The sequence below is a fragment of the Streptomyces sp. NPDC087428 genome, assembly GCF_044744085.1.
Taxonomy (GTDB): domain Bacteria; phylum Actinomycetota; class Actinomycetes; order Streptomycetales; family Streptomycetaceae; genus Streptomyces.
Window position 1 is genome coordinate 113,406 of sequence record NZ_JBIUXR010000005.1, and the last position, 361,050, is coordinate 474,455.

The 361,050-nt window shown below is 71.6% G+C and carries 304 protein-coding genes, 2 tRNA genes, 5 pseudogenes and 2 riboswitches (1 of these 313 cut by a window edge); of the genes and pseudogenes, 129 read left to right on the forward strand and 182 right to left on the reverse strand.

Going from position 1 to position 361,050, the window contains the following annotated elements; genetic code table 11:
- Window positions 1-468, reverse strand: partial view of a YihY/virulence factor BrkB family protein gene (locus tag ACIO3R_RS12155; protein ID WP_385033208.1) — the 5' portion only. It extends 486 nt beyond the left edge of the window; the window shows 468 of its 954 coding nt (coding positions 1-468); its start codon is at window positions 466-468; its stop codon lies off the left edge, out of view.
- Window positions 468-2,210, reverse strand: a complete 1,743-nt coding sequence (locus ACIO3R_RS12160; RefSeq protein WP_402105396.1) for a diacylglycerol kinase family protein — start codon at window positions 2,208-2,210, stop codon at window positions 468-470. The genes ACIO3R_RS12155 and ACIO3R_RS12160 overlap by 1 nt, the downstream gene beginning before the upstream one ends.
- A gap of 403 nt (window positions 2,211-2,613) precedes the next feature.
- On the opposite strand from ACIO3R_RS12160, the gene ACIO3R_RS12165 reads away from it, so the two are divergent.
- Entirely contained in the window at window positions 2,614-3,198 is a 585-nt protein-coding gene (locus ACIO3R_RS12165) for a DoxX family protein (protein ID WP_402105398.1), read from the forward strand.
- Between the two features lie 275 nt (window positions 3,199-3,473).
- Window positions 3,474-3,947: a hypothetical protein gene (locus ACIO3R_RS12170; protein ID WP_402105400.1), complete on the forward strand. Its 474-nt coding sequence runs from the start codon at window positions 3,474-3,476 to the stop codon at window positions 3,945-3,947.
- A 702-nt stretch (window positions 3,948-4,649) separates the two neighbouring features.
- Here ACIO3R_RS12170 and ACIO3R_RS12175 read toward each other — a convergent pair.
- A tRNA-Pro gene (locus tag ACIO3R_RS12175) sits at window positions 4,650-4,723 on the reverse strand.
- A gap of 128 nt (window positions 4,724-4,851) precedes the next feature.
- On the opposite strand from ACIO3R_RS12175, the gene ACIO3R_RS12180 reads away from it, so the two are divergent.
- The 4 genes and pseudogenes from ACIO3R_RS12180 (at window position 4,852) to ACIO3R_RS12195 (ending at window position 8,235) form a co-directional block, all read left to right on the forward strand.
- Complete coding sequence (locus ACIO3R_RS12180; RefSeq protein WP_402105402.1) at window positions 4,852-5,553, forward strand: transketolase; 702 nt, start codon at window positions 4,852-4,854, stop codon at window positions 5,551-5,553.
- A gap of 55 nt (window positions 5,554-5,608) precedes the next feature.
- Window positions 5,609-6,511 carry a transketolase family protein gene (locus ACIO3R_RS12185; protein ID WP_402105403.1) on the forward strand — a complete coding sequence of 301 codons (903 nt, stop codon included), beginning with the start codon at window positions 5,609-5,611 and terminating at the stop codon, window positions 6,509-6,511.
- Between the two features lie 143 nt (window positions 6,512-6,654).
- A pseudogene (locus ACIO3R_RS12190) lies at window positions 6,655-7,410 on the forward strand (PKD domain-containing protein); the annotation flags it as partial.
- 42 nt (window positions 7,411-7,452) lie between these two features.
- The gene (locus ACIO3R_RS12195; protein WP_402105655.1) at window positions 7,453-8,235 is read left to right on the forward strand and encodes a carbohydrate-binding protein; all 783 of its coding nucleotides are present in this window, start codon (window positions 7,453-7,455) and stop codon (window positions 8,233-8,235) included.
- A gap of 17 nt (window positions 8,236-8,252) precedes the next feature.
- Here ACIO3R_RS12195 and ACIO3R_RS12200 read toward each other — a convergent pair whose 3' ends face one another.
- Entirely contained in the window at window positions 8,253-9,200 is a 948-nt protein-coding gene (locus ACIO3R_RS12200; protein WP_402105405.1) for an NAD-dependent epimerase/dehydratase family protein, read from the reverse strand.
- 217 nt (window positions 9,201-9,417) lie between these two features.
- Here ACIO3R_RS12200 and ACIO3R_RS12205 point away from each other — a divergent pair, with 217 nt between their 5' ends.
- The gene (locus tag ACIO3R_RS12205) at window positions 9,418-10,143 is read left to right on the forward strand and encodes a TetR/AcrR family transcriptional regulator (RefSeq protein ID WP_385034090.1); all 726 of its coding nucleotides are present in this window, start codon (window positions 9,418-9,420) and stop codon (window positions 10,141-10,143) included.
- Window positions 10,144-10,277: 134 nt separating this feature from the next.
- On the opposite strand, the gene ACIO3R_RS12210 is transcribed toward ACIO3R_RS12205, so the two are convergent.
- The 5 genes from ACIO3R_RS12210 to ACIO3R_RS12230 all read right to left on the reverse strand — a co-directional run bounded on the left by ACIO3R_RS12210 (window position 10,278) and on the right by ACIO3R_RS12230 (window position 17,634).
- On the reverse strand, window positions 10,278-12,491 hold the full coding sequence (locus ACIO3R_RS12210; protein WP_402105407.1) for a right-handed parallel beta-helix repeat-containing protein: 2,214 nt from the start codon (window positions 12,489-12,491) through the stop codon (window positions 10,278-10,280).
- Window positions 12,488-13,954, reverse strand: coding sequence for a M1 family metallopeptidase (locus ACIO3R_RS12215; protein WP_402105409.1), 1,467 nt, complete (start codon window positions 13,952-13,954; stop codon window positions 12,488-12,490). The genes ACIO3R_RS12210 and ACIO3R_RS12215 overlap by 4 nt, the downstream gene beginning before the upstream one ends.
- Complete coding sequence (locus tag ACIO3R_RS12220) at window positions 13,951-15,624, reverse strand: extracellular solute-binding protein (RefSeq protein ID WP_402105411.1); 1,674 nt, start codon at window positions 15,622-15,624, stop codon at window positions 13,951-13,953. The genes ACIO3R_RS12215 and ACIO3R_RS12220 overlap by 4 nt, the downstream gene beginning before the upstream one ends.
- Before the next feature lie 53 nt (window positions 15,625-15,677).
- Entirely contained in the window at window positions 15,678-16,538 is an 861-nt protein-coding gene (locus ACIO3R_RS12225) for a carbohydrate ABC transporter permease (protein WP_385034080.1), read from the reverse strand.
- 82 nt (window positions 16,539-16,620) lie between these two features.
- On the reverse strand, window positions 16,621-17,634 hold the full coding sequence (locus ACIO3R_RS12230) for an ABC transporter permease subunit (protein ID WP_362952738.1): 1,014 nt from the start codon (window positions 17,632-17,634) through the stop codon (window positions 16,621-16,623).
- Between the two features lie 340 nt (window positions 17,635-17,974).
- Between ACIO3R_RS12230 and ACIO3R_RS12235 the strand changes: the two genes are divergently transcribed.
- The 5 genes from ACIO3R_RS12235 to ACIO3R_RS12255 all read left to right on the forward strand — a co-directional run bounded on the left by ACIO3R_RS12235 (window position 17,975) and on the right by ACIO3R_RS12255 (window position 26,101).
- The gene (locus tag ACIO3R_RS12235; protein ID WP_402105413.1) at window positions 17,975-18,961 is read left to right on the forward strand and encodes a hydroxyacid dehydrogenase; all 987 of its coding nucleotides are present in this window, start codon (window positions 17,975-17,977) and stop codon (window positions 18,959-18,961) included.
- Window positions 18,962-19,023: 62 nt separating this feature from the next.
- Window positions 19,024-20,118, forward strand: a complete 1,095-nt coding sequence (locus tag ACIO3R_RS12240) for a LacI family DNA-binding transcriptional regulator (protein ID WP_385034074.1) — start codon at window positions 19,024-19,026, stop codon at window positions 20,116-20,118.
- 158 nt (window positions 20,119-20,276) lie between these two features.
- Complete coding sequence (locus tag ACIO3R_RS12245; RefSeq protein ID WP_402105415.1) at window positions 20,277-21,641, forward strand: M60 family metallopeptidase; 1,365 nt, start codon at window positions 20,277-20,279, stop codon at window positions 21,639-21,641.
- 50 nt (window positions 21,642-21,691) lie between these two features.
- Window positions 21,692-24,133: a polysaccharide lyase 8 family protein gene (locus ACIO3R_RS12250; RefSeq protein ID WP_402105417.1), complete on the forward strand. Its 2,442-nt coding sequence runs from the start codon at window positions 21,692-21,694 to the stop codon at window positions 24,131-24,133.
- 39 nt (window positions 24,134-24,172) lie between these two features.
- Window positions 24,173-26,101, forward strand: coding sequence for a DUF2264 domain-containing protein (locus ACIO3R_RS12255; RefSeq protein ID WP_402105419.1), 1,929 nt, complete (start codon window positions 24,173-24,175; stop codon window positions 26,099-26,101).
- Window positions 26,102-26,132: 31 nt separating this feature from the next.
- Here the strand turns inward: ACIO3R_RS12255 and ACIO3R_RS12260 are convergent, their stop codons facing one another.
- The 11 genes from ACIO3R_RS12260 to ACIO3R_RS12310 form a co-directional block, all read right to left on the reverse strand.
- Complete coding sequence (locus ACIO3R_RS12260; RefSeq protein ID WP_385034061.1) at window positions 26,133-26,720, reverse strand: GAF domain-containing protein; 588 nt, start codon at window positions 26,718-26,720, stop codon at window positions 26,133-26,135.
- A complete protein-coding gene (locus tag ACIO3R_RS12265; protein ID WP_385034058.1) occupies window positions 26,717-27,493 on the reverse strand; it encodes an ATP/GTP-binding protein in 777 nt (258 codons plus the stop codon). Before ACIO3R_RS12265 ends, ACIO3R_RS12260 begins: the two co-directional genes overlap by 4 nt.
- Window positions 27,471-27,842: a DUF742 domain-containing protein gene (locus ACIO3R_RS12270; protein WP_385034055.1), complete on the reverse strand. Its 372-nt coding sequence runs from the start codon at window positions 27,840-27,842 to the stop codon at window positions 27,471-27,473. The genes ACIO3R_RS12265 and ACIO3R_RS12270 overlap by 23 nt, the downstream gene beginning before the upstream one ends.
- 2 nt (window positions 27,843-27,844) lie before the next feature.
- Window positions 27,845-28,279 carry a roadblock/LC7 domain-containing protein gene (locus ACIO3R_RS12275; RefSeq protein WP_363028811.1) on the reverse strand — a complete coding sequence of 145 codons (435 nt, stop codon included), beginning with the start codon at window positions 28,277-28,279 and terminating at the stop codon, window positions 27,845-27,847.
- 7 nt (window positions 28,280-28,286) lie between these two features.
- Window positions 28,287-30,200 (reverse strand): ATP-binding protein, encoded by a 1,914-nt coding sequence (locus ACIO3R_RS12280; RefSeq protein WP_385034052.1) that lies wholly within the window; start codon window positions 30,198-30,200, stop codon window positions 28,287-28,289.
- A gap of 396 nt (window positions 30,201-30,596) precedes the next feature.
- The gene (locus tag ACIO3R_RS12285; protein WP_385344160.1) at window positions 30,597-31,586 is read right to left on the reverse strand and encodes an alpha/beta hydrolase; all 990 of its coding nucleotides are present in this window, start codon (window positions 31,584-31,586) and stop codon (window positions 30,597-30,599) included.
- A 28-nt stretch (window positions 31,587-31,614) separates the two neighbouring features.
- Window positions 31,615-32,328, reverse strand: a complete 714-nt coding sequence (locus ACIO3R_RS12290; protein ID WP_363028816.1) for a C39 family peptidase — start codon at window positions 32,326-32,328, stop codon at window positions 31,615-31,617.
- Window positions 32,329-32,528: 200 nt separating this feature from the next.
- Window positions 32,529-33,521, reverse strand: a complete 993-nt coding sequence (locus ACIO3R_RS12295) for an ArsR/SmtB family transcription factor (RefSeq protein ID WP_402105422.1) — start codon at window positions 33,519-33,521, stop codon at window positions 32,529-32,531.
- A gap of 189 nt (window positions 33,522-33,710) precedes the next feature.
- Entirely contained in the window at window positions 33,711-33,902 is a 192-nt protein-coding gene (locus tag ACIO3R_RS12300) for a hypothetical protein (protein ID WP_402105423.1), read from the reverse strand.
- Window positions 33,903-33,952: 50 nt separating this feature from the next.
- Entirely contained in the window at window positions 33,953-35,221 is a 1,269-nt protein-coding gene (locus tag ACIO3R_RS12305) for an MBL fold metallo-hydrolase (RefSeq protein WP_385034039.1), read from the reverse strand.
- 99 nt (window positions 35,222-35,320) lie between these two features.
- Window positions 35,321-35,761 carry a PPOX class F420-dependent oxidoreductase gene (locus ACIO3R_RS12310; RefSeq protein ID WP_363028826.1) on the reverse strand — a complete coding sequence of 147 codons (441 nt, stop codon included), beginning with the start codon at window positions 35,759-35,761 and terminating at the stop codon, window positions 35,321-35,323.
- Window positions 35,762-36,031: 270 nt separating this feature from the next.
- On the opposite strand from ACIO3R_RS12310, the gene ACIO3R_RS12315 reads away from it, so the two are divergent.
- Together ACIO3R_RS12315 and ACIO3R_RS12320 are read left to right on the forward strand one after the other, a co-directional pair.
- A complete protein-coding gene (locus tag ACIO3R_RS12315; RefSeq protein ID WP_402105425.1) occupies window positions 36,032-37,240 on the forward strand; it encodes a Glu/Leu/Phe/Val dehydrogenase dimerization domain-containing protein in 1,209 nt (402 codons plus the stop codon).
- A 76-nt stretch (window positions 37,241-37,316) separates the two neighbouring features.
- On the forward strand, window positions 37,317-37,907 hold the full coding sequence (locus ACIO3R_RS12320; protein ID WP_385034033.1) for a TetR/AcrR family transcriptional regulator: 591 nt from the start codon (window positions 37,317-37,319) through the stop codon (window positions 37,905-37,907).
- 34 nt (window positions 37,908-37,941) lie between these two features.
- Here ACIO3R_RS12320 and ACIO3R_RS12325 read toward each other — a convergent pair whose 3' ends face one another.
- Both ACIO3R_RS12325 and ACIO3R_RS12330 read right to left on the reverse strand, forming a co-directional pair.
- A complete protein-coding gene (locus tag ACIO3R_RS12325; RefSeq protein WP_385034102.1) occupies window positions 37,942-38,943 on the reverse strand; it encodes a DUF6745 domain-containing protein in 1,002 nt (333 codons plus the stop codon).
- Between the two features lie 89 nt (window positions 38,944-39,032).
- A complete protein-coding gene (locus tag ACIO3R_RS12330) occupies window positions 39,033-39,359 on the reverse strand; it encodes a hypothetical protein (RefSeq protein ID WP_362952698.1) in 327 nt (108 codons plus the stop codon).
- A gap of 175 nt (window positions 39,360-39,534) precedes the next feature.
- Between ACIO3R_RS12330 and ACIO3R_RS12335 the strand changes: the two genes are divergently transcribed.
- Genes ACIO3R_RS12335 through ACIO3R_RS12360 form a run of 6 tightly spaced genes read left to right on the forward strand, consistent with a single transcriptional unit; the run spans window position 39,535 to window position 45,702 of the window.
- Window positions 39,535-40,488 carry an STM4015 family protein gene (locus ACIO3R_RS12335; protein ID WP_402105427.1) on the forward strand — a complete coding sequence of 318 codons (954 nt, stop codon included), beginning with the start codon at window positions 39,535-39,537 and terminating at the stop codon, window positions 40,486-40,488.
- Between the two features lie 7 nt (window positions 40,489-40,495).
- Window positions 40,496-41,464 carry an STM4015 family protein gene (locus ACIO3R_RS12340; protein WP_402105428.1) on the forward strand — a complete coding sequence of 323 codons (969 nt, stop codon included), beginning with the start codon at window positions 40,496-40,498 and terminating at the stop codon, window positions 41,462-41,464.
- On the forward strand, window positions 41,445-42,590 hold the full coding sequence (locus ACIO3R_RS12345) for an STM4014 family protein (RefSeq protein WP_385037142.1): 1,146 nt from the start codon (window positions 41,445-41,447) through the stop codon (window positions 42,588-42,590). The genes ACIO3R_RS12340 and ACIO3R_RS12345 overlap by 20 nt, the downstream gene beginning before the upstream one ends.
- A 37-nt stretch (window positions 42,591-42,627) precedes the next feature.
- Window positions 42,628-43,443, forward strand: a complete 816-nt coding sequence (locus tag ACIO3R_RS12350) for an STM4013/SEN3800 family hydrolase (RefSeq protein ID WP_385037145.1) — start codon at window positions 42,628-42,630, stop codon at window positions 43,441-43,443.
- Entirely contained in the window at window positions 43,440-44,813 is a 1,374-nt protein-coding gene (locus tag ACIO3R_RS12355) for an STM4012 family radical SAM protein (RefSeq protein WP_402105430.1), read from the forward strand. Before ACIO3R_RS12350 ends, ACIO3R_RS12355 begins: the two co-directional genes overlap by 4 nt.
- Before the next feature lie 7 nt (window positions 44,814-44,820).
- On the forward strand, window positions 44,821-45,702 hold the full coding sequence (locus tag ACIO3R_RS12360; protein ID WP_385037136.1) for an STM4011 family radical SAM protein: 882 nt from the start codon (window positions 44,821-44,823) through the stop codon (window positions 45,700-45,702).
- A 14-nt stretch (window positions 45,703-45,716) separates the two neighbouring features.
- Here ACIO3R_RS12360 and ACIO3R_RS12365 read toward each other — a convergent pair whose 3' ends face one another.
- Window positions 45,717-46,562: an SGNH/GDSL hydrolase family protein gene (locus ACIO3R_RS12365; protein WP_385037133.1), complete on the reverse strand. Its 846-nt coding sequence runs from the start codon at window positions 46,560-46,562 to the stop codon at window positions 45,717-45,719.
- Between the two features lie 183 nt (window positions 46,563-46,745).
- The gene (locus ACIO3R_RS12370; protein ID WP_402105432.1) at window positions 46,746-47,705 is read right to left on the reverse strand and encodes a peptidoglycan DD-metalloendopeptidase family protein; all 960 of its coding nucleotides are present in this window, start codon (window positions 47,703-47,705) and stop codon (window positions 46,746-46,748) included.
- 3 nt (window positions 47,706-47,708) lie between these two features.
- A riboswitch (cyclic di-AMP (ydaO/yuaA leader) is annotated at window positions 47,709-47,898 on the reverse strand.
- A gap of 433 nt (window positions 47,899-48,331) precedes the next feature.
- Here ACIO3R_RS12370 and ACIO3R_RS12375 point away from each other — a divergent pair.
- Window positions 48,332-49,144: a tyrosine-protein phosphatase gene (locus ACIO3R_RS12375; RefSeq protein ID WP_402105434.1), complete on the forward strand. Its 813-nt coding sequence runs from the start codon at window positions 48,332-48,334 to the stop codon at window positions 49,142-49,144.
- A 28-nt stretch (window positions 49,145-49,172) separates the two neighbouring features.
- Here the strand turns inward: ACIO3R_RS12375 and ACIO3R_RS12380 are convergent, their stop codons facing one another.
- From ACIO3R_RS12380 to ACIO3R_RS12470, 19 genes and pseudogenes are all read right to left on the reverse strand, one after another.
- Window positions 49,173-49,349: a DUF6126 family protein gene (locus tag ACIO3R_RS12380; RefSeq protein WP_363028846.1), complete on the reverse strand. Its 177-nt coding sequence runs from the start codon at window positions 49,347-49,349 to the stop codon at window positions 49,173-49,175.
- A 47-nt stretch (window positions 49,350-49,396) separates the two neighbouring features.
- Window positions 49,397-50,005, reverse strand: coding sequence for a helix-turn-helix domain-containing protein (locus ACIO3R_RS12385; RefSeq protein WP_385037124.1), 609 nt, complete (start codon window positions 50,003-50,005; stop codon window positions 49,397-49,399).
- Between the two features lie 67 nt (window positions 50,006-50,072).
- Window positions 50,073-51,467 carry an aspartate aminotransferase family protein gene (locus ACIO3R_RS12390; protein WP_385037121.1) on the reverse strand — a complete coding sequence of 465 codons (1,395 nt, stop codon included), beginning with the start codon at window positions 51,465-51,467 and terminating at the stop codon, window positions 50,073-50,075.
- Window positions 51,464-53,425, reverse strand: coding sequence for a 1-deoxy-D-xylulose-5-phosphate synthase (gene dxs, locus ACIO3R_RS12395; protein ID WP_402105436.1), 1,962 nt, complete (start codon window positions 53,423-53,425; stop codon window positions 51,464-51,466). Before dxs ends, ACIO3R_RS12390 begins: the two co-directional genes overlap by 4 nt.
- Before the next feature lie 115 nt (window positions 53,426-53,540).
- Window positions 53,541-53,755: pseudogene (locus ACIO3R_RS12400) on the reverse strand (4-hydroxy-3-methylbut-2-en-1-yl diphosphate synthase); the annotation flags it as partial.
- A gap of 4 nt (window positions 53,756-53,759) precedes the next feature.
- Window positions 53,760-54,779 carry an adenosyl-hopene transferase HpnH gene (gene hpnH / locus ACIO3R_RS12405; RefSeq protein WP_385037116.1) on the reverse strand — a complete coding sequence of 340 codons (1,020 nt, stop codon included), beginning with the start codon at window positions 54,777-54,779 and terminating at the stop codon, window positions 53,760-53,762.
- Window positions 54,780-54,784: 5 nt separating this feature from the next.
- Window positions 54,785-55,447 (reverse strand): 1-hydroxy-2-methyl-2-butenyl 4-diphosphate reductase, encoded by a 663-nt coding sequence (locus ACIO3R_RS12410; RefSeq protein ID WP_402105438.1) that lies wholly within the window; start codon window positions 55,445-55,447, stop codon window positions 54,785-54,787.
- On the reverse strand, window positions 55,447-57,450 hold the full coding sequence (gene shc, locus ACIO3R_RS12415; RefSeq protein ID WP_402105440.1) for a squalene--hopene cyclase: 2,004 nt from the start codon (window positions 57,448-57,450) through the stop codon (window positions 55,447-55,449). Before shc ends, ACIO3R_RS12410 begins: the two co-directional genes overlap by 1 nt.
- Window positions 57,451-57,557: 107 nt before the next feature.
- On the reverse strand, window positions 57,558-58,661 hold the full coding sequence (locus ACIO3R_RS12420; protein ID WP_363028858.1) for a polyprenyl synthetase family protein: 1,104 nt from the start codon (window positions 58,659-58,661) through the stop codon (window positions 57,558-57,560).
- The gene (gene hpnE / locus ACIO3R_RS12425; RefSeq protein ID WP_402105442.1) at window positions 58,658-60,046 is read right to left on the reverse strand and encodes a hydroxysqualene dehydroxylase HpnE; all 1,389 of its coding nucleotides are present in this window, start codon (window positions 60,044-60,046) and stop codon (window positions 58,658-58,660) included. The genes ACIO3R_RS12420 and hpnE overlap by 4 nt, the downstream gene beginning before the upstream one ends.
- Window positions 60,047-60,165: 119 nt before the next feature.
- On the reverse strand, window positions 60,166-61,086 hold the full coding sequence (hpnD, locus tag ACIO3R_RS12430) for a presqualene diphosphate synthase HpnD (RefSeq protein ID WP_385037102.1): 921 nt from the start codon (window positions 61,084-61,086) through the stop codon (window positions 60,166-60,168).
- 29 nt (window positions 61,087-61,115) lie between these two features.
- Complete coding sequence (gene hpnC, locus ACIO3R_RS12435) at window positions 61,116-62,036, reverse strand: squalene synthase HpnC (RefSeq protein ID WP_402105444.1); 921 nt, start codon at window positions 62,034-62,036, stop codon at window positions 61,116-61,118.
- A gap of 435 nt (window positions 62,037-62,471) precedes the next feature.
- Window positions 62,472-63,257 (reverse strand): ABC transporter ATP-binding protein, encoded by a 786-nt coding sequence (locus ACIO3R_RS12440; protein ID WP_363028865.1) that lies wholly within the window; start codon window positions 63,255-63,257, stop codon window positions 62,472-62,474.
- Complete coding sequence (locus ACIO3R_RS12445; RefSeq protein WP_363028867.1) at window positions 63,250-64,179, reverse strand: ABC transporter permease; 930 nt, start codon at window positions 64,177-64,179, stop codon at window positions 63,250-63,252. The genes ACIO3R_RS12440 and ACIO3R_RS12445 overlap by 8 nt, the downstream gene beginning before the upstream one ends.
- Before the next feature lie 106 nt (window positions 64,180-64,285).
- On the reverse strand, window positions 64,286-65,158 hold the full coding sequence (locus ACIO3R_RS12450) for a glycosyltransferase family 2 protein (RefSeq protein WP_385026763.1): 873 nt from the start codon (window positions 65,156-65,158) through the stop codon (window positions 64,286-64,288).
- An 8-nt stretch (window positions 65,159-65,166) separates the two neighbouring features.
- Window positions 65,167-65,946: a CDP-alcohol phosphatidyltransferase family protein gene (locus ACIO3R_RS12455; protein WP_363028869.1), complete on the reverse strand. Its 780-nt coding sequence runs from the start codon at window positions 65,944-65,946 to the stop codon at window positions 65,167-65,169.
- A complete protein-coding gene (locus tag ACIO3R_RS12460) occupies window positions 65,924-66,985 on the reverse strand; it encodes an iron-containing alcohol dehydrogenase family protein (protein ID WP_362952652.1) in 1,062 nt (353 codons plus the stop codon). The genes ACIO3R_RS12455 and ACIO3R_RS12460 overlap by 23 nt, the downstream gene beginning before the upstream one ends.
- Window positions 66,973-67,710, reverse strand: coding sequence for a sugar phosphate nucleotidyltransferase (locus ACIO3R_RS12465; protein ID WP_385026749.1), 738 nt, complete (start codon window positions 67,708-67,710; stop codon window positions 66,973-66,975). The genes ACIO3R_RS12460 and ACIO3R_RS12465 overlap by 13 nt, the downstream gene beginning before the upstream one ends.
- Entirely contained in the window at window positions 67,707-69,311 is a 1,605-nt protein-coding gene (locus ACIO3R_RS12470; RefSeq protein WP_402105656.1) for a DUF5941 domain-containing protein, read from the reverse strand. Before ACIO3R_RS12470 ends, ACIO3R_RS12465 begins: the two co-directional genes overlap by 4 nt.
- Before the next feature lie 491 nt (window positions 69,312-69,802).
- Here ACIO3R_RS12470 and galE point away from each other — a divergent pair, with 491 nt between their 5' ends.
- From galE to idi, 4 genes and pseudogenes are all read left to right on the forward strand, one after another.
- Window positions 69,803-70,786 carry a UDP-glucose 4-epimerase GalE gene (gene galE / locus ACIO3R_RS12475; RefSeq protein ID WP_402105448.1) on the forward strand — a complete coding sequence of 328 codons (984 nt, stop codon included), beginning with the start codon at window positions 69,803-69,805 and terminating at the stop codon, window positions 70,784-70,786.
- A gap of 178 nt (window positions 70,787-70,964) precedes the next feature.
- Window positions 70,965-71,906, forward strand: coding sequence for a cation diffusion facilitator family transporter (locus ACIO3R_RS12480; protein WP_385026744.1), 942 nt, complete (start codon window positions 70,965-70,967; stop codon window positions 71,904-71,906).
- Window positions 71,907-72,014: 108 nt separating this feature from the next.
- Window positions 72,015-72,518, forward strand: a pseudogene (locus ACIO3R_RS12485) (GNAT family N-acetyltransferase); the annotation flags it as partial.
- 138 nt (window positions 72,519-72,656) lie between these two features.
- Window positions 72,657-73,250: an isopentenyl-diphosphate Delta-isomerase gene (gene idi, locus ACIO3R_RS12490; RefSeq protein ID WP_385026741.1), complete on the forward strand. Its 594-nt coding sequence runs from the start codon at window positions 72,657-72,659 to the stop codon at window positions 73,248-73,250.
- A gap of 23 nt (window positions 73,251-73,273) precedes the next feature.
- Here idi and ACIO3R_RS12495 read toward each other — a convergent pair whose 3' ends face one another.
- Window positions 73,274-73,729: an ATP-binding protein gene (locus ACIO3R_RS12495; RefSeq protein WP_363077431.1), complete on the reverse strand. Its 456-nt coding sequence runs from the start codon at window positions 73,727-73,729 to the stop codon at window positions 73,274-73,276.
- 389 nt (window positions 73,730-74,118) lie between these two features.
- Between ACIO3R_RS12495 and ACIO3R_RS12500 the strand changes: the two genes are divergently transcribed.
- Window positions 74,119-74,877: an enoyl-CoA hydratase/isomerase family protein gene (locus ACIO3R_RS12500; RefSeq protein ID WP_402105450.1), complete on the forward strand. Its 759-nt coding sequence runs from the start codon at window positions 74,119-74,121 to the stop codon at window positions 74,875-74,877.
- A gap of 25 nt (window positions 74,878-74,902) precedes the next feature.
- On the opposite strand, the gene ACIO3R_RS12505 is transcribed toward ACIO3R_RS12500, so the two are convergent.
- Both ACIO3R_RS12505 and ACIO3R_RS12510 read right to left on the reverse strand, forming a co-directional pair.
- Entirely contained in the window at window positions 74,903-75,538 is a 636-nt protein-coding gene (locus tag ACIO3R_RS12505) for a DJ-1/PfpI family protein (protein WP_385026734.1), read from the reverse strand.
- A 17-nt stretch (window positions 75,539-75,555) separates the two neighbouring features.
- On the reverse strand, window positions 75,556-76,563 hold the full coding sequence (locus ACIO3R_RS12510) for a GlxA family transcriptional regulator (protein WP_385026731.1): 1,008 nt from the start codon (window positions 76,561-76,563) through the stop codon (window positions 75,556-75,558).
- A 135-nt stretch (window positions 76,564-76,698) separates the two neighbouring features.
- Between ACIO3R_RS12510 and ACIO3R_RS12515 the strand changes: the two genes are divergently transcribed.
- Both ACIO3R_RS12515 and ACIO3R_RS12520 read left to right on the forward strand, forming a co-directional pair.
- A complete protein-coding gene (locus ACIO3R_RS12515; protein ID WP_402105451.1) occupies window positions 76,699-77,556 on the forward strand; it encodes a hypothetical protein in 858 nt (285 codons plus the stop codon).
- A gap of 156 nt (window positions 77,557-77,712) precedes the next feature.
- Window positions 77,713-80,190 (forward strand): Tex family protein, encoded by a 2,478-nt coding sequence (locus tag ACIO3R_RS12520; RefSeq protein ID WP_402105452.1) that lies wholly within the window; start codon window positions 77,713-77,715, stop codon window positions 80,188-80,190.
- A 149-nt stretch (window positions 80,191-80,339) separates the two neighbouring features.
- Here the strand turns inward: ACIO3R_RS12520 and ACIO3R_RS12525 are convergent, their stop codons facing one another.
- Window positions 80,340-81,977 carry an ABC-F family ATP-binding cassette domain-containing protein gene (locus ACIO3R_RS12525; protein WP_385026722.1) on the reverse strand — a complete coding sequence of 546 codons (1,638 nt, stop codon included), beginning with the start codon at window positions 81,975-81,977 and terminating at the stop codon, window positions 80,340-80,342.
- A 222-nt stretch (window positions 81,978-82,199) separates the two neighbouring features.
- Between ACIO3R_RS12525 and ACIO3R_RS12530 the strand changes: the two genes are divergently transcribed.
- Window positions 82,200-83,123, forward strand: a complete 924-nt coding sequence (locus ACIO3R_RS12530; RefSeq protein ID WP_385026719.1) for an FAD-dependent oxidoreductase — start codon at window positions 82,200-82,202, stop codon at window positions 83,121-83,123.
- A 104-nt stretch (window positions 83,124-83,227) separates the two neighbouring features.
- Here ACIO3R_RS12530 and ACIO3R_RS12535 read toward each other — a convergent pair whose 3' ends face one another.
- Together ACIO3R_RS12535 and ACIO3R_RS12540 are read right to left on the reverse strand one after the other, a co-directional pair.
- Window positions 83,228-84,973, reverse strand: coding sequence for a BCCT family transporter (locus ACIO3R_RS12535; RefSeq protein ID WP_385026716.1), 1,746 nt, complete (start codon window positions 84,971-84,973; stop codon window positions 83,228-83,230).
- Between the two features lie 74 nt (window positions 84,974-85,047).
- Complete coding sequence (locus ACIO3R_RS12540; RefSeq protein WP_402105454.1) at window positions 85,048-86,364, reverse strand: M14 family metallocarboxypeptidase; 1,317 nt, start codon at window positions 86,362-86,364, stop codon at window positions 85,048-85,050.
- A gap of 235 nt (window positions 86,365-86,599) precedes the next feature.
- Between ACIO3R_RS12540 and ACIO3R_RS12545 the strand changes: the two genes are divergently transcribed.
- Together ACIO3R_RS12545 and ACIO3R_RS12550 are read left to right on the forward strand one after the other, a co-directional pair.
- Window positions 86,600-87,643 (forward strand): LacI family DNA-binding transcriptional regulator, encoded by a 1,044-nt coding sequence (locus ACIO3R_RS12545; RefSeq protein ID WP_385344248.1) that lies wholly within the window; start codon window positions 86,600-86,602, stop codon window positions 87,641-87,643.
- A 237-nt stretch (window positions 87,644-87,880) separates the two neighbouring features.
- On the forward strand, window positions 87,881-88,831 hold the full coding sequence (locus tag ACIO3R_RS12550; RefSeq protein ID WP_402105456.1) for an oxygenase MpaB family protein: 951 nt from the start codon (window positions 87,881-87,883) through the stop codon (window positions 88,829-88,831).
- Here ACIO3R_RS12550 and ACIO3R_RS12555 read toward each other — a convergent pair.
- The gene (locus tag ACIO3R_RS12555; RefSeq protein ID WP_402105457.1) at window positions 88,828-89,460 is read right to left on the reverse strand and encodes a TetR/AcrR family transcriptional regulator; all 633 of its coding nucleotides are present in this window, start codon (window positions 89,458-89,460) and stop codon (window positions 88,828-88,830) included. The genes ACIO3R_RS12550 and ACIO3R_RS12555 overlap by 4 nt on opposite strands.
- Before the next feature lie 317 nt (window positions 89,461-89,777).
- On the opposite strand from ACIO3R_RS12555, the gene ACIO3R_RS12560 reads away from it, so the two are divergent.
- Window positions 89,778-90,509, forward strand: a complete 732-nt coding sequence (locus ACIO3R_RS12560) for a MerR family transcriptional regulator (protein ID WP_363028912.1) — start codon at window positions 89,778-89,780, stop codon at window positions 90,507-90,509.
- A 22-nt stretch (window positions 90,510-90,531) separates the two neighbouring features.
- Here the strand turns inward: ACIO3R_RS12560 and ACIO3R_RS12565 are convergent, their stop codons facing one another.
- From ACIO3R_RS12565 to ACIO3R_RS12580, 4 genes are all read right to left on the reverse strand, one after another.
- Entirely contained in the window at window positions 90,532-92,703 is a 2,172-nt protein-coding gene (locus tag ACIO3R_RS12565; RefSeq protein ID WP_402105458.1) for a 3-hydroxyacyl-CoA dehydrogenase NAD-binding domain-containing protein, read from the reverse strand.
- Window positions 92,704-92,742: 39 nt separating this feature from the next.
- Window positions 92,743-93,957 (reverse strand): acetyl-CoA C-acetyltransferase, encoded by a 1,215-nt coding sequence (locus ACIO3R_RS12570; RefSeq protein WP_385026695.1) that lies wholly within the window; start codon window positions 93,955-93,957, stop codon window positions 92,743-92,745.
- Window positions 93,958-94,044: 87 nt separating this feature from the next.
- Window positions 94,045-95,187: an acyl-CoA dehydrogenase family protein gene (locus ACIO3R_RS12575; protein ID WP_385344259.1), complete on the reverse strand. Its 1,143-nt coding sequence runs from the start codon at window positions 95,185-95,187 to the stop codon at window positions 94,045-94,047.
- Window positions 95,187-96,347 (reverse strand): CaiB/BaiF CoA transferase family protein, encoded by a 1,161-nt coding sequence (locus tag ACIO3R_RS12580; RefSeq protein ID WP_385026689.1) that lies wholly within the window; start codon window positions 96,345-96,347, stop codon window positions 95,187-95,189. The genes ACIO3R_RS12575 and ACIO3R_RS12580 overlap by 1 nt, the downstream gene beginning before the upstream one ends.
- Window positions 96,348-96,551: 204 nt before the next feature.
- Between ACIO3R_RS12580 and ACIO3R_RS12585 the strand changes: the two genes are divergently transcribed.
- Window positions 96,552-97,742: a saccharopine dehydrogenase family protein gene (locus ACIO3R_RS12585; protein WP_402105460.1), complete on the forward strand. Its 1,191-nt coding sequence runs from the start codon at window positions 96,552-96,554 to the stop codon at window positions 97,740-97,742.
- A 106-nt stretch (window positions 97,743-97,848) separates the two neighbouring features.
- On the opposite strand, the gene mmpA is transcribed toward ACIO3R_RS12585, so the two are convergent.
- The 3 genes from mmpA to ACIO3R_RS12600 form a co-directional block, all read right to left on the reverse strand.
- Window positions 97,849-97,992: a morphogenic membrane protein MmpA gene (mmpA, locus tag ACIO3R_RS12590; protein ID WP_385026683.1), complete on the reverse strand. Its 144-nt coding sequence runs from the start codon at window positions 97,990-97,992 to the stop codon at window positions 97,849-97,851.
- A gap of 79 nt (window positions 97,993-98,071) precedes the next feature.
- The gene (locus ACIO3R_RS12595; RefSeq protein WP_385026680.1) at window positions 98,072-98,749 is read right to left on the reverse strand and encodes an endonuclease V; all 678 of its coding nucleotides are present in this window, start codon (window positions 98,747-98,749) and stop codon (window positions 98,072-98,074) included.
- Between the two features lie 84 nt (window positions 98,750-98,833).
- Window positions 98,834-99,937, reverse strand: coding sequence for an oxidoreductase (locus ACIO3R_RS12600; protein WP_402105462.1), 1,104 nt, complete (start codon window positions 99,935-99,937; stop codon window positions 98,834-98,836).
- Window positions 99,938-100,130: 193 nt separating this feature from the next.
- Here ACIO3R_RS12600 and ACIO3R_RS12605 point away from each other — a divergent pair, with 193 nt between their 5' ends.
- Both ACIO3R_RS12605 and ACIO3R_RS12610 read left to right on the forward strand, forming a co-directional pair.
- Window positions 100,131-100,547: an SsgA family sporulation/cell division regulator gene (locus ACIO3R_RS12605; protein WP_385026675.1), complete on the forward strand. Its 417-nt coding sequence runs from the start codon at window positions 100,131-100,133 to the stop codon at window positions 100,545-100,547.
- A 322-nt stretch (window positions 100,548-100,869) separates the two neighbouring features.
- Window positions 100,870-102,501, forward strand: a complete 1,632-nt coding sequence (locus tag ACIO3R_RS12610; protein ID WP_385026672.1) for an ABC-F family ATP-binding cassette domain-containing protein — start codon at window positions 100,870-100,872, stop codon at window positions 102,499-102,501.
- A gap of 56 nt (window positions 102,502-102,557) precedes the next feature.
- On the opposite strand, the gene ACIO3R_RS12615 is transcribed toward ACIO3R_RS12610, so the two are convergent.
- Window positions 102,558-103,031 carry an ATP-binding protein gene (locus tag ACIO3R_RS12615; RefSeq protein ID WP_385026669.1) on the reverse strand — a complete coding sequence of 158 codons (474 nt, stop codon included), beginning with the start codon at window positions 103,029-103,031 and terminating at the stop codon, window positions 102,558-102,560.
- 153 nt (window positions 103,032-103,184) lie between these two features.
- Between ACIO3R_RS12615 and ACIO3R_RS12620 the strand changes: the two genes are divergently transcribed.
- From ACIO3R_RS12620 to ACIO3R_RS12635, 4 genes are all read left to right on the forward strand, one after another.
- Window positions 103,185-104,036 (forward strand): helix-turn-helix domain-containing protein, encoded by an 852-nt coding sequence (locus ACIO3R_RS12620; protein ID WP_402105464.1) that lies wholly within the window; start codon window positions 103,185-103,187, stop codon window positions 104,034-104,036.
- A 9-nt stretch (window positions 104,037-104,045) separates the two neighbouring features.
- The gene (locus ACIO3R_RS12625; protein WP_385026663.1) at window positions 104,046-104,237 is read left to right on the forward strand and encodes a hypothetical protein; all 192 of its coding nucleotides are present in this window, start codon (window positions 104,046-104,048) and stop codon (window positions 104,235-104,237) included.
- Window positions 104,238-104,508: 271 nt separating this feature from the next.
- Window positions 104,509-105,483, forward strand: a complete 975-nt coding sequence (locus ACIO3R_RS12630; RefSeq protein WP_385026660.1) for an acyl-ACP desaturase — start codon at window positions 104,509-104,511, stop codon at window positions 105,481-105,483.
- 121 nt (window positions 105,484-105,604) lie between these two features.
- On the forward strand, window positions 105,605-106,519 hold the full coding sequence (locus tag ACIO3R_RS12635) for a chitosanase (protein WP_385026757.1): 915 nt from the start codon (window positions 105,605-105,607) through the stop codon (window positions 106,517-106,519).
- 58 nt (window positions 106,520-106,577) lie between these two features.
- On the opposite strand, the gene ACIO3R_RS12640 is transcribed toward ACIO3R_RS12635, so the two are convergent.
- The 9 genes from ACIO3R_RS12640 to ACIO3R_RS12680 form a co-directional block, all read right to left on the reverse strand.
- Window positions 106,578-106,832: a WhiB family transcriptional regulator gene (locus tag ACIO3R_RS12640; RefSeq protein ID WP_362952584.1), complete on the reverse strand. Its 255-nt coding sequence runs from the start codon at window positions 106,830-106,832 to the stop codon at window positions 106,578-106,580.
- Window positions 106,833-106,903: 71 nt separating this feature from the next.
- Entirely contained in the window at window positions 106,904-107,704 is an 801-nt protein-coding gene (locus ACIO3R_RS12645; RefSeq protein ID WP_385026657.1) for a VOC family protein, read from the reverse strand.
- Between the two features lie 139 nt (window positions 107,705-107,843).
- Window positions 107,844-108,917 (reverse strand): LLM class flavin-dependent oxidoreductase, encoded by a 1,074-nt coding sequence (locus ACIO3R_RS12650; RefSeq protein WP_402105466.1) that lies wholly within the window; start codon window positions 108,915-108,917, stop codon window positions 107,844-107,846.
- Window positions 108,918-108,921: 4 nt separating this feature from the next.
- Window positions 108,922-109,809, reverse strand: a complete 888-nt coding sequence (locus tag ACIO3R_RS12655) for an ABC transporter substrate-binding protein (protein ID WP_402105468.1) — start codon at window positions 109,807-109,809, stop codon at window positions 108,922-108,924.
- A complete protein-coding gene (locus tag ACIO3R_RS12660; protein WP_402105470.1) occupies window positions 109,810-110,574 on the reverse strand; it encodes an ABC transporter ATP-binding protein in 765 nt (254 codons plus the stop codon).
- The gene (locus ACIO3R_RS12665) at window positions 110,571-111,434 is read right to left on the reverse strand and encodes an ABC transporter permease (protein WP_385026645.1); all 864 of its coding nucleotides are present in this window, start codon (window positions 111,432-111,434) and stop codon (window positions 110,571-110,573) included. The genes ACIO3R_RS12660 and ACIO3R_RS12665 overlap by 4 nt, the downstream gene beginning before the upstream one ends.
- Window positions 111,431-112,453, reverse strand: a complete 1,023-nt coding sequence (locus ACIO3R_RS12670) for an NrtA/SsuA/CpmA family ABC transporter substrate-binding protein (RefSeq protein WP_402105472.1) — start codon at window positions 112,451-112,453, stop codon at window positions 111,431-111,433. The genes ACIO3R_RS12665 and ACIO3R_RS12670 overlap by 4 nt, the downstream gene beginning before the upstream one ends.
- A 20-nt stretch (window positions 112,454-112,473) precedes the next feature.
- Entirely contained in the window at window positions 112,474-113,478 is a 1,005-nt protein-coding gene (locus ACIO3R_RS12675; protein WP_402105473.1) for an ABC transporter substrate-binding protein, read from the reverse strand.
- Between the two features lie 138 nt (window positions 113,479-113,616).
- On the reverse strand, window positions 113,617-113,727 hold the full coding sequence (locus ACIO3R_RS12680; RefSeq protein ID WP_385344300.1) for a putative leader peptide: 111 nt from the start codon (window positions 113,725-113,727) through the stop codon (window positions 113,617-113,619).
- Between the two features lie 194 nt (window positions 113,728-113,921).
- Between ACIO3R_RS12680 and ACIO3R_RS12685 the strand changes: the two genes are divergently transcribed.
- From ACIO3R_RS12685 to ACIO3R_RS12700, 4 genes are all read left to right on the forward strand, one after another.
- On the forward strand, window positions 113,922-114,704 hold the full coding sequence (locus tag ACIO3R_RS12685; protein ID WP_402105475.1) for an IclR family transcriptional regulator: 783 nt from the start codon (window positions 113,922-113,924) through the stop codon (window positions 114,702-114,704).
- A 105-nt stretch (window positions 114,705-114,809) separates the two neighbouring features.
- A complete protein-coding gene (locus ACIO3R_RS12690) occupies window positions 114,810-117,080 on the forward strand; it encodes a DEAD/DEAH box helicase (protein ID WP_402105477.1) in 2,271 nt (756 codons plus the stop codon).
- Window positions 117,081-117,236: 156 nt separating this feature from the next.
- Window positions 117,237-117,359 (forward strand): hypothetical protein, encoded by a 123-nt coding sequence (locus tag ACIO3R_RS12695; protein WP_385026633.1) that lies wholly within the window; start codon window positions 117,237-117,239, stop codon window positions 117,357-117,359.
- The gene (locus ACIO3R_RS12700) at window positions 117,356-118,084 is read left to right on the forward strand and encodes a restriction endonuclease (RefSeq protein WP_385026630.1); all 729 of its coding nucleotides are present in this window, start codon (window positions 117,356-117,358) and stop codon (window positions 118,082-118,084) included. Before ACIO3R_RS12695 ends, ACIO3R_RS12700 begins: the two co-directional genes overlap by 4 nt.
- Before the next feature lie 65 nt (window positions 118,085-118,149).
- Here ACIO3R_RS12700 and ACIO3R_RS12705 read toward each other — a convergent pair whose 3' ends face one another.
- On the reverse strand, window positions 118,150-119,265 hold the full coding sequence (locus tag ACIO3R_RS12705; protein WP_402105478.1) for a multicopper oxidase domain-containing protein: 1,116 nt from the start codon (window positions 119,263-119,265) through the stop codon (window positions 118,150-118,152).
- Between the two features lie 262 nt (window positions 119,266-119,527).
- On the opposite strand from ACIO3R_RS12705, the gene ACIO3R_RS12710 reads away from it, so the two are divergent.
- Together ACIO3R_RS12710 and ACIO3R_RS12715 are read left to right on the forward strand one after the other, a co-directional pair.
- Window positions 119,528-122,020 carry a ThuA domain-containing protein gene (locus ACIO3R_RS12710; RefSeq protein ID WP_402105480.1) on the forward strand — a complete coding sequence of 831 codons (2,493 nt, stop codon included), beginning with the start codon at window positions 119,528-119,530 and terminating at the stop codon, window positions 122,018-122,020.
- The gene (locus tag ACIO3R_RS12715) at window positions 122,017-124,257 is read left to right on the forward strand and encodes an OmpL47-type beta-barrel domain-containing protein (RefSeq protein ID WP_385026621.1); all 2,241 of its coding nucleotides are present in this window, start codon (window positions 122,017-122,019) and stop codon (window positions 124,255-124,257) included. The genes ACIO3R_RS12710 and ACIO3R_RS12715 overlap by 4 nt, the downstream gene beginning before the upstream one ends.
- 20 nt (window positions 124,258-124,277) lie before the next feature.
- Here the strand turns inward: ACIO3R_RS12715 and ACIO3R_RS12720 are convergent, their stop codons facing one another.
- Both ACIO3R_RS12720 and ligD read right to left on the reverse strand, forming a co-directional pair.
- Complete coding sequence (locus ACIO3R_RS12720; protein ID WP_402105482.1) at window positions 124,278-125,429, reverse strand: ABC transporter permease; 1,152 nt, start codon at window positions 125,427-125,429, stop codon at window positions 124,278-124,280.
- Between the two features lie 2 nt (window positions 125,430-125,431).
- On the reverse strand, window positions 125,432-126,442 hold the full coding sequence (ligD, locus tag ACIO3R_RS12725; protein ID WP_402105658.1) for a non-homologous end-joining DNA ligase: 1,011 nt from the start codon (window positions 126,440-126,442) through the stop codon (window positions 125,432-125,434).
- 97 nt (window positions 126,443-126,539) lie between these two features.
- Between ligD and ACIO3R_RS12730 the strand changes: the two genes are divergently transcribed.
- On the forward strand, window positions 126,540-127,604 hold the full coding sequence (locus ACIO3R_RS12730) for an ATP-dependent DNA ligase (protein ID WP_385026616.1): 1,065 nt from the start codon (window positions 126,540-126,542) through the stop codon (window positions 127,602-127,604).
- A 16-nt stretch (window positions 127,605-127,620) separates the two neighbouring features.
- On the opposite strand, the gene ACIO3R_RS12735 is transcribed toward ACIO3R_RS12730, so the two are convergent.
- The 17 genes from ACIO3R_RS12735 to ACIO3R_RS12815 all read right to left on the reverse strand — a co-directional run bounded on the left by ACIO3R_RS12735 (window position 127,621) and on the right by ACIO3R_RS12815 (window position 144,897).
- On the reverse strand, window positions 127,621-128,841 hold the full coding sequence (locus tag ACIO3R_RS12735) for a lytic murein transglycosylase (protein WP_402105484.1): 1,221 nt from the start codon (window positions 128,839-128,841) through the stop codon (window positions 127,621-127,623).
- 23 nt (window positions 128,842-128,864) lie between these two features.
- Window positions 128,865-129,614 carry a hypothetical protein gene (locus tag ACIO3R_RS12740; RefSeq protein WP_385026611.1) on the reverse strand — a complete coding sequence of 250 codons (750 nt, stop codon included), beginning with the start codon at window positions 129,612-129,614 and terminating at the stop codon, window positions 128,865-128,867.
- A 41-nt stretch (window positions 129,615-129,655) separates the two neighbouring features.
- Window positions 129,656-130,186, reverse strand: coding sequence for a nuclear transport factor 2 family protein (locus ACIO3R_RS12745; protein ID WP_385026608.1), 531 nt, complete (start codon window positions 130,184-130,186; stop codon window positions 129,656-129,658).
- 65 nt (window positions 130,187-130,251) lie between these two features.
- Window positions 130,252-130,926 carry a hypothetical protein gene (locus ACIO3R_RS12750; RefSeq protein ID WP_385026605.1) on the reverse strand — a complete coding sequence of 225 codons (675 nt, stop codon included), beginning with the start codon at window positions 130,924-130,926 and terminating at the stop codon, window positions 130,252-130,254.
- Window positions 130,923-131,444: a hypothetical protein gene (locus tag ACIO3R_RS12755; protein WP_385026602.1), complete on the reverse strand. Its 522-nt coding sequence runs from the start codon at window positions 131,442-131,444 to the stop codon at window positions 130,923-130,925. The genes ACIO3R_RS12750 and ACIO3R_RS12755 overlap by 4 nt, the downstream gene beginning before the upstream one ends.
- The gene (locus ACIO3R_RS12760; protein WP_402105487.1) at window positions 131,441-132,706 is read right to left on the reverse strand and encodes an MCE family protein; all 1,266 of its coding nucleotides are present in this window, start codon (window positions 132,704-132,706) and stop codon (window positions 131,441-131,443) included. Before ACIO3R_RS12760 ends, ACIO3R_RS12755 begins: the two co-directional genes overlap by 4 nt.
- On the reverse strand, window positions 132,703-133,863 hold the full coding sequence (locus tag ACIO3R_RS12765) for an MCE family protein (protein ID WP_402105488.1): 1,161 nt from the start codon (window positions 133,861-133,863) through the stop codon (window positions 132,703-132,705). Before ACIO3R_RS12765 ends, ACIO3R_RS12760 begins: the two co-directional genes overlap by 4 nt.
- The gene (locus tag ACIO3R_RS12770) at window positions 133,860-134,975 is read right to left on the reverse strand and encodes an MCE family protein (protein WP_402105490.1); all 1,116 of its coding nucleotides are present in this window, start codon (window positions 134,973-134,975) and stop codon (window positions 133,860-133,862) included. The genes ACIO3R_RS12765 and ACIO3R_RS12770 overlap by 4 nt, the downstream gene beginning before the upstream one ends.
- A gap of 1 nt (window position 134,976) precedes the next feature.
- Window positions 134,977-135,996, reverse strand: coding sequence for an MCE family protein (locus tag ACIO3R_RS12775; RefSeq protein WP_385026591.1), 1,020 nt, complete (start codon window positions 135,994-135,996; stop codon window positions 134,977-134,979).
- On the reverse strand, window positions 135,993-137,024 hold the full coding sequence (locus ACIO3R_RS12780) for an MCE family protein (protein WP_402105492.1): 1,032 nt from the start codon (window positions 137,022-137,024) through the stop codon (window positions 135,993-135,995). The genes ACIO3R_RS12775 and ACIO3R_RS12780 overlap by 4 nt, the downstream gene beginning before the upstream one ends.
- The gene (locus ACIO3R_RS12785) at window positions 137,021-138,334 is read right to left on the reverse strand and encodes an MCE family protein (protein WP_402105494.1); all 1,314 of its coding nucleotides are present in this window, start codon (window positions 138,332-138,334) and stop codon (window positions 137,021-137,023) included. Before ACIO3R_RS12785 ends, ACIO3R_RS12780 begins: the two co-directional genes overlap by 4 nt.
- A complete protein-coding gene (locus tag ACIO3R_RS12790; RefSeq protein ID WP_363029835.1) occupies window positions 138,334-139,137 on the reverse strand; it encodes an ABC transporter permease in 804 nt (267 codons plus the stop codon). The genes ACIO3R_RS12785 and ACIO3R_RS12790 overlap by 1 nt, the downstream gene beginning before the upstream one ends.
- Window positions 139,138-139,140: 3 nt before the next feature.
- The gene (locus ACIO3R_RS12795) at window positions 139,141-139,989 is read right to left on the reverse strand and encodes an MlaE family ABC transporter permease (protein ID WP_385026582.1); all 849 of its coding nucleotides are present in this window, start codon (window positions 139,987-139,989) and stop codon (window positions 139,141-139,143) included.
- Complete coding sequence (locus tag ACIO3R_RS12800) at window positions 139,986-140,981, reverse strand: ABC transporter ATP-binding protein (RefSeq protein ID WP_402105495.1); 996 nt, start codon at window positions 140,979-140,981, stop codon at window positions 139,986-139,988. The genes ACIO3R_RS12795 and ACIO3R_RS12800 overlap by 4 nt, the downstream gene beginning before the upstream one ends.
- A gap of 652 nt (window positions 140,982-141,633) precedes the next feature.
- A complete protein-coding gene (locus tag ACIO3R_RS12805) occupies window positions 141,634-142,593 on the reverse strand; it encodes a hypothetical protein (protein WP_402105497.1) in 960 nt (319 codons plus the stop codon).
- Between the two features lie 40 nt (window positions 142,594-142,633).
- Complete coding sequence (locus tag ACIO3R_RS12810; RefSeq protein ID WP_385026573.1) at window positions 142,634-144,109, reverse strand: DUF6801 domain-containing protein; 1,476 nt, start codon at window positions 144,107-144,109, stop codon at window positions 142,634-142,636.
- Window positions 144,110-144,252: 143 nt separating this feature from the next.
- Window positions 144,253-144,897 (reverse strand): hypothetical protein, encoded by a 645-nt coding sequence (locus ACIO3R_RS12815; RefSeq protein ID WP_385026570.1) that lies wholly within the window; start codon window positions 144,895-144,897, stop codon window positions 144,253-144,255.
- Between the two features lie 1,277 nt (window positions 144,898-146,174).
- Here ACIO3R_RS12815 and ACIO3R_RS12820 point away from each other — a divergent pair.
- The 5 genes from ACIO3R_RS12820 to ACIO3R_RS12840 all read left to right on the forward strand — a co-directional run bounded on the left by ACIO3R_RS12820 (window position 146,175) and on the right by ACIO3R_RS12840 (window position 150,344).
- Window positions 146,175-147,389, forward strand: a complete 1,215-nt coding sequence (locus ACIO3R_RS12820) for a helix-turn-helix domain-containing protein (RefSeq protein WP_385026567.1) — start codon at window positions 146,175-146,177, stop codon at window positions 147,387-147,389.
- Window positions 147,390-147,608: 219 nt separating this feature from the next.
- Window positions 147,609-147,872: a hypothetical protein gene (locus ACIO3R_RS12825; protein ID WP_385026564.1), complete on the forward strand. Its 264-nt coding sequence runs from the start codon at window positions 147,609-147,611 to the stop codon at window positions 147,870-147,872.
- A 97-nt stretch (window positions 147,873-147,969) separates the two neighbouring features.
- Window positions 147,970-148,443 carry an SCP2 sterol-binding domain-containing protein gene (locus ACIO3R_RS12830; RefSeq protein ID WP_385026561.1) on the forward strand — a complete coding sequence of 158 codons (474 nt, stop codon included), beginning with the start codon at window positions 147,970-147,972 and terminating at the stop codon, window positions 148,441-148,443.
- Window positions 148,444-148,447: 4 nt separating this feature from the next.
- Window positions 148,448-149,662 (forward strand): acyl-CoA dehydrogenase family protein, encoded by a 1,215-nt coding sequence (locus ACIO3R_RS12835; protein WP_385026558.1) that lies wholly within the window; start codon window positions 148,448-148,450, stop codon window positions 149,660-149,662.
- A 154-nt stretch (window positions 149,663-149,816) separates the two neighbouring features.
- The gene (locus ACIO3R_RS12840) at window positions 149,817-150,344 is read left to right on the forward strand and encodes a hypothetical protein (RefSeq protein WP_402105500.1); all 528 of its coding nucleotides are present in this window, start codon (window positions 149,817-149,819) and stop codon (window positions 150,342-150,344) included.
- 47 nt (window positions 150,345-150,391) lie between these two features.
- Here ACIO3R_RS12840 and ACIO3R_RS12845 read toward each other — a convergent pair whose 3' ends face one another.
- Complete coding sequence (locus tag ACIO3R_RS12845) at window positions 150,392-151,645, reverse strand: cytochrome P450 (RefSeq protein WP_385344379.1); 1,254 nt, start codon at window positions 151,643-151,645, stop codon at window positions 150,392-150,394.
- An 80-nt stretch (window positions 151,646-151,725) separates the two neighbouring features.
- Between ACIO3R_RS12845 and ACIO3R_RS12850 the strand changes: the two genes are divergently transcribed.
- Window positions 151,726-152,565 carry a hypothetical protein gene (locus ACIO3R_RS12850; RefSeq protein ID WP_385033226.1) on the forward strand — a complete coding sequence of 280 codons (840 nt, stop codon included), beginning with the start codon at window positions 151,726-151,728 and terminating at the stop codon, window positions 152,563-152,565.
- A gap of 55 nt (window positions 152,566-152,620) precedes the next feature.
- Window positions 152,621-154,693: an MDR family MFS transporter gene (locus ACIO3R_RS12855; protein ID WP_402105502.1), complete on the forward strand. Its 2,073-nt coding sequence runs from the start codon at window positions 152,621-152,623 to the stop codon at window positions 154,691-154,693.
- A gap of 29 nt (window positions 154,694-154,722) precedes the next feature.
- Here the strand turns inward: ACIO3R_RS12855 and ACIO3R_RS12860 are convergent, their stop codons facing one another.
- Genes ACIO3R_RS12860 through ACIO3R_RS12870 form a run of 3 tightly spaced genes read right to left on the reverse strand, consistent with a single transcriptional unit; the run spans window position 154,723 to window position 156,334 of the window.
- Window positions 154,723-155,178 carry a YchJ family protein gene (locus ACIO3R_RS12860; RefSeq protein WP_402105503.1) on the reverse strand — a complete coding sequence of 152 codons (456 nt, stop codon included), beginning with the start codon at window positions 155,176-155,178 and terminating at the stop codon, window positions 154,723-154,725.
- Between the two features lie 59 nt (window positions 155,179-155,237).
- Complete coding sequence (locus tag ACIO3R_RS12865; RefSeq protein WP_024490276.1) at window positions 155,238-155,474, reverse strand: DUF397 domain-containing protein; 237 nt, start codon at window positions 155,472-155,474, stop codon at window positions 155,238-155,240.
- Window positions 155,474-156,334, reverse strand: a complete 861-nt coding sequence (locus ACIO3R_RS12870) for a helix-turn-helix domain-containing protein (protein WP_385033235.1) — start codon at window positions 156,332-156,334, stop codon at window positions 155,474-155,476. The genes ACIO3R_RS12865 and ACIO3R_RS12870 overlap by 1 nt, the downstream gene beginning before the upstream one ends.
- A 205-nt stretch (window positions 156,335-156,539) precedes the next feature.
- On the opposite strand from ACIO3R_RS12870, the gene ACIO3R_RS12875 reads away from it, so the two are divergent.
- Together ACIO3R_RS12875 and ACIO3R_RS12880 are read left to right on the forward strand one after the other, a co-directional pair.
- The gene (locus ACIO3R_RS12875; RefSeq protein WP_385033238.1) at window positions 156,540-156,998 is read left to right on the forward strand and encodes an ATP-binding protein; all 459 of its coding nucleotides are present in this window, start codon (window positions 156,540-156,542) and stop codon (window positions 156,996-156,998) included.
- Window positions 156,992-157,432 carry a hypothetical protein gene (locus ACIO3R_RS12880; protein WP_363029799.1) on the forward strand — a complete coding sequence of 147 codons (441 nt, stop codon included), beginning with the start codon at window positions 156,992-156,994 and terminating at the stop codon, window positions 157,430-157,432. Before ACIO3R_RS12875 ends, ACIO3R_RS12880 begins: the two co-directional genes overlap by 7 nt.
- Before the next feature lie 73 nt (window positions 157,433-157,505).
- On the opposite strand, the gene ACIO3R_RS12885 is transcribed toward ACIO3R_RS12880, so the two are convergent.
- From ACIO3R_RS12885 to ACIO3R_RS12905, 5 genes are read right to left on the reverse strand one after another with little or no spacing between them, the layout of a single operon-like run.
- Window positions 157,506-160,199: a carbohydrate-binding protein gene (locus tag ACIO3R_RS12885; RefSeq protein ID WP_402105505.1), complete on the reverse strand. Its 2,694-nt coding sequence runs from the start codon at window positions 160,197-160,199 to the stop codon at window positions 157,506-157,508.
- Window positions 160,196-161,965, reverse strand: a complete 1,770-nt coding sequence (locus ACIO3R_RS12890) for a DUF2264 domain-containing protein (RefSeq protein ID WP_402105506.1) — start codon at window positions 161,963-161,965, stop codon at window positions 160,196-160,198. The genes ACIO3R_RS12885 and ACIO3R_RS12890 overlap by 4 nt, the downstream gene beginning before the upstream one ends.
- 5 nt (window positions 161,966-161,970) lie before the next feature.
- Complete coding sequence (locus tag ACIO3R_RS12895) at window positions 161,971-162,837, reverse strand: carbohydrate ABC transporter permease (RefSeq protein ID WP_350992874.1); 867 nt, start codon at window positions 162,835-162,837, stop codon at window positions 161,971-161,973.
- A 26-nt stretch (window positions 162,838-162,863) separates the two neighbouring features.
- Window positions 162,864-163,802 carry a carbohydrate ABC transporter permease gene (locus ACIO3R_RS12900; protein ID WP_385033247.1) on the reverse strand — a complete coding sequence of 313 codons (939 nt, stop codon included), beginning with the start codon at window positions 163,800-163,802 and terminating at the stop codon, window positions 162,864-162,866.
- Window positions 163,803-163,810: 8 nt separating this feature from the next.
- Window positions 163,811-165,115 carry an ABC transporter substrate-binding protein gene (locus tag ACIO3R_RS12905; RefSeq protein ID WP_385033250.1) on the reverse strand — a complete coding sequence of 435 codons (1,305 nt, stop codon included), beginning with the start codon at window positions 165,113-165,115 and terminating at the stop codon, window positions 163,811-163,813.
- Window positions 165,116-165,198: 83 nt separating this feature from the next.
- Between ACIO3R_RS12905 and ACIO3R_RS12910 the strand changes: the two genes are divergently transcribed.
- From ACIO3R_RS12910 to ACIO3R_RS12940, 7 genes are all read left to right on the forward strand, one after another.
- On the forward strand, window positions 165,199-166,248 hold the full coding sequence (locus tag ACIO3R_RS12910; protein ID WP_385033253.1) for a LacI family DNA-binding transcriptional regulator: 1,050 nt from the start codon (window positions 165,199-165,201) through the stop codon (window positions 166,246-166,248).
- Window positions 166,249-166,343: 95 nt separating this feature from the next.
- Window positions 166,344-167,363, forward strand: a complete 1,020-nt coding sequence (locus ACIO3R_RS12915) for a hydroxyacid dehydrogenase (protein ID WP_402105508.1) — start codon at window positions 166,344-166,346, stop codon at window positions 167,361-167,363.
- 124 nt (window positions 167,364-167,487) lie between these two features.
- Window positions 167,488-171,117 (forward strand): DUF4132 domain-containing protein, encoded by a 3,630-nt coding sequence (locus ACIO3R_RS12920; RefSeq protein ID WP_402105510.1) that lies wholly within the window; start codon window positions 167,488-167,490, stop codon window positions 171,115-171,117.
- Window positions 171,114-172,268, forward strand: coding sequence for an AAA family ATPase (locus ACIO3R_RS12925; RefSeq protein WP_402105512.1), 1,155 nt, complete (start codon window positions 171,114-171,116; stop codon window positions 172,266-172,268). Before ACIO3R_RS12920 ends, ACIO3R_RS12925 begins: the two co-directional genes overlap by 4 nt.
- Window positions 172,268-174,655 (forward strand): DUF5682 family protein, encoded by a 2,388-nt coding sequence (locus ACIO3R_RS12930; RefSeq protein WP_402105513.1) that lies wholly within the window; start codon window positions 172,268-172,270, stop codon window positions 174,653-174,655. Before ACIO3R_RS12925 ends, ACIO3R_RS12930 begins: the two co-directional genes overlap by 1 nt.
- Window positions 174,652-175,881, forward strand: a complete 1,230-nt coding sequence (locus ACIO3R_RS12935; protein WP_402105514.1) for a VWA domain-containing protein — start codon at window positions 174,652-174,654, stop codon at window positions 175,879-175,881. The genes ACIO3R_RS12930 and ACIO3R_RS12935 overlap by 4 nt, the downstream gene beginning before the upstream one ends.
- Window positions 175,878-178,004, forward strand: coding sequence for a hypothetical protein (locus tag ACIO3R_RS12940; RefSeq protein WP_402105516.1), 2,127 nt, complete (start codon window positions 175,878-175,880; stop codon window positions 178,002-178,004). The genes ACIO3R_RS12935 and ACIO3R_RS12940 overlap by 4 nt, the downstream gene beginning before the upstream one ends.
- An 89-nt stretch (window positions 178,005-178,093) precedes the next feature.
- Here the strand turns inward: ACIO3R_RS12940 and ACIO3R_RS12945 are convergent, their stop codons facing one another.
- The 8 genes from ACIO3R_RS12945 to ACIO3R_RS12980 all read right to left on the reverse strand — a co-directional run bounded on the left by ACIO3R_RS12945 (window position 178,094) and on the right by ACIO3R_RS12980 (window position 186,935).
- Window positions 178,094-179,434 (reverse strand): 6-phospho-beta-glucosidase, encoded by a 1,341-nt coding sequence (locus ACIO3R_RS12945; protein ID WP_385033273.1) that lies wholly within the window; start codon window positions 179,432-179,434, stop codon window positions 178,094-178,096.
- 135 nt (window positions 179,435-179,569) lie between these two features.
- Complete coding sequence (locus ACIO3R_RS12950; RefSeq protein ID WP_402105518.1) at window positions 179,570-181,126, reverse strand: cytochrome P450; 1,557 nt, start codon at window positions 181,124-181,126, stop codon at window positions 179,570-179,572.
- Between the two features lie 91 nt (window positions 181,127-181,217).
- Complete coding sequence (locus ACIO3R_RS12955; protein ID WP_385033279.1) at window positions 181,218-181,832, reverse strand: ATP/GTP-binding protein; 615 nt, start codon at window positions 181,830-181,832, stop codon at window positions 181,218-181,220.
- Window positions 181,813-182,184, reverse strand: coding sequence for a DUF742 domain-containing protein (locus tag ACIO3R_RS12960; protein WP_385033282.1), 372 nt, complete (start codon window positions 182,182-182,184; stop codon window positions 181,813-181,815). The genes ACIO3R_RS12955 and ACIO3R_RS12960 overlap by 20 nt, the downstream gene beginning before the upstream one ends.
- A complete protein-coding gene (locus ACIO3R_RS12965) occupies window positions 182,181-182,588 on the reverse strand; it encodes a roadblock/LC7 domain-containing protein (RefSeq protein WP_024494673.1) in 408 nt (135 codons plus the stop codon). Before ACIO3R_RS12965 ends, ACIO3R_RS12960 begins: the two co-directional genes overlap by 4 nt.
- Window positions 182,585-184,198 carry a sensor histidine kinase gene (locus ACIO3R_RS12970; protein WP_385033285.1) on the reverse strand — a complete coding sequence of 538 codons (1,614 nt, stop codon included), beginning with the start codon at window positions 184,196-184,198 and terminating at the stop codon, window positions 182,585-182,587. Before ACIO3R_RS12970 ends, ACIO3R_RS12965 begins: the two co-directional genes overlap by 4 nt.
- 536 nt (window positions 184,199-184,734) lie before the next feature.
- Window positions 184,735-185,241, reverse strand: a complete 507-nt coding sequence (locus ACIO3R_RS12975) for a MarR family winged helix-turn-helix transcriptional regulator (protein WP_123464309.1) — start codon at window positions 185,239-185,241, stop codon at window positions 184,735-184,737.
- A complete protein-coding gene (locus ACIO3R_RS12980) occupies window positions 185,238-186,935 on the reverse strand; it encodes an FUSC family protein (protein ID WP_402105520.1) in 1,698 nt (565 codons plus the stop codon). Before ACIO3R_RS12980 ends, ACIO3R_RS12975 begins: the two co-directional genes overlap by 4 nt.
- Before the next feature lie 138 nt (window positions 186,936-187,073).
- On the opposite strand from ACIO3R_RS12980, the gene ACIO3R_RS12985 reads away from it, so the two are divergent.
- Window positions 187,074-187,832, forward strand: a complete 759-nt coding sequence (locus ACIO3R_RS12985; RefSeq protein WP_402105521.1) for a VOC family protein — start codon at window positions 187,074-187,076, stop codon at window positions 187,830-187,832.
- 81 nt (window positions 187,833-187,913) lie between these two features.
- On the opposite strand, the gene ACIO3R_RS12990 is transcribed toward ACIO3R_RS12985, so the two are convergent.
- Window positions 187,914-188,501, reverse strand: coding sequence for a helix-turn-helix domain-containing protein (locus ACIO3R_RS12990; protein ID WP_385033294.1), 588 nt, complete (start codon window positions 188,499-188,501; stop codon window positions 187,914-187,916).
- A 108-nt stretch (window positions 188,502-188,609) separates the two neighbouring features.
- Between ACIO3R_RS12990 and ACIO3R_RS12995 the strand changes: the two genes are divergently transcribed.
- Entirely contained in the window at window positions 188,610-189,734 is a 1,125-nt protein-coding gene (locus ACIO3R_RS12995) for an aryl-sulfate sulfotransferase (RefSeq protein ID WP_385033297.1), read from the forward strand.
- 8 nt (window positions 189,735-189,742) lie between these two features.
- Window positions 189,743-191,086 carry a uracil-xanthine permease family protein gene (locus tag ACIO3R_RS13000; protein WP_402105523.1) on the forward strand — a complete coding sequence of 448 codons (1,344 nt, stop codon included), beginning with the start codon at window positions 189,743-189,745 and terminating at the stop codon, window positions 191,084-191,086.
- A 74-nt stretch (window positions 191,087-191,160) separates the two neighbouring features.
- Here the strand turns inward: ACIO3R_RS13000 and ACIO3R_RS13005 are convergent, their stop codons facing one another.
- Entirely contained in the window at window positions 191,161-192,057 is an 897-nt protein-coding gene (locus ACIO3R_RS13005; protein ID WP_385041913.1) for a phospholipid scramblase-related protein, read from the reverse strand.
- 113 nt (window positions 192,058-192,170) lie between these two features.
- Between ACIO3R_RS13005 and ACIO3R_RS13010 the strand changes: the two genes are divergently transcribed.
- From ACIO3R_RS13010 to ACIO3R_RS13025, 4 genes are all read left to right on the forward strand, one after another.
- Window positions 192,171-192,596 (forward strand): hypothetical protein, encoded by a 426-nt coding sequence (locus ACIO3R_RS13010; protein WP_402105525.1) that lies wholly within the window; start codon window positions 192,171-192,173, stop codon window positions 192,594-192,596.
- Window positions 192,597-192,687: 91 nt separating this feature from the next.
- Complete coding sequence (locus ACIO3R_RS13015; protein WP_402105527.1) at window positions 192,688-193,338, forward strand: DUF3105 domain-containing protein; 651 nt, start codon at window positions 192,688-192,690, stop codon at window positions 193,336-193,338.
- Complete coding sequence (locus ACIO3R_RS13020) at window positions 193,335-193,982, forward strand: DUF305 domain-containing protein (protein WP_402105529.1); 648 nt, start codon at window positions 193,335-193,337, stop codon at window positions 193,980-193,982. Before ACIO3R_RS13015 ends, ACIO3R_RS13020 begins: the two co-directional genes overlap by 4 nt.
- A 105-nt stretch (window positions 193,983-194,087) precedes the next feature.
- Window positions 194,088-195,335, forward strand: a complete 1,248-nt coding sequence (locus ACIO3R_RS13025; protein WP_385042009.1) for an ROK family protein — start codon at window positions 194,088-194,090, stop codon at window positions 195,333-195,335.
- Window positions 195,336-195,411: 76 nt separating this feature from the next.
- On the opposite strand, the gene xylA is transcribed toward ACIO3R_RS13025, so the two are convergent.
- Complete coding sequence (gene xylA / locus ACIO3R_RS13030; RefSeq protein WP_402105531.1) at window positions 195,412-196,581, reverse strand: xylose isomerase; 1,170 nt, start codon at window positions 196,579-196,581, stop codon at window positions 195,412-195,414.
- Between the two features lie 250 nt (window positions 196,582-196,831).
- Between xylA and xylB the strand changes: the two genes are divergently transcribed.
- From xylB to ACIO3R_RS13050, 4 genes are all read left to right on the forward strand, one after another.
- Window positions 196,832-198,331, forward strand: coding sequence for a xylulokinase (gene xylB / locus ACIO3R_RS13035; RefSeq protein ID WP_402105533.1), 1,500 nt, complete (start codon window positions 196,832-196,834; stop codon window positions 198,329-198,331).
- Window positions 198,332-198,427: 96 nt separating this feature from the next.
- Window positions 198,428-199,702 carry a VWA domain-containing protein gene (locus tag ACIO3R_RS13040; RefSeq protein ID WP_402105534.1) on the forward strand — a complete coding sequence of 425 codons (1,275 nt, stop codon included), beginning with the start codon at window positions 198,428-198,430 and terminating at the stop codon, window positions 199,700-199,702.
- Window positions 199,699-200,529, forward strand: coding sequence for a hypothetical protein (locus ACIO3R_RS13045; protein WP_402105535.1), 831 nt, complete (start codon window positions 199,699-199,701; stop codon window positions 200,527-200,529). The genes ACIO3R_RS13040 and ACIO3R_RS13045 overlap by 4 nt, the downstream gene beginning before the upstream one ends.
- Before the next feature lie 341 nt (window positions 200,530-200,870).
- Entirely contained in the window at window positions 200,871-203,771 is a 2,901-nt protein-coding gene (locus ACIO3R_RS13050) for a glycoside hydrolase family 2 TIM barrel-domain containing protein (protein ID WP_402105660.1), read from the forward strand.
- Between the two features lie 113 nt (window positions 203,772-203,884).
- On the opposite strand, the gene ACIO3R_RS13055 is transcribed toward ACIO3R_RS13050, so the two are convergent.
- The 3 genes from ACIO3R_RS13055 to ACIO3R_RS13065 form a co-directional block, all read right to left on the reverse strand.
- On the reverse strand, window positions 203,885-204,568 hold the full coding sequence (locus ACIO3R_RS13055) for a ThuA domain-containing protein (RefSeq protein WP_402105537.1): 684 nt from the start codon (window positions 204,566-204,568) through the stop codon (window positions 203,885-203,887).
- 219 nt (window positions 204,569-204,787) lie between these two features.
- Window positions 204,788-205,975, reverse strand: coding sequence for a GDSL-type esterase/lipase family protein (locus ACIO3R_RS13060; RefSeq protein WP_385035537.1), 1,188 nt, complete (start codon window positions 205,973-205,975; stop codon window positions 204,788-204,790).
- 82 nt (window positions 205,976-206,057) lie between these two features.
- A complete protein-coding gene (locus ACIO3R_RS13065; protein ID WP_385035543.1) occupies window positions 206,058-206,627 on the reverse strand; it encodes a TetR/AcrR family transcriptional regulator in 570 nt (189 codons plus the stop codon).
- A gap of 311 nt (window positions 206,628-206,938) precedes the next feature.
- Here ACIO3R_RS13065 and ACIO3R_RS13070 point away from each other — a divergent pair, with 311 nt between their 5' ends.
- Together ACIO3R_RS13070 and ACIO3R_RS13075 are read left to right on the forward strand one after the other, a co-directional pair.
- The gene (locus ACIO3R_RS13070; protein WP_402105539.1) at window positions 206,939-208,189 is read left to right on the forward strand and encodes a cytochrome P450; all 1,251 of its coding nucleotides are present in this window, start codon (window positions 206,939-206,941) and stop codon (window positions 208,187-208,189) included.
- Window positions 208,190-208,350: 161 nt separating this feature from the next.
- Window positions 208,351-208,887: a DUF4232 domain-containing protein gene (locus ACIO3R_RS13075; RefSeq protein ID WP_385035536.1), complete on the forward strand. Its 537-nt coding sequence runs from the start codon at window positions 208,351-208,353 to the stop codon at window positions 208,885-208,887.
- A 43-nt stretch (window positions 208,888-208,930) separates the two neighbouring features.
- On the opposite strand, the gene yicI is transcribed toward ACIO3R_RS13075, so the two are convergent.
- Together yicI and ACIO3R_RS13085 are read right to left on the reverse strand one after the other, a co-directional pair.
- Complete coding sequence (gene yicI / locus ACIO3R_RS13080) at window positions 208,931-211,210, reverse strand: alpha-xylosidase (protein ID WP_385035534.1); 2,280 nt, start codon at window positions 211,208-211,210, stop codon at window positions 208,931-208,933.
- A 61-nt stretch (window positions 211,211-211,271) separates the two neighbouring features.
- The gene (locus tag ACIO3R_RS13085) at window positions 211,272-214,145 is read right to left on the reverse strand and encodes a glycoside hydrolase family 3 C-terminal domain-containing protein (RefSeq protein WP_385035532.1); all 2,874 of its coding nucleotides are present in this window, start codon (window positions 214,143-214,145) and stop codon (window positions 211,272-211,274) included.
- Between the two features lie 520 nt (window positions 214,146-214,665).
- On the opposite strand from ACIO3R_RS13085, the gene ACIO3R_RS13090 reads away from it, so the two are divergent.
- The 5 genes from ACIO3R_RS13090 (at window position 214,666) to ACIO3R_RS13110 (ending at window position 223,007) form a co-directional block, all read left to right on the forward strand.
- Window positions 214,666-216,273, forward strand: coding sequence for an extracellular solute-binding protein (locus ACIO3R_RS13090; RefSeq protein WP_385035541.1), 1,608 nt, complete (start codon window positions 214,666-214,668; stop codon window positions 216,271-216,273).
- A 100-nt stretch (window positions 216,274-216,373) separates the two neighbouring features.
- Window positions 216,374-217,540: an ABC transporter permease subunit gene (locus ACIO3R_RS13095; RefSeq protein WP_402105541.1), complete on the forward strand. Its 1,167-nt coding sequence runs from the start codon at window positions 216,374-216,376 to the stop codon at window positions 217,538-217,540.
- On the forward strand, window positions 217,537-218,508 hold the full coding sequence (locus ACIO3R_RS13100) for a carbohydrate ABC transporter permease (protein ID WP_385344487.1): 972 nt from the start codon (window positions 217,537-217,539) through the stop codon (window positions 218,506-218,508). The genes ACIO3R_RS13095 and ACIO3R_RS13100 overlap by 4 nt, the downstream gene beginning before the upstream one ends.
- Window positions 218,509-218,781: 273 nt before the next feature.
- Entirely contained in the window at window positions 218,782-220,758 is a 1,977-nt protein-coding gene (locus tag ACIO3R_RS13105) for a beta-galactosidase (protein WP_402105542.1), read from the forward strand.
- The gene (locus ACIO3R_RS13110) at window positions 220,755-223,007 is read left to right on the forward strand and encodes a glycosyl hydrolase family 95 catalytic domain-containing protein (protein ID WP_402105544.1); all 2,253 of its coding nucleotides are present in this window, start codon (window positions 220,755-220,757) and stop codon (window positions 223,005-223,007) included. The genes ACIO3R_RS13105 and ACIO3R_RS13110 overlap by 4 nt, the downstream gene beginning before the upstream one ends.
- Before the next feature lie 117 nt (window positions 223,008-223,124).
- On the opposite strand, the gene ACIO3R_RS13115 is transcribed toward ACIO3R_RS13110, so the two are convergent.
- The 5 genes from ACIO3R_RS13115 to ACIO3R_RS13135 all read right to left on the reverse strand — a co-directional run bounded on the left by ACIO3R_RS13115 (window position 223,125) and on the right by ACIO3R_RS13135 (window position 230,131).
- Window positions 223,125-224,132 carry a LacI family DNA-binding transcriptional regulator gene (locus ACIO3R_RS13115; protein WP_402105546.1) on the reverse strand — a complete coding sequence of 336 codons (1,008 nt, stop codon included), beginning with the start codon at window positions 224,130-224,132 and terminating at the stop codon, window positions 223,125-223,127.
- A 428-nt stretch (window positions 224,133-224,560) separates the two neighbouring features.
- A complete protein-coding gene (locus ACIO3R_RS13120) occupies window positions 224,561-225,817 on the reverse strand; it encodes a cytochrome P450 (RefSeq protein WP_402105548.1) in 1,257 nt (418 codons plus the stop codon).
- Window positions 225,814-227,109: a cytochrome P450 gene (locus ACIO3R_RS13125; RefSeq protein ID WP_402105549.1), complete on the reverse strand. Its 1,296-nt coding sequence runs from the start codon at window positions 227,107-227,109 to the stop codon at window positions 225,814-225,816. The genes ACIO3R_RS13120 and ACIO3R_RS13125 overlap by 4 nt, the downstream gene beginning before the upstream one ends.
- A gap of 260 nt (window positions 227,110-227,369) precedes the next feature.
- Window positions 227,370-227,762: a hypothetical protein gene (locus ACIO3R_RS13130; RefSeq protein ID WP_402105551.1), complete on the reverse strand. Its 393-nt coding sequence runs from the start codon at window positions 227,760-227,762 to the stop codon at window positions 227,370-227,372.
- Window positions 227,763-227,811: 49 nt separating this feature from the next.
- A riboswitch (SAM riboswitch) is annotated at window positions 227,812-227,921 on the reverse strand.
- Window positions 227,922-228,064: 143 nt separating this feature from the next.
- Window positions 228,065-230,131: a phosphocholine-specific phospholipase C gene (locus ACIO3R_RS13135; protein WP_402105552.1), complete on the reverse strand. Its 2,067-nt coding sequence runs from the start codon at window positions 230,129-230,131 to the stop codon at window positions 228,065-228,067.
- A gap of 323 nt (window positions 230,132-230,454) precedes the next feature.
- Between ACIO3R_RS13135 and ACIO3R_RS13140 the strand changes: the two genes are divergently transcribed.
- Together ACIO3R_RS13140 and ACIO3R_RS13145 are read left to right on the forward strand one after the other, a co-directional pair.
- On the forward strand, window positions 230,455-231,039 hold the full coding sequence (locus ACIO3R_RS13140) for a hypothetical protein (protein WP_402105554.1): 585 nt from the start codon (window positions 230,455-230,457) through the stop codon (window positions 231,037-231,039).
- 71 nt (window positions 231,040-231,110) lie between these two features.
- The gene (locus ACIO3R_RS13145) at window positions 231,111-231,728 is read left to right on the forward strand and encodes a hypothetical protein (RefSeq protein ID WP_363024961.1); all 618 of its coding nucleotides are present in this window, start codon (window positions 231,111-231,113) and stop codon (window positions 231,726-231,728) included.
- A gap of 204 nt (window positions 231,729-231,932) precedes the next feature.
- On the opposite strand, the gene ACIO3R_RS13150 is transcribed toward ACIO3R_RS13145, so the two are convergent.
- The gene (locus tag ACIO3R_RS13150) at window positions 231,933-232,670 is read right to left on the reverse strand and encodes a TetR/AcrR family transcriptional regulator (protein WP_402105556.1); all 738 of its coding nucleotides are present in this window, start codon (window positions 232,668-232,670) and stop codon (window positions 231,933-231,935) included.
- 108 nt (window positions 232,671-232,778) lie between these two features.
- On the opposite strand from ACIO3R_RS13150, the gene ACIO3R_RS13155 reads away from it, so the two are divergent.
- The 3 genes from ACIO3R_RS13155 (at window position 232,779) to ACIO3R_RS13165 (ending at window position 236,374) form a co-directional block, all read left to right on the forward strand.
- Entirely contained in the window at window positions 232,779-233,741 is a 963-nt protein-coding gene (locus ACIO3R_RS13155) for an NmrA family NAD(P)-binding protein (protein WP_402105558.1), read from the forward strand.
- 232 nt (window positions 233,742-233,973) lie between these two features.
- The gene (locus tag ACIO3R_RS13160) at window positions 233,974-234,453 is read left to right on the forward strand and encodes a hypothetical protein (protein ID WP_402105559.1); all 480 of its coding nucleotides are present in this window, start codon (window positions 233,974-233,976) and stop codon (window positions 234,451-234,453) included.
- Between the two features lie 112 nt (window positions 234,454-234,565).
- Entirely contained in the window at window positions 234,566-236,374 is a 1,809-nt protein-coding gene (locus ACIO3R_RS13165; protein WP_402105561.1) for a hypothetical protein, read from the forward strand.
- Window positions 236,375-236,381: 7 nt separating this feature from the next.
- On the opposite strand, the gene ACIO3R_RS13170 is transcribed toward ACIO3R_RS13165, so the two are convergent.
- A complete protein-coding gene (locus ACIO3R_RS13170; RefSeq protein WP_402105563.1) occupies window positions 236,382-238,562 on the reverse strand; it encodes a tetratricopeptide repeat protein in 2,181 nt (726 codons plus the stop codon).
- A 214-nt stretch (window positions 238,563-238,776) separates the two neighbouring features.
- On the opposite strand from ACIO3R_RS13170, the gene ACIO3R_RS13175 reads away from it, so the two are divergent.
- The gene (locus ACIO3R_RS13175; protein ID WP_402105565.1) at window positions 238,777-240,603 is read left to right on the forward strand and encodes an AAA family ATPase; all 1,827 of its coding nucleotides are present in this window, start codon (window positions 238,777-238,779) and stop codon (window positions 240,601-240,603) included.
- A 25-nt stretch (window positions 240,604-240,628) separates the two neighbouring features.
- Here ACIO3R_RS13175 and ACIO3R_RS13180 read toward each other — a convergent pair whose 3' ends face one another.
- Complete coding sequence (locus ACIO3R_RS13180; protein ID WP_402105567.1) at window positions 240,629-241,441, reverse strand: maleylpyruvate isomerase family mycothiol-dependent enzyme; 813 nt, start codon at window positions 241,439-241,441, stop codon at window positions 240,629-240,631.
- Between the two features lie 180 nt (window positions 241,442-241,621).
- On the opposite strand from ACIO3R_RS13180, the gene ACIO3R_RS13185 reads away from it, so the two are divergent.
- The 5 genes from ACIO3R_RS13185 to sph all read left to right on the forward strand — a co-directional run bounded on the left by ACIO3R_RS13185 (window position 241,622) and on the right by sph (window position 246,883).
- Window positions 241,622-242,347 carry a response regulator transcription factor gene (locus ACIO3R_RS13185; protein WP_385039775.1) on the forward strand — a complete coding sequence of 242 codons (726 nt, stop codon included), beginning with the start codon at window positions 241,622-241,624 and terminating at the stop codon, window positions 242,345-242,347.
- Entirely contained in the window at window positions 242,334-244,439 is a 2,106-nt protein-coding gene (locus tag ACIO3R_RS13190) for a sensor histidine kinase (RefSeq protein ID WP_402105569.1), read from the forward strand. The genes ACIO3R_RS13185 and ACIO3R_RS13190 overlap by 14 nt, the downstream gene beginning before the upstream one ends.
- Window positions 244,440-244,564: 125 nt before the next feature.
- Window positions 244,565-244,984, forward strand: a complete 420-nt coding sequence (locus ACIO3R_RS13195) for a sortase-dependent protein (protein WP_402105571.1) — start codon at window positions 244,565-244,567, stop codon at window positions 244,982-244,984.
- 90 nt (window positions 244,985-245,074) lie between these two features.
- Complete coding sequence (locus ACIO3R_RS13200) at window positions 245,075-245,743, forward strand: class F sortase (RefSeq protein WP_385038164.1); 669 nt, start codon at window positions 245,075-245,077, stop codon at window positions 245,741-245,743.
- A 159-nt stretch (window positions 245,744-245,902) separates the two neighbouring features.
- On the forward strand, window positions 245,903-246,883 hold the full coding sequence (sph, locus tag ACIO3R_RS13205) for a sphingomyelin phosphodiesterase (RefSeq protein WP_385038166.1): 981 nt from the start codon (window positions 245,903-245,905) through the stop codon (window positions 246,881-246,883).
- A gap of 70 nt (window positions 246,884-246,953) precedes the next feature.
- Here the strand turns inward: sph and rbsD are convergent, their stop codons facing one another.
- The 6 genes from rbsD to ACIO3R_RS13235 form a co-directional block, all read right to left on the reverse strand.
- Window positions 246,954-247,343, reverse strand: a complete 390-nt coding sequence (gene rbsD, locus ACIO3R_RS13210) for a D-ribose pyranase (protein ID WP_385038161.1) — start codon at window positions 247,341-247,343, stop codon at window positions 246,954-246,956.
- Window positions 247,340-248,269 carry a ribokinase gene (locus tag ACIO3R_RS13215; RefSeq protein WP_402105573.1) on the reverse strand — a complete coding sequence of 310 codons (930 nt, stop codon included), beginning with the start codon at window positions 248,267-248,269 and terminating at the stop codon, window positions 247,340-247,342. The genes rbsD and ACIO3R_RS13215 overlap by 4 nt, the downstream gene beginning before the upstream one ends.
- Window positions 248,270-248,317: 48 nt before the next feature.
- A complete protein-coding gene (locus tag ACIO3R_RS13220; RefSeq protein WP_402105575.1) occupies window positions 248,318-250,282 on the reverse strand; it encodes a substrate-binding domain-containing protein in 1,965 nt (654 codons plus the stop codon).
- A complete protein-coding gene (locus ACIO3R_RS13225) occupies window positions 250,272-251,810 on the reverse strand; it encodes a sugar ABC transporter ATP-binding protein (RefSeq protein ID WP_402105576.1) in 1,539 nt (512 codons plus the stop codon). The genes ACIO3R_RS13220 and ACIO3R_RS13225 overlap by 11 nt, the downstream gene beginning before the upstream one ends.
- Window positions 251,807-252,868 carry a LacI family DNA-binding transcriptional regulator gene (locus tag ACIO3R_RS13230; RefSeq protein WP_402105577.1) on the reverse strand — a complete coding sequence of 354 codons (1,062 nt, stop codon included), beginning with the start codon at window positions 252,866-252,868 and terminating at the stop codon, window positions 251,807-251,809. The genes ACIO3R_RS13225 and ACIO3R_RS13230 overlap by 4 nt, the downstream gene beginning before the upstream one ends.
- Before the next feature lie 312 nt (window positions 252,869-253,180).
- Window positions 253,181-253,268: transfer RNA gene (locus ACIO3R_RS13235), tRNA-Leu, on the reverse strand.
- A 235-nt stretch (window positions 253,269-253,503) separates the two neighbouring features.
- On the opposite strand from ACIO3R_RS13235, the gene ACIO3R_RS13240 reads away from it, so the two are divergent.
- A complete protein-coding gene (locus tag ACIO3R_RS13240; protein WP_402105578.1) occupies window positions 253,504-254,808 on the forward strand; it encodes a DUF2254 domain-containing protein in 1,305 nt (434 codons plus the stop codon).
- A 121-nt stretch (window positions 254,809-254,929) separates the two neighbouring features.
- Here the strand turns inward: ACIO3R_RS13240 and ACIO3R_RS13245 are convergent, their stop codons facing one another.
- From ACIO3R_RS13245 to ACIO3R_RS13330, 18 genes and pseudogenes are all read right to left on the reverse strand, one after another.
- Window positions 254,930-256,117: a sugar phosphate isomerase/epimerase family protein gene (locus ACIO3R_RS13245; protein WP_385344556.1), complete on the reverse strand. Its 1,188-nt coding sequence runs from the start codon at window positions 256,115-256,117 to the stop codon at window positions 254,930-254,932.
- Window positions 256,118-256,166: 49 nt separating this feature from the next.
- A complete protein-coding gene (locus ACIO3R_RS13250) occupies window positions 256,167-257,564 on the reverse strand; it encodes an alkaline phosphatase family protein (RefSeq protein ID WP_385038143.1) in 1,398 nt (465 codons plus the stop codon).
- Window positions 257,561-258,736: a metabolite traffic protein EboE gene (gene eboE / locus ACIO3R_RS13255; protein WP_363024921.1), complete on the reverse strand. Its 1,176-nt coding sequence runs from the start codon at window positions 258,734-258,736 to the stop codon at window positions 257,561-257,563. The genes ACIO3R_RS13250 and eboE overlap by 4 nt, the downstream gene beginning before the upstream one ends.
- Window positions 258,737-258,740: 4 nt before the next feature.
- On the reverse strand, window positions 258,741-259,589 hold the full coding sequence (locus tag ACIO3R_RS13260; protein ID WP_385038139.1) for a TatD family hydrolase: 849 nt from the start codon (window positions 259,587-259,589) through the stop codon (window positions 258,741-258,743).
- Window positions 259,589-260,296 (reverse strand): EboA domain-containing protein, encoded by a 708-nt coding sequence (locus ACIO3R_RS13265; protein ID WP_402105662.1) that lies wholly within the window; start codon window positions 260,294-260,296, stop codon window positions 259,589-259,591. Before ACIO3R_RS13265 ends, ACIO3R_RS13260 begins: the two co-directional genes overlap by 1 nt.
- 43 nt (window positions 260,297-260,339) lie before the next feature.
- Window positions 260,340-261,197 (reverse strand): sugar phosphate isomerase/epimerase family protein, encoded by an 858-nt coding sequence (locus ACIO3R_RS13270; RefSeq protein ID WP_402105581.1) that lies wholly within the window; start codon window positions 261,195-261,197, stop codon window positions 260,340-260,342.
- On the reverse strand, window positions 261,194-262,108 hold the full coding sequence (locus ACIO3R_RS13275; RefSeq protein WP_402105582.1) for an SCO3242 family prenyltransferase: 915 nt from the start codon (window positions 262,106-262,108) through the stop codon (window positions 261,194-261,196). Before ACIO3R_RS13275 ends, ACIO3R_RS13270 begins: the two co-directional genes overlap by 4 nt.
- Window positions 262,105-263,223 (reverse strand): inositol-3-phosphate synthase, encoded by a 1,119-nt coding sequence (locus ACIO3R_RS13280; protein WP_402105583.1) that lies wholly within the window; start codon window positions 263,221-263,223, stop codon window positions 262,105-262,107. The genes ACIO3R_RS13275 and ACIO3R_RS13280 overlap by 4 nt, the downstream gene beginning before the upstream one ends.
- Window positions 263,224-263,343: 120 nt before the next feature.
- Entirely contained in the window at window positions 263,344-267,060 is a 3,717-nt protein-coding gene (locus ACIO3R_RS13285) for a ThuA domain-containing protein (protein WP_385041784.1), read from the reverse strand.
- Window positions 267,061-267,484: 424 nt separating this feature from the next.
- Window positions 267,485-268,489 carry a sugar phosphate isomerase/epimerase family protein gene (locus tag ACIO3R_RS13290; RefSeq protein ID WP_363024911.1) on the reverse strand — a complete coding sequence of 335 codons (1,005 nt, stop codon included), beginning with the start codon at window positions 268,487-268,489 and terminating at the stop codon, window positions 267,485-267,487.
- Window positions 268,490-268,501: 12 nt separating this feature from the next.
- Window positions 268,502-269,752: a Gfo/Idh/MocA family protein gene (locus tag ACIO3R_RS13295; protein WP_402105584.1), complete on the reverse strand. Its 1,251-nt coding sequence runs from the start codon at window positions 269,750-269,752 to the stop codon at window positions 268,502-268,504.
- A 68-nt stretch (window positions 269,753-269,820) separates the two neighbouring features.
- On the reverse strand, window positions 269,821-270,861 hold the full coding sequence (locus ACIO3R_RS13300; RefSeq protein WP_385027010.1) for a substrate-binding domain-containing protein: 1,041 nt from the start codon (window positions 270,859-270,861) through the stop codon (window positions 269,821-269,823).
- A 71-nt stretch (window positions 270,862-270,932) separates the two neighbouring features.
- Window positions 270,933-271,982, reverse strand: a complete 1,050-nt coding sequence (locus tag ACIO3R_RS13305; protein ID WP_385027013.1) for an ABC transporter permease — start codon at window positions 271,980-271,982, stop codon at window positions 270,933-270,935.
- Window positions 271,979-273,505: a sugar ABC transporter ATP-binding protein gene (locus ACIO3R_RS13310; RefSeq protein WP_385027016.1), complete on the reverse strand. Its 1,527-nt coding sequence runs from the start codon at window positions 273,503-273,505 to the stop codon at window positions 271,979-271,981. The genes ACIO3R_RS13305 and ACIO3R_RS13310 overlap by 4 nt, the downstream gene beginning before the upstream one ends.
- Before the next feature lie 216 nt (window positions 273,506-273,721).
- The gene (locus ACIO3R_RS13315; protein ID WP_363024905.1) at window positions 273,722-274,903 is read right to left on the reverse strand and encodes an ROK family transcriptional regulator; all 1,182 of its coding nucleotides are present in this window, start codon (window positions 274,901-274,903) and stop codon (window positions 273,722-273,724) included.
- 254 nt (window positions 274,904-275,157) lie between these two features.
- Window positions 275,158-275,331, reverse strand: a pseudogene (locus ACIO3R_RS13320) (FCD domain-containing protein); the annotation flags it as partial.
- On the reverse strand, window positions 275,259-275,474 hold the full coding sequence (locus ACIO3R_RS13325) for a hypothetical protein (RefSeq protein WP_402105666.1): 216 nt from the start codon (window positions 275,472-275,474) through the stop codon (window positions 275,259-275,261). The gene ACIO3R_RS13325 and the pseudogene ACIO3R_RS13320, both read right to left, overlap by 73 nt.
- 29 nt (window positions 275,475-275,503) lie before the next feature.
- Window positions 275,504-276,454, reverse strand: a complete 951-nt coding sequence (locus tag ACIO3R_RS13330; protein WP_385027019.1) for a beta-ketoacyl-ACP synthase III — start codon at window positions 276,452-276,454, stop codon at window positions 275,504-275,506.
- Between the two features lie 203 nt (window positions 276,455-276,657).
- On the opposite strand from ACIO3R_RS13330, the pseudogene ACIO3R_RS13335 reads away from it, so the two are divergent.
- Window positions 276,658-276,777, forward strand: a pseudogene (locus ACIO3R_RS13335) (Fe-S-binding domain-containing protein); the annotation flags it as partial.
- Window positions 276,778-276,788: 11 nt separating this feature from the next.
- Window positions 276,789-277,637, forward strand: coding sequence for a formate dehydrogenase accessory sulfurtransferase FdhD (gene fdhD, locus ACIO3R_RS13340; RefSeq protein WP_385027022.1), 849 nt, complete (start codon window positions 276,789-276,791; stop codon window positions 277,635-277,637).
- Window positions 277,638-277,696: 59 nt separating this feature from the next.
- On the opposite strand, the gene ACIO3R_RS13345 is transcribed toward fdhD, so the two are convergent.
- Window positions 277,697-278,722: a bile acid:sodium symporter family protein gene (locus ACIO3R_RS13345; protein WP_385027025.1), complete on the reverse strand. Its 1,026-nt coding sequence runs from the start codon at window positions 278,720-278,722 to the stop codon at window positions 277,697-277,699.
- Between the two features lie 109 nt (window positions 278,723-278,831).
- Between ACIO3R_RS13345 and ACIO3R_RS13350 the strand changes: the two genes are divergently transcribed.
- The 3 genes from ACIO3R_RS13350 to ACIO3R_RS13360 all read left to right on the forward strand — a co-directional run bounded on the left by ACIO3R_RS13350 (window position 278,832) and on the right by ACIO3R_RS13360 (window position 282,851).
- On the forward strand, window positions 278,832-279,725 hold the full coding sequence (locus ACIO3R_RS13350; RefSeq protein ID WP_385027208.1) for a LysR substrate-binding domain-containing protein: 894 nt from the start codon (window positions 278,832-278,834) through the stop codon (window positions 279,723-279,725).
- A 333-nt stretch (window positions 279,726-280,058) separates the two neighbouring features.
- A complete protein-coding gene (locus tag ACIO3R_RS13355; RefSeq protein WP_402105587.1) occupies window positions 280,059-281,858 on the forward strand; it encodes an AMP-dependent synthetase/ligase in 1,800 nt (599 codons plus the stop codon).
- A gap of 156 nt (window positions 281,859-282,014) precedes the next feature.
- Entirely contained in the window at window positions 282,015-282,851 is an 837-nt protein-coding gene (locus ACIO3R_RS13360; RefSeq protein ID WP_385027031.1) for an aldo/keto reductase, read from the forward strand.
- Window positions 282,852-282,963: 112 nt separating this feature from the next.
- Here the strand turns inward: ACIO3R_RS13360 and ACIO3R_RS13365 are convergent, their stop codons facing one another.
- Both ACIO3R_RS13365 and ACIO3R_RS13370 read right to left on the reverse strand, forming a co-directional pair.
- Complete coding sequence (locus tag ACIO3R_RS13365; protein WP_385027034.1) at window positions 282,964-283,869, reverse strand: class I SAM-dependent methyltransferase; 906 nt, start codon at window positions 283,867-283,869, stop codon at window positions 282,964-282,966.
- A gap of 20 nt (window positions 283,870-283,889) precedes the next feature.
- Window positions 283,890-284,861, reverse strand: coding sequence for an AraC family transcriptional regulator (locus ACIO3R_RS13370; protein WP_402105589.1), 972 nt, complete (start codon window positions 284,859-284,861; stop codon window positions 283,890-283,892).
- An 81-nt stretch (window positions 284,862-284,942) separates the two neighbouring features.
- Between ACIO3R_RS13370 and ACIO3R_RS13375 the strand changes: the two genes are divergently transcribed.
- The 4 genes from ACIO3R_RS13375 to ACIO3R_RS13390 all read left to right on the forward strand — a co-directional run bounded on the left by ACIO3R_RS13375 (window position 284,943) and on the right by ACIO3R_RS13390 (window position 287,980).
- Window positions 284,943-285,809: an NmrA family transcriptional regulator gene (locus tag ACIO3R_RS13375; protein ID WP_402105591.1), complete on the forward strand. Its 867-nt coding sequence runs from the start codon at window positions 284,943-284,945 to the stop codon at window positions 285,807-285,809.
- A gap of 202 nt (window positions 285,810-286,011) precedes the next feature.
- Window positions 286,012-286,572: a TetR/AcrR family transcriptional regulator gene (locus ACIO3R_RS13380; RefSeq protein WP_402105593.1), complete on the forward strand. Its 561-nt coding sequence runs from the start codon at window positions 286,012-286,014 to the stop codon at window positions 286,570-286,572.
- Window positions 286,569-286,934 carry a DoxX family protein gene (locus ACIO3R_RS13385; protein WP_402105595.1) on the forward strand — a complete coding sequence of 122 codons (366 nt, stop codon included), beginning with the start codon at window positions 286,569-286,571 and terminating at the stop codon, window positions 286,932-286,934. Before ACIO3R_RS13380 ends, ACIO3R_RS13385 begins: the two co-directional genes overlap by 4 nt.
- An 83-nt stretch (window positions 286,935-287,017) precedes the next feature.
- Window positions 287,018-287,980, forward strand: coding sequence for a LysR family transcriptional regulator (locus ACIO3R_RS13390; protein WP_385027049.1), 963 nt, complete (start codon window positions 287,018-287,020; stop codon window positions 287,978-287,980).
- Window positions 287,981-287,997: 17 nt separating this feature from the next.
- On the opposite strand, the gene ACIO3R_RS13395 is transcribed toward ACIO3R_RS13390, so the two are convergent.
- Complete coding sequence (locus tag ACIO3R_RS13395) at window positions 287,998-288,303, reverse strand: 4a-hydroxytetrahydrobiopterin dehydratase (RefSeq protein ID WP_385027052.1); 306 nt, start codon at window positions 288,301-288,303, stop codon at window positions 287,998-288,000.
- A gap of 50 nt (window positions 288,304-288,353) precedes the next feature.
- Here ACIO3R_RS13395 and ACIO3R_RS13400 point away from each other — a divergent pair, with 50 nt between their 5' ends.
- Window positions 288,354-289,160, forward strand: a complete 807-nt coding sequence (locus tag ACIO3R_RS13400) for a helix-turn-helix domain-containing protein (RefSeq protein ID WP_402105596.1) — start codon at window positions 288,354-288,356, stop codon at window positions 289,158-289,160.
- A 36-nt stretch (window positions 289,161-289,196) separates the two neighbouring features.
- Here ACIO3R_RS13400 and ACIO3R_RS13405 read toward each other — a convergent pair whose 3' ends face one another.
- From ACIO3R_RS13405 to ligA, 5 genes are all read right to left on the reverse strand, one after another.
- Window positions 289,197-289,940: a YoaK family protein gene (locus tag ACIO3R_RS13405; RefSeq protein WP_402105664.1), complete on the reverse strand. Its 744-nt coding sequence runs from the start codon at window positions 289,938-289,940 to the stop codon at window positions 289,197-289,199.
- 125 nt (window positions 289,941-290,065) lie between these two features.
- The gene (secD, locus tag ACIO3R_RS13410) at window positions 290,066-292,363 is read right to left on the reverse strand and encodes a protein translocase subunit SecD (RefSeq protein WP_402105597.1); all 2,298 of its coding nucleotides are present in this window, start codon (window positions 292,361-292,363) and stop codon (window positions 290,066-290,068) included.
- A gap of 32 nt (window positions 292,364-292,395) precedes the next feature.
- Window positions 292,396-292,935, reverse strand: coding sequence for a hypothetical protein (locus ACIO3R_RS13415; protein ID WP_402105598.1), 540 nt, complete (start codon window positions 292,933-292,935; stop codon window positions 292,396-292,398).
- On the reverse strand, window positions 292,932-293,750 hold the full coding sequence (locus ACIO3R_RS13420) for a rod shape-determining protein MreC (RefSeq protein WP_402105600.1): 819 nt from the start codon (window positions 293,748-293,750) through the stop codon (window positions 292,932-292,934). Before ACIO3R_RS13420 ends, ACIO3R_RS13415 begins: the two co-directional genes overlap by 4 nt.
- 136 nt (window positions 293,751-293,886) lie before the next feature.
- A complete protein-coding gene (ligA, locus tag ACIO3R_RS13425; protein ID WP_402105602.1) occupies window positions 293,887-295,983 on the reverse strand; it encodes an NAD-dependent DNA ligase LigA in 2,097 nt (698 codons plus the stop codon).
- Between the two features lie 278 nt (window positions 295,984-296,261).
- Between ligA and ACIO3R_RS13430 the strand changes: the two genes are divergently transcribed.
- From ACIO3R_RS13430 to ACIO3R_RS13440, 3 genes are all read left to right on the forward strand, one after another.
- The gene (locus ACIO3R_RS13430) at window positions 296,262-297,212 is read left to right on the forward strand and encodes a DUF1996 domain-containing protein (protein WP_385027067.1); all 951 of its coding nucleotides are present in this window, start codon (window positions 296,262-296,264) and stop codon (window positions 297,210-297,212) included.
- Between the two features lie 92 nt (window positions 297,213-297,304).
- Entirely contained in the window at window positions 297,305-297,907 is a 603-nt protein-coding gene (locus tag ACIO3R_RS13435; protein ID WP_385348649.1) for a DUF305 domain-containing protein, read from the forward strand.
- A 73-nt stretch (window positions 297,908-297,980) separates the two neighbouring features.
- Window positions 297,981-299,033 carry a LacI family DNA-binding transcriptional regulator gene (locus tag ACIO3R_RS13440; RefSeq protein WP_402105604.1) on the forward strand — a complete coding sequence of 351 codons (1,053 nt, stop codon included), beginning with the start codon at window positions 297,981-297,983 and terminating at the stop codon, window positions 299,031-299,033.
- Between the two features lie 24 nt (window positions 299,034-299,057).
- Here ACIO3R_RS13440 and ACIO3R_RS13445 read toward each other — a convergent pair whose 3' ends face one another.
- The 5 genes from ACIO3R_RS13445 to ACIO3R_RS13465 form a co-directional block, all read right to left on the reverse strand.
- Entirely contained in the window at window positions 299,058-301,175 is a 2,118-nt protein-coding gene (locus ACIO3R_RS13445; RefSeq protein ID WP_402105605.1) for a phage holin family protein, read from the reverse strand.
- A 97-nt stretch (window positions 301,176-301,272) separates the two neighbouring features.
- On the reverse strand, window positions 301,273-301,677 hold the full coding sequence (locus ACIO3R_RS13450) for a hypothetical protein (protein ID WP_123464126.1): 405 nt from the start codon (window positions 301,675-301,677) through the stop codon (window positions 301,273-301,275).
- A gap of 142 nt (window positions 301,678-301,819) precedes the next feature.
- Complete coding sequence (locus ACIO3R_RS13455; protein WP_402105607.1) at window positions 301,820-303,265, reverse strand: gamma-aminobutyraldehyde dehydrogenase; 1,446 nt, start codon at window positions 303,263-303,265, stop codon at window positions 301,820-301,822.
- Window positions 303,266-303,337: 72 nt separating this feature from the next.
- Window positions 303,338-303,745 carry a YybH family protein gene (locus ACIO3R_RS13460; RefSeq protein WP_385027082.1) on the reverse strand — a complete coding sequence of 136 codons (408 nt, stop codon included), beginning with the start codon at window positions 303,743-303,745 and terminating at the stop codon, window positions 303,338-303,340.
- A 42-nt stretch (window positions 303,746-303,787) separates the two neighbouring features.
- A complete protein-coding gene (locus ACIO3R_RS13465; protein ID WP_402105609.1) occupies window positions 303,788-305,323 on the reverse strand; it encodes a purine-cytosine permease family protein in 1,536 nt (511 codons plus the stop codon).
- A gap of 111 nt (window positions 305,324-305,434) precedes the next feature.
- Between ACIO3R_RS13465 and ACIO3R_RS13470 the strand changes: the two genes are divergently transcribed.
- Genes ACIO3R_RS13470 through ACIO3R_RS13480 form a run of 3 tightly spaced genes read left to right on the forward strand, consistent with a single transcriptional unit; the run spans window position 305,435 to window position 308,340 of the window.
- Window positions 305,435-306,886, forward strand: a complete 1,452-nt coding sequence (locus ACIO3R_RS13470; protein WP_402105610.1) for a PucR family transcriptional regulator — start codon at window positions 305,435-305,437, stop codon at window positions 306,884-306,886.
- Window positions 306,887-306,940: 54 nt separating this feature from the next.
- Entirely contained in the window at window positions 306,941-307,723 is a 783-nt protein-coding gene (locus tag ACIO3R_RS13475) for an MBL fold metallo-hydrolase (RefSeq protein WP_385027089.1), read from the forward strand.
- The gene (locus ACIO3R_RS13480) at window positions 307,720-308,340 is read left to right on the forward strand and encodes a DedA family protein (protein ID WP_385027092.1); all 621 of its coding nucleotides are present in this window, start codon (window positions 307,720-307,722) and stop codon (window positions 308,338-308,340) included. Before ACIO3R_RS13475 ends, ACIO3R_RS13480 begins: the two co-directional genes overlap by 4 nt.
- Before the next feature lie 42 nt (window positions 308,341-308,382).
- On the opposite strand, the gene ACIO3R_RS13485 is transcribed toward ACIO3R_RS13480, so the two are convergent.
- Complete coding sequence (locus ACIO3R_RS13485) at window positions 308,383-309,648, reverse strand: aminotransferase class I/II-fold pyridoxal phosphate-dependent enzyme (RefSeq protein ID WP_385027095.1); 1,266 nt, start codon at window positions 309,646-309,648, stop codon at window positions 308,383-308,385.
- A 209-nt stretch (window positions 309,649-309,857) separates the two neighbouring features.
- Between ACIO3R_RS13485 and ACIO3R_RS13490 the strand changes: the two genes are divergently transcribed.
- From ACIO3R_RS13490 to ACIO3R_RS13500, 3 genes are all read left to right on the forward strand, one after another.
- Window positions 309,858-311,012, forward strand: coding sequence for a mandelate racemase/muconate lactonizing enzyme family protein (locus tag ACIO3R_RS13490; protein ID WP_402105613.1), 1,155 nt, complete (start codon window positions 309,858-309,860; stop codon window positions 311,010-311,012).
- Window positions 311,009-312,037 carry a zinc-binding dehydrogenase gene (locus ACIO3R_RS13495; protein ID WP_385027101.1) on the forward strand — a complete coding sequence of 343 codons (1,029 nt, stop codon included), beginning with the start codon at window positions 311,009-311,011 and terminating at the stop codon, window positions 312,035-312,037. The genes ACIO3R_RS13490 and ACIO3R_RS13495 overlap by 4 nt, the downstream gene beginning before the upstream one ends.
- A gap of 90 nt (window positions 312,038-312,127) precedes the next feature.
- Window positions 312,128-313,111: a hypothetical protein gene (locus ACIO3R_RS13500; protein ID WP_402105615.1), complete on the forward strand. Its 984-nt coding sequence runs from the start codon at window positions 312,128-312,130 to the stop codon at window positions 313,109-313,111.
- Between the two features lie 50 nt (window positions 313,112-313,161).
- Here ACIO3R_RS13500 and ACIO3R_RS13505 read toward each other — a convergent pair whose 3' ends face one another.
- Entirely contained in the window at window positions 313,162-314,013 is an 852-nt protein-coding gene (locus tag ACIO3R_RS13505) for an SMP-30/gluconolactonase/LRE family protein (protein ID WP_402105617.1), read from the reverse strand.
- The gene (locus tag ACIO3R_RS13510; RefSeq protein ID WP_402105618.1) at window positions 314,010-314,783 is read right to left on the reverse strand and encodes an IclR family transcriptional regulator; all 774 of its coding nucleotides are present in this window, start codon (window positions 314,781-314,783) and stop codon (window positions 314,010-314,012) included. The genes ACIO3R_RS13505 and ACIO3R_RS13510 overlap by 4 nt, the downstream gene beginning before the upstream one ends.
- 252 nt (window positions 314,784-315,035) lie before the next feature.
- Here ACIO3R_RS13510 and ACIO3R_RS13515 point away from each other — a divergent pair, with 252 nt between their 5' ends.
- From ACIO3R_RS13515 to ACIO3R_RS13525, 3 genes are all read left to right on the forward strand, one after another.
- The gene (locus tag ACIO3R_RS13515) at window positions 315,036-316,541 is read left to right on the forward strand and encodes a bifunctional phosphatase PAP2/diacylglycerol kinase family protein (protein WP_385027113.1); all 1,506 of its coding nucleotides are present in this window, start codon (window positions 315,036-315,038) and stop codon (window positions 316,539-316,541) included.
- A 186-nt stretch (window positions 316,542-316,727) separates the two neighbouring features.
- The gene (locus ACIO3R_RS13520; RefSeq protein WP_402105620.1) at window positions 316,728-317,537 is read left to right on the forward strand and encodes a methyltransferase domain-containing protein; all 810 of its coding nucleotides are present in this window, start codon (window positions 316,728-316,730) and stop codon (window positions 317,535-317,537) included.
- Between the two features lie 93 nt (window positions 317,538-317,630).
- Window positions 317,631-317,984, forward strand: coding sequence for a VOC family protein (locus tag ACIO3R_RS13525; RefSeq protein WP_402105622.1), 354 nt, complete (start codon window positions 317,631-317,633; stop codon window positions 317,982-317,984).
- Between the two features lie 56 nt (window positions 317,985-318,040).
- Here ACIO3R_RS13525 and ACIO3R_RS13530 read toward each other — a convergent pair whose 3' ends face one another.
- Window positions 318,041-320,014: a DUF5107 domain-containing protein gene (locus tag ACIO3R_RS13530; RefSeq protein ID WP_385027122.1), complete on the reverse strand. Its 1,974-nt coding sequence runs from the start codon at window positions 320,012-320,014 to the stop codon at window positions 318,041-318,043.
- Between the two features lie 234 nt (window positions 320,015-320,248).
- On the opposite strand from ACIO3R_RS13530, the gene ACIO3R_RS13535 reads away from it, so the two are divergent.
- Entirely contained in the window at window positions 320,249-320,602 is a 354-nt protein-coding gene (locus ACIO3R_RS13535; RefSeq protein WP_385027125.1) for a DUF6204 family protein, read from the forward strand.
- 114 nt (window positions 320,603-320,716) lie between these two features.
- Here the strand turns inward: ACIO3R_RS13535 and ACIO3R_RS13540 are convergent, their stop codons facing one another.
- Window positions 320,717-321,361: a DNA-binding response regulator gene (locus ACIO3R_RS13540; RefSeq protein WP_402105624.1), complete on the reverse strand. Its 645-nt coding sequence runs from the start codon at window positions 321,359-321,361 to the stop codon at window positions 320,717-320,719.
- Between the two features lie 92 nt (window positions 321,362-321,453).
- On the opposite strand from ACIO3R_RS13540, the gene ACIO3R_RS13545 reads away from it, so the two are divergent.
- A complete protein-coding gene (locus ACIO3R_RS13545) occupies window positions 321,454-322,296 on the forward strand; it encodes an oxidoreductase (RefSeq protein ID WP_402105625.1) in 843 nt (280 codons plus the stop codon).
- A 32-nt stretch (window positions 322,297-322,328) separates the two neighbouring features.
- On the opposite strand, the gene ACIO3R_RS13550 is transcribed toward ACIO3R_RS13545, so the two are convergent.
- On the reverse strand, window positions 322,329-322,682 hold the full coding sequence (locus ACIO3R_RS13550) for a hypothetical protein (protein ID WP_402105626.1): 354 nt from the start codon (window positions 322,680-322,682) through the stop codon (window positions 322,329-322,331).
- 358 nt (window positions 322,683-323,040) lie between these two features.
- On the opposite strand from ACIO3R_RS13550, the gene ACIO3R_RS13555 reads away from it, so the two are divergent.
- The 7 genes from ACIO3R_RS13555 (at window position 323,041) to ACIO3R_RS13585 (ending at window position 329,905) form a co-directional block, all read left to right on the forward strand.
- On the forward strand, window positions 323,041-324,240 hold the full coding sequence (locus ACIO3R_RS13555; protein ID WP_402105627.1) for an ATP-binding protein: 1,200 nt from the start codon (window positions 323,041-323,043) through the stop codon (window positions 324,238-324,240).
- Entirely contained in the window at window positions 324,237-324,635 is a 399-nt protein-coding gene (locus ACIO3R_RS13560) for a roadblock/LC7 domain-containing protein (protein ID WP_018552722.1), read from the forward strand. Before ACIO3R_RS13555 ends, ACIO3R_RS13560 begins: the two co-directional genes overlap by 4 nt.
- Window positions 324,632-325,033, forward strand: a complete 402-nt coding sequence (locus tag ACIO3R_RS13565) for a DUF742 domain-containing protein (RefSeq protein WP_385027140.1) — start codon at window positions 324,632-324,634, stop codon at window positions 325,031-325,033. Before ACIO3R_RS13560 ends, ACIO3R_RS13565 begins: the two co-directional genes overlap by 4 nt.
- Window positions 325,008-325,613, forward strand: coding sequence for an ATP/GTP-binding protein (locus tag ACIO3R_RS13570; RefSeq protein ID WP_385027143.1), 606 nt, complete (start codon window positions 325,008-325,010; stop codon window positions 325,611-325,613). The genes ACIO3R_RS13565 and ACIO3R_RS13570 overlap by 26 nt, the downstream gene beginning before the upstream one ends.
- Window positions 325,610-326,950, forward strand: a complete 1,341-nt coding sequence (locus ACIO3R_RS13575) for a cytochrome P450 (protein WP_385027146.1) — start codon at window positions 325,610-325,612, stop codon at window positions 326,948-326,950. Before ACIO3R_RS13570 ends, ACIO3R_RS13575 begins: the two co-directional genes overlap by 4 nt.
- Window positions 326,951-327,302: 352 nt before the next feature.
- Window positions 327,303-328,559, forward strand: coding sequence for a tryptophan dimethylallyltransferase family protein (locus ACIO3R_RS13580; protein ID WP_402105629.1), 1,257 nt, complete (start codon window positions 327,303-327,305; stop codon window positions 328,557-328,559).
- A complete protein-coding gene (locus ACIO3R_RS13585) occupies window positions 328,532-329,905 on the forward strand; it encodes a tryptophanase (RefSeq protein ID WP_402105630.1) in 1,374 nt (457 codons plus the stop codon). Before ACIO3R_RS13580 ends, ACIO3R_RS13585 begins: the two co-directional genes overlap by 28 nt.
- A 266-nt stretch (window positions 329,906-330,171) precedes the next feature.
- On the opposite strand, the gene ACIO3R_RS13590 is transcribed toward ACIO3R_RS13585, so the two are convergent.
- Window positions 330,172-330,594, reverse strand: coding sequence for a holo-ACP synthase (locus ACIO3R_RS13590; RefSeq protein ID WP_385348593.1), 423 nt, complete (start codon window positions 330,592-330,594; stop codon window positions 330,172-330,174).
- 94 nt (window positions 330,595-330,688) lie between these two features.
- Here ACIO3R_RS13590 and ACIO3R_RS13595 point away from each other — a divergent pair, with 94 nt between their 5' ends.
- Window positions 330,689-331,774 carry a branched-chain amino acid aminotransferase gene (locus tag ACIO3R_RS13595; protein ID WP_385027158.1) on the forward strand — a complete coding sequence of 362 codons (1,086 nt, stop codon included), beginning with the start codon at window positions 330,689-330,691 and terminating at the stop codon, window positions 331,772-331,774.
- Here ACIO3R_RS13595 and ACIO3R_RS13600 read toward each other — a convergent pair.
- From ACIO3R_RS13600 to ACIO3R_RS13650, 11 genes are read right to left on the reverse strand one after another with little or no spacing between them, the layout of a single operon-like run.
- Window positions 331,767-333,152: a S8 family serine peptidase gene (locus ACIO3R_RS13600; RefSeq protein WP_402105631.1), complete on the reverse strand. Its 1,386-nt coding sequence runs from the start codon at window positions 333,150-333,152 to the stop codon at window positions 331,767-331,769. The genes ACIO3R_RS13595 and ACIO3R_RS13600 overlap by 8 nt on opposite strands.
- Entirely contained in the window at window positions 333,149-334,744 is a 1,596-nt protein-coding gene (locus tag ACIO3R_RS13605) for an amino acid adenylation domain-containing protein (protein WP_402105632.1), read from the reverse strand. The genes ACIO3R_RS13600 and ACIO3R_RS13605 overlap by 4 nt, the downstream gene beginning before the upstream one ends.
- Window positions 334,741-335,343, reverse strand: a complete 603-nt coding sequence (locus ACIO3R_RS13610) for an RBBP9/YdeN family alpha/beta hydrolase (RefSeq protein WP_385027167.1) — start codon at window positions 335,341-335,343, stop codon at window positions 334,741-334,743. Before ACIO3R_RS13610 ends, ACIO3R_RS13605 begins: the two co-directional genes overlap by 4 nt.
- Entirely contained in the window at window positions 335,324-335,605 is a 282-nt protein-coding gene (locus ACIO3R_RS13615; RefSeq protein ID WP_363024770.1) for an acyl carrier protein, read from the reverse strand. Before ACIO3R_RS13615 ends, ACIO3R_RS13610 begins: the two co-directional genes overlap by 20 nt.
- A 7-nt stretch (window positions 335,606-335,612) precedes the next feature.
- Window positions 335,613-337,148: a coproporphyrinogen-III oxidase family protein gene (locus ACIO3R_RS13620; RefSeq protein WP_385027170.1), complete on the reverse strand. Its 1,536-nt coding sequence runs from the start codon at window positions 337,146-337,148 to the stop codon at window positions 335,613-335,615.
- Between the two features lie 23 nt (window positions 337,149-337,171).
- Entirely contained in the window at window positions 337,172-337,486 is a 315-nt protein-coding gene (locus tag ACIO3R_RS13625; protein ID WP_385027173.1) for a 4Fe-4S dicluster domain-containing protein, read from the reverse strand.
- A gap of 14 nt (window positions 337,487-337,500) precedes the next feature.
- Complete coding sequence (locus ACIO3R_RS13630; RefSeq protein ID WP_385027176.1) at window positions 337,501-338,583, reverse strand: aminotransferase class IV; 1,083 nt, start codon at window positions 338,581-338,583, stop codon at window positions 337,501-337,503.
- On the reverse strand, window positions 338,580-339,833 hold the full coding sequence (locus ACIO3R_RS13635) for an acetyl-CoA carboxylase biotin carboxylase subunit family protein (protein WP_385027179.1): 1,254 nt from the start codon (window positions 339,831-339,833) through the stop codon (window positions 338,580-338,582). The genes ACIO3R_RS13630 and ACIO3R_RS13635 overlap by 4 nt, the downstream gene beginning before the upstream one ends.
- Window positions 339,827-340,432 (reverse strand): bacilysin biosynthesis protein BacA, encoded by a 606-nt coding sequence (locus tag ACIO3R_RS13640; RefSeq protein ID WP_385027182.1) that lies wholly within the window; start codon window positions 340,430-340,432, stop codon window positions 339,827-339,829. Before ACIO3R_RS13640 ends, ACIO3R_RS13635 begins: the two co-directional genes overlap by 7 nt.
- Window positions 340,429-341,526, reverse strand: coding sequence for a branched-chain amino acid aminotransferase (locus tag ACIO3R_RS13645; RefSeq protein WP_385348570.1), 1,098 nt, complete (start codon window positions 341,524-341,526; stop codon window positions 340,429-340,431). Before ACIO3R_RS13645 ends, ACIO3R_RS13640 begins: the two co-directional genes overlap by 4 nt.
- The gene (locus ACIO3R_RS13650) at window positions 341,519-342,742 is read right to left on the reverse strand and encodes a DUF6421 family protein (RefSeq protein WP_402105634.1); all 1,224 of its coding nucleotides are present in this window, start codon (window positions 342,740-342,742) and stop codon (window positions 341,519-341,521) included. The genes ACIO3R_RS13645 and ACIO3R_RS13650 overlap by 8 nt, the downstream gene beginning before the upstream one ends.
- A 652-nt stretch (window positions 342,743-343,394) precedes the next feature.
- On the opposite strand from ACIO3R_RS13650, the gene ACIO3R_RS13655 reads away from it, so the two are divergent.
- Together ACIO3R_RS13655 and ACIO3R_RS13660 are read left to right on the forward strand one after the other, a co-directional pair.
- Window positions 343,395-344,639, forward strand: coding sequence for an MFS transporter (locus tag ACIO3R_RS13655; RefSeq protein WP_385027191.1), 1,245 nt, complete (start codon window positions 343,395-343,397; stop codon window positions 344,637-344,639).
- Window positions 344,578-345,822, forward strand: coding sequence for an acetyl-CoA carboxylase biotin carboxylase subunit family protein (locus tag ACIO3R_RS13660; protein WP_402105636.1), 1,245 nt, complete (start codon window positions 344,578-344,580; stop codon window positions 345,820-345,822). Before ACIO3R_RS13655 ends, ACIO3R_RS13660 begins: the two co-directional genes overlap by 62 nt.
- Before the next feature lie 99 nt (window positions 345,823-345,921).
- Here the strand turns inward: ACIO3R_RS13660 and ACIO3R_RS13665 are convergent, their stop codons facing one another.
- Complete coding sequence (locus ACIO3R_RS13665; RefSeq protein ID WP_402105637.1) at window positions 345,922-346,476, reverse strand: hypothetical protein; 555 nt, start codon at window positions 346,474-346,476, stop codon at window positions 345,922-345,924.
- 350 nt (window positions 346,477-346,826) lie between these two features.
- Between ACIO3R_RS13665 and ACIO3R_RS13670 the strand changes: the two genes are divergently transcribed.
- On the forward strand, window positions 346,827-350,243 hold the full coding sequence (locus ACIO3R_RS13670) for an AfsR/SARP family transcriptional regulator (RefSeq protein WP_402105639.1): 3,417 nt from the start codon (window positions 346,827-346,829) through the stop codon (window positions 350,241-350,243).
- A gap of 79 nt (window positions 350,244-350,322) precedes the next feature.
- On the opposite strand, the gene ACIO3R_RS13675 is transcribed toward ACIO3R_RS13670, so the two are convergent.
- The 4 genes from ACIO3R_RS13675 to ACIO3R_RS13690 form a co-directional block, all read right to left on the reverse strand.
- Window positions 350,323-350,814: a pyridoxamine 5'-phosphate oxidase family protein gene (locus ACIO3R_RS13675; RefSeq protein ID WP_385027202.1), complete on the reverse strand. Its 492-nt coding sequence runs from the start codon at window positions 350,812-350,814 to the stop codon at window positions 350,323-350,325.
- A gap of 144 nt (window positions 350,815-350,958) precedes the next feature.
- The gene (locus tag ACIO3R_RS13680) at window positions 350,959-351,801 is read right to left on the reverse strand and encodes an NAD(P)H-binding protein (RefSeq protein WP_402105640.1); all 843 of its coding nucleotides are present in this window, start codon (window positions 351,799-351,801) and stop codon (window positions 350,959-350,961) included.
- 159 nt (window positions 351,802-351,960) lie between these two features.
- The gene (locus tag ACIO3R_RS13685; protein ID WP_402105641.1) at window positions 351,961-353,139 is read right to left on the reverse strand and encodes an acyl-CoA dehydrogenase family protein; all 1,179 of its coding nucleotides are present in this window, start codon (window positions 353,137-353,139) and stop codon (window positions 351,961-351,963) included.
- Window positions 353,140-353,416: 277 nt separating this feature from the next.
- A complete protein-coding gene (locus tag ACIO3R_RS13690) occupies window positions 353,417-354,844 on the reverse strand; it encodes an MFS transporter (RefSeq protein WP_385040848.1) in 1,428 nt (475 codons plus the stop codon).
- Window positions 354,845-355,025: 181 nt separating this feature from the next.
- On the opposite strand from ACIO3R_RS13690, the gene ACIO3R_RS13695 reads away from it, so the two are divergent.
- Together ACIO3R_RS13695 and ACIO3R_RS13700 are read left to right on the forward strand one after the other, a co-directional pair.
- Complete coding sequence (locus ACIO3R_RS13695) at window positions 355,026-355,463, forward strand: helix-turn-helix domain-containing protein (protein ID WP_363024743.1); 438 nt, start codon at window positions 355,026-355,028, stop codon at window positions 355,461-355,463.
- A gap of 287 nt (window positions 355,464-355,750) precedes the next feature.
- Window positions 355,751-356,932: an acyl-CoA dehydrogenase family protein gene (locus tag ACIO3R_RS13700; RefSeq protein WP_402105642.1), complete on the forward strand. Its 1,182-nt coding sequence runs from the start codon at window positions 355,751-355,753 to the stop codon at window positions 356,930-356,932.
- 74 nt (window positions 356,933-357,006) lie between these two features.
- On the opposite strand, the gene ACIO3R_RS13705 is transcribed toward ACIO3R_RS13700, so the two are convergent.
- Complete coding sequence (locus tag ACIO3R_RS13705; protein ID WP_402105644.1) at window positions 357,007-360,963, reverse strand: thioester reductase domain-containing protein; 3,957 nt, start codon at window positions 360,961-360,963, stop codon at window positions 357,007-357,009.
- Window positions 360,964-361,050: the final 87 nt, after the last annotated feature.

A 361,050-nucleotide genomic window follows, 5' to 3' on the forward strand; every position in this document is an offset into this window, starting at 1 on the left:
GTGGAAGGGGCGGTCGCGTTCATTGCCGTAGATCCGGTTGGCGCCGCGTTCGATCTGGCACATCGCGGTCGTGACATTGACGAGCGAGAAGACCAGCCCCAGCCAGAGAGCGAGTGCCGCGCCATCGCCCGCTTCCTCCCGGCTGCGCCGCAGGGCGTCGTCAACCACCTCGGAGCTTGGCCCCGAAGCAAGCTGATGGATGGTCAGTTCTGCCATACGGCCAACGCTTTCGGTGTGCATGGCCGAGGAGAGGCCCACGAACGCGATGGCCATCGGGATGAGGGCGAGCACCGTCTGCAGGGCCAGCGCACGGGAGTGGCTGAAGCCGTCGGCGTAACGGAACCGGACGAAGGAGTCGCGCACCAGTGGCCAACGGCCGTAGCGGCGGAGGGACTGCAACGCCTCATCGGCGGAGAGTTCGTCGCCCGACATGTCGCGGGTCACCGGGACCTTGACGACGGTGCCCATCAGGCCACGTCCAGCGGCTGCATGACGTTCAGGGCACCCGTGGCGACCGTCACCGTCAGCCGGCTGCCCGGGGCGACGGGGTCGCCGTCGATCTCACGGGGGCACGGTGCGTCGAACCGCAGCTCGGCCCGGCGGAAGGTGAAGTACTCCACCCGGAGGCTTCCGCCCTCTCCCTCCGTGGTGTTCAGGGGGGTGGGGCGCGGGGCCCCGGAGCGGCCCCGCAGCACCGTGGTGAGCGCCCGCAGCCAGCCGGACGGTCCGTGCGGGTCCAGGATCATGAGGTCCAGGAGGCCGTCGTCGGGGCGGGCGGAGGGCAGCAGGGTCACACCGCCCTGAACAGTGCCGACGTTGCCGACGAGGACCATGCGAGCCGTGCGGTGCAGGGCGGGGGCCCCGTCGAGGCGCACGGTCAGCCGCACGGGGGGTGTGGTGAGGGAGGAGAGTCCGGCCAGGGCGTAAGCGGGCCAGCCAAGGACGGACTTGGCCCGTTCCGCGGTCTTCTCCATGATCGCGGCGTCAAGTCCGGCCCCGGCCATGGCGGTGAAATGGGTCGCGGGGAGCTCGTCGCCCTCGATGCGGGCCAGGTCGAGGGGGCGAGGGACGCCACGGAGCGCGGCGTCCAGTGCCTCGACCGGAGTGAGGGGCAGGCCCAGGTTGCGGGCGAGGAGGTTGCCGGTGCCGCTGGGCACGATGGCGAGCGGGACGCCGCTTCCCGCCAGGGCGTCCGCGACAGTGCGCACGGTGCCGTCACCGCCGCAGACCACGATGAGCCGGGCGCCGTCGGCGAGGGCCCGAGCGCTCTGGCCGACGCCGGGGTCGTCCGCCGTGGTCTCCACGAACACCGCCTCGTGGAGGCCGTGACGCTCCAGGACGGCGCGCAGGGCCGCCTGGTCCCGCGGCCGGGTAACGGTCGGGTTCACGATGACGGTGACGGGGCCCGAAACGACCGCGGTGCGCCCGGCCGCCGGAACAGCACGCTCCGGCCGCCCGGCGGGCGGGGTGACCACCTCGGGCCGGGCGAACAGCGCGGACCCCACGATCATCAGCGACAGCCCGCCGTTGACCAGGCCTCCGACGACATCGGTGGGGTGGTGCATGCCCCGGTAGAGGCGGGACATGGCGACGAGCAGCGGCAGGAGGAGCAGCAGAGTGGCGGCGATCCTGCGCCACGGGCCGCGCATCCGGGAGAGGGCGAGGAAGGCGAGGCCCGCGTAGAGCGCGGTGGCGGCACCGGTGTGGCCTGAGGTGTAACTCGACGTCGGCGGGGAGGCGTCGAGTCGGTCCACATCCGGCCGCCGGCGGTCCACCGACAGGGTGATGAGCAGGAACACGAGTGCCTGGAGCGAGACGGACACGGCGAGAAAGGCCGCCTGGCGCCACATCGGCAGCCGGGGTATGAACACCAGCCCGAGGCAGGCCAGCAGGGTGATGGCGATCACCGTCAGGGTGTTGCCCGCCTCGGAGCCGATGAAGGACACGGTGGTGAGGGCGCCCGTGCGGAGGTTTTCGAGGCCCTCGTCGACGCGGTCCTCGGCGGTCATCGGCCAGACGCGGGCGGCCGGGCCGGTGATGAGCAGCCCGGCGCCCACCATCAGCGCGGCCTGTCCGACGGTGAGTGCGGCGATCCGGCCGGCCGTGCCTCCGAGGCCGCGGGGCAGCGCGAAGGCCCTGCTCCCGCGCGGAGTCCCGGTGGCGCCCGCATCGGACAGTTCGGCGGGTCTTCCCGGCACGGTGATCGGCATCGACACTCCCCTGTGTGGGCACGCCTCGCGGCGGCTGACGTTCACGACGGCCTCTCCATCGTCCGAAACCGCGTGTGCCCCGGAACTCGTCCGGCAGACCACCTGCCTGCGACCGAGCACCTACGGGAACCGCCCGCCGGGTGGCGAAGGCGCGGGCGAACGGGGTTCGCGGGCCGCCGGGTGGGCCCGTCGAGGACGTCGAGGACACTGTGGACGCGGAACGCGAGGGGCGCGCCGAGATCAGCTCATACGCACGGGCACGCACCCCAGGGAACCCGCTTCGGGGGAGCGACGCCACGGGTACCGAAGACCGTGCCGACGGGTGAGAGGTGTAGGACCACCCCGCCATCCCCGTCCCTGTCTGCCGCGTATGCCGCCCGTCTCCACGGGCAGACGAAGACTCATGGCTGTACTGAGAAGAATCGCCCGCCCGCTGCTGGCCGCCCCTTTCCTCACCGAGGCGGGACACGCGCTGCGCAGTCCACGCCCCCTGGCGACCGGCACCGCCTCCTGGGCACGGCAGCTCGGCGCCAACGCTGACGATCCGGTGCGACTGGTCCGGCTCAACGCCGCCGTCCAGATCGCCGCGGGCGGAGCACTCGCGCTGGGCCGCTTCCCCCGCGCCGCCTCCCTCGTCCTGGCCGCGAGCCTCGTGCCGACAACCCTCGCCGAGCACGCGAGGTGGAAGGAGGAGGACCACGAACTCCGTAAGGACCAGCGCTTCGACCTCGCCCGCCGCATCGGTCTGTTCGGCGCGCTGCTGCTCGCCGCCGCCGACACCCACGGCAAACCGTCGGCCGCCTACCGTGCCCGCGCAGCGGCGCACTCCGGCCGGCGGAAGGCAGGCAGAGCCACGGCCGCGGCGGGCGGACACCTGCACTCAGCGATCGAAACGGTGGGCGCGAGCACGTCCGACGCACTGAGCGGCGCCGGCCGGGCAGTGAACTCCGCCGCCGGGTCCGCGCGCGCGGTACTGCCGGTCCAGTAGGACCGGACCGGCAGTACGTGTGACGTGCGGCCCCGCTCCAGCTCCGCGTGCTGTGGCGGACGGTCAGGAGAGGTACGTCACTGGCCGGCCTCCGGCCACCCCGTCTGATCTGCGCATTGACGGGCAGGAGAGGTCATGTCGCAGGGGCGCGCAGCCGAACGCGCCCGCCCCTGCGGCGACCCGGGCGGGGCCGTGAACCGAACGGGTCCGTGAACCGCAGCGACGCCGACGGAAGGTCACTACCGATGTCTCCTGTGACGGAGCAATGGGAAGATGTGCTCAGAACCCACTTCGCCCTCGGTGAGGAACTGCCCGCCGTACGGGCGGCGGCGGTCTTCTCGGCCGAATCCGGATTCTTCGCCGTCGCCGGCTGCGAAGGCGAGGACGGCCGGCGGTACTTCCGCCCCGCCGCGGAAACGGGTGAGCAGCCGCCGCACTCGGCCGCTTCGGACCAAGCATGCCTGGAAGCCCTGTGGACGGCCGGCGAGGAGGCCGGACCCGCTCCGCTCGTCCGTCTTGGCGAGGTCGTGTGGCGCCGCGAGAGCCTGGAGCAGGTCAAGGACGTGGTGACCGGCAATGAACTCGACCTGGTGCTGCTTCGCGAGGGGGACCGGAGCATGTGGGTGGTACGGACCCGGCAGGGTCTGTGCATCTTCGCGCTGGCCTACGGGGACAACGAGGGCCAGGTGGCCGAAGCTCGTTCGTTCGCCCTCGACTTCGACTCGTTCCTGGTCGGCCAGGGCTACTGAGCTCCCCGCCGCCCGACTCGCCACCCATCGACTCACCCTCGACACCCGCGACGAATATGCCCGTGACCTCGATGCCGCCCTCGGCCGGGCCCGGGATCGCAACGGCCCAGGCGTCACCAGAATCGCAGCCGCCTACCGCGCCACCGAGCAGCCCCCTGACCTTCTTACGGCGTCGCTTGGTCCAGGATCAGGCGGTGTCCGCAGGTGAGAGAACAGTGTTCGAGGTGTCCCCCCAACACCTGCGGCCGGGCGTCCGCCTCCCGAACTGGCTCGAAGGCCAGACTGTGGCCCTTGCCACCTGCTGGCAGGCCGACCTCGAACGTTGGACGGCCAGCGGCGGCAAGACCTGCTCAGGCTGTCCCATGAAGGACGTGGCATATCAGCGTAAATGGCACAAAGGGCAGTCACCCTCAGGCAGGCATTCGGCAGGTTGCCATACCCGAGCCCGCCATTACACCCGGATATCCACAAGATCACGGCGGCCGGGGCGGCGCTCTGGGCTCACTTCAGCGTGCTGCGCGCACCGCGCTCGCTGCCGAGCCCCATCGTCATGACCCGCTGACCCGCCGGCGTCATGACCCGCCGGCCCGCTGACCCGGTCAAGGACGTCGGACCTCAACTGGCCCCCAACTGGTCCCCAAAAACGATCAGGGCCGGTTTCGGATTGCTCCGAAACCGGCCCTGATCTGCGACTGTCTCCAGTCGGGACGACAGGATTTGAACCTGCGACCCCTTGACCCCCAGTCAAGTGCGCTACCAAGCTGCGCCACGTCCCGATACCCGCCTGACCTGGGGTTTCCCCGTGGCCGAACGCGCATGAGAACAATACCGCACTTCAGCGGGTGGTTACGAACGCCTTTGGGTGCTTGACCTCAACCACGCTTGATGTTGAACGCTGTGGCACATGACGAAACCGACCGCCACCCTTACGCCCGCGTACCGCGATCTGCACCGGCTGATGAGCCTGATGACCGGTGACGAGAAGCACGGCCCCGCCGCCACCTCGACGCTCGACGCCCTGTGGGTGCTGTACGACCGGGTGCTGCGGGTGACACCAAAAACAGTGGACGCCCCCGACCGCGACCGCTTCCTGCTCTCGAAGGGGCACGGGCCGATGGCGTACTACGCCGTCCTCGCCGCGCACGGGTTCTTCGGCGAGGAGCTGCTGGCCGGCTTCGGCTCGTACGACTCGCCGCTGGGCCACCATCCCGACCGGCTACTGGTGCCCGGCGCCGAGATCGGCAGCGGCTCGCTGGGGCACGGGCTGCCGCTGGCCGTGGGGACCGCACTGGGGCTGCGGGCCCAGGGGCTGACCGGTCCCCGCGTGTGGGTACTGACCGGGGACGCCGAGCTGGACGAGGGCAGCAACCACGAGGCGATCGCCTACGCCGGCCCGGCGGGTCTCGATCAGCTGCACACCGTGGTGATCGACAACGCCTCGGCGTCGTACGGCCGCCCCGGCGGCATCGCCGACCGGTTCGCGACCGCGGGCTGGTCGGTGGCCTCCGTGGACGGGCGGGACCACGAAGCGCTGTACGACGCCTTCACCGCACCGCACCCCGGGCAGCCGCGGGCCGTGGTCGCCCGGGTCGCCGCCAAGACCTGAGCCCCCGCGTCAGAGACCCACCGCAACCACGGACGGAAGAAGAGGAACACCTCACATGGACACGATGCGCGACCGATTCATCGCCACCACCTCGCGCCTGCTGGACGAGGACCCCCGGCTGGCACTCGTGCTGGCGGAGATCAGCCGGGACGGCTTCGAACGGGCCGAGCGCGCCCACCCCCACCGCGTCGTCAACGTCGGCATCCGGGAGCAGCTGCTGGTCGGGGCCGGGGCCGGAATGGCGCTCACCGGACTCCGGCCGATCGTGCACACCTTCGCCAGCTTCCTGGTGGAGCGCCCCTTCGAACAGGTGAAGCTGGATTTCGGTCATCAGGGCGTGGGCGGGGTGCTGGTCAGCGCCGGAGCCTCGTACGACTGGCCCGCCGGCGGTTTCACCCACATGGCGCCCGGGGACGTCGCACTCCTGGACACCCTCGACGGCTGGACGGTGCACGTCCCGGGACACCCAGACGAGGCCGAGGCGCTGCTGCGGGAGGCCGCCGCCGGGGATGACCGGGTCTATGTGCGGCTGTCACTGCAGTCCAACGAGCGGGCGCGCCCGGTCGGCGGGGCGGGCGGGTTCAGCACTGTGCGCGAGGGGAAGGGCGGCGTGGTGATCGCCGTCGGGCCGATGCTCGACAACATCCTCGCCGCGACCGAGGGGCTCGACACGACCGTGCTGTACGCGACGACGGTGCGACCGTTCGACGGGGACGGTCTGCGCCGGGCGGTGGGCGACCGGCCGGCCGCCGATGTCGTGATCGCCGAGCCGTACCTCGCGGGCACCTCCACGGCTGCCGCCAACGACGCGCTCGCCGCACTCCCCCACCGCATCCTGGGACTCGGTGTCGCCCGTGAGGAACTGCGCCGGTACGGGCAGATGGACGAGCATCTCAGCGCTCACGGTCTGGACCCGCGGGGCCTGCGGCAGCGGATCGACGACTTTCTCGGCCACTGAGGGCACGGCCGGGCGGCAGGCGGCAGGCGGCAGGCGGCAGGCGGCCCATTGACCGCACGGAAGACGTGAACCTAATCTGAACGGCGTACTTCAGAAAGCGCTTTCTAACCCCCATGCCGGCACCTACCGCACAGGGAGCGCCCATGAGTCACCGACCGTCGATCCATCATGCCTCAGGGAGTCCGGCGCGCCCGGCGCGCGCCCTGCTGCCGCTCGCCGCCCTCGCGTCCGGTCCGGTCCTGATCCTCGCCCTCCTGGTGACCTCGCCGCCCTCGGCACACGCGGCCGTACATCCGCAGCCCGCAGGACCGGCGGCGGTATCACCCCCACCGGCCGGAACTCCCGCAGCCCGCGAGCAGAACCCGGTCCGGCACGAAGGGATCTCCGGTGGGTGCCCGGCCACCGGCGGCCGGGCACCCACCGAATCCAAGGAGAGAGCCTCCCGGCCCGCCCGCTCCCCCCACTCCTCCCCCGGACACCTGCTCGGCGAGGTCGGGCCGGGCGCGGTCCCTGCCCACTGCACGCAAACAGAAGGCGGTTCAGCTCAGCAGAAGCCACGCGATGTCCATATATCCGCCGACCGGGACAGTGGCCCGGCTCCCCTGACCGTCAGATTCTCCGCCACCGAAGGCAACAGAGACATCACAGGCAACAGAGGTATCACAGGCAACAGGGGCATCACAGACATCACGGGCGACGAGGGTAACGAAAGCGGCAGAGGTGAGAGCGCCAGCGACGCCCATGCCGTTGCGCACCCCGCCCGACACCTCGCGTACGCATGGGACTTCGACGGCGACGGCAGCACCGACTCGACGGAGGTGAACCCCTCACACACGTACCGGAGCAACGGTTCACACTCCGCCCGGCTGGCCGTCACCGGGCCGGACGGGCGCACGACCCGGGCCGTGCGGAGGGTCGCGGTGGGGAACAGCCGGCCTGTCGTGTCGATCGAACAGCCCCTGGCCCACAGCGTGTTCGGGCCGGGTGACACGCTTTCGCTCACCGTGGGCGTGACGGACGCCGAGGACGGGCACGGCGGGGCCGTCGACTGTTCGCGAGTGGTCGTGGAGTCACCGCTCGGCCGCGTCCCGCCGCTGCGCCGGCTCGGCGGCCGCTCCGGCTGCACCGGCACGCTGGTGACCGGTCGCGGAGCGGCGGACGATGTCGCGTTCGGCCTCACCGCCCGGTACGAGGACGGCGGGGCCCCGGGCGCGCCCGCGCTCACCGGGTCCACGTCGGTGACGCTGCGAGCGGCCTTCTGCGAGGCGGAGTGGTTCACCGCGACCGGCGGTGCGCACGGGGGTGCGGCGGCGGAAAGTCACCCCGGTGATTCCGGCGGACGGCGGGCCGTGGAGATCGAGGACGGCGACTGGATCGGCCTCGGCACGGTGTCCCTGGAGAACATCGGCTCGATCACGGTCCGCGCGGCCTCCGGCGGCACCGGCGGCACCCTCGAACTGCGGTCGGGCTCCCCGGCCGGGGCGGTCCTCGGAGAGGTCTCCATCCCGTTCACCGGCGGCTGGGACCGTCCGGTGTCGCCGACGGCCACGCTGTCCGGTCCGGGACACAGTGTGCGGCTCTTCGCCGTGTTCAGCAATCCGGTGTGGAGTGCGGATACGGCCGATCTGTTCGCGCTGGACTGGCTCCGCTTCAACGGCCCGGCAGCCGGAGGCGCCCCCGCGGGGGCCGGTCGACACCCCCTGCCACCGAGCGGGCGCCCGTGACCTGAGGGCGTGCGCGCTCAGTGCGCGGCCAGCAGTTCCCCGTACCACGCCAGCGTGGCGTCGACGGTGGCGGAGAGCGGGTTCGGTACGAGGCCGAACGCCTTCTCGATGGCGGAGGAGTCGACGATCTGCGCCTCCGTGTGCTGGTAGAACATCTCGGCGTACTCCGCCATGAACACCTCGTCGAACGGCCCGAACGGCCGCGGTTCCGCGACGACGGCGAGGGTCAGCGGACGGCCGACGCGCTCCTCGACCATGGCCAGGACCTGGCGGGTGGTGAGCGCCGGGGCCGTGGGCAGGTGCCAGACCCGGCCGTCGCCGTCCGGGTTCTCACCCAGCGTCGCGAGACCCGCCGCGACATCACCGATGTACGTGTAGCTGTGCGGCAGGTCGATGTCGCCGAACGCCGGGACCTCTCCCCCGGCCAGCGCGGGCGGGAACACCGCGCCCCCGAGCGTGGAGTTGAGGACGCCGGGCCCCACGAAGTCGGCCGACCGGCCGAGCACGACCCGCAGCCGGCCCTCGGCATGAGCGGCGAGGTAGCGGGCGTCGAGCTCGGCGCGCATCAGGCCCTTGCGGGTGGTCGCGTTCCACGGGGTGTCCTCGGTCATGACCGCGCCGTGCGTCTCGCCGTACGGATAGAGCGTGTCGAGCACGACGAGGCGGGCCCCCTCCGCCTCGGACGCCGCCAGTACGGCCTGCTGGATCCGCGGCATGACCTCGACCTGGAGGTGGTAGGCCACGTTCACGCAGTGGTAGACGACGGCCGCGCCGTCGACCGCCGCTCGGGCACCCTCCGCGGTCGCGACGTCGGCGGCGAACCGGTCGACGCCTTCGAGCGCCGGCCCGTCGCCCGCCCGGTCGACGAGCCGGACCGGGTGGCCGCGGTGGGCGAGTGCGACAGCGAGTGCCGTGCCGGCGGGACCGGCGCCCAGAACAACCTGAAGATCACGTGCTGCGGACATGGGTGCTCCCTGTGATTTCGGAGTGATGCGCGTGATGCGAGTGATGCGGAGTGGCTCGGAGTGATCGCTACGACCTGGCGTCATGGCGTGACTCCCACCACCCGGCACTACAGTGCGTCGCTTCTGTTAGAGACAGTAACTCTTGCAATGAGCCATCGCAAGGTCGATTGTTAGACTCCGTAACTGACGTGAGCTTGCCTAGCGAAAGGGGCCGGGAATGGCCGAGGCGCAGTTGGGGCCACGGGCCCGGTACCGGGAGCAGACCCGGGCGGAGATCAAGGAATCGGCCCTGCGGCAGCTGGCCGACGGAGGTGTGGCAGCGCTCGCCCTCACTCGGATCGCCAAGGACATGGGGCTGAGCGGACCGGCGCTCTACCGTTACTTCGCCAGCCGCGACGACCTGCTGAACGCGCTGATCAGAGACGCGTACGACGATGCCGCGACGGCCATCGGGGCCGCGGCGGCCCGGTCGGCGGCGGTTCCGGGGAGCCCGCGCGAGCGGCTGCGCTCACTCGCGGCGGCGTACCGGGACTGGGCGGTCGCGGAACCGCACCGCTATCTCCTGATCCAGGGCTCTCCGGTACCCGGATATGTCGCGCCCGCCGACACGCTGGACCGGGCCCGTGCGGTGCTCGGGCCGTTCCTTCCGGTGTTCGCGGACGGGACGCCCGGAACGGGGGTGGCCCCGGTGGTGGAGCAGATGACGGCCTGGCTCGACTCGGACCCGGCCGTGGGCGGCTGGGTTGCCGAGTACGCGGCGGACGCCGCCGCCGACACCGCGGCCTGCGCACGGGCACTGGCCGGCGCGCTGCTCGCGTGGGCGCAGTTGCACGGATCGGTGGGCCTGGAGACGGCCGGTCAGTTCGCCGGGATGGGGCACAGCGTGGACACCCTGCTGGATGCGCAGATCGGCATGCTGGCGGACGCCTTCGGGCTGGAGTGAGCGCTCTCCCCGTGGCCGCCGGCGGAAGCCCGCGCCGGTTTCTGCGGGCAACGCGGAACGCCGGACGGGCCCAGGGGCCGGTCCGGCGTTCCGCGTGTCGTGTACGGGGGTGCGGGGTGTGTGGTGCGTGCGGGTCAGGGGTGGACGAGGACCTGGGAGAGCGCCACCCGGCCCGTTCCGGAGGTCACGATCTTCACCGTGCGGGTCCGGCTGTCCAGGTTCACCAGTGTGGGACGCAGCGCCTTCCCGCTGACGTGCACCGTCCTGTCGTCCGTGACGACGTCGAAGTCGGCCGTGGTGGAGGAGACGTCGTTCCAGACCTCGATCTGCCGGACTTGCCGGACGGCGCCGAGGTCCACCTGCCACCAGGCACCCGCCTCGGAGAGCGTGCGGGTGTCCGTGTTGGTGTCGGCGTCCAGGGCGAGTGCCGCCGTCGCCGTTCCCTCGGTCGAGGACTGGGTGGCCGTGCCGGTGCGGGCCAGGTCGGTGCGCAGCTGCTCGACCGGGCCGCCGCGGGCGCCCGCCCGTGCGGCGACGGCGAGGGCTTCGGCGGGCAGCCGGTCCAGGCCGGTGAGGTTGTCCGTCATGACGGAGCCGGTACCGCCGAGGGCGGGGGCCGCGGTGTCGGTCCAGTTGCCGCGTGCGGTGTTCCGGATTCCGTAGTCCGCCCAGTTCGAGACCCACTTGTAGCCGATACGGGTGATGACGTTCCGCTCGACGGTGATGTGTGAGGACTGCTCGTCGAGGTAGATGCCGTTGCCGTCGCGTTCGGTGTTGCCGTACGCCGAACGGTTGATGTAGTTGCCGCTGAGGACTGTGCCGGGCTGCGCGCCCTGGGTGTAGATCGCGCCGCCGTCGTGCTGCTGCTGTGCGACCTCCATGACGTCGGTGATGCGGTTGTCCATCACCTTGTTGTCGCGCAGCACGGACTTCTGGGCCTCGGGCTGGTTCCAGCCCCAGCCGACCGAGATCGCGGAGTACGGGAGGTGGTCCAGGCTGTTGTGGCCGACGGTCAGCCCGGCCTCGTATCCGGCCCAGATGCCCACCGAGTCGGTGTACTCGACGCCGGAGCGGCTGATGGTGTTGTACGCGACGGTGTTCCGCTCCCCCGCGAGCGACGCCTCCGGCATCGGTTCGGTGTCGCCGACGTACACGGCGCCCGAGGACAGGTCGGTGAAGGACGACCGGGTCAGTGAGCTGTCCTTGGTGCCGGCCTCCAGGATCGCGCCGGCCCCGCCGAGGTGGCTGAACCGGCTGCTCTCGATGGAGACCCGCCGGCCGCCGCGGACGGTGACCGCGGCGGCCGGCTTCGTGTAGTAGCGGCCCGCGTGGTCGACGGGGCCGGTGGCTCCGGTCAGGGTGAGACCCGCCTGCATGCCCGCGTAGCCCTCATCGGTGCCGGGCTGCCGGTACGCCGCGTAGGCGAAGCCGATCCCGCTGACGGTGACGTCGTGGGCGCCGTCGATGACGAGGAGCTGTTCGGTGTGCGGGGTGACGGTCTGCGCGCGGCGCATGTTCTCGCCCTTGCGCGGCAGGTAGGTGACGGTGCGGCTCTTCGAGTTCCAGACGAACTCGCCCGGCTGGTCCAGGAGTTCGGGTGCGTTCTCGAAGAAGGCGACGCCGCTGTAGCGGGTGGAGTCGACGGCGGTGGAGTCCCAGGCGGGTCCGGTGCGGTCGGTGCCGCTCGCGGAGTTGGTCCAGCAGGGCTGGACGAACGTCATGGTGTCGCCGCCGACGCCCGCGATCCGGCAGTGGTAGTCGCGCCAGCGGACCCGGATGACGGCTTCGGCGTCGGTGGGGCGCTGCCACCGGTCGATTCCGGTCGCGGTGGCGCCGGTCATGCCGGTTGCGGTGGCGTCGCAGGTGCTCGCCGCGCAGGCCTCGCCGCGGGCGCGGGTGGCGCGGGTGCCGTCGACGAAGAGCTGGCGCGGGGTGACGCCGGCGGGGACGCCGGCGGTCCAGGTGCCGTCGTTGTCGCGGTGCCAGCCGGTGATGTCCTGTCCGCCGGAGAGGACGGGGCGGGCGCCGGGGGCGGCGGTCCAGGTGACGGTGTGGCCGTTCTTCCCCGAGTCGGCGGCGCCCAGCTTCAGCGGCTCGTCGCGCTTGTACGTACCGTCCTTGAGGAGGACACGGACGTCGCGCCCGGTCTCGGCGCGGGCCAGGTCCCGGGCGGCTTCCGGGGTGCAGGGCCGGGTGGCGGTGCAGGAGGAGCCCCGGCCGTCGGGGGACGCGTACAACGAGCGGGCTCCGGGCGCCGCCTGGGCGCCGGGGGCGGCGAGGAGTGCGGCCAGGAAAGCGGCGGTGGCGGCAGTGGCGGTTGCGCGTACGGCGTTCAGGGGGCGGTTCACGCGGTGGCCTTCCAGTCGGGGTGGCCGGGCATGGGCGGGTTGACGGCCCCGAAGAGCCAGTCGCGCAGGAACGGGTCGAGGGAACGGTCGCCGGTGACGTCGACGGTGTGCCGGATGAACTGCTCGCTGGTGTACGTGGAGTCCTTGAAACGCCGGACCCACTCGCGCATGACCTTGTCGAACTTCCGCTGCCCGGCCCGCAGGCTCAGGGCGTGGAGCACGAGTGCGCCGCCGTCGTAGATGTTCGTGCCGCCGAGCGCCTTCGGCAGTCCGGGCGGGCCGTCGGCCGCGCGGACGGCGTCGAGCTTCTCGTACGTCGCCCGCATCTTGTCCGCCAGGACGGACCAGCCGCGCTCTTCGCCGTACAGGCCGGCGTAGTAGACGGCGGGGCCCTCGTTCAGCCAGGCCTGCTGCCAGTCGTGCGGGGTGACGGAGTCGCCGAACCACTGGTGGACGAGTTCGTGCACCATGGTGGTCTCGTAGCCGGGCCGGCCGTTGGCATCGGGCTTGAACCAGTTGGTGGAGAACAGCGACAGGGTCTGGTTCTCCAGGGCGTCGGTGTAGCCGTCGTAGATGTGGACGCCGTACACGGAGAACGGGTAGCGGCCGAACCTCGCCTCCAGCCAGTCCAGATGGTCCGGGGTGCGGGCCACGACCGGGCCGTACTTCTCCTCCTGGCCCTGGGGGACGATGTGGCGCAGGGGCAGGCCGCGGTGGCCGGTGCCGTACAGGTAGGTGCCCTTGACGACGGCGATGCCGATGAGTTCGGTCGCCATCCGCTCGCGCAGCGCGAAGTGCCAGACCGTGGAGCCGTCGGAGCGGCGGGACTTGTGGGTGAGTTCGCCGTTGGCGGTGGCGACGAAGCCCTTGGGGGCGCTGATGTGGAAGGTCCAGGTCGCCTTGTCGGACGGGGTGTCGTTGCACGGCAGGAAGGTGTCGGCGCGCGAGGACTGGGCGGCCGAGGCGAACCCGCCATCGGTGCCGAACTTCCAGCCGGTGAGGCCGAGTCGGGGCGCCTTGCCGTTGCCGCGGTAGCGGACCTCGACGGTGAACGCCTGCCCGTCGTGGAGCGGCCGGGCCGGGATGATCGTGAACTCCTGGCCGCTCTGGCCGGGGTTGAGCTCCCAGACGGCGCGGCGGCCGGAGACGGTGACCGCGTCGATGGTGTGGCCGTCGGTGTCCAGGTTGAACGCGGAGAGGTCCTGGGTGGCCCTGGCGTTGATCTTCACGGTCGCGGTGAAGTCGTACGTCACCGGAGTGAAGTCGAAGGTCAGGTCGTAGTGGAGGACCTGGTAGCCGCCGTTGCCGAGCGTCGGGAAGAGCGGGTCGCCGACCCCGTTCGAACCGGGCCTCGGGTCGAAGCGGTGCGGCTGCGCGGCGGCGGTCCGGCCGAGGGCCGGTACGGCGACGGCTGCTGCGGCCGCCGCCCCGCCGAGTCTGAGGGCCGTGCGTCGTGTCGTCACTTCTTCCCCTTCTGCGCCGCTTCCTCGAATTCGCCGCGGGCCTGCTCGGCGCCCTTGGCCAGGTAGTCCTTGACCAGCCGGTCGTAGGCGGACATGGGCTTGCGGCCGGAGATGATGTCCTTGAGCGCGTCCAGCTTGAACGTGTAGAGGCTGCCGTAGCCCTTGGAGTCCCAGGTGGGCGAGGAGTACTGGAGCGTCGGGTCCTGCTCCATGATCGGGATCATCTTGGTGAACGCCTCGTGCACATGGCGGACGCCCTGCTCCGAGTCGGCGCTGAATACGGCCGGGACGGCGGAGGAGATGAACTTCCAGGGCACGGTGACGTCCTGGGTGCCCTGCTTGGTGAGCGCCGGGTTGCCCTTCGCGTCGCGGGTGAAGTCCTTGCCCTCGACGCCGTAGTTGATGAGCGTGTATTCCTCGCTGCCGAACGGTGACGCGGCGAAGTCGGCCAGCGCCAGGATCTGCCGCACCCGCTCCTCGGAGCCGTTCTTCAGGTACGTGTTCTCCAGCTTGACGTTGTCCATCCAGGCGACGGGCGCGGAGCCGAACGGCACGAAGGGCCTCGGGTCGTACTTCTTGTCGATCGCCTTCATCGCGGCGATGTAGCCGACCCCGGGCGCCAGATAGGTGGGTATGCCGTCGTAGACGTACGCGCCCTTGCCGTTCTTGAACATGTCCGTGTACTGGGCCTTCTGCGCCCCGGACATCTGGAGGGTGCCCGGGTAGTAGCAGCCCGCCTTGTACAGCGACCGCGCGGTCTCCACCGCCTGGCGGAACTCCGGCGTCTCCAGGTCGGTGGTGAACTTGCCGGTCCCGGAATCCATCCGCCAGGCGTACGGTGCGCCGGCCGACATGGCGAGGACGTTGGTGGCGCCCGCGATGATCGCGTACTGGTCCTTCTTGGGGCGGGTCAGTTCCTTGCACGCCTCGACGAACCGGTCGAGGCCGGTGATCTGGTCGAGGCTCGTGATGCCGATCTCCTCGAACAGGTCGTGCCGGTAGAAGCCCGCGCCGCCGGTGCCGGTGCGCGCGATCGGGATGCCGTAGAGCTTTCCGCCGAAGATGGCGGACTGCCAGGCGCCCTGCGGTATCGCGGCCAGGTTGGGGTAGTCCTTGACCTTGTCGCCGGCGAGGTACGGGGTCAGGTCGGCGCACTTGGCCCGCAGGAAGGCCGCCTTGTTGTCGACGCCGCCGACCTCCGGGTACATGAAAAGGTCCGGCAGGCTGTCGCTGGCGATCATGGTGGAGAACTTGGTGCCGTAGTCGTCCGCCGGGACAGCGGTGATGTCGACCCGGCCGCCGAGCAGCTTCTCGATCGCCTGCCAGGCGGCGTTCCTGCCGCGTGAGGGCGGCGGCGGCGAGAAGGTCTCCATCGTCGCGCGGATCGGCTCGGCGCCCTTGAGCGGCGTGCCCCTGGTGGCCCTCAGCGGCTTGGCCGGGTAGCTGAAGAAGCCCTGCGGAACGCCGGCCGCGGTGCCGGCGAGATCGGGCTTGAGACCGATGTTGCGGATCGCGGTGTCGGGGAGCAGCGAGGCGCTCTTGGCCTCGGCCTTGGCGGTCGTGCCGCCGTCGCCGCAGGCGGCGAGCAGCGGGGCGGCGGCCAGTCCCAGACCGATGCCCGCACCCATGCGGAACAGCGCTCTGCGGTTGACGGGGGTTGAGCTCGGCACCTGAGTCTCCTTGGGAGAGGGGGAGGGAAGGAGTGGGGGGCGGTGGTTTGCGCTCAGCCCTTGACGGCGCCGGTGAGCACGCCCTTGGTGAAGTAGCGCTGGAGGAACGGGTAGACGCAGAGGATCGGTACGACGGCGATCACCAGGACCGCCATCTGGACGGCCTGCTGCGGGGCGAGTACCTCGCCGGCCGAGGCGGAGTTCAGGCTCTGGCCCTGGAGGACGTAGGTCCGAAGCACCATGGGCAGCGGCCATTTGTCGGAGTCGTTGAGGTACAGGAGCGAGTTGAAGAAGGCGTTCCAGTACGTCACCGCGTAGAAGAGGCTGATCACGGCGAGGACGGCCTTGGACAGCGGGAGGACGATGCGCAGCAGGATGCGGAAGTCGCCGGCGCCGTCGACCTTCGCCGCGTCGTAGAGCTCGTCCGGCAGGTTCATGAAGAAGGACCGCAGGACGACCAGGTTGAAGGCGCTGACCAGGGTGGGCATGACGAGCGCCGCGTAGGTGTCGTACAGGCCGAGTCCCTTGACCAGCAGGAAGTTCGGGATGATGCCCGCGTTGAACAGCATGGTGAACAGGGCGATCATCAGGATGGCGCGGGAGCCGGTGACGTCGCGGCGGGAGAGTCCGTACGCCATGCCGACGGTGACGAGCAGGCTGGCGAGGGTGCCGAGGACGGTGATGCCGACGGAGACGATCAGTGCCCGGGTGACGACCCCGCCGGTGAAGATGGTGCGGTAGGCGTCGAGATTGGGGTGGTCGGGCCACAGGACGAGACCGGAGGCCTTGATGATGTCGGTCTGCGAGGCGAAGCTCGTGCCGATGACGCCGACCAGCGGATAGGCCACCGCGAGGACGACCACGACGACGGCCACCGCCTTGGCGGTCTGTCCCATGCGGGTCGGGCGTTCCATCCACGGCGGTCTGCCGTCGGTCCTGCTCCTGCGGGCGGGCCGGGGCCCGGGCGCGGTGGTCGCGGACGTGGCGCGAGTCTTCTCAGCGGTCAGCACCGCGGTACACCCCTTCGTGGCCGAGCCGGTGGGCGAGCTTGTTCGCGCCCAGCACGAGTACGGTGCCGATGACGGCCTTGACGAGTCCGACGGCGGCGGCGACGCCCCAGTCGTTGTCCTTGATTCCGTGGTAGTAGACGTAGGTGTCGAGGACCTCACCGGCGTCCGGTCCGACCGCGTCGCGCTGGAGCAGGATCTGCTCGAAGCCGACGGAGAGGATCTGCCCGAGGTTGAGGATCAGCAGCAGGATGAGTACGGGGGCGATGCCCGGCAGGGTCACGTGCCAGAGCCGGCGCCTGGGTCCCGCGCCGTCGATCGCGGCGGCCTCGTACTGCTGCCGGTCGATGTTCAGCAGCGCGGCCAGGATGATGATCGTGCCCCAGCCTGCGTCCTTCCAGGCCACCTGGAGGGTCAGCAGCCAGGGGAAGGCGTCGGGGTCGCTCATCATGTCGTAGCGCGGCAGCCCCAGGCCTCCCAGGACGTCGGGCAGCAGCCCGGCGCCGCCCAGGATCTGCTGGAAGATCGAGACGATGATGACCCAGCCGATGAAGTGCGGCAGATAGACGACGCTCTGCACGAAGCGCCTGATGCGGTCGCTCGCGATGCTGTTGAGCAGCAGGGCCAGGGCGACCGGGATCGGGAAGAAGAACACCAGCTGGACGAGGGCGATCTCCAGGGTGTTGAACGTCGCGCTCCAGAAGGCCGGTTCGCCGAACGCCGCGGAGAAGTTGGCGAAGCCGACCCAGACGCTGTGCATGTATCCGAGGTACGGCTGGTAGTCCTGGAACGCCACCACGTACCCGAGCAGCGGCACGTAGTGGAAGACGACGAAGTAGAGCAGGCCGGGCAGGGTGAGCAGCAGCATCACCCGGTCGCGCTTGATCCGCTGCCCGAGCGTCAGCCGGTGTGGCGCGGCAGCCGCACGGGCATCGGGCGGGGCGGGTTCATCGGCCCGCTGCCGCCGCTTTTCCCGCGGCAGCGGGGGTGCTGTGTCAGCCATGGTGCGTCCTGTTCGGCCGGGTGGCGCGTAATGAGTCTTCTGCGGCCGCAAGTTAGTAAGCGGTTAACCCAAGCGTCAAGAGATCCGAGCGAACGTCTTTGTTTCGCAGTGGCCTTCGAAGGAAATCCAGGCCAGAAAATCGCCTGATACATGGACAGAACTGGATAGTTGCATGAGGAGAGAGCTTGACGGTCGGCCATCACGCTCCCTAGCGTGCCGGTCATTCCATAGAACGCGATTACTGTCCGGAGGCAGGGTGCGAACCACCGAAGAGGCACCGGCTCAATCCGGTACCGATGCCGCGACCCCGCCCGGAAGGCGGCCGCGCACGGTTCTGGTCATGAGTGCCGGACTGCTGGACGAGGTCTTCCCGCCTCCCGTCCGGGCCCGGCTGGAGGAGACGGCGGACCTCCTCGACCCGTCCGTGATCAGCGAGTTCGACTCCCCCGCCGCCACCGCGGCCCTGTCCGGCGCCGAGGTACTGCTCACCGGCTGGGGCTGCCCGCCGGTGGACGCGGCACTGCTGGACCGGGCACCCGGGCTGCGGGCCGTGATCCACGCGGCCGGCACGGTGAAGACGTTTCTGTCCCCGGACGCCTTCGACCGCGGGATCGCCGTCTCCTCGGCCGCCTCCGCCAACGCCGTGCCGGTGGCGGAGTTCACCCTGGCCGCGATCATCATGGGCGCGAAGCGGGTGTTCCCGCTGGCGGGCCTCTACCGCACCCGTCGCACCCACCGCACCGGCGCCGACCTCGACCGGCAGCACTGGCTCGGCACGCACGGGCTGACCGTCGGCGTCGTCGGCGCCTCCCGGATCGGCCGCCGGGTCATCGAGCTGCTGCGGGTCCTGGACGTGGAGGTGCTGCTGTACGACCCGTACGTGGGCGCGGCCGAGGCGGAGCTCCTGGGTGTCACCCCGGCCGATCTGGACACGCTCGTGGCGACCAGCGACGTGGTGACCGTGCACGCCCCGGACACACCGGAGACCCGGGGGATCATCGACGCGCGCCGGATCGGCCTGATGCGCCCCGGCACCCTGGTCGTCAACACGGCCCGCGGCCCGCTGGTGGACACCGAGGCGCTGACCGCCCACCTGGTCAGCGGCAGGCTCGACGCCGTCCTGGACGTGACCTCGCCCGAGCCGCTGCCGGCCGGCCACCCGCTGTGGGACCTGCCCAACGTCTTCCTGACCCCGCATCTCGCGGGCGCCCAGGGCAACGAGGTGGGCCGGCTGGGCGCGCTCGCCGTCGACGAACTGGCCCGGTACGCGAGGGGCGAGCCCTTCGGCCACCCGGTGCACCGGGCCGACCTGGGGAGAATCGCATGAACCACGTCCCGCCACAGGCTCTAGGCTCGGCGTCACACAACAGCCACCAGGGGGTGAGCCGGATGCGCCGGCAGAGCACGGCCGCGGACGGACAGCGACGGGCGACGGTCACCGATGTCGCGCGGCGCGCAAGCGTCTCGACGGCCACCGTCTCCCGCGTACTGAACCGCAACTACCCCGTCGCGGAGGCGACTCGGGAACGCGTCGAGTCGGCCATGCGCGAGCTGGGCTACGTGGTCAACGCGCACGCCCGCGCCCTGGCCGGGGTCTCCAACCGCACCGTCGGCATCATCGTCAACGAGGTCATCGACCCGTTCTACGCCTATATCGCGCGGGGTGTGGAGCGCGAGGCCGCGCTCGGCGGACGGCTCTGCCTGGTGTGCTGCACCCAGGGCGACCCGCAGCGCGAACTGGCCTTCATCGACCTGATGCACGAGCGCAGGGCCGACGCGGTGGTGGTGGTCGGCGGCTCCATCGCCGACCGCGGCTACACCTCGGAACTGGCCCGCCGGGCGCGGGAGCTGGACGCGGGCGGCTCCAAGCTGGTGCTGTGCGGCAGGCCGCCGCTGGGCGAGGGGGCCCCGACCGCGGCCGTCGAGTACGACAACGAGGGCGGTGCGTTCGCCATCACCGACCACCTGCTGATGCAGGGGCACGAGCGCATCCTCTACCTCGGCGGCCCGCCCAAGCTCTCCACCACCCGCGACCGGCTGGCCGGCCACCGGCGGGCCCTGGAGCTGCGCGGACTGCCCGCCGATCCCGAACTGGTCCAGCCGGGCGCCTTCAGCCGCAACTTCGGCTACCGGCGGATGAGCGAACTGATCCGGGACGGACTTGAGTTCACGGCCGTCTTCGCGGCCAACGACATGGTCGCCGCCGGTGCGGCACAGGGGCTTGAGGAGGCCGGGCTGCGGGTGCCGAAGGACGTCTCGCTGGTGGGGTACGACGACATCCCGGTCGCCCAGGAGCTGCGTCCCCGGCTGACCACCGTCCATGTACCGCTGGAGGAGATGGGGCGCCAGGCGGTGCGGCTGGCCGTCTCCGGCGGCGACGAGGACGACTGGCGGGAACCGACCACGGGTGCGCTGCGGCTCGGCACCCACATCGTGGTACGCGATTCTGTCGGGCCCCGAGCCGGTCGATCCTCGCGCAAGTGACCGGTTACTTCCCGCCTGTCCGCAGTTGGCCATAGAAAATCACAGTAACTTCCCGACTCCCCTTGCGGCTCGACAGCAACCGCTTACATGCTGACGGCACGCCTCACCCCGTTCCGCACGCTTCCGCCCCTCATTCGTTTCTGCAGGGAGAGTTCCGCATGCGTCAGCACAGCCCCTCCGCCATGTCCTCCACCCCGGTCGGCCGTCGCTCCGTCCTCGCCGCCGCGGCCGGCGCCGGGGCGGTGGCCGCGCTCGCCGCCGCCGTCCCCTCGGCCCAGGCCGCGCCCGGCCGGCCGCTCGCCCGCCCGGTCGCCCTGACCGTCACCGCCCGCCCCGCCGCCGAGGCCGAGCGGCTGCGGCTCGCACAGGCCCTGCGCGGCTCGGAGTTCCAGCCGACCGGCCTCCACGTTCCCGCGGGCACCCCGCTCTCGCTGACCGTCCGCCCCCACGACGGCCTGCTGCCCACGCTCTGGATCGGCGCCTGGGACTACTACGGCGAGATCACCGAACCGCGCGCCCACCCGCTGACCGCCGGCGCCAACACGGTGACCGACCCGCACGGCGGCCCGGTCTATCTGACGCTCACCGGACACGGCGAGCGGGCGGACGTACTCATCCGCTCCGGAGCCCTGCCGATGCCGGTCTTCACGCTGGGCCGCACCACAGAGGCCGACTTCCAGCGCCAGCTGGACACGCTGACCGCATCGCCCTGGGCCGAACTCCACGGCCCGGACACGATCATGACGCTGACCCGTGACGGCGCGCTTCAGTACCGGGGAGAGGACCACGCCGCACTCCTCCGGCTGATCGGGACGATCATCGACTCGCACGCCCGGATCAGCGGGCTGGACGGCTCCGCGCCGGTGCACCTGCGCAAGGCGGGTCCGTACCACTTCACCGAGGTCAGCAAGGTGCCGACCGGTGTCGGCGCGTACGCCACGCACGGCTACAACGGCTTCCCCCGCGCCTATCTCGACCGGGCCACGACCGTCGAGGGGCTGCGGACCCGCGGCTGGGGCCTCTACCACGAACTCGGCCACCTGCATCAGCAGATGGCGTACAAGCCGGGCGGTCTGACCGAGGTCACGGTCAACATCTACTCGCTGGCCGCGCAACGCACCCTGAAGCAGCCGTCCAACCTGCTCACGGTCGACCCGGCGACCGGCCTCACCGCCTTCCAGACCTCACGGGCCAAGTTCGGCACGGCCGGGCTGACGTACGAGAAGTCCTTCGGCGCGTACGAGAAGCTCGTGCCGCTGCGTCAGCTGGAGCTGGCCTTCGGGGACGACTTCTGGCCCCGCCTGCACAAGCTGGTGCGCGAGGAGAACCCGCAGTCCGACTCCACGGAGAACGACAAGCGCTACCGGGCACTGGCCACCTACTCGAGCCGCGTCGCGGGCCACGACCTCACGGACTTCTTCGTCAACACCTGGGCCTTCCCGATCGACGCCGCGGGACGGGCGGAACTCGCGGCCCTGCACCTGCCCCAGCCGCCCGTCGACCCGAGCACACTCTCCGGCTGAACGCGGCAGAAAACGCCGACCGCAGAGCACGCAGAGGACAAGGAGTCATCGTGCGACTGAGCAGAAGGACCCTTCTCGCCACCAGTGGCGCCGCGGCCGTCGGAGCGGCGCTCGCCCCCGCGGCGGGCGCCGGACAGGCCGCGGCCGCGGAGCCGGCGGCAGGCACGGCGCCGGACAGCGCACCGGAGGCGGACCAGGACTTCGACGGGCTCCTCCTACGGGCGGAGACCCTGATCACCGGAGGCCGGTTCGACCCGTCCGACCCCGACTTCGCCGCCGCCCTCGCGGCCCTGAACAGCGAGGCGAAGGAGCTGTGGGACACCCTGGACCGCAGCAGCGGGCGTACCGCGCTGTGGGCCGACCTCTCCCCCGTCACCGATCCGGGCAACTTCGGGCAGACCTACACCCGGCTGCGCACCCTCGCCACCGCCTGGGCCACGCCCGGCGCGGCTCCGGCGGGTGCCGGCGAGACCGCGGACGCCCTGCTCGGCGCGCTGCGCTTCACCTTCGACACCGCCTACCACCCGCAGGCGGGCGAGAGCGGCAACTGGTGGTTCTGGGAGATCGGCGCTCCCCGCGCGCTGATGGACTGCTGTGTCCTGCTGCGCGGGCTGCTGTCCACCGGTGATCTCACGGACTATCTGAGCGTCGTCGACCGCTTCTGCCCCGACGCGGACCGCCGGACCAACTCCCCCGCACTGTCCGAGACGGGTGCCAACCGCACCGACAAGGCCGTGATCGTGGCGCTGCGCGGACTGCTCGGCAGGGACGGGGACAAGGTGGCGTCCGCCCGTGACGCACTCTCCGACGTGCGTGACTCGGGCCGCAACAGCCTTTTCCGGTACACGAGTTCGGGTGACGGATTCTACGAGGACGGTTCGTTCGTCCAGCACGACGTGGTCGCCTACACGGGCTCGTACGGCACTGTGCTGCTCGGCGGCGCGGCCTGGCTGATCGCGCTCCTGGCGGATTCACCGTGGGCGGTCGCCGACCCGAAGGTGGCGGTGATGTACGAGGCCGTGGAGCGGAGCTTCGCACCGGTGGTCTTCGACGGGCTGATGATGGATGCGGTGCGCGGGCGGGCCGTCTCACGGGAACGCGCGGGTGACCACCGGGACGGTGCCGCGGCCGTCGCGGCGATCCTGCTGCTCGCGTCCGGAGCGCCCGCCTCCTACGCGGACCGCTGGCGGGCCCTGGCCAAGGGCTGGCTGACCCGCAACCGCACCACCCCCTTCGCCGATCTCGCCGCGCTGTCCCAACTGGCCCTGGCCAAGGCCGTGCTCGATGACCGGGACATCCACGCCGGGGCGCGCACGACGGGCAGCTTCGTCCTCGCCGACATGGACCGCGTGGTGCACCGGCGCCCAGGCTGGGCCTGCGCACTGTCGCTGTCGTCGAAGCGGATCTCCGCGTACGAGGCGGGCAACGGCGAGGACCTGCACGGCTGGTACACCGGCGACGGCATGACGTATCTGTACGACGGCGACGACCTCGGGCAGTACAACGACGGCTTCTGGCCGACCGTCGATCCGTACCGGCTCCCCGGCACCACGGTCGACACCCGCCGGCGCGAGGACCTCGGCACCGGCGCCGGTACGTCCACCTACCGGCCGGCGAACACCGTCGCGGGCGGGGCCGTCCTGGACAGGCGGTACACGGTGGCCGCGATGGAGGTGACCGGAGCCCCGGGCAGCACGCTTCGGACCCGGAAGGCGTGGTTCCTGCTGGACAACGCGGTGGTCGCGCTCGGCGCGGGCATCACCGCGAGCGACGGCCGGGCGGTCGAGACGATCGTCGAGAACCGCAACCTCGGCGCGCGGGGCCGCAACCGGCTGCTGGTCGACGGTGTCCCGCAGCCCGTGGAGCAGGGCCGGTCCGCCGAGTTCGGCCGGGCCCGGTGGGCGCATCTCGACGGTGTCGGCGGCTACGTCTTCCCCGAGGAGGCCGTGCTGCACGCCCTGCGCGAGGAGCGCACCGGCACCTGGCGGGACATCGACACGGGAGCGGACACGGGTGGCAGCGCCGATCCCGTCACCCGACGCTACGTCACACTCCGGCTGGACCACGGGATCTCGCCCACCGACGACGGCTACGCCTATGTGCTGCTGCCCGGTGTCTCGGCCGCCGCGACGGCGGTCTGGGCGCACTCCCGGCCGGTCCGGATCGTCAGCAACCATGCCGCCGCGCAAGCGGTGGAGGACCGCCGCGCCGGACTGACCGCCGCGCACTTCTGGGACGCCGGGTCCGCGGCCGGGATCCTCTCGTCCGGCCCGGCGTCGGTGCTCGTACGGCGAAGGGGAGCGCGGGTGTCCGTCGCGGTCGCCGACCCGGGCCGGACACAGACCTCCCTCACGCTCGAACTCCCCTTCCGTGTGCGGTCGGTGGCACATGCCGATGCCACCGTGAGCGTCGTTCCCGGCCGCAGGGCCGTCCTCACCGTCGAAACCGGCGGCTCCCGCGGCCACACCCACCACGCCGAACTCGTCCAGTAACCCACCCCCTGAACGTCCGTCCCGAGGAGCAGCGCCACCATGTCCGTCGCCCCGCATCTGCAACTGCCGCCGACCGACCGGGTCCTGTCGTCACGTACCGGCTGGACCCGGGCGCACTGGGAGGCGACCGCCGACCGGATGCTGGACGCGCTGACGCCGTACGCGACACCCGGCTTCGCGCAGTACCGGCTGCCCGGCCGCGGCAGCTGGTCGGGGGTCGTCTCGGACGGTCTTGAGGGCTTCGCCCGGTCGTTCCTGCTCGCCGCCTGCCGGATCGCGGGCGCGGGCGGGGCGGTCGACCCCGCGCTGACCGAGCGCTACGCGGCCGGTCTGGCGGCCGGCACCGACCTCCGGAGCGGGGAGGCGTGGCCGCGTCTGACGGACTGTTCGCAGCAGATGGTGGAGGCGGCGTCGATCGCGGTCGCCCTGCACGAGACCCGGCCGTGGATCTGGGACCGGCTGGACGCCGGGGTACAGGAGCGCGTCGTCGACTGGTTCTCCGGATTCGTCGGCGGCCGCACCTGGGACAACAACTGGCGGCTCTTCCAGGTGGTGTCCGAGCAGTTCCTCGCCTCCGTCGGCGCCCCGTACAGCCGGTCCGACATCGAGGGCGGACTGGACAGGATCGAGGACTGGTACGTCGGTGACGGCTGGTACACCGACGGGGACGGCCGCAATTTCGACTACTACGTCGGCTGGGCCATGCATCTGTATCCGCTGCTGTGGGCGCGGATCGCCGGGCCGGACGGCGACGGCGGACGGGCCGCGGCCTACCGGGAGCGGCTCAGCCGGTTCCTGGAGGGCTACCAGCACTTCTTCGGCGCCGACGGCGCCCCGGTCCACCAGGGCCGTTCCCTCACCTACCGTTTCGCCGCGCTCGCCCCGGTGTGGATGGGCGCGCTCGCCGACTGCACGCCGCTGGCGCCCGGACTGACCCGCCGGCTCGCCTCGGGCACGCTGCGGCACTTCGCGGAGCGCGGGGTACCGGACGAGCGGGGGCTGCTGACGCTCGGCTGGTACGACACCTTCCTGCCGTCCACCCAGCCGTACTCGGGTCCGGCCTCCCCGTACTGGGCGAGCAAGGGCTTCCTCGGGCTGCTGCTCCCGGCGGACCACGCCGTGTGGACCGCGCGTGAACTCCCGCTGCCCGTCGAGGAGTCCGACACGTACACCGCGCTGCCCGCGCCGGGCTGGCTGCTGCACGGTACCCGGCACGACGGAATCGTCCGGCTGGTCAACCACGGCAGCGACCACAACCCGCCGGCCCCTGAAGCCGGTCCGGACGCCGACCCGGACCGGGGTGCGGGCGAGGACGACCCGCACTACGCCAAGCTCGCGTACTCGACGGCGACCGCGCCGGAATCCGCACCGCACGCCCTGGCCCGCGATGTCGACGGCCACCTGGCCCTGGTCGCCCCGGACGGCACCCCGTCCCGGCGCCGCCGGATCCATCCGCTGCGCTGCGAGGGCCGCGTCGCCGCGTCCTGGTCGGCGGCACGGCTGCCGGGTGACGAGCACGCGTACCGGATCGAGACGACGAGTGTGCTGCACGGCCCCTGGGAGATCCGGGTGCACCGGGTCGAGTCGCCCGAGGGGGCGGTGGTCCGGGAGGGCGGTCACGCGGTCGCCGACCGGACGAGCCCGTTCGCCTCTTCGGGGCCGGACTGGGCACTCGCCCGCACGGCCGAGGGGCTGACCAGCGCGGTGGTCGCCCTGTACGGGTGGGACGGCGGCGCCGACGGGGCCGCGGTGGCGCGCGATGTCGAGTCCAACGCGTACGGACCGCACTCGGCGGTCCCGTATCTGCGCAGCGCGCCCCGTCCGGGCGGCCGGAGCGTTCATGTGTCGCTCGTCGTGCTCTCCCGCGACAGCGTCCATCCGGAAGCGCTCCGTACGGCGGTGCGCGTACGGGTGGACGGCGACGCGGTGGTCCTGACCTTCCTGGACGGGAGCCGGGTCGAGGTCTGACCGGCGGCGGGCCTCGGCCGGCGGACCGGACTCAGATCCCGATGCTGTTCTCCTCCCGGCGGTTGATGTGCACGATCAGCTCCTGCGCCAGGGACTTGATCGTGTCGAGCCCGGCCCGCCCCCACGGGCGGGGCACGGTGTCCACGGCACAGACGGCGCCCACGGCGATCCCCGTGCGGTCGATGAGCGGCGCCCCCAGGTAGGAGCGGATGCCTATGTCGTCGACGACCGGATTCCCGGCGAACCGCGGATAGTCGCAGACGTCCTCCAGGACCAGCGCCCTCCGCCGCACCACGACGTGCGGGCAGTAGCCGTGGTCGAGGGCCACATAGCGGCCGCTGCGGCCGCTGCCCGCCGCCGTGGCTCCCAGGTCGGTGCCCTTGCGGGTCCCCGCCGGGGTGTGCAGCCCGGCGTAGAACTGCCGGTTTCCGTCGATGAAGTTGACCATCGAGAAGGGCACTTCGGTCACTTCGGCCACCCGGTCGGCGAAGGCGTCGAAGTTGTCGAACGAGGCGTCGGACCGCTCCCCCAGACCGAGACTGCGCAGCCGCTGGGTCCGGACGGGGGCCTCGCTGTCGACGGGGGTCAGCAGCATCCGCCCGATGGCGTGCGGGATCACGTATGGACTCCGAAACTGCCATGGCCGGAGAGCCGGGCCGGCTCGGTGGTGGCGTTGATGAGGTGCTGGACGAGGGTGACCAGCGCGCCGGTTCCCGAGCTGGCGATCCGGGCGTCGCAGAGGACGACCGGTACCGCGGGTGCCAGGTCGAGCGCGGCCCGCACCTCCTCGGGGCCGTAGCGGAACGCGCCGTCGAACTCGTTGACGGCGACGATGAATCCGATGCCGCGCCGCTCGAAGAAGTCGACGGCCGCGAAGCACTCCTCCAGTCTGCGGGTGTCCGCGATGACCACCGCTCCGAGTGCGCCCTGGGAGAGCTCGTCCCACATGAACCAGAAGCGTTCCTGGCCGGGTGTGCCGAACAGGTAGAGCACGTGCTGCTCGTCCAGTGTGATGCGGCCGAAGTCCATGGCGACCGTGGTGGAGGTCTTGGACTCGATGCCTTCGAGGCTGTCGGTCGCCGCGCTGACCTGGGTCAGCAGCTCCTCCGTGCTCAGCGGCGCGATCTCGCTGACCGCGCCCACGAAGGTCGTCTTGCCTACCCCGAATCCGCCCGCCACCAGCACCTTGAGCGCGACGGGAAAGCCCTCGGGACTGCTGGGCGCCTCCGCGTGGCCGATGGATCCGGGAGCGTCCGCGTACCCCGCGTGCCCGGGGGCCCCGGCGTGACCAGCGCTCCCGGGGCCCTCGGCGTAGCCGACGTTTCCGGGGCCCCCGGTCCCCGGGTACGGGGCGGAGCTGTCGAAACCGTCAGAGCTGTCGTCGTAAGCCATCGAGCACTGCCTCCAGCAGGGATCGGTCAGTGGGCATGTCATGGAAGGCGGGCGGGTGCGCGGTGACCGCTCCGCAGTCGACCAGGTCGGAGAGGAGCACCTTGGTGACGACCGCGGGCAGCCGCAGGTGCGCGGCGATCTCGGCCACCGAGGTGGGGCCGCCGCACAGCCCCAGCGCCACGGAGTGCTCGGGGCCGAGGTGGTCCTGCGGAACATTCCCGGTGGCCATGACCAGGGAGAGCAGGTCGAGCACGGTGGTGGGACGGGTGCGGCCGCCGCTCACCGTGTACGGGCGGATGAGGCGGCCTGCCGCATCGTCGAGCAACGGCGCGTCCTGGGTGGCCGACACGCTCACAGCCCCGTGGCGCCCGGCATCCCGGCCGCTTGTCTGGTCGGGGTCATCAGATAGGGCCGGACGCTCTTGACCAGCATGGCCATCTCGTAGCCCAGCACGGCGGCATCGGCGCTGCGCCCGGCGAGCACGGCCAGACAGGTGCCGGAACCGGCGGTGGCGACGAAGAGGAGCGTCGAGTCGAGCTCCACCACCACCTGGCGGACCTCCCCGTTGTCCCCGAACCGCGCCCCGGCGCTGCGGCCGAGGGAGTACAGGCCGGCGGCCAGTGCCGCCATGTGGTCGGCGCTGTCGGCGTCCATGCCGTGGAGGGACTTCACCAGCCCGTCGGCGGAGAGCAGGACCGCGCTGCGGGTGTAGGGCACGCGCTGTACCAGCCCGCTCAGCAGCCAGTCGAGGTCCGAGACCTGACCGGACGACATATCGGTCGCCATGGTGCATCTACTCCTTGGAGGTGTTGCTTTCGAGTGGGTCTTGATCGCTGTGGTAGGAGCCGGCCCGGAGGAGTTCCCCTGGCGGCGTGGCACCGCGGACCGGAAGCGGATCGAGTGGTGCCGCGGCCGCTGCCACCACGCCAGGAGCCGTCCCGAACCCGGCCTCCGCTCCGGAGCCGGAACCCGGTCCGGGCTCTGATTCGGCACGGGCCTCTGCGAGGTCGATGCCGCGCCGGAAGGCTGCCACCAGGCCCGGGTCGTGCAGGGTGGGTTCGTCCTCGGTGCGCGGGGCGGGAGCGTCCCTGAGCTGCGGGACCAGATGTTCCTGGTTGGCACGCCTGGGAAGCTGCGGCCGCCCCATCGTGCCGCGGACGGCTCCGGGCTCGGCGGGGAGCGCCGGCGCCGCCTCTTCCCTCGACGGGATGCCGGGGCCGGCCTCCGCGGGGGCGGGCCGGTCGAGGCGTTCGGCCCGCAGCGGGAGCGGTGGGCCCTCGCCGTGGCGCCGGGTCTGCTGCGGCGGCTGGTGCGTCCGCGGCTGCTGGCTCGGCACGTACGGCCGGCGCTCCGGCTCGGGAGCGGGCGTCGGGCCCGGTCCGAGATCCCGGTGTGCGGCGCCCTCGTCCAGTGGCGGCGGACGGTGCACGGGGCCGGGGGGTGGCGCCGGTGCGGCTCCGGCGGAGGCGTCGTCCTCGGCCCCGAGCAGGGACTGCGGAAGCACGAGCACGGCTTGCGTGCCCCCGTAGATATTGCTCTGCAGACGTACGGCGATGCCGTGTCTGCGGGCCAGCGAGGCCACCACGAACAGGCCGATCCGGCCGTCCTGGAGCAGCCGGGCGACATTGACCTGGTCGGGGTCGGCGAGCAGGGCGTTCATCCGCTTCTGCTCGTTGCCCGGCATGCCCAGGCCCCGGTCCTCGACCTCCAGGGCGAGACCGGCGGTGACGCGCTGGGCGCGCAGCAGCACTTGGGTCTGCGGGGCGGAGAACACCGTGGCGTTCTCGACCAGTTCGGCCAGGAGGTGGATCACGTCGGCCACGGCGTGCCCGCGGAGGGTCCCGTCGATCGGGGGCACGAGCTTGACCCGCGGATACTGTTCGACCTCGGCGATCGCCGAGCGCAGCACCTCGGTCATGGTGACCGGGTTGCTCCACTGCCGCCGGGAGACGGCGCCGCCGAGGACCGCGAGGTTCTCCGCGTGGCGGCGGATCCGGGTGGCCAGGTGGTCGACCTGGAAGAGGCCCTTGAGGAGATCGGGGTCCTCGACCTCGTGCTCCAGCTCGTCGAGCAGCTGGATCTCGCGGTGCACGAGCGACTGAAGCCGGCGTGCGAGGTTGACGAAGACCTCGACCTTCTGGTCCTCGCCGCTGTGCTCGGAGAGCCGGGACGCCTGTACGACGGCGGCGACGGCCCCTTCCTGCTGCCGGCCGAGCTCCTGCGCCAGCAGCTCGAAGGCGTCGCTGCCGGGGGCGGTGGGCTGCGGGGGCCGGCGCGTGGGTACGGGTTCGCCGTTGCGGAGCTGTTCCACCACCTGTTGCAGTTCGGCCTGGCCCTGCGCGCTGGCCCGGCGCAGGGCGAAGCAGCGGCCCAGGACGGTGGTGGCGACGCGGTTGGCGGCGAGGAAGGCCGCCGCCACGGCGGCGACCGCCAGCGCCGCGGCGGCGCCGAGCGCGGTCCAGAGCTCCGTGGACGGCGCAGCGCCGGTGGAGCGGACCGTGAGGATGACGGCCGCGGCGCCGGTCAGCATAACGGCCACGGCCGGCAGCACCGCGGTGCGCAGGAGTTGGGGGCGTATACGCGCCTCGGGGGACGGCTGGGCAGCGCGCGGCCTGGCCGCGGCCGAGTGGGAACGGGCACCCGGTCGGCCGTGGCGCCCGCCCTCTCGGCGTTCCGGTCGCGCGTCGGGTGCGCGAAGTTGAGACATCAGCGTCCTCGGTACGTGGGGCCCCAGGAATCGGTATCCATGTGGTGGCGCCTACGGTGGTCGGTCATTCTCGGATCGTCGGCCGGGCGGGCCCGGGGAACATGAGCCCACCGTTGATCACCGGACACACACGGTAGTCGCCCATGGCGATGGTGCGACGGGCAGTTGTGGAACTTGCCCGCCATCCGTCCCGCTCTGGTATGACCTCTCGCACGAGCGACCGATTAAGACCGACCGGTGACCGCGTCCGGCGCCGCACGCGACAAGCCCCCTCGACGGGTATCGAGGGGGCTTGTCCTGGCGTACGGGGGAGCACTGTCCCGCTCCCCCGTACGGCCTGTCCGCCGGGCCAGGCCGTACGGGGGGCGCTGGTGAGCCCGGGTGTCCGTGCGGGCCTTACGCCTTGCGGAGCCGGGCGACGATGCCGTCGAGGTCGCGGCGGACCATGTAGTCGCGGATCATGTGTCCGCCCGGCTCCTCGTACCACTCGTGCGGGATCCCGGCGTCACCGAGGCGGGCCCGGAACTCCCGCTGGCCGGCCAGCACCTGGGTCTCGTTGGCCGTGTCGAACCAGTTGACCGGGTCGGGGCTGGTGCCGGCCACCAGGAAGATCCGCTTGTTCCGGTAGCTCTCGATCCGCTCGACCGGGTTGTCGGCGCTGACCCTGGCCTCGTCCCACAGCGGCACGCCGTAGATCGTGCCGCCGCCCAGGTCCAAGGCGGCCGCGGAGGCGTTGGCCCAGTGGGCGACCAGTCCGGCGTCCCGGCGCAGACTGGCCGGGCCCGAGTGGGCGCTCACCGAGGCGAAGTGGCCGTAGTACTTGGCCGCGTACTTCAGGGCACCGAAGCCGCCCATCGAGAACCCGGCGACGGCACGGCCCTCGTACTCGGCGTAGGTACGGAAGTTCGCGTCGACCCAGGGCAGGAGCTGGTTGATGTGGAAGGTCTCCCAGTTGCGGGGACCGGTGTTGGAGCTGACCGGGTTGGAGTACCAGCCCGCGTGCCCGCCGTCGGGCATCACGACGATGACCGGCTTTCCGGCCGTCCAGTCCCGGATGCCCGCGCGGTCGAAGGTGATGAAGTCCTGGTCGGTACCGCCCCCGTGGAAGAGGTAGAGGACCGGGTAGGTGCGTCCGGCGGTGTGGTAGTCGTCGGGCAGCAGGACGTTGACGCCCGGGTTCCAGCCGATCGCGTCGGTGGCGAACCGGTAGTACCACATGCGCGGATCGGCCTCGTTGCGGTCCACGATGCGCAGCCCGAAGCCGTCACCCGCCGCACTGGCCGGGGACGCGGCCGCGAGGATGCCCCCGGTGCCCAGAGCCATCGCGGCGGTGATCCCGCCGGCGGCCTTGATGACGTTTCTGCGGGTGGGACGGTAGCTGCTCAACACGGCCTCCTGGTGGGAAGGGAACACGTCACGCCGAGTAGCCCTTCGGCGGGATCAGCGTGGCGAGCTGATCGAAGGAAATCCAGTAGATCTGGTTGCCACTGAACGAGGCGGGGTCGGCGATGAGGACGGTGCGGTCCACCTCGTCGTAGCCGAAGACGGTGAAATAGTGATAGATCGTCTGGTCCGACGGGTAGCCGGGCGGCTGGTTGCCGGGCGGGGCGACGATGTTGGCCACCAGCGGGTAGTTGCGGTCGATGTCGAAGACGATGTCGTTCCACAGCAGGTCCCGCTGCCCCTGGGTGGGCGGGTCGTTCGGCATCTCCTTGGTCTCGTACCAGCCTCCGCCGAGGTTGGCGTTGAGTACGCCGGTGACCTGGCCGATGTGGTCGGTGCCGGCCTGGGTCGTGCCGAGCTGCCCGGCCAGAGCACCCTGGCTGGGCGGGGCGATCCGGGCCGAGAGCGCGATGCGGGTGGCGGCCGGACCGCACCAGTACCCGGTCTCCTGAACCTGGTAGTCGATCGCCAGCCAGTGCCCGCTGAGGGTGCGGCCGGAGTCGACCTCCAGCCGGGTGCCGGGCTGGTTGTGCCCGCTGACGACGGCGGTACCGGCCTTCGTTCCGTGGGCGAGCACGGACACGGCCGGGGTGTGCGGCGCGGGCGACGCCTGGGCCGTACCGGGGTGGAGGAGAATTCCGACGGCGGCGACGGCGATCGCGGAGGACACAAGTCTCCTGCGCATAAAGGCTCCTGAGGGTGGGGAGGGACGGGCCTTGCGGGAAGAAACGCGTTCGGCACAAGCGCCCGGCCGATGAGCGCCACGGCTCTGCGCGGCACGGCCGGGTACGGCGGCTGGAGTCAGCGTGGTTCCTGGCCCGCGAAGGGCGCAAGGAATGAAAGTTCAGGCTTACCGGCGGAGTTGAACGGGCCCCGGCACTGCGGCTATCGCCGGGTCCGCTCCTCGGCCGCCAGCAGGGCCCGCCCTTCGGCCGTCGCGACATGGAAGGAGCGTCCGGCCTTGCGCACGGTGGCGACCAGGCCCGCCGCACGGAGCACGTTCAGGTGCTGACTGACGGCGGGGTGGGTCACGTCCAGGAGCCGGGCGGCCTCGACCGTGGTGCATCCGGTACGGGTCGCGCGCAGGACGCCCGCCCGGGTGTGGCCGAGCAGCGGGCCCAGCGGTCCGGATCCCTCCGCGGAGCGGGCGGGGGCGGGTCCTGCCCAGTCCGTGGTGTGGTGGATGGGGTAGACGAGAACGGGCGGCAGATCCCCGTCGGCCAGGGTGATCGGGGTGGGCCAGCAGAAGAACGAAGGCTGAAGCACAAGTCCCCTTCCTCTCAACCTGAGTTGCTGGTCGACGGGGTACGTCACCTCCAGCACGGGCGGGCGCCAGCGGAACTGCGGCCCGAGCCCGGCCAGCAACCCCTCGGTGCCGCCGTCGAGGAGACTGCGCAGACGGAGGGCGCGGTCGGCGTCTATGTGTGCGTGGACGCGCTGCCAGTACGGTGCGAGCGCCTCCAGCTGATAGGTGCGCAGCGCCTCGCCGAGCCGTCGGAGGGTGTCGGTGTCTCCCCCGGCCAATGAGCCTACCCAGCCGGGCAGTTGGAGGGTGGCGGCCAGTTGCGTCAGATCCGTTCGCAGCCGTGGGCGCGGGGTGCTCATCAAGGTGTCGACGGCCGCCTGCAGGGTGGCCCGGTCACCGGTGGTGGGGGTGAGGAAGTCCGGCGAGTACCCGCGCGGGGGCAGCAGGGCGGACAGCAGCCGGGGGCTGGCGGAGAGCCGGGGCCGCACCCAGCGGCGCCACGCGCCGAACACCCTTTCTCCGTCGCGCCGTTGCAGGGTCTGCACGCTGTTGCTGATCTCCCAGAGGAAGTCCGGCCCCGGGGCGACCCGGACCCGCGCCAGGTCCTCGGAGGTGAAGTGCACCCGCAGCATGGCCGCCCCCTGTGGTCGCTCCCTCGAAGGTGAAGGTGCACCGATGCCGGTCACGGCCGTGCCCGACGGATATGCGAGCCGCTGGAAGGGGGTGCACCGGGAAGCCGCCGCACCGCACCCGCTTCCCGCGGGCAGCGTACCGCCGTTCGGCCCTTGCCCGGCCGTATGGGCGCCGACACCCCCGGGCGGTCAGGGTCGGCGGCCCACCCAGGTGGCCCGGGTGGGGCGCGTCCGTGCCCTGAGCCCCGCCGCCCGAGCCGCGTCGAGACCGGTCACCGGCGCATCGGCCTGGACGGGCAGCCTCACCCGCACCGCGACGACGGCCGGCCCGACGCCGGCCACGACCGCCGCCGCACCGGCCTCGCGGTGGCCGTGCGCCACGCCTTCCGCCCTGACGCACCGCGAGGGCGTACCGAAGGGCATCCCGCCCGTCAGGCCTGGGCGGCCCGATCACGGTCACGGCCGGGAGCGGGGGCGGGTGCCATGGCCCCGCCGGGAAGCTGTACGTGGACCGGGGGCCAGTTGCCCCACCCCGCCGCGGGCTCCGCCGCCACGGCACGCCACCACGGTTCGACCGCCGGAGGATCGGCGGGCTCGAACGGACTGCCCGGACGCGGAGCCACCATGGTCGCCCCGACGAACTGGGCGGCGCGCATCGACCACTCGGCGGGCTCGGCCCACGGGTGCAGTGCGAGGTTGAACGTCCCCCAGTGGATCGGAAGCATGACGCCGGCCGCCGGGTCGTCGCCCTGAAGGTCCAGATGGGCCTGGAGCCCCTCGTCGGGGCTCATGTGGATGTCCGGCCACGCACCGGGCTCCGGCCTGCCGTTCGAGTGGTCCTTGGGCCAGTACTGGCTGTACGCACCGATCTGGATCATGGTGGCGTCGAACGGCCCGTGCTCGGCGCCGATCTCCTTGAAGCCGGGGAAATATCCGGTGTCACCGCTGTGGTAGATCCGGTGCTCGGGCCCTGAGACGACCCACGACGCCCAGAGGGTGTGCTGCTGGTTGCGAAGGCCGCGGCCGCAGAAGTGCCTGGCCGGGGTGGCGGTGAGGCTGATCCCGGCGACCTCCGTGGTCTCGTTCCAGTCGAGCTCACGGATCCGCTCCAGGGGCACGCCCCAGCGCTCCAGGTGCGCCCCGACCCCGAGCGGCACCGCGAAGGCCGTGTCCGTAAGGGCCAGCGCCCTGATCGTCGGAAGGTCGAGGTGGTCGTAGTGGTCGTGGGAGATCACCACCACATCGACCGGGCCGAGCACGCCGAGCGGCAGCGGAGCGGGATGCAGGCGCTTGGGCCCGGCGAACGCGAAGGGCGAACAGCGCTCGCCCCAGACCGGGTCGAACAGCACCCGCCGGCCGTCGATCTCGGCGAGCACACTGGAATGCCCCATCCAGGTGAGCCGCAGCCCGGAGACGGGGGGCGTGGCGAGATCGGCCAGGGTGGTGGCGTGGACCGGCACATCACCGGTCGGCGATCTGAGCGCCCGTTCCTCCTTGCGGAAGTAGGTCTTCGCGAACTCCAGAGCGGAACCCGACGGCCTGGTCCGTGCCCCCACCGGGTTCTGGAACACCCCGTCGACGAAGTTGGGGGAACGACGAATGCGCTCCATACGGGTGCCGCCCGGGTCCGCCCCGAAGTCGGCGGGCCGCAGCGCACGCAGTCTGGTACGGAGCGGAAGCTTGGAGTCAGCGCCGGTCACAAGATCTCCTGAGGGAGTCGGTGTCATCTCATTATGGTCGGGGGGTACGACAGTGCGAGAGCAGAGCACCCAACGGGATGGCGGCCCGCACGGTCCGCCTCAGCCACGCGGCTGCCCGTACACGTGCTCGACATGGAGACGCAGCACCACCCGGCGGTCCCTGACCATGGCCCGGCGGTAGTCGTCCCAGTCCGGGTGCTCCCCCTGGACGTCGCGGTAGAGGGTGACCAGCTCCGCCACGGTGGCGTCCTCGGGATCGGCGGCCACCGGAGTGAGGTCCGCGGTGCCGTCCGCGACGGTCCAGGCCCAGCGGTCCTCGCTGGTGACGTGGTAGCTCGCCCGCGGGTCCCGACGCAGGTTCCGGGTCTTCGCGCGGTCCTCGGTGACCGAGACCCGGACGATGCGCTCGTCCGGGTAGTAGAAGTGGTTGACATTGGACAGCTGGGGCCTGCCGTCCCGCTTGAGCGTGACCAGTACGCCGCTGTTTCCCTCGGAGAACAGCCGAAGGAGCGCATCCTGCTGTGCATCGAATCCCGTCATGCCGGATCCAACGTCCGGACCGTGCGAAGGATTCCGCATCCGGCACCGGACATCCGCTTCAGCGCCTCCGCGCGGACGCATCCGGCCACCGGGCGGTGATTCGGCACAGGCCGCGTTGACAGCGGCGCCCCGTCTCCCGATACTGACTCGCGATTCAGTAAAAGATCGCCGCCGCACGGCGGCGCCGGACCGCACGGCCCCGGTTCCGGTTCCGTTCCGGTTCATCACCCCCGGGCCCGCCCCGATCGCAGTGACCGAGGAGAACTCCCGATGACGACGCCTCCGGTGTCCCCGCCCGCCCCGCTGATCTCCCTGACCTGGACGGACCACGTCACCGGCCGCCAGGGGCACCTGGTCGTCGACCGGCTGGTGCGCGGGGTGTCCAGCGGCGGGTTGCGGATGCGGGCGGGCTGCACCCTCGACGAGGTGACCGGGCTGGCCCGCGGCATGACGATGAAGGAAGCCCTCCACTTCGACGCGGACCGCGCCGGGGCCCGCTACGTGCCGCTCGGCGGCGCCAAGGGCGGCATCGACTGCGATCCCCGCGATCCGGCCGCCTACGGCGTCCTGGTGCGCTACCTGCGGGCCGTGCGTCCGTACGTCGAGAACATCTGGACGACCGGCGAGGACCTGGGGCTCAGCCAGGACCTGGTCGACCGGGCGGCGGCGGAGGCCGGGCTCGTCTCCTCCATCGAGGCCGTCTATCCGCTGCTCGACGACGAGACCGCGGCCCGGCAGCGGCTGGCCGACGCCTTCGCCGTCGAGGTGGACGGCATCGGTCTGGACGAGCTGGTCGGCGGCTGCGGCGTCGCCGAGTCGGCCCTCGCCGCGCTGGACCGGGACGGGGTCGCGTACGACGGGGCGCGGGTCGCCGTGCAGGGTCTGGGCACCATGGGCGGCGCGACGGCCCGGTTCCTGTCGCGGGCCGGGCTGCGGGTGGTCGCCGTCGCCGATGTCAAGGGCACGATCGCCAACCCAGCCGGCCTCGACGTCGAGGCCCTGCTGTCCGCCCGGGACGCCCACGGGACGGTGGACCGCGGCGCGCTGCGCGGGACGGACCGCGAGCTGCCCGCCGGGGCCTGGCTGGACAGGGACGTGGAGGTGCTCGTGCCCGCGGCCGTCTCCTACGCCATAGACGCGACGAACCAGGCGAGGATCAGGGCCCGTTGGGTGGTCGAGGCGGCCAATATGCCCGTGCTGCCCGAGGCCGAGGCGCTGCTCGCGGAGCGCGGGATCACGGTGCTGCCCGACGTCGTCGTCAACTCCGGTACCAACGCCTGGTGGTGGTGGACACTGTTCGGCGACATCGGAGCCGGCGCCGACGAGGCCTTCGCGCACACCCGGCGTGCGATGCGCGCGCTCGTCGAACTCGTGCTGACCCGGGCCGCGGCGGACGGCTGCACCCCGCGGGCGGCCGCCCACGCCGTCGTCGCCGACCGGCTGCCGGTGATGACGGAACGCTTCGGCTGGTACCGCTGACCGAGCCCTGACGGCCCCCGGCCTGCCCGGGGCGGGCATTCGTTAGGGTGACGCCGTGGGAAGAGTGCGGTTGAGTGTGGCGGAGCGACGCGAGGAGCTGCTGCGCGCTGCCGTCGAGCAGATCGAGGTGCGAGGTGTCGCGGCGGTACGGATCGCCGATGTCGCCTCCGTCCTCGGTGTGAGCAACGCACTCGTGCTCTACCACTTCTCGACCAAGGAGAAACTGGTCGCCGCCGCCTTCGCGCACGCGGCCGAGGCCGATCTCACCCACCTGCGCAAGCTGCTGACCCGCCGGACCACGGCGGTGCGCAGGCTGCGCGCCGCCGTCCGCTGGTACGCCCCGACGGGCCAGGCCAAGGGCTGGCGGCTGTGGATCGAGGGCTGGGCCGCCTCACTCCGCGACCCCGCGCTGCGCAATGTGGCGGGCGATCTCGACCAGCAGTGGAAGGCGGAGCTGGCCGAGGTCATCGAGGAGGGCGCGGCCGCGGGCGAGTTCCACTGCGACGACCCGATGTCCGTGGCCTGGCGGCTGACCGCTCTGCTGGACGGCCTGGCCGTGCAGATGACCTCGTACGCGGGTCCGCTCTCCCGGGCCACGATGCTGGAGTGGACCGAACAGGCACTCGCCCGTGAACTCGGCATCGACCACGAGACGCTGACGGCCTGACCCCCGGACCGCGCAGCGCCCTCCGGTGGACCCGTCAGGTCTGGCGCAGGGGTACGTAGGACTCCCCTTGCAGTCCGAACGTCCAGGCGACGCCGTCCTTCGCGGTCCGGGTCGCGGGCGGCACCCGCAGCCAGTACGTGCGATGCGTCCCGTCCGGCTCCGGGGTGGAGTTGACCACCTCGACCATGACGACGTCCTCGTCGCCGTCGAGCGCGATCCGCCAGAGGATGCCCGTCTCGTCCCGGTGGACCGGTGCGGCGCCGGACTCGGTGAGGTAGCGGTCGTATCCGTAGAACTCCAGCATCACGCGCCGCAGTTCGGCGTTCTCCTCGGCCCGGATCCGTTCGGGGGTGAGCGCGGTCAGCTCGGCCAGGAAGTCGGCGGGCACCGGCATGCCGCGCCAGGCGTACAGCCCGAACCCGTCCCGGTAGGAGAGCGCGGGTCCGTCGCCGCGGTCGAGCCTGCCCGCCTCGTCGCGGTGCAGCGTCTCGGGGCGCTCGCTGATCACCACGGCGCGCTCGTAGGGCCACCACCAGCCCGCGTTCCTGGCCACGGCCGACAGTCCTTCGAGGCGGTCGCCCCGGCCGTCGAACGCGGCGAGCCACGCCGCGTCGTGCTGTCCCAGGACCGCGTCGAGGAGGAGCAGCCGCACATCCGGCTCGTCCTCGGGCCGCTCGGCGAGTCCGGCGACGACGCCCGCCCGTATCCGGTCGGCGAGTGCCGCCGTGCTCTCCCACAACTGGGCGCCGGTGGCGGACCAGAGCGCGGACCAGCCGGCCGGGCCCAGCTCGTCGTACATCCGGCGCCGTTCCTCCGCCCAGGGCCGGGTCCTCACCTCCTCCCGGACCGAGCGGCCGGCGTCGGCCAGCTGCTTCACGATCCCGACGGCCTCCCTGGGCGAATCGGCCCAGACGAACTGTTCCGGCTCGGCCAGCCCCGCGCTGCGGTAGGCGAGCCGCACCCCGTCCTCGGCCGCCGCCCGGTCCGCCGCGCCGGTCTCCGCCGCCACGGCCCGCCATGATTCCACGTACTGCATCGTCTCCCCGTCCCCTGTTCCCTGTTGACCGCGTTCCACGGATCGCTCTCTTCGCCGCCCGGCACCGGAGGCCCGGCCGGCCGGGCCGGTCAGTCCGCGACGATGCGGACCGCCCCCGGCGCGTACTCCCGCTGGCGCACCACGCGGAACCAGCCCTGCGGCAGGGGGATCACCGCGTGTTCCTCGTGCACCACACGTCCGCCGTCGGGCAGGTGGAGCAGCATCGGGCCGAACACCCCGCCCTCCCGGATCAGCCGTCCCGGCCCCGGCACCGCGTGCGCGTGTCCGGTGACCTCACCGAGCGCGAGCACCAGCCGGCCCCGCCCGTCGCGCAGTTCGCCCGGCGCGTCCAGGAGGTTCGGGGGCACCTCGGATTCCTCCAGCGCCATGATCAGCACATCGCCCTGCCGGTACACAGACGTCTCCCATCCCGGCCGGCACCTGCTGTGCCGGCCACGTGGAAAACGCTACGACGGGGGTCTGACAATGAGCCGCGGAGCGCCGGACGCCGGGCCCGGTCGCCCCGTTGTCAGTGGGACTTGATACACCTTGCGGACATCAATCCATCGCCGTCATCAGGAGCTCAGGGCCATGTCCGATGTGGACCACCTGCACGAGTTGCTCGGCCTTCCGGCCGTCGATTTCCAGTCCGGGACGGACGACGGCCCCCGGCCGGCCGCCGACGCGGCTGCCTGGCGCGTCCTGGTCGACCCGTACGAGGACGAGGAGCGCACCTGGGAGCAGGAGTTCGCCTCGTTCCTGGAGACCGTCGATCCGGCCGGAGTGCGGGCGCTGATCATCGGGCAGTGGGGCGAGTCGTACGAGGAGGACTCGTCCTTCCCGATCGGGCTCGTGACAGCCGCCGCCGACCGGCTGACGTCGCTGGAGGCGGTGTTCGTCGGCGATCTGACGATGGAGGAGTCGGAGATCTCCTGGATCCAGCAGAGCGACGTCACCGCTCTGCTCTCCGCCTACCCCGCGCTGGTGGAGCTCGGGGTGCGCGGCGGAACGGATCTCGTCTTCCCGCCCACCCGGCACGAGCGCCTGCGTTCGCTCACGATCGAGACGGGCGGGCTGCCGGTCGCGGTGGTGCGCGGGGTGCTGGACAGCGAGTTGCCCTCGCTGGAGCGGCTCGATCTCTGGCTGGGTGTCTCCGCCTACGGGGGCGACACCGACGTGGCAGATCTCGCGCCGCTGCTGTCCGGCACCCGGTTCCCGGCCCTGCACCATCTCGGTCTGCGCAACAGCGAGGTGGAGAACGAGATCGCGGCGGCCATCGCCTCGGCCCCGCTCGTGGCCCGGCTGCGCACGCTCGACCTGTCGTGCGGCACCCTCGGGGACGAGGGCGCGGCCGCGCTGCTGGAGGGCCAGCCGCTGACCCATCTCGACGTGCTCGATCTGCACCACCACTTCCTCTCCGAGCCGGTCGAGCGCCGGATCGCCGGGGCCCTGGAGCCGTACGGCGTACGGGTCGATCTCTCGGATCGCTGCGAGCCGTGGGGCGACCGCGGGGCCGAGGGGCGCTACACCACGGTGTCGGAGTGATGCGGCGATGAACGGCATCGAACACCCCGAGGTCTTCCACGGCCTTCCCGTGCTGACCCTGCCGTTCCTGGACGACGCCGAGGTCCGGGCGCTGCCCGCGGCGGAGTCGGTGGCCTGGCGGCTGGACTGCGGCCAGGAGCAGGTGACGTTCCCGGAGCTCTGGCAGCACTTCCTCGACACGGTCGACACGGCCGGGGTCCGGGCCCTGCTGATCGGCCCCTGGTGGGAGGACGAGTTCTCCGGACTCGCCCCCGTCGTCGGACAGCTCGCCTCGGCGGCGGGCCGTTTCACGGATCTGCGCGCGCTGTTCCTCGCCGATGTGGTCGGCGAGGAGTGCGAGGTGTCGTGGCTCGACATGTGCGACATCACGCCGGTGCTCGACGCGTTCCCGCTCCTGGAGGAGCTGACCGTGCGCGGCGGCGGGGACAGTGTCCCCGAGGAGGAGGTGCTGCGGCTGCGTCCGGTGCGGCACGAGGCGCTGAGGTCGCTGAGGTTCGAGTCCGGCGGCCTGCCCGGTCATGTCGTACGGGCGGTCGGGGCCTGCGAACTGCCAGCCCTGGAGCGGCTGGAGCTCTGGTTGGGTTCTGCCTGGTACGGCGGCGACGCCACGGTCGAGGACCTGCGGCCGGTGCTGGCGGGCGGCGGATTTCCCCGGCTTCGCCATCTCGGCCTGCAGAACAGCGAGATCCAGGACGAGATAGCCGCGGCGGTGGCCTCCGCCCCGGTCGTCGCCCAGCTGGAGTCGCTCGCACTGTCCATGGGCACCCTCGGCGACACCGGAGCCGAGGCGCTCCTCGGCGGTCAGCCGCTCACCCATCTGACGTCGCTGGATCTGCGTCACCACTACCTCGGCGATCCGCTGATGGAGCGCCTCTGGGAGCTGTGCGGCCGGTCGGGCACCCGCCTCGATCTCGACGAGGCGGACTCCTGGGATCCAGCGGACGACGAACCCCGCTATGTCGCGGTCAGCGAATAGCGCGCCGCCGCGCTTCGCGGTCGTCGGCAATCCCGGCAACCGCCGGACCGGCCTCTTCCTGGACGCCGTGCGCGCCGCCGGACTGCCGCCGGCCCGCACCGTGTCCTGGCTCGACGTGCTGACGGGCGCGGCGGTCTTCCTGCCCGGGGAGACCGTACGCATCGACTCGCCCGGTGAGGACGCCGAGGTCGAGCGGCTGCTGCGCGGCGTCGACGACCCGACCAGGGTGGAGGGTTCGTCGCTCTGGTACGCACGGTTCACCTCCGCTGTACGGGAGGTGGCGCGGGCGGCGGCCGAGGCGGGTGCGGTGCTGCTGGACGGTCCCGGCGACATCGCGGTGCTGTTCGACAAGCGCCTCTGCCACGGCGTGCTGGACGCGGCAGGGGTGCCGGTGCCTCCCTCGCCGACGTCGGGCCGCACCGCGCCGCCCGTGCGCGGCTGGGCGGATGTGCGCGGGCTGATGGCGGACCGCCGGATGCCGAGGGTGTTCGTGAAGCCCGCGCACGGGTCCTCCGCCTCCGGGGTACTGGCGGTCGAGACGGCCGGGCCCGGCCGGATCCGGGCGTCCACGTCCGTCGAGCGGACCCCGGAGGGACGGCTCCACAACTCGCTGCGGGTACGTCACCTCACCACGGAGCGGGAGGTGGCGGCGATCGTGGACGCCCTCGCGCCGGACGGTCTGCACATCGAACGCTGGCTGCCGAAGGCCTCGCAGCGCGGCCGGGCCGCGGATCTGCGGGTCGTGGTGGTGGACGGCCGCGCCACCCATGCCGTCGTGCGCACCAGCCGCTCCCCCATGACCAATCTGCACCTCGGCGGTGCGCGCGGTGATCTGGACGAGGCGCGGGCCGCCGTCGAGGCGGCGGGCGGCAGCTGGAGCGAGGCCCTGGCCGTGTGCGAGCGGGCGGGCGCCGCCTTCCGGGACACGCTGTGCGTGGGCGTCGATCTGCTGCCGTCGACCGGCTGGCGGCGCTTCGCCGTCGGTGAGGTCAACGCCTTCGGTGATCTGCTGCCGCGGCTGACCGGTCTGCCGGGCAGTGGCGCCGAGGGCCTGGACACCTATGCGGCGCAGGTCGCCGCCGTACTGAACAGAGCAAGGAACCACCGTGCCGACGCAGCGTCCTGAACCTCCCTCCGGCGTCGTGGACGCCCTGAACCCCGATATGAGCGAGGTCGTCGGCAGCCACGATCTGCTGCTCGTCACCCTGGACACCCTGCGGTACGACGTCGCGGCGGAGCTCGCGGCCGCCGGCCGCATCCCGAACCTGGCCCGGCACCTGCCGGGTGGCGGGTGGGAGCGGCGGCATGCCCCGGGGAGTTTCACGTATGCGTCGCACCAGGCGATCTTCGCGGGGTTCCTGCCCACGCCGGCCGCCCCGGGGCCGCATCCGCGGCTGTTCGCCGCCCGGTTCGCGGGCAGCGAGACCACCGCGGAGCGCACCTTCGTCTTCGACACCCCCGACCTGGTGTCGGGCCTGGCCGCGGCCGGCTACCGCACGGTGTGCATCGGCGGCGTCGGGTTCTTCAACCGGCAGGCACCGCTCGGCTCGGTGCTGCCCGGGATGTTCCAGGAGGCGCACTGGGAGCCCGAGTTCGGCGTCGCCTCCTGCACGTCCTTCGAGGCGCAGGTGACCCGCGCCGAACGTGTCGTCGAGCGGCTTCCCGCCGGACAACGGCTGTTCCTCTTCGTCAACGTCTCCGCGCTGCACCAGCCGAACTGGTTCCACCTGCCGGGGGCGACCCGCGACGCGGGTGACAGCCGCGCCACCCACGCCGCCGCGCTGGAGTACGTCGACGCCCATGTCGGCCGCCTCTTCGCCGCCGCGAGCAGCCGCCGCCGCGCGTTCGCCGTCGTCTGTTCCGACCACGGCACGGCATACGGCGACGACGGCTACACCGGTCACCGGCTCGGGCACGAGTCCGTCTGGACCGTTCCGTACGCCCATTTCTTCCTGGAACCGGGGGCCACCGCCCGATGAACAGTCCGCACTCCCCCCGCCGCACCCCCCGTCCGTACCAGAGCTACGTCTACGCCTATCCGCACAAGACGGCGTACGGCAGCCTGTCCGAGCACCCGGACGGGCGGCCCGCGCTGAGTGAGCTGTGGGCCGGGGAACGCAAGGACGCGCTCTCGCTCTATCTCCACATACCGTTCTGCGAGGTCCGCTGCGGTTTCTGCAACCTCTTCACCCGCATCGGCGCCCCCGACGAGCTCACCACCCGCTACCTCGACGCACTGGACCGCCAGGCGACGGCCGTGCGGGACGCGCTGGGCGACACGGAACCGGTGCGGTTCGCCGCGGCGGCCTTCGGCGGCGGAACCCCCACCTTCCTCACCGCCGGCGAGCTGGAGCGCCTGTGCGACATCGCGGAAAAGCGGATGGGCGCCGATCTCCGGTCGGTGCCCCTGTCCGTCGAGACATCGCCGTCGACCGCGACGGCCGACCGGCTGGCCGTGCTCGCCGACCGAGGAGCGACCAGGATCAGCATCGGTGTGCAGAGCTTCGTGGAGGCCGAGGCACGTGCGGCGGTCCGTCCGCAGCGCCGTGCCGATGTGGAGTCGGCCCTCGGGCTGATCCGGGACGCCCGGATCCCGGTCCTCAACATCGACCTGATCTACGGCATCGACGGACAGACCGAGGCGAGCTGGCGCACCTCGCTGGACGCGGCCCTCCAGTGGCGGCCGGAGGAGCTGTACCTCTACCCGCTGTACGTACGTCCGCTGACCGGTCTCGGCAGGATCGCCGGTTCGGCCGCGGCCGCGGAGTCCGCCTGGGACGAGCAGCGGCTGCGGCTGTACCGCGCGGGCCGCGATCACCTCCTCGCCCACGGCTACGAGCAGGTGTCGATGCGGATGTTCCGCCGTGCCGACGCGCCGCGGGCCGGTGGTCCGGACGACTACGCCTGCCAGACCGACGGCATGATCGGCCTGGGCTGCGGCGCCCGCTCGTACACCTCTGGGCTGCACTACTCCTTCGACTACGCCGTGGCGACGGGGAAGGTGCGGGAGATCATCGACGACTACACGGCGACCGAGGACTTCTCGCACGCCGAGGTGGGCCGCTACACCGACGGCGGCGAGGCGCGCCGCCGTCACCTCCTCCAGTCGGTCCTCCAGGCCGAGGGGCTGCGGCTGCCGGAGTACCGGGAGCGGTTCGGCACCTCCCCCGACGAGGACTTCCGCGAGGAGCTGGCCCTGTTCGAGGAGCGGGGCTGGCTCGATCCGGGCGGGGCGGCCGCAGGGCTGCTGCGCCTGTCGCCGGAGGGGCTGGCGCACTCCGACGCCCTGGGCCCCGACCTCTTCTCCCCCGCCGTGCGGGCCGCGATGGCCTCGTACGAGCTGAAATGAGCCCCTCATGGACCTGACGATCCTCTACCGCGGTCCGCTCGCGTCGTGCGATTACGACTGCCCGTACTGTCCGTTCGCCAAGCGGCGCGACAGCCGGGAGCAGCTGCGGGCCGACCGGGCCGCGCTGGAGCGGTTCACGGCGTGGGCGGCGGCGCGGACCGACGACCGGATCTCGGTGCTGTTCACCCCGTGGGGCGAGGGGCTGGTCCGCTCCTGGTACCGCCGGGCGCTGGTCGAGCTGGCCCGGCTGCCGCACATCCGCCGGGTGGCGATCCAGACGAACCTGAGCGGCCGTACGCAGTGGCTGGCCGCGGCGGGCACCGCGGGCCGGGACAAGATCGCGCTCTGGTGCACGTACCACCCGGGCCAGACACCGTACGAGCGCTTCCTGGCCCGGTGCGGGGAGCTGGCGTCGCTGGGGATCCGCCACAGCGTCGGTGTGGTCGGTCTTGACAGCCATCTCGAAGAGGCCCGGCGGCTGCGGGCGGCGCTCCCCGAAGAGGTCTACCTCTGGGTCAACGCCGCGGAGGGGCAGAGCTACACGGACGAGGAGGCCGGCCGGTGGACGGAGATCGACCCGCTGTTCCCGTACAGCCGTCACCCGCACCGTTCGGCCGGGCTGCCCTGCCGGACCGGTGAGTCGGTCATCTCTGTGGACGGGGACGGGACGGTGCGCCGCTGCCACTTCGTCCGGGCCGAGCTCGGCAATCTCTACGACGGCAGCTATCTGGCGGCCCTGGGCCCGCGGGCCTGCCCGCGGGCCGTGTGCGACTGCCACATCGGCTACGTCCACCTGGAGACGCTGCCGCTGTACGACGTGTTCGCCGGCGGCGTGCTGGAACGCGTACCGGCCCGGACGCCGCATCCCGTCGAGCGGGTGAGCCCCTGATCGCGCCGCACCCCTCAGAGCGGCAGCAGGTCCGGCCGCTTGGCCTCCACGTGGTCCCCCGAGGACTCGCCGCGCAGCCGGCGCCCGATCCACGGCACCAGGTACTCGCGGGCCCAGTGGATGTCGTCGCGCCGGACCTCCAGCGCTCCCCGCTGCGCCTGCGGCGGCCACACCTGGTCGGGGTCGGCCGGCACGTCGAGGCCGAGGACCTGGGCGGCGCGCAGCGCGACCCGGGTGTGTCCCTCGGGCGACAGGTGCAGCCGGTCGCCGTCCCACGCACGCCGGTCCTGCACGGAGCGCAGCGACCAGAGGTCGAGCACCGGGCAGTCGTAGCGGTCCGCGATGGACCGCACATGGGCGGTGTAGGTGGCGATCTTGCCGCGCAGATGGCGCAGCACGGGAACGCCGCGGGTGTCGAAGCCGGTGGTGACCATGACGGTGCCGACCGCTTCGGTCAGCTCAGCGACCGCGCGTTCGAAGCGCTCGGCGACGTCGTCGGGGTCGGTGCCCGGCCGGATGATGTCGTTGCCGCCCGCGCAGAAGCTCACCAGGTCGGGGGCGAGTTCCCTGGCTCGGGGCACCTGCTCCTCGACTATCTGGTCGAGGAGGCGTCCTCGTACGGCGAGATTGGCGTACCTGAAGTTCCCGTGCGCGGAGCCTGCCTCACGCGGTGCCGTTTCGGGGTCCGGGAGCTGGTCCGCGAGGATGACCGCGAATCTGTCCGCCCAGCCGACGAAAGTCCCGTCGGGGCCGAGATCGCCGACTCCCTCGGTGAAGCTGTCGCCAATCGCCGCGTACGACTCGATGGCGCCCTGCCGGTTGATGACGCTCTGTCGGATGTTTCTCGAATCGTTTGCCACAAGGGCATATCCTGCACCGTCGAATGTGACCTACGCGACCGTAATACGGGGTTGACGGGTGGTGAGATAGACCACCCGGTCAGGTTTTGGTAAAGGGGGAATAAGCAGAGGGACGGTGCGCCGCCGCGCACCGTCCCTCTCTGTATTGCTCCGGTCCGGCTCACCGGACCTGTACTGCCTGGATCAGACGTTGATCCCGTGCGACGCCAGGTAGGCGATCGGGTCGACGTCCGAGCCGTACGCCGGACCCGTGCGGATCTCGAAGTGCAGGTGCGGGCCGGTCGCGTTGCCGGTGGAGCCCGAGAGGCCGACCTGCTGGCCCGCGGTCACGGTCTGGCCCGCGGAGACGGAGAGCGAGGACATGTGGCCGTACTGCGAGTAGTGGCCGTCGGCGTGCTTGATGACGACCTCGTTGCCGTACGCGCCGCCCCAGCCGGCGGTGACGACGGTGCCCGAGGTGATCGCCTTCACGCTGGTGCCGGTGGACACGGGGAAGTCGATGCCGGTGTGGCTGCCGCTGGACCAGCTGGCGCCGGAGGCGCGGTAGGCGGTGGTGTGGTTGCCGGGAACCGGGTGGACGTAACCGGAGCCGGTGCTCTGCTCGGCCGGGGCCGAGGTCTCGTTGGACGCCTGGACGTCGGAGGAGGACGAGGAGTTGGAGGCCGTGGGGGCCTTCGACTCGGTCGTGGCCGGAGCCTTGGAGGGGGCCTTCGACGGGGTGGTGGCACCCGCGGAGGTGTGCGCGCCGGTGGTCGAGGCGTGGCCCCAGGCCTTGCCGCCGAGCGTCAGCTTCATGCCCGGGAAGATCAGGCTCGGGTCGTCGCCGACGACCTTGCGGTTGTCCTGGTACAGCTTCTCCCAGCCGCCCTTGAGCTTGTGCTCGGCAGCGATCTTCGACAGGTAGTCGCCGGAGACCACGGAGTACGTCTTGGTGCCGGCCTGCTTCTCCGCGACCGGCTTGGCCGCGGCGGCGTGCGTGGCGGCGGACGAGTTCGCGGTGGCGGGAGCGGCCTGCTCCGCGGCGCTGGCACCGGTGGCGCCGAGCAGCGGAAGCGCGATGACGGCTCCGCCGGCGCTCGCGACGACGACGCCACGGGCGATGGTGCTGGACTTCGGACGGCGGTGCTTACCCGGTATGGGCATGAAGAATTTCCTCTCCGGCGCCTACGAGGTGAGCTGTCGGGTTCGGGCTGGAGATGCCCGGTCGCGCCTGGCGCGACTTCACCCCGAGCCGGCCGGATCACTCCGGTCGGCGGCTTACCTGGTTCCCCCGCTCCTGCCACACGGTGAGTGGGTGCGAATTCCGGACGGCGGCAGGATTAGGCGTTCCATCCGGATTGAGAGCGAACGTAAGCGAGTGGGGACGGCGGAAACAAGCCACGGGTTCCACACCGGATTCCACTCCGGAATATCGGTGCGGAATTCCGGTCACACTCCGTGGATTACGGATCTTGGCTTTCCGCGCGGCGCACGGATTACCCATCCTGAGCGCCGCCACACACCGTCACGGATATGATCCCGCTCACGAGAGGGTGATCATCTCCCGTTCAAGCGGGGCATGTTCGACTAAAAGCCCTAATACGGACATGTCGCGTCCGCCGTTCGCGTCGAAGCTCCGGACCGGGACCCGCACAGGGGTCGGCGCAGGAGTCCGCGGGGGTCCGCACAGGGCTGTCGCCGAGACGATTACCCGGGTATCCGATGTCGTATCGTCACGGGAGTGGACCCGTCGGCGACACGCGTCGGCGGCAGAGCCTCCAGGAGTGACCGTGACGCAGCAGCTGCCGCAGACCCCGTCGACGGAACCCGAGCTGGCGGGGGTCCGTAATTTCCGCGACGTGGGCGGGCTGCCCACATCGGACGGCCGCCGGGTGCGGTACGGGCGGCTCTTCCGCAGCGGTCACCTGGCGGGCGCCACCGCGGAGGACGCCGCGTTCCTCGGAGGCCTCGGCCTCCACACCGTCTTCGACTTCCGCAATGCCGCCGACCTGAAGCTGGACGGAGCGGACGTCGAGCTGCCCGGCGTACGCCATGTGAACATCCCCCTCACCGACCCGGCGGACGGCACCGAGTTCTGGCGGATGGTCCGCGACGGCAACATGGACGAGCTGCGTGGCCTCCTCGACGGCGGCAAGGGGACCGAGCGCATGGTCGCCTCCTACCGGACGATCATCCTGGAGCGCACCGCTGAGCACAGCCGCGTGCTGCACGCCCTGGCCGAGGACAGCGTCCCGGCCCTGATGCACTGCGCGGCCGGAAAGGACCGGGCGGGGCTCTCGATCGCCGTCTCCCTGCTCGCGGTCGACGTCGGGCGCGAGGCCGTCGAGGCCGACTACCTCAAGTCCAACGACGCCCACCGCCGCTACCGGGTGCGCCGCAGCGACACCTCGGCGGCCGGGACGTCACCCGAGGTGATGGAGCTCCTCAGCCCGCTCTTCGGCGCCCACAGCGAGTACCTCGCCGCGGCCTTCGCCGCGATCGACGAGACCTGGGGCGGCACCGACCGCTACCTCTCCGAGGGGCTGAAAGTCACCCCAGAGACCCGGGAGCGGCTGCGCGAGCGGCTTCTCGACGACGCGTGACCGGCCGGCCGGGCCACCGGGCTCCCGGCTACTGGTTGTGCATCCCCACCGCGAACAGCAGATAGAGGAAGCCCGCGATGACGTGCCCGGCCACCAGATAGGCGAACAGCCTGATGACGAGCCCCCGCGGCATCCTGCTCTCCTGCGAGTCGGACTCCTTGTGCTTGGCCGGGGTGAGCGGGTCGTAGTTCTCGGAATCGGACATGACAGTCCTCTCTGGCGGCCGGACGTGCCGGCGGCGGGGACGGCGTCTCAGCGACGGTGGATGCCACTGCCGAGGCACAGCTCGGCGGCGGGGCTCTGCAGCAGGGTGTGGACGAAGAGCAGCTCGGCGCCCTCACGCTCCGGCGCCGCGATCCGGTGCGGGGTGAGCGAGTCGAAGTGCGCGCTGTCGCCGGGGCCGAGCTCGTGCACGGTGTCCCCGAGGGTCACCCTGAGGTGCCCCGCCAGGACGTAAAGCCACTCCTCACCGGGGTGGACGCGCACCAGGTCGCCCTGCGCGCCGTACGGGACCCGGACGCGCAGCGCCTGCATCGCCCGGCCCGGACCACCGGCCTGCTGGTACATCCAGCCGTCGGCCTCGGCCCCCTCGAACTTCCGGCTCCGGACGATCGCGTCACGTTCCGGGGGGATCTCGCCCAGCAGTTCGGAGACCGTCGTACCGTAGATCCTGGCAAGTCCGAGCAGCATCGGCAGCGAGGGCTGCCGTCGGCCCGTTTCGAGCCGGGACAGATGGGCGGGCGAGAGCCCGGCGCGCTGGGCGGCGGTCTCCAGGGTGAGCCCGCGGCCGCGGCGCAGATCGCGCAGGCGGGGCGCGACACCGGGCAGCTCGTCGGCCACCCCTCCTTCTGGAGGATTCATGTCTCCATTGGGCCAGGAACTTTCCTCGGAGGCAAATTTCTTGCCTCCGAGGCAAACCCCCTGCTGATCAGCGGTTGGCGACCGCCTGCTTCACCAGGGTCCGGCCGAAGTCCCACATCAGCCCTCCGTTGTGCGCGTCGTCCATCACCGCCGTGAACGCGGTCACAAACCGGTCCACGTCCCCCTCGTCGATGACGAGCGGCGGAATCAGCTTGATCACTTCGAGGTGGTCGCCGGAGACCTGGGTGAGGATCCGGTGCTTCTGGAGCAGCGGTACGACCACCATCTGCGCGAAGAGTCCCTTGCGGGCCGCCTGGAGCATGGTCCAGCGGCTGCGCAGCTTCAGCGACGACGGCCGGCCGAACTCGATGCCGATCATCAGCCCGCGACCGCGCACCTCGTGCAGCAGCTCGTAGCGGCCGACCAGGGCGGCCAGCCGCTCGCGCAGCAGATCACCGGTGCGGCGGGCGTTCGCCACGGTCTCCTCGTCCTCCATCACGGCGAGGACCGCGAGCCCGGCCGCCATCGCCTGGGCGTTGGAGCCGAAGCTCGCCGAGTGGACCAGCACCCGGTCCATCGACGAGTAGACGCGTTTGAAGATCCAGTCCTTGCCGAGGGTCGCCCCGACCGGCACATAGCCGCCGGAGAGCGCCTTGGCGACGCAGACCAGATCCGGTTCGACCCCTTCCTCGTGCTGGTAGGCGTAGAAGTCACCGGTACGGCCCAGCCCGGTCTGCACCTCGTCGGCGATGAGCAGGGCCTTGTGCTTGCGCAGCAGCTCCTGGGCGGCGCGCAGGAAGCCGGGCGGCGAGGCGTGCACGCCCTTGCCCTGGATCGGCTCGACGACCAGGCCGGCCACATCGCCCCGCTTCAGCTCGCGACGCAGTGCGTCGAGGTCGCCGAGCGCGATGGCGGTGTCGGGCAGCAGGGGGGCGAAACCGTCCCGGAATCCGGCCTCGCCGTTGACCGAGAGCGAACCGGTGGTCAGTCCGTGGAAGGCGTGCGCGCAGTACAGGATCCTCGGCTTCCCGGTCGCGTACCGGGCGAACTTGAGCGCCGTCTCCACGGCCTCCGTACCGCTGTTGCCGAAGAAGACCCGGTCCAGGTGCGGGCTGTGCGCGAGCAGCTTCTCGGCCAGCAGCCCCGGCAGCGGCTGGCAGTCGAAGCGGGTGAGGTCGGCGAGCGAGGCGTCCAGGACGTCGTGCAGCGCCTCGCGTACGACGGGGTGGTGCCGGCCGAGCCCCATCACCCCGAAGCCGGCCAGCATGTCCAGGTAGTCGTTGCCCTCCGCGTCCCAGAAGTGCGCGCCCTCGGCCCGTTCGTAGACCTTGTCGAAGCCGATGGTGTGGAGCATCCGCGGGAGCTGGTGGTTGAGGTACTTCGTGTGCAGCTCGTAGCGCTCGGCGCCGCGCTCCGCGAGGAGCCGCGCCAGGTCGAAGCCCTTGGGCCCGTCGTCGTTCATGCCCCGCTCTCCTTGTGCCGGTTGCCCAGGGCGTCGAGCCCGTTGTACCCGTCGTCGACGGGGAGTCGCTTTCCGTCGGCCGCGACCGGTTCCCCGGCCTTCAGCGTGGCGCTGATCCGGCCGGCGATCTCGACCGGTGTGAGTCCGATGTCGGCCAGCACCTCGGCGCGTTTCCCGTGGGCGAGGAACTCCTCGGGAATGCCGAAGGTGCGCAGCGGTACGTAGGTTCCGGCGTCCCGCAGGGCCTGCCCGACCGCAGAGCCGACGCCTCCCGCCCGGCTGTTGTCCTCGACGACGGCGACCAGGCGGTGCCGCGCGGCGAGCGGGGCCAGCTGCTCGTCGACCGGTTTGACCCAGCGGGGGTCGACCACGGTGCAGCGGATGCCGGCGCCCGTGAGCAGACCGGCGGCCCGCAGGCAGACGGGGGCCATGACGCCGACCGCGACCAGTAGGACGTCGGCGTCCTCGTCGCGGTGCAGTACGTCCATGCCGCCGATCCGGCCGAGGGCGGGGACCGGCTCCCCCACCGGCTCCTTGGGGAACCGGATCACGGTCGGGGCGTCGTCGACGTCGACGGCCTCGCGCAGCTGGGCCCGCAGCTGGCCGGCGTCGCGCGGTGCGGCGATCCGCAGCCCCGGCACGACCTGGAGCAGGGACATGTCCCACATGCCGTTGTGGGACGCCCCGTCCGGCCCGGTGACCCCGGCCCGGTCCAGGACGAAGGTCACTCCGCAGCGGTGCAGCGCGACGTCCATCAACAGCTGGTCGAAGGCCCGGTTGAGGAAGGTGGCGTAGACGGCGACGACGGGGTGCAGCCCGCCGGTCGCCAGTCCCGCCGCGGAGACGGTCGCGTGCTGCTCGGCGATCCCGACGTCCCAGACCTGGTCGGGGAACGCCTCGGCGAACTTCGTCAGCCCCACCGGGTGGAGCATCGCGGCCGTGAGGGCGACGACGTCCGGCCGCTCCGCCCCGATCGCGGCGATCTCGTCCCCGAACACCGAGGTCCAGGACGGACCGGCCGCCGGGGCGAGCGGGGCGCAGGTCAGCGGGTCCATCGCACCGACGGTGTGGAACCGGTCGGCCTCGTCCCGGAGGGCGGGCTGATAGCCGCGGCCCTTCTCGGTGAGGCAGTGCACGAGCACCGGGCCGTGGAAGCGTTTCGCCCGGTGCAGCGCGGACTCGACGGCGGCGGTGTCGTGCCCGTCGATGGGTCCGACGTACTTCAGGCCGAGGTCCTCGAACATGCCCTGCGGGGCGATGAAGTCCTTGAACCCCTTCTTGGCGCCGTGCAGCGATTCGTAGAGCGGCTGCCCGATGACGGGGGTCTGCTGAAGGACGCCCTTGCCCCAGGAGAGGAAGCGCTCGTAGCCGTCGGTGGTGCGGAGCGTGGCGAGGTGGTTGGCGAGGCCGCCGATCGTCGGCGCGTAGGAGCGCTCGTTGTCGTTGACGACGATGATCAGTGGCCGGTCCCTGGCGGCGGCGATGTTGTTCAGCGCCTCCCAGGCCATGCCGCCGGTGAGTGCTCCGTCACCGATGACCGCGACGACGTGGTCGGGGCGCCCCAGCACCTCGTTGGCCTTGGCGAGGCCGTCGGCCCAGCCGAGCACCGTGGAGGCGTGCGAGTTCTCGATGACGTCGTGCTCGGACTCCTCGCGGGAGGGGTAGCCGGAGAGGCCGCCCTTGCCGCGCAGCTTGGAGAAGTCCTGCCGCCCGGTGAGGAGTTTGTGCACGTAGCTCTGGTGGCCGGTGTCCCACAGGATGCGGTCCAGGGGCGAGTCGAAGACCCGGTGCAGGGCGATGGAGAGCTCCACCACGCCGAGGTTCGGTCCCAGGTGACCGCCGGTCCTGGCCACGGCCTGAACCAGGAACTTCCTGATGTCCTCGGCGAGTTCACCGAGTTGTGGTGCGTTGAGCGCCTTGAGGTCGTGCGGCCCCCGGATGCTCCGCAGAAGCGTCATACCGGGCCCCCTCTCTCATCCTGTCTCAGCTCACGGTGACGGCGGGGACCCCCGATGGTGTCCCGGCGTCGTCCATGCCCTCAGCGATCTTCAGGGCTTCCTCGACGAGGGTCTCGATATCCGCGATCACCGGGATCTGCGACTTCCGCGCGATCATCGCGAGCGCGTCCGCGTCGTCGTCATCGACATCGTCAGCGACCGCACCGAAACCGGCGCGTCCCCGCCGACCGCCACCGACCCGACCTGGACGCGCCGCGAGCGGCGGCGCGTCGCGAGCGGCCGGGCCGGCAGCTCGGGGAGACCCAGTACGACTGGTTCTCCGGCGGTCATCACCTCACCGGTTCCCGCCGATGGTCTCCCGCGCGGCGCGCAGGGATTCCTTCAGCGACCCCATGGTCGCGAGTACGGCGGTGGGCTCGTAGCCGCAGTGCGCCATGCAGTTGGCGCAGCGCGGGTCCTTGCCGCGGCCGTACTTGTCCCAGTCGGTCTCCTCGATGAGTTCCCGGTACGTCGGCACGTAGCCGTCGCTCATCAGATAGCAGGGCCGCTGCCAGCCGAAGAGCGAGTAGTTGGGAATGGCCCACGCCGTGCACGGGAAGTCGGCCTTGCCCTCCAGGAAGTCCAGGAAGAGCGGCGAGTGGTTCAGTCGCCACTTGGCGCGGTTGCCGCCCGCGAAGGACTTCTTGAACAGCTCGCGGGTCTGCTCGACTCCGAGGAAGTGCTCCTGGTCGGGTGCCTTCTCGTACGCGTAGGCGGGCGAGATCATCATCTCGTCGACCTTCAGATCGTCATTGAGGTAGTTGAGGACCTCGATGATGGTCTGCGGGGTGTCGGTGTTGAAGAAGGTGGAATTGGTGGTGACCCGGAAGCCCCGGCGCTTGGCCTCCTTGATCGCGGCCACCGCCTCGTCGAACACTCCTTCCTTGGCAACCGATTCGTCGTGCCGCTCGCGCAGCCCGTCGATGTGCACGGCGAACGCGAAGTAGCGCGACGGCGTGAATTTCTCGATCTTCTTCCGCAGCAGCATCGCGTTGGTGCAGAGGAAGACGTACTTCTTCTTCGCCACCAACTGACGGACGATTTCGTCGATCTGCGGGTGCATCAGCGGCTCGCCGCCCGCGATGGAGACCATCGGGGCGCCCGATTCGAGCACCGCGCCGACGGCCTGGGCCACCGGCATGCGCTGCTTGAGGACTCCGGCCGGATGCTGAATCTTCCCGCAGCCTTCGCAGGCAAGATTGCAGGCGAACAGAGGCTCCAGCTCGACAATCAGCGGAAACTTCTCCCGCTTGCGGAGCTTCTGTTCAGCAAGGTACGTCGCAATCTTGATGGTCTGACGGAGTGGCATGGCCATCTAGCTCACCTCCTGGGGAGCAGCAAAGATCGGTGCCATTCATAGAAAGCCGGTAGGACGGCACGGAGAACGCGGAATGCCGATATTCCACCGCGGACCGTGCCGATGCGGACGAGCTCATGCTGTGGAGCGTCCACGACCACCCGTACGGCCGCAACCGGGCGGGGCCCGGAGCGCAGGGCGGTGCGCAGAGTGGCGGCGGACTCCATGTCCACCGCGATCGCTCCCGCGGTCCGCAGCTCGGCCCGCTCATGCCCGCGTACGACATGGTCGGAGCCGGTCAGCGGGCCGGTGTGGACGGTGCGTCCCGGTAGTGCTCTGGCCAGTGCGTCGGCAAGCAGTTCGGTGCCGGTGCAGGCGGTCGACTCCCCGGCGAACCGGGTCTCGTCGGCCACGACCAGATCCCCTGGGTGCATGCCGGGCGTCAGGCCGGCACAGAACCCCGAGGCGATGACGGCGGCGCCGAACGCCCGGCCTTCGCCGAGCGCCCGCGCCACGGCGGTCTCGGCCGCCTGGGGCCCCATGCCCGTACGGAGTACGGTCACCGGGCCCGGGGCCTTGTCCGCCCTGCTCCTGCCGGTGCGCAGGGCGAGCTGTTCGATGCCGAGCGCGCAGGCGATCAGCAGCGGGGCGGCGGCGGGGCCGGGCGGTCCCGCGGGTTCCCCCATCAGGCCCCCTTCCGGAGCTCCGCGCGGCCGGCGAAGGGGTCGCCGTGCACGTACCGCCCGAGCGCGGTCAGCGGGAAGACCTGCCGGTAGAGGTGGTAGTTGATGGAGAAGTCCCAGGGGAAGCCGGTCCCGGTGAAGTACGGCTCGTCCCAGGAGCCGTCGGCCTGCTGGGTCTCGGTGAGCCAGGCGACCCCGCGGGCCACGGCCGCGGTGTCCCGCCGGCCCGCGGCGAGGAGTGCGAGCAGCGCCCAGGCCGTCTGGGACGCCGTCGAGGCGCCGTGGCCGATCCACTTGTCCTCGTGGTACGAGCGCAGGTCCTCGCCCCAGCCGCCGTCGTCGTTCTGGACGGACTCCAGCCAGCCGACCGCGCGCCGGATCGAGGGATGCGCGGCGGGCAGTCCGGCGGCGACCAGTGCGGGCACCACCGACCCTGTCCCGTATACGTAGTTGACGCCCCATCGGCCGAACCAGCCGCCTGCCACGTCCTGTTCGGCGAGCAGCCACTCGATGCCCCGCCGGGTGACGGGGCTGGCGGAATGGCCCTCGATGGCGAGCATCTCCACCACGTGCCCCGTGACGTCCGCGGACGGCGGGTCGATGACCTCGCCGAAGTCGCAGAACGGCAGCCGGTTGGGGAACGGGCTGGTGTTGTCGGCGTCGAACGCTCCCCAGGCTCCGTTGCGGGACTGCATGCCGACGTTCCAGCGCACCCCCCGCTCGATGGCGGCCTCGATCCGTGCTGGGTCCGGATGGCGGACCCGGCGCAGCGCGAGAACCACTTCCGCGGTGTCGTCGATATCGGGGTAGTTGTCGTTGTCGAACTCGAACGCCCATCCACCCGGCGGGAGTTGGGGCCGACGTACCGACCAGTCGCCCGGCCGGGCGATCTCCTCGTCGAGCATCCAGTCGGCCGCCTTCACGAGCGCCGGGTGGTCGGGGCTGAGCCCGGCGTCGGCGAGTGCGATGGTGGCGAGACAGGTGTCCCAGACCGGGGACTGGCAGGCCTCGATCATGCGGGCGCCGTCCTCGCGCCAGACCGCGAACCGGTCCAGCGAGGCGAGTCCGGCCCGCATCACCGGGTGGTCGAGGTCGTAGCCCAGCAGGTGCAGCGCGATGACGGAGTAGACGGCGGGCGGCTGGATCCCGCCCCAGCAGCCGTCGTTCTCCTGGCGTTCGATGATCCAGCGGGCGGCCGCGTTCATGGCCAGACGCCGCACCCTGCGGGGGGCGATCCGGTGGTAGAGGTGCAGCGCCTTGTCGAGACGCTGGAAGACACCGTCCCAACTGGCCGCCGGAGCAGGGTGCCTGGGCGGGTTCGGGTTGCCGGGATCGGTGTGCAGCTCGTCCAGCGCGAAGGGGGCGGGCCGGACCGGCCGCTTCGCGGAGACGACCGTGAGCGGCACGATGGTCTGGCGGGCCCAGCAGCCGAAGTCGTAGATATTGAGCGGGACCCACTTCGGGAAGAACATCAGCTCGGGCGGGAGCTCCGGCAGGTCGTCCCACTTCCACCAGCCGAACAGGGCCAGCCAGATCCGGGTGAACACCCGGCTCGCCGCGATCCCGCCCTGTTCCCTGACCCATCCCGCGGCGCGGGCCATGTGCGGGTCCTCCGGCCGGTCGCCGGCCAGCCGCAGTGCCACGTACGCCTCGATGGTGGCGGAGAGGTCTCCGGGGCCGCCGTGGAACGTGGCCCAGGTGCCGTCACCGAGCTGCTCGCCGCGGATGAAGCGGCTGGCCGCCCGGACCGTGGCGGAATCCTGGATTCCGAGGAACTGGCGCAGCAGGAGGTCCTCGGCGTCCATGGTGACGTTGGTGGCGAGGTCGCCCTTCCACCAGCCCTGCTCGTCCTGCCTGCCGAGGAGGTGCTCCACCGAGCGTTCCGCGGCCCGCCGCGCGGCGGCCAGTACGTCGTCCGCGGCGATGGTTGATTCGGTTGTCGGTCTACTGGCCGAGGCTGCCCGGGGATCCACGGCCCCGGTGCTTCCGTCGGTCGTCGCTGTCATGGCTTCCCCTTCGTGCAGTTGGTCCTCTGCTGTGCTGGGGTCTCCGTCGGCCGGCGCCCGTGACGAACGCCGGCCGGCGACTGCGAGTCATATGGACCAGATGGCGATCATCTCTTTCGTACGACGACGAAGTCCGCGAGCGCCGTGAGCTGCGCCCGCACGGTTTCGGGCATGTCGACACCGTGCAGCGCCTCGATGGCGACCGCATGCTGACGACGCGCCTCCTGAGCGGTCCATTCACGGCCGCCCGCCTCCTCGATGAGTGCCGCACGGGCGGCGAACTCCTCTTCGGAGAAGCTGTCGAAGTCGCTGCTCTTCGCGTCGGCGGCGAGCAGTTCGCCCAGGCGCTCGGAGGCCGGTCCGCCCGCGGCGAGCGCGGCGACGACCGGCAGGGACTTCTTGCGCTGGCGCAGATCGCTCCAGGTCTGCTTGCCGGTGGTCTCCGGGTCGCCCCAGATCCCCAGCAGGTCATCGACCGCCTGGAAGGCGAGGCCGAGGTGGTAGCCGTACGCCTCCAGGACGTCGGCGGTGCGGTCGTCGGCGCCGCCGAGCACCGCGCCGATGGAGCAGGCGCAGGCGAGCAGGGCACCCGTCTTGTTGCCCTCCATCTCCAGGCACTCCTCGACGGTGACCCGCTCGCGGTGCTCGTAGGAGATGTCCTGGGCCTGCCCGTCGATGAGCTTGCGGGTGGCCGAGGTCAGCCGCCGGGCCGCGCGGCCCGCCTCGACCGTCCCGAGCTCCAGCAGGACCTCGTTGGCCAGCGCGAAGAGCGCGTCGCCGACCAGGATGGCCTGGGCGGGGCCGTGCACCTTCCACACGGTGTCGCGGTGGCGCCGCTGCTCGTCGCCGTCCATCAGGTCGTCGTGCAGCAGCGAGAAGTTGTGCACGAGTTCGACGGCCACGGCTCCGGGGATGCCGGCCTCCGCGGCGGCGCCGGCCGCCTCGGCGGACAGCAGGGCCAGCGCCGGGCGCACGGCCTTGCCGCCGTCTCCGTCGGAGGCCCTGCCCTGGGCATCGATCCAGCCGAAGTGGTAGGCGGCCACGGTGTCCATGGGCGGTGCGAGCCGGTCAACGGCGGCCCGGAGCACCGGCGTGGAAAGGGCCCGTCCGCGCTCCAGAAGCGCGGTGACGTCCGTGGTGTCCGCCACGGTGTCGGAAGCCGGATTCGCCGGGGTCACTGACTCTCCTCTTGTTCCGGTGGTACTGCTCATGCCGCCTCCTGCAGCGGATGTTCGTGGGGGTGGCCGAGTGCCAGGAGTGCGGCGTCCGCGGCGCCGGCACCGCTGCGGACGGCGCCCTCCATCGTGGCCGGCCAGCCGGTGGCGGTCCATGCGCCGGCCAGGAAGAGGCCGGGTGCCCTGGTCCGGGTCCCGGGCCGCAGCCGGCCGACTCCGGGGGCGGGCGCGAAGGTCGCCGTCCGCTCCCGGGTGACGAAGAAGTCCCTGATCCCCGCGCCGCGAGCGGCCGGCAGCAGCCGCTCCAGCTCGGGCAGGTAGCGGGCGCGCAGCTCGGCGACGGGGAGGTCGATCTCCTCGCCGGCCGCGGACTGGGAGACCGCGAGGTACTGCCCGGGTCCGGTGAGGCCCGAGGCCTCTGTGCGGTCGAAGACCCACTGGACCGGTGAGCCGAGCGCGGTGAAGAACGGCCGCCGCAGCACCTTGCGGTCGTAGACCACGTGCACGTTGAGGATCGGCGAGCTGCCGATCTCCAGCAGCCGTTCCGGTGCGTCGAGCGCGCCCTCGGGCAGCAGGGCGTGGGTCTCGTGCTGCGGGACGGCCAGCACGACGGTCTCCGCCTCGATCCGCTCGGCCCCGGTGTCGACCACCCAGCGCCCGTCGTCGGTACGGGTGAGCGATCCGGCCTTCGTCCGCAGTTCGGTGCGGACACCGGCGGAGTCCAGGGCCTTGCGGCTCAGCGTGTCGTGGATGTCGCCGAGCGGCACGCTCGCCCATCCGATGTCGGCGGCGCCGGGATCGGAGAGGAGACCGGTCTTGAAGACCTTCGCGGCGAGCGCGAGCGAGGAGTTCGGCGCGGTCGCGTTGAGCGTGGCGACGCCGACCATGTCCCAGAGGGCCTCGACGGTGCGCGGCGACTGGCCGTGCCGGGCGAGCCAGCTGCCGAAGTCGATGTCGTCCAGCGCCGGGTCGTCCGGGTCGAGCCGGCCGAGGGCCAGCGCGGCGCGCCCCACGCTCGCCCGCTCGGCGAGCGAGAGGTGCGGGTACCCGGCGAGTCCGGCGGCGAGGTGGAACGGTACCGGCAGCCCATTGCGGCGCAGCCGTCCGAGCCGGGGGCCCGCAGGCCGCCCGACGTCGAGAACGGGCACGTCCAAACGGTTTTGCAGGGGCGCCAGACGGGCGCCGTCGACGCGGTCGAGGAACCAGCGGTAGGCGGTGCAGCAGCGCAGATAGACATGCTGGCCGTTGTCGACCGTCAGTTCGCCGCGCCGGAAGGAGAAGGCGAGGCCGCCGAGCCGGGGCCGTCCTTCGAGCAGGGTCACGTCAAGCCCGGCGTCGGCCAGGCGCAGGGCCGACGTGATGCCGGCGAGCCCGCCGCCGATCACCACCGCCCGGGAGGAACGCAGGCTGTCGTCCGTCATGAATCCCCCTCTCGCCAGGTCTTTCCAGTCAGGGACGCAGTGGTACGGCCAGGGGTTGCCCGCCGTCCCGACTGATCATCCATGGTGCTCATGGTGCGCGAGATGTCCGCGAGGCGCATTCAGACACGCCCTCTGGCCGTACGGCGCGAGATGTAGCGGGCGTCGAGACCCGACAGTCCGCGCACCGCCACGTAGGCCTTCTCGTGGCCGGGCAGCGAGACCCGGCCGCGCAGCACCGCCTCGGGGTCGCGCTCGATCCGGTCGAGGAGCCTGCGGTAGATGCCGGCCATCGCCGCCACACACGCACCGCTGCGCCGGTCCAGCATCGGCAGCAGCCGGTAGCCCTCGGCGAACAGGGCGCGGGCGCGCCGGACCTCGAAGTGGATCAGTCCCGCGAAGTCCGAGCCGGGCGGCGGGGTGGCCCGGTGGAAGCCCTCGGAACAGCCGAACTTGGCGAGGTCGTCGGCGGGCAGGTAGGTGCGCCCGTTGCCCGCGTCCTCGCGGACGTCGCGCAGGATGTTGGTCAGCTGGAGTGCGAGGCCGAGCGTGTCGGCGTACTCCGCGGCACGTTCGGCGCCGGGCGCGCCCGGTTCCGTACCGAAGACGCCCAGACTGAGACGGCCGATGGCGCCCGCGACGCACCGGCAGTAGGTCTTGAGGTCGTCCCAGGTCTCGTAGGTCGCGCCGCGCACGTCCATCAGCACACCGTCGATGAGCTCGTCGAGCCCCTCCAGCGGCAGCGGGAACCTGCGGGCGGCGTCGGCGAGTGCGACGGCCACCGGGTCGGTGTCGTCGTCGTCGACCGCGCCGTCGCGTACCCGGTCCAGCAGTGTGCGGGTGCCTTCCAGGCGGACGCGTTTGGTCTCCGGCTCCAGCTCGCCGTCACCGATGTCGTCGACACGACGGGAGAAGGCGTACAGCGCCGACATGGCCTGCCGCTTCTCGGCCGGCAGCAGCCTGATGCCGTACGCGAAGTTCCGCGCCTGCTGTCCGGTGACCGCCTCGCAGTAACTGTATGCGGCCTGTACCGGTGCCGACATGTACGTCGTCTGTCCCTCCACGGTCCGGCTCACCCCTCTCTACGCGCTCTTCGCAAGACAACTCCCACCTCGCGCAGCAGGCTGGGCTTGGTGGGCTTGGGCGGTCCGGGCAGTACATCGAACCCGGCGGCCGCGATCGCGGTGAGGGCGGCACGCCCCCCACCCACGAATCCGGCGAGAAGCAGCTTGAGCCTGCCGTGGACGCTACCCACCAGAGGGGTGCCTTCATTCAGCAGATCCCCGGCGCGTTCCGCCTCGTACGCGACCAGCGCCCGCACCGATGCGCCCCCGGACCGTGCGGCCAGATCGGATTCGGCCACATGGAACCTTGCCATGTCGTCGGCCGGCAGGTAGATCCGGTCCCGTCCGAGGTCCTCGGTGACGTCCTGGAGGTGCTCGACGATCTGCAGGGCGGTGCAGACGGCGTCGGAGCGGCGGATCCGTTCGGGGCTCGCGGTCCCGGTGAGCTGGAGGACCAGGCGGCCGACGGGGTTCGCGGAGAGCTCGCAGTAGGCGAGCAGTTCCTCGTACGTCCCGTAGCGGCGGATCTTCTGGTCCTGCCGGTTGGCCTCGATGAGGCCGAGGAAGGGTTCGGGGGTGAGCGAGCAGCGCCGCACGGTGGGGCGAAGTGCCTGCATGAGGGGGTGGTGCGGGGTCTCACCCGTGGTGGCGAAGGTGCGGCGCAGGTCGGTCTCCAGCGCGTCGAGCATCGCGAGCCGGTCCTCCCCCTGCGCCGGGTCGAGACCGAGGTGGCGGGCGTCGGCACCGCCGGGGGCGAGATCGCCGTCGCCGATGTCGTCGACGAGCCGGGCGTAGCCGTAAACGGCCATCAGGTCGTCGCGCCAGGCGCGCGGCAGGAAGAAGGGGGCCACCGGGAAATTCTCGTCGGCGGCCTTGTCAAGGGTTCCGGGTACGTCGGAATCGAGCCGCGTCCGGCGGGCACGCGTCACTGCGGACCGCCCTGCGCGGGGACGGCGTGAGCACCTCGGAGCTGGAGATCATCCGTCATAGCCGTCACATCTCCCGTTCTACACTGCTGACCCAAAACAACCCATTCCGGACACGCCGCCCGCCCTCCCCAGTGCGGAGGACCATGGGGGCCTTCCACTCAGGCGGTATCGCCCCACTTGCAACGAATCAGCACCGGTACAGCTTACGTTGTACAACGCTCATCGATACGGCGGGGTACGGCACGCAGACCGTGTGCGCGCCGTGCCGTGCCAACTTTCCCCGTGCGCACCTAAATTGACGTCATCCGGCGGGAGGAGATCTTGCCGGGAGGCATACGACGAGCCGTGGACGCCCGGGGTCCGGTCCATGGTCCGGACACGCGCAGCGGCCTCCGCCGGAGTCGTCCGGCGGAGGCCGCTGCGCTGCGGAAGGCGTTACTTGCCGGTCTCCCGCTCGTACGCCTTGAGGACCTCGTCGGTCGGGCCGTCCATCAGCAGCTCGCCCTTCTCCAGCCACAGCACCCGGTCACAGGTGTCCCTGATCGACTTGTTGCTGTGACTGACCAGGAAGACGGTGCCGGCCTCCTTGCGGAGCTCCCTGATGCGCGCCTCGGAACGGATCTGGAACTTCCGGTCACCGGTCGCCAGAGCCTCGTCGATCATGAGGACGTCGTGGTTCTTGGCGGCCGCGATCGAGAACCGCAGCCGGGCGGCCATGCCGGAGGAGTACGTCCGCATCGGCAGGGTGATGAAGTCGCCCTTCTCGTTGATGCCGGAGAAGTCGACGATGTCCTGGTACCGCTCCCGGATCTCCTCACGGCTCATCCCCATGGCGAGTCCGCCCAGCACGACGTTGCGCTCGCCGGTCAGATCGCTCATCAGCGCCGCGTTCACCCCGAGCAGCGAGGGCTGGCCGTCGGTGTAGACCTTGCCGTGCTCGGTCGGGAGCAGACCGGCGATGGCCCGCAGCAGGGTCGACTTGCCGGAACCGTTGGTCCCGATGAGACCGATCGCCTCGCCCCGGTAGGAGGTGAAGGTCACGCCGCGCACGGCGTGCACCTTGCGGACCCCGCGCTCCTCGCCCTTGCCGCGGCGCAGTATCCGGCTCAGTGCCGCGGTGGCGCCGCCCTTGCCACCGCCGCCGCCGTTGACGCGGTACACGATGTGCACATCGTCGGCGATCACGGTGGGGACGCGCCCCGCGGTGTTGTCCTCAGCCACGGCCGTACCGTTCCTCTGCCTTCCAGAAGTACACAAAGCCCGCGACGCCCACCAGGAGCGCCCAGGCGAGCCCGACCACCCAGACGTGCGACGGCAGGTTCTCGGAGCCGTAACCGTCGATCATCGCGAACCGGACCAGGTCCATGTAGATGGCCGCCGGGTTGTACTGCAGCACGTCGGCGATCCAGGACGGCTTGTCCGCGAGCATCACCGGGATGGAGAACATCACGCCCGACGCGTACATCCACGTCCGCATGATGAACGGCATCAGCTGGGCCAGGTCGGGGGTCTTGGAACCGAGCCTCGCCATGATCAGCGCCAGGCCGGTGTTGAAGAAGAACTGCATCACCAGCGCGGGAACCACCAGCAGCCACGAGAGCCGCGGGTAGCTGCCGAACCCGACCGTCACCGCGACCAGCACGATCATCGAGTACAGCAGCTGCTGGAGCTGCTGTAGCGAGAAGGAGATGGGCAGCGAGGCGCGCGGGAAGTGCAGTGCGCGGACCAGGCCGAGGTTCCCGGAGATGGCCCGGACACCCGCCATCACGGAGCTCTGGGTGAAGGTGAAGACGAAGACCCCGGTCACCAGGAACGGGATGAAGACGTCCTGCGGAATCCCCTTCTTCGTGCCGAGGATCAGGCCGAAGATGATGAAGTACACCGCGGCGTTCAGGAGCGGGGTGGCCACCTGCCACAACTGGCCCAGCTTCGCCTGGCTGTACTGAGCGGTCAGCTTCGCCCGGGAGAACGCCATGATGAAGTGGCGTCGCCCGCGGAGCTGGCGCACGTACTCGAAGAGCCCCGGCCGGGCTCCGCTCACCGTCAGACCGTACTTCGCGGCCAGCTCGGCCGAGCTCAGGCCGTCGTCTGCCGATGGCGGGGTGCTCAGCGCAACCGCACCATCATGGGTTGTGTCACTCACCAGATGAAACTCTCGTATTCAAAATGCGCAGCCAGTCGCGGGCGCGGCTCAGGGCGGACAGGTCCCGACAAGAAAAATACGCCTCATGCTCCCAGAGGCGAGCCTCTCAGATGACCGGAGGGCGGCCTAGTCTGGTCAGCCGCCACACCGTACGCCACTTCATGGGGCGTCGCGGTCCGCAGGGCTTCGACCAGCCTTCCCGGAAGCCGCCGAACCAGGCCTTCAGCGCCGGGCCGGACGGCCTGCGGAGCAGCGTCAGCAGCAGCCACACACCGAGGTACACGGGGACCAGCGGCGCGGGCAGGTTGCGGCGGGCCAGCCAGACCCGGTTGCGGGCCACCATGCGGTGGTAGACGGCGTGCCTGGACGGGGCGGTGGTGGGGTGGTTGAGCACCATGTCGGCGCGGTAGTCGATCAGCCAGCCGGCGTCCAGCGCCCGCCAGGCCAGATCGGTCTCCTCATGCGCGTAGAAGAAGTCGCCGGGCAGCGGGCCGACCTCGGCGATGACCCGGGTGCGTACGGCGTTGGCGCCGCCGAGGAACGTCGTCACCCGCGACGAGCGCAGCGGGTCGGCGGCGCGCAGCCGCGGCACGTGGCGGCGCTGGGTCTCCCCGGTGTCCGGGTCGGCGATCCGGAAGCTGATGATGCCGAGCTTGGGATCGGCGTCGAACGCCTGCCGGCACAGCTCCGCGGTGTCGGTGAGCGGCAGCAGCCCGTCGTCGTCCAGGAACAGCAGGGCGTCCACGTCGGCGCCGGACGGCCCGAAGGCCTCGATGCCGACGTTGCGGCCGCCGGGAATGCCCAGGTTCTCGGGCAGCTCGACGGTGCGCACGCCCGCGGGGACGTCCGGTACGGGAGAGCCGTTGCCGACGACGACCACCTCGATCCGGTCGCCGTCCTGCTTGGCGACCGAATCGAGCAGGGCGCGCAGCTCGGCCGGGCGGTTGCCCATCGTGATGATGACCGCGCCGAGTTTCATGGGGGTGCTCACTTCAGCCTGCTCGATGCCAGGACCGACACGAGGTGGAGGAGGGTCTGCAGCAGGGCGATGCCGGCCAGCACCGCGACCGCGAGGCGGCTGAAGAAGAGGTCGTCCCTGACCGAGTCGAGGACGGCCGCGACCAGGATCACCAGCGAAGCCTCGACGCACAGGATCAGCCGGTGGAACTTGAGCGCACCGGCGGCCCGGCGCGCGAACGCCATGCCGGACGAGCGCGGCTCGGACGCCGCCTCCTTGACCGGCGGCAGACCGCCCTGGTGGCGTGCGACGCCGACGAGGTCGGTCTCGGCCTTGATCAGGATGGCGCCCAGGGCCGCGAGGGTGCCCAGGAAGGCCCACAGCCAGTCGATCCGTCCGTTGCCCCACAGGTCGGCGGCGCGCAGGCCGAAGCCGACCAGCACGGCCGCGTCGCAGAGGTAGGCGCCGACCCGGTCCAGATAGACGCCGCCCAGCGAGAACTGCTTCTTCCAGCGGGCCAGCTCGCCGTCGACGCAGTCGAGCAGCAGGTAGAGCTGGACCATGAGCACGCCGAGCAGCGCACCGGTGATTCCCGGCACGAGCAGGGCCGGAGCGGCGAGCACACCCGCGACGGTCATCAGGTAGGTCAGCTGGTTGGGCGTGACCTTGGTGTTGACCAGGTACCGGTCCACACGCAGCGAGACCTCGCGCATGTAGATCCGGCCCGCCCAGTGTTCACCGCTGCGCCGGTCCTTGACGCCCGGGGGGTGAACGACCGGGCGAAGTTCAGCTACTGATGGTCTTGGCATAGTCGGCGTACGCGTCCCTGATCTGGTCGGTGGACAGGCTGAGGTGTTCCAGGACCGTGAAGCGTCCCGGACGGGTCTGCGGGGCGTAGTCGACGGCCTGGACGAACTCGTCGGCGGTGAAGCCGATCTCCGTGGGCAGGACCGGAAGGCCGTGCCGGCGAAGGACCTCGGCGAAGAGCCCCGACGCCTCGTGGGCTCCGCGCAGGTGCATGGCGAAGGCGGCGCCGAGGCCGACCTGCTCGCCGTGGCTCGCGGCCCGCTTAGGGAAGAGCAGGTCGAAGGCGTGGCTGATCTCGTGGCACGCGCCGGACGAGGGACGGGTGTCGCCGCTGATCGAGATGGCAATGCCGGAGAGCACCAGCGACTCGGCGAGGACGGTGAGGAACTCGTCGTCGGCGACGGTGCCGGGGTGGCGCAGCACGGCCTCGCCGGCGGTACGGGCCATGGCGGCGGCCAGTCCGTCGATCTGCTCGTTGTTGACCTGGTGCGAGAGCTCCCAGTCCGCGATCGCGGAGATGTTGGAGATCGCGTCGCCGATGCCGGAGCGCACGAAGCGGTCCGGGGCCTCCCGGATCACCGAGAGGTCGATGACCATGGCGATCGGCATCGGGACGCCGTAGGAGCCGCGTCCGTTGTCGTTGTCCAGGGTCGCGACCGGTGAGCAGAGGCCGTCGTGGGCGAGGTTCGTGGCGACCGAGACCAGCGGCAGGCCGACCCGGGCCGCGGCGTACTTCGCCACGTCGATGATCTTGCCGCCGCCGAGACCGACCACGGCGTCGTACCGCTTGCCCTTGATGTCGTCGGCCAGCTGCACGGCGGCGTCGATGTTGCCGCCCGCGACGCAGTACCAGTCGGCGCCCGGCAGGGCCGGTGCGAGCTTCTCGCGCAGGGCCTGTCCGGAGCCGCCGCTGATCGCGATCGCGAGCTTGCCGGAGGCGGAGATCCGCTGGTCCGCGAGGAGACCGGCCAGATCGTCCATGGCGCCCCGGCTGATGTCGACGAAGACCGGGGACGGGATGAGCCGGGTCAGTACTGGCACGCGATCTCCCTGCCCTTCTCGAGGTCGTCGTGGTTGTCGATCTCGACCCACGTGACCTCGCCGATGGGGGCCACGTCGACAGTGAAGCCGCGGTTGACGAGCTCCTGGTAGCCGTCCTCGTAGTAGAGGTCGGGGTCGCGCTCGAACGTCGCCTTCAGGGCGTCCGCGAGTGCCTCCGCGGCCTCTGCCTCGATGAGGGTGACGCCGATGTACTCGCCGGTGGCGGTGGCCGGGTCCATCAGCTTGGTGATCCGCTGAACGCCCTTGCCCTCCTCGGTGATGACCTTCATCTCCTCGTCGGCGAGGGTCTTCACCGTGTCGAGGGCGAGGATGATCTTCTGGCCCTTGCCGCGCGCGTCCAGCAGGGTCCGCTCGACGGAGACCGGGTGCACGGTGTCGCCGTTGGCGAGGATCACACCGCGCTTGAGGACCTCGCGGGCGCACCACAGGGAGTAGGCGTTGTTCCACTCCTCGGCCTTGTCGTTGTCGACGAGGACGATCTTGAGGCCGTACTTCGCCTCCAGTTCCTCCTTGCGGTCGTAGACGGCTTCCTTGCGGTAGCCGACGACGATCGCGACCTCGGTGAGGCCGATCTCGGCGAAGTTGGCCAGCGTGAGATCGAGGACGGTCTTCTCGCCGTCCACCGGCACGAGAGCCTTGGGAAGCGTGTCGGTGTAGGGGCGCAGGCGCCGTCCTGCGCCGGCTGCCAGTACGAGGCCGATCATGCGGGTTCTCCTTCGTCGTGAACGGCGGGTGCCCCGGAGGACACCCAGAACCGGATGGACTCCACCAGCACGACCAGTGCCACCACCACCGCGAGCGCGGTGAGTGCCACGGTGAAGCCCGAGGCTCCGGTGAGTACGGCGGCGAGTACGGCCACCACCAGGGTGCGGCCCTCGTGCCCGCCGATCGTTCGCACCAGCCACTGGGGCGGCGCACCGGTGCCGCCTCGAATGCGGTACACCGTGTCGTAGTGATGGTAGGCGACGGCCGATACGAGCCCGAAGGCCGCGGGAAGCGCCCCGTCGATGTCGCTGCGGGCGGCCAGCGCGAGGATCGTGCAGTACTCGGCCGCCCGGAAGACCGGGGGTACCAGCCAGTCGAGTGCGCCCTTGAGGGGGCGGGCCACGGCTATGCCGGAGCAGACCGCGTAGAACACCGCGGCGACGATCATCTGGCGGCTGCCGAAGGGCTGCTGGAGCGCGGCGGCGATCAGTGCGCCGGCGCCGACGACCGCGACCACCGGTGCGGTCCAGGCGCCCGGGATCCGGGGGCCGCGGGCCGCCACGAGCTGGGCGAGGGGGCCGGAGTCCGCGAGGTCCGCGAGGGCCTGGGCGGCCCGGTCGGTGCGGCGGGCCTTGCGGGTCAAGGAGCGCAGCAGCCGGCCCGCCGTGGTGTAGCAGGCCGCGAAGGCGCAGCCGACGAGCAGCGCGTAGAAGACGATCCGGGGGGTGGTGAACGCGGTCAGTACGGCGATCATCGCCCAGCGCTCACCGATCGGGAGCACGATCATGCGGCGCAGCCAGACCGTCCAGCCGACGCTGTCGAGCTTGTCGGAGAGCGCGGCCGTGGGGCTGGAGTTCGCCACCGCGTCGTGGTTCGCCTCGTTGAACGAGAAGTCGATGACGTGGCGGCAGGACTGGAGCACCATCGCGCCGAGCGCCAGGGCCCAGACGTCGTCGCCGCCCCGGGCGGCGCCGAGTGCGAGGCCCGCGTAGTAGGCGTACTCCTTGGCACGGTCGAACGTGGCGTCGAGCCAGGCGCCCATCGTCGAGTACTGGAGGGAGTAACGGGCGAGCTGCCCGTCGGTGCAGTCCAGGACGAAGGAGAAGAGCAGCAGCAGTCCGGCGGCGACGTACCCGCCGCGGGTGCCGGTGGCCGCGCAGCCGGCTGCGACCAGGGCGGTCAGCAGCGACGCGGTGGTGACCTGGTTGGGAGTGAACCCGCGGCGCGCGCACCAGCGGGCGATGTAGCGCGAGTACGGGCTGATGCAGTACGTGGTGAAGAAGCCGTCGCGGGCCTTGACGGCGCTGCGCAGCCGGACCGCCTCGTCGTCCACGGCGGCGACGCCGGAGAGCGCGGCGGCTCGGGCTGCCTCGTCCACCGGTACGGCCGCGACGAGTGAGCCGAGCTCCGGGCGCTGCACCCCGGTGCCCTGGGCGTCCATCGTGGCGGCGAGCCGGCCGGGCACGGTGCGGTCCACGACCGTGGCGGTGCTGCCGGGCGGGCCGGTGGGCACGCCCGCGCCGGCCGCCGTGCTGGTGCTGTCCAGGGCGCGGGCCAGCGCGGGACGCGCCTCCGGCTGCACGGTGAGCGCGCCGGGCACGGTGGCGGCGGGGAATCGGGGGTCGGTCAGTCCGAGTCGCAAGGCATGGACATGGCCGACGAAACGGGGGTCGACGAGCGCGACCCGCCGGTCGGCGGGGACGGCGGACAGCAGCCGCGCGGCCTCGCCGACATCGGCGGCGGCCTGGACGTCGAAGCCCAGTGACCGCAGATCGGCCTCGATGGACGATCCGGGTACCGGAGCACCTGTGAGAATGGCGGTCGACAGACGAACTCACTCCTTGGTGCTGACATGGGTCGGCGCGCGACGGCACGGCCCCGATGCGGGCCGGCGGCATGTCGGCAGAGGCTATCGGATGAACGGAAGCGGGAGTTCACTGCCCGTTTATGCTCCGTTCCGGGCGGACCTGGATCATGCGGGGCCGCCCGCGATCATCATCGTCGATGGCCGCCTCGCCTGACAAAACGCGGTGGCACGGATCCCGGTCCGCCCGGCGGATCATGGTCCGGACAGGCCCTAGTCTGACCCGCATGACATGGCTGATCACAGGCGGAGCGGGATATATCGGGGCACATGTGGTGCGGGCCATGAAGGGGGCCGGTGAGCGGGTGGTCGTTCTCGACGACCTCTCGACCGGCAACCCGGACCGGCTGCCGGCCGAGGTCCCGCTGGTCCGGGGCTCGACGGCCGATCGCGCACTGGTGGACCGGGTACTGGCGGAGCACGCGGTGAGCGGTGTCATCCATCTCGCGGCGAAGAAGCAGGTCGGCGAGTCCGTCGAGCAGCCGCTCCTGTACTACCGGGAGAACATCGGCGGGCTGACCGTCCTCCTGGAGGCCGTAGCGGCCGCCGGCGTGCGGAGCTTCCTGTTCTCCTCGTCGGCCGCGGTGTACGGCGTACCGGACGCGGAGCTGATCACCGAGGAGGCTCCCTGTGAACCGATCAATCCGTACGGGGAGACCAAGCTCGCCGGCGAGTGGCTGGTGCGGGCGGCCGGGCGGGCTCACGGCCTGTCCACCGGCTGTCTGCGGTACTTCAACGTGGCGGGCGCGGCCGAGCCGGAACTGTCGGACACCGGCGTCTTCAACGTGATCCCGATGTTCTTCGAACGGCTGACCCGCGGCGAGGCCCCGCGGATCTTCGGTGACGACTACGCCACCCCCGACGGCACCTGCATCCGTGACTACATCCATGTGGCCGACCTCGCGGAGGCACACCTGGCCGTCGCCGGGCGGCTGGCCGCGCGGGAGGAGCCCGGGGACCTGACCGTCAACATCGGCCGCGGCGACGGCGTCTCGGTGCGCGAGCTGGCCGATCTGGTGGCGGAGGTCACCGGTCTCGACCGGAAGCCCGAGTCCGAGCCCCGCCGGCCGGGGGACGCGTCGAAGGCGGTCGCGTCCTGCGACCGGATCTCCGGCGAGCTGGGCTGGTCGGCCCGGCGCGGGGTGCGCGAGATGGTCGCGTCGGCCTGGCAGGGTTGGCTGCTGCACCACCCCGTGACGTCCGCCCAGTGAGCTGCCCGCCGCTCTGACCGCCACCCGTCAACCGCTCTGACCTGCGACCATTTCCGCAGGTCAGAGCAAGTGACAACGGTGTTCACTGCCGTGTTGCCCGATACCCCCCGCCCGTAGTTCACTGGCATTGCTCGGGCCGATCGCGTCCGGGTCCGCGCGACGACCGGGAGGCGTCCCCATGGGGGCTGGGCACGATCACGGACATGCGCACGGCGGCCCCGCACCCACCGGCACGGCGGCCGCCGCGTACAAGGGACGACTGCGGATCGCGCTGGGCATCACGCTCACCGTGACCGTCATGGAGATCGTCGGCGGGCTGCTGTCCGGCTCGCTGGCGCTGATCGCGGACGCGGCCCACATGGCAACCGACGCGCTGGGCCTCGGCATGGCCCTGCTGGCGATCCACTTCGCCAACAAGCCGGCCGGACCGAACCGCACCTTCGGCTACGCCCGCGCCGAGATCCTCGCCGCGCTGGCCAACTGTCTGCTGCTGCTCGGGGTCGGCGGCTACCTGCTCTTCGAGGCGGTGGAGCGCTTCGTCAGTCCGGCCGAGACCAGGGGCGGGCTGACGATCGCCTTCGCCCTGGTGGGCCTGGTGGCGAACATGGTGTCGCTGTCGCTGCTGGTGCGCGGGCAGAAGGACAGCCTCAATGTGCGGGGCGCGTATCTGGAGGTACTCGCGGACACCCTCGGTTCGGTGACCGTGCTGATCTCGGCGGGCGTCATCCTGGCCACCGGCTGGCAGGCCGCGGACCCGATCGCCTCGCTGCTCATCGGCCTCATGATCGTTCCGCGTACGGTGAAGCTGCTCAGGGAGACGCTGAACGTCCTGCTGGAGTCGGCTCCCAAGGGTGTCGACATGGGTGAGGTGCGCGACCACATCACGGCACTGCCCGGGGTGCTGGACGTCCATGACCTCCACGCCTGGACGATCACCTCCGGTATGCCGGTGCTCTCCGCCCACGTGGTGGTGCACCAGGAACTCCTCGACTCCATCGGGCACGAGAAGCTCCTGCACGAACTGCAGGGCTGTCTCGGCGACCACTTCGACGTCGAGCACTGCACCTTCCAACTGGAGCCGAGCGGGCACGCGGAGCACGAGGCGAGGCTCTGTCACTGAGCACGTGAAGACCGACGGGTGCGAGAAGACCCGCCGCGATCCCCGATGTACGGTGGAATCCCCTCTCGATCAAGGGTTCTCACGTTGACCGACAAAGATCACGCCACTCGCTGGACGACCCGCCCGGAGACACCGGCGGACATCGCCTCGGTGCACGCGGTGAACGCCGCCGCGTTCCCGACCCGGGCGGAGGCCGATCTGGTCGACGCACTGCGCGAGGACCCGGCTGCCTGGCTGCCCGGACTCTCCTGTGTCGCCGAGGCACCCGACGGGTCCGTGGCCGCCCACGCCCTGCTGACCCGCTGCCTGGCCGGGGGCGCGCCCGCACTGGCGCTCGCCCCGGTGGCCACGGCGCCCGAACACCAACGCCGGGGCGCGGGGCAGGCCGTGGTGCGGGCCGTGCTCGACGCGGCGCGGATGCGCGGGGAGCCGCTGGTCCTGGTGCTCGGCCATCCCGAGTACTACCCGAGGTTCGGCTTCGTGCCCGCGTCACGGTACGGAATCCGGCCGGGCTTCGAGGTGCCGGACGAGGCGATGATGGCGCTGGTCCTCGATGATTCCGGGCCGGTTCCCCAGGGCACGATTCAGTACCCGGCGGCGTTCGGCGTCTGACGGGTGTGTCCGTGACCGTGATGCCCCGGCGCCGGACTTGCCAGGACCCGAAGTGCGGACAAGCCGCTTTTGTACGGCAGACTTGAGCAGACTCGACGGGACCGGCGCACGGGGCCGGGACCACAGCGAAGGATGGGTATGCCGACCACACCAGCCACCGCGGCGAACACCTCGTCGAACGGCGCAGCAGAAGCGATCATGCTCGAACTGGTCGACGAGAACGGCACCACCATCGGCACGGCGGAGAAGCTCGCCGCCCACCAGGCACCCGGCCAACTGCACCGCGCGTTCTCGGTGTTCCTCTTCGACGAGCAGGGCCGGATGCTGCTGCAGCGGCGCGCACCGGGGAAGTACCACTCCCCCGGTGTCTGGTCCAACACCTGCTGTGGCCACCCGTACCCGGGCGAGGCGCCCTTCGCCGCCGCCGCCCGGCGGACGTACGAGGAACTGGGCATCTCCCCCTCGCTGCTGGCGGAGGCGGGCACCGTCCGCTACAACCACCCGGACCCCGCCTCGGGCCTGGTGGAGCAGGAGTTCAACCACCTCTTCGTGGGCATGGCGCAGGAGCAGCTGCGGCCGGATCCGGAGGAGGTGGGCGAGACGGCGTTCGTGTCGGCGCAGGAGCTGGCCGAACGGCATGACCGGGCGCCGTTCTCTGCCTGGTTCATGACGGTGCTGGATGCCGCCAGGCCCGCGATCCGGGAACTGACCGGTCCGGCTGCCGGCTGGTAGGCGGGGCCGCCGGTGCGGCGGGGTCAGGGGCGCGGGCCGAGCGGCAGGGCCGCCCAGATGACTTTTCCGCCGCCCGCGGTGTGCTCCACGTCGCAGGCCCCGCCCGCCTCCCGGGTGATCTCCCGGACCAGCAGCAGTCCGCGCCCGCCCGTCTGCGCGTGATCGGTCTCCAGCGCGGTCGGGCGGTACGGATGGTTGTCCTCGACGGACACCCTGACCCAGTCGGTACCCACGGCCACCTCCACGGCGAGTTCGGGAGAGAGCAGCGCCGCGTGCTTCACGGCGTTGGTGACCAGCTCGGAGACGATGAGCAGCAGCCCCTGGGCGATGTCGTCGTCCAGGGGTACGCCCTGGCGATCCAGCAGATCGCGTACGGCGTGCCGGGCCTGGGGTACGGAGACGTCCGTGGCCGGGGCGGTGAACCGCCAGACCCCTTCGTACGGCACGGGCCTGGCGGGGACACTCCCGCGGCTCTCCATTGACCGGTACCCGCTTCCACTCGATGGTGACTGCACGTCGAGTACAGGGTGCGGGGCGTAGTCGGTCAGGTCCGCACCACTGAGCAGAAGTCGACCTCTATCGACAGAACTTGACCGGAGAGCTGCGGGTACGTCAGCTATCAGACCTTTTTTGACCGTCTCCTGAAGGCTGGTCCTGCCCGCCCTGAGCCGGCTCCCGCGAACGCCAACTGGCCAGAGACCATCGAGACGATCCGGCAGCCTCCCACCCCGATCGCGATGAGCCCGAGTCCGCCGAAGAGCAGGGCGAGGCCGCTGAGACTGCGGGAGCTTCCTGTCCCCGGGGTGCGTACCTGCTTCGCGGACCCTTGTTGATCATAGGTTCGAACGGTACGGATAGCATCCGGCGCATGGACCGTACGCAACCCCGGCTGGAGCTCACCGTCGCGGACGGCGTCGCCACCCTCGTGATCAGCAACCCCGCCAAGCGCAACGCGATGACGGCCGCGATGTGGCAGTCGCTGCCCGAGCTGCTGGAAGAGCTGGCCGCCGACTCCTCGGTGCGCGCGCTGGTGCTGACGGGCGCCGGGGACACCTTCTGCGCCGGGGCGGACATCTCCTCCCTCCGCGACCCCTCGGGTGCCCCGCAGGAGCTCGCGGTGGCGGCCGAGGAAGCGCTCGCCGCCTTCCCGCTGCCGGTCGTCGCCGCCGTGCGCGGCTACTGCGTGGGCGGGGGGAGCCAGCTGGCGGCCGCCTGCGATCTGCGGTTCGCCGAGGAGGGGGCGTTGTTCGGGGTCACCCCCGCCAAGCTCGGGATCGTCTACGCCGCGTCGTCGACCCGCCGGCTCGTCGCGCTGACGGGCCCGTCGACGGCGAAGCACCTGCTCTTCTCCGGCGAACTGATCGGTACGGACCGGGCGCTGCGGACCGGTCTGGTAGACGAGGTGCTGCCCGCCGGCGAGCTGGACGAGTGGGTCGAGGCATACGTCAGGGTCCTGGTGTCCCGTTCCCGGCTGACCCAGTCGGCCGCGAAGGAGTTCGCCGCGGGGCGCGAGGACCGGGACGCCCACTGGGCGGACCAGGCGCGCCGCAGCGGCGACACCGCGGAGGGCGTCGCCGCTTTCCTGGAGCGGCGCACACCCCGCTTCACCTGGCCGTCCCGGGACTGACCGTTCCCGGCCCGCCCGCTGCCCGCTACCGGAGGACGGAGCGGCTCCTGGCGCGCCACTCCTCGACCAGCTCGGGCGGTGCCTTGTCGGGGGACCCGGCGTCGTACGGCGGCTGCGGGTCGTACTCGGTCAGCAGTTGCACGGACTGGGCGTACCGCTCGCCCGCGATCCGGCCGAGCAGGGTGAGGCCCATGTCGATACCGGAGGAGACGCCCGCGGCCGTGACGTACTTGCCGTCGATGACGACGCGTTCGCCGGCCGGCTCGACACCGTGGTCCTTCAGGGTGCCGAGGGCGAGCCAGTGCGAGGTGCCCCGCCGCCCCTTCAGGAGTCCGGCGGCCGCGAGCAGCAGCGAACCCGTGCAGACGGAGGTCGTCCAGGTGCTGGTGGCATCGGCGGTGCGCAGCCAGCCGAGCAGGGTCTCATTCTCCATCTGGGCGCTCTGCCCCGGGCCGCCGGGGACGATCACCAGGTCGGGCGCCGGGACGTCGTCGAGCGTCCGCTCGGCGACCAGCGACAGGCTGCCGCTGTCGTTGCGCACCGGGCCGGTCCGCTCGGCGACGAAGACGGTCTCCGCGCCGGGTGCGCGGGAAAGGATCTCGTACGGTCCGACGGCGTCGAGTGCGGTGAAGCGGTCGAAGAGGACGATGGCGATCTGCATGGGTGGCTGCCCTTCGGTCAGTGCGGGAGGGTGACGGGCTCGGTGGGGCGGGGCCGGTCGGCGGGGGCGCCGGCCGGGCGGTGGCTGAACCGTCTGCGGTACTCGGCGGGTGCGGTGCCCAGCGCCTTGACGAACGCGCGGCGCATCGCCTCCGGCGTGCCGTAGCCGCACGCCCGCGAGATACCGGCGACACCGTCGGAGGTGTCCTCCAGGAGCCTGCGGGCCTGTTCGAGACGGACGAGGTCGACGTACCGGCCGGGTGTCGTACCGGTCTCGGCCCGGAACGCGCGGGCGAAGTGGCGCGGCGAGAGCCGGGCGCGGGCGGCGAGGGCCTCGACGGAGAGGTTCTCACCGGGGTGTTCGGTGATCCAGTGCTGGACCTCGCGCAACGGTTCGCGCCGGGCCGTCTGCGCGGTGAGCTGGGCGCTGAACTGGGCCTGGTTGCCCGGTCTGCGCAGAAAGACCACCAAGTGCCGGGCGACCGTGAGCGCCACGTCCCGGCCGTGGTCCTCCTCGACGAGGGCGAGCGCGAGATCGATGCCCGCGGTGACTCCGGCGGAGGTGGCCAGCCTGCCGTCCCGTACGAAGATCGGTTCCGGGTCGACCTCGACGGCCGGATAGGTGCGGGCGAGGTGGTCGCAGAGCGTCCAGTGCGTGGTCACCCGGTGCCCGTCCAGCTGTCCGGCCTCGGCGAGCAGCAGGGCACCGGTGCAGACGGAGACGAGCCGTTCGGCGTGCGGGGCGTGCCCGCGCAGCCAGTCGACGAGGGCGGGGTCGGGGACCCTGGTGCCCTGTCCGCCGGGTACGAGGAGGGTGTGGGCGGGCCCGGCGTCCGCGAGGCTGCTGTCGGGGACGAGGGTGAGCCCGCTCGACGACCGGACCGGTGCGCCGGCCGTCGAGGCGGTGCGCAGTCCGTACGAGACCCCCGGGAACCGGGAGGCCCCGGCGAAGACCTCCATCGGCCCGCTCACATCGAGGCTCTGGACGCCGTCGAAGAGGACGACGAGTACGGTTCGCTGCTTCATGCCTGCCATCCTGTGCGGCCTCCCGGATGGCCGCAATGACGGGTTCCCCACCTTTTCCGCCATGGCGGGACGCGCCGCACGTCACCGGCTCCCCGGGATTCCGCCCCGTACCGACCAGTCGGTAACGTGCAGGGCATGAGTACTCTGCCGCCCCGTGCCGGACGCCGCTGCCACAACGCCCTCAACCCTCTGCACTCCGCGCTCTACTTCTCCCCGGACCTCGGGAAGGAACTCGGCGCGATCGGGATCAAGGACGCGTCCGCCGCGTACTTCGCCTCGCGCGCGGCCGCTCTCGGGGCCGTCGGCCCCGGTACGGTCACCGCGACCTTCTACAACTTCAGCCATGACCTCGTGGCCGCGCACGTGCCCGCCGTCTGGGACATCGCCTCGCCCGAGGCCGTACTGGCGGCGCGGCTGCGGGCCGCCGACTCGACGCTGCGCCGGCTCCTCGGCGAGGAGACCATCGCCTCTCCCGAGCTGGCCGAGGCGGCGCAGCTGGCGCTGCGCGCCGTCGCGGGCTGCACGCGACACGCCCGGCCGCTGTACGCGGCGCACGCCGATCTCGCGGTTCCGGAGCAGCCGCACCTGGCTTACTGGCACGCCGCGACACTGCTGCGCGAGCACCGCGGTGACGCCCATCTCGCCGCGCTCCTCGCGGCCGGCCTCGACCCGGTCGAGGCCCTGGTCAGCCACACCGCCACCGGCAAGGGCATGCCGCCGCGCTGGGTCCTGGCCACCCGTGGCTGGCGCCGCGGCGACTGGGACGACGCGTCCGCGCGGCTGCGCGACCGCGGACTGCTCACCGCCGAGGGCGAGTTGACGGAGGAGGGCGTCGCGTTGCGGGCAGGCCTGGAGGAGGCCACGGACCGGATGGACCTGGCGCCGTACGAGCGCCTCGGCGGTCCGGGCGTGGCCCGGCTGACCGAGCTGGGACGCGGGTTCCTCGGCACGGCGCTGGCGGCCGGCGCGTTTCCGGCGGATCTGAACGGCTGACCCGCCGGGCGGACGACAGCCGGTACATGGGGCGGTCGGGCGACACGGCGCCCGGCCACCCGGCAGAATGCAGGCGAGTGGCCCAGGACCGGTCCGAACCACGGACCCCGGGGCCCGACCAGCACAGCCAGTACGAGAAGGCGAGTCGGTAAAACCGTGACGACGTCCATCGAAGGCAGGATCGCCGAGGAGCTCGGCGTACGCGAGCGACAGGTGAAGGCGGCCGTCGAGCTGCTCGACGGCGGATCGACCGTGCCGTTCATCGCGCGCTACCGCAAGGAAGCGACCGAGATGCTCGACGATGCGCAGCTGCGCACGCTCGAGGAGCGGTTGCGGTATCTGCGGGAGCTGGAGGACCGCCGTGCGGCGATCCTCGAATCCGTGCGGGAGCAGGGCAAGCTCGACAGCGCGCTGGAGGCGCGGATCCGGGCCGCCGACACGAAGGCGCGCCTTGAGGACATCTATCTGCCGTTCAAGCCGAAGCGGCGGACCAAGGCGCAGATCGCCCGGGAGGCCGGGCTCGAACCACTCGCCTCCGGCCTGCTGGACGACCCGTCGGTCGATCCGCTCGTCGCGGCGTCGGCCTTCGTCGACGCGGACAAGGGCGTCGCGGACCCGGCGGCGGCCCTGGAGGGGGCCCGCGCCATCCTCACCGAGCGGTTCTCGGAGGACGCCGACCTGACCGGCGAGCTGCGTGAGCGCATGTGGACGCGGGGCCGGCTGGTGGCGAAGGTGCGGGACGGCAAGGAGGAGGCGGGCGCCAAGTTCGCGGACTACTTCGCCTTCACAGAGCCGTTCACCGCGCTGCCCTCGCACCGGGTGCTCGCGATGCTCCGGGGCGAGAAGGAGGACGTCCTCGACCTCGTCCTGGAGCCGGAGGAGCCGTCCGGGGAGCCCGGTCCCTCGTCGTACGAGAACATGGTCGCCCAGCGCTTCGGGGTGAACGACCGCGGGCGTCCCGGGGACAAGTGGCTGGCCGACACCGTCCGCTGGGCCTGGCGCACCAGGCTCCTGGTCCACCTCGGCATCGACCTGCGGCTGCGGCTGCGCACGGCCGCGGAGGACGAGGCGGTACGTGTCTTCGCCTCGAACCTGCGCGATCTGCTGCTCGCCGCACCGGCCGGGACGCGGGCCACGCTGGGTCTCGACCCGGGGTTCCGTACCGGGGTGAAGGTCGCCGTCGTCGACGCGACCGGCAAGGTCGTCGCGACCGATGTCATCCACCCGCACGTCCCGGCCAACAAGTGGGACCAGTCGCTGGCGAAACTGGAGCAGCTGGCGAAGGCGCACGATGTCGATCTGATCGCGATCGGCAACGGCACGGCATCCCGCGAGACGGACAAGCTCGCCGGTGAACTGTGCGACAAGCATCCGGAGTTGAAGCTCACCAAGGTGATGGTCTCGGAGGCCGGCGCCTCCGTGTACTCGGCGTCCGCCTTCGCCTCGCAGGAACTCCCGGACATGGACGTCTCGTTGCGCGGCGCCGTCTCGATCGCGCGCCGGCTCCAGGACCCCCTCGCGGAGCTGGTGAAGATCGACCCGAAGTCGATCGGCGTCGGGCAGTACCAGCACGACCTGTCCGAGGTGAAACTGTCGCGTTCGCTGGACGCGGTCGTCGAGGACTGTGTGAACGGCGTCGGGGTCGACGTCAACACCGCTTCGGCGCCGCTGCTTTCACGGGTCTCCGGCATCGGCTCCGGGCTCGCGGAGAACATCGTCGCGCACCGCGACACCCATGGCCCGTTCCGCTCCCGCAAGGGGCTCAAGGACGTGGCCAGGCTCGGCCCGAAGGCGTACGAGCAGTGCGCGGGCTTCCTGCGGATCCGGGGTGACGACCCGCTGGACGCGTCCAGCGTGCACCCGGAGGCGTACCCCGTGGTGCGGGCGATGGTGAAGCGGACGGGCGGTGACGTCGCCTCCCTGGTCGGCAACACCGGAGTGCTGCGGACCCTGCGGGCGGACGACTTCGTGGACGAGAAGTTCGGGCTGCCGACCGTCACCGACATCATCAAGGAGCTGGAGAAGCCGGGGCGCGACCCGCGCCCGGCGTTCAAGACGGCCACCTTCAAGGAGGGCGTCGAGAAGCTCGGCGACCTGGCGTCCGGGATGGTGCTGGAGGGGGTCGTGACGAATGTCGCGGCGTTCGGCGCGTTCGTGGACATCGGGGTGCACCAGGACGGCCTGGTCCATGTGTCGGCGATGTCGAGGACGTTCGTGAAGGACCCCCGTGATGTCGTGAAGCCGGGTGACATCGTCAAGGTCAAGGTCATGGAGATCGACATCCCGCGGAAGCGGATCTCGTTGACGCTGCGGCTGGACGACGAGGCGGGGGCGAGTGCGGGTCCGGCGGCCGGAGCGGGGTCCGGGTCCGGCGGCGCGGGCGGCGAGCGGGGCGGGCGTCCGCCGCGGCAGCGACAGGGGCAGGGCGGTGCGGGGCCGCGCGGCGGCCAAGGCGGCCAGGGCGGCCAGAACAGCCAGAGCGGCCAGGGGCGTGACCGGCGCGGTGGCGGCGCCGGCAACGGCGGCGGGGGCGGGCGTCAGGCGCCGGCCGCGACTCCGGCCAACGGGGCGATGGCGGACGCGCTTCGGCGTGCGGGCCTGCTGGATCCGAAGCAGGGCGGCAAGAAGCGGTAGCGGAGGCCCGGCCCGCGTCGGGGCGGGGTGGGGAGGGGTCCGCCTGCGGCGGGCCTTCTCCCCGCCCCGCCCCTTCCCGTGTCAGGAGCACCGCCCCGCAACCCGCTCCTCGAACGCCGGAGGAGCGGGGAGGTGCGCGAGGCCGCCGGTCAGATCTCCGTGAGCCCTCCGGCCACCACCTCGACGCGGCGCGTCGTACGGACCGCTTCCAGCATCCGGCGGTCGTGCGTGACCAGCAGCAGTGTCCCCGTGTACGAGTCGAGCGCCGATTCCAGCTGCTCGATCGCCGGCAGGTCCAGATGGTTCGTGGGCTCGTCCAGGACGAGGAGGTTGACGCCGCGGCCCTGGAGCAGGGCGAGTGCCGACCGGGTCCGTTCGCCCGGGGAGAGCGTGGTCGCGGGGCGCATCACATGGTCGGCGCGCAGGCCGAATTTGGCGAGGAGGGTGCGGACCTCGGCGGGCTCCGTGTCGGGGACGGCCGCGCAGAACGCCTCCAGCAGGGATTCCGTGCCGTGGAACAGCTTCCGCGCCTGGTCCACCTCACCCACCACCACACCCGAGCCCAGGCTCGCGTGCCCCGAGTCCAGCGGAAGGCGGCCGAGCAGAGCGGCGAGCAGGGTCGACTTCCCGGCACCGTTGGCACCGGTGATGGCGATCCGGTCCGCCCAGTCGATCTGGAGCGAGACCGGGCCGAACACGAAGTCCCCGAGCACGACCTGTGCCTCGCGCAGGGTCGCCACGACGGAGCCGGAACGGGGGGCGGAGGCGATCTCCATCCGCAGCTCCCACTCCTTGCGCGGCTCGTCCACGACATCGAGGCGCTCGATCATGCGCTGGGTCTGACGGGCCTTCGCGGCCTGCTTCTCGCTGGACTCGCTCCGGAACTTGCGGGCCATCTTGTCGGAGTCGCCGGCCTTGCGGCGCGCGTTCCTGACGCCCTTGTCCATCCAGGAGCGCTGCATCAGGGCGCGGCCTTCGAGCGCGGAGCGCTTGTCGGCGAACTCCTCGAACTCCTCGCGGGCGTGCCTGCGGGCCCGCTCACGCTCCTCCAGGTACGCCGCGTAGCCACCGCCGTAGAGGTTGATCTGCTGCTGGGCAAGGTCGAGTTCGAGGACCTTGGTGACCGTGCGCATCAGGAACTCGCGGTCGTGGCTGATGACGACGGTGCCGGCGCGCAGCCCGGAGACGTACCGCTCCAGCCGCTCCAGGCCGTCGAGGTCGAGGTCGTTGGTGGGTTCGTCGAGCAGGAAGATGTCGTAGCGGGAGAGCAGCAGTGAGGCGAGGCCGACGCGGGCCGCCTGGCCCCCCGAGAGCGTGGTCATCGGCAGGTCGAGACCGACGGTCAGGCCGAGGTCGGCGGCGACCTCCTCGGCCCGCTCGTCCAGGTCGGCGCCGCCGAGGGCGAGCCAGCGCTCCAGGGACTCGGAGTAGGCGTCGTCGGAGCCGGGCGTCCCGTCGACGAGGGCCTGGGTGGCGGTGTCCATCGTCGCCTGGGCCTCGGCGACGCCCGTCCGGCGGGCCAGGAACTCCCGTACGGTCTCCTCAGGACGCCGCTCCGGTTCCTGCGGCAGATGGCCGACGGTGGCGGTGGGCGGGGAGAGCCGCAGCTCGCCCTCCTCCGGCTGGTCGAGTCCGGCGAGCAGCCGCAGGAGCGACGATTTTCCGGCACCGTTCACTCCGACGAGACCGATCACGTCACCGGGAGCGACCACGAGGTCGAGTTCGGCGAAGAGAGTGCGGTCGCCGTGTCCGGCGGCGAGGTCCTTGGCGACGAGGGTGGCAGTCATCAGGGTGTCGATCCTAATCGGCGGCCGGGGCTCCCGGCGCGGACCCCGGTCGTGACCGCCGCGCTCCCCCGCCGCCACGCATACCGGGTCGCCCCGGGGCATCGCCCTCGCCGTGCGCCTCCGCTAGGGTCCTTCCCCTGGATCGAGTGGACCGGGCCGGGCGCGAGGCCCTGGCGTCCGGGTGTGAGCGGAGTCCGAACAGAGACGAGCGGCGGTGCGGCGGTGTCGGAAGTGATCGTGGTGGGCGGTGGGGTCAGCGGCCTCACCACGGCGGTGGTGCTGGCCGGGCACGGCCACCGGGTGCGGGTCTGGTCCCGGCAGCCCGCGGCGGCCACGACGTCGGCGGTGGCGGGCGCCCTGTGGTGGCCGTACCGGATCGAGCCGCGGGACCGGGTCGCCGACTGGTCGCTGACTTCGCTGCGCTGGTACGAGGAGCTGGCCGCCCGTCCGCAGGAGACCGGGGTGCGGCTGGTCAGCGGCCTGCACCGGGGCGAGCGGCTCGCGGCGCTCGGGGCGTGGGCCGGGAGGCTGAAGGACGTGGCGGAGAGCGCGGAGGGGCTGCGGTGCCGGCTGCCGCTGATCGACATGCCGGTCCATCTCGACTGGCTGGAGGAGCAGGTCAGGGCGGCCGGGGGCTCGGTCGAGCGGCGTACGGTCACCTCGTTCGACGAGGCGGCCGCCGAGGCCGCGACGGTGGTCAACTGCACCGGGCTCGGTGCCCGCGAGCTGGTCCCGGACACCGGGATGCGCCCGGTCCGCGGTCAGCTGGTCATGGTGGAGAACCCGGGGATCGACGAGTGGTTCACCGAGGCGGATCCGGCGTCGAGCGCGACGACGTACTTCTTCCCGCAGCCGGGCCGGCTGGTGCTGGGCGGCACCGCGGGGACGGACGACTGGAGCACCGTGCCCGACCCCCGCGCGGCCGAGGAGATCGTGGCCCGGTGTGCCCGCGTCCGGCCGGAGATCGCCCGCGCGCGGGTCATCGGGCACCGGGTGGGGCTGCGGCCGGCCCGGGACGCGGGGGTCCGCATCGAGGCCGAGCCGCTGCCCGGCGGCGGCCGCCTGGTGCACAACTACGGACACGGGGGCGCGGGGGTGACCGTGGCCCTGGGCTGCGCGGAGGCGGCGGCCCGGCTGGTGGGCTGAACCGCCGCGCGCCGGGCGGGGTACATCGAGCGGGTCCATCGCCCTCGGACGCGTCGACGGTCACCCGTCGGTCCCGGCGGGCCCCGGCCGGATGCGGTGCGCCCTCAGTCGGCCGCTGGGCTCGAACCGCCGGGCTTGTCCCCGTGTTCGGTGGTGACCTGACTGCTGCCGGGGCCGATCCGGATCTCGAAGTCACCGTCGTACTTCGTGTGGCCCTCGATGACCGCGGACTCGACCGCCTCCACCCCGAACTCGCGGCGCACGATGAGCGGGTCCTCGCGCAGGTCCCGCACCAGGGCCACGCACATGCCGATCATGACGATCGTGAAGGGCGCGGCCACCAGAATGGTCAGGTTCTGCAGGCCGGCCAGCGCGTCGCCCTTGCCGTTCCCGATCAGCAGCATGATCGCCCCCACCGCGCCGGTGACGACGCCCCAGAAGACGACGACCCACTTGGCGGGTTCGAGGATGCCCTTCTGGGACAGGGTGCCCATCACGATGGAGGCGGCGTCCGCCCCCGACACGAAGAAGATGCCGACCAGGATCATCACCAGCAGGCTCATCACCGTGGGGATGGGGAACTGCTGGAGTACGCCGAAGAGCTGGGCCTCCTGGGTGTCGGCGCCGTTCAGCTTCCCGGCCTCCTGGAGCTTGATGGCGGTACCGCCGAAGATCGCGAACCAGATCAGACTGACCGTGCTGGGAACCAGGATGACCCCGCCGATGAACTGACGGATCGTCCGGCCGCGGCTGATCCTGGCGATGAACATGCCGACGAAGGGCGTCCAGGAGATCCACCAGGCCCAGTAGAAGACGGTCCAGCTGCTGAGCCAGTCGGCGACCTCTCCCTCGCCGGTGGCCTCGGTGCGGCCGGCGAGCTGGGCCAGATTGCCGATGTAGGCGGCGATCGAGGTGGGCAGCAGGTCGAGCACGATGATGGTGGGGCCCGCGATGAACACGAAGACGGCGAGGATCAGGGCGAGCACCATATTGATGTTGGACAGCCACTGGATGCCCTTCTCCACGCCGGAGATCGCCGAGGCGACGAAAGCCACGGTCAGTACGGCGATGATCAGGACGAGCAACCCGGTGCTGGTCTTCTCCATCCAGTTCAGCTCGTGGAAACCGCTGCCGATCTGGAGTGCGCCCAGACCCAGCGAGGCGGCCGAGCCGAAGAGCGTGGCGAAGATGGCGAGGATGTCGATCAGCCGGCCGACACCGCCGTGGGCGTGCCGGGCGCCGATGAGAGGTTCGAAGACGGCACTGATCGTCTGCCGCCTGCGGCGCCGGAAGGTGCTGTACGCGATGGCGAGACCGACCACCGCGTAGATGGCCCAGGGGTGGAGCGTCCAGTGGAAGAGGGTGGTGGCCATCGCCGTCTGCATCGCGTCGGCGGCGTCGGCGGGGTGGGTGCCGGGCGGTGGATGGACGAAGTGCGCCAGGGGCTCGCTGACTCCGTAGAACATCAGGCCGATACCCATACCGGCGCTGAACATCATCGCGACCCAGGAGACGGTCCGGAATTCCGGCTCCTCACCCTCCTGGCCGAGGCAGATCTTTCCGTAACGGCTGACGGCGAGCCAGAGCGCGAAGACCACGAATCCGGAGGCTGCCAGCATGAAGGCCCAACCACCGTTGTGCATGAGCCAGTTGAGCGAGTCGCTGGAGACGTTCTCCAGCGAGTCGGTGGCGGTGGCCCCCCACACCACGAAGGCGAGGGTCAGGACGGCGGTGACGCCGAACACCACCCGGTCGGTCGTGGGGCGCCGGTTCTGGGTCGGGTCGCCGGGCAGATCCGCCGTCACCGACAGATCCCCCCTGCCACCCGTTCTCTGATCGTCCTGCGACACGAATGGCACCTTTCACGGAAGCTGGAGTTTCACTCTCCGTAGGCATTACCACACGCGGCGCACATCTTCCGGGATCAACAAGCGGTATCGGCTTGACCGTTTGTGAGGCGATATGTCGCATGCCTGTCCAGAAGGAGCGGGATCAGTCTCCGTGCGGGCTGGCCCAGCGCTACGTACACGCCGTCACCGTCGGGCCGGGAGGTGACGCCGTGCAGGGCGAGTTCGTCCCCGACCCGGGCGACCTGGGCCGCCGTGAGCCGGTAGCCGCACGGCGGGTGCGCGAGGGTCTCGCCCGGCCCCGCCGCCTCGTTGTCGGCCCCGCCGAACCGGACCGGGCCCCGCTCCGTGAACCCGGCCGCCCGGGAGCGGGCGGTGGCGGCGCCGATCTCGCCGCGCCGCTCCTCGACGTAGGAGAACAGGCCTTTGAGCGCGGCACGTTGGGAGTGCACCCGGCGGCGGTTGTTGAGTGCGGGGTCGGCCCGCTCGGCGTCGGTGAGCGCGCCCACGCGGGACTCGACGAGCAGGGCCACGGCATTCTTGACGCCCGCCGCGTTGCGCAGGATGCGCTCCTGTCCGTCGCCCGCGGTCTGCTTCACCGGCCGGCCGGTGACCGGGTCGGTCCAGATGCCGTAGAGCCCGCTGTCATGTCCGGCGTCGCGGGCGGCCGGGCGCACATACTGTGCGGCCAGGAGCTTCGACTCCTCGTGCACCCGGCCCCGGACGTTGGGATTGCGGGGCCACAGGACTGCCAGGTCCTTGTCGTAGTACGGCGGGGTCGCGCCGTACTCGTGCAGGTCGTAGACCACATCGGGCCGCTCGTCCCGGAGGACTGCCGCGATGGCGCGGCCCTCTGCGGTCCGCAGCGCGATGTGGTCGCGGTTGATGTCCACGTCGTCGGAGTTGCCCCGCGTCCCGGCGGCGCGGCCGTCCGGGTTGGCGGTGGGAATGACGAGGATCTCGGTACGGGAGAGAAAGTCCCGGGTCGCCCGGTCCTCGGCGTACCCGAGGTCACGGATCACCGTGAGGCAGGCCTCGCGGGCGGCGGGTTCGTCGCCGTGCTGACTGCACACGAGGAGCACGGTGAGGGCGTCCGGGCGCCGGCTGCCGATCCGCACGAGCCGCAGCGGGCGCCCCTGCTTCGTCGTGCCGATCCGCTCCACGGAGCCGCTGCGCCGGCCGACGGCCGCGAGCAGGGAGCGCTCCTCTGCCGGGCCGGTCCAGCGCGCCCCGCCGGTGGATTCGAACCCGGTACGCGGCGGGGTCCGTGCGGCCTGCGCGGACCCCGTGAGCAGCACGCAGGCCAGCACCACGGCGAGGGCCGCCTGCGCGAGGCCGCGGACCCGGCGGCGGCCCGCCCGCCGCTCCCGGCCGTCCGGTGCGCGGCGGGTCATCGGCCGCCGGCTCCCGTGCCGCGCGGACGGCCGGCGGGGGCCGGGACGGGCGGTCTGTACGTCGAGCGGGCACCCCGCGCACGTGTCGGCATGGGCGGAAGGTACCGTGGCCGGCGCCCGCGCGACAGGTCCCCCGGTCACCGCTCGGCGAAAGGCCCTAGGCTGGCAAGGTTCGCGCTGTTCGGCCGGGCCCCGGCCGTCTCCGGCCCCCTCCCGCGCCTCCGAGGAGCGTCCCTTGCCCCGTCCGACCCCCGATGCCCCTCACGACGTACGCCCCACGCTGGAAGCCGTGGCAGCCCGTGCCGGGGTGTCCCGGGCAACGGCCTCCCGGGTGGTCAACGGCGGTGCCGGGGTACGGCAGCCGCTGGTGGAGCAGGTGCGCAAGGCGGTCGATGAGCTCGGCTACATACCGAACCACGCCGCCAGGACGCTGGTGACCCGGCGCAACGGCGCCGTCGCCGTGATCATCGACGAGCCCGAGATCCGGATCTTCTCCGATCCCTTCTTCTCCCAGCACATCCGCGGCATAAGCCGTGAACTCATCACCTACGACGCACAGTTGGTGCTCCTCCTGGTGGAGGGAAGCGGCGATTTCGAGCGGGTCACCCGCTATCTGGCCGGTGGCCATGTGGACGGTGTACTGGCCTTCTCGATGCACACGGACGACGAACTGTCCGCGGTGATCCGCCGGTTCCGGGTACCGACGGTCTACGGCGGGCGTCCCGGACGACCGGGCGCCGCCTCCGAGCTCGCGGTCCCCTACGTCGACTGCGACAACCGCGGCGGTGCCCGCGAGGCCGTGCGCCATCTGGTCTCGCTCGGCCGCCGGCACATCGCGCACATCGCGGGCCCGCGCGACCAGACCTCGGCGCTCGACCGTCTCGACGGCTACTTCGACGTGCTGCCCGACGGCGATCCCGCGCTGGTCGCGGACGGCGACTTCACCGCGGAGGGCGGCGCCCGCGCCATGGCCGGGCTGCTGGAGAGGCGGCCGGACCTGGACGCGGTCTTCGCCGCCAACGACCTGATGGCCTCGGGCGCCCTGCGGGTGCTGCGCGAGCACGGCCGCCGGGTGCCGCAGGACGTGGCCCTGGTCGGCTTCGACGACATGGAGTCGGTGTCCGAGGCAACCGACCCGCCGCTGACGACGGTCCGTCAGGATGTGGTGGGTATGGGGCGGTTGATGGTCCGGATACTCATGGAGCGGCTGAATGACGGAGCCACCGAACCGGATTCGGTGATCACACCCACGGAGCTCGTCCACCGCGCTTCGGCCTGACGCACGCACCGGCGCAAGGCCGGACATCTCCCGTCCCGCACACCCCACACCGCCGCGACCCGCCACGGCGGCATGAGCGACGCCCCGATCCGTGCCGGCGGTGTTGACGCGCCCCATGAAACAAGTCGATAGTATTTGTAACATTGACTCTCTGAACAAAGTGCCCGTCAGATGTCCTCCGGTGCAAGGGTGTTGAACCGGAGACGCCACACGCACCGCCCGACAGGAGGGCGCACCATGGGCCGCTACAGCCGCCTTCGCGAGATACGCCGCATGGATCCCGTCCGAGACTGCGCCGAGATACTCCGGCTGATCTCGCAGTACGAGTTCCCCTGGGACTACCGGCAGGGTGTGAGTGTCGCGTTCCTCCGCGACTACGGGGTGCCCCGCATCTCCGTACTCCTTGACCGGACGCAGGAGTTCGAACGGTCCGGCCAGAAGCGCTACGACGACACGGTGCTGATCGGGTACGAGATGGCCGCCGACGGCTTCGACTCGGAGCGCGGGCGCGCGGCGGCCCGTCACCTCAACCGCATCCACGGCAAGTACCGGATACCCAACGAGGACTTCCTGTACGTCCTGGCGACCACGGTCGTCGGGCCGAAGCGCTGGATCGACCGGTTCGGCTGGCGGCCCCTGTGCCCGGTGGAGACCGAGGCACTGACCGAGGTGGGCCGGAAGATGGCCGCGATGATGGACATCGAGGGCGCCCCGGACACCTATGAGGGGTTCGAGCGGTTACTGGACTCCTACGAGGAGCGGATGTTCGCGTACGACCCGGCGAACCGGCGGGTCGCCAACGCCACGTTCCGGATCATGGCGAGCTGGTACCCGCGCCCGCTGCGTCCGTTGATCGCACGGTTCTCGCTCGCGCTGCTGGACGAGCCGCTGCTGCGGGCCCTGGGGTTCAGGGCGCAGCCCCGCTGGGCCAGGTCGGCCGCCGCGGGAACGCTGCGGGCCCGCGCACGGTGTGTGCGCCTGCTCCCGGCCCGGCCCCGGTGGCTGCCCTCACGCCCGCAGCCGCGTTCCTATCCGTTCGGCTGGCGTCTCGACGATCTGGGACCGCACTGGGCGGGCAGCCGGCCCGTGGAGCCACTGCCCGACGAGCGCCACCCCGCGCCTCCGGGGACGCCGTGCGCTGCGCGCGCGGATCAGCGCACCCCGGAGGTCTTCGAACGTCCCGCCTAGCCGACGGCGATCAGCGGTACGAGGTAGCTGCGGGCGAACGCCCGCAGCTGCTCGTCGTCGTCGAGCTCGAAACAGCTCACCGGGTTGAGGAGGAAGGAGACCGTGATGCGCACCATCAGCTCGGCGACGGGTGTCGCGTCGGCCTCTGGCCTCCCCTCCGCACGCCGGGCCTCGCGCAGCCGGCCGGCCACGTAACCGCGCATGGCGACGAGGGCCGGCCCGCTCTCCACCGTGAGGAACGGGAGCATGATCTCCGGCTCCAGCCTCAGCAGCCCGCCCACCAGGGGGTGTTCGCGGATGTGGCCGAGGACGGCCACGAACCCCTCGACGATCCGGTCCTCGGTGGTGGGCAGCGCGGCGACCGCCTCGTCCACCTCGACGACGAAGCGCCGGTACTCCCGCAGCAGACAGGCCGACACCAGGCCGTCCTTGTTGCCGATCCGCCGGTACACGGTCACGCGCGAGACCCCGGCCCGCTTGGCGACGTCGTCGACGGTGGAGCGGCGCAGCCCGAACGTCATGAACTGCTCACGAGCGGCGTCGAGGATCTGTTCGGTCAGCGCGTCGGAGGGCGGTGTCTCGCCGAGCGCCCGGACCAGCAGTGTCTCGTCCGTACTCCGTGCGGCCATGGGCCCTCCCCGCTCTCCGCCGGTTCCGGTCCACCATAGCGGCGCCGGAACAGAGAGCCGCCGCCCGTCTCTCTGTATCCGCGCGGGGACGAGGACAGGGGCGCGGCGGCCGCCGTGGTCCGCGGGGAGTCGCAGGGGTGTGGTCACGGCCGGCTTCTGCCGCCCTCGGCCGGACCGTGCGGGCCGCCGCCTGGGGGTGGAGTGCGCTTCGCCGCTGCCGGACACTTTCACAACAGTGGTGAGACAGCAATACTGTTGAACCTGATGGACGCACACGCCCGGCAGTTCACCCGCGGGGTCGGACACGAGGAGCAGATATGGCGACCGGGACCGAGGAGCCGACGCTCACCGTCGACGAGCTGGCGGCGCGCGCCGGGGTGACCGTGCGCACGGTGCGTTTCTACAGCACGCGGGGGCTGCTGCCGCCGCCGGTGATCGGGCCGCGCCGGGTGGGGCACTACGGGCACGACCACCTCTCCAGGCTCGCGCTCATCGAGGAGCTCCAGCACCAGGGCATGACGCTCGCCGCGATCGAACGCTATCTGGAGCAGCTGCCGCCCGATCTGAGCGCCCAGGACCTGGCGATCCACCGGGCGCTGGTGGCGACCTGGGCGCCGGACTCGGCGGAGGACGCGACCCGGGCGGAACTGGAACGCCGCGCGGGGCGGGCGCTGACCGAGCAGGACCTCGACCGGCTGGCCGCGATGGGTGTACTGGAACGGGCCGATCCGGGCGGGGCCCCCTACCGGGTGGATCCGGGGCTGCTGCGGCTCGGTGTGGAACTGCTCGACGTGCCGATCGCGCACGAGACGATCCTGGCCGCCCGGACGGTCCTGCTGGAGCACACCCGCTCGGCCGCCCAGCAGCTGACCCGGCTGTTCCGGGACGAGGTGTGGAGCCCGTACCGGGAACGGGAGTCGGATCCGGAGCACGTCAGGGCGATGAAGTCGCTGTCGGCGCACATGCAGCCGATGGTGCTCCAGGCGCTGGTGACCGCCTTCCAGCGGTCGCTGAAGGAGGAGCTGCGGGCCGCGTTCACCGCTGAGTGAGTACGGCCCGCAGCGCCCGGCGTCAGTCGTGGAAGGTCTCGCCCCGCTCCGCCTTCGCGACGAGCAGCGCGGGCGGCAGGAAGCGGTCGCCGTAGCGCTCCGCGAGTTCCCGGGCGCGGGCCACGAAGCCGGTGAGGCCGCCCTCGTATCCGTTGATGTACTGGAGCACGCCACCGGTCCACGGCGGGAAGCCGATGCCCATGATGGAGCCGATGTTGGCGTCGGCGACGGTGATCAGCACGTTCTCCTCCAGGCAGCGGACGCTGTCCAGGGCCTCGGAGAAGAGCATCCGCTCCTGCATGTCGGTGAAGGAGATGTCCGTCCGCGGCCGGGTGAAGTGCTCGCGCAGACCGGGCCAGAGGCGGGTGCGCCTGCCGTTCTCGTCGTAGTCGTAGAAGCCCGCGCCGCCGCTGCGCCCCGGGCGTCCGAACTCGTCGACCATCCGGTCGATGACCGAGTCCGACGGGTGGCCGGCCCAGGTGCCGCCCGCCGCCTCGACGGCCCGCCTGGTCTCGTCGCGGATCTTGCGGGGCAGGGTGAGCGTCAGTTCGTCCATCAGGGAGAGCACCTTGGCCGGGTATCCGGCCTGGGCGGCGGCCTGCTCGACGGAGGCGGGCTCGACGCCCTCGCCGACCATCGCGACGCCCTCGTTGATGAACTGGCCGATGACGCGTGAGGTGAAGAAGCCGCGCGAGTCGTTGACGACGATCGGCGTCTTCTTGATCCGGCGGACCAGGTCGAAGGCGCGGGCCAGGGCCTCGTCGCCGGTCTTCTCGCCCTTGATGATCTCGACGAGGGGCATCTTGTCGACGGGTGAGAAGAAGTGCAGCCCGATGAAGTCGGCCGGGCGCGAGACCCCTTCGGCCAGGGCCGTGATGGGCAGGGTGGAGGTGTTGGAGCAGAGCAGGGCGTCGGGCTCGACGACGTCCTGGATCTCCTGGAACACCTTGTGCTTGAGCGCGGTGTCCTCGAAGACGGCCTCGATGACGGCGTCGCAGCCGGCGAGGTCGGCCGGGTCGCCGGTCGGGGTGATGAGGGCGAGGAGTTCGTCGCGCTTCGCCTCGGTCGTGCGTCCCCGCGAGAGCGCCTTGTCGAGCAGCTTCTCGCTGTACGCCTTGCCCTTGGCGGCGGCCTCCGTCGAGATGTCCTTGAGGACGACCTCGATACCGGCGCGGGCGCAGGAGTAGGCGATGCCCGCGCCCATCATCCCGGCGCCGAGGACGGCGACCTTGCGGACCTGGCGCTCCTCGATGCCCTTGGGGCGGCTGGCGCCGGAGTTGACGGCCTGGAGGTCGAAGAAGAACGCCTGGATCATGTTCTTCGAGACCTGGCCGGTGACCAGCTCGGTGAAGTAGCGGGCCTCGATGGTGAGGGCGGTCTCGAAGTCGACCTGTGAGCCCTCGACCGCGGCGGCCAGGATGTTGCGCGGCGCGGGCATGGGGGCCCCGGCGAGCTGTTTCTTCAGGTTGGCCGGGAAGGCGGGCAGGTTGGCGGCGAACTTGGGGTTCGACGGGGTGCCGCCGGGGATCCGGTAGCCCTTGACGTCCCAGGGCTGCTGCGACTCGGGGTTGGCGTCGATGAAGGCGCGGGCCCGGTCGAGCATCTCCTCACGGGTGGCGGCGACTTCGTGGACCAGACCGTTCTCCAGGGCGCGCCGCGGGGTGTACTGGGTGCCCTGGAGCAGCACCTTCAGCAGCGCGTCCGCGATGCCCATGAGGCGTACGGTGCGGGTGACGCCGCCGCCCGCGGGCAGCAGGCCGAGGGTGACCTCGGGCAGGCCGATCCGGGAGCCGGGCGCGTCGAGGGCGACGCGGTGGTGGGAGGCGAGGGCGATCTCGTAACCCCCGCCGAGGGCGGCTCCGTTGATGGCGGCGACGACGGGTTTGCCGAGGGTCTCGATGCGGCGCAGCGAGCGCTTGATCGCGGTGCCGGTGTCGAAGGCGGCCTGGGCGTTCTCGGGACCGACCCTGATCATGTCCTTGAGGTCGCCGCCCGCGAAGAAGGTCTTCTTGGCGGAGGTGTAGATGATGCCGCGGATGGAGTCCTTCTCGGCCTCCGCGCGGTCCGCGACGGCCTCGATGGAGTCCTTGAAGGCCTGGTTCATCGTGTTGGCGGACTGGTCGGGGTCGTCGAGTACGAGGGTGACGACGCCGGTCCCGTCCTGTTCCCAGCGGATGGTCGTGCTCTCGGTCATTGCTCTTCTTCTCCGTAAGCAGGGGTGGCCGGGGGACGGTCAGAGACGCTCGATGACGGTGGCGACGCCCATGCCGCCGCCGACGCAGAGGGTGGCGAGGCCGTAGCGCTTGTCCCGGCGCTCCAGTTCGTCGATGAGCGTGCCGAGGATCATCGCGCCGGTGGCGCCGAGGGGGTGGCCGAGCGCGATGGCGCCGCCGTTGACATTGATCTTGTCCAGCGGCAGAGCCATGTCCCTGGCGAAGCGCAGGACGACTCCGGCGAAGGCCTCGTTGATCTCGACGAGGTCGATGTCGTCGATGGTGAGCCCGGCCTTGGCGAGTGCCTTGCGGGTGGCGGGCGCGGGGCCGGTGAGCATGATGGTGGGCTCGGAGCCGGAGACGGCGGCGGAGACGATCCGGGCGCGCGGCGTGAGGCCGTACCGCTCCCCGATCTCCTTCGAGCCGATCGCGACCAGGGCCGCGCCGTCGACGATGCCGGAGGAGTTGCCGGCGTGGTGGACGTGGTCGATCTTCTCCACCCAGTGGTACTTCTGCAGGGCCACCGCGTCGAAGCCGCCCATCTCGCCGATCGCCGCGAACGACGGCTTGAGCGCGGCGAGGGAGTCGGCCGTGGTGCCGGGCCGCATGTGCTCGTCGTGGTCGAGGACGACGAGGCCGTTGCGGTCCTTCACGGGGACGACGGAGCGCGCGAAGCGGTTGTCCTTCCACGCCTCCGCGGCCCGCTCCTGCGACAGCGCGGCGAACTCGTCGACGTCACGGCGCGAGAAGCCCTCGATCGTCGCGATGAGGTCGGCGCCGATGCCCTGCGGGGCGAAGCCCGTCTGGTAGTTGGTCATCGGGTCCATCGCCCAGGCGCCGCCGTCCGAGCCCATCGGCACCCGGGACATCGACTCGACGCCGCCCGCGAGGATGAGGTCCTCCCAGCCCGAACGGACCTTGGCGGCCGCCAGGTTGACGGCTTCGAGGCCCGAGGCACAGAAGCGGTTCTCCTGGACACCCGCGACGGTGTCCGGGAGGCCGGCCGCGATGGCGGCGATGCGGGCGATGTCGGAGCCCTGGTCACCGAGCGGGCTGACCACGCCGAGGACGATGTCGTCGATGGCCGCCGGGTCCAGGTCCGGGAACCGGCCGCGGATCTCGTGGATCAGGCCCACGACGAGATCGATCGGCTTGGTGCCGTGCAGGGCCCCATTGGCCTTGCCGCGGCCGCGCGGGGTGCGGATCGCGTCGTAGACGAACGCTTCGGTACTCAAGACAGCTGCCTTTCGGGGGTGGTGGCGCAACAGAGGGTGTGGCGGAGCGCGGGGTGTGGCACAGGAGGAGGTGGTGGCAGGGCGGGGTCAGGCGAGCAGGGAGCGGCCGATGATCTCCTTCATGATCTCGGTCGTACCGCCGTAGATGGTCTGGATGCGGCCGTCGGTGAATGCCCTGGCCACCCGGTACTCCGTCATGTAGCCGTAGCCGCCGTGCAGTTGGAGGCAGCGGTCGGCGACGCGCTTCTGCAGTTCGGTCGCCCACCACTTGGCCATCGAGGCGTGCACGGCGTCGAGCGTCCCCTCCGAGTGGTCGACGATGCACCGGTCGAGGAAGGCGCGGGTGACGGCGCACTCGGTGGCCATCTCCGCGATCTCGAAGCGGATGTGCTGGAGCTTGGAGAGCGGCCGCCCGAAGGCCTCGCGCTCCTTGACGTACTCGGTGGTGATCTCCAGCAGGTGTTCGGCGGCGGCGATCCCGGCGACGGCTATGCCCATGCGTTCCTGGGCGAGGTTGGTCATCAGGTGGATGAAGGCGCCGTCGAGCTCGCCGAGGAGGTTCTCCTTGGGCACCCGGACGTCGTTGAAGAACAGCTCGGCGGTGTCCTGGGACTTCTGGCCGATCTTGTCGAGGTTGCGGCCGCGTTCGAAGCCCTCGGCACCCCGCTCGACGACGATGAGGGAGAGTCCCTTCGCACCGCCGTCCGGGGTGGTCTTCGCCACGACGACGACCAGGTCGGCGAGGATGCCGTTGGAGATGAACGTCTTGGAGCCGTTGACCAGCCAGTGGTCGCCCTTGTCCTCGGCCGTGGTGCGGATGCCCTGGAGGTCGGAACCGGCGCCGGGTTCGGTCATCGCGATGGCGGTGATGATCTCGCCGCTGCAGAAGCCGGGCAGCCAGCGCCGCTTCTGCTCGTCGGTGCCGAGACCGGTGAGGTAGGGGCCGATGATGTCGTTGTGCAGGCCGAGCGCGAGGCCCGCGGCGCCCGCCCGGGTGAACTCCTCGGCGAGGACGGCGCTGTAGCGGAAGTCGGCGTTGCCGCCGCCCCCGTACTCCTCGGGCACCGCGAGGCCGAGGAGCCCCTGCCGACCGGCCGCGAGCCAGGCCTCGCGCGAGACGATGCCGTCCTTCTCCCACTGCTCGTAGTGCGGGAGGACCTCCTTGGCAAGAAAGGTGCGGACGGCACCGCGGAACGCGTCGTGCTCTTCGGTGAAGATCTGCCGCTGCATCAGTCGGTGGTGTCCTTCCGGGTGGTCCGCAGGCCCGGTACGTCCCAGTCGGCGGCGACGGCGTCGGTGTCCGCGCCCGGCCGCGCCGGGCCGCTGTGCACCGAGGAGGGCGTGGCCGAGAACCGGGGTGCGGGCGCGGGCTGGGTGAGTCCGCCGTGTTCGACGAAGGTGCCGCGGGCGGCGAGGTGCGGGTGGTGCGGGGCCTCGCGGAGCGAGAGGACGGGTGCCACACAGGCGTCCGAGCCGGTGAAGACCTCGGTCCACTCGGCGCGGGTGCGGGTGCGGAACCGGGCGGCGACGACCGCGCGCAGTTCGTCCCAGCGGGAGATGTCGCCCCGGTCGGGGGCCGTTCCACCGATACCGAGGAGCTCGGTGAACTCGGCGTAGAACCGCTGCTCCAGAGGGCCGACCGCCATGTACTCGCCGTCGGCGGTCTCGTACGAGCCGTAGAACGGGCAGCCGCCGTCCAGCAGGTTGGAGCCGCGCCGGTCCTGCCAGCCGCCGGCCGCCAGCATCCCGTGGATCATCATGGCGAGATGGGCGGCGCCGTCGACGATCGCCGCGTCCACGACCTGGCCGGAGCCGCCGGGGGTACGGGCGTGCTGGAGGGCGGCGAGGACACCGACGACGAGGTAGAGCGAGCCGCCGGCGTAGTCGCCGAGCAGATTGGCCGGGACGGTGGGCGGCTCGCCCGGCTTCCCGATCATGGAGAGGGTGCCGGTGAGGGCGATGTAGGCGATGTCGTGCCCGGCCCGTGCGGCGAGCGGCCCGTCCTGGCCCCAGCCGGTCATCCGCCCGTAGACGAGGAGCGGGTTGCGGGCCAGACAGGCGTCAGGCCCCACCCCCAGGCGCTCGGCGACGCCCGGCCGGTACCCCTCGATCAGGATGTCGGCGCGCTCCGCCAGCTCCAGGACCGTGTCCGGGCCGTCCTCGGCCTTGAGGTCGACGAGGACGGAGCGTTTGTTGCGGTTGGTGAGGTCGTGGGCCGGATCGATGCCGAGCCCGGCGCCGCCGGGCCGGTCGACCCGCACCACGTCGGCGCCCAGATCGGCCAGGAGCATCGCGGCGAACGGGCCGGGGCCGATGCCCGCCAGTTCGACCACCCGTACCCCGGCGAGCGGGCCCCGCGAGCCGTGCGCGCCGTTCCCTGCTGTTGCCATCGAGCCCCCAGCGGTATGACACAACCGATGTAACACCGATGATGCTAAGAACGTACCGCGCTCCGCACAACCCCTTGGGCGAGCAAGCGCTTAGTTCTTTTCCCGCCGATCCTCCCCCACGGAGCCCTCCCGGGCGCACACCGCCACGTCCGCCTCCGCTAACCTCTGCCTGCTACATCGGCCCCGGCCCCTGCGGAGGCACTCGTGAACAGGCAGAACGGGGCACAACGCCCCTATGACGTAGTCCTCTTCGGCGCCACCGGCTTCGTGGGAGTCCTCACCGCCGAGTATCTGGCGGCACACGCGCCGGACGGCTGCCGCTGGGCCCTGGCCGGCCGCAACCGCGCCAAGCTGGAACAACTGCGCAATCACCTGGCCTCCGTCGATCCGGGCTGCGCGGACATCCCCCTGCTGCACGCCGACGCGGACGACGCCGGTTCGCTGCGCGAGCTGGCCGAGTCCGCCCATGTGGTGGCCACGACGGTCGGCCCGTACGTCTGGTACGGGGAGCGGCTGGTCGCCGCCTGCGCCGAGGCCGGGACGGATTACGCGGACCTCTCCGGTGAGCCGGAGTTCGCGGACCGGATGTATCTGGAGCACGACGCACGGGCGCGCGAGACCGGTGCCCGGATCGTGCACGCGTGCGGCTTCGACTCCGTACCGCACGATCTCGGGGTGTACTTCACGGTCCAGCAGCTGCCCGAGGACGTGCCCCTGCGCATCGACGGTTTCGTCCGCAGCAACGCGGCCTTCTCCGGCGGTACGTTCGCCTCCGCGCTCACCGCGATGGGCCGCGGCCCGCAGATGCTGCGCGCCGCGAAGGAGCGCCGGCTGCACGAGCCACGCCTCGTCGGCCGCCGCGCCCGCGCCCCGCTCGGCGCACCGCGCTTCAGTACGGAGACCGGCACCTGGGCGCTTCCGCTGCCCACCCTCGACGCGCGGATCGTGGAGCGCTCCGCCCGCGCGCTGCCCCGCTACGGCCCCGACTTCCGCTACCGGCACTACGCGTCGGTCAAGCACCTGCCGGTGGCGCTGGGCGGCACGGCGGCGCTGGGCGCCCTGCTGGGCGCGGCGCAGCTGCCGGCCGCGCGGGCGTGGCTGATGGACCGGTACGAGCCCGGCTCGGGTCCGGACGCAGAGCGCAGGAGCCGTAGCTGGTTCACGGTCAGGTTCGTCGGCGAGGGCGGCGGCCGCCGGGTGTTCACCGAGGTGTCGGGCGGCGATCCGGGCTACGGCGAGACGGCCAAGATGCTCGCGGAGTCCGCGCTGTGCCTGGCGCTGGACGAGCTGCCGACGGTGGCGGGGCAGGTCACCACGGCCGTCGCGATGGGCGATGCCTTGGGGCGACGGCTGCGGGCGGCCGGGCTGGGCTTCCGGGTGGCGGCGGTCCGCTGACGCACGTCCGGGGCGGGTCCCGCAGGTTCCGCCCCGGGTCGTGTCGTCGAACTGCCGCCTGCCGCGCGGCGTCCGGCACGCACGCGCGCCGCGTTGCCGGAATGCCCTAGAAGATCCATGAGACCAGCGTGTAGAGCATCGCCCCGGCCCAGACGAAGGCCACCGCACCCCCGATCAGCATGCCCACCGCTGCGCGGCGCTGGGCGGGGTGAAGAGGTGCGGTTCGGGCGGGTGTGCGAGGTACGTTCATGTGTCCAGAGTGCCGATCATGATCGGCGAACGCTATCCGTACGGATACTCAGACGCCGCCGCCCCGGCCCGTACCGCCCTCAGGCGGTCGCCTCGCGCAGCACCCGCCGGCAGAGCGCGTCCGCCCGGCGGGTGGTTTCGGGCTGACGGAAGTCCCGGGCTAGCAGCAGGGTGTGCGCACAGGCGTTGTCGAGGCCGGTGCGGTGGCCGACGGAGACGAAGACCGGTTTGGTGCCGTCCTGGGTGCGCAGCGCCCGGCCCACCTCCTCGTCCCCGTCGAGCAGCGGCGAGCAGTCGCCGCGACGCGGGCCCGGCTGTTCGTACGAGAAGGTGAACGGGTTCTTCGCGACGCCGATGACCGGCAGCCCGGTGAGCACCCCCAGATGGCTGGCGAGCCCGAAACGGCGCGGGTGCGCCCGCCCGTACCCGTCGCAGACGACGAGGCCCGGATCGGCCGGCAGGGACTCCAGCGCGGCCAGCACGGTGGGGATCTCGCGGAAGGCCAGGAGTCCGGGGACGTAGGGGAAGGTGACCCGGCCGACGGCGGTCGACTCGGCCACCACGTCCAGGGTGACCGCGTCGAGCACGACGGCCGCCGCCACGACGACGTCGCGCTCGTCGTCGTAGGCGACGTCGACACCTGTCACCCGGCCGGTGCCGGGCGGCGGCCCCGGCTCGTCGAGCACCACGCGGGCGCGCAGGGAGTCCTGGACGGCGCGGGCACCGGCCTCGTCGGAGGGCATCTGAAGAGTTGTCATGGTGCTGACCAGCCTAGGGGCCTGTATTGGGCTGTCCGCGGTCCCCGGCGGGCGCACGCCGCCGGCCGCGGCACGGGACAGTCCTCAGGGAGTGTTCAGCCGGGCCGCGCGCCCCTGCTCCCCCGCCGCCCAGCAGCCGCCGTCCGCGGTGCAGTCGACCGTGTCGTAGGAGCCGGTGCCGACCGTCCGCCAGGTGCGCCCGCCGTCCGTGGTGAGGTCCGTGCCGGCCGGGCCGACCGCGAGTGCGGCAGAGCGGCTGTGCGGCAGCCACGCGACACCCGAGCGGTAGGCGGCGGGTGCGGTGGCCGAGCGGCGCCAGCCGCGGCCGCCGTTGTCCGTGACGGCAGAGGCGTGGGGCGATTCCTGGTCGGGACGGTAGTCGCCGCCGACCGCGATGCCGTGGGTCCGGTCGCGGAAGGCCAGCCCGAAGACCCCGCGGGCCGGGTCACCGGCCGGGAGGGTCGACTCGGACGCCCTCCAGGTCAGTCCGCGGTCCCCGGAGTGCAGGACGCGGGCGGTGGCCGCACCGCCGGTCGCCAGCCAGACGTCCTTCGGACCCGAGCTGACCAGGCACTGCCCACTGGCCGCGAACCCCGCCTCACCTTCCTGGGCCGGCGGCATGCCCGTACCGGGCAGCACGTTCCAGCTGCGGCCGCCGTCCGCGGTGGACAGGATGCGGAACCGCCCGTCCACCGGGTCGCTCATGGCCAGCCCGTGCCGGCTGTCGAAGAAGGTGAGGCAGTCGTAGAAGGCGCGGGCGTCGGTGTTGCGGAAGGACTCGGTCCACGTCGCTCCCCCGTCCTCGGTGCGCAGCACCCGGGACGCCTCGCCCTCGCCGATGGCCAGCGCCACTGCCCGCCTGGCGTCGAAGGCCTCGATGTCGCGGAACTCAAGGCCCTCGTCCGCGGCGCCGGGCGGTGAGACGTCGCGCCAGTGGCGGCCGGCGTCGGAGGTGCGCAGCACCGTGCCCTTCGTACCGGCGAGCCAGGCGGTGCGGCTGTTCACGGCGGCGAGGCCGCGGAAGCGGGCGTCGGTTCCGGTGGCGGTGGGCGTCCAGACCGGCCGGTCGCCGGGCCGGTGCCGGTCCCCTGGTGTCGCGTGAGCCGCCGGTGCGGCCAGCGCGGCGGCCAGCGCCGCCCCGCACAGTCCCAGTGACATCAGTCGTCGCGTCTTTCCCTTGGCGCTCATGGCGCTGGAAGCTAACCGACGGCACCACGCGGCGTCCAGGGTGCGCCGCGCGGGAGGGGGCACGTGATCAGGGACCGGGGCCCCGGCGGGCGGTGACGCAGCTCACTCGGTCCCGGGGTGCACGGATCGGCGACTTCCGTCGTCTGTATCAGTGCCGGGAACCCGTTCATCCGGTCGCGAGAGGGAGCAGGTCGTGTCCATCGTTATCGAGCAGTCCGTACAGGCCCGCATGGTGGCGTCCGCGCCGCAGATGGAGACCCTTCCGGCCGTGCTCCAGTACGACCGCACGGACCCCTTCGCGATCCGCATGGCCTTCCCCGCGCCCGCGACGCTGGAGGGCACCGAGGTGGCCTGGGAGTTCTCCCGGGAACTGCTCACGGCGGGAATGGACAGGCCGGCGGGCGTGGGTGACGTACGGATCAGGCCGTTCGGGTACGACCGCACGGTTCTGGAGTTCCACGCCGCCGAGGGCATCGCGATGGTGCACGTCCGCACCGCCGACCTGCGCCGGTTCCTGCGGCGGACCCAGCAACTGGTACCCGCCGGCGGCGAGCACCGGTTCCTGGACCTGGACCGGAGCCTGACGGACCTGCTCGGCGGCTCGCGCTGAACCGGTGCCCACGGGCACGGCGGTCCGGGACCGTGCCACGTTAATCCGATTGCCCCGCCCCCGCACCGGGCGTAGCGTCTGCGTTGTCCTTGTCGTCGTCGATCGGAGTAGGACGTTGCTCGTCTGAGGTCTTGAGACACCGTGTCGCGCGCCGTGTCATGTCTGTACATGTCCGCGTGCCCGAGTGTGACCTCAGCTCTTTCGAGCCGTCCTCCGTGACCAGGGCCTTCCTCCACACCTTGCGGAATCCTTCCGTGGAACGCCAGTGACCGGTGTCTCGTCCCGTTGCCCCTGACCTTCCTCGCAACCGGGAGATTCCCTTATGTCAGCTCCGCTCGCCCACCTCACCTGCTCGTCGCTCTCCTTCGCCTGGCCCGACGGCAGCGAGGTCTTCGACGACTTCCATCTCACCGTGGGACCCGGCCGTACGGGTCTCATCGGTATCAACGGCGCCGGCAAGTCGACGCTGCTGCGGCTGATCGCCGGCGACCTCGTTCCGGCGGCGGGCCACATCAAAGCCGCGGGCGAGGTCGGTTACCTGCCGCAGAACCTGGTCCTGGACACCGCGCTGCGGGTCGACGCGGCCCTGGGCATCGCCGCGACCCGTGAGGCGCTGCACGCCATCGAGGCGGGCGACGTCGGCGAGGAGCGGTTCACGGCCGTCGGTGACGACTGGGACGTGGAGGAGCGGGCCCGCGCCACGCTCGACCAGCTCGGTCTCGGGCACGTCGGGCTCGACCGGACCATCGGCGAGATGTCCGGCGGGGAGTGCGTGCTGCTGCGGCTGGCCGCACTGCTGCTGGCCCGGCCCGAGGTGCTGCTGCTCGACGAGCCGACGAACAACCTGGATCTGCACGCACGGCAACGGCTGTACGCCGCGGTCGACGCGTGGAACGGGGTCCTGGTGGTCGTCAGCCATGACCGGGAACTCCTGGAACGCGTCGATCAGATCGCCGATCTGCGGGGCTCCGAGGTCACCTGGTACGGCGGAAACCTCTCGGCGTACGAGGAGGCGCTCGCCGTGGAGCAGGAGGCCGCCGAGCGCATGGTGCGGGTCGCGGAGGCCGATGTGCACCGGCAGAAGCGCGAGCTCGCCGACGCCCAGGTCAAGCTGGCCCGGCGCAGGCGCTACGGACAGAAGATGAACGACCAGAAGCGCGAACCGAAGATCGTCATGGGTGCCCGCAAGCGCGCCGCGCAGGAGTCGGCCGGCAAGCACCGCATCATGCACACCGAGCGGCTGGCCGAGGCGAGGGAGCGCCTGGACGACGCCGTCGAGGCGGTCCGCGACGACGACGAGATCCGCGTCGAGCTGCCGCACACCAAGGTCCATCCGGGCCGCGGCGTGCTGGTGCTGCGCGATCTGGAACTCGCTTACGGGGCACGGGTCCAGGGCTCGTTCGAGGTGCGCGGTCCGGAGCGCGTCGCACTGGTGGGGCGTAACGGAGCGGGCAAGACCACGCTGCTGCGGACGCTCGTCGGCGAGCTGGCACCGGTGTCCGGCGAGGCGGAGGTACAGCTCCCGACGCGGTTTCTGCCGCAACGGCTGGACGTGCTCGACGACGGGCTGAGCGTGGTGGAGAACGTGGCGCGGTTCGCACCGGATGCCACGGACAACGCGATCAGGGCGAGGCTGGCACGTTTTCTGTTCAAGGGGGCACGGGCGGACCGGCCCGCGGGAACCCTGTCGGGCGGGGAACGCTTCCGGGCGGCTCTGGCCGCTCTGCTGCTGGCAGAACCGGCACCTCAGCTGCTGATGCTGGACGAGCCGACGAACAACCTGGACCTGGCGAGCGTGCGCCGGCTGACGGCGGCTCTCGACGCGTACGAGGGAGCGCTCATCGTGGCGAGCCACGACGTGCCGTTCCTGGAGTCGCTCGGAATCACGCGCTGGCTGCTGCTCGACGGCGAGCTGCGGAACACCACGGCCGAGGAGGTGCGCGCGGGGATGTGAGGTGCGGGGCAGGGGGAGATGAGTGTGGGGGGGACGGTGTGGGGGGCTGCGCGGGGCTACGGGTGGAGTAACGCCCAGGCCTTGGTACCGCCGGACGCGGTCAGCGCGGGGGCGAGCCCCCAGTCCCCGCCGTGCGCGTCGACCGCGGCCGCCAGCAGCCACATGCCTGCGCTGCGCTGCTCACGGCACTCCTCGGACTTCTCCGGCGTTCCGTGACACGGGTGCTGGTCGTAGAGGACGATCCGCAGCGCGTCGAACTGCCAGTGGACCCGGAGCAGCATCTCCCGGTCGGGAGTGAACCGGTAGGCGGCGGCGACCAGTTCCGACGTGGCGAGCACCGCGGTGTCACGGAGTTCCGCGAGGTCGTGCCGGATGAGCAGATCGCTCACGGCGCGGCGGGCGAGGCCGGCGCAGAAGGCGCCGCCGGGCAGGGCGAACGAATAGCTCAGATTGCCCGCTTCAGGCGGATGGGGCCCGGCGGGGCCGAGAGCCGGGAGGCAGCGCGGTGCGCCCTTCATCAAGGTACTCACATTTCCGGTGCGTGTGGTGACGGTCACACAGAGGCACGGTCGCCCCGTGTGAGACTTACGCTACCGACCGTAGCCCACAAGTGGAGCACGGTGCTACTACTTGTGTGGTTCCGGTCATTTCGCTGACCTCGCCCACCCGGAAGGACACACACCGTGCCCCCCAGGAGCACACCGACCGCCCGGCAGCAACGCCTCGGTCACGAGCTGCGAAAGCTGCGCGAGCAGTCGGGAATGACGGCGCAGCAGGCCGCCGCGCTGCTCGGCGTCGACCGCACCCGGATCCCGAACATCGAGTCGGGCCGGTTCGGGATCAGCGCCGAGCGGGTCCGCACCCTCGCCTTCAATTACGGCTGTCCCGACACGGGCCTGGTGGACCTGCTGGCCGAGATGGCACAGGAGCGGGCCAGGGGGTGGTGGGAGGAGCAGCGCGGACTCCTGCTGCCCAGCCTGCTCGACATCGCCGAACTGGAGTTCCACGCGGTGGAGTTGATCACCGCGACCACGACACACATCCCGGGCCTGTTGCAGACCGAGGAGCACGCGCGGGCGGTCTTCGACACCGCTGACCCCCAGTTGCCCCGCCCCGATCTGATGGCCCGGCTCTCGCTGCGGCTGCGCCGCCAGGAGGTCCTCGAACGGGACCGGCCACCGCTGTACGAAGCGGTGATCCACGAGGCCGCCCTCCGGATGCAGTTCGGCGGGCCGAAGGTGGCCCGGGCGCAGCTGGAACACATTCTCGGCCAGTCCGAACGGGACCGGACAACCGTCCGGGTCATCCCGTTCGCAGCCGGTGGATTCCCCGGCGCCGGACAGTCGTTCACCTATGTCGGCGCGGCGGTGCCCCAGCTCGATACCGTGCAGCTCGATTCCTCGCACGGCTCGATGCTGTTGGATGCCGATATGCAACTGCGGCGCTATCGGGGCCTGTTGGAGCGCCTCCGGACGCTCGCGCTGCCCGTCGAGGAATCACGCGCATTCATCCGACGCATAACCCAGGACCTCTGAGGAGAGACCATGAACGACATCTACTGGGACGAGGCATTCTGCAGCGAGGGGGCGAACTGCTTCCGTTTCGGACTGGACGACCAGGGCCACGCCTACATCGGCTCCACCACCGACACCGCCCTCTACGTCAGCGACTCCCTGGAGGCGCTGCGGGCACTGATCTCCGCGGTGAAGTCCGGCGCGGCGGACCATCTGCTCTGACCTGGGACCGACCGGGCCCCCTGTGCGCCTGCGCTCCGAGTACGCCGACTGTTCAGAGCTCACGCCACCGGGGGCCGGGACCGGAATTTCCCTCGTTCGAGGGCCTCCACACAGCCGACCTGACCCTCCGTATACACGCTTGACCTGCACATATGTCATTGCGTAACCAAATATCGCCCGGACGGGCTTGGCTCCGGCCTTACCGCCGCTTTAACCTACGGTCTCGTAACCTACGAAGCCGTAGGTAATTCTCCCGTCCCCAGGAGCCCCCGTGACGATCACCTCTCCCCACCTCGGCAGTTCACAGGCGTGGACTGACGCCCAACTGCTGTACGCGCTGGAAGAGGTGGTGGAGAAGGAACTCAACCGCCATCTCAAGGTCGCCAAGGACTGGATGCCGCACGAGTACGTCCCGTTCTCCGACGGCCGGAACTTCCCCGGCGTCTTCGAGGACGGCCAGGCCTGGGAGTCCGAGCAGTCCAAGGTCACCGACATCGGCAAGATCGCGCTGGTCGTGAACCTGCTGACCGAGGACAACCTCCCCAGCTACCACCACGAGATCGCCTCGCTCTTCGGCCGCGACGGCGCCTGGGGCACCTGGGTGCACCGCTGGACGGCAGAGGAGGGCCGCCACGGCATCGTGATGCGCGACTACCTGCTCACGTCGCGCGCCGTGGACCCGGACAAGCTGGAGCAGTTCCGGATGGCGCACATGGCGGAGGGCTTCGAGTCCGACAATGGCCACTCGATGCTGCACTCAGTGGCCTACGTCGCCTTCCAGGAGCTGGCGACCCGGGTCTCCCACCGCAACACCGGCCACCAGTCGGGCGACCCCGTCTGCGACCGGATGCTGGCGCGCATCGCGACCGACGAGAACCTCCACATGGTGTTCTACCGCAATCTCCTGGGCGCGGCCTTCGAGCTCGCACCGGACCTGACCATGCAGTCCGTGCGCGATGTCGTCGTGAACTTCCGGATGCCCGGCCACGGCATGCCCGGCTTCGAGCGGGCCGCCGCGCAGATGGCGATCGGCGAGATCTACAACATGCGCATCCACCACGACGACGTCATCCAGCCGGTGCTGCGGTACCTGAAGGTGCTGGACATCGACGGGCTGGGCCCGGAGGGCCTGAAGGCGCAGGAGGAGATCGGCCTGTACATGAACGGGCTGGACGGCGAGGCGTCGAAGTTCGACGAGAAGCTGGCCATGCGCAAGGCCCGGATGGCGGCCCGCGCCCAGGCCTGACGGCCCGCACCGCGTGACCCCCGTGGGGGGCGGGCCCCGGCGGGCCCGCCCCCCACGGATGTGCAGATGGGGTGACCCCTCACCGCGGGCACGCGGACCGTACTCTGTGCCGGTGAAACCTCTGACGCGTATCGTTCTCTTCGCCGCGCCGATAGCCATCGCCGCCTCCATCCTCGTCAACGGTGGCGGTGGCGACGATTCCGAGCCGGCCGACTCCCCCGCCGCGGCTGCGGACCCGGCCGATTCCTCCGTGGGCCCCGACCCGTACGCCGCCGCGAACGACGAGGAACGCCGGCAGCTGGACGAACGCGTCGCCGCGATGCCGGCCGGACTGGCCGCACCGGCGAAGCGCGAGATCGCCTGGAAGGTGCTGGCCACCTCGGAGGGCTCGACGCTGGACTGGCGCAGCCAGTACGCCATGATCGACGACAACGGCGACGGCACCGGCTACACGGCCGGGATCATCGGATTCTGTTCCGGAACGCACGACATGCTCACGTTCGTCGAGGCGTTCACCAAGGACCACCCGGACAGCCCGCTGACACCGTACGTCCCGGCCCTGCGCAAGGTGGACGGCACCGGCTCGCACAAGGGTCTGGACCCCGGCTTCACGGCCGCGTGGAAGAAGTCGGCCGCGGACCCGGTGTTCCGCGCCGCGCAGGACCGGGTCAGGGACAAGCAGTTCTTCGAGCCGGCCGTACGGCTGGCCAAACTGGACGGGCTCGGCACCCTGGGCCAGTTCATCTACTTCGACGCCATGGTGCTGCAGGGCCCCGGAACGGACCCGGACGCCTTCTACGGGATCCGGAAGGCGGCGCTGGCCGAGGCCGACACGGTCGACGAGGGCGGGGACGAGAAGGTCTACCTGGACGCCTTCCTGGACGCCGCGCGAGCCGTGATGAAGTCGAAGAAGAACCAGCACGACACCTCGCGCATCGACACGACGCAGCGCGAGTTCCTCTACGACGGCAATCTGGCGCTGGAGCCGCCGCTGTCCTGGAAGATGTACGGCGATACGTTCCGCATCGCGTCCTGAGCCGGGCGCCCGGTGCGGGAGCCCGCCCCGGCGCCGTGATCACCCGGGAAGGGCGCGATCAGGCCTGGTCGCGCCCGACTCTGCGCAGTCGGTCCCGCTCCTTCTCGGAGAGGCCGCCCCACACGCCGAAGCGCTCGTCGTTGTCGAGGGCGTACTCCAGGCAGGCCAGACGCCCTTCGCAGGCGTTGCAGAGCTGCTTGGCCTCCCGGGTGGAGCTGCCGGGGGCGGGAAAGAAGAACTCGGGCCCCGCTTGGGCGCACAGCGCTGTCTCCTGCCAGGCGAGAGCGGGATCGGTCGGGGTGTTGATCAGCATGAGGCACACAGTGCCGTGCCGCGATAAACGACTGATCAACGATCCATCAACCCGCGGGCCGGGGCCGCCGGTCAGCCGGCGGGCGCCGGCGCGCTCTTGATCACGGCGAACGGCGCACCGTAGGGGTCGGTGACGTTGGCGAACCTGCCGACGCCCTCCATCTCCAGCGGTTCCAGCGTCAGCTTGCCGCCCAGCCGCTCGACCTCCGCCGCCGTGGCGTCGCAGTCGTCGACCTCGATGTACGGCAGCCAGTGCGGGCCCACGACCGCCCGTACCGGCACGGCGTCGAGCGGGACGAGCCCACCGAAGGCGGTCTCGTCGCCACCGCCCGCGGTCCGGACCATTGTGTACGATCCGCCGCCGCCCGGATAGGGCATCTGGCTGGTCTCCCAGCCGAGGACGGCACCGTAGAACGCCGCGGCGGCCGGAACATCCGGGGTGTACAGCTCCGCCCAGCACAGGCTGCCGGCCTCCCCCACGGCTCCGAGCCCCGCGAGCTGCTTCGGCTGCCAGACGCCGAAGTACGCCCCGCCCCGGTCGGTGAATCCGCCCATCCGGCCGAACTCCAGCACGTCCATGGGCGCGAACGGCACCGCGCCGCCGGACTTCTCCACGAGCCGCGCGGTGGCGTCGGCGTCCGCCGTCCGGAAGTAGACCGACCACGACGGTTTCGCCTGCTCCTCGGTGACGGTCATCGCGCCCCCGACCGACTTCCCGTCCAGCGTGAACATCCCGTAGCCACCGGTCTCGGGTCCTCCGGCCTCGTACCCCCAGCCGAGGAGAGCGGTGTAGAAGGCCGTGGCCCCGTCGAGATCCGGGGTGCCGAGATCCATCCAGTTGGGGGCTCCGTCAACAAAACGGGTGGTGAGCATCGTGCGCTCCTTCCGTGGTCCCGTTCTCGGACACATCAGGGTTCTTCCTGATGTGTCCGAGTCTCGCACCGGGCACGGACGACCGCAGTCCGCCGGCCACCGCGCGGACCGCGGTGCCCGCACCGCGGGAGGGAGCCGTTCAGCGGGTGACGCCCAGTGCGGGCAGCACCGTCTCGGCCACCCGGTAGGCCTCTTCCAGCAGCGGGTTGCCGGAGAGGATGAAGGTGTCCACCCCCAGGTCCTCGAACTCCTTGAGCCGTTCGACGACCTGGGCGGTTGATCCCACCACGGCCGTTCCGGGGCCGGGGCGGAAGAGGCTCATGCCCGGCCACATGTTCGGGTGCACCTCCAGCTCCCGGGCGTGCGCGGGGACCTTCCCGCCGTGCTGGCGGAACTGCCGCTGCCAGCCCACCCCGTCCTCGCCCGACCGGTCGCCGAGCTGACGGGCGTACGTGGCGTCGCTCGTGACGTCGAGGAGCCGGTCGGCCGCGGCCCAGGCCGCCTCCTCCGTGTCCCGGACGATGAGGTGCAGCCGCAGCCCGACCCTGAGCGTGCGGCCGTACGCGGCGGCCCGCGCCCGGACCCTCTCCAGCTTCTCCTTCAGCAGGTGCGGGGGCTCTCCCCAGGTCAGGAAGACGTCGACGTGTTCGGCCGCCATCTCGATGCCGGGGGCCGAGGAGCCCCCGAACCAGAGGGGAATGTGCCCGTCCTGGACGGGCTTCAGCTCGCGGAAGGAGGCGCCGGCGTTCTTCAGGTCGTAGAAGCGGCCCTTGTGGTCGAACACCTCGCCGGCTGTCAGCCGCTTCACGATCGACCAGTACTCGGCGCTCAGCTCGTACCGCTCGTCGTGCTCCACGTGGAGGCCGTACTCCTGGAGCGACTTGGTTGAACCATTGACCACGTTGAAGCGCAGCCGGCCTCCGAAGAGGGTGTCGAAGCTGAGCGCCATCTTGGCCAGCAGGGTCGGCGAGATGAGCCCGGGGTGGACGGCGAGCAGCGGCTTGAAGCGGGTGCTGGTCGACGCGGCGAGCGCGCTGCCGAGCGGCCAGACGTCGTACAGGTCGGTGGCGAGCAGCGCGCCGCTGTAGCCGAGCCGCTCGACCGTTCCGGCCAGCTGGGCGAGGTAGCCCAGATCGACCGGGCGCCGTCCCTCGGGTTCCCAGGGATAGGCGCCCTCGCGCGGGATGACGTACCAGAGGACTTCGGTCGCCATGTCGTCATACCGCCTTTTCCGCGGCCGTACGGGCACGGGCGTGGCCGACGGTGACCGGGCGCTCGATGAAGCCGGTGCGGTGGAAGATGTCGGCGGCCTCCTGCTGTTCCGCGATGAACGCGTCGGTGACCGGTTCGATCGTCCACGGCAGGGTTTCGAGCGCGGTCTCCCAGTCGTCCGCCGATCCGCCCAGGTCGGCGGAGGCGATCTCGGCCGCCTGCCGGGGGTGGGCAGCCGCCCAGTCGTCGGCGCGCCTCAGCGCCCGGGTCAGTGCCTCGATGACCTCGGGCCTGGACTCCGCGAGGTCGCGGCGGGTGAAGAAGACGGAGCGGTCGCTGATGACGTCGCCGGTACGGATCAGGGTCCGCAGGCCGCCGGTGCGGCGGGCGGCGGCCAGCCGGTCGCCCTGGGCGACCCAGGCGGTGATCTCCCCCGTGCGCACCAGTTGTTCGCTGTCGTCGCCGCTGCGGACGGCGGTGATGTCGTCGGCGTAGGAGAGCCCGGCGTCGTCGAGGGCCTTGGCGATCAGATGGGTCTGCCAGGAGCCGATCGCGAGGTGCACGGTCGAGCCCTTGAGGTCGGCGACCGTGCGCACCGGGCTGTCCTCGGGGACGAGGAGCGCGCCGTGTTCGGGGCGCGGGGCGGAGACCGCGGTGTAGACGATGTCGTGGCCGGCGGCCTGGGCGGTGATCGGCGGCGTCGATCCGGTGCCGCCGAAGTCGATGACGCCCTGGGTCAGGAGCTCACCGGTGCGCACGCCGTTGGTGTACGGGTGGAAGACGACGCTCTCGCCCAGCGGGGCCAGTTCCTCCTGGGCGAAGCCCAGACGGGAGAGGTGGTACAGGTGGTAGAGGGACGGGTTGCTGCTGTGGACACCGATGGTCAGGGTCATTCAGATCACTCCGGCTTCGGCACGGTCGGGGGAGAGGGACGGGGTGGGCTTCGGGGCGGTCTCGACCCCGAGGTCGTCGAGCAGGCGCCGGCGCAGCGCCGCGAACGCGGGGTCGCCTGGGTCGCGCGGCCGGGCGACGCCGACGGTCTCGTCGGTGACGAGCCGCCCGTCGCGCAGGACGGCGACCCGGTCGGCCAGCCGTACGGCCTCGTCGACGTCGTGGGTGACGAGCAGGACGGCCGGCCGGTGCCTGCGGCACAGCTCGCCGACGAGGTCCTGCATCCTCAGCCGGGTCAGCGCGTCGAGCGCGGCGAACGGCTCGTCCAGGAGCAGGAGTTCTGGTTCACGTACCAGGGCTCGGGCTAGTGCCACGCGCTGGGCCTCGCCGCCGGAGAGCGTGGCCGGCCAGGCCTCGGCGTGACGTTCCAGGCCGACTTCCGCCAGGGCCCGGAGCCCGTGCGCGGAACGGCTGCGCGGCAGCGCGACCGTCACATTGGCGAGGACCTTCTTCGACGGGACGAGCCGGGGCTCCTGGAAGACGACGGTGCGGGCCTCCGGAACGAACACCTCTCCCCCGTCGGCGCCGTCGAGGGCGCCCAGGATCCGCAGCAGCGTCGTCTTACCGCTGCCGCTGGCACCCAGCAGGGCGACGAACTCCCCGCGGGCGATGTCGAGCCGCAGCCCGTCGAGGACGGCCCGGTCGCCGAAGACCCGGCGCAGGCCCCGTACCCGTACGGCGGGGGCGGAGGTCGCGGGGGCGGTCATCGGGCGGCTCCCTGCGGGGTGCGCCACGGCATCAGCACGCGTTCCAGCAGCCGTACGAGGATGTCGGCGGTGAGTCCGAGGAGCCCGTAGACGAGGATGCAGACGGCGAGGATGTCGGTGCGGGCGTAGCTCTGGGCCTGGGACATCAGATAGCCGATGCCGGCGGTGGCGTTGATCTCCTCCGCGGCGATCAGCGCGATGACGCTGAGTGTCATGGAGAGCCGCAGCCCGGCGAGCAGGGACGGCAGTGCGCCGGGCAGGACGACTTCGCGTACGAGGGCGAGCCGGCCCATGCCGAAGCTCCGCATGGCCTCGATGAGTTTCGGGTCGGTGTCGCGCACCCCGCTCGATGCCGACACGTACATCGGGAAGGTGGTCGCGACGGCGATGAGGAGGATCTTGGCCGTCTCGTTGATCCCGAACCAGACCATGAACAGCGGCACCAGGGAGAGGAAGGGGATGGTGCGCAGGGTCTGGAGCGAGGAGTCGAGGAGTTCGTCGCCGAGCCGGGTGAAGCCGGTGGTGATGCCGAGCGTCAGTCCGGCGGCCAGGCCGATCAGCAGGCCGAGTCCGGAGCGGGTGAGGGAGGTGGCGAGGGCGTCCGGCAACTGTCCGTTGCCCCACAACTCGCCCACCGCGCGCAGCACTTCACTGGGGGATGCCAGTACGTCGGCGGTGAGCAGCCCGGTCGCGGAGGCCACCCACCACAGGGCCAGCAGTGCTACGGGTCCGACGGTGCGAACGGCGAGCGCGTAGCCGCGGCTGCGGGCCCTGCGGAGCTGGGGGCGCGGCACGACGAGTCCGGCGGGCGGAGCCGTATCGCCCGGGTCGGCGCGCGGCACGGTGGTGGTGTCGCTCATGTCAGTTTCCCGACGTCCAGCAGGTGCGCCGCGACATCGACCTCGGCCTTGGTGACCTTCTGCTCCGCGTAGAACGCGGCGACGGCCTTGAACCGCTCCGTGTCCTGCGGGCCGATGGGCTCGACCGTGCCGCCCTTGGCGGTGAACTCGATCTGGACCGCCTTGGCCTTTCCGGTGACGGCGGTCGGGCCGACGTCCGTGAAGACGTTGAGGTACGCGGCCGGGTCCTGCTTCTCCTTGGCGCCGGCCTCGTGGAGGTACTGGTAGAGCGCCTTCACGACCTTCGGGTGCTGCTCGGCGAATTCGGTCCGCACGGCGTTGAGGCTGTAGTTGTCGGAGCCGATCGCCGCGCCGTCGGCGACGAAGTGCGCCTTGCCGCTGCCGATCTCGGCGACCGCGTAAGTCGCCCAGACGGCCCAGGCGTCGACCTTTCCGGCGTTGAAGACCGCCGCCGTCTGATCGGGCCGCAGATAGACCCGGTTGACCTTGTCGGCCGGGATGCCGGCCTTGGCGAGGGCCTTCAGCAGCAGGTACTCACCGGTGCCGCCCTGGTTGACGGCGACCTTCCTGCCGACCAGATCCGCGACCGAGCCGATCCCCGAACCGTTCCTGACGAGGATGCCCTCCCCCGCCGCGTCCGGGGCGACTGCGGTGAAGAACTTGAAGCCGGGCCGCTGGGCGAGCGAGGTGATGCCGGAGGTGATGGAGCCGGTGGCGATGTCCAGCTGGTCGGCGTTCATCGCCTGGGCGGCCGGGGCGAACGGTCCGGCGCTGCCGGTCCACTTCACCTTGGCACCCGCCTTGGCCAGGGCCTTGTCCAGGCTGCCGTCCTTCTTGCCGAGGGCGAGCACACCCGAGTTGCCGGGATCTGGGATGCGGACGGCCACGGTCGAGCCGCCACCGGAGCCCTTGCCGCCGCTGTCGGCCTCCGAGGTCCCGCAGGCGGTGAGGGCGGCGAGCGCGGTGAGGGCGAGGAGCGCCGGGGCGACGGTCCTACGCAGTGATCGGGGACGTTTCATGGGGAGGGGGTCCTCTGGGCTCATGGGGCGGAAGTCCGGCGGGCGTGCTCGGTCGCGCGGCGCAGGGGCCCGGGGTCGGCCCAGGCCGCGACGTCGACCGGCTCCGGCAGGAATCCGTGGGCGCGCAGCCCGGCCTCCTGTGCGGCGAGCAGGTCGAGGCGTTCGGCCGACAGGCTGGGGTGGAGGGTGAGGTGGGTGCCGGGCCGGTAGGCGCCGGCGACACCATCGGCCCCCGCCCCGGTCTCCGCGCCGAGGATGCGGTCGACCTCGGCGGGCTGTCCGGCGGCCCAGTCCGCGGCCCTCAGCAGCACGGCGAGGAAGCGGTCGACGAGGTCGGGGTGGTCATCGAGGAGCTGCTGGTGGACGGTGATGGGGCGCGGGGTTCCGTTGTTGACCCGGAACCGGGGGTCCGGCAGTCCGTCGAGCTCGACGGCCACCTCGGCGCCGGCGCGGCGGGCCGCCTCGACGGCCAGCGCGCCCTTCACGTACACGGCGTCGACGTCACCGCGCCGCAGTGCGGCCAGTTCGGCCGCCCACTGGCCCTCGTGTCCGGCGGCCGGTACGTCGACGGGCACGGCGTCGTCGAGGGCCAGCCCGGCGGAGGCGAGCGCGCCCTCGAAGCCGCGCAGCGCCATGGCCCGCCAGAAGTCGATGGCGATGTCGTGCCTGGGCACGGCGAGCCGGAGTCCGCGCAGCGCGCCGGCGCCCCGGATTCCGGAGCCGGGCGCGACCAGGACGGTCTGCCGTTCCTCGATCCAGGTGAGCCCGACCAGCCGGGTCCGCTCGCCGCGCGAACGGGCCCACAGGGCGGGCACGTTGCCGCCCTCCCGGAAGAGCCCCGGCAGGGCGTGGGTGTAGTGCGCGGCACGGTCGGCGTCCGGGCCGGCGTCCTGGAGGGAGCGCACGGTGATGCCGTCGGCGGCGAACTCGTCGGTGAGCCACTGCCGGTCGGCGGCGATGCCGGTGGCGGTGGGTACGGGACAGCGGGTGAACCAGAGCGTCCGGGGCAGGACGGCGTGCGTCATGGAGTCTTCCCGAGGGATCGGTGAAACGGGGGCGGGCGTGGCGCGCAGGTCCCGGATCCGGGCAGCGCGTACCGCGAGGGGCCCGTGCCGGGGGGCGACGCGGGAGAGAAAGAGAGGGAGCGGGGAGAAGGAGAGCGCTCAGCGACAGGCGGCGCTGGACACGCGGGCCAGGTCGATGTGACGGCGCAGCGTGAGGGCGAGCGGGACCGGAGCTGCGTGGGCGGGGATCGCGGTTCGGCGGCCTTCCACGGCACTGCTCCCTTCGGCTCGTCGGTGGTGACGGCCGCAGCCTGCCACGGACCGGATCCGGCCCACAACTCGCTTCCCATGATGTGGGACCGGGTATGAACGCAGTGTTTCCCGGGGCCGATTGACGCCTGTGCCACTCCCGTAATGTGGCAATCTCAGGCCCCACACCCCTCACGAGCGGAGAGTGGACCCCCATGACCGAGGCCGCCGCGGTACGCGCTCCCGGTGGAGCACAGGCGGTGCAGCGCGCCTTGGACGTCCTGCACTGTTTCCACGACAACGGCCCCGACCTGGGCGCGTCGGAGCTCGCGCGCCGCCTCGCCCTGCCGGTCTCCACGGCCCACCGGCTGGCCCGCACCCTGCTCGGCGCCGGGTTCCTGGAGCAGGACGCCCGCACGTCGCGCTACCGGCTCGGGCCCGCCGTGACGGAGCTCGGCCGTCTCTCGTACCACCAGCGCGGGCTGCATCTGGCGGCCCCCGAGCTGGCGGATCTCGCCGAGCGCACCGGAGCGACCGCGGACCTCGCGCTGCGCAGCGGGCCTCATGCGGTGATCGTCGCGGGCGGTTCGGTGACTCCCAAGGTGGGGCTGCGCCGGCCGCTGCACTCCACCGCGCTGGGCAAGGTGCTGCTGGCCTGGGCGAGGCCGGGCGAGGGCGGCCCTTCCTCGCTGCCCCCGCTGCCCGCGTTCACCGACCGCACGATCGTCGAACCCGCGGCCCTGGAGGCGGAGCTGGCCCGGGTGCGCTCCGACACCTACGCGGTCAACGACGGTGAGTCGGCCCCCGGGGTGCGCACCCTGGCGGTGCCGGTGCTGGACGGCGCCGGGCGCGCCCGTTTCGCGCTGGCGGTCCGGGCCACCCCGTCGGTGATCACCGACGGGCGCACCGACTGGTTCCTGACGCAGGCACGCTCCTGCGCCCGCGCCCTGGAGGTCCTGCTGCTGTCACCGGCGGAACGGCGGCCGCCCGCCCCCTGAGCCGCCGCGTCCGTCCGGGTTGTCAGCGGCGCATGGGACGATACGAGTCGCTCCGGCCGGCTGCCGGGCGGAGCGGTGGTGAGACCGCGGGGACAGAGGACGTACATGACTGAGGCCGGGGCCGTGGAGGGCGGGGCGACGACCGGGCGGGCGGCCCGCGAGCTGCTCGCACGGGCCGAGGGACTGCGGGGCGCCGCACGCGGGGTGCTGGCCGACCACGGCCGCGCCGTCGATGCCGTACGTGCCGCCCTGGACCCGCTGCTCGACGCGCTCGTCCGCACCGAGCTGTCGGTCATCCCCGCGTCCCGCCTCAAGGACGTCACCGAGGGGCGGCTGCGCATCGGCGCGGTGGAGCAGGCCGGTTTCACGACGGTCGGCCAGGTGCACGGGGCGAACCGCTACGAGCTCCGCCAGATCCCCGGCGTCGGCGCGCAGACCGCCGACCAGGCACTCGCCGCGGCGGCCCAGATCGCCCACGCCGTGCGGGACACGGTCACGGTGCGGATAGCCGTGGATTCCCCGGACGACGCCACGACCGCCCTGGTCACCGCGTTGTACCGACTGGTCGAGGCCGGGCCGGATGTGCGGCGGGCGGTGGACGGCGCCCGCGGTCTGGCCGAGCGGCTGGATCCGCTGCTGGCAGCGGCGGCGCCCGCGAGGGGGCGGCTGCGGATGCTCTTCACCCGGCGGCCGGACCGTGCGCGGGCACGGGACGCGCTCGCCGCCGCCCAGGCGGTGACGGCCGATGCGCAGGAGCGCGGACTCCCGCTGCTGTTCGGGCAGGTGTCGGTCGATCTGCTGCGCGATCCGGACTCCGCGGTCGCGGCCTGGGTCGACTTCGAGGTGCGCTCCGCCGAGTACTACAGCCTGCTCGCCGAGATGTCCGGCACCGGGCCCGACCGGGACGCGGCCGAGGGGTTCCTGCCGTCCGGGATCGCCGACCGGGTGCGCGGGCTGCGGCTGGACGACGCCCGGCTGCGGGTGTCCCTGCGCGGCTACCAGTCCTTCGGCGCCCGCTTCGCGCTCGCCCAGAAGCGGGTGATCCTCGGGGACGAGATGGGGCTCGGCAAGACCGTCCAGGCCATCGCCGCGCTGGCCCATCTCGCGGCACGGGGCGAGACGCACTTCCTGGTGGTCTGTCCGGCGAGCGTGCTGATCAACTGGACGCGGGAGGTCCGGGCCCGTTCCACGCTGCGCGCGCTGCCCGTGCACGGTCCGGAGCGGCAGGGCGCGTTCGCACAGTGGCGCGAGGCCGGCGGGGTCGCCCTCACCACGTTCGACGCCCTGCACACGCTGCCCCTCGCGGACGACTCCGGCATACGGCCCGGCATGCTCGTGGTGGACGAGGCGCACTACGTCAAGAATCCCGCCACCCGTCGCTCCCGGGCGGTGTCCGGCTGGTCGCAGCGGACCGAGCACGTGCTGTTCCTGACCGGTACGCCGATGGAGAACCGGGTGGAGGAGTTCCGCAGCCTCGTCCGCCAGCTCCAGCCAGAGCTGGCCCCGTCGATCAGCACCAGCCACGGCGCCGCCGGATCCCAGGCGTTCCGCCGGGCCGTCGCCCCCGCCTATCTGCGCCGCAACCAGAGGGACGTCCTCACCGAACTCCCGGCGCTGGTACAGGTCGACGAGTGGGAGGAGTTCAGCGCGGCCGATCTGGCGGCCTACCGCGAGGCGGTGGGCGCCGGGCAGTTCATGCGGATGCGCCGGGCCGCGTACGCCCGCCCGGCCACCTCCGCCAAGCTGCACCGGCTGTGCGAGCTGGTCGCGGAGGCCGCGGGCAACGGTGTGAAGGTCGTGGTGTTCTCGTACTTCCGTGAGGTACTGGAAACGGTCCGGCAGGCCCTGGGCGAGGGTGTGTTCGGCCCGCTGTCGGGGAGCCTGCCGGCCGCCCGGCGCCAGGAGCTGATCGACGGCTTCACGGCGGCGGACGGCCATGCGGTCCTGCTGAGCCAGATCCAGGCCGGCGGGATCGGGCTCAACATGCAGGCCGCCTCGGTCGTCATTCTCTGCGAGCCGCAGATCAAGCCGACGATGGAGCACCAGGCGGTGGCCCGCGCCCATCGGATGGGCCAGATACGCACGGTCCAGGTGCACCGGCTGCTCGCCGCGGACAGCGTCGACCAGCGCATGCTGGACATCCTGGCCCGCAAGGAGCGGCTGTTCGACGTGTACGCGCGGCGCAGCGATGTCGCCGAGACGACGCCGGACGCCGTGGACGTGTCGGACGGGTCGCTGGCCCGCCGTATCGTCGAGGAGGAGCAGCAACGCCTCGCCGCGGAGGCGAGGGCGAAGCCGGCCGCGAAGGTGGAGGCGGAGGCCGGTGTGGACGCGGCGGCGGAAGCCGAGGGCTCGGTCCCGGGGCACGGTTCCTGACGACCGCGGCGCCGACGGGCGGGGCGTCCCTCCGCGGGATTCGGCCAGGGGATCGTTTTACTGCCATTCAACGGCGATCGGGGCACGGCGCTCCTGAGCCCCGGCTAAACAAGAGGGGGCTCGGACCGGTGTCCGCCGCCCTGTGGGGTACAGGCCGTGTTCTGGTGGGAGGTCCGGCAGTTGCTGACGATCGAGGTGGCCGTGCTGCTCGCGGCCACCGTCCGCCACCGGCGTACGGGGGCCCGGCCCGCGAGCGGCGTCATGCGGTGCGGCCGATGAGTCCCCGGGCGCGCAGCGGCCGGGCGACGACCGGGCGCCCGTCGGCGCGGCGCCGCACCCGCAGGCCCGGCAGGCGGCGCGGGCGCGCGGACGACCGGCTGACCGGATTCGTCGTGGCCGCGGTCCTGGCCGTCGTCCTGGTGGTGACCGTGGTCAACTGGCTGCTGGCCCACTGGTGGGTGCTGACAGCCCTCGGCGTGATCGCGGCGCTGACCGGCGGCGGCCTGCTCCATCGGAAGCGGCGCAGCGCGCGGTGGGAAGCGGTCCGCACGCGGGGCCTGCGGTACGAGCTGCCCCGGCTGGACGCCCTGCACCACACCCGGTTCGAGGACGCCGTGCGGGATCTGATGCGCCGTGACGGCTGCCGGGACGCGCTCCGTGTCGGTGGCGGCGGGGACCTGGGCGCCGATGTGAAGGCCACCGACCCCTACGGACGCCGCTGGGTGATCCAGTGCAAGCACCGGCGCGACGGCCCGGCCGGCTCCGCGGTGGGAACACCGGACCTCCAGGTCCTCAACGGCACCGCGCGTCAGGTGCACGGCGCCGACATCGCGGTGATCGTGACGAACGGCCGGGTCACCGCCCCGGCCGTGCGCTTCGCCGAACAGCAGCGGCTGCACGTCGTCGACCGGCAGACCCTCGCGGTGTGGGCGTCCGGTTCCCGTCCCCTGTGGGAACTGCTCGGGGCCGTCCCGCCGCCACGCAGGCCGACCGCGCTGTCCTGAGCGGTCCGCGGCCTGGCCGGGGGCAGCGGGGCACGGCCCCCTCACCGGCACGGCTCCCTCATCCGTCAGTGGCTGTCGTGCGACGCGGCTTCCTCCGATGCCTTGGAGCCGGAAGCCTTCGCGTCCGGGATCTTCGCGTCCGGGATCTTCGCGTCCGGCGTCTTCGCGTCCGGGGTCTTCGCGTCCGGGGTCTTGGCGTCCGGCGTCTTCGTGCCGTGCGATGACATGGAGTGCGCCTCGTGCCCCGGTACCGTCCCGTCGGGCTTGGCCACCAGCAACATCCCCGCCATGCCCATGTCGGAGTGGCTCTGCACATGGCAGTGGTACATCCACGCGCCCGCGCCCACGTGTTCACCCGCGATGACCTGGAAACCGAAGGAGTCCGCCGGCCCGACGATCTTCGTGTCGATGACCCGGGTCGGGTCGTCGGGGCCGGTGAGCAGGCCCGTGCGGTTGTCCGCCCAGCGGTGACCGTGGACATGGAAGGTGTGGTAGTACTCGCCGTGCGTGATCATGACGACTTCGAGCCGGTCCCCCACCGTGGTCTCGAAGTCGGGGCTCTTGTCGGCGGGCTTGTTGTTGATCAGCATGTCGTTGAAGACGATCGTGATCGTCTTGTCCGGCAGGATGTCGCCCTTGCGCCGGACGATCACCGGCCCGTAGAGCCCCTTGCGGATGCCGCCCGTGCCGTGGTCGGTGCCGACGACATGGTCGTGGTAGTGCCAGTAACCGGCACTGCCCGCCTGCCAGGTGCCGTCCTTCCGCCGGCCCGGGGCATGGGTGCGCCAGGTGTAGGTGCGGGTCTCGCCCGGTTCGACGATGCTCTTGTTCATCCGCGTGCCGTCGCTCGCGATGTCGTAGTCGACCCCGTGGGCGTGGAGGCTGGCCGCCACGTCCATCGTGTTCTCGAACTCGATGTGCAGGGTGTCGCCCTCGTTGATCTCGATGAGCGGGCCGGGGATCGACGCCTTGCCCTTCTCGAACCCGTACCCCATCTGTCCGTCCGGCAGCTTCTCCGCGTACATCGTGAGGTGGCGGACCACTCCGCCCGCCGGTGCGGTCCGGGGCGGGTTCTCGGCCGAGGTCGCCTCGATCGCGCCAAGGGACAACGATGTCACGCCGGTTGCTGCCGCCACCCCGCCGCCCATCAGAATCCGTCGGTTGAAGCTGCGTCGATCCATGTCGAACTCCCCACTTTCAGACAGGTGTTGCGGAGAAAACCAAGGCAACTACGGTGCGCGGCGCAGAGGTACGCAGGTCATGGCAGTCGACGCCGTCGGGCACGGGTGACCTCGGGGACGGGCCATACCGTAGCCCGGGGATCTTCGTTTATCCACACTAAGGACAAAGTTCGTGCGATTGCTGCCATAGCTATTGGCGAGTCGCGAAAAGAGGTCTAGCTTCATGCGCTGTTGCAGTGACCAAAGAGGGGTGGGTGACCACATGCAGCGCACACCACATCACAGGTCCAGATCGCGACGCGGACTTGCGGCGGCCGTAGCGGCCGGCGCACTGACCGCATCCCTGCTCGGCGGCAATGCCGCCAGTGCCAGGCCGTATCCCGGACCGCACGAGTCCATGGCGACAACGTTGTCCCTTCCGTCGCCGCCCGGCGGCGCGAACGTGAAGGTACTGGTCTTCCATGCCTCCGCGTCCGAGGAGTCCTCGACGGTCGACGCCGGTATCGCGGCGATCGAGAAGATCGGGCTCACCGGGCCGGAGGCGGGCCGCTTCAAGACCGTGGCCAGTGACGACCCGGCCGTCTTCACCAACGGCAAGAAGCTCGGCACGTTCAACGCCGTCGTCTTCCTGACGGGCGGCGGCGACGTCCTGGACCCGGAGCAGGAGGCCGGTCTGGAGGCGTACATGGAGGCCGGCGGCGGCTTCCTCGGCATCCATGACGCGGCGCGCACCGAGCCGTACTCGGACTGGTTCACCGGACTGGTCGGTGCCCGGCCGGCGGCCGGCAGCCCCACCTCCGTACAGCGTGCGACGGTGGAGATCGGCGACCGGCAGCACCCGGCCACCAAGAACCTTCCGCTGGAGTGGAAGCGTCCCGACAAGTGGCTGAACTGGAAGGAGAATCCGTCCGGCGACGTGCACACCGTGGCACGCGTCCGGGAGATCACCTACAAGCCCGGGGCGAGCGCCAACGGCTGGGACCACCCGGTCTCCTGGTGCCGTGACTACGACGGCGGCCGGTCCTTCTACACCGCGATGGGCGGCACGGTCGACAGCTTCGCGGAGGCCGACTTCCGTGACCACCTGCGCGGCGCGCTCGACTGGACGACCCGGATCTCGCAGGCCGACTGCAAGGCGACGATCACCTCCAACTACAAGGCGGAGCGGGTCACCCAGCCCAACCAGCCCGGTCAGAACGACCAGATCGGCGAACCGCACGGGCTGGTGACCGCCCCCGACGGACGCGTGCTGTACATCGGCCGCGGCGGCGCCGACAGCAGCGTGCCGGTCGTCACCGACTGGAAGGACCCGAACGTCGGCAAGGGTCTGGGCCAGATCCACGTCTACGACCCGAAGACCAAGAAGGTCACCCTCGCGGGCGAGCTGACGGTCTTCGGCAACAAGGGCGGCGGCGACGAGCTGGTCAAGGTCGAGGAGGGTCTGCTCGGTATCGAGCTCGACCCGGACTTCGAGAAGAACGGCTGGGTGTACCTGCACTACACACCCCACGACAAGATCGACCGCGACAAGCAGATGGCGGTCCGCCAGGTCTCCAGGTTCACCATGGACCTGGCCACGAACAAGCTGGACCTCTCCTCCGAGAAGGTGCTGCTGCACTGGCCGGTCCAGATCCACAGCTGCTGCCACGCGGGCGGCGGCCTGGCCTGGGACTCCAAGGACAACCTGTACATCGCGGCCGGTGACAACAACTCCTCGCAGTTCAGCGACGGTTACTCGGGCAACAACCCCGAGCCGAACTACAAGGGCGTCTCGTTCGCCGATGCCCGGCGCACCGCGGGCAACACGAACAACCTCAACGGCAAGATCCTGCGGATCCACCCCGAGGACGACGGCACCTACACCCTGCCCGAGGGCAATCTCTTCACCGGCAAGGAGCCGGACGAGGGCGGCGGCAAGACCCGCGGCGAGATCTACGTGATGGGCGTGCGCAACCCGGCGAGGATCTCGATCGACAAGTCGACCGACACGCTGTACGCGGGCTGGGTCGGCCCCGACGCGGGCGAGCCGAGCACCACCTGGGGTCCGGCCAAGTACGACACGTTCGCCGCGATCACCAAGGCGGGCAACCACGGCTGGCCGTACTGCATGGGCAACAAGCAGCCCTACCGGGACCGCAATCTGCCCGACCCGAGCAAGCCGCTCGGCTGGTACGACTGCGACCACCCCAAGAACGAGTCGCCGAACAACAACGGTCTGGTGAACCTGCCGCCGATCACGTCCAACACCATCTGGTACTCACCGCAGGGCGGCGGCGTGGACTACCCGCGCGACGCGAACGGCATCCCGAGCTACAAGGTGGAGGACCAGAAGGAACTCCTGCCCTGGCTCAAGGGCGGCGGCCAGGCCACGATGAACGGCCCGGTCTACCGGTACGACGCGGCGAGCACCAGCGCCGAGAAGTGGCCCTCCTACTGGGACGGCAAGTGGTTCGTCGGTGACTTCTACGACGACACCCAGCCGCGGCACGCCGTGCTCACCGACCCGAAGACGGTCGGCAAGGGCGGACTGCCCACGCACGCCGAGTCCCTCAAGGAGATCATCCCGGTCGGCGCGAACGGCATCCGCAACCTGATGGACTGGAAGTTCGCCCCGGACGGTTCGCTGTACGTCCTGGACTACGGGCGCGGCTTCTTCACCTCCGACTCCAAGTCCGCGCTGTGGCGCGTGACGTACAAGGGCGGCGCACCGACCCCGGCCGTCAAGGATCTGGCCAGGAAGGCGGCAGTGCAGTGAGACACCGTTCGATCTTCTTCCGGAGGCGGTCGCGGCCCGCCCGGCTGTGGCTCGCCCTGCTGGGGTCGTTCCTGATGGTGCTGGGACTGACCTCGACCGCGGCCTACGGGCGTACCGTCGCCCCGGCCGGCGCGGCGGCGGCCGACCAGGTGCTGACCTGGACCGCCGGCAACCCCATCGACCGCTATCTGTCCGCGCCGAAGACGGCGGTCGCCGGCAAGGCGACCATCGTCTTCGAGAACAGCGAGGGGACCGGGAACACCAGCGGGATGCCGCACACGCTGACCTTCAGCGTGTCGGACCCCGAGTTCAACAACGACGTCCCCCTGAACCTGCTGGCCAACCCGGGCGACGACCGGGGCGGCAAGCAGACCGCGGAGGTCACGCTCACGCCCGGCCGGTACTTCTACCACTGCACGATGCCGGGGCACGAGGCGATGCAGGGCATCCTGACCGTGACCGACGGGGGCGGCGGTGAGGACACCACCGCACCCGAGACCTCCGCGAAGGTCGACGGCGACAAGAACGCCGACGGCGCCTACATCGGCCAGGCGACGGTCACCGTCGCCGCCACCGACGAGGGCTCGGGCGTCGACACGGTCGAGTACGCGGTCGGGGCCGACGGCGCCTGGCAGCCGTACACCGCGCCCGTCGTCGTGAACGAGGTCGGCGCGCACACCATCCGCTACCGCGCCACCGACAAGGCGGGCAACGCGGCCGCCGAGAAGACGGCGGAGTTCACCGTCGCCGCACCGCCCACCGACGACACGACGGCGCCGGAGACCTCGGCGACCGTCTCCGGCGAGAAGGACGACCAGGGGCGGTACCTGGGCATGGCGACGGTCACCGTGACCGCCTCCGACACCGGGTCCGGCGTCAACACCATCGAGTACGCGGTGGGCGCCGACGGCGCCTGGCAGCCGTACACCGGCCCCGTGATGGTGCACGAGGTGGGGGCGCAGACGGTCCGCTACCGCGCCACCGACAAGGCGGGCAACGCGGCCGCCGAGAAGACGGTGGAGTTCACCGTCGTCCAGCCGCCGACGAAGGACACCACGCCGCCGGAGACCTCCGCGAAGGTCGAGGGCGACAAGAACTCGGACGGCGCCTACCTCACCAGCGCCAAGGTGACGGTCACCGCGACCGACGCCGACAGCGGGGTGGACAAGGTCGAGTACTCCCTCGACGGCGGCCCCTACCTCGCCTACTCCGCCACGGTCATCGTCGACCGCGTCGGCTACCACACCGTCGCCCACCGGGCCACGGACAAGGCGGGCAACACCTCGGAGGCGAAGCAGACGTCGTTCACCGTCGCACAGAGCGGCGGCGTACCTGCGCCGAACTGCCCGGAGTTCGACGAACGGCTCACCGTCATCGTGGGCACCGTCGACACCGGGGTCCCCAACCGCATCACCGGAAACCGCTGCACGATCAATGAGCTGATCGAGGACGAGAAGGACTGGTCGTCGCACGCGCTGTTCCTCAAGCACGTCGACAAGGTTCTCGGCAAGCTGCTCACCGCCGGGGTGGTCGACGCCCGCGAGCAGAAGAAGATCTACAAGGCGGCCAAGCAGTCGGGGATCGGCAAGCCGGGCCAGGACGAGGGCTACCACAAGCTCTTCGACGGCACGGCGGCCTCCTTCGCCAAGTGGCAGCAGGTCGGCGGCGGGCAGTTCTCGCTGAACGAGGAGGACGGCTCGCTCAACAGCTCCACCACGGTGGACGGCATGGGCATGCTCTGGTTCCCGGGCCGGCAGTACGGGGACTTCTCGCTGAAGCTCCAGTGGCGGGACGACGCCCCCGGCACGGGCAACGCCAACGGCGGTGTCTTCGTGCGGTTCCCGAACGTCCACGACAACCCGGAGGAGTCGAATCCGGAGTGGGTCGCCATCAAGTACGGCCATGAGATCCAGATCAACGACCGGCCGGACGGCGACATGTACAAGACCGGTTCCGTCTACGGATTCGACCGGGTGGGTCTCGGCGGCGCCGGGGTCACCCCCAAGGGCACCTGGAACGACTACGAGATCCGGGTGGTGGACCAGCACTACTCGATCTACCGCAACGGTGTCCTGCTCAATGAGTTCGACAACAACGGCGGTCAGTCCTTCGAGCCGCCGCGGGACGACGACCCGGGCACCGACGGCCGGCGGTACGCCTCCGGTTACATCGGGCTCCAGGTCCACAGCACCTCGGACGTGATCTCCTACCGGGACATCCGGATCCAGGAGCTCTAGGCACCACGGCCGGGAGTGGTTCAGGTGGCCGCGGCCGCATGCTGAGGCATGTGGTCGCGGCCTCCCTGCTTCCGGTGGGTACCCACCCAGAAGACCGCGCCGGAGACCAGGGCCCAGCCCGCGAGCACCAGGAACGGGAAGATCCGCTGATGCCCCTGGTAGTAGACGGCGGTGTGCTGGGCATTGACGGACGCGCCGGGTGGCAGCCAGCGTCCGATGTGCCCGAGCACCGAGGGCAGCAGCGGCCAGGACACGGCTCCGCCGGAGGACGGGTTGCCCAGGAGCACCAGCAGACCCCAGGTCGGGATCATGGCCCAGCGCCCGAACAGCGTGTTGAACATGAGGAAGACCATGCCCGTGGTGAACATCGTGAGCGCCAGGATCAGCCAGGACTCGAAGAACGGCAGATCGACGGAGTTCAGCAGCCAGTCCACCACGGCGGCGATGCAGAACCCGCCGAGCAGTGCGTAGGCGACCGTGAACGCGATCCGTTCGAGCGGCCGCAGCCCACTGGCGTGCACGTTCAGCTGGATGGAGCTGACGAAGCCGATGATGACGGCGGCGAGCGAGATGTAGAAGAGCGCGAGTCCGCGCGGATCGCCCTTGTGGAGCGGTTTGACGTCCGTGACGGAGACGGGGATGCCGAGCGTGTGCCCCACCTTCACGGCGGACTGCGCGAGCACCTGGGCGACGGCGGCCCCGGAGGCGCCGGCCACGTCGAGTGACGCCCCCCGGCTGTCGGCCCGCACGATCGCGAAGACCTGCTGGTCCTCCAGCGCCTCGCGCGCCTCGGCGGGGGTCGCGAAGACATGGATGACCAGCGAGGCGTCCAGGGCCTTGTCCATCGCGGCCACGAACTCCTTGCCGCGGACCGTGTCCGGCTGGCTGACCACGGCGGCCGGAATCCGGTGCGGGGTCGGATTGGCCATCGCGTACGTGTAGGAGCCGGCGAAGAGCCCTGCGGCGGCCGCGCAGATGAGCATGATCACCGTCGCCGGGAGGTAGGGCGACTTCTTGTACGCCGCCCATCTCCGGCCGGCACTCGGCGGTCGGCCGTGCGCTCCGTGCGGCGGGGCGGGGCGGGATCCTGACTCAGTCGCGCCGGGGTCGGGAGTCGTGGGGTCGGGAGTGGTGGGGTCGGGGTCGGGACCCGGTGTCGTCGGATCGGGCATGCTCATCCTTCGCCGCCCTCGTCGTGGCGGGCGCGGCTCGGCTGGACCCGTTTCGGTTCGCCGGGCATCTTCGGGTACTCCGGCGGGTAGGGCAGGTCGCCCAGCCCGCGCTCCCGCTCGTCGCGGTCGGCGAGCTCCAGCAGCCGGTCGAGCCGGAAGGCGTGCTCGTCCATGTCCGCGTGCACATCGCCCACTTCCGCGTACCGCACCGGCATGGTCCGGATGTCGAAGTCGCGCGGTTCCGCGTCGTCGATCTCCTCCCAGCGCAGGGGCGCGGAGACCGGGGCGTGCGGGCGGGGACGCACGGAGTAGGCGGAGGCGATCGTGCGGTCCCTGGCGGTCTGGTTGAAGTCGACGAAGATCCGCTCGCCGCGCTCCTCCTTCCACCAGGCGGTGGTCACCCGGTCCGGCATCCGGCGTTCCAGCTCGCGGCCCGCCGCGATGGCCGCCCGCCTGACCTCGGTGAACGTCCAGTGGGCCGCAAGGGGGACGAAGACATGGATACCGCGGCCGCCGGAGGTCTTGGGCCAGCCACGCAGTCCGTGGTCGTCCAGTACGGAGCGCAGCTCGTGGGCGGCCCGCACCGCGTCGGCGTAGTCGGTGCCCGGCTGGGGGTCGAGGTCGATGCGCAGTTCGTCGGGATGGTCGGTGTCACCGCCCCGGACCGGCCACGGGTGGAAGGTGAGCGTTCCCAGGTTGACGGCCCAGATGACGGCGGCCACCTCGGTGGGGCAGATCTCGTCGGCGGGACGGCCGCTGGGGAAGGCGATACGGGCGGTGGGGATCCATTCGGGAAGGTTCTTCGGAGCCCGCTTCTGGTAGAAGAACTCACCCTCGACCCCGTCCACGAAGCGCTGGAGGGTGGTCGGCCGGTCGCGCAGGGCGCGGGTGATGCCGGGGCCCACGGCCAGGAAGTACTCGGCCACGTCCCTCTTGGTGTAGCCCTTGTCCGGGAAATAGACCTTGTCCGGACTGGACAGCCGGACGGGCCGTCCGCCCGCGTCCAGCTCCATCGCTTTGCCCGCTGCTGCCATGTCGGCCACGGTAGGCGGGGCACACATATGCCGCATATCGGGAGACTCCGGTCGCCGGACGGTCCACAATCGGGGCATGGACCTGCCGGTGATGCCGCCCGTGAAGCCGATGCTCGCCAAGTCCGTGTCCCGGATCCCGCCGGACATGCAGTACGAGGCCAAGTGGGACGGCTTCCGGGCGATCGTGCACCGGGACGGCGACGAGGTGGTGATCGGCAGCCGCACCGGAAAGCCGCTCACCCGCTACTTCCCGGAGCTGGTCACCGCGGTCCGGGACAATCTGCCGGCCCGCTGTGTGATCGACGGCGAGATCGTGGTCGCGCACGAGGGACGGCTCGACTTCGACCGGCTGAGCGAGCGCATCCACCCCGCCGACTCCCGGGTACGGCTGCTCGCCGAGCAGACCCCGGCCAGTCTGGTGGCCTTCGACATCCTCGCGGTGGGCGACGACTCGCTCCTGAGCGCGCGGCAGTCGGAACGGAGAACGGTGCTGGAGGCCGCGCTGTCCGGCGCCTCCGCGCCCGTCCACCTCGCCCCGGCGACCACCGACCCGGCCGTCGCCCAGGAGTGGTTCGAACAGTACGAGGGTGCCGGGCTCGACGGGGTCGTCGCCAAACCGCTCGATCTGCCCTACCGGCCGGACACCCGGGTGATGTACAAGATCAAGCACGAGCGGACCGCCGACTGCGTGGTGGCGGGCTACCGCCACCACAAGAGCGGCCCGGTCGTCGGGTCGCTGCTGCTCGGCCTGTACGACGAGGAGGGTGCCCTCCAGCACGTGGGGGTCTGCGCGGCCTTCCCGATGAAGCGCCGCGCGGAGCTGGTCACCGAACTGGAGCCGCTGCTCACGGACTTCTCCGGCCATCCGTGGGGGGCCTGGCAGGACGCCGGGGCGCACGAGCACGCCCGGCTGCCCGGCAACCCGAGCCGGTGGTCCGGCAAGAAGGACCAGTCGTGGGTGCCGGTGCGCCCGGAGCGGGTCTGCGAGGTGGCGTACGACCACATGGAGGGTGACCGGTTCCGGCACACGGCCCAGTTCCGCCGGTGGCGGCCGGACCGCACCCCCGGCAGCTGCACGTACGCGCAGTTGGAAGAGGTGGTGCGGTACGACCTGGCCGCGGTGCTGTCGGCCGGCGGCTGAGCCGGACGGGCCGGTGTCAGTCGGCGGCCGGCGGCACCGAGGGCGTCGTGCAGGGCTCGGGGGTCGTGCTCGGATCGGGTGACGGCGACTCCGTGGCCCCGGTGGTGTCTTCCGGGTCCGGCGACGGGGAGTCCGTCTCGCAGCCCGGAGCCGGCTTGGTGGTGCTCGGCTCGGGGTCCGGAGTGGTGGACGGGCCGGGGCTGGTGCCGGGACCGGGAGTGGCGGATCCGCTGTCGGTCGGATCGGGCGAGGGGCCCGGGTCGGTGGAGCCGCCGGGGTCCGGCGAGCCCGAATCGCCGGGCGAGGGGGCCGGGGACGTCGGGGTCCTGGTGTGGCCGGGCTGCGGGCCGACCTCGATGCCGCCGCCGTTGCCGTCACCCGGTCCGCCCACGGGGCGCTTGGGCTCGTTCGGGCTCCCGGCCCCGGGGCTCCTGGGCACCGGACCCTGGCCGTCGGTGACCGGATGGGTGCCCTTGCGGTAGAACTCCAGCCAGGACAGCACCGTACGCAGATATGTGTCGGAGTGGTTGTAGCTCAGGATCGCCCGGTCGAGGTCCGCCCCTGTCCTCAGATCGCGCGGCCCGGCGCAGAGGTAGGCCCCGGCGGCCAGGGCCGCGTCGTAGACGTTGCTCGGGTCGCTGCGCCCGTCACCGTTGCCGTCCCTCCCCCAGTGCGCCCAGGTCGAGGGGATGAACTGCATCGGGCCGACCGCCCGGTCGAAGGTCTTGTCCCCGTCGTACGCCCCGCCGTCGGTGTCCGGGATGTTGGCGAATCCCGCGCCGTTGAGCACCGGTCCGAGGATCGGCGAGAGCGTCGTGCCCCGGGCGTCGATCCTGCCGCCGCCCGCGTGCCCGGACTCGACCTTGCCGATGGCCGCCAGCAACTGCCACGGCAGCCCGCAGCCCGGGTCGCTGCGTCGCAGCGAGCTCTCCGCCTTGCGGTAGGCGGCGAGCACCGTGGCCGGAATCCCCGCCTCGGCCCACGAGGCGGTGACGGCCCGGCTCTGCTTGACGCCCGGTTTCGGGGGCTCCGGGCTCTTCAGAGGCGGCAGTTCGGTGTGGTACGAGTCGTCGTTGGGTACCTCCGACCACCTGACCTCGTCGGTCTCCTGGCGCTGTTCCCGCGTCTCCTCGTGCGCCACGAGCCCCGGCCCCTGGGAGGCGGTGAGCGCTGCCATCGCGGCGACGGCGGCTGCGGTGCCACCGAGTCCGCGGCGCATGGTGCCGTTGAACCTCATGCGTGCTCTCCTCTCCCCCGGGGTCACCGGGAGAACGTGTCGATGGCCGATATCCGCCAGGTGCCGCCCCGGCGCACCGCGTCCACGGCGAACATCGCCGCGGCGTACGTCGTCTCCTCCGACTTGCCGGTACGGGTGTTGCTCTGGTCGGCGAAGATCAGCAGCCGGGCCCGGTCGCCGTCGAGCACCTGCACACCGCTCTCGGTGACGGTCGTGGTGAGGACGAGTTTCTGCTTGGGCGCCTGCGCCCGTACGTCGGCCAGCATGTCCTTGTGCTGCTGGACCGCCTTGCCCACCAGGTAGGTCTTCACCGCGGTGTCGGCCTTGGCCGGCGAGGCGTAGTTGTACGAGAACACCGCGCCCACCGCCTCGGTGATCTGCCCCTTCACCTCGCTGGTGCGGCTGATGTCGGTGAGGGCGGTGTTCTGCCGGCTCGGGTCGTCGCGCAGACTGCCCGCCGAGGTGAACGCCCAGGCGGCGAAGGAGCCGAGGAGCACGGTCAGCACGCACAGGACGGCGGGCAGCGAGACCCGCGGACGCGGCGGCCGGCCCGACCCAGGCTCCTCCTGCTCCGGCTTCCCCTCCGGTCCGGCCTCGGCCTCGGTATCGGGGCTGTCCGCGCCGGCAGGCGTGGCGCTCTCCTGCCCGGCCTCGCCGGGCTCGGTGTCCGGCTCGGCGGGCCTGGGCACGGTGGTGGTCGTGGCGGTGCGTTCCGCCGCGGCGACGGTGGCCAGGCGGCGCTGCCGGTTGACGAGGTGACGGGTCGTCGACATGTCCGGGGAATCCTCTCGGTGCGGGGTGGGAGTCGGTGGCGTCAGCCGGCCGTGTTGCCGACGGGCGCCTGACCGAGGGCGCTGAGCTTCCACCCCTCGGAGGTACGGGTGAGCTGCCCGAGCATCCGGCTCTCCTTCACCGCGGGCTTGCCCTTCGGCGCGGTCACGGTCACCCGTAGCGCCACCATGACCCCGGCCCGGCCGGCCCGGTCGTCGAGCTCCGTGACGGCGCCGGACAGCACCTTCGCCGTGCTGACGGTCCTGGCCTCCTGGATCTGCTTCACGAACGCGTCCCGACCGTCGACGAGTTGCTGGTGCAGGTCGCCGGTGGTGGAGTCCTCCCAGCTGTCGAGCCCCTTGGCCAGCTTCTGGTGGTCGAGCGTGTTCATGTTCTGCACCGCCTGCTCGCCCGCGGCCAGCGCGTCGTCGCGGGTCTGCGCGTACGCCGCCGAGTCGTCGTGCGACGCCTGGTACCGGGACACTCCGCCCCAGCCCGCCGCGCCGGCCGCCGCGACCGTCAGCACGATCGCCGCCGCCACCAGCGGATTCCTCGTCATCCGTACCCGTGCCATTGCTGCCTCTCCCTGCCGGCCCTGTGCTGTGTCGTGCTGTGCGTGTTCGGTGGGTCCGTACCGCGCTATCTGGAGGTGATCTCGATGATCGTCCAGCGTCCGTCCCGCAGTCGGGCGGTGACGGAGAGCTGCGCCGCCGCCGTGCTGGCGGTCTTCCCCTGACGTTCGTAGACCTGGTCGAGGAAGACGAGCAGATGGGCGCTGTCGTGGCTCAGCCGGGTCACCCCGGCGCGTACGACATGGGTGGTGAGGGTGAGCTTCTGGTCGGCGGCCTGCTTCTCGACCTGGCCGAACAGCGCCGCGTACTGCTGGAGCGCCTTGCCCGCCAGCAGTTGCTTCGCGGACTCCTTGGTGACGGCGGTGGCCGAGGGGCTGTAGGAGAAGACCTTGCCGAGCGCGTTGGTGACGTCTCCCGCGACCCGGGTGGTCGCCTCGCTGTCGGTGAGCGCCAGGTTGGAGGTGGCGGGGGTGTCGCGCAGCTGACGGCCCATGACGAAGAGTCCGCCACCGGCCGCGAGCAGCGCCACCACCAGTACCCCTGCCACAAGGCGCAGCCGGCGGCGGCCCGTGCCGGATGCGGGTCCGTCCTGCGCGGCCCCGCCGCTCCCGGAGCCGTCCGTTCCGGCCGGCTCCGTTCCCGGCTCCTGCGGGCGTTCCCCGTCCTCGGTCGCCCCGAGTTCCCCGACGTCCTCCACCTCCGTGCCGGTGGTCACGACCGTCGTCCCTCCCTGCCGCTTCATGTGCCGCTCCCGACCGGTATCGCCGTCAGTGCCTTGACCTTCCAGCCGTCCGCGGTCCGGGCGAGGGTGGCCTCGAAACGCTTGCGTTCTGCGCCGCCCTTCCCGGTGCGCGGAGTGACCTGGACATCGACGGTCGCGATCATCTGTGCCGTACCGGTCCGGTCGTCGAGCGCGGTGAGCGCCGCGTCGGTGACCTTCCCCTTCGCCGTGGAGCCGGACTTCGTCAGCTCGCTCGCGTCCTTGGTCCGGGTGCGCTTCAGCTGTTCGTGCAGCGGTCCGGTCGAGGACCGGAGCCAGCTGCCCAGGCCGGCGTCCACGCTCTTGGCGTCCTTGCCGTCCAGGCTGTTGAGCCGGGCGAGGTGCGCTCTCCCGTCGGCCAGCGCGGCATCCCGGCTCTTGGCGTACGCGAGGTCGTCGTCGCCGCGCGCCCGCGCGTACGACCAGCCGCCGAGTGCGCAGACCAGTACGGAGGCGAGCAGTACGGCCCAGCCGATCGAGGTCCTCGTACGCGATGTCATGAGCCGTCCTTCTGGCCGAGACCCAGCAGACCGGCCATGCCCTCTGCGGCCGGGGCGGCGTCGGGGGTGACACCGAGCGCCCCGGGAAGCCGGTCCGCCGACTTGCCGTCACCGAGCAGCATCGAGCCGGGCTTGGCCGGGGCGGGCAAGGGCCCGCCCTTCGGCGCGTTCGCGCTGCCCCGGACGTTGACGCCCGTTCCGGGCGAGGAGGTGCAGCGGGCCTTGGTGTTGAGGGCGGGGCCGGCCGTGACGTCGAGCCCGTTGCGGTAGGTCGTACCGCCGTAGCCGGAGGTGCAGGGCAGCGGCTCGAAGAAGGTGACGGACATACCGAACCGGGCACCGTTCTCGTCGACGGCGCTGGAGCCCACGGCCGCGACCTGGGGGACCTTCACGAGCAGTTCCTCCAGTCCGCGCTGCCGGGTGACGGCGACGTCCGAGGTGGTGAGGAGGTTGGCGACGACGACTCCGAAGCTCGGGTCGAGGTCCCGCAGGAGTCCGCTGATCTGGCCGGTGGCGTCGGGGGCGACCGCGATCAGCCTGCGCAGGTCGGTGTCGGACCCCTTGAGTTCGGCGGCCAGTTCCTTGGCGCCGGACGCGAAGCCCTTGAGCGCGTCGCCCTGTTCGGCCTGGGTGCGCAGCACGGTCTCGGCGTCGATCATCAGCCGGGTGTTGACGGGCAGTGCGTCGTCGGCCGCCTGGACGAAGTCGCTGCTGGTGTCCAGCAGTACCTGGAGGTCGTCGCCGCGCCCCTCGAAGGCGGTGCCGAATTCGTCGACGACCGTGCGCAGGGATTCCAGGTCGACGGAGCCGGCGAGATCGTCGACGCTGGTGAGTACGTCGGTGACGGGGGCCGGGATCGTGGTGTCGGCCTGGTCGATGACGGAGCCGTTCGCCAGGTACGGGCCCTCGGTGCGGGTCGGCCGCAGATCGACGTACTGCTCCCCGACCGACGAGAGGTTCGCGACGACGGCTTTCAGGGCGTCCGGGATGGGCGGGGAGTCCTTCTCGATGCGGAGTTCGGCCTCCACGCCGTCGTCGGTGAGCTCGATCGGCCCGACCCGGCCCACGGACACGCCCCGGTAGGTGACGTCGGAATGGGTGAAGAGGCCGCCGGTCTGCGGGAGCTGGACCTTGACGGTGTAGTAGCCGCGCATGCCGACGTAGTGGCCGAGGTCGGCGTAGCGCACGCCGAGGTAGCCGAGGACGAGCACCGCGATGATCAGGAAGGCGATGTTCTTGAGCCGGATGGCCAGGGTGATCATCGGGTGCTCCCCTTCGTGGCCGGTCCCGTGACCGAGGGAAGCGGCAGCGGCAGTGCCGCGCCGGACTTCTGGGCGGTGCTGCCCTGGACGGCCGGGGGTGTGGTGCCGCCCGGGTCGAGCGGCGGAATGATCTGGGTGCCGGGCAGGGCCGTCACGTCCAGGTACACGTTCAGGTAGTCGCCCTTCACTCCGTTCAGCACCTCGTCGGTGAACGGGTAGGTCAGCAGGACCTGGAGCGAGTCGGGCAGGTCCTGGCCGGAGTCGGCGAGGGCCCGGAGAGTGGGGGTGAGGGCCTTGAGGTCGGCGACCATGTCGGCCTTGCTCTTGTTCACCGTGTCGACGGCGACGGTGGAGAGCGTGTCGAGCGAGCGCAGCATGGTCATGAGCGAGCCGCGCTGCTTCTCCAGGACCTTCATGCCGGGGCTGAGCTTGGTGAGGACCGTGCCGACGTCCCGTTTGCGGGTGGCGAGGGTGGCGGAGAGCCGGTTGACGCCGTCGAGGGCGTCGGTGATGTCCCCCTTGTGGTCGTCCAGGTTGGTGACGAGGGTGTTGACCCGGCTGAGCATGGAGCGGACCTGGGGTTCCTGTCCGGCCAGTGCTTTGTTGAGCTCGGTGGTGATGGTCTTCAGCTGCTCGATGCCGCCGCCGTTGAGGAGCATCGACAGTGCCCCGAACACCTCCTCGACCTCCGGGTTCCGGTTGGTCCGGGTGAGCGGGATGCGGTCCCCGTCGGCGAGGGCGCCCTTGGCGGTACCGGATGCGGGGGGTGAGAGCTGGATGTACTTCTCCCCGAGCAGGCTGGACTGCTCCAGGTGCGCGTAGGCGTTGGCCGGGAGCCTGATCCTGCCGTTGACCCGCATGGTGACCCTGGCGTTCCAGCTGCCCGGGGCGAGCGAGATCTTGGTGACCCGGCCGACGGCCACGTCGTTGACCTTCACCGAGGACTGCGGGGCGAGGCTGAGCACGTCCCCGAACTCGGCGGTGATCTCGTACGGGTGGTCGCCGAGGTCCGCGCCGCCGGGCAGCGGCACCTGGTCGATGCCGGTGAACGTCGGCAGGTCGACCGTGGTGACGATCAGGGCCAGGCCGACGGCCACCGCCAGCACGGCGGCGACGCCGGTCGCGCGGGCGCCGGGCCGGCGCAGGACGCGGTTCATCGCTTCGCCCCCTTCTTCTGCGTGGCGGTCTTCTCGGGGGTGCCGTAGACGGTGCCCACGGCAGGCAGCGGCAGCGACGGCAGCGCCTCCTGACGGGCGGCGTCCACGGGCGAGAGTCCGCTCAGGCCGATGGACTCGTCCGTGAGCGGTCCGCCCATGGAGAGTTCGTTGAGGTTGGTACGGCCGTTGATGGTGCGGTTCAACGGGTCGTAGGCCTTGATCACGTTGTCCGCGGCGAGCGGCAGCGTGTCCATCGACTCGGCGAGCGAGGCCCGCTGGTCGACCAGGGCCTGGGTGACCGGCACCAGGGCGTCCACGTTCGCCTTGAGGGCGCCGCGGTTGTCCTTGATGAAGGTCTTGACCTGGCCGAGGGCGGTGCCCAGTTCCTTCAGGGCCGCGCTGAGGTTCTTCTTGTCGTCGGCCAGGAATCCGGTGACCGAGTTGAGCTGTTGTTCGGCCTCGCGGACGTTGCCGTCGTTGTCCTTCAGCATGGTGGTGAAGGTCTGGAGGTAGGACAGGGTGTCGAAGAGGTTCCCACTGCTCTTGTCGAGGGTCTTCGTCGCCTTGCCGAACTGCTCGATGGAGTTCCCGATCGCCCTTCCGTTGCCGTCGAGGTTCTTCGCCCCGGTGTCCAGGAGCTTCGCCAGCGCGCCGTCGGAGTTGGCCCCGTCGGGGCCGAGCGCGGTGGAGAGTTCCGTGATGGAGGCGTACAGCTGATCGACCTCGACCGGGGTCGCGTTGTGCGAGGCGGGCAGTTCGGCCTCGTCCGCCAGCACCGGTCCCCCTTTGTACGCGGGGGCGAGCTGGACGTACCGGTCGGCGACCAGGCTGGGGGCGACGACCACGGCGTGCACGTCCTTGGGCACCTTGACGCCCTTGTCGAGGCGGAGCCTGACCTCGACCTCCTCGCCCTTCGGCCGCACCGACTCGACGGTGCCGACCTTCACTCCGAGGATCCGCAGGTCCGATCCGGCGTACACGCCGGTGGCCTGGTCGAAGTAGGCGGTGACCGTAGTCTTCCCCTCGTCGTCCATCGCCATCACACCGGAGGTGGCCGCGACAGCCACGACGGCGAGTCCGGCGCCGATGCCGACGATGCGCGTGATTCTCATGTCAGCGGCCGCCTTGCTGCTTGGGTGGCATGCATCCGGTGGCCGGGGGCGTGCCGGCGGGGAGGTAGTTCCTCGGGACGACCCCGCAGACGTAGTTGTCGAGCCAGCGGCCGTTGCCGAGGGTGTTGCCGACGAGCCGGTTGTACGAACCCGCCAGCGACAGCACCTTGTCGAGGCTCTTGCGGTTCTTGACCAGGACGGCGGTGACCCGGCCGAGCGACGCCAGGGTGGGCTTCAGCTGCTTGTTGTTGTCCGCGACCAGGCCGGTGAGCTGGGTGCCGAGGTCGCGGGTGCCGGTGAGCAGCAGATGGATGGAGTCGCGGCGGGCCTGGATCTCGCCGAGGAGCAGGTTGCCGTCCTCCAGCAGGGTCTCGAAGCTGCTCTTCTTGTGGGCGAGGGTCCGGGTCAGCTGCTTGCTGCCCTTGAGGAGCGTGGCCAGCTGGGCGTCCCGCTGGGAGACGGTCCTGGAGAGTGCGGAGAGCCCGTCGGCGGCGCTCTTCACGTCGGGCGGCGAGTCCTTGAAGGTGGCGGAGATCGTCTCGAAGCTCTTGGCGAGCTGCTTCGTGTCGATCTCCCCGATGGTCTCGCCGAGTCCGTTGAACGCCTGGGTGACGTCGTACGGGGAGGTGGTGCGGCTCGCGGTGATGCGCCGGTCCGGGTCCTGGGGCCCGGTGCCGAGCGGGTCGACGGCGAGGTACTTGTCGCCCAGCAGGGTCTTGATGGCGATGCCCACGGTGGAGGAGTTGCCGATCCAGGCGTCCTTGACCCGGAAGCTGACCTTGACCTTGGCGCCGTCGAGCGAGACTCCGGTGACCTCGCCGACCTTGACGCCGGCGATCCGTACCTCGTCGCCGTCGCCGAGCCCGGCGGACTCGGTGAAGTCGGCGGTGTAGGTGGTGCCGCCGCCGATGAAGGGCAGCGAGTCGGCACGGTAGGCGCCGAAGCCGATGAGGGCCAGGACGAGGAGTCCGGCGATGCCGATGGCTACGGGGTTGCGTTCCCGCAGGGGTTTGATTCTCATGCCAGGCACCTCGGCTGGGTGATCGCGATGCCGGTGGGCGGCTCGCTGCCGTCCTCGGTGCTCACACCGCTGACCTTGGCCTCGCAGAGGTAGAGGTTGAGCCAGGACCCGTACGAGGCGAGCCGGCCGATCGCCTCCATCTTGGCGGGGGTCTTCTTCAGGAAGTTCTCGATCTGCGGAGTTCCCTTGCCCAACTGGTCGGAGAGGCGGCCGAGTTCCTTGATGTCGTCCTTGAGGGGCTTGCGTCCGTCCTGGAGCAGGTCGGCGGTGACGGTGGTGAGCGCGCCCATCGCGGTGACCGCCTGTCCGAGCGGCTTGCGGTCGCCGGAGAAGCCCGTGACGAGCTGCTGGAGCGTGTCGACGAGGTCGTTGAAGCCGGCCTCCCGGTCGTTCACGGTCTTCAGGAGCGTGTTGAGGTTCTTGATCACCTCGCCGATCACCTTGTCCTTGGCCGCGACCGTGGTGGTCAGTGAACCGACGTGCTGGAGGATGCTGTCGACGGTGCCGCCCTCGCCCTGGAGCACCTGGACGATGGAGCCGGCGAGCTGGTTGACGTCGGGCGGGGACAGTCCTTCGAAGAGCGGCTGGAAGCCGTTGAAGAGCTGGGTCAGGTCGAGGGCCGGTGTGGTGCGTGAGAGCGGAATGGTCGCTCCGGCGGCGAAGCTCCGGCCGACCGGCCCGGCGCCCTGGTCGAGGTCGATGTAGCGCTGCCCGACCATGTTGAGGTACTTGATCGACGCGGTCACGGAGGCGGGGAGGCTGCGTCCCTTGCGGACGGCGAAGCCCACCTCGGCGCGCCGCCTGTCCGCGACCTTGATGGACTCGACCTGCCCGACCTTGACCCCGGCGATCCGTACGCTGTCGCCGACGAGCAGCCCGGTGGCGTCGGTGAACCTCGCCTTGTACGTGGTGGTGTCACCGACCCCGGTGTTGGCGATGGACAGCCCCAGGACGGTGGTGGCCAGGACGGTCACCAGGATGAAGACGATCGATTTCGCGAGCGGTCCCGCGAGGGAGCGGCGCTTCACTTGAGCTTCACCTCCGCGCCGCGGAAGGCCGGACCGATGAGCACGCTGCTCCAGTCGGGCAGGGTCTGCGGCTGGACTTTCAGTGAGGGAGCGACCAGCTCGTTGACGAGCCGGCTCTCCTGCGGGGAGTTGGGCATGCCGAGGGAGGTGTCCGTGGCACTGGCTCCGGTGCCGGTCGGCTGGTCCGCGGCCGTCCTGTCGCCGGGGGCCGGGGAGGCGGCCGCGCGTCCGGCGGCCGTCGGCTCGGTCGTACCGACGTACGGCACGGAGTAGCAGTGCGGTCCGCCGGTCGCGTCGTAGACCGGGGCGTCCTTGCCGGAGACGTACTTCCCCTTGGACTTCACGGACTTGACGGTGACGTGGAGGCCGGGCTGTCCGGTGCCCTTGCCGAGCGCCTTGTCCATCGCGGGGACGAATCCGGCCACGGTCCGCAGGGTGCAGGGGAATTCGTCGGAGTACTTCGCGAGGAGTTCCAGCGTCGGCCTGCCCGTGGCGGAGAGCCGGATGAGGTTGTCCTTGTTCTCCTGGAGGAACGAGGTGAGGTCCTGCGCGGAGGAGGTCGTGGAGCCGTAGAGGTCGGCGAGCTCCGCCTGCTGGTCGGCGAGGGTGCCGCTGGTGGTGGTGAAGTCGGTGAGTGCGTCCAGGACATCCGGCGCGGCGTCCCCGTACACCCTGCTCACCTTGACGAGTTCCTTGATGTCGGCGTTGAGCGTGGGGAGTTGGGGGTTGAACTTCTGGAGGTGCGCGTCGAGCCTGACGAGGGTGTCGCCGAGCTTCTCGCCGCGTCCCCGCAGGGCCTGGGAGACCGCGTTGAGGGTGGCGGAGAGTTTCGCCGGCTGTACCGCGGTCAGCAGCGGCAGGACGTTGTCGAGGACCTCTTCCAGCTCGATGGCGTTGCTGGAGCGGTCCTGCGGGATGACGGCCCCGGCCCGCAGCGTCCGCGCGGACGGTACGGCGGGCGGCACGAGCGCCACGAACCGTTCGCCGAACAGGGTGGTGGGCAGCATCTGGGCGGTGACGTCGGCCGGGATCCGGTCGAGCCGGCCGGGCTTGATCGCGAGGGTGAGGCGGGCGCCCTCGCCGTCGGCCGTGATGTCGCGGACCTGGCCGATGACGACGCCGCGCAGCTTCACGTCGGCGTTGTCGTGCATCTCGTTGCCGACGCTTCCGGTCCGTACCGTCACCGTCGCGTCGTCGGTGAAGTCCTTGTTGTACACGGCTATCGACACCCAGATGAGTACGGCGGGCACGAGCAGGAGGGCTACTCCGGCGAGTCTGCGGCGGGCGGTCCGCGTGGTCCGGGTGTTCATCAGCCGGCCACCTTCACGGTCGTCGTGGCGCCCCAGATGGCGAGCGAGAGGAAGAAGTCGGTGACGCTGATCAGCACGATCGCGTTGCGCACCGACCGGCCGACCGCCACCCCCACCCCGGCGGGACCGCCGGTGGCGTGGAAGCCGTAGTAGCAGTGCGCGAGGATCACCATCACGCTGAAGATCAGCACCTTCAGCACCGACAGCAGCACGTCCTGCGGGGAGAGGAAGAGATTGAAGTAGTGGTCGTAGGTGCCGGCCGACTGCCCGTTGAACAGGACGGTGACGTAGCGGGAGGAGACGTACGAGGAGAGCAGCCCGATCGCGTACAGCGGGACGATGGCGACGACCCCGGCGATGATGCGGGTGGTGACGAGGTAGGGCATGGACCGCACACCCATCGCCTCCAGGCCGTCGATCTCCTCGTTGATCCGCATGGCACCGAGCTGGGCGGTGAAGCCCGCGCCGACGGTCGCGGAGAGCGCGAGTCCGGCGACGAGCGGGGCGATCTCACGGGTGTTGAAGTAGGCGGAGATGAAGCCGGTGAAGGCGGCGGTGCCGATCTGGTTGAGCGCGGCGTACCCCTGGAGGCCGACGACCGTACCGGTGGCCAGCGTCATCGCGATCATCACGCCGATGGTGCCGCCGACGACGCCGAGACCGCCGCTGCCGAAGGCGACCTCGGCGAGGAGCCGCTGCACCTCCTTGAGGTAGCGCCGCAGGGTCCTGGGGATCCAGAGCAGGGCCCGTACGTAGAAGGTGAGTTGGTCACCGGATCGGTCGAGCCAGCTGAGCATCGACATCGGTCAGCTCCCCTTCGCGGGGACGATCTGGAGATAGATCGCCGTGAGGATCATGTTCACGAAGAACAGCAGCATGAAGGTGATGACGACGGACTGGTTGACCGCGTCCCCGACGCCCTTCGGTCCGCCGCGCGGGTTGAGGCCGCGGTAGGCGGCGACGATGCCCGCGATGAAGCCGAAGATCAGGGCCTTGAACTCGCTGATGTACAGGTCGGGCAGCTGGGCCAGGGCGGAGAAGCTGGACAGATAGGCGCCGGGGGTGCCGTGCTGAAGGATCACGTTGAAGAAGTAGCCGCCGAGCGTGCCGACGACGGAGACCAGTCCGTTCAGCAGGACGGCCACCAGCATCGTCGCCAGCACCCGCGGGACGACGAGGCGCTGGACGGGCGAGACGCCCATGACCTCCATCGCGTCGAGCTCCTCGCGGATCTTGCGTGATCCGAGGTCGGCGCAGATCGCCGACCCGGCGGCCCCGGAGACCAGCAGCGCCACGATGATCGGGCTGGCCTGCTGGATGACGGCGAGGACGCTGGCGCCGCCGGTGAACGACTGGGCGCCGAGCTGCTGGGTGAGGGAGCCGACCTGGAGTGCGATGACCGCGCCGAACGGGATGGACACGAGGGCGGCGGGCAGGATGGTGACGCTGGCGACGAACCAGAACTGCTCGATGAACTCCCGCACCTGGAAGGGCCGGCGGAAGGTCTCGCGGCACACGGTCCCGGCGAGGGTGAAGAGCCTGCCCGTCTCCCGCAGCGGGGCGAACAGCCGGGTCGGGCGGTGCTCCTCCGGCGCCTTCTCCGGCACCCGGTCCGCGGGCGGCTCGGGGGGCCGCACCGGCATGGGGGCGGTCACGGGCGTCCACCGCCGGCGGCGGGACTGTAGCTGTTCAGGATGGCCGTACGGGCGGCCTCCGGCAGCTGCCCCATCATCGACATGACCCGCTCCCGGCGGCGCAGCGCGCCCTGCCGTACGGGCAGGCCCGGGGAGGGCTCCAGCTGCGGGACCACGGTGCGTGCGGCGTTGGCCGAACTGATGCCCTGCCCGAAGCCGTTGACCTCCTCGGCGGCGAGGGTGGCGGCGTCCTTCTCCTCCGACATGCCGATGGGCCCTTCGCGGCGGCCGGAGAGGAACTGGGAGACGACGGGCAGATCGCTGGTCAGCAGCACCTCGCGCGGCCCGAAGGTGACGAGGTTGCGGCAGAACAGCATGCCCATGTTGTCCGGGACGGTGGCCGCGATGTCGAGGTTGTGGGTGACGATCAGCATCGTCGCGTCGATCTGCGCGTTGAGGTCGATGAGCAGCTGGGAGATGTAGGCCGTGCGGACCGGGTCGAGCCCGGAGTCCGGCTCGTCGCAGAGGATGATCTGCGGGTCCAGGACAAGGGCGCGGGCCAGGCCGGCCCGCTTGCGCATACCGCCGGATATCTCGCCCGGCAGTTTTTCCTCTGCGCCGAGAAGTCCGACGATATCGATCCGCTCCATGACGATCCGGCGGATTTCCGATTCCTTCTTGCGGGTGTGCTCACGCAGGGGAAATGCGATGTTGTCGAAGAGGGACATCGACCCGAAGAGCGCACCGTCCTGGAACATGAGACCGAAGAGCTTCCGGGTCTCCATGATTTTCCGCTCAGGGCTGTTCACCATGTCGACGCCATTGATGAGCACGCGCCCCTGCTCGGGCTTGAGCAGTCCGATGAGCGATTTCAGGAAGACGGTCTTTCCGGTACCGGAAGGACCGAGCATCACGCTCACTTCGCCGGCGGGCAGAGTGAGGCTGACATCCTGCCAGATGTTCTGTTTGCCGAAGGATTTCGTAAGGCCTTCAACGACTACTTCGATTCCCATCGGCCCTCCCTCGACATGTCGGTGAACGAAGTCATCTGTCAGCGCTCCGGCTCTGAGAAATCCAATGGCGGCTCGTCACACATGCACCAGGAGGCGCACGTTATGTCCGCCGAAACCGCCAGGACAAGCCGTTGAGCAGCGGAAATCGACGAACAAGGTGCTCGGTGTGGATCACTTGTCACTGAGTGACAAAGCCGTGCACCGGCTTTGTCGGAATCTGCGCAAGATCTCCGGCGTGCGAGTCGGGGCCCCCGGTCCACGGAGGCCGGAGCCGTGAGACCCCGACAGCGGGAGCACCGCCCCCGGACGGAGGGTTCGGGGCCGAGCATTCCCGGTACGAAATCCGGGTCAAGGGGGGCGCGACCAGGACTCCAAGTACATCGAACGAACAGTTACGGACGCGTTTCCGTAACTCTCACCCGGGACGCTACGGCCCGGTAACCTGCCTTCGCAATAGCGGTCCCTGAACTTTTTGCACGTCCATTGACGGTCGTGTTGTTTTTGTACGGAGGTGAGCAAGGGCCCTCGTCGGGTTATCGACAAGTGAGTCGTTCCGGGCCGCCGCGCCCTCTGCGCCGTGATCGCCAGGCATGGCTGCGCCCCGCCCGGTACGGCATTCCGGGCGGGGCGCGCGGGAATGGAGAAGTACGGACTACTTGGCCACGCCTACGTGCCAGTTGTCGGAAAGCACCTGGCCGGCGTGGGGTGCGGCGCTCCCGGGGAGGGCCAGCCCCGCCGTGTAAGTGGCGGTGTCGTTCAGCACCAGGTGGTTGTTGCCCGCCGCGGAGGGCAGTGCGGTCTTCAGGTTCACCGCCCAGTTGAGCTCGCCGAGGGTCAGGGGGCCGCAGCCGCTCACCCCGGGAACGGCGAAGCTGCTGTCCCCCTGGTCGTTGCCGGTCAGCGAGAGGCGGTTCAGCAGACCGGCGGTGTTGGGCGTGCCGTTGGCGTCGAAACGCTGACTGCCCAGCGCCGGGACCGAGACGTTCTGCGGACGCAGCACGACCGGGCTGGACGTGGTCCCGATATAGCACTTGGACCCGAGGAACGTGTTCTGCAGGTGAATCCGGACCGGGATGTCGACGATCGTCTTACCGCTCTGCATCCCCGCGGTCAGGTCGAAGTTGCTGGGCGTACCCGCCGACTCCACCGTGGCCACGACCCGGTTGAGGCTGCTGTCGGCCAGCTGACCGCAGATGCCGGAGACCACCGGAATGCCGCTGGGGCACATGAGCCCGAGCAGACCGCCGGGGATGTCCGTGGGCGCTCCGACGATCGCGCCGCCGGCCGGCGCCACGATCCTGGACTCACCGGTGGACGCGTTGCGGACCACGCCGAACTGGAGATCGTTCGCACCGGTCGTCGCCTCGGTGTTGCCGAGCTTGATGGAACCGCTCTCGGAGTGCGAGGACACGCATATCGCGATGTCCGTCGTGCCGTCCGCGGCGAGCATGGCCGGGTCGTCGACCGGACACCGGGCGAAGGGGGCCCAGTTGCCGTTCATCGCCTGCGCCGAGGCGGCGCTCGCCGGTGAGGTGCTCAGCGGAATACCGACGGCCACCGCCACCAGCGCAGCGAGCAGAGCGGGTCTGACACCTTTGTGGGCAGCACTCATTGATGGTCCAGCCTTTCTTGGAAGCGGGGTGGCAGAGCCCTCAGCGTTCGGGAGTGGGCTTCTTGGGCTCCGGGCAGTTCGCCGGAACGCCTTCGACGCACAGAGGGGACTGCATCATCTTGGTGAAATTGCCTTTGCCGGACACCGACGCCGTGAAGAGGCTGTCGAGGTCCTCTGTGACGCCGCAGCCGGCGAACGGAGGCACGTCCGAGGTGCCGGTCAACGGCCCTCCGGTCTTCACGGTGTACCCGACGGGGCCGTTCGTGCCGGTGCTCCCCTTGCCGACGAGCGTGAGCTCCATGGGCCTCACGGTGCGGCAGTTGGCTCCGACGTCCAGCGGTTCCCCGTTGACGTCGACGTCGTAGAGGCGTATCCGCAGGAGAGCGACGGCGGTCGTTGTCTCCTTGTACTGCCTGGTGTCGGGGTCGGGGGCGGAGTCGCCGAGTGTGCCGATGTCGACACTGCCCTCAAGGGTGAGCTCGAGCTTCGCCGTCGTCGGCATGAAGCCGAAGGTGAGGAAGGTGGCCTTGGCCGGCGGCATCTGCGGCTTGCCGTGGTAGTCGAGTGTGCCGTCGGTGGTGAGCCAGCTCTTCACCCCTGTCGGGCACATGAGGAAGGAGACGGATGTGTTCAGGTTGAGGCGGAGCAGCCCGGGGTCGATGAACTTCGCGGCCCCCTCCAGTTTCTTGACGTTGGAGTACCCCGCCATGTAGCCGTGCGCGTCCTTCGGCACCTGCGGGATCGGCCCCGTCATCACCGTGCAGTCGGGGGGCACGTTCACCTTCCCCAGCACGGCCTTCGGTTCGTCCTCGGCCTTCGGTTCGCTGCTGGAGCCGGCGCTGTTCCTGGACGTGCCGGGTGCGTCGGGAGGGGTGCCGGGTCCGGGCGACGAGGTCCCGCCGCGCGGAGGAACGTCCACGTCGGCCAGTTCCGCGCTCTGGTCGGGATCGATCGTGCACGAGAGGGCGACGGGTGACGGGGCGGTGGCCTCGCCCTCCGCGGCCCGGAAGGCCAGGCCCACGTCGAGGTGTCCCAGGGCGAAGCCTATGGATCCGCTGGATCTGGGCGTGATCGTCGGCACGTCTCCGGTGGCCGCGAATTCGAGGTCGCCCTCGGCGGGAACCGGCCCTTCGGGGATCTCCAGCCCCTGCCAGGGCACCGACGTCGTCTCCCCCCGCTGCGAGACGTCCGCCACCACGCTCACGGATCCCGAGACGAGGGCCGAGTCGATCCCCGGCAGATCGGAGACGGCCGAACGGGGCAGCGTGAAGGAGAGTCCCACGTCACGGACCTGGATCGGAGTCCCGATGTCCGCGGTGAGCGGCAGCTCCGCCTTGGCCTTCACCTCGACCGGTACCGAACCCGAGGGCGATTCACAGGTGTAGTCGAAGTCCGCCTCCGCGACCCGGGTGTCGGTGGCTTCCCCGGTACCCGTCATCAGACCGGTCATCAGGGCCAGCGCGCCGACCGTCGCGACCCGTGCGGCACGCCGCGGATCACTCGTCCTGAATCTCATCTCGACTCAACCTGCCGTCGTCTCGGTGCTCAGCACTCGTCCATGGGATGCGGATGGCGAACGGGCCGCCGCCGGGAGAGGGCCGCGGAGCAGAGACGAGCTCTGCTCCGCAACCCTCTCCCGGCAGGAGCGGCCCGACGCGGTTACGGCGAGGTGATCGTGATCGGCGTGACGAGCTTGTACGTCGCGTCGAAGGTGGCCGCGTCACCGGCGTTGAGCAGCCCGCTGCAGTTGGTGGCGCTCTCCACCTTCAGGCCGGCACCCTTGTTGATGTCGAGTTCGCCGGTGGAGTTGGTGTAGGTCACGTTGCTGGCGGAACCGGTGATCACCGCCTTGCAGGTGCCGAGGATGGTGTCACCCGTCAGGTTGACGCGGACGCCCGAGAGGGTGCCCTTGGTGACGCCGGCGCTGTAGGTGCTCCCGTTGACGCTGATGGTGGAGCCCGAGGCGATCACGGCCGTGAAGGAGGAGCCGAGCGGTCCGGGGCACGGACTGGCGGCCGATCCGAAGGTCGCGGCGGTGATCTTCGCGAGGCCCGTACCGGTGGCGTACGTCCCGCTCGTCGCGGTTCCGCTGGCGGTCGCCGTCGAGCAGTCCACCTGCTGGCTGGTGGCGGTGTCGACCAGGGTGGCCACGGTGCCGGACTTGAGCGAGGCGGAGAAGGTGCCACTGGGGTTGGCCACGGTCCACGTCGCGAGTGCGGTGGCCGAGGCCGACGTGGTGGCAAAACCGAACGCCGCCGCAGCGACAGTGGTGGCGAACAGCGCTCGCTTGAGGGTGCTTCTCACGGAACATACCTCCGGAATGTGGAGTTGGACGTACCCGATTGCCTTGCGACCGCACCCGGCGAGGGGCTCGGCACAAGGGCGGCTCAACATCATGGAACGCAGAAGTCGAGGGACTCGACTGCGTGATCGAACTCCGTGCGGATCGAACGTTACGAGCCAGTAGCCCAGCGCTGCAATACCCGGCGCAGAAATTCCCCGAGCCTCTCGATAAAGCCATTCCGTCTTAGCGATAACTCAGCAGATCGCCACGATTTTCTATCCGAAAGTGAGTAGTTGCGCGGAGGCCCGCGCCCTCGCACCGCCTCCATACACTCACCTGAGGCGTAGCCACCGGAGCGACGAGCACCCCTCCCACTGCCGCCTACCCACCGGTAAGATCGTTGATCTCGCCACCGTGCGCGGCCTGACGGCTCCCCGGTACGGCGCCGCTGAACTGGGCGGAGCCGCCCATGGCCTTCGCGCGGGCGCGCAGGGCGCGCCGCCGGGCCGGCCCCTCCCGGCGCCATCCACCGAGCCCCTCGCCCGCACACCGTGACGACTGGGCGGGCATATGCGGGTGCGACGCCCGGAACCCCGGCGCGGATGGCTCGATATCCGTAGGCTCAAAACCCCTTGTCACTCCAGGAGGCCACAGAAGGATTCATTTTCGGGAAATTGAATTACCCTTCGCGGTCCGCCGCGGATTCCATCGGCCGAGCGATGAGCCCGGCGGCCGTGCGGCCCGCCGCCGTCGGACCGGCCGGCCCGCTCCGCGAGGAGCCGTGCGCGGCGTGCCTCGACGTAGAAGAGCCGGGCCGCCCCGCCCCACCAGCCGCACGCGAATGGCACGCCCGCACCATGAGTCATTCAGCCACGCCGAATCCGCCCGCGGGATAAACCGGAGCTCACCATTCCACGGGCCCCCTCGGATGCCCCGCCCCACGACCGGCGACACCACAACCCGGCCACGCCTTCGGCGACAGGCTTCGCAGAGGCGGCGCAATCAGCACCCGCGGGCACCCATACGGGCATTACCCATGGTTACTTTCTTGTCTCCTCGGAACTAAATGTCCGAAAAATATTGTCCGGAAGTGAGCAGTCACTCCCCACCTGCACCGGAGCACCACAACGGGGCCGAGATGTATGCCCCCTGCACTTCGATCTTGTGCAAGTGGTGGGCACGACAGCTGACTTGGTCTATCTTCATCGCGGACTTGGTACGCACCTGTCGGTTCGTGGGAGCGCTTTCCCCCACTGCCTCACCCCCCACCGGGCACTGGAGAGCAAGGGGACACTTCATGCCGAACGTCATTTCACCCTTGGACACGGGGGATCCGCTGGGGCCGCTCCCCCAGGAATTCGCCGCGATCATGCGACCCGAACTGCCGAGCCTCATCAAGGAGATCGGCGTCGAGGTCACGCGCGCCTATCCGGAATACGCACGCCTGCTCAGTGGGCCCAATGGGCAGGCCATTCGCGTCGGCGTCGAGCAGAGTCTCTCGTCATTCGTGGACCTGGTCGCCGAGCCGTCCGCCTCGACATCGCTGCGCGACGACATGTGCCGCCGGTTCGGACGGTTCGAGGCCTACGAAGGCCGCACCATGGAGACGCTCCAGGGCGCCTACCGGCTCGGCGCCCGCGTCGCGCTGCGACGGGCGAAGAAGGTGGGCCGGAGCTACAACTTCTCGCCGACCCTGATGCTCAGTTTCGCCGACGCGCTCTTCACCTACATCGACGAGCTCGAATCCCTCTCCCGCGAGGGCTTCCTGGAGGTGCAGTCACAGACGGGCGAGCAGGGCGAGGCGATGCGCCGGCGCCTGCTGCACCTGATCCTGGCCGGGCGCCCCGTCCCCCGTACCGCCATCGCCGAGCTGTGCGAGCAGACCGGGTGGACGCTGCCCGAGCAGGTCACTCTCGTCGCGGTGCGCGCTCCCGCCGGGCTCGACCGGGTCAGTGCCGACCGTGACGTCCTGGCCGATCTCAGCGATCCCCAGCCGCACTTACTGATCCCGGGGCCCCTCGACGACGCCCGAAGATCCATGCTCGACCAGTCGCTCCTGGGCACGCGCGCCGCGATCGGGCTGACCGTACCCACCGCTCTGGCCTCGGACTCGATCCGCTGGGCCAGGAGAATCCTCGAACTCGTCGACGCGGGCGTCATCGACGACGCCCCGTTCGTCCTCTGCGAGGACCACCTCATCACCCTGTGGCTGCTGTCCGACCCGGTCCTCCTGGACCAGCTCGCCCAGCGGGAGCTGGCGCCCATCGCCGGAATCAGCGCCACCCGCCGGGACCGGCTGGTCGAGACCCTGCGCATCTGGCTCGACACCCGCGGCACCGCGGCCCACATGGGCGAACTCCTGGACGTGCACCCGCAGACCGTCCGCTACCGCATGCGCAACCTGGAGTCCATCTTCGGCGAGCAACTGGTCGACCCCGAGAGCAGGTTCTCCACCGAGGCGGTGCTGCGGGCGCTGCAGTTGCAGGCCCGGAGTCAGGAATCCGTCCTGTAGCAGTCCCGCGGAACGGTCTCAGGTCGGATCACGGACCTCACGTCGAGTCAACTTACTTATGGGTAAGGCGAAATACCCGGTCACTCCCAAACGGTTGCCACACGGAGACGTTCTCAACGAGAAACCCGGAACCGCGTCCCGTACACATGGAGGAGTCGGCCGCCCACCCGGCGGCCGCACCGCATGACCTCCTGGCCACCATTCGAGAGGGAACACCCCATGACCGCCTCGCACCTCCTCGTCCCCGTGCCGATTCCGGACCGGGTCGCCGCACTGATCGGGTCCTGCATCCCGCCGCACATCCTGGAGGCGGAGTTCGACGCCGAGTGCGCCGCGCGCGAGGTCCGCAGGTTCCGCGGCCCCCGGCTCGGCGTCGAGGACCAGGCCGACCGTGAGCAGGCCCTGTCGGAGCTGGCCCGCGCCAACAAGCTCCTGGCCGCCCACCACCCCCGGCTGACGGTGCGCCCCGGCAAGGCCTGGTGACTCCCCCGCGGCGCGCCGCTCCCGCACCGCCTTGCGGAGGGGCGGCCCGACGCTTACCTTACTCAAAAGTAAGTTTACTTCAGAGTAAGGAACTGGCGTGGCCGACAACAGCAGCGGCAACCTCACCGGTGAACTGGCCGCACTCGACTTCGCGGCCGTCTCCCCGCCGGAGTTCGCACGGATCGTGAAGGGCCTGTCCGCCAGGCAACTCGGCGAGGTCATGCACGGCGAACTGCGCACCCGGGTGCTCGGTGAGGTCTTCGGCCGGATGAGGCAGCAGTTCCGCCCGGACGCCGCGGGCCAGCTCAGGGCGCTGATCCGCTGGAAGATCACCGGGGACAGCGACGCGGTCTTCGAGACCTCGATCGCGGACGGCGCCTGCACCGTCAGCGAGGGCCGCTCCGACGCCGAACCGCGTACGACCCTGGTGATGGGGGACGCCGAGTTCCTCAAGCTGGTCTCCGGCAACGGCAATCCGGTGACGATGTTCATGATGCGCAAGCTGAAGGTGGCCGGCGACGTCGGTCTCGCCTCGGGCCTCACCCGCTACTTCGACATCCCGAAGGCCTGAGCCGATGAGCTACTTCTCCCTCGCCCTCACCGAGGAGCAGCAGGACCTCCGTAACTGGGTGCACGGCTTCGCCGCCCAGGTGGTGCGCCCGGCGGCCGCCGAATGGGACGCCCGCGAGGAGACCCCCTGGCCGGTCATCCAGGAAGCGGCCAGGATCGGGCTGTACGGTTTCGAGTCGCTGGCCGACATGTACGGCGACCCGACGGGGCTCTCCCTCCAGATAGCCAACGAGGAGCTGTTCTGGGGCGATGCCGGAATCGGTATGGCGCTCTTCGGCACCTCCCTCGCCGTCGCCGGGATCTTCGCCTCCGGCACGCCGGACCAGCTCGCCGAGTGGGTTCCGCAGTGCTACGGCGACGAGGCCGACCCGAAGGTGGCCGCGTTCTGCGTCTCCGAACCGCAGGCCGGCTCCGACGTCTCCGCGATGACCACGAAGGCCCGCTACGACGAGGCCAGGGACGAGTGGGTGCTCTCCGGCCAGAAGGCCTGGATCACCAACGGGGGCATCGCCGAGATCCATGTCGTCGTCGCCTCGGTCGACCCGGCGCTCGGCGCCCGCGGGCAGGCCGCGTTCATCGTGCCGCCGGCCACGAAGGGCCTGGAGGCGAGCCGCACCATCAAGAAGCTCGGCCTGCGCGCCTCGCACACCGCGGACGTCTTCCTCGACGACGTCCGGGTCCCCGGGCACTGTCTGCTCGGCGGAAAGGAGAAGCTGGACGCACGGCTCGCCCGCGCCCGCGAGGGCACCAACGCCAAGGGGCAGGCCGCGATGGCGACCTTCGAGGTCAGCCGCCCCACGGTCGGCGCCCAGGCGCTCGGCATCGCGCGCGCGGCGTACGAGTACGCGCTGGAGTACGCGGGACAGCGCGAGGCGTTCGGCCGCCCCATCATCGAGAACCAGTCGATCGCCTTCGCGCTCGCCGACATCCGTACCGAGATCGAGTCCGTGCGGCTGCTGATCTGGCAGGCCGCCTGGATGGCCCGCAACGACCGGACCTTCGACGCGGGGCAGGGCTCCATGTCCAAGCTGCGCGCCGGTGAACTCGCCGTGTCCGCGACGGAGAAGGCCGTGCAGATCCTCGGCGGCGCCGGATACAGCCGGGAACATCCCGTCGAGCGGATGTACCGCGACGCCAAGATCTACACGATCTTCGAGGGGACCAGCGAGATCCAGCGCCTGGTCATCGCGCGGGCGATCTCGGGGCGCCACATCCGCTGAGCCGGTACGGGGCACCCGTCCGGACGCCGCCCGCGCGCCCCCGGGACAGACCCACCGCGCCGGGTGCATGCTCGTCCGGGTGAGAAGGCGGCCGGTGCACGGGGGCACACCGGCCGCGATATCACCCAGGGTGCCCCCGCCACCGGGAGACCCAATGCACCGGACCACCGTTGTTTCCGCACTCGCACTCACCACCGCGCTGCTGACCGCGGCGCCCGCCTCGGCCGGCACACCGGCCGCCTCCGGCGCCGGAACCGGCTGGGAGCCCGCGCCCACCGCCCCGTTCGACGCGGCGGCGGGCGCCCGCTGCGACTTCCCGATCCACGCCGAACCGGTCGTCGACGAGGTCGTGCAGAAGGTGCTGGCCACACATTCCGACGGCTCGCCCTCTGAGATCGCGTACAGGGGCGCCCTGGTCATCCGGGTCACCAACACCGGCACCGGCGCGTTCCACGACACCGACGCCAGTGGCACCGCGCTCGTCGACTACCACACGGACGGTTCGCAGCGCTGGCACGCGGTCGGGCCCGTGCTCGCCGGGATCGGCGAGCACGACAGCAACCTGCCGCGCGGGGAGCAACTGATCGACGGGATCTACACGCTGGACATCAGCGCCACCAGGTACAAGACACTGCACATGATCCACGGGTCCACGGACAACATCTGTACCCACATCGGCTGACGCCCCACGGGGGCGGCGGCCCGGCGATCCGGGCCGCCGCCCCCGGTTCAGCCCGCGACCGGGGTGAACCGCACCGGCAGCGACCGCGGCCCCCGGGTGAAGACGCCCTGCTCGGCCGGGGTGAACCCGTCCGCGAGCCGTACGCCGGGCATCGCGTCCAGCAACTGGTTCACCCCGGTCTCCACCTCGGCCCTGGCCAGCAGCGCCCCCACGCAGAAGTGCCGGCCCAGGGCGAACGCCAGATGGTCGGCCGCCGCGGAGAACGCCGTGGTGCTGGTCAGGTCCGTGCGGAAGATGTCGAACCGGTCCGGATCGCGGTACCGGGCCGCGTCCCGGTTGGCCGAGCCGATCAGACAGGTGACGGTCGACCCGGCGGGCACCAGGCCGCCACCGAGCTCCACATCGGTGGCGGCCTGGCGCATGATCATGTGCACCGGCGGGGTGAAGCGCAGCGTCTCGGCGAAGGCCCGGTCGATGAGGCCCCGGTCCTCCTGCACGGCCGCGAGCTGCTCGGGGTGGGTCAGCAGGTTGGCGAAGATCGAGGCGATGGCCTTGTCGGTGGTCTCGCCGCCCGCGGCCAGCAGCAGGCTGCAGAAGGCCTTGATGTCCTCGTCACTCATACGTACGCCGTCGACCTCGGCGGCGCAGAGCGCGGAGAGCAGGTCGTCGCCGGGGGCGGCGCGGCGCTGCTGGATGACCGGGATCATGTACGCGGCGAACTCCTGCCGGGTCCGCTCACCGGCCGCCGCCACGTCCGGGTCGCCCGCGAGGTTGCCGAGGAAGGCGATGACGGTGGTGTACCAGCCGTGGAAGCGGTCGTGGTCCGCCTTGTCCAGGCCGAGCATGTCCGCGATGACCAGGACGGGGAGCCGGGTCGCGAACGCGTCGACGAGATCGGCCCCGCCGGTGTGCCGGAAGGTGTCGATCAGCTCGCGGGCGTTGCGCTCGATGACCGGGAGGAACTTCTCCTGGAGATCGGTGCCCCGGAAGGCCGGGGCCACCAGGGCCCGGCGCACGGCGTGCTCCCGGCCGCTGAGCTGGAGGATGGTCCTGCCGTGGACGGGTTCGATCTGCCAGTCGTAGTTGTCGGTGGTGAACTCCCCGGCCTTGTCCTTGAAGACCCGTTCGACGTCCTCGTAGCGGGAGACGATGTAGCTGTTCATCGCCTCGTGCCGGATCAGCGGGGCGCGCTCGCGCATGATCCGGTAGGCCCCGTAGGGATCGGCGGCGAAGCCGGGCGAGAGAATGTCGGGCACGGGCGGCTCTTGCGAGGCGAGCGACTCTTGCGGGGCAGACGTCATGACGCTCCAGGGTCGTTGACGGGCAACGCCGTCCAGGTTATTGACCACCCGCCCGCTCACGCACCCCTTGGGGAAACACCATGGCCGCCGCCCCGCGCCCGTCCGTCCTCTTCGTCACCGACCTCGCCTACGAGGCCCGCGGGCGACGCTACTGCGACGAGGACGTCTTTCTGACCTCACGGCTGCGCGAGGACTTCGACACGGCGCTCTGCCATCCACGCGACGCCGCCGCGCTGCTGGACGGTTTCGACGCGGCCGTCATACGCAACAGCGGCCCGGTACTGCACTACCAGGAGGCGTACGACGCCTTCCGCGCACGGGCCCGCGAACTGGACGCACGGGTCTACAACCCGCTGACCGGGCGGGGTGACATGGCGGGCAAGCAGTACCTCGTCGACCTGAGCCGCGCCGGGTACCCGGTGATCCCCACCGTGGACCGGGCGGCGGACCTGGGGCTGCTGCCCGGGGCCGAGGAGTACGTGATCAAGCCGAAGCTGGGCGCGGACTCGGCCGGGCTGCGCTTCGTACGGGCCCCCGAACTGCTCCCCGCGCTGTCCTCCGGGGCGGGCGGGGCCCAGCTGGTCCAGCCGCGGATCGACTTCCGGTACGAGGTGTCCTTCTACTTCGTCGACCAGGACTTCCAGTACGCGCTGTACGCGCCGCACCCGGAGCAGCGGTGGGTGCTGGAGCCGTACGGGGCGAGTGCCGCGGATCTGGGGTTCGCCCGGTCCTTCGTCGAGTGGAACACCCTCGGCCACGGCATCCAGCGGGTCGACGCGTGCCGGACGGCGGACGGCGAGCTGCTGCTCGTCGAGCTGGAGGACCTCAATCCGTACCTCTCGCTGGACCGGGTGCCGGAGCCGGTGCGGGCGGCGTTCGTGACCCGGATGAAGGCGTCGTTGCGGGATCTGCTGGCCTGACACGTCCGGCCGTCCCCCACATGCGGGTGACAGGGCGCGGTGTGAGGGTGCAGACGTGACCACTGCCAGCGAGACCGCCCCCGCCGCGCAGAGTGCCGCCGCGCCGCCCCTGCTCGATCCGCGCCGCCGGAACATCGTCTTCGCCACGATCGTGCTGGGCATTCTGCTGGCCGCGCTGGACCAGACGATCGTGGGTACCGCACTGCCCACGATCGTCTCGGACCTGGGGGGCGCCGCCCATATGTCGTGGGTGGTCACCGCGTACCTGCTCGCGGAGACGGTGGCGACGGTCCTGGTCGGGAAGTTCGGCGACCTGTTCGGCCGGAAGATCGTCTTCCAGCTCTCGGCGATCATCTTCATCACCGGTTCGTTCCTCTGCGGCCTCGCGACGAACATGACGCTGCTGATCGTGTGGCGCGGTCTCCAGGGCATCGGCGCGGGCGGTCTGATGGTCACGTCCATGGCGCTGATCGCCGATGTGATCCCGCTGCGCGACCGCGGCAAGTACCAGGGTGCGATCGGTGCGGTGTTCGGCGTCTCCACCGTCGTCGGACCGCTGCTGGGCGGGCTCTTCACGGACCATCTGACCTGGCGCTGGGCGTTCTACGTCAATGTGCCGATCGCGATCGTGGTGGTCATCGCCGCGGCCCGCACCATTCCGTCCGTGAAGGCCGTGGGGCGACCGGTCATCGACTACCTGGGCATCGCGCTGGTCACGGTCGGGGCGAGCTCGCTGATCCTCGCGACGAGCTGGGGCGGCAACCAGTACGCCTGGGGCTCGCCCGTCATCATCGGCCTGTTCGTGCTCGGGCTGGCCGCACTCGCGCTGTTCTGCCTCGTCGAGTTCCGGGCGAGGGAACCGATGTTGCCGATGCGGCTGTTCGGGAACCCGGTCTTCACGGTCTGCTCGATCCTCAGCTTCATCGTGGGGTTCGCGATGCTCGGCGCGATGATCTTCCTGCCGACGTATCTGCAGTACGTGGACGGGGACTCGGCGACCCTCTCGGGCGTCCGGACGCTGCCCATGGTCGTCGGTCTGCTGGTCGCGTCGGTCTTCAGCGGCAACGTGGTCAGCAAGACCGGCCGCTACCGGATCTTCCCCATCGTGGGCTCGCTGGTCATGGCGGTCGGCCTGTTCCTGCTCTCGCGGATGGGCCCGGACAGCGGGGTGTGGCTGGAGTCGCTGTACATGCTGGTGCTCGGGCTCGGCATCGGCCTGTCCATGCAGGTGCTGACGATCGCGGTGCAGAACACCGTCGACTACGCGGACCTGGGCACGGCGACCTCGGGCGTGACGTTCTTCCGTACGCTCGGCAGCGCCTTCGGTACGGCGGTGTTCGGGACGATCTACGCGAACGCGCTCGGCCCGAATCTCAAGGACGGGGTCGCGGCGGCGGCGCGGGCCGGCGGTGATCCGGCGGTGCTGGCGAAGGCGTCGCAGAGTCCGGAGGGCCTGCACTCGCTGCCCGGCGCCCAGTCGGCGCCGCTGGCCCAGGCCTATGCCGACACCCTGCACACGGTGTTCCTGTGGACGGTGCCGGTCGCGGTGCTCGGGTTCGTCGTGGCGCTGTTCCTGAAGGAGGTGAAGCTGCGCGACACGGTACGGGCCGGCTCGACCGACATGGGCGAGGGCTTCGCCTCACCGAGCGCCGGTGACTCGGCCCGGCTGCTCGAGTTCTCGGTGGCCAAGATCCTGCGGCGGGTCGACCCGGACACGGTCCGGCGGATCATCGCCGAATCGGACACCCGGCTCGACATGGCGGGGGCCTGGGCGGTGATGCAGGTCGAGCTGTTCACCCGGATGGTCGGCCACGCGGGGCTCCGGCTGATCGCGGCCCGGCACCGGATCCCGCCGGAGGTGCTGGTGCCCGTCTTCGACCGGATGATCGAGGAGGGCTATCTCACCGGGGACGGTCATCTGTTCGCGCACACCGAGGCGGGGAGCAGGGAGGCCGGGACCATCACGACCGCCTGGGCGACGTGGCTCAACGAACAGCTGGGCCACGACGGCGAGCGCCCGGACGACGCGCGGGTGCGCGCCGCGGTCGACGTCATCGCCAAGCGGCTGCTGGCGGAGGACCTCGCACAGGAGCTGTCCCCGGCGGTCCCGGCCGGCGCACCCGTCTGACGCGGTGCACCACCGGGCCCCCGAGCGGCTCAGTCGGCGAAGACCGCGGACTCGTAGACCCAGGCGCCCTCGCAACGGACGAAGCGGCTCTTCTCGTGGAGCGAGCCGGCGCGGCCGTTGTCCTCGAAGTGCGCCCGGAAGGTGACCGTGCCCGTGGTGTGGAAGGCGCTGCCCTCCGTCGTCCCCAGGATCTCCAGCCGCTCCCAGCGCACCCCCGGATCGAGGTCGAGGACCTCCGGCCGGGTGCCGGGGTGCCAGGTGCGCAGCAGATACGCGGCGTCCCGGACGGCGAAGGCCGCGTACCGCGAACGCATCAGCGCCTCGCAGGTCGGCGCGGCGGCCCCGGCGTGCAGCCGCCCGCAGCACGCGCCGTACTCGGCGGGCAGCCCGCACGGGCAGGGCGATGCCGCGGTGATCTCCGGTACGGGAACGGTGCGGGCACTCGCGGCGGACGGGCGCCGGGGGCGTGAGGTGCGTCGGGACATGGGGTCCATTGTGGCCTGCGGCGGCGCCGGACCGTCCGCGGGGCTTGCGGGCCGCGTCGTCAGGTCAGCAGGAAATCCGCCTGGCCGGCCTTCGCTCCCTGGATGAACGCGGCGATCTCGCGGTGGGTGTAGATCAGGGCCGGGCCGTCCGGGTCCGCGGACTGGCGCATGGCGATTCTTCCGTCGGAAAGCTTCATGGCCTCGACACAGTTGCCGCCGTTGCCGCCGCTCCACGGCTTGTACCAGCCCTCGGAGCCCAGTTCGGCGGCCGGCATGCCGTTGTATATGGGTGTCATCACAGCTCCTTGCGGAAGTCCCGGAGGATTTCCTTCGTGCGTTGTGCAGTCGCGGCCTGGGCCGCCATGCGGTCCATGACCTCGAGGTAGGAGGCCACCTCCGGGCGGGCGTCGAAGTAGACGGCCCCGGTCAGGTACTCGCTGTAGACCATGTCGGGGAGCTCCGGGACGGCGAACCGGAAGAGCACGAAGGGCCCGTAGGTGCCCGGGTGATGGCCGGTGGAGAACTCGGCTATCTGGAGGGTCACGTTGGGCATCGCGGTCGCTTCGAGCAACTGGTCGATCTGGGCGCGCATGGCCTCCGGGCTGCCCACCGGGCGGCGCAGCACCGTCTCGTCCATCACGACCCACAGCCGCGGGGCGTCCGGCCGGGTGAGCAGGGACTGGCGCTGCATCCGCAGCGCCACATGGCGCTCGATGTCCTCCGGCCTGGTCTGGCCGACCGCTCCGGTACGCATCACCGAGCGCGCGTACTCCTCGGTCTGCAGCAGCCCGGGGACGAAGTGCGGCTCGTACATGCGCAGCAGGCTCGCGGCGCCCTCCAGGCTGACGTACATGCTGAACCAGTCGGGCAGCACGTCGTGGAAACGCTGCCACCAGCCCGGCTTGTTGGCCTCCTCGGCGAGGACGACGAAGGCGTCGGCCTCGTCCTCGGAGATCCCGTAGGCCTTCAGGAGCAGCTGCACATAGGGGATCTTGAGAGCTACCTCGGCCGTCTCCAGCCTGCGTATCGTCGCGGGCGCGACACGCAGCACCTTGGCAGCCTGGTCCCGGCTCAGGCCGACACGTTCCCGCAGATCCTGCAGGCGCTTGCCGAGAACGACCTGACCCACGGTCGGGGCGGACCGCGGTTCACTCACTTCAGACCTCCCCATGCGCTGTTTGCCAGCAGTGTGCCATGCGCGTGGCACCAAAGACACAGCCACTCTGGAAATTTCAGAGTGCCCCTTGCCAAGTGTTCACGACAGGGGGAGAGTTGGTGAGTGAACCAGTTCACTAGTCACGCCCGCCTCCTTTTACGGGGATCGCGAAGCGTGACGCAGCCCCCACTGTGAGGATTCGGTCGTGGCACCTGGCAGTGCGCTCATCCCCCGGCTCATGGACCTCAGCCCCGGGACGGAAGCGCTCCGGTACTGCTTCGCGCTGCCCGCGCACCCGGAGTCGGTGGCCGGTGCCCGGCGGCTGACGCGGGCCCGGCTGGACGAGTGGCGGCTGGGCGGCGACGCGCACGACGCGGCGATCCTCATCGTGTCCGAACTGGTCACCAACGCGGTGGTGCACACCGCCAGCTCTCGCGTCGTGTGCGAGCTGCGCTGCCTCGATCACCGGCTGCGCATAGCCGTACAGGACCAAGGACACCAGCCAGGCGGGCCGCAGTTGTCACGCGGCGCCGATGACGAGCACGGACGCGGCCTGCTGCTCGTCGACGCGATGTGCAGTGCCTGGGGGTCCCGCGACGCCGGGGGCGGCTCGGGCCGCATCGTCTGGGCGGAACTGCCGCACGGCACGGAGCACTCATGCTGAAGAACGCCATGTCCCATCTCCTCGGAACCCGCCGGCCCCGCGAGCCCGGCCGCCCCGGTGACGGCGGCCGCGTGCAACTGCCTCTCCCCTCCGCCCTTTCCGCGACCCTGGGCTGCGACGCGGTGGGGGTGCCGGCGCGGTACGGCTTCCGGCTGATGTCTCATCTGCCGCGCACCGGCTGCGTCTTCGACGACGGGGAGCGCTGGTGGTGGATCGTCCCGTCGGGCTCCGACCTCGATCTGGACTGGCCCGCGCAGGCCGCCTACGCACGTGGCGCCTACGTCCCGGCGGTGCGGCCCCGGCTGATCCACCAGCCCGACAGCCGTACGCCGTACACGCCGCCCATCCCGCTCTACCTGATGGTCTGCCAGGTGACCGGTGTGACGCCGTCGTGGACGTCCGCGGGCGGTCCGCGTGTCCCTTCCGCCCCCTGACCGGCACGCACGCGGGCGTACGTAAGGGTGGGGGCCGGCACGTCATCCGATGTGCCGGCCCCCACCCGCGTACTCACCTGCCGAACGTCAGCCAGTCGACGGCCGCGGTCCTCGGGCCGGCCGCGGCGACGACGTACACGTCGTGCGTACCGGTGACGGTGTGCAGCAGCTTCGCCGACTGCTCCTGCCAGGTGTCGGCCCCGCCGGTCGCCCGTACCGGCAGCACGCCCACGATCCGGCCCTTCGGGCTGTCCAGCCGCACCTGGAGCAGACCGGTCACGCCCCGGCCCGGCGCCGCGACGCGGAGGGTCATCCGGTCCGCGCCCGCACCGAACCGGACCTTGCGGAAGCCGAAGCGGTCGCCCGAGCCCAGCAGCCCGGTGGCGGCGTCGCCCCGGGTGGTGCCCAGTATGTCGGTGGCCAGTTCGGCCTGGAGCGTCCCGGCGGCGTCCGGCCCGTCGGCGTACAGCCGGATCTCGTTCACACCCCATTCCGTGTCACCCGGTGCGGTGAGGGTGATCCGCAGGTAGCGGACGGTGTCGGTCGGGAAGACGGCCTCCTGGGTGAAGGAGCGGCCGCTCACCTCGGCGACCGGCTTCCCCCACCGCTCGCCGTCACGGCTCGTCGCGACGGTGAACCCGGAGGGGTGCCCGGTGGCGTCCAGACCCGCGTCGAGGGCCAGCCGGCCGACGGTCTTCGGTGTGCCCAGGTCGACGGTGAGCGACTGGCCCGGGGCCTGGAGTGCGGCGGACTTCCACTGGGTGGTCTGGACACCGTCCACGGCCGCGGAGGCGTCGGAGCCGTCGGACGCGGTGGCGGTCCAGCCGTCGTTGCGGACCCGGGACTGGCAGCCGGGCAGGGTGCAGCCCGCCGACCAGATGGCGTCACCGTACTCGTAGGCACCCTGGTCGGGGCCTGCGCCGCGCACTGCGGTGGTCACCCCGGCGACGGTCTCGCCCGCGTCGATGGCGGGCGAGCCGGCGCGCAGCCACAGTTCGCCGTTGCGGGTGTCGGTGTAGCCGGGGTCGGTGGGCGGCAGGAGGTTGCTGCGCACGACGGGGCCGGGGTCACCGGGTCCGGAGATCTCGGTCTTGGTCATCCCGACGATGTTGCTGACGTACGTGCCGGTGGCGTCGGTCGCGCCGCTCAGCCGGACCGAGGCGCCCGTGATGCCCTGGCCGTACGACGAGTGGTGGTCGCGGTTGCCGAGGCTGACGCCGCTGTGGCCGTTGAAGAAGGTGCCCCGGGTGCCGGTGTTGTACGCGACGTTGTGGTGGAGCAGGAAGTTGCCGGAGGAGTTGTCGATGTAGTAGCCGACCTGGCCGTCGTCGTCGTGGACGATGTTGTGGTCGACGCTGGTGCCGGTGGCGTCCAGGTTGCAGCAGACGTAGAACGGGCTGCCGTCGCGGGAGGTCCGCATCGCCTCGGAGAGGTCGTTGTAGGCGATCTCGTTGTTGTGGAACGGCACCCCGTTGAGCTGCCACGACACGTCGACGCTGCCCCGGCCGGTGCGGCGGACGGTGTTGTGGGTGACGGTGTGGCCGCTGCCGTTGATCTCGATGCCGGGGGTGTAACTGCCCATCCAGCCGACGTCGTGGATGTAGGTGTTGGTGACCGTGTTCCCGCTGCCGCGCACCAGGACGCCGGTGCCGGCGGAGTGGGCGATCTCGCTGTCGCGCAGGGTGTTGCCGGTGCCCAGGAGCTGGACGCCGGAGTCCAGGATCCGGGAGACGACGATGTGGCCCTCGCCCGGTTCGACGGCCAGTTCGTCGTCGGCGGGCATCGGGAGCGTCGAGTACTCGGAGACGTAACGGGCGTTCAGGTTCTCGACGAGGACGCCGGTGCTGTCCTTGCCGGTGCGCAGCGAGGTGCCCCAGAGGTCGAGGCCGCGCACGGTGACGTGGGAGCTGCCGCTGAGGTCGATGCCCCAGGAGCGGTGCTTGGCGGTGACGGTGTGGCCCCGCATTCCGCCCTTGGGCGGGACGAGGTACAGGGTCTTCGCGGCCTTGTCGTAGTACCACTCGCCGGGCTGGTCGAGGGTGGCCCTGGATCCCACCAGGTAGTAGTTGCGGTAGTTCTTGTCGCCCATGCAGAGCGGGTCGCAGCGGTAGTTGCCGCCCTTGAAGTCGAGGGCGCCGGCGGCGGTGGCGGTGACCGTTCCGGTCTGCTGGCTCCAGGGGTTGGAGCCGGCCCACAGATGGACGGTGGCGCCGGTGAGGTCCCCGGCGGGCAGGGCGGGGTCGTCGATGTGCTGGTCGGTGGAGGTCTTCTCGGCGACGGCCCAGGTCGGGTTGAGCGGGTCGGTGCCGGAGTTGGGCCAGCGGCCCTCCATGGCGCGGCCGCCGTCGAGGAAGAGGGCGTTCTCGCTCGCGTCGAGCGGCAGGTCGGTCCGCGCCGAGACGAGGCCGCCGCCCGCGTCCTTCCAGCCGGTGACCGTGTCCGTGCCGTCGACCGTCACCGCGCCGTCGCCGTACGCGGCGAAGGTGACCGGGGCGTCCTTCCGGCCGGCCGGCGGGGTGACCTGCTCGCGGTAGGTGCCCCGGTGGATCAGGCAGCTGTCACCGGGGCGTACGAGTTCGGCGCAGCGCGAGATCGTGCGCAGCGGGTGCCGCGCGCTGCCGGCGGACCGGTCGGATCCCCAGGTCGCGACCTCGTACGTCCTGCCGTGGGTGGCTGCGGTGGCCTCGGGTGCCAGGGCCAGGGGCAGTGCGATCAGTGCGGCAGCCGCGGCGGCCACCAGGGATGTCGGGCTGAGAGCCGGTCTCATGTACAGCCTCCGGTGTTCGGTGGTGCGGGTGGGCGTTTCCACGCGGTCTCGCCGTCCGGCCCCGGCGCGGCGCCGAGGACCGCGCACCTCAGCCAGTGTTCGCCGGGCGGGAGTTCGCCGGTGAGCGTGGGCAGCATGGTGCGGCGGGCGAGCACATTGGTGCCGGGCAGGCAGTCGATGACCTGTCCGGTGCGGCGGCCGTCGGTGTCGATCAGGCCGGTGAGTCCGGCGGAGCCGGTGGCGCGGGCGCGGCCGGGGCCCGCCTGCCGGGTGGGGCCCGGCGGGGGCGCGGAGTCGCGGTCGACGGCGAAGGCGCCCTCCGCGGTGTGCAGCGGGCGTGCGGTGCGGACACGGTGGACGCGCACCTGCCAGGGCGGGGCGGCGGTGAGCCAGGTGGTGATCTCGACGTCGGGCCACGGGTGCCAGGTGGAGCGGACGGTGTCGTCGGTGACCTGGTGGTCGCCGGGTTCCTCGCGTACCCGGTAGTGGACTCCGCCGTCGTCGCTGAGGGCGAGCATGGAGTCGTACGCCCCCTGCTCCAGTCCGGCCGGTCCGGCGGGCAGGCTGAAGCCGAACCGTGTGGAGTACGCGAACTTGGCGTACTTCTCGGCCCCGTGGCGGACCCAGGAGTGGTGCTGGCGGCCGGCGAGCAGGGTGACGTCGCCGCCGGATCGCATCAGGACGGCGCCCGCGTGGGGCTGGGGCGAGACGGCGGGCAGGGCGGGGGCGCCGCGTTCGGCGGCGGTCCAGAAGCGGTGGCCGGCGGGCAGCGCGAGCGGCAGGAAGGTTTTCATCGCCCAGTACGGGGAGCCGGGGGCGTTGTACTGCTCGGCGAGCGCGGGCTGCGGATAGGCGTAGCCGATGGAGAGGAGTCCGCCGGGCGCCGCGTCGGGGCGCCGCTGCCACCAGCGCAGATGACGCATCAGGTGTCCCTTGACGACTCCCCAGGGCAGGGCCTCGACACCGGCGTACGGGAGGGCGGACCAGAACGCGGCCTGTGCGAAGCGGTAGGTGAGGGAACGGCCGTAGGGGACGGCGGCGCCGTCGTCGGCGAACCAGTGCTGGAAGTCCTGGGCGAACAGGGCCGCCCTCATCCGGAAGCGCACGGCCCGTTCGGGGTCGCGGTGTCCGGCGAGTGCCGCGTAGAGCAGGCCGTAGAAGTGCATCGCCCACGGCACGTAGTAGTCGCGGCGTTCGGTGGGTCCGTCGGAGTACCAGCCGTCGCCGCGGGCGAAGGTCTCCAGCCGGTCCAGGCAGGCGGTGACCCGTTCGCGGTCGTGGGGGACGCCGACGCGGTCGAGTCCGAGTCCGATCAGGACGGGGAAGAAGAGCCAGTTGTTGTCGGTGACCGGGCAGGACATGCCGGTGGTCAGCCAGTGGGCCACCCGCGCACGTTCCGGTTCGGTCAGGGGTTCCCAGAGCCGGTCGGGGGCGAGTGCGAGGGCGAACCCGATGGCGGCCATCTCGACGATCCGCTGGTTGTGCGGTCCCGGCGGGCCCCAGTACTCGGGGTGGCCGGGGTCGGTGCCGGCCGCCAGGCCGCGTACCCAGTACTCCCAGTGCGCGAAGTGCCCGCCGCCCGCGGCGAGCGGGGCGAGACCCCACAGGGGGCGGGCGAACGCCTCCAGTTCAGCGGCCGGGTCGTCGTGGATGGCGGTGTTGACGCCCAGGCGGAGCCGGGCGCGGCCGGGGCTGAAGTGCGGGAGGAGGGGTTCGGCGAGGGTACGCGCGTACTCCTGGAGCTCCGTACGGCTGTCGTCGGTCATCCGTATCAGCCCTTCTCCGCGCCGGCGAGCAGTCCCGTGCGCAGGAAGCGCTGGGCGAACAGGAAGGCGACGAGGGTGGGTACGCAGGCGACGAGTCCGGCCAGGGCCGCTTCCGGCTGGTGGATGTCGAGGTCGCTGAATCCGCTGGAGGCGTTGACCGCGCCGGTCGACTGGAGGAGCGACATCAGGCCGAGCTGAAGGGTGAACGTCCGGTCGTCGGCGAGCATCACGAACGGCAGGAAGAAGTCGGTCCAGGTGCGGGTGAAGGAGAAGAAGGCGATCAGCCCGATGGCCGGCTTGGCGAGCGGGATGCCGATCGACCAGAACAGTCGCAGTTCCCCCGCCCCGTCGACCCGGCCGGCGTCCAGCAGGCTGTCCGGGAGGTTGGCGGCGAAGTGCAGATAGGCGAGGTAGACGCCGAACGGGTAGAAGGAGAGCGGCAGGATCACCGAGGCGGGGGTGCCGGTGAGACCGAAGGCGTTCATCTCCAGGTAGAGCGGGAGGACGAGGGCGGCCGGCGGCAGGATCATGCAGACGATGGAGAGGGTCAGCAGCAGCTTGCGTCCGCCGAAGTCGTGCTTGGCCAGGACGTATCCGGCCGGCACGCAGAGCACCAGGGACAGCGCGACGCTGGCCGCGGTGTAGAAGACCGAGTTGCCGATCCACAGTGTGATCTGGCCGTCGTTGTAGCTCATCAGGTGGTCCCAGGCGCTGCCCACGTTGCCCAGTGAGCCGAAGCCGAGCGAGGACCCGGTGGTGAGGTCGTCGGCGGTACGGGTCGGGGCGAGGACCAGCCACAGCAGCGGGAGGCCGAAGAAGACGGCGGCGCCGAGGAGGAACAGCAGCCGTGCGGAGCGGGATACGGCGTTCATCGGGCTCGGACGCCTCTCACGTGTGATCACCGGTGGTCCGTTTCGTACATGCGGGTGCGGCTGATGACGATCCAGGCGGCCAGCAGACCGACCGCGAGCATGGCCAGGGAGAGGGCGGCGGCCTTGCCGAAGTCCCCTTCCTGGGTCGCGTAGTTGTACGCGAGCTGGTTGACCGACCAGGTGGGGCTGATCTGTCCGGGGGCGCCGGTGGTCAGCACGGTCGGTTCGACGAAGACCTGGCTGCCGGCGGCGAAGCTGGAGATGAGGACGAACGCCACGTAGCTGCGGACCATGGGCAACTTGATGTGCCAGGTGGTCCGCCAGGTGGAGGCGCCGTCGACCTGGGCCGCCTCCATCACGTCCTTGGGCAGGGCGTTCAGCGCCCCGTACAGGACGATGATCCAGCCGCCCGCGTGGACGGCGACGCCCATCACGGTGAGTACGGAGATCAGGCTCTGGCCGGAGAGTGCGTCGGTGGCGCTGGTGATGTCGAACAGGTCGAGAACCGGGCTGAACGGGCTGGCGTCGGGGCTGACCATGAACAGCCACAGCAGTGCGGCGGCGGATCCGGTGACGGCGCCCGGCAGGTAGTAGACGAACTGCATCGTCGAGGAGAACCTGCCCGGCTTCACATGCAGGGTCAGGGCGAGCGACAGCACGAGCAGGACGAGGATCGGTAGCCACAGCAGGAGGTACATCCCGACGTGCGCCGCGGAGTCGACGAGCCGGTAGTCCTCGAAGACCCCGGTCCAGTTGCGGATCCCGGCGAACGAGCCGTCGTGGGTGAAGGACGTCCAGAGCGCGTAGCCGGCCGGGGCGGCGCCGAAGAGGACGAGGAAGAGGGTGTAGGGGCCGATGAGGCCCCAGGCCGCGAGCGACCTGGCCCGTTTCATCGGGCTTCGCTGCCGCGGAGTGTCCGCTGCGGGCGTGGCGGCGGCTGTCGGCCGCCGGTCGGTGAGCGTCACGGGGCGGCTCATTCGACGGTGTAGTCGCTGGTACCGGCGGCCTGTTCGAGCCGCTCCTGCCAGCTGCCCAGTGCGTCCTTCAGCGACTTCCCGTCGCCTGCCGCGGCGCCGAGGGTGTCGTTGAAGCTGCTCTGCCACTCGGCCTCGTAGCGGACGGCGCCGAAGCCGGGACGGAGGTTGGCGGCCGCCTCGGTGAGCACCGGCACGGGGTCGGCCGCGTAGTAGGTGTCCTTGGCCTTCGCCTTGCCCCATTCGGTGGCGGCGGCGGTGAAGGCGGGGTACGTGGGCTGCTTGGCCTGGAGGGGTACGTCGGTGGTCAGCCAGGTCACCAGGTCGGTGGCCGCCTTCGCCCGCTTGCCCGCGTGCTTCGACACGACGTACGCGCCGCCGCCCACCTGGCCGGCGGCGGACTTGGACTCGCCCTTCCAGACCGGCATCGGCGCGGCCGCGATCCGGCCGTCGGGCACCTTGAAGGACGGCTTGAACATGAAGTCGCCGAACCAGGCCGGGCCGGGCAGCATCAGGATCTTGTCGTCGGCTCCGAGCTTGGCGAAGGCCGGTTCGGTCGGCACCACGTTGGTGACGGCCTTCTTCTCGGTGAGCGGCTGCAGGACGTCGGCGACCCGGGTGCAGGTGTCGTCCCCGGTGTCGATGCGCACCTTGGTGAGGCTGAGGGTGTCGCGGGTGGGGCAGCCGCTGGAGCCGAAGTAGAGACCGGCGCCGTACTTTCCGGCGACGGAGCCCACGATGGTGCCGGGGTGCTCGGCGGCCGCCTTCAGCCCGACCTTCTGGTACTCCTCCCAGGTGGCGGGCACCTGGTAGCCGTACTTCTTCATCAGCGCGGAGTCGTACCAGAGGATGGCGGGCGCGATGTCGTTGCGCAGGCAGTACGTCCTGCCGTCGAAGGTGCAGGTGTCGAGTGCGCCGGGGGCGAAGCCGTCCAGGGTCTTCTTCGGGACGGCGGCGTCGAGCGGGGCCGCGTAGTCGAAGGGCTTGGCGGCCAGCGTGGCGGTCTCGGCGGGGTTGGCCAGGAAGACCACGTCCGGCCAGCCGCGCTTGGTGCGGTTGGCGAGGGAGATCTTGGTGGGGACGTACCCCGCGTCCGGCGGAATCGTGACCACACGGATCTTCTGGTCCGGGTGCTCCTTGGCATACTCCTTGGCAGCGGCCGTGCGGGTGTTGTCGACCCAGACGAGCAGCTCGTCACTGTCTCCGCCCGAGCCGCCGCTGCCCGAGCCGCAGGCGGTGAGCAGCAGCGCGCCGCACACCGAAAGCGCCGCACGCGTCTTTGCGCCGGTACCCCATCGGTTCATCGAAGACCACCCTCTGTGCCTCAAAATGAAGTTGCGATAGTTTTCGCAACAACGGATCGATCGAAACGTAGGAGAAACATCGGATGACGTCAACGGCTGGGGACGAATCAACGCGGAGCACTTTGGCGGAAATTGCCGGAGAGGCCGGAGTTTCGGTCTCCACCGTGTCCAAGGTTCTGCATGACAGATCCGATGTGTCATCGAAGACCCGGGCCAAGGTGCAGCGGCTCCTGGAGCAGTACGGCTATCTCGCCCGGAACAGTCCGCCGACCTCCCAACTCCGGGGCGGACTGATCGAGTTCGTGATCAACGAACTGGACAGTCCCTGGGCGGTCGAGCTGATCCGGGGTGCGGAGGAGGCGCTGCACGGCGTCGGCATGGGCATGGTGGTGTCGGCGACGCACGGCCGCACGAAGCTGGCCCGGCAGTGGCTGGACTCACTGGCCACCCGTCCGACCCGGGGCGCGATCCTGGTGGTGCCCGAGCTGACCGGCGAACAGCACGAGGAACTGCGTCGGCTGGCGCTGCCGTTCGCCCTGGTCGCACCGATCGAGGAGCCGGCCCCGGGGGTGCCGTGGGTGGGTGCCACCAACTGGCCCGGTGGTTTCGCGGCCACCCGCCACCTGATCGAACTGGGCCACCGGCGCGTCGCGATCATCAGCGGCCCGGCCCGTCGGCTGACCTCGCGGGCCCGGGTGGGCGGCTACCGCTCCGCCCTGGAGGAGGCCGGGCTGCCCTTCGAGGAGGAGCTGGTGCGCTACGGCGACTTCACCCACGGCCTCGCCCACCAGCACGCCCTGGACCTGCTGCGACTCCCGGACCGGCCGACCGCGATCTTCGCCGGGAGCGACCACCAGGCGCTGGGAACCTACCGGGCCGCGGCCTCGCTCGGACTGCGCGTTCCGGAGGATCTGAGCGTGGTCGGCTTCGACGACCTGCCGTTCGCGGACTGGGTGACCCCGCGGCTGACGACCGTGCGCACCCCGCTCGCCGAGATGACCGCGCTGGCCGCCCGGATGGTGCTGCAGCTGATCGCCGGGGAGCAGCCGGAGACCACCCGGGTCGAGGTCGCGACGGAACTGGTCGTGCGCGAGAGCACCACTCCGCCCGCCGCAGAGGGGCCGACGCCCTGACAGGCCACCGGACCGGGTTGAATTTTCGCTGATTTTCGAAATAGTTGCTCTACTTCCCGGTGACCAACCGGACTTCTGCCGATCGGAGCACTCCCGTGGCGCATGCCCGTCCCCCGGCGCTTCTCGCCCTCCACCCCCGTCATGTGCCGGAGCTCTTCCCTCCGGACGTACTCGCACGGCTGGCCGGACTCGTCGACATCGATATCGATCCGCCGCTGGTCGCGGAACGCTTCGACGATCCGGCGGTACGGCAGGCGCTCGCCCGCGCCGAGGTGCTGATCACCGGCTGGGGCTGCCCGCCCGTCGACGCGTCGGTGCTGGCCGCCGCACCGAGGCTGCGGGCTGTCGTGCACTCGGCGGGAACCGTCAAGTCACTGGTGACGGAGGCCTGCTGGGATCGGGGCATAGCGGTCTCGTCCGGCGCGGACACCAATGGGGTACCGGTCGCCGAATTCACCCTGGCGGCCGTCCTGTTCGCCGGCAAGGGGGTGTTCGCCGCCCGGGAACGGCTGCGCGCGGAGCGAGGTGCGCTCTCGCCGTACGACCTCGGCGACGCGATCGGCAACTTCGGGCGCCGGGTCGGCATCATCGGGGCCTCACGGATCGGCCGCCGGGTGATCGAGCTGCTGCGGCCGTTCGACCTGGAGGTGTGGCTCAGCGATCCGTACGTCGACGAGGCCTCGGCACGGGCGCTGGGGGTGCGGCCGGCCGGTCTCGACGAACTCCTCGCCGGATGCGAGGTGGTCAGCCTGCACGCACCGGCCATCCCCGAGACGTACCGGATGCTGGACCGCGCACGGCTCGGGCTGCTGCCGGACGGGGCGGTACTCATCAACACCGCGCGCGGGGCACTGATCGACACGGCGGCGCTGACGGACGAGGTGGCGAGCGGCCGGATCACCGCCGTACTCGACGTCACCGATCCGGAGCCCTTGCCTCCGGATTCCCGTCTGCTGGATCTGCCGGGCGCCTTCCTGACGCCGCATCTGGCGGGCTCGCTCGGCAATGAGCTCCGGCGGCTGGGCAGTGCGGCGGCCGACGAGGTGGAACGCCTGGTCACCGGGGCGCCGTTCGCCCGCGCCGTGCACAGGGAGGAGCTTGCGCACAGCGGCTGACCTGCTCTCTCGCTCGCCCTGGACCCCGGTCACGCTGCGTTGTCAGTGGTCGGTTCTACTGTGGAACCACTGATCGAGAAGCCCGTGTCAGTGCGGGTCGAACGGGTGTGAAGGGGGCGGACCAGTGCGTCGCTGGGAGTACGTCGAGGGCAGCGCGTCGAAGTTCTGGGAGACCGGGGCGGACGGTGCCGCGGTGACGGTGCGCCACGGGCGCTGCGGAAGCGAGGGGCGTACACAGACGAAGGAGTACGCCTCCGCGGCGGCCGCGGACGCGCAGGTGGTCAAGTCGATCGCGGAGAAGGAACGCAAGGGGTACCGGGAGGTGGCGGCGTCGGCCGCGGCGCCCTCGGGGGGCGGTTCCGCCGCGGACGCGCATGCCTCCGGTTCCGGTGAGGCCGCCGGGCAGCCCGTGGCGCTGCCCGACGAGGACACGTTCGTGCTGCCGGCCGGCTGGCGGCGGATGCTCCATCCCCGCCGGGGCGGAGTGGCGCGCACGCCCGCCGCGCCGCAGCAGAAGTCCCTGGACACGCTCGTGTCCCGGACGGCCGAAGAAGCCGCCTGGATCAAGGAGTTCCTGGACGCGCCCCGCAGCGACCCCGGACTCGCCGACCTGGTCCGCCACCACCTCGCCGGCAGCCCCTCTCCGGCCGGGGCAGCGGGGCTGGCCGCGGTCGTCGGGCTCGCCTCGCCGACCGCCGCGTCGTGGGCGGACAGCTGGGTGCGGGACCACGGCCTGCCGTTCGCGGCCCGTGCGGCGGTGGAGCTGTTCATGGTCGACGCCCGCTGGGAGCAGAGCGGGCGCAGGCGCTACGACCCCTGGCTGGAGGCGCTCTCCCGGACCCGCGACAGGTACTGGTCGAACGGGCGCCGCCCGGCCGCCGACCGGGTCCGCGCACTGCTCGCAGCCGCGGACGAGGAGACCTACCGGGCAACGGTGGAGGCGCTCGCCCCGTGCCGCACCGACGCCCACCGGAGGATCATCACCGCCTATCTGGCGCCGAGCGAGGCCGATTGGGCCGCCGCTCTGTCCACCGATCCCGAAGTGACCGACGAACAGGACTACGGCCTGCTGTCCCTGGTGTACTGCACGCTCAGCTCGGCGGAGCAGGCGGCGGCGTTCCCGCGCCGGCCGGGCATCGGCCTGAGCACCGCCCTGACCGCGACGGCGGCCGAAGGCATCGGCACCGCCGTCGTCCCGATACTCGCCGAGGGGCTGAACGGCACCTACGCCTACGCGGACGGCCTGAAGCACGTCGCCACCTCGCTCGTGGAGTTCCCGACGGACGAGGCGTTCGGTCTGCTGCTCGGCCGGGCGGACACCAAGCAGGTCCGCGCGGCCCTCTTCGAGGCGATGCGCCGCTATCCGGTACGGGCGCTGCGGATGCTGGCCACGGAGGTGCGCGACCGCACGGGCACCTCGTCCACGATGTCGCGTCAGTTGTTGCAGGGGCACATCGCCGCCCATCGCGTCCTGGTGGAGACCGTACTGCCGTCGCTCGACGGCGAACTGGCGGAGATCGTCGAACCGCTCCTCAACCCGGTGGACCGGATCGCCGACGCACCCGCGGACACGCTGCCCGCGGTGCTGACGGAGCCGCCGTGGGCCCGGCCGCGGAGCAGGGCGCAGCGCACCGCGGCCGTGACCGGCCTGACGGCGGCCTGTGACCCCTCGGTCGAGTGGCTGCCCGGTGAGCAGGAGCAGTGGGCCGCCACCACGAGCTGGTACACCCGGCGCAGCGGCTCGGCCGGCGGCGACTGGAAGGAGGAGATCGCCGCCCTCCGCCACGGCCTCGACGCGCCGACCCTGCAGCCCGCGTGGGTCTACGTCCACGGCCCCGAGGAACTGGTCGCCCCGACGCTCGCCGTCTGGGACCCGGTCGATCTGTGGGACGGCTCGGACACGCTGAAGCCGGTCGCCGCCCGCTTCGGACTCGACGCCCTGCCACTGCTGCTGCGGGCCGTGCCCCGGCAGCCGAGCCATCTCGCCCCGCTGCTGCTGCCGTTCCTCGATGTGGCGATCGCCCGGCACATGGCCGCCTGGGCGATCCGGCTCAAGTCCACCGCCGCCACCGCTCGTTCCTGGTTCGAGCGGCACGGCGTCGCGGCCGCTCCGCTGCTGGTGCCCGATGCCGTGGGCAAGGCCGGAACCGCGCGGCGCGCCGCCGAGCAGGCCCTCGTCCAGATCGCCGTCCTGCACGGCGACGAGGTCGTGCGCGGGGCCGCCGAAGGATACGGGGCCGCGGCGGTGGACGCGGTGGCGGAGCTGCTGGCCGCCGATCCGCTGGAGCGGGCGCTGCCCGTCACCCTGCCCGTTCTGCCGGCGTGGGCGGATCCCGCCCTGCTGCCCCAGATCGCCGTCCGCGCCGGTGGGGCCCTTCCGCAGGAGTCGGTGCGCCATGTCCTGACCATGCTGGCGGTGTCCAGGCCCGGCGAGGCGTACCCCGGGCTCGGTGACGTCATCCGGACGGCCGACGCCGGTTCGCTGGCCGGGTTCGCCTGGGGTCTCTTCGAGCAGTGGCGGCTCAACTCCCTCCCGGCCAAGGAGTCGTGGGTGCTCTCCGCCCTGGGTCTCCTCGGTGACGACGAGACGGTCCGCCGGCTGACCCCGGTGATCCGGGCCTGGCCCGGCGAGGCCGCCCACCACCGGGCCGTGGAGGGTCTCGATGTGCTGGCGGCGATCGGCAGCGATGTCGCGCTCCTGCATCTGCACGGCATCTCCCAGCGTGTGAAGTTCAAGGCGCTGAAGGTCCGGGCCACGGAGAAGATCGCCGAAGTGGCCCTGGGGCTCGGGCTCACCGGCGAACAGCTCTCGGACCGACTGGTGCCCGACTTCGGTCTGGACGCGGGGGGTTCGACGGCCGTCGACTACGGCAGCCGTACGTTCACGGTCGGCTTCGACGAGCAGTTGCGGTCCTACGTTCTGGACGGCGCGGGCAAGCGCCTCAAGGACCTGCCGAAGCCGGGCGCCCGGGACGACGCGGAGCTGGCCCCGGCCGAGCGCAAGCGGTACATGGCGTTGAAGAAGGACGTGCGGACGGTCGCGTCCGACCAGGTGCGCCGGCTGGAGGCGGCGATGGTCGCGGAACGGTCCTGGTCGGCACCGGAGTTCCGGGAGCTGTTCGTGTCCCATCCGCTGATGTGGCACCTGGTGCGCCGGCTGGTGTGGCTGAGCGAGACGGACGAGGGGCGCACCGCGTTCCGGGTGGCCGAGGACCGTACGTTCGCCGACGCCGGGGACGAGGCCTTCGCCCTGCCCGATACAGCGACGGTGCGACTGGCTCATCCGCTGCACCTCGGCGAGGAGCTGACCGCCTGGTCGGAGGTGTTCGCGGACTACGAGATCCTGCAGCCCTTCGCGCAGCTCGGGCGTGCCGTGTTCACGCTGAGCGAGGACGACGCCGGAAGCAACCGGCTGAAGCGCTTCGAGGAGCTCAGGGTACCGACGGGCAAGGTCCTCGGCCTGTTGCGGCGCGGCTGGGAGCGCGGGGTGCCGCAGGACGCCGGCGTGGAACGCTGGATCTCCAAGCGGCTCGGTGACGACTGCTACCTGGTGATCGCGCTGCGGGACGGGATCGCCGTCGGCGTCATCGACATGTTCCCCGACCAGACCCTCGAAACGGTCTGGCTCGGCACCCGGCCCGACGACTACCGGAGGAACCACAGCTATCCGCTGCGCTTCGGTGACCTCGGCGCGGTGACCGTCTGCGAGCTGCTCGCCGATCTGGCGGAACTCACCGAGGGCGTGGCGGCATGACCGTACGGAACGAGGTGCCGCGCGGTCCGGCCGATGACGACGCGGGCCGTGACCGGGCGGCGGACTCCGTGCAGCGGCCGCCCGCCGAGGTGCGGTACGCGGACGAGCTGGCCGGGCTGCGGGCCGATGACCGCGACCCGCGGCCGCCGGGCTGGGAGCTGAGTCTGCGGGCGGCCCGGTGCTTCGTCGTGGGCGATCCGCAGGCCGGCATCAGCCGGAAGTTCGTCGGCAATCCCTCGCTCGTGGACCGGGCGCTGGTGACGCTGGCGACCAGCCGGGGGCTGATGCTCGTCGGGGAGCCGGGCACCGCCAAGTCCCTGCTCTCCGAGCTGATCGCGGCCGCGGTCAGCGGCGACTCGACGCTCACCGTGCAGGGTGGTGCGGCGACCACGGAGGACCAGATCAAGTACGGCTGGAACTACGCGCTGCTCGTGGCCGAGGGTCCCTCGACGCGCTCGCTGGTGCCCGCTCCGATGCTGCGCGGCATGACGGAGGGGCGGCTGGTGCGCTTCGAGGAGATCACCCGCTGTCCGCTGGAGGTCCAGGACTCGCTGCTGTCGCTGCTCTCCGAGCGGGTGGTGGCGATCCCCGAGCTGACCGGACCCGACGCCATGGTCTTCGCCCGCCAGGGCTTCAACGTCATCGCGACCGCCAACACCCGGGACCGCGGAGTCAATGAGATGAGCGCCGCGCTCAAGCGGCGGTTCAACTTCGAGACGGTGTTCCCGATCCCCGATCTGGACTCCGAACTGGCCCTGGTCGAGGCGGAGGTGACCACGCTGCTGCGGCGCTCCGGCGTGGAGCCGCCGCCCGACCGGGACGTGCTGGAGGTCCTGGTCGGTACGTTCCGGGAGCTGCGCGCGGGGGCCGGGGCCAAGGACGGGTCCGCCGGGGGCGCGGACCGGCCCACGGCGGTGATGAGCACGGCGGAGGCGGTGTCGGTCGCCCACGCCGTGGGGGTGCGCGGCTGGTTCCTGCGCGGCGAGCCGGGCAGCGCGGCCGATGTGGTGGCCTGTCTGGCGGGTACGGCGGCGAAGGACAGCCCGGAGGACCTGGCCCGGCTGCGCCGCTACCTGGAGCAGCAGGTGCAGCGCCGCCGCTCCCCGCAGTGGCAGGCCCTGTACGACGCGCGCCATCTGCTGGCCGACTGATGTCCGCCGTGTTCCTGGGGGTGCGCCACCACTCCCCCGCCTGTGCCCGGCTCGTCGAGCGCACCGTCGAGGAGCTGAGGCCGGCCCACGTGCTGGTGGAGGGGCCCGCCGAGATGAACGGGCGGCTGGACGAGCTGCTGCTCGGGCACACCCTGCCGGTCGCGGTGTTCAGCCACTACCGCGACGGGCAGCGGGCGGCGACGTCGTGGGCGCCGCTGTGCGACTACTCCCCCGAGTGGGTCGCGCTCCGCGCGGGCCGGGCGGCGGGGGCGGAGGTCCGTTTCATCGATCTCCCCGCCTGGCATCCGGCGTTCGCGGAGCGCACCAACCGGTACGCCGACGCGGAGGTCCGGTACGCGGAGGCGACCGAGCGGCTCTGCGGGCACTTCGCGGTCGACTCCCCCGACGCGTTGTGGGACCGCCTCTTCGAGGTCGAGCCGGACGACGGCATCGCCGAACGGCTCGACGCCTACTTCGCCCTGGTGCGGGGCGAGGCACGGGCCGATACCGGCGACCGGGCACGCGAGGAGTACATGGCGGCCTGGGTGCGGGCGGCGGTCGGGGCGGCCGGCGGCCGGCCGGTACTGGTGGTGACCGGTGGCTTCCACCAGCCCGCCCTTCGGTCGCTCACCGCGTCGGGCGGCTCGGGCGACGGCTCGGGCGACGGCTCGGGCGACGGCTCGGGCGGCGAGTGGTGGGATGTGGGCGCGGACGGCTGGCCGTCGGTGCCGTCTCCGCCCGCCGGAGCCGACGCGGGGAGCTTCCTCGTGCCGTACTCGTTCCGTCAGCTGGACGCCTTCACCGGATACCAGTCGGGGATGCCGTCGCCCGGCTACTACCAGGAGGTGTGGGAGAAGGGCCCCCAGGCAGCGGCGGACGGGCTGCTGCGCGCGGTGGTCGAGCGGCTGCGGGCGCGAAAGGTCCCGGTGTCCACCGCGGATCTCATCGCGGCCCGCAGCCTCACCGAGGGACTGACCGTGCTGCGCGGGCACCCCCGTACCGCCAGGACCGATGTGCTGGACGGGCTCGCGGGCGCCCTGATCACGGACGACCTGGACGGACCGCTGCCGTGGACGGACCGGGGCCCGCTCCGGGCGGGTACCCACCCCGCGGTCGTCGAGATGCTGGCCGCCTGCGGCGGCGAGCGCATCGGGCGGCTGCATCCCGCGACTCCGGCTCCGCCGCTGGTCCACGAGGTGGCCGCGCAGCTGTCCCGGCTGGCGCTCGACGGCGGCCCCGACCGCTCCTACCGCCTGGATCTCACCGACCCGGTGGATCTGGAGCGCAGCCGGGTGCTGCACCGGCTGCGAGTGCTCGGCGTTCCCGGCCTGGTGCGCACGGCGGGTCCCGGGCACGGCGTCGACCCGGTGTTCACCGAGTGCTGGGAGCCGCGGTCGCCGGCCGGGCGGGAGGCGGCACTCGCCGAGGCGGGGGCGTTCGGCGCGAATCTGGCGGAGGCAGCGGCGGCCGCGCTGACCGAGCGGACCGGGGCCGGGGCCGGGGCCGACGTCCCTGCCGGGGTTCTCTTCGACGCCGTGCTGTGCGGAGTGGGCGGCCTGTCCGAACGGCTGCTGTCCGAACTGTCTTCGCGGATAGGCGGGTTGACGGCTCCCGGAGCACTCGGCGAGGTGCTCTCGACCTCACTCGGCCTGTGGCGCCACGACCGGGTGTACGGCTTGGCCCGCGGTCCGCTGCTGGCGGCCGTGATCGACGGCGCGGTGCGACGTCTGCTGTGGCTGCTGGAGGGCGCGCGCGGCCCCGCCGGAGTCGATCTGCCCCGGCTGCGGGCCGTGGCCGCCGTCCGCGATGCCGTGCTGTACGCACCGGAGCCGCTCGGCGTCACACGGGAGACCGCGGCCGCGATCGCGGACCGGATCAGCCGCGATCCGGCCGCGCCGTCCGATCTGCGGGGCGCCGCGTTCGGGCTGCACCGGCTGCTGGAATCGTCCTCTCCCGGTGCGGGCGGTCCGGCGGAGGCGGTTCGGGAGATGTCGGCAGCCGGCACGGACGCCCTGGGCGACTGGCTGGCCGGGCTGTTCGCGCTCGCCCGCGACGAGGTGTCGGGCGATTCGGGGCACCGGGCGGCCGCCGGCTCCGGACCGGATCCCGAGGCGTTGATCGCCGTGCTGGACGATCTGATGTGTGCGCTGCCCGACGACGCGTTCCTGGCCGGACTGCCGGCGCTGCGGCAGGCCTTCGCGTTCTTCCCGCCGCGCGAACGGGAGCGGATCGCGGGTCGGCTGCTGGAGCGGCGCGGTGTGCACGGCTCCTCGCGCGCCCTGTTGCGGACCACTGCCGACCCCCTGCTGATCGCCCGCGCCGGAGCGCTTGAGCAACACGTGACCGACCTGCTGAACCACTACGGACTCGGAGGCACCGCCGCATGACCGGACCCGACCACGGCACCGGCCCGGAACGGGCCCCCGGACCCGTTCCCCCGTACGACACCGTCCCTGGACCGGGTTCCTCCGGCGGAGCTCCGGACGCCGGGCTCGAACGCTGGCGGCTCGTCCTGGGCGCTCCCGCCGAACGGCACACGGGACCGCTGGGACGGAGCAGGGCGGGCCAGGACGCCGCGCTCGACTGGCTGTACGGCCGTGACCCCGATCTGGCCAGGCGCGGCGTGCGCCGTTCCGGTTCCGCCACGCCCCGCACGGGCGGTGAGGGCCCGTCGCCGGTGACCGCGATCGACTGGCTCGACGACATCCACCGGCTCTTCCCGAGGGAGACGATCGAGCGCCTGGAGCGTGACGCCGTGGAGCGGTACGGCATCCAGGAGATCGTGACCGACCCTGCGGTGCTGGAACGGGTGGAGCCGAGTCCCACCCTGCTGCGGGCCGTGCTCCGTACGAAGCACCTGATGAATCCCCAGGTGCTGCGGCTGGCCCGGCGGATCGTCGAGGAGGTCGTCGGACAGCTGCTGGCCCGGTTGCGGCCGGAGATCCGCCGGGCCCTGCACGGCACCCGCTCCCGGAAGCCGAGCCGGACGGCCCTGGCCAGGGACTTCGACTTCGCCCGGACCGTACGGGCCAACCTCGCGCACTACCAGCCGGCCGAGCGGCGCCTGCTCATCGAGCGCGCCCACTTCCACTCCCGCACCCGTCGCCATGTCACGCGGTGGCAGTTGATCCTGCTGGTCGACCAGTCGGGTTCGATGGCCGGATCGGTGATCCACTCCGCGGTGACGGCGGCCTGTCTGTGGGGACTGCCCGGTCTCAAGACCCATCTCGTCGCCTTCGACAGCAACGTGGTCGACCTGAGCGCCGATGTGAGCGATCCGGTGGAGCTCCTGATGCGGGTCCAGCTCGGCGGCGGCACGGACATCGCGCGGGCCGTGACCTACGGCGCGGGACTGGTGGAGAACCCGCGCCGCACGATCGTCGCGCTGATCACCGACTTCCACGAGGGCGGCGACGCCTACCGGCTGCGGCGCGCCGTGCGTTCGCTGGTGGAGCAGGGCACCACCGTGCTGGGTCTGGCAGCGCTGGACGAGGACGCGAACCCCGATTACGACCGGGAGGTCGCGGCTCAACTGGCCGAGGCGGGCGCCCACATAGGGGCGATGACACCGGGCCGGCTGGCCGAGTTCGTCGCGGAGCGGCTGGGCCGATGACACCACCCACGCAGCCGCCGCAGCCCTCGCCCGCCACATCCGGCCCCGCCACGTCCTGCACCACCACACTCACAGACACCACACTCACAGACACCGCGTCCACCGCCACCGCGCCGTGCGACGCGCGCGCCGATCTGCTGGCCCTGACGCCCGACACGCTGGCGGCGCTGGCCAACCGGGGGCTCGTCAAGCGTGCGGCGAAGGAGCTCGACGCGGGCGCCGCGCCGGAGCTGACCACCGGGCCGGACACCACCGTGCGGGCGCTCTTCGGCGACGGCACCCTCGCCGCCCTGCCGCCCGGGGCCGGCCTGGACAACGGCACGTGCAGTTGCGCCGCACCCGGGGTGTGCCGCCACCTCATCGCACTGGTGCTCGCCTACCAGCGCCGGGCCGGCGACGGCTCCGGGGATGCTCCCGCACCGGCCGCCGACTGGTCCCCCGGCAGCATCGAGGACGCCGCACTGGCCTCGGCCCTGGGCGCCCGCCCGGTCGCCGCCGCGCGCCGTGCCTTCCACCGGGGCTACGGGGCCGTCGTGCACCGCGCCGGCGCCGACCGCCCGGAGCCCTGGGTGGAACTGCCCGCCTGCACGGTGCGCTTCCCGGTCCCCGGCGAGGTCGGGTACGCCACCACGGACGCCGCCGCGGCGCTCCGCGGCGAAGTCGTCACGCTGGCGGTCTGGGCGTTCCGGGCGGCCGACGCGGCGGGGACGCGTGAGCTCTCCGTGACCGTTCGGGTCGGCGGCCGCGCCTCCGACGGCGGGGCCTCGGGCGGGCCCGGAGCGGGGGCGAGGGCCGGGCTCGACGAGGCGGCCGCCCTGGCCGACGCGTTGCTGCTGGAGGGTGTGGCGCAGGCGGGCCCCGTGCTGGGTGGCGCACTGGCGCGGGCGGCCGAGGCGCTCGCCGCCGATTCGCTGCACTGGCCCGCCGGTGCGCTCGCCGAACTGACCGGCCAGCTCACGGCGTACGCGGAGCGAGGCGCCGGCTACCGCCCCGAGCTCGTCGCCGCCCTGCTCACCGAGGTCCACGCCCGGCGGCGGGCCGCAGCGGTCCCCGGCGCCCTCGGCACCCGCGAGCCCGGCGACACCCCGCTGCGCCGGGTGCGGCTCACGTCGCTCGGCTGCCGTATCCGCGGCACGGCGGGATCGCCGGTCGCCGAGGTGTATTTCGCGCATCCCGGTGCCGGAACCGTGCTCGTCCTGCGTAAGACGTGGACGGCCGCAGAGGGCCAGGAGCTCACCGGGCACCAGCTGGCCGGGCGCCGTCTGCTGTCCACCACTCTCGGCGGTCTGGCCACCGGGAGCCTGGTCAGCGAAAGCGTCCGGCGCACCGCCGGCCGCGCCCTGACGATCAGCCGGGGCCGCCTCGGCACCACTGGCATCACTCCGGTCGGCGCCGCCTGGACGGAACTGCCCGCGCCCTTGCTCATCAGCGATCTGTCCGCGCTCACCGCGGCCTGGGAAGGGCGGCCGCCCCGGCTGGTCCGGCCGCGCGTCGAGGCCGAGTCGGTCGGGGTGGTCGCGCTGTCCGAGGTCGGTGAGGTGGGCTATGACGCGGGCGAGCAGCGCCTGGAGGTCACGGTGCGGGATGCGTCGGGGACGCCCGCGGTGCTGACGTCGGAGTACCGGCCTGAGTGCCCGGGTGCGCTGGACGCGCTGGCCGACGCGCTGGCGCGGGGGGCCACGCATGTCAGCGGCGCGGTGATCCGCGCGGGCGGCGGGATCCGGATCGATCCGATCGCGGTGCTCGGCGCGGACGGGGTGACCGTACCCGACCTGGCGCCGGGCGACGGTGCCTCCGCGCCGGCCGCTGCGGTGCGGCGGACGCCCGAGCCGCTGACGGCCGCGCTGGACGAGGCGATATCGGCGCTGGCCGCGCTGGCCCATAGCGGCCTCCGGCAGGCGTCCGGTCCCTCGCGTACCCGGATCGACGAGGCGGCGACCGCCCTGTCTCGGACCGGGCTGACGCGTGCGTCGGCGCTGCTGCGCGCGGTCCTGCACGCGCTGGAGCACGGTGGCGACGCCGCACCCGCCGCGTGGGCCGGTGACCCCCGCACCGGTGCCTGGCTGGAGGCGCAGCTCCATCTTCTGGTCAGCAGCGAACTCCTGGCCGCCGAGGGCCCCTGACCCGGTGTGCGTCCCGGACCGGAAGGCCGCCTCCGCCGCGGCACGGTATCGGCGCGGCGGCGGCCGGGGCTCATGTCCGGCAGGTGGTGCTACGTCAGATAGGCGAGACCGGGGTGGACCCGGATGTAGCCGTCGACCAGACGACGGGCGACCGAGACGGAGTCGACCAGGGGGTGCAGGGCGAAGGCCCGGACGGCGTCGGCGCGCGAACCGCTCGCCGCGGCGTCCAGCACCGCGCGTTCGACGGCCTTGACCGAGGTGACCAGGCCGACGGCGTGGTACGGGAGCGGGTCGACGGCGACGGGATGGGCGCCGTTGGCGTCCACGAGGCACGGCGCCTCGATGACGGCGTCCGCGTCGAGCACCGAAAGGGTGGTGCGGTTGCGGACGTTGAGGATCAGGGAGGTCCGCTCGTTCCGGGCGACGGCCCGCATGAGGGCCAGTGCGACCTGCTCGTAGCCGCCGGAGTCGAGATCGCTCTCGTCGCGCTCACCGGCCCCGGCGACATCCCGGTTCTCCGACATGTAGGTCGCCTCGCGTTCTGCGCGGGTGCGGTCCCAGGTGGCCAGCGCGGGAGTGTCCGGGTGCTTCATCCGGCCGTAGAAGCCCTCTTGCTGTTCGCGGAGGAAGGCGCCCCGGGTCTGCTCCGCCTCCTGGTAGGCGCGGACCGCCTCGCGGTTGAAGTAGTAGTAGTGCAGGTACTCGTTGGGGACCGCGCCCAGGGAGCGCAGCCAGTCGCCGCCGAAGAGCCTGCCCTCCTCGAACGAGCCGAGCAGTTCCGGGTCGGCGAACAGGCGGGGCAGTTCGTCCCGGCCCTCGACGTACAGCCCGCGCACCCAGCCGAGGTGGTTGAGGCCGACGTAGTCGACCCGGGCCCGGTCCGGGTCCGCGCCGAGCACCCGGGCGATCCGGCGGCCGAGGCCGACCGGCGAGTCGCAGATGCCGATGACACGGTCGCCGAGGTGCCGTGACATGGCCTCGGTGACCAGGCCGGCGGGGTTGGTGAAGTTGATGACCCAGGCGTGCGGTGCGAGCCGGGCGATGCGCCGGGCCAGGTCGACCGCGACCGGCACGGTGCGCAGACCGTAGGCGATTCCGCCCGCGCCGACGGTCTCCTGGCCGAGCACGCCTTCGTCGAGGGCCACCCGTTCGTCGGCGGCCCGGCCCGCGAGCCCGCCGACCCGGATCGCGGAGAAGACGAAGTCGGCGCCGCGCAACGCGTCGTCGAGCTCGGTGGTCGCGACGACGGTCGGCGCGTCCGGGATGCCCTCGGCCTGTTCGGTGAGCACCCGGGCGACGGCGGTCAGCCGGTCGGCGTCCGTGTCGTAGAGGGTGACCGCGGAGACGCGCCCCTCGGCGTGGTCGGCGAGCAGCGCCCCGTACACCAGAGGAACCCGGAACCCGCCGCCACCCAGAATTGTCAGCTTCACGCTTCCGCATGGTACGTGGGGTGCCGCGAGGAGGCTCCGCGCGCCGGGCCGGGACCGCGCCGGGCGGACGACGGCCCGGCGCGGAGGGAGGTTCCGCTCCCCTGCCGCCGGGCCGTCGTCGTCATCCGCTGCCGGTCACGAGCCGTTCCACCAGCGGGTCACGACGCGCCACAGCCGGGCCGGGACCGCGGGCCGGCGCTGCTGCGGGATCAGGCCCGACGCCTCGCCCGGTGCTGCCGCCGTACCGTCGGCCGCGGCGGTCGGGCCGGTCGGGGCGGCGTCGGCCGACTCCGGCGGTACGGGGGCACGGACCGGGATCGGCGCCGTGTGGCGGACCGCCGACTGCACCTCCCAGTCCTGACGGGTCGGATTCGGCTTGCCCATGGACGGCGGTTCCCTGTCGTCCTGCGGGGGGCGCGCAGCGAACTCGGCCGGAAGCGTGACCAGGTGACGGCCCATGATGTTGCCGACCCACCGGAGCTCGCTGTCGTCGACGGCGAGTTCGAGGTCGGGCAGCCGCATCAGCAGCGCCTCGACACCGACGTCGGCGATGGCCCGCCCGATGTCCTGCCCGGGGCATTCGTGCGGTCCGCCGCTGAACGCGAGGTGGGCGCGGTTGCCCTCCATGTTGGCGCTGAGGTCGGGCCGTACCACCGGGTCGGTGTTGGCCGGGGCGATGCCGACGATCAGCGCGTCGCCCGCCCTGATGCGCTGCCCGCCCAGTTCGGTGTCGCCGACCGCCCAGCGGCCGAAGACCGCGGTGAACGGCGGCTCGTCCCAGAGGCTCTGCTCGACCGCCTCCGGGACGGTCATGTGACCGCCGCTGAGCCTGGCCCGGAACCGCGGGTCGGTGAGCACCATGCGGAGCACGCTGGAGATCAGGTTGGTGGTCGCCTCGTAGGAGGCGATCAGGATGAGCCGCAGATGTTCCGCGACCTCCTGGTCGTTCATGTCCGCGGGGTGCTCGACGAGCCAGGTGGCGAAGTCGTCCGCGGGTTCGCGGCGGCGCCGTTCGACGAGACGGTTCAGCGCGGCGAGCACATAGGCGTTGCTCTGGACGGCGGTGTCGGTGCCCCGGGTCATGTCCCGGGCGGCCTGCACCATCCGGTCGTTGTACTCCTCGGGCATGCCGAGGATCGCGAACATCACCATCATCGGCAGCCGCTCGGCGAAGTCGGTGACCAGGTCGGTGCGGCCCTCCCGGCAGAAGTCGTTGACGAGCCGGTTGCTGTAGCGGTTGACGTGGCGGCGGACGCCGCGGGTGTCGATCCGGCCCATGGAGTCGGTGACGGCGCCGCGCTGGCGTTCGTGGGTGGCGCCGTCGGCGAAGACGCAGATCGGCTGCCAGGTGAAGATCGGTGCCAGGGGGTGGTCGGGCGCCACGCTGCCGTCCTGCAGGGCCCGCCAGCGGCGGGAGTCGCGGGAGAACTGCGAGGGGGTGCGGGTCATGTGCAGGTTCTCGCTGTGCCCGAGGACCAGCCAGGCCGGGACGTCGCCGTGCAGCAGCACGGGCGCCACCGAGCCGTGCTCGGCGCGCAGCTTGTCGTACAGACCGTGCGGGTCCTGTTCTGCCTCCGGGCCGTAGAACCGTCGAAGGCCGCCGGGGCCGATGCCGAGGCCGTGTGCCGGGCACTCGGGGGGTGGAACCGGCCCCGTGGCCGCTCCGGGCTCGTAGTGGAATGGGGTTGTCACGATCGCTCCAGGGATCAGGCTGCCAGGGCCGGACGAATGGGATACGCGGTGGGGGCGCGCGGAACGGGTGCGCTGAACGCGTTCGGGAACGTCAGCCCAACGGCACGGCCGCACTGTGCAGATACCGCATCAGGGTCAGCAGCACGTCGCGGCTGGAGGCGCGCAGCCGGGCGTCGCAGTCGACCATCGGGACCTCGTCCGGCAGGTCCAGGGCGCTGCGCAGGGCCTCGACGGGGTGCTTCGGCGCGTCGGGGAAGGTGTTGACGGCGACGACGAACGGCACGCCGCGTTCCTCCAGCCGTCCGATGACGTCGAAGCTGACCTCCAGCCGGCGGGTGTCGATGAGGACGACGGCGCCGAGTGCTCCCTCGAACAGGCCGTTCCACAGGAACCAGAAGCGTTCCTGGCCGGGGGTGCCGAACAGGTAGAGGACCAGCTCCTCACTGATGCTGATCCGGCCGAAGTCCATGGCGACCGTGGTGGCGGTCTTGCTCTCGACGCCGGAGTTGTCGTCCACGCCGACGCCGGCCTGGGTCATGGTCTCTTCTGTGGTCAGCGGCCGGATCTCGCTGACCGATCCGACCATGGTCGTCTTGCCGACCCCGAACCCGCCGACGATCACGACCTTCACCGCGGCGGTGGCCGTGGTGGGAAGGACGTCCTCGCTCCGGGGGCCCGTGATCGTGTCAGAGTTTCTGAAGTCCATGCATCACCGCTTCGAGGAGGGACCTGTCCGGGAGGGTCGCGCGGATGATCGGCGCCCGCGACTCGATCAGCTCGGTCGCGAGGAGATCGGTGAGGAGCGAGGTCACCACGCTGAACGGCAGGCTGAGGTAGGCGGAGATCTCGGCGACGGAGAGGGGGGCCTGGCAGAGCCGCAGGATCACGGCCTGCTCGGGCTGGACCGTCGGTGTCGGCTGTGACTTCGAGACCACCATCGTGACCAGGTCGAGTGCTGCCCGATCGCTGCCGTCGGGATCGCCGGTGATCACGTAGAGCCGTTCCGGATCGCTCAGCTCCGGATCGACCGTGCGGCGTTCTCGTCGGATAGAACTCATCCGGCCTGCCCGTCGTGCCGGGGCGGGCTCGTCAGATGGGCGCCGATCCGTACGACCATGTCGCGCATCCGCGATCCGACGAGTCCGGCGTCCACCGTCTCACCGGCGAGCACGGCGAGATACGCACCGGCTCCGGCGGCCATCAGGTAGAAGAACCCGCCGGTGACCTCGATGACGACGAGCCGCATCCGGCCGTCGCTGTACGGGATCTCCGATGCCACGGCCGCGGCCAGGCTCTGCAGTCCGGCACAGGCCGCCGCGAGCCGGTCCGCGACATCGGGGTCGCCGCCGTGCCGGGCGATGCGCAGGCCGTCGGCGGAGAGGACCACGATCTGGTGGATGTCCGGAACGTCGTCGGCCAGCTCTTTGAGCATCCAGTCCATGTTGCCCCGTTGCTGGATCACTTCAGGTCTCCCTTGTCCCACGCGTCATCGGAGTCTTCGTCGGGCCTGGGCTCCTGGGGAACCCCGTTGGCGGCCTTGGTGAACGCCTCCAGCCAGATACCGGGAGGCGGTTCCTTGCCGTTCTCATGGCCGTTTCCGTGGCCGTTGGTCCGGCCCGCGGTGGGGTCCGCGGACTGCGCGGGGAGGTGGTGCGAACCCAGCGGTGCGCGGCCGCGGCTGCGGCGTTGCGGGAGTCCGCCCGACGTCCACTCCGTCACCACGGGGAGTTCGTCCTCCATGGCGACGGCCGGGCCGGCGGGGGCTGCCGGACGGGTGGCGGGTGCCACCGGGCCGGTGGCCGGACGGGCGCCCAGGGGGCTGGGCTTGCGGTGACTGCTGCGGGCCGGGACGACATGCTTCATGTCAGCGAGGTCGATGTCGCTGGTGGGCCGCGACGTGGCGCCGATGCCGTGGGCGATACCGGGAGCGGGGCCGGTGGTGATCATGGAGCGGGGCACGATGAGTACCGCGCGGACACCGCCGTACGCGGACTGCCGCAGCGAGACCTGGAGGTCGTACATCCGCGCCAGCCGGCCGACGACCGCCATGCCGAGCCGCGGTGACTCCCCGAGGTCGTTCATGCTGGAGCCGGCCTGGGCCCTGGCGAGCATGTTCTCGGCCCGTGCGCGGGCCTCCTCGCTGAGGCTGACGCCGCCGTCCTCGATCTCGATGGCGATGCCGGTCTGCACCTCCACGGCGGTGACGTGCACGCGGGTCTGCGGCGGTGAGTACCGGGTGGCGTTGTCGAGGAGTTCGGCGCAGGCGTGGATGAGCGGTTCGACCGCGGTGCCGATGATGGCGACCTTGGCGATCGAGTGCAGATCGACGCGTGGGTACTCCAGGATCCGCGACATGGCGCCGCGCAGCACGCTGAACAGCGGTACGGGCTTGGGCCACTGACGGCTGGGGCGGGCACCGCCGAGCACGGCGATGGAGTCGGCGAGCCTGCCGATCAGCGCGGTGCCGTGGTCGATGCGGAGCAGGTCGTCGAAGACGTCGGGGTTGCGCCCGTGGTGCTCCTCCATCTCCCGCAGTTCACTGGCCTGCCGGTGGACGATCGCCTGGACGCGGCGGGCGACGTTGACGAAGGCGCGCTGCGCGGAGTCACGCGTCGCCTCCTCGTTGTCGATAATGTCCAGCACCGTGTAGACCAGGGAGCGCTGGGCGTCGGGGAGATGCCGGTAGACCGGGTCGGAGTCCACGACGTCGCGCAGCACCTCGTCGGGGGAGTTGCCCACCCGCAGCCGGTGGATCGCGGCGGGCAGGAGCTCCTTGCTGATCCGTACGGTCTCTTCGTCGTGGCTGGCGAGACGCCGTTCCAGGCCGGCGCAGCGGTGGTCGTACGCGGCGCGCTGCCGGCGGATCGTACGTGCGCGGCGGGCGAGTTCGGCGGTGAGCACGGCGACCACGGCGGTGGCGAAGGCGCCGGACCAGACGACTGGCATCCGCGCGGCCTCGGCAACCAGCGCCACGGCGGCGGCAGTCACACCCGCCATCGCGACAACGGGCAGCAACACGGCACGGACGACAGGTGTTTCTCGGTCGATCGGCGGTGATTCAACACGAACCATCTAAAACCTCTGGCGGTTGACTCGGGAGATATACGCGCTTACAGAACAGTTGGGAACAAGCGCTCGAATTCACATCAACTCGACTTCACTGCGCGTGAGCTTAGTCAGATCGAAACAGTGCTTCGGCACATTCACCCAACCCCCTGCGCGAGCACTCCAGCGGTAATACACTCGCGGGTTTTGCACGCACCGCTTTCAAGCGTGCGCGGGGAGTGACGGGCCGGAAGATTTCGGGAGCATCACTCCCCCATGTCCCGCACCGCGGGACGCGCCCTCTGCCGCCCGCCCCTGCGGAGCGGCCTCAACTCGCCTTGCCAGTAGGGCGATGGGCGAAGTCGGCGAACACATCGGCGCCCGAGTGACCCGTTCCGTACCGGACCACGAGACAAAGGCACATGTGATCGAAGTGGATCGAATGGAACAGATTCATGACCGTCACACGGATGGAGCACACGGTCGCGGTACGAACGAGCCGCTCGGCCCGGCCGGACGGGCGCACACGCAAGGAGCCTGACGGGGCGCCGCGCTGGGGACGGTCAGCGGCGGGCGCCTCCGATGCGCCCCTCCAACTGCACCAGCAGCTCGCTGAGCTGCGCGCTGAGCCGGTCACGGGACTCCGCGTCGAGGCCGGAGAGCACCGCGCGTTCGTAGGCCAGCTGCTGGGGAAGCAGCCCGTCGACGAGCTCCCGCCCCTCGTCGGTGAGCCGGACGTGCGCGACCCTGCGGTCCCGGTCGTCGCTGCGGCGGTCGGTGAGGCCGCGCTCCTGGAGGACCCGGAGGCGCTTGGTCACGGCCGCGCCGGAGGAGAACGTCTCCCTGGCCAGTTCGCCGGGGGTGAGTTCACGGTCCGTACGGCGCACGGCGCCGAGCAGGTCGAACTCGGCACGGGTCAGTCCGGCCGCCCGCAGCGGGGCGTCCTCCGCCTGCTGGAGCAGGGCGGCGCAGCGGTTGATCCGGCCGATGAGCTCCATGGGTCCGGTGTCGAGGTCCGGGTTCACTGCCCGCCACTGCCGTACCACCGAGGCGACGATGTCGTCGGTCACACCGCTCCGTTCTCCGGGGCCGGGGCGATCAGCCCCTGCCGTTTCGCTGTCGCCGCGAGCGTACGGTGTCCGGCCTGCTCGGCGGCGAGTACCTCCTCCTGGGGCAGGTCGCGCTGCCACCATTCACCGGCCGCCGTGTCGTCCGCCTCGCGCAGTTCGACCAGTGATCCGGTGAGCCTGCGGCGGGCGGCTTCGAGGGCGGCGGGTCCGGGGCCGGGGGCCGCGAGGGTCTGCACGGCGTGGACACGGGCCAGTTCGGCGGCCGCCAGTGCCGTTTCCACCCGGCCGGCGGCGCGGCGGTTGGTGACGAGCAGTGCGGCGAGGAATCCGACGGCGGCGCCGATGACGGTGTCCAGGACCCGGTCGCCGATGAGTTCACCGGCCGGGTGGCTTCCGGCGTACTCCAGGACCAGGAGGGCCATCGGGGTCACGGCGACGGAGCCGAGCCAGTAGTTGCGGGTGATCAGCGCCTCGGCGGCGAAGCTGAAGAAGAGGCAGAAGCCGATCAGGGCCAGGGGGCCGGTCCGGGTCACCGGGAGGACGGCGGCGAAGACGAGGACGCCGAGGAGGTTGCCGAGGGTGCGCTGGAGTGTCCGGTTCCAGGAGAGCGTGACGTTGGCCTGGTAGAGGGAGGCCGCGGTGACGATCGCCCAGTAGGGGCGGCCGACGCCGGCGGCCGACGAGACGTAGCCGGCCAGGGCGCAGCCGATGAGGGCGCGGGCGGCGATCGGCAGCAGCGGGGACCCGGGGCCGAGGCGGCGGAGCAGTGCGCGGCGCGCCTCTCCGGGGGCGGTGGGGCGCAGGACGGCGCGTTCGGCTTCGATACCGAAGAGTTCGGCGGCCGTTCCGGGGGCGGCCGGCGGGGTGGGCACCGGTCCGCGGGCCCGGGTCCGCGCGGCCCAGTCGCGCAGCAGGGCCGGGTCGGCGCCGGGAGTTGCGCCGCCCGCGGAGAGCGCGGCCTCCGCGTGGACGACGAGGCGTTCCAGCGCACGGCGTGCGGGGGTGGGGCGTCCGGTGGCGAGAAGGGTCTGCCACGCCGCGTGCACGGCGGCGACCGCGGCGCGCGGGGTGCGGTGACCGGGCTCCGCGGCGTAGGCCGCGGCGGCGTTCAGTGCGCGGGCCGTCGCGTGGCGCTCGGGTCCTTCGCGACGGATGAGGGCGGGACCGGCGACGGTGACCAGCCAGGAGACCGCGCCCGCGCCGAGGGTCAGGGCGAGATGGCCGGGCACCTGGCTCAGCTGCTGCGGGGCGAACAGGGCGGCGGAGCTGACGAAGGTGAAGATGAGCGGTCCGGGGGGCCCGATCCGGGTGGCGTCGCAGAGCAGCTTCTGCCCGGCTGCCAGGAGGGCGCCGACGGCGATCAGGACGGCGGTCGAATCGGTCAGCGACGCCGTGACCAGGGATACCGCCAGGCCGGCGAGCATCCCGAGGACGACTCCGATGACGGTCCGGGCGCGTCGCGCGTACGGCAGGCTGTGGCCGTAGAGCGCACAGAGCGAGCCGGCCATCGTGTACATCACGAGGTCGAGGCGGTCGACGGAGAACAGCACCAGGTTGGGTATCGCCGTGGCCACGACCACGCTGGACGCCGGTTTGAGCCACATGTCCGAGGGCCGGGCCAGGCGCAACGGGGCCGCCAGGGGGAGTCTGCGGACGGAGGGCTGCCGACGGGGCCGTGTAGGTGTATCGCTCACCCAAATACGTTAGCAGGTATTACACATATAAAACACTTTGATCGGGATCTCCGCACCGATGGCCCGCCGCCGCGTGCGGCCCTAGCGTTCGCGTAGACGAAAGAATCACACAGACCGACACAGACGCGGAGGAATCGAATGAAGCTCACCGCACCGGTGCCCGGTGGTCCCTGCTGGATCGAGCTGAGCACCTCCGACGTCCCGGCGGCCGCATCGTTCTACGCGGCGCTCTTCGGCTGGCGGTGCGAGACCGATCCGCGCGAGGAGGCGGGCGGGTACACCATGGCGCACCTCGGCGATGCCCGCGTCGCCGCGCTCAGCCCGGTCTACCGGCCGGGGCAGCCGCCGGCCTGGACGGTCTCGTTCGCCACCGGGGACGCGGACGCCTCGGCCGAGAAGGTCACGGCGGCGGGCGGTTCGCTGCTGGTCGGCCCGATGGACATCTTCGACCAGGGCAGGTTCGCCGTGGCCGCGGACCCGTCCGGCGCGGTGTTCTCGCTGTGGCAGGGCCGCGCGTTCGCGGGCGCCGACCTGTTCAACGCCCCGGGCACGCTGGGCTGGGCCGAGCTCGTCACCCGTGAGTCCGGGCCGGCGCTCACCTTCTACCCCGCCGTCCTCGGCTGGACGGTCAGCGCCTCAAAGACGTATCCGCAGTGGGGCATCGACGGTGCGGACTTCGGCGGCGTGCTGACGATGGACGAGAAGTTCCCGCCGGAGATGCGGCCGCACTGGCTGCCGTACTTCGTGGTCACGGACGTGGACGCGGCGGCCGCCTCCGCGCAGCGGGCCGGTGGCGAGCCGCTGATGCCGCCCACGAGCATTCCGCAGGGTCCGCGGATCGCCGTGATCCGGGACCCGCAGGGCGCCGTGTTCGGTATTCACCGGACGGACGGGTAGGGGCGGTTTCCCCCGCGTGGCCGGTGTGCGCTCACCCGGGGGGGCAGCCGCCCCGGAGGGCCGCCCGGCCGGGCGGCCCGGTCAGCCGCTCTGTTCGTCCGTCGCCTGAACGTGGTCCGCGATGCCGACCACCAGGACGCGGGTGCCCGGTTCGATCGGGCGCCAGCGGTGGACGAGGCCGCCCGCGCAGTAGAGGGTGTCGCCGCGCTCCAGGCGGTAGAAGTGGCCGTCCGCCTCGACCTCCGCCGCACCGTCGGCGACGTAGAGGATCTCGTCGTTGCGGTGCCTGAACTCCCGGCCCCAGTCGTGGTCGCCGGTGAACTCCAGGGCGTGCAGGCGCTGGTGGCCGCGTACCAGCGGACGCATCAGGCCGTCGCCGCCCTCCGTGCCGGTCTCCCGTACGGACGCGGAGGTGCCGCGCACCACGTCGACGGGGCGGGGCGCCTCCGCCGTGGCCAGCAGCTGGACCGCGGTCGTGTCGAGCGCGTCCGCGATGCGGTGGAGCGATCCCATGCTCGGCCGGGAGTGGCCGTTCTCGATCTGGCTGAGGAAGGGGGTGGAGAGACCGGCCCGTCGCGCGACCTCCGCGAGGGTCAGTTCGAGGGCGCGGCGCCGTCGGCGAATCCCTGGGCCGACCAGTGGGGTGTCCGCCTCGCTCATCTCACTCATTCCGTGTCCCGCGTGCCGCACACCACAACCGGCGGCGCAGTGAGCAGCCTACCGGGCCGGTTAACCTTTTAAGTCCCACCTAATAAAGTTAACCGGGAGGACCGATCCATGCCCCTCGTGGACCAGAACCAGCGACGGCGCCGTGGCACCGGGCTCATAGCCCTGGACGAGGAAGCCTCCTACGGCGGGTACACCCTCTTCGCCCCGCTGACCGGCGGTGGCGAGGTGTATCTCATCGACATGCGCGGTGCGGTCGTCCATCAGTGGAACCTCCCGCACCGGCCGGGACGGCACGCCAGGATCCTGCCCAACGGCAATCTCGCCTACAGCGGTGTCCTCCCGGACGAGCCGGCGCTCTTCCCGATGTGGCACAAGTACCGCGGCGGGATCATGCAGGAGATCACCCCCGACGGCACCGTCGTGCGCGAGCACCGCGACCGCTACCAGCACCACGACGCGTACCACTACGGCGACGGCCGGCTTCTGTACGCCGCGCTGGAGCCGCTGACCGGCGAGGCCGCCGCCGCGGTCCGGGGCGGGGTCCCCGGCTCGGAGCCCGACGGCACGGTCTGGGCGGACACCATCGTCGAGGTGGACGCCGAGGGCACCACGGTCTGGGAGTGGAAGGTCTCCGAGCACCTCGACCGCGAGGCCTTCCCGCTGCACCCCGACTACTCGCGCGAGCACTACCCGCTGATCAACAGCGTGCTGCCGACCAGCGACGGAAACATCCTGGCGAGCCTGCGCTCCGCCTCCGCCGTCATCGTCATCAGCCGGGAGACCGGCGAGATCATCTGGCGCAGCGAGCCCGGCGTCGTCTCGCAGCAGCACTGCCCGACCGAGCTGGAGAACGGCAACTTCCTGGTCTTCGACAACGGCGTCTTCCGCCCGCACTGGGACGTGCCGTTCAGCCGGGTCATCGAGATCGAACGGTCGAGTGGCACCATTGTCTGGGAGTACCACGACCCGGCACGCGAGTCGTTCTTCGCTCCGTTCATGGGCAGCGCCCAGCGCCTGCCGAACGGGAACACCCTGGTGACGGACTCCCCGGCCGGACGCCTCTTCGAGGTCACCCGGGACGGCTATCTGTGCTGGGAGTACATCGTGCCGTTCTTCGGCGGCTACAAGGAAGAAGAAGTGCGCAAGCTGTTCCCGTCCGAGCCCAACGCCGTGTTCCGCTCCTACCGCTACTCGGCCGGGGAACTCCCCTGGCTCGACGTCCCGAAGGGCTGAGCCGGACCATGGCCTCCCCCGTCCCCGACACGGCCGTCCCCGCCGGCCCGGTCCCGTCCGTCGCGCCGGTCGACGAGCGGCTCCCGCTCCCCCGGCTGGTCCCGCTGGCCTTCCAGCATCTGCTCGCCGGGGTCGCCGCCCCCGTCTCCTCGGTCATCCTGATCGGCACGACGCTGTCGCTGACCGCGTCCCAGACGGCGTCGCTGCTCAGCGCCACGCTCGTGCTGTGCGGGGTCGGGGCGCTGCTCCAGTCACTGGGCGTGAAGGCGCTGCGCATCGGCGCCCGGCTGCCGTTCCTGATGCTGCCGGGCGGCGCGGCGGTGGCGATCTTCCTCCAGGTCGCCAAGGAGCACGGACCGGCCACCGCGTCCGGCTCCGTGCTGATCGCTGCGGTCTTCCTGATCGCCGTACTGCCGCTCTACGGGCGGCTGGTGCGGTTCTTCCCGCCGCTGGTGATGGGCACCACGGTGGTCCTGATCGGGATCAACATGATCAAGATCACCGCGCCGATGATCGCGTCGGGGCCGGGGCTCGGCTTCGCCACGCTCGGCATCATCGCGCTGTTCTTCCTGTTCATGCGCGGTGTCTGGCGGCAGATGTCGGTGCTCTTCGGTCTCGTGGGAGGCACGGTCGTGGCCGCGCTCAGCGGTACGGCGTTCCACATGGCACACGGCAGCACGTTCGCGCTGCCGGACCCGTTCCCGTACGGCACGCCGCACTTCGATCTGCTGGCCGCCGTGCCGTTGCTGATGTTCGCGCTCGCCTCGCTGGCGGAGGCGACCGGGCAGACCGTCCTGAACAGTGAGGCGGTGGGGCGTACTCCGGACCCGGCCCGGGACGTCCCGCGGATCTCGCGTGCGGACGCGGTGACCTCGCTGGGCGCCGGGGTCTTCGGTACGTCACTGATGGTGACCAGTGCCGAGAACATCGGCATCGTCCAGCTGACCCGGGTGCGCAGCCGGTTCGTCACGGCGGGCGCGGGGGTGCTGCTGATCCTGTGCGGTCTCATCACGCCGCTCACCCGGCTGCTCGCCGCCATCCCGGAGCCGGTGGTCGGCGCCGCGGGGCTGATCATCTACGCGGTGATCGCGACGATGGGGTTCGGCATGCTCAGCCGGGAGAACCTCACCCATGGCACCAACGGCATCGTGGTCGCGCTCGCGCTCTGCGTCGGGCTGCTGCCGGTCTTCGCCCCCGAGATGTACGCGGGGCTGCCGGTGTGGGCCCGGACGGTCTTCGGCAGCGGCGTGGCCGCCGGGGCACTGGCCGCGGTGGTCCTGGCGGCGGTGTTCGCGAGGCTGGGGCCGCCGGACGGTGTGCCCGGGAGCGAGAAGGACGGCCAGGCGGGCTGAGTACGCGTAACCGCCGGCGCCCCGCACACCACGAGTGTGCGGGGCGCCGGCGGTTGTGTACGCGGGGGCCGGACTCAGCCGAGGCCGCGCGAGTCCTGCTTGAGGGCGGTGTCCACGGTCAGCGCCGTCGCGATCACCAGGCTCAGCAGCGGCTCGGGCAGCTGGTAGTGGATCTGCAGCACGTAGTTGTCCGCCGTGGTGAACAGCGTCTTGGCGAGGCCTTCCCAGGTCTTGGTGATCCGGGCTATCTCGGCGTCGTTGTGGTCGACGATCGCGAAGTTCCAGGCGCGCCAGTTCTCCGCCTTGATCGCACCGACCTGCTGCCCGTCGACCATGATCGCAAAGTTGATCTTGCCGATGGCGTTCTGCTGGACGATCTCGCCGACCTGTGCCCCGTCCGGCCGCTGCACGACGACCCGGGACTTGATGAACTTCGCCGGGCGGGTGAGCAGGAGCTGCGGCTGACCGTACGCGTCGCGGATTTCGAGACGGTGGGTCAGGTACTGGTCGATGCTGGTGAGGAAGCGCAGCACCTTGCGCAGCGCGCCCTGCCCCACCTCGACGACCGAGCCGACGGTGTTGCCGTGCTGGTCGAAGACGCTGTACTCGTTCGTCACCTCGATCAGCTTGGCCTTCTGGTTCACCACCAGGACCTGCTGATTGAAGAGCGAGCCCGCACCCGGGCCGCCACCCTGCTGCGGGTGACCGCCCTGCTGGGGGTGAGCCCCCTGCTGCGGCACCGCGGCCGGCTGCTGGTACTGCTGCTGGGCCGCCTGCTGCTGGTGCTGCGGGGCCGCCTGCTGCGGGGCCTGCGACTGAGCGGGGGCCTGACCCTGGGCCGGAGCCTGCGGCTGCCCGCCCGCCGGGTTGGTGTGCTCGGTCCACTGGGAGCCGTCCCAGTAGCGCAGCAGCTGGGGCGCGCCGTGCGGATCCGGATACCAGCCCGCAGATACGTTCGAGTGCGTTGTCACCGGGGCACACTATCCCGCCATGTCCCCGACGGGCCCCCCTCCCCGCACATCCACAGCTTCCCGAACCGCGATCCGCACTCATTGAAAGTTCACACACCGGTACGATGTCCCGGATGAACAGGCCGAGCGAACGAACCGACCGGGTGCGCGACGCCCGCACCTCGGTGCTGCTCGGCTGGGTGTTCGTCCTGCTCGCCATGGTGTCGTGCTGTTCGCTCACCTCCACGCAGTCCGCCGAGGCACGGCACGGTGCCGCCTTCGCCTCCGCTCCCCGGTCCTTCACCCCGGTGCCCGCGGCCGCGGCGCGGATCGTGGTGGCCGACGCCCCGGGAGACCGGGGTCTCGGGAGTTCCTGCCACATCGCGCCCGAGCACTCGACGGCGGTCGTCCTGCCCACCGCGCCCGCACCGGCCGCGCTCCCCTCCGCGCCGGCCATCCTTCCGGCGGGCTCCCTCACCGGCGCCGAAGGCATCCGGGGCCCCTCCAACGACACCGTCGGCGACGTCGACCACCTGCGCCTCCAGGTTCAACGGATCTAGGCCGGTTTCCGCAGCAGCGCCTGTCCCCCTTGTCTCCGGGGACACACCCGCACGCCCGAAACCGTCCGGCTCACGAACCCGAGGAACCGTCATGGCCTCCGCCAAGAAGCAGCCCACGCCTGCCACCGCCCGCCGCGCCAAGCTGGAGGAGGCCCGCCGCAAGGAGCGGGCCCGAGAGCGCCGCAGCCGCATCATCACGATCACCGCCGCCGTCGCCGTCGTGGCCGGGCTCGTCGCGGGCGGCGGCTACCTGATGAACGCCTCCGACAAGCAGGACAAGGCCGAGACGGCCGCCGAGTCCTCCCCCGTCCAGGGCGAGAAGAGCTGGGACAAGCTCTCGCAGGAGCACGTCGACAAGAAGGTCGACTACCCGATGAACCCGCCGGTCGGCGGCGACCACAACCCGGTGTGGATGAACTGCGACGCCGACGTCTACACGGAGGCGATACCGAAGGAGAACGCGGTCCACTCGCTGGAGCACGGCGCCGTCTGGGTCACGTACACCGGCGAGGCGAAGCCCGCCGACATCAAGAAGCTCGGTGAACGGGTCTCGGCCACCCCGTACTCCCTGATGAGCCCCGTCGAGGACCAGGCCGCCCCGTTGATGCTCAGTGCCTGGGGGAAGCAGCTGACCGTGAAGAGCGCCACCGACGCCCGGGTGGCACAGTTCTTCACCAAGTACGTCCAGGGCCCGCAGACCCCCGAGCCGGGTGCCGCGTGCAGCGGCGGGATCTCCAAGTGACCTCCTCGGCACGGGCGTCCCGTCCCCTGGTGCTGGCCGGCGGCGCTCTGTTGCTGCTGGCGCTGGCCCTGGTCGCGCTCATGCCGGCGCGCCCCTCCGCCTCGGCCCCGGCCTCCACGGCCGCGGCGTCCGCTCCCGCCGAGGCCTCCGCGGACGTGGGGTTCGCGCGGGACATGGCGGTCCACCACCAGCAGGCGGTCGAGATGTCGTTCATCGTCCGGGACCGCACCACCGATGCGGCGGTGCGCCGGCTCGCGTTCGACATCATCAACACCCAGGCCAACCAGCGCGGCATGATGCTGGGCTGGCTGGAGATGTGGGGCCGTGCGAAGAGTTCGCCCGGCCCGCCCATGGAGTGGATGGGCCACACCGTCACCCCGCGCGGCGACGGGGCGCTGATGCCCGGAATGGCGACCGACGCCGAACTCGACGCGCTGCGGGCGGCGAAGGGCAGGAACGCCGAGGTGCTGTTCCTGCGGCTGATGACCGCGCACCACCGGGCCGGTGCCGACATGGCGCAGGCCGCCGCGGCCGCGGCGGGCACCGACGAGATCAGGAACCTGGCCTCCGGCATGGTGCTGGGCCAGCGGTCGGAGATCGCGCTCATGGCGGACATGCTCAAGGAGCGCGGGGCCCAGGCCTGAGCGCACCCGCCCGGCCACGCCCCCTGAGCAGGGGCGTGGCCGGGGCCGGCGTCCCTCGCATCCCGACCGTACTGACGTACGGGATCGCATAGGCTCGGCACCGATATGAAGAGCAACCTCACGCCGCTGGGGCCCAAGGCCGACAAGGACACCGTCCGGCGCAGCAACCTCAGCCTCGTGCTGCGGGCCGTCCGTGACGAGGGCGAGGGCGAGGCGACCCGGGCCGGGGTCGCCGCGCGGGTCGGGCTGACGCGGGCCGCCGTCTCCTCGCTCGTCGAGCAACTGCTCGACAGCGGGTTCCTCACCGAGTCCGGCAAGACGTTCAGCGGGCAGGCGGGCAGGCCCGGCACCGCGCTCAAGATGGCCCGGACCGGTCCGGCCGGGCTCGGCGTCGAGGTCAACATCGACTATGTGTCGGTGTGCGTCGTCGATCTGGCCGGCACCGGCCGGGTCCGGCTCACCGAACACCTCGACAACCGGGGCGCGCCACCCGCGGAGGTACTGGCGCGGGCGGCCGGGATCGCCGCGCGGACCCTGGAGTCGGCGGGCGAGCAGGAGCTGTTCCCGGTCGGTGTCACGTTGGCGCTGCCCGGTCTCGTCTCGGGCGGCTCGGTGCGCCAGGCCCCGAACCTGGGCTGGAACCAGGTCCCGGCCCAGGAACTGTTCGCGGCCTCACTGGCCGCCGAGCGCCCCGGCCACGAGGCGCTGACCGTGAGTTCGGAGAACGAGGCCAATCTGGCGGCGCTGGCCGAGCTGTGGTTCGGCGGGCTGGAACGGATCCGGAGCTTCCTCTATCTGACCGGCGAGATCGGTGTCGGCGGCGCCCTGGTCATCAACGGCGAGCTGCTGCGCGGGGCGCACGGGTTCGCCGGGGAGATCGGGCACGTGGTGGTGGACTCGGAGGGGCCGCAGTGCCGGTGCGGTTCGCGCGGCTGTCTGGAGCAGTACGCGGGGCAGGCGGCGCTCCTGCGGGCCGCCGGTGTCGAGGAGACCGGCAGCGGTGTCGGGGTGGCCGAGCTGGAGCGGCGCACCCGGGCGGGTGACGAGCGGGCGGTGGCCGCGGTCGCCGGGGCGGGCCGGATGCTGGGCCGGGTGCTGTCGGGGGCGGTGAATCTGCTGGACCCCGACGCCGTGGTGCTCGGCGGGATCTACCGGAACCTGATGCCGTGGCTGTCGCCGCCCGTCGACCGGGAGCTGACGGACCGGGTGGTGTCCGGGCTGTGGTCGCCGGGCAGCGGCCGGCTGCGCGCCTCGTCCGTCGCGGGTGACGCGGCACGGGGTGCGGCGGCCCTGGTGATGACGGACGTGCTCGCCGACCCGGTGGCGTACGCGGGCCGGGCCACGGAGCGTTGAGCCGAGGAGGACGGAGGGGACGGACGCGTGCGGCGCGTCCGTCCCCTCCGTCACGGCCTCACCCCGTGCGGCAGGGTCAGCGGACGCCGAGCAGGTGGTCCATCGCCAGCTGGTCCAGGGCCTCGAACGCCATGCCGCGCTCCGCCGCGGCCGTCACGTCGAAGTCCTCGTAGGCGGAGCGGTCGGCGAGCAGCCCGGCCACACCGTCGGCGGCGGTGGGCTGCGCCAGCTCGTCCAGCCGGGAGGCGCGCAGGGCGTCCTGCACGAGCGGGTCGGCGCGGAAGGCGGCGGCCCGGTCCTTGAGGATCAGGTAGTTGCGCATGCAGCCCGCGGCCGAGGCCCAGACCCCGTCGTAGTCCTCGGTCCGCGGCGGCTTGAAGTCGAAGTGGCGCGGCCCCTCGTAGCCGGCCGTCTCCAGCAGGTCGACGAGCCAGAAGGCCTGGCGCAGGTCGCCGGCGCCGAAACGGAGGTCCTGGTCGTACTTGATGCCGGACTGGCCGTTGAGGTCGAGGTGGAACAGCTTGCCCGACCAGATCGCCTGTGCGATGCCGTGGGCGAAGTTCAGCCCGGCCATCTGCTCGTGGCCGACCTCGGGGTTCACGCCGTACATCTCCGGGCGCTCCAGGCGCTCGATGAAGGCCAGGGCGTGGCCGACGGTCGGCAGCAGGATGTCGCCGCGCGGCTCGTTCGGCTTGGGCTCGATGGCGAACCGGAGGTCGTAGCCCTGCTCGGTGACGTACTCGCCGAGGAGGTCGAACGCCTCCTTCATCCGGTCCAGCGCGACCCGTACGTCCTTGGCCCCGCCGGACTCCGCACCCTCACGCCCGCCCCAGGCGACGTACGTCTCGGCGCCCAGCTCGACGGCGAGGTCGATGTTGCGGATGACCTTGCGCAGCGCGAACCGGCGCACGTCACGGTCGTTGGACGTGAACCCGCCGTCCTTGAACACCGGGTGCGTGAACAGGTTCGTCGTCGCCATCGGCACCTTGAGACCGGCCGCGTCCAGCGACTGCCGGAACCGCTTCACGATGCCTTCGCGCTCGGAGTCCGTCGAGCCGAACGGGATCAGGTCGTCGTCGTGGAACGTCACACCGTAGGCACCCAGCTCCGCGAGCCTCTGGACGGAGTCCACCGGGTCGATCGCCGCACGGGTCGCGTCGCCGAACGGGTCGCGCCCCTGCCAGCCCACGGTCCACAGCCCGAAGGTGAACTTGTCCTGCGGGGTGGGGGTGAAGCGTTCGGTCATCGTCCATCCGCCTTCGGTGCCATGGGTCCGCAGCCGGTCGGGCGGCCGAACCTCAATTTGTTCAGTGTCATGACTAATCATGCACGGACCACCCCGACGACGTAACCCCCTGGTCACCCACTCGTCGGAAATCCACTCCTCCCCCTGTTCTCCGCGGGTTCGATCACCTAATTTGTTCCTCGTACGATCAAATACCCGCGGGGCGGGAACCGCAGCGCGGGATACCTGAGGCCAGAGAATGAGGTCAGCCATGCCGCCGCATACCGTCGTCATCGGCGTGGACAGCTCCACCCAGTCCACCAAAGCGGCGTTCGTCGACATCACGACCGGCCTGCTGCTCGCCGTCGGCCGCGCCCCCCATGTCGTCACCGGCGAGGGCGGGGCCCGCGAGACGGACCCCGAGGTCTGGTGGCAGGCGCTGCGCGACGCGGTCGCCGCCGGGCTGAAGGAGTCCGGCGTCCCCGCCGCGGCCGTCGCCGGGATCGCCGTGGCGGGCCAGCAGCACGGCCTGGTCGTCCTGGACGCGGGCGGCAGCCCGCTGCGCCCGGCACTCCTGTGGAACGACACCCGCTCCGCCCCGCAGGCCGCCGCCCTCACCACGGCCCTGGGCGGGGCCGAGGCCTGGACCGCGCGGACCGGATCGGTGCCGGTGGCCGCGATGACGGCGTCGAAGTGGCAGTGGCTGCGCGAGCACGAACCGGCCACCACCGCGGCGACCGCGGCGATCCGCCTCCCCCACGACTTCCTGACCGAACGGCTGTCCGGCCGCGCCGTCACCGACCCCGGCGACGCCTCCGGCACCTGCTGGTACTCCACCGCGACCGGCGCCTACGACCCCGAGGTGCTCGAACTTCTCGCCATCGAGCCCGCGTTGCTGCCCGAGGTGGCTCCGAGCGGGGCGGCCCGCGTCGGCTCGCTGACCGCAGAGGCGGCCGAAGCGCTCGGCCTGCCGGCCGGTATCGCCGTCGCGGCGGGCACCGGTGACAACATGAGCGCCGCCGTCGGTCTCGGGCTCGGCGGCGCCGGACTCCTGGACCACCCGGTGCTCAGCCTCGGCACCTCGGGCACGGTCTTCGCCGCCTCCCGGACCAGGCCCGCCTCGCCGGCCCTCTCCGGCTTCGCGGCGGCCGACGGTACGTACCTCCCGCTGGCCTGCACCCTCAACTGCACGCTCGCCGTGGACAGGATCGCCGCGCTCCTCGGCCTGGACCGCGCCGACGCCGCGCCCGGCGGAGAGGCCGTGGTCCTGCCCTACCTGGACGGCGAACGCTCCCCCGACCTGCCCACCGCCGCCGGCCTCCTCACCGGACTGCGGCACGACACCACCCCCCAGCAGCTCCTGGGCGCCGCGTACGAGGGCGCCGTCTACACCGTGCTGCGCGCGCTCGACGAACTGCTCCTGGCGTGCGGGCTCGACCCGGCCGACCCCGAGGTGGCGGCCCGGCCGCTGCTGCTGATCGGCGGCGGCGCCCAGGGGCACCAGTGGGTGGAGACCGTACGGCGCCTGTCCGGACGGCCGGTGACCGTGCCGGCCAACGGGGAACTCGTCGCCATGGGCGCGGCGGCCCTCGCGGCGGCGGCCGCCACGGGTACGGATCCGGTCGTGCTCGCCACCGGCTGGCAGAGCGGCGAGGACCGGCAACTGGACGCGGTGGAAAGGGACCTGACCACCTGGGAGCGGATCGGCTCGGTGCTGGACCGGGCTGCGGGGCCCCTGCTGGGCGCGGCGCCGACCGGTGCACGGGACTGACCGGCTGTCACATTCCGTCGCACGTCCGGTACAAGCGGGCGCGGCGGCCGGCGCACCGGTTTGGGGTAGGGAACTGATGTTCACTACTATCCGGCGATGATCATAAGAAGAAGGCTGACGGTCGGGGTGGGTATTCTGCTCGCCACCCTGACCGCCGGGCTCGGCTCGGCCCTCCCCGCCGCGGCCGATGAAACCCCCACCAAAGCGTCCCCCAAGGTCGAGCTGGTGCTCGATGTCAGCGGCTCCATGCGGACCCGCGACATCGACGGCCAGTCCCGGATGACCGCGGCGAAGCAGGCGTTCAACGAGGTCCTGGACGCGGTGCCCGAGCAGGTGCAGCTCGGCATCCGCACCCTCGGCGCCGACTACCCGGGCGACGACCGGAAGGTCGGCTGCAAGGACACCAAGCAGCTCTATCCGGTAGGCCCGCTCGACCGCACAGAGGCCAAGACCGCGGTCGCCACCCTGGCCCCCACCGGCTGGACCCCGATCGGACCCGCCCTGCTGGGCGCCGCCGACGATCTGGAGGGCGGCGACTCCACCCGCCGGATCGTGCTGATCAGCGACGGCGAGGACACCTGCGGCCCGCTCGACCCCTGCGAAGTGGCCCGCGACATCGCCGCTCGCGGCATCCACCTGGTCATCGACACGCTCGGCCTGGTGCCGAACGAGAAGATCCGCAAGCAGCTGACCTGCATCGCGGAGGCCACCGGCGGCACCTACACCGCCGTCAAGCACACCGATGAACTCTCCGGCCGCGTCAAGCAGTTGGTCGACCGGGCCGCCGAGCCCGTCGTCACCCCGGTGGCGACGGAGGGCGCGGACAGCTGCACCGACGCCCCGAAGCTCAAGGCGGGCCTCTACACCGACCGCGAGAAGTTCGGCGAGCACCGCTGGTACCGGGTGGAGGTGCTGCCCGGCCAGGAACTGCGCGCCTCCGTGAGTGTCTTCGCGGACCGCGCCGTGAACAACGACTACGGGACGCTGCTGCGCGCGGTGACCGTGCACGGCCGCGAGATCGTCAGGGGTTCCGAGTCCGGCACCGGGCGCACCGACGCCATCTCGGCCGGGCTGCGCTACCCGAAGCCCGAACAGGACACGGACGGCGAAAAGCCTGCCGCGGAGACCGTCTGCCTCCAGATCAGCAACTCCTTCTCTGCGCCCGCCTCGGTGAAGACCTCGCCCGGTATGCCGGTCGAGCTGACCGTCGATGTGGTGGACGGCCCCGACAACGCGGCCGACGTCGCCGCGTTCGGCCTGGGCCGCGGCTGGTGGCTGCTCGGCGTGCTCGTCCTCACCGGACTGGTCGCGGGCCTGCTGACCGGCTGGATCTCGCGCTGGCGCATCGCCGTCTGGAGGACCAACCGATGATCCGTACGACACGTGTACTCGCGGGCGCGCTGCTGACCGGCCTCGCCCTGCTGACCGGGGCGGGAGCCGCCGTCGCGGACGACCCGTCGGCGAGCCCGAGCCCCAGCGCCTCCGGCGACGGCTCCGGCCCCACGGAGGCGGGCACCGCCTTCCGTACCGCCACCGCGATCCAGCAGGACCAGACCGCCACCGCGGGCGGCTCCACGGGCGACTACCTGTACTGGGTGTTCCCGGCCGACGCGGGCCAGCGGGCCACCGTCAAGGCGAAGGTCACGCTGCCCGAGACCGCCACCCGGCACGGCGCCTCGACGTGGCAGGTCGACGTGTTCGACGGGCTGCGCCGCCGCCAGGCCTGCATGTACGGCAAGCAGACCGGCAAGGCCGCGGCCGACGCCGCGACCGTCGAGCTGACCTGTGTCCTGCGTACCGTGAGGGCCTGGTCGGAGCCGTGGGCCAACGACCCGCTGCCGGGCAGCTACTACGTCCGACTCACGGTCGTCGATCTGCCCTCCGCGGATCTCGGTCTGCCGGTGCGGGCCGAGGTCGAGGTCACGTCGGCCGGGAAGGGCGGTGCCGGGGATGTCGACGGCACGCTCTCCAAGCCGCTGGTGCCGGGTGTCTCCTCGGTCGAGCAGGCCGCCGACGGCGCCTCGGCCGATCCGGTCCCGCTCGCCGGTGAGCCCGAGGACGGCTGGGCCTCCGGCTGGTGGACCGACCGCTGGCTGTGGACCGTCGGCGGCGGGGTGCTGGGCGCGCTCGCGGCCGTCTTCGGCTACTCGCTGACCCGCGGCCACGGCCGCCCCTCCCGGGTCCCGCCGGGCGTCTGACGGAGTGCCGTCGGCCGGACCGGACACCCCGGTCCGGCCGACGGCACACCGATCGGCCCGGCCGACAGGCCGGCGCAACTCCGCGTCGTCAACGGAACCCGTCGCGCCCTTCGAAAGTTTCGGCAGGTCAGAACCGTCCCACGGACGCCGCCCGCGTCCTACGCTCGCCCGGAACGCTGCTTCCTGCTGCCCGAGCGAAGGGACCCGCGGCTGTGACCACAAGCCGTTCCGCATCATCCACCGAGCCCGGGGCCGCTACCGGTTCCGAGCGCACGTCCGAGTCCGGGCGCGGCCGCGACTCCTTCGCCTATGTCGAGAGCCGGTCACCCGGGACGGGCCGACTGGCGCCGCGCGCCGGCTTCCCGTCCGATGCCGCTGCTCTGGCCCTCGACGGCGACTGGCACTTCCGGCTCGGCGCCGGACTCCACGACCTGACACCCGGCTTCGAGGACCCGTCGCACGACGTGACCGGCTGGGAGACCGTCTCCGTGCCGTCGTGCTGGCAGCTGGACGGCATCCCGGACGCACCCCGCCGGGGCTCCCCCGCGTACACCAACCAGATCTACCCCTTCCCGGTGGACCCGCCCCGGGTCCCGGACGCCAACCCCACCGCCGAGTACCGCAGGGAGTTCACCCTGCCCGAGGCGTGGCCGGCCGACGGCGGGCGGAGCGTCCTGCGCTTCGAGGGTGTCGACTCGTGCTTCGCCGTCTGGCTCAACGGCAGCCGGCTCGGTGACGGCAAGGGCAGCCGGCTGCCCACCGAGTTCGACGCGACCGCGGCGCTGCGCCCCGGCCGCAACGTCCTCGCGGTGCGCGTGCACCAGTGGTCCGCCGGAAGCTATCTGGAGGACCAGGACATGTGGTGGGTCTCCGGGATCTTCCGCTCGGTGCGCCTCCTGCACCGCCCGGCCGACGGTGTCCGCGATCTGTTCGTGCACGCCGACTACGACCATCTGACGGGCGAGGGCATCCTGCGCGTCGACGCCGACCCGGCCGCGGCGGGCACGGAGGCCCGGGTCACGGTCCCGGAGCTGGGCCTCGACCTGCGGGCCGGGGAGACCGTGCGCGTCGCCGTCGAGCCGTGGACCGCCGAGACCCCGCGGCTGTACGACGCGACACTCACCGCCGGGGCCGAACGCGTACCGCTGCGCATCGGTTTCCGCCGGGTCCGGGTCGAGGACGGCCTGCTGAAGGTCAACGGCCGGCGCATCCTGCTGCGTGGCGTCAACCGCCACGAATGGCATCCGGAGACGGGCCGCACCCTGGACCGCTCGACCATGCTCCGCGACATCGAGCTGATGAAGCGGCACAACATCAACGCGGTCCGCACCAGCCACTACCCACCGGATCAGGAGTTCCTGTCCCTGTGCGACGAGTTGGGCCTCTGGGTGATCGACGAGTGCGATCTGGAGACCCACGGCTTCGAACTCGTCGGCTGGCGTGACAACCCGAGCGCGGATCCGCGCTGGCGCGACGCGTACCTCGACCGGATGAGCCGCATGGTGGAGCGCGACAAGAACCACCCGGCCGTCATCATGTGGTCGCTCGGCAACGAGGCAGGCACCGGCGACAACCTCCGGGCGATGGCCGAGTGGGCCCACGAACGCGACCCGGGCCGCCCGGTCCACTACGAGGGCGACCGGGACAGCGGTTACGTGGACGTCTACAGCCGGATGTACGCGGACCACGACGAGACCGACCGCATCGGCCGCTGCGTCGAGGAGCCGACGAAGGACCCGGCGCTCGACGCGCACCGGCGCGCCCTGCCGTTCATCCTGTGCGAGTACGCGCACGCGATGGGCAACGGTCCGGGCGGACTCGTCGAGTACCAGCGCCTCTTCGAGCAGCACCCGCGCTGCCAGGGCGGGTTCGTCTGGGAGTGGATCGACCACGGGATCACCCGGCGGACCGAGGACGGACGCGCCTTCTTCGCGTACGGGGGCGACTTCGGTGAGGTGGTCCACGACGGCAACTTCGTCGCCGACGGCCTCGTCCTCCCGGACCGGACGCCGTCCCCCGGGCTCGTGGAGTACAAAAAGGTCGTCGAACCGGTGACGGTCTCGGTGGACCGGGCCGCGTGCACGGTCGGGGTACGCAACGGGCAGGACTTCGCGGACACGGGGCACCTGCGCTGGCTGTGGCTGGTGGAGGATGCCGGCGAGCTCGTCGCGGAGGGCGAGTTGGCGGTACCGCCGGTGCCGGCGGGCGAGTCCGTCTTCGCCCCCTGGCCGCCGGAGCTGCGCACGGCCGCACGGTCGGCGGGGACCGGCGAGCGGTGGCTGACCGTGCGGGCGGTCCTCGGCAAAGACCTGCCCTGGGCCCCGGCGGGCCACGAAGTGGCATGGTGCCAGGAGCGGTTGACCGTCTCCGGGGCGGGGTCCGCACACCGCCCCACCGGTTTCGCACCGGCCTCGGCGGGCGGCGGGTCGATCACGCTGGGCCCGGGAACCTTCGATCCGGAGACCGGACGCCTCGTCCGGCTCGGCGCACACGACATGGCAGGGCCCCGGCTCGATCTGTGGCGGGCGCCCACCGACAACGACCTGCGCGGCTGGGGCGGTTCGGTCGCCGAGCGCTGGCGCGCGGCGGGACTGGACCGGCTGGAGCACAAGGTGCTCGGGGTGGCGCCCGGGGACGGCGGGCTCACCGTCCGCACCCGCGTCTCGGCGGCCGGCACGGACGCGGCGATGGAAGCCGACTACCACTACCGCGTGCCGGCCGACGCACCCGGACAGCTCTGGCTGACCCTGGAGGTGCGGCCGGTGGCCGACTGGCCGTTCCCACTGCCCCGGCTGGGGGTGCGGGCGGCGCTGCCCGCCGCCTTCGACACGGTCACGTGGTTCGGCGCCGGGCCGGGTGAGGCGTACCCGGACACCCGTGCGGCGGCCCGCGTGGGCCGCTTCACCTCGACCGTCGCGGCGTGGCAGACCCCGTACCTCTTCCCGCAGGAGAACGGTCACCGCACGGACGTACGGTGGGCCGAGCTGACCGGTGCGGGTGGCGGACTGCGTCTTCTGGGCGCCCCGCACTTCGGCCTCACGGCCCGCCCGTGGACGAGCGAGGACCTCGACGCGGCCCGCCACCCCACCGATCTCGCGCCGCGCGGAGCGCTGTACGTCAATGCCGACCTGGCGCAGCACGGCGTCGGCAGCGCGTCCTGCGGCCCCGGAGTGCTGCCCGCCCACCGCCTGCTGCCCGGCCCGTCGACCCTGACGGTGGGGTTCGAGGCGATGGAGGGCTGACGGGGCCCCGGCCGCTCACTTCGCGTACAGGGGTGCCCCGTAGCCCAGTTGGCCGAAGCGGCCCGTCGCGGAAGTGCCGGGTCACGGGAGTTCCGGGGTACGGGAGTTCCGGGTCACGGGAGTGGCGAGGCAGGGGTCCGGCGCATCACATGGCGGAGTCCGCCGAGGAGATGGGTCCGGAAGTCCGGGTCGGTGTACGCCTGCGGGGCGTGTCCGAGCGCGGTGCAGAAGACCCGGGCCCCGCCGTGTTCACGGGTCCAGACGAGGGGGTGATCGTCTCCCGTGCCGCCCTCGTAGGACGACGCGTCGGCCGAGGCGAGCACCCGCACCCGGCCGCGCGGGTTCTCCCGGAACTCGTACCACTCGTCGGTGAAGTCCCAGGTGTCGCCCAGGTGGGCGGTGGCCGGGTGCGCGTGGTCCTCGATCACGAGGGTGCCCGGCTGGAACGCGGGGTGCCGGTCGAACCGGGCGCCGAGGAGCTCTCCGTAGAACGGCCAGCCGTACTCGGTGCAGGCCGCCGCGTGGACCCCCATGAAGCCGCCGCCCGCCGCGCAGTACGCACGGAGCCCGGCGCGCCCGGCGGGCGTGAGGACGTCCCCGCTGGTGGAGAGGAAGACCACCGCCGCGTAACCGTGCAGCCCGTCCTCGAACACTGCCGGGTCCTCCGTCGCGTCGACCGCGAAGCCGTGCTCCGTACCGAGTACGCGGAACGCGGCGATGCCGTCGGGGATCGATGCGTGGCGGTAGTCCGTGGTGCGGGTGCAGACGAGGATCCGGGGAGAGCTGTGCGGCGGCATCGGTTGCTCCGGGTGCGCTGGGATGGGTTGCCCATGATGTCCGCGCGGCTGCCCGGACTTCGTCGCAGGGCCCGCGACGCGAGAGTACGACGACGGCCCCGCCGGGCTCCCGGGCCGCGGCCACTCCCCGCACGAGGAACGGCCGGGTGATCCGGTGGAGTCGGTGGGCGATTGGGGGCAGCGCTGATGCCGCCGCCCCGCCCGGTACCGGCCCTCCGGTCAGGAGGCGCGGTCGGCGGTGAACGGGCCGTCGGGCGCGAACGCGAGCGCGGCGAAGCGGTCGCCCATGCGGCGGTGGGTGGCCGCGTCCGGGTGGAGCTGGTCCGGCAGCGGCAGTTCGGCGAAGTCCTGCTCGCCGTACAGGCTGCGCCCGTCGAGGTAGTACAGGTTCGGGTCGTCGGCCGACCGCTGCTCGACGAGGCCGCTCAGGGCCTCCCGGATGATGTTGAGCGTCAGCTTTCCGGCGGCCCGTTCCGCGGGGTCGCCCGCGGCCTTGAACCGGAGCCTTCCTTCACCGAGGTTGCTGAAGTCCGGGGCGCTGGGGCCCGGGGTGTCCTCATGGATGGGGCACAGGACGGGCGAGACGACCAGCAGCGGCGCGGTGGGGTGCCCCTCGCGGATGGTGTCGAGGAAGCCGTGCACCGCCGGGGTGAAGGCCCGCAGCCGCATCAGGTCGGTGTTGACGAGGTTGATGCCGATCTTGACGCTGATCAGGTCCGCGGGGGTGTCGCGCATCGCACGGGCGGTGAACGGGTCGAGCAGGGCGCTGCCGCCCAGGCCCAGGTTGATCAGCTCCACCCCGCCGAGCGAGGCGGCGAGTGCGGGCCAGGTGGTGGTGGGGCTCGCCGCGTCGGAGCCGTGGCTGATCGAACTGCCGTGGTGCAGCCACACCTTGCGGCCGCGGTCGGGTGCGGGCCCGACGGGGGCGTCGGTACGCAGGGCGACGAGTTCGGTGGTCTCGTTGTACGGCAGCCAGATCTCGACGTCCTTGTCGCCGGCGGGCAGCCCGGCGAACCGGACGGTGCCGACCGGGCCGGGCCGGGTCTGAGCCGTCCCCGCGGTCATGTCGACGAGGAGGACGTTGCCGCCGGTCACGCTCTCCTGCCCCGCGAGGCGGCCGTCGACGAGGAGGTCGTACACGCCGTCCGGACGGGGCGGCGCGCCCTGGTAGGCGGTCTTGGTGCGGAGTGCGTCCAGCTCGATCGCGGTGGCCCCGGTACGGAACACCAGCCGTACACCGGAGGGCTGGGCCTCCGCCATGGCCAGCTGCCCGTCGGCGCACTGCGCGCGGGCACGGGCGGGCAGCCGGTGCGGGCGCACCCCGTGCTCGGTGCGCTCCAGGTCCAGCGCCCCGCGCAGGAGGCCGGCGGTGATCGGCGTGGTGATCCAGTCGGTTTCAGTCTGCATGTCTCTGCCTGTTGCTCGGAACGTCGAAGTGTTTCTCGGTCTCACCGACGGGCGGCCACCGCCGGCCGGTGCGGGACCCCGGTCAGGGCGCGGGCCAGTTCCGCAGCAGCGCGTCGATGGCGTCCAGGGACCGTGACCAGCTCTCCTGCGAGCCGGGGGCACTGTGGCTGAATCCGCCCTGCATCTCCAGGCTGACGTAGCCGTGGAAGAAGCCGCCCAGCAGCCGGACGGCGTGCGTCTGGTCGGGCTCGGTCAGGTCGTAGCCACGGAGGATGGCGCGGGTCATCTGCGCGTGCCTGCTGCCGGCGCTGGCCGCGGCCGCCTCCGGGTCGAGTCTCAGCTGGGCCGCGGCGTAGCGGCCTGGGTGTTCGCGGGCGTAGTCGCGGTAGACGTCCGCGAAGGCCCTGAGGGCATCCTTGCCCGCCCGCCCGGCCAGTGCGGCGGCGCCCCTGTCGGCGAGCTCCTCCAGGGCGAGCAGGGCGATTCCGGTCTTGAGGTCGTGGGAGTTCTTGAGATGCGAGTACAGGCTCGCGACCTTGACGTCGAACCTCCGGGCGAGCGCCGAAACGGTCACCTGGTCGAAGCCGACCTCGTCGGCCAGCTCCGCTCCGGCCTGGGCCAGACGTTCGGTGGTCAGCCCTGCGCGCACCATGGCGTTCCCTTCATTGGACATCATCCATTATGCAGATTCCTAATACCTCTAGGCAAATAGGTGAGTCATGAGCCCCCGCACCGCGCCGCCGCCCCACACCGCCCGGACCGGCGCGGACACCCATGTGCCCTGGCCCCTGTCCGCGGAGGTCCCGCCCCGCCCGGCCCTCTCGTGCACCGCGCCCGCCGCCGCTAACGTGGACAACGCACGTACTCCGCAAGGACGGTGACGGGACACGGCGTCAGCGGATCCGCCGGGGTCATGTCGCCGCGCGCCGACCGCGGTGCGCCACCGGGGAGTGGAGACCTCTCATGTCCACGGAGAACGGGCCGGCCGTCGGCGCCGAGCCGCGCGGCCACCGGATCGTGCCGGGCCCGAAGGGGCTGCCGTTCCTCGGGAACATGCCGCAGTTCGCCAGGAACCCTCTCGGGTTCTTCGAGCGACTGCGCGGCCACGGCGACCTGGTCCAGTGGCGCTTCGGCCCCAACCCCTGCGTGTTCGTGGCCGATCCCGAGTGCATCGGCGAACTGCTCACCGAGACGGAGCGCTCATTCGACCAGCCGGCCCTCGGGATCGCGTTCCGTACCGTGATGGGCAACGGCGTGGTGGTGGCGCGCGGGACCGAGTGGCGGCGCAAGCGGTCCCTGGTGCAGCCGTCCGTGCGGCCGAAGCAGGTGCGGTCGTACGCGGCGACGATGGCGGGCAGCACGGTGGAGCTGGCGGACTCCTGGTCGGGCGAGGAGATCGGGAAGGAGTTCGCGGGCATCGGGGCCCTGCTGCCGGACTGGGTGCCGACGCCCGGTCGGGCCAGGATCAGGAAGGCCGCCGCGGTCATCGACGCCGAGGTGGGGCGGGTCGTCGCCCGGCACCGCGACGGCGGGGCGGAGCGCCCGGACCTCCTCAGCCGACTGCTCACCGCCGTCGACGAGACGGGCGCGCACCTGACGGACGAGGAGATCCGCGACGAGACGGTCACGCTGTACATCGGTGGCCACGAGACGACGAGTTCGACGCTCGTGTGGGCCTGGTACCTGCTCTCCCGCAACGCCGGGGCGCGCGCCGCGCTGCACGAGGAACTGGACCGGGTGCTCGGCGGCCGGGAGCCGGAGTTCGACGACTACGCGCGGCTCGCGTACACGCAGTCGGTGGTCAAGGAGACGCTGCGGCTGTATCCGACGATCTGGCTGGTCACCGGGGTCGCGAAGGAGGGCGCGCGGATCGGTGGCGTTCCGCTGCCGGAGGGCACCAGGGTGTGGAGCAGCCAGTGGGCGACGCACCGCGACGAGCGGTGGTTCCCGGAGCCGGAGGAGTTCCGTCCGGAGCGGTGGGACGCGGAGACGGGCCACCCGATCGCGGAGTACGCGTGGTTCCCCTTCGGCGGCGGCCCGCGGGTCTGCCTGGGGACGCGGTTCGCGATGGTCGAGGCGGTGCTGATCCTGGCGGTGCTCGCGCGCCGGTTCGAGCTGGAGGTCGATCCCGGCACGGTCGGCCCCGTGCCGACCCTGACGTTGCAGCCGGATCGCCAGGTGCTGGCCACGGTGCGGGCACGGCGAGCCGACTGAGCCTGCCGGCCGGGCGCCCGCCCGCGACAGACATGGGAACCGATATGTCCTATCTCTCGCCAGGAGCGGGGCATACCGTTCAGAATGTCCCTGTCGGCCGTACCGGCCGCCGGGGCCCTCCGGCCACGACCGCAGGCTGTCGATCCATGGGGAGAAACATCATGCGTCCGTCCTCCGCTCTCACCGCCGCCCTCGCCGCGACGGCCGCCGTGGCCCTGACGGCCACCGGCGCGTCCGCCACCCCGGGAGCCGCACCGGCCGGTACCGCGGCCCGCCCGGTCGTCTGCCAGGAGAAGGCCCTCGGGGTCTCCGCCTCGCCAGGCGGGCAGCGGAACACGGCACGGATCACCGTCACCAACCGGGGCGGCAGCACCTGCGTGGTGGACCGGATCCCGACCGTCACCTTCCGGGGACTGGACGGCTCGGCCGAGCCCGTGCCGCCGGCCACGAGCGGTGCCTATGCGCTGTCGCCGGGCGAGCGCGGGTACGCCGCCGTGCGCACGGCGGCGCCGGGTACCACCGAGGGGCATGTCGTCCGCACCCTGTCCGTGGCGGCGGACCCCTCGCACGTCGGCGTCACGTTCGGCGCCGCGACGGTGGGCATGGACCGTGGAATCCGGGTGTGGGAGCCGGTCACCACCCTGTGGCACACCTCCCGCGCCGCGGCCGACCGGGCCCTGGCCGACGCGACACGCTGAGCGCCGGGCGGGGGCGGCGCCGACCACCCCCGCCCCGCCCGCCTCAGGCTCCGCCCACCGTCACGGTGCCCGCCCCCTCCCCCGTGGCTCCCGTCTCCTCCGCGACCACGCGGAAGGGCCGGTCGGTGCCCTCGGCAGTGACGCTCAGGGCCTCCCCGTCGCGTACGACCCGGAACGTGGCGGCGGTCGCGCCCGTCAGGTCCGGCACCGTGACCAGGGTGTTGGTGAGGGTGGACGCCGGGCCGAAGGCCCGCAGGGTGAGCCCGTCCAGCCAGTCGGCGTCCGGGCGCCGGTCGTCGGCGCCCCAGGGGAGCACCGCGCCGGGCCGCACCAGGATCGGCAGGCTGTCGAAGCCATGGGTCTCGTGGCGCCAGACCGGTCCGGTGACGGTCTCGCCGGTCAGCAGGGACGTCCAGGTGCCCTCGGGGACGTAGTACTCGACCTGCCCGTCCTCCGTGAAGACCGGTGCGACCAGCAGGTCCGGTCCGAGCATGTACTGGCGGTCCAGCATCCGGGTCGTCGGGTCGCCCGGGAACTCCAGCAGCATGGGGCGCATCATCGGGACGCCCGTCCGGTGGGCGGTGGCGGCGGCCTCGTACAGGTACGGCATCAGCCGGTGCTTGAGCAGGGTGAACTTCCGGGTGACGTCCACCGCCTCCTCGCCGAACGCCCACGGCACCCGGTACGACACGTTGCCGTGCAGCCTGCTGTGGGAGGACATCAGGCCGAAGGCGAGCCAGCGTTTGAAGACCGCGGGGTCGGGGGTGCCCTCGAAGCCGCCGATGTCGTGGCTCCAGAAGCCGAAGCCGGACAGGCTCAGCGAGAGGCCGCCGCGCAGCGACTCGGCCATCGCGGTGAAGGAGGCGAAGCAGTCACCGCCCCAGTGCACCGGGAACTGCTGGCCGCCGGCCGTGGCCGAGCGGGCGAAGAGCACCGCCTCGCCGTGTCCGCGCTCCTTCTCCAGGAGCTCGAAGACCGTGCGGTTGTAGATCTGCGCGTAGTAGTTGTGCATCCGCTCCGGGTCCGAGCCGTCGTGCCACACCACGTCGGTGGGGACGCGCTCGCCGAAGTCCGTCTTGAAGCAGTCGACGCCCTGGTCGAGCAGGACCCGGAGCTTGCCGGCGTACCAGTCGCGTGCGGCCGGGTCGGTGAAGTCGACCAGGGCCATGCCTGGCTGCCACAGGTCCCACTGCCAGACGTCGCCGTTCGGCCTGCGCACCAGGTATCCGTGCTCCGCCGCCTCCGCGAACAGTGCGGACTTCTGGGCGATGTACGGGTTGATCCACATGCTGATCCGCAGGCCGCGCTCCTTGAGCCGGGCCAGCATGCCTTCGGGATCGGGGAACACGTCCGGGTCCCAGAGGAAGTCCGACCACTGGTACTCGCGCATCCAGAAACAGTCGAAGTGGAAGACGGAGAGCGGGATGTCGCGTTCCGCCATGCCGTCGACGAACGAGGTGACGGTCTCCTCGTCGTAGGAGGTGCAGAACGACGTGGTCAGCCAGAGGCCGAACGACCAGGCGGGCGGCAGGGCGGGGCGGCCGGTGAGGGCGGTGTAGCGGGCCAGCACCTCCTTGGGGGTCGGGCCGGCGACGATGTAGTACTCCAGCGACTGGTCCTCGACGCTGAACTGCACCTGGCCGACCGACTCCGAGCCGATCTCGAAGGAGACCCTGCCGGGGTGGTTGACGAAGACGCCGTAGCCGCGGGACGAGAGGTAGAACGGGATGTTCTTGTAGGCCAGTTCACTGCTCGTGCCGCCGTCGGCCTGCCAGATGTCGACGCTCTGGCCGTTCTTCACGTACGGGGTGAAGCGCTCCCCGAGACCGTAGACGTTCTCACCGATGTCCAGGGCGAGTTGGGCGACCATGTGGTGGGTGCCGTCCGGGGCGGTGGCGAAGGCGGTGCCCTTGGTGTCGACGCCGGTGAGCCGGCGGCCCTCGGCGTCGAGGAAGGTGAGGCCCCACGGGCCGTCGCCGTCCATGCGCAGGGTGAGCGGTCCGCTGGTCAGCTCGGTGACGGCGCCCTCCTGCCGGGTCCGGGCCCCGGCGGCTGCCGGGTCCAGGCCGGGGAGCGCGAAGTCGGGTCCGCGGCTGACCGCCCCGGCGTGGTGGGTGGCGCGCACGCCGATGATCCCCTCGGCCGGGGAGAAGCATTCGACGGTGATCAGCGGGGTGTTGAGGGTGTCACCGCGTTCGGCGACGTGCTTGACCGCCGCGTAGGCGGTGAACCGGTCGGCGCTGACGCGCAGATCGCGGATCTCGGTCGCGTAGCAGGCGCGTACGCCCTCACGCATGAGCCAGAAGCCGTCGGTGAACTTCATGAGGACTCCTTGCCGGAGGCAACTGGGCAGTGCGGTACGGGGGTTCGGGGGGCGGCCCGGTTCATTCGGTGTCCCCGGTGAAGGTGATCCGGGCGAGGCGTACGGCGCCGCCCAGGCTGACGCGCAGGTCGTGGACGCCGGAGGCGGCGAGGGCGGCCCGCTGGGTGCGGTAGTCGTAGGGGCCACCGGTGGGGGCCACCGGGACGGCGACCGTGGCGCCGTCGACGGTGACGCGGACGGTCCCCTCCCCCGACGCCGACACCGCGACCTCTCGCACGCCTGCTCCGAAGTCGCAGCGCCGGTAGAGGAGTTCGTTGCGCTCGGCGACGGCGGTCACGGCGTCGCCGTCCGTCTTCGTCCGGTCGGTGATCTCGGTGGCCAGCTGCTCGTCGTAGTCGGCCGCCTCCAGACCGCGCGCCAGGACCGGCCGGGGTCCGGCCGGTTCGCCCTTCACGGTGACGACGGCGACCATCCGGATGTCCGCACTGGAGGCGCCGGCCTGGATCTCGTACGCGCCCGGCTCGACGGTCCAGCGGCCGTGCGCCACGTCCCAGTGGCCCAGCTCGGCGACCGGGACCGTGAAGTCGACGCACTGCTCGGTGCCGGGTGCCAGGTGCAGCCTGCGGTGGGCGGCCAGTTGGCGCAGCGGCCGCACGACGGACGGTGCGACGGCGCGTACGTAGAGCTGGGCGACCTCGTCGGCGGCGACGGTGCCGGTGTTGGTGACGGTCAGCGACACCCGCAGGAGCTCGCCCTCGCGCTCGGCGGTCAGGGAGCTGTAGGAGAAGGCGCTGTACGAGAGGCCGTGGCCAAACGGGTAGAGCGGTGTGCCCCGGTAGTAGAGGTAGGTCTGGCGGGAGCCGATGATGTCGTAGTCCAGCAGGCCGGGCAGTTCCGCGTCGGAGGCGTACCAGGTCTGCGGCAGCCGGCCGGCCGGGGAGACGTCGCCCGCCAGGACGCGGGCGAGCGCGGTTCCGGCGGCCTGCCCGCCGTGCGCGGTCCACAGGAGCGCGGGGAGCGTGGCCGCCGCGTCGGTGAGGGCGTACGGGTAGGCGGAGGTGACGGCGAGAACGGTGCGCGGGTTGGCGGCGTGGGCGGCGCGCCAGAGGCGCTCCTGCTGGGCGGGCAGGTCGAGGGTGGTGCGGTCCTCGGTCTCGCGCCCGTTGATGTGGGGGTCGTTGCCGGCCACGACGATCACGGTGTCGGCCGCCGCGGCGGCGCGGGCCACGGCGTCCTCGCCGCGTTCGGTCACCTCGATCCCGAAGACCGTTCCGACGGGGTCCGCGGGTCCGGAGATTTCTTCGCCGGGGGCGGCAACCTTTACGCCGTCGGCGGCGACAGAGACATACCTACCCGTTCCGATGTGCAGAAGGCGGTGCCCGCCCGCATGGCCCTCCACCGCCTCCAGGCGGAACGTCTCCTGGACGATCCAGCCGCCGGGCTCGTCCGCGGAGGCACGTACGAAGCCGTCCTCGGCCACCGACAGATAGCGGCCGTCCGGCTCCCGCAGGGTGATCACGCCGTTGCCCCAGTCCACGAGCGCCAGCTCGGTCGGGGTGTCGCCGCAGGTCAGCGGGGGCAGGTCGGTGCGGCCCGCGAGGAGCGCCGGATCGAGCGCGCCCTCGACGCCGCGCACCGGTTCCTGGCCGGCATCCGCGGCAGGCACCTGGAGCCAGCCGTCCGCGCACTTCAGCCGGACCAGGTCGGCGCCCTCGGCGCACACGATGTGCTCGGCACCGAAGCGTTCCCGGAGTCCGTCGAGCGGGGTGGAGCGGTGGATCAGCGTGCCGCTGTACCAGTCGAGCTTGCAGGCGTCCGCGAGCAGCCCGACGACCGCGACGGTCTTCCCGGCGGCAGGGTCCAGCGGCAGCAGCCCGTCGTTCTTGAGCAGGACGACGGCCTGTTCCGCGGCCTCCTGGGCGAGCGCCCGGTGTCCGGCGGTGTCGAAGTCGGCGGCATCCGCGTACGGGTCGAGACCCGGGTCGAACTCACCGAGCGAGAAGCGCAGTTCGAGCAGCCTGCGGACGGCGGTGTCGATGTCGTGCTCGTCGAGCAGTCCGCGTTCCAGGGCTCCTGCGATGCGGCCGGTCATGACGGTGGAGTCCTGGCCGTGGTCGGTGAAGCTGTCGACGCCGGCCCGCAGGGAGGCGGCCGTCGCCTCCTCGTGGGTGTCGAAGTAGTGCTCGGAGTCGACGAGGTTGGAGGGTGCGCCCGCGTCGGAGCAGACCACGAGCGACTGGTCGGTCCAGCCGCGCAACTGCTGGGACAGGAGCGGCGAGACGTGGTTGGGCCGGCCGTTGACCAGGTTGTACGCGGGCATGACCCCGGCGACCGCGCCCGCCCGGACGGCGCCGCGGAAGGCCTTGAGGTCGTACTCGTGCAGGACCCGGGGGCGGACCGAGGAGGAGGCGGTGTCGCGGTCGGTCTCGTTGTTGTGGGCGAGCCAGTGCTTGAGGACCGGGGCGGTCCGCCAGTAGTGCGGATGGTCACCGCGCAGCCCCCGGGTGTACGCGACCGCGATGGCGGAGGTGAGGGCGGCGTCCTCGGAGTACCCCTCCTCGCCGCGCCCCCACAGCGGGTTGCGCAGCAGGTTCACGGTCGGGGCCCAGACGTTGAGCCCGACCCGGTCGTCCTCGGCCCGCTTGGCCCGGACCTCGTTGCCGACCGCCTCGCCGACCCGGCGCACCAGTTCGTCGTTCCAGGTCGCTCCGAGCCCGACGGCCTGCGGGAAGACCGTCGCCGGTCCCATCCAGGCGACGCCGTGCAGGGCCTCCTGGCCGGTCCTGAAGGCACCGAGCCCGAGCCGGTCGACCGCCGGTGCGAACTGGTGCAGCATCGCGATCCGCTCGTCGAGCGTGAGCCGCTGGAGCAGATCGTCGATGCGCTTGGCGAAGGGCAGTCGCGGGTCGCGGAAGGGCTGCGGTTGTTCCGTCACGTGCGGGTCCCCTTGGAGAGGTGGGAGGTTTCCGGTGCCAGGACCTCGTGCGAGCCTCCGAGGAGCCTCAGAAGATCTTTCGAAGCGCTTCGATGCTCGATGGCCGACCCCGCCAGTGTCAAGACCTCTCCCTCGACCTCCGTACGCGACAGCTCCCGTTGAGCCAGGAAACGGTGAGGAAACAGGTCGGAGGAATCTGGAAACGAACTCTTGTGCGGCCGGGATACTTCACTTAACCTCGCTGCAACATCGAAGCGCTTCGACATAGCTTCGAAGGGGCGCCCAGCGCCCAGGATTTCCCGGGACGGTGACAACTTCTGCCGCCTCCTTGTTGAACCGCTTCACCTGCGGCCGGTCACGCCGGCTCAGCCAGCAACGCTCCACCTCAGACACAGGAACCGAACGGCGGTCGCCCGCCACGTGTCGTCCTGGTGCGCCTCGAAGGGTTGACGCAATGACGCCGAATTCCTCCCCCTCCCCCACGGCTCCGAGCCGGAGAAGCTTCCTCGCCACCGGCGCGGTGGCCGCTGTCGCCGTGGCCGGCGGGGTACCGCTGCTCGCCGCGTGCGGCGGTTCCGGCTCCGGTTCCGGCGCCAAGGAGGGCACGACAACGGGCAAGGCGCTCAAGAAGGTTGTGCCGAGGTACGCCCCGCTGAACCTGGTCGAGCCGGATGTCGCGAGCGTCAACGGTTCGAGCCCCGGCTTCACCAAGCTGCCCGACCCGCTCGTCACCTCGGTGAAGTCGGTCCCGGGCAAGGGATCGAAGTTCCGCGTCATGACCCCGCTGTGGGGCACCGTCCCGAAGAAGGACAACGCGTACTACACGGCGGTGAACAAGGCGGTCGGCGCCACGCTGAACTTCGACCCGCAGGACGGCAACACCTACCAGGACAAGATCGGCGCGGTGCTCGCCGGCTCGGACATCCCGGATGTCATGACGATCCCCGGCTGGAACATGCAGGGGCAGATCCGCAACGCGATCACCGCCAAGTTCGCCGACCTGAGCCCGTATCTGGCGGGTGAGGCGGTCAAGAAGTACCCGAACCTGGCGAACATCCCGACGGGCGCCTGGCAGTACTCCGTCTTCGGCGGCAAGCTGCGCGGGCTGCCCATGCCGACACCCGTCATCGGCAACGCGATCTTCTACCGCAAGGACCTGATCGGCTCCGGCGCGATCCCGGCGAGCGCGGACGACCTGCTGGCGTTCGGCAAGGAGTACACCGCCCCGAGGAAGAAGGTCTGGGCGTTCGACGACCTGTGGACCTGCGTCCAGAAGATCTACGGCCTGCTGCCCGACGCGCCGCACTACTGGCAGCTGGAGGACGGCAAGCTGGTCCACAAGATCGAGACGAAGGAGTACCGCGAGGCGCTCGCCTTCGCCCGCAAGCTCCATGACGGCGGATACGTCCACCCGGACGCCGAGGCCAACAAGGACGCCGACTCCAAGATCCGCTTCACCAGCGGACACGTGGTGATGTACAACGACGGCACCGGCGGCTGGAAGGGCATGGTCACCGAACAGGCCACCGCCAACGCCAAGTTCGACATGCAGGCGCTCGACTTCTTCAGCCACGACGGCGGAAGGCCCGTGCTGTGGCAGGACGACCCGGCGGGCATCTTCACCTTCCTCAGCAAGAAGCTCTCCAAGGCGCAGATCGAGGAGCTCCTCGCGATAGCCGACTACGCGGCCGCACCGTTCGGCACCAAGGAGTTCATGCTCACCAACTACGGCGTGGAGGGCACCCACTACACGCTCAAGGACGGCGCCCCGACGTACACCCCGCAGGGTGTCGAAGAGGCCCAGCCCTCCACCCTTCTGTTCCTCGCCTCGCCCCCGACCTCCATCGCCTACCCGGACCAGCCGCAGCTGGCGAAGGACTACGCGGCGTGGATGGCGCGCCAGGCCCCGAACGTCAAGAAGCCGCTGTTCTTCGGCATGCAGATCGTCGAACCGCAGCGGTACGCCTCCCTGTACACGCCCTTCGACGACCTGCAGAAGGACATCCGCCGCGGCCGCAAGAAGGTCAGCGACGTCGACGACGCGGTGAACACCTGGAAGAAGAGCGGCGGCGAGAAGCTGCGCGCCTGGTACCAGGACATTCTCGACAAGAACGGCTCCGGCAACTGACGCGTACGACGCGCACCAACCGTACGCAGGACAGCGAGAGGGCCGCCGGGCGCGGGAAGCCCGGCGGCCGGGGCGGAGAGCACGACATGGGGAGCACACGGTGAAGCCACGGTCCACGGTCCCGACCGACCCGGACAGCGCCGCCGACGGGGCCGCCGCCCCGGCCGGTGGCAGCGGGAGCGGCGACGGCACGGACGGAAGCGGCGGACGGACGGGCAGGTCCCGGGCGATCGGCTCCCGCCGGTCCCGTACGGCGAAGAGCGGACCGGCCAAGAGCGGACCGGCCAGGAACGGACCGGCCAGGAACGGACCGGCGAAGGACAGATCCGCGGGCACCGGACCGCAGGCGGGCGGCATCACCTGGCGCCAGCGGCTGCGGCGCGACCGCACCCTGGTGCTGATGACGCTGCCGGCCATCGCCCTGCTGCTGATCTTCAACTACGTCCCGCTGCTCGGGAACATCGTGGCTTTCCAGGACTACGACGTCTACGACCTGGGAATCACCGGCAGCCCCTTCGTCGGCTTCGACAACTTCACCCGGATCTTCGAGGACTACCGCTTCTGGGAAGTCCTCATCAACACCCTGGTCATCTTCGTCACCCAGCTCGTCCTCTTCTTCCCCGTCCCGATCGCGATCGCCCTGCTGCTCAACACGATCATGAGCGCCCGGGTCCGGGCCTGGGTCCAGGCGGTCGTCTACCTCCCGCACTTCTTCTCCTGGGTGCTGGTCGTCACCGTGTTCCAGCAGATGTTCGGCGGCGCCGGCCTGGTCGCCCAGTGGCTGCGCGACCACGGTCACGAGGGCTTCGACCTGATGACCAACCCGGGCTTCTTCAAGTTCCTGGTCTCCGCCCAGGCGGTGTGGAAGGACGCGGGCTGGGGCGTGATCGTCTTCCTCGCCGCGCTCGCCGCCGTCAACACCGATCTGTACGAGGCCGCGGCCGTGGACGGGGCGGGCCGCTGGCGCCGCATGTGGCACGTGACGCTGCCCGCGCTGCGCCCGGTCATCGCGCTGCTGCTCGTCCTGCGGGTGGGCAGTGCGCTCAACCTCGACTTCGAGCAGATCCTGCTCCAGCGCGACCAGGTCGGTGCCGGCGCATCGGAAATCCTCGACACCTACATCTGGTGGACGGGCATCAAGACCGGCGACTTCGGCTACGCGGCCGCCGCCGGGATCTTCAAGGGGCTGTTCAGCGTCGCCATGGTGCTGGGTGCCAACAAGGTCGCCCACATGCTGGGTGAGCAGGGGGTGTACTCCAAGAAATGACAACTCTCCTGGAACACGAGAAGGACCCGGCGCGGCCCGTGCCCCGCGTGGAGACCCCGCTCCAGCGCGCCCTGCGCATGGAGCCCCGCCCGGTGTGGGAGGAGGAGCCCACCAGGGCTGGTCTCGCCTTCAAGGGCGTCGGTCTCGTCGCGATCTGCGCGGTCGTGATCATCCCGATCTGGGTGGTGCTGGTCACCAGCCTCTCCGACACGAAGACGATCAACGAGGCGGGCGGTCTGGTCGTCTGGCCCAGGCACCTCACCTTCATCGCCTACAAGGAGCTGCTCAGCGGCGGCGCGGTGACCCGCGCGGCCGCCGTGAGCGTGGGCCTCACCGTCGTCGGCACGGTGGTGAGCATGGTGGTCTCGGTCCTGTGCGCGTACGGGCTGAGCCGCCGCGACTCGTACGCCCACCGACCGCTGCTGATGACCCTGATGGCGACGATGTTCTTCGGCGCAGGTCTCATCCCGACGTATCTGCTGGTCACGGGCATCGGGCTGAGCGACAGCTACTGGTCGATGATCCTGCCCAGCGCGATCAGCGTCTTCAACGTGCTGGTCCTGCGCGGCTTCTTCATGGACACCGCGCCCGAACTCATCGACGCGGCACGGATCGACGGCGCCGGCGAGTGGCGCATCCTGCTCCAGATCATCATGCCGCTGTCGCGTGCGGTGATCGCGGTGATCTCGCTGTTCTACGCGGTCGGCTACTGGAGCCAGTGGTTCAACGCGATGCTCTACATCCAGGACAGCGACAAGTACCCGCTGCAGATGATCCTGCGTCAGCTGGTCCTCCAGCACCAGGTGCCCCCGGGCGCCATGGGCGCGGCGGTCAGCAGCGGGGCGATCAACAGCCTCGCCGTGCAGATGGCGGTCATGATCCTCGCGCTGATCCCGGTCGCGGTGCTGTCGCCGTTCGTCCAGAAGCACTTCCAGAAGGGCATGCTCACGGGCGCCGTGAAGGGCTGACCCCCGCACCGGTCCGCAGACCCGGAAGGGGCCCGGCGTCGGCTACCCGGCCGCCTTCCGGGCCGGGCGGGTCTCCGCGACGTACGACGGTGTGGCGGTACCGCGCCCGGACGACGCGGGCGCCGACCGGGTCCGGATCAACGACGACTCCCGTCAGCGGGGCCGGACCGGCGAAGTGATCACCGGCGGCCCCCGCGTCACGGCCGTGTCCACCTGGGCACCGACGGCCGCGGCATCCCGTACGCGGAACCCGAGTAAGGAACGAGAGACGCCATGCCGTCCCTGCGCGACGCGGCCCGTGGCCGCATCCTCTTCGGAGGCGACTACAACCCCGAGCAGTGGCCCGAGGAGGTGTGGGAGGACGACGCCCGGCTGATGAAGGAGGCCGGGGTCAACTCCGTCACCCTCGGTGTCTTCTCCTGGGCGAAGATCGAACCACGCCCCGGTGCACGGGAGTTCGGCTGGCTGGACCGGCTGATGGACCTGATGCACGAACACGGCATCGGCGTCGTCCTCGCCACCCCGACCGCCTCACCGCCCCCCTGGATGGGGGCGCGGCACCCCGAGACCCTGCCGCGCGCGGAGGACGGGTCGATCGTCTGGTACGGATCGCGCCAGCAGTTCTGCGCGAGCTCCCCCGTCTACCGGCGCTACGCCGCCGCCCTCACCGAGGACCTCGCGGCGAGGTACGCGGACCATCCGGCGCTCACCATGTGGCACATCAACAACGAGTACTGCACCCACTGCTGGTGCGACGAGACGGCCGCCCACTTCCGTCGCCGGCTGCGGAGCCGGTACGGCACGGTCGACGCGCTCAACGAGGCCTGGGGCACGGCCTTCTGGAGCCAGCGCTACGACTCCTGGACGGAGGTCCTGCCGCCGCGCAAGGCGCAGTACATGAAGAACCCGGCGCAGGTGCTGGACTTCAAGCGGTTCACCTCCGACGCGCTGATGGAGTGCTATGCCGCCGAGCGGGACATCGTCGCCCGGTACACCCCGCACATCCCGGTGACGACCAACTTCATGCCGCTGTGGTCGGGGCAGGACGCCTGGGCCTGGTCGGCCCAGGAGGACATCGTCTCCGTCGACATCTATCCGGACCCCAGGGACCCGCTGGGCGGCCAGTACAACGCGATGATCGCCGACATGACGCGCTCGCAGGCCGCCGGGCCGTGGATGCTCATGGAACAGGCCGCTGGCCCGGTCAACTGGCGGGGGGTCAACCACCCCAAGCCCGAAGGCCTGAACCGGCTCTGGTCGCTCCAGGCGGTGGCGCGCGGCGCGGACGCCGTCTGCTACTTCCAGTGGCGCCAGTCCCGGCAGGGCTCGGAGAAGTTCCACTCCGGGATGCTCAGCCACGCCGGCGAACAGGGCCGCACCTTCCGGGAGATCAAGCGGATCGGAGCGGAACTGGCGTTGCTCGGCCCGGCCGTCGGCGGCAGCGACGTCCACGCAGAGGTGGCGATCCTGCACGACTGGGACTCCTGGTGGGCGGGCGCCCAGGAGGGCAGGCCGTCCGCGCTGCTGGACTACACGGAGGTCGTGCGGGGCTGGCACCGGGCGCTGTGGGAGGGCGGGTTCGCCACCGGGTTCGCCCGGCCCGACGCCGATCTGAGCCGGTTCAAGGTGGTGGCCGTACCCCACCTGTATCTGCTCACCGACGCCGCGATCGACAACCTCGTGGCGTATGTGCGCGGCGGCGGGAGACTGGTCTGCGGCTTCTTCAGCGGGGTCGCGGACGTGGACGACCGGATCAGGCCGGGCGGCATGGACGTACGGCTGCGTGAGCTGTTCGGCATCAGGACCCTGCACGAGTGGTGGCCGCTCGACGCGGGCGCGGCCGTGGAGTGCGACGGCTTCCGGGGCGGGCTCTGGTCCGAGGAGCTGGAGGCGGAGGCGGGCACCGAGGTGGTGGCCGCCTACCGCGACGGCGAGCTGGCCGGGCTGCCCGCGGTGCTGCGCAGGGGCCGGGCCTGGTACGTGTCGACGCTGCCCGAACCGGAGGCGCTGCGCACGCTGCTCGGCGGGGTGGCACGGGAGGCCGGCGTGGAACCGGTGCTGGCGGGGCTGCCCGACGGGGTGGAGGCGGTCCGCCGCGGCGAGCTGCTCTTCCTGCTCAACCACGGGCGCGCCCCGGTCACCGTGGCCGTGCCCGGCGACCGGGAGGACCTGCTGACCGGCCAAGCGGTGCACGGCCGGGTGGAACTGGGCCGCCACGGCGTGGCCGTACTGAGAAGCGCCGCGCCGTGACCGGCCGCACCCGGGCCGACGGCACCTGGGAGCCGCGCCCCGCCGTCCGCTGGGAGGACGCCTTCCTCGGCGGCAACGGCCGGCACGGCGCCATGGTGTACGGGGATCCGGTCGACGACCGGGTCATCGTCAACCACCACACGCTGGTCCGGCCCAACGGCAGCGAGCACACCCGTCCGCCCGAGCTCGCGGGCCGGCTGGACCGGCTGCGGGACTCCCTGCTGGCCGGGGACACCACGGCCGGTGAGCGGTTCGGCGCCGGCCGGCCACTGGCCTGGGTGCAGCCCTTCCACCCGGCGTTCCAGACCCGGATCCGTCCCACCCCCGCCTCGGCACCCGCCCCCGGTGACGACACGGCGCTCACCGGCTACCGGCGCACGGTCGACTTCGCCACGGGTGAGATCACGGCCGTCTGCGAGGGCAGGCGCAGCCGGGTCTTCGTCTCCCGCGCGGACGACGTGATCGTCCAGTGCGTGTCCGGTCCGGGGCTCGCGGTGGATCTGACCCTGGACCACGCCCTGCCCGGCGCCCCGCCCCGGCTGGCGATCGGGCGCAGCACCGTACTGACCCCGGGCGGCGGCCGGCTGGCGTTGCGGGCGGGCTACCCGGACAGCGAACTCGCGTACACCGGGGTGACCGTCGTCCGGGCGGACGGCGGCAAGGTGTCGGTGTCGGGTGAGGGCATCCGCGTCGAGGGTGCGCGCGGCCTGCTGCTGCTCACCCGGGTGCGGCGCCACGCGGGCGACCTCGACCTCGCGGCGGAGTGCGCCGCACTGCCGGGGGACGGCTACCGGGAGCTGCTCGCCCGGCACCTTCCGCTGCACCGGCCGGCCTTCGAACGGGCCTCCCTGACCCTGGACGCCGATCCGGCCGAGCGCGCCCTGCCCGGGAGTGAGTTGGTCAGCCGTCCGGGCAGTCCCGCTCTGCTGGAGCGGCTGTTCGCGGCCGGGCGCTACCACCTGCTCTCGTCCTCCGGCGTGCTGCCTCCCCGGCTGACGGGTCTGTGGACGGGCGACTGGGACACCGCCTGGTCGGGGGCGTTCACCACCAACGCCAACCTCAACCTTCAGATCGCCTCGGCGGCGGCCGCGGCACTGCCGGAGGTGTCCTCGGCCCATGCCGCCCTGGTGTACGGCCAGCTCGGCGACTGGCGGGACAACGCGCGGGCGGTCTTCGGGGCGCGGGGCATCGTCGCCCCGTCCCACACCGACGGCGAGTCCGGCCACACCCGCCACTTCCAGCGCGCGTATCCGCTGCATCTGTGGACGGCCGGTGCGGACTGGCTCCTGGAGCCGCTGCTCGAACACGCCGAGACCACCGGGGTGACGGACCCGCGTCTGGTCGACGCCCTGGACGAGGCCGCCCTGTTCTACGAGGACTTCCTGACCCGCACCGCCCCGGACGGGACCGTCGCCGTCGTGCCCTCGTACTCGCCGGAGAACCGGCCCGCCAACGCGAGCTGGGTGACGGTCAACGCGACGATGGACGTCGCGGCCGCCCGCCACGCGCTGACCGTGTCCGCCGACCGCTCCCCCACCCACCCGGCGTCCGACCGCCGGCGCGCGCTCGCGGCCCGGCTCCCGGAGTTCTCCGTCAACAGGGACGGCGCACTGGCCGAATGGGCGTGGCCGGGCCTGGAGGAGAGTTACGACCACCGCCACCTCAGCCACCTCTACCCGGTGTGGCCGCTGGACGCGATCAATCCGTACGACACCCCTGACCTGTCGGCCGCCGCGCATCGCGCGCTGGTGCTGCGCGGATCGGAGAACGACTCCGCCCACGGGCATCTGCACCACGCGCTGATCGCCGCGCGGCTGCGGGACGCCGTCCGGGCCTCCGCCGCACTGGACGCCGTCCTCTCGGGCGACTTCTTCCACGACTCCCTGATGAGCGCGCACTATCCGGGGCGCGACGTCTACAACGCCGACGCCGCCCATGCGCTGCCCGCTGCGGTCATCGAGTCGCTCGTCCAGTCGACACCGCGACGGCTGGTCCTGCTGCCCGCCCCGCTCACCGGCTGTGCAGGCGGTGAACTGCGCGGCATACGTACCCGGTTCGGCGCGGGGCTGGATCTGCGCTGGTCAGCCGACGGCACCGCGACCGCGGTGCTGCACCCCGCCCGTGACGCCCGTGTCGATGTCCGCACGGGAGACGGCAGCACACTCACCGGTTCCTCCGCCGGCTCCACCGCTGCTCCGCTGGAGCTGACAGCCGGCGTGGACCGCGTCCTCGAACTGGGGCCGCGGTAGCACTCCCCCACCACCATGGAGGAGAGAACCTGGGACACCGACTCCGACGACGAGCTGATGCCCTGGGTCAACCTCAGCGGCGCCGTGGGCCCGCTCGGCACGCACTGCCGTCCGGTGTCACCTCGGGGCGGGGCCGGTGCTCTCCCGTACCGTCAGCTCCGGTGCCAGCAGCTCCACTTCGTCCGTGCCGCGGCCGGAGAGCTTCGCGATGACCTGTTCGACCGAGCGGCGCCCCATCTCCTGCGCCGGAATGGCCACCGAGGTCAGCCTCACCGATGCCTGGGTGGCCACCTGCTCGGGGCAGATCGCGACCACGGACACGTCCTCGGGCACGGCCCGGCCCTGCTGCCGCAGGAGGTTGAGCAGTGGCTCCACCGCCGACTCGTTCTGCACGATGAAGCCGGTGGTGCCGGGGCGCTCGTCGAATATCCGCGAGAGGGTCTGGCCCATCGCCGGATAGCCGCCCTCGCAGGGCCGGTGCAGAACCCTCACCCCGGCCTCCCTCGCCTTGGCCCGCACTCCGTCGACGGTCCGCTCGGCGAACCCGGTGTGCCGCTCGTACACCGCGGCCGCCTCACCGATCACCGCGACCTCACGGTGCCCGAGGCCGGCGAGGTGCTCCACACAGAGTGCCCCGGTCGCCTCGAAGTCGAGGTCCACACAGGTGAGTCCGTCGGTGTCGGCGGGCAGTCCGATGAGCACGGCCGCACGGTCGGTCTCGCGCAGCAGCGGCAGCCGTTCGTCGTGCAGTTCGACGTCCATCAGGATCATCGCGTCGGCGAGCGAGCTGCCGGCGATCCGGCGCACCGCGGCGGGACCTTCCTCACCGGTCAGCAGCAGGACGTCGTACCCGTGGGTGCGGGCCGTGGTGGCGACCGCGATGGCGATCTCCATCATCACGGGGACGTACATGTCGGTGCGCAGCGGCACCATGAGCGCGATGATGTTCGACCGGCTGCTGGCGAGCGCCCGCGCACCCGCGTTGGGGTGGTAACCGAGCTCCTTGATGCTCTGTTCCACCCGCTCCCGGGTGGGCACCGAGATGGATCGCTTCCCACTGAGGACGTAGCTCACCGTGCTCGCGGAGACTCCGGCGTGCTGTGCGACCTCGGCAAGGGTGACCATTCAGCTCTCCATCACAGAACGACGTCGGACACCGGCACGTATACCGGCCTGCACCGGCAGATTCGGCCAGACGTGCGAAGCGCTTCGACTTCCCATCATTTGGCTGTGACATGCACAGATAGTGCGAGCCTAGACCCGCACGCACAACGTGTCCATAGCCGTGTCGAAGCGCTTCGACTCACTGGTTCACGCCCTGTTCCGCGCCGCTGCCGACCGTCGTCCGGCTACCGCCACGATATGCCGGACAGCCGGCCCCGGACATCGGCGGGACCGGTGCGTCGGCGGTTCGTACGCGGCGTCGGTGACCGCCCTTCCGGCCCACGGCGCCAGGTTGGAGCGTGCGACGTATCAGACATCGGGCGGTGGCCGGCGGTACGCGCGCCGCTGCCCGGCCCGGGCGGGGACGTCGACCGCCGCGCCGCCCGGACTCAGGCGTCGAGCAGTACGGGGAAGGCCTCCATGTCGTTCTGCGTCATCACCGGAAGCTTGCGGATGTCCGCGTCCGGCACCGCGAGCCGCAGCCCGGGGAAGCGCCCGAAGAGGGCGGGCAGGGCTATCCCCGCCTCGACCCGGGAGAGCGCGGCACCGGGGCAGATGTGCGGGCCGTGGCCGAAGGTCATGTGCCGGATGGGGGTGGGCCGGGCGATGTCGAAGGCATCCGCGTCGGCACCGTGCTGCTCAGGGTCCCGGCCGATCACCCGGTAGGAGATGACCACGCCCTCGCCCTTGGCGATGACGTCGTCACCCACCTGGATGTCCTCGGTGGCGAACCGCATCAGCAGATGGGTGGTCGGGGTGTCCCACCGCAGCGTCTCCTCGATCACGGTCTCCCAGGAGACCTCCCCGTCGAGGACCAGCCGCAACTGTTCCGGGTGCGCCAGGAGCGCTCGTACGGCGTTGAGGATGAGCCCGATGGTGGTCTCGTGGCCGGCCGCGACCATCGCCTTGAGATTGCCCACCACCTCTTCCTCGGTGAGGGGCTCGCCGCCCTCCTCCGCGAGGATCAGCGCGGAGGTCAGGTCATCGGTGGGGCGTGCCGTCTTCTCGCGTACGAGCCCCGAGTAGAAGACATCCAACTCGGCGAGCAGGGCGAGCCGTTCGTCCTGCGGGGTGAGCATCGAGAAGAAGGCCTTGTACTGCCTGGTCAGCATGGCGTTCTCGGCGGGGTCCACGCCCATCAGCATGCCGACGACCCGCATCGGCAGCGGCTGCGCGAACACCGACTTGAGGTCGACGACGGCCCCGTCCCTGCCGCCGTCGGCGAGTGCGTCCAACAGCTCCCGGGTGAACTTCTCGATGTCGGGCCTGATGGCCTCCAGCCGGCGGGGCGTGAGCGCCTGGGAGGTCTTGGTCCGCAGCCGCCGGTGCTCGGCGCCGTCCACGGTGAACATGGACCGCCCGGCGTCGATCATCCCGATGAGCGGCCACGCATGCGTCACCTCGCCGCTCCGCCACAGCTCCCAGGCGTCGATGTCCTTCACCAGCCTCGGATCGACGAGGAGTTCACGTGCGTCGGCATACCGGGTGATGGTCCAGGCGGGTACGCCGAGCAGGTCGATCCGGGCGAGCCGCCCGGCGTCGCGCAGCCGCGCCGTCTCACCGTCCAGGTCCTGGACCATGGGGTCGATGACGACGGTCCCGCGGTCCGGGGCAGCTGTGTGCGCGGCGGCGTGAGGGCAGGTCACGAGAGGTCTCCTGTCGTACGAACGGGGGTGAACCGGACGGGGAGCGAGGTCGTCCCGCGCAGGAAGGCGGAGGGCCGCCGTACGAGGTCAGCGACGGCGACACCCAGCTCAAGGTCGGGCAGCCGGTCGAGCAGCACCTCGATGCCGGTACGCGCGATGGTCTCCGCGATCTCCTGAGCGGGGAAGGGGCACCGGTACTCGCCGTGGCTGAAGGCGAGGTGCGCGCCGTTGCCACCCTGGGCGGAGGCACCGTTGCCGGACAGGCTCTGCCGGATCAGCGGATCGGTGTTGGCTGCGCCGAGCCCGAGCAGCAGCATGTCCCCCGCCCTGATCCGCTGGCCGCCGAGCTGGGTGTCCCGGGCGGCCCAGCGTCCGGCGAGGATCTGGGTCGGCGCGTCCTCCCAGAGCACCGCGTTCATGGCCTCGGCCACGCTGCGCCGCCCGCCCGCCATCGATTCGGCGAACTCGTCCTCGGTGAGCATCAGCCGCAGGGAGTTACTGATCCAGTCGGCGGTGGTGAGGTGCCCGGCGGCCGTGATGGCCATCAGGTCGAGCATGTACTCCTCGTCGGTGAAGGCCTCGGGGAAGGCGAGCATCCGGGAGGTCACGTCATCCCTGGGCTCGGCCCGCTTGGCGGCGACCAGCCGCCGCATGTGTTCCCCGAAACGCAGATGGGCCTCCTGCGCCCCCGGACCGCCGTCGGCCAGGTCCTTCAACACCTGCGCGATGTCGGCGCCTTCGTCGTCGGGGAACCCGACCAGCCGGGCGAGGACGAGCACGGGTAAGGGCTCGCAGAAGTCGGCGACGAGGTCGGCGGTGCCCCGGCTGCACACGGCGTCGACCAGCCGGTCGGCCAGCTCCTCGCAGTGGTTGCGGATCTCGAACGGATCGGTCCCTTCGAGGGCGGGCCCGACCATCCGGGCGTGCCGCCGGTGCTCGTCCCCCGCGCTGAAGTAGATGGACGGCAGCGGCCGCCCGACCATGGGCAGCAGCGGCCAGTCCTCGGGGATGTGCTCCCACTGGTTCCACAGGCCGACATCGCGCGGGAACAGCTCGCCGTCGCTGGTGACTTGATGGAGTTCGCGGTATCCGATGACCAGCCAGGCGGGGAACCCGCCCGGCAGTTCCACGGGGACGACCGGCCCGTGATCACGGCGCATGGCACGGTAGACGGCCTGCGGCTCGGTCTGGAACGAGGGGCCGCTGAGCGGCACGGCCCCGGGCCTCGCGTGTGCGGGGCACTCCGGAGGGGGCGAGGCGGGCTCGGGCCGTGCGGAGGATGGGCGCGTCATCGTCCTGACTCCTGTGGCGGAAGCTTCACGCGTCACGATCGTTCGATCAACGCACGCCCACTATAAGGATTTTATGTGATGCCACGGCGGTCAACGGCGATCAAATGTGCAGCCAGAGCGAAGCAACTGGCAGATATCCCCGCACAATTGACCAACATCTTCGGGTACCGCCCCGGCCACCCCGAGCCGGTGCGCGGCCGAGTGCGCCCGCATGGACAGACAGAACGGACAGGGCCGAAACGCGCCCGGCCGGACCCGGACTACGACCGCCCGGAACCCTGGACGTCGCACAACTCCCCGCTCTCAAGGGCCACGTTGACGAGCGAGGCGGCCGGGTCGTCTCCGTCCACCAGCTTCAGCGCGTGCCAGCGGGACAGCCAGTACACGCGTCCGCGGTGACCGGCGAGTGTCTCCCGCAGCGCGTCCGGAGAGTGCGTCCAGACCGCCGGAAGGGCGCCCGCGTAGTCGAACGCGGCACGCAGCACGACCCATCCGTCGTCCCGGACGTCACTGGCGGTCAGCAGTATCTCGACGGCCTGGCCGGGCTCCTGCCGGCACTTCTTGGCATGGATCCAGTGCACCTGATGGCCTGCGGCGTACCGGTCGCAGCCGTCGCTCCGCACGGAGCCGTTCTCGGTGAGATGACGCAGCATGGTGGGTCCCGCCTTCCGGGGGTGATGGACCCCGAGCGCTCTGCACCGCGGTCCGCTGTTCCCCGTACCTCGCGCACGGGGCAGGTCGTCACCCGGAGCACCCGCAGCGGAGCGGGGTGCCGTCCAGCCAGCCGGGGCTGCGCGCTGGAACTCATGACCCGACGAAAACCCTAACGCACCCGTGGGACACACCCCGACGGACGGTGCACGCACAGCCGACGGATGGTCAGGGGAGGCGCAGGCGCGGGCCGGACCCGACCCGCGCCCCCTTGCCCCCCCCCGCCACGCAGACGGCAGCTCGCTCAGCCGGTGGCGAAGCCCGGGTCGCTCGTTCCGGCCTCGCCCGTCTCGACGTGCCCGGCGAACCGCCGAAGGAACGTGGCGTCCGCGTCCGACACCACCGTGATGTCGTACCAGCGCTTGCTTCCGCGCAGGTCAACGGTGTGCTTCACGGTCGCACCCGCACGCACCGCGAAGGTCTGCGCCCCGCCGCCATAGGCGTCCCCGTTGCGTACGGTCAACTGGACGGTCCCCGTACCGGCATGAGTCAAAGCCAGTACGAGCCCGCCGCTCGACGGGTCATGACGTGCGGTCACCTCCGGCCCTGCCGCCTTTCCTGGCCCCCGGAAGGCGCGCAGGAATCCGTTCGGGCCGTGCACGGTGAGGTCGGTCACGCCCTTCGAGTAGGCCGTGTTCCAGCTGTCGGCGAGCGTCTTGCCCGCCTCGGTGGTGTAGGTCCAGGGCCCGTCGGTGCGGTTCGCCGACGTCACCAGGAACTGCGCCCCGGCCGCGTCGCCGCCGCTGAAGGTCAGCCGATACTTCCCGGAGGCCGGGTCGGCCGCCCCGTCCACGAGGGGCGCGTACCGCAGCGGCCGGGTGGGCCGCGAGCCGGGCTCCTGCCTGGGCACACTGCCGGAGACCGGCGGCACCGGCACGTAGTCGGGGTGCCGGCCGTTGTCCGGCGGCGCGTATCCGTCCGTGGAGGGCAGCGAGGCGGGTGCGGTGTCGGTACGGCTGAAGTCGAAGGCCGAGGTCAGATCGCCGCAGACGGCGCGCCGCCAGGGCGAGATGTTGGGCTCGTGGACGCCGAAGCGCTCCTCCATGAACCGGATGACGGAGGTGTGGTCGAAGACCTCCGAACACGAGAACCCGCCGGTGCTCCACGGGGACACGACCGTCATGGGCACGCGCTGGCCGAGGCCGTAGGGCCCGGCCGCGTATCGGAGGTCGCCGGGGAAGTGGTCGGCGGAGGTGTCCACGGTGGAGAGCCCCTGCGCGGCCCCGGACGGGACGAACGGCGGCACGACGTGGTCGAAGAATCCGTCGTTCTCGTCGTAGGTGACGAAGAGGGCGGTCCGGCCCCACACCTCGGGGTTGGCGGTCAGCGCGTCCAGCACCTGCGAGATGTACCAGGCGCCGTAATTGGCGGGCCAGTTGGGGTGTTCGCTGTAGGCCTCGGGCGAGACGATCCACGAGATCCGGGGAAGCGTCCCGGCCCGGACATCGGCCTTGAGGTCGTCGAGGAGCCCGTCACCGTTCTTGACGTCGGTACCGGTGCGCGCCTTCTCGAAGAGGGGATCACCGGGCTTGGCGTCGCGATAACTGTTGAAGTAAAGAAGCGAGTTGTCGCCGTAGGTCCCCCGGTAGGCGTCGTCGATCCACCCCCAGGAGCCGGCGGCGTCGAGCCCGTCACCGATGTCCTGGTAGACCTTCCACGACACCCCGGCCTCCTCCAGCCGCTCGGGGTAGGTCTTCCAGCCGTACCCCTTCTCGTCGTTGCCCAGCACGGGCCCGCCGCCGGTGCCGTCGTTGCCGGTGTACCCGCTCCACAGGTAGTAGCGGTTCGGGTCGGTGGAACCGAGGAACGAGCAGTGGTACGCGTCGCAGACGGTGAACGCGTCGGCGAGCGCGTAGTGGAACGGGATGTCCTCACGGTTGAGGTGCGCCATCGTCGTAGCGGTCTTGGCGGGCACCCACTGGTCGTACGCGCCCTTGTTCAACGCCCAGTGTCCCCCGGCCCAGTCGTGGTTCAGGTCCTGGAGGAACTGCAGCCCGAGATCGTCGGCCGGCGGCCGGAACGGCAGCACCTCCTTGCCGAGAATGTTCTTCTGGTGCCACACCGGCTTCCCACTGGGCAGCGTGACCGGACGCGGGTCACCGAATCCGCGCACACCCTTCATGGTGCCGAAGTAGTGATCGAAGGAACGATTCTCCTGCATCAGTACGACGATGTGCTCGACGTCCTTCAGCGTGCCCGTGCGGCCCTTCGCGGGCAGGGACGCGGCACGGGCGATGCTGCTCGACAACGCGGAGAAGGCGACCGTGCCTCCGGCGAGTTGCAGGAGGCGGCGACGGTTCAGTTCTGCCATGAGTGAGGGCCTCTGTGGGGTGAGGGGGCGTAAGGGCGAAAGCGACTGGAGTGTTCCAGAATCGATATGCCCAGGGAAGACCCTTGCAGTGTGCACGCGGTGGCATTCGGCCGAACAACCGGAGACGGGAGGGCGGAGGCTCCCGCACACAGCCCGGACCGAGGCCTCCACCGCCGCGTCCGGATACGCGCGGATGCCGCGAAGCCGGGCCGGGCCACGCGGTCGGCTCGGTGGTGAAAGAGAAAGCGGCCGGGCCGGTTTGCCGTGAGCGATCCCGGAAAGGCGCGGGGAGCCAACTGACCCTCAGGAAAGCGATGTTGCCTATGCGTGCAAGATCCGCACGAACCTCCGGCATCCTGACCGCGGCGCTGCTGCTCTCGGCCGCCGCCGTCGCTCCGACAGCCGGCGCGGCCGTCCGGGACACGGCCGGACCACTGACCGGTGACGGTGGCGCCCCGCACTGCACAGTGAATGCGGCGTCCGGCAGTGAGCATTGTTACCGGACATTCACGGAGGCCATCGAGGCCGCCAGCGGCGGCCGGATCACGGGGGCACCACGCTCCGCGACCGAAGCGGTACGCAGCGACGCGTTCCGGGCCCGAATGACCGCCCAGGCACAGGACGGCGTCATCCAGGGGACCTTCTTCGAGGACGAGCAGTACGGCGGGGCGTCACTCACCGTCTGGGGCGCCGAGCCGTGCGTGAAGGACGGCTGGGTCAACTTCCAGTTCGACCTCGCGGACGACTGGAAGAACCGCATCTCCTCCGTACAGCCCTGGGGCGGCTGCGCGCTCTGGCTCTACCCGGAGCCCGGACTGAACGGTGACCGGGACGGCCCGTTCGAGGACAACAGCCCGGCCATCGGGTCGTTCATGAACGACCGCACCCAGTCCATCGGCTTCAGCTGACCGCCCGCCCCACCGGGCACTCCCGTTCCCCCTCCCCCCACAGGCACGATCACCCCCCACGGAGATCACCCATGACAGTGAAAATCCGGCTCCCCCTGCTTCTGGCGGCGCTCGTCACCGCGGGCAGCGCCGTCCTGGTCGCTCCCGGCACCGCCCTCGCCGAGGACCAGCCCACCATCCGTGAACTGCTCGACAAGTGCGACAACGGGACCGACAGCTGTGTGTTCCACCCCGACGGGGCGCCCGAGATATCGATGGGCGAGGCCCACCAGGTGGGCGACTCCGCCTTCAACTGCACCCCGGACAGCCAGACCTCCACCGTCGGCTGGTCGGACACGACGGGCGAGTCCAACAGCGTCGGCGTCTCCCTGACCGCGGAGTACGGCTTCTCGCTCGTCTTCAAGATGAGCATCACGGCCACCTACGGGCACACCTGGGAGACTTCGCACACCGAGTCGGAGCTGACGGCCGTGAACGTCCGGCCGGGCGAGGTCGGCTGGGTGACCCGCGAGGCCCAGATGCAGCACGTGAGCGGTACGTACGAGCTGCACTTCCCGGACCGCTTCTACGGCCACTACTACTGGTACGTGCCCTTCGACGCGACGGGCCCGATGCCGGACGCGCCGAGCACCAAGACGCAGCACACCCGGGCGATGACCGATGAGGAGAAGGCGGACCACTGCGGCTGACGCCACGCGGTGCCGGCGGCCAGGTCACACATCAGGCAGATGGGGCGCGTCGGCAGCGGTGACCGCGGCTGAGCCACTGTCCGGTAGCCCGCCTTCGCGTCGAGGTTGCCCTCACCCTGGCTGACGCAAGTCCCTCCCGACCGCGGTCGGGAGGGACTTGCGGTCGCTCGGAGCCGGCCGACACCCTGCCCCGGAGGTGTCCCGTCATCCGGAGCGACGGCGATGGGCCCGCTGCCGGCACGTAGCACCGCAGTAGCGTGCCGGGCGCCCCGCGGTCCTGGCCTCGAACTCGGCCCCGCACTCCTCGCACCGCGTTCTCATTGCGTGACGCCCGCCGGGCCCGTAACGAAACGCATGCCCTTCCGTGACCGAGGCCGGCCCCCGCAGGCCCTCCAGCGCCAGGTGGACCATGCGGACTCCCCCGGCGCCGTCCCGATGGGCGGCCCGCATCGTCGCGCACCCGACGATGAGTACGGCGACGTCGTCCGAGCCGAGGTCGGAGCGGACTCCACCGGCCTGCTGGGCCGCGCGCAGCAGCTCGCCCAGTGCCTGCCGGAACTGGCGACCCGACGCGGCGAGCATCGGTCGCGGCCAGCTGGTGTCAGTGGTCACGAGGTCACAGACGTGCCTGCGCCCGGCGGACTTGTCGATGGTCTCCAGAAGGAACCCGAAGAAGGCCGCGGTGGGAGGGGCCTGGGCGGCCCATCGCCGGGCGGCGGCGACCAGATCCTCGACGTGCTGGACGAGCACGGCCTCCAGCAGGGTCTCCTTGCTCGGGAAGTGCCGGTACACCGTGCCGGTGCCGACCCCCGCCTGCCGTGCGATCTCGCTGAGCGACACGTCGAGTCCCTGAACGGTGAACGCGCCCACGGCGGCGACGAGCACCTTCGCGCGGTTGCGCCGGGCATCCGCCCGGCCGGTGTCAGGGGGAGCAGGAGCCATGTCACGTAATCCCTTGTCCGTCCGACTCAACCGGGTGCAGGATTCCACATCGTCCCCGGGGCAGCCACGCCGACCGTGCCCCCGAAACTCCCCGGGGCGGAGGATGACATGGCTGTTCACCCGTCAGACCCCGCGTCCGGTCCCGGCGCTCGTCCCGAGGACCGACTCGTCGCCGTGACCGGCGCGACCGGCAAGCAGGGCGGCGCCACCGCACGTCGCCTCCTGGCGGCCGGCAGACCGGTGCGTGCGGTCGTACGTGACACGACCGCACCCGCCGCCCTCGCGCTGCGGGCTGCCGGGGCCGAGCTCGCCCGGGGCGACTTCGACGACCCGGCGAGTCTGCCGGCGGCGCTGGAGGGGGCCTCGGCCCTGTTCGCCGTGCCGCCCGTCGCGTACGGGCCGGCCGGCACCGACGTGGAGCGGGAATTCGTCCGCGGCCGGGCCCTCGCGGACGCCGCGGCCGCGGCCGGAGTCGGGCACGTCGTGTTCACCGGCATCGCGTCCACCCGGGACGGGCTGGCCGTGGCTGAGGGCAAAGAACGAACAGAGCACTACCTGCGCGAGCGGATCCGTCTGGTGACGGTGCTGCGCCCGGTGCGGTTCATGTCGAACTTCCTCGCGTCGTGGGACATCGGCCTGGACCGCATCGTCGACGGTGTGCACCGCCACGTCTTCCCGCCGGACGAGCCCGTCCAGGTCATCGCGCTGGAGGACATCGCGGAGTTCGCCGCGCTGGCATTCGACGACCCCGACCGGTTCGCCGGCCGGACACTGGAGCTGGCCGGGGACGCCCCGACCCCGGCGCAGGCGGTCGCCGCCATCACCGAGGCGACCGGCACGGCCGTGCGCTACGAGCAGCTCACCCACGACGAGGCCGCCGCGCTCAGCCCCGAGATCGCCCGCGTCAGGGAACGTTGGGCAGCCGGCGCGCGCTGGCACGCCGACATCGAGGTCCTGCGCGTGGTGCACCCCGGACTGCGCACCTTCGCGGACTGGCTCGCGGAGTCCGGCGCCGCTGCGCTCAGCGCCGGATTCCTTTCCTCCCGAGCCCCGTCGGTGCAGGCGGGCTGAGCCGTACGGTGCGTGCGCGAGGGACGCGGGAGCCCGGCTCGGCTGCTCCAGGGGATGAGTTGTCGCCCAGCCCCCCATAGACCCCTGTCAGACCCCCTGAGGTCCCCTGAGGTTCCCTGAGGGACAACCCCCAGGAAAGTCGGGGAGAAACCGGGTCGTGGGGAGGACGACGGATCCGTAGGTTCTGGGGTGAGATCTTCGTACCGCCCGATACAGCCTCCGGAGGCATTTCGTGACCGCCCCAACCCCTCAGCCGACGCGCACTCCTCGCGCGCTTGTCGCGGCCTTCGTGCGCTTCGTGGTCTGCGGCGGTGGGGTCGGGGTCGCCTCCAGCGGGGTGCTGGTCCTGCTCCACGACCGGATGCCGCTGGCCGTGGCGAACGCTCTGGTGACGGTCGTGTCCACGGTGATAGCGACCGAGCTGCACAGCCGGATCTCGTTCCGGAGCGGGCGCCGGGGATGGGGCGTCCACCTTCAGTCCGGACTGACCGTCGCCGTGAGTTACGCCTTCACGACCGGGGCGCTCCTCTGCCTGTACGCGTTCCGGGCCGAGCCGTCGGCGCTGGTCGAGCAGAGTGTCTACCTGTCGGCGTCGGCGCTCGCCGGGGTCGGCCGGTTCGCGCTGCTGCGGGTGGTGGTCTTCGGGGAGCGGAAGGCAGGCCGGTCCCGTACCGGGGTGCTCGGCAGGACTGCCGTGGCCATGGCCGCCTGACCGGGAAGGGCGGACCGTCTTCCTCGGGCGCGCCTGCCGTCGGCACCGATTGGATATCGTGGCTGGTCGGCCGGGCAGTCGCGCGGCCCGTGAGTGGAGGGGCGGGGCGCAGGTGGCACAGGAGCGGGCCGGATGGGTGCGGGTGCCGGTCGGGGACGGTGCCGTGCGGTGGGCCACACGCGGGAAGTGTCTGCGGGTGCTGGTCGTCGTGCACAACGTGACCTCCGCCACCCGGCTCCTCGACGTGCTGCCGCTCTTCGACGGTGATCTGCGGATTCAGCTCCTCGCCACCTGCCCGGAGTCCTCCGCGTTCTCGGCCGGTACGGCCGAACTCCTGGCCGGCACCGGGTTGCCGGTGCTGCCGTGGGAACAGGCCGTCGAGACGCCGGTCGACCTGGCCGTCTCCGCCAGCTTCGGGGGCCGACTTGAGCTCTTGCGTGGCAAGTTGACGATCCTTTCGCACGGTGTCGGATACACTAAAAGGCTGGCTACACCGGACACCGGACACCGGACACCGGACACCGGATCGGGGGCGGGGACGCGGACGCGGACAGAAGCCGATCCCGCACCCGTGTTCGGGCAGGCCCCGCAGTGGGTCCTGGCCAATGGCGTGCCCATCGCGGACGCCCTCGTCCTCTCCCATCCCGAGCAGTGCGACCGGCTGCGCGCCGCGTGCCCCGAGGCCGCGCCGACCGCCGTGCTCGCCGGTGATCCCTGCTTCGACCGGGTACTCGCCGCCCGTCCCTACCGCGAGCGGTTCCGCCGGGCGCTCGGGGTACGGGCGGGACAGCGGCTGATCGTCCTCAACTCCACCTGGAATCCGGAGTCCTTCTTCGGGGACGGCGGCGCGGGCGGCGACGACCTGCTGCCCGCACTGCTGCCTCGGCTGGCACGCGAGTTCCCCGTGGACGAGTACCGGTTCGCCGCCGTCCTGCACCCCAACATCTGGCACGGCCACGGTCCCGGTCAGGTCCGGGCCTGGCTGGACCGGGCGCGGCGCTGCGGGCTGGTGCTGATCGATCCGCTGGAGGGGTGGCGGCAGGCCCTGGTGGCGGCCGACGCGGTGGTCGGGGACCACGGGTCCGTCACCTTCTACGCGGCGGCGCTCGGCACTCCGGTGCTGCTGGCGGCGGCTCCGCTGCACGAACTCGACCCCGGGGCGCCGGTCTCCGACTTGATGCGGGAGGCGCCCCGGCTCGATCCCCGTGGGCCGTTGCGCGAGCAGATCGACCGGCTCGTCGAGGACCATCGGCCGCTGCCGGGACCCGCCGCGTACACGACCTCCGTGCCGGGCGAGGCCGCGGTCCGGCTGCGGAGCCTGTTCTACTCGATGATGGGCGCGGCGGAGCCGGAGTGGCCCGCCTCGCTGGACCCGTTGCCGCTGCCCGGCCACGAGCCCGTGTCCGTCACGGCTCCCCTCCATGTGCTGACCCGGGTGCCGTGGCCGGGCGAGGTCGTGGTGACCCGTTGGGCGGGCCCCCCGCCGGCCGCCGAGTGTGCCGGCGGGGAGGTGCACATCGCCGTGCACGAGGACACCCGCGACGTGGACCAGCTGGAGCTGGCCGATGTCATCTTCCGGGACGGTCTTCCCGACGATCCCCGCTTCGGGTCTCCGGCCGTCTGGACGCAGGAGGTGTTGCAGCGCCGTCCCGGCTGTGCGCTGGCCGCCTTCACGGTCGGCCCTGCCGAGTGTGTCGTGCGGACCCGGGGCGGGGAGCCGCTGCGTCTGTTGTCCTCGCCGGAGGCGGCGGTGGACCCCGCTGCCTCCGCCTCGGCTCTCCACGCACTGCTGGGGGCCGGGGAGGCCGGCGGCGACGTCACGGCGACGCGGCTCGCGAAGCTGGTGGCGGACGGCGGGTTCGCGGTCCGCGTCGGGGCCCGGCGGGTACGGGTACGGGTCGCCGGCCTCCACCCCGGGTGACACGGACTCAGCCGGTGCCGCGCTCCTCGGCCGTGCAGCGCTCGCGCATGGACCGCAGATGGGCCACGTGGTACTCGGCGCTCTGGCCGCCCAGCGTCGTGATCGCCGCCTCGATCAGCGGGCGTGCGGCCGCGGAGTCCGACGCGTCCAGCCAGGTCTCGGCCAGGTCGGTCAGGGTCCGGGCCGTGTTGTACGTGTCCCCCTGGGCCCGGAAGTGGCTCAGTGCCGTCCCCAGCCGGTCCCGGGACTCCTCGAACCTCCCGAGGCCGCGCAGGGCCCGGCCCCGGTGGCGCTCCAGCAGGGCACGTGCGCGGGGGACGTCGGCGGTCCCTTCGTCCTGAGGCCCCATCGTGAGCAGGACGGCGTCCGCCGCCTCGAAGCACGCGTAGGCCTCCTCGAACCGCCACTGACGCAGCCGCAGCAGTCCGAGGAACTCCGTCGCCGACGCATGGCCCCGCTTGTGGCCCGCCGCCTCCTCGGCCCGCGCGGCCGCGAGCGCCTCCGCCTCCGCCTCGTCCCACTGGCGCAGCTCGGTCAGGGTGTGCGCGAGTTGGGCGTGCAGTGCTCCCGCGTCCGCCGTTCCCGGCAGGTGGGTGTCGGCGAGCCGTGCTCCGACGCGCAGTGCGGGCAGCAGCATCTCGTGGCGGCCGGCCTTGAGTTGCAGCGGCCACAGGGAGCGGCAGAGCCGTACGGCCGAGGCCGGGTCGCCCGACTCCTCGGCGCAGTGGACGGCCTGGATCAGGTTGCCGCACTCGGCGATCAGGGCGTCGAGCGCCTCGCCCCGGCTCTCGAAGGCCGGGGTTTCGAACACCGGGGTTTCGAACGCCGGGGTTCCCTGGGCCGGGGGTGCGGGGACCCGCCAGCTCTCCGGCAGTGCCTGATGGGCCGCCGATGTCGACAGACGGACATACCAGCGCAGGGCTCTGGCCATCGCGGCCGAGCACGCGGCGATGCCGTCCTCCTGTACGGCGACGGCCTCGGCGTGTCCGCGGACCGCGGGGCGGTAGTGGTAGCGGGCCTGGCCGTCAGCGGTGGTGTTGTGCTCCAGCAGGAGCCCTTCCGCCAGTTCGTCCAGTCGTCGGGCGGCGTCCTCGGGTGTCGTGCCGGTCGCGTGCGCGGCCACCGCGGCGTCGAGGGCGGGCCAGTCGCGCACGGCCATCAGGCGGTACAGCTTCGCCGTCGCCGGTTCCAGCGAGCGGTAGGTGTCCTGCGCCGCCGCCCGGACGGGGTCGGCATCGGCGGCCGGGCCGGAGGCGGGTTCGGTGAGGCGGGGTGCCGCCGCGCGCAGGGCGTACGGCGATCCGCCGCACCGGGCGAGGACGGAGGGCAGGGTGGCGCGGGCCGCGTTGACGGCCGGCTTGTCCAGGAGCTGGGTCAGCAGCCGTACCGCGTCCTTGTCCGTCAGCGGGCCGACGGGAACGCGTACCGCGTCGAGGCCGGGGAACGGACGACGGGCCACCACGATCATGAACACGGCGGGCGCGGAGGTGAGGAGCGGCCGGACCTGGGCGGCCGAGTGCGCATGGTCCAGGACGATCAGCAGCTTCCGGTCCGCCACGCAGCGGTGGAAGAACTCACTCAGCTCTCCGGCAGAGGTCGGCATCTCCTCGTCCCGCACACCGAGTTGGCGCAGCAGGCTGCGCAGTACGGTCCCCGCGTCGCGTGCGGCAGCGGTGCCGCCGGCCAGGTCCGCGTAGAGCTGCCCGTCCGGGAACATGGCCGCTTGGCGCACTCCCCAGTGCACCGCCAGCGTGCTGGTGCCCATGCCCTCGGCTCCGTGCACCAGGGCCAGCCTCGGGGTTCCGTCCGCACGGCGCGAGGCCTCGCGGTCGAGGCTCTTCAACGCCTCCTTGCGGTCGGTGAAGAACCTGATCGAGGCGGGGAGGCCCGGCTGCCCGGCGGCAGGTGCGAAGTCCGTTCCCGGCCCCCGGCCACCACCGCTCACCCGGTTCGCGAACGCCGTCCACGAGGAGGCGAGCCGAGGGTCGCGGCGGAGCCGGTCGGACACCATGCGGGCCACCGCGTCCAGTTCGTCCGGTGCGGTGGGCGCCGGGATCTCGCGGCCGGCGATGCGGCGGACGAATCCGCCCGTCGACTCCCACGCCCACCTTCCGGCCTCGTTGGCCATTCCCGAGCCGACCGCACCGAGCACCGCCGTGACGGCCGTCAGCGAAATGGGATCCAGCATGTCGCGCACTCCCCGTTCCCGGTGTTCCGCGCGGTGCGCCCTCCCCGGCACCGCCGCTGCCACCGTGCGGATGCAATCTACCGAGTCCGGCGGCGCCCCGTGCGACACCGCGTGCCACGGCCGGGGTTGGCTATCCTGACGAACGTTCCAGGTGATCACGGTGGCCGTGCGGGCCGCGGCACGGGCCGCGCACCCGCCGGAGGGGGAGAGTCACGTGCAGGGTGCTGCGGCGAGCCGGGGGTCGGTCAGGAAGGCCGAGCAGGCGTGGAATCAGGCGATGCTGCTGATGCGGCAGGGGGACACCGCGGGGGCGTCCGCGCAGTTCGCGCTCGCCGCGTCCCACGATCCGGCCGCCGCCGACGCGTGGCTCGGCCTCCATGCGACCGGGCAGGATCAGCAGGGGGCCCTGGACGCCATGCTCCGGACCTCCGGGGCGTTCGGCGCGCTGCGCACGAAGTTCGGGCTGCCCCTCCGGTCCACGTTCCAGATCGGCCACTACGTCACCTTCCGGCTGGAGAACGCACGAGACCTGTGGCTGGCCGCGATGTCCTCGCTGCTGGACAACGGCCGGCTCGACGAGGCCTGGGCCGGGCTGTCGACCGCGCAACTGGACTGTGACGAGACCCGGTTCGTCTACACGCGGTACGCGTTCCTCAAGGAGGACTGGGCCCTCGTGCTGAGGTTCGCCACCGGAATCGGTGACGCGTTCCTGCGCGACGAGTCGCAGCTGTACGTCGGTGCGTCGCTCTTCGCCCAGGGCGTCCACCACGAGGCCCTGAACGTGCTCGCTCCGCTCCCCGGGAAGCTGGAGAAGGGCAGCAGGTTCGATGCCGAGACCAAGTACTTCATGGGGCGGTCGCTGGAGGAGCTGGGGCGGAAGGAAGATGCCCTGAAGCGGTACCAGTACGCCTTCCGGTGCTCGCCGGACCTCTTCGACGTGGATGTCCGCGCCCAGGCCCGCCCGGCGCCTGCCCCGGCCGCCCCGCTCACCCCCGAGGCGGCTCCGGACGGTGCTCCCGCGCGGCCCTCCGGCGAGCCGGCGCCGTCCGTACCGGCCTCGGCGGGCTCTCCGTCGCCGCGGACCGGGCCCGGTGGCGGCGCGGAGAGCGGCGGCGGGGGCGGGCCGTCGGCGCAGGAGCGGGCCGCCCTGCTGGCCGAGGCCCAGGAGTCCCTCGCCGGCATGATCGGTCTCGAACCGGTGAAGCGCCAAGTGCTCACCCTCATCGCCCAGTTGCGCATGGCCGCGCTACGGGAGGAGCAGGGCCTTCCCGGGGGTGCCAAGCCCCGGCACTTCGTCTTCGCGGGGCCGCCGGGCACCGGCAAGACGACGGTGGCCCGCATCATCGGCAAGGTCTTCGCCGGGCTCGGCCTGTTGCGGTCCGGTCATGTGGTCGAGGCCCAGCGCGTCGATCTGGTGGGGCAGCACCTCGGGTCCACGGCCATCAAGACCACCCAGGTCATCGACTCCGCGCTGCACGGGGTGCTGTTCATCGACGAGGCGTACGCCCTGTCCAACAGCGGATACAGCGGCGGCGACGCGTTCGGGGACGAGGCGATGCAGGTGCTCCTGAAGCGGGCCGAGGACGACCGGGACCGGCTCGTCGTCGTACTCGCCGGATACCGCGCCGAGATGGCCGGTCTGCTGGCGAGCAACCCCGGTCTGGTGTCCCGCTTCAACACGCGCGTCGACTTCCCCTCGTACTCCGCCGAGGAACTCGTCCGCATCGCCCGGTCCGTGCTGGCCTCCCAGGGCGACGAGCCCGATGCCGGGGCCGTCGAAGTCCTCGGTTCCCTGTGCGCGGCGATCGTGGACGGCGGGATGGCCGACACCGTGGGCAACGCCCGGTTCGCACGCGAGCTCTGCCAGAAGGCCTCCGCGCAACGGGACCTGCGGCTGTACGCCGCACACACCGACAGCACACCGACCCGGGAGGAGATGGTCACCGTGCTCGCCCGGGACGTGGTCGCCGCACACGATGAGCTCATGGAGTCCCACGGCCTCGCGGGTGAGGCCGAGGGAGCCGGCGGTGGCGGCGGGTAGCCGGCGCCGCCTGTCACCCGCCGCGTCACGGCGCCGTGAAGTACTCCGGGAAGCGCGGCCCGAGCCACGGCTTGCGTCCCCAGGCGAGGACCCGTCCCCTGGCCATCGCGCCCACCGGGGAGATACGGCCGAGCGCCATCAGCAGGAACGTGACCGGCTCGATGGAGATCGTGCAGTCCGGGCGGTCCGGCGGCCGGTGGCCCACCGACACCGCGCCGTCGGTGAAGGTCACCCCGAAGCGGTCGCCGCCCCACAGCCGGACCGTGTAGCGGGCGGTGAGACCCGCCGTGGCCCCGGCGTCGGTGACCCGCGGCATGGCCAGGACGAGGAAGGGCAGGGTCAGCCCGGCCCCGGGCCGGTCGACCATGTGCGGGCGCCTCAGGGCCCGCGCCAGGTCGTAGCCGTGGCCCAGCATGTGCGTCAGGAGGTACGAGCCGAGGACCGCCCGGTTCATCGGACCCATCGGCGTCATCAGCTCCTCGTCCGCGGGGTGTTCGGCGACCGCGTCGAGGAACGCGGCGGTCTGCGCCACGATCGTCGCGGCCAGTGGCTCGCCCTCGCGCTCGCCGAACGCGGCGAGGGCCCGCTCGTTGGCTGCGGCCAGCCCCTGGGGGGTGCCGTCCCCGTAGTCGCGCGCGTGCCCGGCGGCCACCTCCGCCATCAACTGGTTGGCCTGCGCGAGATGCGCCGCCGCCTCCCCCACGGTCCACTCCGACCTGGGAACCGGCAGCCCGGTGTCGGGGGCGTCGCGCAGCAGCGCCGCGATCTCGGCGGCCGCCGCCCGTAGCGCGTCGGCCAGCCCCTCGGGCAGTCTGCCCCGGATGTCGTGCTCCGCCACCGGCTCCACCCTGTTACCGCCCTCGTGAACGCCGTGCCTCGCACGTACGGACACTGCTCCGCGCGCACGCGCACGGACCTGCCGCACACACCTGTTACCTGCGGGTACACAAGAGCAGGCAGCGGGCCCCGGGGGCAAGAGGTCGGCGACCGCGGTTCGAACCCCTCTACGATCGAGCGCGTGTGCGCAAACGTGATCGTCGCTGAAGACGACGAGAAGCAGGCCGAACTCCTCCGCCGATACCTCGAACGGGAAGGTCACTCCGTCACCCTCGCCGGCGACGGCCTCGCGGCCCTCGACCTGGTCAGGCACCGGGAGCCGGACCTGCTGGTCCTCGATGTGATGATGCCGCGTGCCGACGGCCTGGATGTGGTGCGTGTCCTGCGCGCCGAGTGCCGGGAGTTGCCGGTACTGATGCTGACGGCCCGCACGACCGAGGACGATCTGCTGCTCGGACTCGATCTGGGTGCGGACGACTACGTGACCAAGCCGTACAGCCCGCGTGAGCTGATGGCCCGGGTCCGTACGCTGCTGCGCCGCAGCAGACGCGCCACCGGCGCCGAACCGGCCGATGCCGCACTGCTGACGGTCGGGGCGCTCGTCGTCGACCCGACCCGGCACGTGGTGTCGGTCGGCGGCGAGGCCGTGGACTGCACGCCCGGCGAGTTCAGGATCCTCGCCGCGCTCGCGGCCGAGCCCGACCGGGTCTTCTCCCGGCAGCAACTGCTCGCGGAACTGCACGGTTTCGACCGGTACATCAGCGACCGGACGGTCGACGTACACGTCATGAACCTGCGCAAGAAGATAGAACCCGCCCCGCGCCGGCCGGTCCGGCTGCTCACCGTCTTCGGCGTCGGATACAAGCTGACGGACCCGGCCAAGGCTGCGACACGTGCGTCGTCGTAGCGGAGCGCGTCTCCACGACGGGGCGCACAGCACCTCCCCCGGCTCCGAGCGGCGGGCGCGGCTGCCGTTGCGCAAGAGCCTCCTCGCCCGGCTGCTGGCCGTATCCGCGCTGGTGGCGGCCTGTTCGGTGGCGGCCACCGCCTGGCTCGCCGTCCAGACGACATCCGGCGCGATCCGGCAGGAGCAGGGGCAGAACCTCACCGCCGATGCCCGGATCTACCACAGCCTGCTCGGTTACGCGGCGGCTCATCCCACCTGGGAGGACGTCGGGGGGACGGTGCGTGAGCTGGCCAGGAAGTCCGGCCGGCGGATCGCGCTGACGACGGAGCGGCGCGATCCGCTCGCCGACTCGGCCGACCCGGCGTCGTCGCCCGAGCTGCCGGCGCAGGCCTCGGCGATCGTCGACCCGCTGTCGGTGGACACCGCGCTGGCGGCCGAGACCGCGGGCGCCTCCGGCGCCCCGGCCGACCGGGTCGATCCGCGAGCGGTCGGGCCGTTCCGGCTGCCCGCCTCGGAACGCGAGGAGTTGCAGCAGATCGCCGACCGGAACGTGGTCTGCCTCAGCAGGTCCGGGATCGCCTCGGACGTGGTCCGCAGCGCGAGCGGCCGCCCTCGGATCCAGGTGGTGGGCAACGACCCCGACCGTCTCCAGGGCACTCGCTGCACCACCGACGTCCTGGACAGTCCGACGGCCACCGAGAAGAAGGCGCTGAAGTCCCTCAACCAGCTGGCCGACGCATGTCTGAAGCGCCAGAACCGCGCCGGCGTGGACCTGAAGCTCGATCTGTCCTGGGGGCAGGCGCCGGAGCCCCGGCCCGCGGACGCGATCGTCAGCAAGGCGCCGAGCCAGGCGCCCAGTCCCGTGCCGACCTCCCGGCCCACGGCGGTCTCGCCCAGCGTCTCTCCGGAAACCCGCCCCTCGACCGCCGTCGGCAACGGCGAGGACGGGCGGGCCATCGCCTCGTGCGTCGGTACGGCCCGTCGTGAACAGCTCGGTTCGTACGTCGCCTCGCCCGCCCTGCTGTTCATCAGCGACACCGGCGGCACCACGGTGCCCGGTTTCGATCTCTCACCGGCCAACACCGCCAGGATCGCGGGCACCGCGGCGCTCGTCCTCGCTCTCACCGTCGGCGCGTCGGTACTCGTGGGCGCACGGCTTGTACGCCCGCTGCGCGCGCTGACGGGCGCCGCCCAGCGGATGCGGGACGGCGAGGACAACGTGCCCGTACTGGTCGCCGCGGACAACGAGATCGGGCGGCTCGCCGCCACCTTCAACGACATGTCCGCCCACCGCGCCCGGCTGGAGGCCCAGCGCAAGGCCATGGTCAGCGACGTCGCCCATGAACTGCGCACCCCGCTCAGCAACATCCGCGGCTGGCTGGAGGCGGCACAGGACGGCGTGGCCGAGCCGGACCCGGCGTTCATCGCCTCGCTGCACGAGGAGGCGGTGCTGTTGCAGCACATCATCGACGACCTCCAGGACCTGGCCCAGGCCGACGCGGGCGCGCTGCGGCTGCATCCCGAACCGGTACGGATCGAGGACCTGCTGAACCAGGTCGCCGCCGCACACCAGGCGCGCGCCGAGACGGCCGGGGTCGCGCTGACGGTGCTCCCCGCGCCACCGGGCCACCCGGTCCCCGGGCTGACGGCCGATCCGGTCCGGCTGCGCCAGGCCATCGGCAATCTGGTCTCGAACGCGGTCCGCCACACCCCGTCCGGTGGGAAGGTCACCCTCCGTCCGTACGGCTCCGAGTCCGGGGAGGCGGTGCTGGTGGACGTCACCGACACGGGCAGTGGCATTCCGCCCGAGGACCTCGGTCATGTCTTCGACCGCTTCTGGCGCGGCGAGAAGTCCCGCAGCCGCCGTACGGGGGGCAGCGGGCTGGGCCTGGCGATCGTACGGAAACTCACGGAGGCGCACGACGGTTCGGTCACGGCGGTGAGCGTGCCGGGACAGGGGTCGGTGTTCACACTCCGCCTCCCTGCCGACCGCGGTGGCCCGCCCGGGGACGGTTCGCCGGAGGCCGGCCCGGCCGACGGCCTCTCGAACGACGCCCGCGACGGCGCCGGGAGCGGTTCCGGGCAGCCCTGATGCGATGACCACAGCGTTCTGACAGGTTCTTCATAACTCCGGGACAGCCTGTCGGCACGCCTCGCGCCGCGATGCGATTCCGCATCGCGGCGCCGTCGGGGCCGACCTGGAACGGAGCCATATCCATGTCCCTGCGCTCGTCCTTGCGCACCACCGTCCTTGCCGCTGTCGCGGCAGGCGCGGTATGTGTACCCGCCACCTCGGCCTTCGCCGACTCCTCCCCCACCGCCGTGCCCGCGTCGCCGTCACAGAGCGCCAAGCCGACCGCCGCGCCCTCCAAGGCCCCCTCGGAGGAGCCCTCGTCGGCCCCCTCCGTCGTCCCGTCGGACGCGCCGCGCGGCGGCGTGGCCGCGGGCGACAGGACCGCACCCGCGGTCCGGCCGGCCACCGTGCCGCGCGGCGGAGTCGCCGCGGGCGAGCGCCCGGCCGGTACGTCCGGTGACAACACCGCCGCGGTGATGGGTTCCGCCGTGGCGGCCCTCCTGGTCGCGGGTGCCGGAACGGTCGTCCTGCGCCGCCGCTCCACCGGCCGCAGCAACGGCTGACCACCCCTCAGCCGACAAGCCGGCAGTGGCGCCGTCCCGCATCAGGGCGGCGCCACTGCCGTCGGCCGATCTCTTCTGGAGTCTCTCCTCATGCCCCGCACGCCCCAGTTCCTGCGCCGCACCGCGCTGCCGGTGCACGCCTGCCTCGCCCTGACGGCGCTGATCGCGCTGACCGGCTGTTCCGACGCCTCCCCGGCCAAGTCCCCGGCCGCCGCCGGGAGTACGGAGCCGTCCGCCACGACCGGAACCCCCGGCCCGGGAACCGCCTCCGCGTCCACGTCCGGGTCCTCGTCCTCGTCCTCGTCGGCGAAGTCCGCCTCGCCGCCCGTCCGTGTCTCCATCCCCTCCCTCGGGATCAACAGCGCGGTCATGCGCCTCGGGCTCAACCCCGACCGCTCGGTCGAGGTGCCGCCCGCCGACAAGGGCATGACGGTCGGCTGGTACACCGGCGGCTCCGTGCCCGGCCAACCGGGCCCCGCCGTACTGATCGGCCACAACGACACCCGCTACGGCCGGGCGGTGTTCCACGACCTCAAGAAGATCGCCAAGGGCGCGGACATCGCCGTCCGCGACGACCGGGGCACCGAGATCCACTTCGAGGTCACCGGCCGGGAGACGGCGAGCAAGAAGGCGTTCCCGACCTCACGGGTCTACGGAAGGACCGAGGCCCGTGCGCTGCGGCTGATCACCTGCGACGGTTCGTTCGACGCCGCGGGGCACCCGGTGGACAACCTCATCGTGTACGCCGAGAGGAAGTGACGGGTCACCGGTGACCGGCATCCGGAGGTGACGGGCACCTGATGGACGGGCGCGGGCCGCGCTCCCGGCATCTGCCGTCTACCCATGGGTAACTCCCCCTGCTTTCATGGGTTCCAGCATTCTCCCGCCCCCATGCAGCAGCAGAACCAGGAGCACCCCGTGCCGCACTCCGCGCTCCGCCGTATCTCCGGCGCGACCCTGTCCGCCACGCTCACCGCCGCCGTTCTGGTGGCCGCCGCGCCACAGGCGTCGGCCGCCGACGCCCCCTCGTTGCGGGTGCTCACGTACAACACGTTCCTGATGAGCACGAACCTCTACCCGAACTGGGGGCAGGCGTACCGGGCGGCCGAGATACCGAAGGCCGGCTTCTTCCGGGGCAATGACGTCGTCGTGCTGGAGGAGGCGTTCGACAACTCCGCCTCGGACGCCCTGACCCGCAACGCCTCCGACCAATACCCTTACCACACACCGGTGGTGGGCCGGAGCAAGAGCGGCTGGGACGCCACCAGCGGGGCCTACTCGTCCGCCACACCGGAGGACGGCGGCGTCACGATCCTGAGCAAGTGGCCGGTCCTCCGCCAGGAGCAGCACATCTACAAGGACGCCTGCGGCAGCGACTGGTGGTCCAACAAGGGCTTCGCCTATGCCGAGTTGGACGTCAAGGGTGCGAAGGTGCACGTGGTGGGCACCCACACCCAGTCGACCGACCCGGGCTGTGCGTCGGGCGAGGCGGCCGGGTACCGGGCTCTCCAGTTCCGCCAGATCGACGCGTTCCTCGACGCGAAGAACATCCCCGCCTCGGAACAGGTCATCGTGGCAGGCGACCTCAATGTGGACTCCCGCTCCCCCGAGTACGCGACCATGCTCGCGAACGCCGGGCTGACCGGCGCGGACGCCCGCACCGGTCACCCCTACTCGTTCGACACGCAGGACAACTCGATCGCCGCCGAGCGCTACCCCGACGACCCCCGCGAGGATCTCGACCACGTCCTGCACCGCACGGGTCACGCGAGGCCGGCGGAGTGGACGAACGAGGTGGTGAAGGAGGAGAGCGTGCCGTGGACGGTGTCGAGCTGGGGCACGGACTACACGTACACGAACCTCTCCGATCACTACCCGCTGGTGGCGTCGGGGCGGTAGCCGGGACGCGGCCCCGGCCGTCGCGGAGCCCGGCCCCGCCCGTGGGCCGGCGCGCCGCGCTCAGGCGGTCTCAGAAGAAGACCCCACACCTCAGCAGCACATTCGCGTACGGCCGTGCCTCGCCCGTGCGCACCACCAGGCGCGCCTCCGCCGTGAGTGCCTTGAGCGTGTCGTGGGGGACGTGACTGAGTCGCGGGAGGCGTTCGGCCAGGAGGCGGGCGGTTTCCGGGTTGGCCTCCCGGATCTCCTCGGCCGCCGTCGCGCCCTCCACCACCAGTTCGTCCAGCAGGCCGTCCAGCACCTGCGCGAACGACGGGACGCCCGCCCGGAAGGCCAGGTCGACGACGCGGGGGCCCGGAGGGATGGGCATCCCGACGTCGCAGATCAGGACGCCGTCGCCGTGGCCCAGTTCGGCCAGGGCCCCCGCGAGGTGGCGGTTGAGGACGCCGGACTTCTTCACAGTGCGGAGACCTCGTCCGCGGTGGGGAACGACGCCTGTGCGCCCTCCTTGGTGACGGCGGCCGCGCCGACCCTGACGGCGAAGGAAGCCGCCTCGGGGAGTTCCTCGCCCAGGCCGAGCCGCCAGGCCAGGGCCGCCGTGAACGCGTCGCCCGCACCCGTCGTGTCCACCGCGTCAACCGCGGGGCTCGGTACCCGTACGCAGTCGCCGGTGCGGGTGTCGGCGGTCAGCGCGCCCCCGGCACCCAGGGTGATCACCACCGAGCGGGGGCCGAGCGCGGTCAGTGCCCGTGCCCAGGACTCGGGGGTGGTGCCCGCGTGCGGGCCCAGGATGCCGCGGGCCTCGTGTTCGTTGAGCACCAAGGGGTCGCAGGCCGCCAGGACTTCGGCGGGAAGCGGGGCGGGCGGGGACGGGTTGAGGACGAGCCGGGTTCCGGAGGGCAGGACGCGGGCCGTCTCCGCGACCGTGTCCAGGGGGATCTCCAGTTGGACGGAGACGACCCGGGCGGCGCGGAGCAGTGGGCGCGCCGCCCGGATGTCCCCGGGGGTGAGCCGGGCGTTGGCGCCGGGCGAGACGACGATGCTGTTGTCGCCCGACGGGTCGACCGTGATCAGGGCGACCCCCGTGGGCGCTCCGCCGACGAGGACTCCGGTGGTGTCGACGCCCGCCGACCGCTGCGATTCCAGCAGCAGCCGGCCGTGGGCGTCGTCGCCGACGCGGGCCAGCAGCGCCGTGCGGGCTCCGAGGCGGGCGGCGGCCACGGCCTGGTTTGCGCCCTTGCCGCCCGGGTGGACGGCCAGGTCGGAGCCGAGCACCGTCTCCCCCGGTGCCGGGCGCCGGTCGACGCCGACGACCAGGTCGGCGTTGGCCGAGCCGACGACCAGGAGATCGTACCGGGCGGGACCGGAGTCCTCGTTCTCGTCCATCTGTTGCTACTGCCTTCCGTGGGCTGCGTGTTCAGGACCGTGACGCGGTCAGGAGAAGTCGGCGACGTTCTGCCGGGTGACGACCTTGACGGGCACCTTCACCGTGCCGGCGACCTTCTTGTCCTCGGCCGCCCGGACCGCGTTCCGCACGGCGATCCTCCCGAGCTCCTTCGGCTGCTGGGCGACGGACGCGTACAGCGTGCCCGTGCCGACCGCCTTCAGGCCGTCCGGTGTGCCGTCGAAGCCGACCACGGAGACCGACTTGCCGGCCTTGGTGCCGAGCGCCTTGACCGCGCCGAGCGCCATCTCGTCGTTCTCGGCGAAGACACCGGTGATGCCGGGGTGACCCTGGAGGAGGTTGGTCATGACGTCCAGGCCCTTGGTGCGGTCGAAGTCGGCCGGCTGGGTGGCCACGACCTTGATGCCCGGGTACGCCTTGATGCCCGCGGCGAAGCCCGCTCCGCGCTCACGGCTGGCGGAGGTGCCCGCGGTTCCCTGGAGCACGACGATGCTGCCCCTGCCGCCGAGCTTGTCGGCGAGGGCCTTCGCGGCGAGCTTGCCGCCGGCCACGTTGTCGGAGGCGACGAGCGTCGCCGTGTCCGCCTTGTTGACGCCCCGGTCGGCGGCGATCACGGGGATGCCGGCCTCGTCGGCGCCGCGTACGGCCGGTCCGACCGCGTCGGAGTCCACGGGGTTGACGATGATCGAGTCCACCCCGGAACTGGTGAAGTTCTGGAGCTGGTTGGCCTGTTGCGAGGCATCGTTCTGGGCATCGGTGACGGTGAGGTCGATCCCGGCGGCCTTGGCCTCCGCCTGCGCGCCCGCCTTCATCTGGACGAAGAAGGGGTTGTTGAGCGTGGAGAGGGACATGCCGATCCTGGTGTTGCCGCCGGAGGAACCGGAGTTGAAGAACGTCACGGCGGCGATGACGGCCGCCACGCAGACCAGTGCGAGGCCGGCCTTCACCGCTCCCCCGCGGCCCGATCCCGGTGATCCGGGCCCGGCCGAGGAGCCGGCGCCGGCCGCCGCCCCCGAACCGGCCTTGCGGCGCAGCGTGTCGAGGAGCACCGCGAGGGCGATGACGACACCGATGACGACCTGCTGCCAAAAGGCGGAGACGGACATGAGGTTGAGGCCGTTGCGCAGGACGGCGAGGATCAGTGCGCCGATCAGGGTCCCGGAGGCCTTGCCGACGCCGCCCGCGAGGCTGGCGCCGCCGATGACGACCGCGGCGATCGCGTCGAGTTCGTACCCCTGCGCGGCCTGCGGCTGGGCGGAGGTCAGCCGGGAGGCGAGGACGATGCCCGCGACGGCGGCGAAGAGACCGGACAGGGCGTAGATGGCCAGCTTCTGCTTCTTGACGCGCAGTCCGGAGAGCCGGGCGGCTTCCTCGTTGCCGCCGATCGCGTACATGGAGCGGCCGAGGTAGGTACGGGCGAGGACGAGGGCCGTGATCAGCCCCATGGCGATCATGACGAGGACCGGTACGGGCAGCCAGCCGCCGAGGGTGTCGCCGAGTACGGAGACGGAGTCGGGGAACGCGATCGGGCTGCCCTGCGAGATCACCAGGGACAGACCGCGTGCGATCGACAGCATGGCCAGTGTCGCGATGAACGACGGCAGCTTCCCGTACGCGACGAGGGCGCCGTTGACGAAGCCGCAGGCGATGCCGGTGGCGACGGCGAGGAGGACCGCGAGGACGACGGGAACGCCCGCTGATGTCGCCGCCCAGGCGAGGACCGTCGCGGAGAGCGCGGCGACCGAGCCGACGGAGAGGTCGATGCCGGCGGAGACGATGACGAAGGTGACGCCGAACGCGAGGATCGCGGTGACGGCGGCCTGCACACCGACGTTCAGCAGGTTCTGGGTGGTGAGGAAGTCGCCCGAGAGCAGTGACATCGCCACCAGCAGGACGATCAGTGCGGTGAGGGCTCCGTTGTCGAGCAGCAGGCGGCGCAGGCCCGGTCCGGCGGCTCCCGCGCCCGCCTTGCCCGGATGGGTGTCAGTGGCCACGGGGGCGCTCCTCGTCGTTCTCGGTGGGTTCGGTCGCGGGGGCGGAGCTGACGGCGAGGGCCATCACGGCGTCCTGGGTGGCCCGGTCGGCGGGGAGTTCACCGGCGATCCGGCCCTGGGCCATGACCAGCACCCGGTCGCTCATGCCGAGGACCTCGGGCAGATCGCTGGAGATCATGAGTACGGCGTGGCCGGAGGCGGTCAGCTCGTTGATGAGCTGGTAGATCTCCACCTTGGCGCCGACGTCGATGCCCCGGGTCGGCTCGTCGAGGATCAGCACCCGGGTGTCCGCGAGCAGCCACTTGCCGATGACGACCTTCTGCTGGTTGCCGCCGGAGAGGGTGCGGACGTGCTGGCCGAGGCCCGCCATCCGTACGCCGAGCTGTTCGGCGATCCGGGCGGCGGCCGTGCGCCGGCCCTTGAGGTCCACGAGTCCGGAGCGGCTCGCCGACCGCAGGGTGACCAGGCCGAGGTTCTCCTGCACGGAGGCGTCGAGCACCAGGCCCTGTCCCTTCCTGTCCTCGGGGACGAGGCCGATCCCGGCGCTCATGGCGGCCGGGACGTCGTGCTTGCCGAGCCGCTCGCCGCGCACGTCGACCGTGCCCGCGTCGTAGGGGTCGGCGCCGAAGACGGCGCGGGCGACCTCGGTGCGGCCGGCGCCGACGAGTCCGGCGAGGCCGACGACCTCACCGGCGCGCACCTCGAAGCTGATGTCGTGGAACACGCCGTCGCGGGTGAGTCCGCGCACGGACAGCAACGGCTCCCCGGCATCGGCGCGTTCACGGGGGTACTGCTGGTCGATGCTGCGGCCGACCATCAGCTGGACGAGTTCCGCCTCGGGGGTCGAGGCGGGCACCTGGTCGATGCTGCGGCCGTCGCGCAGGACGGTGACGCGGTCGCCGAGGGCGGCGATCTCGTCCAGGTGGTGGGTGATGAAGACGATCCCGACGCCGTCCTCGCGCAGCCTGCGCACGATGCGGAAGAGTCTGTCGACCTCCTCGGAGGTGAGGACCGCGGTCGGCTCGTCCATGATCAGGACGCGTGCCTCCAGGCTGAGGGCCTTGGCGATCTCGACCATCTGGAGCCGGGCGATGCCGAGTTCACGGATCTTCGTCCGGGGTGAGACGTGCAGGCCGACGCGGTGCAGCAGCACCTCGGCATCGGCCTCCATGCGGCGCCGGTCGATCAGTCCGTAGCGGCGCGGCTGGCGGCCGAGGAAGATGTTCTCGGCGACCGTGAGATCGGGGACCAGGTTGAATTCCTGGTAGATGGTGGCGATCCCGAGTTTCTCGGCGTCCTGCGCGCCGTGGATGCGGACTTCCTGTCCGTCGGCGAAGATCCGGCCGCTGTCGGGGCGGTAGGCGCCGGAGAGCATCTTGATGAGGGTGCTCTTGCCCGCGCCGTTCTCGCCGAGCAGGACGTGGACCTCGCCGCTGCGCAGATCGAAGTCGACACGGTCGAGGGCGACGACGCCGGGGAAGGTCTTGCGCACGCCTTCGATGCGCAGCAACTCGACTGACGCACTCACGCGTTGCTCCTCGGACCGGATGCGGGCAGGGGCGGTTGACCGGTGGGCTCAGCGCTGCGCTCGGCGGCGCGCTCGCCGCAGGAGCCGCGTACGACGAGGCGGGCGGGCAGGGTGACGGACTCGGGGGGCCTGCCCTCGACGATGTCGACGAGCGCGCGTACGGCCGCGCGGCCGAGTTCGCCGGTGGGCTGGGCGATGGCGGTGATCGGCGGTCCGGTGTGGACGAACCAGGGGATGTCGTCGAAGGCCGCGAGCCCGATGTCCTCGGGGACCCGCAGGCCGTGGGCGCGGATGGCGTCCAGGGCGCCGAGGGCCATGAGGTTGTCGGCCGCGAACACGATCTCGGGCGGTTCCGGCAGGGCGAGGAACTGCTCGGTGGCGCGTCTGCCGCTGGCCGCCTGGAAGTCGCCCTGGCCGATGTAGGCGTCCGGCAGCGCGAGCCCGTGCGCGCTCATCGCGGCCCGGAAGGCCTCGACCCGCTCGTTGCCGGTGGTGGTGGCCGCGGGCCCGGCGATGATGGCGAGCCTGCGGTGACCGAGGGCGTGCAGGTGGGCGACCAGGTCCTGGATGGCCCGGTGGCCGTCGGCGCGTACGACGGGGACGTCCACTCCCGGCATCCACCGGTCCACGAAGACCATCGGGGTGCCGGCGCGTGCGACGTCGTGGAGCAGCGGGGAGTCGCCGTCGGCCGGCGAGACGAGGAGCCCGTCGATCCTGCGGTCCAGGAGCGTGCGGACGTGGTGGTCCTGCTGCTCCGGCTGCTCGTCGGCGTTGCCGATGATCACGCTGTATCCGAGGGCGCGGGCCTCCTCCTCGACGGAGCGGGCCAGGGCGGTGAAGTACGGGTTGAGCACGTCGCTGATGACGAGACCGAGTGTGCGGGTCCGGTCGGTGCGCAGCGAGCGGGCGAGGGTGTTGGGCCGGTAGCCGAGGGCTTCGACGGCGGCGAGGACGCGTCCGCGCGCGTCCGGGCTGACGGAGGGATGGCTGTTGAGGACGCGGGAGACCGTGGCGACAGAGACTCCTGCCTGGGCCGCGACATCCTTGATGCTCGCCATTTCCGGGACCACCTCCTTGTGGTTTCCGTGCGCCTCGAAACCAGCGACCAGAGCCGTGGAATCGATTACACGGATGATTGGAATCGATTACATGGCCGAAAACAAGCCCTCACTGGACGTCCGAGACCGGATCGTGACGCGGAGCAGGATGATGCGGGAGGAGTACGGGAAATCGAACCGGCCGCTGCGCGGAAGTCATGAGCCCCTGTTCGGCCCTCGGCGCGGTTCGGCCCACCGGCTCTGAACCTGTCGGCGGTTGGTCACGCCGGAGTCCGGAAACGCAAAAGACCCCTGATGAACAGGGGTCTCAGCTGGTGTCCGAGGGGGGACTTGAACCCCCACGCCCGATAAAGGGCACTAGCACCTCAAGCTAGCGCGTCTGCCATTCCGCCACCCGGACCGGGTGATCAGCCGCGGTCTCCCGCGGCGACAAAGAAAACAATACCAGGGGTTTGGGGTCCGTCTCACCTGCATATTCGGTGGTCAGCGGGGTGCGGACTCGCCGCGGAGACGTTCTCGCCGACGCACCCCCGCTTCTGCGCACGGTCCGTCGCCGGTCGCGTACGCACGGTGTGCCCGGAGGGTCGGCGGCGGGGTCCACGAGGGTACGGGCGGAGCGGGTTACGTTCGCCGGCATGAGTGATCGCGGCTATCGGCCACCCCGCGCGCTGTCACCGTTGCGTGAGCATCTGCGCGAGACCTTCTGGTTCGCCCCGACCCTGACCCTGGTCTGCGCCGTCGTGCTCTGGTTCGTGGCCTCGGCGCTCGACGAGCAGCTCGTCGCCTACCTCCATGACGAGCAGGCGTACGACGAGATCAAGGACCTGGTCTCGGTCGCCGAGGACACCAAGACGATCGTCGTCACGATCAGCTCGGCGATGATGACCTTCATCGGTGTGGTCTTCAGCATCTCGCTGGTGGCCGTGCAGATGGCGAGCGGGCAGCTCACCCCCCGGGTGGTGCGGATCTTCGTACGGAGCCGGATCAGCAAGCTCACGCTGTCGGTGTTCCTGGCGACGTTCGTGTTCTCGCTGCTGGTCCTGAGCTCGTACGAGAGCGAGACCGATCCGCGCCGGGTCGTGTCCGTGCCGTTTCTCCAGAGTGTGCTGACCGCCGGGCTCGTCGGGCTCAGTCTGCTGCTGTTCATCGCCTATGTGAGCTCCACGCTGCGTCTGATGCAGATCGGTCCCGTCGTCGACCGCATCACCCGGGATTCCTTCCGGGTGCTGGGGCGGATGCCGGGCGGCCGGCCGCAGGAGGGGCCTCTCGCGGAGGAGACCGGGCAGCTCGTGCACGAGGGGCGGGCCGGGGTGCTGCGGGACGTGAACGTGGCCCGGCTGGTGCGGGCCGCGCGGCGCCAGGGCGTCGTTCTGCGGCTGATCCCGCGGCTCGGGGACTTCGTGGTGCCGGGGACGCCGGTGCTGGCGGTGCACGGCGGGGCCGCGCCGCCCCGGAGCGCGCTGCGGTACACGGTGTCCGTCGGGGTCGAGCGCACCCTGCACCAGGATCTGGCGTTCGGGCTGCGCCAGTTGTCGGACATCGCGCTGCGGGCCCTGTCGGCGGCCGTGAACGACCCGACCACCGCCGTGCAGTGCCTGGACCGGATCGTGCAGTTCCTCGCGGCCGTCGTGGACCTGCCCCTCGGCGCCGTCCACCACCGGGACCGCAAGGGCGTCGTGCGGCTGGTGCAGGACGTGCCGGGGTGGGCGGATCTGGTGGATCTCGGGTTCGAGGAGGTCCGGCGGTGTGCCGCGGACTCACCACAGGTCACCCGGCGGCTGCTGGCCGGGATCGACGATCTCCTGCTGCTGGCGGCGCCCGAGCGGCGGAAGCCGCTGGTCCGGCACCGTGCGCTGCTGGTTCAGGCGGTGGAGCGCGCGGTGCCGGACGCGGCCGAGCGGGAGTTCGCGCTGCTTCCCGACCGGCAGGGCATCGGGTGAACCCGGAGGCCTCCTCCACGGCATGAGGTGGTGGTCCGGGACGTTCCCCCGGCGGGCCGCCCCGCACGTGTGCGAGGAGGCCCGCCGGAGAGGGGCTGCGGGTCCGGTCACGCCGGTGGGCCTACTTGCGCAGCGCCGCCAGGCCCTCGTAGCTGATCCGGGCCTGCTTCAGGGACTGTGCGAGGTCCGTCGAGCTCGGTGCGGTGTCCTGCTCGATCATCGGGTTGCGGTAGTTCGCCTCGCCGACGCGGCGGAAGAACGTCCGGTAGTCGATGACCCCGGTACCGAAGGGGACCATCTCGTAGCCGTCGCCGTTGGTCGTGCTGACCACTCCGTCCTTGGCGTGGAACAGCGGGTAGCGCTTGTTGTGGCGGCTGACCAGTGCCGCGGGGTCGAAGATGTTCTCCCGCTGCGCTCCGTCACGCGCGGTGTAGGTGTGGAACTTGTACTGGGCGACGTGCGCCCAGAAGATGTCCATCTCCAGCCATACGGTCTTCGGGTCGGTGACCTTGAGGAAGTACTCCAGCTTGCGGATGCCCGAGCTGCGGGTGGGCCGCCCCTGTGCGTCCAGCGGTCCGCTGTCGAGCAGGAAGCCGTAGGCCGCGTCGTGGTTGTGCGTGTACAGCTTGATGCCCGCACGGTGAGCGATCTTTCCCAGGGCGTTCCACTTGTCGGCGGCCACGTCCCAGTCGGCGCGGTAGGCACTGCCGGTGGGGTCGCCGCCGGTGCCCATGTGGTCCATGCCGAGGATGTTCGTTATTTCGAGGTGCCGCTTGAACTCGTCCTGGTCGCTCTGGCTCAGCGGCCAGGACGACGGGATGAAGCCGTGGTTGCCCTGGGCGCGCAGACCGTAGTCGTCCAGCCACGAGCGCAGCAGCTTCGCCCCCTGCACCGTTTCGAGGTTGCTGCCGCCGGGTGCGTTGGCGTGCTGGCCGTATCCGGCGAACTCGACCTGCTTGTAGCCGTAGCGGGCCAGCTCCTTGAAGACGGCGCGGAAGCCCGAGGGAAGGGTGGTGCTGAGCGGGTCCCGGGCCGTGGCGTCGCGCACGGTGTAAAGGATGATGCCGCGCTTCGCCGCCGGGACGAGGGTCTGGCCGTGACCGTGGCCGTGCTCGTGGCCGTGGCCGTGCCCCTGGCCGTGGCCCTGGTGGGAGGCGGGCTGGGCGAAGGCCGGCGAGGCGCCGATGACGGGCGCGGCGATCGCCGTCGCCGCGGCGGCGGTGCAGGTGCTGAGGAAGCGGCGGCGGTTGACGCCGAGGCTGCGGCGCAGGGCGCCGTCCGTTCCGGATTCGTCGTTGTACTCGGTCACGGTCTCTCTCTTTCTCGAAGATGTTCGCAACGCGGTGCACGGACCGGTCTCACGCGAGGCCGGCCAGTGTGAGCAGCAGGGACTTCACTTCGGTGGCCCGGACCGGGCCGGTGAACGCATGGGGGGTGGAGCAGAGGATGAGCGGACCTTCTTCGTCGCTCAGGGGGAGGCGGCCGTGGCTGCCCCGGATCGGTGACGGGTCCAGGGGGACGACCGCCATGCGGTAGCGCATGCCGAGCTTCTTGCGGGCGACCGCCGTGGCCGCCTTGACCCGGACGTAGGGGTCCTGGGGGTCCAGGAAGAGTTCGACGGGGTCGTAGCCGGGTTTGCGGTGGATCTCGACGAGCTGCGCGAAGTCGGGTGCGCGGGCGTCGTCGAGCCAGTAGTAGTACGTGAACCAGGCGTCCGGGTCCGCGACGGCGACCAGTTCGCCGGAGCGCGGATGGTCGAGCCCGTGTGCCTTCTTGCCCTCGTCGTCCAGGAGCTGCTCGATGCCCGGGAGGCCGGCCAGGGCTTCGCGGGCCGCTTCGAGGTCCTCGGGGCGGCGTACGTAGATGTGCGCGATCTGGTGGTCGGCGACGGCGAAGGCCCGGGAGGTCATCGGGTCCAGGTACTCCATGCCGTCCTGGGTGTGGACTTCCAGGAGTCCGGCCCGGCGCAGGGCGCGGTTGATGTCGACGGGCCGCTCCACCCGGGTGATGCCGTACTCGGAGAGGGCCACGACGGTGCGGCCCTCGCGTCGGGCGTCCTCCAGGAGCGGGGCGACGGCCCGGTCGAGGTCGGCGGCGGCCTTGAAGGCGCGCGGGTCGTCGGGGCCGTAGCGCTGGAGGTCGTAGTCGAGGTGCGGGAGGTAGCAGAGGGCGAGGTCGGGGTGGCGGGTGTCGAGGATGTGCCGGGTCGCGTCGATGATCCACTGCGAGGAGACGAGGTCGGCGCCGGGGCCCCAGAAGTGGAAGAGGGGGAAGGTGCCGAGTTTCTCCGTGAGTTCGTCGTGGAGGGCCGGCGGGCGGGTGTAGCAGTCGGGTTCCTTGCGGCCGTCGGCGTAGTAGACGGGCCGCGGGGTGACGGTGAAGTCGGTGTCGGCGCCCATCGCGTACCACCAGCAGATGTTGGCGACGGTGTAGCCGGGGTGGGCGCGCCGGGCCGCGTCCCAGAGCTTGTCGCCCTCGACGAGCCCGTTGTGCTGACGCCACAGGAGGACGTCCCCGAGTTCGCGGAAGTACCAGCCGTTGGCGACGATGCCGTGTTCGGCGGGGGTGGTCCCGGTGAGGAAGGTGGACTGGGCGGCGCACGTCACGGCGGGGAGCACGGTGCCGAGCGTGGCGCGTGCGCCGGACTGTCCGAGGGCCTTGAGGTGCGGCATGTGGTCGAGGAGGCGGGGGGTGAGCCCCACGACGTCGAGGACCAGGAGCGGGGTGGGCGAGCTGGGCGTCCCGGCGGTGGTCATGGCAGCTCCTTGAGGCCGAGGTCGACCAGGAGGTCGCGGGCGAGGGTGAGTTCGGCGGCGATGCCGTCGGCGAGCTGGGCGCGGGTCCGGGGGCGCAGCTCGGCCGGGAGCGCCTGCCAGGTGTACGTCTCGACCTCCAGGTGCCGGGTGAGCGGCTGTGCCCCGCCGACCAGGCGGGTCAGCGTGGACCGGAGCACGGGAAGGGTGGAGGTGAGGGGTGGTGCGGGTGGTGCGTGCAGGGGGACGTGGAAGTGGGCGCGCCAGGGGCCGCTGTCGGGCAGGGTGTCGCCGGTGACCGCCTCGTCGAGGTCGTCGGTGCCGCGCAGTCCCGCGGCGGTGGAGAGGCGGGTCTGGTGGAGGAAGCGGGGTTCGGCGAAGGCGGCGAGCGCGGTGCGTACCTCGGGAAGGTGGGGCTGTTCGGCGTGCAGGGCGGCGGAGAGCTGCGCCTTGACGGCGGGGATGCCCGCGGCGGCGAGCGCGTCGAGTGCGCCGTCCGGGTCCTCGAAGGAGGTGGCGAGATGGCAGGTGTCGATGCAGACGCCGATGCGTTCGTGGCCGATGGCGGTGAGGGGTCCGATGGCGTCGGCGGTGGTCTCGACGGTGCATCCGGGTTCGGGTTCGAGGCCGATCCGGATGGATTTCCCGGTGAGTTCGGCCAGTGCGTCGAGGCGTTCGCCGAGGGTGGTGAGCGCGGCGAGTGCGGTGCGGGCCGCCTCGGGGTCGCCGGTGTACGGGGTGCGCCAGGCGATGGGCAGGGTGGAGATGGTGCCGTCGGTGACGTCGTCGGGGAGGAGGGTGGCGAGGAGGCGGGCGAGGTCGGTGGTGTGGGCGAGCCGTTCGGGGTCGGTCCAGTCCGGCTTGTACACCCGGTACTTGACCTCTTCGGCGCCGAATCCCTCGTACGGGAAGCCGTTGAGGGTGACGACTTCGAGTCCTCTGCGGTCGAGTTCGGTGCGCAGGGAGCGCAGTTGCGCGGGGTCGTTGACGAGGGTGCGGGCGGCGTCCCTGGCGAGCCAGAGTCCGATGCCGAGGCGGTCGCGTCCGAGCCGTTTGCGTACCGGTTCGCAGTGGTCGCGCAGTTGGGCGCGGACGCCTTCGAGGGTTTCCGCGGGGTGGACGTTGGTGCAGTACGCGAGGTGGACGACGGTGCCGTCGGGGTGGCGGAAGCGCATGGCCTCACTCCCCGCCGCGGAGGATGGAGTTGCCCTCGTGGAGCGGTTCCGGTTCGGCGGTGTCCAGGTGGAGGCGGCCGCTCTGGCCGTAGAAGGCGACGGGGTTGCGCCACAGGACCTGGTCGACGTCGTCCTCGGTGAAGCCGGCGGCCAGCATGGCGTCGGCGACGCCGCGGGTCTTCAGCGGGTCGCTCTTGCCCCAGTCGGCGGCGGAGTTGACCAGGATCTTCCCGGTGCCGTGGAGCTTGAGGACGGCGACCATGCGGTCCTCGTCCATCTTGGTGTCGGGGTAGATGGAGAAGCCGGCCCAGCAGCCGCTGTCGAGGGCCTCCTTCACGGTCGTCTCGTTGAGGTGGTCGAGGACGACCAGTTCGGGGGCGAGGTGGGACTCGCGGACGACGTCGATGGTGCGGCGCAGACCGGCGAGTTTGTCGCGGTGCGGGGTGTGGACGAGGGCGGGCAGCCCGTGGTCGGCGGCGAGCTGGAGCTGGGCGGCCAGCGCGGTGTCCTCGGCCGGGGTCATGGAGTCGTAGCCGATCTCGCCGACGGCGACGACGGAGTCCTTGACGAGATAGCGCGGCAGGGCGTCCAGGACGGGGGTGCAGCGCGGGTCGTTCGCCTCTTTGGGGTTGAGGGCGAGGGTGCAGTGGTGCGCGATGCCGTACTGGGCGGCGCGGAACGGCTCCCAGCCGAGCAGCGCGTCGAAGTAGTCGAAGAAGCTGGCGGGCGAGGTTCTGGGCTGGCCGAGCCAGAAGGAGGGTTCGACCAGCGCCCGGACCCCGGCGTCGTACATCGCCTGATAGTCGTCCGTGGTGCGGGACGTCATGTGGATGTGGGGGTCGAAGATGCGCATCAGGACTCCTCCGATGGGGCCGTTGGGACCGTGGGGGCGGCAGGACCGGGGGCGCTCGGGCCGCGGGTGCTCGGGCCGGGGGCCGTGAGGGCGAGTACGCGGTGCAGGTCGGCGGGGACGGGGCGGCCTGCCGCGATGCGTTCGGCCGCGAAGTCGCCCAGCATCCGGGCGAGTTCCGCGTCGCCGCGGGACCGCCGGGCCAGTTGGTCGACGGCGTCGACGGGGACACCGGTGAAGAGGCATTTGAGGACGGCGTGGCGCCAGTTGTGCGGGTCGAGGCGCTCGCCCGCGTACGGGCCGACGGCGGCGGCGATCAGTGTGGTGTCGTTGGCGCGCAGGGCGTCCTCGACGAGGGGCACGGCGGTGGCGCCGAGGTCCAGGGCGGGCAGTGCGAGCAGGACGGCGCGCCGTTCGGCGGCGGTGCCCTGTTCGTAGAGCCGGGTCACGGCGGCCAGCCCGGCGCGGGCCTCGGTGAGCAGCAGGGCGCGTACGGAGTCGGCGTGTCCGAGTCCGCAGTGGCGGCCGGCCGCGGCGTACCGCAGTTCCCACGGCGGCACCGCGTAGGCGTTGCCGGAGGGTTCGGTGTCCGGGTGGGCGGCGGCGTGGGCGGCCTCGGCGAGGGCTTCGTCGAGCCAGGCGCGAGCGGCGCCGCCGAGCTGTGCGTCGAGCTCCTTGCGGGTCAGCAGCGGGGCATCCGGCGAGGTCATCGGCATGGCGTTGCTCCCTTCTGCGGTCGGGTGACGCGGCGGTCTAACGGCTCGACGGTCCGTGCGCGCGGAGGAACTCGATCGATCTCCGGGCGAGTTCGGGCCCGGCGTGGGAGTGGCGGGGCAGCTCGACGACGGTGAGCCCGTCGTATCCGGTGTCTCCGAGGGCGTCGAGGGCGGCGAGCACGGGCGGGAAGTGGATCTCGCCCTCGCCGAAGGGAAGGTGTTCGTGTACGCCGCGGCGCATGTCCTCGATCTGGACGTGTCGCAGCCAGGGGGCGGCTTCGGTGACGCAGTCGACGGGCGAAGCGGTCTCCAGGCACTGGCAGTGGCCGATGTCGAGGGTGAGTCCGAGCGGTTCCGGGTCGCCGCACAGTGCGCGCAGGTGGTGGAAGTCGGAGAGGTGGCTGAGGAGGTGTCCGGGTTCGGGCTCGATGGCCAGCGGCACACCCGCTCGTCCGGCCGCGTCGATGACCGGGGCGAGGGCGCCGGTCAGCCGCTTCCAGCCGGTCCCGGCGTCGGTGCCCAGCGGCATCACCCCGCTGAAGCAGTGCACGGCGTGGGCGCCGAGTTCGGCGGCGACGTCGACGGCCCGGACGAGCAGCCCGGTCCGGGCGGCCCTGGCCTCCGGGTCCGGGTCGAGCAGCGACGGGCCGTGCTTGCTGCGCGGGTCCAGCACGTAGCGGGCCCCGGTCTCCACGGTGACACCGAGCCCCAGCTCCTGGAGTCTGGCGGCGACCTGGCGGGTGCGGGCGAGCAGGTCCGGGCCCATCGGGTCGAGGTGCATGTGGTCGAGGGTCAGCCCGACCCCGTCGTAGCCGAGGTCCGTGAGGAGACCGAGGGCGTCGCCGAGGCGGAGGTCGGTGAGCCCGTTGGTGCCGTAGCCGAGGCGGATCGTCATGTGGGGCTCACCTTCCGGGCGAGACTGCGGGCGAGCGGGACGAGGCCCATGACGGCGAGCGCCGTGCCGGAGGCGCCGGCGCGGGCGGCGAGGGCGGCCTGGAGCGGGATCATCGCCCGGATTCCGCTGCCGACGGCGCGCTGGGTGAGCGGCGGCGACGGGTTGAGCGCGGCGTGGACGAGCGGGCGGCCGGCGGTGCGGAGGTAGGTGCCGGTGAGCGCGGTGAGGAGGAGCCGGGCGGGTGCGGTCGCCCGCTTCCCCTCCCCCGGCCGTTCCCGCATCGCCGCACCGCCGAGCGCGGCGACCGCCGTGAGCGCGGCGAGGGGTGCGGTGGTGGAGCCGCCCCGCGCCTCGTGGCGCGAGACGGCGGTGACCGCGTAGGTGTGCGCCGTGAGCAGGGCGGCGGCGGGGAGCGCGGCCGGTACGGCGGCGCGGGCCGGGGTCGCGGGGGCCGTCGCGGGTGCTGTCGCCGTGGCCGTCGCGCCCAGGAACAGGTCCAGGCCGCGGGCCGCCGCCATCGCCGCCGGGCCCGCCGGCGTGTGCTTCAGGCGGAGGTCGTACGCCCAGACCGTCGCCGCGAGGCCGGTGGCCACCGTCAGTGCCGGGCGGCCCGCTCGGGCGGCGAGGGCCAGGCCCGCCGCGGTCAGCGCACCGGCCGCGGTGAGCGCCGCGCGGGGCGTGATCCGGCCCGAGGGGATCGGGCGGTGCGGGCGGTCCACGGCGTCCTCGTCGCGGTCGGCCCAGTCGTTGAGCGCCATGCCCGCCTCGTACAGGCAGAGCGAGGCGCCGACGGCGAGGGCCGTCGAGCGGTTGGGGCGGCGGCCGACGGCCGCAGCGCCGGCGAGGGCGTCGCCCGGCACGGTGAAGAGTGCGGAGACCCTGAGCAGCTCCGCCCAGGCGCGCACCGTCACTTGTCGCCCCGCAGCCGTTCGGCGAAGTCGAGCAGCGCCAGGTACTGCGCGGACAGCGCGGCAGGTCCGCCGTCCGGGTCCTTGAAGTAGAAGCCGAGTTCGGGACGCGGACCGGTCAGGCCGGCTTCGTGGGCACGGGCCAGCAGCCGCGCCAGGTCCAGCACCAGGGGCGCGGCGAGTGCCGAGTCGCACCCCTGCCAGGTCGTCTGGAGCACCATGCGCGCGCCGAGGAAGCCGTCGAACGCGATGTGGTCCCAGGCCGTCTTCCAGTCGCCGAGCGCCGGCACGTCGTCGATGTGGACCTGGCCCTCGGGGGCGGCACCGAGCGTGTCGGCCAGGACGCGTTCCTTGCCGGCGTTCTTCGCGGCGGCCGCGGCCGGGTCGGCCAGTGCCGCCCCGTCCCCGCCGCCCAGCAGATTCGTGCCGGACCAGGCCCGTACCGGCAGGGCCCGCTGGACGAACATCGGGGCGAGCACGGAGCGCAGCAGCGTCTGGCCGGTCTTGCCGTCGCGGCCCGCGTGAGGAAGGGCGCAGGCCGCGACGGCGGCCTGGAGGGCCGGGGCGCGCAGCCCGGTGGAAGGGGTGAAGTTGACGTACGGACAGCCGGCCCGGAGCGCGGCCGCCGCGTAGAGGGAGCTGGCGGGGAGCCGCTCCGCACCGGGGGCGGGCGCCGGCTCCGTGGAGGCGACGTTCACGACGACGGTCCTGGCCAGGCCGTTGCGGCGGGTGAAGTCCGTGAGGTCGGCGGCGAACGCGGTGACGAGTTCCTCGTCCGTGCGGGTGTCGCCGGGGAGCGGGCCGCCGGGGCGGATCTCCGCGTCGGCCGCGGCGAGTTCGGAGCGCACCGCGGAGGGGAGGCCGTACGGCAGCACTCCCCCGGCGGCGAGTACCTCGGCCCGTTTGGGGAGTGGGCAGTCCAGGGTGTCGTGTCCGCCGAAGACGAGCGAGGCCACGGGTGGCAGGCCGCTCTCGGCGAACGGCGCGGTCTCGGTGACCATGCCGGCGGCCGGGTGGAGGCCCGCCGCGACCGCTGCGCACCCCGCCGTGGCGGTGGTGGCGACGGAGCCGCGTGCTCCGATGAACCAGACTCCGGTACGAACGGCGTGTGCTGACACGGGCTGCCTCCCTGGCTGGGGGTCCTGGCTGGGCAGAGCTGGTGGCGCTGTGCGTGCGGAGGGACGGGCCGCGGACGGCGGGCGGGGCGTGCGGCCCCGCCCGCCGTCCGGGCGGTGGCCCTAGGTGGAGGGCAGTTCCTTCAGCTGGATGTTGCGGAAGGACACCTGGTCGTCGGCCCCGTGGTTCTGGAGGCCGATGTAGCCGTCCTTGAGGCTGCGGGCCGGATCGGTGTTGGTGAAGTCGTTGATCTTCACTCCGTTGAGGAAGATCTGGAGCCGTTCGCCCTTGACCTTGATCTCGTAGCTGTTCCACTGGCCGGGCGGCCTGAGGACCTGGTCGCGGGCCTTGATGTTGGCCGACTTGAAGGTGTAGACGGAGCCGGTGGTGCGGTCGGGCGCGTCGGTGGCGTCGATCTGGACCTCATAGCCGTTGTTCACCGCGGACCACGGGTCGTCGGACTCCGGGAAGCCGACGAAGACGCCGGAGTTGTCGTCGCCCGCCAGCTTCCAGTCGAGCTTCAGGGAGTACGACGTGAGCTCCTTGGCCTGGTAGGTGAGCAGGCCCATGCCGCCTTCGGAGCGCAGCTCGCCGTCGACGACGTTGAACTTGCCGGGGCCCGCCTGCTTCCAGCCTTCGAGCGTCTTGCCGTTGAAGATCGACCGGTAGCCGGTGTCCGGCTTGCAGTCGGCCTTCACCTGGCCGGCCGCGTACCGCAGCCCGCCCGAGAGGACCTTGCGGAAGTCCGGGTCGGCGTAGGACTCCTTGGTGTGGCCGAGGCCGGTGTAGAAGGAGCGGCCGCCCTGGTAGGTCTGGCACCAGGTGATCGGGTGGTCGCCCTTCATGTTGCCGCCGGTGTAGGTCGTCTCGTCGAGGGTGGCGAGAACCTTGACCTTGTCGCGCGGGTTGGTGCGGTAGTTGTACAGCTCGTCGGTACGGTCCCAGGCGTCACCCAGGTGGGCGGTGGCCGGGTTCTTGTGGTCCTCGACGCGGACGGTGACGGGCTGGATGGCGGGGTGGCTGTCGAAGTACGCGCCGACGAGTCCGCCGTAGAACGGCCAGTCGTACTCGGTGTCGGCGGCGGCGTGCACGCCGACGTAACCGCCGCCGGTGGTCACGAAGTTCTCGAACGCCTTCTGCTGGTCGGCGTTGAGGACGTCACCGGTTGTCGACATGAAGACGACGGCGTCGTAGCGGGCCAGGTTGGAGGTGGTGAACTGGGCCGCCTCCTCCGTGGCGTCGACCGTGATGTTGGTGTCCTTGCCGAGTTCCTTCAGTGCGGCGATGCCCTCGGGGATCGCGTCGTGGCGGAAGCCGGCGGTCTTGGAGAAGACCAGGACGCGCTTGGCGGTCTTGTCGGGCGGGGTGTTGGAGAGTTCGAAGTCATCGAGGTCGTAGAGCGCCCCGTCGCCTCCCTTGAAGACCAGGAAGAGCTCGGTGGCCTTCTTCGGGACGCCGCGCAGGGGGACGTCGATGTCCTGGAAGACCTCCCAGCCGCCGGTCACCGGGACCGGTGCGGAGCCGAGGATCTTTCCGTCGGCCGAGCCCGAGCGGACTTCGAGGAAGCCGCCCGCGCCGCCGGAGGCTATCCGGGCGGTGAGCTTGGTGGAGTCGCCGAGGATGTACGGCTTGAAGGAGATCCAGTCGTCGTTGTCGATGTCGCCGACGGTCTTGCCGCCCTCGGCGTTCGCCTTGTCGTAGATCTTGATGCCGGACGAGTTGTTGAAGTGCTCGGCCTGGCGGTGGCGCGGCTGGAGCTGCGACTGGTCGTGGCCGGTCAGCGCGGCCTGGCCGCCGCCCCCGCCGTCGGTGTACGAGGCGTCGATGACACCGAAGATGTTGGCGTTGGGGTCGTGCCCGCCGTCCATGTCGGTCTTGATCGTGCCGGTGCAGCCGTGCGCCGAGGTGATCGGGTGGCCGTGGCTGTCGTGGCCGAGGACGAAGCGGACCTCGATCTTGGAGCAGTCGATCGTGCCGTCCTCGGGATCGGTCACGTTCACCTTGAACGGAATCTCGTCCCCGAAGGTGAACAGCTGGCCGTCACCCGGGAGTTCGAGGCTCACGGTCGGCGCTGTGTTGCCGACGGTCACATGGACGCTCGCCTTGCCGGTGCGTCCGGTGGGGTCCTTCGCGGTGACGGTCGCGGTGTAGGTGCCGTTCTTCTTGTACGTGTAGGCAGGGTTGGCGTCCGTGGAGGTGCCGCCGTCGCCGAAGTCCCAGGCGTAGGTGAGGGCGTCGCCGTCACCGTCCGCGGTGCCGGCCGAGGAGAACTTCACCTTCAGGGGCGCGGCGCCCGAGGTCTTGTTGGCCGCCGCCACCGCGATCGGGGAGCGCCCCCCTGTGGCGTTCTCGATGCGGTAGAGCGCGGAGTTCTCGTCACCGCCGAACCAGGAGAGGCCGTAGTCGAGGACGTACAGCGCGCCGTCGGGTCCGAAGGCCATGTCCATGATCTGGGTACCGGACCACGGGATGTCGTTGATCGACTGGACGTTGCCGTCGGCGTCCTGCTCGATGCGCTTGATCCACTGGCGGCCGAACTCACCGGCGAAGAAGTCGCCGTCGTAGGCCTCGGGGAACTTCACGGGCGAGTCGAGGTCGGCGTCGTAGTGGTAGACCGGTCCGCCCATCGGGGACTCGGATCCGGTGCCGAACTCGGGGACGGAACCGCCGTCGTACGGGATCCAGGCGGCCTGCGCCGGGGGCAGGTCGACGATGCCGGTGTTGTGCGGCGAGGTGTTCTTCGGGGCCGCGCAGTCGAAGGCGGCGCCGGAGGTCTTGGTGGCGAAGTCGTAGTCGATGAACGGGTCGTTGTCGCCCGTGCAGAACGGCCAGCCGAAGTTTCCGGGCTTGGTGACCCGGGCGAACTCGACCTGTCCGGCCGGTCCGCGCTTGGGGTCGGCCGCACCGGCGTCCGGTCCGTAGTCCCCGACGTAGAGGATGCCGGTGGCCTTGTCGACGCTGAAGCGGAACGGATTGCGGAAGCCCATCGCGTAGATCTCGGGACGGGTCCTGTCCGTGCCCGGGGCGAACAGGTTGCCGTCCGGGACGGTGTACGAGCCGTCGTCGGCGACCTTGATGCGGAGGATCTTGCCGCGCAGGTCGTTGCTGTTGCCGGCCGAGCGGCGGGCGTCGAACGCCGGGTTGCGGTCGGGGCGCTCGTCGATGGGGGTGAAGCCGTCGGAGGCGAAGGGGTTGGAGTCGTCGCCGGTCGACAGGTACAGATTGCCGTCCGCGTCGAAGTCGATGTCGCCGCCGACGTGGCAGCACATGCCGCGGGACGTCTTGACGTCGAGGACCTTCTTCTCGCTGCCCAGGTCGAGCGTGCCGTCCTCCTTGAGGACGAAGCGGGAGAGCCGGTTCACGCCGTCGAACTTGGCGAAGTCGGCGGCGGTGCCGGTCTCGGGGGCGTCGCCGTCGGGGGTGTCCAGCGGGGGTGCGTAGTAGAGGTAGATCGCCCGGTTCTCGGTGAAGTCCGGGTCGACTCCGACGCCCTGGAGGCCTTCCTCGTCGTGCGAGTAGACGGGGACGGTGCCGGCGACGCTGGTGTTGCCCGAGCTGTCGGTGAGCCGCAGCTCGCCGCTGCGCGAGGTGTGCAGCACGCTGAGGTCGGGGAGCACGGCGAGAGTCATGGGCTCGCCGGTCTCGGCGGCGCCCTTGGCGAGGGTGACCTGCTGGAAGTCCTCGGCGGCCGGGGCGGGGGCGGGTTCCTCGTGAGCGGCGGCCGTCCCGGGCATGGCGCCCAGGGTCAGAGTGGCCGCGGCGAGCAGAGCGCCGGTGAAGAGGGCGAGGGACTTACGGACGCGGAGCCTGGCTCTGGTCCTGCTTCGGGTTCTGTGCACGGGTGTCCTCCGGAGAGTGCCGGTTGTACGGGCGGGTGCGGGTGCTGCCGTGCCGTTCCGCGCGGGGACTGCCGCGCAGGTCAGTCGGGGCCTGTGCGGCTCCGGTGACGGGGGTTATGTCGTGTACACGTTCTGGACGGTAGACCTGTTCGTCCGGGACGGAAAGCCCTTGTGCAGCGTTGTTGTTGAACTTTTTCCTTGGTCAGGACAAAGAGGGGTCCGGGCAGGGGGTGCCGGCCCGGCGGCGTTCGCGCTCTGCCGCCGGGCGGGGGCGGAGGACTTCCCCTACCCGCCCCTTCCCGAACCCTGGGCTCGTCGAGCCCGCCGGCGATGGAGGCCCTTCAAGCGCCGCCGGCGATTGAGGCGCGGGGGTCCGGGGGCGGAGCACCCGGGGTGCGCCCCCCGCCCCGCGCCGCGGAAGCGGTCAGTCCTTGCCGCCGAACGCCGCGTCGAACGACGCGCTCGGCGGGTCGAAATCGAACCGCTTCAGCGACGCCAGCGCCTCGGGCGCGCCCGTCAGGCGGTCCATGCCCGCGTCCTCCCACTCCACGGAGACCGGCCCGTCGTAGTCGATGGACCGCAGCATCCGGAACACGTCCTCCCACGGCACATCGCCGTGCCCCGCGGAGACGAAGTCCCAGCCGCGCCGCGGGTCGCCCCACGGCAGGTGGGAGCCGAGCCGGCCGTTGCGGCCGTCGAGGCGCTTACGGGCCTCCTTGCAGTCCACGTGGTAGATCCGGTCCCTGAAGTCGTACAGGAAGCCGACCGGGTCCAGGTCCTGCCAGACGAAGTGGCTCGGGTCGAAGTTCAGCCCGAACGCGGGCCGGTGGCCGACGGCCTCCAGCGCGCGGTGCGTGGTCCAGTAGTCGTACGCGATCTCGCTCGGATGCACCTCGTGGGCGAACCGCACCCCCTCGGCGTCGAACACGTCGAGGATCGGGTTCCAGCGCTCGGCGAAGTCCTCGTACCCCCGCTCGATCATGTGCGGCGGCACCGGCGGGAACATCGCCACCAGGTGCCAGATCGACGAGCCGGTGAAGCCGATGACCGTGTCCACACCGAAGGCGGCGGCCGCCCGCGCGGTGTCCTTGATCTCCTCCGCGGCCCGGCGGCGCACCCCCTCGGGCTCCCCGTCGCCCCAGATCCGGGCGGGCAGGATGCCCTGGTGGCGCTCGTCGATCGGGTTGTCGCAGACGGCCTGCCCGACCAGGTGGTTGGAGATCGCCCAGCACTTCAGCCCGTACTTGTCGAGCAGTTGGTGGCGCCCGTCCAGGTACCCCGGGTCGGCGAGTGCCTTGTCGACCTCGAAGTGGTCTCCCCAGCAGGCGAGTTCCAGCCCGTCGTAACCGAAGTCACGGGCGTACCGGCAGACGTCCTCCAGTGGCAGGTCGGCCCACTGACCGGTGAAGAGGGTGAAGGGACGGGGCATGCGCAGGACCTCCTAGAGCTGTGCGGGGGTGTGGACGGGGGTGTGCACGGAGTTCTTCGCGGCGCTCTCCTCCACCGCCGCCAGCACCCGCTGGACCTGGAGGCCGTCCGCGAACGAGGGTGTGGGTGCGCTCCGTTCGGCGATCGTGCGGACCACGTCACGGGCCTGGTGGATGAAGGTGTGCTCGTATCCCAGCGCGTGGCCCGGCGGCCACCAGGCCTCCAGGTAGGGATGCTCGGGCTCGGTGACCAGGATGCGCCGGAAGCCGGCCGTGGTGGCGGGCTCGGTGTGATCGTGGAAGGACAGCTCGTTGAGCCGTTCCAGGTCGAAGGCGAGCGAGCCCAGTTCCCCGTTGATCTCCAGCCGCAGCGCGTTCTTCCGCCCGGCGGCCATCCGGGTCGCCTCGAAGGAGGCCAGTGCGCCGGAGGCGAGCCGGCCGGTGAAGAGCGCTGCGTCGTCGACTGTCACCGCCCCCCGCGCACCGGCGTCCGCCACCGCGGCCAGACCCGCCGACGGCCCCGCCCGCAGGGGCCGTTCGCGCACGAAGGTCTCGGTCACCGCCGACACCCCGACCAGCAGCTCCCCCGCCAGGAACTGGGCGAGGTCCACGATGTGCGCCCCGAGGTCGCCGAGGGCGCCCGAGCCCGCGTGTTCCCGCTCCAGCCGCCAGGTGAGCGGCGACCCGGGGTCGACCAGCCAGTCCTGGAGATAGGTGGCCCGGACGTGCCGCAGGGTGCCGAGCCGCCCCTCGGCGATCAGCTTCCGGGCATAGGTGATGGCGGGCACCTTGCGGTAGTTGAAGCCGACCACCGCCACCTGACCGCGGGCGGCGGCGCGCTCCGCCGCCTCGGTCATGGCCTCCGCCTCCGCGACCGTGTTGGCGAGCGGCTTCTCGCACAGCACGTGCTTGCCCGCCTCCAGTGCCGCGATGGCGATCTCCGCATGGCTGTCGCCGGGGGTGCAGATGTCGACGAGCTGCACGTCGTCCCGGGCGATCAGGGCCCGCCAGTCGGTCTCCGCGGCCGCCCAGCCGTGCCGGTCGGCGGCGGCCTCGACCGCCCTGCGGTCGCGTCCGCAGATCGCGGCGAGAGCCGGTCTCATCGGCAGCTCGAAGACATGGCCGGCGGTGCGCCACCCCTGCGAGTGGGCGGCGCCCATGAACGCGTATCCGACCATGCCGACCCCGAGCGTGGGTGCGCTCTGCATCGGCCGGTACGTCGGCGGCGCCGCCGCCTCCTGCTCCGTCTCTTCCCTACGGGCCATCCGGACTTCCTCCTCATCGGTGGTTCGGTGGGTGCGGCAGGAGGGTCAGCACCCTCCTGCGGGGCCGGTCAGTTGAAGCCCGTCGGCAGGTACTGATCGACGTTGTCCTTGGTGACCACCGCCGAGTAGAGCGTGAGGTTGGTCGGGATCTCCAGCTCGGAGAGGCCGGCGACGCCCTTGCCCTGGCCGAGCGCGCGGGCCAGGTCGACGGCCGACGCCGCCATGGTCGGCGGGTAGAGAACGGTGGCCTTCAGCACGCTGTTGTCGGCCTTGATGGCGTCCATCGCGGACTTGGCCCCGGCGCCGCCGACCATCAGGAACTCGTCCCGTCCGGCCTGCTGGATGGCGCGCAGCGCGCCCACGCCCTGGTCGTCGTCGTGGTTCCACAGGGCGTCGAACTTCTTCTGCGCCTGAAGGAGCTGGGACATCTTCGCCTGGCCGGACTCAACGGTGAAGTCCGCGGCCTGACGGGCCACCAGTTCGATGTTGGAGTAGTTCTTCAGGGCGTCCGCGAAGCCCTGGCTGCGCTGCTTGGTGAGTTCCAGGCTGTCGATGCCGGCCAGCTCGACGACCTTGGCGTTCGACTTGTCCTTGAGCTGCTCGCCGATGTACGTACCGGCGTTGAGACCCATGCCGTAGCTGTCCCCGCCCACATAGCAGCGGTAGGCCTGCGGGGAGGCGAAGACGCGGTCCAGGTTGACGACGGGAATGCCCGCCCGCATGGCCTCCAGGCCGACCTGGGTGAGCGCCTTGCCGTCGGCCGGGAGGATGATGAGGACGTCGACCTTCTTGTTGATGAGGGTCTTGACCTGGCCGATCTGCGCGGCGGTGTCGTTGGAGCCCTCGGTGGTCTCCAGGGTCACCTCGGAGTACTTCTTCGCCCGCGACCTGGCGTTCTCGTTGATCGCGTTGAGCCAGCCGTGGTCGGCCTGCGGCCCCGCGAAGCCGATGGTGATCGGCTTGCCCGGCTTGTCGTCGGCGGCGGGCGCGTTGCTCTGCGCCGCGGTGTCCTTCTCCTTCGGGCTGTTGCTGGTGCAGGCGGTCAGGAAGGCGCCCGCGGAGACTGCTGCGGTACCGAAGAGCAGTCCTCTGCGGCTGGTTTCTGGCATGGCTGTCAAACCCTTCATCCGGTGCGTGGGCATACGGAACAGGCAGGAACTGAGCGGAAGGTGACGTGCGGTCAGGATTCCCTGTTGACCGACGTGCGGCCCTGGACCAGAACGGCGGCGACGATGATCGCGCCCTTGGCTATCTGCTGGACGTCGCTCTGCAGATTGTTGAGCGCGAAGATGTTGGTGATCGTGGTGAAGACGAGGACACCCAGCACGGAGCCGACGATGGTGCCGCGGCCGCCGGTGAGCAGGGTGCCGCCGATGATCGCGGCGGCGATGGCGTCGAGTTCGTACAGATTGCCGTTGGTGTTCTGACCCGAGCCGGACAGGATGATCAGCATGAAGGCGGCGATGCCGCAGCAGAGTCCGGACAGCAGGTAGAGGTAGAGGCGCTGGCGCCGGACGTCGATCCCCGCCAGCCGTGCCGCCTCCGCGTTGCCGCCGACGGCGACCGTGCGGCGGCCGAAGGTCGTACGGTTCAGCACCAGCCAGCCGACGACGGTGACCACGGCGAACATCATGACGAGCGGCGGGATGCCGAGGACGTAGGAGCCGGGCAGGCCCAGGTCCAGGACGGACTTGACCGTGACGATCTGGGTCTTGCCGTCGGTGATCAGGAGGGCCATGCCGCGGGCGGAGGCGAGCATCGCCAGCGTCGCGATGAACGGCACCAGCCGGCCGTACGCGATGAGCACCCCGTTGACGAGTCCGGCTCCGAGGCCGACGAGCATCGCGGTGAACAGGATGCCGACGAAGCCGTACTCCTGGGTGGCGAGTGTGGTCGCCCAGACGGAGGCGAGGGCGACCATGGCGCCGACGGACAGATCGATGCCGCCGCTGGTGATGACGAAGGTCACCCCGACGGTCACCACACCGATGACGGACGCCTGGGTCAGGATCAGCTGGAGGTTCCCGGTGTCCAGGAAGGCGTCGGGCTCGGTGATGCCGCCGACGACGATCAGTGCGGCGAGGACGCCGAGCAGCGAGAGGCTGCGCAGGTCCACCCGGAGCCCGAGGGCGCGCGGGGACCGGTCCTTCTTCGGGGACGCGGGGACGGACGCGGGCGCGGCGCCCTTGTCCGGCCCGCTCTGCTGTGCCGAGGAGACGGGCTGCGTCATGACGTCGGGCTCCCTTCCATCACGAGGTCGAGTACGCGGTGCTCGTCGAGCTCCCTGGCGTCCGCCGTATGCACGACGTGACCCTCACGGAGCACCAGCACCCGGTCGGCGAGGCCCAGGACTTCGGGCACTTCGCTGGAGACGAGCAGTACGGCGAGGCCTTCGTCGGCCAGCCGGCGGATCACGGCGTAGAGCTCGGCGCGGGCGCCGACGTCCACCCCGCGGGTCGGTTCGTCGAGCAGCAGCACCCGGCAGCCGCGCAGCAGCCAGCGGGCCAGGACCGCCTTCTGCTGGTTGCCGCCGGAGAGGGTGCGGACGGGGGTGTCCGGGTTGTCGGGGCGCAGCGAGAGTTCGCGGGTGGCGGCGCGGGCCGCCTTGCGCTCGGCGCCCCGGTCGAGCCAACCAGCCCTGGAGAAGCGGGACATGGAGGACACGGACACATTGCGGGTGACGGATTCGAGCATCAGCAGGGCCTGCGCCTTGCGTTCCTCGGGGGCGAGGCCGATGCCGGCCGCGACGGCGGCGCGGACGCTGCCGGGCCGCAGCGGCCGGCCGGCGACGGTGACCTGTCCCGCGGTCGCGCGGCGGGCGCCGTAGATGGTTTCCAGGATCTCGGAGCGCCCGGAGCCGACGAGTCCGGCGAGGCCGACGATCTCGCCGGGCCTGAGTTCCAGGTCGACGGGGGCGAACTCGCCCTTCCTGGTGAGGCCTTCGACCGTGAGCACCGGCTCGGCGCCGGTGCCCGCGCGGCCGGCTTCGGGTCTCGGCGGGAAGACGTACTCGACGTTGCGGCCCGTCATCATGGCAACGATGTCGCGGGTGGGTGTGGACTCGGCGGGGAGGCCGACCGCGACGGCCCGGCCGTCCTTGAGCACGGTCACCCGGTCGCCGATGCGGCGGATCTCCTCCAGCCGGTGGGAGATGTAGACGACGGCGACTCCGTCGGCGGTCAGGGAGGCGACGATCCGGAAGAGGTTGGCGACCTCGTCGGGGTCGAGCGCCGCGGACGGCTCGTCCATCACGATGAGCCGTACGTCGTGGGAGAGCGCGCGGGCCATCGAGACGATCTGCTGCTGGGCCGCGGAGAGTTCACCGACCGGGCGGGCCGGGTCGATCTCCGGGTGGCCGAGGCGTTTCAGCAGTGCGGCGGCCGCGGTGCGGCCCTCGCGGGTGCGGACGACGAATCCGGCGCTGGTCGGCTCGTGGCCGAGGAAGACGTTCTCGGCGACCGACAGCCCTTCCACCAGGTCGAGTTCCTGGTAGATGGTGGCGATCCCGAGACGCATCGCGGTGATGGGTGTCTTGAGCACGGTCGGTGAGCCGCGCCAGGTGATCTCGCCGCCGTCGGGCTGGTGGGCCCCGGCGAGCACCTTGATGAGCGTGGATTTGCCGGCCCCGTTCTGGCCGAGCAGGCAGTGGACCTCGCCGGCCTGTACCTCCAGGTCGACGCCGTCGAGGGCGCGCACGCCGGGGAAGGACTTGGTGATGCCGGACATGGTGAGCAGGGGTGGTTCTGGAGCCATGGCGAATCCCCTCGGCGGGTGCCGGTGAGCGGGCAGGGCGAAGTGCAGTCCCGGGGTGTCCCCGGACCCCGGCCGCCGGCGCGGGGACAGTGCCTTGTTGCTGGCCGGCCGAGGATCGGTCCGGCGGGAGGCGGATCGGACGGGAGAACGATCAGGCGGGTGGTACGCGGCTCTTGCACGGTGCTGCGGCCCGGTGAGCGGGCCGGTGGTGCTGGGTCAGGCCGGTGAGAAGAGGTGGTCGCTGATGAGCCTGGCCGCGCCGATCACTCCGGCGGCGGGTCCCAGCTCGCCCAGCACGATGGGAAGGTTGCCGGTGGCCAGTGGCAGCGACTGCCGGTAGACCTGGGTCCGGACGCTGGCCAGCAGCGTGTGACCCAGTCCGGTCACCCCGCCGCCGATCACCACCAGACCGGGGTTGAAGAAGCTGACAAGCCCCGCGATGACCTGTCCGACCCGGTTGCCGCCTTCGCGGATCAGGTCGAGCGAGGTGGCATCGCCCGCGGCAGCGGCCGCGGCCACATCGACGGCGGTGAGTTTCCCGGACGCCGCCAGCCGGGCCGCGAGCTCCGCGGACTGTCCGGCACGGGCCGCGTCCTCGGCGTCGCGGGCCAGTGCGGCGCCGCTGAAGTGTGCTTCCAGGCAGCCCCGGTTGCCACAGGCGCAGGGGCGCCCGTCCGGTTCGACCTGGATGTGGCCGATGTCGCCCGCACTGCCCGTCGTACCGCGGTGGACCTCTCCGCCGACGACGATGCCGCAGCCGATACCGGTACCGATCTTGACGCAGAGGAAGTCGCCCACGGAGCGGGCGACGCCCGCGTGCTGCTCCCCCATCGCCATCAGGTTCACGTCGTTGTCGACCATCACGGGGCAGCCCAGCTCCTGGCTGAGCGCCTCGCGGACCGGGAAACCGTCCCAGCCGGGCATGATCGGCGGTGCGACCGGAATTCCCTCGGGGAAGCGGACCGGTCCCGGTACGCCGATACCCGCGCCGTCGAACCCTTCGGCGAGCCCGGAGGCCCGGAGCTTGGCCGCCATGGACAGCACCTGCTCGAAGATGGCGACGGGGCCTTCGCGTACGTCCATGGGGTGGTTGAGGTGGCCCAGGACCTCCAGCTCCGCGTTGGTGACCGCCACGTCGACCGAGGTGGCGCCGATGTCGACGCCGAGGAAGCGCAGTGCCGGGGCGAGCCGGATGTTGTGCGAGCGACGCCCGCCGCGGGATGCGGCGAGTCCGTCGGCCACCACAAGGCCGGTCTCCAGCAGTCTGTCCACCTCGACGGCGAGCTTGGAGCGGGAGAGATCGACCTGATCCCCCAGCTGTGCCCGTGAGTTGGGCCCGCCGTCGCGCAACAGCCGAAGCAGTCGCGCCTGATGCGCATTCGCGGGTCGTGCCGTCATACGTCTCACGCGCCCCTCCCCGCCACATCGGCCTGTCCGTCGGGCTTTGGAGGGGAACGTAGCAGCGCTCGCCCGGAGTGGGAAGAAGTTGCGCAGGAATCCACCACAACTTTCTCCACCCTGAGGACAAAGGGGTGCGGAGAGTGGCGCCGGAGGACCGCGCCGGGGCGCCGCCGGCGCGGGCACGACAATGCCCCCGATCGCCGGCGGGCTGACCTCTCAGCCGGCGTTCGAGGGCGGGGGCAGCGGGGGGATCAGCTCTCTTCGCGCTCGTGGTACGTCCGGCGGGTGCGCTCCGTGTGCGTCCGCATGATCGCCGTGGCCTGTCGCTCGTCGCGCGAGGAGATCGCGGCGATCAGCGAGCGGTGCTCGATCCAGGACCCGGTGCCGCGTCGGCGGGCGAGCGGGGTGCGGTACCGGAGTCGGCGGCGAGGCGGGCGGCCGCGGCCTCCCGGAGCGCCTCGTGGACACGCTCGCGCGGTGGACCGGGCCGTTCCAGCCTCGGCACAGCCCCCTGCGGCAGTCCTGCGGACACCATCGCGGTCCCCGTCAGCGCCGAGCAATTGCTCATTGTCTACAGCCTGCCGAGCGCAAGGCCCCTCAGGGACAGCGGATCACCTGACCCGCGTAACTGAGGTTCCCGCCGAAGCCGAAGAGCAGCGCCGGGGCTCCGGTGGCGACCTCGCCCCGCTCCACCAGCTTGGACAGGGCCATCGGGATCGAGGCGGCCGATGTGTTCCCGGAATCCACGACGTCCCGGGCGATGACGGCGTTGACCGCGCCGATCTTCCTGGCGACCGGTTCGATGATCCTCAGGTTGGCCTGATGCAGCACCACCGCGGCGAGATCCTCGGGAGTGATGCCTGCCTTCTCGCACACCTTGCGCGCGATGGGCGGCAGCTGGGTGGTCGCCCAGCGGTAGACCGACTGCCCCTCCTGGGCGAAGCGCGGCGGCGTCCCCTCGATCCTTACCGCGTCCCCCATCCCGGGCACGGAACCCCACAGCACCGGCCCGATCCCGGGCCGGCCGGCCGCACCGGAGTCGGCGACGACGACCGCCGCACCGGCGCCGTCCCCCATCAGCACACAGCTGGAGCGGTCGGTCCAGTCGACGATGTCGCCCATCTTGTCGGCACCGATCACCAGCGCACGGGTGGCGGCGCCCGCGCGGACGGCGTGGTCGGCGGTGGCGAGGGCGTGGGTGAAACCGGAACAGACCACGTTGATGTCCATCACCGCGGGCGAGGACATGCCGAGGCGGGCGGCGACCCTGGCCGACATGCTCGGCGACCGGTCGATCGCCGTGGAGGTGGCGACCAGGACCAGGTCGATGTCCGCGGGCTGGAGCCCGGCGGCAGCGAGGGCCTTGGCCGCCGCGTGCGCGGCAAGCTCGTCCACCGGCTCGTCGGGGCCGCCGAGGTGGCGGGTCTTGATGCCGACGCGGCTGGTGATCCACTCGTCACTGGTGTCGACCATGGCCGCAAGGTCATGGTTGGTGAGCACCCTGGCGGGCTGATAGTGGCCGAGCGCCACGACACGTGTGCCGGTCATATTCAGGTTCCCCTCGCTACATATGGCAGGAACCATCCAGTCTTGGTCGCTACCGACCGGTACAGAGGCACGTGATCCCACAGGATTACCGGCCGACGATTGGAGGCTTGACAACAGCCCTGACCGCTCGGACCGCATACTGTCGACAATATTATGTCGACCGGACGACGGCTCCTGCCTCCTCTCCCGCTCTCGTCCCCCCTGTCGCGCTCCCTGTGCAGGACAATGTGAGCGTCGAGGTCACCTCGTCGCACGACAGCCCGGTGACCCACGGCAACCTCCGTATCAAGGGCCGCTTCGGCTTCCACCACGTACAGAATCGGGTCCAACGGTCATGGGACGGGTCACCGAGCGCCGCCGCACCATCCGCATCCGGGACGGGGTCGTCACCACCCGCCCCGACACCCTCGTCGCCGAGGAACCCCTGGAGATCCGGCTGAACGGCAAGCCGCTCGCCATCACGATGCGCACCCCGGGCGACGACTTCGCGCTGGCGGCGGGCTTCCTGGTGAGCGAGGGCGTGCTCGGCGAGGGCCACGAGGTGCAGTCCATCGCGTACTGCGCCGGGGCGACGGCCGACGGTGTCAACACGTACAACGTGGTGGACGTGCGGCTCGCGCCCGGCGTCGTGGTCCCCGACATCACGCTGGAGCGCAACGTCTACACGACGTCCTCCTGCGGGCTGTGCGGCAAGGCCAGTCTGGACGCGGTCCGCACCACGACCCGGCACCCCGTCGCCGACACTCCTCCGGTCCGGGTCGAACCGGCGCTGCTGTCCGCCCTCCCCGACCGGCTGCGCGCCTCGCAGCAGGTGTTCGACCGGACCGGGGGTCTGCACGCGGCGGCACTGTTCTCCGAGACGGGCGAACTGATGGACATACGGGAGGACGTCGGCCGGCACAACGCGGTCGACAAGCTAGTCGGCCGGGCCCTCACGGACCATCGGCTGCCGCTGTCCCGGTCGATCCTGCTGGTCTCGGGGCGGGCCTCCTTCGAGCTGGCGCAGAAGGCGGTGATGGCCGGCATCCCGATGCTCGCGGCGGTCTCGGCACCGTCGTCCCTCGCCGTCGACCTGGCGGCCGAGACCGGTCTGACGCTGGTCGGCTTCCTGCGGGGGCCTTCCATGAACGTGTACGCGGGTGAGCACCGCATCGCCCTGGACGCGACGGCCGTGCGGGGCTGATCCCGCCCGCCGCACGGGTCCGGGACGGCCGGCCTCGGCCCACACCACGACGCTTCCGGTCAGGTCACCGTGAGGGGCTCCCGCGCCGCCGCACCGTCCGTACCCGCCTCCTGCGGGTCCCTGGCGCGCCGCTTCGCGATCACCGCGCACACCATGAGCTGCATCTGGTGGAAAAGCATCAGCGGCAGTACGGCGAGGCTCGCCTGCGCGCCGAACAGGACGCTGGCCATCGGCAGGCCGGAGGCCAGGCTCTTCTTCGAACCGGCGAACTGGATGGCGATACGGTCCTCCCGGCCGAAGCCGAGCCGCTTCGCCCCGTACCAGCTCAGCGAGAGCATCAGCGCGAGCAGCACCGCCTCCGCCCCGAGCAGCGCCCCGAGCCGGGCCGGGGTGACCTGGTGCCAGATACCGGCGACCATGCCCTCACTGAACGCGGTGTAGACGACCAGCAGGATCGAGCCCCGGTCGACAAAGCCGAGGATCTTCTTGTGCCGGGCGAGGAAGCCGCCGATCCAGCGGCGCAGCAATTGTCCCGCGACGAACGGCAGCAGCAGCTGGACGCCGATCCTCAGGAGCGCGTCCCCGGAGAACCCGCCGCCGCTGTTGCCGAGCAGCGCGGCCGCGAGCAGCGGGGTGATGAAGATCCCGGCGATCGAGGAGAAGGAGCCCGCGCAGATCGCCGCGGGCACGTTGCCGCGGGCCATCGAGGTGAAGGCGATCGACGACTGGATGGTCGAGGGGACCAGGCAGAGGAAGAGGAAGCCGCTCTGGAGCTGCGGTGTCAGGATGTACGGCACCAGCCCCCCGCTCGCCAGCCCCAGCAGCGGGAACGCGACGAACGTGCAGGCCAGGACGGTGAGGTGGAGCCGCCAGTGGCGCAGGCCGTCGAGTGCCTCCGCGGTGGAGAGCCGCGCGCCGTAGAGGAAGAAGAGGAACGCGACCGCGCCCGTGGAGGCGCCGCCCGCCACCTCGGCGGCCGCGCCGGAGGCCGGCAGCAGCGCCGCGAGTACGACGGTGCCGATCAACGCCATGATGTAGGGGTCGATCGGCAGCCAGGACGGCAACTGCGGGGTGCGGCGGCTCATGGGCTCCACGTGTTCTCTCGTTCATGGTCGTGCCAGCCCATCCTGCTCCTGATCACCGACATCGGGAATCCGGCATACCGCTCTTACTGTGATCGTGGTTCGCGATAACGTGTGGGCCATGTACGACCCCGCGCAGCTGCGCACCTTTCTCGCCGTCGCCCAGACACTGAGCTTCACCCGGGCCGCCCACCGGCTCGGGGTGCGGCAGTCCACCGTGAGCCAGCACGTGCGGCGGCTGGAGGAGGCGGCCGGGCGGCAGCTGTTCACCCGTGACACGCACCGGGTCGATCTCACCGTGGACGGCGAGGCGATGCTCGGTTTCGCCCGGACGATCCTGGCGGCCCATGAGCGGGCGTCGGCGTTCTTCGCCGGCACCCGGCTGCGCGGGCGGCTGCGGTTCGGGGCCTCGGAGGACTTCGTGCTGACGCGGCTGCCGGAGATCCTCCAGTCGTTCCGCCGGGACCATCCGGAGGTCGAGCTGGAGCTGACCGTGGAGCTGTCGGGCACGCTGCACCAGCAGCTCGCGGCGGGCCGTCTCGATCTGGTACTGGCCAAGCGGCGGACCGGTGACACCCATGGGGAGCTGGTCTGGCAGGACGCGCTGACCTGGATCGGGGCGCCGCGGCTGCGGATCGACCCGGACCGGCCGGTGCCGCTGATCCTCTTCCCGCCGCCGGGCATCACCCGGGCCCGCGCGCTGGAGGTGCTGGAGGGCCAGGGCCGCTCCTGGCGGGTGGCGTGCACCAGCGGCAGCCTCAGCGGACTGATCGCGGCCGCCCACGCGGGGCTCGGCGTGATGGCGCACAGCCGGGGCCTGGTACCGCCCGGACTGGTCCCGGTACCGGCGAGGGCGGGGCTGCCGGAGCTCGGCGAGGTGGACTTCGTCCTGCTGCACGGCCGTCGCCGGGACGGTGCGCAGCAGGCCGCGGACGCGCTCGCGGCGGCGATCCTGGCGGGCGGCGACCGGCTGATCCGCCCGCCGGGGATTGCGGGACAGCCCTGAGGGGGAGAATGAACGCTGAGCGGCGGTCGCCGCCGGGGCGGCCCAACCCGGTCAGGCCCGGCAGGTGGGGATCAATCCCCCGTAACGGCACGGAACGGCAGTGATCGCGGCGTACAGATTCGGTGGAGATTCCCGCGCGAGCCACTTACTCCTTGGTCGGAAGCACGCCCGAGCCTTGCCCATCTGGCCGGATTTCACCCCCTGACCAGTGCAGACGCCATGTTTTGCGGCCCGCTTCCGGCTCTCCCGCGGCCGCGCCCGGTGGGGTAGCGTCACGGCGCTGTGCGGAGCGCCACAAGGAGCAGGTCATTGCGCGAGTTCACTGTCCCACCCATGGCGGCCGCGCCCCACGTGGGCGGGCTCGCTGATGTGGTTTTCGACTATGCCGAGGAGGATCCGCACCGGGTCGCCCTCGGCCGCAAGGACGCGTCCGGGCAGTGGCTTGATGTCACCTCCGCGACGTTCCGCGACGAGGTGCTCGCGCTGGCCAAGGGGCTGATCGCGCACGGCGTGCGGTTCGGTGACCGGGTCGCCCTGATGTCGCGCACCCGGTACGAGTGGACGCTCTTCGACTTCGCCCTGTGGGCGGTCGGCGCGCAGTCCGTGCCGGTCTATCCGACGTCCTCGGCCGAGCAGGTCCTGTGGATGCTCCACGACGCCGAGGTCTCGGCGGTGATGGTCGAGCACGAGGACCACGCGATGACGATCGCCTCGGTCATCGACCAGCTGCCCCAGGTGAAGCGGCTGTGGCAGCTGGACACCGACGCGGTGTCCGAGCTGATCTCCGCGGGCGTCCATGTCGGGGACGAGGTGGTGCACCGGCACCGGCGGGCCGTGACACCCGACTCGGTGGCGACGGTCATCTACACGTCGGGCACGACGGGGCGGCCCAAGGGCTGTGTGATCACGCACGCCAACTTCATGTTCGAGACGGACACCATGGCGTCGCGCTGGGAGTCGGTCTTCCACTCCCGGCGGGGCGACGAGGCCTCGACCCTGCTCTTCCTGCCGCTGGCGCACGTCTTCGGGCGGATGGTGGAGGTCGCGGCGGTCCGCGGCCGGGTGAAGCTGGGCCATCAGCCGGAGCTGTCGGCGAGGGCGCTGATGCCGGACCTGGTGACGTTCCGCCCCACGTTCATCCTGGCGGTGCCGTACATCTTCGAGAAGGTCTTCAACGGGGCCCGCCGCAAGGCCGAGACCGAGGGCCGGGCCGGCCCCTTCGACAAGGCCGTAGACATCGCGGTGAAGTACGCGGAGGCGATGGAGGCGCGGGCGTTCGGGACCGGACCCGGCCCGTCCGCCGGGCTGCGGATGCAGCACCAGTTCTTCGAGAAGGCCGTGTACAGGAAGGTGCGCGAGGCGATGGGCGGCCGGATCCGGCACGCGATGTCCGGCGGCTCGGGGATGGAGCGGCGGCTCGGGCTGTTCTTCGCGGGGGCCGGTGTCACGGTGTACGAGGGGTACGGGCTGACCGAGTCGACCGCCGCGACCACCGCCAATCCGCCGGAGCGCACCCGGTACGGCACGGTCGGGCAGCCGATCCCCGGCACCACGGTGCACATCGCCGTGGACGGCGAGATCTGGGTGTACGGCCGCAATGTGTTCTCCGGGTATCTGGGCGACCCGAAGTCCACCGACGCGGTGCTGAACGACGGCTGGCTGGCCACCGGAGACCTGGGGGCGCTGGACGACGACGGCTATCTGACGATCACCGGGCGCAAGAAGGAGATCCTGGTGACGTCCGGCGGCAAGAGCGTCTCTCCGGGCGGCCTGGAGGAGCGGGTGCGGGCGCATCCGCTGGTGGCGCAGTGCATCGTGGTCGGCAACGACCGGCCGTACATCGCGGCCCTGGTCACCGTGGACCAGGAGTCCGTGGAGCACTGGCTCGCCATGCAGGGACGACAGCAGATGACACCCGGCGAACTGGTGCGGGACCCGGATCTGGAGATGGAGGTCCGACGGGCGGTGGTGGCCGCGAACACGGCTGTGTCACAGGCCGAGTCGATCCGGACGTTCCGGATCCTGGCGCATCAGTTCACCGAGGAGCACGGACTGCTGACTCCGTCGCTGAAGCTGAAGCGCAAGGCGATCGAGACCGCGTACGCGGCCGAGGTGGACGCGCTGTACCGCTGAGCCGGCGGCCGCGCGCACGGCTCGTGGGGAGTGCCCCGCCCGCGGATCCCGCGGGGGGTACCGTTCCGGGAGAACCGGCCCGGAGACGGGAATGTGCGGGCCGTCTTGATCGTTGAAACGTGGAGTCCCACCCCCCGACGTAAGGATCGACCGCTCGTGAGCCAGGTCCCCTCCCTCACCCTCAACAACGGCGTCGAGATGCCCCAGCTCGGTTTCGGAGTCTGGCAGGTGCCGGACGACGAGGCCGCGAAGGCGGTCACCACAGCCATCGAGTCCGGGTACCGGAGCATCGACACCGCCGCGATCTACGGCAACGAGGACGGCACCGGCAAGGCCATCGCCGCCTCCGGTGTCGCCCGCGAGGAGCTCTTCGTGACCACGAAGCTGTGGAACAGCGAGCAGGGCCACGACTCGACGCTGCGCGCCTTCGACGCCTCGCTGGACAAGCTCGGTCTCGACTATGTCGACCTGTATCTGATCCACTGGCCGGTCCCGGCCAAGGACGCGTACGTGGACTCGTACCGGGCGTTCGAGAAGATCTACGCCGACGGCCGCGCGAAGGCCATCGGCGTCTCGAACTTCCTCCCCGAGCACCTGGAGCGGCTGATCGGCGAGACGTCCGTCGTGCCGGCGGTCAACCAGATCGAGCTGCACCCGCAGCTCCAGCAGGCCGAGTCCCGCGCACTGCACGCCGAGCACGGCATCGTGACCGAGGCCTGGTCGCCGCTGGGTTCCGGCAAGGGCCTCCTGGAGGTCCCGACGGTGGTCGCGGTCGCACGGAAGCACGGCCGCACCCCGGCTCAGGCGGTGCTCCGCTGGCACCTCCAGACCGGCCATGTGGTGATCCCCAAGTCCGTGACCCCGTCGCGGATCGCGGAGAACATCGATGTGTTCGGCTTCGAGCTGGACGACGACGACCTGGCCGCGTTCGCGGCGCTGGACGAGGGCAAGCGCCTGGGCTCGCACCCGGGCCAGATGAACATCGGCGCCTGAGCCTCTGCGTTCCACCGCCGGTCCACCCGTAACCGCCGTCCGGCCCCTGGCCGGGCGGCGGTTCGCCGTTTCGGCGGCGGACCCGGGGCCGTGCGGCGGACCCGGGCGTGCTTCAGGCCTTCCGGCCGAGATGGAACGTCCGGGCCAGCAGCAGGAACGTGTCGGCGCGCCGGTGCAGCCCGGCCGGGTCCGCGGGGTCGGTCAGCCGGTCGAGGACCGCGTTGTCCTCGGCGTCGAGCTGTTCGCCGAGGCCCGCGCGGCGGCGGGCGAAGTCGGCGATGACATGGTCGCGTGCCACGTCGGTGAGGGGTGCGGGCAGGTCGAGCAGGAAGCTGCGGGTGCCCTGCGGGGCGAGGCCCACCGCGGTGAACAGGGCGGCCCAGTTCTCGGTCTCCCGCTTGGCGCCGGGCAGCTCCGCCCGCATCCGCTCGAAGGCCTCTGCCTGGATCGCGTCGAGCCGCTCCTCCAGACCGGGCCGCCCGAAGCCGATGTCGCGCGGGAGATGGCGCGGCTGGAGCCCGCCCTCGACGAGTGCGACGGTGCCGCCGGGACGCAGCAGCCCGGCGAATCCGGCCAGTACGGCGCGCTGGTCGCCCATGTGGTGCAGGGCGTTGCCCACCCAGATCAGGTCCGCCTCACCCGCGCGTCCCAGCTCGCCGGGAAGGTCGGCGTGCAGGGTGGTGACGCGGTCGGCGAGCCCGAGCCGCTTCGCGCGGTCGCGGGTGCGTTCCAGCAGGGCCGGGGTGCCGTCGACGGCGACGACCTCGGCCTCCGGGAACACCTCGGCGAGCAGGCAGGCGATGACACCCGGTCCGCTGCCGATGTCCAGGACGCGGCGGACCTTCGGGGCGTCGGGCAGAGCGGCGATCCAACGGGCCGCCTCCGTGTACTGCCCGGCGCTGAGCTCGGCGTTCTGTTCCAGCAGGGGGCCCATGACGTCCCAGTCGGGATCGGCGGGGTCGTGGTGGTGGCCGTGGCTGCTGTCGTGGTGATGACCGTGACCGGTGTCGTTGCTCATGCGGACAGCCTCACCACACATCAAGCCACAGGCAAACTTTCTTGCCGATCCGGCAAGCCGCGGCCGTTGCGGTAGTCCTGCGGGCCGACGCCGCGGACCCGTTTGAAAGCGGTGCTGAAGGCGAACGCCTGGCTGTAGCCGACCTTCCGGGCCACCGCCTCCACCGTCGCGTCCGTCTCCCGCAGCAGATCCGCCGCGACGGCCAGGCGCCAGCCCGTCAGATACGTCATCGGGGGCTCCCCCACCAGCTCGGTGAAGCGCCGGGCGAGACCGGCCCGGGAGACCCCGGTCCGGTCGGCCAGGGCAGCGACCGTCCAGGGGCGGGCCGGCTCGTTCTGCAGCAGCCGCAGCGCCCGTCCGACAACCGGGTCGCCCATGGCCCGGTACCAGCCGGGGGCCTCGGCGCCGGGCCGGGAGAACCAGTCGCGCAACGCGTCGATCAACAGCAGGTCGAGCAGCCGGTCCAGCACCACGCTCTGCCCCGGCTCGTCCCTGGCGATCTCGGTGTCGAGCAGCGTCAGCAGCGCGCTTCTCCGGCCGTCGCCGGGGAGGAGGAGCAGTGCGGGCAGCGCGTCGAGGAGCCGTCTGCTGATCTCGCCGTCCAGCAGATAGGTGCCGACGAGCATGGTCGCGGCGCCGTCCGGCGCGTTGCCCCAGGTACGTACGCCCAAGTGCATGGACTGGGAGAGCGGTTCGCCGCGCAGGGTGGTGCAGGTGCCGCCCGGCCCGATCCGGCTCTGCGGCGCGGTACCGGGCAGGTCCGCGACGGTGTACGGCTCCGGGCCGCGTGCGATGGCCAGGTCACCGGGGCGCAGCAGCACCGGTTCGGCGTCTTCCGCGGGGACGATCCAGGCCTCGCCCGCGGTCATGGACATCAGACAGAGCGGGGCCCGGTCCTCGATCCGTACGGACCACGGCGGTTCCATCACCATCCGCAGCAGGAAGGCCCCTCTGGCCCGCGGCCCGTCCAGAAGTCCGGCAAGTGCGTCCATGGGCAGCAGCGTAGACGTTCGCGCAGGGAGCTGAGCGGCTCAGGGATGGAACGGGCGGGACCGTACGGCGAGCCTTGGACCATGACAGAGGACATGGCGAACCAGCAGCAGGAGACCCGCACGGCCGGCCCGGTGCTGGTGACGGGCGGGACGGGCAAGACGGGCCGCCGGGTGGTGGAGCGGCTCGCCGCGCGCGGGGTGCCGGTGCGGGCCGGGTCACGCGGCGGTGAGGTGCGCTTCGACTGGGCGGACGAGTCGGGCTGGGAAGCAGCGCTGCGGGGTGCGGAAGCGGCGTACATCGCGTACTACCCCGATCTGGCGGCGCCCGGCGCCCCGGAGGCGATGGCGGCCTTCGGGCGGATCGCGCGGGACTGCGGGGTGCGGCGGCTGGTGCTGCTGTCGGGGCGCGGCGAGCCGCGGGCGGTGGTCGCGGAGGAGGCGCTGCGCGCGGCGGCCGGGAACGCAGAACTCACCGTCGTGCGCTCGGCGTTCTTCGCGCAGAACTTCAGCGAGGGCGCCCTGCTCGACGGTGTGCTGGGCGGCGAGCTGGTGTTCCCCGCCGGCTCCACCGCCGAGCCGTTCGTGGACACCGGGGACGTCGCCGACGTGGTGGTCGCGGCGCTGTGCGGGGAGGACGGCGCGGGGCAGGTGCACGAACTGACCGGCCCCAGACTGCTGACCTTCGCAGAGGCGGCCTCCGAGATCACCCGGGCGGCCGGGCGCGACGTGCGCTACGTCCCGGTGACCGGCCCCGCGTACGCGGCGATGCTGGCGGGGTACGGCGTGCCGGAGGCCGAAGCGGGCTTCCTGGCAGAGCTGTTCGCGATGCTGCTGGACGGGCACAACGCCACGGTCACGGAGGGCGTCGAGCAGGCCCTGGGGCGCGCCCCGTCGCCGTTCACCGCCTTCGCCGCCGAGGCCGCGCGCAGCGGGGCCTGGGACGCGTAAGCCGGGTGACGCGGGGCGTCGGGCGCGGGGGTCGGGATCAGGCGGCGCACCGCGCCGGCACGGCACGGCGGCCGTGCCCGTGTCGCCGAGGTCTCGGCCGGCACATCCCTTGCGCACGCCGGGCCCACGCCCTACTATCCCGAACATGTTCACTGAACGCGTTCAGTCAAGGGCTGAGCAACGGAGGGCGACGCGGAGCAAGGTGCTGTCATCGGCCGAACGGCTCTTCCGCGAGCAGGGGTTCGGCTCCAGCACGATCCGTCAGATCGCCACCGACGCCGAGGTGAGCACCGGCACCGTGATGTCGGTCGGCGACAAGGACGCACTGCTCGTCGCCATCTTCGACACCTGGATCGCCGCCGTGCACCACGGCCGGGAGGGCCGGCACGAGCGGGGCGACGCGACCCCGCTGTCCGCCGACGCGGCGGCCCGACAGGTCATGGATCTCGTCGAACCCTTCATCACCTACTTCGCCCTCGACCTCGAACTGTCCCGGGAGTACGCCGCGGTCATCGTCCGCGGCACCCATGCGTCAGAGGTCTTCCAGGCCCTGGCCCAGGCCTTGCTCACCGAACTCGAAACCCTGCTGGCCCGCACGCCGCGCACCGCCGCCGGGGCGGGCGCCGGTGCGCGCACCCTCTACTTCGCCTACCTGGGCATCCTCATGACGGTCGGCAACGGCGCTCTCGACCAGCGGGCGGCCATCGCCCAGTTCCAGGAAGTCATCCATTTCGTCGTCCACCACGAAGGAACCCAACGATGATCAGTACTCCCGACCCCTGGTGGCCGACCGCGCTGCTCGCCGCGGTGCTGTTCTGCGACGCGCTCCTGTCGGTGCGTCCCCCGATGTTCATTCAGCAGTGCCTGGACGGGGTGCGCTTCCCCCGGGACTGGTGGTGGGTGCTGGTGGCCGTCAAGCTCCTGGCGGCGGCAGGGCTGGTCGCCGGACTCCGGTACGCGGGTGTCGGTGTGACGACCAATGTCGCGGTGATCGCCTACTTCGTGTGCGCCGCCTACGCCCACTACCGGGCGCGGTACCTCAAGCAGGAGTTCTGGCTGAACTGCCTGGGCATGCTCGCGCTGTCGACAGCCGTCCTGTTCCTGTCGCACACCTCCGCGCTCTGACCGGGGCCGCCCCCGGAAGCCATGGAGGCCGGGCCCATCCGGTCGCGATTGCCAGCGAGCCACCTGGGCCATAACTTGCGCTTATGGAGCTGGAGTTGCGCCATCTGCGAACCGTCCGTGCCATCGCCGACACCGGAAGCCTCACCAAGGCGGCCGCCGCGCTCGGGCTCGCGCAGCCCGCCCTGAGCGCGCAGCTGCGGCGGATCGAGAAGGCGCTCGGGGGCCCGTTGTTCGACCGCGACCACATGGGGGCGCGGCCGACGCCCCTGGGTGAGCTGGTGCTGGAGCGGGCCCGGGTGGTGCTGCCCGCGGTCAGCGAGCTCCAGGAGGAGGCGGTGCGGTTCGCCAACGCGCGGGGGGCCATGGAACGGTTCCGGCTCGGCGGCACCCACGGACCGCTGCTCGGCGGTCTCGTCGACCGGCTGGCCGAGGCGCACCCGGCCGCGCTGGTGTCCACGTACACCTCCTGGTCGGTGGCCGAGCTGGCTGCCCAACTGTTCGACGGACGGCTGGACTTCGCGCTCATCGGCGCGTGTGGCGAGAGTTCGCCGCCGATCGCGGACCGGCTGACGTGGGAGGTCGTCGGGATCGATCCGGTCTTCGTGATGCTGCCGGAGAGCCATCCGCTGGCCGGGGAACCCGAGCTGGAGCTCTCCGCGCTGGCGGACGAGTGCTGGACCGACGTGCCCGGCGAGGGCTGCTTCGCGGACTGTTTCGTGGCCGCCTGCGCGCGGGCGGGCTTCAGCCCGGCGTCGGTGTACGAGACGGACACCGCGTCCGTCGTCCATCTGGTGCAGGTGGGGCGTGCCGTCGGGCTGTGCCGGGCGACGTTCCCGCCGACGCCCGGCGTGGTGACCCGTCCGATCACCGGGTCACCGCTGACCTGGCGCCATCTGCTGGGCTGGCATCCGCGCTCGGCGGCCGCGTCGGCGGCGGCCGGATCGGTGAGCGGACACACCCGGGCGGCGTACGCCGAGGCGGTGGAGCGCAGCGACAGCTGCACGCGCTGGCTGGCCGCGCATCCCCGCTTCGGCGCGACGCCCTGACGGTCCGTCGGCCGCGTCTACCGCGCGCCGTGGCCCGGGGCGACGGCCGCCACCCTGGCGGCGAGGGTCAGGTCCTGCTCGGTGACCTTCCCGCCCGCGTCGTGGGAGTTCACCGAGAGCGCGACGGTGTCGTACCCGAGCGTCAGATCGGAGTGGTGGTTCAGCTCGTCCTGGATCTGGGCGACATGGACGGTGAGCCCGGCGGCGGCGAAGTGCGTCGGGAGCCGGTAGGTGCGGGTGATGCGGTCCCCGTCCAGCGTCCAGCCGGGCAGTTCGCGCAGCCGGTTCTCGATCTCGTTCTGCGGCAGCGGTGCGGCGGGCATGCGGTGACTCCCTCGTTCATGGTCGGTACCGGTGACGTTACGGTCTCCGTATGACAACTGTCGCGCTTGACACGGGGGTAGGGCCGCTGCTGCGCAGCTGGCGGGAGCGGAGCCGGATCAGCCAGCTGGAACTCGCGTTGCGGGCCGACTCCTCGGCCCGGCACATCTCCTTCATCGAAACGGGCCGGGCCCGCCCCAGCGAGGAGATGGTCCTGCGGCTGGCGGAGCACCTGGACGTGCCCGTGCGGGAACGCAACGCCCTGCTGGTGGTCGCCGGTTACGCCCCCCGCTACACGGAGACGGCGCTCGACGACCCCGCGATGGGCGCGCTGCGCGAGGGGATGGACCGGCTGCTCCAGGGGTACGACCCGTATCCGGCGCTCGTCGTGGACGGCATGTACAACGTGGTGGCGGCCAATCAGGGGATCGTCCGGCTGACGGAAGGGGTGGCGGAGCACCTGCTCGCCCCGCCGCTGAACGCGATGCGCCTCACCCTGCACCCGGAGGGGCTGGCCCCCCGGATCCGCAATCTGCGGGAGTGGCGGGCCGATCTGCTGGCGCAGATGGAGCGTCAGATCGCGCTGGTCCGTTCGGCGGAGCTGCGTGAGCTGTACGAGGAGGTCGCGGGCTATCCGGTGGGGCCGAGGGCCGACGGCCAGGAGTGGGACGCGCCCTCGTCGTCGGTGCCGTTCGCGCTGCCGCTGCTGATCGAGCAGGACGGGCGGCTGCTCTCCTTCGTCTCGTCCATCGCCACGTTCAACACACCGATGGACGTGACGGTCGCGGAGCTGGCCATCGAGACGTTCCTGCCCGCCGACGCGGAGACCGCGGCGTATCTGCGGTCGCTCGTTCCCTGAAGCTGTCCGTCGGTGACCGCTCGCTCCCCCTGCCCGTCATTTCTTGACGACGGGCCGGGTCCACGGGCCGTCCGCCCGCGCCAGGACCTGCGCGGCCAGGCACACCACCGCGAGGATCGCCACGGCCAGGACCAGCGGCAGGGTGGGATGTCCGTGCAGCACGGCGACCGCTCCGACCAGGGCACCGACGAGCATGGCGGCGGCCGAGAGGATCCGGCGGCCGGCCCTGCTGCCACCGCCCCCCGCGAGCCGTCCGTCGGAGGCGATGCCGGTGATGGTCAGGGTCAGCACGGTGGTGGTGAGGTCGGGTACGGCGAGCGCCCGCGAGACGGCGTTCTGCACACCCAGGCCCAGGGCGAGGAGCACGATGAGGGCGAACCGCACGCCGCCGTCGTACGGGCTGCCGGAGATCAGCGTGACGACCAGGGCGGCCAGTACGCACAGGGTCTCGACGCACAGCGCGTGCAGCAGCATGCGGCCGCGGTGGGCGTGGGAGTGGTGGACGATCAGGCCACCGGCCAGCGCCCCGGCCGCGAACGCGCCGAGCGCGACGAGCGAGGCGGCCAGGGAGAACCCGGGGGCTCCGGCGAACGCGAAGCCGGCGAAGACCACGTTGCCGGTCATGTTCGCGACGAAGACCCGGCCCAGTTGCAGGTAGCTGACGGCGTCGACCAGTCCGGTGACGATGGTGAGGGCGAGCATCAACGGCGGCAGCGGCCCGTGCCGGTCGTTCATGTCCGGTACGAGGGTGGTCCATGCCTCACGCAGCACGACGGGCACAGGCACGCTCCGATCACGGGGTGGTTGATGAGGATTGTGCCGTTGTGCCCGGTGCGATTGCCATGACCGACGCGCGTAGCCCCCGCGCCGTTCGACAGCGCGGGGGCTACGGGGCGGCGACCGGGTTACACGCGCGCCCCGTTGTCGAGCGGGTCCCGGCGTCCGGCGCCGGACTTGCCGCGCGGGGCGCTCTTGCGGACGGGCGGCGGGGCCTTGCTGCCGCGCTCCAGGAGAAGTGCGGCCGGTACCGCGGTCATGACCGAGGAGTACGTCCCGACGACGATGCCGATCAGCAGGGCGAGGGCGAAGTCCGCGAGCGAGTCACCGCCCAGGACGGCCAGCGCGACGAGGATGAACAGGGCGCCCATCCCGGTGTTGACGGTTCTGGGAACCGTCTGCAGCACGGCCCGGTTCGCCACTGTCCCGAGCGGCTCCCGGCGGGCCTTGGCCCACAGCTCCCTGACCCGGTCGAAGACCACCACCGAGTCGTTGACGGAGTACCCGATGACGGTAAGGAGCGCGGCCAGGAAGATGCCGTCCACGGTGCGTCCCAGCCAGGCGAAGGCGCCCACCAGGATGATCACGTCGTGGACCAGCGCCCCGACCGAGGCCACCGCGAACGTCCAGCGGAACCGGACGGCCAGATAGACGAGCTGGACGAGGACGGCGATGGCCAGCGCGATCAGGGCGTTGCGCCGCAGCTCGTCGCCCAGGCTCGGTCCGATGAGTTCGTCCCGGACCTTGGTGGTCTCGCCGCCCTCCTCTGCCAGGGCCGCGCGCACCGCGTGTTCGCCGGCGTTGTCGAGCTCCCCGGTCCGTACCGAGATGTCGCCCGCACCCGCCGTGGTGACCTCGGCGTCGGCGAAGCCGGCGCCCGCCAGCGCGGAACGGGCGGTCTCGACGTCGACGGGGCGGCTGGTCGCGTACTCGACGAGGCGGCCCCCGGTGAACTCGACGCCGAGGTTCACCCCGCGCACCAGGATGCCGGTCACCGCCACGGCGATCAGCACCGCGGAGACCATCAGCCAGCGGCGCGGGGACCGCATCAGCTGCGGATCGCGGCGGTTCAGCCAGGTCCGTACCCGGCCGGGGCTGGCGATGCCGTTGATGCCCCGGTAGTCGCCGACGAACTTGGAGCCCGCGGCGATCTCGGTGAGGGCGCGGGCGATGACCAGTGCGGAGAACATTGACGCGAGGACACCGATGCCGAGCGTGACGCCGAAGCCCTTGACCGGGCCGGAGCCGAGGAAGAACAGCAGTCCCGCCGCGATCAGTGTCGTCACGTTGGAGTCGGCGACGGCGCTCCAGGCGTGCCGGAACCCGGCGGTCAGCGAGGTGCGCAGGGAGCGGCCCGGATACTGGGCGTGTTCCTCCCTGGCCCGTTCGAAGACCAGCACGTTGGCATCGACCGCCATGCCGATGGCCAGGACGAATCCGGCGAGTCCGGGCAGGGTGAGGGTGACGCCGAGCGCGACGAGCGCCGCGTACGAGATCACTCCGTAGGCGCCGAGGGCGACAGCGGCGAGCGCGCCGAAGAGCCGGTAGACGACGGTGATGAACAGTGCCGTGGCCGCGGCGCCGATGAGGGCGGCGCGGGCGCTGGCGTCGATGGCGTCGGCGCCGAGCGTCGGGCCGACGGTCCGCTGCTCGACGATCTCGACGGGCACCGGCAGCGCGCCGCCCTGGATCAGCAGGGCGAGTTCGCGGGCCTCGTCGGCACTGAAGGAGCCGGTGATCTGGGTGGAGCCGGAGGGCAGACCGGTGCCGCAGCCGACGGTCGGGGAGACCTGCGGCGAGGAGATCACCTGCTTGTCCAGGACGATGGCGACGCGGCGCCGCTCGTCCTGGACCGGGTGGCAGGCGGCCTCCCCGGTCAGCCGGGTCCAGTCCCGTCCGGCGTCCTTGTGGAAGTCCAGGGAGACGGACCAGCCGGCGCCCTGCTGGGCGTCGAACGAGGCGGAGGCGTCCTTGACCCCCGCGCCGGAGAGCGCCGCAGGCCCGAGAGCGAGGCGGCTCCCCTGCTCGTCGGCGAGCGTCAGCCCGTCCCCGGTCCCGGAGCCGGCGGGTGCTCCGGGGCCCTGCACGGCGTGGAAGGTCAGCTGGGCGGTTCTGCCGATGACCTCGGCGGCCTTGCGCGGGTCCTGGACGTCCGGGAGTTCGACGATGATCCGGTCCTCGCCGGAGCGGGTCAGGGTCGGTTCGGCGACCCCGAGGGAATCGATGCGTTTGCGCAGCACCTCCAGGGTGCGGTCGGTGCTCTCCCGGTCCGCCTTCGCGGTGCCGGAGTCCTTGGCCTGGAGCACCATTCTGGTGCCGCCCTGGAGGTCGAGGCCGAGTCTGGGGGACATGGTCAGCGTGATGAGCACGGCGACGAGCGATACGGCCACAGCCAGAACCGCCCGCACCGTGGTGGCGCGAGTCATGGGATTCCTCCGAGGGGCGCCGGGCCCCTCGGTCAGGGCGCCGCGGCAGGTGTGCGGGACGGGACCGGTGACAGGTCCCACGGCCGGTGAACCGCCTCGCCCGGAGGCCCGCGCACACCGGGGAGCGCCGCGCGGAAGCGGTCGGCGGCGGCCGGAGGTCCGGCGAGGGCGCAGCCGGGGACGGGGTGCGGCAGCGGAAGGCCGGGCGGGCACGGGAGCGGCGACCCGGGACCGGGCGGCGGGAGGTGCTGAGGGGGACGGGGGTGTTCGGCGGCGGCCCATGGCTGGGGCGCGGTCTCCGGCCCCGGCCGCACGCTCCCGGCCGCGGCGCGGGTACGGCTGGGGAGGACGTCGTGGGCGCCGTGGGCGCCGAGGGACGCCGGGCCGGCCGTGGACCGGGCGGGGAGTCCCGCTCCGGCGGCCGCGGGCGCGCCGCCGGCGACGGCGAGGACGGCGAGGAGCAGCGCGGCGAGGAACTGCCGCGCCGAAGCCGCGCGTCGGCGGTGCGCCGGGGTGTCTCGCCGGTCCCGCGGGTGCGCGTCGCCCCGGGCCGCCCCCGGGAGGGGGGTCACCCGGCTCGGCCGGGCAGGGCCGGTGCGACCGCGGCGCGGCGGAGCACGGAGCTGAGGAACAGCCCGGCGCCGCGCACGACCGTGGTCGCCGGGTCGTCCGGGAGCCGGACGGGAACGCCGAGGCGGACCGCGATCCGGTTGGTGACGTCCGGGCGCAGCGCGCCGCCTCCGGCGAGCAGCGGACCCTTGCGCAGGGCGCCGAGCACCGCGCCGTGGCGGTCCTGCTGCCACATCGTCATGATCATGTCCAGGACGGCCCGGACGACGGCGGTGGGCGGATCGCCGGGTTCCAGATCGCTGAGCCCGGTCTCGGCCAGCCGCGCGTCGCGGACCAGCCCGTCGACCAGGAGCGTGGCCTCGGTCAGTTCGGCGCCGATGTCGACGACGAGCAGCGGGCCGCCGTCCTGCGGTCCGGCGTATGCGGCGGCGGCCCTGGCACTGTCCAGGACGATGACGCTCGAAGGGCCGAGCGCGGCGAGGATCTCCCGTGCGGCGGCGCGGTGTTCGGTGCCCGCGAGCACGGGGTGGCTGAGGACGATCACGGTGTCGCTGCGGTCGGCGCCCAGTGCCGTATCGGCTATGCGGCCGAGCATCCGCCCGCAGGACTCCGTGTCGACGATGCGTCCGCGCCGTACCGGGCCGCCCCGGCCGTACTCACCGCCGGGGCCGTTTCCGGTGTCGGCGACGACGCCCTGCCCGGGGACCCAGGCGCGGGTACGGGAGCTGCCGAGGTCGAGCGCGAGCCCCCGGGTCGCTCCCCGGTGCTGCCGGTGAACGGAGCGAACGTGTCGCTGTCCGTCGCGCAAAGAACGCATCGCCCCTCACCCCCGGTCTGCTGTCGCAGCCGTGCACACACCCATTGACCCGCTGATAGCGAGGCATGACCGAGCCCTCACTATGCAATAGGTAGGCAAAGAAAGCCACTCCCACGCAAAATCCAAGGGATGGGCCTCACTCCTGCGACGGCAGGAACTCCTCGACCAGCTCGGCGAACTCCTCGGGAGCGGCGATCCGGATGCCCAGGTCCTCCGCCTTGGTGCGCTTGGACCCGGCCTTCTCGCCGGCGACCAGCAGCGTGGTGCGCTTGGAGACGCTGGAGGAGGCCTTGCCGCCCGCCCGCTCGATCAGCTCGTTCGTCTCATTGCGCGAGAGCTTCTCCAGCGCGCCCGTCATGGCCCCGGTGACCACCACGGTCATCCCGGCCAGCGGCCGCCCGTCCGCACTCTCGCCGTCCACGTCACCCTCCTCGCCCGGCTCCGGGGGCGGGGTCGCGCCCGGCTCCGTCATGTTGACCCCGGCGGCGACCAGCTTCTCGATCAGCGGGGCCAGTTCCACCAGCTCAGCGACGACCCCCGCGGCCTTCTCCTTGCCGATGCCGTCGACGAGCTGGAGCGTCTCGGCGTCGGCGGCCCTGATGCGGTCCATCTCCGCGAAGTACCGGGCGATCCGGCGCGACATGGAGCGTCCGGTGCCGCGCACCCCCAGAGCGCAGAACACCCGCGAGAGCGGCTGGGTGCGTGCCGCGTCGATCGCGGCCAGCAGATTGTCGGTACTGGTGTCGCCCATCCGCTCCAGTCCGAGCAGTTGTTCGCGCTCCAGCGCGAACAGATCGGCGAAGTCGGCGACCAGACCGGCATCGACGAGCTGGACGACCCGGGTCGCGCCGAGGCCCTCGATGTCGAGCTGGTCGCGCCCCGCCGCGTACGAGACGGAGGCGACGAGGCGGCAGTTCCGGCCGCGGACGCAGCGCCAGCGCTGCTCGCTCGTGTCGATCTCGGAGCCGCACTGCGGGCAGGCCTCGGGGAAGACGACCGGCTGCTCCTCGCCGGTCCGCAGATGGGCGACGGGGGCCTCGATGCGGGGGATGATGTCGCCCGCCTTGTAGACCATCACGTGGTCGCCCAGCCGCAGATCACGGCGGGTGATGTCGGCCGGGTTGTGCAGGGTGGCGTACCCGACGGTCGATCCGTCGATCTCGACCGGCTCCAGCACCGCACGCGGCGCGATGATGCCGGTCCGGCCCACGTTCCACTCGACATCGAGGAGCCGGGTGACCTTCTCGACGGCCGGCAGCTTGTAAGCGATGGCCCAGCGCGGTGCGCGGGTGCCGGAGCCGGCGTCGTGCTGGTCGGCGGCGAGGTCGGCCTTGATCACGATGCCGTCGATCCCGAAGGGCAGCGAGGCGCGCAGCGCCGCGATCTCCTCGACCCGCAGCTGGACGTCCTCGACCGTGGTGACGGTGCGCGGCGCCACGTCCGTGCCCGCCGCGGTGTGCACGCCGAGCTCCGCCGCCTGAGCGAGGACCTCGCTGTGGGGCAGCTCGGCCAGCGTGCCGGCCAGCTCGCCGGAGCCGGGCAGCGGCAGGGCGCCGTACGCGAAGAACGTCATCTCCACGGTGTAGGGGCGGTCCTTGGCACGCAGGGTGCCCGCCGCGCCGTTGCGCGCGTTGGCGAAGGGAGCGCCGCCGTGTTCGGTGCGGACCGTATTGGCCTGCTCGAACTGCTCGGTCGTCATCAGGATCTCACCGCGCATCTCGATCGTGACCGGCTCGGCGAGCTGCCCGGGAAGCCCGACGACGGTGCCGATCGCGTGCGAGACGTCCTCGCCCGCCGTGCCGTCGCCCCGGGTGATCAGCTGCTCCAGCCGGCCCTCGCGGTAACGGGCCGCGACCGCCAGCCCGTCGAGCTTCGGTTCGACGCTCCAGGCCTCGACCGGCCTGCCTATCCGGCGCTCCAGCGACGCGGTCCAGGTGACGAACTGCTCCGCCGAGAAGACGTTGTCCAGGGAGAGCATCGGCACGGTGTGCGGCACATCGCCGACGGCCGCGCCGCCCGCCACCTTGCCGGTCGGCGAGTCGGCCAGCACCTCCTGCGGGTGCGCCTGTTCGTACGCGGCGATCCCGCGCGCCAGCCGGTCGTACGCGTCGTCGTCGAGCGTGCTCTCGCCCGTGGCGTAGTACGCGGCGGCGGCCTGCGACGCCTCTTCGACCGCGACGGCGTAGGCAGCGGTATCGGCGAGCACAACAGCTGAGTTCGTCATGCCCTCCATCCTGCCGCCCACCACTGACAACGCCCCGGCAGCGGGTACGTCCGCCGCCCCGCGAACCCCCTCGGACCGCCGCCCGCCCCCGTATGTGACGGCTTCCGTGCAAACCGCACACGAGAGAGCGCTCTCCCGATCAAGAGGCACCTCAACTAGCTTCAAACAGCAGCAAGTTGCACCCCTGCGCACTCTATTGACATGCCCGGGACACCCTTTTACGTTCCTACGAGAGAGCGCTCTCTCGCACGATCAAGGAACCCCCACTTCCTCCGAACAGGAGTGCCGTGCTCTTCTTCCGTCATCGACGCACCGGCGAACAAGGCCACCGCAGACCCCTGCCGCCCCGGCGGTACCGCATCGCGGGACTCGTCGCCGCCGCGCTCGCCCTGTCCTTCCTCCAGTCCACCACCGGCAACGCGTCCGCCGCGCCGGACGCGGGCACGAACGCCTCAACGGCCCCCCGGGCCGCCGCGGACGTCGTCCGGGTGGCCGAATTCCTCGCCGAGTGCCCGTACACCCACCGGGCACCCGACGACCCGATCGTCTTCCCGGGCCTGCCCGGCGCCTCGCACATGCACAGCTTCTTCGGCAACGACTCGACGAACGGCAACTCCGACCTGGCCTCGCTGGAGAAGGCAAGGAGCAGCTGCTCACCGGACACGGACCTGTCGTCGTACTGGGTGCCGACCCTGTACGACGGCGACAAGGAGGTCGAACCCACCGGCACCACGTTCTACTACCTGGGCGAAGGAGTCCGGGACGACGTCATCCAGCGGATCCAGCCCTTCCCCCGCGGGCTGCGCATCGTCGCGGGGAACGCGAAGGCGACCGGTCCCGACGACAACACGATCTCGCGCTGGTCCTGCCTTCACCACGGCGAGGTCAACCCGTCGCACGACTTCGTGAACTGCCCGGCGGACGCGATGCTGGAGTCGTACCTGGACTTCCCGCAGTGCTGGAACGGCAGGGATCTCGACTCCGCCGACCACAAGAGCCACATGGCGTATCCGGTCAACGGCGCGTGCCCGTCGACCCACCCGGTCCCGGTGCCCAAGCTCCGTCAGGTGCTCCGTTACCCGGTCAACGGCGATCCGGCCCGATTCCGTCTGGCGTCAGGTCCCGGCTACACCATGCACGGTGACTTCTTCAACGTGTGGCCCGAGGCCGAGATGGCCCAGCGGGTCCGCGACTGCATCAACGCCATCGTGAAGTGCGGGGCCGACGGCACCCCCTGACCGGCCACTGCCCACCGGAGAGCGGCCGTTGTCCGTCCGACGCCTGTCCGGGGCCCCGCGCCCCGGGCGGGCCTTCCCCCGAGGATCTCGTCATGAAGGCGGCCCGCAGCACCGCAGCGCTCTCCCTGCTCCTCCTCCTGGCCGGGTGCGCGGCCCCGGCGGACACGGAGCGCCCTGCCGCACCGGCCCCCTCGGCGTCTGCCGCACCCCCCACCACCGCGGCCCCGGCCCCGGCCGATCCGACCGATGCCGCCTGGGCCCAGCTGATGACCCCGATGAACGAGCAGGCCGTGGCGCTGCTGTCGCTCGCCGGGCAACGCGCCGGCGATCCGCGGGTGCGGCGCTGGGCGGCCGGACTCCGTACCGCGCAGACCGGCGAACTCGACCGGCTGCGCCCGCTGCTGGCCCGGATGGGGCTGCCGGACACCAATGTGCACGAGGGGCACGACATGCCGGGGATGGTGACGGAGCGCGTCCTCGAACAGGCCCGCGCCGTCGAGGGCCGTGCGTTCGACCACCTCCTCACGGCCCGGATCCGTGACCATCTGCGCCAGTCCGCCCAGGTGTCGCGCTCCGAGACGGAGTCCGGGACCCGGCCCGACGCCAAGCGGCTCGCCACGGCCCTGGTGACGGCGCGCAAGGCCGAACTCGCCGAACTCGGCCTGCTCACGGACCCGTCGGGGAGCGCCGGCTGACGCCCCGCCCCGCGCGGCCCCGGGGCTCCGTACTCGTTTCCGGACCGGTCGTACCCCCCGGTATAAAGGCTGCATGACTGCCGACGCACCGCTGCCCGCCCGCCCCGCCACCTTGGAGGACGTGGCCGGTGTGGCGGGAGTGTCCCGGGCCACGGTCTCCCGGGTGATCAACGGTGCGACGACCGTGGACCCGGCGCTGCGCCGGATGGTCGAGGAGGCCGTGAACGCCACCGGGTACGTGCCCAACCGCGCCGCCCGTTCGCTGGTGACCCGGCGCACCGACTCGGTCGCGCTCGTCGTCTCGGAGCAGGAACGGCGCCCGGTCTCCGAGCCGTTCGTCGGCCGGATGTTCTCCGATCCGTACTTCGGGCGGGTGGTCAGCGGGCTCCTCGAAGTACTGCGCCCGGCCGGCATCCAGCTGGTGCTGATGCTGGCCGACGACCGGCCTTCCCGCGACCAGTTGCTGTCGTACCTGCGCCACGGCCATGTCGACGGCGTGGTGCTGATCTCCTCGCACGCGGACGATCCGCTGCCGGGGCTGCTGCACGACACCCGGCTGCCCGCCGTGCTCGCGGGAGAGCCCCGCCGGCCCACCCCGCTCACCTATGTCGAGGCCGACCAGCGGGCGGGTGCGCAGCTGGCCGCCGACCACCTGGCGTCGCTGGGCCGCCGCCGGATCGGCACGGTGTCCGGCCCGCAGGACATGCCGGCCGGTCAGGCGCGGCTGTCGGGTTTCCTGGACGCGCTCGCGGTGCACGGTATCGGCGACGTGGCGACCGCGGAGGGCGACTTCACCCATGCGGGCGGCGCGGCGGCGATGAAGCGGCTGCTCGGTGAGCGGCCGGATCTGGACGCGGTGTTCATCGCCTCCGACCTGATGGCGCTGGGCGCGCTTCCGGTGCTGCTGCGGGCCGGCAAGGAGATCCCCGAGGACGTCGCCCTCGTCGGGTTCGACGACAGCAGCGCGGCCACGGCCTGCGATCCGCCGCTGACGACGGTCCGGCAGCCGGTGGAGGAGATGTCCGCGGAGATGGCCCGGCTGCTGCTGAAGCAGATCGGCAGGCCCGGTGAGCCGGTGCCGTCGGTGATCTTCCATCCGACGCTGGTGCGGCGGCAGTCGGCCTGACGCCGCCACCGCTGCCGGGGGCGGTCAGCCCCGCGCGCCGGTGCCCGCGTCGGCGCCGTCCGCCCTGTCCCGCTGTCCTACGGGCACCTGCGGACCGGAGACGTCGTTCAGCCAGCGTCTCAGGACCAGGTGCACGGTCTCCGCGCCGACCAGCTCGGCCGGCGGCTCCTCCCCCGCCGCGGCTGCCGCGTCGAGCGGGTCCGTCATCCCGCGCGGCCAGAGCAGGAAGGGCCGGGACTGTTCGCCGCCCAGACCGCCGTGCGAACCGATCTGCTCCTCGAAGGCGTGCACGGTGCCCGTTTCCGGGTCGTGCATCGAGTTGACCATCACGTCGGCGACGTGCGGGAAGGTGTCGGTGCGCCGGACCGCGGCCGCCGCGCCCGCGCCGAAGGGGGCCAGCGGTCCGTGTCCGTCCCGCAGTTCCGCCACCGGGATCCGGGTGCCGCCGTGCCCCAGCACCACCGATCCGTGGGTCTCGCTGCGCACCAGCAGGAAGCCGATGCCGGGGTGGTTGGCGAGCGTGCTGAGCAGCGCGGGGTGGCGGCGGTCGAGCTGCTCCATGGAGGCGCGTCCCGCGATGTCGGGGAAGGAGATCAGGCCGAGGTTGCCGGAGGCGAGAACGACCGGGTCCGAGGGGTTCGCCAGGTTCTCCTGCCGGTCCCCGTCGACCGGCCGGTGGAGCGCGATCCGTACCGCGTCACGCGCCTCGGAACCGCTGCGGGTGCGCTGCGCCCGGCGGGGCACCGGCAGTCCGCTGCCCGCCCGCACCAGGTCCTTCAGCGTCAGTCCGTACACCCCCGCGAAGGTCTCCCCCGGGCTCTGGCCGTGGTCGGACAGGAGCACGATCCGGTACGTGCGCGGGGTGTGCTCCGCGACCTTGACGATCAGGGCGAGTGAGCGGTCCAGCCGGGCGAGGACCTTCTCCGCGTCCCGGCTCCGCGGCCCGGAGTGGTGGGCCACCTCGTCGTAGGCGACCAGGTCGGCGTAGACCGCGGTCCGCCCGGCGAACATGTCCCCCATGACGGCGGCGACCACCACATCGCGTTCGACGACGGTCGCGAAGGCCCGGATGAAGGGGTAGAGGCCGCCGCGCTTGATCCGGGGCGTCTCCTTGCGGATACGGGCCCGGGTCGACTGGCCGATCTCCCTGCCGACCTCGGCGACGAAGGACAGCGCGGTGCGGACGGCGTTGGCCGGGTCGGAGAAGTAGGCGAAGTACCCGGCCCGGGAGCGGCGTCCCTTGCCGCGTCTGGCGGCCATCGACAGGACGAGCGCGAGCTGGTGGGCGCCGCCGCTGAAGAGGTTGCCGCGGCCGGCCCCGTCGAGGGTGAGCAGTCCGCCGTCGTGGGTGCGCGCGACGGCCCTGCGCTGCATTTCGAGGGCGCTCGCCGGTCTGCTGGAGACCATGACGTCGCCGGTCTCCTTCTCGTACCAGCGGAAGGCGGGGACGTCGAAGTTGGTGCCGTGCAGGATGCCGAGCTGGCTGGCGCCGGTCTGGCTGGACCAGTCGGTGCGCCACGGGGTGAGCCGGTGGCCGGCCCCGTCGGCCAGCCAGTGCGCGACGGTCGGCATCAGGCCGTCGGCGGCGGCCTGCGCGAGGACGTCGTGGCCGACCCCGTCGAGCTGGATGAAGACCGTGCCGGGCGAGCCCCCGTCCGCGTCGCCGCCCCTGCCGCTGCGGCGGCGCCGCCGGTCCGCGAGGCGCGACAGCCGGCGGCGGTAGGCGTTGTCGTCACGGACGGCGAGCGCGGTGGAGGTCGCGGAGGCCACGGCGGACATCACGGCCGCGACGACGACCGCCATCTGCGGGTCGGCCGCGCCGCGCCCGTCCGGTATGAGCCGCAGCGCTATCAGCAGCAGCGAGCCGTTGAGGAAGAAGACCAGCATCCCGAGGACCAGGGCCGGCACGATGAGCAGCGCCCGTACCAGCACCGGCCAGACCAGTGCGGAGAGCAGACCGAACGCGCCCGCGCCCCAGGCCGCGGTGAACGCGGTCTTGGTGATGCTGTCGCCGTCGTCCGACTGGAGCTGGAAGGCCGGCAGAATCCCGGCGAGCACAAGCATGGTGAGCGTCGAGACCGCCCACACCACGATCACTCGCATCAGGGCGCTGCCGGCTGTTCGCCATCGCCCGTCACCCACGCCGCTGCCACCTCACGTCCGGGCCCGCCGTTCCGGACCCTGCGCCAGTTTTTCACAGCGGGACGGCGGGCCGCGCCGGGGAGCTCCGGCCGGGCGGTCAGCAGCCGTCGTAACCGGCGGTCGGCATGGAGAGCCTGCGGTGCACGCCGGCTTTGGTGCGGGAGCTGTAGAGCGGCTCGTCGAGGCCGGCGATCTCCAGGCGTACGCCGCGCCGCTCGCACTCCTCGGTGAAGCGCGGCACCGACGCGACGGCCCGTGCGAGCACCCGGTCGTTGGGCGCGACGAAGAGTTCGACCTCCCCGCCCTCGACATCGGCCCAGAGCGCCTGGTGGTCGGGGCGCAGTCCGTACAGGCGCAGCTGCCGGGTGACGACGTAGCCCTTGTCGGCGGCCCAGCGGGCGCACATGTCGTGCTGGCTGCGGGTGTCCACGAGGAACGGGTCGCTGTCGAGTTCCTCCAGCGGCGTGAGACTGGCGATGGCCGCCACCCGTACGTCCCCCATGGCCGTTCCCCCAGTGTCAGGTCGTGTCGTCCGACCCTACGCCCCCGGTTCCCGTACAAGAAGGCGCATGTCAGGACGGGAGGGGGCGCACGGAAGCAGGTGCGCCCGGCCGCCGGGCGGAGGGCGCACCTGCCGGTGGGGGTCAGCCGTCGAGCGAGGTCATGACGTGCTTGATGCGGGTGTAGTCCTCGAAGCCGTAGGCGGAGAGGTCCTTGCCGTAGCCGGACTTCTTGAATCCGCCGTGCGGCATCTCGGCGACCAGGGCCATGTGGGTGTTGATCCACACACAGCCGAAGTCGAGGTTCTTCGACATCCGCATGGCGCGGGCGTGGTCCCTGGTCCATACCGAGGAGGCCAGGGCGTAGTCGACTCCGTTGGCGTACGCGACGGCCTGGGCCTCGTCCGTGAACGACTGGACGGTCATCACGGGCCCGAAGACCTCGTTCTGGATGATCTCGTCGTCCTGCTGGAGGCCGGAGACGACGGTGGGGGCGTAGAAGTAGCCCTTGTCGCCGACCCGGTGGCCGCCCGCCTCGACCTTGGCGTGCTCGGGGAGCCGTTCGACGAAGCCGCTGACCTGTGCGAGCTGGTTGGCGTTGTTGAGGGGGCCGTAGAGCACGTCCTCGTCGTCCGGCAGGCCGGTCCTCGTGTCGGCCGCCGCCTTGGCCAGCGCGGTGACGAACGCGTCGTGGACGGACTCGTGGACCAGGATCCGGGTGGCGGCGGTGCAGTCCTGCCCGGCGTTGAAGAAGCCGCCGACGATCAGGTCCTCGACCGCCTTCGCCAGGTCCGCGTCCTCGAAGACGACGGCGGGCGCCTTGCCGCCGAGCTCCAGGTGGACCCGCTTGACGTCGATGGCCGCGCTCCGGGCGACCTGGATGCCGGCCCGTACCGAACCGGTGATGGAGGCCATCGCCGGGGTCGGGTGCTCGACCATCAGCCGGCCGGTCTCGCGGTCGCCGCAGACCACGTTGAAGATCCCGCGCGGCAGCTCCAGCGACTCCAGGACCCCGCCGATGATCTCCGCGATCAGGGCGGTCGACGCGGGAGTGGTGTCGGAGGGCTTGAGGACCACCGCGTTGCCCGCGGCGAGCGCCGGGGCGAACTTCCAGACGGCCATCAGGAGGGGGTAGTTCCACGGGGCGACCTGGGCGCAGACACCGACCGGCTCGCGGCGGATGATCGACGTCATGCCGTCCATGTACTCGCCGGCCGAACGGCCCTCCAGCAGCCGGGCGGCACCGGCGAAGAAGCGGACCTGGTCGATGGCGGGAGCCAGTTCCTCGCTGCGGGTGAGGTGCAGCGGCTTGCCGGTGTCCCGGCTCTCCGCGGACACCAGCTCGTCGGCCCGCGCCTCCATGGCGTCCGCGATCCGCAGGAGGGCCAGCTGGCGCACGGCGGGGGTGGTGTCGCGCCAGACGGGGAAGGCGGCAGCGGCGGCGGCCATCGCCGCGTCGACGTCGGCCGCTCCGGAGAGCGGGGAGGTCGCGTAGACCTCGCCGGTCGCCGGGTCCACGACATCGAGTGTGCGGCCGTCCGAGGCGTCCGCGGGGACACCGTCGATGAAGTTGCGGAACGTGAGGGGCATACGGGGTAAACCGGTTTCTCTCGTGGTCGGGCGGCGGTGCGGGCCGGGAGGCGGGCGGCGGTGCCGCGCGGGTCAGCCGGCCGTGCGGGCGGACAGGTGCTCGTGGACGGCGGGCCAGCCGCCGTCGTCGGCGCGGGCGAAGACGATCGTCTCGCGCTCGTGGACCGTCTCCCGGCCGTCCTTGGTGGAGATCGTGGTCTCCACGTCGTGGCTGAAGACGGCGGTGGAGCCGAAGTGCTGGATGAGCTGTCCGGTCGAGACGCAGCCCAGGACCCGGAAGTCGTCCTGGTCCACCCACTCCTGCCAGAGCGCGCGGTACTCGGCGGTGGAGCCGAGCCGCTGCGGGGTGGAGTGGAAGACGAAGGTCGCGTCGGGGGCGAAGGCGCCGAAGTAGTCGTCGAGGCGGCCCTCGGCGAAGGCGGCGACGAGCGCGTCGGCGGCGGCGCGGATCTGCTCGGTGTCCCGGACGGGCGTGCTCATGGACGGCTCCTGGATACGGGGGCGGAGGGAGAAGAGGCGGGGTCAGAGCGCCGCGGCCGGTTCGGGGGCGGGCTCCTCGTCGGCGCTGGTGATCGGCGGGACCGGGGTGTCCGAGGCCCGCACGAAGCGGGGCCCGTCCGGCCCGTACACCGCACGCGGTTCGGGGAACACCGTCAGCAGGCCGAGGTAGAGCACCGCCGCGAGGGCCAGGCCGACCGGCAGCGAGATGTCCGTGCCGTTCGCGAGGTCGCCGAGCGGGCCGACGAACTGGCCGGGCAGGTTGGTGAAGAGGAGCGCCACCGAGGCGGAGAGCAGCCAGGTGGCCAGGCCGCGCCAGTTCCAGCCGTGGTTGAACCAGTAGCGGCCGCCGGTCTGCCTGCGGTTGAAGACCTGGAGCGCGTCGGTGTCGTACCAGCCGCGCCGGGTGACGTAGCCCAGGGCCATCACGATCATCCACGGGGCGGTGCAGGTGATGATCAGGGTCGCGAACGTGGAGATGGACTGCGCGAGGTTGAGTGCGAACCGGCCGACGAAGATGAAGGCGATCGACAGGGCGCCGATGAAGAACGTGGACTGCACCCGGCTGAAGCGGGTGAACACGCTGGAGACGTCGAGCCCGGTGCCGTACAGCGCGGTCGTGCCGGTGGAGAGGCCGCCGATCAGGGCGATCAGGCAGAGCGGCAGGAAGTACCAGCCGGGCGAGATGGCGAGCAGTCCGCCGACGTAGTTGGGGGCGGCCGGGTCGACGTACTTCGCGGCCTTCGTGGCGATGATCGACGCGGTGGCGAGGCCGAAGACGAACGGCAGCAGCGTGGCGATCTGGGCGAGGAACGCCGCGCCCATCACCCGACGGCGCGGGGTGTCGGCCGGGATGTAGCGCGACCAGTCGCCGAGGAAGGCGCCGAACGAGACGGGGTTGGACAGCACGATCAGCGCGGCGCCGACGAACGACGGCCAGAACAGCGGGTCGGAGGTGGAGGCGAAGGAGCCCGCGTACCCGGCGTCGAAGTCCCCGGCGAAGGCGAAGGCGCCGAGGACGAACAGGGCAGAGGCCGCCACCACCGCGATCTTGTTGACCAGCAGCATGAAGCGGAAGCCGTAGACGCAGACCACCAGGACGAGCCCGGCGAAGATCGCGTAGGCGACCCCGTACGAGATGTCGGACTCGGGGAGGTCCACGAGCCGGTGCGCGCCGCCGACGAGCGCGTCACCCGACGACCAGACCGAGATCGAGAAGAACGCGACCGCGGTGAGCAGCGAGAGGAACGAGCCGACGACCCTGCCGTGCACGCCGAGGTGGGCGGAGGAGGAGACCGCGTTGTTGGTGCCGTTGCGCGGGCCGAACAGCGCCATGGGGGCGAGCAGCAGCGCCCCGGCGACGAGGCCGAGGACGGTCGCGGTGAGGCCCTGCCAGAAGGAGAGGCCGAACAGGATCGGGAAGGCGCCCAGTACACAGGTCGCGAAGGTGTTGGCGCCGCCGAAGGCGAGCCGGAAGAGGTCGACGGGCCGGGCGGTGCGGTCCGCGTCGGGGATCCGCTCCACTCCATTGGTCTCGACTTCGGTGATCGAGGTAGTCACGGACGCTCCACCTGCTGTTCGTGCTGTTCATACGCGGGACTGGCCCCTCAGTGTGTGGGGCCCGGCCACGGTGGGCAATTGTGAAAGTCACAGAGGGATACCCTGCTTTCTGTGGCCACCAACAAATTGACGGTTGAGGATCTGCTCTCGTTCCCGGCGCTCCAGCTCACTGTCCGGGCCGGCAGCGGCGGTCTGGGCCGGTCCGTCTCCTGGGCCCACGCGAGCGAGCTCGCCGATCCGACACCGTGGCTGCTCGGCGCCGAGGTGATCATGACGACGGGTCTCGCGGTGCCCCGTACCGCCGCCGGGCAGCGTGCCTATCTGGAGCGGCTGGACGACGCCGGGGTCTCCGGGCTGGCGCTCTCGGCGCAGCTGCACATGCCGCCGCTGCACGACGCGTTCTTCCGGGCGGCGGAGGAGCGTGGCTTCCCGGTGCTGGAGGTGCCGCTCGCGGTGCCCTTCATCGCCGTGTCCCAGGAGGTGGCCGCCTCGGTGCAGGAGGACGCCCGGCACCGGCTGGGCGCCCAGTTGCAGGTGTTCGGTTCGCTGCGCTGGCTGGTCGCCGAGGATCTGGACACCCCGACGCTGCTGCGCCGCCTGGAGCGGCTGTCGGGGTACGACGTCTATCTCTGCACTCCGCAGGGGCGCCCGCTGCTGCCCGGGGTGCCGGTGCCGGATCCGGGGGTGCTGCCCGCCTCGGCGGACGCGCCGCCGACCGTTCCGGGCGGTTTCGTGCTGCCGGTGCCGGCGCCGGGCGGTCCGGCGGGCTTCCTGGTGGCGTACGAGCGGGAGGGCGCCCAGCCCGCGGGGCTCGCCGTCGTCCAGCACATCGCCACGGTGGCGGCGCTGCGGGTCGCGATGGTGCGCACCGAGCGCGAGACGCTGCGGCGCGAGGGCGCGGAGACGCTCGCCGAGCTGTTGCAGGAGGTGCTCGACCCCGAGACGGCGCGGCGCAGGCTGGCGCGGCACGCGATCGAGGGCGACACGGTGCTGATCGTGGTGCGCGGCGCCACGGACGAGGCGCTGCTGCGCTGCCTCCAGGACCAGCCGCATCTGCTGCTGACCTGGGGCGAGGACCGTTATGTGCTGGGCTCCGGGGAGCTGGCCGCGGAGGTCGGCGGGCTGCCCGACGTGGCGGCCGGGATGAGCCGCCCGTTCCTGCCGGGCGCGGCCCTGCGGGTGGCGCAGCGGGAGGCGCTCTGGGCGGTGTCGAAGGCCGTCGAGTCCGGCCGGCCCGTGGTCCGCTACGGCGACGACTCGACGGGCCGCTGGCTGCCCGACGATCCGGCGGTGCTGACGGCGCTGGTCGAGCACGTGCTCGGTGAGGTGCTGCGCTACGACGCCGCCCATGACTCGCAGCTGCTGGTCTCGGTCCGCACCTGGATGGAGCGCGACCGCCGTACGGAGACGGCGGCGGCCGCCCTCCATATCCACCCGAACACCCTGGCGTACCGGCTGCGGCGCTTCGGTACGCTGGCGGACCGGGACCTGGGGTCGACGGGGGCGCTGGCCGAGGTCTGGCTCGCCATCCAGGCGGCGGGAACGCTGGGCCTCACGGACTGAGCTCGACGACTGCCCGTAGGCTCGAAGGCGGGTCCGGGGAACAGGAGGCGGCGCGTGCCGGTGGAAGTCACCTGGTGGGGTCATGCCACCTGCACGATCGAGGACTCCGGGGTCCGGGTCCTGACCGACCCCCTCTTCGTACGGCGCATCGCGCATCTGCGCCGCCGGCGCGGTGAGCTGCCCGGCCCGGCGGCCGCTGTCGCCGATGTCGTCCTCATCTCGCATCTGCACTCCGACCATCTGCATCTGCCGTCGCTGGCCCGCATCGCCCCGGGCGGCCGGCTGATCGTGCCGCTGGGGGCGGTCCGTGCGGTCCCCGGGCTGCGGCTGCTGCGCAAGGTGCGCGGGCTGCGGATCACCGAGGTGGCGGCCGGTGACGAGGTGCGGGTCGGTGAGGTGCGGATCCGGGCGGTTCCGGCGCTGCACGACGGGCGGCGCCTGCCGGTGGGCCCGCACCGCTCCCCCGCGCTGGGGTACGTCGTCGAGGGTGCGTCGCGCACCTACTTCGCCGGTGACACCGGCCTGTTCGACGACATGGCGCGGGCGGTCGGCCCGGTGGACGTGGCGCTGCTGCCGGTCGGCGGCTGGGGGCCGTATCTGGGCCACAGCCATCTCGACGCGGGGCGCGCCGCCGTGGCGCTGGCCCGGCTGTCGCCGCGCTCGGCCGTGCCGGTGCACTACGGGACGTACTGGCCGATCGGGATGGACGGGGTCCGGCCGCACGAGTTCCATTCGCCGGGTGACGAGTTCGTCCGCCAGGCGGCGCTGCTGGCGCCGCAGGTGGCGGTGCACCGGCTGGAGCACGGCGAACACGTCCGGCCGGAGGCCGACGGGTGATACACGAGGTCGTGAGCCGGCTGCCCGCGGAGTCGACGCAGCAGGCGGTGGGCTATCCGTCGCTGTTCCTGCTGGTGGCGCTGGGTGCCCTGGTGCCGGTGGTGCCGACGGGTGCGCTGGTCAGCTCGGCGGCGGTGGTGGCGTTCCACCAGTCGTCACCGTTCGCACTGCTGTTCGTCTTCGCGGTCGCCTCTGCGGCCGCGTTCCTCGGGGACATCTGCCTGTACTGGCTGGGTCAGCGCGGGGTGCGGTCGAGGAACGGTTCCAAGTGGCTGCGGGTGATCAGCGAGCGGGCCGCGCCGGAGCGGCTGGCGCAGGCGCAGCAGAAGCTGGACGAGCACGGTGCGATGGTGCTGGTGCTGTCCCGGCTGGTGCCGGCCGGGCGGATCCCGGTGATGCTGGCGTGTCTGCTGGGCCGGGTGCCGATGCGGCGGTTCGCCCGCGGGGATGTGCCGGCCTGTCTGGCGTGGGCCGCCACGTACCAGCTGATCGGCATCCTGGGCGGCTCGCTGTTCCCCGAGCCGTGGCAGGGCGTGGTGGCGGCGGTCGGTCTGACGCTGCTGATCAGCGGGGCGCCCGCGTTGTGGCGCCGGCTGCGGGCGCGGTTCAGCCACTGACGGGTGGCCGGACCGTCGCCCCGGCGGATCGGCCGGGGCACGTCAGCGGAGTTCGTCGAGCGCCGCCCGGAAGGTGCTCAGGGCTGCCGCGACATGGGGCAGTTCGAGGGGCTCCGCCGCGGTGAGGGACTCCCGCTGCTGTTCCGGGGTCGATCCGAGCAGCGGACCGGTGCCCAGCCTCACCCGCAGGGCCCCGAGTTCGTCGCCGAACCGGTGGCCGCCGGGGACGGGTGCGCCGAGCCGCTCCGTGAGGTACTCCTCCAGCTCCAGCGAGTCCGTGACGCCGCGGGCCGCGAGCCGGGACCTGAGCGGGCCGAGATCCGCGTACAGGTGGCGGCCGGCCTGCGGGGGCCGGGCCAGTGCGCCCGTGGCGAGTACCGCCCGGTGGGCGGCTGCGGCGATCAGGGCCTGCATCGCGGCGGCCCGGCGGACCCGCTCCGTGACGGCGTCGGGTTCGCGCAGCGCGTGCGCGGCGGCCGCCGCCACCGGTCCGGCGACGAAGGCGCCGAGCGCGGTGAGGATGTCGAGGGTACGGGCGTGCCGGACCGCTGCCCGGTCGGTGTCCGGGAAGCGGGCGACCGCGACCGGCCAGGCGGACGGGGTCAGCGCACCGGCCAGGTCGGAGATCACCGTCACGTCGTCGGGGCACATCTCGGCCGGGCTCAGCAGCACCGTGTCGTGCGGCCGGTGCAGGGTGTCGCGCCAGGTCTCGTCGCTGACGATGTGCAGCCCCTCGGCGACGGCTGCCTCGCAGGCCTCGCGCACGAGCTCCGGCGGGGCGACGGTGGCGGTGGGGTCGTCGACGACGGAGATCAGCAGCAGCCTGGGCCGGCCGCCCTCGGCCCGCACCCTGCGCACGGTCTCCAGCAGCGCGTACGGGTCGGGCACGCCGCCGCACTCGGCGGGCGTCGGCACGTGGTAGGCGGGTCTGCCCAGCAGCCGGGCCTGCGGGATCCAGGCGGCGGGGCAGGGGCGCGGCATCAGCACATCGCCGCCGTGCGCGGCGATCAGGGCGAGCAGCAGCGCGGAGGTGCCCGGCGCGGCGGCGATGCGTTCGGGGCCGCCGCGCAGTCCGCGCCGGTCCCAGTAGGCGCGGGCCGCCTCGCGCAGGTCCGCCGAACCGCCGGCGGGCTCGGGCAGGCCGCTGCCGGCCGCCGCCGCCAGCACCTGGGCCAGTTCGGGCAGGACCGGCAGGCCGGGGCCGGGTGCGGGCGGTCCATACCGTACGGGCCCGCGGTCCTCCCGGACTGCGGGTGCGCCGCGCCCGGCCCGCCCGCGCCCCTGACGCCCGGTCCGCTCCCGGCCCATCCGGGCCTCCTTCGCCGCCGCTCGGTCACCCGGCCGTCGACCGGGCCGTGTCCGCCCCTTTATACGAGGGAATGGCGCGGGGCGCCCGGCGGGCCGGGAACCGGACCGGCCGTGACGGCCCCATTGACACCCGCCCCGCCGCGTCATTACGGTCGCGCCAGGATTTCGAACGAGTGACGAGATACCGAACACGTCGAGGGGCAACTTCCTTGCGCATCACCGGAATCAGTACACACGTGGTCGGAACGCCCTGGCGCAACCTCACCTATGTGCAGGTGCACACCGATGAGGGGCTCACCGGCGTGGGCGAGACGCGGAGGCTCGGCCGCACCGATGCGCTGATCGGCTATCTGCGCGAGGCGGAGGCCAACCACATCGCCGGTTCGGACCCGTTCGCCGTGGAGGACCTGGTACGCCGGATGAAGTACGGCGACTACGGACGGGCCGGCGAGATCGTGATGTCGGGCATCGCGGTCGTCGAGATGGCCTGCTGGGACATCAAGGGCAAGGCGCTCGGCGTCCCGGTCTGGCAGCTGCTCGGCGGAAGGGTCACCGACCGGGTCAAGGCGTACGCCAACGGCTGGTACACCACGGAACGCACCCCGGAGGCGTACCACGCGGCGGCGTCCGCGGTCCTCGCGCGTGGCTACCGGGCGCTGAAGATCGACCCGTTCGGCACCGGCCACTTCGAGCTGGGCCAGGAGGAGACCCGGTACGCGGTGTCGCTGATCGAGGCGGTCCGGGACGCGATCGGCCCCGACACCGAGCTGATGCTGGAGATGCACGGCCGGTTCAGTCCCTCGACGGCGGTGCGGATCGCGCACGAGACGGCGCCGTTCCGGCCGGCCTGGCTGGAGGAGCCGGTACCGCCGGAGAACCTGAAGGCGCTCGCCAAGGTGGCCGGCCGGGTCGACGTGCCGATCGCCACGGGTGAGCGCATCCACGACCGCGCCGAGTTCCGTGAGCTGTTCGAGTCGCAGGCCGCCGACATCATCCAGCCGGACGTCGGCCACATCGGCGGCATCCTGGAGACGCGGAAGCTCGCGGCGACCGCCGAGACCCACTACACGCTGATCGCCCCGCACAACGTGGGCGGCTCGGTGCTGACGGCGGCCAGCCTCCAGGTCGCGGGCTGCACCCCCAACTTCAAGATCCTTGAGCACTTCAATGACTTCGCCGACGCCGACATCAAACAGGTCGTGCGGGGCGCCCCGCAGGTCGACCCCGCGACCGGCTGCTTCGCACTCTCCGACGCCCCGGGCCTCGGGGTGGAGCTCGATGTGGACGCGGCCGCCGAATTCCCGCAGCAGCGGGCGCGGTTCGACCTCTGGGCCGAAGGCTGGGAGAAGAGGCGGCCCAAGTGAGCGGCGACCCCGCCCGCTCGCGGGCGATCACGGTCGACCGGCCGGGCGAGCACCGGCTGACCGACGGCCCGGTTCCGGAGCCCGGCCGGGGCGAGGTACGGGTACGGGTCGCCGCGGCCGGGATCTGCATGAGCGACCGGGAGGTCTACGACGGTCGTCGCGACCCCCGCTACGTGCGCTACCCGGTGGTGCCGGGACACGAGTGGTCCGGGGTGGTCGAGGCCGTGGGCGCGGGCGTCGACCCGGCCCTGGCCGGCCGCGGTACGGTCGCCGAGGGGTTCCGCTCCTGCGGCGGCTGCGAGCGGTGCCGTGCCGGAGAGACCTCGCTGTGCGCGGCGGGGTACGACGAGACGGGGTTCACCCGGCCCGGGGCGTTCGCCGACCATGTCGTGGTGCCCGCACGGCTGCTGCACCCACTGGCCGACGACGCCGACCTGCGCGCGGCCGCGCTGCTGGAGCCCGCCGCCGTGGTCGCGGCGGCGGTGCGGGCGGGCACCCCGGAACCGGGCGAACGGATCGCGGTGGTGGGCGCCGGCACGCTCGGGCTGCTCGCGGTGCAGCTGCTGGCGGCGGTGTCGCCCGGTGAGCTGACGGTGATCGACCCGAGGGACGAACGGGCGGGCCGGGCAACGGCGTTCGGGGCGAGCGAGGCCCTGAGCCCCGAGGAGGCCGCGGAGACGCGGGGCCGCTACGACCTGGTCGTGGAGACGGCGGGGGCCCCGACCACCGCCGCGGACGCCTGCCTCCTCGCGCGGCGCGGTGGCCGGGTGGTGCTCACCGGGATGTTCGCCCCCGGGGCCACCGGCATCGACCCGGTGCACCTGTCGCTGAGCCAGCTCACCGTGCGCAGCGTGTTCGGCGCCTCCTCGGCGGCCTGGTCCTACGCGGTACGGGCGTTCACCGCGGGGCTGCTCGATCCGGCCGCGCTGATCACCCACGAGTTCCCGCTGGAGCGGTTCGCGGACGCCGTGGCGCTGGTCGGGGGCGGCGCCCCGGGGACGGGCAAGGTGCTGATGCGTCCCTGAGGGCTGTCGTGTGATCCCCGGCGGGCGGCCGGCCCCCGCGTCCCCCATTACCCGAACCTCGTCCGACCCACCGAACACGAAAGGCCGCTCATGACCCCCGCTTCCCCCGCCCCGCCCGGATCCCGCCCCGGCGTCCGGCGTCCGGGCGAGCCCGCGCTCACCGCGCTCGGGCTCGGCGCCCCGGCCGCTGACCCGGCCGACGCCTCCCCGCACACCTTCCCCGACGGCGGCACCTGGCGGACCGAGATCCCGTCGGTGGAGGGGCCGGAGGCGCTCTCCGTCGTACTGAAGGAGAGCGCGCGGCTCGACGTCCCCGTCCACCGGATCAGCCAGGGCAGCGGGGTCTGGATGCTCGGCGACGCCGAGATCGTCGAGATGGCCGAGGGCTGCGCCGAACGCGGCATCGAGCTCTGCCTGTTCACCGGTCCGCGCGGCAGCTGGGACACCGGGGCCTCGTTCCGCACCGACTCGGGCGGGGCCGGGCCGCGCGCCCGCGGCCACGACGCCCTGGCCGGCTGCGTCGAGGACGCCCTGCGGGCAGCGGAGCTGGGCGTGAAGTGCCTGCTCGTGGCCGACGAAGGGGTGCTCTGGACCCTGCACCGACTGCGCGCCCAGGGGGTGTTGCCCGCCGACACGACGTTCAAGGTGTCGGCCCTGATCGGTCCGGTGAACCCGGCCTCCTACGCCGTCCACGAGCAGCTCGGCGCGGACTCGGTCAACATCCCGTCCGATCTGACGCTCGCTCACTTCACCGAGATCCGGCGGGTGTCGGCGGCCCCGATGGATCTGTACATCGAGGCTCCGGACGACCTCGGCGGCTATGTGCGGATGTACGAGGCGGCCGAGCTGATCCGGCGCGGCGCCCCGCTCTACCTGAAGTTCGGGCTGTCCAGGGCCCCCGGCATCTACCCGTACGGCGCCCATCTGCGCGATGCCGCACTGGACACGGCCCGCGAGCGGGTCCGGCGCGGCCGGCTCGTCCTGGACCTGCTGGCCCGGCACGGCGCCGACGGGAACATGTCGCCGCTGGGCTCCCGGCTGCCCGGTACGCTGCGCCGCTTCCCGACGCCGTGAGCCGTGGCCGGGCGGTTCCGTGTCAGGACCCGCCCGGCGGTCCGGGACGCTCAGCCCGCGAAGGCCGTGCCGGGCACTCCCTGGCCCGCGTCCGGCAGGACCAGCAGTGAACCGGAGAGCGGGTGCGGGGCGTCGAGGCCCGCGCGGGCCGTGGAGATGTACAGGTCGCGCAGCTCCCGGCCACCGAAGGCACAGGACGTCGGCCGCCGTACCGGCAGTTCGACGGTGCGCTCCAGCGCGCCGTCCGCCGTGTAGCGGCGCAGCGCGGCCCCGTCCCACAGGGCGACCCAGACAGCCCCCTCCGCGTCCACCGTCAGCCCGTCGGGGAAGCCGGCTCCCTCCTCCACGGTGGCGAACGGGCGGCGGTTGAGGATCTGTTCACCGTCCACGTCGAAGACATCGATCCGGCGGGTCGGCGTGTCGACGTAGTACATCAGCCGGCCGTCCGGGCTCCACCCGGTGCCGTTGCTGCACGCCACCAGGGGCAGCACCCGGGTCGCCGTGCCGTCGGGTGCGACGCGGGTGAGGCTTCCGCCCGCCTCCCCGTCGTCGTAGCGCATGGTGCCCGCCCACAGCGACCCGTCCGGCGCCACCGCCGCGTCGTTGCCGCGCCGTCCCGGTTCGGCGTCGTGGACCAGCCAGCGGAAGGCGCCGTCCGCGTCGTACAGCCCGATGCCGTCGCGCAGATTGACGACCAGGCCGCCGCCCGCCCGCGGCTTGGCCGCTCCGACGTGCTGTTCGGTGGCCATGACCGTACGCCGGCCGGTGGCCGGGTCGTAGGTGTGGATCCGGGCGGAGAGGATGTCGACCCAGATCAGCCGGCCGGTGGCCGGGTCCCAGGTCGGGCCCTCGCCGAGGGCGGCGTGCTCGCGGACGGCGATGTCGGGGCGCGGGCGGCTCACTTCCGCCCCCGGTGGTGTCCGAGCCGGCCGGAGAGTGCCTCCGCGCCGTCCGCGGCGAGGGAGGCCAGCTCCTCTTCGCGCTCGTCGCTCCAGCGGATCATCGGGACGGAGATGGAGAGCGCCGCGACGACCCGGCCGGTCCGGTCCCGTACGGGCGCGGCCACGCAGCTCACGTCGGGGTTGGACTCCCGGTGCTCCACGGCTATGCCCCGCTCCCGGACAGCGGCGAGCGCGGTGCGCAGTTCCCCTTCATCGGTGATGCTGTCCGGGGTCATGCCGGTGAGTTCGACGCCGTCGAGGCGGGCGTCGAGTTCCCGGTCGGGCAGGGCGGCGAGCAGCATCTTGCCGACGGACGTGCAGTGGGCGGGCAGCCTGCGGCCGGCCGCAGAGACCATCCGGACCGCGTGGGTGGAGTCCACCTTGGCGATGTAGATGACGTCGGCCTCCTCCAGGATCGCCACGTGGACGGTCTCCCCGCACGTCTCGGCGACCTGCTGGGCCACCTGCCGGCCCTCGGCGGCGAGGTCGAGCTGCTCGGCGTACCGGCTGCCGAGCTGGTAGGTGCGGACGCCGAGGCGGTAGCGGCCGGGCTGGTCGGGGGTGGTGACCAGGTAGGAGCGGGCGGCCAGCGTGGTGAGCAGCTCGTGGACGGTGGTGCGGGGGAGCTGGAGCTTGCGGGTGACCTCGGGCGCGGAGAGCGTACCGTCGCCGTCGAGGAAGAGTTCGAGTACGTCCAGCGCCCTGGTCACCGCTGGGACAAGTCGCCCCATGGTCGTGCACCACCTTCTCGCGTTCGGCATTCCGGCCAGTGACCGGCATCACGAACACAGGCTAAGGGCGGCGCGCTTGTCCGGGCAATGACGAAGTGACGTCCGGCACCCGGACCACGTGCGTTTGAGCAGTGATTCTCCCGTTATGTCATGGAGTGAGGAGTGGGTGGAGCCGTCCGGCGCGATGCCCGGACCGTGCCGTCCGGGCGCGCTTATTGATTCGGGGCGGTCGGGCAGGGTATTCGGTGTCCCATGTCGTCACCGAGCAACCCTTCACACCTGCCGAGCTCCGCCGGACTGCGGAGCCTGCTGCACCGATGCGATCTCGCCGTGTTCCAGGACCTGGCCCGGCGGCACTGGCCTGCCGCCGCACCCGTGCTGCCCCGGCTCAGCCGCAGCGCCAACCACGGGCTGCTGTGGGCCGGCGCCGCGGCGGGCATGGCCGCGTTCGGCGGCAGCGCCAGGGCCCGGCGGGCCGCGGTGCGCGGGATCGCCTCGCTGGCGGTGGCCTCGGCCGCGATCAACACGATCGGCAAGGGCGCGGTCCGCAGGGAGCGGCCGATACTGGACGCCGTGCCGGTGATACGACAGCTCAAGCGCCAGCCGATCACCACGTCGTTCCCGTCCGGGCACGCCGCGTCGGCCGCCGCCTTCGCCACCGGGGTGGCCCTGGAGTCGAAGGGCTGGGGAGCGGTCGTCGCGCCCGTCGCGCTGTCCGTGGCCGCCTCCCGCATCTACACCGGCGTCCACTATCCGAGCGATGTACTGGCCGGTGCGGCGCTGGGCATAGGAGCCGCGTTCGCCCTGCGCGGCGTCGTACCGACCCGGGGGCAGTTGCCCGCACCGGGCAGACCGCCCGCCCACGCCCCCTCGTTGCCCGACGGCCAGGACCTGGTCGTCGTGGTGAACCAGGCGTCCGGGACGGCCACGGCCACGGCCGCGCTGGTCCGGGACGCCCTGCCCAACGCCGAGGTGGTCGAGTGTCCCCCCGAGAAGCTCTCGGCCGAGCTGGAGAAGGCCGCGGGGCGGGGCCGGGCGCTGGGTGTCTGCGGCGGTGACGGCACGGTCAACCAGGCGGCGGCGGTGGCCTCCGTGCACGGACTGCCGCTGGCCGTGTTCCCCGGCGGGACGCTGAACCACTTCGCGTACGACCTGGGCATCGAGACCGTGGCCGACGCCTGTGCCGCGATCGGCGCGGGCGATGCGGTCCGGGTGGACCTGGGCCGCTTCCGGCCGGGCCCCGACGGACCCGGCGGCGCCCACGGCTACTTCCTCAACGCCTTCAGCATGGGCGTCTACCCGGAGCTGGTCCGGACGCGCGAGCACTGGTCCCCCCGGATCGGCGGCTGGCCGGCCGGGGTGCTGGCCGCGTTCCATGTGCTGCGCGGCGAGCGTCCGCTTGAGGCCGAACTCCAGGGGCGGCGGCGGCCGCTGTGGCTGCTGTTCGTCGGCAACGGCCTGTTCCAGCGGGTGGGCCCGGCGCCCGGCCGTCGGCACAACCTCGCGGACGGACTGCTGGACGTACGGGTGGTGCACGGCGGGCGAACGCCGGGGCTCCGGCTGCTGGCGGCTGCCGTCGCCGGGCCACTGACCCGCTCCCCCATGCATGCCGCCGTCCGCCGTCACCGGGTGCGGATCTCCGGGCTGAAGCCCGGGACACCGTATGCGTACGACGGTGAAGTCGCGCACAGCCAGCGCGAGTTGATGATCGACAAGCTGCCGGAGGCGCTGACGGTGTACTGCCCGATGCAGGTATGAGACCGACCGGGACCGGGTGAACGAAGGGCGGCCTACGCCATGTCGGCCGCCCTTTCCCATGCCCGCAGCACCGACCGCACCCGTCCCACATCGCAAGATGGCCATCTCATTATTCGGCATCCGGGCGTACCGTGGCCGTACCGATCAGCGCTTCGTCGTTCGCGTTTCGAGAGAGGATCCACGGTCATGCCGAAGGAGACCGCCGTCTACACCCACGGCCACCACGAGTCGGTGCTGCGCTCGCACCGCTGGCGCACCGCCGCCAACTCCGCGGGCTACCTCATCGGTGAACTGCGCTCCGGCATGAGCGTTCTGGACGTGGGCTGCGGACCCGGCACCATCACCGCGGACCTCGCCGCGCTGGTGGCCCCCGGCCGGGTCACCGCCGTCGACACCACCCGCGAGATCCTGGACCAGGCAGCGGCGGTGGCAGCGGAACGCGGCCTGGAAAACCTGGAGTTCACCACCGCCGATGTGCACGCCCTGGACTTCCCCGACGACAGCTTCGACGTGGTCCACGCCCACCAGGTACTCCAGCATGTCGGGGACCCGGTGCAGGCGCTGCGCGAGATGCGGCGCGTCTGCCGGCCCGGTGGCGTCGTCGCGGCCCGCGACAGCGACTACGCGGCGATGACCTGGTTCCCCGAAGTGCCGGTCATGGATGCCTGGCAGGAGCTGTACGGCCGGGTGGCCCGCGCCAACGGCGGCGAGCCGGACGCGGGCCGCCGGCTGCTCTCCTGGGCCCGGCAGGCCGGCTTCACCGACGTCACCCCGACGGCCGCCGCCTGGTGTTTCGGCACCCCGGAGAGCCGGGACTGGTGGAGCGGTCTGTGGGCGGACCGTACCGTCGGCTCGGTCTACGCGAAGCTGGCGGTCGACGGCGGGCACGCGTCGGCCGAGCAGCTGACCGCGATCGCCGAGGCGTGGCGCACCTGGGGCGCACAGGACGACGGCTGGTTCATGGTCCCGCACGGCGAGGTGCTCTGCCGGGTGTGAGCGCGCCGCCCCCGGCCGGGGCCGGCGACCCGGGGGCGACCCCCTCGGCCGAATCGATCACACACCGCTGACCGGCCAACTACGCTGTTCCGCATGGAAATCCTGGGAACCACGCTGCGTATCTGCGTCGACGACCTGGAGGCCGCGGTGGCCTTCTACGAGAACCTCACGGGCAGTTCGGCGCTGCGCTTCGAGCGCGGCGGGGTCTCCGTGGCCGCCATCAGCTGCTTCCTGCTGATGAGCGGCCCCGAGGCGGAGCTGGAGATCCTGCGCAAGGTGACGGCGACGATCGCGGTCAAGGACGTCGAGGAGGCCAACGCCGCGCTGGCCCGGGTGGGCGCCCGGGTCATCGCCGGCCCCGTCCACACGCCCGCCGGCCGCAACCTGATCGCCGTCCACCCGGACGGTTCGGTCTTCGAGTACGTCGACCGGAACCCGGCGATCTGAGCAACCGTCAGGAACGGGTGGAACGAAGGCAGTTCCACCCATCCTGTAACGGTCAATCAGGTCCGCGGGCGCATCCGATAGTTGTAGGCGTCCGGCAGCGGCTCGTCGCCCGTCAGCTCGGCCCACACCTCGTCCAGGATCTCCGCGCCCTCCCGCAGGTCGGCGACCTCGAAGCCTTCGTCGAACAGGGTCCGGGCGGCCGCGCGGTCGCCCTCCGCGATCAGCAGTCTGGCCTCCAGCAGCCGGAAGCGGCCGCGGTGGCGGATCTCCGGGAGCAGCCCGTCCCAGACGGTGCGGGCCGGTCCCGGCCGGCCGGCCGTCAGCAGCGCCTCGATCGCCTCCCGGCCGAGGGCGGCGGTGGCCGCCGTCCAGGTGTCGCCGTCGTCGCCCCGTTCGCCGCACAGGTCGTCGAACGCCTCCGTGTAGTGGTCGGCCGCCCGCTCCCCCTGCCCGCTCTCCTGGGCGGCGACCGCGAGGCAGCGCAGCAGCGGCCAGCGGGACGGCGCCAGGGCCAGTCCGCGTTCCCAGCTGCGGACCGCCTGCGCCCGGTCGTCGGCGTGCCACTGGGCGATGCCCAGGTGGTACTCGGTGAGCGGTTCGGCGGAGGCCGTCTCCAGCATGTCGCGCCAGTGCGAGGAGACCAGGGAGGGGCCGGGCGGCGCCACCCGGTGCGGTTCGGGGAAGGTCCCCTGCTCCAGCAGCTCCAGCCAGGGCGCCTGCTGTTCGCCGAGCGTGGACGCGGCGAAGGGGGTGCCGGGCAGCTTGTACCCGGCGCGCCGCACTTCGAGCGCGCCCCAGCCTGACCCGGTGGCGAGGCTCTCGCCCGGTTCGGTGTCGGCGCAGCGGCGCCAGGCCTCGTACGCGGCGTCCACATCGGCGCGCGGCAGGGCGGCGGCGAGCCGCTGTTCGGTCTCCGCGCGGGCCGCGGACCAGTCGTCCCCGTGCACGGCTGCGGGGTCCGCCGACAGCGGTCCGTACGACTCCAGCCAGCTGAACTCGCCGCCGGGCTCCAGCGGCACGTGTTCCAGCTGGGTACGGGCGAGCCCGGCCTGGATCTCCGCGTAGCCGGCGGTGCCGGGCTCGGTGAGCCACTCCTGCCAGCGGCGGCCGCCGGGGCCACTGCCCCAGAGGAAGAGCTTGCGTCCGCGCAGCAGGTCGGTGGAGGTCTGGACGAGCCCGTGGCCGTTCTCGTCGAGGGAGGCGATCCAGCGCCGGGCGCCGTCGGGCACCTCGTAGAAGTAGTCGGCGGGGAAGTCGCTGCGCAGCGGGTACGTCCGGTCGACCGAGCCGCTCTCGGGGACCGGGACCCTGGTCAGCGTCCGCTCGTAGCCGAAGTGCCAGGCCTCCTCGGCCGGGGCCACCACCCGGGTGCGCTCGTCCTCCGCCACGGCGATGTTGGACCACCAGTAGACCGGTGCGGGGTGCTCGTGCGGATTGCGTATCCGTACGCCGACATGGAGGAAGTCGGAGTCGTCGGGCAGCCACAGGTCCACCTGGAACGGCAGGTCGCGCAGCCTCTCCCACTCCCAGAGCCGCACCATCTCGCCGCCGTCGGGCGCCGGGACCAGGGCGGCGTGCACCGGGGCGCAGGACAGGGTGGTGTGGCCGGTCGCGCCGATGTTCCACTCGATGCCGCCGGAGAACCAGGCGCCGTTGAGCGCGAAGTCCGCGGGCTGGAGCACGGGGTTGACGTAGACCAGGTCCCGGCCCGTGGGCTTGTGGAAGAGCGAGTGGATACGGCCGCCGAACCCGGGCAGCACGGTGGCGCGCAGCCGGTCGTTCTCGATCACGATCACATCGAGGTCGGTCGCGGTGCGCTCGCGTCCGTAACCGTCGAGGACGGCCACGGGCAGCACGGTGGCAAGGGGCTCATGACCGATCTGGCGGGCCATGTCCCGGGGCAGATCGGCCCGGTCGCGGTCGTCGACGACATGCATCTCGTCGAGGGGCCGCAGCGCCGGCAACGGGTTCTCCGGTCCCGTCGCCGCCGCGGGCAGGGTCAGTACGGCACGTCGTACGGTGGTGGCCAAGGCAACCTCGCTCCCTCGCGCGGGCCGCCGCAGGTCCGGGCGCCCCCCGATGACCATGGAACACGCTGAATGCCGCACGGGCCAGAGGATCGGGCCCCCGTCTTCGGTAAAAGCACCGGCCACCGGCTCCGCGGCGAGCCGGAGCCCGCCGAATATTCCGCGTGCGTTCCGCCCCGCGACCGTAGGCTTGCCCCTCGGACGGTTTGCGGTACGCGACAGAGACGGTGGAACACGATGACCACGCAGCACACCTACCGAGTGATCGTGCGCGGCACCTGGGAGGGGCTGACGGACGAGGCGCGCGCGAGGCTGCTGACGGAGGTGGAGCAGCACGGTCTGGCTGCCATGCAGTTCACCGAGGAGGGGTCGCTCACCTACGACCGTGTGCTGAAGCACTTCAGCTTCCGGTACGTGGTGGTGTCGGACGCGCTGGACGGCGAGGAGATGGCGTCCGCGATCGCCGAGGACCGCGCGGAGACGACCCTGCGGGCGTCCGGCTACGGACACGGCGAGCTGCGTTCCACCGCGACGGACATGGACACCATGAAGATCAATTACAAGGGGCGGCGGGCGGCGGGGGCGGCCTGACGGCAACGCGGTGAACGTCACGCAGGCGATCCCGGCGGGGCGACGCCACCTACGACACACGTTCGGGGAGGGTGGCCCCGCGGCCCCCGCGGCCCCCGCCGTGACGCCCCGCCCTCACCGCCCCGGCAGCCCCAGTTCCCCCGCCCGCAGCCCCGCCTGGAAGCGCGACGCGGCTTGCAGCGTCACCATCAGGTCCGCCACGCGGCGGCGGTACGTCCGCAGGGAGACGCCCGACCGGCGGGCGGCCGACGCGTCGGTGAGGCCCGTGCTCAGGGCCTCCAGGACGGCGCGGGACTCCGGGTTCAGGTGCGGGGTGTCCTTCGCCAGGTACGTCGTGTAGTCCGCCGACCGGTTCCACATCGCGTCGAACAGCGAGTGGACGCCGTCGATCATGTTCTTCGACGTCGTCACGGAGTACTCGCGGCCGGCAGGCGCCTCGCGGCCGGCCAGGATCATGACGCGGCGGTCGATGATGATCGTCTCGTGCGGGAGCTCCGCGTCGGTGATGCGCACCTGGGCACCCGCGCCCAGCACCAGCCGCAGGTGGTCCCTGGTCGCCTCGTCCGTGAGGGCCGCCGGGGTGAGCAGCTTCCGGGTCGTGAAGTCGGGGCCCGGGGTCGTCCACGTCGCCGGCCGGGGCCACGTCGTCAGGGTGCGGGCGGCGCACAGGAACTCGGTGCGGGCCGATTCGAGGAGGTGTCCGGCGCGCGCCAGCAGCTCCGCGTCGCCGTGGACCGAGAAGATCTGTTCGTTCCGCATACCGCCAGTCTCGCAGCATCCCCCATCCCGCGGGTCTGGCAGCAAGCTGCCACGCGCTGGGCCGCCCCGGCCTCCACGGAGAGCATGAAGCCATGACCAACACCACCTTCACCCTCGGCGGCGACCTCCCCGTCAACCGCCTCGGCTTCGGCGCCATGCGGTTGCCCATGAGCACGTTCGACGGCCCCGCCCGCACCCCCGAGAACGGCATCGCGGTCCTCCGGCGGGCCGTCGAGCTGGGCGTGAACCACATCGACACCGCCGCCTTCTACGCCCGGGGCGACGTACGCGCCAACGAACTGATCCGCGAGGCGCTCGCCCCCTACCCCGAGGACCTGGTCATCGCGACCAAGGTCGGCCCGCTCCCCGGCCCCGACGGCATGCCCAGCGGCCAGGCCACCCCCGACCAGCTGCGCGGCCTCGTCGAGGCGGACCTGCGCGCCCTCGGCGTCGACCGGCTCGACGTCGTCAACCTCCGCGTCGGCGGCATGAGCGGCCCCGGCGGCGAGTCCGTCGCCGAGCGCTTCGCCGTGCTCGCCGGGCTCCAGCAGAAGGGCCTCATCCGGCACCTGGGCGTCAGCAACATCGACGCCGCGCAGCTCTCGGAGGCGCGGTCCGTCGCGCCCGTCGCCTGCGTGCAGAATCCGTACGCAGACGACCTGGCGCTCCTCGCGGAGTGCGAGGCGGCGGGCATCGCGTACGTGCCGTTCTTCCTGCTCGGCGGCGGACGCGAGCCGCTGGACACCCGGCGCCTGGAGAAGGTCGCGGCCCGGCTGGACGCGACCGTCACGCAGGTGCAGCTCGCCCTGCTGCTCGCCTCTTCGCCGGTCATGCTCGCCATCCCCGGCACCGGGAACCTCGCGCACCTGGAGGAGAACATGACCGCCCGCGACCTCACACTCACGGACGACGACCTGGCCGACCTACGCGGCTGACGCGGCCCGGTCGACCCACGACGGGTCCGCCATCAGCGCCTCCAGCTCGTCGGCCGGGCGCGCCGTGCAAAAGCCGTCCGCCGCCGCCTGATGGGTCCGTACGGCAGGATCTCCGCACGTGTCCTGGGCCCGGCGAACCGGAAGGCGCGATCGAGGAATTCCTCGTCCGCCACGTCCGTCTCGGCGGGCTCCATCCTGGGCTGGAACAGCGGATGGGCGAGGACGTCGGAAAGCAGTGTCCCGGGGTGGGTGTTGACCTGGTCCCAGTGGGTCACCCGGGATGCCCGCCTGCCGTGCCGCCGGGCCGCCGTCTCAAGGTACGGCTCCACTTCCGGCAGGAGCCGGACGAGCTGCCCGGCCAGGTCCCGGGAGGGGATTTCCCGCATGTGTCCGTACTCCTTCGTCCCGCGCGAAATACGGCACGGCCGGCCGGGGGGAGGGATTCCCGGCGGTGGGCCCTGCCGCTCCGCCATCCCGCGCTCGGGCGCGGGGTCTCCACCTCGCAGGCACACCTTCCTCACTGACATGAACATGCTTTTCTGGCCAACGGGGCAACGAAGTGGTGGACTTGACAGAGCCTCATGATCATCCGGTGATACGCTCGCGTGCACATGCCACGTGAGCTTTCGCCTTGGCATGGCTACAGCCAGGGGGGCTCTCCGGGCGGTGACGTCTGCCCACAGCCCGAGGGTCCGCTTGGACAGATTTCAAGAGCTGGACTCAAGCCGCTCAATAGAGAGTCACATGACGAATTTTTGGCAGGATCCGACAGTCTGGGCGCTTGCCGTCGGCGTCGCTGTCGCCGCCACGGTAATCACTCGCCAGCGAAAAACGATCAAGGCGCTACGTCGTCAAAAGCACGGCCTTCAAGGTGAGCTGACCTCATCCCAGGGCAGGACCGCCGACCTCGACTTCACCGTCAACAAGCTGCGCAGCGGCTACGACGAGGTGGTCCGCCAGGCCAAGGAAGAGGCGGAGGAGGCCACAAACACCGTACTGAAGTCGGCCATGCGGACCCTTCAAGGCCTCGCCGCGGAGCAGCAGCGGGCCATCTCCGGGCTGCAGAAGAAGTACGGCGACTCGGCCGTACTGCGGGACATGCTGGGCATCGACCACATGAACGCGCAATTCAACCGGCGTGCGCAGTCCATCGCTGTGCTGTGCGGCGGGTGGCTCGGCCGGCAGCGGGAGGCTGCGTCGGTCTACGACGTGGTCCGCGGAGCACAGGGCCGTATCCGGCACTACCAGCGCATCGAAATCGCCTCACGGGTCGATTTCGCGGTGACCAGCCGCGCCGTCGAACCGATCGCGCTGACGGTGGCCGAGCTGCTCGACAACGCGACCAGCTATTCCGAGCCGTCCACCATGGTCGAGGTCGAGGTGCGGACGGTGCCCCGGGGCATCTGCATCGTGATCGACGACGCCGGTGTCGGCATGAGCGAGGAAGAACGGACGAACGCCACCGCTCTGCTGTCCAGCGGGTCCGCGGTGAGCGTTTCGGAGCTCGGCAACCCTCCCGCGTTCGGTTTCGCGGTCATCGGTGCCCTGTGCGCGCGGTTCGGGTTCACGGTCGCCATCGACAGCACCTCTCCCTACGGCGGCGTCCGCGCGGTGGTGATGGTGCCGAAGGAGTTGTTGACCGAGATGCCCGAGCCCAAGAAGCCCGCTTCCACGCAAGAAGTCACTGCCGCTGCCTCGAGCCGCGGTGCGGCCCCTGCGGCGGCAGAGGGCGGGCTGCCCCGGCGACGGAACAAGCGCGGCATGGCGCTCGTGCCGGACGGCGGCCACAGGTCTGACGAAGCGCCGCCGGCCCGGTCAGCAGAGGCACGGGTGGCGGCCATGGGCGCATTTCAGCGTGGCACTCTCAGGGGCCGAGGTGCGGGGGTACCGGCCGCCGAAGGTGATACGACTGCCGATTCACACGAAGGATTCGATGCCCCGTGAGCGACGACCTGTCCTGGATGCTTGAGGACGCGCTGCAGATTCCGCATGCTCTCCACGCGGTCCTGATTTCTGCCGACGGTCTCCAGATGTCCCGTACTGCGGAGATTGACAGGGGCGATGCCGACAAGGTGGCCGCCGCCGTCTCCGGCCTGCAGTCGCTCAGCCGGGCCGTCAGCTTCTTCTGCGGTGAGCACGGAGCGAACTGGCGTCAGACCCTCATCGAGTTCGACGGGGGCTGGGTGTTCCTGAACGCTGCGGGCGGCGGCAGCTACCTTGCCGTGGCGGCGTCGGCCGAGGTCGACATGCAGGACATCACGTACCGGATGCAGCAGCTGGTCAGCCGGCTGGGCAAGGCGATGTCGACCGGCCTTCGCGGCGACACGGTCACCTCATGACGGAACCCGGCCCTCCCGAGCTCGAGTTCGTGTCCGAGTTCGTGTCCGAGGCCGGAGAATTAGTCCGGCCCTACGTCATCACCCGTGGACGTGACCTGCCCGATGAGGGCGAGTTCGCTCTCATCACTCTCGTCACGACGGCCACCGACGAGCAGCAGCGCCCCCAGCGGCTCTCGCCCGAGGAGCTGCAGATCCTGGAGATGTGCTCCAGCGGCTACCTCTCGGTCGCTGAGATCGCCGCGCACTCCCAGCTGCCGCTCGGGGTGGTCAAGGCGCTGCTCAGCACCCTGGCCGAGGGGGGCTATCTCGTGACCCGGGCGCCGGTGCCCTCGGCCCGTCCCACCAACAAGGCCTTGCTTAAGGAGGTGCTCGATGGTCTCAAGGCTCTCACTGTCTGAGGATGCCTACGTGCCCAGCGGCGCACAGCAGACTGCGGTGAAAATCCTGGTCGTCGGGCATTTCGCCGTCGGCAAGACCACCCTGATCGGCTCGCTTTCCGAGATCACGCCGTTGTCCACGGAGGAACGGATGACGACGCTCTCGGAGCGCGTCGACGACCTCAAAGGGGTTCAGGGAAAGACCACCACCACCGTCGCCCTGGACTTTGGCCGACTGACGCTGAGCGAACGCATCGTTCTGTATCTGTTCGGCTCCCCCGGACAGCAGCGCTTCGTGAGTCTGTGGGACGACACGGCCCGCGGAGCGCTGGGCGCCCTGGTCCTGGTGGACCCCGAGCGCCTGGCCGACTCCTTCGACGTCATGGATCTGGTCGAGAGCTACGGCCTCGATTTCGCCGTGGCCATCAATCACTTCGACGGCAGTCCGGTCCACACCCCGGAGGAAGTCCGGGAGGCACTCGACCTGCTGCCCGACACCCCCGTCGTCACCATCGACGCACGCGACGAGAAGTCGTCCGTCGACGCCCTGATCACCTTGGTCCGCTATCTGCACGAGCGCGCCGACCTGGAGCACGCATGACAACCCCCTCTGTACCTCCGCCCGGCTGCCCCGCACACGGCAGCGGGCAGCGCATATCCCTGGACAGCGCGGAGTTCGCCGCCAATCCGCACGCGTACTACCGCTACATGCGCGAGCTCGGCCCCACCGCTCCCGTCACCATCGCCCCCGGCGTGGAGGCGACGCTGGTGACCGATTACAACGCGGCTCTGGAACTGCTGCAGGATTCGACGACCTTTCGCAAGGACTCACGCCGCTGGCGTGCTCTGGCTGAGGGCTCCGTCCGCCCCGACAGCCCGGTCCTCCCGCTGCTGGCCTACCGGCCGAACGCGATGTTCACCGACGGCGCCGAGCATGTGCGGCTGCGGCAGGCCATCACCGACTCCTTCGCCCGCGTCAGCAACAAGCGGCTGAGCCGGATCGTCAGTCAGGTAGCCCAGTTCCTGATCAACCAGTTCAGCGCCCGCGGCAGCGCCGACCTGCTCCGTGACTACGCCCAGCAGCTCCCGCTGTACGTGTTCAACGAGCTGTTCGGCTGCCCGGCGGAGATCGGCGACCGGGTGCTGTTCGGCATCTCCGGCATGTTCGACGGAGTCAACGCCGAGGCGGCCAGCCAGGTCCTGCTCGGAGCGGTCAGCGAGCTGGTGGCGCTCAAGCGCGCCCAGCCCGGGGAGGACATCACGTCCTACCTGATGCAGCATCCGGCGCAGCTGAACGACGAGGAACTGGCGCACACGCTGGTGTTGCTCCTCGGTGCGGGCGGCGAGCCGGAGGGCAACCTGATCGGCAACGCCTTCTACACGATGCTGACCAACGAGGAGTTCGCGCGCCTGGGGCAGTTCGACAAGGCTGTGGACGACACTCTGTGGCGCAATGCGCCGATGTCCAACTACGCACCCCATTACCCGGTGGTCGACACGGACGTGGCCGGCGACAAGGTGCGCGCCGGTGACCTGGTGCTGGTGTCCTTCGGCGCCGCCAACACGGCGCTCGCGGACCGCGGCGCCGACACCCGCGGTCACCTCGCCTGGAGCGCGGGCCCGCACGCCTGCCCGTCGAAGGAGCCGGCCAGGCTGATCGCCCTGACGGGCCTGGAGACGCTGTTCAACGCCCTGCCCGACGTTGAACTCGCCGTCCCCGCGGACAGCCTCGCCTGGCGGCCCGGCCCCTTCAACCGGGCCCTGGCCTCCCTGCCCGTCCGGTTCAGCGCCGTCACCCCGCGTGCCGCGGCCGCACCGGAGCCGACGGCCGTGCCCCGCTACCAGGCGCCCCCCGTCGCGGCGGCACCCGCGGCGCCGCAGCCCACCGGCAAGACGGGGCGCTGGAGCAGCTTCGTGAAGTGGCTGACGGCCCCGTAGCCCACACCCCCTGTGATGCATGTGACACAGGCAGTTGATGCAACCTGCATGAAAGATCAACTTCCTGGGTAGGACGGCGCGGAGTGTCTGGAGTGACACAAGATGAAGGAGAGGCAGTGAACCTCGCAAGCATCTCCGCGCCACCGTCCGCGAGCGCCCGACCGGGCCCGCAGCGCACCACCCCCAGCGGACGGAACCCGTGCGGGGGCGGCGACCCCGGTCGGCCGCAGGACCGAATACCCGCCGCTCCCGGCAGCGGACTGACCCTCGTCTCCTCCCTTGCCGGCGGAGCACGCACCCGTGTCCCCGCACCGTCCGGGCGCGTTACGCGCCACGACATGCGAGGCACACGATGACCTCCCGACCGGGCCCCGGCATACCGGCGACCAGCCCCGGTGAGACGACGCTCGGCGAACACGTACACGGTCAGCTGCGGCGCCTGGGAGCCATGGTGGGCCTGAGCGAGGCGGACACCGAGCTGTACGGACAGGTCCTGGTCGACTCCCTCGCAGGCGCCGCCCACCGGCCGCTGTCCCTGCCGCCGGCCTCGCCCACCTTCCTCTCCGATGACCACAGCCCCGTCGAGTTCTCCCTCGCCAGCGCTGCGGACGCCGCCCCGGCCCTGCGCGTGCTCGTGGAGCCCGGGTGGGCCCACAGCGACATCGTCGACAACGGCCGCGCCGGGCTTGCGGTCATCCGCGCCATGGGCGCCCGCTGGGGCTTCGCCACCGACCAGCTCGACGCCATCGCCGACCTGTTCTTCCCTGCTGCGGCCCAGGGCCCCCTGGCCCTGTGGTACGCGCTCGATCTGCGCGCCGGAGGGGTCCCAGGGGTCAAGGTCTACCTGAACCCCTCCGCCTCCGGCCCGGAAAGCGCGGCCCGCACCGTGCGCGAGGCACTGCGGCGGCTCGGCTACGGTCAGGCCTTCGAGCAACTGCCCCCGGCGGACGGATATCCGTTCCTCGCTCTGGACCTGGGCGCCTGGGCGTCCCCCCGCGTCAAGGTCTACGTGCGACACCCGCGCATGTCCGCCGATGACGCCTGCGCGCTCAGCCGTGCCTCCGGAGCCACAGCGGCCGACATCCGCTACTTCTTCCACGCGGCCGCGGGCTCCCTCGCGCCGTCCGAGCACGGCGGAAACGACACCCTGCGACTGGTGCGGCGGCCGGCGCTCACCTGCCACTCCTTCACCGAAGGCGACAGCAACCCGAGCGGCTTCACGCTCCACATTCCCGTTCGCGACTACGTGCGCGATGACGAAGAGGCCCTCGCCCGCGCCACAGCCCTGCTGACCCGGGCCGGCGTGGACCCCACCGTCCTGAACCGAAGCCCGGGAGCGCTCACACGGCGAACCCTCGCCGACGGCGCGGGGCTGATCGCCTACCTGGCCCTGGTGTACGAGCGCAACCGGCCGCCCCGGATCACCGCCTACCTCAGTTCCGAGGCCTACCGCGTCCGGCCGCCGCAGGAGCAGTACCCGCGGGGCACCTGGACGCCTGCGCAACTCACCCAGAGCGTCCTGGACCTCGGGCACCAGGCCGTCGGCCACTTCAGCCCGCACACCGCACAGAAGGAAGTCACGTGGAGCCCTACCGCATCAAGGTCGTAGAACCTCTTGCTTTCACCACTCGGGAGGAGCGCGAGGCCGCGCTGAAGCGGGTCGCCTACAACCCCTTCGAGCTGCGGGCCGACGAAGTCACCATCGACCTGTTGAGCGACTCCGGGACCGGTGCCATCTCCGCGGACCAGCTCGCCGCAGGAATGCAGGGCGACGAGTCCTACGCCGGCAGCCGCTCGTTCTACCGGTGGCACGAGGTCGTCTCCGAACTCACCGGCTACCCCCACATCCTGCCGGCCCACCAAGGCCGCGCGGCCGAGCGCATCCTCTTCTCCTCGCTGCTGCGGCCCGGCACGAGTGTGCTGTCCAACACGCACTTCGACACCACCCGCGCCAACGTCGAACTGACTGGCTGCACGGCGTACGACCTGCCCTGCGCCGAGGCGAAGGACCTCGACAGCGACTTTCCGTTCAAGGGCAACATCGACCTGATCGCCCTCGAACAGGCTCTGGAGAACGCGGACCAGAAGCCCGTTGCGGCCGTGCTGATGACCATCACCAACAACGGTGGCGGGGGCCAGCCGGTCAGCATGGACAACCTGCACCGCACCGCCGAACTGTGCCGCCGTCACAACGTGCCGATGATCCTCGACGCGGCCCGGTTCGCGGAGAACGCCTGGCTGGTGACCCAGCGCGAACCCGGCTACGCCGACCGCACCCCGCGCCAGGTCGCCGAGGAGGCCTTCCGCCTCGCCGACGGCTGCGTCATGAGCGCGAAGAAGGACGGGATCGTCCACATCGGCGGCTTCATCGGCCTGAAGGACCCCGAACTCGCCGAGCGGTGCGGGGGTCTGCTCATCGCCACCGAAGGATTCACCACCTACGGCGGTCTGTCCGGACGTGACCTCGAGATGATGGCCCGCGGCCTCCTCGAAGTGACCGAGCCGGCCTACCTCGCCGAGCGTGCCGACATAGCCGCCTATCTCGCCGCACGCATCCGCGAGGCCGGCGTCGACATCGTGGAACCCGCCGGTCTGCACGCCCTCTACGTCAACGCCGGACGCCTCCTGCCCCACATCCCCCCGCACCAGTACCCCGGCACCGCACTCGTCTGCGAGCTCTACCTGCGCGGAGGCATCCGCTCGGCGGAGCTGGGGTCGCTGTACCTCGGTGAAGAGGACGAGCACGGCAACCCTGTCAAGACGGCGCCCTACGAACTTGTACGGCTGGCTCTCCCCCGACGGGTCTACACCCGCAGCCACTACGACCACGTTGCCGCCACCCTGGCAGATATCGCGAAGAATCCTGAATCGGTCCGTGGCTACCGGGTGACGGGCCAGTCCCCGATCCTCCGACACTTCAGCATCAAACTGGAGCCCGTGAAGTCCGACGACTGATCAGCACTCCTCGTTCGTTGCGACGCGAGCCCAGCCGGCAAGATCCCGAAGCAGCGCGGATCTTTCGGCTGTACCGGTCCAGCGACCGTGCGGCGGCCACGGGAAGGCCGCACCCTGGTGCTTGGGTTCCAGCGGTCCTCGCAACACCCGCGATCTGCGGGAGTTGCGGGGACCGTGTGCGTTGAGGCGCTGTATCGATCAATTACAAGGGGCGGCGTGACGGCGGCCGGCGGGATGCCGGAACCGGAGGACATGACGTAACGCGCTCACTCCTCGTCCCCGAGCCCTGCCACCATCGCGTGCGCCTGCGTCGCCGTGTGCGTGAGGCTGATCAGCCAGGTGCGGACGCCCGCCGCCTCGGCCAGTGCCGCCGCTCGGCCCGTGAGGTGGAGGGAGGGCTTCCCCTCCGGGGCGCGCCGGACCTCGATATCGGTGAGCGGCGCACCGGCGAGGCCCGTACCCAGTGCCTTCAGCACCGCTTCCTTGGCCGCGAACCGGACCGCGTACCGCTCGGCCGGGTCCTGCATGACGTCGCAGTAAGCGCGCTCCGCCTTGGTGAACACCTTGGCGCCGAAAGAGGGCCGGCGGGCGAGCACGCCCCGCATCTCCGCCACGTCCGCCAAGTCCGTTCCTACGCACAGGACGCGCCTGCCGACCAGGCGTTCTGTCCATGTCGTGTGGGACGCCACTCCGGTATCCTCTCTCCTTGCCGCCTGCCCGGCCGCAGGCTGACGTGCCTGCCGCCATCCAACAATGCACCACGGAACCGAGAGGGTCCCTGCGATGAGTGTGCGGTTCACGGTCGAGGCCAATCCCAGCCCGGTGAGTCGCGCCCGTCGCGCCGAGATCCTGGAAGACCCCAAGTTCGGGCAGTACTTCACCGATCACATGGCCCGTGCCGTGTGGACGAAGGACGGCGGCTGGCGGGACGCCGCCGTCGTGCCGTTCGCCCCCATCCCGATGCATCCGGCCGCCGCCGTCCTGCACTACGCGCAGGAGATCTTCGAGGGCATGAAGGCCTACCGCCACGCGGACGGTTCGGTGTGGACCTTCCGGCCCGAGGCCAACGGCGAGCGCTTCAACCGCTCGGCCCGCCGGCTGGCCCTGCCCGAGCTGCCCGTCGAGGTCTTCCTCGACTCCGTCACCGAGCTGGTGCGCGCCGACCGCGACTGGGTGCCAGACCAGGGCGAACAGAGCCTCTACCTGCGGCCGTTCATGTTCGCCTCCGAGGCGTTCCTCGGTGTGCGGCCCGCGGCCGAGGTCACGTACATGGTCATCGCCTCGCCGGTCGGACCGTACTTCTCCGGCGGCGTGAAGCCCGTCTCCATCTGGCTCTCCGGTCAGTACACCCGGGCCGGGCGCGGCGGCACCGGTGCGGCGAAGTGCGGCGGCAACTACGCCGCCGGCCTCGCGCCCATGCTGGAGGCCGGTGAGCACGGCTGCGACCAGGTCTGCTTCCTGGACGCCACCGAGGGGCGGTACGTCGAGGAACTCGGCGGTATGAACCTGTACTTCGTCACCCGTGACGGCCGTCTCGTCACGCCCGGCCTCGGCACCATCCTGGAGGGTGTCACCCGCGCCTCCGTCCTCACCCTCGCCAAGGATCTCGGCCTCGACGTCGAGGAGCGGGCCGTCGACATCCGCGAATGGCAGGAGGGCGCCCGCACCGGCGAGATCCGCGAGGTGTTCGCCTGCGGCACCGGCGCCGTCGTCACTCCCGTCGGCCGCCTCGTCTGGGAGGACGGCGAGGTGACCGCCCCGGACACCGACGCCGAGGACTCGATCACCATGAAGCTGCGCCGCAGCCTCGTCGACATCCAGTTCGGGCGCGCCGAGGACCGGTACGGCTGGATGCGACGCCTCATCTGAACCCGGGCGCCGCGGGCAGGGAGGCGGTGAGCAGTCCGTGGCCCACCGCCTCGTTCGGGCAGGTCCCGCCGCAGTCGTCACCGGTCAGCGTCCGTCCCCGTGTCACCGGCAGACAGGCGTCCGCCAGGTCCGCGGCGGTCAGCGCGCGGCCCTTGCCGATTCCCTGCTGCACCGCGAGCGCCACCACCCCGGCCGCGTACGCCGTCGCTCCCGAGGTTCCGCTGGACACCAGCCAGCCGTCGTCGGGGGCGGTGCCGTCGTACGCGCTGTTGCGGCGGTCGAACATGCAGCCAGGCTGGGTCGGGAACACCACGTAGTCGCCGTGCGGCAGCATGCCGCAGGGCCCGGACAGGTCGGGGACCCGCCGGCCGGGGAAGACGTCCGAACGGTAGCTGGACGCCAGGTCGGCGGCCTGCCTGCATCCGTCCGGCCCCACGTGGACCCCGCCGACCGTGATCGCGCCCGGGGTCGCCACCGACTGGAACATGGCGGTACGCCGGTCCGTGGAACCGTTGCCGGCGGCGAACAGGACCGTGATCCCGCGCCGCACCGCGTTCGCGACCTCCAGGTGGAGGTGCGGCTCCGCGCGCAGGGTGCCCCAGCTGCACGAGATGACGTCCGGGGCCAGCTGCACCGCCCGCTGGAAGGCCGCCAGCGGGAAGGAGAAGCTCTCGCAGGCCATCTTGACCATGGTGAGGTCGGCGCCCGGTGCGACCGCGAGCAGCAGCGCCGACATGGCGGTGCCGTGGCCGCGTTCGTCCACGGCGGGATCGAGGGCGGACAGCGCGGGGACGACCCTCGTGCGGTAGCCGTGGGCGCGGTGGTGCGGATGGTCGTACAGGCCGGTGTCGACCATCACGACCCGGACCCCGTCGCCCCGGACCCCGGCCGCGTGCGGCCGCCCGGCGCCGGCGAGGCGCACCGCGTCCTCGGGCAGCCGCAGATACCGGGCGTCGCGAGGGAGGGGCGGGGTGGCGTCGACGCCCAGCTCGAAGCCCGCCCGGGGAATCCGGACCTCCGCGACCAGCTCGGTGTGGAGCCGGGAGCGGAGCGGGCCGGCGGCGGCGAACTCGTGGCGGACCGTCTCCCGGATGTACTTGTTGCGCACCGGCCGCACCGGGTGGCCGAAGACCTCCGCGAGCAGGGCGGGGGCGCCGGAGACGGTGATGCCCACCTCGGTGCGGGCCTCGACGTCGAGCCCCTCGCGGACGTACGCGTCGGCCAGCCGGTCCACGGTGCCGGGCGCCGGGAGGAACTCCTGCGCCCGGTGCCGCAGGAGCAGCGCGGGGTCGTCGCCGAGCGCGAGACCGGTGGCCGAGCGGGGCACGACCGTCAGCACGCCGCACCGCTCGAAGCGGGCCAGCTCCTCGTCGGTCACCTGGACTCCGTACCCTTTCCGGTCGCGTCAGCCGTCGCGCGCAGCCGGTCGCGGTCGAGCTTGCCGGACGGCGTCAGGCTGACGTCCCCGTCGGCCAGGAACTCGATGCGGGCGGGCAGCATGTAGTCGGGCAGCCGCAGCGCGAGCTCCCGGCGCAGCTCCTCCTCGCACAGGCCCGTGTCGCCGTCCTGCCGGCCCAGGACGAAGAGCATGATCGCCCGGCCGGTCAGCGGGTGGGCCTCCGGGACCGCGCAGCAGTCCGTCACCCCGCCCACGGCCAGCGTCGCCGCTTCCACCTCGGAGAGGTGGACGAGGTTGCCGTTGATCTTCAGGGCGTCGTCGCGGCGCCCCAGGAAGACCAGGGCGCCGTCCTGCGGCCGTCGGCGCACGTAGTCGCCGGAGCGGTAGTAGCGGCCCCCGGCGCCGGCCGGGAGCTCGACCACGGACCGTGCGGTGCGTTCCGGTTCGCCGCAGTAGCCCGCCATCACCTGCGCTCCGCCGATGAGGAGTTCGCCGGTCTCCCCGTCCCGCACCTGCCGCAGCTCGTCGTCCACGACGAGCACGTCGACGGCGGGCAGCGGATGGCCGATGGGCAGGAACTCCTCGCCGTCCTTGCCCGGGGCGTCGGTCAGGAAGAGCGTGGCGCTGTGCGTGGTCTCTGTGGGCCCGTACCCGTGCACGTACCGCAGTCCCGGTACGAGGGCGGAGAACGCCTCCAGGACCGACACCGGGCACGACTCGCCGCCGAACCACAGCCGCCGCAGCGAGCCGAGGTCGCGGCGCCCGGCGTCGCTGAACCGGCTCACCAGCATCCGGATCACGGACGGCACGAGCAGCGTGTCGGTGATCCGCCACTCCTCGACGGCGCGGGTGACCTGGGTGGGCATGCGCAGCCGGGGCAGCAGATGGACGCTGCCGCCGACCAGGAAGGTCGACCACAGATCCACGACGGAGGCGTCGAAGAAGAGCGGCGCCACGTTGAGGAAGCGCATGCCGTCCTCGAAACCGACGGTCTCCTGCACCCCGGCCAGCAGGGCGCACATCGACCGGTGGCTGATCACGACGCCCTTGGGCGAGCCGGTCGAGCCGGAGGTGAAGACGACGTACGCGTGGTCGTCGGGGCTCCGGCCCGCCACGCCGGCCGGCCTCGGCTCGGCCTCGGCCGAGGGGTCCCAGCCGGCGCCGGCGTCCACGGGGTCCGCGCCCACCGCGCCCACCATGACAACCGTCCCGGCCGGCGCGCCGTCGAGCAGGTCCCGGTAGGCGGGCTGGACCAGGGTGGCCGTGGGCGCGCACTTGCCGAGGAGCAGCGCGATGCGGGCCGCCGGCAGCGACTCGTCCAGCGGTACGTAGCGGGCGCCGAGCCGCAGCGTGGCCCACATGACCGCCACCGAGGCGACGGACTTGTCCATCACCATCGCGACGGTGCCGCCCCGGCCCACGCCGAGCCCGGCGAGGAGGCCGGTCAGCGCCTGGACGCGCCGGGCGAGGGTCCGGTACGAGACCTGCTCGCCCGTCTCCAGGTCCACGACGGCCGTGGCCGCGCTGTCCCGCCGCCGCTCCAGCAGCTCGTCGGCGAGCATGACGTTCATCGTTCCTCCAGGCGAGTCCCGTCGAGGCGGCGGCGGATCGCCTCCAGCAGCTCCGGGAAGGTGTCCATCTGCTGGTCGTACGAGCCGAAGTGGCCCATGCCGTGCATGGCGTTGAATGTGCTCCCGGTCAGCTCGTGCAGTTCCTCGGCGACCTCGAAGGGCACCCAGGGATCGTCCTTCGAGTGGAACTGCTCGATGAACGACTGGTTGGCGCGGATCGCGTCCCAGTCCCACGGGGTGTCGAAGAAGCCGCTGCGCCGCTCCAGTTCGAAGCCGCAGTCGTGGTGGTGGCCGGCGACGGCGAAGGTGCCGAGGAGCGGCGCCTTCTCTGCGTACCGGAAGGCGGCCAGCGCGCCGGACGAGTGGCCGACGATGACCGTCCTCCCGTCCGGGCGGATGACGTCGGTGAGGTAGGGCAGCCAGTACCGCATCCGGCCCTTGATGGGGTCGGGGAAGGTCTCGGCCACCACCTCGGCGCCGAGGGCCTCCAGTTCCCGCTTGAGATACGGGAACCAGATGCCCTCGACGCTCGCTCCGGCGTTCCCGTGGATCAGCACCACGCGCACGTCCGAACGGATCTCAGACAGGGGACACCTCATCTTCGAGGAGTTCCTCCAGGAGACCGGCGAGGGAACCCAGGGTCGCGAAGTTCTCCGTCGTCAGCAGCTCGGGTTCGAGCTCGATGTCGTAGAACGTCTCGAATCCCAGGGTCAGTTCGATCATCTGGGTCGAGTTCAGCGACAGGCCGCCGTTGAACAGCGGTGTGTCGGAGTCGAGTTCGACCAGCTGCGCCGGGAAGATGTAGGCGATCACCCCACGGAGGTCGTCCTCGATCTCCTTCTGGGTCTTGCGGGTGTCCACCGGCGGATCAGCTCCCCTCGGGCTTGGCGGAGGTGCTCTCCTTGGTGGTCTCCTCCGCCGACTTCGGGCGGGTCTGGAGGAAGAGCGGGGTACGCGGGATGTTCTGCGCGTCCTGGTGGAAGGGGTTGCGCTTGTTCTTCAGCGACAGGTACATCGTGCGCCGGGCGCGGGCCTTCTCCTCGTCCGAGTAGAAGAGGAAGGCGATGTTGCCGGCGTTCTCCCGGCCGACCTCGGTGAGGGTCAGGTCCTCGTCGGTCTCGATCGCGTAGCCGCCCTCGACCAGCCAGTCCACCTCGCGGCGGTACTTCTCGAAGTTGCCGACGTCGGCCTTGCGAACGGTGCCGAAGACCGGGAAGAAGACCATGACCCGGTTCTCGACCTCGTCCTCGGAGCAGATGCGGCCCTGCTCGATCGGGATGATGCCTTCGTCGACCTCCCGCATCCACCGCTCGACGTCGGTGTGGTTGCGGTAGCTGCGCTCGCCCATGTAGTTCTCGGCGGCCGGGCCGATGCCGAGGGTGTAGCTGGCGCGGTAACCGTTGCCGCCGCAGGCGTGGTTGAGGCCGATCTCGCCCGCGTCGTCGAGGTGAGTGAAGAAGTTGATCAGGAGCTGCTTGTCGTAGCCGTACGCGGCCAGACCGTTCTTGATCTGCCGGTACTGGTCCCGCTCGATGGCGCCCGACGGCTTGACCTCGGCGACCTTGCCGGCCCGGATCTGCTGGTCGAGGCGGGTGCCCTCCCACTGGTTGAAGCGGTACGTCTGGACGAAGCTGGGGCGCAGTTCGCCGCAGATGCCCTCCAGGTCCCGGGCCAGGACCTCGTCGTCCTGCCCCGGCAGGTTGTACATGAGGTCCAGGGCGAAGGTGCGGATGCCGGCCTTGCGGATGTTCTCGGCGGTCTGGTGGACCTGCTCGACGCTGGCCTTGATGGTGAGCTTGCGGCGGATCTCCTCGTCGAGGGTCTGTACGCCGAAGGAGATGCGGGTGATGCCGAGCGACTTCAGCATCTCGATGTAGCCGTCCTTGGAGAGCCCGAGCGGGCTGCCTTCCAGGGAGATGCCGTCGACCTCGCTCAGGTCGAACTCGCGGTGGACGGCCTCCAGGATGGCGGCCATCGACTCCTGCTCCAGGGCGGACGGCGTACCGCCGCCGAACTGGACGTACTTGACCTTCGTCCCCTCGAAGTACTTCGAGCGGGCGTTGCGCTGGATCTCCTTGACCATCGCCTGGACGAAGCGCTTCTGCCGCTCGCCCTGGTACTTCGCCGCCGACTCCTTGAAGCAGGCGCAGAAGTTGCAGAAGGCCTCGCAGAACGGGATGTGGAAGTAGAGCAGGATGTCGGTCTGCTCCGGGTGGGACTGGCGGTCCAGGAACGAGAAGTACTCCGCCTTCTTGCCCTCGGAGTCGAGGGCGTCCTGGAAGGCGCAGATCTTCGGGTAGAACCAGGTGACGTTGGTGCGCTTCTCGGGGCTCTCGAACTCGTCCTTCAGATAGAAGTTCGAGTCGAGGCCCAGCATGAACGGATTCTCGACGTGGGTCGTCATGACCTAGGCTCCCGCTCTGTGGGTCAGGAAGGCTGGCTGGAAGGCTCGGCGGGGGCCTCGGGGGGCTCGCCCTTGGTGCCCCGGCTCTCGAAGATGACCGGGTACTTGTTGCTCATCTCGCCGTTGATCTCGATCCACTGGAGCTTGTCCTCCGGCAGGTCGATGTCCGCCCAGATCGCCTCGGGCGGGCACTCGGCGACGCACGCGTTGCAGTCGATGCATTCCTCGGGGTTGATGTAGAGCATCTCGGGTCCCTCGTGGAAACAGCTCACGGGGCAGACGTCCACACAGTCCGTGTACTTGCAGCCTATGCATTCGTCGGTGACGACATACGCCATGGTTCTCTCCTCCCTCAGGCGTGTACGGGCGCGACTTCGGTGATCCGCCGCATCCAGCCGAACCGGTCGACGGACTCGCCCCGGTGGATGCCGTCCAGCAGGTCCCGGAAGCGCGCGGTCACCGGGCCGGCCTCCTGCGACCGGAGCCGGTACTCCTCGCCCTGGTGGCCGAGGGAGACCACCGGCGACAGCCCGGCGGCCGTGCCGGTGGCGAAGCACTCGGTGAGGGTGCCGTCGGCGACACCCTTGAGGACCTCGGCGAGTTCCACCGGCCGCTCGACGATGGTGGTCCCCGCGTCCCGGGCCAGCTTCACGACGGAGTCACGGGTGATGCCGGGGAGGACGGAGCGGTCCAGCGCGGGTGTGGTCAGTACGCCGTCGATCACGAAGAACGCGTTCAGTTCGCCGATCTGCTGGACGAAGCGCCCCTGCGGGCCGTCGACCCACAGCACGTGGTCGTTGCCGTAGTTGTCGGCGATCTCGCCGGGCACCACGCCCGCCGCGAGCCCGCCCGCCGCGTTCACGTCACCGGTGCCGCCGGGCCAGGCCCGCACGTACCCGTCCAGCGTCATGGCCTTCAGCGGCTTCGCCTCCGCGGCGGCCGGCACCGACCCGAGCACGTAGAAGAGGCAGTCGTCCGCGGGCCCGGCGGTCAGCGCCGCGCCGTCGGCGGCGAGCACCGCCCGCAGCCGCAGGGAGGCACCCGCTTCCTGCGGCAGCCAGCCCTCGTCCAGCTCGACCAGCGCCCGGACCGAACTCCACACCCGGTCGAAGTCGACCTGCGGCATCGCGAGCCGGCGTGCACCGTTGTTGAGCCGCTTGATGTGGCTGTCGGGGCGGAACACGGCGACCGTGCCGTCCGCGAGCCGGTACGCGGCGAACTCGTCGACGACCGTCTGGCCGGCCAGCACGGCTGCGGCCGTGGGCCGCAGCGCCGGGATGCTGTCCCGGTCGGCCACGGTCAGCCCCTGCCAGCCGCGCCGCTTGCCGGTCCGCATGAAGAACGCGTGGTCGGTGAGGACGGCCCCGGCCGCCCCGTCCGCCTCGGGCCGCGGGCGCGGGGTGGTCGTGGGGGTGACGGTCAGTTCGTTGCTCATGCGGGGGCACCTTCCTTGTCCTGGTGGCCGACGCCGTCGACGTCGACCCTCACGTCTGCGAGGACCGAGGCGACGAGGCGCTCGACCCGGTCAAGGTCGCCCTCGAAGTGGATACGGGCGACCCGGTTGCTGAAAATGTCGCCCGGGTCGAGCACTGCCCCCGGCTCCGCCTCCGGCAGGAGGCCGCGGAACTCGGCCGCCCGTGTGAAGGCGTCGATACCGGGGAGCGTTCCGGCGAAGGTGCCGGGCCGGTCGGTGGTGACGAACGCGAGACCCGCGCTCACCGGCGACAGCGCGCCGGGGTCGTGCGGCACCCCGCGTGCGGCGTCGGCCGTGGCGGCGCACAGGTCCACGCCGGGTCCGGCGAGCACCAGTTCGGGGATGTTGTCGCCGGCGAGCCGGGCCCCGACCTCGATCAGGACGGGGCCGCGGTCGCGGACGATCCGGGTCTCGATGTGGAACGGGCCCACCGTGAGGTCGAAGGCGGCCACGACCTCGCGGGCGTACCGCTCCAGGACCTCCCCGTGCGGCGAGCACCGCGGCGCGGTCGCGATGTGACCCATCTCGAAGAAGTCCGGCGGGGCGGAGAGGAACTTGGTGGTGACGCTCGCGAGGTGCGGGCCGTCGGCGTCGACCCAGCCGTCGAGGGAGAACTCGGGGCCCTCCACGTACTCCTCGACCACGGCGGTCCGGCGCGGGTTCGGGTGGAACTTCACGTCCTCGCCGGGGTCGTGCACGGTCGCGCAGGCCCGTGCGTACTCCTCCTGGTCGTGGCAGAGGCTCACCATCAGGCTGCCGCCGCAGTCGACCGGCTTGACCACGACCGGGAAGGGCAGCGGACAGGGGCCCGTGTCCCCGGGGCCGACCGTGACCGAGCGCGGGAAGGCGACCCCGCGCTCCTCGCACCGCTGCCGCATGACGTCCTTCTGCCGCACGGCCTCGGCCGCACCCGCGCCGAGCGCGGGCAGCCCGAGGGTCCGGGCCAGTTCGGCGGCCTCCGGTACCGCGTACTCGAAGCCGGCGATGACGCCGGTGGGCGCGGCCCCGGTCTCCGCGACGGCCTTCTCGACCAGGCGGAGCAGTCCGGCCACCCCCGCGCCGGGGTGCCAGTCGACGACGGTCGCACCGGAGTGCACCTCGGGCGGCAGCAGTTCGGGGAACTGGGTCGGTACGAGGCAGGGGACTCCGGCGGCCACCATCCGGGCGGTGAGCCGGACGCCGGCCGACAGGGGCTGGACGACGATCAGCATGCGCTTCCGATCCCCGCGCCGCCGCGGTCGTCGTCACCGAGGGTCCGGCCGACGTGCAGAGTGAAGATCATCGGCACCGGGCCGAAGTTCTTGATCAGCCGCAGCCCCTCGGCCGCGGCGGCGGGCCCCGTCGTCACGCAGGCGTCGTACTGCCCGGCCGCGCACAGCGCCGCGGCGAACGAGTTGCTGCTGGTCAGCGTGACCTCGCCGAGCCCGGCCACCAGGCTGCTGGGGGCCGGGTGGCTGACGATCGTGGCCATGTCGGCGTGGTCAGGACGCCCGGCCAGGACCATGTCGTGGGTGTCGAGAATGAAGCTGTCGGCCATCTCCAGGCGGTGCAGGTTCCTGAAGACGAGGTCGTGCAGCCGGGGGTAGACGGCGCAGGCGAGGATGGCCTCGGTGCCGTCGAAGGCCATCGCGTCGAGGCCGTCCTCCACCTCGGTGTGGAGCGTCACCATCCCGGCGACGCCGCGCTCCGCGAGCCAGTGGTGAGCGGCCTTCTCCAGGTTGGTGCCCGTGGGGCCCAGGGTGTGGATCACGGTGACTCTCGACAGGGCGGGCTCCCGGTCGCTCTTCAAGGCCGTGCTGTGGTCGTTCATGCGCGTCGTCCCCCGTTCTCATCGGCCCATGTGATGGTCCGAAGCCAGCCATGTGTGTCGGGCGTGCGTCCGTGCTGGACGTCGAGCAGGCTGTTCCGCAGCAGCGCGGTCATCGGGCCCTCCCCTCCGTCGCCGACGGTCATGTCCTCGCCGCCGGTGCCGAGCCGGCTCACCGGGACGACGACACCGGCCGTGCCGCAGGCGAACACTTCGGCCAGCGCTCCGGACCGGAGGCCGGTGCGGACCGCGTCGATCGTGGTGTGCTCCTGTGCGACCGCGATCCCCCGGTCCTCGGCCAGGGTCAGCAGCGAGTCGCGGGTCAGGCCGCGGACGATGGTTCCGTCGCACGGCGGCGTCGTCACCCGTACCCGCGCCCCGTCACGCCAGACGAGGAAGACGTTCATGGTGCTGAGCTCCTCGATCCGGCTCCGTTCGAGCCCGTCGAGCCACAGCACCTCGTCGTACCCGGCGGCCTGCGCCTCGGTACGGGTGAGGAGGCCGGCGGCGTAGTTCCCGGCGCACTTGGACTCGCCGGTGCCGCCGCGCACGGCCCGCACGGTCTCGGTCGGCGTGGTCACCGCCAGCGGACGGAAGTCGGCCCCGAAGCACGGGTCCGCGGGGTAGGCGAGGATCACGCACCGGTAGCGCTTCGACGGCCGGAGGCCCAGGTCCGGCTCGGTGGCGATGAGCAGCGGCCGCAGATAGAGGCTCTGCCCGTAGCCGCCGGGCACCCATCGCTCGTCGGCCGCGACGAGCGCGGCACAGGCCCGGGAGAACAGCGTGGCGGGCATTTCGGCCATCGCGAGCCGTGCGGCGGACCTGGCCAGGCGCCGCCCGTGGTCCTCGGGCCGGAACAGGTGCACGGAGCCGTCGGCGGAACGGAATGCCTTCAGGCCCTCGAACACCGCCTGCCCGTAGTGGAGTCCGAGCGTGGCGGGGTCCATCACCAGGTCGGACCAGGGCTCGACGCGCGGCTCGGACCAGCCCGTCTCCGCATCCCAGTCGACGACGGCGGTGTGCCCGGTGGAGTAGCGGCAGAAGCCCGGGTCCTTGAGGATCGCTTCGAGCTCCTCGGCGCTGCGCGGCTCAGACATGGACCTCTGAGCCCCACAGGTCGAGCGGCGCGAGGGGGCCGCCGTAGCGGTCCGGCTTGGCCTCCGGGCGGCGCAGCAGCGTCCCGAAGAGGAAGTCCACGGCACCGGACCGGTAGGCGGCGTCGTCCTGCGTGGTCTCGATCTCCTCGATCAGACGCACGAGTTCACGTACCGACTCGACGATGCGGGCCTTCGTTCCGAGGATGCTGCGCCCCTGGTCGTCCCGGGTGAACAGCCCCTGCGAGGCGAGCCAGGTGCCCAGGGCGAAGCCGGTGCCGGCATCGAAGTTGCGCAGCGGCTCGGGCTGCGCCGGGTAGCGCAGCAGCCGCTCCAGAAGGATGTACTCGAACACGATCTCGCCGTACGGCACTTCCTCCTCGAAGCAGGCGATCGCCGACTTCATGTCGACCTTGAGCTCCTCCAGGAGTCCGGGCCGCCAGGTCGTCTTGATCGCCAGGTGCTGGTCGAGAGGGCGCGGTCCTGTGTGGTGGAAGTAGTCGTGCATGTACCCCCAGACGCAGCGCGCCTGGTACGTGTCCTCCGGGTCCACGTCCGCGGAGACGAGTCGGTCCTCGCCCGCGAAGGGCGATCCGGGCCCGCACAGGCGCTCCGTGATCGCCAGGGTGTGGGCGTATATCTCGGTGTGCCGGTTGAAGAAGAACCACGCGAAGTTCTGGTCCGTGCAGCGCGTGGCGGCCGGAATGTTCTCGGGGAAGAAGACCACGCAGTTGCCCTCGCGCAGACCGCGGGAGGCGGACAGCAGCCGGGTCGACTGGAAGACGGCCTTGGGGTGCGGGTAGGCGGCCTGGAGCAGAGGGGTGCTGTCCGGGTCCTGGCGGATCACCGAGAACGCCTCGATGTGGACGTCGTGCCGGTCGCTGTTGGGAAGGGTCACGGGTCCCACGAAGGCGGCGGCCTCGCCGTCCTCGGGTGCGGGCACCGCGTCCCGGGTGCTGTCGAAGTGCGGCACTCCCTCGCAGCCGGCTTCCTGCCAGATCCTCAGATCCTCGCAGGTGGCCGAGATCTGATGCTCCGGCATCAGACCTCGCAGGCCCTCGACGGCGACGCGGACGGCGTCGACAGCGACACGTATCTCCTGCTCGGAGCCTTCCGGTGAGCCCTCACGAGCCTTGCTCCGCAGCTGCCGGAGACGGTTCACCGCAGGGATGACGACCTGCTCGAACTCCAGAAGTTTGGCAACGGTACGCGGCCCCACAACACCCCCATGTAAGTGGCCCAGATGAAGCTTCCCGGCGGAACGCGCCTCGCCAGCGCCTCACCTGAAGTGTTCGATATCGGAAGTTAGCTCCCGACTAAGCGCCAGGCAAGGGGTGTTCAGATGTTGACACGTAACACCTGTCTCCTCGCGACCGCCGGGAGAGGCGCAGGTCCCGGATGCGCCGAAGCTTGGGGAAGATCGGGGCGCGCCGTATATTCTGGCACCGGCCTGCGAGCAGGGGGCATGGGTCAGCTGGTCTCGGACTGCGAGTCGGGGAGGTCCGCGATGAGGAACAGCAGTGCCTGGGCGGGGAGTTCAGGGGGAGCATCGCACGGCGTCCGGGACGGGCGGTTGGTTCGTGCGGCCCGGGTCGAGGTCCGTGGTGACCACGCTCGTGCGGAGCAGGGTGCGCGGGGCCCGGCAGAGGCGGAACAGGCCCCGGATTACCTGGCGTACGCCCTCTTCTCCGACCGGCCGTGAACATCGATAGCCCGTTCGTCGAACTTGGTGACATGAAACATGGGGGAGCATGAGCCACGAAGAGAGGGAGAGCACGACCGAGGCCCCCGGAGGGGGCAGAGAACTCGGCGGCGGCGATGCGGGAATACCGAAGCACGCCTATATGCCGGCCCCTCAGGTGGCGCGTTTCGTGGCCGGTCGGGGACTGGCCGCGCTCGGCGACCAATTCCTCTTGTTCGCCATTCCACTGCTCGCCTTCAAATTGACGGGCAGCGCGTCGCAGACCGGCCTGATCTTCCTTGTCGAATGGCTTCCCCGGGTGATCTTCCTGCCCGTGGCCGGGGTGTTCGCGGACCGAATACGCAGCTACCTCCTGTACATAGGCTCGGACGTCGTCCGCTCCGGGCTGGCGCTGACCGCGTTCGCCCTGATGTTCCTGCTGCCCGACGGGAAGTTCTTCACGCTGTGCGTGCTGGCCGCCGGCATGTCAGTGGCCGGCGCACAGTCCTACGTCGCCCTTGAGGCCACGCTCCCCCGGTTCGTTCCCATGGACCAGATGGTCCGGGCGCAGTCGATCATCCAGGGGACGGAGCAGACCAGCGAGGTGGTGGGCCCCGTGCTCGCCGCGCTGCTCGCCGCCGCGTTGCCGACCACCAGCCTGCTCGCGGTGATCGGTGTGGTGTACGCGCTGACCACGCTCAACACCCTGTCCCTGCGCCGCTGGCTCCGGGTCGAGGCACTCGCCGGCAACACCACCGAACCCACCACGGTCCGTTCGGTGGCCACCGGCATCGGCGAGGGTGTGACGACCCTGCTCAAGCTGCCCGCGATCCTGGGCCTGGTCGGACTGACCATGACGGTCAACCTGATGGTCGGTGTCGGCATGGCCACCAGCGCAGCCACCACGGTGGGCGTCTTCGACCAACCGGACAAGTACTACGCGGCGTTGAGCGCCGGAGCCGGCATCGTCGGCATCCTGACCTTCTTCGTCGTCCCGGTCCTGATGAAGCGGCTGAATCCCTTCGCCGCCCTGATGACGTCCTACTCCCTGATCTGCCTGGGCGGCATCGGAGTCGGCCTGGCGAACACCTTCACCCAGTACGCGGTGAGCTACGCGCTCCTGCTCGGGATCGTCGGATTCTTCAACGTCGTCATACGCACGGAGCGCGTCAAGAGAATTCCGCGCGAGCACTTCGCGAAAACCATCGCCATCATCATTCTCCTGAATCAGCTGTCCCTGCCGGCAGCCGGACTCCTGGTGACCGTCTTCACCACGTCTTTCAGTCCCCAGAGCATTGCTCTGGGTTCCGTCATCGGCTCCGCCTGCGCCGTCGTCCTACTCATACCGCTTCTCGCTCGCCTGAGGAACTATCATGCGCATCCTGATCCTGCACCGAGTCACGGACAAAATGATCCGGCACGCGAACGGAATTGACCACGCGGCACACGACGTCACCTACGTCGGCCCCGCGGACCGGCTGGCCACTCTCCCGTCCGACCTCCGGTGCACGCTCATCGAGCGTCCCGACACCGGCGACCTGACGGAGGAGGTGCTGGCCGCCGTCGCCGGTCTCCCCGCCTTCGACATGGTGCTCGCGCTCTCCGAGTTCGACCTGATCGCCGGTGCCCGGGTGCGGGCGGCCCTCGGCGTGCCGGGCGACCGGGAGGAGGACATCCGGCCCTGGCGCGACAAGGTGGTCATGAAGTCCGCGGTCGCCGCGGCGGGTCTGCGGGTCCCCCGGTTCCTGTCCCTGACCGAAGCGCTCGACGCCGGGCCCGGCGGGCTGCCGTGGTCGGGCGGGACGGTGCTCAAGCCGCTGGACGGCGCGGCGAGTCTGAACGTCCACATCTACCCGACGGCGGACGCCGCCCTGGCGGCGGTCCGCGAGGCCGGGGTGCCCGAAGGCGCCGAGCAGGACGGCTTCGAGGTCGAGGAGTTCGTCACCGGACCCATCATCCACGTGGACGGCATGCTGATCGACGGCAAGCCCATGGCGATCCAGGCCAGCCGCTACGTCGGCACCTGCCTGGGATACGCGCAGGGAACGCCGCTCGGCTCGGTGCAGATCGAGCTGACCCCGGAGCTGAGCCGCTGGACCGCGGAGTGCCTCGCCGCCGTCTCCATCACCACCAGCCTCTTCCACCTCGAAGGCATCGAGACTCCGGACGGGCTGGTGTTCCTGGAGGTCGGCGCCCGCTTCGGCGGCGCCGACGTGGTGGACACCTTCGAGCTCGCCACCGGGGTGCATCTGCCCTCCCGTTACCTCCAGTTGGTCACCGGTGGCGCGGACGCCGAGAACCTGACCTGGTCCCAGGGCGACGGGTCCCGCTACGGCTGGTTCGTCTGGCCGAGCCACAAGCTCGGCGCCGAGTACTGCCGGATCGAGGGCGAAGCGGCGTTCCGCGAGAGCCCGCTCGTCCACCGGTGGAGCCAGCGGCCCGAGGACGAGCCGATCAAGACGGTGCTCAGCTACGCGGACACCGACATCCCCCTGGCCGGCGTCGTCGGCCCCGGCGACTCGGCCGAGCTCGACCGGTTCCTCAGCGACGCCTTCTCCACCATCAGTGTCGAACCCTTCACGCCCGAGAGGGCCGCGGGGGAGGAGTCGGCCGGCTGACCGGACGCGCCGAGCCCTTGCCGGGCGGCGGGAACGGCGTGACGGCCGATCGCGCGACGCGCGTTCCGCCACCGCGGCGTGAGCCCGGTCGCCACGCCACTACCGGTTCCGTACCGCGTGACCCAGGTCCCGCAGAGCACGGTCGCGGGCCGGAAGGTCGGGAAGGACGCCCGCGGCGGACTCCAACAACAGCGTGGCGACCGCCAGTTCCAGCCGGGGGAAGGGGAGCGGGGCGTTTCTGGCGCCTGCTCGCGGCAGGCCGGCCGCCGTGGCCGCGAGCAGGCGGGCGCGGGCCCAGGCGAGGAGGGCCGGGATCGCACGTTCGGCGTCCACCTGCCCGGCCGCGCGCACCGCGGCCGGCAGTGCCCCGGCCAGGCGGGTCAGGATCTCCTCGCGGTGGTCGCGCAGCAGCACGGCGCTCGGGGCCGGCGGCCGGCCGGGGCGCACCGGTCCGCCGTGTACGGCGTTCATCCACGGCGGTGACACGCGGCCGAGTCCCTCCTGGAGCGCGGTGGCGAAGGTACGGCCCACCAGTTCCGCCGCGCCGTCGAACACCATGGGCGGGGCGACTTGAGGGGCGGTGCGGTCCGCGGCCCGGTGTGCGCCGGTCCCCGGGACCGGCGGCGGCACGGCCTTCCCTACCGGTTCCGGCACGGGCTCACGGGACGTCCGCGCCGGCGCCGACCGGGTCGCCCTCGGTACGACGGTCCTCTTCATCCTGATCTCCTCGGTCGCGTTCGGCGGTGGGACGCGGTCCGGCCGGAGTCCCCGTACGGGCGAAGTCACCTATGTGCCGGGGCTGTTCGGCCGCTCTTGAACGGACCGTATGCGGGCCGCCCCCCTGTCGGCCCATGCTCCGGTAATTCGCGGGTCCGGGTGTGCGCGGCGGTTCTCGTGGCGGTTGGCCGATTCCGTGCGGTCGCGGACCGCGTTCGGACCGGCACGGAGTGACATGCGCGACTCTTGTCGGCCGAGAGGTGTCTCCTATGACTAGGCTGGCTGACATGCGATTCGGGGTGCTCGGCCCACTTGAGGTACGGACCGTGACGGGACGACCGGTTCGGGTCCCCGAAGTCAAGGTCCGTATGCTGCTCGCGAGTCTGCTCGCCCATCATGGACAGACGGTCCCCACCACCCGCCTCATCGAGGCGCTGTGGGGCGGCGCGCCGCCCGCCAATCCCATGGCATCACTGCAGGCCAAGGTCTCCCAGCTGCGGCGTGCCCTGGAGGACGCCGAGGAGGGGTCCCGCGACCTGGTGGTGCACCGGCCGCCGGGCTACACACTCCGGGCCGAGAAGGAAGCCCTCGACGTACAGCGATTCCGTGCCCTTGCGGCGCACTCCCGCACACTGGCCGAACCACGGGCGAGGGCGGGGGCCCTCGCGGACGCGCTGGCGCTGTGGCGGGGTCCCGCGTTCACCGAATTCTCCGACGAGCCCTTCGTACGGACGGTGATCGCCCAGCTGGAGGAGGAGCGGCTGACGACGGTCGAGGAGCACTTCGAGGCGCGGCTCGAACTGGGTGAGCACAGCCTCCTGGTGGGCGAGTTGACCGGTCTCACGACGGCGCATCCGCTGCGGGAACGGCTGCGGATGGCGCACATGCGGGCGCTCTATCAGGCCGGCCGGTCGTCGGAGGCGCTGGAGAGCTACTCGGATCTGCGCCGCCATCTGGGCGAGGAACTCGGCCTCGTGCCCGGCCATGCCATCGACGCACTGCAACAGGCCATCCTGCGGCAGGACCCCCCGCTGCGCGCGCCCAGTCCGCCGGTGGCGGCCGAGCAGGACGCGGGGCGGTCGCGCGGCAACCTTCCGGACGCCCCCAACGCGCTGCTGGGACGGGACGACGCGCTGGTCCAGGGTGCGCGGCTGGTGACGTCCCACCGGCTGGCGACGATCACCGGTCCCGGAGGTGTCGGCAAGACCCGGCTGGCCCTCGCGACGGCGGCCGGGCTGTCCGGCGAGTTCCCGGACGGTGTCTGGCTGGTGGAGTGCGGAGGGCTGGGCGCGCCCGAACAGGACGCCGGATGCTGGAACCTGGCCCCCCATGTGCTGGCGACGCTCGGCATCCAGGAAGCGGCGGGCCACAGCGACGCGCCGAGTGCGGACGGGTCGCGGGCGCGGCGCCAGCTCGTGGACTACGCGGCGGGCCGCCGGATGCTCCTCGTCCTGGACAACTGCGAGCATGTGCTGGACGACGTGGCGGAGTTGGTGCAGCGGTTGCTGGAGCAGGCGCCGGGCGTGAAGGTGCTGGCCACCAGCAGGGAGCCGCTGCGGCTGCCGGGCGAGACGGTGCTGCCGCTACGGCCGCTGCGGCTGCCGGAGTCGGCGGAGCCCGCCGAGCTGGAGAGGTCCAGCGCCGTGCAGCTCTTCGTCGAACGGGCCCGGTCCGCCGACCCGTCCTTCGTGCTGGACGCAGAGGCGGCCCCCGCGGTCGCCGCCATGTGCCGTCGCCTGGACGGCATCCCGCTGGCGCTGGAGCTGGCCGCGACCCGGGTGCGGGCGCTGGGGGTGCACGAACTGCTCGACCGGCTCGACGACCGGTTCCGGGTCCTGAACTCCGGCTACCGCGGCGCCCCGCGCCGCCAGCAGACCCTGCTGGCCACCATCGAATGGAGCTGGAGCCTCCTCACCCCGCAGGAGCAGACCGTGCTGCGCCGGCTGTCCGTGCACACCGGCGGGTGCACGCTGGCCGCGGCGGAGGAGGTGTGCGGCGGCGGCGAGGTGCCCACCGACCAGGTCATGGACATCCTCTCCCGGCTGGTGGAACGGTCACTGGTGACGCGGTCGGACGACAGCCCGGCCGCCCCCCGCTACCGGATGCTGGAATCGGTGTGCGCCTACGTCAAGTCCCGGCTTCAGGAGTCCGGTGAGGCCGAGGAGGTGGCGCTGCGGCACGCCCTCCACTACACCGAGCTGGCCGAGCGGGCCCAGCCACGGCTGCACGGCCCCGAGCAGCACCGCTGGCTGCGGCGGCTGTCCGCGGAGTCCGCCAACTTCCGGCGGGTCGTGGAGCAGACGGCGCACGGGGAGCCGCCGTTCCTGACGCTGCGGCTGGTCAACGCGCTGGTCTGGTTCTGGCTCCTGACGGGCCGGCTCGCCGAGGCACGGCACGCGCTGTCCACGGCCCTGGCCACCGCGCCCGATCAGTCGGCACCGGCCGTCGAGGCGGCCACCTGGTGCGAGGGGATCGGGCTGCTGCTGGGCGAGATCGAGCCGGAGAACCAGTGCCTGGCGCCGCGGCGGGACCAGGCACGGGCGGAGCCGCTCTCCGTGGGCATCGCCCGCGCCACCTGGTTCGTCGGGCACGCGCTGTGGGAGGTCGGTGCGCTCACCGGGGCCGAACGCTGGGTCAACGCGGCGCTGGCCGACTTCCGTGCGCTGCGCGACGCCTGGGGGGTGGCCGCGGCCCTCAGCAGCCGGGCCTCACTGGCGATGACCACGGGCGACCTGGACGCGCTGCACGACGACGCGTTGGAGGCCCGCGCGCAGTTCACCGAGCAGGGTGACGCCTGGGGCCAGCTGAAGGCGGCGCAGGAACTGGCCGTGCACGCGGAGATCACCGCGGCGTACGACAAGGCGGCGCAGTTGCACCGCGAGGGCCTGCGGATGGCCGAGTCGCTGGAGCTGTGGTCTGAGGTGTCGCGCCAGCTGTCGGGGCTGGGCCGGATCGCCCTGCTGTCCGGACGGTTCGGCGAGGCGGACGAGCTCCACCGGCGGTCGCTGAGACTGGCGGCCGAGCAGGGCAACCGGCCCGCGGAGCAGATGGCAGAGCTCGGGCTCGCCCTCGGGGCCCGGCGCCAGGGCAACCTGGAGTCCGCCGAGGCGCATCTGCTGCCGTGGCTCGACTGGAACCGCAGCCGGGGGGCGAGCAACGGCCTCGCCCTGATCCTGGCCGAGCTGGGGTTCTGCGCGGAGCTGCGCGGGGACGCCGAGACCTGCCTGAGTCTGCATCGGGACGGGCTGGCGTCCGCCCTGGCGTCCGCGGATCCGCGGGCGGTCGCCCTCTCCCTGGAGGGGCTGGCCGGAGGCCACCGTCTGGCCGGCCGGCCCGCCAGGGCGGCACGCCTGCTCGGCGTCGCGGAGGCGACCCGGAAGCGCTCCGGTGCGCCCCTGCCGCCCGCCGAACGCGCTGACGTGGACCGCATCACCGCCCGGCTCCGTGCGATGTACGGGACGGACGCCTACGCCGTCGAGTTCGCCGCCGGCCGGCTCGTGGACCACCGCAGCGCGGCGGAGGAGGAACTGCGGACGGCCGGGGACCAGGCCGTCGGCGGCCCGGAAGCACACGATCCTCCCGCGGCGGGTCCCGCGGCCGTCCGTCCGGTGCCGGCGCCTGCACGGGGCCGGCAGCACCGGGGGCCCCGGCCGCCCCTCGCGCTCAGCCCGACCTCGCTCACCGCCCTCGGCGGCGAGGACTGAGGGCCGTCCCCACGGCGGACACCCCGCCCGGCCGTGGCCGGTGCGGGGTGGGGCGGGTGTCCCGTCGCCGTGGACCCGGTCAGCGGTGGGACTCCTCCGTCCAGAGGCGGCTGCTCAGGTCCGAGCCGCGCAGGACCTGGACACGCCAGGGATCGATCCGGATCAGGCCGTACTTCGGGTCGGCCGGGCCCATGCTCCAGAAGTTGCCGGGGTCGTAGCCGACGCCCTGGGGGCTGCCCTTGGCGTACAGGTCCCAGGCGTACGTCTTGGTCTCCAGGTCGTCCACCCAGCGCGAGACGCTGTCGGCGAAGACCGCGTTCTGCCGGGGGTTCCAGTACGAATACGTGGTGTGCGGATTGTTCGCGAGATGGGCCACCTTGACCGGGGTCTTGTAGGCGGCCAGCCAGCCGACCGGCTTGCCGTCCACCGTTTCCCAGATGGGCAGCAGAACTCGCGCCCGGGGCCTTCCCTTCTTGTCGACAGTGATCATCGTGCAGTACACGATGTCCTGGATGTATTTGACGAAGGCGCTCTCGATTTCCGAGAACGAATTAACCTTCACAGCACCCATGTGCGGCACCTCGAAAAAGTCGTCGAAAAGCAGAGTGCGGGCGAATGCCCCCAGTCGAACTCAGCGTGCCGCATATTCCGCCCCAGGAGAAGAAGGCACTTCGAAGTCACCGACTCACCCCGGGATAACCCGCCCCGTCGTCTTTCAGACAGCCCACGAGCCGCGTGCCACCGCTTCCCGGACGAAATCCGCGAAGTCCCGGGGCGCGCGGCCCAGAACCCGCTCCACGGTGTCGGTCGGCGTGGAGTTCAGGTTCTGGCGGATCTGCCCGGCGAGGTCCGCCACGAAGCCCGCGTAGTCGGCGGGCACGTCGTAGGAGAGCAGTTCGCCGACGTAGTCGTCGTGCGCGACCGGGACGTAGGTGACCACGCGCCCGAGGGCCCTGGAGATCTCCTCGGCCGCCTCGGCCAGGGTGAGGGCGCGGGCCCCGCTGAGGTCGTAGACCTGCCCGTCGTGCCCGTCGTCGAGCAGTGCCGCCGCGGCCACCTCCGCGATGTCGCCCGTGTCCACGAACGGCTCGCGGCCGTCGCCGGCGGGCAGCCGGATCTCGTCCGCGCGTACGGAGTCCAGCAGCACGCCCTCGTCGAAGTTCTGGAAGAACCAGTTGGGCCGCAGCACGGTCCACTCGGCACCGGACTCGCGCACACCGCGCTCGCCGGCGCCGAGGTCCTTGCCGCCCACGAGGCCCGTGGTGCGGGCTTGGAGCAGGACGAGCCGGCCCACGCCGCGCTCGACCGCGAGCTTGGCCAGTGCGCCGATCTCCGCCTCGGCGTCCCACGCGCCGGGCTGATCCTGCCGGTCGACGATGTAGGCGGCCCGTACGCCGGTGAGTGCGGGCTCCCAGGTGCGGTCGTCGTTCCAGTCGAAGCGGACCGGCGCGGACCGGCCGGCGGCGCGGACCGACGCACCTCGCGCGCGCAGGTTCTCGACGACCCGGCGTCCGGTCTTTCCGGTGCTGCCCAGGACCAGGATGTCTGTCTGTGTCATGGCTTCGTCTCCCGTGCTGGATGGGACGTGCTGGATTCCGGCCGTACGCGCGGGATGTGGGGCGTTCCCGGTGCACGCGCCTCGGGCGCGGGGCTGCCGGACGGGGACGGTCCGGCAGCCCCGCGGGAGATGCCGCCCGGCACAGCCGGGCGTGGCCGCTCAGAGGAACGGCGTGTCGGGATCCAGCCCGAGGATGGAGCGGCCGTGCACTTCCTGGTTGGTGTTGAAGGCGAACAGCGCGTGCAGGGCGAGGCCCTGTATGTCCCGGTGGAAGCGCTGCAACGGGACGTCCCGCATGATCACCGACGCCCCGGCGGCCTCGAAGAGCCCCTCGACCGCCTCCTTGGCCAGCTGGATCGCGAACGCGGCCTTGCCGCGCGCCTCGGCCCGCTCCGCGACGGACGGCGAGGTGCCGGCGTCGGCGTGCCGCTGCAGCTCCCGCAGCCAGGTCTCCTGGAGGGCCTCGGCCGCGGCGATCCGGTTGGCGGCGGTGGCGACCTGGATCTGGGTCAGCGGGGACCGGCTCTGGTCGGTCCACGACGTGTAGGTGATGCCGCGACCGGGCAGCCGCTCCAGGAACAGTTCGTACGCGCCCCGCGCGATGCCCAGGTAGGCCGCGCTGCCCTGCGCCATGAAGAACGGGATGAAGGCGTAGTTGCGGCCGGTGGCGCCGGTGTTGGAGCGGTCTCCGGTGGTACCCGCGAGCACGTCGAGCAGGCCGATCACCCGGTGGGCCGGGACCTTGACGCCGTCGGCGCTGACCGTGGAGCTGCCCGTGCCCGCCGCGGCGGAGGTGTGCCAGTCGTCGGCGACCGTCAGCTCGGAGAACGGCACCAGGGCGGCGTGCGGCACAGGGGTGCCGTCAGGCCCGGTCAGCAGCGCCGCGAGCAGGCCCCAGCCGGCGCCGCGGGCACCGGAGATCCACTTCCAGCTGCCGCTGAGGGAGTAGCCGCCGTCCTCCGCGGTGAGCGTGCCGGTCGGGGTGAAGCCGGTGGACACGCGTGCCGAGCCGTCGCCGTAGACCTCCTTCTGCGCCTCGTCCGGGAACAGGCTCGGGACCCAGGAGCTGGACACGTAGATCATCGCGACCCAGCCGGTGGCGGTGTCGGCGCGGGAGATCTCGCTGAGGATTCGTACCTGCTCGGCGACGGGGGCCTCGATGCCGCCGAAGCGGGCCGGGACATTGAGGCGGAACACACCGGCCTTTTCGAGGAGATCGATGTTCTCTTCCGGAATCCAGCGGCGTTCCTCCGCGGATATCCCGGATTCCCTGAAGCGGCCGGCCAGCCCGGCGACTTCGTCGAACACCGCAGCGGTCGCACCCTCGTTCGTGGTCATTCTGCCTCCTCGGTTCCTGTCCGATATTCCGAGTCCTCTCCGGCCGCCGCTTCGGGGCCGGTATCGGAAACGGATTCACGCGGTTCACGTGAACGGAATTCAGTCTGACGAGGAGGACTCTTGGGCCGGTAATCGCAAGGTCTCAGGGCTGCGGACGGAGTGTGCGGGCGGTCAGCGGCCGGTAAGCGTCAAAAACAGGGAAGGAGAAAAGGAGTTCGCCCCAGGCACGGGGGACGGCCTGGGGCGAACGTGAGGGGCCCGCGGAGCGGGCGGGGGGTCAGCGCGCGGTCTCCACCGGCTCCAGGACGGGACCGCCCTCGGCGCCCGGCTCCGCTGTGGCCGGGCCGCTCCTGTCACGCAGCCCGAACAGGCTGATCACGGCGGCGACCGCGGCGGCGGCCAGCGGGACGATCAGGGCCGCGTGGTGCCCGTCGAGCATCGCCTGCGGGCTGTCGCCGTCCGTCGCCGCGGTCATCGCGGCGGTGGCGGAGGACAGGCCGAGCGCGGCACCGAACTGGAAGGAGGTGTACAGCAGACCGCCCGCGACGCCCTGCTCCTCCTCCGCGATGCCCTCGGTGGCGACGATGGTCAGCGGGCCGTAGGCGAGCGAGAAGGCGAGACCCAGGATGATCAGGCTCGGGAACATCATCAGGTACGACCAGTCCAGCCCGACGGGCAGCATCAGGGCGTACGAGAGCACGGCGAGCAGCAGACCGCCGAAGATGACCCGGCCGTTGCCGAACTTCTCCACCAGCTTCGGGGTGAGCGTCGGCGACAGGATCGCGTCGATGCCGATCACGATCATGGCGAAGCTGGTCTCCAGGGTGGACCAGCCGCGCAGCTCCTGGAGGTACAGCACGATGATGAACTGGAACCCGAAGAACCCGGCCGCGAAGAGCAGTCCTGCGAGGTTGGCCCGGACCAGGCTGCCGGAGCGGAAGAGGCCGAGCCGGACGAGCGGCGAGGACGACTTGCGCTCGATCAGCACGAACGCCAGGAACAGCACCAGGCTGGCGGCGACGGTCAGCGCGGTCACGCCGGCCGGCTCGTGGCCGGCGCGCTCGACGGAGAAGACCAGCAGCAGGATGCCCGCCGTCACACTGATCGCGCCGCCCACGTCCATGCGCTGTCCGGCGCGGTCGGGCTTGGCGGACTTGGGGATGAGGGCCGCGCCGGTGAGCAGGACGAGGAAGGAGAGGATCACCGGGGCGAAGAAGACCCAGCGCCAGTCGACCGAGGCGAGCAGGCCGCCGACGACCAGGCCGATGGAGAAGCCGCCCGCCGCGGTGCCGGAGTAGACCAGCAGGGCCTTGTTGCGCTTCGGGCCCTCCTCGAAGCTGGTGGTGATGATCGACAGGCCGGCCGGGGTCATGAAGGCCGCCGCCACCCCGGTGGCGAACCGGGCCACGAGCAGCATCCAGCCCTCGGTGGCGAACCCGCCGAGCCCGGAGAAGAGCAGGAACACGGTCAGCCAGAACAGGAACATCTGCCGGCGTCCGAAGAGGTCGGCGGCGCGGCCACCGAGCAGCATGAAGCCGCCGTATCCGAGGACGTAGGCACTCATCACCCACTGGAGCGTGCCGGTGGACAGGTCCAGGTCGGCCCGGATCGACGGCAGCGCCACGTTGAGCATGGCGACGTCGACGCCCTCGAGGAAGATCGCGCCACACAGCACGAACAGCACGCCCCAAGCGCGTCCGCTCATGCGATCAGTGCCGCTGTCCGGAGAGGATTGCAGTGCGGACACGGGAATTACTCCTTGCTGGAGAGAAAAAGGGGGAACAGAATCTGATCAACGGGTCGGGAAACCGACTCGGAACGCGAGTAAGCCCAGGGGGACGGTTCCCACTTGTAACCACCGACATCATCGGGCAGTCTGAATGACTATGGAAGAAGGCACTTTGAAGTCACCGAGTCACTGCACGGGTACCGACGACGATTACGAGGTGATGCAGTGGGACACCCGGCAGGGCTGCGAGGTACGCCAGATCCTGGACCGTGTGGCGGACAAGTGGTCGCTGCTGGTGATAGCGCTTCTGGACCGCCGCACCCTGCGCTTCAGTGAACTGCGCCGGCGGATCGAGGGCATCAGCCAGCGCATGCTGACCGTCACGCTGCGCCAGCTGGAGCGGGACGGCCTGATCAAACGCACTGTTCACCCGGTGGTTCCGCCGCGCGTCGAGTACGAACTGACGCCGCTGGGGGCGACTCTGCACAACACCATCCGCACGCTGGTGACCTGGACGGAGGCGCACCAGAGTGAGATCGCGGACGCCCGCAGCGAGTACGACCAGCGGGTGTCGGCACAGGCCGGGGCGTCCTGAGCCACGGTCGGCTTTCCGGTTCCCCTCCGATGATCCGGCGCTCCGGAATGCGATGGACTTTCGCAGCGCCGGACGTTTGCCGTACCACTCGTGACCGGTATGTGTTCCTCACCGATTACTCGCCGATTACTCACTGATTACCGGGGAGATCGGACACCGAATGGCGTGGGGAATTACCGACCGGTGACCGGCCGGTGACCGCGCAATGGGCCCGTGATGATCCGGGCGGCTTACCTTCCGGGCGGGATGTCCGAGTTCCCTCGGGCACAGCCAGTTCGGAGGAATGTGTGTCTGAACGTCACGAATCAGCCGCCCTGCTGGATTCCGTCCGCGCTGCCGCTCCCGTGATCCGGGAGCACGGCGCGGAGACGGAGGAGAGGGGGCGGGTATCGCGGGAGACGCTCCGGCTGCTGGACCGTGCGGGGGTGTTCCGTATGGCGGTGCCCGAGCGGTTCGGCGGCCTGGACGTGCCACTGGCACGGCAGGCGGAGGTGGTGGGCGAGGTGGCCCGTGCCTGTCCGGCCACCGGCTGGAACATGACGGTGTGGCTCACCGGCGCGGTGATGGCCGGGCTGTTCCCGGACCAGGCGCAGAAGGAGGTGTTCGACGGGGGTGCCGCCCGGGTGTCGGTCGGCTTCGCCCCCACCGGACACCTCGCACCCGTGGACGGCGGCTATCTGCTGACCGGCCGCTGGAGCTACAACTCCGGCTGCCACGCGGCCGGCTGGGACTGCCTGGCCGCGGTGCTGGAGCATCCGGACGGCGGGGCGACGGGTGCGCAGTTCTTCGCGCTCGTCCCGCTGACGGAGTTGTCCGTCGTCGACGACTGGGACGTCTCTGCGGGGCGCGGTACCGGCAGTGCCACCGTCGTCGCCGAGCGGGTCTTCGTCCCCGCCCACCGGCTGATCCCGTACGAGGGGGGCGTGAGCGGCGAGACCGGCGAGCGGTGGAACACACGGGTCCCGGGGAGGGGGTACGGTGCCGTCGCGTTCGTCATGGCGCTGTACGCGGCGATGGCCGCGGGCATCGCGCGCGGTGCGTTCGAACTGTTCCTGGAGCGGCTCCCCGGGCGCGGCATCACGTACACCTCCTGGGAGGACCAGCGGCAGCATCCGCTGACGCAGCAGCAGGTGGCGGCCGCCGCCAACCGGATCGAGGCGGGCTCCGCGCTCACCGACCGGGTGATCAGGCTGCTCCAGGAGCGCGCGGACGCCGGCGTACCGCCCACCGACGCGGAGAAGGCCCAGGTCCGCGGCCGGACCGCGTTCGCGGCGGAACTGGCCAAGGAGGCCGTGGAGTTGCTGTACTCGATGAGCGGCGCCTCGGTGATCAGGCGGAGCGCGCCCCTCCAGCGCTTCCACCGTGACCTCGTCGGCTTCTCGCTGCACGCCCTGACCCAGGTGCACACCAACCTGGAGGTGCAGGGCCGGGTCCTGCTCGGTCTCGACCCGGGCAGTGACATCCTCTGACCGCCGGTGCGGCTCACGGGCCGCCGGCCGCCGCTCCGTCACGGGGCGGGCGGCGGCCCGTTCGCACGCACCGCTCAGCCGGCAGCCGGGAAGTGGCCCTGCTGGACGAAGAATTCGATGTACCGGCCGAAGAGCTCTTCGGTGAGGGGCGGGCAGACGATGCCGGTCCCGGCCAGCGCCGCCTCCGTCTCAGCGGTGTCGAGGGCCGGGTAGAAGGCGTCGGTGTCGGAGGTCATCATCTCGAAGGCGTGCAGCAGCGGCAGCAGCGCGTTGTCCCGGTCGGCCCGCACCGCCGCGCGCCACTTCTCCGGGTCCGCCTCTTCGAGCCGGTAGCCGAGCCGGCGCAGATACCGTACGCAGTCGGCGAGCCCGAGCGAGCTGCGGTTGAACAGGTGGTAGGTGCCGCCGGCGCCCTCCGGCCGGGTGGAGACACCCAGGATCGCGGCGCTCACGTAGTCGACCGGCAGCAGATGGAACCGCCCCTCGGCACCGGACGGCACGATCCCCGCCTGGAGCAGGCCCTTCAGGCTGAGCCAGACGAAGTCACGGGTCTGGCAGGCTCCGTTGTCCCGGTCGCCGGAGATCACGTCGACCCGGTGCACGGAGACCGGCAGGCCCCGCTCCCGGGCGAGGCCGATGACCTGTTCGGCGACCCACTTGCTGCGCAGGTAGCCGCTCGGCAGCGCCTCGTAGGGGCCGGTCGGATCGGTGACCCGCAGCGGGGCGCCCGGGGTGACCGGACCTTCGAACACGCCGACCGTGGAGACGTGGTGGACGGGGACCGTGCGGTGCCGGGCGGCGAGCCGCAGCACCTCGCGGGTGCCGTACACGTTGGCGTCGCGCAGCGCCTCGTACGGCTTGAGCCAGTGGACCGAGGCGCCCGCGTGGTAGATCACGTCGACCGTGCGGGCGAGGTCGTCGAACCGCTCCTCGGTCAGTCCGAGCCGCTCCTGCGCCAGGTCGCCGACCACGACGTCCAGCCGGTCCTCGTCGATGTCGTCCCGGACGCGGTACCACTCCAGGCCGGTACGCAGCCGTTCGTACGCCTCCTGTTCCCCGGTGCCACGGACCAGGCAGTGGATGCGGGCCGTGGTCGTGCGCATGAGGTCGCGCAGCAGGAACGCGCCGAGGAAGCCGCTGGCGCCGGTGAGCAGGATCTCCCGCGGGTCGTCAACGGTGCGGATCACCTCCGCGGCCGGGCGGATGTCGTCGGGGAGGTGGATGTCCGCCGTGTGGTCGACCTCGTCGGCAACGGCCGCGCTGTCCGGCGTGAGCCGGGTCAGCAGGTACGCGGCCAGGTCCTGCGGGGCCGGGTGGTCGAAGACGACCGTGGCGGGCAGGGTCAGTCCGGTGAGCTCCGAGACACGGTTGCGCAGTTCGACGGAGGTGAGCGAGTCGAGGCCGAGCTGCGGGAAGGAACGGTCCGGCGCGATGCCCTCGGGGCCGGTGCGGCCCAGCACCTGGGCGGTCACGTCGAGCAGCGCGGCCAGGAGTGCGGCCCGGCGCGCCGGCCCGTCGTCCAGGGCGGCCAGCAGGTCGGTCAGCGCGGGCCCGGGGCCGGCCGGGCCGTGGGCGCCGGCCCGGCGCGGGACGCGGACCAGCGAGCCGAGGACGGCCGGGACACGCGGCTGCTCGCCGAGTGCGGCCACGTCCAGTGGAGTGGCCACCGCGTCGGGGTGTCCGAGCCGGAGCGCGAGATCGAACAGGGTGACGCCCCGCGCGGTGCCGATCGGGAGGAAGCCACTGCGGGCGATGCGCCGCAGGTCGGTCTCTGTGAGGTCGCCGGTCAGTTCGGAGGCCTGTGCCCACAGGCCCCAGGAGATCGACGTGGCGGCCAGACCGTGTGCCGCGCGGTGCACGGCCAGCGCGTCGAGGAAGCCGTTGGCCGCGGCGTACGTGGACTGGCCGGGCCCCCCGACGACCGCGGCGACCGAGGAGAACAGCACGAAGGCCGTCAGGCCGAGGTCGCGGGTCAGGTCGTGCAGGTGCCAGGCCGCGTCCGCCTTGGGCCGCAGGACGCGGGCGAGCCGTTCGGGGGTCTGGGCGGCTGTCACTCCGTCGTCCAGCACCCCCGCGGTGTGGACGACTCCGCGCAGCGGGTACCGCGGCGGGATCGTGTCCAGTACCCGGGCGAGGGCGTCGCGATCGGACACGTCGCAGGCGGCGACGGTCACCGAGGCTCCGAGAGCGGCCAGTTCGTCCCGCAGGGCCATCGCCCCCGGGGCGTCGGCGCCGCGCCGGCTGACCAGCAGCAGATGGCGTACCCCGTGTTCGGTGACCAGGTGCCGGGCGAAGAGACCGCCGAGGGAACCGGTGCCGCCGGTGATGAGGACGGTACCGGTGGGGTCCCAGGCGGGGGCGCCGGTGGCGGCCGGGCGGCCGGCCCGGGTCAGGCGGGGAACGAGCACCGCGTGGCCGCCGGGCCCGTCCGCTTCCCTGATGGCGGCCTGCGGTTCACCCGAGGCGACCAGGGCGGACAGGACGGCGTCCAGGCCCGGGGCGTCCGGGTCCGCGACGTCGGCCAGGACGATCCGGCCCGGGGCCTCCGACTGGGCCGAGCGCAGCAGGCCCCAGGCGGCGGCAGTGGCGGGGTCCCTGATGTCCTCGCCGTCGGCGGCCGCGACGGCGCCGGTGGTGAGCACGACCAGCGGTATCTCGTGCAGGGCCTCCTCTGCCAGCCACTGCTGGGCCAGTTCCAGGGCCCGGCCCACGGTGGTGTGCACGGCGTCCGGAGGCGTGGCGCCCGGCGGTGCGGCGAGGCGGACACGTACCGCTTTGAACGCCGTACCGCTGCTGACGGCGGCGGACAGGGCCGGCACGTCGGGCCGGTCGCCGTCGCTGCCGAGTTCCGCCCAGCGCAGCGTCGCGGGCGGGAGCCGGCGCGGCGCCCAGGTGACACGGAACAGCGCGTCGTGGTCCCGGGTCCGTGCGGCGGCGACGGCGGCCGGTGCGAGGGTGCCCGGAATGACGGCCGCCACCTCGGCGACCGGTGTGCCGGACGGGTCCGCCAGGTGCAGGGCGTAGCCGGCCGCTGTGCCGGGATGCGGGGTGAGGCGGGCGCGCAGGGTCCGTGCGCCGGTCGCGTACAGGCGGATTCCCTGCCAGCGCACCGCCGCGCCCAGCACGTCGTCGAGGACCGGCCTCAGGGCGGCTTCGACGAGCATCGGATGAATCCCGAACGCGTCGGCCTGGTCAGCGAGTTCGTCGGGCAGCCGCACTTCGGCGAAGAGCTCGCCGTCCCGTTGCCAGACGTCGGCCGGCCCTAGGTCCTCCGGCCCGAGCACGGTGGCTCCCTCGGGTGGCCACGGGCCGGTGCCGAGGACCGGCGCGGGCGCGGTGGGCGGGTCCTGTCCGAGGGTGCCGTGGGCGTGGCGGATCCAGGAGGCGCCGGTGTCGTCGGTCCGGGTGTCCACGGTGAGGGCGCGCCGGCCGTCCGGGTCCGCGGCGCCCACCCGGATCTGCAGGCGGAGGGCGCCGCCCTCGGCGGGCAGGACGAGGGGTTCGTCCAGGACGAGGTCCTCGACGACGGTGCAGCCGGTCTCGTCTCCCGCGCGGATCGCCAGTTCGGCGAGGACGGAGGCGGGCACGACGGGTTCCCCGGCCGCTGTGCGGGCCGTGAGCCAGGGGTGGGCGCGCGCAGAGAGGCTTCCGGTGAAGAGTGTCTCGTCGGTGTCGCCGAGGTCCAGGGCGGCGCCCAGCAACGGGTGCCCGGCCGGGTCGAGGCCGAGTCCCGCGGCGTCGGTGGTCGCGGCCGAGGCGTCCACCCAGTAGCGCCGGCGCTGGAAGGCATACGTCGGCAGCGGTACGTGCCGGGCACCGGACGAGGCGTAGAACGCGTCCCAGTCCACGGTTCCGCCGGCCAGGTGCAGGTCGGCGAGGGCCTGGACCAGGGAGTGCGGCTCGGCGCGGCCGCGTCGCTGGAGGGCGAGGGCACGGGTGCCGGCGCGGCCGTCGAGGATGCCCCGGTTCAGGGCGGTCAGGATGCTGTCGGGCCCGATTTCGAGGAAGGTGCGGACCCCCTGGTCATGCATCGTGGCCACCGCATCGCCGTACCGCACCGGCTCACGGACCTGACGCACCCAGTACTCCGGAACACGCAGGTCATCCCCCACCGCCAC

Excerpts from the sequence above, each read along its gene's own strand:
- ACIO3R_RS12160 (WP_402105396.1), bottom strand. The coding sequence starts at position 2,210 with ATGCCGATCACCGTGCCGGGAAGACCCGCCGAACTGTCCGATGCGGGC.
- ACIO3R_RS12165 (WP_402105398.1), top strand. The coding sequence starts at position 2,614 with ATGGCTGTACTGAGAAGAATCGCCCGCCCGCTGCTGGCCGCCCCTTTC.
- ACIO3R_RS12180 (WP_402105402.1), top strand. The coding sequence starts at position 4,852 with ATGACGAAACCGACCGCCACCCTTACGCCCGCGTACCGCGATCTGCAC.
- ACIO3R_RS12185 (WP_402105403.1), top strand. The coding sequence starts at position 5,609 with ATGGACACGATGCGCGACCGATTCATCGCCACCACCTCGCGCCTGCTG.
- ACIO3R_RS12200 (WP_402105405.1), bottom strand. The coding sequence starts at position 9,200 with ATGTCCGCAGCACGTGATCTTCAGGTTGTTCTGGGCGCCGGTCCCGCC.
- ACIO3R_RS12205 (WP_385034090.1), top strand. The coding sequence starts at position 9,418 with ATGGCCGAGGCGCAGTTGGGGCCACGGGCCCGGTACCGGGAGCAGACC.
- ACIO3R_RS12225 (WP_385034080.1), bottom strand. The coding sequence starts at position 16,538 with ATGGAACGCCCGACCCGCATGGGACAGACCGCCAAGGCGGTGGCCGTC.
- ACIO3R_RS12230 (WP_362952738.1), bottom strand. The coding sequence starts at position 17,634 with ATGGCTGACACAGCACCCCCGCTGCCGCGGGAAAAGCGGCGGCAGCGG.
- ACIO3R_RS12235 (WP_402105413.1), top strand. The coding sequence starts at position 17,975 with ATGAGTGCCGGACTGCTGGACGAGGTCTTCCCGCCTCCCGTCCGGGCC.
- ACIO3R_RS12240 (WP_385034074.1), top strand. The coding sequence starts at position 19,024 with ATGCGCCGGCAGAGCACGGCCGCGGACGGACAGCGACGGGCGACGGTC.
- ACIO3R_RS12245 (WP_402105415.1), top strand. The coding sequence starts at position 20,277 with ATGCGTCAGCACAGCCCCTCCGCCATGTCCTCCACCCCGGTCGGCCGT.
- ACIO3R_RS12255 (WP_402105419.1), top strand. The coding sequence starts at position 24,173 with ATGTCCGTCGCCCCGCATCTGCAACTGCCGCCGACCGACCGGGTCCTG.
- ACIO3R_RS12265 (WP_385034058.1), bottom strand. The coding sequence starts at position 27,493 with ATGGCTTACGACGACAGCTCTGACGGTTTCGACAGCTCCGCCCCGTAC.
- ACIO3R_RS12275 (WP_363028811.1), bottom strand. The coding sequence starts at position 28,279 with ATGGCGACCGATATGTCGTCCGGTCAGGTCTCGGACCTCGACTGGCTG.
- ACIO3R_RS12280 (WP_385034052.1), bottom strand. The coding sequence starts at position 30,200 with ATGTCTCAACTTCGCGCACCCGACGCGCGACCGGAACGCCGAGAGGGC.
- ACIO3R_RS12290 (WP_363028816.1), bottom strand. The coding sequence starts at position 32,328 with ATGCGCAGGAGACTTGTGTCCTCCGCGATCGCCGTCGCCGCCGTCGGA.
- ACIO3R_RS12295 (WP_402105422.1), bottom strand. The coding sequence starts at position 33,521 with ATGCTGCGGGTGCACTTCACCTCCGAGGACCTGGCGCGGGTCCGGGTC.
- ACIO3R_RS12310 (WP_363028826.1), bottom strand. The coding sequence starts at position 35,761 with ATGACGGGATTCGATGCACAGCAGGATGCGCTCCTTCGGCTGTTCTCC.
- ACIO3R_RS12315 (WP_402105425.1), top strand. The coding sequence starts at position 36,032 with ATGACGACGCCTCCGGTGTCCCCGCCCGCCCCGCTGATCTCCCTGACC.
- ACIO3R_RS12325 (WP_385034102.1), bottom strand. The coding sequence starts at position 38,943 with ATGCAGTACGTGGAATCATGGCGGGCCGTGGCGGCGGAGACCGGCGCG.
- ACIO3R_RS12335 (WP_402105427.1), top strand. The coding sequence starts at position 39,535 with ATGTCCGATGTGGACCACCTGCACGAGTTGCTCGGCCTTCCGGCCGTC.
- ACIO3R_RS12340 (WP_402105428.1), top strand. The coding sequence starts at position 40,496 with ATGAACGGCATCGAACACCCCGAGGTCTTCCACGGCCTTCCCGTGCTG.
- ACIO3R_RS12345 (WP_385037142.1), top strand. The coding sequence starts at position 41,445 with ATGTCGCGGTCAGCGAATAGCGCGCCGCCGCGCTTCGCGGTCGTCGGC.
- ACIO3R_RS12350 (WP_385037145.1), top strand. The coding sequence starts at position 42,628 with ATGAGCGAGGTCGTCGGCAGCCACGATCTGCTGCTCGTCACCCTGGAC.
- ACIO3R_RS12355 (WP_402105430.1), top strand. The coding sequence starts at position 43,440 with ATGAACAGTCCGCACTCCCCCCGCCGCACCCCCCGTCCGTACCAGAGC.
- ACIO3R_RS12360 (WP_385037136.1), top strand. The coding sequence starts at position 44,821 with ATGGACCTGACGATCCTCTACCGCGGTCCGCTCGCGTCGTGCGATTAC.
- ACIO3R_RS12370 (WP_402105432.1), bottom strand. The coding sequence starts at position 47,705 with ATGCCCATACCGGGTAAGCACCGCCGTCCGAAGTCCAGCACCATCGCC.
- ACIO3R_RS12380 (WP_363028846.1), bottom strand. The coding sequence starts at position 49,349 with ATGTCCGATTCCGAGAACTACGACCCGCTCACCCCGGCCAAGCACAAG.
- ACIO3R_RS12385 (WP_385037124.1), bottom strand. The coding sequence starts at position 50,005 with ATGAATCCTCCAGAAGGAGGGGTGGCCGACGAGCTGCCCGGTGTCGCG.
- ACIO3R_RS12390 (WP_385037121.1), bottom strand. The coding sequence starts at position 51,467 with ATGAACGACGACGGGCCCAAGGGCTTCGACCTGGCGCGGCTCCTCGCG.
- dxs (WP_402105436.1), bottom strand. The coding sequence starts at position 53,425 with ATGACGCTTCTGCGGAGCATCCGGGGGCCGCACGACCTCAAGGCGCTC.
- hpnH (WP_385037116.1), bottom strand. The coding sequence starts at position 54,779 with ATGGCCATGCCACTCCGTCAGACCATCAAGATTGCGACGTACCTTGCT.
- ACIO3R_RS12410 (WP_402105438.1), bottom strand. The coding sequence starts at position 55,447 with ATGGGGGAACCCGCGGGACCGCCCGGCCCCGCCGCCGCCCCGCTGCTG.
- shc (WP_402105440.1), bottom strand. The coding sequence starts at position 57,450 with ATGACAGCGACGACCGACGGAAGCACCGGGGCCGTGGATCCCCGGGCA.
- ACIO3R_RS12420 (WP_363028858.1), bottom strand. The coding sequence starts at position 58,661 with ATGAGCAGTACCACCGGAACAAGAGGAGAGTCAGTGACCCCGGCGAAT.
- hpnE (WP_402105442.1), bottom strand. The coding sequence starts at position 60,046 with ATGACGGACGACAGCCTGCGTTCCTCCCGGGCGGTGGTGATCGGCGGC.
- hpnD (WP_385037102.1), bottom strand. The coding sequence starts at position 61,086 with ATGTCGGCACCGGTACAGGCCGCATACAGTTACTGCGAGGCGGTCACC.
- ACIO3R_RS12450 (WP_385026763.1), bottom strand. The coding sequence starts at position 65,158 with ATGAAACTCGGCGCGGTCATCATCACGATGGGCAACCGCCCGGCCGAG.
- ACIO3R_RS12455 (WP_363028869.1), bottom strand. The coding sequence starts at position 65,946 with ATGCCAAGACCATCAGTAGCTGAACTTCGCCCGGTCGTTCACCCCCCG.
- ACIO3R_RS12465 (WP_385026749.1), bottom strand. The coding sequence starts at position 67,710 with ATGATCGGCCTCGTACTGGCAGCCGGCGCAGGACGGCGCCTGCGCCCC.
- galE (WP_402105448.1), top strand. The coding sequence starts at position 69,803 with ATGACATGGCTGATCACAGGCGGAGCGGGATATATCGGGGCACATGTG.
- ACIO3R_RS12480 (WP_385026744.1), top strand. The coding sequence starts at position 70,965 with ATGGGGGCTGGGCACGATCACGGACATGCGCACGGCGGCCCCGCACCC.
- idi (WP_385026741.1), top strand. The coding sequence starts at position 72,657 with ATGCCGACCACACCAGCCACCGCGGCGAACACCTCGTCGAACGGCGCA.
- ACIO3R_RS12495 (WP_363077431.1), bottom strand. The coding sequence starts at position 73,729 with ATGGAGAGCCGCGGGAGTGTCCCCGCCAGGCCCGTGCCGTACGAAGGG.
- ACIO3R_RS12500 (WP_402105450.1), top strand. The coding sequence starts at position 74,119 with ATGGACCGTACGCAACCCCGGCTGGAGCTCACCGTCGCGGACGGCGTC.
- ACIO3R_RS12505 (WP_385026734.1), bottom strand. The coding sequence starts at position 75,538 with ATGCAGATCGCCATCGTCCTCTTCGACCGCTTCACCGCACTCGACGCC.
- ACIO3R_RS12510 (WP_385026731.1), bottom strand. The coding sequence starts at position 76,563 with ATGAAGCAGCGAACCGTACTCGTCGTCCTCTTCGACGGCGTCCAGAGC.
- ACIO3R_RS12515 (WP_402105451.1), top strand. The coding sequence starts at position 76,699 with ATGAGTACTCTGCCGCCCCGTGCCGGACGCCGCTGCCACAACGCCCTC.
- ACIO3R_RS12525 (WP_385026722.1), bottom strand. The coding sequence starts at position 81,977 with ATGACTGCCACCCTCGTCGCCAAGGACCTCGCCGCCGGACACGGCGAC.
- ACIO3R_RS12540 (WP_402105454.1), bottom strand. The coding sequence starts at position 86,364 with ATGACCCGCCGCGCACCGGACGGCCGGGAGCGGCGGGCGGGCCGCCGC.
- ACIO3R_RS12550 (WP_402105456.1), top strand. The coding sequence starts at position 87,881 with ATGGGCCGCTACAGCCGCCTTCGCGAGATACGCCGCATGGATCCCGTC.
- ACIO3R_RS12555 (WP_402105457.1), bottom strand. The coding sequence starts at position 89,460 with ATGGCCGCACGGAGTACGGACGAGACACTGCTGGTCCGGGCGCTCGGC.
- ACIO3R_RS12560 (WP_363028912.1), top strand. The coding sequence starts at position 89,778 with ATGGCGACCGGGACCGAGGAGCCGACGCTCACCGTCGACGAGCTGGCG.
- ACIO3R_RS12565 (WP_402105458.1), bottom strand. The coding sequence starts at position 92,703 with ATGACCGAGAGCACGACCATCCGCTGGGAACAGGACGGGACCGGCGTC.
- ACIO3R_RS12575 (WP_385344259.1), bottom strand. The coding sequence starts at position 95,187 with ATGCAGCGGCAGATCTTCACCGAAGAGCACGACGCGTTCCGCGGTGCC.
- ACIO3R_RS12580 (WP_385026689.1), bottom strand. The coding sequence starts at position 96,347 with ATGGCAACAGCAGGGAACGGCGCGCACGGCTCGCGGGGCCCGCTCGCC.
- mmpA (WP_385026683.1), bottom strand. The coding sequence starts at position 97,992 with ATGAACGTACCTCGCACACCCGCCCGAACCGCACCTCTTCACCCCGCC.
- ACIO3R_RS12595 (WP_385026680.1), bottom strand. The coding sequence starts at position 98,749 with ATGACAACTCTTCAGATGCCCTCCGACGAGGCCGGTGCCCGCGCCGTC.
- ACIO3R_RS12600 (WP_402105462.1), bottom strand. The coding sequence starts at position 99,937 with ATGAGCGCCAAGGGAAAGACGCGACGACTGATGTCACTGGGACTGTGC.
- ACIO3R_RS12610 (WP_385026672.1), top strand. The coding sequence starts at position 100,870 with ATGTCAGCTCCGCTCGCCCACCTCACCTGCTCGTCGCTCTCCTTCGCC.
- ACIO3R_RS12625 (WP_385026663.1), top strand. The coding sequence starts at position 104,046 with ATGAACGACATCTACTGGGACGAGGCATTCTGCAGCGAGGGGGCGAAC.
- ACIO3R_RS12640 (WP_362952584.1), bottom strand. The coding sequence starts at position 106,832 with ATGCTGATCAACACCCCGACCGATCCCGCTCTCGCCTGGCAGGAGACA.
- ACIO3R_RS12645 (WP_385026657.1), bottom strand. The coding sequence starts at position 107,704 with ATGCTCACCACCCGTTTTGTTGACGGAGCCCCCAACTGGATGGATCTC.
- ACIO3R_RS12650 (WP_402105466.1), bottom strand. The coding sequence starts at position 108,917 with ATGGCGACCGAAGTCCTCTGGTACGTCATCCCGCGCGAGGGCGCCTAT.
- ACIO3R_RS12655 (WP_402105468.1), bottom strand. The coding sequence starts at position 109,809 with ATGACCCTGACCATCGGTGTCCACAGCAGCAACCCGTCCCTCTACCAC.
- ACIO3R_RS12660 (WP_402105470.1), bottom strand. The coding sequence starts at position 110,574 with ATGACCGCCCCCGCGACCTCCGCCCCCGCCGTACGGGTACGGGGCCTG.
- ACIO3R_RS12665 (WP_385026645.1), bottom strand. The coding sequence starts at position 111,434 with ATGAGCGACACCACCACCGTGCCGCGCGCCGACCCGGGCGATACGGCT.
- ACIO3R_RS12670 (WP_402105472.1), bottom strand. The coding sequence starts at position 112,453 with ATGAAACGTCCCCGATCACTGCGTAGGACCGTCGCCCCGGCGCTCCTC.
- ACIO3R_RS12675 (WP_402105473.1), bottom strand. The coding sequence starts at position 113,478 with ATGACGCACGCCGTCCTGCCCCGGACGCTCTGGTTCACCCGCTGTCCC.
- ACIO3R_RS12685 (WP_402105475.1), top strand. The coding sequence starts at position 113,922 with ATGACCGAGGCCGCCGCGGTACGCGCTCCCGGTGGAGCACAGGCGGTG.
- ACIO3R_RS12690 (WP_402105477.1), top strand. The coding sequence starts at position 114,810 with ATGACTGAGGCCGGGGCCGTGGAGGGCGGGGCGACGACCGGGCGGGCG.
- ACIO3R_RS12700 (WP_385026630.1), top strand. The coding sequence starts at position 117,356 with ATGAGTCCCCGGGCGCGCAGCGGCCGGGCGACGACCGGGCGCCCGTCG.
- ACIO3R_RS12705 (WP_402105478.1), bottom strand. The coding sequence starts at position 119,265 with ATGGATCGACGCAGCTTCAACCGACGGATTCTGATGGGCGGCGGGGTG.
- ACIO3R_RS12710 (WP_402105480.1), top strand. The coding sequence starts at position 119,528 with ATGCAGCGCACACCACATCACAGGTCCAGATCGCGACGCGGACTTGCG.
- ACIO3R_RS12720 (WP_402105482.1), bottom strand. The coding sequence starts at position 125,429 with ATGCCCGATCCGACGACACCGGGTCCCGACCCCGACCCCACCACTCCC.
- ligD (WP_402105658.1), bottom strand. The coding sequence starts at position 126,442 with ATGGAGCTGGACGCGGGCGGACGGCCCGTCCGGCTGTCCAGTCCGGAC.
- ACIO3R_RS12730 (WP_385026616.1), top strand. The coding sequence starts at position 126,540 with ATGGACCTGCCGGTGATGCCGCCCGTGAAGCCGATGCTCGCCAAGTCC.
- ACIO3R_RS12735 (WP_402105484.1), bottom strand. The coding sequence starts at position 128,841 with ATGAGGTTCAACGGCACCATGCGCCGCGGACTCGGTGGCACCGCAGCC.
- ACIO3R_RS12740 (WP_385026611.1), bottom strand. The coding sequence starts at position 129,614 with ATGTCGACGACCCGTCACCTCGTCAACCGGCAGCGCCGCCTGGCCACC.
- ACIO3R_RS12745 (WP_385026608.1), bottom strand. The coding sequence starts at position 130,186 with ATGGCACGGGTACGGATGACGAGGAATCCGCTGGTGGCGGCGGCGATC.
- ACIO3R_RS12750 (WP_385026605.1), bottom strand. The coding sequence starts at position 130,926 with ATGAAGCGGCAGGGAGGGACGACGGTCGTGACCACCGGCACGGAGGTG.
- ACIO3R_RS12755 (WP_385026602.1), bottom strand. The coding sequence starts at position 131,444 with ATGACATCGCGTACGAGGACCTCGATCGGCTGGGCCGTACTGCTCGCC.
- ACIO3R_RS12760 (WP_402105487.1), bottom strand. The coding sequence starts at position 132,706 with ATGATCACCCTGGCCATCCGGCTCAAGAACATCGCCTTCCTGATCATC.
- ACIO3R_RS12765 (WP_402105488.1), bottom strand. The coding sequence starts at position 133,863 with ATGAACCGCGTCCTGCGCCGGCCCGGCGCCCGCGCGACCGGCGTCGCC.
- ACIO3R_RS12770 (WP_402105490.1), bottom strand. The coding sequence starts at position 134,975 with ATGAGAATCACGCGCATCGTCGGCATCGGCGCCGGACTCGCCGTCGTG.
- ACIO3R_RS12775 (WP_385026591.1), bottom strand. The coding sequence starts at position 135,996 with ATGAGAATCAAACCCCTGCGGGAACGCAACCCCGTAGCCATCGGCATC.
- ACIO3R_RS12785 (WP_402105494.1), bottom strand. The coding sequence starts at position 138,334 with ATGAACACCCGGACCACGCGGACCGCCCGCCGCAGACTCGCCGGAGTA.
- ACIO3R_RS12790 (WP_363029835.1), bottom strand. The coding sequence starts at position 139,137 with ATGTCGATGCTCAGCTGGCTCGACCGATCCGGTGACCAACTCACCTTC.
- ACIO3R_RS12800 (WP_402105495.1), bottom strand. The coding sequence starts at position 140,981 with ATGGGAATCGAAGTAGTCGTTGAAGGCCTTACGAAATCCTTCGGCAAA.
- ACIO3R_RS12805 (WP_402105497.1), bottom strand. The coding sequence starts at position 142,593 with ATGAGTGCTGCCCACAAAGGTGTCAGACCCGCTCTGCTCGCTGCGCTG.
- ACIO3R_RS12810 (WP_385026573.1), bottom strand. The coding sequence starts at position 144,109 with ATGAGATTCAGGACGAGTGATCCGCGGCGTGCCGCACGGGTCGCGACG.
- ACIO3R_RS12820 (WP_385026567.1), top strand. The coding sequence starts at position 146,175 with ATGCCGAACGTCATTTCACCCTTGGACACGGGGGATCCGCTGGGGCCG.
- ACIO3R_RS12825 (WP_385026564.1), top strand. The coding sequence starts at position 147,609 with ATGACCGCCTCGCACCTCCTCGTCCCCGTGCCGATTCCGGACCGGGTC.
- ACIO3R_RS12835 (WP_385026558.1), top strand. The coding sequence starts at position 148,448 with ATGAGCTACTTCTCCCTCGCCCTCACCGAGGAGCAGCAGGACCTCCGT.
- ACIO3R_RS12840 (WP_402105500.1), top strand. The coding sequence starts at position 149,817 with ATGCACCGGACCACCGTTGTTTCCGCACTCGCACTCACCACCGCGCTG.
- ACIO3R_RS12845 (WP_385344379.1), bottom strand. The coding sequence starts at position 151,645 with ATGACGTCTGCCCCGCAAGAGTCGCTCGCCTCGCAAGAGCCGCCCGTG.
- ACIO3R_RS12850 (WP_385033226.1), top strand. The coding sequence starts at position 151,726 with ATGGCCGCCGCCCCGCGCCCGTCCGTCCTCTTCGTCACCGACCTCGCC.
- ACIO3R_RS12860 (WP_402105503.1), bottom strand. The coding sequence starts at position 155,178 with ATGTCCCGACGCACCTCACGCCCCCGGCGCCCGTCCGCCGCGAGTGCC.
- ACIO3R_RS12865 (WP_024490276.1), bottom strand. The coding sequence starts at position 155,474 with ATGACACCCATATACAACGGCATGCCGGCCGCCGAACTGGGCTCCGAG.
- ACIO3R_RS12880 (WP_363029799.1), top strand. The coding sequence starts at position 156,992 with ATGCTGAAGAACGCCATGTCCCATCTCCTCGGAACCCGCCGGCCCCGC.
- ACIO3R_RS12885 (WP_402105505.1), bottom strand. The coding sequence starts at position 160,199 with ATGAGACCGGCTCTCAGCCCGACATCCCTGGTGGCCGCCGCGGCTGCC.
- ACIO3R_RS12890 (WP_402105506.1), bottom strand. The coding sequence starts at position 161,965 with ATGACCGACGACAGCCGTACGGAGCTCCAGGAGTACGCGCGTACCCTC.
- ACIO3R_RS12895 (WP_350992874.1), bottom strand. The coding sequence starts at position 162,837 with ATGAACGCCGTATCCCGCTCCGCACGGCTGCTGTTCCTCCTCGGCGCC.
- ACIO3R_RS12905 (WP_385033250.1), bottom strand. The coding sequence starts at position 165,115 with ATGAACCGATGGGGTACCGGCGCAAAGACGCGTGCGGCGCTTTCGGTG.
- ACIO3R_RS12910 (WP_385033253.1), top strand. The coding sequence starts at position 165,199 with ATGACGTCAACGGCTGGGGACGAATCAACGCGGAGCACTTTGGCGGAA.
- ACIO3R_RS12925 (WP_402105512.1), top strand. The coding sequence starts at position 171,114 with ATGACCGTACGGAACGAGGTGCCGCGCGGTCCGGCCGATGACGACGCG.
- ACIO3R_RS12930 (WP_402105513.1), top strand. The coding sequence starts at position 172,268 with ATGTCCGCCGTGTTCCTGGGGGTGCGCCACCACTCCCCCGCCTGTGCC.
- ACIO3R_RS12935 (WP_402105514.1), top strand. The coding sequence starts at position 174,652 with ATGACCGGACCCGACCACGGCACCGGCCCGGAACGGGCCCCCGGACCC.
- ACIO3R_RS12940 (WP_402105516.1), top strand. The coding sequence starts at position 175,878 with ATGACACCACCCACGCAGCCGCCGCAGCCCTCGCCCGCCACATCCGGC.
- ACIO3R_RS12955 (WP_385033279.1), bottom strand. The coding sequence starts at position 181,832 with ATGGACTTCAGAAACTCTGACACGATCACGGGCCCCCGGAGCGAGGAC.
- ACIO3R_RS12960 (WP_385033282.1), bottom strand. The coding sequence starts at position 182,184 with ATGAGTTCTATCCGACGAGAACGCCGCACGGTCGATCCGGAGCTGAGC.
- ACIO3R_RS12970 (WP_385033285.1), bottom strand. The coding sequence starts at position 184,198 with ATGGTTCGTGTTGAATCACCGCCGATCGACCGAGAAACACCTGTCGTC.
- ACIO3R_RS12985 (WP_402105521.1), top strand. The coding sequence starts at position 187,074 with ATGAAGCTCACCGCACCGGTGCCCGGTGGTCCCTGCTGGATCGAGCTG.
- ACIO3R_RS12990 (WP_385033294.1), bottom strand. The coding sequence starts at position 188,501 with ATGAGTGAGATGAGCGAGGCGGACACCCCACTGGTCGGCCCAGGGATT.
- ACIO3R_RS12995 (WP_385033297.1), top strand. The coding sequence starts at position 188,610 with ATGCCCCTCGTGGACCAGAACCAGCGACGGCGCCGTGGCACCGGGCTC.
- ACIO3R_RS13000 (WP_402105523.1), top strand. The coding sequence starts at position 189,743 with ATGGCCTCCCCCGTCCCCGACACGGCCGTCCCCGCCGGCCCGGTCCCG.
- ACIO3R_RS13010 (WP_402105525.1), top strand. The coding sequence starts at position 192,171 with ATGAACAGGCCGAGCGAACGAACCGACCGGGTGCGCGACGCCCGCACC.
- ACIO3R_RS13015 (WP_402105527.1), top strand. The coding sequence starts at position 192,688 with ATGGCCTCCGCCAAGAAGCAGCCCACGCCTGCCACCGCCCGCCGCGCC.
- ACIO3R_RS13025 (WP_385042009.1), top strand. The coding sequence starts at position 194,088 with ATGAAGAGCAACCTCACGCCGCTGGGGCCCAAGGCCGACAAGGACACC.
- xylA (WP_402105531.1), bottom strand. The coding sequence starts at position 196,581 with ATGACCGAACGCTTCACCCCCACCCCGCAGGACAAGTTCACCTTCGGG.
- xylB (WP_402105533.1), top strand. The coding sequence starts at position 196,832 with ATGCCGCCGCATACCGTCGTCATCGGCGTGGACAGCTCCACCCAGTCC.
- ACIO3R_RS13040 (WP_402105534.1), top strand. The coding sequence starts at position 198,428 with ATGATCATAAGAAGAAGGCTGACGGTCGGGGTGGGTATTCTGCTCGCC.
- ACIO3R_RS13045 (WP_402105535.1), top strand. The coding sequence starts at position 199,699 with ATGATCCGTACGACACGTGTACTCGCGGGCGCGCTGCTGACCGGCCTC.
- ACIO3R_RS13055 (WP_402105537.1), bottom strand. The coding sequence starts at position 204,568 with ATGCCGCCGCACAGCTCTCCCCGGATCCTCGTCTGCACCCGCACCACG.
- ACIO3R_RS13060 (WP_385035537.1), bottom strand. The coding sequence starts at position 205,975 with ATGCAGACTGAAACCGACTGGATCACCACGCCGATCACCGCCGGCCTC.
- ACIO3R_RS13065 (WP_385035543.1), bottom strand. The coding sequence starts at position 206,627 with ATGGTGCGCGCAGGGCTGACCACCGAACGTCTGGCCCAGGCCGGAGCG.
- ACIO3R_RS13070 (WP_402105539.1), top strand. The coding sequence starts at position 206,939 with ATGTCCACGGAGAACGGGCCGGCCGTCGGCGCCGAGCCGCGCGGCCAC.
- ACIO3R_RS13075 (WP_385035536.1), top strand. The coding sequence starts at position 208,351 with ATGCGTCCGTCCTCCGCTCTCACCGCCGCCCTCGCCGCGACGGCCGCC.
- yicI (WP_385035534.1), bottom strand. The coding sequence starts at position 211,210 with ATGAAGTTCACCGACGGCTTCTGGCTCATGCGTGAGGGCGTACGCGCC.
- ACIO3R_RS13100 (WP_385344487.1), top strand. The coding sequence starts at position 217,537 with ATGACAACTCTCCTGGAACACGAGAAGGACCCGGCGCGGCCCGTGCCC.
- ACIO3R_RS13105 (WP_402105542.1), top strand. The coding sequence starts at position 218,782 with ATGCCGTCCCTGCGCGACGCGGCCCGTGGCCGCATCCTCTTCGGAGGC.
- ACIO3R_RS13115 (WP_402105546.1), bottom strand. The coding sequence starts at position 224,132 with ATGGTCACCCTTGCCGAGGTCGCACAGCACGCCGGAGTCTCCGCGAGC.
- ACIO3R_RS13125 (WP_402105549.1), bottom strand. The coding sequence starts at position 227,109 with ATGACGCGCCCATCCTCCGCACGGCCCGAGCCCGCCTCGCCCCCTCCG.
- ACIO3R_RS13130 (WP_402105551.1), bottom strand. The coding sequence starts at position 227,762 with ATGCTGCGTCATCTCACCGAGAACGGCTCCGTGCGGAGCGACGGCTGC.
- ACIO3R_RS13135 (WP_402105552.1), bottom strand. The coding sequence starts at position 230,131 with ATGGCAGAACTGAACCGTCGCCGCCTCCTGCAACTCGCCGGAGGCACG.
- ACIO3R_RS13140 (WP_402105554.1), top strand. The coding sequence starts at position 230,455 with ATGCGTGCAAGATCCGCACGAACCTCCGGCATCCTGACCGCGGCGCTG.
- ACIO3R_RS13145 (WP_363024961.1), top strand. The coding sequence starts at position 231,111 with ATGACAGTGAAAATCCGGCTCCCCCTGCTTCTGGCGGCGCTCGTCACC.
- ACIO3R_RS13150 (WP_402105556.1), bottom strand. The coding sequence starts at position 232,670 with ATGGCTCCTGCTCCCCCTGACACCGGCCGGGCGGATGCCCGGCGCAAC.
- ACIO3R_RS13155 (WP_402105558.1), top strand. The coding sequence starts at position 232,779 with ATGGCTGTTCACCCGTCAGACCCCGCGTCCGGTCCCGGCGCTCGTCCC.
- ACIO3R_RS13170 (WP_402105563.1), bottom strand. The coding sequence starts at position 238,562 with ATGCTGGATCCCATTTCGCTGACGGCCGTCACGGCGGTGCTCGGTGCG.
- ACIO3R_RS13195 (WP_402105571.1), top strand. The coding sequence starts at position 244,565 with ATGTCCCTGCGCTCGTCCTTGCGCACCACCGTCCTTGCCGCTGTCGCG.
- ACIO3R_RS13200 (WP_385038164.1), top strand. The coding sequence starts at position 245,075 with ATGCCCCGCACGCCCCAGTTCCTGCGCCGCACCGCGCTGCCGGTGCAC.
- ACIO3R_RS13215 (WP_402105573.1), bottom strand. The coding sequence starts at position 248,269 with ATGGACGAGAACGAGGACTCCGGTCCCGCCCGGTACGATCTCCTGGTC.
- ACIO3R_RS13230 (WP_402105577.1), bottom strand. The coding sequence starts at position 252,868 with ATGGCGAGCATCAAGGATGTCGCGGCCCAGGCAGGAGTCTCTGTCGCC.
- ACIO3R_RS13240 (WP_402105578.1), top strand. The coding sequence starts at position 253,504 with ATGAGTGATCGCGGCTATCGGCCACCCCGCGCGCTGTCACCGTTGCGT.
- ACIO3R_RS13250 (WP_385038143.1), bottom strand. The coding sequence starts at position 257,564 with ATGACCACCGCCGGGACGCCCAGCTCGCCCACCCCGCTCCTGGTCCTC.
- eboE (WP_363024921.1), bottom strand. The coding sequence starts at position 258,736 with ATGCGCTTCCGCCACCCCGACGGCACCGTCGTCCACCTCGCGTACTGC.
- ACIO3R_RS13260 (WP_385038139.1), bottom strand. The coding sequence starts at position 259,589 with ATGCGCATCTTCGACCCCCACATCCACATGACGTCCCGCACCACGGAC.
- ACIO3R_RS13265 (WP_402105662.1), bottom strand. The coding sequence starts at position 260,296 with ATGACCTCGCCGGATGCCCCGCTGCTGACCCGCAAGGAGCTCGACGCA.
- ACIO3R_RS13270 (WP_402105581.1), bottom strand. The coding sequence starts at position 261,197 with ATGACGATCCGCCTCGGCTACGGCACCAACGGGCTCACCGACCTCCGC.
- ACIO3R_RS13290 (WP_363024911.1), bottom strand. The coding sequence starts at position 268,489 with ATGCCCCGTCCCTTCACCCTCTTCACCGGTCAGTGGGCCGACCTGCCA.
- ACIO3R_RS13295 (WP_402105584.1), bottom strand. The coding sequence starts at position 269,752 with ATGGCCCGTAGGGAAGAGACGGAGCAGGAGGCGGCGGCGCCGCCGACG.
- ACIO3R_RS13300 (WP_385027010.1), bottom strand. The coding sequence starts at position 270,861 with ATGCCAGAAACCAGCCGCAGAGGACTGCTCTTCGGTACCGCAGCAGTC.
- ACIO3R_RS13305 (WP_385027013.1), bottom strand. The coding sequence starts at position 271,982 with ATGACGCAGCCCGTCTCCTCGGCACAGCAGAGCGGGCCGGACAAGGGC.
- ACIO3R_RS13310 (WP_385027016.1), bottom strand. The coding sequence starts at position 273,505 with ATGGCTCCAGAACCACCCCTGCTCACCATGTCCGGCATCACCAAGTCC.
- ACIO3R_RS13315 (WP_363024905.1), bottom strand. The coding sequence starts at position 274,903 with ATGACGGCACGACCCGCGAATGCGCATCAGGCGCGACTGCTTCGGCTG.
- ACIO3R_RS13325 (WP_402105666.1), bottom strand. The coding sequence starts at position 275,474 with ATGAGCAATTGCTCGGCGCTGACGGGGACCGCGATGGTGTCCGCAGGA.
- ACIO3R_RS13330 (WP_385027019.1), bottom strand. The coding sequence starts at position 276,454 with ATGACCGGCACACGTGTCGTGGCGCTCGGCCACTATCAGCCCGCCAGG.
- fdhD (WP_385027022.1), top strand. The coding sequence starts at position 276,789 with ATGGGACGGGTCACCGAGCGCCGCCGCACCATCCGCATCCGGGACGGG.
- ACIO3R_RS13345 (WP_385027025.1), bottom strand. The coding sequence starts at position 278,722 with ATGAGCCGCCGCACCCCGCAGTTGCCGTCCTGGCTGCCGATCGACCCC.
- ACIO3R_RS13355 (WP_402105587.1), top strand. The coding sequence starts at position 280,059 with ATGGCGGCCGCGCCCCACGTGGGCGGGCTCGCTGATGTGGTTTTCGAC.
- ACIO3R_RS13365 (WP_385027034.1), bottom strand. The coding sequence starts at position 283,869 with ATGAGCAACGACACCGGTCACGGTCATCACCACGACAGCAGCCACGGC.
- ACIO3R_RS13370 (WP_402105589.1), bottom strand. The coding sequence starts at position 284,861 with ATGGACGCACTTGCCGGACTTCTGGACGGGCCGCGGGCCAGAGGGGCC.
- ACIO3R_RS13375 (WP_402105591.1), top strand. The coding sequence starts at position 284,943 with ATGACAGAGGACATGGCGAACCAGCAGCAGGAGACCCGCACGGCCGGC.
- ACIO3R_RS13385 (WP_402105595.1), top strand. The coding sequence starts at position 286,569 with ATGATCAGTACTCCCGACCCCTGGTGGCCGACCGCGCTGCTCGCCGCG.
- ACIO3R_RS13390 (WP_385027049.1), top strand. The coding sequence starts at position 287,018 with ATGGAGCTGGAGTTGCGCCATCTGCGAACCGTCCGTGCCATCGCCGAC.
- ACIO3R_RS13395 (WP_385027052.1), bottom strand. The coding sequence starts at position 288,303 with ATGCCCGCCGCACCGCTGCCGCAGAACGAGATCGAGAACCGGCTGCGC.
- ACIO3R_RS13400 (WP_402105596.1), top strand. The coding sequence starts at position 288,354 with ATGACAACTGTCGCGCTTGACACGGGGGTAGGGCCGCTGCTGCGCAGC.
- secD (WP_402105597.1), bottom strand. The coding sequence starts at position 292,363 with ATGACTCGCGCCACCACGGTGCGGGCGGTTCTGGCTGTGGCCGTATCG.
- ACIO3R_RS13420 (WP_402105600.1), bottom strand. The coding sequence starts at position 293,750 with ATGCGTTCTTTGCGCGACGGACAGCGACACGTTCGCTCCGTTCACCGG.
- ligA (WP_402105602.1), bottom strand. The coding sequence starts at position 295,983 with ATGGAGGGCATGACGAACTCAGCTGTTGTGCTCGCCGATACCGCTGCC.
- ACIO3R_RS13435 (WP_385348649.1), top strand. The coding sequence starts at position 297,305 with ATGAAGGCGGCCCGCAGCACCGCAGCGCTCTCCCTGCTCCTCCTCCTG.
- ACIO3R_RS13440 (WP_402105604.1), top strand. The coding sequence starts at position 297,981 with ATGACTGCCGACGCACCGCTGCCCGCCCGCCCCGCCACCTTGGAGGAC.
- ACIO3R_RS13450 (WP_123464126.1), bottom strand. The coding sequence starts at position 301,677 with ATGGGGGACGTACGGGTGGCGGCCATCGCCAGTCTCACGCCGCTGGAG.
- ACIO3R_RS13455 (WP_402105607.1), bottom strand. The coding sequence starts at position 303,265 with ATGCCCCTCACGTTCCGCAACTTCATCGACGGTGTCCCCGCGGACGCC.
- ACIO3R_RS13460 (WP_385027082.1), bottom strand. The coding sequence starts at position 303,745 with ATGAGCACGCCCGTCCGGGACACCGAGCAGATCCGCGCCGCCGCCGAC.
- ACIO3R_RS13485 (WP_385027095.1), bottom strand. The coding sequence starts at position 309,648 with ATGGGCCGGGAGCGGACCGGGCGTCAGGGGCGCGGGCGGGCCGGGCGC.
- ACIO3R_RS13500 (WP_402105615.1), top strand. The coding sequence starts at position 312,128 with ATGACCCCCGCTTCCCCCGCCCCGCCCGGATCCCGCCCCGGCGTCCGG.
- ACIO3R_RS13510 (WP_402105618.1), bottom strand. The coding sequence starts at position 314,783 with ATGGGGCGACTTGTCCCAGCGGTGACCAGGGCGCTGGACGTACTCGAA.
- ACIO3R_RS13515 (WP_385027113.1), top strand. The coding sequence starts at position 315,036 with ATGTCGTCACCGAGCAACCCTTCACACCTGCCGAGCTCCGCCGGACTG.
- ACIO3R_RS13520 (WP_402105620.1), top strand. The coding sequence starts at position 316,728 with ATGCCGAAGGAGACCGCCGTCTACACCCACGGCCACCACGAGTCGGTG.
- ACIO3R_RS13525 (WP_402105622.1), top strand. The coding sequence starts at position 317,631 with ATGGAAATCCTGGGAACCACGCTGCGTATCTGCGTCGACGACCTGGAG.
- ACIO3R_RS13535 (WP_385027125.1), top strand. The coding sequence starts at position 320,249 with ATGACCACGCAGCACACCTACCGAGTGATCGTGCGCGGCACCTGGGAG.
- ACIO3R_RS13540 (WP_402105624.1), bottom strand. The coding sequence starts at position 321,361 with ATGCGGAACGAACAGATCTTCTCGGTCCACGGCGACGCGGAGCTGCTG.
- ACIO3R_RS13545 (WP_402105625.1), top strand. The coding sequence starts at position 321,454 with ATGACCAACACCACCTTCACCCTCGGCGGCGACCTCCCCGTCAACCGC.
- ACIO3R_RS13550 (WP_402105626.1), bottom strand. The coding sequence starts at position 322,682 with ATGCGGGAAATCCCCTCCCGGGACCTGGCCGGGCAGCTCGTCCGGCTC.
- ACIO3R_RS13555 (WP_402105627.1), top strand. The coding sequence starts at position 323,041 with ATGACGAATTTTTGGCAGGATCCGACAGTCTGGGCGCTTGCCGTCGGC.
- ACIO3R_RS13565 (WP_385027140.1), top strand. The coding sequence starts at position 324,632 with ATGACGGAACCCGGCCCTCCCGAGCTCGAGTTCGTGTCCGAGTTCGTG.
- ACIO3R_RS13570 (WP_385027143.1), top strand. The coding sequence starts at position 325,008 with ATGGTCTCAAGGCTCTCACTGTCTGAGGATGCCTACGTGCCCAGCGGC.
- ACIO3R_RS13575 (WP_385027146.1), top strand. The coding sequence starts at position 325,610 with ATGACAACCCCCTCTGTACCTCCGCCCGGCTGCCCCGCACACGGCAGC.
- ACIO3R_RS13580 (WP_402105629.1), top strand. The coding sequence starts at position 327,303 with ATGACCTCCCGACCGGGCCCCGGCATACCGGCGACCAGCCCCGGTGAG.
- ACIO3R_RS13595 (WP_385027158.1), top strand. The coding sequence starts at position 330,689 with ATGAGTGTGCGGTTCACGGTCGAGGCCAATCCCAGCCCGGTGAGTCGC.
- ACIO3R_RS13605 (WP_402105632.1), bottom strand. The coding sequence starts at position 334,744 with ATGAACGTCATGCTCGCCGACGAGCTGCTGGAGCGGCGGCGGGACAGC.
- ACIO3R_RS13610 (WP_385027167.1), bottom strand. The coding sequence starts at position 335,343 with ATGAGGTGTCCCCTGTCTGAGATCCGTTCGGACGTGCGCGTGGTGCTG.
- ACIO3R_RS13620 (WP_385027170.1), bottom strand. The coding sequence starts at position 337,148 with ATGACGACCCACGTCGAGAATCCGTTCATGCTGGGCCTCGACTCGAAC.
- ACIO3R_RS13625 (WP_385027173.1), bottom strand. The coding sequence starts at position 337,486 with ATGGCGTATGTCGTCACCGACGAATGCATAGGCTGCAAGTACACGGAC.
- ACIO3R_RS13630 (WP_385027176.1), bottom strand. The coding sequence starts at position 338,583 with ATGAGCAACGAACTGACCGTCACCCCCACGACCACCCCGCGCCCGCGG.
- ACIO3R_RS13635 (WP_385027179.1), bottom strand. The coding sequence starts at position 339,833 with ATGCTGATCGTCGTCCAGCCCCTGTCGGCCGGCGTCCGGCTCACCGCC.
- ACIO3R_RS13640 (WP_385027182.1), bottom strand. The coding sequence starts at position 340,432 with ATGAACGACCACAGCACGGCCTTGAAGAGCGACCGGGAGCCCGCCCTG.
- ACIO3R_RS13645 (WP_385348570.1), bottom strand. The coding sequence starts at position 341,526 with ATGTCTGAGCCGCGCAGCGCCGAGGAGCTCGAAGCGATCCTCAAGGAC.
- ACIO3R_RS13660 (WP_402105636.1), top strand. The coding sequence starts at position 344,578 with ATGCGCATCCTGATCCTGCACCGAGTCACGGACAAAATGATCCGGCAC.
- ACIO3R_RS13670 (WP_402105639.1), top strand. The coding sequence starts at position 346,827 with ATGCGATTCGGGGTGCTCGGCCCACTTGAGGTACGGACCGTGACGGGA.
- ACIO3R_RS13675 (WP_385027202.1), bottom strand. The coding sequence starts at position 350,814 with ATGGGTGCTGTGAAGGTTAATTCGTTCTCGGAAATCGAGAGCGCCTTC.
- ACIO3R_RS13680 (WP_402105640.1), bottom strand. The coding sequence starts at position 351,801 with ATGACACAGACAGACATCCTGGTCCTGGGCAGCACCGGAAAGACCGGA.
- ACIO3R_RS13685 (WP_402105641.1), bottom strand. The coding sequence starts at position 353,139 with ATGACCACGAACGAGGGTGCGACCGCTGCGGTGTTCGACGAAGTCGCC.
- ACIO3R_RS13690 (WP_385040848.1), bottom strand. The coding sequence starts at position 354,844 with ATGAGCGGACGCGCTTGGGGCGTGCTGTTCGTGCTGTGTGGCGCGATC.
- ACIO3R_RS13695 (WP_363024743.1), top strand. The coding sequence starts at position 355,026 with ATGGAAGAAGGCACTTTGAAGTCACCGAGTCACTGCACGGGTACCGAC.
- ACIO3R_RS13705 (WP_402105644.1), bottom strand. The coding sequence starts at position 360,963 with ATGCATGACCAGGGGGTCCGCACCTTCCTCGAAATCGGGCCCGACAGC.